Source organism: Oribacterium sp. oral taxon 078 str. F0262, from assembly GCF_000160135.1.
Classification (GTDB): domain Bacteria; phylum Bacillota; class Clostridia; order Lachnospirales; family Lachnospiraceae; genus Oribacterium.
Genome location: NZ_GG729934.1, coordinates 119,841 through 538,125, shown reverse-complemented (window position 1 = coordinate 538,125; position 418,285 = coordinate 119,841). Strand labels below are relative to the sequence as shown.

The 418,285-nt window shown below is 55.8% G+C and carries 357 protein-coding genes, 7 tRNA genes, 1 pseudogene and 1 riboswitch (1 of these 366 running past the window's edge); of the genes and pseudogenes, 231 read left to right on the top strand and 134 right to left on the bottom strand.

Going from position 1 to position 418,285, the window contains the following annotated elements:
- The first annotated feature begins 369 nt into the window (after window positions 1–369).
- Together GCWU000341_RS06170 and GCWU000341_RS06165 are read left to right on the top strand one after the other, a co-directional pair.
- Window positions 370–1,839 carry a zinc ribbon domain-containing protein gene (locus GCWU000341_RS06170; protein ID WP_009214969.1) on the top strand — a complete coding sequence of 490 codons (1,470 nt, stop codon included), beginning with the start codon at window positions 370–372 and terminating at the stop codon, window positions 1,837–1,839.
- A 1-nt stretch (window position 1,840) separates the two neighbouring features.
- Entirely contained in the window at window positions 1,841–2,644 is an 804-nt protein-coding gene (locus GCWU000341_RS06165) for a TPM domain-containing protein (RefSeq protein ID WP_009214968.1), read from the top strand.
- Window positions 2,645–2,754: 110 nt separating this feature from the next.
- On the opposite strand, the gene citC is transcribed toward GCWU000341_RS06165, so the two are convergent.
- A complete protein-coding gene (gene citC / locus GCWU000341_RS06160) occupies window positions 2,755–3,864 on the bottom strand; it encodes a [citrate (pro-3S)-lyase] ligase (protein WP_009214966.1) in 1,110 nt (369 codons plus the stop codon).
- 177 nt (window positions 3,865–4,041) lie between these two features.
- Window positions 4,042–4,482, bottom strand: coding sequence for an OsmC family protein (locus tag GCWU000341_RS06155; protein ID WP_009214965.1), 441 nt, complete (start codon window positions 4,480–4,482; stop codon window positions 4,042–4,044).
- 296 nt (window positions 4,483–4,778) lie between these two features.
- On the opposite strand from GCWU000341_RS06155, the gene GCWU000341_RS06150 reads away from it, so the two are divergent.
- From GCWU000341_RS06150 to fsa, 23 genes are all read left to right on the top strand, one after another.
- Window positions 4,779–6,734: an oleate hydratase gene (locus tag GCWU000341_RS06150; RefSeq protein ID WP_040653771.1), complete on the top strand. Its 1,956-nt coding sequence runs from the start codon at window positions 4,779–4,781 to the stop codon at window positions 6,732–6,734.
- Window positions 6,735–7,021: 287 nt separating this feature from the next.
- Entirely contained in the window at window positions 7,022–8,917 is a 1,896-nt protein-coding gene (locus GCWU000341_RS06145; RefSeq protein ID WP_009214962.1) for an OPT family oligopeptide transporter, read from the top strand.
- A gap of 8 nt (window positions 8,918–8,925) precedes the next feature.
- Window positions 8,926–9,276, top strand: coding sequence for a PqqD family protein (locus tag GCWU000341_RS06140; protein ID WP_009214961.1), 351 nt, complete (start codon window positions 8,926–8,928; stop codon window positions 9,274–9,276).
- Window positions 9,277–9,411: 135 nt separating this feature from the next.
- Window positions 9,412–9,618, top strand: coding sequence for a hypothetical protein (locus GCWU000341_RS06135; RefSeq protein WP_021774199.1), 207 nt, complete (start codon window positions 9,412–9,414; stop codon window positions 9,616–9,618).
- Between the two features lie 230 nt (window positions 9,619–9,848).
- The gene (gene efp / locus GCWU000341_RS06130) at window positions 9,849–10,406 is read left to right on the top strand and encodes an elongation factor P (protein ID WP_009214958.1); all 558 of its coding nucleotides are present in this window, start codon (window positions 9,849–9,851) and stop codon (window positions 10,404–10,406) included.
- A gap of 149 nt (window positions 10,407–10,555) precedes the next feature.
- Window positions 10,556–12,358 (top strand): arginine--tRNA ligase, encoded by a 1,803-nt coding sequence (gene argS / locus GCWU000341_RS06125; protein ID WP_040653769.1) that lies wholly within the window; start codon window positions 10,556–10,558, stop codon window positions 12,356–12,358.
- 774 nt (window positions 12,359–13,132) lie between these two features.
- Entirely contained in the window at window positions 13,133–13,690 is a 558-nt protein-coding gene (gene yfcE / locus GCWU000341_RS06115) for a phosphodiesterase (protein ID WP_009214954.1), read from the top strand.
- A gap of 495 nt (window positions 13,691–14,185) precedes the next feature.
- Window positions 14,186–15,709, top strand: coding sequence for a carbon starvation CstA family protein (locus GCWU000341_RS06105; protein WP_009214952.1), 1,524 nt, complete (start codon window positions 14,186–14,188; stop codon window positions 15,707–15,709).
- A gap of 108 nt (window positions 15,710–15,817) precedes the next feature.
- Window positions 15,818–16,741, top strand: a complete 924-nt coding sequence (locus tag GCWU000341_RS06100; RefSeq protein ID WP_040653767.1) for an AAA family ATPase — start codon at window positions 15,818–15,820, stop codon at window positions 16,739–16,741.
- Window positions 16,738–18,465 (top strand): hypothetical protein, encoded by a 1,728-nt coding sequence (locus GCWU000341_RS06095; protein ID WP_009214950.1) that lies wholly within the window; start codon window positions 16,738–16,740, stop codon window positions 18,463–18,465. The genes GCWU000341_RS06100 and GCWU000341_RS06095 overlap by 4 nt, the downstream gene beginning before the upstream one ends.
- Before the next feature lie 143 nt (window positions 18,466–18,608).
- On the top strand, window positions 18,609–20,687 hold the full coding sequence (ftsH, locus tag GCWU000341_RS06090; protein ID WP_009214948.1) for an ATP-dependent zinc metalloprotease FtsH: 2,079 nt from the start codon (window positions 18,609–18,611) through the stop codon (window positions 20,685–20,687).
- A 273-nt stretch (window positions 20,688–20,960) separates the two neighbouring features.
- Window positions 20,961–22,898 (top strand): fructose-bisphosphatase class III, encoded by a 1,938-nt coding sequence (locus GCWU000341_RS06085; RefSeq protein ID WP_040653763.1) that lies wholly within the window; start codon window positions 20,961–20,963, stop codon window positions 22,896–22,898.
- A 38-nt stretch (window positions 22,899–22,936) separates the two neighbouring features.
- On the top strand, window positions 22,937–24,298 hold the full coding sequence (locus GCWU000341_RS06080; protein WP_009214946.1) for an MATE family efflux transporter: 1,362 nt from the start codon (window positions 22,937–22,939) through the stop codon (window positions 24,296–24,298).
- A gap of 292 nt (window positions 24,299–24,590) precedes the next feature.
- Window positions 24,591–25,442 carry a formate/nitrite transporter family protein gene (locus tag GCWU000341_RS06075; protein ID WP_009214944.1) on the top strand — a complete coding sequence of 284 codons (852 nt, stop codon included), beginning with the start codon at window positions 24,591–24,593 and terminating at the stop codon, window positions 25,440–25,442.
- Window positions 25,443–25,670: 228 nt separating this feature from the next.
- Complete coding sequence (locus GCWU000341_RS06070) at window positions 25,671–26,588, top strand: ABC transporter permease (protein WP_009214942.1); 918 nt, start codon at window positions 25,671–25,673, stop codon at window positions 26,586–26,588.
- A gap of 12 nt (window positions 26,589–26,600) precedes the next feature.
- Complete coding sequence (locus tag GCWU000341_RS06065) at window positions 26,601–27,752, top strand: ABC transporter permease (protein ID WP_009214941.1); 1,152 nt, start codon at window positions 26,601–26,603, stop codon at window positions 27,750–27,752.
- A gap of 13 nt (window positions 27,753–27,765) precedes the next feature.
- Complete coding sequence (locus GCWU000341_RS06060; protein ID WP_009214940.1) at window positions 27,766–28,800, top strand: ABC transporter ATP-binding protein; 1,035 nt, start codon at window positions 27,766–27,768, stop codon at window positions 28,798–28,800.
- 11 nt (window positions 28,801–28,811) lie between these two features.
- On the top strand, window positions 28,812–29,786 hold the full coding sequence (locus GCWU000341_RS06055; RefSeq protein WP_009214939.1) for an ABC transporter ATP-binding protein: 975 nt from the start codon (window positions 28,812–28,814) through the stop codon (window positions 29,784–29,786).
- A 51-nt stretch (window positions 29,787–29,837) separates the two neighbouring features.
- Window positions 29,838–31,526: a peptide ABC transporter substrate-binding protein gene (locus GCWU000341_RS06050; RefSeq protein WP_009214938.1), complete on the top strand. Its 1,689-nt coding sequence runs from the start codon at window positions 29,838–29,840 to the stop codon at window positions 31,524–31,526.
- Window positions 31,527–31,761: 235 nt separating this feature from the next.
- Entirely contained in the window at window positions 31,762–32,109 is a 348-nt protein-coding gene (locus GCWU000341_RS06045) for a cupin domain-containing protein (RefSeq protein WP_040653759.1), read from the top strand.
- A 67-nt stretch (window positions 32,110–32,176) separates the two neighbouring features.
- Complete coding sequence (locus tag GCWU000341_RS06040) at window positions 32,177–33,388, top strand: MalY/PatB family protein (RefSeq protein ID WP_009214936.1); 1,212 nt, start codon at window positions 32,177–32,179, stop codon at window positions 33,386–33,388.
- A gap of 123 nt (window positions 33,389–33,511) precedes the next feature.
- Entirely contained in the window at window positions 33,512–35,494 is a 1,983-nt protein-coding gene (gene tkt / locus GCWU000341_RS06035; protein WP_009214935.1) for a transketolase, read from the top strand.
- A 157-nt stretch (window positions 35,495–35,651) separates the two neighbouring features.
- Window positions 35,652–36,308, top strand: coding sequence for a fructose-6-phosphate aldolase (fsa, locus tag GCWU000341_RS06030; protein ID WP_040653520.1), 657 nt, complete (start codon window positions 35,652–35,654; stop codon window positions 36,306–36,308).
- Window positions 36,309–36,497: 189 nt separating this feature from the next.
- On the opposite strand, the gene GCWU000341_RS06025 is transcribed toward fsa, so the two are convergent.
- The 5 genes from GCWU000341_RS06025 to GCWU000341_RS06005 all read right to left on the bottom strand — a co-directional run bounded on the left by GCWU000341_RS06025 (window position 36,498) and on the right by GCWU000341_RS06005 (window position 41,504).
- Entirely contained in the window at window positions 36,498–38,432 is a 1,935-nt protein-coding gene (locus tag GCWU000341_RS06025) for a PfkB family carbohydrate kinase (RefSeq protein WP_009214933.1), read from the bottom strand.
- Window positions 38,433–38,511: 79 nt separating this feature from the next.
- Window positions 38,512–38,799, bottom strand: coding sequence for a preprotein translocase subunit YajC (gene yajC, locus GCWU000341_RS06020; protein ID WP_009214932.1), 288 nt, complete (start codon window positions 38,797–38,799; stop codon window positions 38,512–38,514).
- Window positions 38,800–38,828: 29 nt separating this feature from the next.
- The gene (locus tag GCWU000341_RS06015) at window positions 38,829–40,010 is read right to left on the bottom strand and encodes a M20 metallopeptidase family protein (protein ID WP_009214931.1); all 1,182 of its coding nucleotides are present in this window, start codon (window positions 40,008–40,010) and stop codon (window positions 38,829–38,831) included.
- A gap of 26 nt (window positions 40,011–40,036) precedes the next feature.
- Complete coding sequence (locus GCWU000341_RS06010) at window positions 40,037–40,744, bottom strand: hypothetical protein (protein WP_009214930.1); 708 nt, start codon at window positions 40,742–40,744, stop codon at window positions 40,037–40,039.
- A 49-nt stretch (window positions 40,745–40,793) separates the two neighbouring features.
- Window positions 40,794–41,504, bottom strand: coding sequence for a DUF5058 family protein (locus GCWU000341_RS06005; RefSeq protein ID WP_009214929.1), 711 nt, complete (start codon window positions 41,502–41,504; stop codon window positions 40,794–40,796).
- 371 nt (window positions 41,505–41,875) lie between these two features.
- On the opposite strand from GCWU000341_RS06005, the gene GCWU000341_RS06000 reads away from it, so the two are divergent.
- The 27 genes from GCWU000341_RS06000 to GCWU000341_RS05875 all read left to right on the top strand — a co-directional run bounded on the left by GCWU000341_RS06000 (window position 41,876) and on the right by GCWU000341_RS05875 (window position 71,639).
- On the top strand, window positions 41,876–42,982 hold the full coding sequence (locus tag GCWU000341_RS06000; protein ID WP_009214927.1) for a BMP family lipoprotein: 1,107 nt from the start codon (window positions 41,876–41,878) through the stop codon (window positions 42,980–42,982).
- 83 nt (window positions 42,983–43,065) lie between these two features.
- Window positions 43,066–44,607, top strand: coding sequence for an ABC transporter ATP-binding protein (locus tag GCWU000341_RS05995; protein ID WP_009214926.1), 1,542 nt, complete (start codon window positions 43,066–43,068; stop codon window positions 44,605–44,607).
- Entirely contained in the window at window positions 44,594–45,652 is a 1,059-nt protein-coding gene (locus GCWU000341_RS05990) for an ABC transporter permease (RefSeq protein ID WP_009214925.1), read from the top strand. Before GCWU000341_RS05995 ends, GCWU000341_RS05990 begins: the two co-directional genes overlap by 14 nt.
- Window positions 45,652–46,611, top strand: a complete 960-nt coding sequence (locus tag GCWU000341_RS05985; RefSeq protein ID WP_009214924.1) for an ABC transporter permease — start codon at window positions 45,652–45,654, stop codon at window positions 46,609–46,611. The genes GCWU000341_RS05990 and GCWU000341_RS05985 overlap by 1 nt, the downstream gene beginning before the upstream one ends.
- A 30-nt stretch (window positions 46,612–46,641) precedes the next feature.
- Window positions 46,642–46,773, top strand: coding sequence for a hypothetical protein (locus GCWU000341_RS14085; protein ID WP_009214923.1), 132 nt, complete (start codon window positions 46,642–46,644; stop codon window positions 46,771–46,773).
- Window positions 46,742–47,674 (top strand): nucleoside hydrolase, encoded by a 933-nt coding sequence (locus GCWU000341_RS05980; RefSeq protein WP_009214922.1) that lies wholly within the window; start codon window positions 46,742–46,744, stop codon window positions 47,672–47,674. Before GCWU000341_RS14085 ends, GCWU000341_RS05980 begins: the two co-directional genes overlap by 32 nt.
- 76 nt (window positions 47,675–47,750) lie before the next feature.
- Window positions 47,751–49,025 (top strand): M20 family metallopeptidase, encoded by a 1,275-nt coding sequence (locus GCWU000341_RS05975; RefSeq protein WP_009214921.1) that lies wholly within the window; start codon window positions 47,751–47,753, stop codon window positions 49,023–49,025.
- A gap of 16 nt (window positions 49,026–49,041) precedes the next feature.
- Window positions 49,042–49,788: a glutamine amidotransferase gene (locus GCWU000341_RS05970; protein WP_009214920.1), complete on the top strand. Its 747-nt coding sequence runs from the start codon at window positions 49,042–49,044 to the stop codon at window positions 49,786–49,788.
- A gap of 36 nt (window positions 49,789–49,824) precedes the next feature.
- Window positions 49,825–50,724 carry a ribokinase gene (locus GCWU000341_RS05965; RefSeq protein WP_009214919.1) on the top strand — a complete coding sequence of 300 codons (900 nt, stop codon included), beginning with the start codon at window positions 49,825–49,827 and terminating at the stop codon, window positions 50,722–50,724.
- Between the two features lie 16 nt (window positions 50,725–50,740).
- Complete coding sequence (locus GCWU000341_RS13490; RefSeq protein WP_009214918.1) at window positions 50,741–50,917, top strand: hypothetical protein; 177 nt, start codon at window positions 50,741–50,743, stop codon at window positions 50,915–50,917.
- Between the two features lie 231 nt (window positions 50,918–51,148).
- Window positions 51,149–52,246, top strand: coding sequence for a redox-regulated ATPase YchF (ychF, locus tag GCWU000341_RS05960; RefSeq protein ID WP_009214917.1), 1,098 nt, complete (start codon window positions 51,149–51,151; stop codon window positions 52,244–52,246).
- A 235-nt stretch (window positions 52,247–52,481) separates the two neighbouring features.
- Window positions 52,482–52,907 (top strand): division/cell wall cluster transcriptional repressor MraZ, encoded by a 426-nt coding sequence (gene mraZ, locus GCWU000341_RS05955; protein WP_036599811.1) that lies wholly within the window; start codon window positions 52,482–52,484, stop codon window positions 52,905–52,907.
- Complete coding sequence (gene rsmH, locus GCWU000341_RS05950; protein ID WP_040653518.1) at window positions 52,904–53,851, top strand: 16S rRNA (cytosine(1402)-N(4))-methyltransferase RsmH; 948 nt, start codon at window positions 52,904–52,906, stop codon at window positions 53,849–53,851. The genes mraZ and rsmH overlap by 4 nt, the downstream gene beginning before the upstream one ends.
- A 128-nt stretch (window positions 53,852–53,979) precedes the next feature.
- The gene (locus GCWU000341_RS12635; RefSeq protein ID WP_155812671.1) at window positions 53,980–54,636 is read left to right on the top strand and encodes a hypothetical protein; all 657 of its coding nucleotides are present in this window, start codon (window positions 53,980–53,982) and stop codon (window positions 54,634–54,636) included.
- Complete coding sequence (locus GCWU000341_RS05940) at window positions 54,614–56,947, top strand: peptidoglycan D,D-transpeptidase FtsI family protein (protein WP_009214912.1); 2,334 nt, start codon at window positions 54,614–54,616, stop codon at window positions 56,945–56,947. The genes GCWU000341_RS12635 and GCWU000341_RS05940 overlap by 23 nt, the downstream gene beginning before the upstream one ends.
- Before the next feature lie 83 nt (window positions 56,948–57,030).
- The gene (gene mraY, locus GCWU000341_RS05935) at window positions 57,031–58,005 is read left to right on the top strand and encodes a phospho-N-acetylmuramoyl-pentapeptide-transferase (RefSeq protein ID WP_242651628.1); all 975 of its coding nucleotides are present in this window, start codon (window positions 57,031–57,033) and stop codon (window positions 58,003–58,005) included.
- Between the two features lie 67 nt (window positions 58,006–58,072).
- A complete protein-coding gene (gene murD, locus GCWU000341_RS05930; RefSeq protein ID WP_009214910.1) occupies window positions 58,073–59,431 on the top strand; it encodes a UDP-N-acetylmuramoyl-L-alanine--D-glutamate ligase in 1,359 nt (452 codons plus the stop codon).
- 10 nt (window positions 59,432–59,441) lie between these two features.
- The gene (locus tag GCWU000341_RS05925; RefSeq protein ID WP_009214909.1) at window positions 59,442–60,584 is read left to right on the top strand and encodes an FtsW/RodA/SpoVE family cell cycle protein; all 1,143 of its coding nucleotides are present in this window, start codon (window positions 59,442–59,444) and stop codon (window positions 60,582–60,584) included.
- The gene (locus GCWU000341_RS12630; protein WP_009214908.1) at window positions 60,581–62,125 is read left to right on the top strand and encodes a cell division protein FtsQ/DivIB; all 1,545 of its coding nucleotides are present in this window, start codon (window positions 60,581–60,583) and stop codon (window positions 62,123–62,125) included. The genes GCWU000341_RS05925 and GCWU000341_RS12630 overlap by 4 nt, the downstream gene beginning before the upstream one ends.
- 92 nt (window positions 62,126–62,217) lie before the next feature.
- Window positions 62,218–63,579 (top strand): cell division protein FtsZ, encoded by a 1,362-nt coding sequence (gene ftsZ / locus GCWU000341_RS05915; RefSeq protein ID WP_009214907.1) that lies wholly within the window; start codon window positions 62,218–62,220, stop codon window positions 63,577–63,579.
- Between the two features lie 72 nt (window positions 63,580–63,651).
- The gene (locus tag GCWU000341_RS05910) at window positions 63,652–65,244 is read left to right on the top strand and encodes a peptide chain release factor 3 (protein ID WP_040653514.1); all 1,593 of its coding nucleotides are present in this window, start codon (window positions 63,652–63,654) and stop codon (window positions 65,242–65,244) included.
- A 38-nt stretch (window positions 65,245–65,282) separates the two neighbouring features.
- On the top strand, window positions 65,283–66,677 hold the full coding sequence (locus GCWU000341_RS05905; RefSeq protein ID WP_009214905.1) for a Sapep family Mn(2+)-dependent dipeptidase: 1,395 nt from the start codon (window positions 65,283–65,285) through the stop codon (window positions 66,675–66,677).
- Between the two features lie 237 nt (window positions 66,678–66,914).
- Window positions 66,915–67,886 (top strand): methionine ABC transporter ATP-binding protein, encoded by a 972-nt coding sequence (locus GCWU000341_RS05900; RefSeq protein WP_050761961.1) that lies wholly within the window; start codon window positions 66,915–66,917, stop codon window positions 67,884–67,886.
- Window positions 67,887–68,549 (top strand): methionine ABC transporter permease, encoded by a 663-nt coding sequence (locus GCWU000341_RS05895; RefSeq protein WP_009214903.1) that lies wholly within the window; start codon window positions 67,887–67,889, stop codon window positions 68,547–68,549.
- Between the two features lie 137 nt (window positions 68,550–68,686).
- Entirely contained in the window at window positions 68,687–69,643 is a 957-nt protein-coding gene (locus GCWU000341_RS05890; RefSeq protein ID WP_009214902.1) for a MetQ/NlpA family ABC transporter substrate-binding protein, read from the top strand.
- A 535-nt stretch (window positions 69,644–70,178) separates the two neighbouring features.
- Window positions 70,179–71,069 carry a fructose bisphosphate aldolase gene (locus tag GCWU000341_RS05880; RefSeq protein WP_009214900.1) on the top strand — a complete coding sequence of 297 codons (891 nt, stop codon included), beginning with the start codon at window positions 70,179–70,181 and terminating at the stop codon, window positions 71,067–71,069.
- Between the two features lie 60 nt (window positions 71,070–71,129).
- Window positions 71,130–71,639, top strand: coding sequence for a ferritin (locus GCWU000341_RS05875; RefSeq protein WP_036599911.1), 510 nt, complete (start codon window positions 71,130–71,132; stop codon window positions 71,637–71,639).
- A gap of 57 nt (window positions 71,640–71,696) precedes the next feature.
- On the opposite strand, the gene GCWU000341_RS05870 is transcribed toward GCWU000341_RS05875, so the two are convergent.
- Entirely contained in the window at window positions 71,697–72,242 is a 546-nt protein-coding gene (locus tag GCWU000341_RS05870) for a TIGR01440 family protein (protein ID WP_009214898.1), read from the bottom strand.
- Window positions 72,243–72,615: 373 nt separating this feature from the next.
- On the opposite strand from GCWU000341_RS05870, the gene rpsU reads away from it, so the two are divergent.
- From rpsU to GCWU000341_RS05820, 10 genes are all read left to right on the top strand, one after another.
- Complete coding sequence (rpsU, locus tag GCWU000341_RS05865) at window positions 72,616–72,792, top strand: 30S ribosomal protein S21 (protein WP_009429204.1); 177 nt, start codon at window positions 72,616–72,618, stop codon at window positions 72,790–72,792.
- Between the two features lie 193 nt (window positions 72,793–72,985).
- Entirely contained in the window at window positions 72,986–74,029 is a 1,044-nt protein-coding gene (locus GCWU000341_RS05860) for a PhoH family protein (protein WP_009214896.1), read from the top strand.
- Window positions 74,026–74,523 carry an rRNA maturation RNase YbeY gene (ybeY, locus tag GCWU000341_RS05855; protein WP_009214895.1) on the top strand — a complete coding sequence of 166 codons (498 nt, stop codon included), beginning with the start codon at window positions 74,026–74,028 and terminating at the stop codon, window positions 74,521–74,523. The genes GCWU000341_RS05860 and ybeY overlap by 4 nt, the downstream gene beginning before the upstream one ends.
- Window positions 74,520–76,175, top strand: coding sequence for a putative polysaccharide biosynthesis protein (locus GCWU000341_RS05850; RefSeq protein ID WP_009214894.1), 1,656 nt, complete (start codon window positions 74,520–74,522; stop codon window positions 76,173–76,175). The genes ybeY and GCWU000341_RS05850 overlap by 4 nt, the downstream gene beginning before the upstream one ends.
- Before the next feature lie 96 nt (window positions 76,176–76,271).
- Window positions 76,272–77,681, top strand: coding sequence for an NAD(P)/FAD-dependent oxidoreductase (locus GCWU000341_RS05845; RefSeq protein WP_009214893.1), 1,410 nt, complete (start codon window positions 76,272–76,274; stop codon window positions 77,679–77,681).
- Window positions 77,665–79,365, top strand: coding sequence for an NAD(P)/FAD-dependent oxidoreductase (locus GCWU000341_RS05840; RefSeq protein ID WP_009214892.1), 1,701 nt, complete (start codon window positions 77,665–77,667; stop codon window positions 79,363–79,365). Before GCWU000341_RS05845 ends, GCWU000341_RS05840 begins: the two co-directional genes overlap by 17 nt.
- A gap of 98 nt (window positions 79,366–79,463) precedes the next feature.
- The gene (locus tag GCWU000341_RS05835) at window positions 79,464–80,522 is read left to right on the top strand and encodes an ABC transporter permease (RefSeq protein WP_009214891.1); all 1,059 of its coding nucleotides are present in this window, start codon (window positions 79,464–79,466) and stop codon (window positions 80,520–80,522) included.
- Complete coding sequence (locus tag GCWU000341_RS05830; protein WP_009214890.1) at window positions 80,519–81,271, top strand: ABC transporter ATP-binding protein; 753 nt, start codon at window positions 80,519–80,521, stop codon at window positions 81,269–81,271. Before GCWU000341_RS05835 ends, GCWU000341_RS05830 begins: the two co-directional genes overlap by 4 nt.
- Window positions 81,272–81,360: 89 nt before the next feature.
- On the top strand, window positions 81,361–82,521 hold the full coding sequence (locus GCWU000341_RS05825; RefSeq protein WP_155812669.1) for an ABC transporter substrate-binding protein: 1,161 nt from the start codon (window positions 81,361–81,363) through the stop codon (window positions 82,519–82,521).
- 315 nt (window positions 82,522–82,836) lie between these two features.
- Window positions 82,837–83,706 (top strand): DMT family transporter, encoded by an 870-nt coding sequence (locus GCWU000341_RS05820; RefSeq protein WP_009214887.1) that lies wholly within the window; start codon window positions 82,837–82,839, stop codon window positions 83,704–83,706.
- A gap of 209 nt (window positions 83,707–83,915) precedes the next feature.
- Here the strand turns inward: GCWU000341_RS05820 and GCWU000341_RS05815 are convergent, their stop codons facing one another.
- Window positions 83,916–84,269 carry a hypothetical protein gene (locus GCWU000341_RS05815; RefSeq protein WP_009214886.1) on the bottom strand — a complete coding sequence of 118 codons (354 nt, stop codon included), beginning with the start codon at window positions 84,267–84,269 and terminating at the stop codon, window positions 83,916–83,918.
- Window positions 84,270–84,470: 201 nt separating this feature from the next.
- Here GCWU000341_RS05815 and fumC point away from each other — a divergent pair, with 201 nt between their 5' ends.
- The 3 genes from fumC to scfB all read left to right on the top strand — a co-directional run bounded on the left by fumC (window position 84,471) and on the right by scfB (window position 87,675).
- Window positions 84,471–85,838 (top strand): class II fumarate hydratase, encoded by a 1,368-nt coding sequence (gene fumC / locus GCWU000341_RS05810; RefSeq protein WP_040653742.1) that lies wholly within the window; start codon window positions 84,471–84,473, stop codon window positions 85,836–85,838.
- 143 nt (window positions 85,839–85,981) lie between these two features.
- On the top strand, window positions 85,982–86,128 hold the full coding sequence (gene scfA / locus GCWU000341_RS05805; RefSeq protein WP_021774277.1) for a six-cysteine ranthipeptide SCIFF: 147 nt from the start codon (window positions 85,982–85,984) through the stop codon (window positions 86,126–86,128).
- Window positions 86,129–86,289: 161 nt separating this feature from the next.
- Window positions 86,290–87,675: a thioether cross-link-forming SCIFF peptide maturase gene (scfB, locus tag GCWU000341_RS05800; RefSeq protein ID WP_009214883.1), complete on the top strand. Its 1,386-nt coding sequence runs from the start codon at window positions 86,290–86,292 to the stop codon at window positions 87,673–87,675.
- Window positions 87,676–87,785: 110 nt separating this feature from the next.
- Here the strand turns inward: scfB and GCWU000341_RS12625 are convergent, their stop codons facing one another.
- Window positions 87,786–88,199: a zinc ribbon domain-containing protein gene (locus GCWU000341_RS12625; protein WP_196794804.1), complete on the bottom strand. Its 414-nt coding sequence runs from the start codon at window positions 88,197–88,199 to the stop codon at window positions 87,786–87,788.
- A 721-nt stretch (window positions 88,200–88,920) separates the two neighbouring features.
- On the opposite strand from GCWU000341_RS12625, the gene GCWU000341_RS05790 reads away from it, so the two are divergent.
- The 37 genes and pseudogenes from GCWU000341_RS05790 to asd all read left to right on the top strand — a co-directional run bounded on the left by GCWU000341_RS05790 (window position 88,921) and on the right by asd (window position 132,213).
- Window positions 88,921–89,880: a phosphate ABC transporter substrate-binding protein gene (locus GCWU000341_RS05790; protein WP_040653739.1), complete on the top strand. Its 960-nt coding sequence runs from the start codon at window positions 88,921–88,923 to the stop codon at window positions 89,878–89,880.
- A gap of 74 nt (window positions 89,881–89,954) precedes the next feature.
- Window positions 89,955–90,131: a hypothetical protein gene (locus tag GCWU000341_RS13485; protein WP_009214880.1), complete on the top strand. Its 177-nt coding sequence runs from the start codon at window positions 89,955–89,957 to the stop codon at window positions 90,129–90,131.
- The gene (pstC, locus tag GCWU000341_RS05785) at window positions 90,128–91,015 is read left to right on the top strand and encodes a phosphate ABC transporter permease subunit PstC (RefSeq protein ID WP_009214879.1); all 888 of its coding nucleotides are present in this window, start codon (window positions 90,128–90,130) and stop codon (window positions 91,013–91,015) included. The genes GCWU000341_RS13485 and pstC overlap by 4 nt, the downstream gene beginning before the upstream one ends.
- Complete coding sequence (locus tag GCWU000341_RS05780) at window positions 91,012–91,947, top strand: PstA family ABC transporter permease (protein ID WP_009214878.1); 936 nt, start codon at window positions 91,012–91,014, stop codon at window positions 91,945–91,947. Before pstC ends, GCWU000341_RS05780 begins: the two co-directional genes overlap by 4 nt.
- 26 nt (window positions 91,948–91,973) lie before the next feature.
- Window positions 91,974–92,759, top strand: coding sequence for a phosphate ABC transporter ATP-binding protein (locus GCWU000341_RS05775; RefSeq protein ID WP_330360379.1), 786 nt, complete (start codon window positions 91,974–91,976; stop codon window positions 92,757–92,759).
- Between the two features lie 45 nt (window positions 92,760–92,804).
- Window positions 92,805–93,272 (top strand): HAD family hydrolase, encoded by a 468-nt coding sequence (locus tag GCWU000341_RS05770; RefSeq protein WP_009214876.1) that lies wholly within the window; start codon window positions 92,805–92,807, stop codon window positions 93,270–93,272.
- 228 nt (window positions 93,273–93,500) lie between these two features.
- Window positions 93,501–94,652, top strand: coding sequence for a sigma-70 family RNA polymerase sigma factor (locus GCWU000341_RS05765; RefSeq protein WP_050761957.1), 1,152 nt, complete (start codon window positions 93,501–93,503; stop codon window positions 94,650–94,652).
- Between the two features lie 141 nt (window positions 94,653–94,793).
- Window positions 94,794–96,233, top strand: coding sequence for a tRNA (N6-isopentenyl adenosine(37)-C2)-methylthiotransferase MiaB (gene miaB, locus GCWU000341_RS05760; protein ID WP_009214874.1), 1,440 nt, complete (start codon window positions 94,794–94,796; stop codon window positions 96,231–96,233).
- A 25-nt stretch (window positions 96,234–96,258) separates the two neighbouring features.
- Window positions 96,259–98,961, top strand: coding sequence for a DNA mismatch repair protein MutS (gene mutS, locus GCWU000341_RS05755; RefSeq protein ID WP_009214873.1), 2,703 nt, complete (start codon window positions 96,259–96,261; stop codon window positions 98,959–98,961).
- Between the two features lie 9 nt (window positions 98,962–98,970).
- Window positions 98,971–100,998 carry a DNA mismatch repair endonuclease MutL gene (gene mutL / locus GCWU000341_RS05750; protein WP_009214872.1) on the top strand — a complete coding sequence of 676 codons (2,028 nt, stop codon included), beginning with the start codon at window positions 98,971–98,973 and terminating at the stop codon, window positions 100,996–100,998.
- An 85-nt stretch (window positions 100,999–101,083) separates the two neighbouring features.
- Window positions 101,084–102,049, top strand: coding sequence for a tRNA (adenosine(37)-N6)-dimethylallyltransferase MiaA (miaA, locus tag GCWU000341_RS05745; protein WP_009214871.1), 966 nt, complete (start codon window positions 101,084–101,086; stop codon window positions 102,047–102,049).
- On the top strand, window positions 102,013–103,293 hold the full coding sequence (locus GCWU000341_RS05740) for a methionine gamma-lyase family protein (protein WP_040653502.1): 1,281 nt from the start codon (window positions 102,013–102,015) through the stop codon (window positions 103,291–103,293). Before miaA ends, GCWU000341_RS05740 begins: the two co-directional genes overlap by 37 nt.
- 56 nt (window positions 103,294–103,349) lie before the next feature.
- The gene (gene radC, locus GCWU000341_RS05735; RefSeq protein WP_009214869.1) at window positions 103,350–104,048 is read left to right on the top strand and encodes a RadC family protein; all 699 of its coding nucleotides are present in this window, start codon (window positions 103,350–103,352) and stop codon (window positions 104,046–104,048) included.
- Window positions 104,048–104,866 (top strand): annotated as a pseudogene (gene mreC, locus GCWU000341_RS05730) (rod shape-determining protein MreC); the annotation flags it as partial. The gene radC and the pseudogene mreC, both read left to right, overlap by 1 nt.
- A 233-nt stretch (window positions 104,867–105,099) precedes the next feature.
- A complete protein-coding gene (mreD, locus tag GCWU000341_RS05725) occupies window positions 105,100–105,642 on the top strand; it encodes a rod shape-determining protein MreD (RefSeq protein WP_009214867.1) in 543 nt (180 codons plus the stop codon).
- A gap of 9 nt (window positions 105,643–105,651) precedes the next feature.
- Complete coding sequence (locus GCWU000341_RS05720; protein ID WP_009214866.1) at window positions 105,652–108,522, top strand: penicillin-binding transpeptidase domain-containing protein; 2,871 nt, start codon at window positions 105,652–105,654, stop codon at window positions 108,520–108,522.
- A gap of 299 nt (window positions 108,523–108,821) precedes the next feature.
- Window positions 108,822–109,955 carry an FtsW/RodA/SpoVE family cell cycle protein gene (locus GCWU000341_RS05710; protein WP_009214864.1) on the top strand — a complete coding sequence of 378 codons (1,134 nt, stop codon included), beginning with the start codon at window positions 108,822–108,824 and terminating at the stop codon, window positions 109,953–109,955.
- A 15-nt stretch (window positions 109,956–109,970) separates the two neighbouring features.
- A complete protein-coding gene (gene mgsA / locus GCWU000341_RS05705) occupies window positions 109,971–110,360 on the top strand; it encodes a methylglyoxal synthase (protein ID WP_009214863.1) in 390 nt (129 codons plus the stop codon).
- Between the two features lie 19 nt (window positions 110,361–110,379).
- On the top strand, window positions 110,380–111,384 hold the full coding sequence (locus GCWU000341_RS05700) for a D-alanyl-D-alanine carboxypeptidase family protein (protein WP_009214862.1): 1,005 nt from the start codon (window positions 110,380–110,382) through the stop codon (window positions 111,382–111,384).
- A gap of 133 nt (window positions 111,385–111,517) precedes the next feature.
- Complete coding sequence (locus tag GCWU000341_RS05695; RefSeq protein WP_009214860.1) at window positions 111,518–111,937, top strand: hypothetical protein; 420 nt, start codon at window positions 111,518–111,520, stop codon at window positions 111,935–111,937.
- A gap of 8 nt (window positions 111,938–111,945) precedes the next feature.
- Window positions 111,946–113,355, top strand: a complete 1,410-nt coding sequence (locus GCWU000341_RS05690) for an HlyD family efflux transporter periplasmic adaptor subunit (protein ID WP_009214859.1) — start codon at window positions 111,946–111,948, stop codon at window positions 113,353–113,355.
- Window positions 113,356–113,573: 218 nt separating this feature from the next.
- Window positions 113,574–114,077, top strand: coding sequence for a cell division protein SepF (locus tag GCWU000341_RS13750; protein ID WP_009214858.1), 504 nt, complete (start codon window positions 113,574–113,576; stop codon window positions 114,075–114,077).
- A 71-nt stretch (window positions 114,078–114,148) separates the two neighbouring features.
- The gene (gene aroB / locus GCWU000341_RS05680; RefSeq protein WP_009214857.1) at window positions 114,149–115,240 is read left to right on the top strand and encodes a 3-dehydroquinate synthase; all 1,092 of its coding nucleotides are present in this window, start codon (window positions 114,149–114,151) and stop codon (window positions 115,238–115,240) included.
- Window positions 115,241–115,279: 39 nt separating this feature from the next.
- Complete coding sequence (gene lspA, locus GCWU000341_RS05675) at window positions 115,280–115,789, top strand: signal peptidase II (protein ID WP_009214856.1); 510 nt, start codon at window positions 115,280–115,282, stop codon at window positions 115,787–115,789.
- Window positions 115,786–116,712 carry an RluA family pseudouridine synthase gene (locus GCWU000341_RS05670; protein ID WP_009214855.1) on the top strand — a complete coding sequence of 309 codons (927 nt, stop codon included), beginning with the start codon at window positions 115,786–115,788 and terminating at the stop codon, window positions 116,710–116,712. The genes lspA and GCWU000341_RS05670 overlap by 4 nt, the downstream gene beginning before the upstream one ends.
- Window positions 116,709–119,225, top strand: coding sequence for a C40 family peptidase (locus GCWU000341_RS12615; protein ID WP_009214854.1), 2,517 nt, complete (start codon window positions 116,709–116,711; stop codon window positions 119,223–119,225). Before GCWU000341_RS05670 ends, GCWU000341_RS12615 begins: the two co-directional genes overlap by 4 nt.
- Before the next feature lie 244 nt (window positions 119,226–119,469).
- Window positions 119,470–119,775 (top strand): 50S ribosomal protein L21, encoded by a 306-nt coding sequence (gene rplU, locus GCWU000341_RS05655; RefSeq protein ID WP_040653500.1) that lies wholly within the window; start codon window positions 119,470–119,472, stop codon window positions 119,773–119,775.
- Window positions 119,776–119,802: 27 nt separating this feature from the next.
- Window positions 119,803–120,066 carry a 50S ribosomal protein L27 gene (rpmA, locus tag GCWU000341_RS05650; protein WP_009214852.1) on the top strand — a complete coding sequence of 88 codons (264 nt, stop codon included), beginning with the start codon at window positions 119,803–119,805 and terminating at the stop codon, window positions 120,064–120,066.
- Between the two features lie 203 nt (window positions 120,067–120,269).
- Window positions 120,270–121,598, top strand: coding sequence for a GTPase ObgE (gene obgE, locus GCWU000341_RS05645; protein WP_040653498.1), 1,329 nt, complete (start codon window positions 120,270–120,272; stop codon window positions 121,596–121,598).
- Window positions 121,595–121,912: a YhbY family RNA-binding protein gene (locus GCWU000341_RS05640; RefSeq protein ID WP_009214850.1), complete on the top strand. Its 318-nt coding sequence runs from the start codon at window positions 121,595–121,597 to the stop codon at window positions 121,910–121,912. The genes obgE and GCWU000341_RS05640 overlap by 4 nt, the downstream gene beginning before the upstream one ends.
- Window positions 121,887–122,528 carry a nicotinate-nucleotide adenylyltransferase gene (gene nadD, locus GCWU000341_RS05635; protein WP_009214849.1) on the top strand — a complete coding sequence of 214 codons (642 nt, stop codon included), beginning with the start codon at window positions 121,887–121,889 and terminating at the stop codon, window positions 122,526–122,528. Before GCWU000341_RS05640 ends, nadD begins: the two co-directional genes overlap by 26 nt.
- Before the next feature lie 107 nt (window positions 122,529–122,635).
- Entirely contained in the window at window positions 122,636–124,954 is a 2,319-nt protein-coding gene (locus tag GCWU000341_RS05630) for a zinc ribbon domain-containing protein (protein ID WP_081443155.1), read from the top strand.
- A 3-nt stretch (window positions 124,955–124,957) separates the two neighbouring features.
- The gene (locus GCWU000341_RS05625; protein ID WP_009214847.1) at window positions 124,958–125,608 is read left to right on the top strand and encodes an ABC transporter ATP-binding protein; all 651 of its coding nucleotides are present in this window, start codon (window positions 124,958–124,960) and stop codon (window positions 125,606–125,608) included.
- 117 nt (window positions 125,609–125,725) lie between these two features.
- The gene (gene galE, locus GCWU000341_RS05620) at window positions 125,726–126,757 is read left to right on the top strand and encodes a UDP-glucose 4-epimerase GalE (protein ID WP_040653724.1); all 1,032 of its coding nucleotides are present in this window, start codon (window positions 125,726–125,728) and stop codon (window positions 126,755–126,757) included.
- Between the two features lie 99 nt (window positions 126,758–126,856).
- On the top strand, window positions 126,857–128,785 hold the full coding sequence (locus tag GCWU000341_RS05615) for a DNA gyrase/topoisomerase IV subunit B (RefSeq protein WP_009214845.1): 1,929 nt from the start codon (window positions 126,857–126,859) through the stop codon (window positions 128,783–128,785).
- A 21-nt stretch (window positions 128,786–128,806) separates the two neighbouring features.
- Window positions 128,807–131,050 carry a DNA gyrase/topoisomerase IV subunit A gene (locus GCWU000341_RS05610; RefSeq protein WP_009214844.1) on the top strand — a complete coding sequence of 748 codons (2,244 nt, stop codon included), beginning with the start codon at window positions 128,807–128,809 and terminating at the stop codon, window positions 131,048–131,050.
- A gap of 80 nt (window positions 131,051–131,130) precedes the next feature.
- Window positions 131,131–132,213: an aspartate-semialdehyde dehydrogenase gene (gene asd / locus GCWU000341_RS05605; protein ID WP_009214843.1), complete on the top strand. Its 1,083-nt coding sequence runs from the start codon at window positions 131,131–131,133 to the stop codon at window positions 132,211–132,213.
- A gap of 182 nt (window positions 132,214–132,395) precedes the next feature.
- Here asd and GCWU000341_RS05600 read toward each other — a convergent pair whose 3' ends face one another.
- A complete protein-coding gene (locus GCWU000341_RS05600; RefSeq protein ID WP_009214842.1) occupies window positions 132,396–132,905 on the bottom strand; it encodes a COG2426 family protein in 510 nt (169 codons plus the stop codon).
- A gap of 259 nt (window positions 132,906–133,164) precedes the next feature.
- On the opposite strand from GCWU000341_RS05600, the gene GCWU000341_RS13745 reads away from it, so the two are divergent.
- The 19 genes from GCWU000341_RS13745 (at window position 133,165) to GCWU000341_RS05510 (ending at window position 154,595) form a co-directional block, all read left to right on the top strand.
- Window positions 133,165–133,320, top strand: coding sequence for a hypothetical protein (locus tag GCWU000341_RS13745; protein WP_009214840.1), 156 nt, complete (start codon window positions 133,165–133,167; stop codon window positions 133,318–133,320).
- Window positions 133,317–134,618, top strand: coding sequence for a tetratricopeptide repeat protein (locus GCWU000341_RS05595; RefSeq protein WP_009214839.1), 1,302 nt, complete (start codon window positions 133,317–133,319; stop codon window positions 134,616–134,618). The genes GCWU000341_RS13745 and GCWU000341_RS05595 overlap by 4 nt, the downstream gene beginning before the upstream one ends.
- Before the next feature lie 61 nt (window positions 134,619–134,679).
- The gene (locus tag GCWU000341_RS12610; RefSeq protein WP_155812665.1) at window positions 134,680–135,357 is read left to right on the top strand and encodes a hypothetical protein; all 678 of its coding nucleotides are present in this window, start codon (window positions 134,680–134,682) and stop codon (window positions 135,355–135,357) included.
- A 57-nt stretch (window positions 135,358–135,414) separates the two neighbouring features.
- Window positions 135,415–136,392 carry a hypothetical protein gene (locus tag GCWU000341_RS05585; protein ID WP_155812663.1) on the top strand — a complete coding sequence of 326 codons (978 nt, stop codon included), beginning with the start codon at window positions 135,415–135,417 and terminating at the stop codon, window positions 136,390–136,392.
- Window positions 136,382–137,239, top strand: a complete 858-nt coding sequence (gene cdaA, locus GCWU000341_RS05580; RefSeq protein WP_442852099.1) for a diadenylate cyclase CdaA — start codon at window positions 136,382–136,384, stop codon at window positions 137,237–137,239. Before GCWU000341_RS05585 ends, cdaA begins: the two co-directional genes overlap by 11 nt.
- Complete coding sequence (locus GCWU000341_RS05575) at window positions 137,236–138,525, top strand: CdaR family protein (protein WP_009214835.1); 1,290 nt, start codon at window positions 137,236–137,238, stop codon at window positions 138,523–138,525. The genes cdaA and GCWU000341_RS05575 overlap by 4 nt, the downstream gene beginning before the upstream one ends.
- On the top strand, window positions 138,522–139,904 hold the full coding sequence (locus GCWU000341_RS05570) for an O-antigen polymerase (protein ID WP_009214834.1): 1,383 nt from the start codon (window positions 138,522–138,524) through the stop codon (window positions 139,902–139,904). Before GCWU000341_RS05575 ends, GCWU000341_RS05570 begins: the two co-directional genes overlap by 4 nt.
- The gene (ytvI, locus tag GCWU000341_RS05565; RefSeq protein WP_009214833.1) at window positions 139,901–141,010 is read left to right on the top strand and encodes a sporulation integral membrane protein YtvI; all 1,110 of its coding nucleotides are present in this window, start codon (window positions 139,901–139,903) and stop codon (window positions 141,008–141,010) included. The genes GCWU000341_RS05570 and ytvI overlap by 4 nt, the downstream gene beginning before the upstream one ends.
- Window positions 141,011–141,323: 313 nt before the next feature.
- Complete coding sequence (locus GCWU000341_RS05560) at window positions 141,324–141,755, top strand: DUF6465 family protein (RefSeq protein ID WP_009214832.1); 432 nt, start codon at window positions 141,324–141,326, stop codon at window positions 141,753–141,755.
- A 202-nt stretch (window positions 141,756–141,957) separates the two neighbouring features.
- Window positions 141,958–143,382 carry a methyltransferase RsmF C-terminal domain-like protein gene (locus GCWU000341_RS05555; RefSeq protein ID WP_009214830.1) on the top strand — a complete coding sequence of 475 codons (1,425 nt, stop codon included), beginning with the start codon at window positions 141,958–141,960 and terminating at the stop codon, window positions 143,380–143,382.
- 144 nt (window positions 143,383–143,526) lie between these two features.
- Window positions 143,527–144,903 (top strand): carboxyl transferase domain-containing protein, encoded by a 1,377-nt coding sequence (locus tag GCWU000341_RS05550; protein WP_040653495.1) that lies wholly within the window; start codon window positions 143,527–143,529, stop codon window positions 144,901–144,903.
- A gap of 9 nt (window positions 144,904–144,912) precedes the next feature.
- On the top strand, window positions 144,913–145,728 hold the full coding sequence (locus GCWU000341_RS05545; protein WP_009214828.1) for an OadG family transporter subunit: 816 nt from the start codon (window positions 144,913–144,915) through the stop codon (window positions 145,726–145,728).
- A gap of 139 nt (window positions 145,729–145,867) precedes the next feature.
- Entirely contained in the window at window positions 145,868–146,239 is a 372-nt protein-coding gene (locus GCWU000341_RS05540) for a biotin/lipoyl-containing protein (protein WP_009214827.1), read from the top strand.
- A gap of 44 nt (window positions 146,240–146,283) precedes the next feature.
- Window positions 146,284–147,432 (top strand): sodium ion-translocating decarboxylase subunit beta, encoded by a 1,149-nt coding sequence (locus GCWU000341_RS05535; protein ID WP_009214826.1) that lies wholly within the window; start codon window positions 146,284–146,286, stop codon window positions 147,430–147,432.
- A 148-nt stretch (window positions 147,433–147,580) separates the two neighbouring features.
- Window positions 147,581–148,981: an oxaloacetate decarboxylase subunit alpha gene (locus GCWU000341_RS05530; protein WP_021774331.1), complete on the top strand. Its 1,401-nt coding sequence runs from the start codon at window positions 147,581–147,583 to the stop codon at window positions 148,979–148,981.
- A 195-nt stretch (window positions 148,982–149,176) separates the two neighbouring features.
- Window positions 149,177–150,625, top strand: coding sequence for a cadherin-like beta sandwich domain-containing protein (locus GCWU000341_RS05525; RefSeq protein WP_050761920.1), 1,449 nt, complete (start codon window positions 149,177–149,179; stop codon window positions 150,623–150,625).
- Window positions 150,626–150,643: 18 nt separating this feature from the next.
- Window positions 150,644–153,130 carry an ATP-dependent Clp protease ATP-binding subunit gene (locus tag GCWU000341_RS05520; protein WP_009214823.1) on the top strand — a complete coding sequence of 829 codons (2,487 nt, stop codon included), beginning with the start codon at window positions 150,644–150,646 and terminating at the stop codon, window positions 153,128–153,130.
- Complete coding sequence (gene radA, locus GCWU000341_RS05515; protein ID WP_009214822.1) at window positions 153,111–154,499, top strand: DNA repair protein RadA; 1,389 nt, start codon at window positions 153,111–153,113, stop codon at window positions 154,497–154,499. The genes GCWU000341_RS05520 and radA overlap by 20 nt, the downstream gene beginning before the upstream one ends.
- Window positions 154,500–154,524: 25 nt before the next feature.
- A tRNA-Trp gene (locus GCWU000341_RS05510) sits at window positions 154,525–154,595 on the top strand.
- Window positions 154,596–154,812: 217 nt separating this feature from the next.
- Here GCWU000341_RS05510 and GCWU000341_RS05505 read toward each other — a convergent pair.
- Both GCWU000341_RS05505 and GCWU000341_RS05500 read right to left on the bottom strand, forming a co-directional pair.
- A complete protein-coding gene (locus GCWU000341_RS05505; protein ID WP_040653493.1) occupies window positions 154,813–155,208 on the bottom strand; it encodes a type II toxin-antitoxin system HicB family antitoxin in 396 nt (131 codons plus the stop codon).
- A gap of 50 nt (window positions 155,209–155,258) precedes the next feature.
- Window positions 155,259–155,444, bottom strand: a complete 186-nt coding sequence (locus GCWU000341_RS05500; protein WP_009214820.1) for a type II toxin-antitoxin system HicA family toxin — start codon at window positions 155,442–155,444, stop codon at window positions 155,259–155,261.
- A 249-nt stretch (window positions 155,445–155,693) separates the two neighbouring features.
- Between GCWU000341_RS05500 and GCWU000341_RS05495 the strand changes: the two genes are divergently transcribed.
- The 13 genes from GCWU000341_RS05495 (at window position 155,694) to GCWU000341_RS05435 (ending at window position 175,698) form a co-directional block, all read left to right on the top strand.
- On the top strand, window positions 155,694–156,380 hold the full coding sequence (locus tag GCWU000341_RS05495; protein ID WP_009214819.1) for an ABC transporter ATP-binding protein: 687 nt from the start codon (window positions 155,694–155,696) through the stop codon (window positions 156,378–156,380).
- A complete protein-coding gene (locus tag GCWU000341_RS05490; RefSeq protein ID WP_009214818.1) occupies window positions 156,381–158,726 on the top strand; it encodes an ABC transporter permease in 2,346 nt (781 codons plus the stop codon).
- A 50-nt stretch (window positions 158,727–158,776) separates the two neighbouring features.
- Complete coding sequence (locus GCWU000341_RS05485) at window positions 158,777–160,048, top strand: efflux RND transporter periplasmic adaptor subunit (RefSeq protein ID WP_009214817.1); 1,272 nt, start codon at window positions 158,777–158,779, stop codon at window positions 160,046–160,048.
- Window positions 160,038–160,934, top strand: a complete 897-nt coding sequence (locus tag GCWU000341_RS05480; RefSeq protein ID WP_196794803.1) for a ketopantoate reductase family protein — start codon at window positions 160,038–160,040, stop codon at window positions 160,932–160,934. The genes GCWU000341_RS05485 and GCWU000341_RS05480 overlap by 11 nt, the downstream gene beginning before the upstream one ends.
- The gene (locus GCWU000341_RS05475) at window positions 160,931–163,342 is read left to right on the top strand and encodes a non-ribosomal peptide synthetase (RefSeq protein ID WP_009214815.1); all 2,412 of its coding nucleotides are present in this window, start codon (window positions 160,931–160,933) and stop codon (window positions 163,340–163,342) included. The genes GCWU000341_RS05480 and GCWU000341_RS05475 overlap by 4 nt, the downstream gene beginning before the upstream one ends.
- Window positions 163,339–164,247 (top strand): ACP S-malonyltransferase, encoded by a 909-nt coding sequence (locus tag GCWU000341_RS05470; RefSeq protein WP_009214814.1) that lies wholly within the window; start codon window positions 163,339–163,341, stop codon window positions 164,245–164,247. Before GCWU000341_RS05475 ends, GCWU000341_RS05470 begins: the two co-directional genes overlap by 4 nt.
- Window positions 164,222–167,746 (top strand): condensation domain-containing protein, encoded by a 3,525-nt coding sequence (locus GCWU000341_RS12605; protein WP_009214813.1) that lies wholly within the window; start codon window positions 164,222–164,224, stop codon window positions 167,744–167,746. The genes GCWU000341_RS05470 and GCWU000341_RS12605 overlap by 26 nt, the downstream gene beginning before the upstream one ends.
- Window positions 167,747–167,758: 12 nt before the next feature.
- Window positions 167,759–172,351, top strand: a complete 4,593-nt coding sequence (locus GCWU000341_RS05460; RefSeq protein ID WP_009214812.1) for an AMP-binding protein — start codon at window positions 167,759–167,761, stop codon at window positions 172,349–172,351.
- Window positions 172,351–172,989 carry a 4'-phosphopantetheinyl transferase family protein gene (locus GCWU000341_RS05455; protein WP_009214811.1) on the top strand — a complete coding sequence of 213 codons (639 nt, stop codon included), beginning with the start codon at window positions 172,351–172,353 and terminating at the stop codon, window positions 172,987–172,989. The genes GCWU000341_RS05460 and GCWU000341_RS05455 overlap by 1 nt, the downstream gene beginning before the upstream one ends.
- Before the next feature lie 227 nt (window positions 172,990–173,216).
- Complete coding sequence (locus GCWU000341_RS05450; RefSeq protein ID WP_040653488.1) at window positions 173,217–173,534, top strand: PadR family transcriptional regulator; 318 nt, start codon at window positions 173,217–173,219, stop codon at window positions 173,532–173,534.
- Entirely contained in the window at window positions 173,524–174,123 is a 600-nt protein-coding gene (locus GCWU000341_RS05445; protein ID WP_009214809.1) for a DUF2812 domain-containing protein, read from the top strand. The genes GCWU000341_RS05450 and GCWU000341_RS05445 overlap by 11 nt, the downstream gene beginning before the upstream one ends.
- Before the next feature lie 3 nt (window positions 174,124–174,126).
- Window positions 174,127–174,519 (top strand): hypothetical protein, encoded by a 393-nt coding sequence (locus GCWU000341_RS05440; protein WP_009214808.1) that lies wholly within the window; start codon window positions 174,127–174,129, stop codon window positions 174,517–174,519.
- A 141-nt stretch (window positions 174,520–174,660) separates the two neighbouring features.
- Entirely contained in the window at window positions 174,661–175,698 is a 1,038-nt protein-coding gene (locus GCWU000341_RS05435; RefSeq protein WP_009214807.1) for an MBL fold metallo-hydrolase, read from the top strand.
- Between the two features lie 360 nt (window positions 175,699–176,058).
- Here the strand turns inward: GCWU000341_RS05435 and GCWU000341_RS05430 are convergent.
- Window positions 176,059–176,142: transfer RNA gene (locus GCWU000341_RS05430), tRNA-Ser, on the bottom strand.
- Between the two features lie 145 nt (window positions 176,143–176,287).
- Here GCWU000341_RS05430 and GCWU000341_RS05425 point away from each other — a divergent pair.
- The 39 genes from GCWU000341_RS05425 (at window position 176,288) to GCWU000341_RS05230 (ending at window position 218,971) form a co-directional block, all read left to right on the top strand.
- Complete coding sequence (locus tag GCWU000341_RS05425; RefSeq protein ID WP_009214806.1) at window positions 176,288–177,769, top strand: PIN domain-containing protein; 1,482 nt, start codon at window positions 176,288–176,290, stop codon at window positions 177,767–177,769.
- A 75-nt stretch (window positions 177,770–177,844) separates the two neighbouring features.
- A tRNA-Leu gene (locus tag GCWU000341_RS05420) sits at window positions 177,845–177,928 on the top strand.
- 154 nt (window positions 177,929–178,082) lie between these two features.
- Entirely contained in the window at window positions 178,083–178,226 is a 144-nt protein-coding gene (locus tag GCWU000341_RS13475; protein ID WP_009214805.1) for a hypothetical protein, read from the top strand.
- A gap of 84 nt (window positions 178,227–178,310) precedes the next feature.
- Window positions 178,311–179,132, top strand: coding sequence for an SDR family NAD(P)-dependent oxidoreductase (locus tag GCWU000341_RS05415; RefSeq protein ID WP_009214804.1), 822 nt, complete (start codon window positions 178,311–178,313; stop codon window positions 179,130–179,132).
- The gene (locus tag GCWU000341_RS05410; protein WP_009214803.1) at window positions 179,129–180,187 is read left to right on the top strand and encodes an RluA family pseudouridine synthase; all 1,059 of its coding nucleotides are present in this window, start codon (window positions 179,129–179,131) and stop codon (window positions 180,185–180,187) included. The genes GCWU000341_RS05415 and GCWU000341_RS05410 overlap by 4 nt, the downstream gene beginning before the upstream one ends.
- 255 nt (window positions 180,188–180,442) lie before the next feature.
- Window positions 180,443–180,697, top strand: a complete 255-nt coding sequence (locus GCWU000341_RS05405; protein WP_021774351.1) for a type II toxin-antitoxin system prevent-host-death family antitoxin — start codon at window positions 180,443–180,445, stop codon at window positions 180,695–180,697.
- Window positions 180,690–181,016, top strand: a complete 327-nt coding sequence (locus tag GCWU000341_RS05400) for a type II toxin-antitoxin system RelE/ParE family toxin (RefSeq protein ID WP_009214801.1) — start codon at window positions 180,690–180,692, stop codon at window positions 181,014–181,016. The genes GCWU000341_RS05405 and GCWU000341_RS05400 overlap by 8 nt, the downstream gene beginning before the upstream one ends.
- 1,034 nt (window positions 181,017–182,050) lie before the next feature.
- Window positions 182,051–183,604 (top strand): YifB family Mg chelatase-like AAA ATPase, encoded by a 1,554-nt coding sequence (locus GCWU000341_RS05385; protein ID WP_040653485.1) that lies wholly within the window; start codon window positions 182,051–182,053, stop codon window positions 183,602–183,604.
- Window positions 183,601–184,590, top strand: a complete 990-nt coding sequence (gene dprA, locus GCWU000341_RS05380; RefSeq protein WP_009214796.1) for a DNA-processing protein DprA — start codon at window positions 183,601–183,603, stop codon at window positions 184,588–184,590. The genes GCWU000341_RS05385 and dprA overlap by 4 nt, the downstream gene beginning before the upstream one ends.
- Before the next feature lie 108 nt (window positions 184,591–184,698).
- A complete protein-coding gene (gene topA, locus GCWU000341_RS05375) occupies window positions 184,699–186,753 on the top strand; it encodes a type I DNA topoisomerase (RefSeq protein ID WP_009214795.1) in 2,055 nt (684 codons plus the stop codon).
- A 263-nt stretch (window positions 186,754–187,016) separates the two neighbouring features.
- Window positions 187,017–187,766: a 30S ribosomal protein S2 gene (gene rpsB / locus GCWU000341_RS05370; protein ID WP_009214793.1), complete on the top strand. Its 750-nt coding sequence runs from the start codon at window positions 187,017–187,019 to the stop codon at window positions 187,764–187,766.
- A 64-nt stretch (window positions 187,767–187,830) separates the two neighbouring features.
- Window positions 187,831–188,763: a translation elongation factor Ts gene (gene tsf, locus GCWU000341_RS05365; protein WP_040653702.1), complete on the top strand. Its 933-nt coding sequence runs from the start codon at window positions 187,831–187,833 to the stop codon at window positions 188,761–188,763.
- 319 nt (window positions 188,764–189,082) lie between these two features.
- Window positions 189,083–190,246 carry a M20 family metallopeptidase gene (locus GCWU000341_RS05360; RefSeq protein ID WP_040653484.1) on the top strand — a complete coding sequence of 388 codons (1,164 nt, stop codon included), beginning with the start codon at window positions 189,083–189,085 and terminating at the stop codon, window positions 190,244–190,246.
- A gap of 368 nt (window positions 190,247–190,614) precedes the next feature.
- On the top strand, window positions 190,615–191,772 hold the full coding sequence (locus GCWU000341_RS05355) for a sulfurtransferase (RefSeq protein WP_040653483.1): 1,158 nt from the start codon (window positions 190,615–190,617) through the stop codon (window positions 191,770–191,772).
- An 84-nt stretch (window positions 191,773–191,856) separates the two neighbouring features.
- A complete protein-coding gene (locus GCWU000341_RS05350; RefSeq protein WP_009214789.1) occupies window positions 191,857–192,279 on the top strand; it encodes a hypothetical protein in 423 nt (140 codons plus the stop codon).
- A complete protein-coding gene (locus GCWU000341_RS05345; protein WP_009214788.1) occupies window positions 192,272–192,973 on the top strand; it encodes a TVP38/TMEM64 family protein in 702 nt (233 codons plus the stop codon). The genes GCWU000341_RS05350 and GCWU000341_RS05345 overlap by 8 nt, the downstream gene beginning before the upstream one ends.
- Window positions 192,970–193,944, top strand: coding sequence for a (Fe-S)-binding protein (locus GCWU000341_RS05340; RefSeq protein WP_009214787.1), 975 nt, complete (start codon window positions 192,970–192,972; stop codon window positions 193,942–193,944). The genes GCWU000341_RS05345 and GCWU000341_RS05340 overlap by 4 nt, the downstream gene beginning before the upstream one ends.
- 25 nt (window positions 193,945–193,969) lie before the next feature.
- Window positions 193,970–195,352 carry a TIGR04283 family arsenosugar biosynthesis glycosyltransferase gene (locus tag GCWU000341_RS05335; protein ID WP_009214786.1) on the top strand — a complete coding sequence of 461 codons (1,383 nt, stop codon included), beginning with the start codon at window positions 193,970–193,972 and terminating at the stop codon, window positions 195,350–195,352.
- 80 nt (window positions 195,353–195,432) lie between these two features.
- Entirely contained in the window at window positions 195,433–196,443 is a 1,011-nt protein-coding gene (locus GCWU000341_RS05330; RefSeq protein WP_009214785.1) for a phosphotransferase family protein, read from the top strand.
- A 360-nt stretch (window positions 196,444–196,803) separates the two neighbouring features.
- On the top strand, window positions 196,804–197,598 hold the full coding sequence (locus GCWU000341_RS05325) for a rhodanese-like domain-containing protein (protein WP_009214783.1): 795 nt from the start codon (window positions 196,804–196,806) through the stop codon (window positions 197,596–197,598).
- Window positions 197,599–197,709: 111 nt separating this feature from the next.
- The gene (locus GCWU000341_RS05320; protein WP_009214782.1) at window positions 197,710–198,396 is read left to right on the top strand and encodes a TVP38/TMEM64 family protein; all 687 of its coding nucleotides are present in this window, start codon (window positions 197,710–197,712) and stop codon (window positions 198,394–198,396) included.
- A gap of 26 nt (window positions 198,397–198,422) precedes the next feature.
- Window positions 198,423–199,748, top strand: a complete 1,326-nt coding sequence (locus tag GCWU000341_RS05315) for an ABC transporter substrate-binding protein (RefSeq protein ID WP_009214781.1) — start codon at window positions 198,423–198,425, stop codon at window positions 199,746–199,748.
- Window position 199,749: 1 nt separating this feature from the next.
- Complete coding sequence (locus tag GCWU000341_RS05310; RefSeq protein WP_009214780.1) at window positions 199,750–200,607, top strand: ABC transporter permease; 858 nt, start codon at window positions 199,750–199,752, stop codon at window positions 200,605–200,607.
- Complete coding sequence (locus GCWU000341_RS05305) at window positions 200,604–201,401, top strand: ABC transporter permease (protein WP_009214779.1); 798 nt, start codon at window positions 200,604–200,606, stop codon at window positions 201,399–201,401. The genes GCWU000341_RS05310 and GCWU000341_RS05305 overlap by 4 nt, the downstream gene beginning before the upstream one ends.
- A gap of 70 nt (window positions 201,402–201,471) precedes the next feature.
- Complete coding sequence (locus GCWU000341_RS05300; RefSeq protein ID WP_009214778.1) at window positions 201,472–202,584, top strand: ABC transporter ATP-binding protein; 1,113 nt, start codon at window positions 201,472–201,474, stop codon at window positions 202,582–202,584.
- The gene (locus GCWU000341_RS05295) at window positions 202,553–203,446 is read left to right on the top strand and encodes a nucleoside hydrolase (protein ID WP_009214777.1); all 894 of its coding nucleotides are present in this window, start codon (window positions 202,553–202,555) and stop codon (window positions 203,444–203,446) included. Before GCWU000341_RS05300 ends, GCWU000341_RS05295 begins: the two co-directional genes overlap by 32 nt.
- A gap of 32 nt (window positions 203,447–203,478) precedes the next feature.
- Window positions 203,479–204,594, top strand: a complete 1,116-nt coding sequence (locus tag GCWU000341_RS05290) for an ABC transporter substrate-binding protein (RefSeq protein WP_009214776.1) — start codon at window positions 203,479–203,481, stop codon at window positions 204,592–204,594.
- Window positions 204,595–204,598: 4 nt separating this feature from the next.
- Complete coding sequence (locus GCWU000341_RS05285) at window positions 204,599–206,347, top strand: ABC transporter permease (RefSeq protein WP_009214775.1); 1,749 nt, start codon at window positions 204,599–204,601, stop codon at window positions 206,345–206,347.
- Window positions 206,301–207,311: an ABC transporter ATP-binding protein gene (locus GCWU000341_RS05280; RefSeq protein ID WP_040653482.1), complete on the top strand. Its 1,011-nt coding sequence runs from the start codon at window positions 206,301–206,303 to the stop codon at window positions 207,309–207,311. The genes GCWU000341_RS05285 and GCWU000341_RS05280 overlap by 47 nt, the downstream gene beginning before the upstream one ends.
- 409 nt (window positions 207,312–207,720) lie before the next feature.
- The gene (locus GCWU000341_RS05275; RefSeq protein WP_009214772.1) at window positions 207,721–209,424 is read left to right on the top strand and encodes an ABC-ATPase domain-containing protein; all 1,704 of its coding nucleotides are present in this window, start codon (window positions 207,721–207,723) and stop codon (window positions 209,422–209,424) included.
- 50 nt (window positions 209,425–209,474) lie between these two features.
- Window positions 209,475–210,611: an aminotransferase class V-fold PLP-dependent enzyme gene (locus tag GCWU000341_RS05270; RefSeq protein WP_009214771.1), complete on the top strand. Its 1,137-nt coding sequence runs from the start codon at window positions 209,475–209,477 to the stop codon at window positions 210,609–210,611.
- 17 nt (window positions 210,612–210,628) lie between these two features.
- Complete coding sequence (gene truA, locus GCWU000341_RS05265) at window positions 210,629–211,387, top strand: tRNA pseudouridine(38-40) synthase TruA (protein ID WP_009214770.1); 759 nt, start codon at window positions 210,629–210,631, stop codon at window positions 211,385–211,387.
- An 88-nt stretch (window positions 211,388–211,475) separates the two neighbouring features.
- The gene (locus GCWU000341_RS05260) at window positions 211,476–211,802 is read left to right on the top strand and encodes a hypothetical protein (protein WP_009214769.1); all 327 of its coding nucleotides are present in this window, start codon (window positions 211,476–211,478) and stop codon (window positions 211,800–211,802) included.
- Between the two features lie 93 nt (window positions 211,803–211,895).
- A complete protein-coding gene (locus GCWU000341_RS05255) occupies window positions 211,896–213,263 on the top strand; it encodes a L,D-transpeptidase family protein (RefSeq protein WP_009214768.1) in 1,368 nt (455 codons plus the stop codon).
- 367 nt (window positions 213,264–213,630) lie between these two features.
- Window positions 213,631–214,350, top strand: a complete 720-nt coding sequence (locus GCWU000341_RS05250) for an MBL fold metallo-hydrolase (RefSeq protein ID WP_009214765.1) — start codon at window positions 213,631–213,633, stop codon at window positions 214,348–214,350.
- A gap of 53 nt (window positions 214,351–214,403) precedes the next feature.
- Complete coding sequence (locus GCWU000341_RS05245) at window positions 214,404–215,204, top strand: L,D-transpeptidase family protein (protein WP_009214764.1); 801 nt, start codon at window positions 214,404–214,406, stop codon at window positions 215,202–215,204.
- A 257-nt stretch (window positions 215,205–215,461) separates the two neighbouring features.
- On the top strand, window positions 215,462–216,313 hold the full coding sequence (locus GCWU000341_RS05240; RefSeq protein ID WP_009214762.1) for a YitT family protein: 852 nt from the start codon (window positions 215,462–215,464) through the stop codon (window positions 216,311–216,313).
- Window position 216,314: 1 nt separating this feature from the next.
- Entirely contained in the window at window positions 216,315–217,436 is a 1,122-nt protein-coding gene (locus GCWU000341_RS05235; protein ID WP_009214761.1) for an SLC13 family permease, read from the top strand.
- Window positions 217,437–217,489: 53 nt separating this feature from the next.
- Window positions 217,490–218,971, top strand: a complete 1,482-nt coding sequence (locus GCWU000341_RS05230; RefSeq protein ID WP_009214760.1) for a DUF1846 domain-containing protein — start codon at window positions 217,490–217,492, stop codon at window positions 218,969–218,971.
- A 60-nt stretch (window positions 218,972–219,031) separates the two neighbouring features.
- Here the strand turns inward: GCWU000341_RS05230 and GCWU000341_RS13470 are convergent, their stop codons facing one another.
- Window positions 219,032–219,331 (bottom strand): hypothetical protein, encoded by a 300-nt coding sequence (locus GCWU000341_RS13470; protein WP_155812656.1) that lies wholly within the window; start codon window positions 219,329–219,331, stop codon window positions 219,032–219,034.
- A gap of 338 nt (window positions 219,332–219,669) precedes the next feature.
- On the opposite strand from GCWU000341_RS13470, the gene GCWU000341_RS05220 reads away from it, so the two are divergent.
- From GCWU000341_RS05220 to GCWU000341_RS05005, 43 genes are all read left to right on the top strand, one after another.
- Window positions 219,670–220,587 (top strand): ABC transporter permease, encoded by a 918-nt coding sequence (locus GCWU000341_RS05220; protein ID WP_009214758.1) that lies wholly within the window; start codon window positions 219,670–219,672, stop codon window positions 220,585–220,587.
- Window positions 220,588–220,600: 13 nt separating this feature from the next.
- The gene (locus GCWU000341_RS05215) at window positions 220,601–221,656 is read left to right on the top strand and encodes an ABC transporter permease (protein ID WP_009214757.1); all 1,056 of its coding nucleotides are present in this window, start codon (window positions 220,601–220,603) and stop codon (window positions 221,654–221,656) included.
- Window positions 221,657–221,668: 12 nt separating this feature from the next.
- Window positions 221,669–222,688 (top strand): ABC transporter ATP-binding protein, encoded by a 1,020-nt coding sequence (locus GCWU000341_RS05210; protein ID WP_009214756.1) that lies wholly within the window; start codon window positions 221,669–221,671, stop codon window positions 222,686–222,688.
- A complete protein-coding gene (locus GCWU000341_RS05205) occupies window positions 222,681–223,682 on the top strand; it encodes an ABC transporter ATP-binding protein (RefSeq protein WP_009214755.1) in 1,002 nt (333 codons plus the stop codon). The genes GCWU000341_RS05210 and GCWU000341_RS05205 overlap by 8 nt, the downstream gene beginning before the upstream one ends.
- A gap of 238 nt (window positions 223,683–223,920) precedes the next feature.
- Complete coding sequence (locus GCWU000341_RS05200) at window positions 223,921–225,624, top strand: peptide ABC transporter substrate-binding protein (protein WP_040653480.1); 1,704 nt, start codon at window positions 223,921–223,923, stop codon at window positions 225,622–225,624.
- A gap of 214 nt (window positions 225,625–225,838) precedes the next feature.
- Window positions 225,839–227,536, top strand: coding sequence for a peptide ABC transporter substrate-binding protein (locus tag GCWU000341_RS05195; RefSeq protein ID WP_040653691.1), 1,698 nt, complete (start codon window positions 225,839–225,841; stop codon window positions 227,534–227,536).
- 154 nt (window positions 227,537–227,690) lie between these two features.
- Window positions 227,691–228,398: a UMP kinase gene (pyrH, locus tag GCWU000341_RS05190; RefSeq protein ID WP_040653689.1), complete on the top strand. Its 708-nt coding sequence runs from the start codon at window positions 227,691–227,693 to the stop codon at window positions 228,396–228,398.
- An 85-nt stretch (window positions 228,399–228,483) separates the two neighbouring features.
- Window positions 228,484–229,038 (top strand): ribosome recycling factor, encoded by a 555-nt coding sequence (gene frr, locus GCWU000341_RS05185; protein WP_009214751.1) that lies wholly within the window; start codon window positions 228,484–228,486, stop codon window positions 229,036–229,038.
- Complete coding sequence (locus GCWU000341_RS05180) at window positions 229,035–229,820, top strand: isoprenyl transferase (RefSeq protein WP_009214750.1); 786 nt, start codon at window positions 229,035–229,037, stop codon at window positions 229,818–229,820. The genes frr and GCWU000341_RS05180 overlap by 4 nt, the downstream gene beginning before the upstream one ends.
- Window positions 229,813–230,673, top strand: a complete 861-nt coding sequence (locus tag GCWU000341_RS05175; protein ID WP_330360376.1) for a phosphatidate cytidylyltransferase — start codon at window positions 229,813–229,815, stop codon at window positions 230,671–230,673. Before GCWU000341_RS05180 ends, GCWU000341_RS05175 begins: the two co-directional genes overlap by 8 nt.
- A gap of 57 nt (window positions 230,674–230,730) precedes the next feature.
- On the top strand, window positions 230,731–231,885 hold the full coding sequence (dxr, locus tag GCWU000341_RS05170) for a 1-deoxy-D-xylulose-5-phosphate reductoisomerase (protein WP_009214748.1): 1,155 nt from the start codon (window positions 230,731–230,733) through the stop codon (window positions 231,883–231,885).
- Entirely contained in the window at window positions 231,882–233,072 is a 1,191-nt protein-coding gene (locus GCWU000341_RS05165; protein WP_009214747.1) for a M50 family metallopeptidase, read from the top strand. Before dxr ends, GCWU000341_RS05165 begins: the two co-directional genes overlap by 4 nt.
- Window positions 233,073–233,207: 135 nt before the next feature.
- On the top strand, window positions 233,208–234,266 hold the full coding sequence (gene ispG, locus GCWU000341_RS05160) for a flavodoxin-dependent (E)-4-hydroxy-3-methylbut-2-enyl-diphosphate synthase (protein WP_040653683.1): 1,059 nt from the start codon (window positions 233,208–233,210) through the stop codon (window positions 234,264–234,266).
- A gap of 3 nt (window positions 234,267–234,269) precedes the next feature.
- Complete coding sequence (locus GCWU000341_RS05155; RefSeq protein ID WP_009214745.1) at window positions 234,270–238,823, top strand: PolC-type DNA polymerase III; 4,554 nt, start codon at window positions 234,270–234,272, stop codon at window positions 238,821–238,823.
- A gap of 68 nt (window positions 238,824–238,891) precedes the next feature.
- A complete protein-coding gene (gene serC, locus GCWU000341_RS05150) occupies window positions 238,892–239,977 on the top strand; it encodes a 3-phosphoserine/phosphohydroxythreonine transaminase (RefSeq protein ID WP_040653478.1) in 1,086 nt (361 codons plus the stop codon).
- Complete coding sequence (locus GCWU000341_RS05145) at window positions 239,974–241,152, top strand: phosphoglycerate dehydrogenase (protein WP_009214743.1); 1,179 nt, start codon at window positions 239,974–239,976, stop codon at window positions 241,150–241,152. Before serC ends, GCWU000341_RS05145 begins: the two co-directional genes overlap by 4 nt.
- Window positions 241,153–241,167: 15 nt before the next feature.
- Window positions 241,168–242,451 (top strand): DUF1015 domain-containing protein, encoded by a 1,284-nt coding sequence (locus tag GCWU000341_RS05140; protein WP_009214742.1) that lies wholly within the window; start codon window positions 241,168–241,170, stop codon window positions 242,449–242,451.
- Entirely contained in the window at window positions 242,448–243,542 is a 1,095-nt protein-coding gene (locus GCWU000341_RS05135; protein ID WP_009214741.1) for a prephenate dehydrogenase/arogenate dehydrogenase family protein, read from the top strand. The genes GCWU000341_RS05140 and GCWU000341_RS05135 overlap by 4 nt, the downstream gene beginning before the upstream one ends.
- 350 nt (window positions 243,543–243,892) lie before the next feature.
- Window positions 243,893–245,641 carry an ABC transporter ATP-binding protein gene (locus tag GCWU000341_RS05130; protein ID WP_009214739.1) on the top strand — a complete coding sequence of 583 codons (1,749 nt, stop codon included), beginning with the start codon at window positions 243,893–243,895 and terminating at the stop codon, window positions 245,639–245,641.
- Window positions 245,638–247,359 carry an ABC transporter ATP-binding protein gene (locus tag GCWU000341_RS05125; RefSeq protein ID WP_040653476.1) on the top strand — a complete coding sequence of 574 codons (1,722 nt, stop codon included), beginning with the start codon at window positions 245,638–245,640 and terminating at the stop codon, window positions 247,357–247,359. Before GCWU000341_RS05130 ends, GCWU000341_RS05125 begins: the two co-directional genes overlap by 4 nt.
- A gap of 108 nt (window positions 247,360–247,467) precedes the next feature.
- Window positions 247,468–249,564 (top strand): elongation factor G, encoded by a 2,097-nt coding sequence (locus tag GCWU000341_RS05120; RefSeq protein ID WP_040653474.1) that lies wholly within the window; start codon window positions 247,468–247,470, stop codon window positions 249,562–249,564.
- An 868-nt stretch (window positions 249,565–250,432) separates the two neighbouring features.
- Complete coding sequence (gene plsX, locus GCWU000341_RS05110; RefSeq protein ID WP_040653470.1) at window positions 250,433–251,476, top strand: phosphate acyltransferase PlsX; 1,044 nt, start codon at window positions 250,433–250,435, stop codon at window positions 251,474–251,476.
- Window positions 251,477–251,479: 3 nt separating this feature from the next.
- Window positions 251,480–251,725, top strand: coding sequence for an acyl carrier protein (gene acpP, locus GCWU000341_RS05105; protein ID WP_009214734.1), 246 nt, complete (start codon window positions 251,480–251,482; stop codon window positions 251,723–251,725).
- Complete coding sequence (rnc, locus tag GCWU000341_RS05100; protein WP_009214733.1) at window positions 251,718–252,422, top strand: ribonuclease III; 705 nt, start codon at window positions 251,718–251,720, stop codon at window positions 252,420–252,422. Before acpP ends, rnc begins: the two co-directional genes overlap by 8 nt.
- Complete coding sequence (gene smc / locus GCWU000341_RS05095) at window positions 252,403–255,687, top strand: chromosome segregation protein SMC (RefSeq protein WP_009214732.1); 3,285 nt, start codon at window positions 252,403–252,405, stop codon at window positions 255,685–255,687. The genes rnc and smc overlap by 20 nt, the downstream gene beginning before the upstream one ends.
- A 2-nt stretch (window positions 255,688–255,689) precedes the next feature.
- Window positions 255,690–256,565: a signal recognition particle-docking protein FtsY gene (gene ftsY, locus GCWU000341_RS05090; protein ID WP_009214731.1), complete on the top strand. Its 876-nt coding sequence runs from the start codon at window positions 255,690–255,692 to the stop codon at window positions 256,563–256,565.
- Between the two features lie 117 nt (window positions 256,566–256,682).
- Entirely contained in the window at window positions 256,683–256,997 is a 315-nt protein-coding gene (locus tag GCWU000341_RS05085; protein ID WP_009214730.1) for a transcriptional regulator, read from the top strand.
- Window positions 256,987–258,363, top strand: a complete 1,377-nt coding sequence (gene ffh, locus GCWU000341_RS05080; protein WP_009214729.1) for a signal recognition particle protein — start codon at window positions 256,987–256,989, stop codon at window positions 258,361–258,363. Before GCWU000341_RS05085 ends, ffh begins: the two co-directional genes overlap by 11 nt.
- A gap of 118 nt (window positions 258,364–258,481) precedes the next feature.
- Window positions 258,482–258,721, top strand: a complete 240-nt coding sequence (rpsP, locus tag GCWU000341_RS05075; protein ID WP_009214727.1) for a 30S ribosomal protein S16 — start codon at window positions 258,482–258,484, stop codon at window positions 258,719–258,721.
- A 34-nt stretch (window positions 258,722–258,755) separates the two neighbouring features.
- On the top strand, window positions 258,756–258,983 hold the full coding sequence (locus tag GCWU000341_RS05070; RefSeq protein ID WP_009214726.1) for a KH domain-containing protein: 228 nt from the start codon (window positions 258,756–258,758) through the stop codon (window positions 258,981–258,983).
- 164 nt (window positions 258,984–259,147) lie between these two features.
- Window positions 259,148–259,684: a ribosome maturation factor RimM gene (rimM, locus tag GCWU000341_RS05065; protein WP_009214724.1), complete on the top strand. Its 537-nt coding sequence runs from the start codon at window positions 259,148–259,150 to the stop codon at window positions 259,682–259,684.
- On the top strand, window positions 259,681–260,406 hold the full coding sequence (gene trmD, locus GCWU000341_RS05060) for a tRNA (guanosine(37)-N1)-methyltransferase TrmD (protein ID WP_009214723.1): 726 nt from the start codon (window positions 259,681–259,683) through the stop codon (window positions 260,404–260,406). The genes rimM and trmD overlap by 4 nt, the downstream gene beginning before the upstream one ends.
- A gap of 120 nt (window positions 260,407–260,526) precedes the next feature.
- Window positions 260,527–260,877: a 50S ribosomal protein L19 gene (rplS, locus tag GCWU000341_RS05055; protein WP_021774417.1), complete on the top strand. Its 351-nt coding sequence runs from the start codon at window positions 260,527–260,529 to the stop codon at window positions 260,875–260,877.
- A gap of 150 nt (window positions 260,878–261,027) precedes the next feature.
- Window positions 261,028–261,558 (top strand): signal peptidase I, encoded by a 531-nt coding sequence (lepB, locus tag GCWU000341_RS05050; RefSeq protein ID WP_036600001.1) that lies wholly within the window; start codon window positions 261,028–261,030, stop codon window positions 261,556–261,558.
- 50 nt (window positions 261,559–261,608) lie between these two features.
- Entirely contained in the window at window positions 261,609–262,496 is an 888-nt protein-coding gene (gene ylqF / locus GCWU000341_RS05045) for a ribosome biogenesis GTPase YlqF (protein ID WP_009214720.1), read from the top strand.
- Window positions 262,447–263,202 carry a ribonuclease HII gene (locus GCWU000341_RS05040; RefSeq protein WP_155812652.1) on the top strand — a complete coding sequence of 252 codons (756 nt, stop codon included), beginning with the start codon at window positions 262,447–262,449 and terminating at the stop codon, window positions 263,200–263,202. Before ylqF ends, GCWU000341_RS05040 begins: the two co-directional genes overlap by 50 nt.
- On the top strand, window positions 263,177–263,533 hold the full coding sequence (locus GCWU000341_RS05035; RefSeq protein WP_009214718.1) for a YraN family protein: 357 nt from the start codon (window positions 263,177–263,179) through the stop codon (window positions 263,531–263,533). Before GCWU000341_RS05040 ends, GCWU000341_RS05035 begins: the two co-directional genes overlap by 26 nt.
- A gap of 186 nt (window positions 263,534–263,719) precedes the next feature.
- Entirely contained in the window at window positions 263,720–264,865 is a 1,146-nt protein-coding gene (gene trpS / locus GCWU000341_RS05030; RefSeq protein WP_009214716.1) for a tryptophan--tRNA ligase, read from the top strand.
- Window positions 264,838–265,398 (top strand): Holliday junction resolvase RecU, encoded by a 561-nt coding sequence (locus GCWU000341_RS05025; protein WP_009214715.1) that lies wholly within the window; start codon window positions 264,838–264,840, stop codon window positions 265,396–265,398. The genes trpS and GCWU000341_RS05025 overlap by 28 nt, the downstream gene beginning before the upstream one ends.
- A complete protein-coding gene (trkA, locus tag GCWU000341_RS05020; RefSeq protein ID WP_009214714.1) occupies window positions 265,395–266,756 on the top strand; it encodes a Trk system potassium transporter TrkA in 1,362 nt (453 codons plus the stop codon). The genes GCWU000341_RS05025 and trkA overlap by 4 nt, the downstream gene beginning before the upstream one ends.
- A gap of 18 nt (window positions 266,757–266,774) precedes the next feature.
- Complete coding sequence (locus GCWU000341_RS05015) at window positions 266,775–268,220, top strand: TrkH family potassium uptake protein (RefSeq protein WP_009214713.1); 1,446 nt, start codon at window positions 266,775–266,777, stop codon at window positions 268,218–268,220.
- A gap of 161 nt (window positions 268,221–268,381) precedes the next feature.
- The gene (locus tag GCWU000341_RS05010; RefSeq protein WP_009214712.1) at window positions 268,382–269,476 is read left to right on the top strand and encodes a tyrosine-type recombinase/integrase; all 1,095 of its coding nucleotides are present in this window, start codon (window positions 268,382–268,384) and stop codon (window positions 269,474–269,476) included.
- Window positions 269,477–269,513: 37 nt separating this feature from the next.
- A complete protein-coding gene (locus tag GCWU000341_RS05005; protein ID WP_009214711.1) occupies window positions 269,514–269,915 on the top strand; it encodes a hypothetical protein in 402 nt (133 codons plus the stop codon).
- 177 nt (window positions 269,916–270,092) lie between these two features.
- Here GCWU000341_RS05005 and lexA read toward each other — a convergent pair whose 3' ends face one another.
- The 35 genes from lexA to secA all read right to left on the bottom strand — a co-directional run bounded on the left by lexA (window position 270,093) and on the right by secA (window position 306,961).
- Complete coding sequence (gene lexA, locus GCWU000341_RS05000) at window positions 270,093–270,743, bottom strand: transcriptional repressor LexA (RefSeq protein WP_021774429.1); 651 nt, start codon at window positions 270,741–270,743, stop codon at window positions 270,093–270,095.
- Window positions 270,744–270,847: 104 nt separating this feature from the next.
- Window positions 270,848–271,549, bottom strand: coding sequence for a DUF5714 domain-containing protein (locus GCWU000341_RS04995; RefSeq protein ID WP_040653677.1), 702 nt, complete (start codon window positions 271,547–271,549; stop codon window positions 270,848–270,850).
- 88 nt (window positions 271,550–271,637) lie between these two features.
- Window positions 271,638–271,997, bottom strand: coding sequence for a ribosome silencing factor (gene rsfS, locus GCWU000341_RS04990; RefSeq protein ID WP_009214708.1), 360 nt, complete (start codon window positions 271,995–271,997; stop codon window positions 271,638–271,640).
- Window positions 271,998–272,112: 115 nt separating this feature from the next.
- Window positions 272,113–272,787: a bis(5'-nucleosyl)-tetraphosphatase (symmetrical) YqeK gene (yqeK, locus tag GCWU000341_RS04985; protein WP_009214707.1), complete on the bottom strand. Its 675-nt coding sequence runs from the start codon at window positions 272,785–272,787 to the stop codon at window positions 272,113–272,115.
- 11 nt (window positions 272,788–272,798) lie between these two features.
- Window positions 272,799–273,818 carry a selenium metabolism-associated LysR family transcriptional regulator gene (locus GCWU000341_RS04980; RefSeq protein WP_081443169.1) on the bottom strand — a complete coding sequence of 340 codons (1,020 nt, stop codon included), beginning with the start codon at window positions 273,816–273,818 and terminating at the stop codon, window positions 272,799–272,801.
- A gap of 77 nt (window positions 273,819–273,895) precedes the next feature.
- Window positions 273,896–275,818 carry a selenocysteine-specific translation elongation factor gene (selB, locus tag GCWU000341_RS04975; protein ID WP_009214705.1) on the bottom strand — a complete coding sequence of 641 codons (1,923 nt, stop codon included), beginning with the start codon at window positions 275,816–275,818 and terminating at the stop codon, window positions 273,896–273,898.
- Window positions 275,815–277,299 (bottom strand): L-seryl-tRNA(Sec) selenium transferase, encoded by a 1,485-nt coding sequence (selA, locus tag GCWU000341_RS04970; protein WP_009214704.1) that lies wholly within the window; start codon window positions 277,297–277,299, stop codon window positions 275,815–275,817. Before selA ends, selB begins: the two co-directional genes overlap by 4 nt.
- 17 nt (window positions 277,300–277,316) lie before the next feature.
- Window positions 277,317–278,369, bottom strand: a complete 1,053-nt coding sequence (gene selD / locus GCWU000341_RS04965) for a selenide, water dikinase SelD (RefSeq protein WP_081443151.1) — start codon at window positions 278,367–278,369, stop codon at window positions 277,317–277,319.
- Between the two features lie 417 nt (window positions 278,370–278,786).
- Window positions 278,787–279,941 (bottom strand): glycine/sarcosine/betaine reductase complex component C subunit alpha, encoded by a 1,155-nt coding sequence (grdD, locus tag GCWU000341_RS04960; RefSeq protein ID WP_009214701.1) that lies wholly within the window; start codon window positions 279,939–279,941, stop codon window positions 278,787–278,789.
- A gap of 14 nt (window positions 279,942–279,955) precedes the next feature.
- On the bottom strand, window positions 279,956–281,500 hold the full coding sequence (gene grdC, locus GCWU000341_RS04955) for a glycine/sarcosine/betaine reductase complex component C subunit beta (RefSeq protein WP_040653464.1): 1,545 nt from the start codon (window positions 281,498–281,500) through the stop codon (window positions 279,956–279,958).
- 238 nt (window positions 281,501–281,738) lie between these two features.
- On the bottom strand, window positions 281,739–282,218 hold the full coding sequence (gene grdA, locus GCWU000341_RS04950; protein ID WP_081443150.1) for a glycine/sarcosine/betaine reductase complex selenoprotein A: 480 nt from the start codon (window positions 282,216–282,218) through the stop codon (window positions 281,739–281,741).
- Between the two features lie 96 nt (window positions 282,219–282,314).
- Window positions 282,315–282,638 carry a thioredoxin TrxA gene (trxA, locus tag GCWU000341_RS04940; protein WP_009214696.1) on the bottom strand — a complete coding sequence of 108 codons (324 nt, stop codon included), beginning with the start codon at window positions 282,636–282,638 and terminating at the stop codon, window positions 282,315–282,317.
- Between the two features lie 78 nt (window positions 282,639–282,716).
- A complete protein-coding gene (gene trxB / locus GCWU000341_RS04935; RefSeq protein WP_040653462.1) occupies window positions 282,717–283,664 on the bottom strand; it encodes a thioredoxin-disulfide reductase in 948 nt (315 codons plus the stop codon).
- A gap of 209 nt (window positions 283,665–283,873) precedes the next feature.
- The gene (locus GCWU000341_RS04930; protein ID WP_040653460.1) at window positions 283,874–285,247 is read right to left on the bottom strand and encodes an alanine/glycine:cation symporter family protein; all 1,374 of its coding nucleotides are present in this window, start codon (window positions 285,245–285,247) and stop codon (window positions 283,874–283,876) included.
- 436 nt (window positions 285,248–285,683) lie between these two features.
- A complete protein-coding gene (grdB, locus tag GCWU000341_RS04920; protein WP_081443149.1) occupies window positions 285,684–286,997 on the bottom strand; it encodes a glycine reductase complex selenoprotein B in 1,314 nt (437 codons plus the stop codon).
- 10 nt (window positions 286,998–287,007) lie between these two features.
- Window positions 287,008–288,288: a glycine/sarcosine/betaine reductase component B subunit gene (locus tag GCWU000341_RS04915; protein ID WP_009214690.1), complete on the bottom strand. Its 1,281-nt coding sequence runs from the start codon at window positions 288,286–288,288 to the stop codon at window positions 287,008–287,010.
- A 190-nt stretch (window positions 288,289–288,478) separates the two neighbouring features.
- Entirely contained in the window at window positions 288,479–288,880 is a 402-nt protein-coding gene (locus GCWU000341_RS04910; protein WP_040653458.1) for a GrdX family protein, read from the bottom strand.
- A 216-nt stretch (window positions 288,881–289,096) separates the two neighbouring features.
- Window positions 289,097–290,338 carry a glycosyltransferase family 4 protein gene (locus GCWU000341_RS04905; RefSeq protein ID WP_009214687.1) on the bottom strand — a complete coding sequence of 414 codons (1,242 nt, stop codon included), beginning with the start codon at window positions 290,336–290,338 and terminating at the stop codon, window positions 289,097–289,099.
- A gap of 180 nt (window positions 290,339–290,518) precedes the next feature.
- Window positions 290,519–290,615: transfer RNA gene (locus GCWU000341_RS13465), tRNA-Sec, on the bottom strand.
- Between the two features lie 92 nt (window positions 290,616–290,707).
- The gene (locus GCWU000341_RS04900; protein WP_009214685.1) at window positions 290,708–290,944 is read right to left on the bottom strand and encodes a DUF3343 domain-containing protein; all 237 of its coding nucleotides are present in this window, start codon (window positions 290,942–290,944) and stop codon (window positions 290,708–290,710) included.
- A complete protein-coding gene (gene yedF, locus GCWU000341_RS04895) occupies window positions 290,945–291,535 on the bottom strand; it encodes a sulfurtransferase-like selenium metabolism protein YedF (RefSeq protein WP_009214684.1) in 591 nt (196 codons plus the stop codon).
- A 193-nt stretch (window positions 291,536–291,728) separates the two neighbouring features.
- Window positions 291,729–292,649 carry a TDT family transporter gene (locus GCWU000341_RS04890; protein WP_009214682.1) on the bottom strand — a complete coding sequence of 307 codons (921 nt, stop codon included), beginning with the start codon at window positions 292,647–292,649 and terminating at the stop codon, window positions 291,729–291,731.
- Between the two features lie 3 nt (window positions 292,650–292,652).
- Window positions 292,653–293,204: a C-GCAxxG-C-C family protein gene (locus GCWU000341_RS04885; RefSeq protein WP_009214681.1), complete on the bottom strand. Its 552-nt coding sequence runs from the start codon at window positions 293,202–293,204 to the stop codon at window positions 292,653–292,655.
- A gap of 282 nt (window positions 293,205–293,486) precedes the next feature.
- Window positions 293,487–295,904 carry an ABC transporter permease gene (locus tag GCWU000341_RS04880; RefSeq protein ID WP_009214680.1) on the bottom strand — a complete coding sequence of 806 codons (2,418 nt, stop codon included), beginning with the start codon at window positions 295,902–295,904 and terminating at the stop codon, window positions 293,487–293,489.
- A gap of 10 nt (window positions 295,905–295,914) precedes the next feature.
- Window positions 295,915–297,108 carry a galactokinase gene (locus tag GCWU000341_RS04875; RefSeq protein WP_009214679.1) on the bottom strand — a complete coding sequence of 398 codons (1,194 nt, stop codon included), beginning with the start codon at window positions 297,106–297,108 and terminating at the stop codon, window positions 295,915–295,917.
- A gap of 77 nt (window positions 297,109–297,185) precedes the next feature.
- Window positions 297,186–297,271 (bottom strand) — tRNA-Ser (locus GCWU000341_RS04870).
- A gap of 20 nt (window positions 297,272–297,291) precedes the next feature.
- Window positions 297,292–298,059: a 2-C-methyl-D-erythritol 4-phosphate cytidylyltransferase gene (gene ispD / locus GCWU000341_RS04865; RefSeq protein WP_009214678.1), complete on the bottom strand. Its 768-nt coding sequence runs from the start codon at window positions 298,057–298,059 to the stop codon at window positions 297,292–297,294.
- Window positions 298,056–299,120 carry a tRNA (adenosine(37)-N6)-threonylcarbamoyltransferase complex transferase subunit TsaD gene (gene tsaD / locus GCWU000341_RS04860; RefSeq protein ID WP_009214677.1) on the bottom strand — a complete coding sequence of 355 codons (1,065 nt, stop codon included), beginning with the start codon at window positions 299,118–299,120 and terminating at the stop codon, window positions 298,056–298,058. The genes ispD and tsaD overlap by 4 nt, the downstream gene beginning before the upstream one ends.
- Window positions 299,083–300,042, bottom strand: coding sequence for a ribonuclease Z (locus tag GCWU000341_RS04855; RefSeq protein WP_009214676.1), 960 nt, complete (start codon window positions 300,040–300,042; stop codon window positions 299,083–299,085). The genes tsaD and GCWU000341_RS04855 overlap by 38 nt, the downstream gene beginning before the upstream one ends.
- Before the next feature lie 7 nt (window positions 300,043–300,049).
- Window positions 300,050–300,493 (bottom strand): ribosomal protein S18-alanine N-acetyltransferase, encoded by a 444-nt coding sequence (gene rimI / locus GCWU000341_RS04850; RefSeq protein WP_009214675.1) that lies wholly within the window; start codon window positions 300,491–300,493, stop codon window positions 300,050–300,052.
- Window positions 300,490–301,269 carry a tRNA (adenosine(37)-N6)-threonylcarbamoyltransferase complex dimerization subunit type 1 TsaB gene (gene tsaB / locus GCWU000341_RS04845; protein WP_009214674.1) on the bottom strand — a complete coding sequence of 260 codons (780 nt, stop codon included), beginning with the start codon at window positions 301,267–301,269 and terminating at the stop codon, window positions 300,490–300,492. The genes rimI and tsaB overlap by 4 nt, the downstream gene beginning before the upstream one ends.
- A complete protein-coding gene (gene tsaE / locus GCWU000341_RS04840) occupies window positions 301,263–301,697 on the bottom strand; it encodes a tRNA (adenosine(37)-N6)-threonylcarbamoyltransferase complex ATPase subunit type 1 TsaE (RefSeq protein WP_009214673.1) in 435 nt (144 codons plus the stop codon). Before tsaE ends, tsaB begins: the two co-directional genes overlap by 7 nt.
- The gene (locus GCWU000341_RS04835; RefSeq protein WP_009214672.1) at window positions 301,687–302,940 is read right to left on the bottom strand and encodes a homoserine dehydrogenase; all 1,254 of its coding nucleotides are present in this window, start codon (window positions 302,938–302,940) and stop codon (window positions 301,687–301,689) included. Before GCWU000341_RS04835 ends, tsaE begins: the two co-directional genes overlap by 11 nt.
- Before the next feature lie 84 nt (window positions 302,941–303,024).
- Window positions 303,025–304,161 carry a peptide chain release factor 2 gene (gene prfB, locus GCWU000341_RS04830; protein WP_009214671.1) on the bottom strand — a complete coding sequence of 379 codons (1,137 nt, stop codon included), beginning with the start codon at window positions 304,159–304,161 and terminating at the stop codon, window positions 303,025–303,027.
- 151 nt (window positions 304,162–304,312) lie between these two features.
- Complete coding sequence (secA, locus tag GCWU000341_RS04825; protein ID WP_009214670.1) at window positions 304,313–306,961, bottom strand: preprotein translocase subunit SecA; 2,649 nt, start codon at window positions 306,959–306,961, stop codon at window positions 304,313–304,315.
- Between the two features lie 302 nt (window positions 306,962–307,263).
- Here secA and hpf point away from each other — a divergent pair, with 302 nt between their 5' ends.
- The gene (gene hpf / locus GCWU000341_RS04820) at window positions 307,264–307,797 is read left to right on the top strand and encodes a ribosome hibernation-promoting factor, HPF/YfiA family (protein ID WP_040653456.1); all 534 of its coding nucleotides are present in this window, start codon (window positions 307,264–307,266) and stop codon (window positions 307,795–307,797) included.
- 15 nt (window positions 307,798–307,812) lie between these two features.
- Here the strand turns inward: hpf and GCWU000341_RS04815 are convergent, their stop codons facing one another.
- The 35 genes from GCWU000341_RS04815 to GCWU000341_RS04635 all read right to left on the bottom strand — a co-directional run bounded on the left by GCWU000341_RS04815 (window position 307,813) and on the right by GCWU000341_RS04635 (window position 349,671).
- Window positions 307,813–308,529: an SDR family NAD(P)-dependent oxidoreductase gene (locus GCWU000341_RS04815; RefSeq protein WP_009214668.1), complete on the bottom strand. Its 717-nt coding sequence runs from the start codon at window positions 308,527–308,529 to the stop codon at window positions 307,813–307,815.
- Window positions 308,530–308,725: 196 nt separating this feature from the next.
- Window positions 308,726–308,800, bottom strand: a tRNA-Pro gene (locus tag GCWU000341_RS04810).
- Between the two features lie 88 nt (window positions 308,801–308,888).
- Window positions 308,889–309,575 carry a sce7726 family protein gene (locus tag GCWU000341_RS04805; protein ID WP_009214666.1) on the bottom strand — a complete coding sequence of 229 codons (687 nt, stop codon included), beginning with the start codon at window positions 309,573–309,575 and terminating at the stop codon, window positions 308,889–308,891.
- A gap of 2 nt (window positions 309,576–309,577) precedes the next feature.
- Window positions 309,578–310,990, bottom strand: a complete 1,413-nt coding sequence (locus tag GCWU000341_RS04800) for an SGNH/GDSL hydrolase family protein (protein ID WP_155812651.1) — start codon at window positions 310,988–310,990, stop codon at window positions 309,578–309,580.
- Window positions 310,991–311,145: 155 nt separating this feature from the next.
- Window positions 311,146–312,501: a family 4 glycosyl hydrolase gene (locus GCWU000341_RS04795; RefSeq protein ID WP_009214663.1), complete on the bottom strand. Its 1,356-nt coding sequence runs from the start codon at window positions 312,499–312,501 to the stop codon at window positions 311,146–311,148.
- On the bottom strand, window positions 312,498–313,448 hold the full coding sequence (locus GCWU000341_RS04790; protein ID WP_009214662.1) for a carbohydrate kinase family protein: 951 nt from the start codon (window positions 313,446–313,448) through the stop codon (window positions 312,498–312,500). Before GCWU000341_RS04790 ends, GCWU000341_RS04795 begins: the two co-directional genes overlap by 4 nt.
- 52 nt (window positions 313,449–313,500) lie before the next feature.
- The gene (locus GCWU000341_RS04785; protein WP_009214661.1) at window positions 313,501–314,172 is read right to left on the bottom strand and encodes a PIG-L family deacetylase; all 672 of its coding nucleotides are present in this window, start codon (window positions 314,170–314,172) and stop codon (window positions 313,501–313,503) included.
- Between the two features lie 67 nt (window positions 314,173–314,239).
- Complete coding sequence (locus GCWU000341_RS04780; RefSeq protein ID WP_009214660.1) at window positions 314,240–315,061, bottom strand: carbohydrate ABC transporter permease; 822 nt, start codon at window positions 315,059–315,061, stop codon at window positions 314,240–314,242.
- An 85-nt stretch (window positions 315,062–315,146) separates the two neighbouring features.
- Window positions 315,147–316,055, bottom strand: coding sequence for a carbohydrate ABC transporter permease (locus tag GCWU000341_RS04775; RefSeq protein ID WP_009214659.1), 909 nt, complete (start codon window positions 316,053–316,055; stop codon window positions 315,147–315,149).
- A gap of 60 nt (window positions 316,056–316,115) precedes the next feature.
- Window positions 316,116–317,366 (bottom strand): ABC transporter substrate-binding protein, encoded by a 1,251-nt coding sequence (locus tag GCWU000341_RS04770; protein WP_009214658.1) that lies wholly within the window; start codon window positions 317,364–317,366, stop codon window positions 316,116–316,118.
- A 30-nt stretch (window positions 317,367–317,396) separates the two neighbouring features.
- Entirely contained in the window at window positions 317,397–318,380 is a 984-nt protein-coding gene (locus GCWU000341_RS04765) for a LacI family DNA-binding transcriptional regulator (protein WP_009214657.1), read from the bottom strand.
- Window positions 318,381–318,715: 335 nt separating this feature from the next.
- On the bottom strand, window positions 318,716–319,144 hold the full coding sequence (locus tag GCWU000341_RS04760) for a hypothetical protein (protein ID WP_009214655.1): 429 nt from the start codon (window positions 319,142–319,144) through the stop codon (window positions 318,716–318,718).
- 48 nt (window positions 319,145–319,192) lie between these two features.
- Window positions 319,193–320,347 (bottom strand): phosphodiester glycosidase family protein, encoded by a 1,155-nt coding sequence (locus GCWU000341_RS04755; RefSeq protein WP_009214654.1) that lies wholly within the window; start codon window positions 320,345–320,347, stop codon window positions 319,193–319,195.
- 59 nt (window positions 320,348–320,406) lie between these two features.
- Window positions 320,407–321,576: a bifunctional glycosyltransferase family 2/GtrA family protein gene (locus GCWU000341_RS04750; RefSeq protein ID WP_009214653.1), complete on the bottom strand. Its 1,170-nt coding sequence runs from the start codon at window positions 321,574–321,576 to the stop codon at window positions 320,407–320,409.
- Window positions 321,577–321,684: 108 nt separating this feature from the next.
- Window positions 321,685–323,805, bottom strand: coding sequence for a carbohydrate-binding domain-containing protein (locus GCWU000341_RS04745; protein WP_196794800.1), 2,121 nt, complete (start codon window positions 323,803–323,805; stop codon window positions 321,685–321,687).
- A gap of 132 nt (window positions 323,806–323,937) precedes the next feature.
- Complete coding sequence (locus GCWU000341_RS04740; RefSeq protein WP_040653452.1) at window positions 323,938–324,867, bottom strand: C40 family peptidase; 930 nt, start codon at window positions 324,865–324,867, stop codon at window positions 323,938–323,940.
- A 182-nt stretch (window positions 324,868–325,049) separates the two neighbouring features.
- Window positions 325,050–325,475, bottom strand: a complete 426-nt coding sequence (locus tag GCWU000341_RS04735) for a NusG domain II-containing protein (RefSeq protein ID WP_050761917.1) — start codon at window positions 325,473–325,475, stop codon at window positions 325,050–325,052.
- A gap of 654 nt (window positions 325,476–326,129) precedes the next feature.
- A tRNA-Thr gene (locus GCWU000341_RS04720) sits at window positions 326,130–326,202 on the bottom strand.
- A gap of 132 nt (window positions 326,203–326,334) precedes the next feature.
- Window positions 326,335–326,541, bottom strand: coding sequence for a CsbD family protein (locus tag GCWU000341_RS04715; RefSeq protein ID WP_009214647.1), 207 nt, complete (start codon window positions 326,539–326,541; stop codon window positions 326,335–326,337).
- A 173-nt stretch (window positions 326,542–326,714) separates the two neighbouring features.
- Window positions 326,715–328,613 carry an ABC transporter ATP-binding protein gene (locus GCWU000341_RS04710; protein WP_009214646.1) on the bottom strand — a complete coding sequence of 633 codons (1,899 nt, stop codon included), beginning with the start codon at window positions 328,611–328,613 and terminating at the stop codon, window positions 326,715–326,717.
- A complete protein-coding gene (locus GCWU000341_RS04705; RefSeq protein ID WP_155812696.1) occupies window positions 328,606–330,393 on the bottom strand; it encodes an ABC transporter ATP-binding protein in 1,788 nt (595 codons plus the stop codon). The genes GCWU000341_RS04710 and GCWU000341_RS04705 overlap by 8 nt, the downstream gene beginning before the upstream one ends.
- Window positions 330,394–330,692: 299 nt before the next feature.
- Window positions 330,693–332,459, bottom strand: a complete 1,767-nt coding sequence (locus GCWU000341_RS04700; RefSeq protein ID WP_009214644.1) for an ABC transporter ATP-binding protein — start codon at window positions 332,457–332,459, stop codon at window positions 330,693–330,695.
- A 241-nt stretch (window positions 332,460–332,700) separates the two neighbouring features.
- Window positions 332,701–334,482, bottom strand: a complete 1,782-nt coding sequence (locus GCWU000341_RS04695; protein WP_009214642.1) for an ABC transporter ATP-binding protein — start codon at window positions 334,480–334,482, stop codon at window positions 332,701–332,703.
- Between the two features lie 108 nt (window positions 334,483–334,590).
- On the bottom strand, window positions 334,591–336,027 hold the full coding sequence (locus tag GCWU000341_RS04690) for a peptidoglycan D,D-transpeptidase FtsI family protein (RefSeq protein ID WP_009214641.1): 1,437 nt from the start codon (window positions 336,025–336,027) through the stop codon (window positions 334,591–334,593).
- On the bottom strand, window positions 336,017–337,585 hold the full coding sequence (locus tag GCWU000341_RS04685; protein ID WP_081443146.1) for an FtsW/RodA/SpoVE family cell cycle protein: 1,569 nt from the start codon (window positions 337,583–337,585) through the stop codon (window positions 336,017–336,019). The genes GCWU000341_RS04690 and GCWU000341_RS04685 overlap by 11 nt, the downstream gene beginning before the upstream one ends.
- A gap of 304 nt (window positions 337,586–337,889) precedes the next feature.
- Window positions 337,890–338,900, bottom strand: coding sequence for a U32 family peptidase (locus GCWU000341_RS04680; protein WP_009214638.1), 1,011 nt, complete (start codon window positions 338,898–338,900; stop codon window positions 337,890–337,892).
- Entirely contained in the window at window positions 338,815–340,191 is a 1,377-nt protein-coding gene (locus GCWU000341_RS04675) for a peptidase U32 family protein (protein ID WP_009214637.1), read from the bottom strand. Before GCWU000341_RS04675 ends, GCWU000341_RS04680 begins: the two co-directional genes overlap by 86 nt.
- Complete coding sequence (locus GCWU000341_RS04670) at window positions 340,188–340,574, bottom strand: cell division protein ZapA (protein ID WP_009214636.1); 387 nt, start codon at window positions 340,572–340,574, stop codon at window positions 340,188–340,190. The genes GCWU000341_RS04675 and GCWU000341_RS04670 overlap by 4 nt, the downstream gene beginning before the upstream one ends.
- A 40-nt stretch (window positions 340,575–340,614) precedes the next feature.
- Entirely contained in the window at window positions 340,615–341,625 is a 1,011-nt protein-coding gene (ruvB, locus tag GCWU000341_RS04665; protein WP_009214635.1) for a Holliday junction branch migration DNA helicase RuvB, read from the bottom strand.
- 9 nt (window positions 341,626–341,634) lie between these two features.
- Window positions 341,635–342,246, bottom strand: coding sequence for a Holliday junction branch migration protein RuvA (ruvA, locus tag GCWU000341_RS04660; protein ID WP_009214634.1), 612 nt, complete (start codon window positions 342,244–342,246; stop codon window positions 341,635–341,637).
- Window positions 342,247–342,335: 89 nt separating this feature from the next.
- Window positions 342,336–344,144: a hypothetical protein gene (locus GCWU000341_RS04655; RefSeq protein ID WP_009214633.1), complete on the bottom strand. Its 1,809-nt coding sequence runs from the start codon at window positions 344,142–344,144 to the stop codon at window positions 342,336–342,338.
- Window positions 344,145–344,153: 9 nt separating this feature from the next.
- Entirely contained in the window at window positions 344,154–347,087 is a 2,934-nt protein-coding gene (locus GCWU000341_RS04650) for a TIR domain-containing protein (RefSeq protein ID WP_009214632.1), read from the bottom strand.
- 176 nt (window positions 347,088–347,263) lie between these two features.
- Window positions 347,264–347,749, bottom strand: coding sequence for a GNAT family N-acetyltransferase (locus GCWU000341_RS04645; protein ID WP_009214631.1), 486 nt, complete (start codon window positions 347,747–347,749; stop codon window positions 347,264–347,266).
- A gap of 289 nt (window positions 347,750–348,038) precedes the next feature.
- Window positions 348,039–348,734 carry an amino acid ABC transporter permease gene (locus GCWU000341_RS04640; RefSeq protein ID WP_009214630.1) on the bottom strand — a complete coding sequence of 232 codons (696 nt, stop codon included), beginning with the start codon at window positions 348,732–348,734 and terminating at the stop codon, window positions 348,039–348,041.
- A 40-nt stretch (window positions 348,735–348,774) separates the two neighbouring features.
- A complete protein-coding gene (locus tag GCWU000341_RS04635; protein ID WP_009214629.1) occupies window positions 348,775–349,671 on the bottom strand; it encodes a transporter substrate-binding domain-containing protein in 897 nt (298 codons plus the stop codon).
- A 500-nt stretch (window positions 349,672–350,171) separates the two neighbouring features.
- On the opposite strand from GCWU000341_RS04635, the gene GCWU000341_RS04630 reads away from it, so the two are divergent.
- Together GCWU000341_RS04630 and GCWU000341_RS12600 are read left to right on the top strand one after the other, a co-directional pair.
- Complete coding sequence (locus tag GCWU000341_RS04630; RefSeq protein WP_009214627.1) at window positions 350,172–350,552, top strand: helix-turn-helix domain-containing protein; 381 nt, start codon at window positions 350,172–350,174, stop codon at window positions 350,550–350,552.
- A gap of 249 nt (window positions 350,553–350,801) precedes the next feature.
- On the top strand, window positions 350,802–352,238 hold the full coding sequence (locus GCWU000341_RS12600) for a flavodoxin family protein (protein WP_155812649.1): 1,437 nt from the start codon (window positions 350,802–350,804) through the stop codon (window positions 352,236–352,238).
- A 185-nt stretch (window positions 352,239–352,423) separates the two neighbouring features.
- Here GCWU000341_RS12600 and GCWU000341_RS04615 read toward each other — a convergent pair whose 3' ends face one another.
- The 10 genes from GCWU000341_RS04615 to GCWU000341_RS04570 all read right to left on the bottom strand — a co-directional run bounded on the left by GCWU000341_RS04615 (window position 352,424) and on the right by GCWU000341_RS04570 (window position 362,748).
- On the bottom strand, window positions 352,424–353,542 hold the full coding sequence (locus GCWU000341_RS04615; protein WP_009214625.1) for an NlpC/P60 family protein: 1,119 nt from the start codon (window positions 353,540–353,542) through the stop codon (window positions 352,424–352,426).
- Complete coding sequence (locus GCWU000341_RS04610; protein WP_009214624.1) at window positions 353,499–353,957, bottom strand: bactofilin family protein; 459 nt, start codon at window positions 353,955–353,957, stop codon at window positions 353,499–353,501. Before GCWU000341_RS04610 ends, GCWU000341_RS04615 begins: the two co-directional genes overlap by 44 nt.
- 208 nt (window positions 353,958–354,165) lie before the next feature.
- The gene (locus GCWU000341_RS04605; protein ID WP_009214623.1) at window positions 354,166–355,386 is read right to left on the bottom strand and encodes an ABC transporter permease; all 1,221 of its coding nucleotides are present in this window, start codon (window positions 355,384–355,386) and stop codon (window positions 354,166–354,168) included.
- Window positions 355,380–356,141 carry an ABC transporter ATP-binding protein gene (locus tag GCWU000341_RS04600; RefSeq protein ID WP_009214622.1) on the bottom strand — a complete coding sequence of 254 codons (762 nt, stop codon included), beginning with the start codon at window positions 356,139–356,141 and terminating at the stop codon, window positions 355,380–355,382. The genes GCWU000341_RS04605 and GCWU000341_RS04600 overlap by 7 nt, the downstream gene beginning before the upstream one ends.
- An 11-nt stretch (window positions 356,142–356,152) precedes the next feature.
- The gene (locus tag GCWU000341_RS04595; RefSeq protein WP_009214621.1) at window positions 356,153–357,637 is read right to left on the bottom strand and encodes an efflux RND transporter periplasmic adaptor subunit; all 1,485 of its coding nucleotides are present in this window, start codon (window positions 357,635–357,637) and stop codon (window positions 356,153–356,155) included.
- Window positions 357,638–357,769: 132 nt separating this feature from the next.
- Window positions 357,770–359,176 (bottom strand): citrate lyase subunit alpha, encoded by a 1,407-nt coding sequence (gene citF, locus GCWU000341_RS04590; RefSeq protein ID WP_040653445.1) that lies wholly within the window; start codon window positions 359,174–359,176, stop codon window positions 357,770–357,772.
- The gene (locus tag GCWU000341_RS04585) at window positions 359,140–360,048 is read right to left on the bottom strand and encodes an HpcH/HpaI aldolase/citrate lyase family protein (protein ID WP_009214619.1); all 909 of its coding nucleotides are present in this window, start codon (window positions 360,046–360,048) and stop codon (window positions 359,140–359,142) included. Before GCWU000341_RS04585 ends, citF begins: the two co-directional genes overlap by 37 nt.
- On the bottom strand, window positions 360,045–360,323 hold the full coding sequence (citD, locus tag GCWU000341_RS04580; protein WP_009214618.1) for a citrate lyase acyl carrier protein: 279 nt from the start codon (window positions 360,321–360,323) through the stop codon (window positions 360,045–360,047). The genes GCWU000341_RS04585 and citD overlap by 4 nt, the downstream gene beginning before the upstream one ends.
- Before the next feature lie 125 nt (window positions 360,324–360,448).
- Entirely contained in the window at window positions 360,449–361,126 is a 678-nt protein-coding gene (locus GCWU000341_RS04575; RefSeq protein WP_155812644.1) for a response regulator, read from the bottom strand.
- A gap of 5 nt (window positions 361,127–361,131) precedes the next feature.
- Entirely contained in the window at window positions 361,132–362,748 is a 1,617-nt protein-coding gene (locus GCWU000341_RS04570; protein WP_009214616.1) for a sensor histidine kinase, read from the bottom strand.
- Between the two features lie 484 nt (window positions 362,749–363,232).
- Here GCWU000341_RS04570 and GCWU000341_RS04565 point away from each other — a divergent pair, with 484 nt between their 5' ends.
- From GCWU000341_RS04565 to GCWU000341_RS04550, 4 genes are all read left to right on the top strand, one after another.
- On the top strand, window positions 363,233–364,402 hold the full coding sequence (locus GCWU000341_RS04565; protein WP_009214614.1) for an NAD(P)-dependent malic enzyme: 1,170 nt from the start codon (window positions 363,233–363,235) through the stop codon (window positions 364,400–364,402).
- A 53-nt stretch (window positions 364,403–364,455) separates the two neighbouring features.
- On the top strand, window positions 364,456–365,850 hold the full coding sequence (locus GCWU000341_RS04560; RefSeq protein WP_009214613.1) for a 2-hydroxycarboxylate transporter family protein: 1,395 nt from the start codon (window positions 364,456–364,458) through the stop codon (window positions 365,848–365,850).
- A gap of 115 nt (window positions 365,851–365,965) precedes the next feature.
- Entirely contained in the window at window positions 365,966–366,565 is a 600-nt protein-coding gene (locus GCWU000341_RS04555) for a hypothetical protein (protein WP_009214612.1), read from the top strand.
- Between the two features lie 194 nt (window positions 366,566–366,759).
- Window positions 366,760–368,001, top strand: coding sequence for a ribonuclease H-like domain-containing protein (locus GCWU000341_RS04550; protein WP_009214610.1), 1,242 nt, complete (start codon window positions 366,760–366,762; stop codon window positions 367,999–368,001).
- Here the strand turns inward: GCWU000341_RS04550 and GCWU000341_RS04545 are convergent.
- Together GCWU000341_RS04545 and leuC are read right to left on the bottom strand one after the other, a co-directional pair.
- Entirely contained in the window at window positions 367,998–368,498 is a 501-nt protein-coding gene (locus tag GCWU000341_RS04545; protein ID WP_040653635.1) for a 3-isopropylmalate dehydratase small subunit, read from the bottom strand. The genes GCWU000341_RS04550 and GCWU000341_RS04545 overlap by 4 nt on opposite strands.
- A gap of 64 nt (window positions 368,499–368,562) precedes the next feature.
- Entirely contained in the window at window positions 368,563–369,828 is a 1,266-nt protein-coding gene (gene leuC, locus GCWU000341_RS04540; protein WP_009214608.1) for a 3-isopropylmalate dehydratase large subunit, read from the bottom strand.
- A 422-nt stretch (window positions 369,829–370,250) separates the two neighbouring features.
- Here leuC and GCWU000341_RS04535 point away from each other — a divergent pair, with 422 nt between their 5' ends.
- Window positions 370,251–371,177, top strand: coding sequence for a LysR family transcriptional regulator (locus GCWU000341_RS04535; RefSeq protein ID WP_040653442.1), 927 nt, complete (start codon window positions 370,251–370,253; stop codon window positions 371,175–371,177).
- A complete protein-coding gene (locus GCWU000341_RS04530; RefSeq protein ID WP_009214605.1) occupies window positions 371,174–372,025 on the top strand; it encodes an Mrp/NBP35 family ATP-binding protein in 852 nt (283 codons plus the stop codon). The genes GCWU000341_RS04535 and GCWU000341_RS04530 overlap by 4 nt, the downstream gene beginning before the upstream one ends.
- A 348-nt stretch (window positions 372,026–372,373) precedes the next feature.
- On the opposite strand, the gene GCWU000341_RS04525 is transcribed toward GCWU000341_RS04530, so the two are convergent.
- The 11 genes from GCWU000341_RS04525 to GCWU000341_RS04470 form a co-directional block, all read right to left on the bottom strand.
- Window positions 372,374–372,673 carry an HPr family phosphocarrier protein gene (locus GCWU000341_RS04525; protein WP_036598554.1) on the bottom strand — a complete coding sequence of 100 codons (300 nt, stop codon included), beginning with the start codon at window positions 372,671–372,673 and terminating at the stop codon, window positions 372,374–372,376.
- 64 nt (window positions 372,674–372,737) lie between these two features.
- The gene (locus GCWU000341_RS04520; RefSeq protein ID WP_009214602.1) at window positions 372,738–373,421 is read right to left on the bottom strand and encodes an epoxyqueuosine reductase QueH; all 684 of its coding nucleotides are present in this window, start codon (window positions 373,419–373,421) and stop codon (window positions 372,738–372,740) included.
- Window positions 373,418–374,572: an RNA polymerase sigma factor RpoD gene (gene rpoD, locus GCWU000341_RS04515; protein WP_036598608.1), complete on the bottom strand. Its 1,155-nt coding sequence runs from the start codon at window positions 374,570–374,572 to the stop codon at window positions 373,418–373,420. Before rpoD ends, GCWU000341_RS04520 begins: the two co-directional genes overlap by 4 nt.
- Window positions 374,573–374,984: 412 nt before the next feature.
- Window positions 374,985–375,284, bottom strand: a complete 300-nt coding sequence (locus GCWU000341_RS04510) for a DUF6637 family protein (RefSeq protein WP_009214598.1) — start codon at window positions 375,282–375,284, stop codon at window positions 374,985–374,987.
- Window positions 375,284–376,297 carry an ornithine carbamoyltransferase gene (gene argF, locus GCWU000341_RS04505; protein WP_009214597.1) on the bottom strand — a complete coding sequence of 338 codons (1,014 nt, stop codon included), beginning with the start codon at window positions 376,295–376,297 and terminating at the stop codon, window positions 375,284–375,286. Before argF ends, GCWU000341_RS04510 begins: the two co-directional genes overlap by 1 nt.
- An 18-nt stretch (window positions 376,298–376,315) precedes the next feature.
- Window positions 376,316–377,089, bottom strand: a complete 774-nt coding sequence (locus GCWU000341_RS04500; RefSeq protein WP_040653440.1) for a TrmH family RNA methyltransferase — start codon at window positions 377,087–377,089, stop codon at window positions 376,316–376,318.
- 330 nt (window positions 377,090–377,419) lie between these two features.
- Complete coding sequence (locus tag GCWU000341_RS04495; RefSeq protein WP_009214594.1) at window positions 377,420–379,420, bottom strand: NAD(+) synthase; 2,001 nt, start codon at window positions 379,418–379,420, stop codon at window positions 377,420–377,422.
- Window positions 379,421–379,633: 213 nt separating this feature from the next.
- The gene (gene guaB / locus GCWU000341_RS04485) at window positions 379,634–381,097 is read right to left on the bottom strand and encodes an IMP dehydrogenase (RefSeq protein ID WP_009214592.1); all 1,464 of its coding nucleotides are present in this window, start codon (window positions 381,095–381,097) and stop codon (window positions 379,634–379,636) included.
- Window positions 381,098–381,145: 48 nt separating this feature from the next.
- Window positions 381,146–381,640: a DUF6106 family protein gene (locus GCWU000341_RS04480; protein ID WP_009214591.1), complete on the bottom strand. Its 495-nt coding sequence runs from the start codon at window positions 381,638–381,640 to the stop codon at window positions 381,146–381,148.
- Between the two features lie 464 nt (window positions 381,641–382,104).
- On the bottom strand, window positions 382,105–383,730 hold the full coding sequence (gene groL / locus GCWU000341_RS04475) for a chaperonin GroEL (RefSeq protein WP_009214589.1): 1,626 nt from the start codon (window positions 383,728–383,730) through the stop codon (window positions 382,105–382,107).
- Window positions 383,731–383,881: 151 nt separating this feature from the next.
- Complete coding sequence (locus GCWU000341_RS04470; protein ID WP_036598549.1) at window positions 383,882–384,169, bottom strand: co-chaperone GroES; 288 nt, start codon at window positions 384,167–384,169, stop codon at window positions 383,882–383,884.
- A 292-nt stretch (window positions 384,170–384,461) separates the two neighbouring features.
- Between GCWU000341_RS04470 and GCWU000341_RS04465 the strand changes: the two genes are divergently transcribed.
- The gene (locus GCWU000341_RS04465) at window positions 384,462–384,863 is read left to right on the top strand and encodes a choline-binding protein (protein ID WP_036598546.1); all 402 of its coding nucleotides are present in this window, start codon (window positions 384,462–384,464) and stop codon (window positions 384,861–384,863) included.
- 300 nt (window positions 384,864–385,163) lie between these two features.
- Complete coding sequence (locus GCWU000341_RS04460) at window positions 385,164–385,685, top strand: hypothetical protein (protein ID WP_009214586.1); 522 nt, start codon at window positions 385,164–385,166, stop codon at window positions 385,683–385,685.
- A gap of 401 nt (window positions 385,686–386,086) precedes the next feature.
- On the opposite strand, the gene GCWU000341_RS04455 is transcribed toward GCWU000341_RS04460, so the two are convergent.
- The 7 genes from GCWU000341_RS04455 to GCWU000341_RS14180 all read right to left on the bottom strand — a co-directional run bounded on the left by GCWU000341_RS04455 (window position 386,087) and on the right by GCWU000341_RS14180 (window position 393,236).
- Entirely contained in the window at window positions 386,087–387,277 is a 1,191-nt protein-coding gene (locus GCWU000341_RS04455; RefSeq protein WP_009214584.1) for an LL-diaminopimelate aminotransferase, read from the bottom strand.
- A gap of 9 nt (window positions 387,278–387,286) precedes the next feature.
- Window positions 387,287–387,766: an S-ribosylhomocysteine lyase gene (locus GCWU000341_RS04450; protein WP_009214583.1), complete on the bottom strand. Its 480-nt coding sequence runs from the start codon at window positions 387,764–387,766 to the stop codon at window positions 387,287–387,289.
- The gene (locus tag GCWU000341_RS13740; RefSeq protein ID WP_009214582.1) at window positions 387,766–388,527 is read right to left on the bottom strand and encodes a hypothetical protein; all 762 of its coding nucleotides are present in this window, start codon (window positions 388,525–388,527) and stop codon (window positions 387,766–387,768) included. Before GCWU000341_RS13740 ends, GCWU000341_RS04450 begins: the two co-directional genes overlap by 1 nt.
- A gap of 102 nt (window positions 388,528–388,629) precedes the next feature.
- The gene (locus tag GCWU000341_RS04440; protein WP_050761913.1) at window positions 388,630–390,387 is read right to left on the bottom strand and encodes a glutamine--tRNA ligase/YqeY domain fusion protein; all 1,758 of its coding nucleotides are present in this window, start codon (window positions 390,385–390,387) and stop codon (window positions 388,630–388,632) included.
- Between the two features lie 296 nt (window positions 390,388–390,683).
- Entirely contained in the window at window positions 390,684–391,838 is a 1,155-nt protein-coding gene (locus GCWU000341_RS04435; RefSeq protein ID WP_009214580.1) for a M14 family zinc carboxypeptidase, read from the bottom strand.
- An 88-nt stretch (window positions 391,839–391,926) separates the two neighbouring features.
- Entirely contained in the window at window positions 391,927–392,622 is a 696-nt protein-coding gene (locus GCWU000341_RS04430) for an LrgB family protein (RefSeq protein ID WP_009214579.1), read from the bottom strand.
- Window positions 392,619–393,236, bottom strand: coding sequence for a CidA/LrgA family protein (locus GCWU000341_RS14180; RefSeq protein ID WP_081443167.1), 618 nt, complete (start codon window positions 393,234–393,236; stop codon window positions 392,619–392,621). Before GCWU000341_RS14180 ends, GCWU000341_RS04430 begins: the two co-directional genes overlap by 4 nt.
- A 150-nt stretch (window positions 393,237–393,386) precedes the next feature.
- A riboswitch (THF riboswitch) is annotated at window positions 393,387–393,486 on the top strand.
- A 66-nt stretch (window positions 393,487–393,552) separates the two neighbouring features.
- On the opposite strand from GCWU000341_RS14180, the gene GCWU000341_RS04420 reads away from it, so the two are divergent.
- Window positions 393,553–394,083: a folate family ECF transporter S component gene (locus GCWU000341_RS04420; RefSeq protein WP_009214576.1), complete on the top strand. Its 531-nt coding sequence runs from the start codon at window positions 393,553–393,555 to the stop codon at window positions 394,081–394,083.
- The gene (locus tag GCWU000341_RS04415) at window positions 394,080–395,432 is read left to right on the top strand and encodes a bifunctional folylpolyglutamate synthase/dihydrofolate synthase (protein WP_009214575.1); all 1,353 of its coding nucleotides are present in this window, start codon (window positions 394,080–394,082) and stop codon (window positions 395,430–395,432) included. Before GCWU000341_RS04420 ends, GCWU000341_RS04415 begins: the two co-directional genes overlap by 4 nt.
- Window positions 395,433–395,676: 244 nt before the next feature.
- Here GCWU000341_RS04415 and GCWU000341_RS04410 read toward each other — a convergent pair whose 3' ends face one another.
- Window positions 395,677–396,234 carry a hypothetical protein gene (locus GCWU000341_RS04410; protein ID WP_040653431.1) on the bottom strand — a complete coding sequence of 186 codons (558 nt, stop codon included), beginning with the start codon at window positions 396,232–396,234 and terminating at the stop codon, window positions 395,677–395,679.
- Between the two features lie 368 nt (window positions 396,235–396,602).
- Between GCWU000341_RS04410 and GCWU000341_RS04405 the strand changes: the two genes are divergently transcribed.
- Window positions 396,603–397,184: a xanthine phosphoribosyltransferase gene (locus GCWU000341_RS04405; protein WP_009214572.1), complete on the top strand. Its 582-nt coding sequence runs from the start codon at window positions 396,603–396,605 to the stop codon at window positions 397,182–397,184.
- 13 nt (window positions 397,185–397,197) lie between these two features.
- Here GCWU000341_RS04405 and GCWU000341_RS04400 read toward each other — a convergent pair whose 3' ends face one another.
- The 18 genes from GCWU000341_RS04400 to ilvB (GCWU000341_RS04320) all read right to left on the bottom strand — a co-directional run bounded on the left by GCWU000341_RS04400 (window position 397,198) and on the right by ilvB (GCWU000341_RS04320) (window position 417,443).
- A complete protein-coding gene (locus GCWU000341_RS04400; protein ID WP_040653429.1) occupies window positions 397,198–399,447 on the bottom strand; it encodes a DUF6449 domain-containing protein in 2,250 nt (749 codons plus the stop codon).
- Entirely contained in the window at window positions 399,413–400,324 is a 912-nt protein-coding gene (locus GCWU000341_RS04395) for an ABC transporter ATP-binding protein (RefSeq protein ID WP_009214570.1), read from the bottom strand. Before GCWU000341_RS04395 ends, GCWU000341_RS04400 begins: the two co-directional genes overlap by 35 nt.
- Window positions 400,317–400,481 (bottom strand): hypothetical protein, encoded by a 165-nt coding sequence (locus tag GCWU000341_RS13450; protein ID WP_155812640.1) that lies wholly within the window; start codon window positions 400,479–400,481, stop codon window positions 400,317–400,319. The genes GCWU000341_RS04395 and GCWU000341_RS13450 overlap by 8 nt, the downstream gene beginning before the upstream one ends.
- 327 nt (window positions 400,482–400,808) lie before the next feature.
- Window positions 400,809–403,235 carry a phenylalanine--tRNA ligase subunit beta gene (gene pheT, locus GCWU000341_RS04390; RefSeq protein ID WP_009214567.1) on the bottom strand — a complete coding sequence of 809 codons (2,427 nt, stop codon included), beginning with the start codon at window positions 403,233–403,235 and terminating at the stop codon, window positions 400,809–400,811.
- A 15-nt stretch (window positions 403,236–403,250) separates the two neighbouring features.
- Complete coding sequence (gene pheS / locus GCWU000341_RS04385; RefSeq protein ID WP_021772746.1) at window positions 403,251–404,273, bottom strand: phenylalanine--tRNA ligase subunit alpha; 1,023 nt, start codon at window positions 404,271–404,273, stop codon at window positions 403,251–403,253.
- A gap of 45 nt (window positions 404,274–404,318) precedes the next feature.
- Window positions 404,319–404,981 (bottom strand): HAD hydrolase-like protein, encoded by a 663-nt coding sequence (locus tag GCWU000341_RS04380; RefSeq protein ID WP_040653631.1) that lies wholly within the window; start codon window positions 404,979–404,981, stop codon window positions 404,319–404,321.
- Between the two features lie 53 nt (window positions 404,982–405,034).
- Complete coding sequence (locus GCWU000341_RS04375; protein WP_009214564.1) at window positions 405,035–405,895, bottom strand: YitT family protein; 861 nt, start codon at window positions 405,893–405,895, stop codon at window positions 405,035–405,037.
- Between the two features lie 93 nt (window positions 405,896–405,988).
- Window positions 405,989–406,213, bottom strand: a complete 225-nt coding sequence (locus GCWU000341_RS04370) for a hypothetical protein (protein WP_009214563.1) — start codon at window positions 406,211–406,213, stop codon at window positions 405,989–405,991.
- Complete coding sequence (locus GCWU000341_RS12590; RefSeq protein WP_009214562.1) at window positions 406,213–408,975, bottom strand: tetratricopeptide repeat protein; 2,763 nt, start codon at window positions 408,973–408,975, stop codon at window positions 406,213–406,215. The genes GCWU000341_RS04370 and GCWU000341_RS12590 overlap by 1 nt, the downstream gene beginning before the upstream one ends.
- Before the next feature lie 161 nt (window positions 408,976–409,136).
- On the bottom strand, window positions 409,137–409,769 hold the full coding sequence (locus GCWU000341_RS04360) for a DUF421 domain-containing protein (protein ID WP_009214560.1): 633 nt from the start codon (window positions 409,767–409,769) through the stop codon (window positions 409,137–409,139).
- A gap of 12 nt (window positions 409,770–409,781) precedes the next feature.
- The gene (locus tag GCWU000341_RS04355) at window positions 409,782–410,225 is read right to left on the bottom strand and encodes a DUF3290 family protein (protein WP_009214559.1); all 444 of its coding nucleotides are present in this window, start codon (window positions 410,223–410,225) and stop codon (window positions 409,782–409,784) included.
- 29 nt (window positions 410,226–410,254) lie between these two features.
- Window positions 410,255–410,626: a RidA family protein gene (locus GCWU000341_RS04350; RefSeq protein ID WP_009214558.1), complete on the bottom strand. Its 372-nt coding sequence runs from the start codon at window positions 410,624–410,626 to the stop codon at window positions 410,255–410,257.
- 120 nt (window positions 410,627–410,746) lie between these two features.
- Window positions 410,747–411,235 carry an acetolactate synthase small subunit gene (gene ilvN / locus GCWU000341_RS04345; protein WP_009214557.1) on the bottom strand — a complete coding sequence of 163 codons (489 nt, stop codon included), beginning with the start codon at window positions 411,233–411,235 and terminating at the stop codon, window positions 410,747–410,749.
- Window positions 411,232–412,869: a biosynthetic-type acetolactate synthase large subunit gene (ilvB, locus tag GCWU000341_RS04340; RefSeq protein WP_009214556.1), complete on the bottom strand. Its 1,638-nt coding sequence runs from the start codon at window positions 412,867–412,869 to the stop codon at window positions 411,232–411,234. The genes ilvN (GCWU000341_RS04345) and ilvB (GCWU000341_RS04340) overlap by 4 nt, the downstream gene beginning before the upstream one ends.
- A 19-nt stretch (window positions 412,870–412,888) precedes the next feature.
- Window positions 412,889–414,115 (bottom strand): threonine ammonia-lyase, encoded by a 1,227-nt coding sequence (ilvA, locus tag GCWU000341_RS04335; RefSeq protein WP_009214555.1) that lies wholly within the window; start codon window positions 414,113–414,115, stop codon window positions 412,889–412,891.
- A gap of 18 nt (window positions 414,116–414,133) precedes the next feature.
- On the bottom strand, window positions 414,134–415,147 hold the full coding sequence (ilvC, locus tag GCWU000341_RS04330) for a ketol-acid reductoisomerase (protein WP_009214554.1): 1,014 nt from the start codon (window positions 415,145–415,147) through the stop codon (window positions 414,134–414,136).
- A 335-nt stretch (window positions 415,148–415,482) separates the two neighbouring features.
- A complete protein-coding gene (ilvN, locus tag GCWU000341_RS04325; protein WP_009214552.1) occupies window positions 415,483–415,734 on the bottom strand; it encodes an acetolactate synthase small subunit in 252 nt (83 codons plus the stop codon).
- A complete protein-coding gene (gene ilvB / locus GCWU000341_RS04320) occupies window positions 415,731–417,443 on the bottom strand; it encodes a biosynthetic-type acetolactate synthase large subunit (protein ID WP_050761955.1) in 1,713 nt (570 codons plus the stop codon). The genes ilvN (GCWU000341_RS04325) and ilvB (GCWU000341_RS04320) overlap by 4 nt, the downstream gene beginning before the upstream one ends.
- Before the next feature lie 485 nt (window positions 417,444–417,928).
- Between ilvB (GCWU000341_RS04320) and GCWU000341_RS04315 the strand changes: the two genes are divergently transcribed.
- Window positions 417,929–418,285, top strand: partial view of an ATP-binding protein gene (locus tag GCWU000341_RS04315; RefSeq protein ID WP_009214549.1) — the 5' portion only. Its footprint extends 978 nt past the window's final position; 357 of the gene's 1,335 nt are visible here — the first part of the coding sequence; the start codon lies at window positions 417,929–417,931; the stop codon falls past the right edge of the window.

The window sequence follows — 418,285 nt, the reverse complement described above, 5'->3', positions numbered from 1 at the left end:
CAACAAGCTTCATTTTAAGATCCAGGGAGGCCGGACAGGCCAGTTCTTGACCGAACTGAAAGCTTCATAATCAAGGCCATTCAAAACACAGATCAGGAGAAGGCGCTTATTCAATGAGCGGCTTTAGTTGACGTTTGCCGAATCAAGAAACATGTAAAAAACATACCTGAAATCGGAAAAATCCGGCCATCAAGGCCGGATTTTCACCGATTCGTGAGGGCTGTCGCAACACTCTATTGCGACAGCCTCTTTTCGCGCTCAGAAAGCGGATTGAGCGCGGGAGCGCTTATATGCTATAATCATTACGCATCCGTTCCGGCATTCCTGCCCGGAGGAAGCAGAAAATTTGAGAAAACAGGAGGAAAGAGGATGTACGAATGCCCGAACTGCGGGGGGGATCTCCGCTTTGATATCGCATCTCAGAAGTTGAAATGCAATCATTGTGAGAGCTCCTTTGACCCTTATGAACAGGAAAAGCAGGCGGATGCCGTGGAGAGCACCGACGATGAGTACCAGGTCACGGTCTTTACCTGTCCCGAATGTGGTGCGGAGATCGAGAGCACGAATCTGAGTGCCGCGGGCTTTTGCAGCTATTGCGGCGGGGCAGTCGTGTTTTCGAGCCGGGTACAGAAGGAAAAGCGCCCGGCAAAGATCATTCCCTTCCGTGTCACGAAGGAGGACTGTAGAAAATCCTATCTCAGCATGATAAAGAGAACGCCCTATACGCCGAAGGAGCTGAGGGACCCGAAGTATCTGGAGCGCTTCGTGGGCTTCTACCTTCCCTACTGGAGCTTCCGCTCAAAGACCGAGCGAGAGGTGCATTTTGACGGGGTAAAAAGGACGAGGCGGGGCGATTATATCTATGTGGACCATTACCATCTGAGCGGTAAGCTTGACGCGAGCTACGACGGCGTCTCCTACGATGCCTCCAGCAGCTTCGACGATGGAATCAGCCAGAGGATTGCCCCCTTTTCCACGAAGAATATGGTGGACTTCGCGCCCTCCTTCCTCCTCGGCTTCTACGCGGACACGGCGGATGTCCCGGTGGAAATCTATCAAAACGAAGCCTATACTACCATCGCGAAGGACATTGTGAGACGACTTCTCAGCAGTCAGGGCTTTCAGGAGGGCGGCATCAAGGTCGAATCCTCCGCGACCGCTCAGATTCGAAACGAGATCGCCGGGGATATTTCATCGGAGCGCATGATGTTTCCGATCTGGTTTCTGACCTATCGGAAGGGGGATCGGATCGCCTATTCCGTTGTGAACGGATCGACAGGGACGATCTACTCGGATCTTCCGATCGACAGCGGGAGATTCTTCCGGGCCTCGCTGCTCTTTGCCATTCCGATCTTTCTGCTTCTGAACCTTATCCTCTCCCTTTCCGCGCAGAAGATCCTGATCTTCTCCATGCTGCTTGCGGTCTTTACGATTTTCCTCTATGCCATGGAGATTCGCGCGATTCACAGAAAGGAGAAGAGAAAGGACGACACGGGATATCAGTGGAAGCAGAAGGATGAGGCAAAGAGTGCTGCGGCAGAGCCGGAAGATATGCAGGGGAAAAATATGACAGAGGAGTATCAAAGGCGAAGTCAAGCGAAAAATACGGAGAGGGTGCCCGCAAAAAACACACACTTCACGGAGATGCTGGGCGCTGTCTTTGCCGTGCTGCTCTCCGCCTTGATTCTGTTCTGGAATCCGGTGGAGGACCTCTTCTTTTACCTCGGATCGGTTGTCTCCCTTCTCTCGATCGGAATCACGATCCTGGGAGTGATTAAAAAGTATAATAACTTCGCCACCCGTCCGGTGCCGGATTTCTTTACAAAGAAGGGGGAATAGAATGATGAAAAGACTAAGAAGACGGGCGCTTACGGCCGCCCTTTTCACCATCCTTCTCTCTGTCCAGCTTTTTCTCATCACGGCCTTTTCGGCGGAAAAGCTCTATACGAATCCGGACACCGGCTACTCCGTCTACCTGGAGGACGGAGAAGACCTTCTGACGAGCGAGGAGGAGGAAAAGCTCTCGGAGGAGATGAAGCGGATCACCGCCTACGGAAATGTCGGCTTCGTATCGGGCTATGCCGACGGCTCGGACAGCGCCGCCGAATATGCGAGAAAGAGCTATCAGGCGCTCTTTGGGCGTACGGATGCGTTTCTCTTCCTGATTGATATGAAGAACCGGGAGCTTCGGATCCAAAGCGGCGGATCCGTCTACCGCGTGATTACAGAGGACAATGCCAACACCATCACAGACAATGTCTTTCGGATGGCAAGCCGTGAAAATTACTACGGCGCGGCGCGGGAGACTTATCTCGAGGCCTACCGGCTTCTCTCCGGGCAGCTCATCGCGCGGCCGATGAAATGGATCTGCAACGCGCTTTTTGCGATCCTCGCGGCACTCCTTCTGAACTATGCCTTTGCGTTCAGCTCCCGGATCAGGATGAAAGCCAGTACGGCGGAGATCCTCGGCGCCATGGCGGTCAGCTTCCTGATCTCCGACCGGGTCGCGGACGCCTATAAGCATGAGAAGATCTATGATCCGCCCTCCAAGAGCTCCGGAAGAAGCTCCGGAGGAGGCGGCTTCTCCGGCGGCGGCTCTTCCGGCGGAGGATTTTCGTCCGGAGGTGGAGGACACAGGTTCTAAAGGCATAAGCTTTCTGCCGCTTTTCCGCTGGGCACGGGGCTCTTTCGCTCTGACCGCCGCGCCCTGCGGCGCTGCTCCTTTGTTCCTTTATTTGGAATGACAGAGCCGGACTAATCATGCAGGACATTTCCCGCGGCCTTGATTCGTTCGATCACGGGCTTCGCCTCCTCGGAGCAAAAGTAGGAATAGCCCGATTCCGGAAGCAGCCTTTTCAAGGTCTCAAAATCGTCCTTCTGGATCGCGAGGCGGACCGTGGAGGCGGAAATCGGCTTTCCGTTTTCTTCCAGGCGGGGGATGATGCGGCAGCGGATCCCTTCCTTCGGAAGACGCGATGCCATGAGCTCATTGTAGAGCCTTGTGACCCTGGAATTGGGCTCCTCTCCGACGAAGCGGGCTCCGATATCCAGAGCATGTGCGATCTGGCTGAAGACCTGGAGGTCCAGCGCCGCCTGGGATTCAATCGCCGCGGTATCATCCTTTAAAAAATAGGCCGGAAAGGTAGCGGAGCTTATGATATAGGAGCCGCTGTCGTGGACGATGAGATTGGGGATCCCCCTTGTGCCTTCCAGGATCAGTCTTTTTCGGACGGAAAAGGGGATGAGACTTTTTTCCTCTGAGAGGATGAAAAGGTGGAGGAGGCGGGAGAGCTCCGCTGCCCTTTGGATGAGGTAGAGATGTCCCCTCGTAAAGGGATTTGCATTCATCACTACGGCGCTGCAGTTCTCTTCCTGTTCTCCCTCCTTTTTCGGAGAGGAAGCCCCGGGGGGATTGAGCTTCTCCCTTGCTTCCTGCGATTCGCTCTCTCTCTTTAAGCGTTCCAGATAGCCGGAAAAGCCATCCCTCTGGTTTTCCATAAAGACGAGCGTCCCTTCCACACGAGCAATCTCTCGGAAGCCGAGGCTTTCGAAGAATTTCGCGGTACTGCACTTGGTATAGAGAAAGATATGAGAGATGTTTTGGCTGAATTCGTGCTCTATAAGATGGCTCACGATCTCATTTAAAAGCCCTTCCCCCTGGTGCGCGCTGTCCACCGCGAGGCAGCGGAGCGTGTTTCCGAAGCAGCTTCCGGTCGCGATGACTTTGTAATTTTCATCCAGCATCGCAGCGGTATAGTCCAGATTCCGGTCCCGCTCGATCCCCTCCCTCTTAAGAAGAGAGTCGACCTCGGAAAGAGTCCGGCTGTCCCCGGGATAAAGCTCTGTGATCCTGTAGTCCGACATCTGATCTTCCTCCTTTTTCCTGATCCCTCCGGCTCCTTAGCCGCCTATCGGGATTTTACCCGGCTTTTTCGGAAAAGGCAAAGGATTGCCGCGAAAAGATCTGTGGGGATTTAAGGAAAGGAAACGCTGTGCCGATCCATCGGCACAGCGTTTCCTTTCCTAAGACTCTGATGGAACCTAATCCTTTACAACGGCTGTCCTCAATATCTTCACGTCGCTTAAGAGGGTGTTCTCCACGGGGCAGGTCGACTGGACGAAATCCGCGAAGCGCTCACAGCTCTCCTGCGACTCCTCCGTCTTAAAATGCATGGTGAAGCGGATCTCCTGCAGCCCCTTTTTCACATCGGCGCGCCCCAGAAAGCCGTCCGGATCCAGATCTCCCTCCAGCTCCACATGGAATTCCTCATACTTGAAATTCTGCGCCTTCGCGAATGCCGCGACGACGATGGACTGACAGGAACCGAGCGCACAGAGAAGAGCTTCGATCGGATTCATCCCGCTGTCCGTGCCCCCCAGGGCCCTCGGCTCATCCATGATGAGCTTGAAGCCTCTCGATTCGGATTCGACCTGCAGACCTGTCTCGGTTTTCCTTGATCTGGCTTTGAAAATTGTCAGCATTTCAGACCTCCTTTGGCATGCTTTCCCGTGGGTACCAATAAAATTATAGCATATTTCCCGGGAATTAGATATATGATTTTGTGAAAATATAATATAAAATCTCACGTCGGGCGGGTGAAGCGGCCAAGGCGCAGGAACAGAATTGACGAGGCGGCTCTCCCCGATTACAATGGGCTCAGAGCCGCAGTGCGTTTGCGGCGGAAAAGCGGGGAATCCGCCTTTTGCGTCCGGCGGGTTTAAGGCTTATGGTGGGAGAGTTTCGCTTTGCGGTTTGCATGCGGGAAAGGCAGGATGGTATGGGAAAGAAATGGCTCAGAACCGGCGCTTCGCTCGTCGCTCTTGGCGCCGCCGCGGCAGCGGCGCTGCACTGCGGGAAAAGGGCGTTTCGAAGTCTGAAGGGGAGTCCGGACGAGTCTGACTTCAGGAATACGGAGCGGGGAAAGAACGCGAAGAATTTGAAGGGGATCTACTATGCGAAGGGGAACTACGAGGCCTTTGCCCGCCCGGAGAAGCCGGAGGGAGTGGAGCAAAAGTCCGCCTATCTCGTCGGCTCCGGTCTTGCCTCTCTCGCTGCGGCCTGCTTTCTCATCCGGGACGGGCAGATGAAGGGAGAGAGGATTCACATCCTCGAGACCATGGATCTCGCGGGCGGTGCCTGCGACGGGATCAACGATCCGACAAGAGGCTATGTCATGAGGGGCGGGCGGGAAATGGAGGACCATTTCGAGTGCCTCTGGGATCTCTTCCGAAGCATCCCCTCCCTGGAGACGGAGGGAATCTCCGTGCTCGACGAATACTATTGGCTCAATAAGCACGACCCGAACTATTCCCTCTGCCGGGCGACCGAGCGCCGCGGAGAGGATGCGCACACCGACGGGAGATTCGGTCTGAGTCAAAAGGGCTCCATGGAGATCCTGAAGCTCTTCTTCACAAGGGATGAGGACCTCTATGATAAGGCGATCGAGGATGTCTTTGATGACGAGGTTTTCCGCTCGAACTTCTGGCTCTATTGGCGGACGATGTTTGCCTTTGAGAACTGGCACAGTGCTCTGGAGATGAAGCTCTATCTGCAGCGCTTTATCCATCACATCGGAGGTCTTCCGGATTTCTCCGCTCTGAAATTCACGAAATATAATCAGTATGAATCCCTCATCCTGCCCATGCAGAGATACTTAGAGAAGGCGGGCGTTCACTTTCAGTTCAATACCAGGGTCAGAAATGTCCGCTTCCGCTTCGAGGGAGGAAGAAAAATCGCGGAGTCAATCGAATATAAGGGAGCGGAGGGAGAGAAGACGATCCCGCTCACGGAGAATGACCTTGTCTTTGTGACGAATGGAAGCTGCACCGAGGGAACGATCTACGGGGATCAGACCCATGCGCCCACGGGGGATGCGGAGATTCGGGAGAGCGGATGCTGGAGCCTCTGGAAAAACATCGCTTCTCAGCATCCTGCCTTCGGGAGACCGGAGAAGTTCTGCGGGGATACGAGCCGCTCGAGCTGGGAATCCGCGACGCTCACGACGAAAAATCCGCGCATCATCGAGCGGATCAAGGAGATTTGCCGGAGAGATCCCCTGAGCGGCCGGGTCGTCACGGGAGGCATCGTAAGCTGCCGGGATTCCGCCTGGCTCATGAGCTGGACCATCAACCGGCAGGGGCAGTTCAAGGAGCAGCCAAAGGATGAGGTCTGCGTCTGGATCTACGGCCTTTTTATCGACAGGGACGGGGACTATGTGAAAAAGCCCATGAAGGAGTGCACGGGAGAGGAGATCTGTGCCGAGTGGCTCTACCATATCGGAATCCCGGCCGCGGAGATCGAGGAGCTCGCGCAAAAGGAGGCCGGCACGGTTCCGACGCTCATGCCCTTTATCACGGCCTTCTTCATGCCAAGACGGAAGGGAGACCGCCCCGATGTGATTCCCGACGGCTCCGTGAATTTCGCCTTCCTCGGACAGTTCGCGGAGACCCCGAGGGACACGATCTTTACGACGGAGTATTCCGTCCGGACGGCGATGGAGGCGGTCTATGGCCTCCTCGGAGTGGACCGCGCAGTCCCGGAGGTCTGGGGCAGCGTCTACGATATCCGGGAGCTTCTGGATGCGAGCGTGAAGCTCATGGATGGGAAGTCCCCTCTGGAGCTGGATCTGGGACCGCTGAATCCTCTGAAGCGCCCCCTTCTTCGAAAGCTCCAAAGGACAATTCTCTATAAGCTTCTGAAGGATCACAAGGTCATAAAGGACGGGATGATCTGAGGGAAAACTTTTCCTCGGAAATTCTTAATGATAAAATAAAAACGAAATGTCAGGGTCCTGTCTCTGCGGAGTGCTTCATAAAAGCGGGGACAGGATTTTATGATGAATCCTTTTTCGTAAATATACCCGGCTATAGCAGACGGCGAAGCTATTTGACCTTGCCGCGAATCCGATCTTTTTATTGACGGGGAGGGGGAGGGCGGGTACAATGAAACTGCGTCTGATTTATCGAGTTAAAGCATAAAATCGACAGAGACGGGCGCGAATCAAGGAAGGGGGAATAAATAATGAGTGAAGACAGCGGCAAATTTAAGCCATTTGTCCCGGCAGATTCGACTCTGCCGGAGATGACGGCGACCTCCATCATCCTGGGCATTTTGATGTCCATCGTTTTCGGTGGAGCGAATGCGTACCTGGGGCTCAGGGTCGGGCTCACGGTATCCGCCTCGATTCCGGCGGCCGTGATATCCATGGGCGTGATCCGAGTGATCATGAGGAAGGACTCCATCCTCGAGAACAATATGGTGCAGACCATCGGTTCCGCCGGTGAGTCCGTGGCGGCGGGAGCGATTTTCACACTGCCCGCCCTTTTTCTCTGGGCGGGAGAGGGGAAGACGGATACGCCTTCTCTTCTCATGATCGCTCTGGTCGCGCTCTTTGGCGGTCTCCTGGGCGTGATGTTTATGATTCCGCTCCGCACGGCTCTGATCGTGCAGGAGCACGGAAAGCTCCCCTATCCGGAGGGCTCCGCCTGTGCGGAGGTGCTGGAAGCCGGGGAGTCCGGCGGGGCGAAGGCGGCGACCGTCTTCTCCGGCCTTGGAGTTTCCGCGCTCTATAAGTTCATCGCGGACGGCCTGAAGCTTTTCCCGAGTGAGGTCCACTATGAGCTCAATGCTTACAAGGGCGCGGGAATCGGTGCGGATGTGCTCCCGGCGCTCCTCGGCGTGGGATATATCTGCGGTCCGCAGGTTTCCTCCTATATGTTTGCGGGAGGAATTCTGGGCTGGCTCGTCATCATGCCCCTCATCCACACCTTTGGCGGGGATATGACGATCTTCCCCGGGGCGAAGCCGATCTCGGAGATGGAATCCTTCGGGATCTGGAGCTCCTATGTGAAGTATATCGGCGCCGGCGCAGTGGCGACAGGCGGAATTCTGAGTCTCATAAAGTCCATGCCGCTCATCATCCGGACCTTCCGCGATGCTGTGCGCGGGATTGGCGCGAAGACCGGGGAAGCGAATCGGCAGAACCGGGATCTTCCGATGCAGTTCGTGCTCGCGATGATCGTGATCTCGGCTGTCGCCATGTGGCTTCTTCCGATGATCCCCGTAAATTTCGCGGGAGCGCTTCTGATCGTGATCTTCGGATTTTTCTTCGCGACGGTTTCCTCCCGCATGGTCGGTGTCATCGGAAGCTCCAACAACCCGGTCTCCGGCATGACCATCGCCACGCTCCTTGCGACGACGGCTGTCCTGAAGGCGACGGGAAATGTGGGTATGCCGGGCATGATCGCCGCGATCACGATCGGCTCTGTGATCTGTGTCGCGACGGCGATCGCGGGGGATACCTCGCAGGATCTGAAGACCGGTTTCCTGGTGGGAGCCTCTCCCTACCGTCAGCAGGCGGGAGAGATCATCGGCGTCGCCGTCTCCGCTATGGCGGTCGGCGGTGTGCTCTATCTTCTGAATGCCGCCTGGGGCTATGGGACGGATCAGCTCCCCGCTCCGCAGGCGACACTCATGAAGATGGTCATAGAGGGCGTCATGAACGGGAATCTTCCCTGGGCTCTCGTCTTTGCCGGAGTCTTTATCGCGCTCGTGGTGGAGCTCTTCTCGATCCCCGTGCTCCCCTTTGCGGTCGGACTTTATCTCCCGATTCACCTGAGCTGTCCGATCATGATCGGCGGACTGGTGCGCCGCTGGATCGATAAGAAGAAGGGTCTCAATGAGACAGAGCGGAAGGAAAGGGTGGAGAATGGAATCCTCTACGCCTCCGGAATGATCGCCGGAGAGGGTGTCGTGGGAATCATTCTCGCGGTCCTCGCGGTTTTGAAGCTGGATCCGGATATCTCGAAGCTCCTGAGCCTTGGAAATATCGGAGGAATCCTCTTCTTCGTGCTTCTCATCGCCACACTGATCTACTTCATGAATAGAAAAACTGCGGAAAAGAAGCAGGCGGCGTGAGAGAACTGATGCGAAGAGGAAGAGAAAACTACCTGGACTATGTTCCGCGCCGGAACCGGAATTTCCCGTGGAAGGAGCTTGAGAACGGGCTTGTCGTCGTGCGGATGGAAAACCGCGGCCTCATGAACCGGATCGCTCAGAAATTTTTCGGACGGCCGCCCTTCAGCGAGATTGAGCTCGATGAATTCGGAAGCTTTGTCTGGAAGAGGATCGACGGGAAGAGGACGGTTTTGGAGATCGGCGAAGCGCTGCGGGAGAATTTCGGGGAGAAGGCGGAGCCGCTCTATGAAAGGCTCTCCGCCTTCGTGAAGACGCTTCACCGGCAGCGCTTTGTGGTCTATGCGAACAAAATAAAATGAATGAGGCACGGAAAGTGCTCTCAGAGCGGGGCCTTATCCTAAGTGAAGGAGGGGGGCTTATCGCAGAGGAAAGCAGGGCTTACTACGCCCTGCTTTCCTTCGGAAAATATCGGAAAAGAAGGGGAGAATTACATCATGCAGATCAATCTACAGAACCTCAATATGACTTTGGTAGTCACCGTGATCGCGGCGGTCTTTCTTTTATTCCAGTTTCTTTATATCGGCTGGGCGAGGAAGAGCGGGACAGCGATACGGATCCGGCCGTTTCAGATCCTGATCTGGATCATCATCCTGATCGGGGGAATCTATTCCCTGATTACAGGCACACATTTTGTGGGCTGAGCCTGCCCTTTCTTCTGAGCTTTTGGAATCCTTCAAAGTGAAGAAGAGAGCGGGATCAGGGCAGTGAAGAGGCAGTGACAAAGCGGCTTAGTCCGCAAAGGGCCTTGCAATACAGGCCCTTTTGTATTAGAATATCACAGTATTTGCGGGCTGAAACGGGGGAAGAACTCCTTTTGCCCGAGGAGGATAGGAGAGGCTTTACAAAAGTATGCTTGTAATTAGGAGGGGTTATGGTTTCAGCAGGTGATTTCAGAAACGGCGTGACTCTGGAAATCGACGGGCAGGTCGTCCAGATCATAGAATTTCAGCATGTTAAGCCGGGCAAGGGAGCTGCGTTTGTCAGAACGAAGCTGAAGAATGTCATCAACGGCGGTGTCACGGAGCGGACCTTCCGCCCCACGGAGAAGTTCCCGCCGGCGCACATTGATCGTGTGGACATGCAGTACCTCTACGACGATGGAAGCATGTACAACTTCATGAACAATGAGACCTATGAGCAGATCGCGCTCTCCCATGAGCAGATCGCGGATTCGATGAAGTTCGTAAAGGAGAATGAGACCTGCAAGGTGGTTTCCTACCAGGGCAAGGTCTTCTCGGTAGAGCCCCCCCTCAAGGTCACGCTTGAAGTCACGCACACGGAACCGGGACTGAAGGGAAATACGACGACAGGAGCTACGAAGCCGGCCACGGTGGAGACCGGAGCAGAGGTCCAGGTCCCGCTCTTTGTCAATATCGGAGATAAGATCATCATTTCCACCCAGACGGGGGAATATGAGTCCAGAGGCTGAGGCGGATAGGGCCGCTGAGAGAAGGGTTTCCCGAAAGGGAAGCCCTTTTGTTTGAGGGAGCCTTCTTCCCCGTCCTCTGCCTGATAATAGGACCTTCTCCTTTGGGCGGGGCGGGAGACAGTGCATTGTTTTTAGAGCGGGAGGAAAATGTGAAAGGAATTCTTGATAAAACAGAGGAAGCGGTGAAGGCCGCTTTTTCCCTCTGCGGCTATGATCCGGAGCTTGGCAGAGTGACGGTCTCCAACCGCCCGGATCTTTGTGAGTATCAGAGCAACGGAGCGATGGCCGGGGCGAAGCGCTATCACAAAAACCCGATGGAGATCGCGAAGGAGCTTGCCGAAAGGCTGCGGGAGCAGGGAAGTACTGAGGTCCCGATCTTTCGCAGGGTGGAGGCGGTCAGACCGGGCTTTCTCAATCTGGATCTGGGAGAGGCCTTCCTTTCGGGATATCTCAATGAGATGAATGCCAAAGAGAAGCTCGGACTCGATCCCAAAGAGGGGAAGAGGATCATCGTCGACTACGGCGGCGCGAATGTCGCAAAACCCCTCCATGTGGGACATCTCCGCTCCGCCGTGATCGGGGAAGCACTGAAGCGACTCGCCCTCCGGATGGGAAATCACGCGATCGGCGATGTGCATCTCGGGGACTGGGGCCTTCAGATGGGACTGATCATCGCGGAGCTTTCGGACCGGGGGCTTTCCTGTGAGGATCTCACACTCTCCGAGCTGGAGGAGATCTATCCCGCGGCCTCAAAGAAGGCGAAGGAGAAGGATGCGAACGGGGAGCTTTTAAACCCTGACTTTGCAAAAAGAGCGCATGAAGCGACGAAAGAGCTGCAAAGCGGGGACAAGGCCTGCCGGAGGATCTGGGAAAAGATCATGGAGCTCTCGAAGGCCGATCTCAAAAAGAACTATGATGCGCTGGATGTCCATTTTGAACTCTGGAAGGGGGAGTCCGACGCGGAGCCCTACATCCCGGGGCTCATCGAGGAGCTTGTGAGGAAGGGACTCGCCTATGAATCCCAAGGGGCGCTTGTTGTGGATATCGCGGAGCCCGGGGACAAGAAGGAGCTCCCGCCCTGTATGATCCGAAAGTCCGACGGGGCCTCTCTCTACGCGACCTCGGATCTCGGGACGATTCTGGACAGAGAGAAGAATTTCCATCTGGACCGCTATATCTATATCGCGGACAGTCGGCAGAGCCTGCATTATACCCAGTTTTTCCGCGTCGCGAAGAAAGCCGGCTTTGTCCCGCCGGACACAGAACTCGACTACATCGGCTTTGGCACGATGAACGGAAAGGACGGGCGGCCCTTTAAGACAAGAGAGGGGGGCGTCCTCCGGCTGGAGCTTCTGATCCGGGATACGAGGGAGAGCGTTCTCGCGAGAATCCGGGCGTCCCGGGGCGAGGAAATGAGCGGGCGTGAGGCGGAGGAGACAGCCGATGTGGTCGCGCTTGCCGCTCTGAAATACGGGGACCTTCAGAATCAGGCGACGCGGGACTACGTCTTCGACCTGGAAAAGTTTACGGCCTTTGAGGGAAATACCGGCCCGTATATCCTCTATACCATCGTCCGCATCGCCTCTATCCTCAGGAAATATGCGGAGGCAAAGGGAATGGAATTTCACGGGGCAGAGGATTGGATCAGGGAACACGGATCCGAATTTGAAATCCGCATCATGGAGGAAAAAAGCGGCTATGAGCTGCAGCTTAGCCTCGCAAGATTCCAGGATGAAATGAAGGCCGCCTGGAAAGAACTCGCCCCCCACAAAATATGCAGCTATATCTACAAGCTCTCAAACGACTTTAACTCCTTCTACCATGAGGTGAAGATCCTCGCGGAACCCGATGAAGAGAAGAAAAAAAGCCGCCTCGCCACCCTCATCCTGAGCTGGAAAATACTGAACGACTGCATCCACACGCTCGGCTTCTCCGCGCCGGAGAGGATGTAAGCGATACGCTCCCTCCGTGCGGCGTCACTCTCCGCATGCTCGCATGCGGGAGAGCGACGCCATAGGGAGGGGCAACGGATATGAGGGAAAAAGCCTCTCGGAGAAGCCGAGAGGCGATTCCCGAATAGCCGGAAGGATTCCGAGAACCGCGAAGCGGTGAAGGAATCCGGAGCGGATCGAAAGAAAGTGATGCTGCTCTCTGCGGAGTGCTCTGAGCTTTTGCCTGTCCAAAGCAGGGCGCTCTCGCTCCGACTGCCGCAGCCAGCGGCGCATAAGCGATTTTGAGAAACCAAATCGCCAAGCGCCGGGGCGTCAGACGGCCTGCTTTTAGACGGACAAAAGCTCAGAGGCCGTATTGTTGTGAACACTTCATCTATTGAACAGCGAATGTCTTTTAGCGCTGTGAGATTACGGAATGCTATCAGGCAGATTCGGAGCGTGCATGCCCCCATTTGCGGCATGGGATTTACATTAGGGAAGATGCTGGACGCCGCGTTTAAACGAGCGGATATTTTTCCTCAGAGGTCACAGTACAGCCGATCTCCCTCCGGGAGACACTTCTCTTCGAGAAGTGGTCAAGGACGCTCCGAGTCTGCCTGATGGCAGACTTCTACGCTTACGCGCCGCTGGCCGCGGCAGTCGGAGCGGGAGCGTCCTGTGTTGGAACGGCTGGTCGGCAGAAGAGGCGGCGAAAAGAATAAGGAACTTCAAGTCTGACGAGGGACTAAGGCTGATACATAAGATACATAAGAGCAGAGGATGAGAGGAGGAAATATGAAGTATTTTATCGCGAGTGATATCCACGGCTCGGCCTACTGGTGCAGGCAGATGCTGCAAAAGTTCGAGGAGAGCGGAGCAAAGCGGCTGATCCTCCTCGGGGATCTTCTTTATCACGGGCCGAGGAATGATCTTCCCAGGGACTATGCTCCGAAGGAGGTCATCGCCATGCTGAACCCTCTCAGGGACCGAATCTATGCGGTCCGCGGAAACTGCGAGGCGGAGGTCGATCAGATGGTGCTGGACTTCCCGGTCATGGCGGATTACGCGCTTCTTGCACTGAACGGCCTCCATATCTTTGCGACGCACGGACATATTTTCAATGAGGAAAAGCTTCCGCCTCTTATGGATGGTGACTGTCTCCTCCACGGGCACAGCCATCTTCTGAAGGCGGAGAAGCTGTGCGAAAATGGGATCTCCTTTTATCATCTGAATCCCGGCTCCACCTCTCTTCCGAAGGGAGGAAACCCGAACAGCTATGCGATACTGAACGAAAGACGTTTTACCGTCTATGATTTCTCGGAAAAGGAGCTGGCATCCATCGAGATTTCCTGAGGGCCTTCTGGCTTTTGAGAAATGGCGCCGGGATTTCGGAAAGGATGGGAAATTTACCGAAATAGATGGGAAAGACCCGTACTTTGAGGCCGGTCTTCAGCGCCTTTTCGCTGCTTTTTCGGAAAGCGATACAAGCTCTGAAAAAGGGACGAAAATATACTGTGTATTATGAAGAAAACTAGACCTATTTTTCGAGGGCGGCGCTGCTTAAGCTCCGCTTTCTCTCTTTTTTAGGGGGAGAGACTCGCGGAAAAGATTGAAAATTCTGTGAAGCTGTACTATTATGAGGGCGTCATTTTCAGGGATGCAATGCATTCCCCGGGAGGGCGCTGATTCTGCCTTCGCCTTCCCGGAGTTTTCGGAGAATGCGTGCGGATTTTCGGATGGATCCCGCTGCATGGTAAAGAAAGGGTTCAGGCCGCCCAAAAGGAGGATTCCGCATGGTTTCGCCGCTGCTTCCCTGAATGGAGAGGATAGGGAAAGGGAGGGGAATTTATGGCAACCTTTATGATCGGCCTTGTCATTCTGGTCGTCGGCGGTCTGATCTACGGCCGCTTTTGCGAGCGCGTATTCGGACCGGATGACCGCGAGACTCCGGCCTATGCAAAGCAGGACGGCGTGGACTTCGTTCCGATGCCAACCTGGAAGAATGCGCTCATCAACCTTTTGAATATCGCGGGAACCGGGCCCATTCTGGGACCGATTCAGGGCATCCTTTTCGGCCCGATCGCGCTTCTCACGATCCCCATCGGGAATGTGATCGGCGGTGCGGTGCACGATTATTTCGCCGGGATGATCTGCACGAGAGACGGCGGAGCACAGATGCCGGAGATGGTGAAGAAGTATACGAACGGCACGGTTTTCTGGATCTATGATGCTTTTGTCTGCCTCCTTCTCCTCCTGGTCGGCACGGTCTTCATCTACACGCCGGGAGATATCACGGCGACGCAGGTCTTCGGCTTTGACGGGAAGGCGAGCAGCGCCTCCACCTGGATCATCTACTCACTGATTTTTGTCTATTATCTCATTGCGACGGTATTCCCGATCGACAAGATCATCGGCCGTGTCTACCCGATCTTCGGCGCAATTCTCGTTTTCTCCGCCGTGGGAGTATTCGCCGCCATGGCGATCTTCCATTATCCTCTGGTAAATGTCTGGGAGCCGTGGAACACCAGCGCGTTTCAGTACGGAGATTATTTCAAAACACAGCACTTCGTTCCCATTTTCTTTGTGACCGTGGCCTGCGGAATCCTCTCCGGCTTCCACTCCACACAGACGGCCCTCATCGCGAGGACAATCAAGAGCGAGCACGACGGGCGCATGACCTTCTATAATATGATGATCGTCGAGGGCTTCATCGCGATGGTCTGGGCCGCCGGTACGATGGTGCTCATCCAGCTCGGCGTGGACAAGGGCGGCATCGTGATGCAGATGGGCAAAAACGGGGCCTTCGCCTACTTCCAGCAGGTGAACGGCGCTCTGAAGCAGATTTCCGCGACCAGCGTCGTCGGCGTGGTATGTATGCGGACTCTCGGTCCGATCGGAGGTGCCATCGCCCTCATCGGAGTCATCGTACTCCCGATCACATCCGGTGACACCGCGCTTCGTGCGCTCCGTTTGACCATAGCGGATACCTTCCACATCAAGCAGGACAACAGTGCCCGCCGTCTGGGACTCGCGGCTCCGATCTTCGGACTGGTATTTCTGATCCTGATCTGGTCCAAGGTGGATAGCAACGGCTTCCAGCTGCTCTGGAGATATTTTGCCTGGTCGAATCAGACGATGGCGCTCTTTGCTCTGGCGGCGGCGACGATCTATCTCCTCATAAATGGAAAGGGGAAGTTCGCCTGGATGACGCTGATCCCGGGCATGTTCTATACCGTCGTCTGCGGAAGCTATATCCTAAACGCAAAGATCGGTTTTCATCTCCCCTGGAACGCGGCCTATGTCGGCGGCATTATACTTGCCTTTCTCTATGCCGGGGCGGTGCTCCTGAGGGGAAGGAAAAAGACTTCCTGAGGACAGGGGAGGAAATGAAGTGTTTTTTGGAATCGAGAGCTTCCGAAGGGAAAGCCGCGCGCTTGGCTCATGCTTTGCGCGCGGTTTTTTGATGGACAGGAGTCTTTCATGAAAAAAAATATTCTGGACTTTCTCCGGGAGGAGGGGGTCTCCGGGAAAATCATATCGGAGATCGAGAGCTTCCGGAGCTTTTATAAGCTCGCGGATGAGGAGCGGGACAGGATTCCGGTCCCTCCGTATTTTTACTATGGAAGAGAGATCTGGGAGCAGGCGGCCACCGCGCTCCTCGGCGGTGAGAATCTCCTTCTGGACGGTCCCAAGGCGACGGGGAAGAATGTGCTTGCGGAGGGCCTTTCCGCGGCCTTTGGGAGGCCGGAGTGGGATATCTCTCTCTATATTAACACAGACGCCTCCTCGCTGATCGGCTCCGATACCTTTTTTGACGGGGCGGTTCACTTGAGAAAGGGTCCGGTCCTCCGCTGCGCGGAGCTCGGAGGCTTCGGCATCCTGGATGAGATCAATATGGCGAAGAATGAGTCTCTCGCCGTCCTCCACGCGGTCCTGGACTTTCGGAGGCTCATTGATCTCCCGGGCTACAGCCGGATCCCGCTCCATGAGGCATGCCGCTTCATCGGGACCATGAACTATGGCTATGCCGGGACGCGGGAGGTGAATGAGGCGCTTGCCTCCCGCTTCATGGTGATCCACATGCCGGTGATCTCGAAGGAGAGCCTGAAAAGACTTCTGCTCTCGCAGTATCCGGAGCTCAAGGAGGACTATGCTTCGCAGCTTGCGGAGCTCTTTGATGAGATCCGAAAAAAGTGCGAGGGAGGGGAGATCTCCGCGAGGGCGCTGGATCTCCGCGGTCTCCTCGCGGGAGTCGGCATGATGCGCCGCGGTCTGTCCCCCTCTCAGGCGCTCCGGCTCGGCATGATCAACAAATGCTTTGACGACTATGAGAGGCAGCTCTGCGAGGATCTCGTCACCGTTCGCTTCCCGGAGGGGCTCAGTGGAGAGCAGGTCTTTCGATGATTCTGACAGAATTTGAAAAGAGGAGGGCCGCCAATCTGATCTGGAATGCCGCCGGTGATTACACGATCTCCCCGGGCTTTCGCATCTACGATGAGGACGGGAGGGCGGATCTCTACTGGAACAGCATGATCGGGGCCTCCTACCGACATTATGACTGGAAAAAGCTGAAGGAGTTCTACAACAGCTTTCACGAGACGGTGGATCAGGAGCTCTATGAAAACTTTTTCTGGATTGCCCTGGAAAATGCGTGCTATGGGAAGGAAAAGTCCCTCCGACCGGCATTCCCGGAGCTTCGCAGGGATTACGCCGAGCGGAAGCTGAAGAATTTCATGCCCGGGATCGCGGAGAGCCGGGACGGCTGGATCACGGAGGGACATTTTCGCAGGGTACTCGGAGAGGACAGCGGCCTTCCGGACCTCGTGGACCGAAAGCTTCTCTCTGAGATTGAGCTCGGTCCGGAGCTCGACACAGAGCAGTGGATCGCGGCCCTGTCGAGGACCCTGCAAAAATATTTCACCTATCTTCCCGGAAAGCCCGCCGCAGAGCAAAAGCATCGGAGAAAGCTTTTGATCCCGCAGCTTTTCTCTCTTCTTAGAAGGAAGGGAAGGAGGGAGAGGGGGACGGAGCTTTCACCGGTTCATCAGCTCGCGATCGGCTTTTCCGAAGAGCTTATGGGGAGAGGGGGAGAGGACGGGAGTCCCTTCCGGACGCATGCGGAGAGGTACGCCGCCGTGACGGAGGCCGGCCTTCGGAATTACATCATCTCCTACTTCGGACTGCCTCTCTACGATGAGGCCCGTTCGAGAGAGCTCACAGAGCGCTATTGCCGGGGGAGTCACAGCGGCTGCAGGCTTCACTTCACAAGGGGAAGGATGCAGGGAGAGGAAAAGGGCTTTGTCGGGAGGATGCATCGGGAGATGCGTGCCCAGAGAGAGAGGAATCTCCAGGCCTTCCACAGGGAGGAGGCGAGAAACCGGGCGGCTGTATCGGAGCTCGTGAGGCGGATCCGGAATGCACTTCTCCGGCAGATGGAGGCAGAGACACTGCGCTCCGGCTCGGGAGAGCTCTGCGCTTCCCGAATCTTCCGGGCGCTCTACTGCGGGGACAGCCGTATTTTTGACCGGACGGTCCCCGGTGCGGACGGGAGCCTTTCGGTCGACCTTCTCCTGGATGCCTCGGCCTCCCAGCAAAGGCGGATGGAGGTCGTATCGGCGCAGGGCTATATCATCGCGGAGAGCCTGAGCCGCTGCAGGGTTCCGGTCCGGGTCTGGAGCTATTCCTCCATGGGCGGTTATACGATCCTCACCCTATTTAGGGATTATAGGGAGAGAGAGCGAAATGAAGAAATCTTTCGCTACTTTACGACAGGGGCGAACCGCGATGGTCTCGCGCTCCGCGCTGTCGCGGGGCAGATGGAGGAGAGCGAGGCGGAGCACCGCATCCTCATCCTCCTTACGGATGAAAAGCCGAATGATATGGTGAAGCTGAAAAGCTGCGGGGAGGAGCAGGCCTATGCGGGCCCTGCCGCTGTCTCGGACTGCGCGGAGGAGGTTCACAAACTCCGCATGCGGGGCATACATGTCCTCTGCGTCTATACCGGATTGGAGGAGGATCTTCCGGATGTCCGGAGAATCTTCCAGCAAAGCTTTGTCCGGATCCGCAGCCTGGACCGCTTTGCCTCCGCGGTCGGGGGGCTTTTGCAGGGGGAGATCCGAAGGCTTTAGCATTCCCGCTCTTCCCCTCTCCTGTTCATCAAAAGGACACAAAAGACTGTTAAAATAACGAAAATGCCGGAGCTGTCTCTTTCGGACCGGACTTTGGCATGGAAAAGATCAGATGAAAAACAGAGCATACAGGGGGAGTAAATATGAAGGATAAGAGATATCATACCGGGGGTGTGGAATACTCTCCCGGAGAGGAGAAGGGGATCCTCCTTTCCTCGGGGGATTCGGGGAGAAACAGCGGGGAGGGGAACGGCTTTCCGGATTTTAATAATTTTTTTCAGCAGTTTAGCGGAGGAGAAAATCAGAATAAAAAAGGAGGGAATTCCTATCCGCCGAGGAATCGGCGCCCTCTCGTATTTTACTATTTTATCGCGCTGATTATCATTCTCCTTTTGAATACCTTTGTCTTTCCGAGCCTTTTTTCGAGGGCGGTGAAGGCCACGAGCTATACGGAATTTGTGAATGCGGTGGAGAACAAGGCGGTGACGAAGGTCGATATGCAGAGCGACACCATCGTCTATGAGGCAAAGATCGACGGAAAGACGGTGATCTGCAGCACAGGGAGGCTGAGGAACGAGTTCATGGAGGCCAATGTGCTGAAGGAGCTGCAGGATCAGGGAATAAAATATGATGAGCAGATCCCTGTGAAGACAAGTCCCATCCTCTCCTTCCTCTTCAGCTGGATCTTCCCGATCCTGATCTTCTGGGCGCTCGGGAACTGGCTGTCCCGGCGGATGGCATCCTCCATGGGCGCGATGGGAGGCGGCTTCGGGCTCGGCGGCTTCGGAAAGTCCAATGCGCGGGAGTACGAGGCAAAGGAGGGAGAGAGCGTTACCTTCAAGGATGTGGCCGGAGAGGATGAGGCAAAGGAGCTTCTCACGGAGATGGTGGATTATCTGAACCATCCGGATAAGTATTCCAAGATCGGCGCCAGAATCCCGAAGGGCGCGCTCCTCGTGGGCCCTCCCGGAACCGGAAAGACGCTTCTTGCGAAGGCCGTCGCGGGGGAAGCGGGAGTGCCCTTCTTCTCGATCTCCGGCTCGGAGTTTGTGGAGATGTTTGTCGGCATGGGTGCCGCGAAGGTGCGGGATCTCTTTGAGCAGGCGAAGAAGAAGTCCCCCTGCATCATCTTCATCGACGAGATCGATGCCATCGGAAAGAAGCGGGGCGCCGGAGGACTCGGCGGAAACGATGAGAGGGAGCAGACGCTGAATCAGCTTCTGACGGAGATGGACGGTTTCGACAGCTCGAAGGCGATCATCATCCTTGCCGCGACGAACCAGCCGGATCAGCTCGATCCCGCGCTTCTCCGCCCGGGCCGCTTCGACCGGAGAGTTCCGGTGGAGCTGCCGGATTTCAAGGGGCGGGTGGATATCCTGAAGGTTCACGCGAAAAAGATCAAGATGGCGGACAATGTGAACCTGGAGGCGATCGCGAAGGCGGCCCCCGGTGCCTCCGGGGCGGAGCTTGCCAATATCATCAACGAGGCCGCGCTCCGGGCGGTCAGGGCAGGAAGGGAGAGAGTCATTCAGTCGGATCTCGAGGAGTCCATCGAGGTCGTGATCGCTGGCTATCAGAAGAAGAACCAGGTCATGACGGACAAGGAGAAGCTCATTGTCTCCTACCATGAGGTCGGGCATGCTCTCGTTGCGGCGCTTCAGAAGAATTCCGCTCCGGTTCATAAGATCACGATTATACCCAGGACCTCCGGCGCGCTCGGCTATACCATGCAGGTCGATGACGAGGGGAATCATTATCTCTACTCGAAGGAGGAGCTTGAGAACAAGATCGCGACTCTGACCGGCGGAAGATGTGCGGAGGAGCTCATCTTCAACACCTGCACGACCGGAGCCTCGAACGATATCGAGCAGGCCACGAAATATGCCCGCGCCATGATCACCCGCTACGGCATGGCGGAGGATATCGGCATGGTCGCCATGGAGCAGATCCAGAATCAGTACCTCGGCGGGGATGCCAGTCTGACCTGCTCTCCGGAGACCCAGACGAAGATCGACGAGATGACCGTCGCCCTCGTAAAGAGGGAGCACGACAAGGCCTACGGACTCTTAAAGGACAATATCGCGAAGCTCCATGAGATCACCAAATTCCTCTATGAGAGAGAGACGATCTCCGGCGAGGAATTCATGGAGATTCTGAACAGAAAAGAGATTGACCCCAGTGTCATGAGCTCCGCGCCCGCAGAGAGCGGAAGCGGGAACTGAATATGTGACAAATTTTTATCAGAGTCCTCCCGAAGGGGAGGGCTCTTTTTTTCTTAATTTCAACAAAAACAGCCCTGCATAGGGTATAATGTCCGGGCAAGAGGCTTAATTCCCAAAATTTTTGACATTGGGATCAGGATAGGCATGCAGCGCAGCGGGCTTCCCCATGCGGGAATGGAATCAGGGGCGGCATGGGGGAGACGGAAAGCATGCGGAATCACTTTCTGCGGACGGTTCCTTCTGTACGGAATCTCTCAGAAGAAGGAGGAAGACATGGCAAGAGATCTGGATTATCTTAAGCTGCTTTCGGTGCAGTTCCCCACGGCGACGGCGGCAGCGGCGGAGATCATCAACTTAAGGGCGATCTGCGGGCTGCCCAAGGGCACGGAATACTTTTTCTCGGATCTCCACGGGGAGAGCGAGGCCTTCATCTATCTCATGAGAAGCTCCTCCGGCGTGGTGAGGGCAAAGATCGATGAGACCTTCGGCAATCTCCTCTCGGAGGAAGAGCAGCTGAGACTTGCGAATCTGATCTACTATCCGCGGGAGATTCTGGGGAATCCCCATTGCCGGGAGAAGGAAAATCCGGAGTGGCAGAAGATCACGATCAACCGGCTGGTCGCGATCTGCAAGGTTATAAGCTCCAAGTACACGCGCTCCAAGATCCGGAAGAAGATGCCGAAGGACTATGCCTACGCGATCGATGAGCTCCTCCACTATGACGATGAGGACAAGAAGCTCTATCATCAGGAGATCCTCCGTTCCATCATCGATATCCGTATGGGAGAGGACTTCATCATCGCGCTCTCTGAGCTGATCCAGAACATGACGATCGATAGTCTGCATATCATCGGAGACGTCTTCGACCGGGGTCCCCACGCGGAGCTCATCATGGAGGAGCTCATCAACTTTCACGATGTCGATATCCAGTGGGGAAATCACGACGCGGACTGGATGGGGGCGGCCTGCGGAAATCCCGCCTGCATCGCGAATGTCCTTCGGATCGCCACCTCCTATAATTCCTTCGATGTGCTGGAGGACGGATACGGAATCAATATCCGTCCTCTCTCGATGTACGCGCAGGAGGTCTACGGTGACGATCCCTGCCTCTGCTTCCGCACACACCTTCTCGATGAGAATATCTCCGACTCCGTGAATCCGGATCTCGCCGCGAGGATGTGCAAGGCGATCAGCATTATTATGCTGAAGGAGGAGGGGAAGCTGATCCGGCGCCATCCGGAGTATCATCTGGACCACAGGCTTCTCCTGGACAAGATCGACTTTGAGAGGGGAACGGTGGAGATCGAGGGGGAGGAATACGAGCTCCGGGACCGGAATTTCCCCTCTATCGATCCGAAGGATCCGTATCGGCTCACAGAGAAGGAGGAGGAGCTCATGGAGACCCTCATCTACAGCTTTACGCACTCGCGTCTCCTGAAAAAGCACATTCATTTCTTCTTTACGAACGGATCGATGTATAAGGTCGTGAACAACAATATCCTCTACCACGGCTGCATCCCCATGGAGGAGGACGGGGAGTTCATGGCCTTTGAGACGGAGAGGGGAGCTCTCTCCGGGAAGGCGCTCATGGATTATTTCAATGAAAAGGCGATTGAGGCCTATTTCATGGATGGAGAGATCGATCCGAACGGGAAGCTTTACGCGACAGACTTTTTCTGGTATATGTGGTGCGGTCCAAAGTCTCCGCTTTTCGGAAAGGAGAAGATCACGACCTTTGAGCACTGCTTTATCGAGGACCCGAAGACCCATAAGGAGCCCTTCAATCCCTACTACAGCTTCTCGAAGGAGGAGAAGTGCGCGGACAAGATCTTCGCGGAGTTCGGGGTGAAGCCGGAGCTTGGCCATATCGTGAACGGACATGTGCCGGTGAAGACCGGAAAGGGGGAGAGTCCCATCCGGGCGAATGGAAAGCTTTTTGTGATTGACGGCGGCATCTCAAAGGCGTATCATTCCAAAACGGGGATTGCGGGCTATACGCTGATCTATAACTCCCGGCATCTTGCGCTGGCGGAGCACAAGGATTTCAAAAAGGGAGAGGAAAATACACCGGAGATCCAGATTGTGGAGCAGATGAAGAGCCGGATCCGAGTAGGAGAGACCGACAACGGAAAACAGCTCCTGCAGCAGGTTTCCGATCTGGAGGAGCTGCTCCAGGCTTATCGGGACGGAGATATCCGGGAGAAGGCATAGGACTCAGGCGGCGCGGTACGGGGGGCAGAAGGGGGAAGATGGAAGAGAAGAAGCAGGTCACAAGGGATATGACAAGCGGGAATCCGAGAGAGCTGATCCTCGGCTTTGCGCTTCCCATGCTGCTCGGGACTTTGTTCCAGCAGTTTTACAGTATGGTGGATACCATCATCGTGGGGAGGATGCTCGGAAGGGATGCGCTCGCCGGCGTGGGTTCCACGGGTGCGATCAATTTCATGATCAACGGCTTTGTGATCGGGGTCTGCTCCGGCTTCGCGATTCCGGTGGCGCAGCGCTTCGGCGCGCAGGATTACTATGGCCTTCGCCGCTATAACGGAAATATCATCTGGCTCAGTCTGATTTTTTCCGCTGTGATGACGCTTTGGATCGCTCTTTTAACCCGGCCGATCCTATGCTGGATGAATACGCCGGAGGATATCTTTCTGTACGCCTATCGCTACATTTTCATTATCTTTCTCGGCATCCCGACGACCTTTCTCTACAATATCACAGCTTCTGTGATCCGTTCCCTGGGAGATTCCAAGACGCCGGTCTACTTCCTGATCTTCGCGGCGCTTCTCAATATCGTCCTGGACTATGTCTCGATCGCCTTCCTCGGCTTCGGCGTGGACGGACCGGCCTATGCGACGGTCCTCTCCCAGGGTCTTTCCGGGCTGATCTGTCTTCTCTATATGATTCGTCACTTCCCGATCCTCCGTTTCGAGGAGGGGGAGCTCAGGATCAGCAGAAAGCGCTGCGGGACGCTGCTTCGGATGGGGATCCCGATGGGACTTCAGTACTCGATCACCGCGATCGGTTCCGTCATCCTCCAGACGGCAGTGAACGGCCTCGGTGCCGTCGCGGTGGCATCCATCACCGCGGGGCAAAGGATCAGTAATTTCTTCTGCTGCGTCTTCGACACCCTGGGGGCGACGATGGCGACCTATTCCGGTCAGAATGTGGGAGCCCTCAAGTTCGACCGGATCCGGGAGGGGGTGCTGGAGGCCACGAAGCTCGGCTCGATCTATGCGATCCTGATCTGCCTCCTTTCGATCTTCTTCGGAGGACAGCTCCCGAAGATCTTTCTGGATGCGGGGGAGAGAGAGGTCATCGCGAATGCGCATTTTTATCTCGTCGCGAATACGGTATTCTATATCCCGCTGGTCCTTGTCAATGTCTTTCGCTTCTCCCTCCAGGGGATGGGCTTTTCCGGACTCGCGGTCCTCGCCGGTGTCGCCGAGATGGCGGCCCGATCCCTGGTCGCCTTCCTCTTCGTCCCCCTCTTCGGCTATGCGGCGGTATGCTTCGCCTCTCCTCTCGCCTGGATCTGTGCGGATGCCTTTCTGGTTCCCGCCTTTTTTAAAGGCCTCCGGAGTTTAAAGATCAGAAGCGGCATGGCCTAGGGATATATATTAAAAAACAGGAAAAGCGGCGTAAAAGCCGCTTTTTTCATGCACATTTTCCTAAATCACCCGGAATCCGGTTTACAAGGAGCTTTCTCTTATATATAATATGGTTTATAGGACTTCGGAAGGGGAGAAAAACAGAGAATTTTTCACAGAAATGGAGCTGGATTCACGGCACATTTTAGTTCTTCTTTTTTTAATTTGCTCCTGCGCCCGGGAGCTTTCGCTTGAGATCACCGCATCGCGGGGGTCTTTTGGCAGTTAAGAATTTCTACAGGAGGAAAAGAGTATGGACAATCTGTTTTTGACACCGAAGGAGATCGCGGAGAAAACCGTCGCGGCGGGAAAGATGAAGACCAGCCTTTCCACCGTCAAGATGCTGATTCTGGGAATCCTCTCCGGGATCTTCATCGCGCTTGGCGCGGAGGGCTCGAACCTTGCGGCCTGCCATCTCCTGGCCTCCCCGGACAGCTTCTTCCTCGGGAAGACGATCGCAGGAGCGGTCTTTGGAGCGGGGCTTATGATGGTCGTATTGGCAGGAGCGGAGCTTTTTACCGGGAACAGTCTGATCTTCATGGGTGTGCTGGACGGTGAGGTGAAGGCGAGTGCCATGCTGAAGAACTGGCTCTTTGTCTACATCGGAAACTTCATAGGAGGCATCTTCACAGCGCTCATCGTGGTGAACAGCGGGCAGCTCAAGGCCGGGGGAGCGGAGCTTGGAGGCATGACCATAAAGATCGCCGCGGGCAAGGTGGGGGGCTCCTTCTTCTGCTTCCTGCTTCTCGGAGTTCTCTGCAATTTCCTGGTCTGCCTCGCCGTCTGGATGGCGACTGCCGCAAAGGACATCGGAGGAAAGCTCTGGGCGATCTTTTTTCCGATCATGCTTTTTGTGATCTCGGGCTTTGAGCACAGCGTCGCAAATATGTATTATATTCCGGCCGGGATCTTCGCAAAGGCGGTCCCCGCCTATCTGAAGGCTGCCATGGATCTCGGACTCACGGAGGAGCAGATCAGCTCTCTCAACTGGGTGACGCTTTTCACGGGGAATCTGATCCCGGTCACGATCGGGAACGTGCTCGGAGGGACGCTTCTCGTGGCACTGCCGCTCTGGATTGCCTACAGGAGGAAGGAGGCGAAATAGGCTTCGGCTGCCCCTGAAGCGGGCCGAAAGGCCCTCGGTTCTAATGCTGAATCCTAAGATTCTAAAGCCCGCCGGGGCCCGGAAGGAGCAGGAAAAGTGCTCTCCGGGGCCCGGCGGGCTTTAGAATTCCGTTGACAGCGGTAAAAAACTATGATAATTTTCTTTTATATACTTTTATAGAGCAATGCGGCATAAATTTAATGCGTAAAAGTAAAGAGGGGGATTCGGATGCTTCGCTACATCGTAAAAAGAATCGGGATGATGATCGTCGCCATGTTTTTTGTGATTCTTCTCACCTTCCTCGTGATGCATGCGATACCCGGAGGACCGTTTACGGGAGATAAGCGGGTTTCCCCGGAGATTGAGGCGGCGATGAACAAAAAGTACCATCTGAGCGACCCCCTTCCGAAGCAGTTTTTTGATTATCTGGGCGGCGTACTGCGGGGAGATTTCGGTCCCTCCTTCAAGTATCCGGGACGCTCGGTCAATGATTTCATCGCCGAGGGCTTTCCGGTCTCGGGAAGGCTCGGGCTCGCGACGCTCTTCTTCGTCCTTCTCGCCTCCGTTCCCATGGGCATCCTCGCCGCCGTAAAAAGCGGGCACTGGCAGGACATGCTTTTGATGGGCCTCGCCACGATCGGCGTGACAATCCCCTCCTTTGTGATCGCATCTCTCCTCATCTACTGCTTTTCCTTCCGCCTTAAGCTCCTCCCGACCTACGGTCTTGCGAGTCTGTCCGGCTATATCCTCCCCGTCATTGCGCTCGGGGGATATTCCGTGAGCTATATGGCGCGCCTCATGCGCTCCAGCCTTCTTGAAGTTATGGGGCAGGATTACATCCGGACGGCCCGCGCCAAGGGACTTACGGAGGGGGCCGTGGTATTTCGGCACGCGCTTCGAAATGCCCTGATCCCGCTCGTCACCGTGCTCGGACCGACCATCGCGAATCTTCTGACCGGTTCCTTCGTGGTGGAGAAGATCTTCGCGATTCCGGGGCTCGGAGTACACTTTGTGAACAGCGTCTCGCAGCGGGACTATACGACGATCATGGGAGTGACCATATTCTACGCGAGCTTTCTAATGGGGATGACGCTCCTTGTGGATCTTTTCTACTGTCTTATCGATCCCCGCATTCGCTATGATTAGGAGGGACAGAGGATGAAGAGGAACTGGGAAGCTTTGCAGCAGACGAATGAAGAGCGGGAGAGGATATGGCGGAAGACCCGGAGCTTTGCGGGAGATGTCTGGTCTCGCTTTCGAAAAAAGCCGACGGCGATCGCTGGCTTTTTGATCATCGTTCTTCTTGTCCTTTTTTCCGTCCTCGGGCCCCTTTTTACGGGGAAAAGCTATTCGGAGCAGGACCTCAATGCGGCAAATATCGCCCCGAGGATAAAGGTCTTTGAGACTCCGGACGGAAATGGCTGGCTTTATATCACGCAGAGCATGAAGCTTTTGAGAGTCTCCGCCGAGGGGGAATTCGGAGAGCAGCTGAGCAAGCTCCGGGAGGACAGTGAGAGGCAGATGCTGATCTTCGACTACGAGGGCTCGGAGCTCGGACTCTACTACGGGAAGAAGCCCTATCTCGTCGTGAATCCCGATACCCTGGTGATCGCGAAAAGCCGGAGGATCCGAAACCGGGATTATCTTCTCGGCACGGATTCTCTGGGGCGGGATATCCTGACGCGCCTCATGTACGGAAGCAGGGTATCCCTCGTCGTGGCCTTTGTCGCGGTGATCGTGAACCTTCTGATCGGGATCCTCTACGGCGGCATCTCCGGCTATCTCGGGGGAAATGTCGATGAGTTCATGATGCGGATCGTGGATATCATTTCGACCATCCCGCTGACTCTCTATGTCATCCTGATCATGGTGCTTCTCGGCTCGGGCCTTGGCAGCATCATCGTGGCCCTGGGCTCTGTCTACTGGGTGGGCATGGCGCGCGTGGTGCGGGGACAGGTCCTAAGCCTAAAGCAGCAGGAATTTGTGCTGGCGGCGCGGACGATCGGCTCCTCGACGAGCACGATACTTTTCCGGCACCTCATCCCCAATGCCATGGGAGCGATCCTGGTCACTGCGACCATGCTGATCCCCTCGGCTATCTTTATGGAGGCCTTCCTGGGCTTTCTGGGGATCGGCCTCAAGCCGCCCCTCGCAAGTCTTGGCACGATGTGCAATGATGCGACGGAAAATCTGAGATCCTGCCCCTATCAGCTCTTTATCCCGGCCTTTGTCATCGTTCTCATCATGTTTGCCTTTAATTTCGTCGGAGACGGCCTGAGAGATGCGCTGGATCCGAAGCTCAGAAAGTGAGGGAGGGGAGCTTATGCTGAAGATAAAGGATCTGATGACCTCCTTTTTCACAAGTCAGGGAGAGGTGAAGGCCGTGCGGGGCGTGAGCTTTTCGGTCAAAGAGGGGGAGATCGTAGGCCTGGTAGGGGAGTCCGGCAGCGGGAAAAGCGTGAGCTGCATGTCGATCCTCCGGCTGCTGCCGGAAAATGCGAAGATTACGGGGGGAGAGATCTCCTTCGAGGGGAGGGATCTGACGAAGCTCTCCGGGAGGGAGCTCCGAAAGATCCGCGGAGGGAAGATCGCGATGATATTCCAGGATCCCATGTCATCCCTGAACCCTTTGATCCGGGTCGGAACACAGGTCGAGGAGATGATACGGGTGCATCAGCCGGAAAAGAGCAGGGAGGAGAGGCGGAGGGAGACTCTGGAGCTCTTTCGGAGGGTGCGGATACCGGAGGCGGAAAAGCGATGCCGCTCCTTTCCGCATGAGTTTTCCGGCGGCATGAGGCAGCGCATTATGATCGCGATGGCGCTCGCAAACCGCCCTGCTCTCCTGATCGCGGATGAGCCGACCACAGCTTTGGATGTCACCATTCAGGATCAGATCCTAAAGGAGCTCAGGGCTCTCAGGAAGGAGTACCGGACCGGAATCATTTTCATCACGCATGATCTCAGTGTCGTCGCGGAGCTCTGCGACCGCGTGGAGGTGCTCTACGGCGGGCTCATCATGGAGGAGGCGCCGATCGACGCGGTCTTTTCCTCGCCGCATCACCCTTATACTATGGGGCTTTTAAACTCTATTCCGCAGCTTAGGCAGGATCGGGGCAGGAGATTGGTCCCGATTCCCGGCTCCCCCCCGGACATGACGAATCCTCCGAAGGGCTGTCCCTTCGCGCCGCGCTGCCCCTATGCGAGGGCGCTGTGTGCGGAGGAGCTTCCGGACTTTTACGAGGTCGGAAGAGGGCACCGCTCCCGCTGCTGGCTCTTGGATGAGGAGGCGCCGGGAGAGAATAATCCGTTTTCGAATCAGTCGGATCGGAGCCTTCGATCTTCGGATCAGGCGATGTAAGGAGTGTGCAGATGGAAGAGGGGAAGAAAGCGGGCGCGCTCCTCGATGTGCGCGGTCTGAGGAAGTATTTTGAGCTTAGTGGGGGACAGAGGGTTCACGCGGTGGAAAGGGTGAGCTTTTCTCTGGAGAGTGGAAGGACGCTGGGGATTGTCGGGGAGTCCGGCTGTGGAAAATCCACTCTCGCACGCACTATCATAAGGATCTATGAGCCGACGGAGGGGCAGATCTATTTTCAGGGGCAGGAGATCACAAAGCTGAGTCAGAGAAGTCTGCAGCCCCTCCGGAAGGATGTGCAGATGATATTTCAGGACCCCTATGCCTCCCTGAACGCGAGGATGACGGTCCGGGATATCATCGCAGAACCGCTCTTTGCCCACAAAATGGTGAAGAGCCGGGAGGAAGCCGCCGGGCTTGTCTATCCGATGCTGGAAAAGGTCGGACTCAGCAGGGAACATCTGAACCGCTATGCCCACGAATTTTCCGGGGGGCAGAGGCAGCGCATCGGCATCGCGCGGGCCCTCATCCTAAAGCCTGCCCTTGTGATCTGCGATGAGCCGATCTCCGCTTTGGACGTCTCGATTCAGGCCCAGATCGTCAATCTCCTGAAGGACTTTCAGGAGGAGAGCGGCTGTGCCTACCTTTTCATCGCCCATGATCTCTCCATGGTGCGCTATGTCTCGGATGAGGTCGGCGTCATGTACCTGGGGCAGCTTGTGGAGATCGGGGAGGCGGAGGAAATCTACGAGAAGCCGCTCCATCCTTATACGAAGGGGCTTCTCGAGAGCATACCGATCGCGGATCCGAAGAGGGCCAGGGAGAAGGAAAAGAGCAGCATAGAGGGGGATATCCCAAGCCCGATTCATCCCCCCTCCGGCTGCCGCTTCCACACCCGCTGCCCCTTCCGAAAGGCAGTCTGCGAGGAGGAGCAGCCGCCCCTTAAGAAGCTTGGGAACGCACACTTTTGCGCCTGCCATCTATACGACTGAGGGCCCGTGCCCGCTGCTTTATGTCGTATCTCCCCGAAAAAGGAGGACAGTATGAAAAAAAATCGGAAACTGCTTCTTGTGTTTACAGCTCTTGCGGCTCTCTTCCTCTCCGCCTGCGGCGGCGGAGGAGGGACGGACGCGAGCTCCCGGGAGGAGAAGCTGGATCTCTCGGGAAGCAGTGCGGCCGGAGAGAAAACGGAGTCCGAAGAGAAGAGCGGAAAGCAGGAGCTCACCTACGTTCTCAGTAATCTCCCGGATTCCATCGACCCCAGCTATACCAATAACAGCTTCGCGATGTATGTGATCCGAAATTGCTTTGAGGGACTTGTGACCTATAATCAAAAGGGGGAGCTCGAGGCCGGAGATGCGGAGAGCTGGGAATCCAATGATGATATGACGGTCTATACCTTCCATCTCAGAAAGGACCTAAAGTGGAGCGACGGGACAGCGCTCACCGCGAAGGACTATGTCTACGCCGCGCGGCATGTCTGCACACCGGAGACGACAGCACAGTACGCGAACCTTTTCACGGATTACATCGTCGGGGCAAAGGAGTTCTACGACAAAGGGGATGATTCCAACTTCGGCGTGAGAGCGATAGATGATCAAACGCTTGAGTATCGGCTGAAGGGACCCTGCTCCTTCTTCCTCGATCTGGTATCCATGTGGTGCTATTCCCCGCTCAAGGAGGAGACGCTCACAAAGAATGGGGACCGCTGGACGCAGTCGGCGGAAAGCTATATCTGCAACGGCCCCTTCCGTCTCTCCGAGGTGAACAACGGAGAGTCCTATGTGCTCGTTCGGAACGGAAATTACTGGGACGCCGAACACACGACACTGGAAAAGCTCACCTTCCGCTTCGTCCTGGACTCCTCTACGGCGCTGACCGCCTATGAGAACGGAGAGGTCGACGGGATTCGCTCCATCCCCTCCGGAGATATCCAGCGCCTCAAGGCGGAAAACGCGGGCATCATCATGGAGCCGAGCTACGGCAGTGTGTTCTATGACATCAACTGCCAGAAGGAGCCCTACAACAATCCGCTGGTCAGAAAGGCCATCTGCCTCGCCGTGGACCGGGAGGAGCTGATCAGCAATGTGGTTCAGATCGATGCGACGCCCGCCTACAGCATGCTGCCGCCCGGCTACAGCGTGGACGGGAAGGATGTCACGGAGGGGAGAGAGGACTTTTCCCTGAAGCCGAAGGCGGATCCGGAGCTTGCGAGAGAGGCCCTGAAGGAAGCGGGCTATGAGGATCCGAAGAGCTTCCCGACGCTACAGCTTTCCTACTATTCGGATGATACGGCAAAGAAGATCGCCGAGGCGATCGCGGAGATGCTGAAAAAGAATCTGGGGATCTCCGTCGATGTGACAAGCGCCGACTGGGCGGTATACTATGACGGCGTGCGGCAGGGAAACTATGATGTCTGTGCGATGGGCTGGTCCGCGGATTATCTGAATCCGATGAGCTTCCTTCCCCTGGTGTATACGGATGATGTCTCAAACAATGTCCGTTTCAGCGACCCTGCCTACGATAAAATCGTGGATGAAGCGCGCGTCGAGCCGGATCAGAAGAAATTTGCGGAGCTGGTAAAGGAGGCGGATAAGCTGCAGGCAGCGCAGTATCCGGTGCTTCCCCTTTACTATAAGATGAATAACTTCCTGATGCATGACAATGTGTCCGGCTATTATATGATCCCGGATGGAAGCCTCTTCTTCCGATATACAAAGCTTCGGAAATAAGAAGAGCGCGGGCGCGGCTTTTCGATCTAAGCCCGGGATATATTAACGAATAAGAAGTATACAGACGCGGTTTCGGGGGAGGGGCGAAGGCTCCTCCCCCGAAGCTGTGCTGGAGAAATTGACAGGGGAAGCCATATTTTGCTATGCTTTGGCGGGAGATAAAGAGCTGCAGAGGACGAGGAGCGCTCTATGGCAAACAGGGAATGATTCCTCCAAAGAGGAAAGGAGAAGCGGAATGATAAGTCACAAAAATGAGCGCTGGCTTCCCTATGGGGAGACAGAATCAGAATCCGGCGGAGAAGGGATCGAGCGCAGAGTTCTCGCCTACTCCGATGATCTCATGCTGGTGGAGAATCGCTTCCAAAAGGGCGCAGTGGGGAAGCTCCACCATCATCCGCATACGCAGATCAGCTATATTAAGAGCGGAAGCTTTGAATTTACGATCGGTGGGGAGAAGCGGATCGTCCGGGAGGGGGACACGCTTTTAAAGACAGAGGGCGTCGAGCACGGCTGTGTATGTCTGGAAGAGGGCATAGTGCTGGATGCCTTTTCGCCGTATCGAAGGGATTTCGTTTCGGACTGAGCCTTTTGCTTTTTAAGGTCCGGAATTGGAAAGAAAGACAGCAGTCCGATGGGAAAGGAGCGTTTCAATGAAGTATGATTTCATCTCAATCATGGATCGGCACGGGAGGGATGCTATCGCGGTGGATGGGCTTACTACGGGGATCCCCTTTGCGCCGGATCCGCCGAAGGAGGGCTTTGATCTGATCCCGATGTGGGTCGCGGATATGAATTTTCCGGTGGTCCCGACGGTGCAGGAGGAGATCATCAAAAGGACAGAACACCCGGCCTTTGGATATTTTCGCCCGACGGAGGCGTACTATAACGCCATTATCCGCTGGCAGAGGGAGAGAAACGGCATAGAGGGGCTGGAGGCAAAGCATATCGGCTATGAGAACGGAGTCCTCGGGGCTGTCGTGAGCGCAGTCAATGTCCTTTGCTCGAAGGGGGACAAGGTTCTCCTCCACTCCCCGACCTATATCGGCTTCACCTCCTCCTTGGAGAACAACGGCTACCGCATCATCCACAGCCCGCTTGTCCGGGATGAGCGCGGGATTTTCCGCATGGATTTCGAGGATATGGAGAAAAAGATCGTGGAGGAGGAGATCCATACGGCGGTTTTCTGCTCTCCCCATAATCCCTGCGGCAGAGTCTGGGAGAGGTGGGAGCTGGAGAAGGCCATGGAGATCTATAAAAGGCATGAGGTCTATGTCGTATCCGACGAAATATGGTCGGATATCGTCCTCTACGGACATCGCCACATCCCGACACAGAGCGTGAGTGAGGATGCGAGACAGAGGACGGTCGCTCTCTATGCGCCCTCGAAGACCTTTAATCTCGCTGGCCTGATCGGAAGCTATCACATCATCTACAGCGACTGGATCCGAGACCGCGTACAGAAGGAATCCTCGCTCTCACATTATAACGACATGAACGTTCTCTCCATGCACGCTCTGATCGGAGCCTACCGGGCAGAGGGAGCCGAGTGGCTTTCCGAGCTCCGGGAGGTGATCGAGGGAAATGTGGACTACGCCTGTGACTATATCAAAGAGCATTTCCGCGGAGTCTGCGTCCAGAAGCCCGAGGGGACCTATATGCTCTTCCTGGACTGCGCGGAGTGGATGAAGGAACGCGGGATCAGCCTTCGGGAGCTCTTAAAGAAGGGGTGGGATGTCGGAGTCGCCTGGCAGGATGGAAGCAGATTTCACGGAAAAACACATATCCGCATGAACCTGGCTCTCCCCCTGAGCCGCGTAAAGGAGGCCTTCCGCCGCCTGGAGCAATATGTCTTTACAAAATAGGGTCCGCGGGAGCTTTTGCCGGGATGATTCCGCGGGATCACCGATATACAGGGAGCTTTTTTTGTGCTATGATAGCAAAGAAAAATAATTTCCCAAAATTCGGGATAATAAGAAGGAGATTTTATGGAGAAGCAGATTGAGGAGCAGGCAGTCAATGCGATCCGTGTGCTGTCTGCGGATGCGATTCAGAAGGCGAAGTCCGGACATCCGGGGCTTCCCCTGGGAGCTGCGCCGATGGCTTATGAGCTCTGGGCCCATCATCTTAAGATAAATCCGGAAAATCCGGAATGGGAGGACCGGGACCGCTTCATCCTCTCCGCGGGACATGGCTCCATGCTGCTCTACGCGCTTCTCCACCTCTATGGCTTCGGCCTTACGAAGGAAGATCTCATGGATTTCCGGCAGCTTTCTTCGAAGACGCCGGGGCATCCGGAGTACAGACATACGGCCGGAGTCGAGGCCACGACAGGACCGCTGGGCGCGGGGCTCGCCATGGCGGTCGGCATGGCCGCGGCGGAGAAGCATCTCGCGGCGATCTTCAACAGGCCCGGCTTTGAGATCGTAAACCACAGATGCTACGCGCTCTGCGGCGATGGCTGCATGATGGAGGGGATCTCCTCGGAAGCGCTTTCCCTTGCGGGAAGCTGGAAGCTCGATAAATTGACGATTCTCTATGATTCGAATGGGATATCCATCGAGGGATCGACGGATCTTGCCTTCACGGAGGATGTGGAGAAGAGAGTGCAGGCCTTCGGCTTTAAGACCTTGATCGTCCCGGACGGAAATGAGCTCGCTGCGATCTCCAGGGCATTGGAGACTGCGGAGGCGGATGATTCCGCGCCCTACTTTATCATCGTAAAAACGGAGATCGGCTACGGCTGTCCCGGAAAGCAGGGAAGCGAGAAGGCGCACGGAGAACCCCTTGGAGAGGAAAACATCGTTAAGATGAAAGAATTTCTCCACTGGCCCTCCCAGGAGCCCTTTTATGTGCCGGCGGAGGTCTATACGCATTACAGAGAGCTCGCGGAATCGAAGAGGGATGCGGAGAGAAGCTGGCAGAGGAAGATGGAGGACTACCGCGGGCGTTTTCCGGAGCTCTATGCGCTCTGGAAGCGCTATTACGGAAGGGAGGACGAGGCCGCGCTGCTCTATGATAAGGACTTCTTCCGGGCGGCGGAGAAGGAGGAGGCGACGAGGGCCTCTTCCGGGGCGGTGCTCCAGATCCTGAAGGAGAGGATTCCGAATCTCTTCGGAGGATCCGCGGATCTTTCGCCCTCTACAAAGACTGAGCTGAAGGGAGAGCCCTATTTTTCTGCGGAAAATCCCTCGGGACGAAACCTTCATTTCGGCGTCCGGGAGCTTGCGATGGCGGGGATCGCAAACGGAATACTGCTCCACGGAGGTCTCAGAAGCTATGTGGGGACCTTCTTCGTATTCAGTGATTATTTAAAGCCGATGGCGAGGCTCTCCGCACTTATGAGAATCCCGCAGATTTTCGTTCTGACGCACGATTCGATCGGAGTCGGGGAGGACGGGCCGACCCATGAACCGGTGGAGCAGCTCGCGATGCTCCGCGCCATGCCGAATTTCCGGGTATTTCGCCCCTGCGACCGCCTGGAGACGGAGGCCGCCTGGTATGCGGCTCTGAATTCCACGGAGACTCCGACCGCGCTGGTTCTCTCCCGGCAGAATCTTCCGCAGCTCTGCCCGGACGGGAGAAAGGCCCTGAAGGGAGCCTATATCCTGAGGGAGCCGGAGAAGGAGCCGGAGTATATCTTGATCGCGACGGGCTCCGAGCTCTCCCTTGCCCTGGAGGCGGAGGAGCTCTTAAGGGAGGAGGGCTACGCGGTGAGAGTCGTATCCATGCCCTCCATGGATCTTTTTGAGGAGCAGAGCGAAGAGTACAGAGAGTCGGTCCTGCCAAAGCGGATCCGAAAGAGGCTCTCCCTTGAGGCGCTTTCTACCTTTGGCTGGGAGCGGTATATAGGGCTCGACGGGAAGGCCATCGGCATGGAGAGCTTTGGCGCCTCCGCGCCGGCAAAGCTTCTCCTCCGGCATTTCGGCTTTACCGCGGAGAGGATCGCGGAAGAGGTGAAAAAGCTGTAAATTCCCGCTCTTTGGCGCTTTCCCCGACAGAGGATGCTCCCGTCCCGGCTTTCTTTTTGGCCGGCGCGGGGCGAAGGATGAGGCAATGGGCGGCCCGTGCGCGGCAGATTTAGAAAAAGAGCGGCACGGATCATCTTTTAAAGGAAGGAAATCGAAGATGAAGTTCTTTATTGATACGGCGAATGTGGACGAGATCCGGGAGTGCTGGGAGATGGGGATCATCGCCGGCGTGACGACCAATCCCTCATTGATCGCGAAGGAGGGGCGGGATTACAGACAGACCCTGAAGGAGATCGCGGGGATTGTCGATGGGCCGATCTCCGGTGAGGTCAGAGCGAGCAGCATAAAGGCCGAGGATATGATCTCGGAGGGCCGGGAGATCGCAGAGCTCCATGAGAATATGGTCGTGAAGATTCCGATGACCGCGGAGGGACTGAAGGCGGTGAAGCGGCTTTCCTCCGAGGGAATCCGGACCAATGTGACACTGATCTTCAGCGCGGCGCAGGCCCTTCTTGCGGCGAGAGCCGGTGCGAGCTATGTCTCTCCCTTCCTCGGAAGGCTCGACGATATTGCAACGGACGGCATCCTTTTGGTGGAGGATATCATGGCGATTTTTGAAGGATACCCGGAGATCCGGACGGAGGTGATCTGCGCCTCTGTGCGCCATCCGATGCATGTCGTAGAGTGTGCGAAGACGGGCGCCGATATCGCGACCGTTCCCTATAAGGTTCTCGTCCAGATGATGAAGCACCCGCTCACGGAGATCGGCATCGAAAAATTCCGGAAGGATTATGAGGCGGTCTTTGGAAAATAGGGGAGCTCTCTCGGAATGCGGAGTCCTCCGCTGCCTTACGCGCCGCGTTTTCTGCGGGGAGGTTGGGAAGCGGAGGACTCCGTTTTTTAAGCCCGGGAGAAGCCCGCGGGCTTTTTCATGCATGGGATCTCGCAGACTCTCACAGGCGGGAGAAAGCATTCGAGATCAGTTTGCGCATCGGCCGGGCTTTCATGGCTTCGGCTTTTCCGGGCGGCTTTCCTCCAGGGAAAGGAGGGAAGGCTCTCTTTGTGAAATATAGGTCTCCAGGGTATTCCTGTCCGCAAGCGATGGGACGCAGCCGGATCTGCTTGTGCTGATGCCCGCCGCGAAGCCCGCGATGCGGATGGAGCGGTCCAGGTCATAGCCGTACAGCAGGTAGGAAGCCAGAGCGGAGATGAACGCGTCCCCGGCCCCGGTGCTGTCTACCGATGGGATATTGATCGCGGGATAGGATTTCTCACAGTCTTTTGTTTTTAGAAAACAGCCCCTGCTTCCGAGAGTCACGATGACAATGGGAATATTTTTATCCAAAAAATATTGGGCTTTTTCCTGCATGCTGCCAAAGCCGGGACAGATCTCATTTAATTCATTCAGATTGGGAATCAGGATATCGATATATCGAAGGAGCTCTGCCGGGAGCTCTCCGCAGGAGGAGGGCTTTAGTATGGTTTTTCCGCCGTATTTTTGGCTCAGGCGGCAGGCCTCCAGAACGGCATCCATGGGGATCTCCGTGCAGACCAGGGAGAAGGAGCTCCGCCGAAACAGCTCTTCCTTCTCCCGGACGAGAGCGGCACTTAGGGAGCTGTTTGCGCCGGAAAGGATGGAGATCAGAGATTCGCCGCGGGGATCTACAATGATATGCGCTCTTCCCGTCTGCTTTTCGGGACATCGGGAAACACCGCGGAGCTGGACATGATATTTCCTCAGGGTATCGTAGATCAGATGAGATTCTCTGTCTCTTCCCACGTTTCCGATGAGGGAGACCCGGTGCCCAAGCTTTGCGGCCCCAATCGCCTCGTTGGTGCCCTTCCCTCCGGGATAGATATTCTGAGAGCTGCTGGAGACGGTCTTTCCGGACACAGGGAGTGTGGAGACATTCAGATAATTATCGATATTGATGCTTCCTACGATGCATATTTCACACTCTCTCTTCGCCGCGGAGACAGGCCTTCTGCTTTGACGGTTCTTCACGAAGGACGGAGAAAAGCTGTGGAGGATCATGTCCCCGTCTTCCAGCTGCTGCAGCGCCCCCCGGAAGATAAATCGCCCGAATTCCTCCGACGGCAGTTCATAAAAATTGATATCGGGGAAGAGGGAGGGGAGCTCGGAGCCATGGTTCAGAGTACAGATCGAGAGCTCGGAGGGGATCTGATAATGCAACGCGGCTGCTCTTTGATAGATCCGGATGGCAGTGCTGAAGTCCGGGCAGAGTACGGCGCTCACGGATTTTTCGATCAGCTCATCCAGAAGCTCCGGACGATTTTTATCATAGATCAGGTCCTTAGGAATCGGCAGCCGGTGATCGAATAAATATTCCCGGTAGCCCTCTATGAAGCCGGGATAATTTTTTTCCGGATCCAGGACGCAGGCTGTTTTCTCGAAATGATTCCGATGATAGCTCTCGGTAAGACCATAGGAGATATGAGACAGGTCCATGTGAAAGGAGCGCTCGTCACCAGAAAAAAGGGGAACGGAGGGGAGCTGCAGGGCGCTGAGCTTTCTCTGAAAGGAAGTCTCGGCTTTTTCATCCGCCTTCGCGGACTGCTCCCACAGAATCAGATCGATCCTGGATTTCTCCAATTCCGAAAAGAGCAATTCGATTTCGGGATCACTTTTCGGTATCATGGAGAGGGATACGGTGTATCCTTTGCTTTGCGCTTCTGAAAGAAGGCCCTTCATGACCGAGCCAAAGAGCAGTGAATTTTCCCGGATCAGAAGCTTTGCATGGAAATACTTGAGATGCTGGGAGATAAATGCCGCATAGGGAGAGTAGTTGCATGAGCGGGCAACCTGAAGGACCCGTTCTCTGGTTTTCTGGCTGATGCTGCTGTCCTTTTGGTTCATGACCTTGGAGACTGTGGATACAGATACTCCTGCCAGCTTCGCGATATCCTTTATCGTCATAAATTCCTCCAAAGTCCCCGATCTTCAGCAGATATCATGGGAAAGAAAAGAGAGAGGGGAAACCATGCTCCCCTCTCCTCTAAGGTTTCGCCGCTTTTATCTGCCGTATTGCATAGAGAACTACTCTGATATGGACCTCTTTTTCTTTGTCGATGAGAAGCGTGACATAGTCGCCGTCCCGCTCGGAAACGATTCCGACGATTCCCCCTATGGTGATCACCTCATCCCCTTCCTTGAGAGAAGCGAGCATATGCTTTTGAGCGGAATGCCTCTTTTTGTTCGGGATGTATACAAAAATATACATCGCAAGCAGAAGAAGGAGGGCATAGGACAGAAAAAGACTTAGCTGCGGAATCTGCGGAATCATAGGAGCCTGCCTTTCTGCCTGCTGCGCCGCTATTCTATGTGAAAGTATTTCTCGACAATTTTCACAAAGAGAGCGGATCCGATCCAGAGGACATCCTCGTCGACGTTAAACCTGGGGTTATGATGGGAGACATCGCTTCCTTTTTCTTTATTGGAGGAGCTTAGGAAGATAAAGGCTCCGGGAGCCTTCTCCAGATAATAGGCGAAGTCCTCTCCCCCCATGTTCGGCGCATCCACATGGTCTATCGTCTTCTCCGCTCCGACGACTTCCCGCGCGCAGTCGGCGACCAGCATTGCCATGGCGGGATCGTTGACCACAGGGGGCGCTCCCCAGATCATCTGCACTTCTGCGCTTCCGCGGAAGAGCGCCGCGGTCTGAGAAGAGATCTCCTGAATCCTTTTTGCGAGGAAATCGCGGGTTTCCTTGTCCAGGGTCCGGATCGTGCCCTCCAGAAGAAATTCCGTTGGTATGACATTATAGGTCTTCCCGGCCTCCACATGTCCGACGGTCAGGACCGCAGGCTTTACCGCGGGGATTTCTCTCGCAAGGATCTCCTGCAGGGAGAGGATGAGATGTGCTCCTATATTGATGGGATCGACTCCCTTTTCCGGGGTTGAACCGTGGCAGCCGGAGCCATGGATCCGCACTATAAACTTGTCAAAGGAGGCCATGCAGCAGCCGGGCGTACATATCACCGTCCCGGCGGGGATTTCCTTCGAAAGAATGGTCCCGATATGGGTCCCGAAGACTGCGCTCACGCCGTCCATGCAGCCATGATCGACCATCCTTCTGGCCCCTTGAGCGCCCTCCTCATCCGTCTGAAACAAAAGGCGGATACTGCCGGGGATCCGATCCCTGTTTTTGAAAAGGAGCTCCGCGGCTCCCAGCAGCATCGCCATATGGGTATCATGGCCGCAGGCATGCATGCAGCCCTTATGCCTGGAGATGTAATCCACCTCATTTTCTTCCGTGATCGGAAGAGCATCCATATCCGCGCGGAGAGCGAGGACAGGACCATCCTTAAAACCCTGTATCGTCGCGATCAGACCGCTGTCAAAGCTGTTTTCCTCGAAGGGAATCCCCATCTCCTGAAGCCGCTCTTCCAGATAAGCGCGGGTCTTCGGGAGATCTCCGCCAAGCTCCGGAATCTGGTGGAGATCCCGCCGCATGCGAAGCAGCTTGTCCTGCAGTTCTTTACATTTTTCCCACATGATAAATCCTCCTTATCGGCATGGCGTTATGAGCTTATCCACTTGTTTTTATAAAAGATTCTCGCGATCAGGAGAGTGCCAAAGACTGAAAATGCGATGACAAAGGCAGGAGGGAAGGATGTGAAGCGTTTGAGCAGGACCGGGATCAGCAGAGCAAAGACGGCAAGCTTTGGATACTTTATGGCGAAGTTTCCGAAGGTTGCCCCAAAGATTGCGGAGCTCGCATATTTTGTGAGTCCGTCTACGACGATCGCCGGGAGCACGGATAAGACGGCGGAGCCGATCAGTACCGCCGAGCTGGTGGCGATCAGATTGGTGATGATGGAGCCGCAGATAGCCATGGTGGAAACGAGCTCCGCCTGCAGAGTCCCCGGCTTGGAACCCGTTGTGTCCAGGGCCAAGGCGGCACAGGGGACACGCATATTTCCGATGTTTCCCGATAAAAAGCTCAGATAGGTTCCGGTCATCCCCAGCGCGGCGTAGTAGGATATCGGCTCCACGAAATAAAAGGCACCGAAGGATGCGGCCACCATTCCCCATGCGGTCAGGACGGTCTGCAGCGGAGGCCAGCAATTATGGCTGCTGCACAGCCAGATTACGGGGATAAAGGCAGTCAAGGCAGCCATGATATTTGTGGGACTGCCTATGCGAATGGAAGAGCTTTTCCATTCCTTCATCAGCTCCTCTTCCTTCACAGTCTTCTCCTTTCTCCGAAAAGCGCGGAAAATTTCCATGACAGCTGCTGCATATGAAACTGCGGGATTTCGGAACTCCGCTTATCCCTCAGGGCTCCACCAATATCGCGGCGGCGATTCCGATGAGCATCGCGATTCCGAGGGAATACTCCATCAGCTTCGGGAACTTTTTGCATACGGTTTTTACGAGGAAAATCATGGCGAGAGCACCGACGATAACCGCGGTTCTGTTTCCCCAGCCCTTAAGGATATCGCCGGAATTCAGATAGCCGAAGATCCCCAGAGAACAGGCCCCGCTCAAAATGACAAGCCACTTTGCGTCCCCTCCGGAGACCTTGTTTCGCAGGATTTCAAGGGAAGGGGTCGCAATGCCCGTGAAAAGAAGCCAGCCCGCTCCGTTGAGGGCCATGGTGAACCAGGAAACCGCAAGAGCTGTGAGAGTATATTTGTCGGAACCGAGCTCCGCGCCATAGGCCTCCGCTCCGATCCTTGCGGCGGAGAGCTCCGTCGGGGCAGCGCCGATAATGGAAAGTCTGAGCCAGGCCATGGGACCTCCGATGGAAGCCATCAGTCCTACCATGACGATAAAGACTCCGAGCGCAGGTCCGATGGCCGAAATCATGCCGATTCGGAAGGCCTGCCTGGAGAGGGAAGGGTCCAGCTGCGATTTTTTCGATATTGAAAGACATTTCCTGACATAAAGCGTGGTCTGAAGTACGGAAATCAGAACCGTGGCGGCACATAAAACCCATATGATCGGCAGATTGGAGACCGATTGGACTTCGCTTACATCTTTCATGCTATGCCTCCCGAAGAATAGTTCCCAAGATCTGAATCATTTTACTGAAATATCCCCGCCGGGATGCTGCGCGTAGAATTACGGCGGCCCTTCCGGCGTCTGACGGAGACTAATATAATTAACATAGCATTAGCGACTAAAACAAACAAGCATAAACTTGCAAGAATGAATTATAAGATAGTTGTGAGCTTATAATAAAACATATATTCATAATTATGCTCATAAGAATAGGGAGATATATCGCGCTTACAGGGTATTATTCACAAAATTCGCTCTTGACAGAGGAGGACTTATCGTCTATCTTAGAGATTAAGAAAATGATATAGGAAACTATTTTCCTACGTGTGAAATGAAAAAGAAAAGGAGGAAAAATGAAGAGAGCGATCGGTATCTTGCTTGCCATGGCCGTCATCCTGATGCTCGGAGCCTGCGGCCCTTCGGCCAATGAGGCGGCATCTCAAAAGGCGGAGGAAAAGGGAAGCTCTGCAAAAAGTGCGGAGCCGGAAGGGGACGAAAAAAAGGAAAAGCTCAGAGTCTGCATTGTTTATACGGGGAATCTGGGAGATAAATCCTACAATGATTCCTGCAATGCCGGAGCGCAGAAGGCCGTTTCGGATTTTGGCATTGAATTAAAGTCTCTGGAGGGGACTAGCGCGCAGGAATGGGAGGCGAATCTGCTTTCCGCTTGTGAAGGGGGCTATGATCTGGTGATCGGAAGCTCCTCCAATATGGCGGATTATATTGCAAAGCATGCTCCTGATTATCCGAAGATCAAATTCGCGATCATCGATACAAAGGTGGATCTCCCCAATGTGGAATCTATCAGCTTCGCACAGAATCAGGGATCCTTTCTGGCGGGGGCGGCTGCGGCGATGTTCACCCAGAAGACAGAGATCAAGGGAGTAAACCCGGAGCATATCATAGGCTGGGTAGGAGGGATGGATATCCCTGTCCTGCATGATTTTTATGTCGGCTATGAACAGGGCGCAAAGTATATTGCCCCCGATATCTCCATCCTTCAGTCTTTTGCGGGGTCTTGGTCGGACCCTCTGAAGGGAAAGGAGCTGACGCTGGCCCAATATGAGCAGGGGGCTGACATTGTCATGAATGTCGCGTCCGGAACGGGAACCGGAGTCCTGGAAGCGGCGAAGGAGGCCGGGGAATATGCCATCGGCGTGGATCTGAATCAGGACGCGGATCAGCCGGGCTCTGTACTGACCTCTATGGTAAAGAGGGTGGACAATGCCTGCTATCTTATCATTCAGGCGGCCGCAGACGGAAGCTTCCGCGGAGGGACGACACAGTATCTGACGCTTGCAGAGGGAGGAGTCAGTCTGACGGATTTTTCCGTGATGAAGAAAGCGCTTGGGGAGAAATTCCCCCAGGATATCGTGGACAAGTGTGAAGAGCTGGAGAAGAAGATTGCCTCTGGAGAAATAGAGGTTAAAAATTACGAGGGCTTCGGGCCGGAAGCCTAAAGCCTGCAGTAAAGAAGAGAGGATGTGAAGCCCGGAAAGAGGACTTCACATTCCTTCGATCCAAAATCGGGTTTTGGGAGGCGATGGTGAAGGAAGAATATGTCGTTGAGATGCTTTCGGTGTCCAAATCATTCGCTGAGGTCTGCGCGGTCAAAGATGGTAGCTTCAATCTGAAAAAGGGAGAGATCCATTCTTTAATCGGAGAAAATGGCGCCGGAAAATCTACCATGATGAAGCTCCTCTATGGGATGTATCCGATCGACAAAGGGGAAATCTTCATCAAGGGCGAAAGGATGCTGAGATTAAATCCCGGCATCGCGATCGAGCATGGAATCGGCATGGTGCACCAGGAATTCATGCTGGTCAATGAGCTTAGCGTTTTGGAAAACATTATTCTTGGCTTTGAGCCTAAAAAAGGTCTGAAGATCGACTTCGCAAAGGCAGAGAAGGAGATCCGGAAGTACATTGAGCTCTACCATCTGGAGCTTCCGCTGGACAAAAAGGTGGGACAGATTTCCGTAGGGGAGGCACAGCGCGTTGAGATCATAAAGACTCTGATGAGGGGAGCGGAGATTATCATATTGGATGAGCCCACGGCGGTCCTTACGCCACAGGAGACGCAGAAGCTTTTCGAGATTATGAGAAATCTCAAAAAAGAGGGGAAGTCTCTGGTCTTTATCTCCCATAAGCTGAATGAGGTCATGGATATTTCCGACAGAATTTCTGTCATGCGGCAGGGGGTATTCCGCGGAAGCATGAATAAGGAGGAGACCTCCCCGCTGGAGCTCACGAAGCATATGATCGGGAGAGAGGTCTTTTTGAGCGGAGGAGGGAAAAGAGGCGTGCCTGGAGAGGTGGTGCTGGAGCTTTGCGATGTCTGGGTTCCCAGCGCAAAGGAGAGCTCGAAGATTCGCGGAATGTCATTTTCCCTCCGGGAGGGCGAGATCCTCGGCCTCGCGGGGATCGACGGAAACGGACAGTCGGAGCTGATTGAGGCAATTACGGGCTTAAGGAGGGTTGAGAGGGGAAGGATCCTTTTAGACGGCATTGATATCGCGAATCAGACGCCGAAGAGGATCAGAAAGCTGGGGCTTTCTCACATTCCGGAAGACAGAAATGTCAGAGGATTAAACCGCAGCATGAACGTCCTGGAAAATCTGCTTTCCGTAGAAATCGATCAGGCGCCGTATTCGAAGGGGCCTTATCTGAACCAAAGGGCGATGGAACGCCATGGTGAAGAGCTGATCAGAAGCTTTGACATCCGCCCGAACAACTGCAAGGGGCCAAGCGCAGCGCTTTCCGGCGGGAATGCGCAGAAGCTGGTGGTCGCGAGAGAGCTGTCTCTGAAAAAGAAGGTTTTGATAGCGGCACAGCCCACAAGAGGAGTGGATATCGGGGCGATAGAATCCATAAGGGCCGCTTTGGAGAAAGCCAGAAGAGAGGGGAGCGGGATCCTGCTGGTCTCGGCGGAGCTGGAGGAAATTCTCTCTCTTTCCGACCGTATTATCGTGATCCATGAGGGCAGAATCACCGGGGAAATGCCGGTATCGGATGCGAACGAAAATAATCTGGGGCTCCTTATGATGGGAGGCGGGAAAGAGGAAAGAAAATATGAACGCATATAGGGCTGTATTCAGGATTTTGCTCATTCTCGCGATGGCCCTGGGAATCGGCGCATTATTCATCCTTCTTATTGGAGAAAATCCGATACTGGCCTATGCCGCTTTGCTGAGAGGCGCCTTCGGGACGAGGCTGGGGCTTGGGACCGTGATAGCGGGCTTTACGCCGCTTCTTCTGACCTCTACGGCCTTTGCGCTTGCGGCGAAGGCGGGGGCGTTCAATGTCGGAGTGGAGGGAGAGGTAATTCTCGGGGGAATTACCGCGGCGTATATCGGAATTAACTGGGGCTTTCTCCCGGTGTCTCTTCTCTATGCCGCATGCTTTTTGGGGGCTGTGATCGTATCGGGACTATGGGCGCTGATTCCGGCGGTATTAAAGGTGTACTACAATGTATCGGAGGTCTGTGTGACGATTTTGATGAATACGGTGGCAGTCTATATCGCTTCGTATCTCGTGAGTGGACCGATGAGCGCGGGATCCGCGATTCCTCAGTCAGCGCCCGTACTGGTGACCCTGCCCAAAATCATAAAGCCGTCTTCAGCCAATGCGGGAATCTTTATCGCAATTTTTCTGGTCATTCTGATTATCCTTATGCTCTGTAAAAGCAAATGGGGGTATAAAATCAAAATGGTGGGGACAAATCCAATGAATGCGGATTACACAGGGACCTCTTCCAAACGCGTATTCATATCCTGCATGCTTCTCTCGGGGATGCTCGGCGGGATCGCGGGCTGCATCGAGGTCCTGGGGGTACATGGCTATTATCTGGATAATTTCGCAAAGGACCTGGGAATCAACGGCATGCTCGCCGCCTTAATTGTGAAATCCAATGTTTTCTTCACGCCATTTATCGCCTTTTTTCTCTCCGTTTTAAAAGCCGGAGCCATGGCGATGCAGCAGGCCACGAATGTTCCGAAGTCCATAGTGGATACGGTATCTGCGGTATTCATCATTGTCGCCACAATGGATTTTGTCCTGGAACGGCGCAAAGGAAAAAAGAGGGAGGCGCTCAGTCTTCCTTCCGGGGCGGAGGAAGAGGGAGGAAGCTAATGGGAAATTCAGGGAAAATATTTAATCTGTCGCTGATCTATGCTACATTCCGGGCCTCCGCGCCGATCATCTACGCGGCCTTATGTGCGGCAATCACGCAGCAGGCCAATATCCTGAATATCGGCACAGAGGGAATCATGCTCGTCGGCGCGTTTACGGCAGTGACAGTCAGCTTTTTCACGGGAACATGGATTCTTGGGGTATTCGCGGCAATGCTGAGCGGGGCTCTGATCTCGCTGATCATGGCTGTAGGACACATCAAGTATCACTCGGAAATCTGCGCAATCGGGATGGGGGTGAATCTTTTTGCCATTGCAATCAGTAAATTTCTGCTGCAGGCAATTTTCAAGACGAGCGGAAGCTTTTCCGATCCGGGTCTTTCCGTCATTCCAAGGCTGCATTTTGCTTTTCTCGAGCATGTGCCGATCCTGGGGGACTTATGGAATGACTGCTGCCTCACGGAATGGCTGGTGCTTTTTCTCGTGCTTTTTCTGGAATTTCTGTTTTATAAGACGGTTTGGGGACTGCGCCTCCGGGCCGTCGGGAAATTTCCGGATGCCGCCCGGACCGCCGGAATTCCCGTCGATACGGTCCGCTACCAGGCGATGCTGATTTCCGGCCTCATCGGAGGACTGGCGGGAGCACATCTTTCCCTTGGCTACAGCTCGCAGTTTGTCGAAAATATGACGAATAATCGAGGATTCATGGGAGTCGCCGCGATGTATTTCGGCGGGGCGAATCCGATTCTGACCTCCGTAGGCTGTCTCTTATTCGGCTTTTCGGATTCCGTCGGGGCCAGACTGCAGGCCTATGGCTTTCCCGCGCAGTTTGTGCTGATGATGCCGTATCTGGTCACGATTCTCATTTTGTCGCTTTCCCTTATCGTAAAGAGAAAAACGATAAGGAGGAGAGAATCCGCCCTGCTCCCTGCCATGAGAACAGATGCCGGGAAGGCATAGGATCGTCATTAGAGCTCAGGCGGAGGAGGGATGTATGAATTTTCGGCAGAGACTCCGGCTTTAAGGACAGAGATCAGCCGGAGAATATTTTACGCAGTACAGAAAACAAGCGAAAAGATCGGAGAGATTTATGAAGAGGAGAAAAATCATTCTGGACTGTGATCCGGGACATGATGATGCGGTAGCCATTATGCTGGCCGGAAGAGCGCCGGAGCTGGAGATTTTGGGGATCACGGTGGTTTCGGGGAATCAGACGATAGAAAAAACTTCCCCAAATGCCCTCAATGTCCTTCAGTATCTGGAGCTGGATATCCCGGTTTACGCGGGATGCGGCCAGCCGATGGTCAGGAAAAGGATTCACGCGGCTGACATTCATGGAAGCAGCGGCCTGGACGGACCTGTGTTTCCGGAGCTCAAAAGGACCGTGGAAGAGGAGCATGCGGTTACGTTCATCATCCGTTCGCTTTTATCCTCTGAGGAAGCCGTAACCATGGTGACGACCGGTCCCATGACAAACCTTGCCATGGCGATGCGGATGAATCCCGGAATTCTCGATAAAATCGAGAGGATCGTCCTGATGGGAGGCTCCTATGGAAACGGCAATATCACTCCGGCGGCCGAGTTCAATATTGCGGCAGATGCGGAAGCAGCATACGTCTGTTTCAACTCCGGGCGGCCGATCACAATGGCGGGACTGGATGTGACGAGGAAGGCCTTGTGCTTCCCGGAGATTGTGGAGCGCATGGGAAGGATCGGCAATAAGGCATCGAAGCTCTTTGTGGACTTGATGGGACACTTTTGCAGGACGCAGAAGGAGGTTTTCGGCTGGGAGGGGGGACCGCTCCACGATCCGGTGCCTGTCGCCTATCTAATTGATCCGGATATTCTGAAAACCAAGGCGATGAATGTCGAGATTGATATCCGCAGCGAGCAGTCCTATGGGCGAACCAATTGCGATTACTTTGGCTATCTGCACAGGGAGGCCACAGCGGATGTGGCAGTGGACATTCAGGTGGAGCGCTTCTGGGACTGCATTGAGTCCGGGCTGAGAAGATACGGATAAGGCGGGATGCGGATCCCCTGTACTAAGGGTGAAACTGCCCGCATTCCCGCATGGAATACGTTTTGCGGGAGGAAGGATGGGAATGCTTGATTTAAGAGAGATTCTGGAAAAAAACAAGGAGTATTATATCAAGAGACTCGCGGAGCTGGTGGAGATCGATACCCATGTGCTGGGACATGGGATTGACGGAGGACTGGAGAAGGAGGGGCAGGATTATCTGGCCCGGCTTCTCCGGGAGATGGGGGCACGGCTGAGACTGGATCCCCTGAAGGAAGCGGATATCAAACGCTGCCATGAGCTCTGGCATGAGGGAAATCTCGGACATAAGCTGGAGAAGCGCTATAATCTGTACGCGGGATTTGGGACAGAGGGCAGGGGGAGAAGTCTCATCCTGAACGGACATATGGACGTGATGCCCGCGGATAATGAAAAGGAGTGGAAAAGTCCGCCGTTTGAGGCGAGAATCGAAGGCGGAAGGATGTACGGGCGCGGAACCGCAGATATGAAAGCGGGTCTTATGGCCTCAGTGATGGCGGTCCAGCTGCTGAAGGACGCGGAAAGAGAAATCCCGGGAGAGCTTATTATCGCGTCCGTATGCGATGAGGAAGGGGGAGGAAACGGCTCCGTTCAGGCTCTTATGTCCGGACTGAGAGCGGATGGAGTGGTGGTCTGTGAGGGAACAGGAGATGAACTGATTCTCGCTCATATGGGCTTTGTGTTCTTCCGGGTAGAGGTGGAGGGAAAGTCCTGCCATTCCGGGGAGAAGAAAGCCGGAGTCAGTGCCATTGAAAAGGCGATAAAAATCATCGAGGCCATGCACGAGATGGAGCATGAGTGGCTCCTGAAATACCGGCATCCGCTGCTGCCCTCTCCGAGTCTGAATGTCGGGGTGATTCGGGGAGGAAGCGCGGGATCCACCGTGCCTTCCGAATGCTGCTTTGAGCTCTGCGTGCACTATATCCCGGGACAGATGAATTATCAGGGGCTCGTCGGGGAGATCGAGGATTTGATCTCGAGAGTCTCCCGCTCGGACCTTTGGCTGGAAAAGCATCCTCCGAAGCTGACGGTCTATCAGGCCGGCGGCGGATTTGAAATGGGAGAGGGACAGAGCCTGGTGGAAAGCTTTCAAAGAGCCTACAGTCTGGTCCGAAAAAAACCGGTGCAGATCACAGGCTCACCGGCGGGCTGCGATTCCAGGCTTTGGAGAAATATAGGAGGCTGCCAGACGATACAGTTTGGGCCCGGGAATCTTGCGCAGTGTCACAGTACGGATGAGTGGGTGGAAATCGATTCCTATCTGGAAGCGATCCTGATCTATGCGGAATTGATTCTGGATTTCTGCGCTGCCTGAAAAGAAAGGAGAGTTTATGGCAAAGAGAATACTGCTGGCGGGAGAGTCATGGATGAGCTATACGACACATGTAAAGGGCTTTGATGCTTTCTACAGCTCGGTTTATGAGACAGGAGAGCGATATATCAAGGCGGCCTTCGAGAAAGCGGGATATGAATTTGTCTTTATGCCAAATCATTTGGCCATGGAGGAATTCCCGTACAGCCTGGAGAAATTAAGAAATTTCGATCTGATTGTTCTCTCCGATATCGGAGCCAATACGCTTTTGCTTCCGACGGCGACCTTTTCCAGGAGTGAGCTTCGGCCCAATCGCTGCGATCTTCTCAGAGATTATGTCCTTGATGGGGGAGCACTTCTGATGGTGGGCGGATATCTCACCTTTTCCGGCATTGACGCCAGGGGAAAGTGGGGGAGTACGGCAGTGCAGGAGGTCCTCCCGGTGGAGCTTCTGAAAACAGATGATCGGGAGGAGCACTGCGAAGGGGTGCGCCCGGAGACGCTTATGCCGGAGCATGAGATTCTGGACGGGATCAGGGGAGAATGGCCTCGGATTTTGGGATATAATAAAACAATGGAAAAGCCCGGGACAGAGGTATTGGCTTCGGTCTGCGGGGATCCTTTTCTTGCGGTCGGAAGCTATGGAAAGGGGAGAAGCGCGGTATTGACCACAGACTGTGCGCCGCACTGGGCTCCGCCGGAGTTTTGTGAATGGGAGGGCTATGAGAGGCTGTTTGCGAATCTTGCGGCGTGGCTGATAAAATAGCGGAAACGCCGAATATGAAATTTCGAAGGACAGAAGATGAGAATATTGAATTTTGGTTCGATCAATCTGGATTATGTGTATTCTGTAGAGCATTTTGTTCAACCCGGAGAAACCATATTGGCGGATGAGCTGCAGATTTTCCCCGGAGGGAAGGGACTGAATCAATCCATTGCACTGGCGAGATCCGGGATCCCGGTTTTCCACGCGGGGATGATCGGACAGGGAGATGATTTTCTGATCGAGCTCATGAAAAAGGCCGGAGTGAATACCCGCTATATCAGGAGCTCAAAGGAGAGCCGAACCGGGAATGCGGTCATTCAGAGAGATCAGAGCGGCAATAACTGCATCATTCTGCACGGCGGAGCGAATCAAAGGATTTCCAGAGAATACATCGATGAGGTTCTCTCGGATTTTTCGGAAGGGGACTTCCTTTTGCTCCAAAATGAAATCAGCAATATGGTTTACCTCATGGAAAAGGCGCATGAAAGAGGAATGAGAATCATCCTGAATCCTTCTCCGATGAATGAAGCTCTGCGCTCCTGCCCCCTATGCTATGTGAATTATTTTATTCTGAATGAAATTGAAATCGCGCAGCTTCTGGGAGGAGATGAAAAGAGGGAGGAGGAGCAGATCCATGAGATGCTGAAGAGATTTCCCGGCTCGAAGATCGTTCTTACCCTGGGAAAAAGGGGATCTCTATATGCGGAGGAGGGTATGGACTATCAGCAGGATATCTATCCGGCTAAGGTTATGGATACCACCGCGGCGGGAGACAGCTTCACGGGATACTTTGTGTCGGGAATATGGAAGGGGTATTCAGCGAAAGAAAGCATGGATCTTGCATCGAAGGCGGCGTCACTGGCCGTGGCCTCGGCGGGGGCGGAGCCTTCGATACCGAAGATAGAGGAGCTTGAGGCGGCTTTCCCCTCTCCCTGATCTCGCACAGGAAGATGTGAAGGAAGGGGATGTGAACCGGCTGTCGAAGGTCCTGGGGCTTAGAAGATGCATCATCGGGCTTCGCTTTTTGTATTTTAAAAGGGATTATATCGAGGAGAATATCCCGGAATATGGGAGGAAAACGAGATATTGGATGATGGTGGAGCATAGGAAAGAGATCAGGAGGGCCTGAAGCTCACCCGATCCGCCGAATCCGATCCTTTCCCAAAGGAGGAAGGCCTTTTCGAGAAGAGTGAAAGCTCCTTTTTATTGTCTTCGCCCGCTGTGGTGACAATGTCTTATAGAAGCTGCTTATTGCTTTCCCGCAAGAGGACGTTTAGAATAGGTACGGAAAAGGCAGAGGGCGCTCTTGCTCCGACTGTTGTCAGTCGGGGCTTTCACATGGGTATCAAGGAGTTTATCTATGAAATTAGGAATCGTTGGTCTTCCAAATGTCGGGAAATCGACTCTCTTTAATGCTATCACGCGGGCGGGGGCAGAGGCCGCAAACTATCCCTTTTGCACGATAGATCCCAATGTGGGGGTTGTCGCTGTGCCGGACGAACGGCTCCATCTGCTCTCGGAGCTCTATCATTCCGAGAAGACAACGCCGGCGGTGATAGAATTTGTGGATATTGCCGGGCTTGTGAAGGGGGCCTCCAAGGGGGAGGGCCTCGGAAATCAGTTTCTCTCCAATATCCGGGAGACCGACGCGATCGTCCATGTCGTCCGCTGCTTTGAGGATCCCAATGTGATCCATGTCGACGGCTCTGTGGATCCGCTTCGGGACATCGAGACGATCAATCTGGAGCTCATCTTCTCCGATCTGGATCTTTTGGAGAGGAGAATGCAGAAGCTGAAAAAGCTTTCCCAGAACGATAAGGAGGCGAAGGCGGAGCTTATGCTTTTGTCCGAGCTTTATCAATATCTGGAGAGTGGAAAGCTCGCGATCGGCTTTGACGCGGGAGACGAGGATAAGAATGCCTTTGTGGACAGCCTGGATCTCCTCACCAGAAAGCCGGTGATCTACGCCTGCAATGTATCGGAGGACAGTCTCTCCGATGACGGGACGGGAAATCCCCATGTACAAAAGGTCCGGGGCTATGCGAAGGAGACTGGCTCCGGGGTCTTTGTCATCAGTGCTCAGATCGAGCAGGAGATTTCGGAGCTTCCGGAGGAGGAGAGGACAGAGTATCTGGAATCCCTGGGGCTTTCGGAGTCCGGGCTGGATAAGATCGTAAGAGCGTCCTATTCTCTTCTTGGCTTAATGTCCTTCCTCACGGCCGGAGAAAAGGAAAGCCGGGCCTGGACGATTAAAAAGGGGACAAAGGCGCCGCAGGCAGCGGGTAAGATTCATTCTGATTTTGAGCGGGGCTTTATCAAGGCGGAGGTCGTAAATTACAAGGATCTTCTGGATCTTAAATCGCTTTCTGCGGCCCGGGAAAAGGGGCTTGTCCGCATGGAGGGGAAGGATTATGTTATGCAGGATGGAGATGTTGTACTTTTCCGATTTAATGTTTAAAAAAGATCGGTCTCTCCTCGTTTTTTGAGCGCTGGGAGAGCTTCCCGTTTTTTCAGAAGGGGGTGGGACGCCGCGGGGTCCCGCCCTTTTTTTATGGTGGGAACTTATGCACTTATACAGCAAAACGTAAGAAACGCCATATATTTTGTCGCTTTCTCTTGCCTTGACAATTCAGTATGAGACAGGCATTATTATAATGAAGTGGGGAAAAGTGGCGGAAAGTGGTGACATCTGGATGTTTACCGGAGAGTATCATCATAATCTGGATGGAAAGGGGAGGATGATAGTCCCTGTTCGTTTCCGGGAGAATCTGAACAGGGAGTTTGTCCTCACCCGCTCTCTGGACGGCTGCCTTTCCATGTATGCTCCGGCGGAGTGGAAGCTGCTCGAGGAGAAGCTCGCCGCACTCCCCATGACCAATGAGAAGGCCCGGAGGCTGAAGCGTTTTTTGCTTGGAAGCGCGGTCAGCTGTGAGCTGGACGGACAGGGCCGGATTCTGATCCCGCAGGTTCTGAGGGAGAAGGCGGGGCTTCGAAAGGATGTCTGCCTGATCGGCGTGGGGGACCACGCGGAGCTTTGGGACAACGAGAGGTGGATCAGCGAGAACGATTTTTCGGACAGTGCGGAGCTCGCGGAGGATATGGAGGGACTCGGAATTTGACATTCCATCATTACAGTGTGCTTCTGCGGGAGACGATAGAGGGACTCGCAATTCGCGCGGACGGGGTCTATGTGGACGGCACGCTCGGGGGCGGAGGACACGCGCTTTCCATCTGTGAGCGGCTTTCCGGGAGAGGGAGGCTCATCGGCATCGACCAGGACGGAGCAGCGATAGAGGCGGCCTCGGAGCGCCTTAAGGACTACCGGGACCGGGCTGTCATCGTGAGAGGCAATTATGAGGATATCGCCGAAATTCTGATGCGGCTTCAGATCGAGCGGGTCGACGGCATCTGCCTTGACCTCGGGGTATCCAGCTATCAGCTGGATGAGGGGGAGAGAGGATTTTCCTACAGGACGGATGCAGCGCTTGACATGAGGATGGATCAAAGAGGAGAGAGGACTGCGGCGGATATCGTCAACTCCTACAGTGAGGAGGCCCTCTTTCGGATCATCCGGGACTACGGCGAGGACCACTTTGCCAGAAATATCGCAAAGCACATCGTGCAGTATCGGGAGAAGAAACGGATTGAAACGACATTGGAGCTCTCCGGCATCATCTCGGGGGCGATCCCTGCCCGTGTCCGCGCTCTCTCCGGACATCCCGCAAAGCGAAGCTTTCAGGCGATCCGGATTGAACTGAACCGGGAGCTGGAGGTTTTGGAGAATACTCTGGACCGGATGATAGATCTCCTTTCGGAGGGCGGGAGGCTCTGTGTGATCAGCTTCCATTCGCTGGAGGATCGGATCGTAAAAAGCAAATTCCGGACGGCTGAGAAGCCCTGTATCTGCCCGCCGGATTTTCCGGTATGCAGCTGCGGGAGGAAATCCAGGGGGATCGTTCTCACGAAGAAGCCGATCCTGCCGTCGGAGGAGGAGCTTCTTGAGAATCGGAGATCTCAGAGCGCGAAGCTTCGGATTTTTGAGAAGAGGACGGAGGGAAATTGATTTTTACGGCGGGAATGGATCGGCCGTTTTTCGGATCCGAATCCTATCTGTTTTGAGAGGAGGGGAGGTTTATGGCACGGCGCGCTATGGATAGAATGCGATGGACTGTCGGCGCTGCCGAGGCTTCGATGGGTCGAAAAGGGGAGAGAGTGAGGAGAGCCGGCGGGAGGCAGGAGCTGTCCCGGAGAGTCGGAAGGAGCCAAAGCGACAGGGTTCTCGCGGGAAAAACGGCGCTTCAGAGAGAGAGGAGACTCGGGGCTTCGTCCTCCGATGCGAAGAGAGCCAAAGCGGAAGCGTCTTCTGCCGGGAGGAGCTTAAGAGCGATAAAGCAGCATCGAAAGGGGGAGACAGAGGGAGTGAAGCGGGACAGCCCGCGTTTTTTGACTCCGGGAGCCGCGGAGCTTCGAAAAATGCAGCTTCGCTGTGAGACGGAGCGGAGCAGCCGTCTCCGGAAAAAGAGCGGAGCGTGGAGCTTTTACTTTCAGTTCATGCTCTTTCTCTCCTTTCTTCTCGCTGTCGGGATCTGCCTGAATTATGTGCAGCTTCATACCGAGATCAATACGAGGGAGCAGCGCATCGAGCGCCTGAGGGACAAGCTTGAGAAAAGGCGTTCGGAAAACGATGCCATGCAAAATTATATTTCCAATGCGGTCAGTCCCGATGAGATCTATCAGGTTGCGACAAAGGAGCTCGGGATGATCTATGCCGGGGAGGAGCAGATCATCCACTACAAGAGGGCAGAAAACGGTTATGTGAGGCAGTATGAAGAAATCCCGAAGCACTGAGGAGAACAGCGGGCAGGAGCCAAAGCTTCTGCCGCTCTATATGCAGCAGAAGCTCTTTTTGATATTGCTTTTCTTCCTGCTTCTCTTTCTGTACCTCACCTTTTCGATCTATCAGACGATTCGCGGAAACGGGCAGGACTATCAGAGGATGATCCGCTCGCAGAGGCAGGCGCATTACCGCTCGGAGAGCATCCCCTTCCGGAGGGGAGATATCACGGATCGAAACGGAACGGTGCTGGCGACGAGCCAGGCGGTCTATACCATGATTTTGGATCCGAAGGAGATTCTGGATCCGGAGCAGCCCTATCACAGCGCGACGGTTGCGGCGATCTCGAAGATCCTGGGGGATGAGACAGAGCAGGTGGAGAAGTTCCTCTCTGAGAGATCCGGGAAGAGGTACGCGAGATATCAAAGGCAGCTCAGCTTTGAGGACAAGGAGCGCTTCGATCAGTTCAAGGAGGCGGAGAACCAAAGACTGAAGAAGCTCTGGGCGAAGCAGAGAAGGGAGCAGAAGAAGAGCAAAAAGGAGGGAGAGGAGGAAAAATTGCAGCAGATCGGGGGCGTCAGCTTTGAGCTCAGCTATAAGAGGAATTATCCCTACGGCTCTCTCGCCTGCACCGTGCTCGGCTTTTCCTCCGGAGACGGGACTTCGGGGAGCGGGGGCATCGAGCAGTATTATAATGACAAGCTGACAGGGGTCAACGGCAGGAAATACGGCTTTCTCGACTTTGACACAAAGCTGCAGAGTGTTTTAAAGGATGCGACGGACGGAAACAATATCGTCAGTACCATCAATTATAATATACAGAGCGCGGCGGAAAAGTATCTGCAGGAGTGGCAGGTCGATGATGTCGGTTCCAAGATGGCCGCGGCGATCGTCATGGACCCGAATAATGGGGAGGTGCTCGCGATGGCGAGCACGAACCGCTATGATCTCAATAATCCCAGGAATCTGGACCCGACCGTCTATACCGATCAGAAGCTCAGGGAGATCGGCCGGAAAAAGCTGGTCGAGGGCTTCCGGAAAAACTATCCGGATCAGGGCAGCGTGACGGACGCGCAGGTTTTAAGTCAATATACCGAGGACGAGCTGAAGACGGCGGGGCAGAAGGCGGTCTGGGATCAGCTTTGGAGAAACCCCGTGGTCACGGACAGCTATGAACCCGGCTCCACGGTGAAGCCCTTTACCCTTGCGGGAGCGCTCGATGAGGGGGCAATCACGCCGAACACCGTCTATGAGTGCAAGGGCTTTATCCAGCTGAGCGACGGCACACACAGCTGGAAGATCCAGTGCCACAACCGGGATGGCCACGGACAGCTGAATGCGGAACAGGCGCTGATGGAGTCCTGCAATATTTACATGCTGGATGCTGCCTTTGCGGAGGGAAAGGAGAAATTCGCGAAATATCAGCACCTCTTCGGCTTCGGGGAGAAGACCGGCATTGACCTCCCTGCAGAGGTGGACACCTCGGGCCTTGTCTACAGCGCCGATGCACTCGGAAAGACCACTCTCGCGACAAACTCCTTCGGGCAGAATTTCAATGTGTCCATGATTCAGATGGCCGCGGCCTACTGCAGTATCCTAAACGGCGGAAGCTACTATAAGCCCCATATTGTAAAGCAGATCCGAAACTCCAATGGAACTGTGCTTCAGGATGTAAAGCCGGAGCTTCTCCGGGTCACAAGCTCCGTAAAGAGCTGCGACTTTCTCCGGCAGGCGCTCTATCAGACGGTGGAGCACGGGACCGGACAGCCGGCAAAGATCCAGGGCTACAAGGTCGGGGGAAAGACCGGGACTGCGCAGAAGCTTCCCCGCTCCGAGAAAAACTATCTGGTCTCCTTCTGCGGCTTTGCCCCCGTTGATGATCCGCAGATCCTCGTCTATGTCATCGTGGACACGCCGAACAAGGAGGGAGAGGATCAGGCCAGCGCCTCCTTCGCGACGAAGATCGAGCAGAAAATCATGAATGATTCCCTGCAGTATCTCGATATCCCGCCGGAGGGGAAGACCGACCCGAAGAACTCTTTGAATGAGAGTCTCTCCGCTCAGCCGGAGGGGATCAACCGGGAAGGGCTGGGAGCGGGAGAAGAGAGCGGGAGCGCCGCGGAGAGCAGCAGCGAGGAGGAAAGCAAAAAGGAAGGCCCCGGGGACGAGAGTCTCTCGGGAGAGGGGGGAGCGGATGTCCCGGCAGAGCTCCCGAGTTCCTCGGAGAATGCGGAAAGCAGCCGCGCGGAGACGGAATCCGGCCGGAGCCGGGAGGAGAGCTCCTCCGGGACGAAGGCAGCGGAGAGCGCGGCATCGGCCCGATGAAGACGCAGAAACGGATCAGAAGCAGAAGATCGATCCGATTCGAAAGAAAAACACCGATCAGCCGCCTTGCAGCGGAGCAATTCATGGAGAGAAGCATGTACCTCGATTTCACCTTATCCACAGTCCTGTCCTTTGTCCTCGCCGTTTTACTCGCGATTCCCCTGATACCGGAGCTTCATAAGCTCAAGTTCGGGCAGGAGGTGAGGGAGGACGGGCCTGAGACACATCTTAAGAAAAAGGGAACTCCCACTATGGGCGGGATCATCTTCCTCCTTTCGCTTCTCGTGCCCTCTGTCTTCTATGCGCTTCGCTTTCCGAAGATCCGGCCGGCGCTTTTCCTCACGCTCGGCTTTGCGGCAGTCGGCTTCCTGGATGATTCCATCAAGGTCTTAAAGCATCATTCGGAGGGCTTGAATCCGAAGCAGAAGTTTTTCCTGCAGCTTCTGATCACGCTTCTTTTTTCCCTCTGGATCTGCCTTTTGCCGGATCATGAGAGCGCCCTTCGCATCCCCTTTACCCGCTCTATGCTGAAGCTCGGCCCCTTCTATATCCCGGCGCTTCTTTTCATCGTGACGGCTACGGACAACGGTGCGAACTTTACGGACGGCCTCGATGGGCTCTGCTCCTCCGTCACAGCGGTGATCTCGCTCTTTTTGGGGATTTATGCCATTTTTATCGGGGAGAGAGAGCTTGTGCCGCTGTGCGGTGCCATGCTCGGCGCTCTTCTCGGTTTTCTCTGCTTCAATGCTTATCCGGCCAGGGTATTTATGGGAGATACCGGCTCTCTCGCGCTGGGCGGTTTCGTCTCCGCACTTGCCATTGAGCTTGGGATTCCTCTTTATATCCCTCTTTTCGCTTTTATCTATCTTTTGGAGGTATTATCTGTCATCATTCAGGTTTCCTATTTTAAGCTAAGCCACGGCAGGCGGATTTTCCGCATGGCGCCGATCCATCACCATTTTGAACTTCTGGGGTGGTCGGAGACCCGCGTGGTGACAGTGTTTACCATTATCAGTCTGCTGCTCTCACTGCTTTCCTTTACTCTTTTGATCCTGTGATCATCAGAGAAGAGGAAATACAGAGGGGCGGAAGAACCAGGAAAAGAGGATAGAAGAGAGGAAGACCATGGACAGGGAGAAGGTGCTGGTGCTCGGTGCGGGGCGGAGCGGAATCGCCGCCGCAAAACAGATATTGGGGCTCGGAGGACAGGTCGTCCTCTTTGATTCCAATGAGAAGCTCAATGTGGCTGAGCTCCTCAAAAATTTTGAAAAAAAGGACAAGATCCGCATTTTGAAGGGAAAGCTCTCGCCGACGGATCTCGTCAATGTGGATCTTGCGGTCATAAGCCCGGGGATTCCGCTGGATCTTCCGCTGGTAAAAAGGATCCGCGGCGCGAAAATTCCGATCTGGGGAGAGCTTGAGCTCGCCTATCAGTCCAGCCGGGGGAAGCTCGCCGCGATCACCGGGACCAATGGGAAGACGACGACGGTCTCCCTGGTGGGAGAGATTCTTCGCTCCCATTTCAGTGATACCCATGTGGTGGGAAATATCGGAAATCCCTTTACCGCGGAAGCACTGGAGACGGAGGACAGCTCCGCCACCGTGATCGAGGTCAGCTCCTTTCAGCTGGAGACCATCATGGATTTCCGGCCGGATGTCAGTGCGATTACGAATATCACGCCGGATCATCTGGACCGCCATAAGAGTATGAAAAATTATATCCGCATCAAGGAATCCATCGCGATGAACCAGACGGAAGAGGACTGCGTGGTTTTGAACCATGAGGATCCGGAGCTTCGGAGCTTCGGGAAAGGGAAGGAGCTTAAGCCGAAGGTGCTCTGGTTCTCCAGTGAGCGGGAGCTCAAGGAGGGATTTTTCCTGAGGAAGGATGCGCTTTTCTTCCGGGAGGCGGGGAAGGAGGCGGAGGAGCTTCTCAAGGTGCGGGAGCTCAAGCTTCTCGGGAAGCATAATTATGAGAATGTCATGTGCGCCATGGCGGTTTCTTACAGGATGGGAGTTCCGATGAGAAAGATCATTTCGGTGTGCAAAAGTTTCCGGCCGGTCGAGCACAGGATCGAGTTCGTGCGGAAGAGGAGCGGCGTCAGCTATTATAATGATTCCAAGGGGACCAATGTGGATGCCGCGATTCAGGCGCTCCGAGCGATGCCGGGGCCGGTGATCCTGATCGGCGGCGGCTATGACAAGCATGTGGACTTTGATGACTGGGTGAAGGAATTCAAGGGCAGGGTGAAGTATCTTGTGCTGATCGGACAGACCAGGAGCCAGATCGCAAACTGTGCGAAGAAATACGGCTTTAAGAATATCATGTTCGCAGAGGATATGGACGAGGCGGTCAGGGACTGCGCGGCCTATGCGGACAGCGGGGACTTCGTGCTTCTGAGCCCCGCCTGCGCGAGCTGGGGAATGTTCAAGGACTATGAGGAAAGGGGACAGATCTTCAAGGACTGTGTGAAGAATCTGTAGCTTTGGGGAGATGGGATTGACGAGGACGAAGAAAATAGTGAGCTTTTACGATTACAGCCTGCTTTTTGCGGTGCTCTTTATCCTGGGCTTCGGCCTGCTCATCCTTTATTCCGCGTCCTCCGGAAGAGGAGACATGGAGGAGAGCGCCATGTCCTATCTGCGAAAGCAGGGATTTTTTGCCGTCGGCGGACTCGTCCTCATGTTTGGGCTCTCCCATCTATTGGATTATCGTTTTCTCCGCGTTCTGGCTCTCCCCGGCTTTGCCGCGGCCTGCGGCCTGGTTCTTTTAACCGCGGCATATGGCGCGGCCTCTCATGGCTCCACCCGCTGGTTCACGATTTTCGGTGTGCGCTTTCAGCCCTCTGAGCTTGTGAAGTTTACTCTCATTATCATGGAGGCGAGAGAATTCTCCCGTCTGGGAAGTCAGGTCAACAGTAAGAAGAGTCTCCGCCAGCCGCTTTTGCTGGCCTTTTTCCCCGCGATTTTCATTGCGTTTTCCAATCTCTCCACGGGGATCATTATCCTTGGGATCTTTTCTCTGATGCTCTTTGTAGCAAGAAAAGAGTATAAGCCCTTCTTCTATCTCTTTCTGCTGCTCCTTCTTCTCTATCTCGCGGCCTATCCCTTTGCGGTGCTGATGGAGAAGTGCCATATCATGCATGGATATCAGCTGATGAGAATCTATGCCTGGAAGCGCCCCCTTGACCCGAGATACGTGAGTAAAACCTATCAGACCGTGCAGGGGCTCTATGCGATCGGCTCCGGGGGGATCTTTGGGAGAGGGCTCGGGGAATCCCTTCAGAAGTTCATGATGCCGGAGGCGCAGAACGACATGATCTTCACGATACTCTGCGAGGAGCTCGGCCTTTTCGGTGCGGTTTCCCTGATCCTCATCTACCTCTTTATCCTCTACCGCCTCTATGACATCGCAAGGAATGCCCCGGATCTCTTCGGCTCCTTTCTCGTGATCGGTGTGATGTCGCACATCGGTCTGCAGGCGGTCCTCAACATCGCGGTGGCCTGCAATCAGATCCCCAATACAGGGGTCACGCTGCCCTTTGTGAGCTATGGGGGGACAGCACTCGTTTTGCTTCTTCTGGAGATAGGGATCTGTCTCTCGGTCTCGAAGCAGACGAAGCTGGAGCTTCGATGAACGGGCCCACGGGGAAAATCAGAAGGCCCCGCGGCCTTAGCTCCGGGCGGAATCGGAGGGAGCAGAATGCTCCGGAGGAGAAGAAGGGCGGGGAGCTGCTGCGGGACGAGAGTGCCGGGCTTCCGGAGATCGCGCCCGTTTTTCCGCATCGGGAAAAGGCGGAGGGGAAGCGGGAAGGAGCAGATGAGAAGAGGACAGGCGGAGGCGGAATCCGGAGAGAGCTCCGAAGGGCCGCCGCGCTTTCTGATCTGGAAACGGAGGAGATGAGGAAGCGGAGGCTCCATGGGCAGAGCGGAAGGAAGATCGTGCCGCTTTATGGAAGGGGATTTATGTCCCCGGAGGAGGATGCGGAGAAGGGAGCGTCCCTTTCGCTTCGCTCGGAGAGAAACCGCCAGTTCCTGGAGGGGGAAGCCAGGATGCGCCAGCTTGCGAGTGCGAGGAAGCGATTAAAGGAGGCGGAGAAGCCGGAGGAGAGCCGTTCCGACGCAGCGCTTCAAAAGGCGGTAGAGGAGCTTCTCTCGAGGAGAAAGAAGGAGAGAGAGCCTTCCCTGTCTATGGCGGGAGAAGAAGCGGAAGGGAATGCAATAGAAAGCGAAGAAGCGGCGGAGGAAGAGGGAAAAGCGATCGATCCCGGGGCGAAGGAGGACGCTTTTTCGGAGGAGAGGGAGGGGATAGCCCGGGGGAGGAGCAGAAGGAGAAGGACGGAGGAGCCGACGGAAGCTGCCCCTTTGGAGAAGGCAGAACGCGCATCGCGGTGGAGACTTCCCGTTTTGCTTCGCTTTTCCCCGGCCGGGGAACTAAGCCCCCAGGAGAGAGAGGAGAGGAGGAAGCAGGGGATCCGGATCCGCCGGATGGAGATCCTGCTTTTGATCCTGGGCATCCTTTTGGTGCTTGTGACAGCGAGGTTTCAGAGCATCGAAATCACGGGAAACCGGCGCTATTCCGAGGAGGAGATCCGGGCCATGCTCTTTCCGGGCAGCTGGGATACGGATTCCTTTTATCAGTTTCTGAAGGAACACACGAGGGAGCACGCGGAGTATCCCTTCATTGAAAGCTATGAGCTTCACTGGAAGGGGCCTCTTAAGCTGAAGGTCAGAGTCCGGGAAAAGAATGTCGTCGCCTATGTGGGCTTTATGTCCAGCAGGTTTTACTTTGACCGGGATGGAATGGTAGTGGAATCCACGCAGGAGCCTCTTGAGGGCGTGCCGAGGATAGAAGGCCTCGACTTCGGATCGATTTCTCTCCATAAAAGGATTTCCGTAAAAAATGACAGGGTCTTTCACGATATCATGAATCTGACCAATGCCCTGTCGGAATTACAGATTTCCTGCGAGAGCATCCGCTATGATGACTCCTTAAATGCGATCTTGAATCTCGGAGACATCAGGGTGAAGCTCGGGGCGGATCAGGACATGGAGGAGAAGATTTCCTGCCTCAGGGAGATCCTCCCGAAGCTCTCCGGAAGGAGGGGAGAACTCGACCTCTCCACCTATCTGGACCGGGGAGGAAGGGACAGTTTTATCTTTACAGAGAGCAAGTAGAAAAGCCCCGATCAATCCCGGGGCTTGCTATTTATCGGAAATCTTAGTATATTATTCCGGAAAGGAACGTTTTATCAGCGAAGGAGGAAGATATGCTGGAGATTAAACTTCCTGAGTCAGAGGCAGCTGCGAAGATCATTGTCGTTGGTGTTGGTGGCGCAGGCAATAACGCAGTGAACCGAATGGTGGATGAGGGAATTGTGGGAGTGGACTTTATCGGGGTGAACACCGATAAGCAGGCCCTCCAGTTCAGCAAGGCTTCCACATCCATGACGATCGGCGAGAAGCTCACCAAGGGGCTTGGCTGCGGCGGAAAGCCGGAGATCGGCATGAAGGCCGCAGAGGAAAGTTCCGAGGATATCACCTCCGCCTTGCAGGGAGCGGATATGGTTTTCGTCACCTGCGGCATGGGGGGCGGCACGGGAACCGGAGCGGCCCCTATTATCGCAAAGATCGCGAAGGACATGGGAATTCTCACGGTCGGCGTCGTCACAAAGCCCTTCCGCTTTGAGGCAAAGCAGAGGATGAATAATGCCCTGAAGGGGATCGATGCGCTCAAGGAGGCCGTCGATACCCTGATTGTCATCCCGAACGACAGACTTTTGGAGATCGTAGACAGAAGGACCACGATGCCGGATGCGCTGAAGAAGGCGGACGAGGTCCTGCAGCAGGCTGTGCAGGGCATTACGGACCTCATCAATGTCCCGGGGCTCATCAATCTCGACTTTGCCGATGTCTCTTCTATTATGAAGGATAAGGGGATAGCGCACGTCGGAATCGGAAAGGCGAAGGGAGACGAGAAGGCGATCGAGGCGGTCAAGGCCGCGATCTCCTCCCCGCTTCTGGAGACGACGATCGAGGGCGCTTCGGATGTGATTATCAATATCTCCGGAGATATCAGCCTGGTGGAAGCGAACGAGGCTGCTTCTTATGTGGAGGAGCTCGCCGGGGAAAATGCGAATATCATCTTCGGTGCGATGTATGACGAGAGTGCCCAGGACGAAGCGACGATCACGGTGATTGCGACCGGGATCCAGGAGATGGAGCAGAAGACAAAATCCGCTGCCTCCGTGATGGGGAAGAAGGTATTTAAACCGATTCCGCCGGTGCAGCAGCAGCCGGTTGCGGCTCCTTCTCCCGCCCCCGCTCCTGCGGCTCCCTCTCCCGCCCCTGCTCCGGCTCCGGCCGCGCAGAGGCCGGTAAGCCAGGGCTCTCCGATCATCCCGAATCTTTTCGGACATGGTGGAGCCTTCCAGAGCCGTCCCACTGTTCCGATCAATCCCACATCGGCGCCGACTCTGAATGTGAACACGCGTATCGGGGCTCCTCCCTCTCAGTCCGCCCAGCAGACGACACAGATGCCAAAGGAACAGACCGGAGCGAGCAGACAGCAGTCCAACAAGGAGATGTCGATCAATATTCCGGAATTCCTGCGAAACAGAAACAGCAGGTAAAGCTGCCGGGAAGAAGGGACTATGTCAAACGGCATAGTCCTTTCTTTGTACGGCATTGACAGCGGGAGGACTATGGGCAGTTTACGGGAAGAGATTGAAAAGAGAAGGACATTCGCGATTATTTCGCATCCGGATGCCGGGAAGACGACATTGACGGAGAAGTTCCTTCTCTATGGGGGAGCGATACAGCTCGCCGGAACCGTCAAGGGACGGAAGGCGACAAAGCACGCGGTTTCCGACTGGATGGAGATCGAGAAGGAGAGAGGGATCTCCGTGACCTCCTCCGCCCTCCAGTTCAATTATGACGGGAAATGCATCAATATCCTGGATACGCCGGGGCATCAGGACTTTTCGGAGGACACCTACCGGACACTGATGGCGGCGGACAGTGCGGTGATGGTGATTGACGGGGCAAAGGGAGTGGAGCCGCAGACCATAAAGCTTTTTAAGGTCTGTGTCCTTCGGCATATCCCGATCTTTACCTTTATCAACAAGTTTGACCGGGAGGCGAGAGATCCCTACGAGCTCCTGGATGAGATCGAAGATGTACTCGGGATTCACACCTGCCCGATCAACTGGCCGATCGGCTGCGGACGCGCCTTCCGTGGGGTCTACGACAGGGAGAGGGACTGTGTGGATCTTTTTCACGCCAATGCGGGCGGTTCCAGGGAGGTGGAGACCAGGACGCTCTCCATGGAGGATCCGGAGCTCCCGGAGCTTCTTTCTGCGGAATATTATGAGAAGCTCCGGGAGGACAGGGAGCTTTTGGACGGAGCTTCCGATAATTTCAGCAGGGAGAGGATCGACCGCGGAGATCTGACGCCGGTATTTTTCGGCTCCGCGCTGACCAATTTCGGCGTGGAGACCTTTCTCTCCCATTTTCTCTCCATGACGGAGGCCCCGCTCCCCAGAAAATCCGATCAGGGGCTCATTGACCCGGTGAAGGAGGGCTTCTCCGCCTTTGTCTTTAAGATCCAGGCCAATATGGACCCGAGGCACAGGGACAGGGTGGCCTTCCTCAGGATCTGCTCCGGAGAGTTCGACGCGGGAATGGAGGTAAACCATGTACAGAGCGGGAGAAGGGTGAAGCTCTCCCAGCCGACACAGCTGATGGCGGATGAAAGAAAGATCGTGGACAAGGCCTATGCCGGAGACATCATCGGGATCTTCGATCCCGGTATCTTTTCTATCGGGGATACGCTGGAGCTCTCGGGAAAGAAATTCCGCTTCGAGGGGATTCCGACATTCGCGCCGGAGCATTTCGCGAGAGTCCGGCAGATCGATACCATGAAGCGGAAGCAGTTTTTGAAGGGGATCTCCCAGATCGCGCAGGAAGGGGCGATACAGATCTTTCAGGAATACAATACCGGCATGGAGGAGATCATCGTCGGTGTCGTCGGCGTCCTGCAATTTGAAGTATTGACTTATCGCCTAAAAAATGAGTACAATGTGGATGTGCGTCTGGAAACATTGCCCTATGAATATATCCGCTGGATCGAGAATCGGACGGAGCTCGATATTGAGCATATCGAGGGAACCTCGGATATGAAGCTGGTGAAGGATCTGAGGGACAGACCGCTCCTCCTCTTCGTCCATGAATGGTCCATCGGAATGGTGCTCGACCGGAATAAGACGCTGAAGCTTTCGGAATTTTCGAGGAACTGAGAGGGACCCGGAGGGGATCCGGGAAGGAAGGAGAGAGTATGGATGCCAAGGTAAAGGAATGGATTCGTTCCCACAAAGATGAGCTTTTGAAGGATGTGAAGGAGCTCTGCGCCATCCCATCCGTGAAGGGGGCCTATGAGGAGGGGAAGCCCTATGGTCAGGGTCCCTTTGAGTCCCTTAATTTCACGCTGAATCTCTGTGAGAAGTACGGCTTTCCCGCACAGAATCTCGAAAATTATGTGGGCTTTGCGGACTTTGATCCCTCTCTGCCCCCGAGCCTCGATATCCTCGCTCACACCGATGTCGTGCCGGCGGGAGAGGGCTGGACGGTCACGGAGCCCTTCCGCGTCATTGAGAAGGACGGGAGGCTCTACGGCAGGGGCACAAGTGATGACAAGGGGCCGCTGCTGGCGGCGCTCTATGCGATGCGGGCGATCAAGGAGTGCGGTATTCCGCTGAAGAAGGGCGTCCGGATGATCGTCGGCGCGGACGAGGAGTGCGGCTCCTCCGATATCGAGAAATATTACGAGAAGTATCCGGAGGGAGAGATGACCTTCTCACCGGATGCGGAGTTTCCTCTGATCAACATCGAAAAGGGGCAGTTCAGGGCCATGCTCTCGAAGGATTTCAAGGAGGACAGTGCGCTCCCGCGCCTTCTGTCCCTGGAGGCGGGCATCGCGGTAAATGCTGTCCCGCAGAAGGCGGTGCTTCGCTTTGAGGGACTGGAGATGGAGAAGGCGGAGAGCGCGATGCGCGAGATCGAGAAGGAATGCGGCGTAAAGTGTGAGATCAGCGGGCCTTCGGAGATCACCGTCATCGGAAGCTCCGCCCATGCGGCGAAGCCGGAAAGCGGGAGAAATGCCGGGCTTTCGGCACTTCTTCTCGTGGAGAAGCTCCCCCTGCATCCTTCCGAGCTCCTCGCTGCCCTGAAAAAGGTCTCGAAGCTCTTCCCCTACGGTGTGACCGATGGCTCCGGTCTCGGCATCCGCCTCAGGGATCCGGAATCCGGGGATCTGAGCTGCACTCTCGATATCTTCCACGTGGATCCGAAGCATATCGAGTTTATCTATGACTGCAGGACTCCGGTCACGGCGAACGAGGAGAACTGCTATGCCAGGGCGAAGGCCTTCGTCGAGGCGGAGGGACTGGACTATGAGGCGAAGAGCATCGTGCCGCCGCATAAGGTGGCGGCGGACTCCGACTTCGTGCAGAAGCTTCTCCGGGCCTATGAGGATGTCACCGGTCTAAAGGGCGAGTGCCTTGCGATCGGAGGAGGAACCTATGTCCATCATCTGAAGAACGGCGTCGCCTTCGGAGCGGTGCTGCCGGATGTGGATACGAGAATGCACGGTGCGGACGAGTTCATGGATGTCGAGAACCTTTTGCTTGCGTCGGAGGTCTATGCGGAATCCATCCTTCTGCTCTGTCGCTGATGGGAATCCTGTTTTTATCCGCATGAAATAGGAAAGCTATAATTTCAGGCTATAACCAAACATCGAAAAACACTATCCTGGGAGGGCTTGACGGAAAAGTCCTCCCATTTTAAACTGATACAGGTCTTTCCGGAGGGACCGGGAGAGGCAGAGAAAATCGCCCGGTTATGGCCGCGGAGAAGAGTGGCAGAGGGGAGAAAATCGGTGGAGGAAGGCTATATTATCCGACTCATCAATATGGGAAAAACCTTCCGGACGGATTCCGGAGAGCTTGTCGCACTGGATGATATCAATCTCGATATCCGGGAGGGCGCGGTGCAGGGCATCATCGGCCTCTCGGGGGCCGGAAAGTCGACCCTCGTCCGCTGCATCAACTATCTCGAGATTCCGACCAGTGGAAAGGTCCTCTTTGAGGGCAGAAGCCTTGGCGAGATGAGCCGGAAGGAGGTTAGGGAGGCGCGGAGAAGGATGGGGATGATCTTTCAGCAGTTCAATCTTCTCGAACAGAGAAACCTCCTTCGGAATGTCACCTTCCCCCTGGAGATCGCCGGCGTCCCGAAGAGGGAGGCGAAGGAGAGGGCGGAGGAGCTCCTGCAGCTCGTCGGACTTTCCGAGCGATCGGGAAACTATCCCTCCCAGCTCTCCGGGGGACAGAAGCAGAGAGTGGCGATTGCGAGGGCCCTCGCAACCCGCCCGAAGGTCCTTCTCTGCGACGAGGCGACCTCGGCCCTCGATCCGAAGACGACGGAGCAGATCTTAAGCCTCCTCCGGAGGATCAATGAGGAGCTCAAGGTGACGATCATTGTCATCACACATCAGATGTCCGTGATTGAGGCAATCTGCGACGAGGTGGCGATCATTGACCACAGCCATATCGCGGAGTCCGGTCCCGTCTCTGAGATCTTCCATGCGCCGCGGACGGAGATCGGCCGGAGGCTGATCCTCGGAGAGGGAAACAGGAATCTGGACTTTGCGAACGGCAGGAAGCTCCGCATCGTCTTTGACGGACGAAAGGCCAGAGAACCGGTGATCTCGGATCTCGTGCTGAGCTGTAAGATCCCGGTGAATATCCTCTTTGCGAACACAAGGCAGGTGGAGGACGAGGCAGTCGGACAGATGATTGTGGAGCTTCCGGATTCCGGGGAGGAGGCGGAGAAGGTCTGCGCCTATCTCCGATCCAAGGGAATTACGTTTGAGGAGGTGAAGTAAATGCAGCTTTCGCAGTTTGTGGGGATGTATCTTGCGGAAAGCTGGGCAACGCTCTATATGGTCCTGATCTCCAGCACGATTTCCTATGCGATCGGGATTCCGCTCGGCGTGATCCTCGTCGCGACAGAGCAGGGGGGCATCGCGCCCTGCCGGATCGTGCATGGGATTCTCGGCTTTATCACCAATATCTTCCGCACGATTCCGTTCCTGATCCTGCTGGTCATGGTGCTCCCGCTGACGAAGCTCCTGGTGGGCACGACGCTCGGCCCGAGGGCGATCATCCCCCCCCTCATCATCGCTTCCGCCCCTTATATCGCGAGAATGGTAGAGTCCTCCCTGAAGGAGGTCGACGCCGGCGTGATCGAGGCCGCGAAGTCGATGGGAGCCAGCAACTGGCAGATCATCCGCATGGTCCTGCTCCCGGAGGCGAGACCGAGCCTCTATGTCGGCGCGGCGATCTGCATCACTACGATCCTCAGCTATTCCGCGATGGCGGGCTTTGTCGGCGGAGGAGGACTCGGGGCGATCGCCTTGAACTATGGATATTACCGCTATCAGACGGATGTCATGCTGATTGCGGTGGCAGTGCTCATCCTCATCGTGCAGCTCATCCAGGAATTTTGGATGCGGCTCGCGAAGGAGACCGATAAAAGAGTGAGCTGAGCTTAAAAACGGGAAGCTGCAGAGCGCGGTCGGCATCGCAGTCTTACATTGCGGGGGATCCGGCAGTCTTGATTTAAAAGGAACTTCGCTTTACTGAAAATGATAGAGAGATAGAGAGAAAGAGGGAGGAAAGTAGAATGAAAAAGAAGAGAATTGCATTATTTGCTGCGGCAGTGCTTGCTGTGTCTTTACTGGCAGGCTGCGCTGCTTCGGGAAGCGACAGCGCAAAGGAGGGAAGCACGAAGGCCGCGGAGTCGGAGGCGGAGAGCGGAAGCGATAAGGCGGAGAAGGAGAGCGGGGAAAGCAAAGAGGCGGGCTCTTCGAAGGATAATGCCGACGGAAAGGAGAGTAAGGCGGAGGGAGAGGAAGTGACGATCAAGATCGCCGCATCCCCCAGTCCCCACGCGAAGATTCTCGAGGCCGCGAAGCCGGAGCTTGAGAAAAGGGGAATCAAGCTGGAGATCAAGGAATACAATGATTATGTACAGCCGAATCTTTCGACGGATCAGGGGGAGGTGGATGCGAACTACTTCCAGCACGAGCCCTATCTGGACGACTTCAATAAGGAGAAGGGGACCCATGTCGTCTCCGTCGGAAAGATCCACTATGAGCCCTTTGGAATCTATGCCGGAAAGTCCAAGGATCTGAAGAATATCCCGGAGGGAGCGGAAATCGCGGTTCCGAACGACACGACAAACGAGGCCAGGGCTCTCCTCCTTCTCCAGGACAACGGCATCATCCGTCTAAAGGAGGGAGTGGGGCTGACGGCGACGAAGCAGGATATCGTCGATAATCCGCACAATGTGAAAATCCTGGAGGTAGAGGCCGCGCAGATTCCGAGATCCATCGATTCCGTGGACTTCGCCGCGATGAACGGAAATTACGCGATCGAAGCAAAGTTCAAGCCATCGGATGCGCTCGCACAGGAGGCCTCCGACTCCGAGGCCGCTAAGACCTATGGAAATATCATCGCAGTCGCTGAGAAAAACAAGGATGCCGCATGGGCGAAGACTCTCGTTGAGGTTCTGAAATCCAAGGAAATCAAGGATTATATCAATCAAAACTTCGAGGGCGGAGTTGTACCGCTGGATTAAGCTGCGGGATCTTCGAAACGGAATCGTAATCCGGACAGCCTCGGGCTTTTCTCATTTCAAAGCTCTCCTTATAACGTAAAATAAGCTGCAAAGATTTAAAAACGGAATTCCAAATCGAAAAAGGCTGAGCCGAAGGGGAAGCGGCAGGAGGACGGGAAGACCGGGGCTTGGCCCGGAGACAGAGATTAGAGAAGACAGATTTTTTAAGGCCGCCGCTCTGCGGCCTTTTCTCTTGTTTCATTGTCGAATACGGTTTCCCCCGGCTGTTTTGCGGGGGAATCCGCTCCCCTTTCGAAAGGCCCGGGCTTTCCTTCGGGATTTTATATCCCGGTCCCGGGAATCCGGAGGAGAAGGGAGGGGAACCGTCCCGGGAGAACTTTGACCTTCGGAAAGAAAGACGAGATTTGGGAAGAAGGAGTCTGTATTGACGAAGGGGGAGCAGGGGTATATAGTTGAATAGAGTTAGTTTTAAATAACCAAAAGGGGCGCTGAGCTCTGCCGCTCCGCTGCTCCTTCGGAATGAGGAGGTGATAGTATGAATACGGAACAGCTCGAGAGGATGCAGAAGGGCAAGGGATTTATCGCCGCTCTCGATCAGAGCGGAGGCTCTACCCCGAAGGCACTGAAGGCCTATGGAATCGATGAGACAGAGTACCACGGGGATAAGGAGATGTTTGATCTGGTCCATGAGATGCGGACGCGGATCATCAAAAATCCCGCGTTTTCCGCAGATCGGATTCTGGCGGCGATCCTTTTCGAGAATACGATGGATCGAAAGATCGACGGGGAATACACAGCGGATTATCTCTGGGAGAAAAAGCATATCGTCCCATTCCTGAAGATCGACAGGGGACTGGAGGAGGAGAAGAGGCATGTGCGGCTGATGAAGCCGATTCCCGCTTTGGATGAGACGCTGGAGCATGCCATAGGGGAGCGGCATATCTTCGGCACCAAGGAGCGCTCTGTCATCCTCGATTATGATGAGCAGGGGATCCGGGATATCGTAGAGCAGCAGTTTGAGCTCGGGCTTCGCGTCTTTTCCCATGGCCTTGTCCCGATCCTGGAGCCGGAGGTGGATATCCACAGCCCGAAAAAGGCGGAGTCGGAGAGATTTTTAAAGGAATGTATCCAAGAGAGGCTCAAGAAGCTGGAACCCTCTGTCAGGCTCATGCTTAAGCTGACCATCCCCACGGAGGATAATCTCTATGAGGAGTTGATGGCGGATCCCCATGTGGTCCGCATTGTCGCGCTGTCCGGAGGCTATTCAAGGGAGAAGGCCGATGAACTTCTCGCAGGGAACCGCGGTCTGATTGCGAGCTTCTCCAGGGCGCTCTCCGAGGGCCTTAGGAAGCAGCAGACGGAGGAGGAATTCAGCGCCTCCCTTCGGACTGCGGTCGATGCGATCTATGAGGCCTCCATTAGCTGAAAGGGAAGAATGTCGGGAAGGAGCGCCGCTCTTTGCGGGGCTTGGGAAAGGAGAGAGTATATGGATAAAAAGGTAAAGGAACTGATCAACACGCAGATCAATAAGGAGTTCTACTCCGCCTATCTGTATCTGGATTTTTCCGGCTACTACAATGATCTGGGGCTCGACGGCTTCGCGAACTGGTACGAGGTCCAGGCGCAGGAGGAGAGGGATCACGCTATGCTGATGCGCCAATACCTCTATAATAACGGAGAGCATGTCACGCTTCTTCCGATCGAAAAGCCGGACAAGGAATACAAGACAGCGGAGGATCCGCTTCGCTTCGCTCTCGAGCACGAGAAGTATGTGACCGGGTTGATCAATGCGATCTATGCGGCGGCCGATGCGGTGCACGACTACAGGACGATGCAGTGCTTCGACTGGTTTGTGAAGGAGCAGGGGGAGGAGGAGAAAAACGCCGAGGATCTCATCAAAAAGTATGAGCTCTACGGCGCCGATCCGAAGGGCCTCTATGCTCTGAATCAGGAGCTTCTGGGAAGGGCTTACGCGGCTCCGACGCTCGTTCTCTAGGATGCGGCGGGGCTCTCAAGGGGACGGATTCCTCCCCTTTTGAGAGCCCTGCTTCCCTTATTTCAGGGCATCGTTATAGTGGGCGCGTTCTCCGCCGATGAATTTCGGACGGACTCTCGCCGCGCTGACGTGGGCTTTCCCGAGCTCTCGATATGCCAGACGGACGGGGACGGCGACTCGCTTAAGATGCATGCCGATCAGAGTATCCCCGATATCGAGACCGGCATCCGCCCGGATCTCTTCCACGGCAACGGGATTTTGGAAGCTCTGCCATGCCGCAGTGGCGAAGGAACCTCCGGCCTTTGGCTGAGGGACGACATTTACGATGTCCAGCTGCGGGACGGCCTCCTCCTCTGTGATGATCGCACGGTTTAAGTGCTCGCAGCACTGCGCGGCGAGATAGATTCCCTTTTCCCGGCAGAGACGGTAGATGCCGGAGAAGACCGCTTCTGCGATCTCCGGCCTCGAATTTGTGCCGATCCGTTCTCCGCAGATCTCGGAGCTGGAGCAGCCTACGACGAGAATCTGTCCCTTTTTCAGCCGGGCCTTTTCAAAAAGCTCAGAGCTCAGCCGATACGCTCTCTCTCTCAGATTTTCTTCCATAGTGCCTCCTTTCCCCTGTGCGGGTATTCTGACATTCTGAAACTAACGCGGATATGTGCTAATAGAGATATAGCATAGTTTTCACGGAAATGCACCCTCACTTGCCTTCGGATGCCTGCGGATACCATCCCGCCTTTCTTTCTGAGGAAAAAGCCGGACTTTTTCGCCGGGATCTAAGACGGAAGCGCCTTTAGCTTTCAGCCTTCTTTTCGCTTTGGATCGATGGAAATCCTATCCTTTTACGGTCCGGGCGGTCCGGGCGCATCCTGCGGCCCGTAAAATCACAGGAAGGATTTCGCTTCTTCTTGACTTCGGCGGGGAATTTGCTATAATGAAACCCAGTTTATACCCGAAGGGAGGTTTGGGGCTTTTCATGTCAAGTGTAATCGTAAAGGAAAATGAGTCTCTGGACAGCGCTTTACGCAGATTTAAGAGAAACTGCGCCAAGGCCGGAATCCAGCAGGAAATCCGGAAGAGAGAGCATTACGAGAAGCCGTCTGTCAGACGAAAGAAGAAGTCTGAAGCGGCGAGAAAGCGTAAGTTCAACTAAGAGCTCGCTGCGAAGTGACGAAGCCGGTATAGCGGCCAATACAGAAGTCAGCACCTTGAGAGAGGGGCCCCGATTCAGAGATGAATTGGGGCCTTTCTTCTCGGAAGAAAATAGTATAGAATAATTAGAATGTCAGTGGAAGGATCCATGCCGGACTTAGCGGCGCTGTGAGAGACAGATATAACGGAGGGGTATGGCGACAACGGAAATCATCCTGGAAATCCCGATAGAGCATGAGAGGAATGTGCTCGGTCAGCTGGACAGCCATTTGAAGAAGATCGAGAGGGCCTTTCATATCACGCTTGTGGATCGGGGAGGCGCTCTTAAGATCATCGGAGAGCAGACTGAAGCGGAACGCGCTAAAAAGGTCTTTGAGAGTCTGATGCGGCTCTCGGAGCGGGGGAATCAGATTACGGAGCAAAATGTAGACTATGCGATCGCTCTCACGGTCTCCGAGAAATCCAGTGACAGTCTCGTGGAGATCGACAAGGATATCCTCGCGAGGACTGCGCTTGGGAAGCCGGTGAAGCCGAAGACACTGGGGCAGAAAGACTATGTCGATCGGATCCGGGATAATATGCTTACCTTCGGCATCGGCCCCGCCGGGACCGGAAAGACCTATCTTGCGATGGCAATGGCGATCACCGCCTTTCGAAGACAGGAGGTCTCCCGCATTATCCTCACAAGGCCCGCCATTGAGGCGGGGGAGAAGCTTGGCTTCCTGCCCGGGGATCTCCAGTCCAAGGTGGATCCCTATCTGAGACCGCTCTACGATGCGCTCTACCAGATCATGGGGGCGGAGCAGTATCTTTCCAATGTGGAGAGAGGTCTGATTGAGGTCGCGCCGCTCGCCTATATGCGCGGCCGCACTCTGGACAACGCCTATATCATTTTGGATGAGGCGCAGAACACGACCCCCGCGCAGATGAAGATGTTTCTTACGAGGATCGGCTTCGGCTCCAAGGTGATCGTGACGGGAGATCTGACGCAGAAGGATCTGGAGGAGGGGAAGAGATCCGGGCTGGAGGATGCGATGCGGGTCCTCCGGGATGTGGAGGGGATCGCCTTCGCGGAGCTCACAAGTGCCGACGTCGTCCGCCACCCTCTGGTGCAGAGGATCGTAAACGCCTATGAGCAGGATGAAAAGAGGCGTCTGGGAAAAGAGAAGACACGCGGCGGCAGGGGAGGAAGCCGGGAGAGAAGAGCAGACGGGGGACGGAGAACGCGGAAGGCATGACGATCAATCTTGATTTTGAGACGGAGAAGAGACTGGAGCTTCCCCTGGAGGAGATCATCACGGAAATCTGCGGAGCAGTGATCGCCTATGAGCACTGTCCGTTTTCCTGTGAAATCAGTGTGCTCTTCACAGACAATGAGGGGATCCGCGCAATAAACCGGGACAGCCGGGGGATCGACGCTCCGACGGATGTGCTCTCCTTTCCGATGGCGGAATATAAGAGGCCGGGGGATTTTTCTATCTTCCGGGAGGGGGATCCGGAGCTCTTCAACCCGGATACGGGGGATTTCTTTCTGGGGGATATCGTTCTGAATCTGGACCGGATTGAGTCTCAGGCGAGGGAATACGGACACAGCGAGCGGAGGGAGCTGGCCTTTCTGACTGCGCATTCCATGCTGCATCTTTTTGGCTATGACCATATGGCGGAGGGGGAGCGGAGTGAGATGGAGAGGCGGCAGCGGGAGATTCTGGAAGGAAAGGGCTATTGCCGATGAGCACAAAGCTACGGAAGGGAAGGAGAGGGAATTTCGTCGTCCAGGGCTCTCTCCTCGCCGCGGCCGGAATTCTGGTCCGCATCATCGGTATGGTATACCGAGTTCCGCTCGCCGCCATCATCGGGGAAGAGGGAAATGGATACTATACCAGTGCCTTCGGCATCTATTCGCTGCTTCTGATTCTCTCCAGCTATTCCATGCCGACTGCGATTTCCCGTATTGTGTCCGGAAATCTCGCAAAGAAGCGCTATCGAAATACGGAGAGGGTGCTCCGGGCGGCCTTTCTCTACGCGAGCGGAATCGGCTTTATCATGTTTTCGCTGCTTTGGTTCGGGGCGGAGCCGATCGCCGTTTTATTGAAAAAGCCGGACTGCTCCTTTTCTCTCCGGGCGCTGGCCCCGACGGTATGGGTCATGGCCTATCTTGGGATACTGCGGGGCTATTTTCAGGGGACGGGAAATATGGTTCCGACAGCGGTCTCCCAGATTCTGGAGCAGGTTTTAAATGCGATTGTCTCCGTTCTCGCCGCGGGGCTGCTTTTCGGCGTGGGGGAGAGAGCCAGCCTCATCTACGGGAAGGAGGAGTATCCTTACGCGTACGGTGCCGCCGGAGGCTGTATCGGCACCGGTGCCGGAGCCTTCGCCGCCCTGATTTTCTTTGTGCTGCTCTATCTCTCCCAGCGCTATCTCATGAGATGCCGGGTGGTCCGGGACAAGGGGAGGCGGGACAGCTACCGGAGAATCATAGTCATTCTTGCGGGGACGATGCTCCCGATTCTGCTCTCCAGCACCGTGTACAATATTTCCTCGGTCCTCGATGACTATCTTTTCGGAAATATCATGACGAAGATCGGGAGAGCGGAGCATATCATCCGCGAATGGGGAATTTTCGGGGAGTATCATATTCTCTTTAATATCCCGGTCGCGCTGGCGAATGCGCTTTCCTCCTCTCTGATTCCCAGTCTGACCAGGGCCGTAGAGGAGCATGAGAGGAAGGATATCGTATCCCGCGTGCGCTACAGCATTCGCTTTACCATGCTGATCGCCATTCCGGCGGCGGTGGGCCTCTCTGTTCTCGCAGAGCCGATCTGCCGCATGCTCTTCCCGGGAAAGAATGTACAGCTTCTCATCAATCTGACGAGAATCGGATCTCTGGCGGTGGTATTCTACTCTCTCTCAACGATCAGCAATGCGATCCTCCAGGGACTTGGGCATCTGAACATTCCGCTTCGAAATGCGGTTTATGCGCTCATACTTCATCTTATCGCCCTGGTGCTCCTCCTTTTTCTGGGATTTGGGATCTATGGAGTCGTGCTCTCGAATATCTTTTTCGCTTTTGTCATGTGCATTCTGAACCAGCGCGCAATTCAGAGACATGTCCGCTACCGGCAGTACCTTAGAAAGACCTATCTCTATCCGATCATCGCGAGCGCTTTCATGGGGGGCGCGGCCTATGGGAGCTACCGCGGGGCCGCCCTCATGCTGCCCGCCTCGATCCGCTTTGGCCGGGTCGGTTCTATGCTGGAGCTTCTGCCATCGCTTTTTCTCGCCGTACTGGTGTATTTTTTCTTTCTGCTTCGGATGCGCGCCTTCACGAAGGAGGATCTCGACAATATGCCGATGGGGAGAAAGCTGAGAAGGTTTCTGCGCTAGGCTCTGCCCTTTTCATCGGAGGGAGAACGCGGCTTTCTTCGCCCTGCCGCGTTCTTTCGGAGCTTTTCCTTTGGAGCCGGGAGGGGGGAGGATTTTATGAGGAGAGTGATTGTCGCCGGGGGAGGCGCGGCCGGGATGGCCGCCGCCATAGCAAGTGCGCGCTGCGGAGCGGGGGTGCTTCTTTTGGAAAGAAACCAAAGGCTCGGAAAGAAGCTCTCTCAGACCGGAAACGGGCGCTGCAATTTTACCAACCGGGACTTTTCCTTTCGAGAGGGAATCTACCGCTCGGAGACAGCGGATTTTCCGGAGCGGGCCCTTCAGGGCTTCGGTCCGGAGGAGATGCTCTCTTTTATGAAAAGCGTGCTCTCTTTTATGAAAAGCGTGGGGATTTTCCCGAGGTTTCGTGGAAATTACGTCTATCCGGCCTCGGATCAGGCTTCGTCGGTCTCGGAGCTCATGGAGGAGGAGCTCCGGCAGCTTGGCGTCAAAATATTGACGGGGCACAGGATAGAAAAGATCCAAAGGGACGAGGGAGGATCCTTTCTGCTTTTATCCTCTTCCGGGGAGGGAGAAAGAGAGGAGCAGCGCTGCGATGCGCTGATCCTCGCCCTTGGCTCAGCGGCGGCGCCGAGGACCGGCTCCGAGGGGGACGGATATCCGATCGCGGAGAGCTTTGGGCATAGCATCGTACCGCTGGTTCCCGCCCTCTGTGCGCTTCGCTGCGAGGAAAGCTTTTACCGTGAACTCTCCGGTGTCCGCTGCGATGCCGCCCTTCGGCTCCTCGTCTCCGGAAGGGAGAAGGGAAGGGAGAGAGGGGAGCTTCAGCTCACGGATTACGGGATCTCCGGCATCCCGGTCTTTCAGCTGAGCCGCTATGCATCCTATGGCATTTTGAGGGGAGAGGAGGTTTTTGCGGAGCTCGACTTCCTCCCCGCTGTCTCCGAAGACGCCCTCCTTTCGGAGCTCTTCCGGCTGAGACAGAGCTTCCCCGAAAGGAGCGCGCACAGTCTTCTCCTTGGGCTTATGAACGGAAAGCTCGCCGGGACGCTCCTCTTGGTCTCGGGAATCGGGAGGGGAAGAAGAGCCCGTGACTTAAGCGGGAGGGAGCTTCATGCGCTTTCCTCCCGGATCAAGAGCTTTCGGAGCAGAATCCTCTCTGCAAATCCATTTTCTCAGGCGCAGTGCGCGGCGGGAGGGGTAAGCTGCCGGGAGATCGAGCCTGAGAGCATGGAGAGCAGAATCTGCCCGGGACTGTATTTTGCGGGAGAGCTTTTGGATGTGGACGGGATCTGCGGAGGCTATAATCTGCATTTTGCCTTTGCGAGCGGTCTTAAGGCGGGGAGAGCTGCGGCGGGGAAGCCCACTTCTTGGGAGGAGAAGATTTCTCTTCAGGCGGGGAAGCCCTCTCCGCGGGCGGGGGAGATTTCTCCCTGGGCGAGGAAGTCCTCCTCGCGGGGAAGGAAGGGAGAGAAAGAGAAGGGGAGGAGATATGATACGGATCAGTGAGCTCAGACTTCCGGTCCTCGCGGGAGAGGGAGAAATCCGAAGAAAGGCGGCCTCTCTCCTCCGCGTCCGGGAGGATAAGATCAGGGATTTCACGATTTTACGGCGTTCCATCGACGCGAGAAAGAGGGGGATGGAGATCCGTTTCTCCTACACCGTTCTTCTTTCCCTAAAGGATGGAGGGGAGGAGAGGCTTTTAAAGCGGCTTGGAAATCCCAGGCTCTCGCTCTCGGAGCAAAAGAGCTACCGGATTCCGGCTCTTCCGGAGAGGATTTCCGGGAAGAGCCGGGAGGAGTATTTTTCAGAATATGGGAATCGGCCCCGAATCGTCGGCTTCGGCCCGGCAGGGATGTTTGCGGGGCTCCTTCTTGCGAGGATGGGGGCTTGTCCCGTGATCTATGAGAGGGGAGGGCCCGTTGAAGAGAGGGAGAAGGCCGTGCTTTCGCTCTGGAAGGACGGGAGACCGGATCCCTCCTCCAATCCCCAGTTCGGGGAGGGCGGGGCGGGGACATTTTCCGACGGAAAGCTGAATACTCTCGTGAAGGATCCGGACGGTCGCTCCCGCTTTGTGCTCTCCGAGTTCGTCCGCGCGGGCGCTCCGGAGGAGATTTTAATCGACGGAAAGCCTCACATTGGAACGGATCTCCTCCTTGACATTGTGCGGAAGATCCGGGAGGAGATCCTCTCTCTCGGAGGAGAGATCCGCTTCCACAGCCAATATCATTTCAGAGAGGAGGAGAGCTCTCCTCTGATTCTTGCGATCGGGCACAGCGCAAGGGACAGCTACAGGGAGCTTTTGGAGCTCGGTCTTTCGATGCGGCCGAAGGACTTCGCGATGGGCTTTCGCATTCAGCATCCTCAGGCCCTCATTGACCGCGCGCTCTACGGGGAGATCTCGGAGGAGATGCGGGGAGCTCTTGGGCCGGGCGCGTATAAGCTGAGCTTTACGAATTCGTCCGGCCGGGCGCTCTACAGCTTTTGCATGTGTCCCGGAGGCTATGTCATCAATGCTTCCTCGGAGGAGGGGAGGCTTTGCGTGAACGGGATGAGCTGCCACGGCCGGGACAGCGGAACTGCGAACTCCGCGATCGTTATGGCGATTCGGAAGGAGGACTACGGGGACGGAAGGGATCCCATGTCCGGGATCTTACTCCAAAGGGAGCTGGAGGAGAGATGCTTTCGTCTATGCGGGGGAAGGATCCCGATGCAGCGCTACGGGGCCTTCCGGGATGCGGTATCGGAAGAGAGAGGGGAGAGGGATGCTCTCCCTGAGAGACTGCGGGATGGGGAGAGAGAGCCGATGTCTCCGTCCTTCCGCGGCCTCTTTTCGGAGGCGGATCTCAGCACGATTTTCCGCTTCGGGGAGGATTCCCCCTATCGGAGTCTCAACTGCTTTAATGCGCTTTTCATCGAGGGAATGGAGAGCTTTTCCCGCCGCATCCCCGGCTTTAACCGGGAGGACGCGGTCCTCTGCGCGCCGGAGAGCAGGACCTCCTCCCCGATCCGCATCCCCCGGGATGAAGACTTTCATTCTAATCTCCGCTTCCTCTATCCCTGCGGAGAGGGGGCCGGATATGCCGGAGGGATCATGAGTGCCGCGATGGACGGCATGAAGACAGCGGAGGCGCTTTCTGCGGATTATTGCGCGGGGAGGATTCCCTGGAAAAGCTATCGCGAAATCCTATAAGAGAAGAATTTCATAAAAAGCCTTGATTTGTTTTTTGAGGGAGGGACAGATAGAATAGAGGAGGTTCCAGATGCTCAGTGAGAAGATGGGGAGTGGGAATGACTTCTATTCAAAGAAAAACACGAAGAGAAACGGAGGATTCTGTACAGAGCGCGATCACACGGGAGACGCTCCTTGAGATGGAGCAAAAGCCGAGAACCGGCATGCAGAAAACCTTCGATCTGCTCAAGGCTCTTTCTCCGATTCTTGCGGCTTCACTCGCCTTACTGGAATATCTGTATCTGCCGAATCACCCGGGCAATGAGGCGAGCTATACCTATGCGGTTTTTCTGGGGATTTTGCTTTTCGGAAATCTCGTTTTTCTCCTCTTCTCTCTCCGCTCCAGGCTCTCCTATTATCGTTACCTCTACCACGCGCCCTTCCGCGCGCTGGTATTCCTTCTTCTTCTTTTTTATGATGTTTTGACTTTAAAGAGCGGGATTTTGCTCATGCCGTATTTTCCCTGGGTGGACCGCATCTTAAATGCCATGATTTCCGATCGGGGCTATCTCCTTCAGTGCACGCTGAGCTCTCTCTACCTCCTTTTCTGCGGCTACTTCTCGGGGCTTCTGGCCGGCCTCGTCAGCGGGATCGCCTGCGGATACAATCAGAGGATCAACTACTGGATTGAGCCCTTTATGAAGCTTCTGGGGGCGATCCCGAGCACCACATGGATCCCGATCGTCCTGGTGCTTTCGGCCTCTCTTTTCCGCGGCAGTGTCTTCATCATTGCGCTCGGCGTGTGGTTTTCCATCACACTCTCCACGATCACCGGTATCCGAAATATTGATAAATCCTATTATGAGGCGGCGCGGACTCTCGGGGCCTCCGGAGTGCAGCTGATAAAAAATGTCGCGATCCCATCGGCGGTCCCCAGCATATTCCAGGGAATGATACAGGCGATGAGCTCCGCCTGCACGGCTCTTCTTGTCGCGGAGATGATCGGTGTGGAATCGGGACTTGGATGGTATATCACCTGGCAGAAAAGCTGGGCGGAATACGGCAAGATGTACGGGGCGATCATCCTGATCTGCCTGATCTTTGTCGGCGTCAACTTTATTCTGGGCTGCATCAGGAGCCGTGTGCTCCGCTGGCAGGAGGGGATGGTGAAGGAATGAGTCTTTTGCTGGAGGGGGTTTCCAAGAGCTTTGCCGGGAGCGGGGATGATGTCACAAATGCCCTCGATAAGATCGATCTCTGTGCGGAGGCGGGGGAGTTTCTGTGCATCGTAGGGCCGAGCGGCTGTGGAAAGTCCACGATCCTCCGCCTGATTGCGGGTTTGATCGAGCCTACGACGGGGACACTCAGTCTGAACGGGAAGCCAATCCGCGGGACGGATCCGATGCGGGGGATGGCCTTTCAGAAGCCGACGCTCTTTCCCTGGATGACAGTGGAGAAGAATATCGCCTTTGGACCGAGGATGCAGAAGAAGCGGAAGCCGGAGATGGTGGAGAAAATGCTCCGGATCACAAAGCTTGAGGCCTTCCGGAATGCGTATCCCCACCAGCTTTCAGGTGGTATGGCACAGCGGGCAGCGCTTGCGAGGACCATGGTCAATGAGCCGGAGATCTTCCTCCTCGATGAGCCGCTCGGCGCTCTGGATGCCTTTACAAGGATGAAGATGCAGGACGAGCTCCTCGAGATGTGGCGGGAGAAGAAAAATATGATGATGATGGTGACGCATGATGTGGATGAGGCCATCTACATGGGAAGCCGAGTGATCGTGATGGCGCCGAGCCCCGGGCGGATCCTGAAGGATATCCCGATTGCTCTCCCCTATCCCAGAGACCGGCTGGCGGATACCTTTCTCCGGTATCGGGATGAGATCATGCGGCTTCTCGGAATCGGCAGCGAGAAAACATCGTGAGGGCGGATGAGCGGAAAGAGAGACTTTTGGGATGCGGCGGGGATGAAGTCCGAACGCCGCACAGGAATCAGGGTTCAGGGAGGATTCAGATGAAAAAGAACTTTTCTGTTGTGCTGGCACTGGCGCTTTCTGCGTCGATATTTTTTGCGGGATGCAGTACTCAAGTGGGAAAGACGACCGGATCGGAGAGCGGAGAAGGGACAAAGAAGGAGACAGAGGCAATGAAGGAGGACGCGAAAGCCTCTTCCGGAGCCGCTGAGGAGAAGGAGAGCAAAGCATCGGCGCTCTCCTCTGCAGAGATTGAGCATCATCCGCTTGAGCTCACAGCGGAGGAGGAAGAGGCCTGGAAGAAGGAGCCGGCCTATGGAAAGACGATCCGGATCGGCTATAATGGAGGCCTCTGTCTCGGCGCCTTCGGCATCGCGCAGGAGGAGGGCTTCTATGAGGCGGAGGGGCTGAAGACGGAGATCACGAAGATGACGGTGCAGTCGGATGCGATTGGGACCGGAAAGGTCGATGTCACGGGAGATCACATCGCCGCCCTCCTTGTCCCCGCGACAAAGGGCGTGAATATGGTCTTTACGAGGGGCTGCCACAGCGGATGCAAATCCCTCTATGTACTGGGAAGCTCTGAGATTCAGTCTACGGCGGATCTGAAGGGAAAGACGATCGCGATCGCGGACGGGATCGGGGGATCCGATCACAATATCAGTCTTCGCTTTCTGAGTAAGGACCATATTGATCCCTCCGAGGTACAGTTCAAGGTCGTCTCTTATGACGCGGTCATCCTCGCTCTGCAAAACGGCGAAGTACAGGGGGCCACATTGAGCGATCAGTTTGCCCGGAAGTTTGTGGATGACGGAACGCTTCGCATGATCCGTTCCCTGACGACAGATGAGGATTTTAAGACGGAGCCCTGCTGCATCCATGCGGTAAACGGAGATTTCCTGAGGGAGAATCCGATCACGGTAAAGAAGCTGACCCATGCGCACGAGGAGGCGAGCAAGTGGATTCAGTCGCATAAGGAAGAGTTTGTGGATATCATGCTCAAGATGAACTGGGCCTCCGGGGAGCGGGACAAGGTCCTGGATTTTGCGGACAGCCTGGACTTCGATATCCCGGATGAGAACACGGAGAAGACGCTGGAAAGCATCATAGACGACTATAAGGGCTTCGGTCTGGTGGATAAGGACAGTGATACAGGGACGGTCCTGAATAAGATTTGGGATCCGGTGCTGGATCAGTCCTGATAAGAGCCCGGAACTATAAGTTATGGGATAAAGGGATCCGAAGCCGCGGCATTGTCTGGACGGAAGAAGAAAAGAGAAAAAGGGAAAAGGAAAAAGGAGAGAAGAGCCGAGGTCTCCAAATAGGGAGGCCAAGGCTCTTTATGATTTTCGGAAAATGTGCTAGAGTCAGCTGTGCGGCGTTTCAAATACCAAATCGCTGAATGCTTGAGAGAATATGCGGGCAAAGTGACGGGGTATTCATGGACCGGTCGGACAGGGAATGCCGCAGTGCTGTGGGGATGAAGATGCGGCAGAGCAGAAGCGGGGCAAGATGAGATGACAGATCAAAAGAGAGGAATCCTTTTTATTGTGCTGGCTGCGGCGGGCTTTTCTCTGATGGCCGTTTTCGTGCGGCTTTCGGGAAAGCTTCCCGTGATGGAAAAGGCCTTTTTCCGAAATATCGTTGCGGCACTGGCCGCGTGGATCATTTTAAAGCGCTCCGGGGAGCGCTTTCATCTGGAAAAGAGAGAATGGCTTCCGCTTTTCCTCCGTTCCCTCTTTGGGACGATCGGGCTCATCGCAAATTTCTGGGCGATCGACCGGCTGGGAATCGCGGATGCTGCGATGCTCAATAAGATGTCCCCCTTTTTTGCGATATTGATGTCTCTTTTTATCCTAAAGGAGACGCCGGGCAGGAGGGATATCCTCTGCCTCATTACAGCGCTTTTCGGGGCGGCGCTCGTGATCAAGCCGGGAGTCGGACTCGCGCAGCTTCCCGCCCTCGTCGGCCTCCTCGGGGGCTTTTTCGCGGGAACGGCCTATACCTATGTGAGAAAGCTCGGAAAGAGCGGAGTGAAGGGACCGATCATCGTCCTGGCCTTTTCCGTTTTCTCCTGTGCGGCCTGTCTTCCCTTTTTGATTATGGACTTTCATCCGATGACGGGAAGGCAGCTGCTCTTTTTGCTCCTCGCAGGGGCGGCGGCGACGCTGGGGCAGCTCGGAATCACGGCGGCCTATCGCTTCGCCCCGGCAAAGGAGATCTCTGTCTTTGATTATTCGCAGGTGGTTTTCGCCGCGATATTCGGCTTTTTCCTCTTCGGGGAGCTGCCGGATGCCGTGAGCCTTCTCGGCTATTTCCTCATCATCGGAACCGCTCTGTATCGCTGGAGGGCAGCAAGGTCTGCAGGAAGCGAAAGGAGCGGATGAGAGAGATAGGGAAAAGAATATCATCAAAGCTTTTTTAAAACAGCGGCCTGCCGTTTCCTGGGATCATCCCGGGATTTACATTAAAAAGAGAAGCAGGAGGGAGATTCATCCTGCCTGCTTCTCTTTTTCCGTGCGCCCAGCGGCGCATGTTCCTGAATCTTACCTTCCCGGTCCGGACTCCGCCCATCGGTGAGAAGACAGGGCCGGGACTATACTTTGAGGAGAAGATCCTGATTCTCCAAAAGGAGAGCTGCGGCCCGGCAGGCCTCGCAAATACAGATTTTCTCTCCCTTTGCCTTTGCCTCTTCCGCCTGCTTCCGGACTGCCTCCGCCGTATCTTTTCCGAAGGCTTTCTCTCCGTCCGGAGAGGACGCAAAGGCAATCAGACCATCGATGCTTGTGACATCCTCCTTCAGCTCCTTGATGAGGGCTTCTGCGGCTTTTTTCTCCTCTGCCGTGCCGATGGAGGCGAGGTAATCCTCCCCGGCCTTTTTGGCCTCAGGACAGACAGAACCCGCTGCGATGAGCTTTTTTAGCTCTTCCAGGATTGCTTTTTTGTCCATATGCACTCTCCCTTCTGTCAATGAAAGATTTCCTGCACTAAAATTATTATATCCCTTTTTCCTGAATCCGCAATCCCGGACGGAGAGGCGCGGGAAAATTTCTGTTTTGCATCTGTTTTTGATGTTACAATGAGCAGGAAGAGTTTGATCCATAATAAGGGAAATTTCGATAAATGTCTATGGAGAGAGGAGAGCGCGAGGATGTATGAGTACAGGATAGAGCATGATACGATGGGAGAGCTCAGGGTCCCGGCGGAGCGTCTCTGGGGGGCGCAGACAGAGCGCTCCCTCGAGAATTTTCGGATCGGGACAGAGGAAATTCCGCGGGAGCTGATCCGGGCGCTCGCGCTTTTAAAGTATGCGGCGGCAGAGGCGAATGAGGAGCTCGGAATGCTCGATCAGCCGAGAGCAAAATGCATTCGGGATGCGTGCAAGGACATTATCGACGGGAAGTATTCGAAGGAGTTTCCGCTTAAGGTCTGGCAGACAGGCTCCGGGACGCAGAGCAATATGAATATGAACGAGGTGATTTCGCATATTGCCATGAGGGCGGATCCGGGGATAGAGATGCATCCGAACGACCATGTCAACCGATCCCAGTCCTCCAATGATATCTTTCCGAGCGCCATGCATGTAGCGGCGCTTTTGGGGATCCGGGAGAGCCTTTTGCCCGCGGCGGATGGTCTGATCGAAAGCATGAAGCGGCTGGAGGAGGAAAATCGCGAGCTCATAAAGATCGGCCGCACGCATTTGCAGGACGCTGTGCCGCTTCGCTTCAGTCAGGAGATCTCCGGCTGGAGAGGGATGCTGGAGGAGTCCCGGGAGCAGATCCTGGAGTCCTCGGAGCGACTACGGAGGCTTGCCGTCGGCGGTACCGCGGTGGGAACCGGGCTGAACTGCCCGGAGGGCTTTGACAGACTCTGCTGTGAGAGCCTGTCAAGACTCACGGGAGAAAGCTTCTCGCCGGAGCCGAACAAGTTTCATGCTCTTAGCGCAAAGGACAGCTATTCGTATCTCAGCGGCGCCCTGAGGACGCTGGCGGCGAATCTCATGAAGATCGCGAATGATGTGCGCTGGCTCTCCAGCGGGCCGCGCTGCGGACTTTGCGAGATCAGCATCCCGGAAAATGAGCCGGGGAGCTCCATCATGCCGGGGAAGGTCAATCCGACGCAGTGCGAGGCCATTACGATGATCGCGATTCAGGTGATGGGAAACGATGTGACGATCGGTATGGGGGCGAGCCAGGGAAACTTTGAGCTCAATGTCTTTATGCCGGTCCTGGCCTATAATATGATGCAGTCGATCCGTCTCCTAAGCGATGGGATGCTCTCCTTTGACAGGCACTGCGTGAGCGGCATCCGGGCAAAAAGAGAGAATATGGAGGAAAAGCTCCAGCGTTCTCTCATGCTCGTCACCTGCCTCAGCCCCCGGATCGGCTATGAAAATGCCGCAAAATGCGCGCACAAGGCCCTGGAGGAGGGGATTAGTCTGAAGGAGGCGGTCACGGTGCTGGGCTTTCTCGACGCCTCGGAATATGAGGAGGCGGTCCGCCCGGAGAGGATGCTGTGAGATTTTGAGGGAGCGAAAGACGTCGGAGAGAATGCGGGCTCTACGCTCCTTGACAAGCCTTCCGTATCCTGTGTAGAATAAAAAAGCGGGATCATCCCGATTGCGCGCCGATTCGGCGCAGTTTTCAGAGAAAGAGGACGGCTATGAAGCATATCATCACCTTGAACACAAGAGACATGGAGAAGAGCATGGAGAACGGAGGCTGCGGCGAATGCCAGACCTCCTGCCAGTCCGCCTGCAAGACAAGCTGCGGCATCGCGAACCAGCAGTGCGAGAAGGAAGGAAAGTAAGCTCCAATCGGCGCTTCGTTTTTGTCTCTCGGCCGGGGCGGGAATGTCCCGGCTTTCTCATGCCGAAGTTTCGCGCCGCTGTCCCATGCGGCCGCGGAGTCCGGCTTTTCGGGTCTTTCTGCGGAGCGGCTTTCGCCCGAAGGAGACCGACAGGACAGAGCATGATTCATCAATATAAAATGAATGGCTATAATATCGTGATCGATGTCTTCAGCGGAAGTGTCCATCTCGTGGACGCTCTCGCCTACGACGCGATCCGCCTTCTGGATCTCGGGAAAAGCGAGGAGGAGGCCCGGGAGGAGCTTTTGAAGGAGAAGCCGGAATACAGTGAGGAGGAGCTTCGAGACTGCTTCTCCGATATACGGGAGCTTGTCTCCGAGAGGAAGCTTTTCTCCAGGGATATCTATGAAAATATCGCGGGGAGGCTGAAGCAAAGCTCCAATGTCATAAAGGCGCTCTGCCTTCTCGTCTCGCACCGCTGCAATCTGAACTGCTCCTATTGCTTCGCCTCTCAGGGAAGCTTCTGCGGGAAGCAGGGACTTATGAGCTTTGAGACCGGGAAGAGGGCGCTCGACTTTCTGATTGAGAATTCCGGGAGCCGGAGAAATCTGGAGGTGGACTTCTTCGGGGGAGAGCCGCTGGTAAACTTCGAGGTCTGCCGGAAGCTCGTCTCCTATGCCAGGTCCATCGAAAAGGAGCACGGGAAGAATTTCCGTTTTACTCTGACGACAAACGGAGTCTCTGTGACGGACGAGGTGATCGAATGGGCGAACCGGGAGTGCTACAATGTGGTCCTGAGTCTGGACGGAAGGCGGGAGGTCAACGACCGCTTCCGCGTGGACAGCGGGGGAAGGGGGAGCTACGAGAGAATCGTGCCGAACTTCCGGAAATTCGTGAAGGCCAGAGGAGACAGGGGCTACTATATGCGGGGGACCTTTACGCATTATAATACGGATTTCACGGAGGACATCTTTCATATGGCGGACGCGCTCGGCTTTACGGAGCTTTCCATGGAGCCGGTTGTGACTTCTCCGGAGGATCCCTGTCATCTGACGGAGGAGGATCTCCCGAAGCTCTATGAGCAATACGAGCTTTTGGCAAAGGATATGATTCGCCGAAGGAGGGAGGGAAAGCCCATCACCTTCTATCACTACATGCTGGACCTTGACCGTGGCCCCTGTATCTACAAGCGGATCTCCGGCTGCGGAAGCGGCACGGAATATATGGCGGTTACGGCCTGGGGGGAGCTCTATCCCTGCCATCAGTTTGTCTCCGATCCGGAATACCGGCTGGGCGATATATGGAAGGGAGTCACGGAGGAAAAGATCCGGGATGCATTTCGCTCCTGCAATATTTACGCCCGGCCCGACTGCAGAAAATGCTGGGCACAGCTCTACTGTGCCGGGGGCTGTGCCGCCAACGCGCTCCATGCTGTCGGCGATATCCACGGCTGCTATGAATACGGCTGCAGGCTCTTCCGAAAGCGGATCGAGTGCGCGCTTATGATGAAGGCGGCGGAAGCGCAGCAGCCCTGTCCTGTCTCCTGAGAGGGAAGGATAGCGTAAATGAGCCCGGATTCCGTGGGAATCCGGGCTCATGATCTTACTCATCTAATATGTCTTGGTCTTCCGTAATCCTGTGAGACGGCATATAGCTTTTAATAGTAATAATCAGGTATAATCGCTCTGAATACCAGTGCGCTGCAGGAGAAGACGAGGAGGAAGATCACCAGGAAAATCAGCATAAGGCAGAGGAGGGACCTCGAATAGTTTCTCAGATTGATGTTCGTCGTTCCTCCGAAGCTGAAGATCAGGATGAGGATGAGCCCGACAAGCGGAATCGAAAAGAGGAGGAAGTAGCCGACATAGCCCCACATAGTGATCGGTCTATACTCCGGCGGGATTGCCGGTTCTCCATAGTTTTGCAGCGGAGCATTCTGCTGCTGCGACTGGTAATATTGATTAAAGCTTGCCCCGGAAGCACTGCCTTGCTGCCTGGGAAGCTCCGTTCCGCAGTGATCGCAAAAGCGCTGACCGTCCGGGTTCTCATTTCCGCAATTCGGGCATTTCATAATGGACTCCTTCCTTTTTCCTGCCAGTGGGACGGAATGCAGCTCTGAGAAGAGCTGCGCAGACTGTACTGCCGGTGATTTCAGCATAAATGTCCGCTCTTTTCCTCATTTTATCATAGATGAGGCGGGCTGAACAGATCCATTCCCCTTATGCAGGTCTTTTTCGACCTCGTGTTAATTGCCGTTCGAAGTTCCGCCTGAAAATCGGAAAGGGGGAGCTTAAGGAAACACCGATTCAATCAGAAAAATTACATGCCAACGGGCGTGATGCCGAAAAAGCGTGCGGAACACCGGTACTTGATGAACAGGAGTGTAACGAGGCGTGAATTTAGTACCGCTGCGTGGAGCCCCGAACGAGAGTGCCTTTTGAGGCACAAGCCATGGCACATGAGTCATGAATAAATCAGTATTTCCTTAATTTTTTAAACCGGAAGCTCGGATTTCAAGCGACCTCTTTTTCTGCTTTTTCCGGCCGATGAAAGGGCGGGATTTTTCGCGGTTTTGATATAAAAAAACGCTATACATTCATGAATATCTATAAAAACATAGGACTTGACCGAAGCACAGTCTATGTCTAGTATCCAAGGTGAATGCGCCAGTGGGAGCTCTGCGGCGCCTTTTTGCTTTGTCCTTTGGGACGGTCAAAGGAAATGGCGGCAGGGGGAAATACCGCAAAAGTCTCCGTTTGTCGAAAGAAAAGAGGAAAAGAAAAGAGGGAAAAATGAAGAAAAAAATCAGCTTATTACTTGCCGTTCTCATGCTGCTTTTCTCCGTCGCAGCCTGCGGCTCCGCTCCTTCTTCTAAGGATCAAAGCGCGTCCGGCACAGCGGAGGAGAGCAAAGCCTCGTCGGATGCGTCCGGCTTTAAGGCACAGATTCTGTTTTGCGGCTCTACCTCGCTCTATCCGATCCTGTCTTCCCTGGCTTCGTCTTTTACGGAAAAATATGAGAGCTGGGATAAGGTGGACCCCTCCTTTCCGAAGGAGAATATCTCCATCTATGTTGCGCCGGGCGGCTCAGGGGTCGGCGTGCAGGCGGCTATCGATAAGACCGCGGATTTCGGGATGCTCGCCCGCGACATCAAGGACTCCGAGGTAGAGAAGCTCGGGGCGGATTATCAGAGCTGGGTTGTGGCAAGGGATGCGCTGACGGTCTCCGTCAATGCGAAGAATCCTGCAGCGGAGAAGCTGGATAATCTGGATACGGAGATGATACAAAAGATTTTCGACGGGGAGATCGGCACATGGAAGCAGGTAGACGACAGCCTCCCGGATGAGCCGATCAATGTATACATCCGCGATCTCTCGGGCGGCGCCTATGAGGTATTTCAGAAGGCGATCATGGGGGATAAGGAGATCACTCCCTCCGCGACGCAGTCCGCTTCCATGACGGAGCTTGCGACCAATGTTTCGAATGATCCCTGGGGGATAGGCTACGTTGGCTACGGCGCATTTAATAAGGCGAACAAGGAGGCCGTTTCGCTCAAGGCCTTTAAGGTGGATGGGATCGAGGCGACAAAGGAGAATATTCTGAGCGGAAGCTACAAGATCCAAAGACCGGTCATGTTTGTGACGGGAGAGAAGCCCGCAAAGAATGAGGAGGCTTTCATCGACTATATCTTTTCACAGACGGGCTATGATGTCATAGAGGCAAACGGATATATTCCGGCCTTTACGGTATAAGCGCCCAGGCTTTTATCGGGCTCCGGGAAGGACGCTGCATTCACAGCGCCATCGAAGGGGAGAGGCGTAGGCTGATGCTTGCAGCTATAGTGAAGGCGAGGAGGCGGACGAACTGTGCGCAAAGAGGCAGAGAGACGGAGGAGCTGGAGAGGCGGAGAGGCAGAGAGACAGGGAAGCGCCTCTCAAAGAAGCCGGCTGAATTCAGGCGGGCGCAGGAAATTGCCGTTGTGGATGTGGGGAGGCGAAAATGAGAAAAATGGAAAACAGGCTTTTTATCGGCTGCCTCCTCCTTCTCCTCTCCCTGACCGTGTTTTTGCTTCTCTTTGTGATGTATTTTATCGCGAGAGAGGCTCTTCCGACCTTTCGCGAGCTTTCGCTTTTTTCTTTTCTTTTCGGAGAGAGGTGGATGCCCGTCGATCTTGGGGGCGAAAAGGCGTTCGGAATCTTTAACTTTATCGCGGCGACGGCTGCGGTCTCCTTTCTTGCATTGATTTTCGCAGCGCTTCTCTCCATCGGTGCCGCGCTCTGTCTCTCCTGCTTTTTGAGGGAGGAGCTGAGAGACTTCCTCTGCTCTGTGATCGATATTCTGGCCGGAATTCCCTCGGTCATCTATGGCTTTATCGGAATCGAGCTGGTGACACCTCTTTTTATCCGGGCCGGGGTACATACCGGAAGCTGCGTGCTCGCGGCCTCGCTGGTCCTCTCCGTCATGCTGCTTCCGTTTATGATCGCTTCGCTCAGCGAATCCTTCCGGAAGCTGAAGGAACGGTATTATCCGGGGGCGGAGGCCATGGGGATCAGCCTGAGCTATACCGTTCGCAGCCTGATTTTGCCGCAGGCCGCGGGCAGCATCCTCATCGCCCTGATCCTTGCGCTCGGGAGAGCGATGGGGGAGACGATGGCGGTTATGATGCTCGTCGGGAATGCCAATCTCTTCCCGAGGATCCTGGGAAAGGCTGAGACCATCGCCTCGCTGATCGCTCTGGAGATGGGGAGCGCGGAGGCGGGAAGCACGCATTACCATGCGCTCTTTGCGGCGGGCTTTGTGCTTCTCCTCTTTCTGTTTTTGATCAATTTCACAATCGGGCTGATCCGGAGCAGGCTTCCGGATATCGAGGAGGAGAGATATCTTTGAGTCGGAAGAAAAGGGAGAGAGGGCATATCCGGGGGATAAGATCCTCCTTTACTGCGGAAGACGGAAAGCGGGGCCTTTCTCCTTTAAGGAGGGAATATTTTTTCGGCCTTCTGCTTCGCCTCTTTTCGGCGCTTTCTCTGGGAGCTTCGGTCTTTTCGGTCCTTTTTTTGATCCTTTATATTCTCGGCCGCGGAAGCTCCGTGATCTCCCCCGGCTTTTTGACCAGGGCTCCGGCGGGCCTGGTCCTCGGGGAGGAGGGCGGTATCGCCCCTGCCATTACGGGAAGCCTGCTTTTTTCAGGGACCGCGGTGCTTCTCGCCGGGATCCCCGCGATCGCCGCAGCGCTTTATCTGGTCTTTTTTTGCAGGAGCAGATGGATGCGCGCCTCGATTCGGCTGGTGATCCAATGCATATCCGGGATTCCGTCCATTGTGCTCGGGCTTTTCGCCTACAGCTTTTTGGTCCGTTCTCTGGGGCTTGGGAGATGCGTCCTGTCCGGCGGAGCGGCGCTTTCGATCATGATCCTCCCCTTTATTGAGATGCGGGCGGAGAAGGCGTTTTTGGAGCTTCCGCAGGAGCTGCTGGATGCCTCCACGGCTATGGGCTGCTCTCCGGCCTGGACGGTAAAGAAAATGGTGCTTCCCTATTGTCTTGGGGAGTTGATTTCCGCCCTGCTTCTCGGCGGATGCTTCGCGATGGGGGCGACCGCTCCGATTCTTTTTACCGGCGCTGTCGCATTCTCCGCCCATCCGAAAAGCCTCCTGGAGCCGGCGATGGCTCTTCCCCTGCACCTTTACCTCCTGATCGCGCAGGGCGCGGGCTCTTTGAGGACGGCCTACGGGACGGCATTTGTCATGATCGCTGTTCTGCTTTTGTGCAGGCTCGCCGCAGCAGCATATGCCCGATACCGGGAAAGGCGGTGGAGAGGATGAGGGAAGTCATCGGGGATGGAGGAAAGATGGAGGAGCTTGAAAGAAAAGGGGAGGACAGCGGAGAGGAGAGCACAGCCGCGATGGAACTCAGGGAGCTGAGCCTTTCCTACGGCAGGAAAACCGTGCTGGACAGGATCTCTTTTTCGGTTCCGAAACATAAGATCACCGCGATACTGGGGGCGTCTGGCTGCGGGAAGACGACTCTCCTAAAATGCTTAAACGGCATGATACGGAATCTGAGGGAGGCCAGGCTGAGCGGAGAGATCCTCTTAAACGGGGAGTCCGCTTCGGCTCTTCGGACGGAGGAGCTTTGCAGAAGGGTCGGGCTGGTCTTCCAGACACCGACGCCCTTTCCCATGTCCATCCGGAAAAATATGTGCTATGGTCTTCGCTACTACGGGAAGAGGGATCGCTCGGAGCTTATGCGGATCACGGAGGAGAAGCTTAGGATGGCGGGGCTTTGGGAGGAGGTGAAGGGGGAGCTCGATCACAGCGCCCTGAAGCTTTCCGGAGGGCAGCAGCAGAGGCTTTGCATCGCGCGCGCTCTTACGGTGGAGCCGGAGGTTCTCCTTTTGGATGAGCCCTGCTCCTCGCTGGACATCGTCTCTATGGGGCAGATCGAGGAAATGCTGAAAAGGTGCCGGGAGAGGTACAGCATTATACTTGTGACACACAATATCTCCCAGGCGAAGCGCATCGCGGATGAGGTCGTATTTCTGCATCAGGGGCGGCTTTTAGAAAGAGGGGAGAGGGAGAGCTTTTTTGCGGGAGCAAAGAGGGAGGAGACGAGGGCCTTTCTCCAGGGCATATAAGGCATACAGGATGGACAGGAAAGGATAATAGGATAGGGGGCGGAAATGATAGAGATCGAGATTCCCGGAAGGGAGAAGCTGCTGCTTAAGACCCTGCTTTTAGATTACAACGGAACCATCGCGGCGGACGGCATCCTGCTCCCCGCCCTCTCGGAGCGGATTAAGGAGCTTCAGAGGAGACTTTCCGTGAAGCTTTTGACGGCGGATACCTATGGAAGCGTGCGGAGCCAGTGCGATGCGCTCGGGATCGAAATCTCGACCTTTCCGAGGGAGGGGGCGGCGGGCTGCAAGGCCGAGATCGCGAGCTCCTGCGGCGGGGGAGTCGTCAGTCTCGGAAATGGATTCAACGATATCCCGATGTTCGACGCCTCCCTTCTCTCCATCGCGGTGCTGGATCGCGAGGGACTCTGCGCCTCCCTTCTCTCCCACGCGGATGTGCTGGTGCTCTCCGCCGCAGACGGTCTGGATCTTCTCCTAAAGCCGGACCGCCTGAGGGCGACGCTTCGAAGCTGAGAAGACCTTTTCACGCTCCTATTTCGGTCCCCTGCCTTTTCGCAGGGAAGAAAATACTGTTTTATCGAAGAAAACGAAAATTTGCTCTTACAATTTTACAAAATCGCTATTCATATTTTACGGAAAATGTTCTAAAATATGAATTTGTGTCGAGGATTGAAGCGCTTAAGAAACGGATAAGAGATGCAGAAGAAAAAGACGGATAAGGAAGCGGAAGAAAAGAGACAACTGGGGAAGACCGAGCTTCTTGAAATCGTGAGTGAGCTGATTCAGGAGGGAAAGGAAAATAAGGACTCCATCGATGAGACTGAGCTTGCCGATGCATTTCGAGGCTATGATATCCCGGAGGAGCAGTTTGAGCATATTCGAAAATATATCGAAGAGAGCGGCGTCGAAATCAATCCGGTGCTGAGCGACAGCATGCTCTCCCAGATCGAATCCGGGGAGGAAGACGGGGAAATGGAGGCGCTTTCCAGTGAGGAGGAATTTCCGGATGAGGAAGAGGAGCGCCTGGATCTGGAGTCTCTGAGCCTCTTAACCGGCATCGAGACGGATGATCCGGTGCGCTTTTACCTGAAGGAGATCGGCACGATTCCGCTCCTAAGCCCGGAGGAGGAGAAGGAGCTCGCCAGGCGGAGCAAGGAGGGGGATCCTCTCGCAAGGCAGAGGCTTGTGGAGGCGAATCTCCGACTGGTGGTGTCCATAGCGAAGCGCTATACCGGGAGAGGGATGAGCATACTGGACCTCATCCAGGAGGGAAATCTCGGACTGATGAAGGGCGTGGAGAAGTTTGAACCGGACAAGGGCTTTAAGCTCTCCACCTATGCGACCTGGTGGATCCGCCAGGGCATCACAAGGGCACTTGCGGATCAGTCCAGGACGATCCGCGTCCCGGTTCATATGGTGGAGAGCATCAACAAGGTGACGAGGACGCAGAGGAGACTCACTCTGGAGCTCGGCTACGAGCCCTCCCCGAAGGAACTCGCTGCGTCTCTTAATATGACGGAGGAGAAGCTGAAGGAGATTTTGGATGTCTCGAAGCAGCCGACCTCTCTGGAGACTCCGGTCGGAGACGAGGAGGATTCCAATCTCTCCGATTTTGTCGCGGATGAAAAGATGATTTCTCCGGAGCAAAACGCCGCAAACGTCATGCTCCGGGAGGAGATCGATAAGCTTTTGGAGAATCTGAAGGACCGGGAGAGGGATGTCCTGATCCACCGCTTCGGGCTCCACGGGGAGGAGTCCCACACGCTGGAGGAGGTCGGGCAGATGTTCGGAGTCACGAGAGAGAGGGTCCGGCAGATTGAGGCGAAGGCACTGAAAAAGATCAGTCTCCCGAAGTATAAAAATGCCCTTGCGGGCTTTCTGGAGGACAGCTAGGGCGGGGGAGAGAGTCCTATTTTGACACAGAGACAGCATTTTGCTATAATAAATCCTCATGCCGCGGGGGGCCGCGGTGTGGGGATTTCCTGCGTCCGGACAAGGAATACGGCGGAGGAGAGAGCGGGGCGAAAGGACAGGATGGAGAATAATCTGGATTACAGCGGCTCGGAATGGGGGCCGGAGGCTCCTTCCGGGGAGCCGGGGCGGCAGTACTATTTCATGGACAGGGTGAGAGAGCTCGTGGAACGGAAGAAGAGGGAGGGCTACGGGGCGAGCTGTCTCGTCAATGTGATCGGCTGCCAGATGTCCGCAAAGGACGCAGAGAAGCTGAGAGGCATCCTGAAGGGCTGCGGCTACCGGGAGGCGGAGAGGGAGGATGACGCGGACGTCATCCTTTTTACGACCTGCACCGTCCGTGAGAACGCGAATCAGAAGCTCTACGGCAGGATCGGCCGTCTGAAGCATCAATGCGAGAGACGGAAAGGGATGATCCTCGGCATCACCGGCTGCATGATGCAGGAGAAGGACGAGGTCGAGACGATCCGGAAGCGCTATCCCTATGTGAAGCTCATCTTCGGAACGCATAATGTCTATAAGCTTGCGGAGCTTCTCTACCGGACGCTCCGAAGGGATGAGCGGACAGTGGAGATCATCGATGACACGAGTCTCATCGTGGAAAATCTCCCCTCTCTGAGAAAGACGGACTTTCGGGCTTCTGTGAACATCAGCTATGGCTGCAATAATTTCTGCACCTATTGCATCGTCCCCTATGTCCGGGGGAGGGAGAAGTCCAGGAGCTCGGAGGAGATTCTGAGAGAGTGCCGAGATCTGGTCAGAGACGGGGTGAAGGAGATCATGCTCCTCGGACAGAATGTAAATTCCTATGGACTGGACAGAGAGGAGCTCCGTTTTCCGGAGCTCCTCCGAAGGGTATCGGAGATTCCGGGGCTTCGAAGGATTCGTTTTATGACGCCGAATCCGAAGGATTTTTCGGAGGAGCTCATCGATCTCATCGGGGAGAGGGAAAATATCTGCAGGCATATTCATCTTCCGCTGCAGTCCGGTTCCACGGAGGTCCTTCGGAGGATGAACCGGCATTATACGAAGGAATCCTATCTCGCCCTCGTCCGAAGGATCCGGGAGAAATTGCCGGATGTGAGCCTCACGACCGATATCATCGTGGGATTTCCGGGGGAGAGCGAGAGAGACTTTCAGGATACGATGGATGTCGTCCGGCGTGTGGGATTTGATTCCGCCTTTACCTTCGTCTATTCCAAAAGATCCGGGACGCCCGCCGCAAAATGGGAGGGAGTTTCGGAGGAGCTTGTGAAGGATCGCTTTCACCGCCTCCTCGATGCCGTGCGGGAGAGCTCCGCGGAGAATGAAGGGCGGGATATCGGAAAGGTCATGGAGGTTCTGGTGGAGGAAAGGGACAGGGAGAAGCCGGGCTTTCTCACGGGCCGCCTCTCCAACAATATCCTCGTCCATTTCCGGGGAGGAGAGCGGCTCATCGGGGAGCTTGTGTCCGTAGAGCTTTTGGAGAGCAGGGGCTTTTATTATATGGGAAGGCTGCTTTGAGGGCTGCGGGAAAGAGGGGAGATGCATGGCGGAGAAAAAGTTCTCACCGATGATGCAGCAGTATCTGGATAGTAAAAAGGAGTATCCGGACGCGCTTTTATTCTACCGGATCGGCGACTTCTATGAGATGTTCTTCGAGGATGCGAAGAAGGCCTCCGAGGCGCTGGACCTCGTTCTGACCGGGAAGGACTGCGGAGGCGGAGAGAGGGCGCCGATGTGCGGCATCCCCTACCACGCGGCAGACAGCTATATTGCAAGGCTTGTCTCCCGCGGCTACAAGGTTGCGATCGCGGAGCAGATGGAGGATCCGAAGCTGGCGAAGGGCCTTGTAAAGAGGGAGGTGATCCGGGTCGTCACCCCGGGGACCCTCACAAGCGAAAGCGTGCTCGATGAGCGGAAGAACAATTTTCTGATGAGCATCTTCTACGACGGGGCGCGCTTCGGCGTTTCGACGGCAGACATCTCGACCGGGGAGTTTCTGTGCACGGACTGCGGAGAGCGGGGAGAGCTTCTGGATGAGATCTCCCGTTTCTCCCCCCGGGAGATCGTGTGCAATCACAGCTTCATGATCTCCGGGATGGAGATCGAGGAGCTCAGGGAGCGCTTCTCTCTCCTTGTGACGGAGCTTTCGGACAGTGTCTTTCAGGAGGAAAATGCGGACCGCCTTCTGGAGAGGCATTTTCACGCGACACTGTCCGGGATCGGCCTCTCCGACAGGGAGCTGGAGAAGCTTTCCGCGGCGGGGGCTCTCTCCTATATCTATGAGACCCAGAAGGGCTCTGTCTCCCATATTGCAAATATACGCCGCTATCAGAGTTCACAGTTCATGATATTGGACAGCGCTTCGCAGCGGAATCTCGAGCTCACGGAGACGCTTCGGGAGAAAAAGAAGCGGGGCTCCCTGCTCTGGGTTCTCGACAGGACGAGGACCGCGATGGGGGCCCGTCTCCTCCGGCGCTTTCTGGAGCAGCCGCTCATAGATGTGGGGGAAATCCGACGGAGACAGGACGCGGTGGAGGAGCTCTGCTCGCATTATATCGAGAGAGAGGAGCTTTCGGAGTATCTCAACACGATCTATGATCTCGAGAGACTTCTCGGGAGGATCAGCTATCAGTCCGCAAACCCGAGGGATCTCCTTGCCTTTAAGCAGTCTCTTCGCCTGCTGCCGGATATCCGGCAGCAGATCTCCGGCTTTCACTCCGAGCTGATCCGGGAGATCTATGAGGAGATGGATGAGCTTTCGGATCTTTATCAGCTCATAGACGAGGCCCTTGTGGAGGATCCGCCTCTCTCCGCAAGAGACGGCGGACTGATCCGGGAGGGCTATCATGAGGAGGCCGACCACTTCCGGCTTGCCCGGAAAAAGGGGAAGGAGTGGCTTGCGGAGCTGGAGAGCTCCGAGAGAGAGAAGACGGGGATCAAGAGTCTTCGGATCCGCTACAACAGAATCTTCGGCTATTGCATCGAGGTGAGCAACAGCTTTAAAAATCTGGTTCCGGATTACTTTATCCGAAAGCAGACCTTGACCGGGGCGGAGAGATACACCACGGATCGGCTGGAGGAGCTCCAGAATGAGATCCTTGGCGCGGAGGAGAAGCTGAATGCGCTGGAGTACGGGATCTTCTGTCAGCTTCGGGACAGGATCGCGGAAAATATTCCGAGGGTGCAGAAAAGCTCCCGGGAGATCGCGCTTTTGGACTGCATGCTCTCTCTCTCCAGGGTTGCGGCGGAGAGAGGCTATGTCCGGCCGAAGATCAACAGCGAGGGGAGAATCCGGATCCGCGAGGGGAGGCATCCGGTGGTGGAGCGGCTTCTCCGCGAGGGGATGTTTGTCAGCAACGATACCCTTTTGGACAAGGGAGAGGAGCGGATTTCCATTATCACGGGGCCTAATATGGCGGGAAAGTCCACCTATATGCGGCAGGTTGCCCTCATTGTTCTCATGGCCTCCATCGGCTCCTTTGTCCCGGCGGAGGAGGCGGATATTGCGGTCTGCGACAGGATCTTCACGAGGGTCGGTGCCTCCGATGATCTCGCCTCCGGTCAGTCCACCTTCATGGTAGAGATGAATGAGGTCGCGAATATCCTGAGGAACGCGAGCGCGGATTCCCTTCTCATCCTGGATGAGATCGGGCGCGGGACCTCGACCTTTGACGGGCTTTCGATCGCCTGGGCCGTGGTCGAATACCTGAGCCAGATGGTGAAGGCAAAGACACTCTTTGCGACGCATTATCATGAGCTTACGGAGCTGGAGGGGAGACTTCCCGGCGTGAACAATTACTGCGTCGCGGTCTCAAAGCACGACGAGGATATCATCTTTCTCCGAAAGATCATCCCGGGCGGCGCGGACCAAAGCTACGGCATCGATGTGGCGGGGCTCGCGGGTGTGCCTTCCCCGGTGATCGAGCGGGCAAAGGAGATCTCCCGGGAGCTCTCTGACGCGGACATACTCCGAAGGACACATGAGCTCCCGGAGCCCTCTCTCTCCTCCAAAGAAAAGGGCGGAGAGGGAGAAAGGGAGAAGGGAGAGAAGGAGAGAGAGGGGGAAAGCCCGGGAGAGGCAGAGCCTCGGACCCTCCCCGGAAAAGAGGAGAGCGTGGAGGAAGCCGAGGCAGGGGCAAAAGAAGCGCTTCGCTGCCTCGCCTCTCTCGACTTAAACCGCATGACGCCGCTCGATGCGATCAATACGCTCTACGAGCTCAGAGAGAAGCTCTCCCTGGAGCACTGAGCAGGATGAATGGAAGAGGCTGTCCAACGCCGGATCGGAGGCAGCCTCAGGGAGAAGCTTCCGGAGGACCCGGAGATGGGAGAGAAGGTGAAGATCAGGATTCTTAGCGAGGAGACGATCAATCAGATCGCAGCGGGGGAAGTGATCGAGCGCCCCTCCAGCATCGCGAAGGAGCTTCTGGAAAACGCGGTGGACGCAGGGGCGTCCGCGGTCTCTGTGGAGATCAGGGACGGGGGAATTTCCCTTCTCCGGGTCACGGACAATGGCTCCGGGATCGCGAAGGGGGAGGTGCGGACCGCCTTTCTCCGGCATGCGACCAGCAAGATTCGGGATGCGTCGGACCTCGGCCGGATCCGGACGCTCGGCTTTCGGGGAGAGGCACTTGCCTCCATCGCCGCGGTCTCAAAGACAGAGCTTATCACGAAGACTCCGGACTCGCTTCTCGCCTCCCGCTACGAGATCGAGGGAGGTGTCGAGCGTTCGCTCTCGGAGATCGGGGCGATGGACGGAACGACGGTCCTGGTCCGGGAGCTTTTCTACAATGTGCCCGCGAGGCGGAAGTTCCTGAAATCCCGGAAGACAGAAGGGGCGAGGGTGCAGGAAATCGTCGAAAGGGAGGCCATCGCCCACCCGGACATCGCGTTTCGATATCTCCAGGACGGAAAGCAGCGCTTTGTGAGCTTTGGGAAGGGGGCTCCATTAGATGCGGTCTATGCGGTCTACGGGAGAGAACTGAGGGGGCAGCTGATCCCGCTCTCCGGCTCTTATCTTCCGTCGAAAGAGACGGGGAGACCCGCGCTCCGTATCAGCGGCTTCGTCGGGAAGCCGAGCACGAACCGCTCGAATCGAAGCTGTGAGCTTTTCTTCGTAAACTGCCGCCATGTCCGAAGCCCTCTCTTAACGAGGGCGCTGGAGGATGGCTGCCGCGCTTTCCTTATGCAGCATAAATTTCCCTTTGCGGTTGTGATGCTCGAGCTGGATCCCGCGATTGTGGATGTCAATGTGCACCCGCAGAAGCTGGAGGTCCGCTTCTCCGATGGGGAGGGGATCTATACTGCGGTATTTGACGCGATCGAGCGGGCACTCCATGAGACGGAGATGATCGCGGATGGCGAGCCTCCAAAGAGGGAGGATCCGGAGGAGAGGGGGCCAAGCCCTGCGCCGGAGCCCTTTGAGAGAAGGAGGCTGGAAATGACGCCCTCCTTTTCGCAGGGAGAGCGCGGGGAGGAGAGCTCTTCCGCGCCCTTTAAGGAGAAGGAAGGCTACCGCAGGGCGGAGGATTTCGTCCCGGGAAATATCCGGGAGAATCCCAGCTTTTCGGAGCAAAGAGAGCAAAGAGAAGAGGAAGAAGGCGAGGGGGAAAGAGAAGGGGAGAATGCGGAAGAGAAATCCCGCTCGGAGGCTCTGTCCGGGAAGCAGGAGAGCCTCTTTTCGGAGCGCTTCCTCTCGGAGAAAGCAAGGACAGAGCAGCGCATCATAGGGCAGCTCTTCGATACCTATTGGCTCATCGAATACGGGGATAAGCTCTTCCTCATTGATCAGCACGCTGCACACGAGAAGGTGAATTTTGAGCGCCTGATGAAGCGCTTTCGGGAGAAGAAAGCGCTTTCGCAGTATCTCTCCCCGCCGATCGTCCTGACGCTTTCCTCTCGGGAGGAGCTGATCCTTCAGAGATATCTGAGCTATTTCCGTGAGCTTGGCTATGAGATCAGCGAGCTTGGGGGCAGGGATTACTCCGTCTCCGCGGTTCCGGCGGATCTTCCCCGGATCGGGAAAAAGGAGCTCCTTTTGGAGCTTTTGGACGAGCTTTGCGAGGAGAGCGGAAGACATACTGCGGAATCCATCTATGACAGAATCGCCTCCATGTCCTGCAAGGCGGCCGTGAAGGGGAATATGCGCTTAAGCTTCCGGGAGATGGATGCGCTTCTCTCCGAGCTTATGAGTCTGGAAAATCCCTACGCCTGTCCCCACGGAAGACCGACGATCGTCTCCATCAGCAAAACGGAAATCGAAAGAAAATTCAAGAGGATTCTATAGGGAAAAGTCAAAGGAGAATTCGAGAGAATCCCAGGGAGAGGTCCGAAAAGGCAGCGTCTGATCGGGGATTTCAGGAGGAGAATCTATGTCTTGGAAGGAGGCAAAGCGCCCTCTCATCATCATCTCCGGGCCGACCGCGGTGGGGAAGACCGCGGTCTCCGTGGAGCTTTCCCGGAGGCTTTTTGGAGAGTGCGTTTCCGCGGACTCCGTGCAGCTCTACCGGGGGCTCGACATCGGCTCCGCAAAGGCAGGAGAAGAGGAGCGGGGAGGGGTGCCGCATCATCTGATCGATGTGCTCGATCCCTCAGAGCGCTGCGATGCCCCCCGCTTTCAGGAGATGGCGGAGGAGGCGATCGACGGGATTTATCGTCGGGGACATCTCCCGATCCTTGTCGGCGGCGCCGGATTCTACATTCAGGCTCTGCTCTACGGGATCGACTTTCGGGAGGAAAGAGAATCGGAGAAGGAGAGGATCCGGGAGCGCCTCGAAAGAGAATCGGAGAGCGAGGAGGGGAGAGAGAGACTTTACGAAAGACTCAGGGAGCTGGATCCGGAGTCCTGCCGGAAGATTCACCCCCACAATGTGAAGCGCCTGATCCGGGCGCTCGAATTTTTTGAGCTCCATCATTTTCCGATTTCCCGCCACAATGAAGAGGAGCGGGGGAGAAGGGCGCAGTACGACGCGCTCTATTTCGTCCTGACAAGGGAGAGGGAGAAGCTCTATGAGAGGATCGATGAGAGGGTCGATGAGATGATGAATCGGGGCCTTTTGGAGGAGGTGAAGGGGCTCCTCCTCTCGGGGTGCAGGCGGAGCGATCCGGCTATGCAGGGGATCGGCTACCGCGAGCTCACTTCTTTCCTCTCCGGGGAGGGGAGTCTGGAGGAGGCGGTCTCCGAGATCAAGAGGAATTCGAGGAAGTATGCGAAGCGGCAGCTCACCTGGTTTCGGAGGGAGAAGGCGGCGGAGTGGATCGAGATCTCGAAATTTGGCGAAGAGAAGGGGAAGATCACGGAATGGATAATCAAACGATGTACCGAGCACTGGGGATAGGGAGAGAGGTCTATGAATTTTCGAGACCGGTTCTCGACTCGCTCTCCGAGAGATTTCTCGCGATCGACGAGATCGCGGAGTTCAATCAGCTGAAGGTGCTGAAGGCGATGCAGGACGCCGGTGTGGCCGAGGCGCACCTCATGGGGACGAACGGCTACGGCTACTCCGACATCGGGAGGGATGCTCTGGAGAAGACCTATGCCGGGATCTTCGGGACGGAGGATGCCCTTGTGAGATCCCAGATCATCTGCGGGACCCATGCCCTTGCGCTCTCGCTTCAGGCGAATCTACGGCCGGGGGATGAGATCCTCTCTCCCGTCGGGAAGCCCTATGATACTCTGGAGGAGGTGATCGGGATCCGGAAGTCCAGGGGCTCTTTATCGGAGTTTGGGATCAGCTACCGGGAGGTCCCGCTGAATCCGGACGGGAGCTTTCGCTATGAGGAGATTCGATCGGCGATCCACGAGCGGACCAGGCTCGCCGAGATCCAGCGCTCAAAGGGCTACTCCTCCAGGGAGAGCCTGAGCCCCGAGAAGATCGGGGAGCTGATCCGCTTCCTAAAATCCGTCAAGCCGGATCTCCTCTGCCTTGTGGATAATTGCTATGGGGAGTTTGTCTGCCGGGAGGAGCCGAGCGAGTACGGAGCGGACATGCTTGTCGGCTCCCTCATCAAAAATCCCGGCGGGGGACTTGCGCCGGTCGGCGGCTATATCGCGGGGACGAAGGACTGCATCGAAAACTGCGCGGTCCGACTCAGCGCCCCGGGGCTCGGGAAGGAGGTTGGGCCGTCTCTTGGCTTAAACCGCGCCTTCTTTCAGGGCATCTTCCTCGCCCCGTCCATTACGGCCTCGGCGGAGAAAGCGGCGATCTTCGCAGCCTCCCTCTATGAAAGGCTGGGCTTTCCTTGTCACCCAAGGGCGGAGTCCGGGAGAAACGATATCATACAGGCGATCCGGCTCGGAAGCCCGGAGGCGGTTCTCGCCTTCTGCCAGGGGATTCAGGCCGCATCCCCGGTGGATTCCTTTGTGACGCCGGAGCCGTGGGAGATGCCGGGCTATGATGCACCGGTCATCATGGCGGCGGGGGCCTTCATCCAGGGCTCCAGCATCGAGCTCTCCGCGGATGCCCCGATGAAGGAGCCCTACAATGTCTACTTCCAGGGCGGCCTCACCTGGCCTCACGCAAAGTTCGGCATTATCCTGTCCGTTCAGAAGCTCTGGGAGAAGGGACTTGTGAAGCTTTAGGCCCTATGCTAAAATAATAAGACTGTAGGCTCCCCTCCGTCCGGACGGGAGAGAAAATGAAAAATTTCAGGCTTATGAGAGAGCAGAGTCCGGAAGAGCTCCCCAGGGAAAAGTGTATCCGCGAGGGCGCATCGTCTCTCACGGACGCAGAGCTTCTGGCTGTTTTGCTCCGAACCGGGACGAAAGAGAAGTCCGTGCTCGAGCTTTCGGAGGAGCTCCTCTCGAGGGAGGAGAACTTCGACGGACTGGTCGCGCTGACACATCTCGATCCGGCGGAGCTCAGAAAGCTGCGCGGCATCGGGGTCTCTAAGGCCGCGGAGCTCTCCGCAGTGGGGGAGATCGCGCGCCGCATCTGGAACCGGAAGATGCGGGTCAGAAGGCTCTCCTTTCACCGGGGGAGGGATGTCTACGACTACTTCAAGGAGGATCTCCGCTATCTGGACCACGAGGTCATCCACATCCTTTACCTGGATAATCAGCTGCAGCTCATCCGAGATGTGCAGCTTTCGCGGGGGACCTGCAGCAGCAGCGCGATTTCTCCCAGGGATATCTTCCGGGAGGCGCTTCGAAACGGCGGAGTCTCCATCATTATGGTCCACAATCACCCAAGCGGCGTCCCGGAACCCTCCGAGGAGGATCGGAGCTTTACCGCGGAGCTCTTCCGCCTGGGACAGTGCCTCGGCATCCCCCTGATCGATCACATCATCATGGGAGACAATGCATATTACAGCTTTAAGGAGCAGGGCGGGATTTAGTGGAAAACCGAAAGAGTAAATATGTCTTTATCGTTTTGAGCGTATTCTGTGTCATGATGATCGTCCTCTCCTCCGTAAAGGACGGCCTCATGAATCCGATCCGGAACACGATAGGCTATGTCCTGGTTCCCCTGCAGGAGGGGGTGAACCGCGTCGGCTTCGGGATTTACGATCAGCTCCGGGAGCGAAAGAGCCTTAAGGAGCAGGAGGAGCAGAACAAGTCCCTTCAGGAGAAGATCGATGTATTGACGGAGGAGAACAATGTTCTGAAGCAAAACTCCGAGGAGCTGAAGAAGCTCCGAGAGCTCTATTCTCTGGATCAGAACTACCTCCAGTATCACAAGGTGGCGGCGCGGGTCATCGCGAAGGACTCGGAGAACTGGTTTCAGGTCTTTCGAATCGATAAGGGCTCCCGGGACGGCATCCGCGTGGATCAGAATGTCATGGCCAACGGGGGACTCGTCGGAATCGTGACGGATGTGGGCTTAAATTATGCCACCGTCCGCTCCATCATCGACGATGAATCCCGCGTCTCCTGTATGGGAATCCAGACCAGCGACAACTGCATCGTAGCCGGAGACCTGAAGCTCTATGAGGAGGGGAGGCTTCGGATCACCAATATGAAGAAGGACGCGGTCATCCAGGACGGGGACCGCATCGTCACCTCGAACATCTCCTCGAAGTTCATGCCCGGGATTCTGGTGGGCTATGCAATCGGGATCGAGGAGGATGAGAAGCGCCTGATGAAAAACGGCTATCTCATCCCCGCGGCGGATTTCAACGATCTGAGTGCGGTCCTCGTGATCACCGATGTGAAGTCCGACCAGTTTCAGACAAAGGACAGCTCGGGGGCAGAGCCGGCGGCACTGTCCGAGACGAATCCGGAGAGCAGCGCGGGAAGCTCCGCGGCAGAGGGAGAAAATGTCCCTGTCGTAGAGGCGGGGAGTCTGCCGGAGAGCAGCAGCTCGGAGGGCAGCGAGACTTCGTCCGGGGAGAGCGCGGAGAGCTCTGCCCCGCAATAAGGCATAAGGGGGCGCCCGTTCGGAAGGAGATGGGAGAGACGATTCGATTGAAGGGAAAATTTTCCAAAAAACTGAAGAACAGGAGAGTGCGTCTTCTGATCCATGCACTCTCTTTGATTTTTGCCTTTTTGATCCAGACCAGCGTCTTTCCTCTGATCCCCTTTCTCGCGGAAAGCCCCAACCTTCTCCTGGTGCTTACCTTTTCCTTCGGCTTTTTGCACGGGAATCTGCCGGGGATGCTCTATGGGCTCTTCGCGGGGCTTTTGATGGATATGTTCTACTCGGGGCCCTTTGGCTTCTACAGCTTTATCTTTCTTCTGATCGGATATTTCAACGGCTTCTTCAATCGCTTTTACTACGAAGAATATCTGACGCTTCCGATCTTCCTCTGTGTCTTCAGCGAGCTGATCTATCACATCTACATCTATACCTTTCGCTTTTTGGTCCGGGCGAGGCTGGACCTTCCCTACTACTTTGCACACATTATTTTTCCATCGACCGTATTTTCCCTGATCGTGACGGTCTTTCTGTACCGTTTCTTCTTCTCGGCAAACCGAAGGATGGCAGATTAAGGAGAGAGAATGCTTAAAGAAATATGGGGACTCCTGAAGGAAGCGGCGGGGAGAATCCTGGTCTCCCGGCTTTTTGCGCTGGCACTTGTTTTTGCCGCGCTGTTTTACATCCTCACCATACAGCTTTTTCAGCTTCAGATCATTCACGGGGAGGAATTCCTCGCGAAGTATCAGGATAAGACGCTCAGGACCGTGACCACGGTCGGAACCCGCGGGAATATCTATGACAAGGACGGAAAGCTCCTCGCCTACAATGAAATCCAGTACAATATCACGATCGAGGACAACGGAAGCTACGGAAGAGGCTCGGAGGGGATCAATCGGAGAAATCTCATGCTCTACCGCCTGGCGGAGATCATCGAGAAGTACAAGTACTCTGTGAAGAGCCAGTACAAGCTGAAGCTCGCTTCTGACGGCGTCCTGGAATTTGGTACCTCGGGGGACTCCGACAAGAGGCAGCTGATCGCGAATATCACGAGGAAGAAGGCCGAGAATCTGACGGAGGCGGATCTCAATATGACGGCGGAGCAGCTTTTTCAAAAGTCGAAGCAGCTCTACCAGTTCGATAAGCTCCGGGATGAAAAGGGGAAGGGGATTGAGCTTTCGAAGCAGACGGCCCTTGATATGATCGGAATCATCTATACGATGCGGCTCACCGCCTATCAGCGCTATATGAAGACGACAATCGCGGAAAACGTTTCCCGGGAATGCATGGCCGAGATCCTGGAATCGAAGGGATCGCTTCTCGGGGTGGATATCGAGAATGTCGCGGTCCGGAAGTATAATTACGCCCCCTACCTCTCCCATATCGTCGGTTACACCGGACAGCTCCAGGAGAGTCAGCTTGCGGAGCTTCGGAAGCAGGACCCGGACTATGCGGCGAACGACATCGTCGGGGTATGGGGGCTCGAGAAAAGCGAGGAGAATGTTCTGAAGGGGAAGAAGGGAAAGCGGGAGATGTATCTCAATTCCGTCGGCTCCATCCTTCAGATCGTATCGGAGACCGACGCCAAGTCCGGAAATGATATCTATACGACGATCTCCGCAAATGATCAGATCTCGATCTACCACCTCTTAGAGCAGGAGCTCGCCGGTATCCTGAGCTCGAAGATCTCGGAGAGCGATAATGTCGATACGAGAAATGTGAAGCAGTCGCAGATCATGATCCCGCTCCGGGATGCGTATTTTCAGCTGATCAACAACAATGTCCTGCACAGGGAGCATTTCACGGCGGATGATGCGGGGATGGCGGAGCAGCAGATCATCAGCCGCTTCCGGGAGAATAAGGAGCAGGTTCTTTCCGCCATCGAGGCACAGCTTGCGGACGGGAGGGCCGGCACGCTCTCGGAGCTCCCCCAGGATATGCAGGCCTATATCGTATACATCTATGACTATCTGTGCAGCTCGGACTCCGGCATCATTGACCCGGAGAACCCGCATTACCGGCAGTCGCAGAGCTACAGCGCATGGAAGGAGGACCGGATCTCCCTCCATAACTTCATCCTGAACGGGATCGAGGAATCCTGGATCGATACCTCAAAGCTTGAGCTCTCGGCGGAGTATTCCGACACGGAGAGCATCTTCTCCCTTTTTACGAAAAAGATTGCGGAGCATCTCAGGGAGGACCCGGACTTTGACAAGCTCCTCTATAAATACGCCATCGCGAACCGGAGGATCCCCGGAAATCTCCTTTTGATGGCGATGTTCGAGCAGGGAGTGCTCGCGGAGGACGACGCGGCCTATCAGCAGCTTGCGGCGGGAGATCCGCACTTTGCCTACAGCTTTTTGATCGACAAGATCAAAAGGCTGCAGATCACTCCGGCGCAGCTGGCTCTGGACCCCTGCTACGGCTCCGTCGTCGTGACGGATGTGAGGACGGGAAAGGTCCGGGCGCTCGTCACCTATCCCGGCTTTGACAATAACCGGATCTCCGATCCGGAATACCTGAAGAAGTGCAATGAGGACCTCTCCCTGCCTCTTCTCAACTGCTCGACACAGACACAGCTTGCGCCCGGCTCCTCCTTTAAGCCGATCACATCGGTCGCGTCCTTGGAGGAGAAGGTCATAGATCTTTCCACGGTGATCGACTGTACCGGAAAGTATGATCTCGTGACACCGAATATCCGCTGCTGGATCTACCCCTCGCACCACGGAAATGAGACGCTCGTGGACGGCATCAAGAATTCCTGCAACTTCTTCTTCGCGGATCTCGGGCACAGGCTTGCGACGGACAGCTCGGGGAACTACGACTCCGACCTCGGCATGAGCCGGATCCAAAAGTATGCGAGCCTCTTCGGCCTGGACCGAAAGACAGGGCTTGAGCTCGATGAGGCGGAGCCCAGGATTTCCGACTACGACCCGGAGCGTTCCGCGATGGGACAGGGTAACCATGCCTTCAATAATGCGCAGCTGTCCCGCTATATCACGGCGGTCGCAAACGGGGGCCTTCTCTTCCGGCTCTCCATCATCGACAGAGTCCAGTCCCCCTCCGGAGATTCGGTCCAGAAGGTGGAGCCTGAGCTTCTGGACCGGCTCAGCATCAGCCAGAATACCTGGAGCGCGGTGCACAGGGGACTGAGGGAGGTCATCACGGACGGCGTCGCGAAAAATGTATTTATGGGGCAGAACATCACGGTAGCCGGAAAGACCGGTACCGCACAGGAGAGAGAGGATCGCGGAAACCACGCCGTATTCGTCTCCTATGCGCCATATGAGGACCCGCAGATCAGCGTCACGGTCACGATCCCCTACGGCTACTCCTCGGGAAACGCGGCAAACCTCGCAAACATGGTCTACGACTACTGCTTCGGAAAAACCACGATGGACCAGATCCTCGCGCAAGACGCCTCCTCCATCTCCTCCGTAAACGTCAGCGATTAAGCCCTGCCGCGCGCCGAGGGGAAGAAGCACATTTATGTGCGGATTCCCATCGGCATGCGGCAGGCAAACGGGGATGAGGAAAGAAGCGGAGCGAGAGAAGGAGCGAAGCGATATCCGAATCCCCGGTGCGGATTGCGGGAGCGCCAATGGTGCGGAGCAATCCGCGGCTTCATCGCGGAAGGGTCTGAGAGTAAGAGAGCGCGCCGAGGGGAAGAAGCACATTTATGTGCGGATTCCCATCGGCATGCGGCAGGCAAGTTACATCCCTGTGCGGCAGCCAGACAAGGAGCAGAATACGAATGAAATTTGACTATGATTTCAGAAATTATGATTTCCGGCTGATCCTTTACATGATCATTTTGAATGTCACCGGCGTCTTCGTGGTCCGCTCGGCAATCAATGCGGACAGCTTTCAGGATCCGCAGGTGGCCCGGCAGATCATGGGAGCCTTCGCGGGGCTTGCGATGTGCATCGGGCTCTCTCTCGTGGATTACCGAAAGATCACGCAGCGCTCGAAATTCATCTATATCTTCTGCGTCCTGCTTTTGATCGGCGTGAAGATCTACGGCACCGCCGCGGGACACGGCGCGACGAGGTGGGTGAGGGTGCCGGTGCTTGGTCAGGTCCAGCCGGCGGAATTTGTCAAGGTAGGGCTCATCCTCTTTTTTGCGGATTATTTTCAGAAGATGAAGGATGAGATCAACTTTCCGCACGTCCTGGCCCTTGCCTTTCTCTACTTTCTCATCCCGGCGTCACTGGTGCTTTTACAGCCGAATCTCTCCACGACGATCATCATGACGGTCATCGTGGCCTGCATGGTTTTTGCCTCTCCGATCCATATCCGCTGGATCGCGGGGGTGCTCATCGTTTCGCTTTTGTTCGGCCTCCTTCTCTACTATCTTTTCCGATCTGGACTCTACGACAAAATCCCCCTCCTCCGCGGCTATCAGGCGGAGCGCATCCTGACCTTTATGAATCCTTCGGAGAACCAGCAGGGATATAACCAGCAGCAGAACTCGATCATGGCCATCGGCTCCGGACTTTTGAAGGGGAAGGGTCTTTTCAATCATTCCATCTTTTCTGTGAAAAATGGCGATTTTTTATCAGAACAAGACAATGATTTTATCTTTGCCGTGATCGGAGAAGAGCTCGGCTTCCGAGGTTCCGTAATAATTATCATATTCTTCTTGTTGATTGTGCTGGAATGTCTTATAATAGCATCAAAGGCTAAAAATCTGAGCGGGCGCCTGATCTGCGTGGGCGTCATGGCATGGATCGGTTTTCAGACATATACTAACATCGCGGTTGCAACCGGTCTCTTTCCCAACACCGGCATTACCCTGCCGTTTTTTTCCAGGGGAGTAAGCTCCCTTCTCTCAGTTTACCTGGGTCTTGGGATAGTCTTGAATGTCGCCTTACAACGAAAAACATGATAGGAGGGGTGAAAGATGAACGTAGGACTGATAGCACACGATTCCAAGAAAAAACTCATGCAGAACTTCTGCATCGCATATCGAGGGATTTTGAGTAAGCACGAGCTCTATGCCACGGGAACGACGGGGATTTTGGTGGAGGAGGTCACGAACCTGAAGCTCCACAAGTTTCTCCCGGGGGAGACGGGGGGAGCGAGGCAGCTGGCCTCCCAGATCGAGCAGGGGAATCTCGACATGGTGATCTTTCTCCGGGATCCGCTCCATGTAAAGGAACATGAGCCGGAGGTAAGCCATATCGTGCGGCTCTGTGACATCTACAATATCCCGATCGCGACGAATCTCGCGACGGCGGAGCTTCTGATCCACGCTCTCGAGAGAGGGGATCTGGAGTGGAGGAATATCTGATCGATAGGACTGAATCGGGATGAAATCAATTTTATACGGCGGCAAGTGGAGGAGGCTTTCAGTTTTTCTGCCTCTGATTTTTGTGGTTTTTTTGGGATCTGCCTGCGGGAGGAAGCTGGAAAAGGCCTACAGCTTTGAGCAGGCGGAGCAGAGGATGAACGCCCAGAGCGGTTCCGGAGAGGGGGTCCGGGCGAAGCCCTTCGCGAATTCTCTCGCAGTCATGGGGAATACGGACTTTAACGCGGAGGAGCTCAGCTCCCCGGCATTTTTGCTGGCGGATTATTCGACGAAGGAGAAGCCGGAGCCTCTGGCCTACCGAAATCCCTACGCGAGGACCTACCAGGCGAGTATCACCAAGGTCATGACGGCCCTGGTCTGTCTGGAGACCGTGCAGGACTTAAACCAGGAGTTCACGGTGACGCAGCGCTCGATGATCCGGGACGAGGGCTCTTCCTCCGCACTTTTAAAGGTCGGGGACCGGCTGCGGATCGAGGATCTTCTCTACGGAATGCTCCTGCCCTCCGGGAATGACGCGGCGGTAGCGGTCGCAGAGGCGAGCGCCGGCTCGGTGGAGGCCTTCGTGAAAAAGATGAATGAGACGGCTCTCCGCCTCGGCCTCACGGGGACCCATTTTGTGAATCCGAACGGCCTTCCGAGCGATGATCATTATACGACAGCTTACGACATCTATCTCCTTCTCGCCGAGGCGATGAAGTACGAGGAGTTTCGGAAGATTGTGGGGAGCACGAGCTATACCGTGAACTACAGGGATAAAAACAATGTCCCGAAGACCCAGATCTGGAAGGGCTCCAACCAGTTCATGACGGGGGAGAGGGAGACGCCGGAGGATCTCAAGGTCCTGGGGGGAAAGACGGGGACCACGAAGAAGGCGGGCTACTGTCTCACGATGGACACGGAGAGGATCAGCACGCAGAAGGAGTATATCTCCGTCGTGATGAAGGACGACTCCAAGGATGAGCTCTACAGTGATATGACGAAGCTCCTGAAAAGAATCCCGGCCTAGAGGAGGAGCTTGGAGGCGGTGCGGAAAATTGCTTGAAATCGCTTCTTCCGTATTATATGATTTATGAGAGGGAATTTCGGAAGGCTTGATTCCGAGATCCATACAAGGATGGCCATCAGGAGGAGGTAGTATCATGGTACAGTTAATTGTAGGACAAAGAGGCAAGGGCAAGACGAAGCAGCTGTTGGACCGCGCCAATACGGTGGTGAAGGAGGCCGGCGGAAATGTGGATTTCCTGGACAAATCCGCCCAGCACATGTATGAGCTGAACAACAGAATCCGTCTTATCAATGTCAATGAATTCCCTGTGGACTCCGAGGACGCTTTCATCGGATTCATCAGCGGCATTATCTCCCAGGACCATGATCTTGAGTATATGTTCCTCGACAGCTTCCTGAAGCTCTCCGGACTGGAGGGGAGGGACATCTCCGGCTGTATCGCGAAGCTTGAAGCGCTCGGCGAGAAGTACAAGCTCACCTTTGTGATCAGTATCTCCATGGGCATCGATGAGCTCCCTGAGAGCCTGAAGAAGAATGTTGCGGTTTCTCTCTGATTTTTAAGATGGCCCCTGAAAAGCAGGTATTTGAGGAAAACAGAAAACGCCGCTTTCAACCTAATGTAGGGACAGTGATCTTTCTGATCATCTTTCTCTACATTATTTTTAGCGCCTATGGCATGCTCCGGGGAAACAGGATCAGCTTTTATGAGGTGAAGGAGGGGAGCATCGTCCAGGAGAACGGCTTTAGCGGCATCATACTCCGGGAGGAGCAGACCGTCGATGCCCCGGGGGGAGGGCATATCCACTTTTTCGCCCAGGAGGGGAGGAGAGTGGGAGTCGGGGACGAGATCTTCGGAATCGATGATACCGGGGAGTTCACGAAATACCTCGGAGAGCACCCGGAGCTCGGCAGCAATCTGAGCAGCGAGCAGCTGGAGGATCTCCAGTCCCGCCTCTCCGCCTTTTCCGCGCATTTTCAGAATCAGCGCTTCTCCTCTCTCTACGAGATCAAGAACTCTCTGGACACCGCGGCGCTCCGCTACTCCGGACTGGGGGAGGAAAAGGAGCTGGACAGCAAGCTGGAGGAGCTCGGAATCCGTCTGATTCGGGGGAAGGCCCCGGCGGCCGGTGTCGTCTCCTACAGCGTCGACGGCTACGAGGGACTGCGGGAGGGGGACATACGGGAGGAGCTCTTTCAGAAGGCGGGCTATGAGGAGTACTTCATTAAGCCCGGGGCTCTCCTGCAGCTGGACCGCTCGAAGGCGGCCTGCCGCCTCGTCACAAGCTCGGACTGGAGCATCGTCTTTCCGCTCACGGAGGAGCAGAGGACCCGCTATCAGGATCAAAAAAGGGTGAAGCTCTTTTTCCCGGGGAAGGAGCTGGAGACCAGCGCAGATCTCACTCTCTTTACGGGAGCCGATTCTCGGGTCTACGGCAGGGTGAAGATGAGCGAGCTGATGGAGGACTTCCTCAACGAACGCTTCCTGAATTTCCGCATCGTATCCAGCGAGAACCGGGGGCTGAAGATCCCTCTGAGCGCCGTGGTGGATCAGGAATTTTACCAGATCCCGAAGGACTACCTGGTGCAGAATGAGAAGGGGGAGGACGGCTTCCTTAAGATCGGCCAGGTAAACGGACAGAATACTGCGCAGTTTGTCGCGGAGGAGCCGGCGGTGAGCGATGAACAGTTTTGCTATCTGAGGACAGGCGGGGACGCGGAAAAGGACGGGATCAAGCAGGGAGATCTGCTTTCCAGGAGCGACGGAAAGCAAAGTCTCACTGTCGCAAAGACCAAGGTCCTTCAGGGAGTCTACAATATCAATAAGGGCTACTGCATCTTTCGGCAGATCATTCCTCTGGAGAGCGGGACGGACTATTTGATCGCCGAGGCGAATATGGAAAATAGCGTTTCCGTCTATGATCACATTATTTTAAATGCTTCCCTCGTGAAAGATGGACAGCTTGTGTATTGAGCGAAAAGCGCTTCTTACGATTTTTGTTCGATTTTCGTATTTTTCCGGAAAAGCCAGGAAAGCGGCATTTCCGCGACTTGACAAGACGCTCAAATGGTTTAGAATAGGTTTCACTACTACCGATCCTGCCAAGATGAGGAAGCGGGGGTGAGAGATAGTCCTCATCCGAAAAATAAAAACGGAGGGGAGATCCTCCCGATAAACTTGGAGAACAGAGTATGAGTTTTTTTAGCAACGTGATGAAGGCGTTCAAGATGCCCCAGGAGGATGCCGCTCAGGACGATGGTAATTATTTTGACGATGAAGAGGGTCAGTTCTATGATGATCCTCAGGATGGGAGCTCCTACGGCGGCGGAGGCGGAAGCGGCAGGGGGGGCGGTGGTTTCGGCGGTTTTTTCGGCGGAGGCAGGAAGAATCAGCCGGAGGACACGGAGCCCTATATGGAAGTGACCATGATCAAGCCGAAGTCCATGGAGGATTCCAGTGAGATCTGCGATTATCTTCTGGAGGGCACCGCTGTAGTGCTCAATATGGAACAGCTGGATCTGGAGCTTGCCCAGAGGATCATCGATTTTACTTCCGGCGCATCCTACGCACTCAACGGAAACTTGCAAAAGATTTCCAACTTCATCTTCATCGCTACCCCGCAGAATGTAGAGCTGTCCGGAGACTTCCAGAACATGCTCTCGTCCGGGAACGCTGATCTGAACGTCCGAGGATAAGGCAGGAACTAAACTTAGTCAGGCAGAGGCGTATCCTTTGGGGTATGCCTTTTTCAATTCCGGGGGTTTCCATGAGAAAGCTGGAGCTGTGCTGTGGAGGAAAAAAGAGCTACGAGATCTGGATCGAGAAGGACTTTTCGGCCCTTTGGGAGGCGCTTCGTCCGCTCTCCCCGGAGGGGAGGAAGGCCGTCATCGTGACGGATGAGAATGTCGCGCCCCTCTATCTTTCGGAGCTTTTATCCCTCTTAAGGGAGTGCTTCCCTGCATTGGACAGCCTGGTTCTTCCCGCCGGGGAGGAGAATAAGACGCTTTCTGCCGTATCGAGAATCTACGAGAGGGCGGTGGAGGACGGCATAGAGCGGGGAGACTTCTTTCTCGCGCTCGGCGGCGGAGTCGTCGGGGATATCACGGGCTTTGCCGCGGCGACCTATCTGAGAGGGATCCGCTTTCTCCAGATCCCGACGACGCTGCTCGCCCAGGTGGATTCCGCGATCGGCGGGAAGACGGGAGTGGACTTCCGGGGCTATAAAAATATGGTGGGGGCCTTCCATATGCCCTCCCTCGTCTACAGTCCGATGTCTGTCCTCCGGAGTCTGGATGAAAGGCAGTACGCCTCCGGGCTTGGAGAGGTCATGAAGCACGCTTTGATCCGGGACCGGGATTATTATGACTTTTTGATCCGGGAGAGAGAGGGGATCCTCCTCCGGGACGAAGAGATCCTGGCGGAGACCGTCTACCGGAGCGACCGCATCAAGAAGGAGATCGTGGAGGAGGACCCCAGGGAGGAAGGCATCCGAAGGCTCCTTAATTTCGGGCATACCCTGGGACATGCGATCGAGAGCTGCTCTGACTTTCAGTACAGCCACGGGCAGTGCGTCGCCTTCGGATCTCTCCTTGCGGAGAGGATCTCCGCTGCCCTGAGCCCGGAGGAGGAGAGAGAGCTTATGGACTGGATGGAGGCGGTCGGGCTTTCCGTCAAGCTCCGCAGGATGGATATCGGAGAGATCCTCTCCTCCGTAAAAAAGGACAAGAAGATGGACGGGGGAAGGATTCGCTTCATACTGCTTCTCCGGATCGGGGAAGCCTATATTGAGAACGGACTCAGCGAAGAGAGAATGAGGGAAGCCCTTCTCTCTTTGATGGGAGAGGGATCCTCTCTCTGAGGCATTCCCGGAAAAACTCGTCTTTAAGAAAGGAAAAGCATGCTTTTAAAGAAAAAGGGAATTTCTTTTTCCCTCATGGCGCTTCTTTTGATCGCACTGGATCAGCTCACGAAGGGACTTGCGAAAAGCAGCCTTTCTTCCGGGAGAGAGATCCCGATTCTCCCGCATGTGCTGGAGCTTCTCTATGTGCAGAATGAGGGGGCGGCTTTCGGCGTCCTGAGCGGTCAGAGGATGCTTTTTTTCATCATCACCGTCCTGGTGCTCTCTGTGATTGTCTGCCTGATTCGGCGTCTTCCCGAAAAAAGACGTTATTTTCCTCTATTTCTGAGCTCCCTCCTCATCTTTTCCGGAGCCATCGGAAACTTTATCGACCGCATGAGAAACGGATATGTGGTCGATTTCATCTATTTCATGCCGATCAATTTCCCGGTCTTTAATGTCGCGGACATCTACGTCACGAGCGGCTGCGCGCTCATGATCTATCTCTTCCTTTTCGTCTACAGAGATGAGGACTTTCATTTTCTGAGAAGAAAGAAAGGGGGAAAATGACGGGGACGGAAAGCATCAGGGTGGAGGCGGAGTGCGCCGGGGAGCGGCTGGACCGCTATCTTTCCAAACGCCCGGAGCTTTCTCTGAGCAGAAGCTATGCGGAGCGCCTGATCGGGGAGGGAAGAGTGCTCCTGGACGGGCAGGCCGAAAAGCCGTCCAAGAGGCTGCGCGGGGGAGAGCAGATCTCCATCTGCTTCCCGGAGGAAAAGCCGACGGAGATCCGAGCAGAGGAGATTCCCCTGGACATTGTCTATGAGGACAGCGAGCTCTTGCTCGTCAATAAGCCAAAGGGAATGGTGGTGCACCCCGCGCCGGGACACAGCGGCGGGACACTGGTCAATGCACTGCTCGGGCGCCCGGGTCCGGAGCTTTCCTCCATCAACGGCGTGCTTCGTCCCGGGATCGTTCACCGGATCGACAGGGATACGACGGGACTTCTCCTGGTATGCAAGAAGGACAGAGCGCACCGCGCCCTGGCGGAGCAGCTCAAGGAGCATACGATCACGAGGCGCTACCATGCGATTCTATGCGGGAGAATGCGGGAGGATGAAGGGAAGGTGGATGCCCCGATCGGGCGGAGCCGGAGGGATCGGAAGAAGCAGGCGATCGACTGGGAGAGAGGGCGAGAAGCCGTGACGCATTACAGGGTGCTGGAGCGCTTTTCGGAATACACACTGGTCGAATGCCGCCTGGAGACGGGAAGAACGCATCAGATCCGCGTTCACATGGCGAGCATAGGGCATCCTGTGCTGGGGGACGAGGTCTATGGCCCGAGGCACTGCCCCTTCCGCCTGGAGGGACAGTGTCTCCATGCGAAGCTGCTCGGCTTCGTCCATCCTGTGAGCGGAAAATATATGGAATTTGATTCGGAATATCCGGCTTATTTTGAGGAGCTCTTGCAAAAGCTCAGGAGGATGTCATGAGTCTGGGAAAGTGGAATAAGGGGGAAAAGCTTTGGCGCATTCTTCGAAGTCAGAGGACGATGGCGGCTCTGATGAGTGCCTTCGGGCTTCTCTCCGGCCTTTTTTCCAGGGCCTATCCGCCGATTTCCGCTTCCCCCGCATCCCCTTCGTTTTCCTCGGAGGGGGAGGCAGAGCTTCCGCCGGAGAGCTCGGCCGCGGAGGAGACGGCGGGAGAGCCCGCCCCGGAGGACCCCGGCTTTCAGGCCGCGATGGACAAGCTGAATCTCGCCTATCTCTACCCGGAGGGGGCGGATCAGTCGGATGTTCTGAACTCCTATGCGGGGAAGGTCTACCGAAAGCTTATGACCGAGGATTCCCGCTATATTGCGGAGATCTATGAGCTCGCCGGCATCAGTCCGCTCAACATGGCAAAGCGGCTCTCCATCCCAAGCGGAAGGGTGCTCGGAAAATACAATCCGACGGCAGGGCAGAACCGGGATAAGCCGGACAGCTGGTTTGTGCCGAATTTTAAGAATGTGAATTTCAGCTTTTATGACGGAGACGGGAACCGGGTGAATGAATTCTCCAATGTGAAGGATATCATGGCCCTTGCGAGTGTCTACTGCTACCAGCACGATTACCGGGATTATCAGAGCTTTGAGAGAATCTGCAATGAGCTCTATGAGAAGTCGCGCTCCTACAAGGTATCCATCGGGGCAGTATACTATGACAAGGGCTGCATCCACCGCTCCGCCAAAGAGGAGGGGGAGGAAGCCGAGCAGGATGCCGCGAGGGATGCGGAGGAGAGGAAGAAGCTCAGGAACGCGACGGAGAGGGCAGAGGGAGTCTCCGGAGCGCAGTCCGAATCGGGGGAGGCGTCGGAGTATGAGTCCACTTCGGATTCCCAGAGCAGGCCGACGCTTGGCTCCGAGGAGATTATCTCGAAGGACGGACAGGAGTACAGAGTTCAGTTCGGAGAGACGGATGCGGAGGGGCGAAGATCGATCCACTTCCTCCCGAATAACGGAGGCTCCTCCTCCGCTGCAGGATCGGAGAGCGCGCAGTCGGGAGATATGAAATCGAGCTCGGAGTCCGGGAGCGGAAGCGGTACCTCCTCCGCAGCTTCTCCCGAAAGCACGGGGAAACTGAATTCCGAGAGCCGCTCTCAAAGCGCCGCAAAGGATGGGGGGAACGGAGCGGAGAGCTCTTCCTCTTCCTCTCCATCGTCAAAGGCAGAGAGCTCCTCCGCCGCGAAGCCATCCAGCTCCGCCGCAAAGACAGAGAGCGCAAGCTCCGGAGCCGGGAAGTCAGGGACGACAGAAAATGATGTCATGGTGCTTGGCATGGGCGGGGCCGTGAGACTCTCCGCGCGGGGAGGTCTTCCGAAGGCCCGCTCTCTTCTCTGCAGCGGGGAGGGGAAAAGAGGGAAAGAGTCGAAGGTCCGCCTTATGGCGGAGAGTCAGACCCAGAGCTCGGAGAGCACAAAGCAGGAGGAAGGCTCGAAGCAGACAGAGAGCACAAGGCAGACGGAGAGCGCAAAGCAGACAGAAAGCGCAAAGCAGACAGAAAGCGCGAGGCAGACGGAGAGCACAAAGCAGGAGGAGGGCTCGAAGCAGACAGAGAGCACAAAGCAGACAGAGAGCTCGAAGCAGACGGAAAGTACAAAGCAGACAGAGGGCTCCAAACAGGCGGAGAGCGCAAGAGGGGCGGAGAGCAGGAAGGCGCCGGAGAGCGAGCGCACTTCCTCCGGGGCAAAGAGTGAAACGCCGGCGACGGATGATCCGAACAGCAAAAACTACTGTCCGGGCCATGTGGATCTCTATGTGAGCGTGACCATACGCGGCTTCTCCGATAAGAACGGCCTCAGGAGCATTGATATTTCCGCAGATGACGCGATGGAAAAGTCGGACCGGGAAAACGCTTCTCCCGCCTGGCAGGGCTGGAGCGAGGAGGAGATCGGCGCCGCGGAGAAAATGATCGCGGAGGACTGGTATCAAAGCTATGGGCTCAGCATCTCCACCCTTGATCCGAAGGCGCCGCTCACCGGGGAGGAGATCTCCTCCTATCTCTCCAAGCTTCCGGATACGGTGAGTGACAGGAGGAAAGCTTTGATCAGGACGGCTCTCGATTCTGTCGGGAAGATCCCCTATTACTGGGGGGGCAAGGCCTCCTGCCAGGGCTTTGAGGGGAATCACTTCGGCGCTCCGGTCGGAGCCGATTACCGCGGGAGAATTCTCCGGGGGCTGGACTGCTCCGGCTGGGTGCAGTGGGTCTACTGGACAGCGCTCGGCATGGATCTAAATCGTGTCTCCAGCACCTCAGAGCTTGTCGGGATGGGGACAAAGATCAACCGCTCGGATCTCATGCCCGGGGACATCATCATCCGGACCGGGGCAGACAGCCATGTTGTCATGTTCCTGGAGTGGAGCAAGAACGGCAATATGATCGCGATACATGAAAATTCCACGGGAAACAATGTCTCCGTCGGAGAGGTCAGCGCGAACTATCCCTACTACCGAAGGCTCGTGGACTAAGCCAGAGAAACGGCAGGGCGGAATGCTGCAGCCCGATAAGTGAAATTTTGTGAAGGACTAAAATCCGCCGGACCCTCTCGGAGTGGAAATAAGCTTCAGGATAGAGCGGGAACTAAAATTTCAGAAAGGGATTGACAGAGAAGGGGATCGTTGCTATGTTATAACGGTATGCCGCTTAGCGAGGTTCAAGCAGACACGGGGTCTCACCAAAGCTAGCGAGAGAAGAACAGGAGGTACCCTCGGAATGTACGCAGTGATTCTTACCGGCGGAAAGCAGTACAAGGTCAGCGAAGGCGACGTGATCCGCGTGGAAAAGCTTGAGGTCGAAGAAGGAGAGAAGATCAGCTTCGATCAGGTGCTTTTATTGAACGACGGCAGCCTGAAGCTCGGAAAGCCCTATGTGGAAGGCGCCAAGGTCTCCGGGACCGTGACAAAGAACGGCAAGGGAAAGAAGATCGTCGTCTACCGCTATAAGAGAAAGACCGGTTATCACAAGAAGAACGGACACAGGCAGCTCTTCACAGAGGTGAAGATCGATTCGATCGCCTGATCGGTTTCCAGATGGAGGGAAGGGAATATGGCTCATCATAAGGGTATGGGCTCTACCAAAAACGGTAGAGATTCGAATTCGAAGAGACTTGGTGCAAAGAGAGCGGACGGCCAGTTCGTCAAGGCGGGCAATGTGCTCTACAGGCAGAATGGAACCAGAATTCATCCGGGACAGAATGTCGGTCTTGGAAACGATTTTACGCTTTTCGCAAAGGTCGACGGAGTCGTCAGATTCGGAAGACTCGGGAGAGACCGGAAGCAGGTTTCCGTTCTTCCGAAGGAAGCAAGCTAGGACCTGATTCTGCGGCCCCATGCCGGTTTTTCCGGCGTGGGGTCTTTTCTGTTAGTGATAATCTTAATCCCCGTCGAGCGGCGAAATGCGAGGCAAGCTTGCCGGCGGCACGGGAGCTCTTTGCAGCGTGGTGTTGCGCTATGCTGCGCGGTTTGCAATGTAAGGCGGGAGAGGGCGGATTAAGCGGATCCCAGGGAGGAAAAATGTTTGCCGATACTGCGAAAATTTTTGTAAAGAGCGGAAAGGGAGGGGACGGCCATGTTTCCTTTCGGAGAGAGCTCTATGTGCCCGCCGGCGGGCCCGACGGGGGAGATGGCGGAAAGGGCGGAGACATCATATTTGAGGTGGATTCCGGCCTCAATACGCTGGAGGATTTCCGGCATAAAAGGAAATATACCGCAGAGCCCGGCCGGGAGGGCGGAGGAAAGAGGATGCACGGGAGGAGCGGGAGAGATCTCGTGATCCGCGTCCCGGAGGGGACGATACTTCGAGAGGATGAGTCGGGAAAGATCATCGCGGATATGAGCGGGGAAAACAGGAGACTTCTTCTCTTAAGAGGCGGGAAGGGCGGACTCGGCAATATGCATTTTGCGACGCCCGCCATGCAGGCTCCGAAATATGCGCAGCCGGGGCAGGATTCGCGGGAGCTTTGGCTGCGGCTTGAGCTTCGCGTGATCGCGGATGTGGGGCTTTTGGGTTTTCCCAATGCGGGGAAGTCCTCTCTCCTTTCCATGTGCTCCAATGCCCGGCCCGAGATCGCGAATTATCATTTCACGACGCTCACGCCGCAGCTTGGCGTCGTCGGACTTAGAGGGGACAGAAGCTTTGTGATGGCGGATATCCCCGGGCTCATCGAGGGAGCTTCGGAGGGAGTCGGCCTCGGATATCAGTTTCTCCGGCATATTGAGCGCTGCCGTGTCTTGATCCATGTCGTGGATCTCGCCGGCACGGAGGGGAGGGATCCCGCAGCGGATATCGAGACGCTTCGGAGGGAGCTGAGAAGCTATGATGAGCATCTCCTTAAGCGCCCCATGCTGATCGCGGCGAATAAGGTCGATCTCCTCTCGGCGGAGGAGGAGAGGGAGCGCCTCGATATCCTCAGGGAAAAATACGGGGATCGGATGGAGGTCTTGCCGATCTCCGCGGCGGCGAATACCGGGATCGGGGAGCTCCTGGAGGCGGCCTGGAGGCTTCTTGAGAGGGCCGGAAGAGAGAGAAGGGTCTATGAGAGTGAGTTTGACCTCTCTTCGATCGGAAATGAGGAGCTGCTCCCGCTGGAGTATGGAAATCCGAAGCCGGGATTTTTCACGGTGGAGGGCCCGAAGATCGAGAAGATGCTCGGCTATACCAATCTGGAGTCCGAGAAGGGCTTTGCCTTCTTCCAGCGCTTTATGGAGGAGCAGGGAATCATCAAGAGACTGAAGCGGATGGGACTCAAGGAAGGGGACAGTATCCGGATCTACGGGCACGAGTTTGAATATCTGGACAGCGAGGGGGATGATTTCCCCGCATCCGAGAAGGAGGAGGAATGAAATATATCAAAAGCAGCAAGCACCGGGCGCTTTTAAAGAGTGCCGCGATGGGATTGTCCCCGGCTCTTTCAATCGGAAAAAATTCGCTGACTGCGGAATTTCTCCAGTCGCTCTCCGAAAATATCGAAAAGAATGAGCTGATCAAGATCCAGATTCTGAAAAACTGTGAGGATGATCCGATGGAGCTCGCGGAGACGCTGGCAGAGCGCTCTCATTCCGAAATTGTGCAGCTGATCGGGAGAAAGATCGTGCTGTATAAGCCTGCGAAGGAGGAGAAGAACAGAAAGTATGAGGCTGGAACAGGGAGAAGCTGAGGAGGGGAGAAGAGGGACGGGCATCCTCGGAGGAAGCTTTGATCCGATTCACAATGCGCATCTTCGCCTCGCGGACTGCGCACTCAAGGAGCTCGGACTTTCGGAGATCTGTTTTCTTCCGGCCGCGCATCCCTATCTCCATAAGCATAAGGACATCAGCCCCTTCGAGATCCGCGCGGAAATGACGAGGCTTGCGATCCGCGGACGCCGGGACTTCCGTCTTTCCCTCATGGAGGGGGAGAGGGAGGGCCCCAGCTATACTGTGGATACGCTTCGAATCCTCCGGGAGCGCTGCCCGGGGGAGAGCTTCACGCTGATCATCGGGGCGGATCAGCTCTACGAGCTTGAGAACTGGCATGAGCCTTCCCTTCTCTTTCGTCTTTCGGAGATCGCCGCGGCGAGGCGGGATTACGGGAGGAGGGAGAGAAGTCTTTCGGAGCAGGCGGAGTACCTGAGGGGAAGGTACGGCGCGAGAATTCACCTCCTTTCTATGGAGGAAACGGAGACCTCCAGCAGCAGGATCCGGGAGATGGTCCGAAGGGGGGAGGACATCTCCGGCCTGGTGCCGGAAAGCGTCCTTTGCTATATCCGGGAGAAGGGGCTTTGGAGGAGCTGAGCTTCCCGCCTGCGCTCGGTTCGCGTTTCCTGAGGCAGAAGCCAGGACAGGGGCGGGATACGGGAATTCTGTGTACAGAGCCGTAGAGCTGTGGTACACTGGATGCAATGAAACGGCCTGTCAGGGGCGATTTCGGATCTCCAGGGATCGAATCAGAAGGGAGGAGTATGAGTTTTTGTCCAAATTGTGGAAAAGAAATGAAGATGGGTGCGAAGTTCTGCCCTTATTGCGGGGAGAAGCTTCCTGCGTCTTCGGGGAATGCGGCGCTCCCTGCTTCTGAAGAGAGGAGCAAGGGAGAGGAGAGCACTTCCGCTCCGCTGACAAGCGAAGGGAGCATTGCCTCCGAAAAGGAGAGCATTTCCGCTTCTCTGGCAGGCGGGGAGAGCGATTCTTCGGAAAAGGGCGCTGAGGAGAGAACGGAAAAGGAGAGCGCGTCTGCTCCGCTTGCAGGCGGGGAGAGCGCTGCCTCCGAGAAGGAGAGCGGGGAGATAGTGGAAAAGGAGAGCGCTGCTGCTCCCATGACAGGCGAAGAGAGCGCTTCTTCCGAAAGGGATGCTGAGGCAGGATCGGAAGAGGAGAGCGTTTCCGCTCCGCTGGTAAGCGGAGAGGGCGCTGCCTCCGAGAAGGAGAGCGCTGCTGCTCCCGTGACAGGCGAAGAGAGCACTTCTTCCGAAAAGGATGCTGAGGCAGGATCGGAAGAGGAGAGCGTTTCCGCTCCCGTGACAGGCGAAGAGAGTGCTTCTTCCGAAGAGGGTACTTTCACTCTGGTGACAGGAAATGAGAGCACTTCTTCCGAAAGAGGCAGTGAGGAAGGATCGAAGGAGGAGAGCAGCTCCGCTATAGTGACAAGCGGGGGGAGCATCGCCGGAGAGCTGCAGGGGACCGTGTCCTCCGGAGCGTGGAATCCTCAGAGCAGGCCGGAGGAGGGATATCACTACACTGTGGAGGAGCCGAAGAAGAAGGGCATAAATCTCCTCCTGATCGGCCTCCTCGCCATCATCGGCATTTTCCTGATCGCCTTCTTCGCCTTTGGCGCGAATACTCTGTTCCGGGGCGGCGGTGGCGCGAAGAAGCAGTTTGTAAACCTCCAAAAGCAGCTCTTCCTGGAAAAGTCCGAGGGGCTTCGGAAGCTTGGCTTTTTTGACATCGACAGGGATTTTTCCACGGATCTTACGATTACGGCTTCCGTCGATGGAAGCGCTGTAGCGGATGAGATCAATCAGCAGCTCGAGGATTCCTCCGTTGTCATGAAGCTCGATACATCGGAGAAGAGGACGCTCTTTGATTTAAGGCTGAATTACATGGGCTCTGATATCCTGAAGCTTTTCACAAGCTATGATAGTGAAAAGGGGAAGGTCGGATTCTATCTTCCGGATGCGGATGAGAATTATTATGTCGCCGATCTTAAGACGCTCTACCAGAATATGACGGACGAGGAGATCGAGCTTCCGGACGAGAAGAAGGTGAAGGAGAATCGGAAAGAGGCTCTGAAGATCTATAACCGGTATTTTGATCTTGTCACTTCTATGATCAACAAAAAGAATCTGAAGCTCAGCCGGGAGGAGGTCAGTCTGGAGAGACTGGGAGAGCATTTTAAGGGAAAGGTCTATACCTTCCGCCCGGATGCGGAGGAGATGAGGACGATGCTCCGGGAGCTTGCGGATAAGATGGAGGATGATGAGGAGCTCAGCGACTTCCTGAAGAAGATGAACCAGGAGAATATGCTTGGCTTTACGGGACAGAAAAAGAGTGACAAGGATATTGAGAGGATGATCCGGGACGGCGCGGACGAGATCCGGGAGAAGGCGGATGAGTACTCGAAGGAGCTGGAGAGTGAGGATCTGAGCTGGGTTGTCGCAACGGAGAAGGGAAAGGTCAGACTCATCCGGATCGAATCAAAGAGCGGGAGCCTGAGCTATGAGAGAGGGAAGGATGGAGACGGAAAGACCACAGAGTGCCTGAGCAGAAGTGATACCTCCGGTACTGTCGTATTGGAGAACAGCTACCGCGTGAAGGGAAAGAACTATGAGGGAAAGATCAGTCTGGAGGGACCCGGGGTCCCGCCCCGGACGGCTCTTGTCTATGATTTTGACAGCGGAAAGCACTCCGTCTTCCTCCCGTACGGGGATTACGAGCTTCGGGGCATGGATGATCTGGATTTAAGCTTAAGAGTAGAGGAGGGGGAGAAGGGAAGCAGCCTGCACACCTTCAGCCTGGACGGCCTGGAGTCCCTTTCTCTTCCGCTGAGCGGGGCAGAGCTCAGGATTCAATCGACGGACAAGAGTACGGCAGAGCTCCCAAAGAAGGAGGAGACCGACATCAGCGGGTATTCGAAGGAGGAGCTCGCGCAGCTCGCCGAGCAGATCGCCGGGAAGCTTGAGGGGGTTTTGCAGTCCGCTATGGACGGCGATCTCTCCCAGGGATAGAGCGTGGAGGAGCTTCTGGAGATCCGGGACCTTAGGAAGGGATACCGCGGGAAGTGCCGGAAGGGAGGAGAAGACAGGGCGGTGCTGTCCGGGCTGTCTCTCCGTCTTTTCCGGGGAGAAATCCTGGGAATACGAGGGAGAAACGGGGCGGGGAAGAGCACGCTGCTCCAGATCATCGCCGCCGTGAGGAAGCCGGACAGCGGAGAGCTTCTCTACCGGGGAGCGGAGAAGCGGGGGATTTCCTATCTCCCGCAGGAGCTCTCTCTCTATGAGGAGCTCACGGTCTCGGAAAATCTGCACTTCTATGGGGCGGCGCTCTCCCTCCGGGCGGAGCAAATCCGGCCGAGATGCCGCTGGCTGCTCGATCGGCTCGGACTTTCGGGGAGAGAGAAAAATCTTGTGTCGGAGCTCTCCGGCGGCATGAAGCGGAGAGTTCACCTCGCCAGCGCTCTTATGGGGACGCCGGAGCTTCTGCTCCTCGATGAGCCGACCGTCGGAAGTGATGATGAGTCCGCGGAACGGATTCTGGCTCTCATCCGGCATTTCCGGGAGCGCGGAAGCGCAGTGATCCTGACGAGCCATCGAAGCGGAGAGCTGGATGAGCTCTGCGACAGGGTGATGACGCTGGAGAGCGGGAGGCTCTTAGAGGCGTAGTCGCGCTGCCGAATGGATGTCTTTGGAATAGGGGCGGATTTTCTGCCGCCCTCTGAGAAACGCGCCGAATATTCCCTTGGGAGTATGGCGCGTTTCCTTGAGAGAAAGGAGAAGAGGATGACGATACTTGTGAGCGGAGGGGCCGGCTATATCGGAACGCATACCTGCGTAGAGCTTCTTCAGAGAGATTATAAGGTGATTATCCTGGACAATCTCTATAATTCCAGTGAGAAGGCGGTGGAGAGAATCCGTGAGATCACGGGGAAGGCGGTGAAATTCTACCGGGTCGATATGCGGGATAAGGAGGGAGTGGAGAGGGTCTTTCAGGAGAATCCGGATATTTCGGCGCTGATCCATTTCGCGGGGCTGAAGGCCGTCGGGGAATCTGTCAGAAAGCCGATGGAATATTACGGGACGAACATCGGGGGGCTTTTGAATCTCACGGATGTGATGCAGAGGCATGGGTGCAGGAACATCATTTTTTCCTCCTCCGCGACAGTCTATGGGGATCCCGCCGAGATTCCGATTACGGAAAGCTGTCCGAAGGGGCTCTGTACCAATCCCTACGGCTGGACGAAGTGGATGCAGGAGCAGATTCTCACGGATATCCACACGGCGCACCCGGAGTGGAATGTGATTCTTCTCCGCTACTTTAATCCGATCGGGGCCCATCGCTCCGGGCTGATCGGAGAGGACCCGAAGGGGATTCCGAATAATCTCCTCCCCTATGTTTCTCAGGTCGCGATCGGAAGACTGCCGAAGATCCAGGTCTTCGGAGCGGATTATCCGACGCCGGACGGGAGCGGGGTCCGAGACTATATCCATGTCGTGGATCTCGCAAGAGGACATGTCCATGCGCTGGAACGCCTTAAGAAGAAGGACGGAGTCTTTGTGTGCAATCTCGGGACCGGCAGGGGCTACTCCGTTTTCGAGGTGATCCGCGCCTTTGAGAAGGCCTGCGGGAAGGAGCTTCCCTATGAGATAAAGCCCAGGAGGGAGGGGGATATCGCGGTATGCTATTCGAGCCCCGAAAAGGCGCTTCGGGAGCTGGGATGGAAGGCGGAGTTCGATCTCGACGCGATGTGCCGGGACTCCTGGAACTGGCAGAAGAAAAATCCGAACGGCTATCAGGATCCGAAAAAGGACTGAGGCGAGGGGCATGGAGCAGAAAAGCGCTTGAAAAAGAAAACAGATGTATGCTATTATAGCCGCCGAAAGAGAAACTGGAAATGGAGGGCGAGGGGTTTCATGGCAGAGAAGTACAATGCGGACAGTATCACCGTGCTGGAGGGGCTCGAGGCCGTGCGGAGGAGGCCGGGGATGTATATCGGCTCCGTCGGCACGAAGGGTCTGAACCACCTGATCTATGAGATCCTGGATAATTCCGTGGATGAGCATCTCGCGGGCTACTGCACAAAGATCTGGGTCACGCTGGATTCGGACGGCTCCTGCACGGTTCGGGATAACGGCCGCGGCATCCCTGTGGGGATCCATAAAAAGGGGGTCTCCGCGGAGCGGGTCGTGATGACGACTCTCCATGCGGGCGGGAAGTTCAACGCCTCCTCCTATAAGATTTCCGGAGGGCTGCACGGCGTGGGCTCCTCTGTCGTGAATGCGCTTTCCTCCTATATGCGGATCCGTGTCTTCCAGGACGGGAAAATCTATGAGGATGAGTACAGCCGCGGCATCCCGACGAAGGAGCTTTCGGACGGCATGCCGCCCGTGATCGGAAAGACCAGGGAGAAGGGGACGGAGATCCGTTTTATCCCGGATCCGGAGATCTTTGAGAAGACACAGTTTCGGGCGGAGTGGCTGATGTCCAGGCTCCATGAGACCGCCTATCTGAATCCGGAGCTGAGCATCCACTACTGTGACAGGAGGGGAGAGGAGGAGATCCTCGCCGACTACCACGAACCGGAGGGACTCAGGGCCTTCGTCAGAGATCTCGACCGGGACTGCGGGGAGGCCGTGAGCCCGGAGATTTACTTCCGGGGAAGGGCGGAGAACACAGAGCTTGAGTGCTGCATTCAGTTCACGGACTCCTTTGAGGAGAATATCCTCGGCTTCTGCAACGATATCTACACCCAGGAGGGCGGGACGCATATCGTCGGCTTTAAGACGAAATTCACGCAGCTCATCAACGGCTATGCCAGGGAGCTCGGACTTTTGAAGGAGAAGGATCCGAACTTTACGGGGGCGGATACCCGAAACGGCATGACCGCCGTCATTGCGCTGAAGTATCCGGAGCCGATCTTTGAGGGACAGACGAAGACCAAGCTTGCGAGTCTAGACGCGGCGAAGCATGTCGCCGCCATCGCAGGGGAGGAGCTCTCGCATTATTTCGACCGGAATATCGAGGTCGTAAAGGCGATCATCGGCTGCGCGGAAAAGTCTGCGAGGATACGGAGGCAGGAGGAGAAGGCCAAGACCAATCTCCTCTCGAAATCGAAGTACAGCTTTGATTCCAACGGAAAGCTCGCAAACTGCATCTCCAGGGAGCCGGAGAACTGCGAGATCTTCATCGTGGAGGGGGACTCCGCCGGGGGCTCCGCGAAGAGCTCGAGGGATCGGAATACGCAGGCAATCCTGCCGCTTCGGGGAAAGATCCTGAATGTCGAAAAGGCCTCCATCGACAAGGTGCTCGCGAATGCGGAGATCAAGACGATGATCAATGCCTTCGGCTGCGGCTTCTCGGAGGGCTACGGAAATGACTTCGACATCTCAAAGCTCCGCTACCATAAGATCATCCTGATGACCGATGCCGACGTGGACGGCAGCCACATCGATACGCTGCTTCTGACCTTTTTCTATCGCTTCATGCCGGATCTCATCCGGGAGGGACATGTCTATGTCTCCATGCCGCCCCTTTATCTCGCGACACCCAGTGCGAAGAAGGAGAAGGCGGAGTACCTCTACGACGACAAGGCCCTGCTTCGCTACCGGGAGAAGCATCGGGAGGGGAGCTATGAGATCAAGCGCTTCAAGGGTCTTGGGGAGATGGATCCCTCAGAGCTTTGGGAGACGACGCTCAATCCGGAGAACCGGGTCTTAAAGCGCGTGGAGATCGAGGACGCGCGGCTCGCCTCCGAGGTGACGGGAATGCTGATGGGCACGGAGGTCGGACCGAGGCGGGAATTTATTTATGAGCATGCGAGAGAGGCGACGATTGACGCCTAAGCCCGGGACAGGAGAGAGGATATGGCAGAAAAGATATTGACGACGGAATTTTCGGAGGAGATGCAGAAATCCTATCTGGATTATTCCATGAGCGTCATCACTTCCCGCGCGGTGCCGGATATCCGGGACGGCTTAAAGCCGGTGCAGAGGCGGGTGCTCTATGATATGAATGAGCTGCACGTCCACAGCGACCGCCCGACTCTGAAATCCGCCAGGATCTGCGGCGACACCATGGGAAAATATCATCCCCACGGCGATGCCTCGATCTATGAGACTCTCGTGGTGCTCGCGCAGGACTTTAAGAGGATGCAGCCCCTCGTCCAGGGGCAGGGAAACTTCGGCTCCATCGAGGGGGACTCCGCGGCCGCGCCGAGATATACGGAGGCGAGACTGCAGCGCTTCACGGATGAGGTGATGCTTCGGGATCTGGAGACGACGGTCCCCTTTCAGCCTAATTACGATGAGAAGCTCCGGGAGCCGGAGGTGCTCCCTGCGAGAATTCCCTATTTTCTTCTGAACGGCTCGGAGGGGATCGCGGTCGGCATGACGACCTCCGCCCCCTCGCATAATCTCTCGGAGATCATCGATCTCGTACTGGCCTATCTGAAGAATCCCGCGATGGAGACCCGGGAGATGCTCCATTACCTTCCGGGGCCGGACTTTCCGACAGGGGGCATCATCGCAAACCGCTCGGAGCTTCTCGACATCTACCGGACGGGGAGCGGGAAGCTCAAGCTCCGGGGGAAGCTCGTCTTTGAGAAGAGGAAGGGAAGGAGCGATAAGGACAAGCTGATCGTCACGGAGATCCCCTATACGATGATCGGCCAGGGCATCATGAAATTCATGCAGGACACGGCGGCCCTCGTGGAGGAGAAGAAGCTCCCGGAGATCACGGATATCTCGAATCAGTCCGATAAGGACGGCATCCGGATCGTCCTCGAGCTAAAGAGCGGCGCGGATATTGACAGGATCACGAATATCCTCTATAAGAAGACGAAGCTTGAGGACAGCTTTGGCGTAAACATGCTCGCCATCGTAAAGGGGAGGCCGGAGGTTCTGTCCCTTCGGGGGATACTCCGGGAATATCTCAGCTTTCAGTACCAGCTGATCGAGCAAAAGTACCAAAAGCTTCTCGAAAAGGAGCTCCTTCGAAAGGAGATCCAGGAGGGATTGATCCGGGCGGTCGACTGCATCGACGCGATTATCGCGCTCCTTCGGAGCTCACAGAAGCAGGAGGAGGCGAAGAAGGCACTGATGGGCGAGGGCTCGGAGGGGATTCGCCTTCGGGAGAGGGATCGGGAATACCGGGAGCAGATCCGTGACTTTCACTTTACGGAGCGCCAGGCGCAGGCGATCCTGGACATGAAGCTCTCCAAGCTGATCGGGCTTGAGCTTTTGGCACTCCAGAGGGAGTATCGGGAGAGCCTGAAAAGCATCAAGGAGTACCGGGGGATCCTGAGCTCGAGGGAGAGGGCCAATGAGCTTCTCGCGCAGGAGCTTTCCGAGATTCGGGAGCGCTATTTTGTCCCGAGAAGGACTCTCCTTGAGGACGGGAAGGATGCGGTCTATGACGAGTCCGCCGTGGAGGAGATGCAGGTCGTCTATGTACAGGACCGCTTCGGCTATGTGAAGCTTCTCGATGAGACGGTCTATCAGAGAAATCAGGAGGCGCTTCTCTCCGAGAGCCGCTTCCTGATTCCCTGCAAAAATACGGACCGCATTCTCCTTTTCACAGATCAGGGGAGACTCCATCAGATCCGACTCCTCGATGTGCCGCTCGGGAAATTCCGGGACAAGGGAGTGCCGATCGACAATATCAGTAAGTATTCCGCTTCCGAGGAGGAAATCCTCTTCGCAGCGGCGAAGGCGGAGCTGTCCGGAAAGGAGCTTCTCTTTGTCAGTCAGATGGGTCTTGCAAAGCGGGTTCCCTCGGAGGAATTCGACACCGCAAACCGACTCGTCTCTGCGACGAAGCTGCAGGAGGGGGACCGCGTGGCGTCCGTCCTTTCCGTTCCGGGCGAGAGCGAAGAGGATCTCGTTCTTCAATCGGAGGCCTCCTATTTCCTTCGCTTCCCGATCAAGGAGCTGCCTCTCCAGAAGAAAAATGCGAAGGGAGTGCTCTCCATGAAGCTCGGGAGAGGCGACAGGATCCGCTCGGCCCTGTTGATCGCCCCGGGGTCTGAGAGGCTTTCCACGGAAAAGGGAGAGCTCATGCTGAGCCGCTTAAAACAGAGTCACAGGGGGGGAAGAGGGGCAAAGCACTGAGAGCGGGAGAGCCCGCTTTTTCTGCCCGGCGCCTGGAAGTATGAGTCTTTGGACTCTTTTTGAAAGGATAGGGAAATACCATGGAAAAATTCAAGGTAGGAATTCTCGGTGCGACCGGCATGGTGGGACAGCGCTTCGCCGCCCTGCTCGCGGATCACCCCTGGTTTGAGATCAAGGTCCTCGCGGCCTCCCCGCGCTCTGCGGGAAGCCGCTATGGAGACGCAGTGCGGGACCGCTGGAAGCTTGAGCTTCCGATGCCGGAAAAGCTCGGGGATTTTATATTAAAGGATGTGTCCCGGGTCTCGGAGCTCGCCCCGGAGCTGGACCTGGTCTTTTCCGCGGTCGATATGAAGAAGGAGGAGATCCGAAGGATAGAGGAGGATTACGCGAGGGCGGAGGTCCCCGTCATCTCCAACAATTCCGCGCACCGCTGGACGGAGGATGTCCCGATGGTGGTCCCGGAGCTAAACCCGGAGCACTATGGGATTATCGAAGCGCAGAGGAGGCGGCTTGGCACAGAGCGGGGCTTTATCGCGGTGAAGCCGAACTGCTCCATCCAGTCCTATACGCCGGCGATCTTTGCCTGGAGGGAATTCGAGCCCTATGAGCTGGTCGTCACGACCTATCAGGCGATTTCCGGCGCCGGAAAAACCTTCGAGAGCTGGCCGGAGATGCGGGGGAACATCATCCCCTATATCGGGGGGGAGGAGGAAAAGTCAGAGCTTGAGCCGCTTCGGATCTTCGGGAGAATCGAAGGCGGGAAAATCGTCCCCGCTGAGTCCCCAAAGATCAGCTCCCAGTGCTTCCGGGTTCCGATTCTGAACGGACATACGGCCGCTGTATTTGTGAACTTCCGAAAGAAGGTCACAAAGGAAGAGCTCATCGAGAAGCTGCAGAGCTACCGGGGGCTTCCCCAGGAATATGCGCTCCCCAGCGCTCCGAAGCAGTTCATCCGCTACCTTACGGAGGAGGACCGGCCGCAGGTCAAAAAGGATGTCGACTTTGAAGGGGGAATGGGCATCTCGATCGGAAGACTTCGGGAGGACAGGCTCTACGACTGGAAGTTTGTGGGGCTCAGTCACAACACGCTCCGCGGCGCGGCGGGAGGCGGCGTGGAGTCCGCGGAGATGCTGGTAAAGCTCGGATATATCCAAAAAAGATAAGCTCGGGGAGAAGGAATGAGCCGAGCATAAAAAATTCCCCGGAAGGGCTCGGGAAATCTCCGGAAGGAAAGAGCCCGGGAAATCTCCGGAGAAGCCCGGGGAATTTACGGGAGAACGGGGGCGAGAGATCCCAAAAGAGCGCGGAGAAATCCCCGCGCTCTTGGATCCTTTACGGATTGTGCCTAAGAGGCAGCGTTGAGGATCGCCCCGAGAAGACCGTAGCTTAGAAGAGACATGATCAGCGATGCGAGCATTACGCCGCAGAGGATCGCAAGAAATGCCTTTTTCCGCTTCATCCTGAGGATGCCGGCGGCAAGGGCGCCGGTCCAGGCTCCGGTTCCGGGGAGAGGGATGCCCACAAAGAGTACCAGACCCCAAAAGTCATAGCGCTCAATCGACGCTCTCTTCTTTTCCACCTTCCTTCGAAACCAGAGCGCGAGATTTTTGCTTATGGGAAAGCGCTCCAGGAAGTTGACAAAGCGCTCGATGAAGAGAAGGACGAGGGGGATCGGAAGAAGGTTTCCCGCGATACAGAGGAGGAGGGCGAGCGGATAGTTCAGCCTCAGGACAGAGGCCGCGAGCAGCCCGCCCCGGAGCTCCAGCACCGGCATCAGGGATATGAGAAAGACGAGGAGCTCCTTTGAGAGCACAGCGCCCAGCTTCGAGATCAGAAAGCTTACGAGATTTTCCATGTTTTTTCCTTATAAGAGTCGATTCGCCGTCTGACGAATCCTGTCCGTTTACTTGAAGGATATATTTTCTTGTGCTACACTATCTCAATAGTTTGAAAGGGAGCGCGCTGTGGAGGGATTTCCAGGGCGCGGAAAGAGCATAACGCGACTGATTGTAAGGGAAGAAGGGCGGGACTGTCAAGCGGCTCTGCAGAGGCTCTGTCTTCTGCCAGATCATAGCGCGTCTTCCTGAAATGATACTGAAAAGCGAAGAGGCATCATGATAAATTTTGAAGAAGAAATCCAGAGATTTAAGCCCAGTCTCGATGTGGATCAGATCGAGGACGCGATCGTAAAGGTGGATCTGACCGACATGAACGATATCATGACACAGCTCATCGAGGAAGCCATAAAGAGGGATGAAGGGATCCGATGAAATATGATGTCACCCTGGAGCGCATCGCCAACTGCTATTACAATCTGGGTCTGGAGAGGGCGCGGCTCCGGGACCTTTCCGGCGCCGCGGAGCTTCTGAAGCGCGCCCTGCTCTTTGATAAATACCAAAAGGATGCGCGGAATCTGCTCGGCCTGATCTTTTTTGAGTGCGGAGAGACCGCCGATGCGCTGGTGCAGTGGATCATCAGCATGAATCTCCTCCCGGATGACAATATCGCGGACCATTATCTCGATGAGATTCAGAGAAAGCCCGCAATCCTGCGAATCTGCTCGGACAATGTGCATCGCTATAATCAGGCGCTGGACTATGCCCAGCACAATAACGAAGATCTCGCGGTGATGCAGCTCAATCAGGTGATTCAGGACTGCCCGAACTATGTGAAGGCCCATATCCTGCTCTCTCTTCTCTATATGAAGAGAGAGGTCTTTGTGAAGGCGGGAAGGAGCCTCTACACCGTTCTGAAGATCGACAGGAATAATCCGAAGGCCCTGGTCCTGATGGACGAGGTCAAGCAGAGGACCGGGCGGGCGGAGGTGGAGGCGAACCGCCTTCGAAATGCTTTCTCCCACCGGCAGATGACAGACGACGATGTACTCATCCCCAGGGAGGTGCGGCAGGTCTCCCTCTGGAATGTCCTGCTCTATGTCCTGCTCGGCTTCGGGCTCGCGATCCTCTGCTTCAAGCTCCTCATCCTTCCCGCCTATACCCGTTCCCTGAACGCGGGGAAGAACCAGGAGCTGATCCTCTATACGGAGAAGCTCGATGCGGCGAACAGCCAGCTGAATTCCCTGCAGTCCGAGAGAGATCAGCTGCAGTCTCAGTACGACGATGCGAGATCTCAGCTCGACAGCTATGAAAATCAGAATGCCTCCTTCAAATCGCAGTATCAGACGCTCACGAAGATCAGTGCCTCCTATCAGAGCGGCGATCTCGTGACCGCCGCGGAGCTCTATACCCAGCTCGATCCGGCCAGCATTACGGATGAGAGCCTGCTCTCCATGTTCTCGGGCATCAAGTCCTATATGGAGGGATCGGTCTACCAGCGCCTGGCGGATCTCGGAACCAAGGCGTGGAATTCGGGAAGTCTGCAGCAGGCGCGCGCCTATTATCAGCTCAGCGTACAGCTCCGGAGCGATCCCGCGAATATGTATCTTCTTGCGAGGCTGTATCAGAGGATGGGGGACACGGAAAACGCCAACAAGCTCTTTGATCAGATCGTCGGAGAGCATCCGGATTCCCCCTATGCGGAGAGAGCGAGAGGGGCGAGAGGCTATTAGGAAAGGTCCTCACCGGACTTTTGGGAGAGGAAAGAGGAGAGGGAAGGAAAGAGGAGAGGGGATGCTGAATCAGGAAAAGATCCGCATGATGGCGCGGCTTTCCATCTTTGAAAAGAGAGAGGGGAGAGATGTCCCAAGGATCAGCCGCTATTATAAGGCGGACTATATCTCAAACCGCATCCTAAGAGCGGCTCTGCACTACAGCCTCTGCTTTCTTCTCGTGGCATCGTTCGTCCTTCTCTTGAAGATCAACATGATCTTTGAAAGTCTGAACCCGGATTTCCTTTTATCTCTGGGAAGAGGAATCCTGCTTCTCTATCTCCTGGGGCTTTCTGCCGCCGTGGTCGCAGCCGCGGCTCTGTCGGCAAATTACTATGACAGAATCCAAAGACTGGGGGATCGCTATCTGGACGAGCTGGAGCGTCTCCTGGAGCTAGAGGAGACGGAGGACGCTCTTCCCGCGTCCCCCCCGGGAGAAGAGGAGGCTTCCCCGGATCTCTTCCCTTCGGAGCAGGGAGCATCTTCAGAGCTTTCGCTGGAGGAGCTCTCAGAAGAAGAGTCTCCGGGGGAGGAAGTCCGGGAGCAGACTGAGAAGGGCGCGGGAGAGCTCACAGAGGAGGAGAGCCGGGAGGAGCTGCGCGCTCCTGCGGGAGAGCTTCAGTTCACACCGCAGGTCTCCAGGAGGATGCAGGGCAGCACGGATAAGAAGAGCAGCGGCCGGAGAAGAGGAGAGGAATAAGCGCGAAGTCTGCGGGGCTTGCTCCGCGGGGATGAGGCTTGGGATGAGAGGTGGAGGATGACAGAGTTTTTGCTTTTCAGAGAGAGGGTGCAGGACTTTTACCAAAAGCAGGACTACTGGCTGCTCCCGCTTTTCCGCGCGTTTTTTGCCGCGCTTAGTTTCTTTTCTGTAAATGCTGTCTTCGGGCACGGGGGAGCTTCCGGAAATCCGCTGCTTCTCCTCCTTTTGTCCGGGCTTTGCTTCTTTCTCCCCTGGGGGGCGGTTCCCCTCTTTGCGGGGGCTTTGATCCTGGCGGATCTCTACCGAGTCTCACTTTTTTTTATGCTGGCGGCGGCCTTCGTATTCCTTATGATCCTGCTCTTTCAGACGGCCTTTCGCGGGGGACACGCGGAGCTCATCGCCCTGGTTCCGCTTCTTTTTGGCCTGAAAATCCCCTATCTCGCCCCGGCGCTCTGCGGACTTTTCTTCGGTCTTATGTCCTTTGCGCCGCTGGCCCTCGGGACCTTTTCCTATTATTTCCTTCGCTTTCTCGCGGCAAATGCCGGGAAGGTCACGCTGGAGAGCGAACCGGAGAAGCTCGTAAACCAGATGGCGGAGATCTTCCTCGGCTTTTTCGAGGACAGGGGCATGCTCCTTATGATCTTTTCCATGGTGATTGCCATGCTCTTAATCTATACGATCCGGAATATGAGCTTTCGAAATTCCTGGTACACCGCAGTGGGCGCCGGCTTCTCGGCGCTTCTGCTCTTTGTCTTCGCGGGCTCCCGGAAGGGGCTCATCTCGATCTCTGCGCCCGGCTTTTTGCTCTCTCTCCTCTTTTCCGTCGCTCTTTCCTGCTTCCTGACGCTTTTCTTTCACGATGCGGATTTTCGTGCGGCGGAACGGCTTTCCTTCGAGGATGATGAGTATTTTTATTATGTAAAGGCCGTGCCAAAGCGCCGTCCGCCCGCTCCCTTCCCTTCTCCCTCCAAAGAGGAGGAGAGAGAGGACGAGGATGAGGAGGAAGAGGAGAAAGGAGCGGAAATTGTTGGATAGATTTGCGGTACTTCACAGCTGGCTCAGCCTCCTGCCGCCCTTTACGAAGACGAGTGTTCTGGAGATCATCATCCTTTCCTACTTCATCTACATCTGTCTTCTCTGGATCAAAAATACCAGGGCCTGGCAGCTTCTGAAGGGAATCCTTGTGATTTTCACCTTCACGGCTTTTGCCGTTATCTTCCGGCTGAGCACGATCGTCTGGCTGATCGAACGGATCTCGACCGCGGCTATCATCGCGGCCGTTGTGATCTTTCAGCCGGAGCTTCGGAAGGCTCTGGAGCAGCTTGGCTCCCGGGATTTTTTCGCAAAGATTTTCCCGGAGCAGATCAGCACGGACAACAGCCAAAATACGGTGGAAGAGATCGTGACGGCATGCTTTGAGATGGCAAAGAAGAAGACGGGGGCCCTCATCGTGCTGGAGCAGAAGCAGTCCCTCCGCGAGATCGAGGACACCGGGATCCGGATCAACGGCATCGTAAGCGCGGCTCTCCTCATCAATATCTTCGAGAAGAACACGCCGCTTCACGACGGCGCGGTGGTGATCGCCCACAATATTGTGACCGCCGCTACCTGCTATCTTCCTCTCTCCGAGGCGGAGATCTCAAAGGCCTACGGCACGAGGCACAGGGCGGCGCTCGGGATTTCCGAGAGCACGGATGCCGTGACGGTCGTAGTGTCCGAGGAGACGGGGGGGATCTCCGTCACACTCCAGGGGAGACTGATCCGTATCCCGGACAGGGAGACGCTCCGCAGCTATCTTCCGGACAACAGAAAGGAGAAGAAGGGGGCACAGCGCCCGTTTCTCGGCCTCTCCTTTCTCCGAAGGAGGGAGGAGAAACGATGAAATTTTTCCGGGAGAATCTGGGGCTTAAGCTGATCAGCGTCGCGCTGGCCCTCGTACTCTGGCTGATCGTCGTCAATGTCTCGAAGCCGGAGATCGAGGACAGCTGCCTCGCGGAGCTTCAGGTGGAGAATAAAGACATTTTCAATGCGGATTCGAAGACCTGGGAGATCGACCGGGGCAGCGTCACGATAAGCTACAAGGTGCGTTCTGACCAGAGGAGTCTTATCAGCTCCTCGGATTTCAAGGCCTATATTGACTTAAAGGATTATTCGATCACGGGGACCGTTCCGGTCTATGTCAGCGTCTTAAATCACAGCGGGATCATACAGGATGTGACGCCGAAGCCCACCGTGATTCATGTCAGAGTGGAGGACGTCCAGAAGAAGCACTTCGATCTCGTGAGCCATGAGCAGGGAAAGGCCGCGACAGGCTATGAGATCGCCGGGATCCAGACCGATCCGAGCTCGGTCACGGTATCGGGACCGATCTCTGCGGTAGGGCAGATCTCATCGGTCGGGATCCGGGTCGATGTGGATCAGCTCTCGGAGAATCAGAGCGGAAAGGCGAGCCCTGTATTCTATGACGCGAACAATAAGGCGCTCGAGGGACTGAAGAATGTGACGGTCTCCCCCGAGGAGATCAATTATACGGTGAAGGTCTATAAAAAGAAGTCCGTGAACCTTCTCTCCTCCGTCATCGGATCTCCGGCGGCGGGATATCAATATGAGAGCAGCACGGTCTCCCCCAGCTCTGTCCAGCTCTCCGGGGACAGTAAGACGATGGAGGGGCTGCAGGTCCTCGAGCTTCCCACGGTGGACATCACGGGCGCGATGGACAATGTCACAAAGAGCTTTCGCATCTCGGAGCTTCTGCCATCCGGCGTGAAGCTCGCGGATCAGAATACGGACGCCGTTGTCACGATCCGGATCGAAAAGATACCGGAGACAAAGAGCAATTCCTCGGAAGGGAGCACGGAGAGTCCGGAGAGCACTGCGGAGAGCAGCAGTGCCAGGGATACGATGAGCACGGAGCAAAGCTCCTCTTCGCAGGGAAGCACGGAGACGGGAAGCGCTGAGAGCACGGAGGAGAGCAGCTCCTCCCAGAGGACGACGAGAGAGAGCAGTTCCTCCTCAAAGGGCCATGAGACATCGAGGACGCATGAGAGCAGCTCCTCTCAGAGAGGCCGGGAGAGCAGCTCTCCCCAGAAAACACAGGAGAGCAGCTCCTCCAGGACACAGGAGACGGAGAGCTCTTCCGGAGGAAAGGAAGGCACGACAGCTTCTTGAAGAGAATATCGGAATACTTCGGATATCTTTCGGATCTTTTTTTCTATACGGCGGCCTCCCTCCTCGCTGTGCTGTTTACGGGGAGGGGGCTTTTTCCGCTGGCTTCCCTGAGTCTGATCGGAGCGGCGCTCTTCCTCTTTCAGAGGAACCGGAGGAGGGACGGATCCTTTTCTCCCGCGGCCCTTTTTGCGCTCGGACTCATCGGGGGGGAGGGGATCGCCTGCCTTAAGCTGAGCCGCCTGTCCACGGCGTGGACCAAAGAGACCTGGCTCTCCTTCTACCTTGCATACCTTCTCTTTTATCTTTGCTATTATGCGGTCCGCAGAATCCGGGCGGGAGAAAAGGAGGGGGAAGGGAGAGAGAAAGGGGAAAAACCCTCGCTTTATTCGGACGGCGAAGAGCGGGAGAGGAGACTTTCCTTTTACCGCATCAGCATCCTTTCCCTCCTCGCACTCTCTCTGTCCTGCTTTCTCTTTGAGGCATGGAGGCTTCGCTTCATTCCGCTCTTTACTGTGAATACGCCGCACGCCTATTCCTATTTTCACCTTCCGGCGATCCATTACTTCACAACCCTCTATGTCCTTCTCCCCTCTGTGGCCGCGCTCTATCGGAGGGAGCTTGGAAGGAAGAGCCTGCTCGCCCTTTTTGGCGCGCTTTGTCCGCTTTTTCTGAGTATTCTCCTGGTCTCCCGCTTTCAGTTTCTCTTCTCGCTCTTCCTCCTTCTCTTTAGCCTGCTGCTTTTGGGAGAGAGGCTGTCCCGGGGGCGTCTCCTCCTTCTCTTTTTCGGCGCTCTTTCAGTATACGTGCTGATTACGATCGAGAGAGCGCATTCCATCCGCTACTTAAACGGGATCTTCGAGATGAAATATCATCTCCCCATCTTTCTCAGTCAGCCCTATATCTATATCGCAAATAACTACGACAACTTCAATGAGATGACGCTTCATCTCAGAGAGCATTCCCACGGCTTGAAGCTGCTCTACCCCTTCCTGACCCTGAGCGGGATCAAATATTTTTTCACTTTTCCGCTCGCCTGGCCGGATTTCGTGACGAAGAAGGAGCTCACAACGCTCAGCATCCTCTATGACAGCTGGTACGATTTCGGGCTTTTCGGAGTCGCGCTGTTTTCGTGCCTGCTCGCTTCTGTCTCCGCTTTGCTCCATTCCCTCTCCGGGAGGAATCCCTTCGGCCTTCTCTTCCGGGCACAGCTTTCCTTCTACCTTCTGTTTTCCTTTTTTACGACCTGGTTTTCCAATCCCGCGGTATGGTTCTACCTCTTCGCAACGGCTCTTTTATACTTTGCCTTTCAGCGCTTCTGCCTGTCCCGGGGAGAGAGAGGGGAGGGGGAAGCGCAGCTCGGAGAAGGGAGGAAATCATGAATCACAGACTTCAGCTTATTCTAAATGTCCTGGTACCCATCCTCTTTCTCCTGGGGGCATTTTTGCTTCTCCCGAAGCTCCTCGTCTTTTTCTTTCCCTTTCTCCTAGGGGCACTGCTCTCGCTTCTTGCGTCGCCGCTCATCCGCCTTCTAAACCGGAGGAGCCCCCTCATGAAGAGGCAGCATGCCTCCGCGGTCATCATGATCCTGCTCCTCGCCCTGATCGGCTTTTTGCTCTACTGGCTCCTCGCGGCGGGGCTTCACTTTGTGAAGCTTCTTCTCCGGAGACTCCCGGACATGGCGCAGTGGCTTCTGACTTCGCTCCGGGCCCTCGCCGGGGAGAGGAGGAAGCTCCTCTTTGGCATGCCGGATCAGCTCAATCGAATCATCGATAATCTCATCGCAAATTCCGATGCCTACGGGGAGGAGCTGATCGGAAGGCTCTCCAGCCCCGCCTTTTCGGCCTCCCTGGATCTTGTGAAATCCGTTCCGACCCTGCTCGTCTATCTCGTTGTGACGATCCTATCCGGCTTTTGCTTTTGCAAAGACGGGGAGCGCTACCTGAAAAGGCTAAGGGAGCTCCTCCCGGAGCGCTTCCGCCGTTACTTTTCCCTCCTCCGGCAGGATGCCTGGAAGATCCTCCACGGCTGGCTTCTTGCAAACCTTGAGATCATGGCGCTGGTCTTCCTCCTCCTTTCCGCGGGCTTTTTTCTCCTGCGGATCCCCTACGGCATATTGATCGCGCTTTTTATTGCCTTTTTGGACTTTCTCCCTCTCTTTGGCGTCGGATTCATCCTCTGGCCCTGGATCGCGCTGGAGCTTCTCTCCCAGAGATTCATGGAGGCCTTCTGGCTCCTTCTTCTCTATCTTATGACGCAGCTCGTGCGGCAGTTCCTGCAGCCGAAGATCATGGGGGACGCGATGGGGCTTCCTCCCCTCCTGACTCTCCTTTTTCTCTACCTGGGCTTTAAGTTCTATGGGATCGGAGGCATGATCTTTGCCATCCCGCTCGGCATGCTCTTTCTCAGCCTCTACCGCTTCGGAGCCTTCGACAAAATGCTGGACTCCGCGAGGGAACTGTTCCGGGAGCTCTTGAGCTTCCTCTAAAGAAAGCGCCGGGGAAAGCACGCGGCTCATTGCCTTCCAAAATGCCCGGGAAAAGGCCGCCGCGCTTGACAAGAAAAAGAACAAAGCTATAATAATTTATTGTAAAAGTCCCGTCGGGAAGACAGATTTTGGGCGGGGAGCATCGACTTTTACGTATGGCAGATTCGCCATGGGGCGGATCGGCTCCGTTTCGCGGGGAGATCAGGCGAAGACGGGAGAGCTTTTTCCTGCTCCGGAACTTTGATGCAGGGACTTTTCCTGATGCGAGGCTTTTTCAAAACAGGCAGCAGAGCGACTACAGAAGGAGGGAGCTATGAATAAGAAGAGCGGCAGAGAAAAGGATGAGGCTTTGAGAGAGTCCTTCGCGGAGATCAAGAAGGCCGCGAGAGAGCTCTCCGGGGAAAAGGCGGAGAAGCTGCCGGAAAAGGCGGAGAAAAAGCCATCCGAAAAGACCCCGGAAAAGAAGAGCGGGGCGAAGAAGAATGCGGCCGGGAAGACGGCGGCAAAGACAGGGAAGGAAAAGAGCGCGGAAAAGGCGGAGAAGAGCGCCCCGAAGGTGAAGCTCTGCTTTGAGTTTTTCGGCCGGAAGATCGACGAAGAGGATGTCAGAAAGCGCGCAATGCAGGCGGCAGCGAAGGTGAAGCCGGGCGCAAAGAGGGTGGAGATCTACATCGTCGCGGACCAAAACGCCGCCTATTTCGTCGTGGACGGAGTGGGAAGCGCGGATTACCGGATTGAGCTTTAAGAGAATCATCGGCGACGTTTTTAGCTTTAGAAAGAAAATGATTTTTCAGGGACGGGTACCTGTTCCGGGACAAGAGCCCGGGAGGGCAGCCGTCTCTTCTTCGCCTTAAGGAGAAGAAAGCGGCGTAAGGTATAGCGGCACGATGCCGCCTTTTTAAAGCCGCTGTCAGCGATCGAGGAAGAGCAGAGAGGGGGAGGAGAGCATGCGGGCTTTGCCGGCGGAGTTTCGAAGGCGGATGGAGCGGCTTTTCGGAGAGAGGGAAGAGTATGAGAGCTTTCTGAAAAGCTATGAGAAGCCCCCTGTCCGGGGACTTCGACTGAGTCTTCACAGACTTTTCTCCCTCTATGGGGAGGACGCCCGCTCCGTTTACGAGACCCTCCTCTCAGACTGGGGACTCCGAGCGCTCCCGGGGAGTGATGCAGCGCTTTTCGAAGGAAAGGAGTATTTCCGGGAATTCATCCTGGATGAGCGGAGGCTTTTAGAAAGGTCCATCCGCCCGGGCCTCCATCCCTATCATGAGGCGGGGCTCTACTATCTTCAGGAGCCATCGGCGATGCAGGCGCTTCCCGCCCTCTCGGTTCGTCCCTTCGACCGCGTTTTGGATCTTTGCGCAAGTCCCGGCGGGAAGTCGGGACAGGCCGCGGACCGGCTCTCCCTCTTAGAGGGAGGCATCCTGATCAGCAATGAATATGTGCCGGAGAGGGCCCGGACGCTTTCCTCCAATATAGAACGGCTCGGGATAGAAAATGCCGCCGTCTTAAATGAGGACAGCGCCCGGCTCTCCCGGCATTTTCCGGAGTACTTCAGCCGGATCCTCGTGGACGCGCCCTGCTCCGGAGAGGGGATGTTCCGAAAGGATGAGAACGCGATTTCAGAGTGGAGTCCGGAAAATGTGGAGCACTGTATTTCCCGGCAGAGGGAGATCCTTCGAAACGCGGTCTCCATGCTCTCCCCGGGAGGGCTTTTGTGCTATTCGACCTGCACCTTCGAGAGAGGGGAGAACGAAGGGCAGCGCGATTTTCTGCTCTCGGGATATCCCTTCCTCCGCCTGGGCTTTGAAAGGAGGACCTATCCGCAGCGGGGACCGGGGGAGGGGCATTATATTGCGATTTTCCGGAGAGAGGGGGAGGACGGACTCCTGCCCGGGAAAACGGGCCGGAGGCTCTTAAGGATGGGAGGGAGGATCTATCTCGTCCCGGACAGCATGCCGGAGCTTCGGGGGCTTCGCGTTCTCCGGCTCGGTCTCCTCGCAGCAGAGGAGGAGGGGGGAGAGCTCCGATATGCGCATGCCCTCTCCCACGGAGAGAATCTCCCTCTTCCCTATTTGAATCTTCGAAGGGGAGACCCGAGAATCAGAGACTATCTCCTGGGACTGGAGCTTCGGGCGGAGCCCTCCGAGATCCGGGGCAAGGGGGAGCAGGGTGGACCGGATCTTATGAAGGAGCCCCCTTCCTTTCTCTCCTCCTTTTCCTTTCGGGAGGGGGAAAAGCAGAGGAAGCTCGTCTTCTCCCAAAAGGATCGGGGGCTTATGCTTCTTTGCTTTGAAGGGGCCGCTCTGGGCTTTGGAAGATACCGGGGCGGGCGCATAAAAAATATTTATCCGAAGGGGCTTCGGAGGAGCATCTGAGAGCGGAAGACAGGGCGATGAGTGATAGTCAAATTTTTAACGACCTCTGTCAAGTCCGCTTGAATTAGGAGGTCTTTTCGTTTACAATAGGACCGAAAAATCGGGGATTCCTTCCCTGCCTGATAGAGAAATGGAGGATGAAAAATGGATAATCAGTCTACATCATCCGCAATGGGCAGAATATGCTCATTGCTCGATGAGTCCAGCTTCGTCGAGATCGGAGCTTTGGTCCGGGCCAGATCCACCGACTTCAACCTGGCGGAGAAGAAGCTTCCCTCCGACGGCGTTATCACAGGCTACGGCACCATCAGCGGGAGACTGGTCTATGTCTATTCGCAGGACAGCGCCGTGCTGGGGGGCTCCGTCGGAGAGATGCACGGAAAGAAGATCGCGGCACTCTACGATATGGCGATGAAGATGGGAGCGCCGCTCATCGAATTGATCGACTGCTCCGGGCTCCGCCTGCAGGAGGCCTCGGATTCTCTCTTTGGCATGGGAAGAATCTATCGAAAAAAGACAGCTGCTTCCGGTGTCATCCCTCAGCTCAGCGCGGTATTCGGAAGCTCCGGCGGCGGCATGGCGGTGCTTACGGCTCTCTCGGACTTCGTCTTCATGGAGAAAGAGAAGGGCCGCCTTTTTGTGAACGCCCCGGACGCTGTCCTTGGGAACAAGGATGATCGGATCGCGATGGCAGAGGCACAGGAGGAAAACGGGCTTGTGGATTTCAGCGGGAGCGAGGAGGAGATCCTTGGGAAGCTGCGAGAGCTTTTTTCCCTGCTCCCCTCGAACAATGAGGATTATGCGGAGCCGGAGGGCACGGAGGATGATCTGAACCGCTCTGTCTCGGGGATCGAGAATCTGAGCGCCCCGGATGCCTTAAGGCTTCTCTCTGACGACGGCGTCTTCTTCCGGACGAAGAGGGGCTATGCACCGGATCTCGTGACGGGCTTCCTCCGGCTGAACGGGCAGACGGTCGGCGCGGTCATGACAGAGGAGAAGTCCCTCAGCTGGAAGGGGGCGGAGCAGGCCGCCGGGCTCATCCGCTTCTGTGACGCCTATGAGATTCCGGTGCTCACGATCGTCAATACGGAGGGCTATCAGAATTCCGGCTGCACGGAGAAGCATATGGCAAGAGCCGCCGCAAAGCTTGCCTATGCCTATGCCAATGCCTCCGTTCCCCTTGTGACAGTGATCCGCAATGCGATCGGAACCGCGGGCCTGGTTCTTGGGAGCAAGGCGCTCGGCGCGGATATTGTCTACGCCTATCCTAACGCGCGGATCGGGATCCTCAATGAGGAGAAGAGCGCGGAGCTCCTCTTCCCGGACAGCGACAGAGAGAGCATACAGAGGCAGGCCACGGAGCTTGGAAAGACGCAGAATTCCGCTCAGGCGGCGGCAGAGAGGGGTTATCTCGACGATATTATCCTGCCGGAGGAGACGAGGCAGAGGGTGATCGCCGCTCTTGAGATGCTCTATACCAAGACGGTCTCTTCTCCGGACAAGAAGCACGGGACCGTGTAGGGAGGTGCCATGAAAAAGCGGATAACGAAAACACTGCTCTTTCTCCTTCTCCTTCTTTCTGTCCTCCTTTCGGCCTGCGGAAGAAAAAAGGAGAGCGGACAGATCAGCGAGGATCAGCAGAGACTCATCGCCCAGGAAAAGCAGTATCTGGAAAGCTTTGCGCCGAGCTTCCTGGAGGATATCGCGCGAAGTGATGAAAATAGCCTCTCGGAGAGGATCCGGGAGGCGAAGAAGAATAAGGATGCCGTGAGCTATAACGGGCTTGTCAACTTCCAAAACAGCAGGGAGCGCCTGGGAGAATTTCAGTCTGTGGAGAGCTCGGAGGCCAGCCAGGATGCGGATGGAAACTGGACGATCTTGGTCAATGCGGTCTTTGAGAAGAGGAAGCTTCTTTTCACTCTGGGCGTAGACGAGAAGATGACGAAGCTCACGGAGATGAGCTTTCTCCCGGATTATACGATGGCGGAAAAGCTCACAGACGCCGCCGGGAATCTGCTCGTCGGAATGGGAACCGTCTTTGCCGTTCTGATTTTCATCGCTTGGGTCATAAGTCTCTTCCGCTATGTCAATCTGGCGGAGCAAAATGTGAGGGAGAGAAGGGAGAAGAGAAGGGCGATCGATGCCCCGCCTCTTGCGAGGAGCGCCGTAAAGGCTCCGCCGGAGCCGGTCATCCCGCAGAAGGAGAGCGGAGCGGAGGAAGACGATGAGCTGCTGCAGGCGGTCATCGCCGCGGCGATCGCAGCCTATGAGGAGGAGAGAGGAGAGAGAGAGGGCGGAGAGAGCCTCCACAACGGACTCCGGGTCCGCTCGATCCGAAGAAGATAGAGGGAAGCGGCAGCTTCTGCACAGGGGCGAAGCTTCGCCGGGCAGAGGCATAAAGCGGAGAAGTACAGAAAAATACGCTCACAGAACAGCATAGAGAATTAAGACAGCATAAAAGCATAAAGAATAAGGAAGGATTCCCATGAAGAAATATACCATTACCGTAAACGGTGTTTCCTATGATGTGACAGTGGAAGAGGGCGGGGCGGCGCAGTCCGCTTCCCTTCCTCCGCTTTCTCCCGCCCCCTCCGCCGCTCCCTCAAGGAGCAGCTCCCCGAAGAAGACCGGAGGGGAGGACGGAGCGGTCAAGGTGACGGCCCCGATGCCCGGGAAGGTCCTCGCTGTGAAAAAGCAGGTCGGCGATGCGGTCAAGTCCGGGGACACCATCCTGGTGCTCGAGGCCATGAAGATGGAAAATGACATCGTCGCTCCGAAGGACGGCGTGATCGCAAGTCTCAATGTCTCCTCCGGTGACTCCGTGGAGTCCGGTGCCGTCCTCGCGAGCATGAACTGAGGAGGGGAGGCAGCGGAGCTTTCTGAGCGGGAGGGTTATAAAATATGAATATAGCGGAGACCTTTAGTAATCTATTGCAGCAGACCGCCTTCTTCAACCTGAGCTGGGGCAATTACCTCATGATGTGCATCGCCTTTTTCTTCCTCTATCTGGGGATTGCGAAGGGCTTCGAGCCGCTCCTCATGGTGCCGATCGCCTTCGGAATGCTGCTTGTGAACATCTATCCGGATATCATGCTGAATCCGGATAAGTCCATGAACGGGACCGGGGGACTGCTCTGGTACTTTTTCCATCTCGACGAGTGGACGATTCTTCCGTCTCTGATCTTCCTCGGCGTCGGAGCGCAGACGGATTTTTCACCCTTGATCGCAAATCCCATCAGCTTCCTGATGGGGGCTGCCGCGCAGTTTGGGATTTACGGGGCCTACTTTATCGCGATCCTCATGGGCTTCAACGGGGCGGCGGCCGCCGCGATCTCGATCATCGGAGGGGCGGACGGACCGACCTCCATCTTTCTTTGCAATAAGCTGGGGCAGACCGCTCTGCTGGGCCCGATCGCCGTCGCGGCCTACAGCTATATGTCCCTGGTCCCGATCATCCAGCCGCCGATCATGAGACTTTTGACGACGGATGAGGAGCGGAAATGCAAGATGTCACAGCTCCGCCCGGTTTCAAAGCTGGAGAGGATCCTCTTCCCGATCGTCGTCACTGTCATCGTCTGTCTCCTTCTTCCGACCACAGCGCCCCTCGTCGGCATGCTGATGCTCGGGAACCTCTTTAAGGAGTCCGGCGTCGTAAAGCAGCTGACGGAGACCGCCTCCAATGCCATGATGTACATTGTCGTCATCATGCTGGGCACCTCCGTGGGAGCATCGACCTCTGCGGAGGCCTTCCTGAACCTGAATACCTTAAAGATCGTCGGGCTCGGCATGATCGCCTTTGCCTTCGGCACGGCGGCCGGCGTTCTGCTCGGAAAGATCATGTACTACGCCTCCGGGAAGAAGATCAACCCTTTGATCGGCTCTGCGGGCGTCTCCGCCGTCCCCATGGCGGCCCGCGTCTCGCAGAAGGTCGGATCGGAATATGATCCCACGAACTTTCTCCTGATGCACGCGATGGGACCGAATGTGGCGGGAGTCATCGGAACCGCGGTCGCGGCGGGAACCTTCATGGCGGTCTTTGGCGTAAAGTGAGAAATATCCGGGACAGGAGTGCTGAGAGCGAGCCGGCCCGGGAAAGGTATCCCTTCCTCTCTTAGAGGAAGGGATGCGGAAGGGACAGCCGGAGGAATGCGCCGGACTGCACAAAAAGACAGAGAGAACAGCAGAGAGAGGGGAAAATATGGCCAGAGTAAAGATTACCGAGACGATCCTTCGGGATGCTCATCAGTCCTTGATTGCGACCCGCATGCCAAGCTCTGAGATGGAGCCGATTCTCGACAGCATGGATCAGATCGGCTATCATGCCGTTGAGTGCTGGGGAGGCGCGACCTTCGATGCCTGCCTCCGTTTTCTGAGAGAGGATCCGTGGGAGCGGCTTCGGATGCTGAAGCGCCACTTCCGAAAGACAAAGCTTCAGATGCTCTTCCGGGGACAGAATATTCTGGGCTACAATCATTACGCGGACGATGTCGTCGAGTATTTCGTCGAGAAGTCCATCGCGAACGGCATCGATGTGATCCGGATCTTCGACTGTCTCAATGATATCCGGAATCTCGAGACCGCAGTGAAGGCCACGAAGAAGGAGGGAGGGCATGCCCAGATCGCGCTCTGCTATACCCTGGGCGATGCCTATACCCTGGAGTATTGGGAGAAGCTCGCGAGCGAGGTCGAGAGTCTGGGGGCAGATTCTCTCTGCATCAAGGATATGGCGGGGCTTCTGCTCCCAAGCGCAGCCTTCGAGCTGGTTCAGGCCTTAAGGAGGGGGACGCAGCTCCCGATCGACATGCATACGCACTATACCTCCGGCATGGCTTCCATGACCTACCTGAAGGCCGTGGAGGCGGGGGCAAACATCATTGACACCGCATCCACCCCCTTCTCCATGGGGACCTCCCAGCCTTCCACTGAGGTCATGGTGAAGGCGCTGGAGGGGACGGAGTATGACACGGGGCTTAAGCTCGACAAGCTGATCGAGGTCTCGAATTATTTCCAGCCCTACCGCGAGGAATGCCTCGCGTCGGGACTTATGTCCACGAAGGTCCTGGGGGTGAACATCAATACATTGAAGTATCAGGTTCCGGGGGGAATGCTTTCGAATCTGATCTCCCAGCTCCATCAGGCGGGGCAGGATGAAAGGCTCACAGAGGTGCTGGAGGAGGTGCCGAGAGTCCGGAAGGATTTCGGAGAGCCGCCGCTCGTCACGCCGTCCTCCCAGATCGTGGGAACGCAGGCTGTCTTAAACGTCCTGACCGGGGAGCGCTATAAGATGGTGCCGAAGGAATCCCATAAACTGGTGGCCGGGGAGTTTGGCCGCACAGTGAAGCCGATGGACCCGGAGGTCGTAAAGAAGATCCTAAAGCCCGGGGAGACACAGATGACGGATCGCCCGGCGGACCACATCGCCCCGCAGCTTCCGGAATTTGAGAAGGAATGCGCGCAGTGGGTCACGCAGCCGGAGGATGTCCTCTCCTACGCGCTCTTCCCGCAGGTCGCAAAGGATTTCTTCGAGTACCGGGAGGCGCAGAAAAGCGGAGTCGCCCTGAGGCAGGCGGACAAGGAGAACAAGGCATACCCGGCCTGAAGGATCACCGGGGAATGAGGAACCCGGCTTCTATCGGCGGCGTTTCGGGACGGAGAATGGCCCATCGGCATAGACGGTGGGTCAGTTTTTCTTATTGACTTTTCTTATTGACGGAAGGAAGGGAAAAAATTAAACTGTATAGAAGTAGCTGAGTAATGTGAGGGTGAACAATCCATGAAGAAACTGCAGTATATAATGCTTACATTCCTGTTCTGCTGTCTTCTCGCCTTCTCCTCGCTTGCCGCGAGCGGACAGATCTCTTTTTCGGATCCCAAGGTGACGGCCGGCGAAGAGGTCAATGTGACGATGAAGATAAAGAGCGGGGACAGCAGCCTTTCCTCCGCGGAGCTGGAGCTGAGCTATGATTCCTCGCTTTTGGAATTTGAGAGCGGAACGGATGCGGGCGGAGGAGAAGGGAGCATCCACGTGAGCGGAGCAGGCTCCGGAGCGGGCTCCGGAACACTGGAATACAATTTCCGCTTCCGGACGCTTGGCAGCGGGGAGACCACGATCAACGTCGTCTCTCAGCAGGTTACGGCCTCGGACAATTCCCAGGTGGAGATCAATCATCTGGGCAGCTCGGCGGTGACGGTGCTCGCGGAGAGCGGATCGGAAAAGGATGCGACCTTGAAGGAGCTCTCCGTCTCCCCGGGAGAACTGAGCCCCGCTTTTTCCTCGACCAATACGGATTACAGTCTGACCGTGGGCACGGATGTGAGCCGGCTCACGGTCAATGCCGTTCCCTCTGCGGACAGCGCGAAGGTGGAGATCAGCGGAAACGACAGTCTGAACATGGGGGAGAACCATGTGACCGTCAATGTCTCCTCCTCGGACGGCAGCACGACGCTCGCCTATAACCTGAAGGTGACAAAGCAGGAGGGAGGAGCATCCCAAAAGGATGAGGACGGCAGCAAGACGACCAATGAAGGGGTGAAGCTCTCCGCAAAGGAGAAAACCATCACGATTATGAATCCGGGATCCGATGTGAAGATCCCGGATGGCTTTGCAGAGAGCAGAATCGATATCGACGGGCATCAGGTGAGGGGATGGGTCTGGAAGGAGGACACGGAGCATCCCTACTGCATAGTCTATGGCATGAATGACGCGGGCGAGCTCAATTTTTACCGCTATGATCTATCGGAAAAGACGATACAGCGCTATTTTCTGGATCCGGTCGCGGAGAAGACAAAGCAGGACGCGGAGGCCTACGCGGCGCTTGTGAAGACGCATGATTCCCTGGTACTGAGATATAACTGGCAGTTTATCCTAAGCTGCGTACTCGCGCTGCTCTGCCTCTCGATGGCGGCCTGGATCCTGTTGAAGCCGCAGAAGGGCGGGAGGGGAAAGGCGCAGCAGAGCCGGAGAGAGCTCTCGAGAAGAGGAACTGGAAAATCCGCTTTGGAGCCTTCCAAGAAGGAAGGCGGGAGGAAGGAGGAGCTCTCCGAGACCAGGGTGGTGACAGATCTTGGGAAGAATGAAAAGGAGGATCTGGAAATCACCCGGATGATTCAAAAGACGGAGGACAGAGATCGGGGAGAGCCGGAGGTCGAGGAGCTGGATCTCTCCGAGACCAGAGTTTTGAAAAAGCCGTCCAGGGAGAAGGACTCCGAGAGCGGAAAGGCTCTGAATATCGAGGAATTATAGGCGGACGAAGGAGAGAGAATGAATCAATTCACCGTACAGGCGCAGAGAGCGCTGCAGCTTTCCATTGAGGCTGCGGAGAGCCTGCACCACAACTACATCGGAACGGAGCATATCCTTCTCGGGCTCCGCCGGGAGGGCACGGCGCTCGCCGCGAAGGTTCTCGCCGCGAACGGGATCGAGGAGGAGAAGATTCTGGATATGATCTCCCGTTTTCTGTCCCCGGACAGCAATGTCACGGTGGCGGACCGCTCCGGCTACACACCCTCTGCCAGAAGGGTTCTGGACGCCGCGATTCAGGAGGCAAATCGGAACCGCTCGAAGCTTGTGGGGACAGAGCACATCCTGATCTCCATCCTGAAGGAGCCGAGCTCCGCCGCGTCCCGCATTATCACGACTCTGGGCGGCAATGTCCAGAATATGTACCAGCAGATCCTCAATGCGATCGGCCCGAGATTCAGCGGAGCGGAGCAGGAGGGAGGGCAGAGGGATCAGAGGCAGCAGAGCAGCACCCCGATGCTGGACCAGTACTCCCGCGACCTCACGGCGCTTGCGAGACAGGACCGTCTCGATCCCGTCATCGGGAGAGAGGCGGAGATCATGCGGGTCATCCAGATCCTGTCCCGGAGGACGAAGAATAACCCCTGCCTGATCGGTGAGCCCGGCGTCGGAAAGACAGCGGTGGCGGAGGGAATCGCGGAGAGGATCGTCTCCGGGAGGGTGCCGGATACCATCGCGGGGAAGCGCCTTCTGACCCTCGATATCTCGGCCATGGTGGCGGGATCCAAGTACCGCGGAGAGTTCGAGGAGAGGATCAAGAGAGTCATAGCGGAGGCGAAAAACGACGGAAGATCCCTGCTCTTTATCGATGAGATCCACACGATCATCGGCGCGGGCGGTGCGGAGGGCGCGCTGGACGCCGCGAATATCCTGAAACCGGCCCTTGCCAGGGGGGAGCTCCAGATCATCGGGGCGACGACTCTCGACGAGTACCGGAAGCATATTGAGAGGGATGCGGCGCTGGAGAGAAGATTTCAGCCGGTGAATATCGAGGAGCCCTCCGAGGAGGAGAGCTATGAAATTCTCCGCGGCGTGGCGCCGAAGTATGAGGAGCATCACCATGTGCTCATTGAGGACGGGGCTCTCCGCGCTGCGGTGAAGCTTTCCTCCCGCTATATCAATGAGCGCTACCTCCCGGACAAGGCGATCGACTTAATCGATGAGGCTGCCTCCCGGCTCCGCATCAGCTTCAGCGGGGAGCCAGAGAAGCTGAAGAGGCTCAGGGAACAGATCGAGGAGCTGGAGCTCGAGAAGGAGGACTGCATCCGCAGGGAAGACCTGGAAGGAGCCGCCGCGGTAAAGAAAAAGCAGGAGGAGAAGAGGCGGAAGCTCGAGAAGGAGAGCGAGAGCCTGAGAAGGGAGCAGGAGGAGCATCCGCTCCATGTCACGGAGGCGGAGATCGCGAGAGTGGTCTCCCAGTGGACGCGCATCCCGGTGGAAAAGCTTGCGGAGGCGGAGAGCGAGAAGCTGAAAAAGCTCGAGCAGAATCTCCATCAAAGGGTAGTGGGGCAGAGCGAGGCCGTCCACGCGGTCGCGCAGGCGATCAAGCGGGGGAGAGTGGGTCTGAAGGATCCGCGGCGCCCGATCGGCTCCTTTATGTTCCTGGGACCGACCGGCGTCGGAAAGACGGAGCTCTCCAAGGCTCTCGCGGAGCTGATGTTTGGCTCCGAGAACGATCTGATCCGTGTCGATATGTCCGAGTACATGGAGAAGTACAGCGTCTCAAAGATGATCGGCTCTCCTCCCGGCTATGTGGGCTACGACGAGGGCGGACAGCTCTCGGAGAAGGTGCGGAGAAGACCCTATTCCGTGGTCCTTTTCGACGAAATTGAGAAGGCGCACCCGGATGTCCTGAACATCCTTTTGCAGGTCCTGGACGACGGACATATCACGGATGCGCAGGGGCGGAAGATCTCCTTTAAGAACACCATCATCATCATGACGAGCAACGCGGGGGCGGAGTCCATCGTGAATCCGAAGCGGCTGGGCTTTTCCTCCGCTGACGGATCCCGCGAGAAAAACTATGAGCTCATGAAGGAGAAGGTCATGGAGGAGGTGAAGCGCCTTTTCCGTCCGGAATTTCTGAACCGTATCGACGAGATCCTCGTCTTCCACCCGATCAGCCGGGAGGATATGGGAGAGATCCTCGGCATCATGCTGAAGGGAGTGAGACAGAGGGCCCTTTCCGAGCTGAATATCCGCTTAAGCTTCGATCAGGGGACGAAGGACTACCTCATTGAAAAGGGCTTTGATGCAAGATACGGGGCCCGTCCCCTCCGAAGGACGATACAGAGCTATGTGGAGGATCAGCTCGCGGAGCAGATTCTCGAGGGGAGGCTCCAAAGAGACTGCTCCGTCCGGATCAGTCTGGACCGGAAGAAGCAGACGCTGAAATACAGCGTGAGGAGCAGCAGGAGGAAAACGGCCGATGCCGAAGGCGAGCACTAGGTTTTTCTGTAAGGAATGCGGCTATGAGACCTCGAAATGGCTGGGCCAATGCCCCAGCTGCCGCGCGTGGAACAGCATGGTGGAGGAGCCCGTAAAGCGAGTGCAGAAGGGAAAGGGCTCCTCCTTTTCCGCTGCACTGCCGCGGGGGGAGAGGACGAGACCGCTCCTTCTGGGGGAGATCCCGCTCTCTTTGGAGGAGCGCTTAAAGAGCGGATTCACAGAGCTGGACCGGGTGCTCGGAGGAGGGATCGTCGTGGGCTCTCTGCTGCTCCTCGGCGGAGATCCCGGTATCGGAAAGTCTACGCTGCTCCTCGAGCTATCGAGAAACCTGAGCGCCAAAGAGGGAAGATCCGTCCTCTATGTGAGCGGGGAGGAGAGTCTTCGGCAGATCAAAATGAGGGCCATGCGGCTCTCGGTGGGAGAGGGGGAGCTCCGCTTTCTCTGCGAGACCAATATCGAAAATATTCAAGAGGCGATCGCGGAGACGAGGCCGGAGCTCGTTGTGATCGACTCCATTCAGACGATGTTTACAGAGGCCGTCTCCGCCGCCCCGGGCTCCGTCAGTCAGGTCCGGGAATCCGCGGCGGCGCTTCTTCGGACGGCGAAGGAGGGCGGGAGCGCGATCTTTCTCGTCGGACATGTCACGAAGGACGGAAACGTCGCGGGGCCGAAGATTCTGGAGCACATGGTGGATGCCGTCCTCTACTTCGAGGGGGAGAGCAGTGGGAATCTCCGCATTCTCCACGGACAGAAGAACCGCTTTGGCGCAAGCGGAGAAATCGCGGTCTTTGAGATGAGCGGAGAGGGACTTCAGGAGGTGAGAAACCCTTCGGAGCTCCTCCTCTCCGGGCGCCCTCTCGGGGCCTCCGGCTCTGTCGTGAGCTGCGGCATGGAGGGGACGAGGCCGCTCCTCCTGGAGATCCAGGGCCTCTCCGTCCCCACGAGCTTCGGTCTGCCGCGCCGGACTGCAAACGGCATCGACTTCAACCGCCTGAACCTCCTGCTCGCTGTGATCGAGCGGAGGCTCGGGATCGAGATGTCCCGCTATGATGCCTATGTCAATATCACGGGGGGACTTCGGATTCAGGAGCCCTCCCTGGATCTCGCGGTGATCCTTGCCCTGATCTCCAGCTGCCGGAATCTCGCCGTCCCGGAGGATGTGCTGATCTTCGGGGAGGTGGGACTCGCCGGAGAGGTGCGGGCAGTGTCCAGGGCGGAGCAGCGGATCCAGGAAGCGCTGCGCCTGGGCTTTCGCCGCATCGTCATGCCCGCTTACCACAGCGATAAGGCGCGGGAGCTCGCTGGGAATTCCGCGGAGATCATAGCTGTGAAAAATATCCGGGAGGCATTGACAATCCTGAGGAAATAGCATAGAATGTGTTCTGTCGCAAAAGAGGGGATTAGTTCAAGGGTAGAGCAACGGTCTCCAAAACCGCCGATGGGGGTTCGAATCCCTCATCCCCTGTGAAAAGAAAAATGGCTTAAATACGTAGATTCCCAGGAAAATCAACGTGTTTAAGCCTTTTTTGCTGCCGTAAAATATCGCTTGTGATAGCGCAAAAATCATGTCTAATCGTAATCGAAAAAACTGTACAGAAACTGTACAGAGAAATCGGGAGTCCATCAAGCCGCTGAACTTAGAAACAAAAGCTTCTGAGGAAGGACTATGTCATAGCGATTTTTCACCGCAGATTCAATTTCAGTTTCAGCGCCTCCTGCAAAACCTGTGAAAAATTCAATCCGGCAGCTGTAGCGGCTTCATTCAGCCATTCCGGAATAGAGAGAGTTTTCTTAACCGCTTGATTCTTCATAAGCCGTCTGTATTTTTCGGTATCACAGGGAATGAGTGAGACAAATTCATTGGCATCACTTGGTACAGACTTGATAGGAGACGGATCGGGAATCTCCTCTTTGCGGTCCTCATAGTCCACCAACGTCAATGACAGAACATCCTCCGCCATTGACAAGGCTTCGCTAAGAGTTTTTCCACAGGTATAGGCTCCATCAAGATCGGGAAAATTCACAGAGTAACCGTTTTCCTCTTCTGTGAAAACCGCCGGATAAATATAGTTTGCCATATACTGCCTCCTTAATATTGTTTGGATAAAGCATTGAAGTTGAGTGGGACTTATTTCAGCCCCGCATCGGTCAGAATACTCTGCTCTGTCTTTTTCATAAGCTCTTTGCCATAGTGCCTTGGGATGGAGAATGTCTTCCCGGTTATGGGAGAGTACCATCGTTCATGATTGGCACCTTCTTTGGTTTTATAGCATCCATTTTTCTTTAAGAGCTTTACGATTTCTGATACCTTCAATGTTTTATCTCTCCTTTCGTTTTCATAAACAGGATACACGTAAAAAATACGTGTGTCAATAAAAATACGTAAATATTATGACAAAATTTCTTATTTCAATCCGTGAATGAGAAGTGTCAAGTTCTATGATGCAATACCGGTAAGTTTTATTTAAGATCTTTTGCTTGCAATTCCCCGGGGTTTTCGTGTATTATGACGATAGTTAGTTATAACTAACGTACGGGAGGTATTTCCATCATATTACTTCAGGTGAAAAATATTTCAAAAGTTTTTCGTGTTGGGGAGATAGAAGTCCAGGCCTTGAGGGATGTTTCCTTTGAGGTGGAGGAAGGTGAGTTCATCGTGATTCTCGGGCCGAGCGGCTCCGGGAAGAGTACCCTTTTGAACATCATCGGGGGGATTGAGACCGTCAGCGAGGGGACTGTGCTCTACCGCGAAAAGGCCCTGGAATTCGCTCGAAAGGCCGAGATGAGCCGCTACCGGAAAGAGCATATCGGCTTCGTTTTTCAGTTTTATAACCTGCTTCCGAATCTGTCCGCGCTGGAAAATATCGAGATCATGGCGGAGCTCTCGGAGGATCCGCTTGATCCCGGGGATCTGCTGCAGCGGGTGGGACTCTCCGATCGCGCCGATCACTTCCCATCGAAGCTTTCGGGGGGACAGCAGCAGAGAGTTGCGATCGCCAGGGCACTTTGCAAAAATCCGGATCTGCTTCTCTGCGATGAGCCGACGGGGGCTCTGGACATTAAGACAGGAGCGCAGATTCTTCAGCTTCTCTGGGACTTCAATCGGGAGTACAAAAAGACGGTGCTGATTATCACACACAACGAAAAGATCGCGGAGACGGCAGACAGGGTCTTCTATGTGAGGGACGGCAGGATCGATCATGTCAGCGTCAATCAAAGAAGGAGTGCGCCGGAAGAGGTGGAGTGGTAAATGAAGGGCTATCTGAAGAACATCCTAAGAGGAGCCGCTGGGGATCTTTCATCCTACATCGGCGCTGTGCTCATCATAGCGCTCGGTGTACTGATTCTTGTCGCGGAAACAGATATTCGCTGGAATCTTCGGGACTCGCTGAACCGTTATTACGAAAAGCAGCATTTTGCCGATGTCTTTGTGAAGCTTGAGCGCATGCCGGGGAGGGAGCTCGGGAAGCTCCGGGAGATCGAGGGAGTGAAGGAGGTCTTCGGGCGCCTTTCGGAGGATCTGCGTCTTCAGACGGAGGAGGGAGGCGATATCGTCAGCGTTCATATGCTGGCCGTCGGCGAAGAGGATTCCCTGAACCGCTGTCTCATTGCGGGGAACTTTCCGGAGGGAGACGGGATATGCATCGGCTATAAGATGTTTCAGGACAGAGGGCTGCACTACGGGGATCCGGTCCGCCTGATCATCGGAGACAGGCCGAGGACCTTTTACATCTGCGGCACGGTCCAGGAGCCGGAATACATCTATGCCATACCGCCGGGCGGGGCCCAGATCCCCGATACGCTGATCTACGATATCGCCTGCCTGGAGAGAAGAAGTCTTGAGAACTGTCTCGGCAAAGAAGGCATTGTGAATGAGCTCGGGATCAGCCTGGAAAAGGGATATTCCTTTCAGGATGTCAGGGAACAGCTTCGGGAAAGGCTGTCCGAATACGGCATCTCCTCTCTCGTATCGAGGGAGGATCAGCTCAGCTATCATCAGATGGATTCACAGTTTGCGCAGCTCTTTGCGGTCTCTATCCTGCTTCCGCTCATCTTTTTCCTGGTGTCCGCCTTCATGCTTTATGTCGTACTCATCAAGCTCATCGAGAGGGATCGCGCTCTGATCGGGACCATGAAGGCATTTGGCTTTCCGGATCTTTCGCTCACGGCAGGCTATCTGTTTGTCGGAGGCCTTGTCTCGGCCTTCGGTTCGCTCCTGGGCTCCCTTCTTTCTGTCCCGATGGAGCGCTATGCGCTCTACCTCTATTCCCTGTACTACAATCTTCCGAAAAGAGAGCTGCATTATTACTGGGAGAGCAGGGCGGCAGCGGCCTTCCTCGCGCTGATGATAAGTCTGGCAGCGGTTCTTGCGGGAGTCCGGGGCATTTTGAAGATCCATCCGGCGGAATCCATGAGGGGCGCAGTGCCGGAGCAAAGGAGCGGGAAGAGGCTGCCGGACTTCCTTCGTCTTCGACTCGGCCCTGCCCAGAGGATGAGCCTTCGCTTTATGCTGAGAAATAAGAGGAGGAATCTTCTCGCGGCCTTTGCGGCGGCCTTCCCCTTCGCCCTGTCCTCCGTCATCTTTTCCTTCAATGTGATCGCGGAGCATATGTATACCATGCAGTTTACGAAGGTCGAGCTCTATGATATGAAGCTCAGCCTGGACGGCTTCAAGGACAGGAACAATATGGAAAACAGCATGCGGCAGATCGCGGGGATCTATGAGCTGGAGTGCGAGGCGAGATATTCCGTAAGCCTGGAGCACGAAAATCACAGCCTGCTTTCGAGCCTTACGGCCTTTCGCCGCGATTCCGGTGAGCATCGGCTGGCAGACTGCTACGGCAGAGAGATCCGGCTCAGAAGCGGCGGACTCGTCATAAACTCCATCACGGCCGGAAAACTCGGTATCCGCGCAGGAGATGAGCTTTCGGTCTACAATCCGTATCTCGCAAAGAACAAGGTATCTCTCCCGGTCGTCTATGTCGCGGAGGAAAGCTTCGGCGGGGGCTGCTATATCGATATCGACGAGATGCATCGGTATTTCCCGAAAAAGACCGGAGTGAATGAGCTTCTCTTTAAGGTGCAGAGAGGGGAGGAGCAGAGAGTGAGAAAGATTCTCTCGGAGACGAGCTCAGTCAGATCCCTTACGGAATCCTCCCGGGTGCTGAAAAGCTATCGGAGCCTGATCGACAGCATGTCCTCGATGATGACGATCTTTTCCTCGCTTTCTGTTGCAATGGGTTTCGTTCTGATCATAAACATCAGAAATATTCTTCTCCGGGAGAGAAGGAATGAGTTCGGAACGCTTCTCCTCTTCGGCACTCCCTCAAAGGAGCTTAGAAGCATGATCCTATGGGAGGAACTGGCCGATTTTTCGCTCGGGATCATTATCGGTTTTCCTCTGTCCTTCCTCGTTCGGGATATTCTCTCGAAAATACTGTCCTCCGATGCCTATCTCCTTAAATTCCATGTGCCGCCCGGCTCCTATTTGAAGGGATTTTGTCTCTGCGCCTCCGTCTCCGCGCTCTCCCTTTTGCTTTCCTTCCGTTCCTTGGGGAAAATCGATGTCGCGGAGGTTCTAAAGGAAAGGGAGTAGAAGAAGGAGAGGGAGAAAAAGAAGAAGGGAAAAGAGGGAGGAAAGAAGTAGTGAAGAGGATCTTTAAAGGAAAATACATTCTGATGGCAGCTGTCGTTCTTCTCCTTCCTGCCGCCTTCCTTTTCTTCCTGCATAGGGGCCTGCCGGTCTCTGCGTGCAGGGTGGAGAGGGGGGAAGTCGTCGATCGCTTTACGGAGACCGGCGTCGTCCGGGGCGGGGAGGACAGGGCACTGATCTCTGAGGTGAGCGGGGGCGTTGAGGAGCTTTTCTTTTCCGAGGGCTCTTATGTAGAAGAGGGAGATATCCTTGCCAGGATAAAAACGGAGAACTACGACGATGCGATCGCCGTAAAGCGGCAAAATATTGCGGCCTATCAGGCAGAGATCGAAGGAGCTGTCTCAGAGGAAAGCCGAAAGAAGGAGGATATCCGATCGGAGATGGAGCAGCTCAGACTTAAGGAGAGAGAGGAAAGGAGCAGGGAAGAGAAGGCGGAGCGGGATCTCGACCGATCTAAGAGCCTCTATGAGAGCGGTGATATCTCGCAGGAGGAGAAGGAAAAGGCGGAGCTCGCCCTGGAAAACGCGAAAAGCTCACTGGAGCTCTCGGAGTCCAGACGGAGAAGCCTCGAAGAGAAATTGAAAAATGATTATGCGGGCGATACCAGGGAGAAGCTTGACGCGATGATCGGGGCAGAGGAAAAGGGAATCGAGCAGCTGGAGAAAAAGAAGGGAAAGTGTGAGATCCGGGCAGCCTGCAGCGGCTATATCGTGAGAGCGGATATTGCGGGCTTATCACAGGTCGCGGAGGGGCAGCAGCTTTTTGTGATCCGGGACGGAAAAAGCAGGAGGGCCGAGGCGGATATCCTGACCTCCTATGAGCCCTACCTCAGGGTGGGGGACGAAGTGAAGCTCACGCAGAAGCTTCAGGGAAAGGATGAGTCCTGCAAAGCTGTGATTTCTGAGATCTTCGGCTTTGCGGAGTCCTCCACCTCCGCGCTCGGACTGAAGGAATACAAGGTGAAGCTCGTCGTCGAGCTGGAGGAGGGACCGGCCTTAAAGCCCGGGAGTGACGTGGATCTGGAGTTTACGATCTACCGGGAGAAGGAGGTTCTGTCTGTCCCGGGCTCCGCGGTCTTTCGGAGCGACGGCAGGGATTTCGTATTCCGCCTGATCGGCAATCGGGCGGTTAAGACAGAGGTCAATGTGAGCTACAAGAGCAATACCGTATATGTGATAAAGGAAGGACTTTCCGAGGGGGAGCTTGTGATCCGCGATGCGGATCTGGAGGGGCTTTCCGATGGGAGGCGCTGTCATGCGGTATAAGGAAAGGTTGTTGATTTTCGGCTGTGGAGCGGTGGGGAGCATCTATGCGAAGAGTCTGTCTCTTGCGGGCTATCCGGTGAGTGTCTATGCGAGGGGGCAGAGGCTTTCGGAGCTTTCGAAGAGGGGGCTTTTGTACCGGGAGGGGAACAGGACTTTGCGCTGCCCGGTTCGCCTCGTGAAGGATTCCGCCGGGAGCTACGATTTTATCTTCGTCACGGTGCGGAGGGAGCGGGCGGAGGAGGCGTTCCGGCAGCTCGCCGATTCGGAATGCAAAAATATCGTGAGCATGATCAACAATCTGGATGGCTATGAAGGCTGGGAGAAAATCCTCGGGAGGGGGCGGCTGATTCCGGCTTTTCCGGGCGCCGGAGGCTCGATCGAGGGAGGGGTGCTCTATGGTGGTCTGACACCGTCCTTTCTCCAGAAGACGAGCTTCGGAGAGATCGGAGGGGAGAGGACGGCCCGGATCTATGCGCTGAAGCGGATCTTTCTCCGCTCCCATATCCCCTTTGCAATCTGTCCGAGGATGTATGACTGGCAGCTTTGCCACCTCGCCATGGTCGTCCCTCTCGGGGATGCCATTTACGAGGGGGGAGGAAATCACATCGACGCGGGGAGGAACAGAGCGCTGATGAAGAGGACGGTCCGCAGGATCCGGAGCAATCTGTGGCTTTTAAAGAAAAGCGGGATCAGAATTCTTCCGGGGGAGATGAAGCTTTTTTTGCATCTCCCGGAGCCTGCGCTCTCGGCGGCGCTCTCGGCCTTCTACTGCTCTGAGAGCGGAGAACGCTTTATTTACAGACATGCCGAGAAGGCAAGAGCGGAGATGGAGCTTCTCCACAGAGAGCTCTACCGGATCCTTAAGAAGAGGAGAGAGGTCCAATGAATCTGATCGATATCCTGAAAAGTGCTGCGGAGTCGGAGAAGGGAATCCGCTTTATTGAAGCCGGAAAAGAGAGCTTCACAAGCTATGCGGAGCTTCTTAGAGAGGCGGAAAAGATCCTGGGAGGTATGCAGGAGAGGGGCTATCGGCCCGGAGACAGGGTGATCCTTCAGATCGCGGACCCCCATCGCTTCCTGATTGCCTTCTGGGGCTGCCTCCTGGGAGGCATGCTCCCGGCGGCTCTTCCCGCCGCTCTCGATGAGGAGAAGGAGCGGAAGCTCCGAAGCGTGAGCGCTGTCTTAAAGACGGCACACCTTCTCTCCGAGGAGCGCCTGCTCTCCCTCCGGAGGGAAAGAGCCCTCCCTGAAGCTTTGGAAGAGGAGAGGGAGATTCAGAGTGTGGAGGCTCTCCTTCTGTTTGGAGGGCGGGGCAGGGAGGCTCCTTTATCCGAGAGGGATGCGGCGATGATCCAGTTTTCCTCCGGCTCCACGGGGAGGCCGAAGGGGGTTCTTTTAAGTCATAGGAATATCCTGAGCAATCTCCTCGGGATCAGCCGGGGAGCCGATTTTTCGGAGAGAGATCACGTCCTGAGCTGGCTTCCCCTCAGCCACGATATGGGACTCATCGGAGCGCATCTGAGCCCGATTCTCATAAAGGCAAATCAATGCCTTATGCCGACGCAGGATTTCATACGAAAGCCCGGACTCTGGCTGGACAAGCTCACAGAGCATGCCATAACGGTGACGCTTGCTCCGAATTTCGCCTATAAGCTGATACTTGGACTCCTGTCTTCGGGAGAAAGGGGAGATTGGGATCTCTCTTCCCTTCGCTATCTTTTAAATGGGGCGGAACCGATCTCCGCCGATCTCTGCGAAGCTTTTCTCCGGGAGTTAAGCCCCTTCGGGCTCTCTGATAAGGTCTTCATCAATGCCTATGGAATGGCGGAGGCAAGTCTTCTCATCTCGCTCTCGGAGGCGGGAAGCGGACTTCACTTTGAGAGCTTTTCGAAGGAAAGCCTTACGCTTTTTGGGAAGGTGCGGATTTCCGGAGGAAAGGAGGAGGGCAGGAAACTGGTCGATTTAGGGCGCGCCGCAGAGGGCTGTGAGATCCGTATCTGCGGGGAAAGGGATCTCGTCCTCCCGGAGGGCAGCGTGGGGGAGATCGAAATACGAGGAGAGAATGTCACCTCGGGCTACTTTGGGGAAGAGGAGCTCACGGAGCAGCTCTTTTCTCCGGACGGATGGCTGAGGACGGGAGACGCCGGATTTTTCTACGGCGGAAGGCTCTATATCAGCGGGAGACTCAAGGAGATTCTTTTTGTGAACGGACAGAACTTCTATCCCTCCGACATAGAGGAAGCGCTGGAGAAAAGGCTGTGCTTTCCCGCGGAAAATCTCGCGGTCTCCGCGATACCGGATCGGGACAATATCGACAGAGTGTATCTTTTTGTGAGCGGCGTCGGGGAGGAGGAGCTCAGTTCATTTTCAAAAAGGGCGAGGGAGGCAGCGCTCCTCACATCGGGATTAAGAATCTTTGGAATCGTGCCGGTAGAGAGGATACCGAAGACGGAGAGCGGAAAGCGGAAGCGGACAGAGCTCGTCCGTTTGCTGCAGGAAGGGGAACTCGCGATATATGAGGCGGAGCGGGATCTCTCCGAAAAAGAGGATCTGGAGGAGGATCTGACCAAGACGGAAAAGGCCCTCATGCGCCTCTTTGGGGAGTTCATGGAGGAAAGCGGCGGGGGGTGCTGGAGCCGCTTCGATAATTTCATGGAGCTCGGACTCGATTCCGTAAAGCTTGCCCGTCTGAGCGCGAGGATCTGGGAGGAATTCGGGAGAGAGCTTCGCCCATCGGATCTCTTCCGCTGTCCCAATGTCCACGCGCTCTCCTGTTTCCTGGACAGCCGGGAGGCCTTGCTTCTTCCCTCCCTTCACTTTAAGAGGGAGAGAGAAGAGGAGAGAGAGCCCTTCCGGAACGGATTTTTCCGCTTTGAAGCAGAATGCAGTGGGGAAGGACGGAAAGAGGAGATTTTCCAGAGCTTTGTCGGGGCGCTCCACTCCCTCTCTCCCGAGGAGGGCGGGAGCTTCCATGTGATGATGGATGAGGCGGATATCCTCTGTCTTTGCTCCTTGAAGGGGGAGAGACTCGGAGAAATGAATACAGGAGAGCTCTTTCGGACACCCTCCTCTCCCGGAGGGGGACTCCGATTCCTTCTCTATGATGCAGAGCTCAACCGCTCGAACTTAAGCTTATCGAAGAATTATGACCTTTGCGCAGAGTATCGGCTTTCGGAGGGACGGGCAGCCTGCTTTTTGAGCTCTTCCTCGGCCATAGGAAGGGAGGAACTCCGGAGCTTTGCCGTGAGGATGTCCGGACTTTTGTGCAGGAAGAGGGAAGAGGAGGAAAAATGAGCAAAAAGGCCTTTCTTTTTTCAGGGCAGGGGGCTCAGTGCGCCGGCATGGCCCTGCCCATCCTGGAACGCTTCCCCCGCGCCGCGGCTTATTTTGAGGAGGCGGATGAAATCTGCGGATTTCCCCTTTCTGAGCTCTGTAAATACGGAACGGAGGAAGAGCTTAAGGAGACCACAGTCTCTCAGCCCGCCATCCTCCTTTGTTCCTATCTTTGGTTTCTCATCTACAGAGAGGAGCATGGAAGGGATGCGGATTATTTTGCGGGCCACAGTCTGGGAGAATACTCCGCTTTGCTCTCCGCCGGCGTTCTTTCCTTTCGGGATGCGCTGCATCTTATCGTAAAGCGGGCGGCATATATGAAGCGCGCGGCAGACAAAGCGAGAGGGAGCATGATGGCGGTGCGAAATCCCGAGAGAGAGAAGCTCCTTTCCTGCATCCGGCATGCGCGCTATCGGAGAGGGCTTTGCCTGGATCTTGCCTGCCTGAACAGTCAAAAGCAGCTCGTCCTTTCGGGGGAGGAGGGGGCGATCCGGGAAATGGCCGGGGAGATCGAGGCCTCCGGAGCCGGGGAGCCGATCCTTCTCCGAGTGAGCGGGGCCTTCCACAGCAGGCTCATGGAGGGGGCGGTCGGAGCGCTCGGAGAATGCCTGGAGAGGACCCGGCTCCATCCGATCCGGGGAAGCATCCTTTCCAATGTGAGCGGAAGACCGTATCGTTCTCTCTCAGAGATCCGGAGGAGCTTAAGGAGGCAGCTCATAAGCCCCGTACACTGGAGGGAGAGTATGCGTTATCTCTTTCGCGCCGGAGTGAGCGAGTTCGTGGAATTCGGAGCCAGGGCAACTTTATCGGGAATGCTGAGACAGGAGGAAGCAAACTGCCATGCGAAGCTGTACAGAGGGGAATGAGGGGACGGTCCGTTCTCTTTACTCGGAGGATATCGCGGTGATCGGGATGGACTGCCTGCTTCCGAACGCCGATGGGACAGAGGAATTCTTTGATAATCTGAAGCTCGGCCGGGACTCCGTATCGGAATTTCCGGAAAAGAGAAGGAGAGATGCGGATAATTGCCGCGCCTATGCCGGACTCGGCCGCGCGGACTATCGCCTTGGAAATTATCTTTGTGAGATCGATAGCTTTGACTATCGTTTCTTCCATATCACGCCCAGGGAAGCCGCCCTGATGAACCCAAACCAGCGCATCCTTTTACAGCTGATCTACAGGACGATACAGGATGCGGGGCTTTCTGAGGAGAGGGTACGGGGGAGCGATACAGGGCTTTTCATCGGCTATATCGGGGACTATGACGGGGGAGCTTATACCAGCATGGTTTATGAAAGTCAGGAGGAGAGTTCTCCGACGGGGAGTCTGGCCTCTATGATGGCGGGGAGGATCGCCTATCTTCTGGACCTTCGCGGACCGGCGATGCTGATCGATACTGCCTGCTCTTCCTCTCTCACCGCAGTTCACCAGGCCTGCCGCGCGATCCGTTCCGGAGAGTGCAGTATGGCGCTCGCCGCGGGAGTTCGGACAGTGCTCTTTCCCGGGAGAGAGCACTCCATCGGCATCGAGTCAGAGGACGGCTATACCAGGGTCTTTGATGAGAATGCGAGCGGAACAGGGCTTGGTGAGGGCGCGGCCGGGATCCTCTTAAAATCCCTCCCCGAGGCGGAGAAGGACGGCGATATGATCTATGCCGTGATCCGGGGGAGCGCTGTGAACCAGGATGGAAGCTGCATCGGCCTCACGGCCCCGAACGGAAATGCCCAGACCCGAGTGCTCAGGCAGGCGTGGAAGGATGCCGCTGTGAGGGCGGAGGAGATCTCCTATATCGAGGCGCACGGGACCGGCACGAGGCTCGGGGATCCGGTTGAAATCGAGGCCCTGAACCAGGCCTTCCGCTGCGATACCGAGGAGGAGGACTTCTGCCGCATCGGTTCCGTCAAGTCGAATCTCGGGCATCTCTATGACTGCGCGGGCATTGTCGGCGTCATAAAGACCGCGCTGATGCTCTATCATCGATGCTATGTCCCGAGCGCACATTTTCACCGCTTAAACCCGGAGATCCGGCTGGAGCATTCCCCGCTTCGGATCTCGGAGGAGTACTGCGAGTGGGAGCCCAGGAACGGGAGATGGATCGCGGGAGTCAGCGCCTTCGGCTTCAGCGGGACGAACTGTCATCTCGTGATGGAGGCGCATCGGGAAGAGGAGGGAGAGGATGAGAGGGAGGAGAGGAGGAGCGCTCCCGAAGCCTCGCATCTCTTTCCCCTCTCCGCAAAGAGCAGGGAGGCGCTGTATGAGCTTATCAACTCCTACCGGATCCTCGCCCTGGATCTTGAGGATAGAGAGCTGGAGGCACTCTGTACGAGCATGCAGCTTGACAGGACGCACTATGACTATCGCCTCGCCTTCCAGCTCTCTGACAGTGAGAGCCTTTGGAGGACGCTGGAGGAGATCTATGATTATCGCCTGCTGGATGAACCGGACTATCTCCCGGAGGGAGTCTGCTTTGGAAGGGCGGAGGAAGAGGGGGAGGGCAGTCCGCGGGCAGAGGGGCTTACGATGGAGGAGCTGTGCGCTTCCTATGTCCGATTCCGAAGCTTTTCCTTTGAGAGCATCTATTATCATCGCAGGAAGAACCGAATGCGGCTTCCGCTCTATCCCTTCGAAAAGGAGCGCTGCTGGATCCGTCTCCCGAAGGAGAAACTGAGAAAATCGCCCGGGAGAGAGGAGGAGACGGGAGGTCCGGGGGAGGAGATGGAGCCTATTGTCTTAAGGGGAAGGGAGGAAGGTGCTTCCTACAGCAGGATGGAGCGGGAAATTGCAGGCATCTTTCAGCGGGAAATGGGATTTCATGAGTTCTCCGTCCATGACAGCTTTTACGCCCTGGGAGGGGATTCCATCACGGCCTACCGGATCGTAAACCGGATCAATGCAGCCCATGGCAGCCAGATGACGATGGCGGATATCCTGCAATACAGCACGATCGAAAAGCTGGCCGCACATGTAGAGGAGAATGTCGGAGATCCCGAGGAGAGAGGGGCCCTTTACCATATCGAAAAGGCTCCAAAGCAGAGCTCTTACCCGCTCTCCTATGCGCAGCAGCGGATGTTCCTTCTCTATCTCAGAGACCCGGAGGACAGCTCCTACAACATGCCCTTTTCGATTCGCTTCCGGGGGCAGCTCGATATCGAACGCTTCCGCTCAAGCTTTCAAAGGATTTTTCGCCTGCACGACATTTTTCGAAGCCGCTTCTATATAGAAGACGGGGCAGCGCGGCAGTCCGTGGACGAGGAAAAGGAGCTCTCGATCACCGAGCTCAGGGGAGGGGAAGAGGCTTCCCTCCCAAGGCTCAGAGAGCTCATGAATCGGCCCTTCGACCTTGGAAAGGAACCCCTTCTTCGGGTCGCCCTCCTGGAGATTTCGAAGGAGGAGTATCTTTCCTTTATCGTTATGAACCATATCGCCGCAGACGGAAGCTCCCTTCGCATCCTGAGCGATGAATTCGTGAAGCTCTATCAGGGAATGCCGGTGGGGCGGCAGGAGCTTCAGTACAAGGACTTTGCGCTTTGGCAGAGGAAACTGGATCTCAGCCGACAGGAGCGCTTCTGGCTTGAGAAGATGGAGGGATACCATAGAGAGGAGCTGCCGCTTGACTTTGAGAGAAGAGGAGGGGAGAGAAAGAGCGAGGAGCTCGGCTTTTCGATGGACAAAGGAAGCGCCGAGAAGCTCAGGAGGCTTTGCAGGGAGAAGGATCTGAGCCTCTTTTCCGTCCTGATGGCGGCATTTCAGCTTGCACTTTCCTGCTTCACCGCCTCGGAGGAGGTGATTGTCGGAACCCCGATCAGCGGGAGGACCGCGATAGAAACGCAGCAGATGGTCGGAATGTTTGTGAATGTGATGCCGGTACGGGGAAGGATTGAGAGGGAGAAGAAGCTTTCGGAATTCATCCGGAGGACCCATCGGCTTTTACTCTCTGTCCTCGGAAACCAGGATTATCCCTTCGAGCTTTTGGTGGAGAAGCTGAAGGAAGAGAGGGAGGCTTTTAGGAATCCTATATTTGACACCGTCTTTGCCTTCCAGAATATGGATCGCCCCGAGTTTTCGCTCCCTGGACTCTCCGCCGCCATGGAAAATGAGGACAAAAGGACCAAGTTTGATATTACGATGGAGGCCTCGGAAGAGGAGGGGGGGCTCTCCTTCCTGCTCCGCTATGCCGGCACTCTCTTTCTGAGGGAGTCCATGGAGGGCTTCTTCGCTCTCTACCGGGACCTTGTACGGGAGATTGCGGAGGGATCAGAGCTTCCGATCGGAGAGCTCTTCTCGCTTATTTCCCGAAACGGCGGGGTGGACGGAGAGCTTACGGAGGATGCGGCAGAGTTTTCGGGGCTTGACTTTGACTTTTGAGCGGGGGGAAGGATGATCGGAAACAGAAATCTCTCGTACTGGAGGGCTGTCCTCGATGAGGATCAGGGGACGGACGGCTTTCCGGAGAAGCATATCAGAACAGTAAAGAGCAGGGCTCCGAGGAGGAGAGCAGAGACAAAGCTTCCCATAAGCTGCGGAGAAAAGCTTTTTTCAATGGGAAAGGGAAGGCTGCCGAACCTTTTTATCCTGCTCCTCACAGGGGGATCGATCCTCTTATCGAAGCGAAGCTTCTCAAAGGATATCAGCTATGCTGTCCCGCTGCTGCTCTCGGCACAGGGGATGGGGCGGAAGAACCGGGTAGTGCTGCTCCGCCTTAGAATGAGAGCGGAGCAAAGTTTCCGGGAGCTTTCGAAAGAGACTGCGGAGGTCTATCAGAACGCGCTGAAGCACCAGGATATCGCGGAGGAGGAGCTTCCCCTTCCCTGCGATACCCATATGCCCCTGGTCAGGACGATTTTCTCCATGGAGGGGCTCCACGATGCGGAAGGGGCGAGCGGAATCTATCCGGACATCCTCTTTCTTTTCCGACGGGAGGACGGGAGCATTTCGATTGAGGCTGACTACAATGCCGATCTCTATGAGGAGGAAGGGATCAGCCATCTCCTCTCGGAGCTTCGCCGTCTCTTCCTGCTTGTCTCCGAAAATCCGGGCATCACTCTTTCCGAGCTGAACCTTCTCTCCGAGGAGGAGAAACGGCTCCTTTCCTCCTTTCAGGGGAAGAGAGTTCCGGCGCCAAAGGAAGTGAATGCAGTCAGCGCTTTTTGCCTCTTTGCCAAACGCTGTCCGGATAAGCGGGCTCTGGTGCAGGGCGGAAAAGCCATGAGCTACCGTGAGCTTAATCTTTTATCGGACAGGATCGCCTCCTTCCTCTTGGAGCAGTGCAGCGGATGCGGATATGTCGGGATCTATATGAAAAACTGCATGGAAAATACAGCCTCCATTCTGGGGATTCTGAAATCCGGTGCGGCCTATGTGCCGATCGACCCGGAGCTCCCCTTAGAGAGAATCGGCAGCATCATTGAGGATCTCAATCTCTCCGTCATTTTGACGAAAAAGGAGCAGCTCCCCGCGCTGGAGAGGCTGCAAATGGAGTTGTCCTGTCTTAGGGTACTGCTCTGCCTGGACGCAGAGGATATTCGATCGGAGGACAGCTCTTCGGAGAACCCGCTGGGAAATCAAGAGCTCTGGGAGTATGTCGGGAGCTCCGCGAAGGACGCGATCGAGGGGGGAGGCTGGAAGAGCAGCTATACGGGAGAGTACCTCTCGGAGCAGGAGATGAAGGAGTATGCGGACAATGTCTTCGAAAAAATGCTTCCGCTCTTAAAGAAGGATGCGAAGCTTCTGGAGATCGGCTGTGCATCGGGGCTCACGATGTTTCCGCTCTCGGAAAGGGTCGGGGAGTACTGGGGCACAGACCTTTCCGGATCGATCCTGGAAAAGGATCAAAGGAGGATAGAGGAGGAGCAGATCAAAAATATCAGGCTTATGAGGGTGGAGGCGATCGAGATCGATAAAATCGGGAGCAGGGACTTTGACGCCTTTTTACTGAACAGCGTGATCCAGTGCTTTCGGAGCTATTCGTATTTTCGAACGGTCCTGGAAAAGATGCTCTCTCTCTCCGCGGAGCGCTCTGTGATCTTCCTCGGCGATGTCATGGATGCCGGGACAAAGAAGGAGATGGTCGAGTCCCTGCGGCGCTTTTCCGAAGAAAACAGCGGAAAGGGCTATCAGACGAAAATGGACTGGTCCCAGGAGCTCTTCTTTGCGAAGGAGTATTTCAGGGATCTCCCGGCGTATTATCCGGAGATCGCTGCGGTGGAGATCTCAGAGAAGAGGGGAAGCATACAGAATGAGCTGACCCGCTACCGCTACGATGTGCTGCTCTTTATCGATAAGAGAAAAGCGGAAAGGAGGAGGGAGGACAGGGAAAAGCCAGAGAGGGAAAAGGTCCGGAGATTCGGGAGGCAGTACGGCCTTGGGATCCTAAAAAACTGTCCGGAGAAATTCTCCGGAAAAGGGATCTCCCACCAGGACCCGGCCTATGTGATCTATACCTCCGGCACGACGGGAAAGCCGAAGGGGATCTGCATCCAGCACGGCCCCCTGATTCGCTTCATCGAGTGGAACAGGCGCTATTATGGGCTCACGGAGAAGGATGTAGGGACCCGCTACGCCGGGGTCGGATTTGACGCCTCCGTCTGGGAGCTTTTCCCGCTTCTTTCGTCAGGAGCGGAGGTGCATCTCATAGAGGAGGAGCTCCGGCTGGATATGGAGGCTCTGAATCGCTACTATGAGAAGCATCATGTCAGCTTCAGCTTCCTGCCGACACAGATCGCGGAGCAGTTCATGGAGCTTGAGAATCATTCTCTGCGGATCCTCTGCACAGGGGGAGATGCGCTTGGCCGGATGAAGAAGCGGAGCTACCGCTTTTTCAATAACTACGGGCCGACGGAGAACACGGTCATCACAAGCGCGATCGAGCTCTCTCCGGAGGAGGAAAAGGACCTTTCGATCGGAAGGCCGATCGACAATACCGAGGTCTTCATCGTGGATCCATATGGGGCACCCCAGCCGATCGGATGCCCGGGAGAGCTCTGGATCGGGGGAGAGAATCTCGCGAAGGGCTATATCAATAGGCCGGAGCTCAACGGAAAGTGCTTCCTGAGGAGTAAGGTCCTAAGAAGAGAGAGACTTTACCGGAGCGGAGACCTCGCGAAATGGTCCTCGGACGGGAGACTCCACTTCTTGGGCAGGATCGACGGGCAGGTCAAGATATCGGCCTTTCGGATCGAGGTGGAGGAGATCGAGACTGCTCTTTGTGAAAACAGCGCGGTAAAGCGCGCTGTCGTGCGGCTCCTCCGATCGGGAGACGGGGGGAAGGCGCTCTGCGCCTATATCCTCCGGCGGGAAGAGGTATCGGAGGAAGAGCTTAGGAGCTATCTCCTTACAAGGCTTCCGGAATACATGCTCCCCTCCTATATCCTGTTTATGGAGCGCTTTCCCGTGAGCAGAAACGGGAAGATCAATGATCGGAAGCTGCCGGACCCGAGGGAAAGCAAGGGAGAGGACCGGGGACTTGGACCGGAAAGCAGGAGGGAGGAGCGCATCCTTCAGGCCTTCCGGACTGTCCTGCAAAATGACAGGATCGGCGTCACGGACAATTTCTTTCATTTTGGCGGAAACTCCATACAGGCGATCCGGCTGGTCTCTGAGCTTTCCGCAGACTTTGAGATCCGGATCAACGACCTCTTTCTTTATCAGACGGTCCGGGAGCTCTCTTTGCATATCACAGAGAAAAAAGAGGAGCTTTGGGAGCGCTTCTCGGAGGTCGAAAAGATTGTTCTCGAATGGCAGAGCAGTCCTCCGGACGCGGAATTTTTGGAAAAACAACGGCTCTATCGGGACTCCCTTCGAAATCTTCCGGAGAAGCTCTCTGTGGATCCGAAAAAATATAAGGCAATTTTTCTGACCGGGGGGACAGGCTTTTTCGGAATTCATACCGCAAGGCGTCTTTTAACGGACAGTAAAGCGGAGCTCTATCTCTCCATGAGAGACGGGAACGAGGAGGAGGCCCGGGAGCGCCTCTTCCGAAAGTGGAGACATTATTTCGGATCAGAGCCCTCGAGAGAGGAAGCCGGGAGGCTTCATATCGTGCTCGCTTCTCTCACAAAAGAACGGCTGGGGCTTTGCGAAGAGGATTATGCGCTTCTTGCAGAGAGAACGGACTGCATCATCAATGCGGCTGCGAATGTGCGGCACTACGGGCATTATGAAGATTTTTCCGGGATCAATGCGGAGCTTATCCGAAAGCTCGCGGAGCTCTCAGACAGGGGGAGGAGAAAGGAGATCCACCATATTTCCACTATCGGAGTCGCGGAAGGGCTGATCGAAGGGAAGAAATTTTTCTTTTATACTGAAAAGGACGGCGATCTCGGACAGGCGGACGACAATTATTATACGAGTACGAAGCGGGAGGCGGAGCGGCATATCGAAAGAATGCGGAAGGAGGGAAGGGATATCAGCATCTACCGGCTTGGCAATCTGATCGCGGATTCCGGGAGCGGCATCTTCCAGGACAATATCGACACGAATGGCTTTTACAAAATCCTTCGGGCGATGATCTGTATGGGGAGGACAGCGGAGTCCTCGATATGGCTTCCGGATTTCTCCTTCATCGATCAAGTAACGGATGCCTTTATACGGCTTCTTCTTTCAGAGCACAGCCACTTCGAAACGTATCATCTCTTAAACTCCTCACGGCTCAGCATGGCAGAGCTCGGGGAAATTCTCCGGGAACTCGGATACCCGGTTCATTCCGTGAGTGAGGAAGACTACCTTCGCTTTCTCTATGAGATGCGGGAGGATCCAAGGCTTGGACCCTATGTCTCGGACTTTATCCTCCACAGCCGGCTCATGGATATCCCCCGGAGCACATATTTTTACCTTGCCTCGGAGAGGACGGAAAGACTGCTGGATAAACTGGGCTTTCGATGGAGGGCAGCGGACAAGGAGAGCATTGGGAGGATGCTTTCATACTGTGAAAAGGTAGATTTTCTGCCAAAGCCCGGACAGAGGAAGAGCTAGTGCTTTTTAAAAGATTGGGGGATTCGGAGCTTTGGCTTGAAGAAGTGATTTTTGAAAAAGAGACAGAAATCCTCTCCGAGCTCCCGCCGGAGAGCCGGCTTCGGATCAAAAGATACCGACGCAGAGAGGACCGAGCGAGAAGCGCTTTTTCAGAGCAAATGGTGCGGCAGTATTTTTCAAAAAGACAGGATATCCCTCCGGAAAGGCTCAGGATCTTCCGGGACCGACTGGGAAGGCCCTATATTCCCGGGGAAAGTATGGACTTTAACATAAGCCACTCCGGACGCTATGCGGCCGTCGTCTTTTCCCCCGGGAGAGTGGGGCTTGATATCGAGAGGATACAGAGGGAGACAGAGCCCGGAATGGAAGAGCAGCTGTGCAGCCAAAGGGAGCTTCTTTCGATCAGAAGCTCCGACTGCCCCGAAGAGCTTTTCAGCAGGCTTTGGGTACTGAAGGAGAGCTATCTGAAAGCGAGAGGGAGCGGCTTTTTGACAGAGGAAGAGCTTCCGGAATTTCAATTTCTGGGGAAGCGGATTCTTTGCAGCCGGAGGACCCGCTCCATAAGCCTCCAAAAGCTCTCCCCATCGAAAGACAGCGCCGATCCCGAAGCCTATTACCTCGCCGTGACCGTGCTCTGAGAGATCGGAGTATTCTTGACACAGTGATGCATAGGCATTATAATACAGTAAACGTAATAAATGATTCGTGAATTTAACTGATCTTGCCGCTGTTTTAATCCATCTAAAGCTTCATGGATCCATGATCTACTCTGATCGCGGCATGCAGCAAGAGTGCATGGTCTTTGAGAAGAATACGTCCACTATATTGACAGGATCAGTGGAATCCAAGATAAAGAGGAATAAAGTTGAGAGACAGCGTAAAGGGTGGAGCATTAACAGAAGTAAGCTTTTATATTCTTCTCTCGGTTTTTACCCCAAGACATGGATATGCAATTATGCAGTTCATTCAGGAAAAGACCGATGGAAGGCTGATATTAGGCGCTGGAACGCTATATGGTGCATTGAATGCTTTACAAAAGAAGGGATGGATTACTCCCTTTGCTATGGAAAGTGAAAGGAAAAGAGAATTCATAATCACAGGCGAAGGAAGAAGAGTTGCACGGAGAGAATTGGAAAGGCTGGAGAGTTTGCTGTATTTAGCTGGAGAAATACTTGGGAGATGACGATGAAGAAGCGTTGCATTCGTTTTTCGGAGGGCTGTTGAGCTTACAGGAGAAATGGTTAAATCGAATGTCTTCTCGAGGATATCGTCTCGTGCATACTGGAATTTTGTTTTATGAATTTGATGCTTGCGATGCGAATCGTTACTTATATTGCATCGAATTTATTTCAAATAAGTCAAGCTCTGAGATTTCAGAATATATCAATTTTCTAAATGATCTCGGATATAGAACTATTTATAAAAATATGAATCTTGATTACTGCATTGGTAAATTTAAATGGCGGCCGTGGGCAGGAAAGGGGAACCGGATTTCTGCAAGCTGGTCAACGTTTAACAGGGAACTCTTAATAGTTGAAAAAGAAAATGATGGGAATCCCTTTGAGATATATTCCACATTGGCGGATAAAAAGTCCTATTATAAAACTCTGAAGACACCATATATGTTTTTGTCATCTTTTTTCTTCTTACTTGGATTCTTTGACAGGGCGTGGATGGCATTTCCTATGGGGGCTGTATTTTTAATTCCTCTGCTGTTTTATCAATATATGATTTTCAAAATAAGCTGTGAAGAAAGAATAAAGGAGTATTAGTCCATGAAGTTCACTCCAAAAAACGGTTTGCCTTTTTTAGGCTTACTGCTTATGGCTGGGATATTTATCATTTTAGGGTCGTTTTCCTTTCAAAGTACAAAGAGGATTTGGTATTTTGAAAGCATGTCTTTGAATCAATGGAAGGCTTCATACTTTTATTTTGACGGGAATATGGATCGCACACTACATTTTAAAGCAGCGCCGAATAGATTAAGGATTAAAATTCAGACGGATAAAGGAAGTATTTCTATGGAAGTGAAAGACAAAAAGAAAAATATAATATTTGAAAGATCAGATATTCAAAGCAGTGAACTTGATATTCCGATATCAGGAGATATCTCTATTCATCTTTATGCGGCTCGACATAAGGGGAGCTTTGATTTTGAAGCAGAATGAATGATGAATCCGCGGAGGGAGAGGGGCATGACTGAGCATCGTGAAACAAAGCAAAATATTTTCGGCACTATTTGCCGGGAAATTTCTTGAAAAGGAAGGGGGATTCGGATATAGTAGTGCAAAGTCAGGAGGGGAAAAATAATGAGAGAGGTATTTCCGGGGGTATTTGAGATTCGTCTTCATGACAGAAGCGACAGTCACGGCGTCAGAGAGATCAGCATCTTTTTGATCCCGTCAGGGGACAGGAGCCTCATGATCGACACGGGTTTCCGCCTTCCGGAGTGCTTCCGGATGCTGGAAGAGGGACTTCACACTCTCCATATTCCCATGGACCGCTTGGATATCTTTCTCACGCACCGGCATCACGACCACTGCGGCCTCGCCTCTGAATTCCAGAAAAGGGGAGCGCGGATCTTCATGAATCCCGAGGAGGAGCGTCATCCCTATGACTGCCTGAGTTATCGTCCGGAAAAGAACTCTCTTCCCGAGCAGGAAAGAGTCCTTCGCTCTGCCGGAATCTCCGAGGAGCAGAGCCCCGAAATCTGGGCCGCCTTCCAGAAGGTCTCCGAGAGGATCGAACGGCATGAGGATTGGTTCCTCGCGATCACGGGCTTCCCCTATGAGAAAGCGAGGGCGGGGGAACACTTTGACTACGGAGATTTTCACTTCCGCGTCATCCCCCTCCGCGGACATACCTACGGACAGCTGGGACTCATGGAGGAGGAGAAAAAGCTTTTCTTCACGGCGGATCAGCTGATCCATGGTGTCTCCCCGATCGTTGCGACGACCTATGTCGGAGAGGGGCTCCTGCAGGCCTTCTTTGATTCTATGGAATATGTAAAAAAGCGCTGTCACAGAGGCTGGACGATTCTCCCCTCCCACGGAAACAGGATAGAGAATGTCTCGGAGGAGGTCGATAAGACGGTATTTGCCTATCTGGAGAAGACGAGCCGGGTGAAGGACTGTCTGGAAAAGCAAAAAGAGGAAATGTGCTGCCGGCGCCTCATGGAGCTTTGCTATCAGGCGGGGGAAGCGCCGAAGGATGAGGCCGGCCTCTTTCTCTATAAGATGACGCTCACAAAGACCTTCAGCATCCTGGAATACCTCCATGATATTAACTTTGTCAGTCGGAGGATGCAGGACGGGACCTATTACTGGAAGCTTTTGGAAAAGGAATAGCGCTTCCGGCGGCAGCGTGCAGCCCGCCCTTTTGTTCGGGCGGTCTTCTGAGGACTCTTCTGAGAGAGCCTGAGAGAGCGGCGGGAGCAGAGGCCGCATTGCCTCCTTCCTGCTTTTATGCGGAATCGGATGGAAAAGTCGGAACGGAAATATACTGTTGAAATATATCGCCAAGGGGCGGACAAAAACTGTCATCGAGCAGCGATATCCTTCCCACTGCCGACCGGATTTTGGATTTTCACCGCTTAGAAGCGTGCGCCTCCGGGCGCATAAAAACAGGGGCGCCGATTTCTCAGCGCCCTCAACTTTTTGGAAAAGTCCTTTCTCCGAATCTCCCCGGAGACTTTTCTTTTCCTTTCGCGACGAGGATGGGACTTGAACCCACAACCCGCAGAACGGGCACCAACTTTCCAGGCTGGCCGACTACCATTATCACACCTCGTCTCAAACAGCCCGCTAAGTATAGCATTCCGTCTTCTAAAAAGCAAGAGATATTTGGAGAATCTCAGAGAAGTCATTGGAAAAGCGGAGAATATAATGTATAATCCTAGGGGAAAAAACTGCAAAGCGCAGGGTAAGGAGAAAAAGAGTGATCATTTTAGTGGATTTTGAAAACACGCACGGGAGCGGCTTTGAGGGCTATGAATACCTCAATGATACGGATACCGTGGTGGTCTATTACAGCGATGATAATTCCGCTGTGAAACGGGGCATGGTCGATGATCTGAAGGACCGGAACGTCAACGTGCGCATGGTGAAGCTTTTGAAGCAGCACAGCAATGCTCTGGACATGTATATTGCGTCTACAACCGGTATGTTTTTGGACACGGGGGAGAAGATATGCATCGTCTCAAAAGACAAGGGATATGCGGCGGTCCGCGATTTCTGGCACAGCCTCCGCGGAGCGGAGATCCTCCTCGGGGAGACGATCGAAGAGTGCTTTCTGCACTCCGTGGCCAATGACGACCCGAGGATCCGGAGCGCGAAGGAGAGAAACCAGAAGGCGATACTGACGGATGCCTTTGAGACCATGAACCGGATCCCGACAAGGCCTACTCTGAGCCGGGGGAATTTCCGGAGGAGAAGAGGGAACGAGGACCTGAACCGCAATACAGATCCTGTGGAGATCCTTCCCAATCCGCTTTTGAAGGATCAGAAGGAGAGCACACATAGGGAGACCCCGGAACAGGCCGCGGCGAATGCTGTCATTGCCGAGCTTGTCGCTTCTATGGATCAGTCACTGGATCAGGCCCTTCTCGGGGAGGAGAAAAGCGAGATGCTGCCTTTGCTCCAGGAAGAGGGAAGGACCTCGGGAGCCCAGGAGGATTTTTCCAAGACAGAGCATGCAGGGGCGCAGGAAGAGATTTCGAGGGCGATCCCGAAGCTAAACCCCAATCAGGTGCGCTTTGTCTATGATCCGAAGACCCGCACCATGCAAAAAATCGGCGGGGAAGAGCCGAAAGAGGAAAAAACTGCGGGAGCGGCAGAGGCAGAGAGGGACGAAAAGGCCCCGGTGAGAGAAGAGAGCGAAAAGCCGGCCGCAGAGGGAAAGAACGGAAGGCACGCGAGAAGAGGAAGAAAGAGGAATACGGAGAAAAAGGCGGAGTCCCTGAAGGATGAGAAGATCGAGAAGAATGAGAATGGAAAAAAGGCAGGGGATGTAGAGCCGGGGAAAGAGATAGAGCAAACGGAAAAGGCCATAGAGAAAAAGAGCGGGGGAGAGCTTCCTAAGGCGGAGAAGACAGAGAAGACCGCTCCGAAGAGACGGGGACGGAAGCCAAAGGCGAAGCAGAACGAGGACAGTGCATCGGAGGAGAAGGAGATCATGGCACTCTCGGTGAGCCATGAGCCTGCCCCAGAGGAAGCGGAGAAGGAAAAGAAGCCGGGACGTCGGGGACGCGTCGGCACAAAGAGCGGGAAGGAGACATCCTCCGCGGAGTCCTCCTCCGAAAAGTCGGAGAAAAAGACCGGAGAAGAGAGCAAAGAGAATAAGGAAAAGGGAGCGGAGCCGAAGAAAAGAAGGAGAGGCCGGAAGCCGAAGGCAGAGCATACTGAGGGAAGTGACAGCTAGACATTCTGCGCCGAAATCTTTTTTATAAAAGAGCTTGCGCTTTCGCGGACAGCGTGCTAATATACAAGCTGTCGCGCGGGAGTGCTGGAATTGGCAGACAGGCAAGACTAAGGATCTTGTGTCCGGTAGGACGTGTGGGTTCAAGTCCCATCTCCCGCAGGAGAAAAGAGCAAGGATATCGGCCTAAGTGGAAGGGCCCGAGTCCTTGCTTTTTCCATAGCAGGGGATCTTGTTATTTTCTTTTTGGAGAGAAGGCAGCGCCTTCGGAACGCTTCATGCTCTTAGTGAAAAAGGAAAGAGAAGACGGAGCCGTATGGAAAAGCGTATCCGTCTCGATACCGTATTGAGCTTCGATATCACAGCGGGTAAGGCGCTCCCGATCCTCTACCGCGAGATTTCCTCGCGTTATCCGGACTACAGGATCGAAATCACACCGGATCTGGATACCGCGGATTAGCCGTTTGAAAAACGGGAGGGAAAGGGGAGGACAGAAGATTTTTCCTGATATCCGCCAATATAAGACAGAGGAAGGAGAGAGAAGATGAAAATTGCGGTGATCACCGGGGCAAGCTCCGGCATGGGGAGGGAGCTCGCCCTCCTTTTGGATCAGCGGATCCCGAATATTCAGGAGCTTTGGCTGATCGGGAGACGGAGGGAGCGCCTCCTCTCTCTGGAGAGGCGGCTCCGGAAAAAGTGCCGCCTCCTTTCCATGGATCTCCTGGAGCCCTCCTCTTTCCTTTCCTATGAGAGAGCTCTTGAGGAGAGCGGGGCAGAGATCGTCTTTTTGGTAAATGCGGCGGGCTTTGGCAAGATCGGTGCGGTTTCCCGTCTGTCTTTGTCGGAGCAGCTTGCCATGATCGATCTGAATCTTCGCTCGCTTACCGCATTTTGCCGTGTTTCCATCCCATATCTTTCGGGAAAGTCGAGAATCATCAATTTCGCCTCCGCTGCGGCCTTCCTGCCCCAGCCGGACTTTTCGGTCTACGCCGCGGGGAAAAGCTACGTTCTCAGCTTCTCCGAGGCGCTGGATGAGGAGCTTCGGGGGAGCGGCTGCCGCGTCTGCGCGGTCTGTCCCGGGCCGGTGAAGACGGAATTTTTCGATGTCGCAGAGAGAGACGGACAGAGCATAGCCGCCTATAAGATACTTTTTATGGCAAGGCCGGACAGGGTGGCACGCCTTGCCTTAAGGGACAGTGTGCTCGGGAAGAAATGCTCTGTTTACGGATATTCCATGAAGCTTTTTCGGCTTCTTGCAAAGCTTCTCCCCCACCGCTTTTTCTTCTTTCTCTTAAGGGAGATCCAGAGGCTTTCCGGCTCTATGGATTCGAACCGTACCTTATCCAATAAGCGGAGGAATCCTTGAGAGAGCTTAGGATCGGGGAAAACGAGGCGGGACAGCGGCTCGATAAGCTCCTTCGGAAATATTTGAGGCGGGCGGAGAACGGCTTTCTCTATAAAATGCTTCGAAAGAAAAATATTACATTGAACGGGAGAAAGGCCTCGGGGAAGGAGCTTCTCAAAGAGGGGGATCTTTTAAAGCTCTTCTTCTCGGAGGAGAGCTTTCAGAAGCTTTGCGCTCCGCTTACCCCGCTTCCCGAAGAGAAGAAAAGAGAGGAGGGGAGGGCGAAGGCAGAGTGGGAGGGGGAAGCTTTTTCATCCCGCATCGTCTATGAGGATGAAAATCTTCTGCTTTTCAATAAGCCCGCGGGCCTTCTCTCACAATCCGATGGGAGCGGCCTCCCCTCAGTAAATGAGCTCTGCCTCTCCTATCTCATGGAAAAGGGGGAGCTCGGGAGAGAGCAGCTCGCAAGCTTTCGACCCGGGGCCGCAAATCGTCTGGATCGAAATACCACGGGTCTTCTCCTCTTCGGAAAGACGCTCCCGGCTCTTCAGGAGCTCTCTTTCTGCCTTAAGAAAAGAACGATCGGGAAATACTACCTCGCGGTAGTCCGCGGCCATACCCCGGAGCGGGGAAGGATCGAGGGCTTCCTTCGGAAGGATCCGGACAAAAACAGAGTCTTTCTTCAGGAAGAGGCGTCCGGTGGAGCGAAGGAGGTGCAGAGCGAGTATAGAAGGCTCTTCGCGGGGGAGAGCGGGGAACAGATTTCCTTCAGTGTGCTCCTCGTTCATCTCATCAGCGGAAAGACGCATCAGATCCGCGCTCATCTTGCCTCCGTCTCTCATCCGATCCTGGGGGACCCGAAGTATGGGGATCGGGATCTGAACCGCCTTTTACAAAAGAGGACGGGGCTTCGCTCGCAGCTTCTTCACGCCTGTGAGCTCCATTTTCCGAAGCTCCCGGAGGACTCGCGCCTTTCCTATCTCTCGGAAAAAAACTTTTATGCGAGTCCGCCGCGCTCCTTCCTTCCCTTCCTCCCGAAAAAATACCGGCTCCCGGAGGGCTCGCGCCTTTTTTAGATAAAATAGAAAAATAGATTCGCATTGCCCAGAGTCTTTTCACAAAGTGCCGCCTTCCTATCGCCAGTCCCCGGACAGCGGAATCAAAGCAATCGAAGATGGAAGAAGCAAATCATCATGAGCTTGCTGTCCGTTATGAATTTAGTCAATGGTATAGGTCTCGTTATCGGAATATAATCGAAGCCCGTGCAGTAAAATCTTCGGTTGGATTTTACAGCAGATTGGGATATACTATGGGAGAAAGGAGTCAGCAATATGCCAAATATCAAACCTGTTTCCGATCTGCGAAATTACAGCGATGTGCTGCATGATGTGGCTGTTGGCGCCCCGGTTTTTCTGACGAAGAACGGGCGCGGCCGATATGTGATTCTCGATATGCAGGACTTTGAAAAGACAGAGGCAAGCCTCCGTCTGATGAAGGAACTTGCGAAAGGACGAAAATCCGGCGAAGAGAAAGCCTGGCTGACATTAGAAGCTGTGGAGAAGAAGCTCGGGATCGTCAATGAATAGTCTGCATTTATCCGAAGAAGCTCAAAACGATCTCATTGAAATCAAGGCCTATATTGAGGAAGAGCTGCTGAACCCATCCGTAGCATTGGCAACCGTAAGTCGAATTACAAAGAGTCTCCGCATTTTGCAGACTTATGCACAGGCAGGGGCTCCGCTGTCTTCGATTGCGGAGATAGAGAGCGATTATCGCTTTATTGCAAGCGGAAATTACATCAGCTTTTATCGCGCTTACGGCAGCGAAGTTTATGTTGATCGTATTCTCTATGCCCGTCGCGATTATATGCGGATTTTGTTCGGAGACCATAAAAGCGATGAATAAATGACCAGACAGTGAAACTCTTGCAGAAGGTTGTTGGAATTTTAGTGCGGGGGAAAATCCCCGCTGCATGCTCATAAGGGGGCGTGTCATAAGGAACCCCCTCCCCCTTCGTGCAAGCATTGGCTTCGGCCATGCTGTTTCTAAAATTCCGCATGGCATCGCTGAGCTCGCCATGCTGTCCCTTATTCGCATTCCGCGGGAAAAAGCCCCGCTGCATGCTCATAAGAGGGCGTGTCATAAGGAGCTGTCTCCCCCTTCGTGCAAGCATTGGCTTCGGCCATGCTGTTTCTAAAATTCCGCATGACATCGCTGAGCTCGCCATGCTGTCCCTTATTCGCATTCCGCGGGAAAAACCTCCGCTGCATGCTCATAAGGGGGCGTGTCATAAGGAGCTGTCCCCCCTTCGTGCAAGCATTGGCTTCGGCCATGCTGTTTCTAAAATTCCGCATGGCATCGCTGAGCTCGCCATGCTGTCCCTTATTCGCATTCCGCGGGAAAAACCTCCGCTGCATGCTCATAAGGGGGCGGTGTCATAAGGAGCTGTCCCCCCTTCGTGCAAGCATTGGCTTCGGCCATGCTGTTTCTAAAATTCCGCATGGCATCGCTGAGCTCGCCATGCTGTCCCTTATTCGCATTCCGCGGGAAAAACCTCCGCTGCATGCTCATAAGGGGGCGTGTCATAAGGAGCTGTCCCCCCTTCGTGCAAGCACGATGGGGGGACAGCTCCTTATGACACTGGAATTTTATATTTGACAAGCTTTGTCGGAGCGGCTATGATTAAAAAAAGCCTTTGATTCTGGGCGTTCTGCCCGAGATTTTCACTTTTTATCATCTGTCAATTTCCCATATATTTCCCATATATTTCCCATATATTTCCCATATTTCAGCATTGGATAATGGAGAGCGTTGTTTTGTGTTTTCCCGGGAGGAGGCTTCCGCTTTTTTGTCTTTCTGTAAAGGGGATTTTCTGCCGTTTGAAAGATATCGCGGAAGTCTCCCGCGGGGGCCTGGTTTTGATATAAGGAGGGGGATTTATGCTTGCGAAAATCAACAGTGCCGGGCTGCATGGGCTGGACGGCTACCCGGTCTGCGTGCAGGTGGATGAGAGCAACGGCCTGCCCCGTTCGGTCATCGTCGGGAATGTCTCCGCGAATGTGAGGGAGGCGCTGGATCGCTGCACGGTGGCGATGAAGAATGCGGAGCTTCCCCTTCCGCCAAAGCGCTTGACGATCAATCTCCAGCCGGCGGATCGGAGGAAGGATGGGAGCGGCTTTGATCTTCCGATCCTCCTCGGCATGCTCCTCTCCCTCGGACTTGTGGCCTGCTCCCCTCCGGAGGATTATGGCTTTTTCGGAGAGGTCGGACTGGACGGGGAGATCCGACATGTGCGGGGTGCGCTTTCTTTGGTCACGGCGCTCCAGGAAGCGGGGCTTCAAGGCGCGGTGGTTCCGGAGGAGGATGCGGCGGAGGCATCCGTCGTGGAGGGGATGGATATCATCGGAGTCCGTTCGATCTCGGATCTTAGGTCTCTTCTCTCCTCGGAGGAGAGCTTTCGAAGCTTTCAGAGGGGGAGGGGAGGGCAGAGGGAGGAGAGTGAGCCGGAGAAAATCCCGGATTTTTCCGATGTGCGCGGGCAGAGCTTTTCCGTGCGGGCGGCTTTGATCGCCGCCGCAGGGAAGCATAATCTCCTTTTGTCCGGGCCGGCCGGCTCCGGAAAAAGCATGATCGCAAAGCGGATCCCGGGGATCCTTCCGCCCCTCTCTCGGAAGGAGGATATCGAGATCACAAAGCTATACTCCATCGCGGGCATGCTCCCGAAGGGGAGGGCGCTCTATGGGAAGCGCCCCTTTCGCTCCCCGCATCACAGCATCACTTCTACGGCTCTCCTTGGGGGGAGCGGACCCGGAGGGATCGTGCCGGGCGAGCTGCCGCTTGCCTTAAACGGAGTGCTTTTCCTCGATGAGCTCCCCCTTTTTTCCAAAAGCTCGATCGAGGGGCTCAGGCAGCCCATGGAGGACCGCTTTTTGGTGATTCAGCGCCTGAGCGGTTCCTTTCGCTATCCGGCGGACTGTCTTTTGATCGCTGCGATGAATCCCTGCCCTTGCGGCCATTTCCCGGACAGAAGGCGCTGCCACTGCACACCCTCCCAGATCCGCTCCTATCAAAGGGGCATCTCCAAACCGATCCTAGAGAGGATGGATCTCTGCGTGGAGGTCTCCCCCGTGAGCTACGAGGATGCCAGATCCCGGGGGCGGGGGATTTCCAGTGAGAGGCTCCGGGAGGATGTGATCCGGGCCAGAGAGATCCAGCGGGAGCGCTTCCGGGGGCTTCCGATCCGCTGTAATTCCGAGATGGGGATCGGGGAGATCGAGCGCTTCTGTACGCTAAGAGAGAAGGAGGAGAGCTTTATGAGGAGGATTTTCCAACTGAAGCAGCTTTCCATGCGGACCTATCACAAGCTTCTGAAGACCGCGAGGACCATAGCGGATCTCTCGGGAGAGGCGGAGATCGGGATCCCGCAGCTCTCCGAGGCCGTGTCCTATCGAAGCCTGGAGGAGCGGCTTTTCGGGGAGGAGGCTGCGCTATGAGAGGAGGCTTTGAGAGATCCTTTTCCGAGCGCTTTCCCATACGGGAGATCACGCCGCTGGATCCGGAATTTCCGGAGCGGCTCAGACAGATTCCGGACTGTCCCTCCTGCCTTTACCTTAGGGGAGAGCTCCCCTCCGATCTCAGTCCCTCGGTCTCGATCATCGGGGCAAGAGACGGGAGCCCCTACGGAAGGGAGATCGCGGAGGCCTTTGCGGGGGCGCTCGCGGGACGGGGAGTCAGCATCGTGAGCGGAATGGCCCGGGGAATCGATACGGCAGGGCATTGGGGTGCGCTCAAGGGCGGTGGGAGGACCTATGCCGTACTCGGCTGCGGAGCGGATATCTGCTACCCCAGGAGCAATTATGAGCTCTACGAGAGAATTGCGGAGCAGGGAGGAATTCTCAGCGAATTTCCCGCGGGGACAGCGCCCCTTCCCGCGAATTTTGTGAGGAGAAACCGGCTGATTTCCGGTCTCTCGGATGCGGTGCTTGTGATCGAGGCAAAGGAGCGCTCCGGCACGTCCATCACCGTGGGGCACGCCCTGGAGCAGGGAAAGCAGGTCTTTGCGCTGCCCGGGCGGATCACGGATCATCTCTCCTTTGGCTGTAATCAGCTGATCCGCCAGGGCGCGGAGCTTCTGTCCTGCGTGGAGGATGTGCTCAGCTTTCTGCACCTTGAGAGAGAGGGAGAGCTTCTCCTTCTTCCGCCGAAGGAGGGGGAGCTCTCTAAGCTGCAGCGGAAGGTATTTTCCGCGCTCGATACGAAAAGCATCCACATCGAGGAGCTCTCCCGCCTCCTGGGACTTCCCACGGAGAAACTGTCCGGGATCCTTCTGGAGCTGGAGCTTCTCGGCTTTTCGGAATCCCCGAAGTGCGCCTACTACCGGAGGAGATGCTTCCAAAAGACCGCGGATAGGGGAGAAATGGAGAAGCGGGATGGCGCGGAAGGGCCTTGCAATATTTCAAAAGACCTGTTAGGATTCTGAAAGTGCGCCGTTTTATGCGCTGCGGCGGTCCGGGAGTGCTTCCATGGGCGGGCTCCGGGATCTGCCGGATCACAGCCGTTCGATCATGCAGAGGCAGGAAGAAAGTTCATGGCAAAGAATTTAATCATAGTGGAGTCTCCCGCGAAGGTAAAGACGATCAGCAAGTTTTTGGGGAAAAATTATACGATCGACGCCACGATGGGACATTTAATCGATATGCCGAAAAGCTCGCTCGGCGTGGATGTGGAGCACGATTACGAGCCGAAGTACATCACGATCCGCGGAAAAGGAGAGCTTCTCGGGAAGCTGAAAAAAGAGGCGAAAAAGGCAGACCGCATCTTCCTTGCGACCGACCCGGACCGGGAGGGGGAGGCGATCAGCTGGCACCTCGGGAGGGAGCTTTGCCGGGAGGAGAGCAACCGGGAAAAGATCTCCCGCATCAGCTTCAATGAGATCACGAAAAATGCCGTCCGGACCGCCCTGAAGCATCCGCGGGATATCGACATGGATCTCGTAAACGCACAGCAGGCGAGGCGGGTCATGGACCGGCTCGTGGGATATACGATCAGTCCGCTCCTTTGGAAGAAGATCAGAAAGGGTCTCTCTGCGGGGAGGGTGCAGTCCGTCGCTCTCAGGATGATCTGTGACAGGGAGACGGAGATCGCGGCCTTCCATCCGGAGGAGTACTGGAGTCTGGAGGCCTCCGTTCTACACGGCAGGAAGAAGCTCTGCGCGGCCTTTTACGGAAAGGAAAAGCGCATGGAGCTTAAGACCGAGCGCGAGGTCGATGCGATCATCCGTTCCATCGGGGAGCAGGAGCTTATCGTCTCCGAGATCCGGAAATCGGAGCGGAGAAAGAAGCCTCCCCTTCCCTTTACGACGAGCACGCTTCAGCAGGAGGCCTCGAAGCTCCTGTCCTTTCCGACCCAGAAGACGATGCGGATCGCGCAGTCCCTCTACGAGGGCGTCAATGTGAAAAACCGGGGGACAGTCGGGCTCATCACCTATCTCAGGACGGATTCCACGAGGATCGCGGAGGAGGCCGATGAGGCGGTGCGCGCTCTGATCGCGGAGAAGTACGGAAAGGAATATGTCCTTCCGAAGGGGCAGGAGAGGGAGAAGAAGGAGGGGAAGATCCAGGATGCCCATGAGGCGATCCGCCCTAGCTATCTGGAGATCACGCCGGGAGAGGCGAAGGAGAGCCTGGGCCGGGATGAGTACCGCCTCTATCAGCTCATTTATCAGCGCTTTCTCGCCTCCCGCATGCAGCCCGCAGTCTATGACACAGAGACGGTCCGGCTGAAGGCGGGGGAGTATTTCTTTGTGCTGAACGGAAGCCGGATCGCCTTCGAGGGCTTTCTCTCCGTCTACCGCTCCGAGGAGGACAGGGAGGAGAAGAATGTGCAGCTCCCGAAGCTTGTGCCGGGAGAGGTTCTGAAGAGGGAGGGCTTTCAGAAGGAGCAGCATTTCACCCAGCCCCCCGCGCACTATACGGAGGCCTCGCTGGTGAAGGCGCTGGAGGAGGACGGTATCGGGCGGCCCTCGACCTATGCTCCCACGATCGGAACGCTGCTCCACAGGCGCTATATCACGAAGGAGAAGAAAAATCTCTTTGTCACGGAGCTCGGAAGCGCCGTAAACGAGATGATGACGAAAAACTTCCCGACGATTGTGGACACCGGCTTCACCGCCAATATGGAGACGCTTCTGGATTCCGTCGCGGAGGGAAAGCTCCCCTGGAAGACTCTGATCGAAAACTTCTATCCGGATCTCTCAGAAGCGGTGGAGAAGGCGAATCAGGAGGTGGAAAAGATCACGATCCGGGACGAGGAGACCGAAATCCCCTGCGATAAGTGCGGACGAAGGATGGTCATAAAGTACGGACCCCACGGGAAGTTCCTCGCCTGCCCGGGCTTCCCGGAATGCCGGAATACCAAGCCCTACATGGAATACGCGGGCTTCCTCTGTCCGGACTGCGGAGCGGAATGCGTGAAAAAGCGCTCCCGGAAGGGGCGGATCTTCTACTCCTGCTCCCGCTACCCGGACTGCAGCTATATCAGCTGGGCGAAGCCGAAGGACGCGAAGGCCGGGGAAAAGAAGGAAAACGAGATTGCGTCTCTCCCCCTTCCCGCGGTTGACAGAGAAGAAAAAATCATGCTATAGTAAAAGCCGCGCCATTTGGCGCGGTTTTCTTTGTCCTTTGATCGAAAAGGGAGAGGGAAGCCCGTCTTATCGATGCGGAAAATTCATGAGCTTTCGATGTTGAGAGGACAGCAGCCCGCTTTGACGGAGAAGGCGGAATCTTCTACAAAGACAGAACGGGGCGAAACGATGCACACCGGGCCGGGATCCGAAGGTGTCCCCTGAGGGGATGATGCCGGACAGCACAGAAGACCCGGTGGAAGTAAAACCAAGGAGGAAAAAAGATGAGTGCGATTGGAATGAAGCAGCTTCTCGAGGCGGGCGTACACTTCGGGCATCAGACCAGGAGATGGAATCCCAAGATGGCTCCGTACATCTATACGGAGAGGAACGGCATTCACATCATCGACCTGCAGAAGACCGTGAAGATGGTGGACGATGCCTACAATGCGATGGCGCAGATCGTCGCAAACGGAGGCACGGTGCTTTTCGTGGGGACGAAGAAGCAGGCGCAGGACGCGATCAAGGCGGAGGCCCTCCGCTGCGGCGAGTTCTACGTCAATGAGAGATGGCTCGGAGGCATGCTCACAAACTTTAAGACCATACGCTCCAGGATTCAGAGACTGAAGGAGATCGAGAAGATGTCCGAGGACGGCACCTTCGATGTCCTCCCGAAGAAGGAGGTCACGCTTCTTCGGAAGGAGTGGGGGAAGCTCGAGGCAAACCTCGGCGGAATCAAGGATATGAAGGCGGTTCCGGACGCGATCTTTGTCGTCGATCCGAAAAAGGAGAAGATCTGCGTGCAGGAGGCCCATGCCCTCGGCGTCACGCTTTTCGGCATCGCGGATACCAATGCGGATCCGGAGGAGCTCGACTATATCATCCCGGGAAATGACGATGCGATCCGCGCGATCAAGCTGATCGTCTCCAAGATGGCGGATGCCGTCATCGAGGCGAAGCAGGGCGATATGACGGAGGAGGAAGCGGCCGCAGCGGCAGAGGGAGATGAAAGCCTGGTCCCTGAAGCGGAATAAGAGCGGGCGAATAGACGGATTTTAATCTGCCGCCCGGCGGGGCGGCTTCGGAATGGAGGGGAAAATGGCTATTACAGCGGCAATGGTTAAGGACTTAAGAGAGCTCACCGGCGCGGGAATGATGGCCTGCAAGAAGGCTCTCGAGGCGGTCGCCGGCGATATGGATAAGGCGGTCGAGCATCTGAGAGAGCAGGGCCTGGCCGGAGCGGAGAAGAAGGCCGGAAGGATCGCCGCGGAGGGCGTTTCTTTTACGGCGCTTTCCGAGGACGGAAAGACGGGGGTTGTGGTCGAGGTGAACGCCGAGACCGATTTCGTCGCAAAGAACGAGAAATTCCAGAGCTTCGTGCGGGAGGTCGCCGCGCAGGCGCTGAAGACGAATGCCTCCGATATCGATGCCTTCCTCGCGGAGAAGTGGGAGCTCGATCCCGAAAAGACCGTCTCTCAGCAGCTCTCCGCGGAGATTTCCCTGATCGGAGAGAACATGCATATCCGCAGATTCCAAAAGCTTCATGAGGAAAACGGCTTTGTGCAGGACTATATCCATGCGGGCGGAAGAATCGCCGTGCTGCTCCAGGTAAAGAGCAGTCTCGTGAATGAGACGGTCCGGGAGATGGCGAGAAATATCGCGATGCAGATCGCGGCTTTGAAACCGAAGTATACCTCCCGGAAGGAGGTGGATCAGGCTTATCTCGATTCTGAAAAGGAGATCCTCCTCGCAGCGGCAAAGAACGAGAAGCCGAACGCCCCGGAGAAGGTGCTCCTCGGCATGGTCGAGGGACGGCTCAACAAGGAGCTGAAGGAGGTCTGTCTGCTGGATCAGGTCTATGTCCGGGCAGAGGACGGAAAGCAGACGGTCGGGCAGTACGTAGAATCCGTCAAAAAGGCGGAGAATGCGGAGATTTCGCTCGAGGGCTTCGTCCGCTATGAGACCGGAGAGGGACTGGAGAAGAAGCAGGAAAATTTCGCGGAGGAAGTCGCCGCACAGATGGGAAAGTAAGACTTTTTCCAAAGGAAAGAGGGAAGGAGCGCCGGAGCCCGGGAGGGTCCCGGCGTTTCTTCCCTTTTGTGACAGCTTCCGTCGGGAAAAGCCGTGAAGGGCAGCATCACGATAAGATAAAATACCAAATCGCCGAACACCGGGCAGGAAGACGGCCTGTTCACAGGTCGGAAAGGCAGCAGACCGGCTGAAATCAGCCGGGAGAATTCGGGTCCCCAGCGAAGAACTGAGTGCCGTCTTTTTGGGGACTAAAGCATTGACTCAGGAGCCCCTGCTCCGGAAAAGCCGGGGAGAGGGCGGGGAAGGAGGTAAGAATAGAATGGAAACGAAAGAGGATGTCATCAGGCTTTGTCAGAGGCTGGTAGAGATCGAGAGCACAAATCCCGGGATCGGGGAGGGCTATGTGGCAGGATATATCCGGCAGTTTCTTAAGGGGAAGCTCCCGAAGGAAGGGAGATTTCTCAGCCATGAAGTGGAGGAGGGACGCCCGATCGTGATGGCGGAGCTTCCCGGGAAAAGCATCCTTCCCCCGCTCGTCATCCTCTGCCATATGGATACAGTCCCGATCGCCTCCGGATGGACGAAGGAGCCGCTGGGGGGAAGGATCGAGGGAGGAAGACTCTACGGCCGGGGCTCCTGCGATATGAAGGGCGGCATGGCCTGCGCGCTCTCCGCCTTTCTCTCCGCCTGCGAAAGAGTGAGGACAGAGGGGCTTCCGACCCGCACGATCCGCTTCATCGGGACGATGGATGAGGAAGCGGATATGAAAGGGATCGAGAGCGCGGTCGAGCTTTCCTGGGTCGATGGAAGCTGCCTTGTCATGGATACGGAGCCAAGTCACGGGGAGATTCAGACCGCGCACAGGAGCCGCTGCTGGTACCGGTACCGGATGCACGGGAGGGCGGCGCATGCCAGTGAGCCGGAGAAGGGCGCCGATGCGATCTCCGCGATGGCCTATGCTCTCTGCTTTGCGAGAGAGGAGGTCGCGGCACTTCGGCCGGATGCCTTCTGCGGAGGCTCCCGGATCTGCTTCGGAGAGATCCGGGGAGGGATTCACCCCTACCAGGTCCCGGCGGACTGTGAGTGCTCTGTGGACATGAGGCTTTCTCCTCCCTATGATTTTGAAAAGGGAAGGGAGATCCTGGAGCACTCGGCAAAGAGGGCGGCGGAGAGGATTCCCGGAATCTCCTCTGAGATCATTCCCTGCGGCTACCGCCCCGCTGTCCCGCATCATCCGGACTCCGAGCTCCTTTCTCTCCTGCAAAGCTCCATCCGGGAATATACGGGAGAAGATGCCGTGGTCTCTCCCTTCCCAGGCTATACGGACAGCGCGGTCGTCGCCGGTCTCTGCGGGAATCAGAATACGCTTTCCTACGGACCGGGGAGCCTCGAGCAGGCCCACAGGCCGGACGAATATGTCGAGCTCTCGGAGCTTTTTCGCTGCGAGGCGGTCTTTCGCATCCTCTTAGGGAAATGCTTTTAGGGTAAGACGCTGCCTTTACTTTCCCCGCCGCTTTTCGTTTCGCCTGTCTGAAACGCTTGCTCTCGCTCCGACCGCGCTTTCCTGCATCGCGGAAGCAATATTAAAAACCGGATCTCTGAGCGCCGGTGCAAAAGACGGTCTGCCTTTTCGAAGACAGAGGCTCAGAAGGCTCGGATCTGTACCACAGTGCCGAAATTCCGGCTGAGAGACATATTTATAAGAAAGTAAAATAAGACAAGTATTTTATAGGGAAAATCGATTTTACAAACAGGGATAAAAATCTATAATTATGAGCATTGCGTGATTTCGAAGACGCGGTTTTTAAGCCCGTCTTCGAAGAGATCAGGAAAGACAGGAGACAGGAAAAGATGAAGAAATCAGTTTGCGGAATCCTCGCCTCCTCGCTCATCCTGGCAGGCATTCTTACGGCCTGCTCCGGAGGAGCGGTGGAGAGCAGCGCGGAAAAGGCAGAGACTGCGGCAAAGGCAGAGAGCTCGGAGACAGAGACGTCCGCAAAGACAGAGAGCAAAGAGGCGGAGAGCGAGAGCGGGAAGAGCGCGGAGGCGGAGAATACGGCCTCCTCGAAGGGTGCGGAGCAGGAAGTCTATGTCGGAGCGGATTATGTGAAGGACCTCCTCGACGGCAAGCTCCCGGAGTCAAAAGACTTTGTTCTTCTGGAGGCCGCCTGGGGCCCGGAGAAGGAGGACAAGGACTATCAGAAGGCCCATATCCCGGGGGCGGTCCACATGAATACCGACGATGTCGAGTCCGATAAGGACTGGAACTATCGGAGTCCGGAGGAGATCGGAAAGCTCATGAAGCGCTATGGGATCACAAAGGATACCACGGTGCTTGTCTACGGGAACAGTCCGGAAAATACGGCGGATGACAGAGTGGCCGTGATGCTGCTCTGGGCCGGTGTGAAAAATGTGAAGGATCTGTCCGGCGGGATCGATGCCTGGGAAAAGGCGGGATATGAGACGGAGACCAAGGCCAATGAGCCGAAGGGAACGGATCAGGACTTCGGTCTTACGATCCCGGCCCATCCGGAATATATCCTGAGCATCGATGAGGTGAAGGAGAAGTTAAAGGACGACCCGAAGTTTAAGCTGGTCAGCATTCGCTCAAAGGACGAGTTTCTGGGAAAGACCTCCGGCTACAGCTATATCGACCGGGCGGGGGAACCTCTTGGCGCGATCTGGGGCCATGATACGGATGATAAGTCCTATAACAATGCGGACGGCACGATTGCGGGGGTCGATACGCTGGAGAAATATCTCAAGGAATCCGGGGCCTCCTTGGAGGATAATGATATCGCGTTCTACTGCGGAACCGGCTGGAGAGCCTGCGTGCCCTTCCTGATCGCATATCAAAGCGGCTATCGGAATGTCTATCTCTATGACGGGGGCTGGTTCGTCTGGCAGATGGACAAGGACAATCCTGTACAGCTCGGAGAGCCGGGGAGCTCTGACTATAAGGAGGTCAAGGTCTCTGATCTCGCGACGGATAAGGCGAAGCTTTCCTAGAGCGGAGTCTGTCCGGAGAGAAGAGGGGGTTCCGCGGGGCGGAGCCCTCTTTTTCGCATACTGCTGTGAAGGGGGAGAGGTTTTATGAAACGATTTTTTCACTTTGTACTGAGGAGCATGCAGCTTCTCGTCCTGCTTTTTTTGCTTGTCATCCATTATTTTACGAAACGGAAGATGGGGATGGCGAGATATATGGTCTACATCGGGAGGAAGCTCAGAGCGGGGACCATGTTCGGCATTCCCGTCCTTTTCCTCCTCTTTTCGCTCCTCCTCCTTTTATCCCTTCTCCTTCTTTGCTTTTTCTGGCATAAGGGGGGAAGAGAGGGCGGATTTTTCCTTCGGAAGGGACTTTTTCTCTGGCTTTTGCCCCTTCTTTCCCTCTTTTATCTTATTTTTGCCAATTCCTCGGAGCAGAGAGATTTCTATGTCTTTATCCTGGGCTTCTCCCTGATCCTCTCCCTCCAGCTTCTCCTCTCTATGCTTTCTCCGGAGGTCAGACATGGATAAAAAGAATCGAAAGCTTTTGATCTTTCTCCTGATCGCGCTCCTTCTCTTTCTCCTGGATCATTTCTTTTCTCTTCGGCGCTATCTCTCTCTGGAGAGCTTAAAGGGTCTGCAGCAGCTCGCAAAGGAGCATCTTCTCCTGGCCTGCCTCATCTATATTCTGGCGATGTCCGCGGGATCCGTGCTGCTGGCCCTCCCGGGACTGAGCTTTGCGATTGCGGCGGGGCTTCTTTTCGGACCCGTACTCGGAACCGTGCTCTGCGCATTCTCCGCAAGCATCGGGGCAGTGCTGTCCTTTTTGCTCGGTCGGTATTTTCTGAAGGATAAGATCAAGCCCCTTGCCATGAAGAATCCATGGCTTCGAAAGTATCTCTTCGAGGATGTGGAAAAGAATGATTTCTTCCTCCTCATGATCACGCGCCTGGTCCCTCTTTTCCCCTTTAACCTGCAAAATTTCGCCTATGGTGTCACGGACATGAAGCTCTCGGTCTATGCGGTCGGCACCTTTCTCTTTATATTGCCGGGCACTGCGGTGTATACGACCGGAGCGGCGGGATTGGCCTCGGAGGAGCACAGAGTGAAGTATCTTTTGATCGCGGGGGGACTCCTGCTCTTTTCCCTTCTTCTGTCCTTCCTCTTCAAAAAATATTTCATGCGAAGCTCTGTGCAAAAAGAGGGGGAGAGGGAGGAGAGATGAAAAGACAGCTCGACGGATCAAAATGCATTCACTGCGGAAAGTGCAGCGAGAATTGCTCCTTTTTGAAAAAATATCATCTGGATATCGGGGATCATGAGCACCTGAGAGCGCTTTCCTATCACTGCTTTCTCTGCGGAGAATGCACGAGAGTCTGCCCGATCGGGATCGACGGGAGGCAGATCATCCTGAACATGAGGAAGGAGGAGGTGGAGAGAGCGCCCTACCGCCTGAAGCAAAAGGGCTACCTCCCCCTTCTCATCGAGAAGAAAAACTATATCTTTAAAAATTATCGCCGCGCCCGTTCCAAAAAGCTGCTTTTTCCGGGCTGCAATTTTCCCTCCTTTTTCCCGAAGACGATGGCGCTTCTCTCCAAACTTTTGAAAGAGAGAGCGGGAATGGATACCGTCTATGACTGCTGCGGGAAGCCGATCGCGGAGCTCGGGCTTTTTCGGGAGGAGGAAAAGATCCTGGAGCGGATGAACCGCTTCTTCGAACGGGAGGGAATAGAGGAGCTTGTGCTCCTCTGCCCGAACTGCTACTATCATTTCGGCCCCAGACTTTCCGTTAAGATCACGACGATCTATGAGAAGCTTTCGGAGCTCGGGGACTTCGGGAAGCTCAGGCTGGACGGGGAGATCTTCCTCCCTTGTCCGGATCGTGAAAAGAAGGAATGGATGAAATATTTAAGCCCTTTCCTCTCCGGGGAACTGCGTTATGTTTCGGATGTCCAGTGCTGCGGTCTCGGAGGCTGCGCCATCGTAAAGGAGCCGGAGCTGGCAAAGGGCATGGCAGAAAGGCTCGGCTCTCTCCACGGAGGGAAAATCTATACCTATTGCGGAACCTGTGCGGGGAATTTTGCGAGGAATGGAAACGGGGAGGTCCTGCATTTCCTGCCTCTGCTTCTGAAAAGCGGGGAGAGCGCGGACTTCCGACATTCCTGGACAAACCGCTTAAAAACCCGATTTTTGTAGAATTTTGTAAAAGGGGGGACTCTTTATGAGAGGAAGAAGGGACTGCGGGCTGATCCTTTTCACAAGACTTCCCGCAGCGGGAAGGACGAAGACCAGGCTCATGCCCTACTTCAGCGGGGAGCAGTGCCGGGAGCTCCATATTGCGATGCTGAAGGATCTTAAGGAGAGCCTGAAGAAATTAAAGGGCGTGGACATCTATCTGTATTTCCTTGGGGAGGAAGGGGAAGATCGGAAGAAGGAAGATCGGAAGAGAGCTCCGGAGTCCCTGAAAAGGATTTTCGGCTCCTCTTTCCGCTATCGGAGGCAAAGGGGAGAGAATCTCTTTGAGAGAATGGCCCTTTCGATGGAGGAGCTCTCGGAGGAGGGCTACCGGAGAATCGTTCTGATCGGAACGGATATCCCGGAGCTTCGCGCAAATGATGTCCGCCTCGCCTTTCAGCTTCTCTCGGAGTCCGACGCCGTCCTCGGCCCTACGGAGGACGGGGGATATTATCTGATCGGTGTAAGACAGCCCGGAAGAGAGCTTTTCCTTCCGGAATCCGGGGAGGGGAGCGTATTTTCTCGGACAAAGGCTGCCATCCTGCAAAGCGGCAGGACCGTCTCTTTTCTCCGGCATTGTCGGGATATTGACACGAAGGAAGACATCGCGGTCTATCGGGAGAGGATCCGCTCGGAGCCTGTTCTCAGGAGGAGTCACTGCGGGAGCTTCCTGCTTGAGAGTCTGAGCATCGCCGTCATTGTCCCCCTCTACAATGAGAGGAAGACGATCGATCGCCTTAAAAGAGAGCTCAGCGCCCTGAAGGGGAGCTGTGAGCTCATCCTTGTGGACGGGGGCAGCACGGACGGGACCTGGGAGGAGCTTAGAAAAGGGAAGGGATGGAAGCTCCTTCGGAGCGAAAAGGGGAGAGCGCGGCAGATGAATCTCGGGGCAGAAAAGACAAGCGCAGATGTGCTCTTCTTCCTCCACAGTGACAGCGAGCTTCCGCCGGATGTCCCGGGGGAGATCCGACGGGTCCTTGCGAGGACGAGTGCGGGCTGCTTCGGAATCGCCTTTCATTCCGCCTCCCCTCTCATGAAGATCTGTCAGTTCATCTCGAACCACCGGGTCTATGACCGGAGAGTCATGTTCGGGGATCAGGGGATCTTTCTCTACCGGACGCTCTTCGAGGAGCTCGGGGGATTTCCTCTCCTCCCGCTCATGGAGGACTATCAGCTTAGCCTGAATCTGAAGGAGAGGGGGATTTGTCCCTTGCTTTGCAAAAGGAGGATCTATACCAGCGAGCGGCGCTTCCGGGGGGACTTTTTCCGGAGGCTTCGTCTCATGTGGCAGATGAACCGGCTCCGAAAACGCTATCGGGACGGCGTGGATATCCGTGAGATTGCCGAGCGCTATCGGGATGTGCGCTGAAAATCGGAGCGCAGGTTTTTCCGGAAATACGGCATATTTTTTGTCTGTCTCGGTCTCGATACGGCGGGAAAGGAGGAGCTTTGCTTTATCCCTTTGAGAATTATCAGGAAGAGATTTATGAGCTTGTGAGGAGCAGGGATTACCGGGAGGCTTTGGGGCTCCCGGAGAGTGTTGAGGAGGAGTACCGCTTCCTTGCGGCCGGAGAGTACAATGCGAATCTTTGCTTTACGCACCCTGTCACGAGGAGGAAGCTTTTGCTCCGTCTGAACTACGGCTCCCAGATGCAGCTTTCGGATCAGATCGGCTATGAAGCAAGGGCACTCAGGATCCTTGAGAAGAGCGGCAGGACGCCGAAGCTTTGGTATGTGGACGGCTCAAAGCGCTTTCTCCCCCGGGGCATCCTGGTCATGGACTTCCTGCCGGGGCGCCCTCTGGATTACGGGAGAGATCTCCATAGCGCCGCGGAGATCCTCTCCGATATCCATGCTCTCCGAGTGGACAGAGACTCCGGGCTGCTCTGCCCGGAGGACAGCGTATCGGAGCTTCTCTTAGAATGCGGAAGGCTGCTTCTTCCCTATCGGGAGAAGGTAGGAGGGGAGAGCGCGGAGCGCATCCTTCAGCTTTACGAAAAGGCAGTGAGAGAGGCGGAGCGGGAGAGAATGCGGGAGGGGGCGCGCTCCATCATCAATACGGAGTTAAACTCCGGGAATTTTTTGATCAACTCCGCGCCGGAGCGCTCCTATCTGATCGACTGGGAGAAGCCGATCTACGGGCTTCCGGCGCAGGACCTCGGACATTTCCTCGCGCCCACCACAAGCTTTTGGAAGAGTGATGTGATTTTATCTTCGGAGGAGAGAGCGCGCTTTCTCTCACACTATATTTCGCTTTCCGAGGGAAGGTTTGACTGCGCTTATATCCGGGAGGACACGGAGCGCTTCCTCCGCTTAAACTGTATCCGGGGCCTCTGCTGGTGCGCCATGGCCTACACAAAGTACAGAGAGAGCGGTGGCGGGGAGAGCTTTGAAAAGATCAAGGCCTATCTGAGGGACCCCTTCCTGTCCTGTGTCGAAGAAATCTGGGTATCTGCATAAAACGGGACTGGGATCCGATGGATTTATAGCGTTATACGATAAGAGAAAGGGGGTATCGGAAACTATGATTGGAAAAAATCGGCAAGATGTGCTAAAAGATAAGTATCGGTAACGAGCTTCGTTACATTCAGATAGCTGTACGGATGTGTAACTTGCCCGCACATCGGTACAGAGATCTGATAAAATGACTATTCGGGCATTCTGTCCGGATAGCCTTTTTAGTGTAAAAGTCTCGGAACAGGACGGGATTTTACACTCTGCACAGGCGCCGTTTCTGCCGATCGGCAGGGCGCGGCCGGCTCTTGAGTGCCGGCGGAAATGTTTTGCCGTCCGGCAGGATGGCGGGAAAGAGGAGTCATTATGAAAAAAACCAGGAATCTGCTTCTTCTCATGGGAATTTTAGCTCTTGCGGCTGTCTCGACAAGCTGCGGGGAATCCGGAAAGGCTTCCTCGGGGACGACGGCAGCGGCGGCAGCTTCGGATCAGGGAGGATCGGAGGCGCAGGGAAAGACAGAGAAGGCAGGGGAAGAGAAGAGCTCTGAAGTAAAAACCATGTCCGGAGCGGATCTCCAGGCTCTGGAGGATGATAAGGATAAGAAGGAGACCGCGCTGGTCATCGATGTTCGCTCTCCGGAGGAGTATGCAGAGGGACACGTGAAGTTCGCGGTCAACATGCCGCTGGATACGCTGAAGGACCGGCTCGGAGAGCTCGAGCCCTGGAAGGACAAGACCTTGATCCTCTACTGCAATTCCGGGAAGAAGTCCGGCGAGGCCGCGAAGCTCCTCGCGGAAAACGGATTCAAGGATGTGAGGAATGCCGACGGGGTGAAGCAGTACGACTACAAGCTTGTGAAGTATGGCAATATTACCGGCGAAGAGCTCATGAAGAAAAAGGACGAGGCCGATCTCATCGTCGATGTGAGAGAGGCGAAGGACTATGAGAAGGATCACTTCGATAAGGCGGTCAATGTGAGCGTCGATAAGCTCTCCGATCTGGATTCGCTTCTTCCGGAGAATAAGGATGCTCTCATTCTGACGCACTGCTACTCCGGAAACCGCTCTCAGAAGGCAGCGGAGTATATCGCGGACAAGGGCTATACCAATGTCTGGAATACACTGGACGGAACCAAGGAAATGGAATACAGCTTCCATTGAGAACCGGGATTTCAGACAGAAATGATATTGCCTCCTTGCATTCGGGAGACCGAAGCGCGGAAACGCCTTCGGCCTCTCGAATCTGACAGGATGCCGTGAGAGAGAGTATTCATGAAGAAAAATAAAATGCAGTTTGGGCGCAGTATTTTCCTCGCCTTTTTGCTGATCCTGCTCCTCGCTTTTTTCCTGATTCCGAAACTAAGGGGCGGGGCGCTTTATATTGTGTCGATGTTCGCAACGGGGGATTTCACGGTGCTCCGTGATTTCGTGGCTTCTTATGGGGCCTATGCGGCTCTGATTTCCTTCCTCCTCATGATATTGCAGTCTGTGGCGGCACCTCTTCCCGCCTTCCTCCTCACCTTCGCGAATGCGAATCTCTTCGGCTGGTGGAGAGGAGCGATCCTCTCCTGGAGCAGCGCGATGGCGGGCGCTTCGCTTTGCTTTTTCATCGCGCGCCTGCTGGGAAGAGAAGCCGTGGTGAAGCTGACAAGCCGCTCCGGGCTTCAGAATATAGAGGAATTCTTTAAAAGGCATGGCAGGATGAGCATTCTGATTGCGCGCCTCCTGCCCTTTATCTCCTTCGATATCGTGAGCTACGCGGCGGGCCTCACCTCCATTTCCTTCTGGAGCTTCTTTGTCGCGACCGGGATCGGACAGCTCCCGGCGACAATCATCTACTCCTATGTGGGAGGCTTTCTGACCGGAGGAGCGAAGCTCTTCGTGACAGGACTCCTGATACTCTTTGCGCTCTCCTTCCTGATCATGCTCGGAAGACAGCTCTACAAAGAGCGACATTGATGGATTTTTAATGATGGGAGAAAAGTATGAAAAGAAAACAATTGGCATCCTTTCTTTTGTCCCTCCTTTTGGCGGCCTCTCTCGTATCCTGCGGGGGAAATGGCAGAGCGGGAGAGACGACGGCGGCAAAGAGCGGAAGTGAGAGTCAGAGCGGGGAGAGCTCAAAGCCGGGCGAAGAGAGCGGGAAGAGCGATGCGGCAGAGCAAAACGCCTCTTCGAACGAAAAGGACTATGCGGCACTTTTGGAAAAGGCCAGGGGCTCAGAGCTCAGTTTCTACGGCTGGGGAGGCGATGAGCGCCTGAACAACTGGCTGGACGGATATTTTTCGGACAGACTTAAGGAAAAGTATGATATTCGTCTGAAAAGGGTGGGGATGGATATCGAGACGATTTTAAGCCAGCTCTCCGGGGAGGTCGGCTCCGGGAAAAAGGACGGCTCGATCGATATGATCTGGATCAACGGGGAGAACTTCAAGACGGCAAAGGAAGGAAAGCTCCTCTACGGTCCCTTCGCCGAGGAACTCCCGAATTTCAAGAGCTATATCGACAGCGATGATCGGGAGACAAGCTACGACTTCGGCTTCCCGATCGAGGGCTACGAGGCCCCCTACGGGAAGGCGCAGCTCATCCTGTACAACGACAGCGCGGTGACGCCGGAGACGCCGAAAAATACGGAGGAGCTTCTCGCCTTTGCAAAGAAATACAAGGGAAAAGTGAGCTATCCCGCCCTTCCGGACTTCACCGGCTCCGCCTTTGTCCGGAATATCATCTACGATATCTGCGGCTACGAGCAGTTTCAGAATATGCCGGAGGATAAGGAAACCGTGCGAAAGGCGGTTGAGCCCGCCATGGAATATCTCAGAAGCTTAAATCCCTACCTCTGGAATGAGGGAAAGAGCTTTCCGGACAAGGAGCCGACGATGAAAAATATGTTCGCGGACGGGGAGCTCGTCATGGGCATGAGCTACGGCGCCTTCAGCGTTGCGACGAACATCGAAGACGGATCCTTCCCGGAGAGCACTCGAAGCTTCCAGTTCGAGAAGGGGACGATCGGAAACACGAATTACATTGCGATCGCCGAAAATTCTCAGCACAAGGAGGCAGCGGAGGTCGCGATCAACGAGATGATGTCTCCCGAGGTTCAGGCGGAGCGCTACAAGACCCTCCGCACGATCCCGGTCGTGGATTATCAGAAGCTTAACGCGGAGGAGAAGCAGCTCTTCGACTCTGTCGATGTGGGAAAGGGCGTCCTCTCCCAGGAGGAGCTTCTCTCGAAGCGTCTTCCGGAGATGCCGGCGGGACTGGTTCCGATCATAGAGGAAATCTGGGCGGAGGAGGTCCCGGGGAAATAGCATGAGGAAAAGGTGCTTTCCCTGGCTTTTGCTCCTGCCGCAGCTCTTTTTCGGGCTTCTCTTTCTGTCCGGAATCCTGCTCGGCCTCGGCTGGAGCTTCGGCCTCAGTCCGCTCCGGGGGGGAGTCGGTCTGACGCTTCGCTACTACGGGGAGATCTTCAGAAGGGCGGACACACTGCCGTCCATCCTTTACAGTGTGAAGACCTCCGCCCTGTCCGCGCTCTTTTCCGTATTGCTCGGAATCCTGATCGCCGCCTTCATGATCCGGAGCCGCTGGGACAGAGGAATCCTGCTCTCTGTCATAAAGCTTCCGATTCTTGTGCCCCATGTCATCACAGCGCTCTTTTTCATCAATACGATTTCGCAAAATGGTCTTCTCGCCCGGCTTTGCTTCCATTTTGGATGGATCCAAAGCCAGGGGGACTTCCCGCTCTTTGTCTATGACCGCTTTGGGATCGGGGTGATTCTCGCCTATCTCTGGAAGGAGGCTCCCTTTATCGCTTACTTTGTGCTCTCCCTTATGGCGGGGGTGAGCAGGCGGCTGGGAGAGGCGGCGGTCAATCTGGGGGCGACGGAGCGGAGAGCATTTTTTGAGATTACGCTGCCGCTCTGTCTTCCCACGATTTTCTCCGGCTTCCTGATCATTTTCACCTTTTCCCTCGGTGCCTATGAGCTCCCGGCACTGATGGGGGCGACGGTGCCGAAGGCTCTTCCGATCCTCGCCTATCAGGAATTCCAGAAGGACCTTTCGAACCGTCCCATTGCGCTTTCCTATAATGGGATTTTGATGGGACTTTCGCTTCTGTCCGCCCTGATCTATCGCTTCCTCCTCATGGGAGGAGAGAGGAGAGAGAAATGAGAAAAGCGTTCCTTATCCTCCTCTCTCTCCTCATACTGCTTCCGCTTTTCAGCCTCTTTTTCTGGGTCTTTACGGAGCGCTGGCCCTGGCCGAATATCCTGCCGAAGGATTTTTCCGAAAGAGCACTGAAAAGCACGATCGCCCGCGCCGGAGAGCTTGGGAATGTATTTTTCACGAGCATCCTTCTCTCGCTTTTGGCCTCCTTTTTCTCAGTCCTCATCGCGGTTCTGAGCGGAAGAGCCCTGGCCTTTTATGATTTTCCGGGGAAGCGCCTTATCTCCTCCCTCATGCTCCTCCCCTTTTTGGTCCCGAGCACGGTCTTTTCGATGGGGGCTCAGATCCTTTTCCTTAAGACAGCGCTCTACAGCAGCATCCCCGGTGTCCTGCTCTGCCATATCCTGTATTCTCTCCCCTATGCGAATATCCTTTTGAATGAGGGCACGAGGGCGCTCGGGGAGGGGCTGGAGGAGCAGGCGAGAGTGCTTGGGGCGGGTCCGGTCCGGGCCTTCTTCTCCGTGAGCCTGCCAAACCTCTTTCCTCTGCTCCTCTCGGCCTTTACCATGGCCTATGTCATCTCGATCAGTCAGTATTTTATGACGCTTTTGATCGGAGGGGGGAGAGTAAAGACCTTTTCCGTCGTCATGGTGCCGTATTTACAGAGCGGGGAGAGGAATTTCGCGGCTCTCTATGCGCTGATCTTTCTCCTTGTCACGACGCTGGTCTTCTTCATTTTCGAGGGGATCGCGCGGGCCTGTACCGGGGGGAGACGGGCGGAGCTCTTTTCGGATTACTGAGCCGCTGCTTCCTCCTTTTTCCGTAAAGAGGGCGGACCGCGTCTTTCATCTTTTTGGAAGAGGAGCGATTATGGGACTTTCCATTCGGGATCTGTGCTTTGGCTTTAAAGAGGAGGAGGTACTTCTCTCGCTCTCTCTTTCGGTAGAGAGCGGAGAGTTCATCTCTGTGCTCGGAAAGAGCGGCTGCGGGAAAAGTACGCTCTTAAAGGTAATCGCGGGACTTTTGAGACCGGAGTCCGGGGAGATCCTTCTGGACGGAGAGAATATCGCCGCACTTCCTCCCGAGAAGAGGGGGACGGTGATCGTATTTCAGGATTTAAGGCTTTTTCCGAACATGAATGTCTTTGAGAATATTGCCTTTCCGATGAAGCTTCGGAAGCTTTCGAGGGAGAAGATCCGGGAAAGGGCGGAGGAGCTTTTATCGCTGGTGGAGCTCCCGGGCCTTGGGAGGCGGAGGATACGGGAGCTCTCCGGGGGGCAGCAGCAGAGAGTCGCCCTTGCGAGAGCCCTGGCGGCGAAGCCGCGTCTTCTCCTTTTGGATGAGGCATTCTCCGGACTGGACGAGACGCTTCGGAGGGAGATGGGAGATTTCGTCCGAAGACTCCATGAGAAGAAGCGGATCACCACGCTTTTGATCACCCATCAAAAGGATGAGGCACTCCGTCTCTCCGATCGGATTGCCCTTATGAGCGGGGGAAGGATCCTTCAATACGACACGCCGGAGAGGATCTATCACTGCCCGAAAAGCCGGGAAGCGGCGTCCTTTCTGGGGGAGACGAATTACTTTCCCGGGGAGCTCCGGGGCGGAAGCTTTTTCTCCTCCCTCGGGGAAATTCCGCTTGGCTCAGGGGAGGAGGAGCGGGACGGGCGCTGTGAGCTGATGCTCCGCCCGCAGGAGATCGGAATCCGAGAGGGAGGGGATTCTATCCTTTTACGAAAAAGCTATGAGGGGGAGAGCTGGAAGCTCCTTTTGGAGAGAGAGGGGAGAAAGCTTCGGCTCAGCCTGAGCTCTTCGGAATATGAGGCTTTTTCCCGCTCCCGGGGGAGAGAGCCCGGAGAGGGAGAGCGCTTTGGGATTTTCCGGAGAGAGGGCTCAGGGCTTCCTGTCCTGCTTCCCCCGGAGACAGAGGGAGAGCCCGGGGAGGTTTTTCATGGGAAAGAGAAAGCTGGTGCTGGTTTTTGACAATACGATGGGCATTCCGCACTGCGATGTGGACGACGGGCTGGCCCTTCTCTATCTTCTCGGGAGGGAGGAGATCGAGATCCTCGGCCTTGTCGCCTGCTTCGGAAACAGCAGTACGGAGCAGGTCTATCGGAATACGGAGAAGCTCCTCGCAGAGATCGGAAGGAGGGACATCCCCCTCTTTCGGGGAGGAGAGAGGGCGGGGGATTATGAAAGCGAGGGGGCGGAGGCGCTCTCCTTCCTCGCAAAAAAGCATGAGGGGGAGCTGGAAATCCTCGCCACCGGCTGCCTCACGGATCTCTGCGGCGCATCGGAACGGAAAAAGGATTTCTTTCGCTCTCTTTCCTCGCTCACCATCATGGGAGGGATCACGGAGGAACTGATCTTTCGGAAAAAGAAGATGGAGGAGCTGAACCTCTCCGTGGACTATGAGGCGAGCCTCCGCACACTCTGCTCCTTTCCCGGGGCAGCCGTCCTGACGGGAAATCAGTGCAGAAAGGTCATATTCCCCCTGAAGGAATTTCAGGAGAGACTCTCCTCCTCAGAGCTTGGGAGGTATATCCTGAAGAAGAGCCTCCATTGGTTTATCGACAATGAGGAAATCTACGGGATACCGGGCTTTATCAACTGGGATGTGACAGCGGCGATCTATCTCGCAAGGCCGGAGCTTTTTTTCGATCACAGGGCCTCTTGCCGGCTTTGCGGGGAGGATCTTAAGCACGGTTTTCTCCGGCGGGCTTCCCCGGGGGAGAGCGGGAATGCAGTACTGAAGCTTCCGGAAATCAGGGAGGAAGGGGCCTTCCGGGAGGCTTTTTACAGTGGAATTTCCGCTTCCTTTTCGGAAAAATCCGTGCTAGACTAGAAACGTTTGAGTTTTGAAAGGGAGGTATCAGAATGAAAAAAATCTTTAATATCGCATGGGCTCTTCCGCTCGCCGCGTCACTCCTTCTCGCGTCCTGCGGGGGCTCCACCGCTATGCAGAGCACAGGAGCTGCTTCTTCCTCTGAGGAGTCGAGTGCGGAATCCGAGAAAGCTGAGACGACGGCGGCCGCCGCGGACTCCGCTTCCGAGGGCGGAAGCCTTTCTGTCGTCGCGACCTCCAAGGATTATCAGAAGCTCTTTGATTCCTTCACGGCGGACACGGGGATCAAGACCGAGCTTCTCTCCATGTCCTCCGGTGAGGTCCTCTCCAAGCTGAAGGCGGAGGGGGGAACGCCGATGGCGGATCTTTGGTTTGGCGGCGGAATCGATGCCTTTATGAGCGCGAAGGCGGACGGCCTTTTGGAGAAGGTGGAGCTGGATGCCGCAAAGGATATCGCTTCGGACTATAAGGACAGCGAGGGGTATTGGTACACCAAGGGGCTGACCGTCGTCGGCTTTATCGTGAATACGGAGGAGCTGAAGAAGCTCGGTGCTCCGGAGCCAAAGAGCTGGGACGATCTGACGAATCCGGCCTATAAGGACGAGATCCTCATGTCCAATCCGGCGATCTCCGGCACCAATTACGGTGTTGTGAATGCAATCCTTCAGAAGAAGGGAGAGGAAGAGGGCTGGAAGTATTTCACCTCCCTGAATGAAAATGTGAAGTACTACGCTAAAAGAGGCGGAGACCCCAGGGAGAAGACGGCAGCCGGAGAGGCCGCGATCGGAATTACTCCGATGGACAAGAAGACGGAGAAGCTCGCGGAGGAGCAAAACTGCAGCCTGGTCTATCCCTCGGATGGCATCCCCTATATTCCGGAGGGAGTCGCTGTCTTTAAGGGAGCGAAAAACAAAGATGCCGCGGTGAAGTTCTTAAACTGGCTCTACAGCAGCGATGAGCATCTGAAGGAGCTCGCGGAGATCGACGGAAAGAACACGATAAAGGTCGTAAAGCCGAATATCGAGGGACTGGATGCCGGCTTTGACTTAAATACGCTGATGCAGGAGGATCTCTCCCTCTTCGGCTCGCAGAGAGATCAGATTCTTGCAAACTGGGACAGCCTCGCGGGACAGAAGGCGGAGTCCTAAGCTCATGCGGGCGCTTCTCTCAGAAAATCCAGAGGGAAAGAGAGGAGAAAGGGCGGCAGCGGCCGCCCTTTTTTCGCATTCCCGTCCGGATCCTCTGCTCTTCCTCCTCCTTCTGTCCTGTGCCCTCTTTATCGCCTATCCTCTTTTGCTGATTTTCTGGAGAGCACTCTATCTGGAGGGAAGGCCCGGACTTTCTGCCCTGCCCGCGCTCTTTCTTCGGGAGAAAAGCTCCCTTTTCCACAGCTTCTATACGGCTTCTCTGAGTGCTCTTTTTTCGACTGCGCTCGGATTTTTCCTCTCCCTCAGGATCTCCTCTTCCGGAAGGAGGGGGAGGAGCATCCTTCTCCTCTTGCTCATGATGAGCCTGGTGTCTCCGCCCTTCCTCTCATCTCTTAGCTATATTCAGCTCTATGGGAGGAGAGGACTGATTACCTGGCATCTTTTCAGGATCTCCTATGATCCCTACAATAAGTGGGGGATCATCGCGATGCAGACGCTCCACTTCAGCTCACTCAATGCCCTTTTCCTTTTGGATTATCTGGAGAGTCTGGATGGAAAGTGGATGGATGCCGCGAGAGATCTCGGGGCGGGAAGTATGGCCGTTCTCGGGACCCTGCTCCTCCCCCTGCTTTCTCCTGCGCTTCTCGCCTCCTTCGGGCTGAGCTTTCTCCGCTCGCTCTCCGACTTCGGTACGCCCGCTGTCATCGGAGGACGATATGACACCTTGGCATCCGATATCTATTTGCAGATCATCGGCTACGGAAAGATGGAGAAGGCGGCGGCGATGAATCTCTTTCTCATGCTCCCTGCCTTTCTGGCATTTCTGCTCTACCGCCGGGCAGTGCGGGAGGGGGAGAGGCGGAATGGAAACGGGAGAGGCAGGGAACGCTTTACTATGCAAAGGCTCTCTCTCCCCGCGCTTTTCCTGTCCTTTCTCTCCATCCTGAGCCTCCTTTATTTTACCGTTTTGTCACTTCAGTATCTCTGCATCTTCCTTCTGGGCTTTTTGAAGGCGGAGAGAGGAGTCTATCATTTTACGTCGGAGTATCTTTCGAGGCTTTTTCGCTATGACCTTTCCAGCCTCCTTCTAAGTCTCCGACTTTCGCTCGCCGCTGCCCTTTTCGGAGCGCTCTTCGGACTTCTCCTGTCCTATTATATGGAGAGGAGGCTGCGCTTTGGGAAAAATGCGCTGGACTTTCTGATCTCGCTCCCCTACCTGCTGCCGGGGACCTGCTTCGGGCTCGCCTATATCATGGCCTTTCACAGGGAGCCCTTAAAGCTCACGGGAACCTCTCTGATCCTTGTTCTGAACCTCATCTTTCGGCAGCTCCCGGTCGTCATCCGGATGGGGAGCACCGCGCTTTTGGAGATCAGCAGAGAGCTTGAAAACGCGGCCCGGGATCTCGGGGCGTCGAAGCGGAGGCTGCTCTTTGAGATCATACTGCCGCAGCTCTCTCGGCCCTTCCGCTCCGCCTTTCTCTATCTTTTTACGAGCTCCATGTGCAGTGCGGGTGCCGTCATTTTTCTGATTGACGCCGGGCACAAGATCGCGGTATATACACTTTTTGATCTGATCAATTCGGGAGAATACGGCACGGCTTCCCTTTTGTCCGCGCTGATGATACTCTCCACGGTATTGCTTTCCGCCCTTCTCTCGGCATTGTTTCGCTGTTTCTGTGAGAGGAAGGGAAAAGGAAGGAGGGGGAATGAGGGAAGCGATCGCGAGTCTTCGCGGACTGTCCATGCGCTATGAGAAGGGCGGGAGGAGAGTTCTGTCCTCTCTTTTTCTCGAGATCCCAAAGGGAAGGATACTCTGCCTCCTCGGGGAGTCCGGCTGCGGAAAGACGACGACGCTGCAGCTCATCGGAGGCTTCCTCCGCCCGGAGGAGGGGGAGATCTGGATCGATGGGACGGAGATCAGCTGTCTCCCCCCGGAAAAGCGCCCCGTGAGTACGGTCTTTCAGTCCTACGCGCTTTTCCCGCATATGATGGTGCTGGAAAATGTCTGCTATGGCCTTCGCTTCCAGGGGATCCCGAAAAGGGAGGCCGGAGAGAGGGGGAGGGAGATCCTGTCCTTGGTGGGGCTGTCCGGCTGCGAGGATCGGCTGCCCTCCGCCCTCTCCGGAGGGCAGCAGCAGAGAGTCGCTCTTGCGAGAGCGCTCGCTGTCCGCCCGAAGCTTCTCCTCATGGATGAGCCGCTCAGTAATCTTGACGCGGGTCTTCGGGTCCGGATCCGGGAAGAGCTCAAGGAGCTCCAGAGAAAGCTTTCCATGAGTATTCTCTTTGTCACTCACGATCAGGAGGAGGCCCTGAGCCTCGGGGATGAGATCGCACTCATGCGGGAGGGGGGGCTTCTCCAGTGCGATACGCCGGAGGAGGTATACAATCATCCGGCGGACCGCTATGTCTGTGATTTTTTCGGAAAGAGCAATGAGATCCGCTTTCCGGGCGGGGAGGGCTTTCTCATCCGGCCGGAAAAGATCGGGATTCGGAGGAGGGGGAATTCGAAGGAGGAGGAGGGGAAAGGAGCAGGAGAGGAGATCAGGCTTTTCGGGGAAATTCAGAGCACGGAATTTTTCGGCTTCTACCGGGAGTACAGGGTCCTGTCGGAGGGAAGGGAGCTTCTCGTCCGCTCTCCTTCCGCGCCCACTCTCTCTCCGGGGGAGAAGGTCACGCTCTTTTTCCGAAGAGAGGACAGCGCTGTGCCTCTCCCGTAGCGCAGGCAGCCTTCCACCTCAGAGCGGCCCGGGATATAGTGAGCGACTCGGCTTCGCCCGGGAGGCATCAGCCGACCTCCCTTCGGGAGACAGTTCTCTTCGAGAAGATTCAAGACCGCTCCGAGTCTTCCTGATGGAAGATTTCTACGCTTGCGACTCGGCTTCGCCCGGGAGGCATCAGCCGACCTCCCTTCGGGAGACAGTTCTCTTCGAGAAGATTCAAGACCGCTCCGAGTCTTCCTGATGGAAGACTTCTACGCTTGCGACTCGGCTTCGCCCGGGAGGCATCAGCCGATCTCCCTTCGGGAGACAGTTCTCTTCGAGAAGACTCAAGACCGCTCCGAGTCTTCCTGATTGGGACTTTAGTATTTACCATAGATTGTTATAGAATAGAAAGGAAAGTAACACAATGCGAAAAAATTCTCAGGAGCTTCATCGTCTCCTTCTCTCTATGGATGGGCGGAGCTATTCCGCCTACAAGGAGCTGAAGGGAGAGTACAGCTTTGAAAAATATATTCTCTCGATCGATCATGTCCAGAGTGATCCTTATGCCCCGCCGTCTAAGCTTCGGGCGACACTGAGCCGCGATATTGTGGGCATTCCCGGAGAGCTTCTGGACTCCAGGGAGAAAAGGATCGCCGTGTCGGATTTCCTGACAAGGTGCTTTTGGAAAAGAGCACATGATGGGGAGAGAAGAGGCGTAGGGACAGGGGACGGAGGGAGAATTCTCATCGACCGCTGTACCCAGGAAATACTGGAGAGAAGCTCCGTATGCATCGGGGAGAAGACTGTGGAGGCGCGCTTTGAGCTCGGCCTTCCCGCCGCGGGGAGAAGGATCCTGGGAAAAAGCGCGGATACTATTTTCCAGGAGATCCTTCCGGAGATCGTGGCAAATTCCCTGCTCTATGAGAGGATCGATGCGGGAGCTTTAAAAAAGCAGGTCCTGCTCTTCTTGGATCAGGAATATATCCGGGAGGAGCTGAAAAGGAGAGATCTGATCGCCTTTGTCGCAAACGGCGCCGTCCTTCCGAGGGAGAGCGGTGTATCCGACAGACCTCTCCGCGGAGGCATTCCCTTCCAGAGTCCGAAAAATCTTGAGATCACTATGGAGCTCCCCAGCGGGCAGAAGATCTCCGGAATGGGACTGGAAAGAGGCGTCAGCCTGATCGTCGGCGGGGGCTATCACGGAAAATCCACTCTGCTCCGGGCGCTGGAGAGAGGAGTGTACAACCATATCCCGGGGGATGGGAGGGAGTTCGTGCTCACCATTTCCGATGCGGTAAAGATCCGGGCCGAGGACGGAAGAAGCGTAGAGGGAGTGGATATCAGTGCCTTCATCAATAATCTGCCCGGGGGCAGAGATACCAGGCGTTTTTCGACGGAGAACGCCAGCGGCAGCACCTCTCAGGCGGCAAATGTCGCGGAAGCCCTGGAGGCGGGCACATCCCTCCTTTTGATCGACGAGGACACCTCCGCCACTAATTTCATGATCCGGGACCGGCGCATGCAAAAGCTGATCGCGAAGGAGAAGGAGCCCATCACCCCCTTTGTCGACAGGGTGCGGGCCCTGTATGAGGAGCTCGGCGTTTCCACGGTACTCATCGTAGGAGGATCGGGAGATTACTTTGATGTGGCGGATCGGATCATCATGATGGATGAGTATCGGCCAAAGGATGTGACGAAGCTTGCCCGGGAGATCGCGGAAGAGGATCCCGGGGAGAGGGAGAGGAGCGGGGAAAGCTTTGAGAAGATTCAGCCGAGAATCCCTCTGAAATCCGCCTTCCCCTCTCAGGGGCGGGAGGACCGCCTGAAGGCGAAGGGGAGGTTCTCCATCCTCTACGGGAGGGAGCCTATAGACCTTGGCGCTCTGGAGCAGCTGGTGGATGACAGTCAGACGAACTGCATCGCCGCGATGCTCGACTATTTTCGAAATCATCTTTTGGATGACAGGACGGACCTCTCCCAGGCGGCAGACCGCCTCTATGAGCGGATCCGGAGCCAGGGGATCGATGCGGTTTCCCCTTATACGGGGCATCCGGGCAATCTGAGCCTCCCGAGAAAGCAGGAATTCTGCGCGGCGGTAAACCGCTACAGGGGACTCAAGATAAAGTAATAGATGGGGATCTCGGGCAGAAATACATTGCAGCAGGAAAGGAGGGAAAGATGATTTACTTTGATAACGCGGCGACCACTCTTCGGAAGCCGGAATCCGTTGTGAGGGCGGTGGCGGAGGCGATGAGCTCTCTGGGCAATGCCGGGCGGGGAGCGCACTCCGCGTCCATGGGTGCGAATCACACCATCTTTGAGACAAGGATGGAGCTTTCGGATTTTTTCCATGGGCCGAATGCGAAGAATGTCGTATTCACGATGAATTCCACGGAGAGCCTGAACATCGCGGTCAAGGGGATTTTCCAGGAAGGGGACCATGTTCTCAGCACGGTGCTGGAGCATAACTCTGTCCTCCGCCCTCTCTACGAGCTCGAGGAGAGGGGGGTGGAGCACAGCTTCGTTCCCGCGGACAGTCTCGGAAGAGTGTCGCTTTCCGACTTCGAAAGGCTGCTCCGTCCGAATACGAAGGCCATCGTCTGCACCCATGCGTCGAACCTGACCGGAAATCTTCTGGATATCGAGAGGATCGGAGAATTTGCGCACGCAAGGGGCCTCCTTTTCATCGTGGATGCCTCACAGACCGCGGGCGTCTATCCGATCGATATGGAGAAGCAGGGGATCGACATTCTCTGCTTTACGGGGCATAAAAGCCTGCTCGGCCCCCAGGGGACCGGCGGACTGATTGTGAGGGACGGCATCCGAATCCGCCCTCTCCTAAGCGGAGGAACCGGCATCGAGACCTATAATCCCCGGCAGCCGGAGGAGCTTCCGACCCATCTGGAGGCGGGGACTCTGAACGGACACGGCATCGCCGGACTCTGTGCGGCAATCCGCTATCTGAAGGAGGAGGGGATCGAGAGAATCCGGGGGCAGGAGCTCAGGCTCATGAAGCTCTTCCACGACGGCGCGGAGAAGATCCCGGGAGTGAAGATCTACGGAGATTTTGAGACGGAGGAGCGCTGTCCCATCGTTCCCTTAAATCTCTCGAATTACGACTCCTCTCTTGTGAGCGACGAGCTCTACTCCCGCTTTGCGATCGCGACCCGGCCGGGGGGGCATTGCGCTCCGCTGATGCACCGTTCCCTGGGGACGGAGAAGCAGGGGATCGTCCGCTTCAGCTTCTCCCATTACAATACGGAGGAGGAGATCGATTTCGCGCTCCGCGCGCTGCGGACTCTTTCGGAGGAGTAGAATCAGGGAGATATGCCATGCTGGAAAATTATAAGCTTCTCATAAGCTATGACGGCTCCCGCTACCTCGGCTGGGAGCGTCAGCCCGGCATCGATCGGACCATACAGGGGAAGATCGAAGCCGTCCTGAGCCGCATGCTCTTGGCCGAGGGAAAATTACAGCAGCCGGTGGATCTGATCGGGGCCGGAAGGACCGACGCCGGAGTTCATGCGAGGGGAATGTGCGCCAATGTTTTTCTCGACAGCAAAAGGTCAGAGGGAGAGATCCGGGCTTACTTGAACCGCTATCTCCCGGATGATATCAGCGTGGACGCGCTTTCGATCTGCGGAAAACGCTTCCACGCAAGGTATCATGCCATAGGAAAGCTCTATCGCTACAGCTGCTACTTCGGAGAGAAAAAGCCTGTCTTTGAACGAAAGTACCTCCTCATTCTCCCGGAGATGCCGGATGTCGAACGCATGAGGCTCGCCGCGGAGGCTCTGATCGGGGAGAAGGACTACCGCTCCTTTTGCGGAAATCCCAGGATGAAAAAATCCACGCTGCGCCGCATCGACCGGATCGAGATCCTGGAGAGAAAGGGCTGTATTCGCTTTTATTTCCACGGAAACGGATTTTTACAGCATCAGATCCGGATTATGGTGGGGACTCTTCTGGAGATCGGCCTTGGAAAGAGGGAACCCGGGGACATGGAGCGGATTCTTCTGGCAAAGGATCGAAGTCAGGCGGGCTATACCGCAGAAGCCGGCGGTCTTTGCCTTATGAGAGTGGAATATTGAGAGCGAGGGCAGATCTTCCGCCCCGACGCTTTACAGCGCGTTATACTGCGCTTTTCTGCCCCGCTTTTTCGAGCCTTCCGGAGCGCTTTTGGCGATCACCTCCTTTTCCATTCTGCTCGCGAGAAAGAGAGGAATTCTCTCTCCGGCTCTTCTCGCTTCGGAGATTTTGGATCAGCTTGAGGACGGAGATCGGATTCTTATTTCCGAGGGCTGCACACATCAGAGGCAATGCGGGGATATCGGGAGCGTGCAGCTCCCGCGGCTCCTAAAAAGCTATACAGGAAAGGAGCTTTGCTTCCGTTTTTCCTCCGGGAGAAGCTTTCCCGAAAAATCAGAGCTCTCCAGCTTCCGGCTTTCGATCTACTGCGGGGCCTGCGACTTCAAAAAGCAAGGCGTCGTGGTCTGGGAGCATTGAGATAGACTTGCCAGAATCCGCAATTATGTTACAATAATTCCGTTGTCTTTATGTCTGGCATGAATCTGGAAGAGAGATGGAGGAGAGTGAGACTTGAAGAAAAAAGGGATCGGCGCCTACTGGCTGATACCGCTTGCGGGACTTTCCGGCGCCTATTTTATGATTGCCCTGATCCTAAGCGGAAGGATGATGCCTGGAGACAGGGTGAACGGCTATGACATGTCCCTTCGGAGCCGCTCTGCGTTAAACGGGATATTAAATGAGTACAGGGGAGGAGAGCATCAGCTTTTGATCCGGGATATCCACGGAAAAGACTTCACTCTGAGGGGGAGCGAGATCGACTTCAGGGTGGATTATCCGATCTCGGAGCTTCCGAAGCGGAACAGTCTGCTCTTTCCGAAATTTCTTCTCACGAAGGAGAGCTTCTCCTTAGAGCCGGAGATCCACTACGACGAGGAAAAGCTCGCCGGGATTTTGGAGAGGGAGTTTCTCTCCACGGAATCGGAGGGAACCCGCCCGAGGAATGCCTTCCTCACGGATTATATCCCGGGGGCCGGCTTTCGCGTCGCCCCGGAGCAAGACGGCGATATCCTGGATCCCGGAGCGCTGAAGGAGGCGGTGAGGAAGGCTCTTCTGGAGCTCAGTCCGGAGCTTGATCTCTCTGAGGCCTCCTGCTATCAGAAGCCGGAGATCCGAAGAGACGATCCTGGACTTCAGGCAGAGGCGAAGGAGAAAAACGATAAGCTGAAGAGCAGCATCACCTATGACTTCGGAAATCAGCGTCTCACCCTGAATGCGGACACCTACTTCTCCTGGATGACGCCGGGAAAGAACGGGAGCACCCAGTTCGATCCGGCAAAGATCAAGGAATATGTCGCGGAGCTTAAGCGGAGGACGGACACCTCCGGAAGCAATCGCTCCTTCCGCACCGCAACAGGACAGCTGATCGCCCTCGGAGGCCCCTACGGCTACAACATCAATCAGAAAAAAGAGCAGGAGCAGCTCGCGGCGGATCTGTTGTCGGGAAAGGAGCTCACCCGGGAGCCCATCTATACGACGGTCGGTGTCTCGAGAAGCGGACCGGATTACGGAAACAGCTATGTGGAGGTCGATCTCGGAAACCAGCATGTCTACGTCTTTGAGGACGGCAAGGTGAGCCTCGAGACGGACTGCGTGAGCGGGAATATGTCCCTTGGAAGAGGCACCCCCGCCGGAATCTACCCCCTGAGCTATAAAACTACAAACGCGACGCTGAAGGGACCGGATTACGAAGCGAAGGTCAGCTACTGGATGCCTTTCAACCGCGGAATCGGCCTCCACGACGCAAAATGGAGAGGAAAATTCGGAGGGAAAATCTACCAGCACGCCGGAAGCCACGGCTGCATCAACCTCCCCTTCGCCGCCGCGCAGGCCATCTACCAAAAAGTACAACAAGGAGAAGCTATAATCTGTCATTATTGAAGTGCATAAGCTCTCGCCGGGCGGCGGGGCGCGCCCGTGCGGGCACGGGAGAGCGTCCCGACATCCGGCGAGGCAACAGATCTGAGGAAAAAAGCACTCGAAAGAAGAGAAGAGCGCGATTTCCGAAGAGCTGTCAGGATTGCGGGAGCGCGAAAGCGCGGAGCAATCCGAAAGCTTATGCAGGGGCAGTGAAGCGGCGGGGCGCACCCGTGTCGGCACGGGAGCGCGAAAGCGCGGAGCAATCCGAAAGCTTATGCAGGAGCAGTGAAGCGGCGGGGCGCGCCCGTGCGGGTACAGATGGAATAGCTTCCATAGAAATTGGCTTTGCAGGGGAAAAAAGCGGCGGTCCGGGCGCAGGAGAGCGGCAATGAAAATCAATCTTATCTATCACAGCGGCTTCAGCCTGGAGCTGGAAAAAAGCATCCTGCTCTTTGACTGGTACAGGGGAGAGCTTCCGGAATTCCAAAGGCGGAAGGACGGAGAGGAGAAGGACTATTATATTTTTGCGACGCACAGCCACAGCGACCATTTCTCAGAGAAAATCTTTTCCTTGAGAAAAAACGGGAGAAGGACGCACTATATCCTCTCCTCCGATATTCGGGAAAAGCTTCCCCCTTCCCTCTCTTCGGACTGCTCCTTCCTCTCCCCGGGGGAAAGTCTTTCCCTTCCCGGGCTCTTCGTGCGGGCCTTCTTCTCCACAGATATCGGCGCGGCCTTCCATGTGGAGATCGAAGGAAGGAGCATCTTCCATGCCGGAGACCTGAATCTATGGTACTGGGAGGGGGAGCCGGAGGAGGAGAATCTCTGGCAGGAGAAGAGGTATCGGGAGGAGATCCGCTCCTACCGGGATTTCCTCGGAGGAAGGACGCTGGACTGCGCCTTTCTCCCGCTGGACCCGAGACTGGAAAAGCATGCATTGGACGGATTCCTCTATTTCCTGGAGGAGATTTCTGCCCGGGCCTTTATCCCGATGCATTACTGGGATGCGGCCTCCGATGCGAAAGCCTATCTCTCGGATCCGAGGCTCTCCCCCTGGCTCGATAAGATTCATTTTTTGAAAAAGACAGAGGAATTCACTTTGCAGTAAATTCTTCTGCCCCACGTCATAGTCGAAAGAGATTGTATCTAAGGAGATTGTAAATGAAGAGGTCCCTGTCAGTATTTTTCTTTCTTTGCTTTTCCTCCCTTCTTCTCGCTTTTCCGGCCTTTTCCTCCCGCCTTGTGAGCGGAAGCCACGCTGTCTCTTTTGACAGCGGAAAAACAGAGGCAGATAAGGCGGAAAGCGGAAAGACGGAAGAGAGCAAGGCAGAGAGCGAAAGGATGAATAAAACGGAAGAGAAAAAGGAAGAGAAAGAGGAGGCGAAGCTCCTCGCCGCGACGAAGACTTCGGAAAAAACAAAGCAGATCATCCTAAAGCTGGGTCACCGTCTCTCCCTTTGGAACAAAGAGGAGGATGGACGCTGGAAGAAGGTCGCAGAATACTACTCCGGGCACGGAAGAAACGGTTTTAAAAAGGCGGAGGAGAGGAGAGAGGGAGACGGCACTACTCCCATCGGAAGCTTCCCCATCCTGTTTTCCTTCGGACAGGGGGACAAGCCGGAGACGGAGATGAGCTATCGGAGAATCAGCCGGAACTCCTATTGGTCCTCCGGGAGAAAGGATTATAACAGCTGGGTGGAGAGCGGAAAGAAGATCGAGGGAGAGCATCTCATCGAATATCCGATCTGCTACCAATATGCAATGGCCGTCGGCTTTAATCAAAATCCCGCGGTCTTTGGCAGAGGATCCGCGATTTTTCTCCACATCAAGGCGCCGGATACCTGGGAGAGCTCGGGCTGCATCACTCTCGAAAAAGAAGCGCTCCTGGAGCTTCTCCGCCTTTGCCGGGACGGCTGCTATATCCTGATCGTTCCGGATGCCTCCTCCATCGGAAGCTACTAAATCAAGGCGCCGGATAAGGCTGCATCACTCTCGAAAAGGAAGCGCTCCCGGAGCTTCTCCGTCTTTGCCGGGACGGCTGCTGTATCCTGCTGCCTCCTCCATCGGAAGCTGCCAATACTGCAAGCTCGCGGGTCTAATCGAGCACGGCGCTGCAGCGCCCGGGGCCGAGAGATCCTTTTCTCTTTCGCTGCCTGAAATAAACGCGGCGTCTCTTCTGTCTGCCTGCTGATAACAAAAAGGAAAGGGGAAGCTCCCCCATGAAGCTAAGAAAACGTCAGATCCGGGATTATTTCTTTCTTTTTCTCGGAGTCCTGCTCATCGGAATCTCCTCTAAAAATATCTATTCCCCGATGAATCTGATTATCGGAGGCGTCTCCGGCGTCTCTATTATACTGAATCATCTCATCGGCATGCCGCTCTGGCTCAGCAATACCGTGATCAACATCCCCCTCTTTCTCGTCGGCGGCCGGGTCAAGGGCTGGAGATTCATCCGGAGAACCTTCTTTGCGACGATGCTTCTCTCCCTACTCCTCTGGCTGATCCCGGATGTCCCCATCATCCCGAAGCAGGATCTCTTCCTCTCTTCGATATTCGGCGGCATCATCATGGGAATCGGCTCGGGGCTCATCTTTCTCGCCGAAGCCACAAGCGGCGGGACGGATCTTTTAGCCGCAATCATTCAAAAGTATCTGAGGCACTATACGCTTCCGCAGGTCATGCAGTTTCTGGATGCCATTATTGTTCTCTGGGGGCTTCAGATCTTCGGTGTGGAGCATGCCCTCTATGCGATTGTCTCGATCTATGTCTTTACCCGGGTCTCGGACGGTATCCTGGAGGGGATGCATTTTGCGAAGGCGGCCTACATTATCTCCGCGAAGTCGAAGGAGATTGCAAAGAGGATACAAAAGGACATGGAGCGCGGCGTGACGGGCATCCCCTCCCACGGACTCTACAGCGGCGCAAGCTTTGAGATGCTCTACTGCGTGCTCTCCAGGAGGGAAATCACGAAGCTCAAGGATCTCGTCCACGAGATCGACGAACGGGCCTTTCTGATCATCGCCGATGTGCGGGAGGTCCTCGGCGAGGGTTTCAATACCTACAAAGAGTGAGATGAACGGCTTTCTCTGGAAAAACAAAAGAAAGATCGGAATGGCGCTCTCAGGGGCCCTGGCGGCCCTGTCCTGCCTCCTTGTACCGCGGGGCACAGGAATCTTACGGGCTCTGGATACCGGATTTTTGTCTCTGCTTTTTGGCTATCTCCTTCTTCAGGCGGCTCTCAGGGATTCCGGTCTTCTGAGGAGCGCAAGTCTCTGTCTCCTCCGGAGGGTAAAAACTGTGAGGGGACTCTGCCTCCTTCTATTAGTGCTAAGCTTTCTCTCTTCCCTTTTCTTCGGAGAGGCCGCGCCCCTTTTCTCTTTGATTCCCTTCAGCATCCTCCTCCTCTCCGCTCTGCCGGATTCCAGGGCCCTGCTGATCCATATCCTGGTCCTCGAGACGATTGCCGCGAGTCTGGGAGGGATGCTCCTTCCCTTCGGAAATGTGCAAAGCCTGTATCTTACTCAGAGCCATGCGGTTTCTCTCCTTCCTTTTCTGCGCCTGATGCTTCCGTATGTCCTGCCGGGCTGCCTCCTTCTCTTCTTCTTTTTCGTGACCTTTCCGATCAAAGGGGCGGAGTTTCGGATCGAGGAGGAGAGAGGGGAGGGGACAAAGCCCTTCAGACTCTTCCTGCTCTTTTCCCTCTACCTTCTTCTTTTTCTATCCGCGGGACGGTTTCTCGCTCCCGAAGCGGCTCTTGTCCCGATGCTCTTACTCGGACTTTTCTACGACAGGGGGATTCTCCGGAGGATCGATTATCCTTTGCTTCTGAGCCTTTCCTTCCTTCTCCTCCTCTCCGGGAATCTCGCGGGCTCAGAGCTTCTCAGAGGATGGCTTTTCCGGATTTTAAAGGGAAGGGAGTGCGCTCTCTCCATTATTTTTTCCCAGTTCATCGGGAGTGCGCCCTGCGCTTTGCTTTTCTCCCCGTTCGCGCGCAATGGGGGAAGGCTCATCACGGGATGCAATATCGGAAGTCTTGGGATCTTCTTCTCCTCCCTGCCCGCCCTTATCAGTATCCGGCTTTATCTCAGGGTCCGGGAGGGCAATGTCAGGGGATTTTTGATCCATTTCCTCTGGATTCGTCTCCATTTCATGCTGGTATTTTGCTTTCTCGCATTTTTCAGGAGGAGTTTATGATCCCGGAAAAGAGCAGTATAAGTCCTGTCTTTATGTTTTAGGAAGGAGGAAATGTGAAAATCGGTTTTGACAATGAAAAGTATCTGAAGACGCAGTCACTTCGAATCAAGGAGCGGATTTCAAAGTTCGGGGGGAAGCTCTATCTGGAATTCGGGGGGAAGCTCTTTGACGACTATCACGCAAGCCGCGTGCTCCCCGGCTTTTGCCCGGACTCCAAGATCCGTATGCTGGGGGAGCTCAGGGAGGAGGCGGAGATCGTCATCGCGATCAACGCAGGGGATATTGAGAAGAACAAGGTCCGGGGGGATCTCGGGATCACCTATGATATGGATGTCCTCCGCCTGATCGATGCCTTTCGGGGCTACGGCCTCAGCGTGGCCTCCGTCGTTCTGACCCGCTTCGAGGGACAGGAGAGCGCCGTTTTCTACCAGAAAAAGCTGGAGTCCCTCGGAATCCGCGTCTATCGCCACTACAGCATACCGGCCTATCCCTCCAATGTCCCGCTGATTATCTCCGAGGAGGGCTTCGGAAGGAACGACTATATCGAGACCTCCCGTTCTCTCATTGTGGTGACGGCTCCCGGTCCGGGATCCGGGAAGATGGCGGTCTGCCTCTCTCAGCTCTATCAGGAGCATCGGCACGGAATCGATGCGGGCTATGCCAAGTTCGAGACCTTTCCGATCTGGAATCTCCCTTTGCAGCACCCCGTAAATCTCGCCTATGAGGCCGCGACCGCGGATCTCAACGATATCAATATGATCGATCCCTTTCATCTGGAGGCCTACGGGGAGAGCGCGATCAACTACAATAGAGATGTGGAGGTCTTTCCTGTTCTGAACGCCATGTTCAACCGGATCTACGGCAAGAGCCCCTATCAATCCCCCACGGATATGGGCGTCAATATGGCCGGAAACTGCATTATTGACGATGCGGCCGTGAGAAAGGCCGCAGAGCAGGAGATCATCCGCCGCTACTACGCCGCTCTCGTGGAGCTCCGGAAGGGGAGCGGGAGAAGGGAGATCGTCGACAAGGAGCAGCTCCTCATGGAGAAAGCAAATGTCGGCCCGGCGGACCGCCCGGTCGTGGCCGCGGCAAAGCAGAAGGCGGAGCTCAGCGGAGGTCCGGCGGCGGCGATTGAGCTCCCCGATCAGACGATCGTCTGCGGCAAGACCTCCCCCCTCCTTGGAGCCTGCGCAGCGATGCTTCTGAATGCGCTGAAAACCCTCGCGGGGCTGGAGGATTCCATCAAGCTCATCTCTCCGGAGATCATCGAGCCGATTCAGCATCTGAAGACGGAGCACCTGGGCAATCACAATCCGAGGCTCCACACGGATGAGATCCTGATTGCGCTCACGATCTGCGCGAACTCCGATGCCAACGCGGAGCTTTGCATGCGCCAGCTCTCCCGCCTCTCCGGTTGTGAGCTGCATTCCTCCGTCATCCTCTCCGGCGTGGATGAAAGGACGCTCCATAAGCTTGGCATTCATATCACCTGCGAGCCGCAGTACCAGAGCAAAAAGCTCTTTCACCACTGAAGCTCTTTTACCACTGAAACGAGAGTTTTTCCCGGGGCCTTTCCAGGCCCCTTTTTTCATTTAGAAAGCCCTGCTGCGCAGTTTTGTAATTAACGATTCAGAGGCTCCGGAGGAGAGCAGCGCGGCGGATCGGGCCTTGCTTGCGATCGGGCAGGCATCGATTTTCGAAAATTTGCGGAATACTCGGGGATCAAGATCGAGCAGGGCAGGATCAGTGCGTTCGATATCTCGGAGATCGAGGATGCGAAGGGGATCTTTGCGGGAGGCGACTGCGTGACCGGGCCGGCTACCGTAATCCGCGCGATCGCGGCGGAAAAGACGGCGGCCGCCAATATCGACGAGGACCTCGGATATCAGCATGAGCTTCCGTCCGATGTCATACTTCCCCCCGTGCGCTTTGACGACGATGCTCCCACAGGAAGGATCAATATGCGGGAGAGAGCGGCAGAAGAGAGGGGGAAGGAATACGCCGGTCATGGACGGTATGGTCATTCTGCCGCGGGGAAATTTTACAAAAACATTTCGGACATGGGATTAGGGATTTACTTTTTGTGTCCGATGTGTCATAGTATGGGGAAAAGGAAAGTTTATGCATCCCGCCTTGTATGAATTTTTGAAAAAGCGGTGCAGGACTTGAAACGCTTCCTGCTTTCGTGTATATTTCCTTTCATATTTTATACTATTTCAGGAGGAGAGATATGCCGAAGTACATCGCGAAGCGTGTCCTAATGGCGCTTGTGACCGCTTTTTTAGTGGCGACCCTTACATTTTTCGTCATGAACATGGTCCCCGGGGGACCCTTTCTCGCAGAGAAGGCAGTGACGCCGCAGGCGCAGGCCGCCATGGAGGCAAAGTACGGGCTGGACAAGCCCCTTCACGTCCAATATCTGACCTATATGTCGGGGCTTCTCCATGGGGACTTCGGCCTCTCCCTTAAGAAGAGGGGGCGGACTGTGGCGCAGATCATCTCCACGAAATTTCCGGTCTCCGCGAGGCTCGGGGGCATCGCCCTTCTGGTCGCCGTCTTTTTCGGAGTGCCCTTTGGCTCCGTGGCGGCCTTTAACCGCGGGAAAGCGGTGGACAATGTGCTCGTGGTCTTTTCCACGGCGGGGATTGCGGTTCCGTCCTTTCTCTCCTCGACGCTTCTTATGTTTATCTTTACGACGAAGCTCAATCTTCTCCCCTCTCTGGGCCTGAAAAATCCGCAGAGCTATATCATGCCGGTGATCGCTCTTTCGCTCTATCCGGCCTCCTATATCGCCCGCCTGATGCGCTCCTCCATGCTGGATGTGATGGGGCAGGACTATATGCGGACTGCGCGCGCAAAGGGCGTGAGCAATTTCATGTCGATCTTCAAGCACGCGATGAGAAATGCGATTCTCCCCGTCATCACCTATCTGGGACCGCTCCTTGCCTCCCTCATGACAGGCTCCTTCATCATCGAAAAGATCTTCAATATCCCGGGTCTCGGCTCGGAGTTCGTGGGAGCGATCACCTCCCGGGACTATCCGATGATCATGGGTACGACGATCTTTCTCGCGGTCTTTATCATCGCAATGAATGTGATCGTGGATATCACCTACGCGATTGTGGACCCGAGAATCAAGCTGAGATAAGGAGAGTGGAGGGATGGAAGAAAACAGGAAAACAAACTCGCTGAGTTTTCAGCCTGCTCTGGATGACTTTGCCCCGGCGTCAGTATCCGAGAGAGAATCTCTCGTTGTCATGAGGGAGTCCGTCAGCTTCTGGCGGGACGGGATCCGGCGCTTTCGAAAAAACAGGATCGCGATGTCCGCTCTTTTTATCGTCTTCCTCATCGTCATCTTCTGCTTTATCATACCGATGTTCTACCCCTATCAGTATGAGCAGCAGATGAAGGGATCGGAGAGACTCTCTCCCATGCAGTATTCGAAGACGGAGCAGGAGAGTATGGCACGGGGGGAGAAGGTTTTTCCCCACTTTCTCGGAACGGATCAGAACGGACGGGACTATATGATCCGGGTTTTGGTCGGCGGCAGGGTGTCCATGACCGTCGGCCTCGTGGCCTCCTTTCTCATCCTTTTGATCGGCTCCGTCTACGGATCGATCGCGGGATACTTCGGAGGCATGGTGGATATGATTATGATGCGGATCGTGGACATCATCTATACCGTGCCTGATGTGCTCATCATCATTCTCCTCGCACAGACCCTGAAATATCCGCTGGAAAAGCTGGGGAACGCGCCGGGCTTTGGCTGGATTCAGAAGCTCGGGCCGAACATGGTCTCCATGTTCCTTGTCTTTGCGCTTCTCTACTGGGTCGGCATGGCACGGATCGTCCGCTCTCAGATCATGGTCTTAAAGCAAAGTGAATATGTCACTGCCGCCAAGGCACTGGGGGCGAATGACAGGCGAATCATCGGAAAGCACCTGATCGTGAACTGCATCGGGACCCTGATCGTCACAACGACGCTCCAGATCCCGAGCTCGATCTTCACAGAATCCTTCCTCTCCTTTCTGGGACTCGGGGTTCAGGCCCCGATGCCTTCCCTGGGCTCTCTCGCCAGTGCCGCGCTGAACGGCTTCCAGACCTATCCGGAGAAGCTCTTTGCCCCGGCCTTCCTGATCTTCGTCATCATCCTGAGCTTCAATCTGCTCGGAGACGGACTCCGGGATGCCTTTGATCCGAAGCTGAAGCAGCAGTAGGGAGGAGAGACTATGTCAGAAGAGAAATATCTTGTGGATATCCGGCATGAGCAGCTCTCCTTTTTCACCTCCGCGGGAGAGGTCAAGGCTTTAAATGATGTCAGCATCCGGATGAAGGAGGGGGAGGTCCTCGGAATCGTGGGGGAGTCCGGCTCCGGGAAGTCGGTCACGGCCTACTCGATCATGGGCCTCACGGCGCAGAACGGGCGCATTGTCGGCGGAAGCGTCGAATTCAACGGGCACCGCATCGATGAGATGAAGGAGAAGGAGCTCCGAAAGATCCGCGGCAGCGAGGTGAGCATCATTTTCCAGGATCCGATGACCTCCCTGAACCCGGTCTGGACGGTCGGAAACCAGATCGAGGAGTCCATCCGTCTCCACACGGAGAAGAGGGGGGCAGAGGTCCGGAAGAGGGCGAGAGAGCTGCTGGAGCTCGTGGGGATCAATGAGCCGGAGAAGCGCCTTGGGCAGTATCCCCATGAGCTTTCCGGAGGGATGCGCCAGAGGGTCATGATCGCCATCGCCCTGGCCTGTGAGCCGAAGCTTCTCATCGCGGATGAGCCGACGACGGCTCTCGATGTGACGATACAGGCACAGATCCTGGAGCTGATGCAGGATCTGAAGAAAAAGCTCGGAATGGGAATCATCATGATCACCCATGATCTCGGAGTCGTCGCCTCGATGTGCGACAATATCGCTGTCATGTATGCGGGGGAGATCGTCGAGTACGGCACGACGGACGACATCTTCTACCGCCCGATGCACGAGTACACAAAGGGACTTCTTCGCTCGATCCCGAAGTTCCACGAGAAGGACTACGAGCGTCTCATTCCGATCGAGGGGCAGCCGGTGGATCTTCTGAATCCCCCGAAGGGCTGCGGCTTTGCGCCGCGCTGCCAAAGCTGCATGAAGATCTGCCTTGCCAAAAAGCCGCCCCGGACGGATTTCGACGGGCTGCACTATTCCCGATGCTGGCTTTTGCAGAAGGAGGAATTCCTGAAGAACAGGGAGGGGGAGCTTTCGCATGTCTGAGAATCTGCTGGAAATCGAGCATCTGAAACAGTATTTTCCCGTGGCCGGCTCCCGGAAGACCGTGAAGGCCGTGGATGATGTCAGCTTCTTCATAAGAAAGGGAGAGACCTTCGGACTGGTGGGGGAATCCGGCTGCGGAAAGACCACGACGGGGCGCTCCATCCTCCGGCTGACGGAGCCGACAGCGGGGAAGATTGTCTACGACGGAAATGTCATCTTCGATTCCGAGAGCGGGAAAAAGGCGGATATGCTCCCCTACCGGAGAAAGATGCAGATCGTCTTTCAGGACCCCTATGCCTCTCTGGACCCCAGGATGACCGTGGGGGATATCGTGGGAGAGGCACTGGACATTCATAAGCTCTGCCGGACAAGGGCGGAGAGGAGAGAGCGGATTCTATCCCTCTTGTCCACGGTGGGCCTGAATTCCGAGCACGCAAACCGCTATCCGCATGAGTTTTCCGGCGGACAGCGGCAGAGGATCGGCATCGCGAGGGCGCTGGCCGTGGACCCCGAGTTCATCGTCTGTGATGAGCCGGTATCGGCACTGGATGTGTCGATTCAGGCGCAGGTCGTCAACATGTTCGAGGATCTGCAGAAGAAGCTGGGCCTGACCTATCTCTTCATCGCCCACGACCTCTCGATCGTAAATCACATCTCCGGCAGAATCGGCGTCATGTATCTCGGGCATCTCGTGGAGATGGCGGATGCGGATGAAATCACCTTTCACTCGATGCATCCCTATACCCGTTCCCTGATCTCCGCCGTCCCGATCGCGGACCCGAAGATCGCGCGTTCCTCGAAGCGGATTATCTTAAGCGGGGATGTGCCCTCCCCCGTGAATCCGCCCTCCGGCTGCCCCTTCCGCACCCGCTGCCTCTACGCGGACGGAAGATGCGCGGAGGAGAATCCGGCGTTTCGGGAGGAAAAGCCCGGCCACTTTGTGGCCTGCCATCATCTGGACCAATTGAATCCGGCGGATCAGAGCAAATCTTAAGCCCGGAAAACGAAATCGGACGGTCTTCGGAGGCCTGAGAGAGGATTTCATTTCTGCCATCGGATTTTCGAATCGGACAGCCTTTGGAAGCCTGCGGCACGCTATAACCTGCCGCTTGTCATAGACCATCCATCTCCGCTTTGAGATGGAGAAGCTTTCATCGTATCCCCTGAGATCTTCCCTGAGAGAAGGACTTCGGAGAGGGGAGACGAAGGAGAGAGAACAAGGAGGGAGTATCATGAAAAAGAAGAATGCGGCCATGTTGCTTTCCGCGCTTCTCCTTTTGGGATCGGCGCTCACAGCCTGCGGCGGCTCCGCGGGCTCCTCGGATTCTGCGGGGACAAAGGGCGCAAAGGAGGGGGGAAGCACGGCGGAGGGCGAGTCCGGCAGTGTGGAAAAGACCTCCTCCGGAGGGCAGCTCGATGTGCAGATCGGCCCGTCCCCGGAGACCATGGACCCGGCCTTAAACTCCGCTGTGGACGGCGGCAATATGATCGTCCACGCCTTTGAGGGACTCCTTAAGTTCGATAAGGACAATAAGATCATCGGAGGACTTTCCGATCAGTGGAACTGCTCGGAGGATGGCCTGACCTGGACCTTCCATCTCCGCCCGGACTTAAAGTGGTCCGATGGCACGGAGTTCACGGCGGAGGACTTCGTCTATTCCTGGAAGAGGCTTGCGGATCCCGCGACCGCCGCGCCCTACGGCTACGATCTCTTGAATCAGATCGAGGGCTATGACAAGGCGGCGGAGGGTGATTTGGATGCGCTCAAGGTGGAGGCCGCGGCAAAGGACAGCTTCGTCGTCCATCTCTCCAGCCCCTGCTCCTATTTTGACAAGATCGCGGCCTTCACCTCCATGGTTCCGGTGCAGAAGGCGACGATCGAGGCGAACGGGGACAGCTGGTCCACAAAGCCCGAGAGCTATATCTCGAACGGCCCCTACAAGATGACGGAGTTTACGGACGGGGACCGCATCGTCTTTGAGAAGAATGAGAACTACTGGGACAAGGATCACGTCACCTTCGATAAGATCGTATGGCACCTGATCGAGGACGGAAATTCCGCCTACACCGCCTATAAGGAGGGGACGCTGGACATGATGAAGACCGTCCCCTCAGAGGAGATCCCGAGCCTCAAGGGACAGGAGGACTTCCACCTGGATCCGATCATGGGGACCTATTATGTGAGCTTTAACCTGAAGAAGGCTCCCTTTGACAACGAGAAGGTCCGGGAGGCGCTCTCCCTCGCAATTGACCGGGACTATGTGGGGAATACCATCATGCAGGGGACCTATAGTCCGGCGAAGAACTTCGTCGGCCCCGGCGTATCCGATGCGGAGCCCGGGAGCTCCTTTGAGAAGGTGACGGAGGAGAAGTACGGAGATTTCTTCGACAACTCGAAGTATCAGGAGAATCTCGAGAAGGCGAAGCAGCTTCTCGCGGAGGCGGGCTATCCGAACGGCCAGGGCTTCCCGGAATTCAGCTATATGGCAAACGACGCCTCCTACCATAAGGCCGTCGCGGAATATCTGCAGAAGGCCTGGGGAGATCTCGGACTCAAGATGACGATCGATATCCAGGAGTGGAAGACCGTCACCGCGAACCGCCGGAGCGGAAACTATGATACGGCGAGAAACGGCTGGGTCTACGACTGGGACGATCCCTCCAATATGATCAATCTCCTGGAGACAAACAACGGAAACAACGATGGAAAGTACTCGAATCCGGACTTTGACGCGCTCGTAAAGAAGGCGAGAGAGGCCAAGGATCTGAAGGAGCACTATGAGCTTCTCCACGAGGCGGAGCAGCTTCTCCTTAAGGATTATGCGATGGCGCCGCTTGCCTACTATAACGAGTTCTATCTTCAGAAGCCAAACCTGAAGAATACCTGGCACAGCCCCTATGGCTATTGGTTCTTTATGTACGGCACGAAGGAATAAAGAACCGGGGCAGAGCGGAAGCTCTCGGAGGGCCTTTGGAAATTCTCGGCCGCGGCGATTGCCGCGGCCGTTTTCTTATGATATAATTCCCCGGTATGCCGCGAAAAGCTCATCTGTTTCGGGAATAATGACGAAGAGCGGAAGGCTTTTGAGCCGGGAGGCGGCAGCTTTGGAAATTATTTTATGCGGGCGGATCCGCCCGGGAGGATGGATTATGAAGAAAAAAAGTGTAGTGCTTCTGAGCGCGGCCCTTTCTCTGGGACTTGCGCTCACAGCTTGCGGAGGTGCGTCTCGCTCCGCGGCTTCTTCCGGAGCGAAGGAAGAGAAGGAGGGAAGCACGGCGGAGGGAGAAGCCGGGAGCGCGGAGAAGAGCTCCTCCGGGGGACAGCTCGACGTGGAGGTCGGCCCGACGCCGGAGACCATAGACCCGCAGCTCAACAGCACAAGGGATGCCTCCGTCATGATTCTGCACGCCTTTGAAGGGCTTCTTCGGACCGATAAGGACAACAATATCATCGGAGGACTCGCCGAGAGCTGGGAGAAGTCGGATGACGGCCTAAGCTACACCTTCCACCTTCGCCCGGGCTTAAAGTGGTCCGACGGCACCGATCTCACGGCTAAGGACTTCGTCTACTCCTGGAAGAGGCTTGCGGACCCGCAGACGGCAGCGCCCTATTCCTATGATCTTATGAATATGATCGACGGCTTCGAGGAGGCGCAGACCGGAAATCTCGATGCCTTAAAGGTGGAGGCCCCGGATGACAATACCTTCCTGGTCCATCTTTCCAAGCCCTGCGACTACTTTGACAAGATCGCGGCCTTCCCCGTCATGGTTCCGCTGCAGGAGAAGAGCGTCGAGGAAAATGGAGACAGCTGGACCACGAATCCGGAGAGCTATATCACGGACGGCCCCTATAAGATGACGGAGTACACGGACGGGGACCGCGTCGTCTTTGAAAAGAATGAGAACTACTGGGACAAGGAGCATATCACCTTCGATAAGATCGTCTGGCATCTGATCAGCGATGCGAACACGGCCTACACCGCCTATAAGCAGGATGAGATCGATATGATAAAGGATGTCCCGACGGAGGAGATCGCGGGTCTTCGGGACAATCCCGAGTTCCGGGTGGAGCCGATCCGGGGTACCTACTATGTCAACTTCAATATTGCAAAGAAGCCCTTTGACGATGCAAAGGTCCGGGAGGCGATGACGCTTGCGATCGACCGGGACTATGTCGCAAACACCATCATGCAGGGCATCTATTCTCCTTCGAAGAATTTTGTCGGCCCCGGAGTCACGGACGCGGCGGAAAACTCTTCTTTTGAGAAGGTGACGGAGGAAAAGTACGGCGATTTCTTCGATAACTCGAAGTATCAGGAGAATCTGGAGAAGGCGAAGCAGCTTCTCTCCGAGGCGGGCTATCCGAACGGTCAGGGCTTCCCGAGCTTCAGCTATCTCGTCAATGACAACGGCTACAACAAGGCGGTCGCGGAATACCTCCAGTCAGCCTGGAAGGAGCTTGGGCTCAATATGACGATCGACGTACAGGAGTGGAAGACGATGACGGTGAACCGCCGCGCCGGAAACTATGATACGGCGAGAAATTCCTGGGTCTATGACTGGGACGATCCCGCAAACCTCATCGATCTTCTGGAGACAAACAACGGAAACAACGACGGGAAATATTCCAGCGCGGAATTTGACGCTCTGGTGGAGAAGGCGCGGATCTCGACCAATCGGGAGGAGCGGTTCGATCTCCTGCATCAGGCGGAGCAGCATATGCTGAAGGACTATGCCGTCGCTCCCATCGCAAGTCAGAACGATTTCTGGATGCAGAAGGAGAATCTGAAGAACACCTGGCACAGCCCCTCCGGCTACTGGTACTTCATGTACGGAAGCAAGGGCTAGGCAGAGGAAAGAGAGATTTTCTCCGGGGGCCTTCCGACTCCTGGAGACGGGATTGAGAGCAGAGAAAAGAGCTCCGCTATGATTGCCGAGCTCTTTTTTCTATGGTAAACTTAGGAAAATGCGGATTCATTTTGCGGCAGAGAAGAGGATTTTTATGGGAAAAGAGAGAAGAGTGATGTTGAAGCTCTCCGGGGAAGCGCTCGCCGGGGAGAAGCGTTTCGGCTTTGAGGATGATATCATCCGGGAGGTGGCCCGTGAGGTAAAGCCTGCCCTGGAGGAGGGGGTGGAGCTTGCGATCATGATTGGAGGCGGGAACTTCTGGAGAGGGCGCCAGTCGGAGTCTGTGGACCGCTATAAGGCGGATCAGATCGGGATCCTTGCGACCGCCATGAACTGCATCTATACCGCGGAGCTTTTCCGCACGGAAGGGATCAGGACGAAGGTCATGTCCTCCATCCCGATCGGCGATATGGCGGAGCTTTTCTCAAAGGACAAGGCGCTCCGCCTCATGAAGAAGGGGACCGTGCTCTTCCTCGCCGGAGGGACGGGGCATCCCTATTTCTCGACGGACACCGGCGTGGTGCTCCGCGCCCTGGAGCTTTCCTGTGAGGAGATCCTCCTCGCAAAGGCTGTGGACGGAGTCTATGATAAGGACCCGAAGAAGGACAGGACCGCGCAGCGCTACGATACGATACCGCTCCGGGAGCTTGTGGATAAAAGGCTTGAGGTCATTGATCTTGCGGCCTCCGTCCTCTGCCTGGAGAATCATCTTCCGCTCGCTGTCTTCTCTCTCCGGGAAAAGCACGGGATCTCCAATGCGCTCAGAGGGAAGATCAACGGGACGAGAGTGACTGCGGTCTGAGCCGGCCTCCTGCCGCTGAGAAGGAGGGCGCAACCATTCATGCCGAAAACTTCGGCGCTGCCAAAGAGAGAGGACAGGAGGAAGTATGGACGACCAGTTTACCATCCATATCGAAAAGATGCATAAGACCCATGACAATCTGATGTCGGAGCTTGCGACGATCCGGGCGGGGCGCGCGAATCCCCATGTTCTGGACCGGATCACAGTGGATTATTACGGCACGCAGACACCGCTTCAGCAGGTCGGAAATATCTCTGTGCCGGAGGCCCGCATGCTCCAGATTCAGCCCTGGGACAAGGGCATGCTGAAGGAGATCGAGAAGGCCATCAATCTCTCGGATCTCGGCATCAACCCGACCAATGACGGAAATACCATCCGCCTTGTCTTCCCGGAGCTCACAGAGGAGAGGAGAAGGGAGCTCACAAAGGAGGTTAAAAAGAAAGGGGAGGCCGCGAAGGTCGCGATCCGGAATATAAGGAGGGACGCGATGGAGCTCGCAAAGAAGCTCGAGAAGAACTCCGAGATCACAGAGGATGATCTGAGCCGCCAGACAAAGGATATCCAGGATCTGACCGATCATATGATAGAGAAGATCGACCGCTCGGTGGAGGCGAAGAACAAGGAACTGATGACGGTATGAGGGAGCAAAGAGAAGGAGAGGAGCCGGCTCATATCGCGATTATCCTGGACGGAAACGGCCGCTGGGCGAAGCGGAGGGGTCTTCCGAGAGCCATGGGGCATAAGAAGGGCTGCGAGACGCTGGAGCGTATTGTGGAGGACTGTGCGAGGCTCGGCATCTCCTATCTCACGGTCTACGGCTTTTCCACAGAGAACTGGAAGCGCCCCCCCGAGGAGGTTGCAGCTCTCATGCAGCTTTTCCGCATCTATATGAAGAAGCTGATCAAGGTCGCAAATGAGAACAATGTCCGCGCGAGGATGATCGGGAGCCGGGAGGGCTTCGCCCGGGATATCCGGGAGGGTATAGAGGATCTGGAGCGGGAGACCGCGAAAAACACGGGGATGTGCTTTGTCTTTGCCGTGAACTACGGTTCGCGGGACGAAATTATCCGCGCCGTCAAAAAATACACGATACAGGCGCTCTCCGAGGGAAGGAGCCGGGAGGAGATCGAGAGCCTCACAGAAGATGACTTTTCCCGTCTTCTGGACACAGCGGGAATGCCGGATCCGGATCTTGTGATCCGGACCTCGGGAGAGTTCCGTCTCTCAAACTATCTCCTCTGGCAGTGCGCCTATTCGGAATATTATATCAGTCCGGTCCTGTGGCCGGATTTTGACAAAGAGGAGCTGCTCCGCGCGATCGATAGCTTTCGGAAGAGGGAGCGGAGGTTTGGCGGAAGGCCGGAGGGCTCCTCCTCTTCCCGTGCCCGGGGCGATGGAAGGGAGGGAGAAGGCAATGTCTGATTCTGCACTGGATGACCTGAGACAGCCTCAGAATGAAAAGAGAAAAAGCTCGTTCATGAAAAGACTGCTGAGCGGCGCGGCGCTTCTGTTCCTCGCGTTCCTGTTTATTCCTCTGGGCGGGCTTCCGCTTTTTCTCCTGACGCTTGCCCTCTCCCTTCTGGGGCTCTTTGAGCTCTACCGGGCCTTTTCTCTGGAAAGGACGGCACTGGGAGGCCTCGGCTGTCTCGCCCTTCTCCTTTCCTATCTGCTCCTCTACCTCGGGAGGGAGGAGCTGCTTCCGATGCTTCTCATCCTAAGTCTTATGGCGATGCTCTCCCTCTATGTGCTCTCCTATCCGAAATACCATATCGATTCTGTTTCGGAGAGCTTCTTCGGTCTCGTCTATGCGGGACTTATGATGAGCTACCTCTACCGGACAAGAACGCTGCCGGACGGGAAGATTCTCTCCTGGCTGATCCTGCTCTCAAGCTGGGGGACGGATACCTTCGCCTACTGCGCGGGGATGCTCTTTGGGCGCACCAAGATGACTCCCGTCCTCAGTCCGAAAAAGACCGTGGAGGGAGCGATCGGCGGGGTGATCGGGGCCTCGGCCCTGGGCTTTTTCTATGCGCTTCTTTTCCGGTGCTACTTTACGGCGGTGGAACGGCCGGAGATCATCTCCGCCGTCTCCTCCGCGGCCGCATCATTGATCTCCATGGCGGGGGATCTCGCGGCCTCCGGCATCAAGAGAGACCGGGGAATCAAGGACTACGGGAGGCTGATCCCCGGGCACGGCGGAATTTTGGACCGCTTCGATTCCATGCTGTTTACCGCACCGACGGTCTACTACGCGCTTCGCTTTCTGAGCTTTTAAGGAGATGTCTGCCGGGATGAGGAAAAGAGAGAAAGAGAAGGACATGGGAGAAAGAGGATGAGAAATATCGTGATACTGGGATCCAGCGGATCCATCGGGAGACAGGCAGTCGATGTCATAGCGAGGGACCCGGAGCTTCGGATCTCCGGCCTTGCAGTCCGCTCCTCCATTTCCCTTCTCCGGGAGCAGACGGAGCGCTTCCGCCCGGAGACGGTCTGCGTTTTTGAGCGGGAGGCGGCCGAGAGATTTTCCTCCTTCGGCCTTCCTGTCCGCGTACTCAGCGGTATGGAGGGGCTCATCGAGCTCTCGGAGATGGAGAGCTGCGATGAGCTCCTGGTCTCTTTGGTGGGGATGATCGGTATCGAGCCCACGATCGCAGCGATACGGAAGAGGAAGAGGATCCTCCTCGCAAACAAGGAGACTCTGGTCTGCGCGGGGCATCTCATCATGCCGCTTCTAAAGGAATATTGCACGGAGCTTCGGCCGATCGATTCCGAGCACTCTGCGATCTGGCAGTCCTTAATGGGAGAGGATCCGGAGTCTTTGGAGAGGATTTTGCTCACGGCGAGCGGCGGACCCTTCCGCGGGCGGAAGAGAGCGGAGCTTAAAAATAAGACGAAGGAGGATGCCCTGAAGCATCCGAACTGGTCCATGGGACAGAAGATCACGATTGATTCCGCGACACTGATCAATAAGGGACTGGAATTTATCGAGGCAAAGTGGCTTTTTTCCGTGCCGCCGGAGAAAATCACGGTTTTGATCCAGCCGGAGAGCATCATCCATTCCGCGGTTCAATTCAAGGACGGCTCCGTGAAGGCCCAGCTTGGCGCTGCGGATATGAGGATTCCGATCGAATACGCGCTCTATGCGCCGTCCCGGCGCTTTCTTCCGGCGGAGAGGCTGGATTTCGCCGCTCTTTCCTGTCTCCACTTTGAGAGACCGGATACGGAGACCTTCCGGGGGCTCTTTCTCGGAATGGAGGCGGCAAAGAGGGGAGGATCCCTTCCGACGATCTACAACGCCGCAAATGAAGAGGCGGTCGCGAGCTTTCTCAGAGGAGAAATCGGCTTTCTCAGGATCGCAGAGCTTGTAGAGGAGGCGATGCGCGCCCACGAGGAGGGCTATCTTCCCGATCCCGATCTTTCGGAGATCCTGGAGGCGGAGAGATGGGCGAGGGAATTTGTCAGAAAAAGGAAAGAGGGTAGAGCTTGAGTATTATCGTTGCGATTCTTGCGCTGGGGTTTTTGATCTTTTTCCATGAGCTCGGACATTTTCTTATGGCGAAGGCCTGCGGCGTCGGCGTATTGGAGTTCTCTGTCGGCATGGGCCCGAGGCTTATCTCCCGGGTCTTTCGAAATACAAGGTACAGCCTTAAGCTTCTGCCCTTCGGGGGCTCCTGCGCGATGCTCGGAGAGGACAGCGCGGGCTCCGGGGATTTCAGCACTGCGGACGGGGAGATCATGGAGGAAGAAAGGGAAGAGGAGGACCCCTGGATTGACTTCGACGGAGTCCGCTACCGGGAATCCGAGCTTTCCCGGAGAAGCTTCCAGAATCGCCCCGGCTGGCAGCGCTTTCTGATCTGCTTTGGCGGTGTCTTTCATAACCTCCTCCTCGCCTTCCTCCTCGCTCTCTTTGTCGTCCACTTCAGCGGTATGGACAGGCCGGTCATCGATGCCGCGCAGCCCGGCTCCTCCGCGGAGAGCGCGGGCTTTGAGAGAGGAGATCTTCTGAGCGGCATATCGCTGGACGGGAAACGCTTCCGAAGGATTGAGACCTTCCGGGAGCTCTATCTCTGGCTCTATCTTCATTCGGATTCCATAAAGGAGAATTCCGTCCTGGAGCTCCGCTGCCAAAGAAACGGACGGGAGGAGAGGATGAAGTTCAGCCCCTGGTATGATAAGGAGAGCGGGAAATACCGCCTGGGCCTGGAATTTTCCGGAAAGAGGGTCCGGCCGGAGACGGTCGGGGATTCCTTCCTCTATGCCTATCAGGAGCTTCGCTACAATGTCGTCGTGGTCTTCGACAGTCTTCAGCTTCTCTTTCGCGGAAGGATCCGGAGGAATGAGCTCATGGGACCGGTGGGGACCGTGACCGTGATCGGGGATACGGTGGAGCAGTCCACCCGCTACGGACTCTTCAATGCCTTCCTCGTCCTATTAAATCTCTGCATCATGCTGAGCGCAAATCTCGCCGTCATGAACCTCCTTCCGATACCGGCTCTCGACGGGGGAAGGCTCCTCTTTATCCTTCTGGAAATGATCAGCAGGAAGAGGCTCAATCCAAAAGTCGAGGAGACGATCAATCGGATCGGCATGATCGTTCTCCTCCTTCTGATGGCGCTGATCTTCTTAAATGACATTGTAAACCTCTTTAACGGAGCCTACCGAAATATCGGCTGACTCCGAAAGAGGAGCAGGGGAGAAGCTTCTCCCTTTTTGAAAAATATTTCGGAGGGAAAAGGGAAAGAAAAGGGGATCGGAAGAGCTTTTCCGGAAGAAGGCAAAGAAGATAGAGCGGAAGGGAGGAGCGGAGCGGTGACGGCGAGGGAAAAAACGAAGGTGATCCGGATCGGGAATGTAAAGATCGGCGGGGGGAACCCGATCGCCATTCAGTCCATGTGCAATACAAAGACGGAGGATGTGCAGGGGAGCATCGAGCAGATCCGAAGACTGGAGAGAGCGGGCTGTCAGATCGTCCGCCTCACTGTACCGGACCGGGAGGCGGCGCTCGCCTTCGGAGAGATCCGAAGGGAGGTCTCTCTCCCCCTCGTAGCGGATATCCATTTCGACTACCGGATGGCGATTCTTGCGATGGAAGAGGGGGCGGATAAGATCCGCATCAATCCCGGAAATATCGGAGGAGAGGAAAAGGTGCGCGCGGTCGTCGACTGCGCAAAGGACAGAGGAATCCCGATCCGGGTGGGGGTGAATTCCGGCTCCCTCGAAAAAAGATTCCTTGAGAAGTACGGGGGCCATGTGACGGCGGAGGGACTTGTGGATTCCGCGCTGGATAAGCTTGGCCTCATAGAGAGCATGGGCTATGACAAGCTTGTGGTCTCCATCAAATCCTCGGATGTTCTCATCGCAGAACGGGCACATATCCTGATCTCCGAGCGGACAGACTATCCTGTCCATGTCGGAATCACCGAGGCCGGGACGCTCTGGTCGGGGAATATCAAGTCCGCCGTCGGTCTCGGCATGATCCTTTCCCGGGGGATCGGGGACACCGTGCGGGTGAGCCTGTCCGCGGATCCCGTGGAGGAGGTGAAATCCGCGAAGCTGATCCTCCGAACGCTAGGCCTGAGAAAGAGCGGTGTCACGGTGGTCTCCTGCCCGACCTGCGGGCGGACCGACATCGACCTCATCCGCCTTGCGGGGGAGGTCGAGAGCATGGCGGAGGAATTTGAGGAGAAGGATTTCAAGGTGGCCGTCATGGGCTGCGTCGTGAACGGACCCGGGGAGGCTCGGGAAGCGGATATCGGAATCGCGGGCGGAAAGGGCTATGGGATTTTGTTCCGGCGCGGGGAGATCCTTCGGAAGGTCCCGGAGGCGGAGCTTCTTACGGCGCTCCGGAGGGAGATGGAGAGACTTTGAGAAATGAAACGCTTTTTTGAGGTTTTTGAAGAGCTGGAGCTCTCCGGGGTGGCCGAGGGCCTGCTTCAGGATGTGCTGATTCGCCGCATCACCTTTTCCCGGGACAGATCCCTTCTTCGGATCTATATCGAAAGCCCGCATCTCATCGAAAAGGAGCGGGTGAGGGAGGCGGAGCAGGCGATCCGGAGGCAGCTTTTTCCGGGGAAAAGGATTGAGGTCCGAATCATGGAGCGCTTTCGCCTCTCCGCCCAGTACACATCCCGCGCTCTCTACAGCCTCTATTCCAGCTCCATTCTCTCGGAGCTAAAGGACTATGACATCCTTCTCTACAATATGCTTTGCAGCGGAAGAATCTCCTGGGAGGACGAGGAAACGCTGAGACTCAGCGTGCCGGCCCTCTCCCTCTATCTCCGCTCCGAGAAGCGCCTCCGCCATAGCTTAGATAAGCTTTTCTCCGAGCGCTGCGGCCTTCCCTTTCGCCTGCTCCTCTCCTATGAGGAGAAAGAGGAGAAAGAAGAGAAAGAAGAGAGAGAGGAGAAGGAGAGAGAAAAAGACAGGAAGGAGCAAGGAAAAGAAAAGGGAAACAAGAGAGCGGAAGCGGCAGAAGAGCTGCCTTATCTTCCTCCGGAAAATATGCCAAAAAGCGCGTCTCAAAAGACGGCTTTCCGCCCGGAGAAGTCTCAGAGCCCTTCTCCTCGTTCGAGAAGGCCTGAGCTTCCCGAAAAGAAAGCGCCTTCCTCTCGGATCCTCCCCGGAGAGGGCGGAAAGGGGGAGTACAGCGCCTCCTCATCGGACGGTCTGCGAAAGGGAAGGAAATTTCCTTTTAAGCGCTCCGAATCCGAGGATGTTCTCTACGGGAGAGATTTCTCGGAGCAGCCGACTCCGATGTCGGAGCTTAGGGAGGAGAGCGGGATGGTCGTGCTCTGCGGACGCATCTTCACGGTCGAGGAGCGCAGCACAAAAAGCGGAAAGACCATACTGAGCTTTCGCTTTACGGATGAAACGGATTCCATCGCTTCCAAAATCTTTGTGGAAGAGGAGGATCTCCCGGAGGCGCGGGCCTTTTTGCAGGTCGGAAAGGGAATCCTCGCAAAGGGGATGATCGAGTACGACAGCTTTGACCGGGAGCTTGAGCTCTCCCATCTAAGCGGCATCAAAAAGTACGAGTTTCAGAAAAAGAAGCGGACGGACAGCGCGAAGGAGAAGAGGGTAGAGCTCCATCTCCACACGAAGATGTCCGATATGGACGGCGTATCCGATGTGAACGACTACATCGATACGGCGCTTTCCTTTGGCATGGATGCGATGGCGATCACGGATCACGGCGTCGTGCAGGCCTTTCCGGATGCGGCCTCCCATCTGAAAAAGCTCGGGAAGGAAAGGGATTTTAAGCTGATTTACGGCCTGGAGGGTTATTTGGTCGACGATCTTAAGACCATAGTGCAGAGGGACAGAGGGCAGGAGCTCTTTTCGGAGACCGTCGTCTTCGATATCGAGACCACGGGCTTCCATCCGCAGACGGATAAAATTATAGAGATCGGCGCGGTGAAGCTCAGAGAGGGAAAGATCTGCGATCGAATGGATGTCTTCGTGAATCCCGAAATTCCGATCCCCTTTCGGATCACGCAGCTCACCTCCATCGACGACTCCATGGTGATCGGAGAGAGGACGATCGAGGAACTTCTCCCGGAATTCCTCTCCTTCTGCGGGGACGCTGTGATCGTCGCGCACAATGCGGACTTTGACACGGGCTTTATCCGCGAAAACGCAAGGCGCCTGGGTCTTTCCTATGATCCCACTGTCGTGGACACAGTGGGTCTTTCGCGTCTCCTCCTCCCGAAGCTGAACCGCTTTAAGCTCGACACCGTCGCAAAGGAGCTCGGAATCAGCCTTTTGAATCATCACCGGGCAGTGGATGACGCCGAGGCGACGGCGGAGATCTATCAAAAGGAGCTTTCACTCCTCAGAGAGCGCGGTGTCAAAAAACTGTCGGAGATCGACAGTCTCCTCTTTGACTATGAGGCCAATGTGCGGAAGCTCCCGAGCTTTCACTGCATCATCCTCGCTAAAAATGATATCGGCCGCATCAACCTCTACCGCCTGATCTCGGAATCGCATCTTAAGTATTTCCGGAAAAATCCGAAGATCCCGAAATCCCTTTTGAAAAGGTACAGGGAGGGGCTGATTCTGGGATCGGCCTGCGCAGCGGGGGAGCTCTTTCAGGCGATCCTCCGGGGGGCGGAGGAGGAGCAGCTTCTCTCCATCGCATCCTTCTATGATTATCTGGAAATCCAGCCCCTGGGAAACAATGCCTTTATGCTGGGCTCCGACCGCTACTCCGCAAAAAGCCGGGAGGATCTCATCGCCTATAACCGGAAGATTCTCTCTCTCGGGGAGCAGCTTGGAAAGCCGGTCTGTGCGACCTGTGACTGCCACTATATCGAGCCGGAGGACGATATTTACCGGAGGATCATCATGGCGGGGCGGGGCTTCGAAGAGGAGGAGAGCGATGCCTCCCTCTATTTTCGGAATACGGAGGAGATGCTCTCGGAATTTTCGTATCTGGAGCCGAACAAGGCGAAGGAGGTCGTAATTGATAATCCGAAAAGGATCGCGGATATGTGTGAATTCATAGAGCCGGTCCGCCCGGACAAGTGTCCTCCCGTGATCCCGGACTCCGACGCGGAGCTTCGGAGAATCTGCTCCGAGACCGCCCATAAGATGTATGGTCCCAGCCTTCCGAGGATCGTGGAGGAGAGGCTTGAGACAGAGCTTCGATCTATCATCTCAAACGGCTACTCTGTCCTCTACATCATTGCGCAAAGGCTCGTCGACAAGTCCAATGAGGACGGCTATCTCGTCGGGTCCCGGGGCTCCGTCGGCTCCTCCTTTGCCGCGACGATGGCGCATATCACGGAGGTAAACCCGCTTCCTCCGCACTATGTCTGCCCGGACTGCTACTGGAGTGACTTCGACTCCCCGGAGGTAAAGGCCTTCTCCGGGATGGCGGGCTGTGACATGCCAAAGAAAAAGTGCCCGCACTGCGGTGCGGAGCTGAACCGCTGGGGCTTCGACATCCCCTTTGAGACCTTCCTCGGCTTTAACGGAGACAAGGAGCCGGATATCGATCTGAACTTCTCCGGGGAGTACCAGGCGAAGGCGCACGCCTATACCGGAGAGATCTTCGGAGAGGGGCATACCTTTAAGGCGGGGACCATAGGCACTTTAGCCGACAAGACAGCCTACGGCATGGTGAAGAAATATTATGAGGAGCGGAATCTCATAAAGCGGGGGGCGGAGATCGAGAGGATGGTCCAGGGCTGCGTCGGTGTGAGAAGGACGACGGGGCAGCACCCGGGTGGCATCGTCGTCCTCCCCCACGGGGAGGAGATCAATACCTTCACTCCGGTGCAGCACCCCGCAAATGATCTTGGCTCCCCCATCATCACCACGCATTTTGACTACCATAAGATCGACCATAACCTCCTAAAGCTCGATATCCTGGGGCACGATGATCCCACGATGATCCGAAAGCTCCAGGATTTGACCGGGATCGACCCAGTGAAGGATATCCCGCTGGATTCTCCGGAGGTCATGAGCCTCTTCCGATCCACGGAGGCACTCGGGATCCGCCCCGAGGACATCCAGGGCGTGCGGCTCGGCTGTCTCGGCATCCCGGAGTTCGGGACCTCCTTCGCGATGCAGATGGTGGAGGACACAAAGCCGAGGTATTTCTCGGATCTCATCCGGATCTCCGGCCTCTCCCACGGGACGGATGTCTACCTGAATAATGCCCAGGATCTGATCCTGGAGGGTGTCACGACACTGCAGGATGCGATCTGCTGCCGGGACGACATCATGGTCTACCTCATGCACAGGGGCATGGACCCCGGGGAGAGCTTCTCCATCATGGAGGCCACGAGGAAGCATAAGCCCCTGAAGGAGGAGTGGTGCAGTGACATGCTAAAGCGCGGTGTCCCCCAGTGGTATATCGACGCCTGCAAAAAGATCAAATACATGTTTCCGAAGGCGCACGCCGCAGCCTATGTCATGATGGCCTGGAGAGTGGCCTACTGCAAGGTCTTCTACCCGAGGGAATACTACGCCGCCTACTACTCGATCCGGGCGGACGGCTTCGACTACGACAAAATGTGCTTTGGTCTTGACAAGCTCCGCTATTATATCAAGCTCTACCAGGAGATCGAGCGTCCCACGGCGACGGAGTCCGTCTGCCTCCGGGATATGAAGATCTGCGAGGAAATGTACGCAAGGGGGATCGAGTTCGCGCCGATCGATATCTATCGGGCAAGGGCAAAGGACTTCCAGATCACGGGGGACGGGAAAATCATGCCGAGCTTTAACTGTATGGCGGGACTCGGGGAGGCCGTGGCGCTCGGGATCGAGGAGGGGGCCAGGAAGGGGGCCTTTCTCTCGAAGGACGACTTTTTAAACCGCACCCATTGTCCGAGGGCCTTCGCGGATAAATTCTCGGAGCTCGGTCTCCTCGGAGATATCCCAAGCTCCAACCAGCTCTCCATTTTTGATTTAAAGATATGATGCCGGGCACTTGATAAAAGCTCTTCCCTGTTTTATCATAAGTAAAAGTCATGAAAGGGGGAAGCGATATGAGAAGAGTTTATAATTTCAGCGCAGGGCCCGCGATGCTCCCGGAGGAGGTCCTCCGGGAGGCCTCGGAGGAGATGCTGGACTACCGGGGGCATGGGATGTCCGTCATGGAGATGAGCCACCGCTCCTCGATGTTTCGCGAGATTATAGAGCAGGCGGAGAGGGATCTCAGAGAGCTCATGGATATCCCCGAAAGCTACCGCGTTCTCTTCATCCAGGGGGGCGGCCATGTGCAGTTCGCCATGGCGGCTTTGAATCTCATGGTCCATCGGAAGGCCGAGTATATCGTGAGCGGGCAGTGGGCCAAAAAGGCTCTCTCGGAGGCGAAGCGCTATGGGGATGCGAGGGCCGTCGCATCCAGTGAGGACAAATGCTACAGCTATATCCCGGACTGCAGCGATCTTCCGATCCGGGAGGACGCCGACTACCTCTATTACTGCATGAACAATACGATCTACGGGACGGCCTTTCACAGCATCCCGGACGGAAAGGGGAAGATTCTCGTCTCCGATATCTCCTCCTGCTTCCTCTCGGAGCCTCTCGATGTCCGTCCCTTCGGGCTTCTCTTTGGCGGAGTCCAGAAAAATGTGGGACCGGCCGGGATGGCGATCGCGATTATCCGGGAGGATCTCATCGGGAAAGCGCTCCCGGAGACTCCGACGATGCTCGATTACAAAACCTACAGTGAGAGCGCTTCTCTCTACAATACTCCCCCCTGCTACAATATCTACATCTGCGGCAAGGTCTTTCAGTGGCTGAAAAAGCAGGGCGGCCTTTCCGCCATGCGGGAGATCAATGTGGAAAAGGCGAAGCTCCTCTATGATTTTCTGGATCAGAGCCGCCTCTTCCGTAATCCTGTGACGAAAAAAGACCGCTCCATCATGAATGTAACCTTTGTGACGGGGGATCCGGAGCTCGACGAGAAATTCGTGAAGGAGGCAAAGGCGGAGGGACTTGAGAATCTGAAGGGACACCGGACGGTCGGCGGAATGAGGGCGAGCATCTATAATGCGATGCCCAGGGCCGGAGTGGAGAAGCTGATCCGCTTTATGAGAGATTTTGAAGAGAGGGAGAGAAGAGCATGAGATATCTGAACTGCCTGAATCCGATTTCAAAGCGAGGCACGGACAGCCTGAGCGAAAGCTACGCTCTCACGGAGGAGCTGGATCGGGCGGACGGCGTTCTCGTCCGATCCAAAGACATGAAGGAGCTCGTACTTCCAAAGCGGGTGCTCGCCGTCGCAAGGGCCGGGGCCGGTGTGAACAATATCCCGCTTGAGCGCTATGCAGAGGAGGGAGTCGTCGTCTTCAACACGCCGGGCGCAAATGCGAACAGCGTGAAGGAGCTCGTGCTCTGCGCCCTCGTCATGGCATCCCGAAACGTCCTTTCCGCCGCGAACTGGCTCCGCACCCTCTCCCCCGAAGAGGAGATCCAAAAGGCCGCGGAGCAGGGGAAAAAGAAATTCGTCGGCTCGGAAATCCGCGGGAAAAGTCTCGGAGTGATCGGGCTTGGCGCGATCGGAGCGGAGGTCGCAAATGCCGCATCCTCCCTCGGGATGATCGTCTACGGCTATGATCCCTACCTCTCTGTAAACGGCGCGTGGCGGCTCTCCCGGGAGATCCGCCACGCCTCCTCCCTCGCGGAGCTTTGCGAAAAATCGGACTTCATCTCGATCCATGTCCCCCTCACGGAGAAAAATCCCGGCCTGATCGGGGAGAAGGAGATCCGTTCCATGAAAGACGGTGTGATTCTCCTGAATTTCTCCCGGGATAAGCTCGTGGATGAGCAAGCGATGGACAGAGCGCTCAGGGAGGGAAAGGTCCGCTGCTATTTCTCGGACTTTGCAAACCCCGTCTCCATGGGGATGGAGCACGCCGTCATCACCCCGCATCTTGGCGCCTCTACGGAGGAGGCGGAGGAGAACTGCGCTGTGATGGCGGTAAAGGAGCTCATGGACTATATCGACAACGGAAACATCCGAAACTCCGTAAACTATCCGGACTGCGACATGGGGATCTGCCAGAGCAGGGAGCGGATCGCGCTCCTCCATAAAAATATCCCGAATATGCTGGGACAGATCACCGCCGTACTCGCAAGGAGAGAGATCAATATCGAGAACATGCTAAACAGAGGACGGGGCGGCTTCGCCTACACACTTCTCGATCTCGGAAAGCCCGTGGAGGAGAGCGATGTGAGAGAGCTCGAGGCCATAGAGGGGATCATCCGCTTTCGCCTCGTCTCGGAGAATAAGGGGGCATAGCGAAGGGAGGAAAGCATGGCGGTTCTGAGAGCATTTCGCGCCGTCCGCCCGAGGGCGGAGCTCGCGGAAAGGGTCGCGGCGCTCCCCTACGATGTCTATACTTCGGAGGAGGCCAGGACAGAGGTCTCCGGGCGCCCTCTGTCCTTTTTAAATATTGACCGCCCGGAGACGCAGCTTCCTCCGGGAGCCGGGATCTACTCCGACGATGCCTATGAAAAAGCCCGGGAGCTTTTTCAAAAGGAGAGGAGAGAGGGCGTATTTTTGCAGGAGGAGAGGCCCGTCCTCTATCTCTACGAGGAGACGGTGGTATCGGGCGGGCTCTTCCCCCTCATGCCCTTCCACAGCCAGACCGGAATCGTGGGCTTATCCGCGGTGGACGACTATCTCTTTGGACGGATCCGAAGGCATGAAAATACCAGGAGAGAAAAGGAGGAGGACAGGGTCCGGCATATCCGGGCCTGTAAGGCGCAGACCGGTCCGATCTTCCTCTGCTTTCGGGAGAGCGAAGAGCTCAGGCTTCTCTTTTCGGAGTGGAAAAAGAGAAGTCCTCTTTTCGACTTTGTATCGGAAGACGGAATACGGCACCGCGTCTACCGCCTGGATCGGGAGGAGGAGATACGGGCGGCGGAGGAGGCCTTCTCCCATATCGAAAGAAGCTATATCGCGGACGGACATCACCGTGCGGCGAGCGCCGTCAGGGTCTCGGAGGAGCTTCGGAGGGAGCAGCCGGACTACAGCGGGAGAGAGGAGTTCAACTTCTTTCTCTCCGTCCTTTTCCCCGAAGAGGAGCTTCGCATCCTCCCCTATAACCGGCTTCTCAGAGATCTCTCCGGCATGGATGAGGCTGCCTTTCTCCGCGCGCTCTCTCCGTTCTTTTCCCTCGAGAGATCGGAAAAGGGGGCGGTCCTTCCCGCTTCGAGAGGAGATTTCGGCCTTTTCCTTCCGGGGGGCTGGTATCAGCTTAGCGCGAGGGAGGAGCTTCGGGGAAGAGATCCCGTACACAGTCTGGATGTCTCCTTTTTACAGGATTTTGTCTTCGACGGAATTCTCGGGATCAAGGATCCCGGAGTGAGCAAAAGACTTCGCTTTGTCGGAGGGATCCGGGGCGCGGGAGAGCTCGAGGAAGCGGTGAAGAGCGGGGAGATGGCCGCCGCCTTCACGCTCTTTCCGACCTCTATGGAGGAGCTTCTTTGTGTGGCAGACGCAGAGCTTCTCATGCCGCCGAAATCCACCTGGTTTGAGCCGAAGCTTCGGAGCGGGCTCTTTATTCACGATATCTCCGGAAAGGAAGAAGCATGAAGACGATCGCATTTATCGGTTTCGGCCTGATCGGCGGCTCTATCGCAAAGGGACTTCGGAAAAAGGATCCGGAGCTTCGGATCATGGCCTTCTCGAAAAATCGCTCGGAGCTTGAGCTCTCCCAGGAGGAGGGGATCTTGAATCTCATCCTGGATCAGCCGGACGCAGAGCATATAGCGGACTGTGATTTTGTCTTTCTCTGCGCCCCGGTCCGGGATAACGTGCTTCTCCTGGAGAAGCTGGCTCCTCTTTTAAAGGAGGGGGCGGTCCTCACGGATGTCGGGTCCACGAAGACGGAGATCTGCGAGAGGGCGATAGAGCTTCGGCTTTCCCACTGTTTCATCGGGGGGCATCCCATGGCGGGCTCGGAGCAGAGCGGCTACCGCGCGAGCACGGACTACCTCTTCTCCAATGCCTACTATATCCTCTGTCCGATCTCGGAGGATCATCCTGAGCTTGGCGAGAAGCTCCGCGCCGTCAGCTCCCTGCTCTCCGCCATTCCGATTCTCTCGGACTTCCGGGAGCACGACCGGGCAGTTGCGGCGGTCTCCCATCTTCCGCATCTGATCGCGAGCTCCCTTGTGAATCTTGTGAGAGAGTCCGATGATGAGAAAAAGCTCATGATGCGGATCGCCGCCGGGGGATTTCGGGATATCACGAGGATCGCATCCTCAAGTCCGCCGCTCTGGGAGCAGATCTGCGAGAGCAATGCCGGGCCTCTCTCCGAAGTCCTGGACCGCTATATCCTTTCGCTCTCCGCGCTCTCTCTCCACCTTAAGGGGGAGAGGAGGGATCTCTCACTCCTTTCGCTCTTTGAGAGCTCCCGCAGCTATCGGGATGCTCTGAGCTCGCAAAACCGCGGGGCTCTGAGCCCGGACTACAGCTTTTCCGTCGATATCGAGGATGAGGTCGGGGCGATCTCCACGATTTCCGTGATCCTGGCCTCGAAGGGGATTTCCATCAAAAATATCGGGATCAACAATGCGAGGGACCACGGCGAGGGAGCGCTCCGGATCTCCTTCTATGAGGAGGAGGCTATGGAGAAGGCTCTTACTGTACTCGAACGATACCGCTATGACTTAAGAAAATAATCGGATCATATGACAGGATCGGATCATCTGACGGAAAAAAGGATCCGAAAAGACCCCAGAGGGAAAAAACAGTATTGTATCTGCGGATAAGTTAGCTTATACTAACTATATCGGAGCTCCGAAGTATCTTCGGAATCCCCGTTTTGTCTCCGCTCTGTTTTGTCCCATGGGGTCTTTTTGCGTCGCTTTTTTATTTATCGGCCGTTTTTTTCGGCCGGGCGGCAGGAACCTGGGCCTTTGTTCCGGGTTTGTACTCGATTATCCCCGGATTTTGGGTATTGACAGGCAGCGGATGAGGAAGCTGTTTCAGCTATGGAGCCTGCCGCGGCCGCGGCGGATCGGGGGATCGTATGTTTGATGTCTATAAGAAGCTGCTGCATTATGTGCCGCGGGAGCGCTATCTTGCTTATCTCGCGCTTTTCTTTTCCGCCCTCTCCTCGTTCTTTACCGTGGGAGGATATTTTTATCTGAACTGTTTTCTGGAAAGGCTGATCCTTCAAAAGGACGGCTCCGGGGCGGGGAGAGCGGCCCTTCTCATCGCGGGGATGCTCGCGCTCGCTTCCCTGATCTATGTGACAGCAGTGCTTATAAGCCATGTGCTCGGCTTTCGCCTGGAGACCAATCTCCGAAAGAGGGGCATCGACGGGCTGACGGATGCGAGCTTCCGCTTCTTCGACCTGACTCCCTCCGGGAAGACGCGGAAGATCATCGATGACAATGCCGCACAGACGCATATGATCGTAGCGCATCTGATCCCGGACAATACGGGTGCTCTCATCACGCCTCTCCTCCTTCTCTTTCTCGCTTATCTCATCAGCCCAAGACTTGGGATCACGCTCACACTTGTCTTTCTCCTCTCTCTGCTTCTCCTCTATCTCATGATGGGGAATAAGAACTTCATGGAGATCTACCAAAACTCTTTGGAAAAGCTCAGCGCGGAAACTGTGGAATATGTGCGGGGAATCCAGGTTATCAAGATCTTCGGCGCCGATCTGGACTCCTTTAAGAGCCTGAGCAGGGCGATTCAGGACTATGCCCGCTACGCCTACGAGTATTCGAAGAGCTGCAAAAAGCCCTACGTTCTCTTTCAGCTTATTTTCTTCGGCCTCGTCCTCTTCCTGATCCCTCCGATCTCTCTCTTCATCGCCCCCTTTTCCGATCCGGGAAGGCTCGCATCAGAGCTCATCATGCTCTTCTTCCTCGGAGGGACGCTCTTTAACAGCATCATGAAGATCATGTATGTCTCCCAGCACGCCTTCGAGGGAAAATACGCCGTGAACCGCCTGGAGGAGCTCTATGCTTCCATGCAAAAGGACAAGATCTCCTTCGGAACGGAGGAGAGCTTTCCGCACTGCGATATCGACTTTGAGGAGGTGGACTTCTCCTATCTCGAGGGGAGACCGGTGCTTGAGAAGCTCAGCTTCCATCTTCCGGAGAAGAAGATCTATGCCCTCTTAGGAGACTCAGGGAGCGGGAAATCCACGATTGTGAAGCTGATCTCCGGCTTTTATAAGATAAACGGCGGATGCATCCGGATCGGAGGACGCCCCATCGAGAGCTACTCCGAGAGGGCCCTTTCCGAGAATATCAGCTTCGTCTTCCAGGATGCCCGCCTCTTCAAGATGAGCATCTATGACAATGTGAGCCTCGCCAGGCGGGATGCGAAGAGGGAGGAGGTTCTGGAGGCCTTGCACCTTGCGGGCTGCGGCAGCATCCTGGACAAATTCAGGGAGCGGGAGAACACTCTGATCGGGTCTAAGGGAGTCTATCTCTCCGGGGGAGAGAAGCAGCGGATCAGCATCGCGAGGGCGATCCTTAAGAAAAGCCGCATTGTCATCCTGGACGAGGCGAGCGCCGCCGTGGATCCGGAGAATGAGCATGAGCTCCAGCTGGCTTTTTCCCATCTCATGAAGGGGAGGACCGTCATTATGATTGCCCACCGGCTGAGCAGCATCCGAAACGTCGATGAAATCCTCGTGCTGGAAAAGGGGAGGATCATCGAGCGGGGGAGCGATGAAGCTCTTATGGCAAAAGACAGCCGTTACCGGAGGCTGCAGGAGCTCTATGGCAGAGCCAATGAATGGAGGGTAGAGGGATGAGAAAGTATCTGCAGCATAAATTCGCCCTGACAGAGCAGGGCGCAGAGGGCCTTATCCGGGCGAGCATTGCCTGCTTTTTCGGCTATCTCCTGAATATGATTCCGGCCATGATCTTGATGTTTTTCCTTGAGGGACTTCTCTTTACGGGACTCCGCGGAAGCGCGTTCTACCTGCTTCTCTCCGTCCTCATCCTTTTCCTAATGGCCTTTCAGCTTGGATTGGAATATGACTCCCTCTTCAATGAGACCTATCGGGAGAGCGCGAATCTTCGGATCGAGATCGCAAAGAGACTTACAAAGCTCCCTCTGTCCTACTTTTCAAAGCACGATCTCTCGGATCTTTCGCAGACGATCATGAGCGATGTGACGGCGATCGAGCACGCGATGAGCCATGCGATGGCGAGGACGATCGGTTTTTTCCTCTTCTTCCCCTTGATCTCCGTCCTCCTTCTCGCGGGGGACTTTCGCCTAGGGCTCGCCGTCATTATTCCCGTCCTCGCGGATCTTCTCCTGATTCGCCTCTCCCGGGGGATACAGGTCAGCGGCGCGCGGAAATATTATGAACAACTAAGGGAGAATTCCGAGAAATTTCAGGAGACGATCGAGATGCAGCAGGAGCTTCGGAGTCTGGGGCTTTCCCTGGAAAAAAGGGCCGAGCTCTACCGGACGATGGAGGAGAGCGAGCGGCTTCATATCCGAACGGAGCTGATGCAGGCGGTTCCGGTGACGCTCTCGGGACTTATCATGCAGCTGGCTCTCCCCGCGGTCATCCTGACGGGAACCGCTCTTTATCTCTCGGGGGAGATCAGTATCCTCTACCTCATCGGCTATATCCTCGCGGCGATGAAGATAAAAGAGGGGATGGACGGACTCTCCATGTTCAGTGCAGAGCTTTTCTACCTGAATGCGCGGGTGCAGAGAATCGATGCGATACGGCAGACGAAGCTCCAGGGGGGAGAGGAGCACGAGCTGAAAAGCTGTACGATCGATCTGGAAAAGGTCGCCTTCTCCTATAATGATGAGACGCCGGTGTTAAGGAGCGTCTCCTTCTCCGCAAGGCAGGGAGAGGTGACAGCACTGGTCGGGCGGAGCGGCTGCGGAAAGACCAGCATTCTCCGGGTGATATCCCGGCTCTATGACTATGAGAAGGGCAGCATCCGGATCGACGGAAGGGATATCCGGGAAATCTCCACGGACTCCCTCTTTCGGAAGGTCTCGATCGTCTTTCAGGATGTGACGCTCTTTAACAGCTCCGTCCTGGAGAATATCCGGATCGGGCGGAAGGATGCCTCGGATGAGGAGGTGATGGAGGCCGCCCGCCTCGCAAACTGCACGGACTTCATCGAAAGATTGCCGGATGGGATTCACAGCCTGATCGGAGAGAACGGCGCCTCGCTCTCCGGAGGAGAGCGGCAGAGGATCTCGATCGCAAGAGCCTTCCTTAAGAATGCCCCGATCCTCATTCTGGATGAGATCGCGGCCTCTCTCGATGTGGAAAACGAGGAAAAGATCCAGGAGAGCCTGAACAGTCTGATCCGGGGGAGGACAGTGCTCATCATCTCTCACCGTCTGAAATCCGTCGAAAACGTGGACAAGATCGTGGTCATCGAAGAGGGAAGGACGGAGGCGGAGGGGAAACACAAGGAACTCTTAAAGAGCTCCGTGAGCTATCAAAAGCTTGTGGAAAATGCCGCGCTTGCGGAGAGCTTCCGCTATTAGAAAAGCCTCCAAAGCTCATAAATCCGCCATATAAATCTTGTATTCTCCTATCTGTTTTAGTACAATAGGCATAGTTTAATGAGCTCGACGACAGGAGGGAAAGAGGATATGAAGGTTTATGACACCGGAAGCATTCGGAATGTAATTCTCTTGGGCCACGGCGGGGCGGGAAAGACCACAGTCGCGGAGGCTCTCGCCTATGTGACGGGGACGATCCAGAGAATGGGAACCGTTCCGGACGGAAATACGATTTCCGATTATGAGAAGGAGGAGAAGAGGCGGAAGTTCTCGATCTCCACTTCCCTCATTCCGATTGAATACAAGGGGGAAAAGGGCGAGTACAAGATCAATATCCTGGACAGCCCGGGATACTTCGACTTTGTGGGTGAGGTGGAGGAGGCGGTCTCCGCCGCCGACGCCGCAGTCATCGTCGTAAACTGCAAGGCCGGCATCGAGCCCGGAACCGTGAAGGCCTGGGAGCTCTGCGAGAGAGAGAAGCTTCCGAGACTCTTCTTTGTCACAAATATGGATGATGACCATGCCTCCTTCCGTCAGCTCGTACTGGACCTGGAGAAGCGCTTCGGCCGCTCCGTCGCCCCCTTCCAGCTTCCGATCCGCGAGAACGAGAAATTCGTCGGCTTTGTCAATGTCGTAAAGATGGCGGGCCGCCGCTTCACGAAGAAAAATGAGTACGAGGCCTGCGATATCCCGGACTATGTTCAGAAAAATCTCGGCATCGCAAGAAGCGCCCTCCTGGAGGCGGTAGCGGAGACCTCCGACGAGTATATGGAGAAATACTTCTCCGGGGAGGAGTTTACGATAGAGGAGATCCAGAATGCGCTGAAGGAAAATGTCAGAACCTGCAGCATTGCCCCCGTCCTGATGGGCTCCGGCATCCATGCCCAGGGCTTTAACGTCCTCCTTCAGATCATCGAGAAGTATTTCCCGGCTCCAAACGAATCCGAGACGATGGGAGTGGATGCCTCCTCCGGGGAGCACTTCAGCGCGAAGTTCAATCCCGAGGCCTCTCTGAGCGCCAAGGTCTTTAAGACCATCGTCGATCCCTTCATGGGGAAGTACAGCCTCATGAAGATCTGCACCGGGACGCTCCGCCAGAGCTCTGAGATCTACAATGTAAACCGGGAGAGCATGGAGAAGGTCGGAAAGCTCTATATCCTCCGGGGGAGTGAGGCCATCGAGGTCCCCGAGCTCCGCGCGGGGGATATCGGCGCTGTCGCAAAGCTCAGCGTCACGGAAACGGGAGACAGCATTGCGGTGAGAAATGCCCCCGTCCTCTACCACGGCCCGCATTTCCCGACACCCTATACCTATATGGCCTATCGCGCGGAAAACAAGGCCGATGAGGACAAGATCTCCACGGCTCTTTCCCGGATGATGGAGGAGGATCGGACGCTTCGGACCGCTCCGGATCCGGAGAATCGCCAGGCCCTTCTCTACGGCATCGGGGAGCAGCAGCTCGAGGTGGTTCAGTCCAAGATCCGGGAGCGCTATAATGCGGCCCTGCTCCTCGAAAAGCCCCGCTTTGCCTACCGGGAAACCATCAAAAAGGCGGTGAAGGTCCAGGGCCGCTATAAAAAGCAGTCCGGAGGGCACGGGCAGTACGGGGATGTCATCATGGAGTTCTCCCCCAGCGGGGACAATGAGAAGGCCTATGTCTTTGAGGAGAAGGTCTTCGGGGGCTCCGTCCCGAAGAACTACTTCCCCGCGGTCGAGAAGGGGATTCAGGAATCCTGCAAAAAGGGACCGCTCGCCGGTTATCCTGTGGTCGGGCTGAAGGCAGTGCTCCTGGACGGCTCCTATCATCCGGTGGACTCCTCCGAGCAGGCCTTCAAGACCGCCGCGAGCCTCGCCTTTAAGGATGGCTTCATGCAGGCGCAGCCTGTCCTCCTGGAGCCGATCGTGTCCTTGAAGGTCACGGTCCCGGATTCCAATACGGGGGATATCATGGGAGACCTCACGAAGCGGCGTGGAAGAGTGCTCGGCATGAATGCCCTGCACGGCGGAAAGCAGTGCATCGAGGCGGAGCTTCCGATGAGCAATCTCTACGGCTACAATACGGATCTTCGCTCCATGACGGGGGGAAGCGGCATCTACGAGTACGAATTTGTGCGCTATGAGCAGACGCCGGGAGATATTCAGAACCAGCTCGTCGCGGAAGCGGAAGAGGCAAAGGCACAGGAATAGGCGGAAGCCTCTCCTGGCAGAGCTCCGAAAAAGAGAGGGGCGCGGAAACCCGCGCCCCTCTCCCCTGTGCGGAATAAGGACGGTTGACGGCTTCTTTGGAATTTACTATAGTACTGTATAAGTCTCCGTCAAGCAGACAAATGCGGAGCAAGCTTGCTTGCAGGAGCATTTGGATATTTGACGGAACAAGAGGTATGAGACAAAAAGCCATGCGAGCATTGCGAGCAGGGCGATTGTCGAATACCTGTGAGCGATGCGGGAGCTTCAAAGAAGCGGAGCAGCGCGTGGACTTATACTTGATGAGGATCCTCAGGAAGGCCGAATCCCTGGGAACCGCTGTGAGCAAGATGGTCCCGAGAGGCGCGGATAGCGCGAAGGCCCTCTATAAGATCTTTCGGCATTTGACGAGACAAGAGGTATGAGTACGCAGGGACACCGCTTCTTCTGCCTTTTGCCCGCCCGGCACAGGACGCTCTCGCTCCGACTGCCGCGGCCAGCGGCGCGTAAGCGTAGAAGTCTGCCATCAGGCAGACTCGGAGCGTACTTGACCACTTCTCGAAGAGAAGTGTCTCCCGAAGGGAGATCGGCTGATGCCTCCCGGGCGAAGCCGAGTCCTTAAGCGATTTAAAAGACCAAATCGCTAAACGCCGGGGCGGCAGACGGCCTGTGCGCAGACGGACAAAACGGCAAGGGCGGCATTCGCAACCCTGTCACGACCATTTCCCTAGTATGTAAGTGCAGAAGTCTGCCATCAGGCAGACTCGGAGCGTACTTGAGTCTTCTTGAAGAGAAGTGCCTCCCGGGCGAAGCCGAGTCTTACAAAAGCTTATGTTTATGGATGCCGGGTATTCCGGCATGGGAGTTTTTTATGATCAAAGTTGCGATCGATGCGATGGGAGGAGATGAGTCTCCGGAGGCCATCGTAAAGGGGGCCATCGAGTCCCTCGGGGAGACGGAGGACACGAAACTTTTCCTTTTCGGACCGAAGGAGAGGATTTCCGCTTTGCTTTCGCAGTATTCCTTCGACGGGGAGCGGGTGGAGCTTGTCAATGCGGAGGATGTGATCTCTCTTCACGAGTCCCCGGTGCTTGCGATCCGGAGAAAGAAGGATTCCTCTATTGTGAGGGGAATGCAGTTTGTAAAGGAGGGGAAGGCGGATGCGCTGATCTCCGCCGGATCCTCCGGGGCAATCCTTGCGGGAGCCCAGCTGATCGTCGGGAGGATCCGCGGCATTTACCGGCCGCCCCTCGCTGCGCTGATTCCGACGAGGAGAGGGGTCTGTCTCCTCACGGACTGCGGGGCCAATGTGGACGCGAGTCCGGAATGGCTTTTGCAGTTTGCAAAAATGGGAAGCATTTATCTCCGGGAGATGCTCGGCATCGAGAGGCCTTCGGTCGGACTTGTGAATATCGGCGCGGAGGAGGAGAAGGGAAATCGGCTGGTGAAGGAGGCGATGCCTCTTCTCAGAGCGGATGAGGAGCTCCATTTTCAGGGCTCCGTCGAGGCAAGGGATATCGTGGAGGGAAGCTGCGATGTCGTTGTCGCGGACGCCTTCGTCGGGAATGTCGTCTTAAAGATGTATGAGGGAGTCGGAAAGATGCTCCTCACAGAAATTAAGGATTGTCTGAAGCAGAGCGGTCCCATCACCCTGCTCGGCGCAGCCTTGATTCAGAAAAGCCTGAAAAAGGGGCTCTCTAAATTCGATGCAAAGCGCTACGGCGGCGCGCCGATTCTCGGACTGAAGGGGCTCGTCGTAAAGGTGCACGGCAACACGGATGGTACGGAGCTAAAGCACGCTGTCAGACAGTGCGCGGACTTTTGCCGAAGGGATATCGTTGGGAAGATCGAGAGAAGTCTTTTGGCGGAGAAAAGCGAAGAGGCGCTCCCGGATCGGGAAGAGGAGAAAGGATAAAAGATGGAACTGGAAAAGCTGAAGAAGATCATTCAGAAGGAGATGAATCTCGGAACGGAAACGGAGATTCACATGGAAAGCCGCTTCGTCGAGGATCTCGGGGCGGATTCTCTGGATGTCGTGCAGATCGTAATGGCGATCGAGGAGGAGTTCGGAATCGAGATCCCGGAGGACGCCGCGGAGAAGATCCGGACCGTCGGAGAGGCCGCAGAAGCGATCCGGAAAGCGACGGGAGAGGTGGATGGATAGGCTTTCTCTTTTGGAAGAAAAATTAGCCTATTCCTTCCGGGACCGCGAACTTCTTCTCCATGCTCTCACGCATCCCTCCTATTCCAATGAACAGGGGGATCCGAAGGAGGCGTCCAATCAGCGGCTGGAATTTCTGGGAGACGCGGTGCTGGAGCTGGCCGCAAGTGACTTCCTCTACCATAGAGTGCCGGTGATCCAGGAGGGCGTCATGACGAAGCTCCGGGCCGCGCTTGTCTGTGAACCGACGCTCGCGGAGGCCGCGAGGAAGCTCTCCCTGGGAGACTATCTTGTCCTGGGGAGGGGAGAGGGCCGGGAGGGGATTCAGCTTCGGGATTCCGTGCTCTCCGATGCCTTCGAGGCCGTGATCGGCGCGATCTATCTGGACGGCGGCTTCTCCGCAGCGCAGTGCTTTATCAAAAGACTGGTGCTCTCCGACATCGAGAACAAGAGCCTTTATCGGGATGCAAAGACGATGCTTCAGGAGTATGTCTCCAAGCAGCGCCTTTCTCTTCGCTATGCTCTCCTGGAGGAGAGCGGTCCCTGCCACGAACGCTTCTACCGGGTTTCCGCGCTCATCGAGGAGAAAGAATACGGAAGAGGCGAAGGCTCCTCCAAGAAAAAGGCGGAGCAGGCGGCGGCGTACCAGGCTTTACTAAAGATCAAGGCGGAGAGCGGATATGTATTTAAAATCCATTGAGATTCAGGGCTTTAAGTCCTTTGCCAATAAGACGGAGCTGGACTTTTCCCGCGGTGTCACCGGGATCGTCGGACCGAACGGTTCCGGAAAATCCAATATCTCCGATGCCGTTCGCTGGGTACTGGGAGAGCAGAAGATCAAGCAGCTCCGGGGAGCCTCCATGCAGGATGTCATCTTCTCCGGCACACAGAAGAGAAAGCCCCAGAGCTACGCCTATGTCAGCATCACGCTCGACAACGCCGACCACGCGCTGAATCTGGACTATGATGAGCTCACGGTGACGAGGCGGATCTACCGCTCCGGGGAGTCCGAATATCTTTTGAATGGAACGGACTGCCGCCTGAAGGATATCAATGAGCTTTTCTATGATACCGGGATCGGGAAGGAGGGCTACTCCATCATCGGCCAGGGGCAGATCGACAAGATTCTCTCCGGCAGGGCCGAGGAGAGGAGGGCCCTTTTCGACGAGGCGGTCGGGATCGTGAAATATAAGAGAAGGAAGGATGTCGCGGAGCGGAAGCTCGGGGAGGAGCAGCTGAATCTCCAGCGGGTCACAGACATCCTGAACGAGCTTGGCCGTCAGATGGAGCCGCTCCGGAAGCAGTCCGAGCAGGCGAAGCAGTATCTCTCTCTCAGAGATCAGCTGATTCTCTATGAGGCAAACCTGTTTCTTCGGGAAATGGATGCCGCATCGAAGGAGCTCGCGGATTCCTCGGAGAACGAGGAGAATGTGCAGGCAGAGCTCGCCTCCGTCCGGGCGGAATCCGAGGAGCTCGCGAAAAAATATAAAGAGATCGAGGAAAAGCAAAGGGAGCTGGAGGAAATGCTCGCAAAGGGCCGAAGCGAGCTCTCAAAGTCGGAGCTTTTGAAAACGGAGCTCCTCGGTCAGGTCGAGCTGCTGCGGGAACAGATGAGAAGCGGGGAAAGCGAAAAGAGCCATTTCCGGGAGAGAATCGCCGCGCTGAAGAAGGAGGAATTCGAGAGAATCGCGGGGATTGAGGACGCCGTCTCCGTACTTCTTTTTATCCGAAAGCAGATTGCCTTTATCCGGGAGAGCTGCGGAAAGGAAGCGGAGCCGGAGAATATCGAGCTGGATCTCAGTCTGATCGATGCGAGTCTCAAGGGGGCGAGATCCGTCGTCAGCTCCTGCATGGGAGCGGACTATTCTCTCGAAGAGCGCCCGATCCGGGAGGCGGAGAAGGCGCTCCCCGGAAAGTCCGATGCTTTCCTCCATAAGCTTGAGGAAAAGCAAAGAGAACTCGAGGAGCTCACAAAAAGGCAGGAAGCTCTCGAAGCGGAGCGGAGGGAGAAGAGGGGAGAGGAGGCAGCGCTTCGAAGGCAATTCGAGGAGGGACAGCGCCTTTTTCAGGACAAGATCCGGGAGAGGGATCGGGAGAAAAATCAGCTCGAGCTTCTCCGAAATCTCGCAGAGCGCTATGAGGGCTACGGGCACGCGGTAAAATCCGTCATGGAAAAAAGAAAGACCTGCCCCGGCATTCTCGGTGTGGTATCGGAGCTTCTGGATGTCCCGGGGCAGTACGAGACCGCGGTGGAGACCGCGCTCGCCGGAGCCCTCCAGAATATTGTGACGGGGGACGAGGCCACAGCGAAGGAGATGGTCGATTACCTGAAGAAAAACCGTCTCGGGAGGGCGACCTTTCTCCCCCTTCCGAATCTTCGGAGCAGGAGGGATGAAAACTGCTTAAGGGCAAGGGAGGAGAAGGGCGCGCTCGGACTCGGAAGCGAGCTCGTTCACTCTGAAGAGCGCTACCGGGGGCTTCTGGATTATCTCCTGGGGCGGATCCTCATCGTGGACCGGATGGAGAACGCGCTTTCGATCGCGAGGAAATATCATCAGAGCATCCGCATCGTCACTTTGGAGGGGGAGCTCTTAAATCCGGGGGGCTCCATCTCCGGAGGGGCCTATCGGAACAGTTCCAATCTCGTTGGGCGGAGGAGGGAGCTCTCCGAGCTCTCGGAAAGACTGAAGCAGACGGAGGAGGAGCTCGCAAGGCTCTCGGAGAAAAGGACCCATTCTCAGGAGGAGCTCCGTCAAAGCGGGGAGAGACTTCTCCGGCTGGAGGAGGAGCTTCGCAGACTGGAGCTTGAGAGAAACACCAGCTCTCTTGGCATCGCTTCGGAGATCAACACAGAATACAGCACTCTTTCCGCGAGGACGGATCTTGTGACGGAGAATCTGAACCGACTGAGCGATCAGCTCGGGAGGCTGTTCGAGGAGAGGGCGGGGATTGAGGATTCAGAGGAGAGCTTCGGAAGGAAGGCCAGGGAAAGGGAGGAGAGGATAGAGGAGCTTTGCTCTCTCATCGAGAATACGGAGAAAAAGAAGATTCTTTTAGAGAAGGAGCTCTCTCTTTCCGAGCAGAGAAAGGAAGAGATCCTCTCGGAACGGAGCAGCTTCTTTGGCAGGAAGGATGCCCTGTCCGAGCGCCTGCTTCTCATGGAAAAGGAGGCGCTCCGCGTCCAGAATAAGAGGGAGAAGCAGGAGCAGCGGATTGAGAGCCTGACAAGCTATATGCTCGAGGAATACGATCTGAGCTACCAGGGCGCGAAGGAGCGCTACTCCCCGGAGTTCCCCGACACAAAGGAGCTTCGGGCCGGAGTGAACCGCCTGAAAACCGGAATCCGAGCCCTCGGTTCCGTCAATCTCGATGCGATCGAACAGTACAAGGAGATCTCCGAGCGTCACAGCTTTTTGGACAGACAGTATCAGGATCTTGTGAGCTCGGAGGAGAGCCTCACAAAGATCATCCGCGATCTGGACAGCGGGATGCGCAGGCAGTTTCGAGAGAACTTCTCGAAGATCCAGCTCAAATTCGACGAGGTCTTCCGCGTGCTTTTCGGGGGAGGACAGGGGAAGCTCTCGCTGGATCCGGAGGACCCGGATGTCCTTACGGCGGGGATCAATGTCATCGCGGAGCCGCCGGGGAAGAAGCTCCAGAACATGATGCAGCTCTCTGGAGGAGAGAAGGCTCTCACCGCCATATCGCTCCTTTTTGCCCTGCAAAGTCTGAAGCCCTCCCCCTTCTGTCTTCTGGATGAGATCGAGGCTGCGCTGGACGATTCCAATGTCATCCGCTTTGCGGAGTACCTGAACCGTCTTACGGATAAGACCCAGTTCATTGTCATCACCCATAGAAGAGGGACGATGGAGCGGGCCGACCGGCTCTTTGGCATCACCATGCAGGAGAAGGGGGTATCGACCCTGGTATCCGTGGACCTTGTGCAGGACCAGCTGGAGGAGTAAGTATGGCGAATTTTTTTTCCAAATTATTGAACAATATCTTTTCGTCCAGTGAGGTCGCGGACGACAGCTTCTATGAGGAGCTGGAGGATGCGATGATCATGAGTGATGTCGGAGCCGACGCGGCGCTTCGGATCATCGATGCGGTGCGCCGGGAGGCGAAGCGGAAGGGCTGCAATCTGACGAAGGATGTCCGGAAGATCCTGAAGGATTATCTCTATGAGCTGATGCGGACAGACGAAAGCTACTATGAGTTCGAGAGGCAGAAGAGCATCATCTCCGTGATCGGCGTTAACGGCGTCGGAAAGACGACCTCCATCGGGAAGCTCGCGGAGCACTTTAAGTCCATGGGGAAAAAGGTCATCCTCGCCGCGGCGGACACCTTCCGCGCGGGTGCGATCGAACAGCTCGTGGAATGGGGAAAGAGGGTCGGAGTGGACGTCATCCGGCAGAGGGAGGGCTCTGACCCCGCGGCGGTCGTCTTTGACGCTCTCCAGTCCTTCAAGGCAAAAAATGCGGATATCCTCATCATCGACACCGCCGGGAGACTCCATAATAAGAAAAACCTCATGCAGGAGCTGGGAAAGATCAACCGGATCATCGACCGTGAATTTTCGGAGGGCTTTCGGGAGACTCTGGTCGTTTTGGATGCCACAACAGGGCAGAACGCGCTGAGCCAGGCGCGGGTCTTTCAGGAGACCAGCCAGGTGACGGGGATCATTCTGACGAAGATGGACGGCAGCGCCCGGGGCGGAGTCGCGCTCTCCGTCCAGTCCGAGCTCGGCATCCCGGTGAAATATATCGGTTCCGGCGAGAGGGCGAAGGATCTGCACCGCTTTGACGCGGGGAGCTATGTGGATTCCATCTTCGAAAAGCAATAGCACTCGCCCGGGAATGCGGAGCAGCTGCCAGGATTTTTCCTTGACAGCTGCTTTTTGATTTGCTAGGATAGCTTCCGCGGGACTTCGGACTTCCCGTTTTTCGGGCGGAGGGCGAGGATGGAAGATTTTGTGAGGAAGGGAAATCTCTACGAGCTCTACGGCGGACTTTTGAAGGAAAACCCGCGGAGGGTCTATGAATACCATGTCGTAGACGATATGAGCTTCTCTGAAATCGGAGAGGAGCTGTCGATCAGTCGGCAGGCGGCACAGGAGCTTTTTCGGAGGGCGGACAGGAAGCTGCAGTCCTTTGAAGAGATACTGAGGCTCCAGGAGAAGCTGCTTCGGATACGGGGCCTTGCGCTTTCGATCCGGGAGCAGTGCCGCGACCCGAAGATAGAGGCACTTGCAAGGGAGATCATCGATGGCATTTGAGAATCTGACAGATCGGCTGAGCAATATTTTCTCCGGACTTTCCGGGAAGGGGAGACTCACGGAGGACGACGTCAATGCGGCGCTTCGCGAGATCCGCATGGCCCTTCTCGAGGCGGACGTCAATTTCAAACTCGTGAAGGACTTCACCGCGAAGGTCAAGGAAAAGGCCGTCGGAGAGGATGTCATGCATTCCCTCACTCCGGCGCAGATGGTCGTAAAGATCGTAAACGAGGAGCTCACGGAAATGATGGGCTCCGAGACGACCGAGATCCGGCTTCGCCCCCAGAGCGAGATCAGCGTCATCATGATGGTGGGACTCCAGGGAGCCGGAAAGACGACGAGCGCCGCAAAGCTCGCCGGAAAATTCAAAAAGCAGCACAGAAAGCCGCTGCTCGTCGCCTGCGATGTCTACCGCCCCGCCGCCATCGACCAGCTCCGCGTCAATGCGGAGAAGCAGGAGGTTCCCTTCTTCTCGCTGGGCGATAAGCTAAGCCCCGTCGAAATCGCGAGGCGCTCCCTGGAATATGCGAAGGAGCAGGGGCAGAATCTCGTGATTATCGACACCGCGGGACGGCTCCAGATCGATGAGAGGCTGATGAAGGAGCTCCAGGATATCAAAAAGGCCGTCCGGGTCGACTGGAGCATCCTGACCGTCGACGCCATGACGGGACAGGAGGCTGTCAATGTGGCGGAAAGCTTCTCGGAGAAGGTGGGGATCGACGGCGTAATCCTCACAAAGTGCGACGGAGATACCCGCGGGGGAGCGGCCCTGTCCATCCGGGCGATGTGCGGAAAGCCGATCCTTTATCTCGGCATGGGAGAGAAGCTCTCCGATCTCGAGCAGTTCTATCCGGACCGCATGGCCGGCCGCATCCTCGGCATGGGGGATGTGCTCTCTCTCATCGAGAGGGCACAGGGCGAGATGGACGAGAAGAAGGCACGGGAATCCGTCCGGAAGATGTCCAAGGGCCAGTTCAACTACGACGACTTCATGGATCAGATGAATCAGCTGAAGAAGCTCGGCGGACTCGGCGGGATCCTGAAGCTCCTCCCCGGCATGAACAAGGCGATGCAGGGCCTCGATCTCGAGGAATCCGAGAAGCAGATGGGGAGGGTGAAGAGCATCATCCAGTCGATGACGCTCAAGGAAAGAGCCAACCCGAAGCTCATGAACCCCTCGAGGAAGAAGCGGATCGCAAAGGGAGCCGGGGTCGACATCTCGGAGGTCAACCGCCTCGTAAAGCAGTTCGAGCAGATGCAGAAGATGATGAAGCAGCTCGGCGGAAATATGAGGGGCGGAAGGGGCGGCTTCCCCGGCATGGGCGCTCTCGGGGGCATGCGGGGGGGAGGAAAATTTCCGTTCTAGGATACCCGGCGGCTCATTCCATCCGCCCGGAGATTTTCCCTGAGGCACAGGATTCCCCTGCACGGCGCCGTAATGTAAAAATCACAGAAATTCGCAGAAAAGGAAAAGGAGAAAAGAAATGGCAGTCAAGATCAGATTGAGAAGAATGGGACAGATTCACGCACCTTACTACAGAGTCATCGTCGCGGATTCCAGAAGCCCCAGAAACGGAAGATTCATCGAGGAGCTCGGCATCTATGATCCGACGAAGGAGCCGACCGTTTTAAAGCTTGACGCGGCTAAGGCGAAGAAGTGGATTGAAAACGGCGCACAGCCCACGGAGACCGTTGCGAGACTCCTGAAAAAGGTCGGCCTCTAAGAAAAGCGGATGGATGCAGTGATTGGAGTTTAAGATGAAGGAATTGCTTGAGACGATTGCGAGAGCCCTCGTCCAGTTTCCGGAGGATGTCCATGCCACAGAGGAGGAGAGGGACGGGGAACTCGTTCTGACGCTCTCTGTCAATGAGCAGGACATGGGGAAGGTGATCGGCCGCTCGGGACGTATTGCAAAGGCGATCCGTTCTGTCATGAATGCCGCGGCGTCCAAGGCGGATCTTCGGATATCGGTCGACATCAAATAGGTCCGCCGCCGTTTTCGCCCGGGAAAGAGGGCTCCCGCTCAAATTAAAGACCGGGACAAGGGACAGCCGGTCTCTGCGAAGACAGACAAAGGCGAAAGGGCGGCAGTCCGAAGCGCGGGCAGAGCGATGCCGGGCTTTGGCCGCTTTAGGGAGGAAGGAGAGAGATGCTTCAGGAGCTCAGAGTCGGGATGATATCGGCGACCCACGGACTGAAGGGAGAGCTCAAGGTGATCCCGACGACAGACGATCCGAAGCGTTTTCTGGAGCTGAAAAAGCTGAGACTTCGGAAAAAGGCTCGGGGTCTTCGGAGAGAAGATGAGACGGAACGGGAGTTTTCCGTGGAATCCGTCCGCTTCCAAAAGGAGCTCGTCCTTTTAAAGCTTTCGGGCATCAACCGGATCGAGGATGCGGAGAATCTTCGGGGCTCCGAGCTCTGGATCGACCGCGCGGATGCCGTGGCGCTCGCCGAGGGCGAATACTTCCTGGGGGACTACATCGGGCTTCGCGTCCTCACAGAGGACGGAGAGGAGCTCGGAAAAATCCGCTCCATCCTGGAGACAGGCGCCAACTATGTCTTTTCCGTGGAGAGGGAAGGAGGAAGAGAGCTCCTCATCCCGAATTCAGAAAACTGCGTGCTGGAAAAAAAGCCGGAGGAGGGTTATCTTCGCATCCATCTTCTGGAGGGCCTGCTGGATCTATGAAGAGCTACTATGTGATGACGCTTTTCCCGGAAATGATCGAAAACGCATCCTCCTTTTCCATCACGGGGCGGGCGATCCGGGACGAAAGGATCTCCGTCAAGGCCTTCGACATCCGGGATTACACGAAGGACCCGCATCGGCATGTGGATGATGCCCCTTACGGGGGCGGAGCCGGGATGCTGATGCAGGTACAGCCGATCCATGACTGCTTTCTCGCGATCCTGGAGCACTGCGGCGGAATCCCCAGAGTGCTCCATCTCTCCCCCCAGGGGAGATGCTTTGACCAAAGGCTCGCAGAAGAACTCGCAGAGGAGGAAGAGCTCGTCTTTCTCTGCGGTCACTATGAGGGGGTGGATGAGCGGGCACTGGAGCTTTTGCATACGGAGAATATCTCGATCGGAGACTATGTCCTTACCGGAGGGGAGCTTCCCGCACTCGTCATGATCGATGCGATATCGCGCCTTGTCTCCGGTGTCTTAAATAAAGAGGCCTCCCATGAGATCGAGAGCTTCTCCAACGGTCTCCTGGAGTATCCCCAGTATACCCGGCCGGAGATCTATGAGGGGAGGAGGGTCCCGGAGATCCTGCTCTCGGGGGATCACAAAAAGGTCGACTGCTGGAGGCAGAGGCAGAGTCTGCTTCGGACCAAAGAGCGCCGTCCGGAGCTCTATGAGGCCTATATCCGCTCTCACCCGGAGGAGGCGCTGAACGGAGCCGAATAGCTTGAAAGGGCTTGTGTTTCCTTTCGGATTATGATAGAATTTTTAAGTTAAACATCTGATGTTCCGCTGGCGCCAGGATCGCGTATGAACATCATGGTTTTAGTTCAGGGAGGTATCAGCATGACAGCATATGAGATCATCAAGGGGATCGAGGATGGACAGAAAAAGGCGGAGCTTCCGCTTTTTCGCACCGGGGATACCGTCAAGGTCTACAATAAGATCCGAGAGGGAAGCCGGGAGAGAACACAGATTTTTGAGGGGACTGTCTTAAAGGTCCAGGGCGGCTCCAACAGAAGAACCTTCACCGTCAGGAAGTCTTCCAACGGTGTCGGAGTCGAAAAGACCTGGCCGATTCACAGCCCGTTCGTTGAGAGGGTCGAGGTCGTCCGCCGGGGCAAGGTCAGGAGAGCTAAGCTCAACTACCTTCGGGATCGAGTCGGAAAAGCGGCGAAGGTCAAGGCGGCAAACTGAGGCCGGAATCAAAGCGGAGACCGGAAACAGACAAGCGAATGGGTGCTCCTGTCAGCGGGAGCGCCCATTCTTGCTGTATAAGTGTATCAGTCCCGTCAAGAGCCAACTGCGAGGCAAGCCGGGAAAACGAAGAGAGGAGAGACGGGAGCGATGAAGGAGAAAAATCCGATCCGAAAGTGGGTCCGTTTTTTGATGGATGTCATCGTCATGATCAGTCTGGCCTGGCTTGTGGTCCATAGCTTCCTCTCACAGACCACGATCTCCGGGCACAGCATGGAGCCCGGAATCTCCGCTGGAGATATCGTTTTAGTGGACATACTCAGCTACCGTTTCTTTGCCCCTCGCCGGATGGACATCGTGATCTTTCAGCGCGGCGGGAGCGCGGAGAATGTCAAGCGGGTGGTCGGACTTCCCGGGGAGACCGTCACGATCCAAAATGGCTCCGTCTATATCGACGGAAAGCTTCTGGATAAGCAGAGAGTCTCCAATATTGCCCTGCCCGGCATCGCAGCAAATCCGGTAGAGCTCCAGCAGGATGAGTATTTCCTGATCGGAGACAACGCGGATTCCTCCGAGGACAGCCGTTTCCAGAATGTCGGAAATGTCAAGAGATCTCAGATCAGCGGAAGGGTATGGTTCCGCCTCCTTCCCTTCCGAAAGTTCGGACCTCTTCCGCGCTAGGAGGGAAGCGGCATATCCATATCGCAGCGCTGACGAAAGGAGGGCTCGCAATGAAGATTCAGTGGTATCCCGGCCATATGGCGAAGGCGAAGCGGAATATCCGAAACGACCTGCAGCTTGTAGAGCTCGTGATCGAGATTTTGGATGCGCGCTGTCCGGAGTCCTCCAGGAATCCGGATATTGACAGCTTCGCAAAGGACAAGGCCCGGATCATGCTTCTGAACAAGGCGGATCTCGCGGACCCCGTACAAAACCGCGCCTTTTCCGAGGCCTTTCGGAGGAGAGGCTTTTACAGTATGGAGATTGATGCGAGAGAGCGCGCCGGTTTAAAGAAACTGAATCCTCTGATCGAGAGGGCCTGTGCCCCGATCATCGAGCGAAATCAAAAGCGGGGGATCCTCACACCGGTGATACGGGCCATGGTGCTCGGCATCCCGAATGCGGGGAAATCGACTTTCATCAACAGCTATGTCGGAAAGGCCATGGCGAGGACGGGAAACCGCCCCGGTGTCACGAGGGGAAACCAATGGATCAAGGTGAACCGGCGCCTGCAGCTTCTGGACACACCGGGCATCACCTGGCCGAAATTCGAGCGGGAGATTGTCGGGCTGAACCTGGCCCTGATCGGTTCCGTCAACGATGAGATCCTGAATCTGTCAGAGCTCGTCTTCTATCTTCTCAAGTACCTGATCCGCTACTATCCAGACAGTCTCCCCGAAAGATACGGAGAGGGGCTTATGTCGGTCCGGGAGGCGCTTCCCGCCTTTTCGGAGATCGCGAGGAAGAGGGGCTGTGTGAAAAAGGGGGGAGAGGCGGACTACGAGAGGACGGCCCGCATCATTTTGGAGGATTTTCGCTCCGGACGCCTGGGGAGGATTACGCTGGAGCATGGATCATCGGATGGAGAGGGAGAGGGCTGTGAGAGAGCGGGGGGATGAGCGCCTGGAGAAGGAGCTTCTCCGTCTCCGGAAGATGCGTTTTTACGAGGAGCAATATCCCAACCTCTCCCTGATCGGAGGAGTTGATGAAGCGGGGAGGGGGCCGCTCGCAGGACCCGTTGTGGCAGCCTGCTGCGTTCTCCCAAAGGATGCCTTGATCCTCTATCTCGATGACTCCAAGAAGCTCAGCGAGAAGAGGAGAGAGCTCCTGTTTCCGGAGATCACAAAAAAGGCGCTCGCCTTCGGCGTCGGCATCGTGGGGGAGAAGAGGATCGATGAAATCAATATCCTGAATGCAAGCTATGAGGCGATGCGGCTTTCGATCCTCTCTGTATCTTCAAAGCTCGGGCGCCCTCCTGAGCTTCTCCTGAATGATGCCGTCACGATCCCGGGCATCGAAATCCCCCAGCTTCCGATCATACGGGGGGACTCCAAGTCCCTGTCCATCGCGGCGGCCAGCGTGATCGCGAAGGTGATCAGGGACCGTCTGATGCTTCGCTATGACAGAGAATTTCCGGGCTACGGCTTCGCAAGGCATAAGGGCTACGGCACTGCTCTCCACCGGGAAAAAATCCTGTCGAAGGGCCTGTGCCGCATCCACAGGAGAAGCTTCGTTAAGAAGCTTTTCGAAAGGGCACGGGAGGAAGAGGAGAGAGGGGCGAAAGGACAGGATCCGGGAGATGGAGGACAAGAAGAAAAATCATGAGAAGGGGCAGCACTACGAGTCGCTCTCCGCGGATTATCTCCGTTCCCGGGGCTTTCTTATCCTGTCGAAAAACTATCGCTTTCACCGAAATGAGATCGACCTCATCGCAAAGGAGGGAGACTGCCTTGTCTTTATCGAGGTGAAGGCGAGAAGCCGTTCGGAAAAGGGCTATGGCTTTCAGGCGGTGGACCGAAGGAAGCAGGAGAGGATCCGAAGCGTCGCGGAGCATTATCTTTTGCAAAATCAGCTCTCCCTCTGGGATACTCCCTGTCGATTTGATATTATAAGTATTGACGAGGGAGAACTAAGGCATTACAGAAATGCGTTCTAGGAGGAAAAGAGCGGATAGAGCTTAAGTCTCCTGATATCCGGACTTTCCGTGCCTGGAATCCGTGTTTCTCCGGATTTTGCAAAGAAAAGAGGGGAGCGGAGTCCCTCATAAAGATCGGCAGGTGATCGGAAGAGCCGGGCGGGACTCAAGTTTTGGCAGCGGATTAGAGATTGGGAGGATGGGAAAATGGAAGCAAAGGATGCGGGCAGAAAGGTGATTCTCACGGGAGACCGTCCGACGGGGAAGCTTCATCTTGGGCACTACGTGGGTTCCCTTCAGAGAAGGGTAGAGCTTCAGAATTCCGGGAAATTCGATGAGATCAATATCCTCATCGCGGATGATCAGGCACTGACCGACAACTGGGACAATCCGAAAAAGATCCGGGACAATATCATAGAAGTGACGCTGGACTACCTCTCCGTCGGGATCGATCCGGAGCTCTCCACGATCTGCATCCAATCGGCCCTTCCCGCTCTTCACTCCCTCAGCTTCTACTATATGAATCTCGTGACGACGCAGCGGCTGAGCAGAAATCCCACCGTGAAATCGGAGATGAAGCTCCGGGGCTTCAGCGCCGGAGAAAATGGAAACGAGAATGAGGCCGGGCTCCCGGCGGGCTTTTTCACCTATCCTGTCTCGCAGGCTGCGGATATCACCGCCTTTAAGGCGACCACCGTGCCCGTAGGGGAGGATCAGCTTCCGATGCTCGAGCAGACGAGAGAGATCGTGCGCCGCTTCAATCAGACCTACCACAGGGACATTCTGGTCGAGCCGGATATCCTCCTCCCGGAAAATGAGAGCCGGAGGCGTCTCCCCGGGACAGACGGGAGAGCGAAGATGTCGAAGTCCCTCGGGAACGGAATCTATCTCTCAGACGATGAAAAGACCGTGAAGACGAAGGTCATGAGCATGTATACGGACCCGGAGCACATCAATATCAATGACCCCGGGCATGTCGAGGGAAATGCCGTCTTTACCTATCTCGAGGCCTTCTCCGGGAAGGATGCGTTTTCGGAATATCTTCCGGAATACAGCTGCCTCGAGGAGATGGAGGAGCACTACCGAAAGGGCGGACTGGGAGACGTCAAGTGCAAGAAATTCCTCTTAAAGGTTCTGGAGGAGCTGCTTTCTCCGATCCGGAGGAAGAGAGCGGACTGGGAGAAGCGCATTCCGGAGGTCTATGAGATTCTCCGCGATGGGACAAAGCGCGCGGCGGAACGCACGGAGAAGACTCTGTCCGAGGTCCGCTCCGCGATGAGAATCGATTATTTCGAGGACCGCTCCATTGTGAAGGACTGGGAAGCATGGGTACATGGAACTCAAGAGGGCTGAGGGGCTCTCAGCTTGAGGAGCTGATCAACCTCACGGTGGAGAGCTACCGGGAGAAGCAGCTCGCGCTTGTCCAGAAGGTTCCGACTCCCATCACCCCGATCAGCATGGACAAGGGGCTGCACCAGATCAATCTGGCTTACTTTAATCAGAAGTCCACCGTGGACTACATCGGTGTCGTCCAGGGAATTCCGGTCTGCTTTGACGCGAAGGAATGCGCGGAGAGGTCCTTTTCCCTTCGAAATCTTCATCCGCATCAGGTTCTCTTTATGCGGGACTTCGAGTCACAGGGCGGCGTCAGCTTCATTGTGCTTTCCTTTACCAAAATGCAGGAATGCTACTATGTCCCGTTCCGGGACATTTATCGTTTCTGGAAGAGGAGAGAGGAGGGGGGGCGGAAGAGCTTCCGCTACGAGGAGATCGACAGGAGCTACCGGATCCGCGCCCACAAGGACATGTTCATCCATTTTCTGGAGCCGCTCAAGGAGGACCTTCTGCGGCGGGACAGGGAGAGAGAAGAGGAGCAGAAGGCATGAATATCATTGTCGTCGGATGCGGCAAGGTGGGGCTCACCCTGGCGGATCAGCTGAACCGGGAGGGGCATGACCTGACCATTATTGATAACAATGAAAAGGCTCTGCGGCATGCCGTGGAGTCCATCGATGTCATGGGAATCCACGGAAACGGAGCCATGCTTCAGACGCAGAGCGAGGCGGGCATACAGAATGCGGATGTTCTGATCGCCGCCACAAGCTCCGATGAGATCAACATGCTCTGCTGCCTGATCGCGAAAAAGAAGGGGAACTGCAGCACCATCGCGAGGATCCGGGACCCCCAGTACACGAATGAAATCGGATACCTTCGGGATGAGCTTAATCTCGCGATGGTCATCAACCCGGAGATGGCGGCGGCGAAGGAGGCGGAGAGGCTGCTCCGCTTTCCCTCTGCCATGAAGATCGACAGCTTCTCCCGCGGACGCCTCGACCTGATCCGGACGAAGATCCCGGGGGGAAGTCTCCTCTGCGGGCTTAGGCTCCGGGATCTCCCGGAGAAGATCGGCGTGAATGTACTGATCTGCGCCATCCGAAGAGGAGAGGAGGTCCGGATTCCCGGCGGAGACGACGAGATCTTCGGGGGGGACGAGATCAACTTCATCGCGGACCCCGGGGATATCACCCCCTTCTTCCAGAAGATCGGCATCAAATACGAGCCGGTCCGGGACTGCATGATCGTCGGAGGGGGGAGGATCAGCTATTATATCGCAAAATATGTCGAGGAATCCAGGCTCCGGATGAAGCTGAAAATCATCGAGTCGAACCGGGAGCGCTGTGATTATCTCTCCGACGCCCTGCCCGCCGCGACCATCATCAATGGAGACGGCGTGGATCAGGAGCTTCTCCTTCGGGAGGGAATTGAGACGACCGACGCCTTTTGCTCCCTGACCGGCTTTGACGAGGAAAATATCATGCTTTCTCTCTATGCGGGGAAGCTCTCCGATGCGAGGCTCATCACAAAAATAAACCGCATCGCCTTTGAAAATGTGACCAGCGAGATGAACCTGGGCTCCGTGATTTACCCAAAGCAGATCGTCGCGGAGTCCATCATCCAGTATGTCAGGGCTTTAAAGAATTCCCTCGGCTCCAATGTCGAGACGCTCTACCGGATCGCGGACGGGAAGGCCGAGGCCCTGGAGTTCAAGGTGGGAGAGGACAAGGCGCTCATCCGGAGAAGCTTCTCGGAGCTTCGCTTTAAGCCAAACGTCCTGGTGGGAGGCATCATCCGAAACCACAAGGTCATCACCCCCGGCGGATCGGATTATATGCTTCCCGGAGACCGCGTCATCATCGTGACCACAAATACCGGCTTCAACGACTTAAAGGATATTCTGGCATAGCAAGGAGAAGAGCTTTCGATGAATTTCGGAATGATAGTCTATATTCTCGCGTGGGTTCTGAAGATCGAGGCGCTGTCTTTGCTCCTTCCTCTCCTTATCTCACTCATCTACCGGGAGCAAAGTGCCGTTCCCATCCTTCTGGTCGCCCTCCTCTCAGGGATTTTCGGAACCATACTCGGCTTTAAAAAGCCGCGGAGGACCGCCTTTTATGCCAGAGAGGGCTTTGTGGCCGTCGCGGGCTGCTGGATCGTCCTCTCCCTGGTCGGGGCGCTCCCCTTTTTTCTGAGCGGGAGGATCCCGCGCTATGTGGATGCGGTCTTTGAGATCGTTTCCGGCTTTACGACGACGGGTTCCTCCATCCTCGGGGATGTGGAGTTCCTCGGGAAGGGGCTCCTTTTCTGGCGCTCCTTCTCCCACTGGATCGGCGGAATGGGAGTCCTCGTGCTGGTGCTCACCATCCTCCCTCTGGGAGGCGGCTATAATCTGATGATCATGAAGGCCGAGTCCCCGGGCCCCGATGTGAGCAAGATGGTCCCGAGAGTCGCGGACAGCGCGAAGGCCCTCTATAAGATCTACCTCGCCCTGACGGTCCTGATGATCGCGGTCTTTCTTCTGACGGGTATGCCCCTCTTCGATTCGCTCTGCATCGGCTTCGGAACAGCGGGGACCGGCGGCTTTGCGGTTCGAAACAGCGGCATGGCGGACTACAGCATGCTGAGTCAGTTCTTTATCACGATCTTCATGATCCTCTTCGGGGTGAACTTCAATGTCTATTATCTCATGCAGAAGAGGAGATTCCGGGATTCTCTCCACTCGGAGGAGGCGAGATATTACCTTCTCATCATCGCCTTCTCCACGCTGTTCATCGCCTTCCAGATCCTCCGGCAATGCGGAGGGGACTTTCTCTACGCTCTGCATCACTCCTTCTTCACCGTGGGGTCCATCATCACGACGACGGGCTTTTCCAGTCTGGACTTTAATCTCTGGCCCGCGCCCTGCCAGATGCTTCTCCTTTTTCTCATGATCTGCGGAGCCTGCGCGGGATCCACCGGGGGAGGGATAAAGGTCTCGCGGCTCATCATCATGGGGAAGGAGATCGGGAAGGAAATGCACCTCATCATACACCCGGAGGCTGTGAGAAGGATACGGCTGGAGGGAAAAAGCCTGGATCACCCCATTGTCCGATCGGTGAACTGTTATCTGATTCTCTATTGCTTCCTCTTCATGAGCTCGGTCTTTCTCATTTCCTTCGACGGCTTCGATTTCACGACGAATTTCTCCGCGGTCGCCGCCACCTTCAACAATATCGGACCGGGGCTTGGCATGGTGGGCCCTGTGAGGAATTTTTCCGCCTACTCGGATTTTTCAAAGCTCGTCATGATCTTTGACATGCTGGCGGGCCGACTGGAGATCCTGCCCATGCTGATCCTGTTTTCACACAGAACCTGGAGGAAGACGAATTGAAGAATCGGTATAGAAACAATAGGATAAGATGGTATAGGATGAGAAGGAAGCAGCTCCTTGGCCTGAAAGGGAAATGAGAACGCGGGGGAGCAGATCTATATCTATTCGCTAAACTCTTGTTTAACGAATAGATATAATAAAAAACGAGGAAAGGAGGGAAAATGCCTCTGAAATATCATGAACAGATGGATCGCGACAATACCTTAAAGCTCCGTGGGCTCCTTCAGGAGCTCCCGCCGTTTTGCCGCTGCTTTTTCCGGGCAATTGAACCGAGGACCTCCTCTCGGACGAGAATCGCCTACGCCTATGATCTCCGCGTCTTTTTTCAGTTTCTTGCAGATTCCGTCCCGGAGCTCTCGGGAAAGCCGATCGAAAAATTCGTCCTGTCGGATATCGCTGGCCTCCCGGTTCTCCGCCTGGAGGAATATATGGAATACCTGAAATACCGGGTCCGGGAACAGGAGGAGCTCCCGGAGGACCGGGCTTCCGGGCGGAAAGGAAAAGGAAAAATCGAAATTCTGAACCATGAGCAGAGCATCAAGAGAAAGATCTCCTCTCTCAAGAGCTTTTACAAGTATCTCTACCGGGATCAGCTGATTTCGGAGGACACGGCCTCTCTCCTCATCCTCCCGAAGCTCAGGGACCGAGAAATTATCCGTCTGGACGAAAACGAGGTCGCGGATCTTCTGGATACAGCGGAGAGCGGGGAAAAGCTGACGGAGAGGCAGCAGCGCTTTCATGAAAAGACGGCCCTTAGGGACACCGCGATCTTAAGTCTCATGCTCGGCACCGGGATCCGCGTCTCCGAGTGCGTAGGGCTGAATATCCAGGATCTGGACCTGAATTCAGACGGAATCCGCATTCACCGGAAGGGCGGAAAGGAGGTCACAGTCTACTTCAGCGATGAGGTAGAGCGCATCCTCTCCTCTTACCTCAAAGCCCGGAAAAAGATGCCTGCGCTCTCCAGCTCGGAGGACGCGCTCTTCCTCTCCCTTCAGAAGAAAAGAATCGGTGTACGGGCAGTCGAGAACATGGTAAAAAAATACGCCTCCGCCGTCACGCCGTTAAAACATATTACCCCGCATAAGCTCCGGAGCACCTATGGCACGAATCTCTACCGGGAGACCGGGGACATTTATCTCGTGGCGGACGTCCTCGGGCATGAGGATGTCAATACGACGAAAAAGCACTATGCCGCTTTGGAGGAGGAACGCCGCAGAAGCGCGAGAAACCGCGTGCACTTAAGAGAGGATTAGGAAGTATTTCAGCGAGATAAGGAAAGGGAGAAAAGGCATGCTGAAGCGCTGGTCTGAAATCGGAGTGGGAAGACATTGGACGGAATCCGTCCGCATCCTCTGCCCGTCCCGGGAGGACTACGGGAAGCTTCAGGAGGAGTTCTCTCTCCTGTCAGAGCTCACAGAGCGACACGGAACCCGCTATCTCCTCTCCGAATGGCGAGACGGAAGCGCCCTCCTCCAGATCGCGGTCTACGAGGATCTCTTAAAGAGAAATGCCGGAAAAAGGAGGAAGCTCGGAAAGCTCCGAAGGATTTGCGAAGTCTACCTCTACCGTCAGTGTCACAGCGCCGCAGAAGCTGCGGACTACGCCGGTCTCCTCCTCCGAAGCTACCAGCGCCGCGTAAAAAAATATAAAGAGAATGGGCTCTGGGGAAAGGAAGCTGAGGGCTGGTTCTGAGGCAGGCCGACACCCGGTTTTCCAGTAGATTCATGAAAGTATAAGTTAAAGTATAAGTTCAGGTAAGCTATCTCCTCGAAGGAGCTCCCGGAGGCATGTCATAATTAAAAGTGACATGCATGTCCTAAATCCCTATTTCCGTTCTTCCGCGGGGAAGGAAAAGGATCGGGACATGATTTAGTGAAGCCCCATCCGAATCAGGCCGATGACTTTTCCGAGGATCTCGCAATTTTCCACCAGAATGGGAGACATGCTGTCATTCTCCGGCTGGAGCCGGATATAATCCTTTTCTCGATAGAAGCGCTTTACGGTGGCGCTGTCATCGATGAGGGCGACGACGATCTCCCCGTTTTCACAGCTGTTTTGCTGTGCCACAATGACGCGGTCTCCGCTCAGGATACCGCAGTTAATCATAGAATCCCCCTTTACGTTCAGCATGAAGATCCTTTGATTCGGAAGCATATCTACCGGGATCGGATAATAATCGGTGATGTTTTCCTCCGCAAAGATCGGCTGCCCCGCGGCGACGGTGCCGAGAAGCGGGACCTGGACGAGCTCTCTTCCGCCCTCTTCCCGGGCATCCTGGTTTAGCCCCAGGATCTGAATCGCTCTGGGATGCGTCGGATCCTTCCGGATGAGGCCCATAGCTTCGAGATCATTCAGGTAGCTGAAGACGCTGGAGGTGGACTTGAGCCCGACCGCGCGGCAGATATCCCGGACGGAGGGAGCGTAATTTTTTTCCTTGACATGGGCTTTCAGATATTGAAAAACCGCGGCCTGCATCTCTGTCATATGATTGGCATCCGGCTCCTTCTTTTTTCTTCCCATCTTTACCTCCCTTCCGTCCCCTCTCTCAAGGGCCAATCTATTCCGGCTAATTCCGGGGTCCTCTTCATTTTAACATATCTTTCCGGCATCTACAAACATTTGTACTAGGATCCCGAGTCAGCATTCCTGAAAAAGGGGCAGCGTTTTCTCAGGCATTGTTCATTTCGGGAGGAGCGGGAGCAGCTGATTTTTTTGATCTCGATCGGGATATCGAAGTATTCTTTTATAAGCTTTACCGCCTCTATAAGGGCCAGATAGGAATTTCTCTTACAGCAGCGGGGGCCCCCGTATCGTCCGATCCTCTCCAGCGCTCTCGCTGTCATAAGATTGGAGATTCCCCAGCTTTCTCCGGAAAGAGGAGAGGAAAAGGTAAGCACAGAAACAAAGATCCCCGTGCTGATGCCGGCGCCGCAGGCGCCCCAGTATCCGCAGGATCCCCCGGGGACTTCCCTTCCGCGGCGATAAATTTGCAGGAGGGAATGCTCCAGATCTATCTTTTTCCCGGCATTTCTGCACGCGCTCAGAAGAGCGGCCCCGACCATCACATGGTGCTCAGGTCCGTGCATATGGCAAAAAGGAAGGGACATCATCCCCTCCAGGATTTCTACGGGATCCCTGCTCTGACTCTTCATACAAAAGGAAAAGATGCTGTCCATTCCTTTCATATGACAGTCATCACAGACATAGTGCCCATGGACACATCTTGTCTTGCTTTGCTCTGTCTTATGACAGATGGAGCATTTCATCGGGATCTCATCGCTGAGATATTCCAAATCCGCTCCGCAGATCAGGCAGCCGTCTTTCATTCGGTCCCTGCGAGGCTCCATTTTCTTCAATGAGTTTTCCATCTCCTTTTCCATCTCCTCTTTTTTGCTGGTGAGATTGAGCACGGGATCAGAGCTCCTTCGGATTCACGATCTTCTTTCCGTCTGACCAGATTCTCTCAAGATCATAGAAGAATCTCTGCTCCTTGTCGAAGACATGGATGATGATATCGTTAAAATCCAGAAGGATCCATCCGGAGTCCGGCTTTCCCTCCGCCCGCCGAATCCTGTAGCCCCTCTTCGCCATGCCATCCTGCAGAGAATCGGAGAGCGCCTCCACCTGTCGGCTGTTCTCCGCCGTCACGATCACAAAATAATCCGCGATCACGGAAATCTCCGAGATATCAATGATTGAGATCTCCCGCCCCTTTTTTTCTTCGCAGATTTCCGCCGCAGCTTTTGCCATCGCCCTTGAAGTTTCCGCTATCATCTTCCTCCTCTCCCCTCTTTTCGAGGGAGACGCCCTCCCTGTCTCATAGGACAGGGCAGGTCCTTTCTTAAAGCTATCTAAGTAAAGCGGCGGGATCTATCCCGCAAAATATATATTAGTCTTCGACGCGGACTCTCTCCTCTTCTCCCGGATCCGCAGTTTGCCCTTTTTCCTCATGGACCTTTCGGTAATATTCATAGCTCTCGAGGGAGGCCCGGCAGATCTCCCCCCCGCGCTCTCTCAGATATTCTATCGTGGATTTTAAGATCAGATATACCGCCTCATCCAGATCGAGAAAGGCCATCCTTCGGATCTCAGAAAGCCCTGCCGCCTTATAACGCCGGGGCTCTATAAAGTCCGCCGTAAAGATGATCTTCTCCAGGAGACTCATACCGGGGCGGCCCAGCGTATGGAAGCGGATCGCGGACAGAATCTCCGGATCCCGGATCCCAAAGAGCTTCTCCGCATAGATCTCCCCGTAAAAGGAATGGATTACCTGCGGAAAGCGGAGGAGCTCCGGGGAGAGAACAAGGCCATCCCTCTCGCAGACACGAAGAATCTCCTGCTTTCCAAAATGCTTTGCGCAGTCGTGGCAAAGCCCCGCGATCTCCGCCTTCTGAAGATCCGCCCCATAGCGCATAGCGAGGGCCGCCGCCGAGAAGCTGACGCTCAGGGAATGTTCGTAGCGCTCCGGCTTCAAGAGCTCGGAGAGCTTCTCCCGCATCGCTAAGATTTTCGAAAGATCCGTTTTCTCCGCCGGTATTTTTTTGCAAAAGCGCTCTGACGCCATTCTGTCTCCCCCTAACGCTTCTTTGAGGAGAGAAGCCCCTCCTTCTTCCCTTCAGGCGCGCTGTCTTTTATGATTCTCGGCTCCGGATTCCCGATCTGACTTAAGCTGGCCCTCCCCTTCATCTGCATCCGCCGGACGTGATTTTGCATCATCTTTACCAGCTTCTTGGCCCCCTCCGACATGGAGAACTCCGTGCTGGTCAGGAGATAAATCTTCCGGAAGCAGCCGTTTTCAGAGAGGCGGAAGGGGAGTACCGCGCCGTTTCGAATCTCCATCTTTGCGGCGAGCTTGGATACGATGGCGACCCCGACCTGCTCTCTGACAGAGAGAAGGATGGCTCCGGTACTGGCGAAGCTCGCTTTAATGTGGACATCCTCCGGCATGAAGCCGAGCCGGGCGAGGATCTTCATCGCTTCCTTCCTCGTCCCGGAGCCGCTCTCCCGCATGATGAAGTCCTCCTCACTCAGCCAGTCCATCTGAAAGCCGAGCTCCCTCCTCTTTCGATATTTCGGGGTATTCGGCGTGACCAGTATGAGCTCATCATCGTAGAAGGGAAGATAATTGCATCCGTTCCTCTGGATCATGGTGCCGCAGAAGCCGAGCTCCGCTCTGTGGCTCACGATATCGTCCACCACTCCCCTGCTGTCGGTCTCATTGGTCCGGAATTCCACATTGGGATAGGACTTGCTGTAGGAGGCCAGGATGCTCGGAAGCAGATACTGTCCGGGGATGGAGGAGGTGGAGATCACGATCTCCTTCTCCATCGCTCCCTCCTGCCTTCCGCTCGTCACCTCCCGGATCTGATTGGAGAGCTGGATGATCTCCTTCGCATAGAGATAGATCTTCTCCCCGGCCTCCGTAATATTCACCTCTTTCGTGGTTCGGAGGAAAAGCCGCACTCCGAGCTCCTCCTCGAGGTTGCTGATATAGGCGCTCACCGTAGGCTGAGTGAGAAAAAGCTCTTTTGCGGTCTGCGAAAAGCTTTTATTTTTTACGATCCGAACAAAGGCTTCTAGTTGTTTGATATTCATGCTGTCCCTTCCTTTTTCAACGGATGCGCGATCATCCCCGTGGAAACGCCGGAGAAAACGGATGAACTCCGCTCCCCTCAATATGCGACTCTCTCTGTCTCCGCGCCGAGCTTCTTTGTGATCTTCTGGCTGTCCATATATAAAATGATGGGCTTTGCGCACTTTCGGCTCGTCGCAAACATATCCCGGATCTCCGAGATGGTCAGAAGCTCATTGGTCTCAAAATGCTTTTTTACCGCCTCCTTTGCGCTGTCCATGAAGTGCTTCATGGTATACATCTCAAGCTCTTCCCCGCCGATCCGGACCAGCTTTCCCTCATCCATGAGCACATGAATGACATCCAGCATAAGCTCGTCGGAGTAATTCTTCCTTGAGAGCTCCGAGAAGCGGAGGAACTCATAGCCCGCCTTCTCAAGCTGCTCCGTGATGAGCGACTCCAGGTCCCGGAATCTCTCATCCTTCGGGATCTCCCTTCCCGGGAGGCAGAGATACTCCTCCCGAAGCTGCAGAGAACCGTCCGCACAGAGCTTTTCCATGCAGGCGTCAAAGACATTCAGCTTAACCGACTTCATATAGACGCTCTGGATCTCGGCCTTTCGGATGCCGTAGCGGTAGGGATGCTTCTCGTAGAAGCTCCGGAGCGCCCTCTGTATCTCCTGCTCTATGATGAAGGCATTATCTCTGTGCCAGTAATAGCTGTCCTTCCTAAGCACAAATTCATAGATCAGCCCCCTGTCCCTGAGCTCCGAAAGACAGGGCTTCAGCTCCTCCTCGGAGTGGGACATATTCTTCGCGAGCTCCCTTAGATTGATGAGGGTATCGTTCTCCGCCCGGATATTCAGCTCGCACACATCGGCGAGGCTTCCGCTCTCCTTCCGGGAGAGCTCCGCGATCGCCTCCTCGCTGAAGCGCTTCTTCTTCCTGGGATTCGGCTCCAGCACGACTCCTCCCCCGATCGTCTCGAGAGGGCTGTAAAAGCGGACGACAAAGCGATCTCCTCTCTTTACGACGAGCTCCTCTTCCAGGAGGAGCTGAGCGGGTCCGGTCTCCCCGGGCGGGATCTCATCCCGATCGAGGAGGACGGCCCGGCACAAAAGCTCACTGGTCCCGGTGAAGAGGTGAAGGCGCTCCCTGTTCCGGATGCTCCTCCTGGAATCCCTCAGTACGCTGAGCTTCACATCGATGAGGGTCGTGTTCTCCATGCTGCCGGAGGGAGCGATGACGGAGCCTCTCTTGAGATCGGACTTTTTCACATTGGACAGATTCAGGGCCACCCTCTGCCCCGCCTCGCAGATATCGGTATCGCGGTCATGGACCTGTATGTTCCTGACCTTGCAGGAAAGTCCCTCCGGGTAGATCGAGAGACTGTCTCCCCTGCTGATCCTTCCGGAGAGCAGAGTCCCTGTGATGATGGTGCCAAAGCCCGGCAGGCTGAAGACCCGATCGATGGGAAGGCGGGGGATGCCGTTTACATCCTTTTCCGGCACATCCTCCGTCACCATTTGTAGGATGAGATCCTTCAGAGCGTCAATCCCCTCTCCCGTCGCGGCGGAGACTCTGGCGAGGGGCGCATGATCCAGGATGGTGCCCTTCAGCTCCCCTCGGATCTCCTCCTCCATCATGCTGATCCACTCCTCCTCCACGAGATCGCATTTATTCAGGACGAGGATGCACTTTTTTATGCCAAGAAGCTCCAGAATATCGAGATGCTCCCTTGTCTGAGGCATGATCCCTTCATCCGCGGCGACCACCATCAGAACAAGATCCATGCCCACGACGCCGGCCACCATATTATTGATGAACTTCTCATGTCCCGGGACATCGATGACGCCGCATCTCGTGCCGTCCTTCATGTCAAACCAGGTGAAGCCGAGTTCGATCGTGATGCCCCTGTTCTGCTCCTCCTTCAGCCGATCCGTATTCCGCCCTGTGAGGGCGCGGATCAGCGTGGTCTTCCCGTGATCGATATGTCCCGCCGTCCCTATGATGATATGCTTCATCCGATCACCTCTTTAAGCTCTTCGGAAAGCTCCGGAAGCTCTGCGTCCGAAATCGTGCGAAGATCCAGAAGGAGCCGCTCCTCCGCGACGCGTCCTATAATGGGGATAGGAAGTCCTCTGAGCCGCTCCTCCAGCGCTGTTACGCTCATCGAACGAGGACGGATGCAAAGAGCCCGGCTCTTAAGCTCTTCCAGGGGCAGGGAGCCCCCTCCGACCTGGGATTCGCAGGGGAGGGTCGAGAGCTCCGCTCCCCGGCAGCTTCCGGATAGCATAGAGAGGAGGCGCTCCGCCCTCTCCGAAACCTTCTCCTCCGTCTCCGCGATCATGCGGAGTGTCGGAATTCGCTCCTCGATCCCCTCCTCCTTGAGATATTCCAGGAGGGTGAGCTCCAGCGCGGCGACGGTGAATTTATCGATCCGGACCGCTCTTGTGAGAGGATGCTTCTTCATCCTGTCGATGAAGCACTTCTTCCCGACGATGATCCCGGCCTGCGGACCGCCGAGAAGCTTATCTCCACTGAAGGAGACGACATCGACGCCGTTTCGGACCGCCTCCTGCACGGTCGGTTCGTGCATCCTCCCATATCTTTCAAGGTCCAGGAGCACTCCGCTTCCGAGGTCCTCGATGAGCGGAAGCCCGTGCTTCTCCGAAAGAGGCTTTAAACTCGCGGCGCTCACGGATTCCGTGAAGCCGACGAGCGCGTAATTACTGGAGTGCACCTTGAGGATTGCCTTTGTGTTCTCATTCAGGGCCTCCTCATAATCGGAGAGATGGGTCTTGTTCGTGCATCCGATCTCCACAAGCTTTGCCCCGCTCTGCGCGCAGACATCCGGGATCCGGAATTTCCCTCCGATCTCCACGAGCTCCCCCCGGGAGGTGATGACCTCCCCTCCCGATGCAAGGGTGGAGAGGATCAGGAGCACGGCCGCGGCATTGTTGTTTACGGCCATCGCGGCCTCCGCCCCGCTCAGGCGGCAGAGGAGCTTCTCGAAGTGAGAGTAGCGCTCCCCCCTTCTCCCCTCGGAGAGGCGGTATTCCAGGTTCGAGTAGGAGGAGACGAGGTCTGCGAGTCTTTCCGCGATCCTCCTCTCGATGGGAGCCCTCCCGAGGTTTGTGTGGAGGATGGTGCCGGATCCATTGATGACCCGCCTAAGTCCCGGTCGAAAGAGCTCCTCCAGGAAAATGCGGATCCTCTCCGGAAGTTTTTCGATTCGCTCGGAAAGGCTTCGCTCCAGCGCTCTCTCCGCCTCCCTTTCGGCTTCCGAAGGCTCTGCTCTTCCGATCTCCCCCTTCCGAAGACTCCCTCTTTCCTCCGCCTTCTCGATCTCGGCTCGGAGCTCCTCCCTGAGCTGATCCGTCTCCTCCTGCACCGCCTCTGTGACGCGGCATCTCCCGTAGAGAGGGATCAGACTCTGGATCTCCTCTCTTCCCAGGAGGAGATCCACCTTCGGGATCCTGCGAAACAACAGATTTTGATTCATCCTTCTCTCCGCCTTCCTTATGGCTTCACTGTTATGAATTTCTCTTCGAGCGGCTCTACGCTCCCGATGACTTCCGCCTTCGTCTCAAGTCCGGCCGCAAGAAGGGCGTCCATCGCGCTGTCCTTCTCCTCCGCGGGAATCGCATAGAGGAGACCGCCGGAGGACTGCGGGTCAAAGAGAAGATCCGCATCCGTATCGGAGATCCCGAGGATCGAGAGCTTATTCTCCGTGTACTTCCGGTTTCGATAAGCGCCCGCCGGGACAAGCCCGAGCTCCGCATATTCCTTCGCAGCTTCTATCAGCGGAATATTTCGAAAATGAAGCGCAAAGCTCACCCTGCTGGCCTCCGCCATCTCCATCGCATGGCCCAGGAGCCCAAAGCCCGTGATATCCGTACAGGCATGGACATGGAAGGGATCCATGGCCTCCTTTGCCTTTCTGTTCAGGGACGCCATGACTCTCACGGCCTCCTCCATGGCCTTCTCCGAGGCGAGCTCGGCCTTTACGGCAGTATTTATGATGCCGGATCCGATTTGCTTTGTGAGGATCAGGACATCGCCCGGCTTGGCCCCGTAGTTCTTCTGAATCCGCTCGGGATGGACGAAGCCGGAGACACAGAGCCCGTAGAGAGGATCGTCATTCTGGATGGAATGCCCGCCGATCAAAAGCGCGCCCGACTCCTTTACCTTTTCCGCGCCGCCCGCCATGATATCCCCGAGGATTTCGGGATTAAGACAGTTCGGGAAGCCTACGATATTCAGTGCGACCTTTGGGATACCGCCCATGGCATAGACATCGGAGAGCGCATTGCACGCAGCGATCATGCCAAAGGTGTAGGGGTCATCTACGACCGGGGTGAAAAAATCCACGGTCTGTATCATGGCGACTTCCTCCGACACCTTGTAGACTGCGGCATCGTCCGAGGTGGAAAGCCCCACGAGAAGTCTGTCATCCTTTTCAAATTTCGGCAGCTTGCCCAGAACCTGGGCAAGGGTCTCAGGACCTATCTTAGCCGCTCAGCCGGATTGCTTCGTCATCTGTGTAAGCTTTATCTCTTCCTTCTTTTGCATATTTTTTCCTTCTGTATCCTTTTTCCTTCTGTATTTCCTTTTCCGAAGATCGCCGCGTAAAATTCCGCCGAGCGGACAAACACCGGACGGACTGTCCTTTACTGTCCTTTATGAGAAAATTCTCTCTCGGATCCGCCTGAAAAGTAATAAAATTCTCCTCTTTGCTGCTATTTCTATTCTACTTGACTTATCAGGAAAGTCAATAAGTCAGACCCAGAAACTCTCATCCGCTCCCGCTGCAGCTTGGCTGCACAGCGCACAGAATAAGAGCGCCGGGAATGCCGGCGCTCTCTTTCTTCAGGGATATGCCATGATAAAAATTTATTATATAACACTCTCCCATTTCTGCGGGCTTCACCCTTCTTCTAAGGCCAAAAGAAGGGAAAAGCGGAATCAGAGAAGGATTCTATCCGAATTTTATCCGATATAGCCGAGCTTTTTGAGCTCCGCCTTCGCCTTCTCCTCATTTGCCTCGGAGATCCGGATGATCGGTCCGGTACAGCCCATCCCGCTCTCCGCATAGATCTCGAGCTTCCAGAGGGCGTGTACGGCATCGTCCAGGTCCATGACCTCAATGCCGGGGATGATCGCCGTGACGATCTCCTTCGGCGGCTCCTTCACATTCTCCTCCGCCGCAGCGGGCTTTGCGGAAGCGCGGAGCTCCTGAAGGATATTCTCAAGGCCCGCCTTCTTTGCCTTCGCAAATTCCTCCTTTGCAAGGTCAAAGACTCTGCCGCGGACCAGCTGCCCTGCGAAACGGATCGCATTCGCGATGACGGGAGCGCCTGAGGCTCTCGAGACGATCATGACGAGCTTCTCATAATTCTCTCCGATACCGGGGCCATAGCCGTAGCCGGCGGCCTCAAAGGAGCCGCCCGTCGTATAGGAGGAGAGGAGCTTACTGAGCACATTTCCCGTCAGAGAATCCATGACCAGGATATCGGAGGAGGCGCGGAGGACATCATTTCCCCGCATGACACAGCCGCCGTCCGCCCTGCTGGAATCCGCGAAGCGGATCGGATAGCCCTGCTCCGAGAGCTTCTTTAAGGCCTTCTCCGTCTGCCTCGCACCGTCCACATTGAGGATGCCGACACTGGGATCCGAAAGGCCGCAGGCCTTGGCCGTGATGATGCCATAGAGCGCATTCCTGATCATGCCCTCGATCCGGTCTGTGCTGGAGGTTCCCGTGGTATTTGCGAGGAAGAGCTCCCGCCCGAGCGCCGGTGTGATGGAGCGGCCCACGGTGGACACGCCGATGGGGAAGGGATAGTGCATCGTGACCGCGCCGTCGATCTCCCCCTTATCGAGAAGCTCATCCATCTTCGCATGGCCCTCTTCATCATCCTTTACCAGGATGGTGCTGACGCCGTCTCTTTGGAGAGAGCCGAGGTAGACGACATCGATGCCGTCCTTCGCCGCTGCCGCGGCGGCCTCCATGGCGTTCTCTTCTCCGTGCTCACTGCCCATGCCGGTGAGCGCGATCCGGGGCTTTTTGCCGAAGCTCCCGGTCTCAAGACCGTTCGCCATATCCAGAAAGGTGTCGGCGATCAGTCGATCCAAATTTTTAGCCATATCTCCGCCTTTCCTTATGCCTCCGCCTCTTTGTCGAGGATGGAAGCCGCAAAATCCTTCATGGCCTTTGCGATGAGTTTTCTGACCTCATCCTCCGAGACCGCGCCCTGCTCGTTCTCCGCCGTATTCTTCTGGATGATGAAGGAGACACCGTCAAAGAGGTTCGTCATCCTTCCGAGGAAGAGGGAGCCCTTTCCGATGATCATGACGCGGTTCATCTTACCGGCCTCGATATTCTCCTTGGCAAAGCCCACATAGGGCACGCCGGAGGGGATGTGACCCTGGGTCGGCGCATAGCCGACGAGACCGTGCTCCTCGGAGAAGCTCGCAAGCTCCGACTTCTGGAGCCAGCCCTTCTTCACGGCAAGCGCCGCGATCATCTTGTAGTTTGCCATCGGGACATCCCCGGCTCCGGCCGGCTTTGTGATATCCGCGTTCTGCATCTCGGGCGAGAACTTATCCACATCATTGACGGTGAGTCCAGCCCTCTCCAGAGGATCCGCGACGAGGGAGCCGATGACATTCTGCGGGGCGGCTCCGGTTCCCACGGTGTGGCGGCCGAGAATGTCGAGATTGATCTCCGCGCTCTTCCCGTCGTTCTCGGAGACGATGACAGCGAAGGCTCCGAGGCAGTCCTCCAGCATCGGAAGTCCCTTCTTCACGTGATCCTTTCCGTTCATGCCGAGCTTCGGAACGCAGCCTCCTCCGATTACGACGACCGTGCGGAAGGCACCGGCCTTTACCAGAGCTGCCGCCTCAATCATCGCATGGCTCGGTCCCGCGCAGAAGCCTCTCGAATCGGATCCGGTCGCGTTGTTCAGACCCGCGATCTCTGCCGCTGCCTTCGCGAAGTTTCCGCCGCCTCTTTGGTTCACGTCTCCGCAGGCCTCCTCGGAGCAGTCGATCACATACTCGACATCGTCGGGGGAGATTCCGGCATTCTTCAGAGAATGGAGGATTGCAAGGACACTGCTGGCCTTGTTCATGAGGTTCTCGAGCATGACCTCCGCGGAGAGGTTCACATCGATGTCATGCGCTCTCTTGACGCAGCCGACGAGCTTATTCTCGTAGTAGAGTCCCTCCGCCTCGCCGTTCGAGACCAGGGTCTCGATCTCGGAGAGCTCGGAACCCGCGGTCACTCTGTTAAGGATCGCCTCCGTGATCACAGGATCTGCCGCGAGCTCCTTCTTATGGGCCTCGACGAAGCCCTTCTCCAGATAGAAGACCTCGAAGCAGTCACAACTTTGCGCGAGGAGCAGGAACTCCGCCTCCGGCATGATCTCTCCGAATTTTCCATAGCGGCTCGCGTTCTCGAATTTCTTATCATAATAAGGAAACTCCACCTTCCGGAGCTCTTCGGGGTCTGCGTTTCCGATATAGACCTGATTCGGCCAATACGCCACGCAGTCCTCGTAGGAGCGGACGTGTTTTCCCATCTCCTTCAGGAACTCTCCGTCCGGATTCACGACTCTTTCTGTGGTGATGGTCGATCCGTTGTGGAGCATCAGTCCCGGCGTATAGCTGAGACAGTAACCGCTTCCCTTGATTACACTGTTCATGTACATACCTCGTTTGAATGATAGTGAATTGGTGGAATATATGTAATGCTTCCCGCACCAAAAGGAGCGTGTCATAAGATCCCGTCTCCGGGCCTTGACAGCAGAAGCACAAAATTACAATATTGGAAGAATGGAAGAAAGAAAAAGAGGAAGCATTGAGGTAATCCACCTCTCCGCCCCCTCAAAGACTGTCTGCCTTATGGATGGTGGGGGTTCGCCCTGAGGCGAACCCTATCCGTTATGCACTGAGATACTTGCAATATTCTTTCCGGATTTCATTCATCTCGTTTACGATATCATCGACATCCAGCACCATTTCCATCATGCTGACCTGATCCTCGTAAACCGCCGGGTCGAACTCTTCCTTGAGTTCCGGCTCGCAAACATGGTACACCGTGAGTCCAAGCTGGACCCCTGTCAACGGACCTGCGAAAGTCGGGTCGCCCGCTGTGACGGTCTCAGCTGCAAGTCCTGCAGCCTCGCCCTCCGCCGCTCCAAGAACCACTACAAGGTTCTCGGGGCCGTACTTCTCAGCGAAGTCTTTTACCCTCTTCTGATTTTCGAGATCCATCGCGCCTGCGCTCGTTCACACGAAGCACTCGGTGGATGCGAAAACAACCTCACCGCCGGCACTCTCGACACACGCCTGGATGGCGGGTCCCGGAATACCGTCACGGTCACCGATGATGACTACTTTCTTGCCCTTTAAAATAGACATCTTCTTTCTCCTTTCCTCAAATGATCGAACGCGGAGAGCCCGAAGAAGGACCCTCTCTGTCCATATATCGTAAAGGCTTTCGCCATTTACGCCTGATTACATCGCCGCGTACTTTTCCACCATAGCCTTGATGTTTTCCTCGGTCGCGTCGTCCTTCACGAGCTCCTCGACCTTCACTCCGTCCTTGTAGATCGCCATGACCGGCAGTCCGAGAACCTTCTGTCCGATGGCGAGTCTCCTCGCGCGGGTCGTATTCAGGGAGCAGAACTTAAGCTTTCCCTCATACTGATCGGCGAGGCTGTGGACAAAGGGCATGAGCGCCGCACAGGGCACGCAGCCGTCTCCGAAGAAATCCACAAACACATAGCCCTCAGCCTTCAGAACCTCCGGCTCGAAGCTGTTCTTATCTACCTCTAACATAAGTCCCTCCTCTAATCTGCCTGCAAATCCATCTTAACAGCTTTTCGCGAAATCCGCAATCTGGAAAGCCTCTTTCGACTACGGATTTTCGTTGATATACTTCTCGGCCTGCGTGGCGGCGATCGCGCCGTCCGCGGCGGCCGTCACGACCTGGCGGAGGCTCTTGACACGGACATCACCCGCGGCGAAAACTCCGGGGATATTGGTCTTCATATCATCATCGGTCGGGATATAGCCTCTGTCATCCATCGTAAGACCGCAGTCCTTCAGAAGGTCGGTATTCGGAATCCTTCCGATGAAGCCGAAGAGTCCGAACATCCCATCCTCCTCCGAGGCGCGGATCTCCGTGATCTCTCCCGTCTTCACATTTTTGACCTTCATCTCCTGGAGGATATCATCCCCTCCGAGCTCCTCCACCACGGAATCCCACATAAAATGAAGTTTCTCGTTCTTGAAGGCTCTCTCCTGGATGGACTTTGCCGCGCGGAGCTCGTTTCTCCTGTGGATGAGCGTGACGGAGCTCGCAAACTTCGTCAGATACATCGCCTCCTCGACAGCGGCATCTCCCCCTCCTACCACATAGACGGGAAGCTCCTCAAAGAAGTTCGCGTCACAGGTTGCGCAGTAGGAAACTCCCTTTCCCAGGAACTCCTGCTCTCCCTTGCAGCCGATGGGGCGGGGATAGGCGCCGGTGGCGAGGATCACAGTCTTCCCCTCATAGCTTCCGTTTGTTCCGACAAGCTTCTTGATCTTGCCTCCGAGCTCCACGGACTTGATGGTATCCCTGACTCTCTCACAGCCGAACTTCTCCGCCTGCTCCGTCATCCTCTTAATGAGAGAGGGTCCGGATTCTCCCTCCACGATCTGTCCGGGATAGTTCTCGATCGAATCGGTGATGGCAATCTGCCCTCCGTCCTGCCCCTTCTCGATGATGCAGGTCGAGAGCCTTGCCCTGCCGGAATACAGTCCGGCAGCCAGTCCCCCGGGACCGGCACCGAGAATAATGACATCATAAATCTTGCTCATTTTCCCGTTTCTCCTTTTTGTGCCTGAAATCCTCATGACCATCCGGGAGGAGAAGGATGTCCTTCTCGCCCCCGGATCATCAAAACGTCCTATACGGGAAACTTTCTACATATAGAGTATCTTCCGTTTCCCTGACGCGGATATTTTATCACATGTGCTGTAATCTTCAAAGCTTTTCACCTATTTATAGGATTTCGCTATAGGCTTATTCAGCCTTTCCCCAATTTCCTGGTATTGACCACGACGGATCCCAGCTTCAAAAGTGCGAGGACGTTCGGAATTACCATAAGTCCATTGAAGAAATCCGCCATATCCCAGACAAGATCCACCTTCATCGTCGAGCCGAGGATGATGCACAAAACGACGATCAGAGAATAGACCTTCACCGCGGAATCCGATCCGAAGAGATACTTCGCATTGACCGCGCCGAAGAAATGCCAGCCGAGCACGGTGGAGAAGGCGAAGAAGAAGAGGCAGAATGCGACAAAGATCGTGCCGAAGCTTCCAAAGCCCGCATCAAAGGCGCCCTGTGTCAGAGCGATTCCGGTGATGCCGTTCTCCTTTGCGCTTCCGAGGATACCGCTGGTCAGGATGACGAGGACCGTCAGATTCAGGATGACAAAGGTATCGATAAAGACAGAGACCATCGCGCAGAGACCCTGCTCATCCGGGCAGCTGGCCTTCGCTCTCGCATGCGCGTGGGGGGTGGAGCCCATGCCCGCCTCATTCGAGAAAAGTCCTCTCGCGACACCATAGCGGACCGCCTCGCGGACCGTGATTCCCGCGGCTGCACCGAGAGCCGCCTTCGGATCAAAGGCGCCGACAAAGATCATGCGGATCGCGTTCGGAACCGCTCCGATATGCATGAGGATGAAGATCAGGGAGCCGAGGATATAGATTCCGGCCATGATCGGAACGACCTTCTCCAGCACAGCGGCCAGTCTCTTCGTGCCGCCGAAGAAGATGAAGGCCGCGATCGCCGCGACCACCAGTCCGATCACGATGGGGGGCACATTGACATTTGCGACTTCAAAAACCTCGGAAAAGGCCGCACCGACAGAGTTCGACTGCACCATATTTCCCATGAAGCCCAGTGCCAGGATGATGAATACCGCGAAGAGCTTGGACAGGATCTGTCCCAGAGGTCCCTGGTAAGCCGCCTTGATATAGTAGGCGGGGCCGCCGGTGACCTCACCGTTGTGCTCCTCCTTATAGGTCTGCGCGAGCACTGCTTCTCCGTAGATCGTCGCCATACCGAAGAATGCGGAGACCCACATCCAGAAGATTGCTCCGGGACCGCCGCTGATGAGCGCCGTCGCCGCTCCCGCGAGATTTCCCGTGCCGACTTGCGCCGCGATGGCCGTGGCGATGGCCTGGAAGGGAGACATCTCTCCCTTTTCATGCTTCGTACCGTGGAGATTGATGCTTCCAAACACAAGCTTCCATCCCTCGGAGAAGCGGCGGAGCTGAATGAAGCGGAGGCGAATCGTATAATAGATTCCGGTGCCGCAGAGGAGCAGGATCAAGAGAAAGCTCCATAAAAATTCATTTCCTTTTGCAATTAAATTTGACAAGACTTCCAAAGTTACATCCCCCTTTCGGATAGGTTTACCGGAATGCAGCTCCTTTCCCTCCAAGCGTGATTCTCAGTAAGAGATATGATCCGCCCTGCCCCAAAATGCGGCAGGATTTATTGCTGAGCTCATACTAGCATAAGCCGCCGTGTTTAGCAATAATCATGATAAATTTAAATCAACCCGCGATAATCCTGTCTAATATATGGCATAAGACCCGCAGTGCGCCGCTGTCTCCTCCGTATTATGCCTAAGCTTTCGGACGGTTTTTCCCCGCAGGCAGAGAGAGGGAGGGGAGAGAAGCAGAGCTTCTCTCCCCTCCCTCTCTGATCGACAGAATCTCGTGACCGGCCGCCATCCATGCTTTCGCCGTCAAGCTCCCGGCTTCATGAAGCAGAGGGCTTAGCAGCAGAAAGCATGAAGATGTGCGGATGGATCCGATTCTTTAATCCTTGAAGATGGTCTGTCCGCTGACCTCGGTCTCGAGCGCCTTCAGTGCCTTCTCGACGATCTTTCTGCGGAGTGCCTTCTCCTCCTCCGGCTTCATGGCCGGGTTTCCGAGGGGATGCGGGATCGCAATCGCCGGGACGATACGGTTTGCGCCGACCGTCATGGAGATGGGGGTAACTGTACAGATGTGAACAACCGGGATTCCAGCTCTCTCGATTTCTTTAACCATCGTTGCACCGCAACGAGTACAGGTTCCTCACGTACTGGTCAGGATGACCGCATCGACATGGTCCTCCTTCAGCTTCTTTCCGATTTCCTCGGCGAAGGCCTTTGCGGAAGCCACCGCGGTTCCGTTTCCAACCGTGGTGTAGAACTTATTGTAGAGCTTCCCGATGACATGCTCCTTCTCGAGATCGCGGAGGACATCGACAGGAAGGACGCGGTCTGCATCCTGGTTTGCATAGCTCGGATCATATCCGCCGTGCGCGGTCTCATAGGTATCCGCCGTGAGATCGTTGACGCCGGTGATATCATACTCTCCATACTTACTCGCGTTGGAGCTCTCGATATGGTCCGGATTTCCCTTCGGCACGATACCGCCGGAGGTGACGAGCGCGACGGTGGCGTGAGCCATATCCTTCACCGCCGGATTCGGCTCGACACGATCGAAGCTCGGCATCGGATACTCTGTCGTAAAGGGCTTTCCGTTGAGCTTCGCAAGAAGCATCTTGACCGCTCTCTCCGCACCTCTCTCCTTCTCAAAGAAGTTCACACGCTGTCCCTGCGGGATATAGCCCTCCTCGACGGAGGCGCCGATCTTCTCTCCCTTTGCGAGCTTCAGTGCGAGAGGAGCCATCTTCTTCACGGCATCTCTCATGCCCGCCGCGCTGTTCTTTGTGGAGACGATATAGACCTTGTCCTTCGCCATCTCCACGCCGGGGTTCTCGATATACATTCCGGTGAGAACCGGGATATGGAGCTCCTCCTGCACTGCCATAGCAGCCGTGGCGCAGGCAAAGCCGTAGCGGCCCGCGTTGAAGGCGGGACCTGCGATGAAGATGTCCGGCTTCTCCCCCTTTACCATCTCGAGGAGCTTTGCCTTGGCATCGTCGATGTGCTCACTGAAGAAGCCGTCTCCGCAGATGATGGTCGCGACGATCTCCGCCTCATCCCCGAAGGCCTGCTGGAACGCAAGACCCGGTCCGAGGTGCTCTCCCTTCCGGATCTCAATCGGATAATCCGCCTGCTCCTCGCCGCCAACCTGTGCGAAGAACTGGTTGATATAATGAACAACTTTAATCTTTGCCATTTTTCTCTCCTTATCTCGCGCTCAACTTGTTGAAGCCAACCTCGCTGGTAGCTCCGGTGATAACCTGAAGCTCAACCTCCAGGGATCCGTCCTCGCGAAGGGTATCCGCGTTGGCTCCCGCGATCTTGGTGATGTAGTCCAAGGTTCCGATCAGCTTGTCGAGCTTCGGGAGAACGACGACCTGGTTCGCGTTGCCCGCCGTAACGAGAGCATCCGCCGCCTTATCGGCATCGGCCAGGGACTGGGACTTTCCGTCTCTTCCCGCGTACTCGTCGGTGATCAGCACGGTCTTGATGCCCTCGGCCTCGATCTTCTTGCAGTTCATGATAAGATCGGTATCCGGATTTCCGAAGCCCTCCTCGGAGACGACGACGCCGTCCAGGTGGAGCATCTTGCAGAGCTTTGCGGTCTGATTGGAGGATCTCTCCTTGTCCGCCAGATAGACATTCTCGTTTGTGATCACATGGGCGACGAAATTGATCGTCTTTCCGTGCTGCTTGAAGAGCTCCTCGATCACCGGATTGTTCTCATGGACATAGGTCGGGTTCTTGTCACAGGCGCTCACGCAGTTTCCGGAGAGAATCGCCCCGTCCATATCCTCGGTCGGATAGAGAATCGTCGGAAGAATCTTCTTCGCATCGACACCGTAGACATAGGTGTCGTGCAGCAGTCCCTGGCTCTGAAGCATCTGCACATAGGCCACTCTCGGAAGATCCGGATAGGCCTTCATGCCCTCCAGGAGATCCAGCGTCTCATAGGTCTGAGACTCATCCGGGCTGAGCTCCTTTGAGAGCTCCGCAAGATGCGTCGCGATCTTCAGGCCGACCATGCGGACCGCTCTCTCATAGTCATGGGCCTCTGTCCCCTCCTTCGGCTCACAGAGCACGACGAGGTTCAGGGTCTTCGAGAAGGGGGTGTAGTCCGCTCCCGGGCCGCTCATATCGATGACGCCCTCCTGGAAGCCGACGATCGGGCCGGCGGTCACAACCGCCATTCCCTTCAGGCAGTAGGTCTTTCCGGAACCCACGGTGTCCACGCCGGAGATCACGCCGGGGAATACTCCTCCTCTTCCCTCGACCTTGACCCTCGGCTCAATCACATCCTTCACGGGCGTGATGCGCACAGACTCACCCGGCTTCGCAATATCGAAGCTCACGGTCTTGATCTTCTCCTCGCTGAGAGCGACCTCACGGAGATCGTCCTTCGAGACGGAGAGAACTCCGTCCTGAAGCGCTGTCTTCTCTGCGAAACGGATGTCCTTGATGAAAATTTTTCCTAATTCCAGTTTCACTGATCTGCCTCCTGTCTTATGTTTGTACTAACAATCCTTCGGAGGGATCCTTTCCCGCCTCGGATTGTGATAGCTTTTTTGAATGCAGCCCCTCCGATATGAAAGGCCTCTTTTCTCCTCCTTTCCCTGTGGAAATCCCTCTCTTTACGCGCAAAAAACGTGGGTTCTTGCGAACCCCGCGCAGAAGCTTTTAGAAGTCGGAGAGCAAAGAGTCGACGGCCGTCAGGATAAGGCTCCGGTCGACCAGCTGAAAATCCTTTTGCAGCTCCGGGATATGAATCCTATCCTGCTCTATGAATTTATCGCAGGCCTGAATCGCGTTTTCGATGAGGGATAAGGAGTCCAGATCCAGATCCGCCCCGTCCCGTCTTTCGATCAGGACCGATTTATAGGGCGTCTCCAGCGGCTTGACGCTGCCGCTCAGGGGATGACTCAAAAGCTTCGCGCCCCCGTGGATCTCATCTCTGACGGCTGTCAGCACCGAGCGGAAAGAGAGCTTCCGAAAGGAAACGTCGATAGGGGCTTCAGGATACCGATGGGAAAGTTCTCCTTCCAGAGAAGGATTGTTCGTTATGATCTGAAAGCTGTTCATGTTCTCCCCTCTTGACGCCGCCCTCGGTGGACAGCCGCGCATCTCTGAGACGTTTTCTGTTCTTTCACAAATCATCTCATTGACAAGTTTTAATTTATCACTCTTTTTATTAAATTTCAATAATATTCCCTATTTATAGGGAATATCTATCAGTATAAACAGAGAATCGGCGCTCTCTTTATCCGTAGAGCTTGGCATGAAATTCCCAGTTTCTTCCTAGTCCGCGAGGATTTTCTCCGCAATTCCCTCCCAGGAAAGCTGTCTTAAATCCGGGACAGAGTCAGAGGGATCCAAAAGCGCCTCTGTGACGGCCTCCGCGAGCCTCTTCTCAAAGGCGGGGAGCTCCTCGGGATTTGCCTCATCGGCATGTCTCATACCGGGAAGCGGGACATAGCGGATATTGGCGCCCCGCGTATTTTCCGAGAAAAAGCGCCGTATCCCCGGAAGCTCCGAGACGACAGCCTTTGCGCCGCAGGCAAGGGCCTCTACGAGGGTGAGGGGAATCGCGTCAAAGAAGGAGGGGAGGACGAAAACATCCGCCCTTTGATACTGCTTTGCCAGCTCCTCCTGCCCAAGCAGCCCGAGGAATACGGCCGGAAAGGGAAGCTCCTCGGAGAGCTTCCGGATTCTCCGGTACTCCTCCTGATTTCCGGCGGAGCCCGCGAGAAAAAGCGCTAAAGAAGCAGCGGGAAAAAGCGCCGGGTCCAGGAGTCTTAAGGCGCGGAGAAGACTCATTACCCCCTTCTTCTCCGCGATCTTTCCGGCGTAGAGAAGCCTTTTCCCTCCTCTCCCTCCCTCTCTCCAGGCCGCTCCTCCCCTCTTTTCCAGAGAGAGCTCTGTCCTCTCCTCCGGAAGGCGGAAGATCCGTCTGTTGTAGCCGACTCCCAGAATCCGAAGCCTCTCCCCGGGGAGAGCATAGATTCTCTGGACCTCCCGGAGCTGGAATTCCTGGGGGGCGAAGACACGGTCGAGAGAAGCAATATTCCTTCGGATCCATTCCCGTCTCAGTCCGTGCTTTTCCATCTGCCGAAGATCGGTATTATGACAAAATCCGTAGATCCTTTGCCCGGGAAACCATTCCCGGACGAAGGCTGTGAGAAGGTAGAGATGGTGGCAGAGGATGAGATCCGGTTTTTCCCTCTCCACAAGATCAGAGAGGACGGATCGGAAGGCGGCGGAGAACTGCTCCACCATCTGCTCTGTCATATCCCGGTAGCGCGTGCTCTCATAGGGCATCTCATCGGACATGCCGCAGATCGGGAAGGGAAGGAGCTCGGTCTTGAAGAAAACCGGAAAAAAGCGGACATCCTCCGGGAATATCGTCTTCTCCCCGGGATAGATTCCCGCGACGACGAGCTGCTCCATGCCAAGCTCCGAAAAAGCCCTGACGAGCTCTGTCAGATAGATCCCGCTCCCGGTGCTGCTCGGCTTCTGCGCGCTGATACTCAATATCTTCATATCTTCCTCAGTCTTCCCGGAAAAGTGCGGCCTGAGCCCTCCGTCCGCCTGCAGCGCAGGATGCGGCTTCGGAAAACACGGAAAGCGCCGCCCTCTCCCTAAAGAAAAGCAAGCCTCCCCGATCCTTCAAGACAAAAAGATCAGGGAGGCTTATAAAAACAGGACGACCTGTATATTTTCTGGCGAAGGCGTGTGAGAATCGAACTCACCCAGGACGCTCACGCGCCCAACACTGGTTTTGAAGACCAGGAGGCACACCAGTTACCTAACCACCTCCAAAAACACAGGCATAACTATAGCACAGCCCATAAAAGCTGTCAAACATTTCCCTATTAATTCAGGATTTTATAGCAAATGGATATAAGTGGCTCAGAAAAAAACCTCATAGACTCCCTCCGGCTCCAGCTCATGCTCTCTCATGAGCTCTGTCAATTCCTCCCTGTCCGAGGGCTCCGCGGCCCAGCAGAGTCCGCAGCCCGCGGAGACGACGGAGGGGACGGGAATCAGACGCCCGGGAGCCCCGGCCTCCTGGCAGAGCTTCTCCATCATCATGGCGTCGACGGTATTTTTGTAGGTAAAAACCAGACGGGTCTCTTTCTTTCTCATTTACGGCCTCAGGATGCGGTCGGAATGCATCTGAGTGTCCACGATATCGTACATGTTGGAGATGATTCCGACGGCGATCTTTTCCTTTACGTTAAAGTTTCCCGCGCAGATGCCGCAGCTCATGATTTTGACCCCGGCCTTTTCCAGATTTTTCAGGTCCTCAAGAGCGGGAGAGCCCTCCGCCGCAAGAAGCACACCGCTGTTATAGAAAAGGATGTAGTCCGGCAGAGGATCGACATTGGTCAGCGCAAAGAGGAAGGATTTTATGAGATTCTTCCCAAGCGTATCGTCTCCGTTCCCCATGCATTCCGAGGCGATCACGACAGAGGTAACGCACTTTCCCTTCTCTCCCTCATCGCTCTTCTTTCCCGGCTTCACCTCGATCCGGACCTCATACTCCTGCTCGGACTTCTTCTCGCTCGAAACCGCGTAATCATAGCGCTTTGCGAGGCGGGTGAGGTTCTGCACCGCGGTATCATTATCCACACAGACTGTGAGGATTCCCTCCTCTTCAAAGGCCTCCATCGCCTTCTTCGCGTTTACGACGGGAAGCGGACAGGCCATGCCCATGCAATCCAGTTTCTTATCCATTTCGAATCTCCTTCCAAATTTCTGCCTTGCCGTCTCAAAGGACGGCTTTTATCCGCCGCCCCTCTTCCCTCCGCCGAAGCGGCAAAGAACATCTTCCCCTTGACTGCCGCTTTACCGACCGGGGCGGCAGCCGGCCGGTAAAGTGGGGCAGTGCGGCTTCTCTCATTTAATAAAGCCGGAATACTCCTCCCTTTTAACTCTTCTTCGCTCCGAAGATAAAGAGCAGGAAGCGGATGTAGCTATAGAGCAGGAGGCAGAGCGCGATCGCGGTCTCCACAAGAACCACCGGCTGCAGGGCCGGAAGCGGGCTCCCAAGCTTTGCGAGACAGTTCATGCTCTGCTTTGACGCGATCGCCGTAATGGCAAAGGGGAAGGTGAAGGCCGCATAGCTCGGATAGAACGGGAGCTTCAGATAAGAGACTACCTTTGAGAGGGCGAAGAGATAGATCAGATTGGAGAAAAGGCAGAGCGCCGTGACAAAGGCCGCGCTCTTTGGCGTGACAGACTGGATATAGCCCGCCGTACAGAGCGCTGTGGGAGCGGCGTAAATCATAAGCAGAGGCCGCGCCGGCTCCGGGAGATCGGGAAATCTCCGGTAGCGGATGCTCACCAGCACAAGGAGGATCAAAAGCGTCACAAAACCAAACCAGAAGGCCGCGCTCCCGATATCCGTTCTCTCATAGGCCGGAGCCGTGAGGGAGGAGACGACGATTCCGACATAGACAATATACCAGACCGTGAAAACATTCTTCCATTCAAAATGAAGAACGAATCTCCATGTGAAATAGAGAATCAGCAAAAGGTGGAGAAAAATAGCGAAATACCAGAGGATCTGAGCGCCCGCTCCGAGCCACGGCTTCCCATAGACGGAAAAAAGCATCAAGGACATGGGAAAGGTCGCGGATACTCCCGCGCCGACAGCCGTCTTCAGCTCCTCTCCTACCGCGGCGGGAAAGAGCAAAAGCTTTAAAAGAAGAAGCAGGAGCAAAAAAAGCGCCATCAGGCCGCAGACAGCCCGGATCGTCTCCGAATAGCTCTGGAGAAGATTGCCGAGCGCAAGCGTTCCGAGCATCACGCCGGAGAGCGCTACCGGGACCCTTTTGATGTATTCCATAGATCAGACTGCCTCCTTTTTCGGGGGAAGATAGGGCTTTTCCAGTCCCTTTATCGGTTCCGGATCGATATTTTTCACGCCGAGCTCCCGGCAGAGGATCTCCGCGGCCTTTCCGGCGCAAAGACCCGTGAAGGCGATGCACTGCTTCTTGTGCTCTCCTCCCGACATATCGAAGCCTCTTGTCAAAACGCGGCAGCAGGCCGCATGCTTTGCGTTCGCTTCCCTAAACCAATCGTGAAGCTCATGAGAGAGCGCCATGAGCGCGTTGACCTTCGGATCCTTCGGACCGTCCGCGGTCGTTCTCCCGAAAAACATGGAGAGCGCAAGTATGCTGCCGTTCAGGGCGCCGCACATACAGCCTGATCTCCCGGCCCCGATGGACATACCGGACGTCATCGCAATGACGGAATCCGGAACATCGGCCTGAAAGGCATCGCGGATCGAGGCCACCGCTGCCTCACAACAAAAATAGCCCCCAGCGTAAAGCTCCTCGGCTCTCTTCTGCACTGCCTTCGGACTGACCTCCGTCGCATGATAAGTAATGATAGACTCCATAATCAACCTCCTGTCAAACGATAAGCTGTTTCCTGATAAGCCCCCATGCTCATCCGGCAGGAAGACATAAGATCTCCGCAGCTCTGTCGCCGTGCCAGTCTATGCTACCCTCACTGCACCAGCGATTAAATCGCCGATACGCCGACTTCCGCAGAATTCGGGCGGAGAGCGTCCGTGCTGAGCGGTCAAAGCGACAGAGCTGCGGTCTCATATCTTCCTTCCCCTTACCTTGATCAAAGCTTATGATATCCGAGCCGCCCCGCTTTGTCTAATTGCTCTGCCTTATAAATGATTTCTTTTATTGTTATCTTCTATAGGGCGGCATTTTCCGAGATATCCCAGGAAAAGGAAGAGAAGACTCAGGAGAAAAAGAAGGAGGACGGCGGCCTTCCGCCCGGAGAGAGCGCGGAGGAAAAGCCCCGGAGGAAGGAGAAAGCCCGGGACATTCAGGAGGGGAGGAAGGAGCGAAAGTCCGCTGAAGCATCCCCCGAGGAGCGAAAAAAGAAGTGAGAGAAGCGCGGCATTTCCCTCCGCTCCTCTCTCTGTGCGGAGGAAGGAGGAGAGAAGCAGGAGGAGGGAGGAAAGAGAGGCGCTGTAGAGGAAAAGAAGCGCCGTCCCCCGAATTCCGATCCGGCAGAAAGGGAGGAAGGGGAGAAAAGAGATTGTGAGGAGGAAAAGGATCCCGAAAAAAGCGGAAAGAAGGTCCAGCTCCACTCCCCTCTCCATGCTTCTCATCCGTCTCTCCGAAGCTCTCCCTCCTCCTTCGAAAAGACCTCCCGAAATGCTGAAGGAAAGGAGCAGGAGGTAGAGGGCGAGAAAGCCCTCTCTCCCCGGCATAAGGAGCTCCTCCCCGGATTGTCCCTTCTGCTCTGATTCAAAATAAAGTCTCTTTTCCTCTCTTCTTTTTCTTATTGAAAGGGAAAGCGCCTTCTCCTCCTCCTTTCGGAGCTCTCTCCCCAGGAGTCCCTCTGCCCTGGACTTTGCGCTCTCCAAAATACCCTCTGAGATCGAGAGCCCCGAGATCGTCTCCCGGACGGAGGCAGAGGAGAGGGAATTTTCAGCGCTTTCATAGTGGAGAAGGGATTTTTCCCCCTCCTTTAAGCCTTCGGCATAGCCTCTTTTTATAAAAAGGACTCCCTCCAGCTCTCCCAGGGAGAGAAGGCGTCTTGCCTCCTTCTCCGTGGTCTCCAAGGTGAAAAGGCTGTCCGATGAAGAAAGCTCCGAGAGGAGGAGGGAGGAGGCTTCGCTTTGATCCAGATCCACAGCGGCGATCCGGATTCTCTTTGCCCCTCCCCCCGGAAAGGAGCTTAGAAGAGCGCCGAGGAGGAGGGAGGAAAGCAGGAGGAGGAGTATCCCTCCCCTCCTTCCGGAAAGAGCCATTGCCCGAAGGAATGAGAGCCTTGTCAGACGCCGGAAAAAGCACATCCTCCCCTCTCCCTCCGGAAAAGCCGAGGCCGGCTCTCCGCTCTTCTCTCCCCTCGAAGCCATATGCAAGGAAATAGAAGAAAAGGAAAGGGAGGGAAAAAAGCGTTTTTTGAAAGCGGAAATAAAAAGGAAAAGGATCCCGCAGAAGGAAAGAAGGAGGAGGGGGAGCGAACTCAAAAGGAGGAGGGAGGGGGAAGATCCCTTGGAGAGGAGCCTCAAAAAGAGAAGATTTCCCCGGAGCGGCGTAAAATCAGAAAGGCTCCGAAGAAGCGGAGGCAAAGAGGCAGGGTCCAGAAAGCTTCCCCCGAGGAGAAGGCTTCCCGCAAGGAAAAGATTCCCAAGGAGGAGGAGCGGACGCCCTCCCGAAAAGAGCATTGTGAGCCCGGAGAGGAAGAGAAAGGACGAAAAAAGCTCCAAGACAGAGAAGAGAAGAAAGAGCGCGGGCTCCTGCATCCCCAGAGAGTGAAGGGGAAGGAGAAGTATAAGGCAGGAGGGAAGGAAGAGGAAGAGCGAGAGCAGAAGCTTCGACAGGAAAAAGGCGGAGCGGCTCCCTCCGGATAGGAGAAATCTCGGGAGCACCCCCATCCTCCTCTCCTCCGCTTCGGATCTTAGGATAGAGAGCGGGAGGAGAAAGGCGAGGAAAAAGAGAACGGCGGAGAGAATCCTGATGAGAAGCGCCCGGGAGAGCTCCTTCCTCTCCGGCCTTTCATCAAAAATCAGCCCCCTCCGAAGTACAGCGCGAAGCAGAAGCTTCGAGGAGCTCTCGTACATTTCTTCTTTCTTTTCCTCGGAAAGCTGTCCGGGAAAGGAAAGCGCATAGACCGATTCGGATACCGCCTGTTCTGTCTCCATGATCCCCATAACCGAGCGGAAGAGTTCTCCGAAAATCGCGGCCTCTTCGGGACGGGAGGAATTGAGGGAGAGCTTCACGGGCTCTCCCCGATAGCGATAGGCGCTGTAGAAAAAATCCTTCGGGATTGTCACGGCCGCGGCGGCCCCTTCCGACAAGGCCCTTTCCTCTGTCTCTCCCTCCGGGATCACACGGATCTCCGAAAAGAGCGGGAGCTCCCGGAGCTGTTCGATCAGAGAGCGGGACATAAAGCTCCGGTCCTCATCCTTTACCGCCACCGGAAAGGGCTGGACAGTGAAATCGGAGGGACGAAGGAGGAGAAGCATCAGCGGAAGCAGAAAAAGGGGGAGGAGGAGAGAAAGCCATCCCCCGCCCCGGTGAAAAAGCCGAAGGTCCTTATACAGCGCACAAAGAAGGCTCCGCATTGCCTCTCCTCTATTTTTTCCGCCGGATACGAAGCTCCGCGGGGCCGCCTCCGACCTCCGGCTGATAAAAGCTGCAGGGATAGCCGAAGCTCTTCTGATACTGACTCTTCAGGCGCTTCTTGAATTCCGGGAGCGCATCCTTATGGACGAGGGAAACCGTGCAGCCCCCGAAGCCCCCGCCGGTCATCCGGGAGCCGAAGACTCCCTGCGTCTTCCAGGCCTCCGATGTGAGGAGATCCAGTTCCGGGCAGCTCACCTCATAATCATCCCTCAGAGAAATATGGGATTCATTCATCAGGATCCCGAAGTGCCGAAGATCATCCTGCTGCAGGGCGATATACGCGTCGATGACCCGGAGGTTCTCATAGACCGCGTGCTTCGCCCTCTTTTCCAAAAGAGGATCTCCGATGAGGAAGCGGTACTCCTCAAAGCTCTCTTCATCGAGCTCCCCGAGAGAATGGATCGGAAGGCGCCATTGCAGACGGCTGAGTGCCTCCTCGCATTCTCTCCTCCGGTCATTGTAGGCGCTCCCCACAAGCTTATGCTTTTTGTTGGTATTGGTGATGATGAGGCGGAGATCCCGAAAATCCAAAAGAGCATATTCAAAGGAGAGATCCTCTGTATTCAGATAGATCGCGTGATATTTTTTTCCCATGGCGCTCGCAAACTGATCCATAATGCCGCAGTTCATGCCGTTATAGCGGTTCTCCGCGTCCTGTCCCAGCAAAGCGAGATCCAAAAGCTCCAGCGGAAAATGAAAAAGCTCTCTCAGTAAATAGCCCGTCAGCACCTCGATGGATGCGCTGGAGGAGAGTCCCGAGCCGCTCGGGATATTCCCGCTGTAGCAGATGTCAAAGCCGTTCTCCAGAAAAAGGCCTCTCTCCCGAAAGGCCCAGATCACGCCCATCGGATAGCTGCTCCAGTTCTCCCCCTCCTCCCCCGGGCGAAACTCATAAATATTTGTCTCCAGCACACCGCAGTCCGGGAAATTCATGGAATAGAAACGAATATTTTGGTCTTTCCTCACTCTCACGGCGGCATAGGTCCCGAGAGAGAGCGCGCAGGGAAAGACATGTCCCCCGTTGTAATCCGTGTGTTCTCCGATCAGGTTGACCCGTCCCGGCGCAAAAAAGACGCGGATCCCCTCTTCGTCCCCGTAAAGCTCCTTGAACTTTGAAAGAAGTTCTTCTCTTATTTTCTCCATGGCTTTTGCTCCCGTTCCGATTCCCGAAAAAACGGGCACGATTCGTCTTACGGCGAAACATGCCCGCTTTCTGTTCGCGCAGAGGGTGGGGTTCGAACCCACGTGCCCTTTCGGACAAACGGTTTTCAAGACCGCCTCGTTATGACCACTTCGATACCCCTGCGGATATAAAACAGCTTCATTCTACCCGATCTGTTTTTTTGCGTCAAGCTCTAAGTGGAAAAAGAGCTTCGCGATCTCAAGGTCCTCTGCCGTCGTAATCTTTATATTCCGGTAGCTCCCCTCCACAAGCTTTACGGGAAGGGAGGAGAAAAGCTCCATGACCATCCCGTCGTCGGTGATGCTTTTTGCCCGCTCGGGGGAGAGCTCCCGAGACATCCTCCCATAGGCCCGGCAGAGCTCCCCCGCACGAAAGCTCTGCGGCGTCTGAACCTGCCAAAGGCTCCTTCTGTCCGGGCTCTCTCTGACAAAACCCTCCGGATCCGCCCTCTTGATCGTGTCCTTCACCGGAACGGAGAGGACGGCCGCGCCAAATTTTTCCGCGGCAAGGAGAGAATCCTCGATGAATTTCTCCCTGAGGAACGGCCGGGCGCTGTCCTGGATCAGTACAAGAGGAGCCTCCGTTTGATTTTCCTCCGAAAAAAAACGCTCCGGATAAAGCCGAAGGAGAGCATTTCGGACCGAGAGGCAGCGCTCTGCCCCGCCTGGCGAAAAAAGAAGCTCCTTCCCCCCCGGAGAAGGAAAAAGGGAGGAGAGAAGCTCCCGCGTCCTCTCCTCATCGCCCCGGGAGACCACGAGGCAGATTCTCTCAATCCGCGGACTCTCTAAAAGAGAGCGAAGGCTGTAATAAAAAAGCGGCTTCCCAAGGAGCGGAAGAAATTGCTTTTTCTCTCTTCCTCCCATCCGGCTTCCGCTCCCGGCCATCAAAAGGACCGCATCCGCCCCTCTCATCTTCCCTGCCCTTCCTCTCTCCCTCTCTTTGGACATAGGGCCCCAAGCGGCAGATTCGGGCAGGCGTTCAGGGACGCGCCGTCCCTCCTTCCCGAAAGATATTCATAGTAGCCGGCACAGGCGATCATCGCCGCGTTATCGGTGCAGAGCACAGGACTTGGGCGATAGAAGCGGATTCCGTTTTCCAGGCACTCCGCCTCCACTCTCTTTCGGAGAGCGGAATTGGAGGCAACCCCTCCGGCAATGGCAAGGCTTTCGCACTTTCTCTCCCGGCACAGCCGGATCGCCCGCGAGACAAGAGCCTCCGATACGGAGGCCTGGAAGGATGCGCAGAGATCCGGGACAGAGATCTCCTCCCCCGTCATCTTCGCCCTGTTGATGTAATTGAGAACTGCGGATTTAAGTCCCGAGAAGCTGAAATCGTAGGGATTCCCAGAGACCTCCCCCCGGGGGAAACGGATCGCCTCCGGATCCCCGCCCTCCGCGGCGCGGTCTACCTTGGGCCCTCCGGGATAGCCAAGGCCCACGGCGCGGGCGACCTTGTCGAAGGCCTCCCCCGCGGCATCGTCCCGGCTCTGCCCCAGGATCTCGAAGCTTCCGTAGTCCCGGACCAGGACAAGCTCTGTGTGACCGCCGGAGACGACGAGGCAGACAAAGGGAGGCCTTAGATCCGGATTCTCGATATAGTTTGCCGCGATATGTCCCGCAATATGATGGACCGCGACGAGGGGCTTTCCAATCGCATAGGCAAGTGCCTTGGCCTCGGAGACCCCGACCAGAAGGGCCCCCACAAGCCCGGGCCCGGAGGTCACGGCGACAGCGTCCAGAGAGGAGAAATCCAGCCCGGCCTCCGAGAGCGAAAGCTCTATAACCTCATCGATCTTCTCCAGATGCTTTCTCGATGCGATCTCCGGGACGACGCCGCCGTACTCTGTGTGCACCGCGATCTGGGAGGAGATCACATTGGAGAGGACCTCCCTGCCGTTTTTCGTGACCGCGGCCGCCGTCTCATCACAGCTCGTCTCAATCCCCAGTATCCGGATCTCTCTCTTCTCCCCCATCTTCCCCTTCCTCTTCGAAGTTCAGATCTCTGGACCAGCCGTCTCTCGCGAATTTCGCCGGGAAGATCTTTCGGATCTCATCCCGGTACTGCTCCGGCCGAAGCTCCGATGGCGAATAATGCGTGAACCAGAGCTCCCTCGGCCCTGCTTCCGCGGCAAGCATCGCCGCTTCCCGCATCGTCATATGCTTATAGCGGCGCGCGTTGTCCGTTTTGTCCTCCGTGCCGTACATCCCCTCGCAGATGAAGAGATCCGCATCCTTCGCCATCTCCGCGATGATCGGAACCGGCCTGGTATCCGTACAGTATACGACGGAAATCCCCCGTCTTTCCTTTCCCATGACCATCTCGGGGCGGTAGATGCGGTCCCTGTCCCGGATCTCCTCCCCGTGCTGAAGCCGGTTCCAGTAGCAAAGCGGAATCCCCTCCGCCCTTGCCCTCTCCGCGTCGAACTTCCCAAGGCGCGGGATGCTGATCCGGTAGCCATAGCAGCTGATCCCATGATTTACGCGGAAGGCCTGCACCTGAAAGGGAGCGGTGAGCTCCTCGGGGAGCCGGGGACGCTCCTCCGTGAGCTCATGAAGAAGGATGGGAAAGGGGAGCTCGGGCGCGATGACGCGAAGACCGTCCACCACTCTCCTAAGTCCCTTCGGTCCGATGATATGAAGCTCCTTCTTTCTCTCCGCATTTCCCATGCTTAAGAGCATGCCGGGAAGGCCCGATATATGATCCGCATGATAGTGGGTAAAGAGGATGAGGTCGATCGGATTCGGGGACCAGCCCTTCTCCCGCATCGCGATCTGCGTGCCCTCTCCGCAGTCCAGAAGGAGGCTTGAGCCGCTGCAGCGGAGCATGAGGCTCGTGAGCCATCGATTGGGGAGGGGCATCATTCCCCCGGTGCCGAGTAAGCAAAGATCCAGCATTTTCCCCCTATCCTTTCTTCAGCTCTTTCCGCATCACGATCCCGTCCTCACTCGGATATCGATAATAATCCCTGCGGACTCTCTCCCGGAGGAATCCTCTCCCCTCATAGAGCTTTCTCGCCGGAAGGTTCCCCTCCCGCACCTCAAGATAGACAGAGGAGACGCCTCTCTCCAGAGAAAGGGCCAGCATCTGATCCAAAAGCATGGCCCCGATCCCCCTCCTCCGGGCCGATTCCAGCACGCAGAGATTCTCGATCTCCGCCTCAGGCCCCAGGATCCGGAGGACGGAATAGGCGATCGTCCTGCCCTCCTCCCGAAACACAAGCGGAAGGTCATAGGCGTTGTCCAGGGCGGAGGTGAAGTCCGAAGGATTCCAGGCCATCCTCCCAAAATACTGTCTCTCCATGTCCAGGATCTCCGAAAGATCGGAAGCTCTCATCTCAAAAATCAATTTTCATACCCTCCGCTGTCGATCGGATAATTCCTGGGGAGAAGCCGATCCTTTGTCTCTCCTCCTCTCTTTTCTCCCAGAAGATCGTAATCCCTGAGTCCCTTCGCCTCTCTCTCCCGCTCCGCCTGCGGCTTCCTCACATAGTGAAGCCGGAATTTCTCCGCGCTCTTTGCGAGAGAAAAGTTCCTCTCTCCGAGAATGGCGATAGAGGAGGCCCGCTGCAAAAGATTTGCGGGAGAAGCGAGGACGAGCTTTTCCCCCAGGCATTCCGACAGAAGCTCTCGGTAGGGGAAGACACCGTCTCCCAGGAAAAGCTGCTTCCCCGGAAAGCTGCGGATCTTCTTGAGAAGACTCTCTATGGAGACTGCCTCCTCCGGCAGTACCTTCTCTCCGTGAAGATAGCTCGCCGTATAGACCTGGGATCTCCGAGCGTCCAGGATCGGGTGGACATAGCCCGGAAATTCAGAGACATTTTGCATCAGCCCTTCCAGAGTGCTGACCGGAAGGAGGGGAATCCCGCCCGGAAGCGCCAGACCCTTTGCGGTCGCAGCGCCGATCCGAAGCCCGGTAAAGGATCCCGGCCCCGCGCTGACCGCGATCAGGTCGAGATCGGACAGGCTCACCCCGCTCGCCTTCAGGAGCGCTTCGATCAGGGGAAGAAGCGTCTCCGAGTGCGTGAGCCCCACATTCAGACTGTATTCCGAGAGAAGCCTTCCATCCCGCAAAAGCGCCGCCCCCGCACTCCTTCCGGAGGCCTCTATCCCAAGCGTCAGCATTCCTCTCTCCCTCCCACAGTGATGAGACGGTAATCGAGTCCCTTCTGAAGGTCCTTCTCGATCCGGACAAGGACCGCGTCCTCCGGCAGGAGCTCTCTGATCCGCTCCGGCCATTCCACAAGGCTCACGCCCTCTCCGCCGTAGAAGCAGTCCTCATAGCCGATCTCCTCCATCTCGGAGGGATCCCCGATCCGATAGACATCAAAATGATAGAGCCTAAGTCGGCCCTCATAGCTTTTCAGGATGGGAAAGCTCGGAGAGCTTACCGTTTCCGTGACGCCGAGGCCCCGGGAAAAGCCCTTCGCAAAAACGGTCTTTCCGACTCCCAGCTCTCCGCTTAAGCAGTAGACGGAGCCGGGGCTGGCCTCTCTTCCGATCCTCTCTCCGAAGGAGAAGGTCTCCTCCGGACTATGGCTTTCAAATCTCATGATCTCCGCACTTCACCCGGATAAAATGAAAGATCCTCCTCCCGGTCTTCTCCTCGAAATCCTTCAGATTCGCGAGGAAATCCTCCTCAAAAAGGATATCCGTCAGGACGGCAAACTCATCGCTCCGACCGTTCAGACGGATCGGCCGAAAGGCTGTCTCCTCCTCCAAAAAGGCCTCCCTCAGCGCTTCCTCGAGTCCCTCCGGCGTGCCCTCGATCCGGGCGAGATAGCGAAAGGCATTGCTCCCCATGGGCTCGATCTCTATCATCTTTTCGGACCAGCCTATACCCTGGAAATGCCCTCTGTGCCGGACCGCCGCGATGATGTCGGAGACGACCGCAGAGGCCGTCGGGAGCTTTCCCGCCCCCATGCCGTAGAGCATGGTAGTCCCCAGACAGTTTCCGACGATGCGGATTCCGTTAAAGACCCCGTCCACCGGATAGAGCGGGTCCGAGCTCCCGATCATCAGAGGTGCGACATAGGCGAAATACCTGTCCTCCACCGCCTGAACAGAGCCGAGCAGGCGGATATTCATGCCGAGCTTCTCCGCATATTCAAAATCGATCGCGGAGACATTCCGGATCCCCTCCGTGTAGATATCCTCGTGGCGGCAGCGGTTCCCGGAGGTCATGGAGAGAAGAATCGCGGTCTTTCTCGAGGTATCGAAGCCGTCTACATCGGCAGAGGGATCCCTCTCCGCATAGCCGAGCTGCTGGGCCTCCCGGAGCGTCTCCGAAAAGCCTGCCCCCTTTTTCTTCATCTGGCTCAGGATGAAATTCGTCGTGCCGTTCAGGATGCCCGTGATCTCCGTGACCTCCTCCCCCGCATAGTTATGGTAGAGAGTCCGGATCACCGGGATCCCCCCTCCGACGGAGGCCTCAAAGTAGAAATTGCAGTCGTGCTCTCTCGCGGTGCGGATCAGCTTGGAGCCGCAGGCATCCACCACGGCCTTATTCGAAGAGATGACATGCTTTCCCTTCTCGAGACAGCTCTTGATATATTCATAGGCAGGGTGAATGCCCCCCATCGTTTCCACGACGAGCGCGACCTCCGGATCCTTCTCGATCACGGAGAAGTCGTGAATCAGACATTCTCCGTTCTCCGGGAGGGTCTTCTTCTGATCCAAGATATACTTCAGCTCGATGGGCTCCCCCACCTTCTTCATGATCTGATCCTGGTTGATCTTGAGTACCTCCGCGACACCGGAACCGATCACCCCATAGCCCATGATCGCAAGCTTCATGGCATTCCCCCTTTTCTCTCCGACCCCTTCTCTCCGGAGAAGGCCGCATCCTGCGGCCTCCCGCTCCCCAAAAGAGAAGAAAAATCAATCGCCGCCCTGTACCTTCCGATCCGGTCTTCCGAGCTGCACCCACTTAAGATATGCCGTGATAAAGCGGTCAATATCCCCGTCCAGCACCGCATCCGTGTTCCCCGTCTCCTCCCCGGTGCGGAGATCCTTTACCATGCGGTAGGGCTGGAGGACATAGGAGCGGATCTGAGAGCCCCAGCCGTTGTCCTTCACCTCTCCCCGGATCCCGGCGAGCTTCGCCTCCTGCTCTTCCTTCTCCTTGATGTAGAGCTTCGCCTTCAGCATCTGCATGGCCTTCTGGCGGTTCTGAAGCTGGGAGCGCTCCTCCTGGCAGGCCACGACAAAGCCGGTGGGAATGTGAATCAGGCGCACCGCGGAGGAGGTCTTGTTGATATGCTGTCCCCCGGCTCCGGAGGAGCGGAAGACCTCCATCTTGATGTCCTCCTCCCGGATATCCACATCGATATCCGTCTCGATATCCGGCATGACATCGCAGGACACAAAGGAGGTCTGGCGCTTCCCCTGTGCATTGAAGGGTGAGATCCGGACCAGACGGTGAATCCCGGACTCCGAGCGAAGATAGCCGTAGGCGTAGTCCCCGTCGATCTCCATCGTGACGGACTTGATTCCCGCCTCCTCTCCCTCCAGATAATCCAGAATCTTTATGCCAAAGCCCCTTCTCTCCGCCCAGCGGGTATACATGCGGTAGAGCATCCCTGCCCAGTCATTCGCCTCCGTACCGCCCGCTCCGGCGTTTAAGCGGAGGATCGCATTCATGGCATCGTATTCCCCGGAGAGGAGAAGTTGCGTGCTCATGCTGTCGAGCTTCTCCGAAAACTCCGAGAGGAGCTCCCGGATCTCCGGGATAACGGACTCATCTCCCTCCTCGACGCCCATCTCGATGAGAGCTCCGATGTCGTCATAGCTTTGCTTCAGACTCTGATAGCTCTCAAGCTCGTTTTTCAGATGATGATTTTCCGTGGAGAGGCGGTTCGCCCTCTCGGGGTCCGTCCAAAAATCCGGCTCCTCCATCATCCGGTCCAGCTCGAGAATTCTCTTCCTCTTATTCTCCAGATCCAGCGAAGCGCCCAGATGCTCCAGAGGCTCTGCCTTGGTGCTGAGTTCATATTTGAACTGATCAAACTCTATCATCCGTTCTCTCCTTTAATCTGAAGCGCTGAGCCTGACTGAATTCTAATAATCCGCCCCCATCCTTTATCTTCTCAGCGGGCGGACCGGATTCCGCTGCCTTCCTGCCGCAGTGCGGAAAAGCAGTCGGGGAAAAGTATAAACCGCTTCCCCCTCAGCTCTCCGCGGGGGATGCGGGAGCTGCCAGCTCCGCCGCGGGAGCCGCCCCCTCCGAAAGGAGCGATTTCTGATACTCGTCCTTTCCGTGGCAGTTCTTATATTTCTTTCCGGATCCGCAGGGACAGGGGTCATTCGGATAGATCTTTCGCTTCTCCCTGAGCTTCGGCTGCTTTACGCCCGTCTCATCGCGGTTTGTCGCAAGAGGCTTTGCGACCTGCTCTCTCTCCGGCTTTTCCTCTACGGTGAGATGGGTGAGAGCGCGGATCGTCTCCTCCTGGATTCCTCTCATCATCTCCTCAAACATCTCATAGCCCGTGATCTTATATTCGACGAGCGGATCCTTCTGCCCGTATGCCTGCAGGCCGATGCCGTCCCGGAGGATATCCATATCATCGATATGATTCATCCACTTCTGGTCAATGATCCGGAGGAGGATCACGCGCTCCACCTCTCTCATCTGCTCCGGATTCGGGAACTCCGCCTCCTTCTGCTCATAGATATGGAGTGCCTCCTCCTTCAGAAGCTGCCTGAGCTCACTCTTTGTCATGTGCTCAAACTGCTCTTCGCTGAGTTTCAGCTTCGGGAGAGGTATGATCTCCATCAGCGTGTCATTCAAGGCCTTCAGATTCCATTCCTTCGGCGTCTGATCGTCCAGGATGATGCTGTCGACATAATTGTCCACGATCTCTGTGAGGAAGCGGATCATGAGCGGGCGCAGATTGTCCCCCTCAAGGACCTTTTCTCTCTCCTCGTAGATGACATCCCTCTGCTCATTATTGACATCATCGTACTTCAGAAGATTCTCACGGATGCCGTAGTTGTTGAGCTCAATCTTCTCCTGCGCCTTCTCGATGGCACGGGAGAGCATGCTGTGGTGAATCTGCTCCCCGTCCGGGACGCCGAGGGCCTCGAACATGCCCATCAGGCGCTCGGAGCCGAAGAGGCGCATGAGATCGTCCTCCAAAGAGATATAGAACTGAGACTGGCCGGGATCCCCCTGCCGTCCGGAACGGCCGCGGAGCTGATTGTCGATCCGGCGGGACTCGTGCCGCTCGGTTCCGATGATGTGGAGGCCGCCCGCCTCCTTGGACTCCGGGTCCAGCTTGATATCCGTACCACGGCCGGCCATGTTGGTCGCGATGGTGACAGCGCCGTGCACTCCCGCCTTCTCGACAATCTCCGCCTCAAGCTCATGGAACTTCGCATTCAGGACATTGTGCGAAATGCCGCGCTTTTTCAGCATATGGGAGAGCATCTCCGAGGTCTCGATCGCTATGGTGCCGACCAGGATCGGAGCCTCCGTCTCGTGGATCCTGGAGATCTCATCCACGACGGCCTCGAACTTCTCCCTCTTTGTCTTATAGACCGCGTCATCCAGATCGTCGCGGATGACCTCCTTATTCGTCGGGATGCAGATGACATCCATGGAGTAGATATTTCGAAACTCCTTCTCCTCCGTCTGCGCGGTACCGGTCATTCCGGCCTTCTTTTCGAATTTATTGAAGAAATTCTGGAAGGTGATCGTCGCGAGCGTCCTGGACTCCCGCTTCACATGAACATGCTCCTTCGCCTCGATCGCCTGATGGAGCCCGTCGGAATAACGCCTCCCCGGCATGATTCGTCCGGTGAACTCGTCCACGATCAGGACCTCATCGTCCTTTACCACATAGTCCTTATCCCTCGCCATGAGATTGTTTGCCCGAAGAGCGAGGATAATATTGTGCTGAATCTCCAGGTTCTCGACATCGGAGAGGTTTCGGATATGGAAGTAATCCTCGACCTTCTTCACGCCCTGAAGCGTAAGGTTCACCGTCTTCTCCTTCTCATCGACGATGAAGTCCCCGCTCTCCTCGATCTCCTCTCCGAGGATCGCGTTGATCTTCGAAAATTCCGCGGATTCCTTTCCCCTCTCCAGCTGTCTTGCGAGCAGGTCGCAGACCTCATAGAGCTTCGTGGACTTCCCGGACTGACCCGAAATGATGAGCGGTGTCCGCGCCTCATCGATCAGGACAGAGTCGACCTCGTCGATGATGCAGTAGTGCAGGCCGCGGAGCACCTGCTGGTTTTTGTAGATCGCCATATTATCTCTGAGGTAATCGAAGCCGAGCTCATTGTTTGTGACATATGTGATGTCGCAGCCGTAGGCGGCCTGCCGCTCCTCCGTCTTCATATCGTTTAAGACGACGCCGACGGAGAGCCCGAGGAAGCGATGGACCTGCCCCATCCACTCCGCGTCACGCTTTGCCAGATAGTCGTTGACCGTGACGATATGCACGCCGTTTCCGGAGAGCGCGTTTAAGTAGGCCGGGCAGGTAGAGACCAGCGTCTTTCCTTCACCGGTTTTCATCTCCGCGATGCGCCCCTGGTGGAGCACGATGCCGCCGATCAGCTGTACCGGAAAATGCTCCATCCCGATCGAGCGCCTGGCCGCCTCTCTCACTGTCGCAAAGGCCTCGGGCAGGATGTCGTCCAGCGTCTTCCCCTCCGCGAGGAGCGCCTTGAATTTATCGGTCTGGCCCCTGAGCTCCTCATCCGTCTTCTTCGTCATTTCGTCCCGAAGAGAGAGAATTTTGTCCACCTTCGGCTGGATCAGCCGAAGTTCTCTGTCGGAATGCGTCCCGAATATTCTTTCTAAAAGGTTCATGCGTCCTCTACTCCTTTTTCTCCCGATACCATCCCGTCCGCTCCTTCTCCCGAAGCATCCTGCATCCCAGGGCGAATGCCGCCGTCGCTATGGGGAAGGGCTTTAACTTTCAAAGTCTAGCACATCGGAGAAGCTTATTCAAGCGATAGATTCCCCGCTCCGAGCCGCGGAGGCTCCGGAAATTTCGCCGAAAAAACATAGGTTTTTTGTTTTTTATATGGTATCATTACAGTATAGAAAAGGAAGGCCGTTCCGCAAAGTGCCGGCCGGAATTTCCACTTTCAGAAAGGGAGTGAATGTCTATGAAGCTAACGATCATCGGAAGAAACATCAGTGTGACGGACGGTCTCCGCAATATGGTGGAGAAAAAGCTGGGAAAGCTGGATAAGTTCTTCAGGCAGGATACTGCCTGCACCGTCACGCTCTCGACGCAGAAGGATATGCATAAGATCGAGGTGACCATCCCGGTAAAGGGAACCGTGATCCGGGCCGAGCAGGAGACGGAGGACATGTACCAGTCCATCGATCTGGTCGTGGATGTGATCGAGCGTCAGATTCAGAAATACCGCAAGAAGATCATTGACCGGAGGCAGAGCGCTCTGGCCTTCAGCGAGGCCTTCCTGGAGAAGGAGCAGGACAAGACAGAGGATGCCGAGATTCGCATCCTGAGGACAAAGCAGATTGATCTAAAGCCCATGACTCCGGAGGAGGCCTGCCTGCAGATGGAGCTCGTCGGACACAGCTTCTTCGTCTTCCAAAACGGGGACAGCGGAAAGGTCAATGTCGTCTATAAGAGAAAGGAAAATTCCTACGGACTGATTGAGCCGGAGGAATAAATCAAAGGCACAGTCTCAGATCCAGCCGCCGTCAAAGGCGATCAGCTGCCCCGTCATATAGGGCGGAGCCAAGGAAAGAAGCCGCAGGAACTCCGCGGCTTCTTTTGTGTCCGCCATCCTGCCGTAGGGGATCTCCCGGCAAAGCTCCTCCCTCTCCTCTTTGCTGAGCCAGGCATTCATATCGGTGTCCACTGCACCGAAGACCGCCGCGTTGACCGGAATATGATTCGGCGCAAGCTCCTTTGAGAGGGCCTTGGTAAAAGCGTTGATCCCGCCCTTTGTGAGAGAGTAGACGGTTTCCATGGAGGCTCCGGAGATCCCCCAGACGGAGGAGACATTCAGAATCCGGCCCTGCCGCGCCCTGAGAAGATAGGGAATCAATGCCCTTGTGAGGCGAAAAGGAGCACTCAGATTCGTATCCAAAACCTCCCGGTACTCCTCCTCCCCGACATCCTGCGTGAGAGAGAGGAGGGAAAGCCCCGCATTATTGATGAGGAGAAGCTCCCCCGGGGAAAGCGCCGCCTGTCCAAGCCTTTCCGAAAGAAGCTCTTCCGTGATCTCCCCCTCTACGATCGTGCAGCTTGTCCTTTTCTCGAGCCTCTCCGAGAGCTCTCGGAGAAGCCCGAAATGCCTCCTGCAGTTTAGGATGAGCTCCCAGCCGTCCTCCGAAAAGCGTTCCGCCACGGCTCTCCCGATCCCCCGGGACGCCCCTGTGATGATCGCAAGCTTCAAATCGATTCCGCTCCCCTCTCTAAAGTCCGAAGAGCCGAGAAGCTCACAGCTCTTCGAGAATACAAAAACAAAGGCAATAATCCTTTCGAATTATTGCCAAAAATCAAGAAACTGCAATCCAAAGCAAAAATATGCCATCCATTTTAACGATCCTTAAAAACAGTATCTGCGGTCTATCGTGATCCGATACTTCGAATCGGGGTGACAGGATTTGAACCTGCGGCCCCCTGGTCCCAAACCAGGTGCTCTAGCCAAACTGAGCCACACCCCGAAATCATTAAATTCCCGCTCCAAAAAACGGAACTTGGAACTGAATTATCATACTAAAAAGCGGAAGACTTGTCAAATATGCCGTTCCATCAGCGCTTCCTTCTGCCCCGGATCCGATGCGAAACATAGAGCTTCGCCTCCCTCCGCCGCGTTCTTCGGATTCCTGTCCCCGCGGAAAGCGCCCCGAGTCTCCCCCGCTCTCTCTTCCAGGCGAGGATCTCCTCCTCGATTTTAAGATAATCCCTCTCAAAAAGCTCCTCCGTGAGCTCATACGATAGAATTTCAGGGGGGAGGAGCTCTGTGAGCCTTCGGATGAGTGCGGCCTTAGAGAGAGAACTGTACTCCGGGAGTGCATTCCTTTTTAAAATGCGGGAGAGCTCCGGCCGGAAAAGCAGGGAGAGCTGCCTTTTCAAAGAGCGCTTTTTGTTTTCTCCCGCCGCCCGGAGCTCATAGAAATCCAGGCCCTCTCCGCTCTCCTCAATGGAGAGAATCCCCCAGCTCTCCGGCACATGCTCCGCCGCGTGCAGGGCATGGCTGCTCCCGACCGCGAGAATATTGTAGTCGAAATAGCGCTCATAATCCGGAACCTGCGTCTTCAGCCGGAGATAGCGGTCCGCGTCGCTCTTGATCTCAATGCCGTAGAGCGCACCCTCCGTGACCATGACGATATCCGCCCGGCTTTTCCCCATGATCTTTTCCTGTAAAATGCGGCATTTCCCGTAGCGCTCCTCCAAGAAATCAAAGAGGGGCTCGCGAATCTCCTTGTCCCGGAGCATGCTCAGGACTCCCCCACCGGTCCGTCTCCGATCCCGAGGATGACCTCATCCGTATTGTCGCTCTCCGACATGACTCCGCTCTCCGGAGCCTGTGTCTCCGGGACCTCCTGCGGAAGGCTCTCCGAAGCGCTTGTCCCATCGGAGGGAGCGGGGGCATCTCCGCCCGCCGTCTCGCTCTCCATCGGGGCAGGGGCCGGGAGGACGGTGAACTCCCTCTCTTTTGTCTCTCTTGTGAGCGGAATCGAACCGGAGAAGATCACCCCCTTAAACTGATCCGCCTGCTGCTCCGAAGCAAAGGTCATCGTGAGATCCGAGCTGATATTCGCCCCGTCCCCGATGATCTGGATATGCCTCTCCGAATCCTGATCTCCACTGTAATTTTCGGTCCTTCCTCCAAGAAGCTGCCCGTCTATCAGAGCGTTGACATCATTTTGCCCCTGGACCCACTGCCAGTCAATCCCGAGCAGAGAGGCGTCCGAGACGGAGAGAGCCTGAAGCTCTGCCGCGCTGATACGGAAGCTGTGGTCGTCTATCCTGGAAAAGGAAGAGGCAGGGACATAAAAATAATGGTCATAGGCCGCCGCATCGGGGTCCTTTCTCTCGATCTCCGCGCTGTCATAGCCCTGATAGCTGCTCACAAGCGGGGCAATCCCGTCTAAAATCCATTTCGCCCAGAGCTTCTGCCCCTCCGCATTCGGGATATGATTTTCCCCGGTAAAGCGGCTGTAGTCCTCCCCACTCATCGCATAGGCCTCGGCCTCATTGACGGTGAGCCCCTGGTAGTGCTCCGTGAGCTCCCGGATATAGGAGGCGGTCTCATCCGCATTTCTCCCTGGATCTGTGAGCGCGACGCTTTCTATCAGGGAGATCAGACTGCACTTTTCGTATTTCAGGCGGAGCGTCCGAAGCAGTCCCTCATAGCGAAGACGGAAGCTGAAGCTTTCATCATAGGAGCCGAGACAGAGAATCGCGGCATCCATCGGCTCATCCTTCGGAGCGTTCTCCAGCTGCACATAGGCGGAGTAGGCATCATTTCCCTCGGGAAGAGCGAGATTTACGATCTCCACTTCGGAGCCGTAGCGCTCCGACAGCTCTTTCCGGAGGATGGAAGTCCAGCTCTCCACTCCGTCCGGAAGCCCGGAGCTCTCCGCAAAATGATCCCCCAGGATCAATATGCGTACCTTCTCGCTGTCATGGAGCTTCTGGTAAAAGGACGCCTTCCCCTCGGAAACCGTCTTCACTGCCTCGCTCTCTCCGCTCTCCGGCTTTTTTCCCTCCGCCGCCATCGCGCGCTTTCCGTTCTGAACGCTTTTGTTCCAGGCGTCCCGCTCCGCTGTCACTCTCCCGACATAGACAGACAGCCCCGCCGCAAGCAATATCAGCAGCAGGACTGTCAGGAGTACAGCTCTTTTCATCCTGATCTTCCCCATTCACTTTTTCGGAGCCCAGGGAGGCCCCATTCCCCTTCTCTGTGCAAGTCCCGTAATGTCATTGTCATTTTTTAGATTATACGAAAAAGGGAAACGCTTTGCAAGGACAGGGAAGCTTTCTTCGGCCTTTTGATGAGGGACTAGCTCCACCCTCCACAGTATGGCGCGTTGAGCTCCAGATACTTTTCGCACAGCTCCTTCGCGAGGGAATAAGAATTGACCAGGGGATGAAGCATCAGGCAGTCTACGGCATCTTTGATCGAACGCCTGCGGAGCGCTCTCGATGCAAATCTCTCATAGCTTTTAACGCGCCGGATCAGTTCGAGTGCTCTCTCATCGACTTCCGGAAAGCGGTGGGGTCTCACGGAGCTTTCTGTGATCTCACAGCTGATTTCTACGACATCATCGTCCTTAAGTCCGGGAATCGCGCCCCGATTCGGCACAGATAAAATCATCGTTCCCGCCTTGCCCGACTTTAAGATCTCCAGGAAGCGAAGAGCGACCCCCGCATAGCCGTCGCCTCCGGAGGAAAGGGCCGGGGAAGAGTCCCGGTGTATCCCCGTCTCTCTCTCCATATAGGCATTTTCTCTCTCCCCATAGCAACGCTCAAAGCAGCGGAGACAGGCCTCAAAATCGCTCTTTACATCCATTCCGGACAGCTCCTCCGTCATGCGGCGGTTGATCTCCTCAATCCGCTCTCCTCTGGTAGAGGGAGCATTCAGAATGTTGGAAAGCGCCTTTTCCCGATAATAAAAATAATATAGATATTCATTTAAGCCAAGTCCCATGTGAAGGAGGAGATCCTTTTCAAAATAGCGAAGATCCGTCTTCTCGAGGGCATCCTCTCTCATGAGCAGCTCCTTCAGAAGCTCCTTTTTGTGCAGCCGGATCGAGGGGAAAAAGGAGAGATGGTTCAGTCCATAGCATTCCCCCTCCAGTTCCTCCGGGCGCACGCCATAGAGAGCGGCAAACTGGGACAGCATTCCGATCGGAGCATCACAGATCCCATAGGTGAAATCATAGCCCATATCCCGAAGTGTCTGGGATACCAGTCCTGCGGGATTTGTGAAATTAAATACCTTAATCGAGGGCTTCGCATACCGACGGGCCAGTTCACAGTATTCTGCGAGCGCCGGCACCGAGCGCATGGAGAAGGAAAAGCCGGCGGCACCGGTAGTTTCCTGGCCCAGCACACCGAGAGAAAGAGCAATTCTTTCGTCCTGTACCCGCAGGGAATCCCCGCCGACCCGGATCGCTGTGATAAGATAATCCGCATCCCGGACGGCTTCGACCGGGTCTTTTGTCATGGAAAAGGCGAGCTTTGGATTCAGCCGGCGGGAGAGCTCAGCGGAAAGTCCGCCGTATATCCGAAGTTTTTCTTCGTCGATGTCCATAAAGACAAGCTCTGTGATTCCAAGCTTCTTCGCCCGCTGCGCAATGCTTTTTGCAAGAAGCGGGGATCGGACCCCGCCCCCTCCGATTACCGAAAGCTTCATGCTCTCTCCCTCCTTTTCTGCCGGAAAGCTTCCCTATCAGAGCCTTCGTAAAAGCACTCATAGGCTTCCTGTATTCCGCCTTCATTGAGATCCGTACTCAAACAGCCGACCGCGGAGACGGCATTTCCTCCCGCGATATTCCCGTAGCGAAGGCAGCTTTCTATGCTTCTTCCGTGGCAAAGGCCGTAGAGAAAGCCCGCCGCAAAGGCGTCCCCCGCCCCTGTGGCATCCCGATATTTGACTGGGATCGGAGGAATCCGCTCTATATTTCCATTCTCCAAAAAGATACAGCCCGCTGCTCCGCATTTTATAATCGGTATTTTCTGGTACGGGGCCAGGGCAAGGAGTGCCCTCTCCGCTGTTTTCTCTCCTGTAATCATCATTGCCTCTTTTTCATTCGGAATGAAGAAATCCGTGTAGGGAAGAATCTCGCGGTAGCACTCCATCGTATTGTCCTCACTCCAGGAGGAATCCAGTACCACCACGCTCCCCTGCTCCTTCAGCTCCCGGCAGAGCTCCTTTTGATCCGCGGACAGATATATAATATCCGCGCCGTCGTAAAATCTCTTTCTCTTCTCCCGGCTCATGGCAAAGGCCGACGGATCCGGGCGGCAGGACATGATCCCGCGGTCTCCCGGGCAGGACATAACACAGCTCAGAGTGACAGGATCCTCTTCTTCCGTTTCCAGCATATTTTCCACTGCCGCTCCGTTTTTATTCAGCTCTCTTTTCAAAAAGGTGCTGAGCTTTCCCGTCCCGATATAGGTCCCGATTTTCACGGGAACACCCAGTCTTTTAAGCTGGATCAGAGTGGCAAGCGGACCTCCCCCAAGCTGACAGGAATAGGCTTTGCTGTAAAGCTCCTCTCCGAGGGAAGGAATCCTGTCTATGCCGCTGAAGATGATATCTATATTTGCAATCCCCATGCCGACAGCTCTTTTAGTCATCCCTCTCAGTACTCCTTCGAAATATTGCCATCCTGTACTTCCCTCTCTTCTCTCAGCGCTCCTTCGAAAAGAGTGCGCCCGGATGCCGGACCGTAAAAGCGGCCTTCAGATACAGCCCCTCCGCATATCCAACTCCCGCGATCTGCCCATAGGCCTCCGCCATCCTCATGCAGGGCTCCAGAATCTGCTGAGACGCGTGGGCCTCCAGGATCCGTCTTTTCCTGTCTATAACGTCCGAAATATCCACGTAGAGCTCCGGTCTTTGCCGGTTTCTTCGATCATCCACCCCGAAATACAAAAGGTCCTCGCAGTGCCACTCTTTGCCGTCCGGAGAGTACTTTTTCAGTCCCGCACAAAAGCGCGCAGCTTCCGTGATTTTTGAGACGGCGGCGTGGTCCGGATGATAGTCCTCCGACAGCAAGGTAAAGAGATATCTCGGCTCGCATTTCCGAAGATGCGGAATCAAAGCCTGCACTGCCTCCGGTGAATAGAATAATCCGGCATCCGGAAAATCCAGGACGGCGAAATAATCCAGCTCCATTTCTGAGGCCGCCTTCTCCGCCTCCTTCATTCTGAGCTCCGCCTCCGCATGTCCCCCCGCCTCTCCTTTGGTAAAGAGAACAAGTCCCGTGCAAAGTCCCTCCTGCTTCGCCTTGATAAAGGTCCCTCCCAGGCCGGCCTCCAGGTCGTCCGGGTGCGCGCAGACCGCCAAAAGATCAATCATTTTTACCTCCTTATAAGGGGACAAGTCCCTATCTGACGGACGCCGGATTTACACGGGAGTCGGGTCCTCACTGCTTGATTCCCGCTGTCGCGATCCCCTCGATGAACTGCCTTTGAAAGATAAAAAAGAGAAGAAGCATCGGAAGAACAGCGATCAGGCCGCCGGCCATGACCTGAGGATAGATCGTCGTATGCTCCCCGATCAACATGGAAAGCCCAGAGGACAATGTCATCTTGTCCATGGAATTGTTGACGATCAAAGGCCACATCAGATCCTTAAAGGCGGAAATCGCCGTGAGGATCGCAAGGGAAGACAGGGCCGGCCGGATCAGGGGCAGATGAATCCAAAGGTAGATCTGAAAATAATTGCAGCCGTCCAGGATGGCCGCTTCATCCAGACTTCTCGGGATTCCCCGGAAAAATTCGCGGAGCAGGTAGGTCCCAAAAGCGCTGAAGACCTTGGGAAGCCATAGTGCCGTGACCGTGTCCGCAAGGTGAAGCTTCACCATAGTTTCATAATTGGGGATCAGAAAGATCTGCCCCGGTGCCATCAAAAGGGCAAGAAGACTCCAGAAGATGAGCTCTCGTCCCGGAAAATGCAGCCTCGCAAAGGCATAGGCCGCCATGGAGCAAAGGCAAAGCTGAAATATGATGACGAAGAGGATCATCAAAAAGGTATTTGCATAAAATGCCGAAAATGGAAATTTTTTCAGGACAATACGGAAGTTCTCCAACCTGAAATTCTCCGGAATGAAGGTCGGAGGAATCCGTATACTCTCCTCATAGCTCTTAAATGCGGTCAAAACCGCCCATAGAAACGGAAAGACCGTGAGAAATGCACAGAGGCTCAGTGCCGCATAGAGAATGATCCTCTCTCTCCCCCTCTTCATTTTCACTCCGCCTCGCTTTCTGAAGCCCCCGGCTATAAGTCTTCGGGGAATCCATCCCTTCTCCAATCCCGCGCTTTACGGCACTTCAGTCATCGTAGAACACGATTCTTTTCTGTAAAAACATCAAAAGCATCGTGACCAAAAGAATCAAAAGGAACAAAATGACGCTGACCGCGGCTCCATAGCCCCTGTGTCCCATTACGAAGGACTGTCGAAAAAAATAGGATACCAGAGAGCGAGCGGAGGCCATGCCGATGCTTCCCTCGGGAATCATGAGATAAATGAAATCAAAGATCTGAAGTACATTGATGACCGTAGTGATCAGCACAAAGAAAATGACCGGGGACAAAAGGGGAAGCGTGATCGACGTAAACTGTCTCCATCTTCCCGCGCCGTCAATCTGGGCCGCCTCCCTGTAGCAGGACGGGATGCTTTGTAAGCCGGCAAGGAGTATGATGACCGGATAGGCGACATTCGCCCAGATAAAAACCAGGGAGACGGAGAAGAGCGCATAATTCGGATCTGAGAGCCAGGCGATCCTCTTCAGACTGAAAAGGGCGCGGATCTCATTGAAGAGACCGAACTCATAGTTCATCATCCATCTCCATATCAGTCCGATCGCGGAGGGAAGCGTGACCGCGGGCAGGAATATGCATACTCGAAGGAGGCCAATCCCTTTCAGCCTTACATTTAAGAGAAGGGCGAGAAGTACGGAGAGGAGGAGCACCGCAGGAACGCAGAATAGAGCATAGAGCGCGGTGTTTGCGGCCGCCCGGAGAAAGGCACCGTCCTTTGCGATCTCCATATAATTTTTTATACCGATCAATTCGGCATCGCCAAAGCTTCCCTTGTCGGTGAAGCCATAATAGAGATTCTTAAAAAACGCTCCGATATAGAAGAGGAGAACGCCCGCCATCAGCGGGGCGATCATCAGATAAGCAAAAATTGCCTCTCTTTTCCTCCTCCCTCCCGCAGATTCTGTCCTTCTTTTCATTGCAGTCTCACCACTCTCCGAAAAAACTCTTTCTGCCTTTCTCCGCCATCCGTTCTTCCGTCAGGTCTGCTCCTTATCCAGGATATCCTGCACCTCCTTCTGCATCGCCCGGCAGCCCTCCTCCGGGCTGAGCTCCTTCGCAAATATTTTCCCCGAGTAATCCGAGATCACCTGGTTCCAGTCCGCCGCAAGGAGCGATGTCGGATAGGGAAAGCCGGAATTCGCCGCCTCAAAGAGTACGGCGGTATCGATATGCTCTGCACGATAATACTGCTGCGCGCTTTTCAGCGCCGGGATATCGATCTTCTCCTCGGCCTGCATGCGGTTTGCCTCCTCTCCGGAGAGGTAGCGAATCAGCTTCCATGCGGCCTCCTTATCTTTGCAGTTCGCATTCATTGCATAGCTCAGACCTCCGATCACACTCTGATTTCCCTTCTCCCTGAGCGGCATCGGGACCGCGGCAATCTGATCTCCAAAGCCGGCCTGATCTAAAAGAGAGCATTTCCATGAGCCCATAAAGAGCATGGCCCCCTTTTTCGAGAGGAAAAGGTCCGTTCCCTTTGTATCCGAGAGAACCCGTGCGTCCGGCATCAATCCCTGATCCATGAGCTCAACGATATCCCGATAGGCCTCTATGCTTCCGGGCTCTCCGAGTCCTGTCTTCTTCCCGCTCTCATCCAGGATATATCCTCCCGACTGCACAATGAAATTAAAGTAGGACGGCTGCGGATCGAGCTCCATAAGGATCGGATAGATCTCAGAGCTCTTCGCCTTGAGCTCCTCCGCCTTTTTAACCATATCCTCCCAGGTCCAGCCGGGCTTTGGCTCTTCTACTCCATACTCTCTGAAAATCTCTTTGTTATAGAAAAGCTGCACCGTGTCCAGGCCCTTCGGCATGCCATACTGCCTGCCCTCATAGCGGCACATACCGGCGGAGGACGCGACATAGGCATCCATTGCAATTCCATCCTTTTCGAGATATCCGTCCAGTGCCTCCAAAAGCCCCGCCGACGCATATTTCGGGAGAAAAGTATTCATCCAGAAGACATCCGCCGCGCTGTCTGCCCCCATCGCGGCATCCAGCTTCGTCCAGTACTGAGACCATGGCGTCAGCTGCAGCTCCACGTCGATATCCGGGTTTTCCTCCTCGAATTTTTCTATGATCCTCTCAAATACCGGCTGCTGTACCTCATCCCAGATACAGAATGTGAGCTTCACGGAGGAAGCAGATCCGACCTTTTCGGGCGCAGTGCAAGCAAACAGAGACAGCGCCGCCGCCCCCGAAAGAATTGCCGTAAGCATTTTTTTCATCTCTCTTCTCCTCTCCTGCAATACCTTCGATCAGTCCGCCCTTTTGCAGCTTTCCCCCTCTTCGATGCGGTAGGGAACAATGCACTCCAGATTGTCCTCCGAATCCTCATTCAAAAAGGAGTCCAATGCAAGCTCCGCCATTTTTCTGAGGGGCTGCCGCACCGTGCTCAGACGGGGCACCATCCTTTGCGCGGTATCCGTACCGTCAAATCCCATGACCGAGACATCCCCCGGAACCGAGAGCCCCGACTGATATAAGGCGCTGATCGCGCCGAGAGCCATCTCATCGCTGAATGCATAGACAGCAGTGAAATGAAGTCCCTCCCGGAGCGCCTGAAGTACAAGCTTTCTTCCATTTTCCCAGCTGAGCTCTCCGTATTTTATGAGCTCCTCTCTGAGCTCTGCTCCCTCCTCCTCAAAAGCCCGCTTGCATCCCGTAATCCTCTGAAAGCCCGAACTGATTTTCTGGGGAGCGTCGGAGAGAATGAGGATGTCTCTATGGTGAAGGGATAAGAGATAGTGACAGCCGGCGCGGGCCGCCGCGAGATCATTGATATGGATCATCTTGTTTCTTCTGTCCCGCGCGGCGCCGCCGAAAATGACGGTTTTGATATTTTTCGCCTTGATATAATTCGTAATCTCGCGGTTCAGATCCTCTTCAAAATAGATCACACCCGTGATCTGTGAATCGCTGAAAATTTTCTTATACTTTTCACAGTCTCCGCTGAGCGGGAGCACAATGAGATGATAGGCATAGCGGCGGCTCTCCTCGATCAATATCTTCAATGCGTCGCTATAATACAAAAGCCTGAGATCGGAAAAAAGCACAGCCACGGCACCCGGATTTCTTCTCTTCGATCTTCCCCGGATCGGCACATAACCGAGCTGCTCCGCCGCCCTCCCTATTTTCCTCGCCGTGTCTCCCAGGACGACAGAGCTTCCTGTGAAATACCGGGACACTGTCGCCGTTGAGACTCCCGCCGCCTTTGCTACCTGCCGTATCGTGACTGCCATCCCTTTTTCATCCTCCCTGGTACAAAAGCTGAAGTGGTTTGATACGCTTCCACTGCCTTCCGGGGAATTCTTTCCGGGAAATCCTGTAATTCCGACCGATCCTTTCTACTTGAAACCGATTATACTGTCACGCCGCTTTACGGGCAATATTGTTACATGGATTACATGGATGTTACATGAATTACATCCGATCAGGGAAGCAATGCGGCAAAGCCTTCGTGTCTTCTGCATTTCCATATCCGTTCTCCCGCATAAAAAAACGGCCCTGCCAAAAAGGCAGAGCCGGGGAGCTTTTCCTTGGAGGAAGCCATTGGAGGAAGCGCTCCAATGCCGCATTATCCTTCCTCTAAGGCTGCGGGTCTTCTTCCCTTTCCTCCCATAAAGAGAAGAGCCCCTAAGACGAGGAGCAGGGCTCCGAGGAGGAAGTAGGGTTTTTCGAGGGGACTCTGTGTTCCGTAGATCTCCAGGATGCCCCGGAAGAGACTCCCGAGCGTGAGAGTCCCAGCTCCGGCGTTCCAGAGTGTCCAGACGGCTCCTCCCTCTTCCAAAGGACGCTCTCTCCCTCTCCTCCGATTCTCCAAAAGGAGTAAAACAAATCTCGGAAGGGCGAGGAGGAGAAGCGGAAAGAGAAAGGCAAAGACCATGTAATTTGAGTAGACGCCGTGTCCGAAATGCTCGTAGACCGCGGAGAAAATCCCCACAAGGGCGGTGATTCCCAGGGCGGAAAGACAGGGGCGAAGGTAAGGATTTCTATCAGCTTTCATTCTTTTCTCCTCCTGATTCCTCGGATTTTAATCCTCAGCTTTTCATTCTCAGCTTTTCTTGATGTATACGATGTCACTGACGGCGCGCTCCGATATCCTGTCTCCTCCCGTGGTCGGCTTATTGACGACTTCTCCCTGAAATACCATGGCAGAGGAGCCGCCGCCGTCCAGGTTATAGGCAGTTTTACATCCAAGCTCCTGCAAAAACTCCGAAAGCTCGTAGAGACTGAGCCCCGCGCTCTCCTCTGTCCTCCCGTCGGAGACGACGAAAACGTAATGATTTTCTCCCAAAATCCCGATCGCGGTTCTCGGATTGCTGGCCATTGCCATTCCGACCTCCTCGTTCTCCGAGACCTGAATCTCCGAATTTTTGAGAAGGGCCGGCCCGAAGGAAAAGACCTGTTCGGCCCCGGCGCTGAGAAGCTCAGATGCGCTGTAGTCGGATTCCGATACGATCCGAAAGGAGCCATCCTTCATTATGGCGAGATCCTCATTCTCTGATCCGCTGTCCCGGTAGAGCTCTCCGTTTCGTATGACATAGCCGTTCTGCCGGGAACCGTAGAAGTCTCCGTTGATCGCAAGAACCGCATCGTTTTCCTCCGCCGTCACAGAAGTGAGCGCCTTGATATTCCGCCCGTAGCTGCCGTTGGCAAACGCTGTTCTAAGGCTTGACGCCTCCGTGAGCGTGATGTCTGCTACATAGACTGTACTGCCCTTATAGCGGTAGGAGCGGACACTGATCCTGCTCTTTTGATCCTCATAGCTCCCGATGAGAGTTCCCGCGCTTTCTCCGGAGTCCTCACTTGTCTCCGTTTTCTCACTCTCTGTACCGCTGTTCCCCTTTCCCCCTCCTTTGGAGGAGGCGGAGGAGGACGTAGTGTCAGAGCTTTTCTCTCCATTGTTTCCGGAGCTCTCCGCCCCGCTGCTGCCGGAGGTTTTCTCCCGGATCTTCGCCTCTACGCTCTCCTGAATCGTCCGGCTCGCCCCGCTCTCTCCGCTGGATTTCGCGGAGCTTGTTTTAATGGAAACGCTGTCCCCCTCCTGCAAGGCTAAGAGCTTCTCCTCGCTCAGAGAGGCATCTGCCGCAAGGACGCTTTTCTCCATGCGGCGCGGTATGACAAAGGTGTCCAGCAGGGCATACGCGGTAAATGCCGTGAGAAAAATCCCATAGCAAAGTCCGAAGTATCTCTTTCTTCTTTTCATAAGCTGCTCCCCCTATACTCTCTATAGAAAGCGGTCAAAGCATAGCTTTTGTCCTCTTTTCATAAGCTGCTCCCCCTATACCCTCCATAGAAAGCGGTCAAAGCATAGCTTTTGTCCTCTCCCTCTGTCTTCTTTCGCTCCGCGCTCTCTTCTATCCTGTATTCTATCCTGGATTCCTCCGGCTTTCCCGCCTCCGCGCCGGATTTCCTGTCCGAGAAAATCAGTCTCTGCTGCACGAGATAGCTGAAGGAAAAGAGGAGGAGCTCTGTGAGAAGCTTCGCCGGGAAGGGATGCATATGAAGCCCCATGAGAAGCGCGCTGAGAATAATGCTGTTTAGAAGCAGGATTCCCGCTGCGAGAAGAGCATAGCGCGCGGCGCTTCGCAAAAGTCCCTTCTCCGAATGGAAGACAAGCCTTCTGTTGATGCAAAAATTCACGCCGGCCGAGACGAGCCTCGCCAGTCCGTTCGCGAGAACAGCCGGAAGTCCGAATAGTCCCAGGAGAAGGTTGTAGAGGGAAAAGTCCAGGAGGAAGGAGAAAAGGGAGCTCATCCCAAAGCGGAAAATCTGTCCGTAGATTCGGATGGAATCCTTTAAGCTGTCAAAGTGACTCCCCCTGTTGTTCTCAAAGTATATCGTCTCGATCGGGATCTCCCGGATCGTGAGCTTCTCCCTTGCGAAAAGAAGGAGCATGTTCATCTCGTACTCATATCGATCCCCCCGGATCTCCAGAAGCCTCGGGAGAAGCCTCTCCGTAAAGGCGCGAAGTCCGGTCTGGGTATCATAAATCCTCGTCCCGCTTATGAGCGAAAAGACCGCTCTCGTTATCGCGTTTCCGATACGGCTTCGAAGCGGAGAACTCCGGGACTGCCTCCGGGAGCCGAGGAAGAGGCTTCCGCGCTCCTTCTCCGCCGCTCTTAAGAGACGGAGCGCATCCCGGACCTGATGCTGCCCGTCACAGTCCAATGTCACGATGCTGTACTCGCCTTTGAAATGCTCCTCAATGTAGCGCATCCCGGCCTTCAGCGCCGCCCCCTTTCCCCGGTTTTCCGGAAATCGGAGGAGCAGCACCTCCGGGGGGAGATTCTCGAAAATACTGTCAAAGCGGCTTCCGGAGCCGTCATCCACGACGATGCATCGGATCCCCGTCTCCAGGCACTCCTTTAAAACCGTGAAGATTTTCCAGTCCGGCTCATAGGCCGGGATAAGGGCAATTCTGATCCTCTCCATATTTCTCCTTTCCGGATGCCTCCTTACTGAGCGGAGCATTTGCCGCATTTCGACCGGCTGCGCTTCCTATCCGGCGCTGCCTCTCACAAGGCTCCTTACAGAGCAGCCCTATATTCCCGCTTTCCTTGCATCCTTCGTGCGCTTCGATTTCTTGTCCTTCTTTCTCTTTTTTTCTCCGCCCTGCTTTCCGTTCCCTTTCTCATTCCTTCCGCCGCTTTTTGCGCTGTCCTCCGGCGGCTCCGGAGCTCCGGGGCGCTGCCGCTCCTCTCCCTCTCCTCTCTGTTCCCGGCCCGGAGCTCTTCGATCCGGATCCGATCCTCCGTTTCCCCCCGACGGCGCCCGGTCGAAATCCTGTCCCCGCGAGCCGTCCGCCCTTTGGCGTGAAGAATCGGAGTCATCGTCATCCTCCTCATCATCAAAATCGGCCCTTTTCCCGTCTCCCGATCCCTTTCCGCCCTTCTCCTTTCCGTTTCCCTCTCCCCGCTTTTCCCGGGATGTTCCGGAGTTTTTCTCTCCGCTCCTGCGGCCTTCCCGATCAGCGCCTGATCCCTGGCTCTTCGGCCTTTGAGAATTCTGCTTCTGATCGGCTCCTTCCCTCTTCGTTCCGCTGCCCTCTCCTTCTGCTCCGCCAAAGCGCTGTTCTCCTCCCCCTCTCTGCGCTTTATCATCAAAATTCTGTCCCTGATTCTCTCCCTGGGGCCCTCCAAAGCCTCGGTCCTGCTGTCCTCCCTCTCTCTGGTGGCCGCCTCCGCCCTGAGGGCCTCCTTCTCCCTGAGGGCCGCCTCCGCCCTGCGGTCCGCCGGCTCCCGGGCCGCGATTTGCCATCGAGCTGTCTCCCGCCGTATTGATCGTGGAAGAAATCGTGACAGTCTCCTCCTGCGAGCCGACCTTGATGGTATAGCTCTTTCCGCTCTGCAGCTCCGAAGAGCTGAAAAGCACTGCGTTAAAGCGTTTTGTCTCCGTATTTTCGGAATAAAGCTCCTTCCCGCTCTCGTCCGTGACAGAGATCTTGGTTCCGGCATCCTGCGTATCGCTCAGATAGTAAACGATGACAGGCTGCGTGGAGCTCGACTCATCAAAGCTTTGAAACATCCCGCTCATCCCGCTCGCAAGGACCGTTCCTCCCGTGATCACCGCGCTTCCGTCGTAGTCGATCGGCGCATTTCCGTCATCCCCGGGGCCGTCTATGCTTAAGGTTCCGCCGGAGATATTCAGGTCTCCGTTGGAATCGATGCCATCCCCGCCGGTGACGATTTTAAGGCTTCCGCCGGAGATATTGACCGAGATTTTCGCTTCCGTTCCATCCTCCGTCTCCCCGGAGCCGTTGACCGCATCATCGGAGGAGTTCACCGTGATCTCTCCTCCTAAGACGTTGACCGTCATCCCCTCCAGGCCTTCACTGCACTGGGAAATGCTGATCGTGCCGCCCTTTACCGTGAGCGCCTTGTCCGAATGCAGCGCGTCATCTCCCGCGCTGATCGTGAGGCTTCCGTCCGAGACCTCGAGGTCCCCCTTGGAGTGCAGCGCGTCCTCGGCCGCTGTGATCGTGAAGCTCCCTCCCGTTACCGTAAGCGCCGTCTTTCCGTTCAGAGCATTATGGCTCGCTGTCAGAGTATAGCTTCCGCTCTCCACCGTGAGCTCTCCCTTGGAGTGGACCGCATCCTCGTATCCTCCCTCGACACTGAGACTGCCCGTCCCTGTCAGGAGAAGATCCGACTCGCTGTAAACTGCGGCGTCCTTTTCCTCCCCGCTCTCATTCTCATCGGAATCCGAGGCGGCGCTTCTGAGATCGGAGATCTTATTCTCTGTCCCGTCCGAAAGCTCGATCGTGAGCTTTCCCGCCGATTCACAGACGATAGGAGCATCGCTCGAATTCGTGATCGTAAACCCATCCAGGATAAGCTTTACGGAAGCGGAATCCCCCGCCTTGATCAAAATCTCCCCCTCTGTGAGGCTTCCCTTCAGGCGATAGCTGCCGGCCTTCTCGATGGTGATGGTCTTTCCATCGACACTGGCACCGTCTCCGTCGACAACGGCACTCTCTCCGTCCGCGTTGATAACGGTCTCCGTTTCATTGCTTTTCTCCGATGTCAATGCGGTATTTTCTGCTGTTTCTGCTGTCCTCTTAGTCTGATCCGCTGCCACTGTTCCCTTTATATTTCCGCAGCCCGCCATTGCGAGCGCCAGGCCAAGCGTTGCCGCAGCGAGAGATACATTTTTTCGTCTCATACTTCCCTCCATCCTGTTTCTGCTTCGGACGATAGCTTCTATAAAAAAAGAGGCATCGGAATCTTCTTCCGATGCCCCTACTTTAACAGCCGAAGCTGAAAAAGGGCTGAAAACTTTGTGAAGGATCTGTGATTATTCGTATCGTCCGTATCCGTAGACCTTTGCGAAAGATATCTCATTTTCCCGGACATAGTCCCCGGTATGCGTACAATGGATAACGGTCCCGTTTCCGCTGTAAATCCCGACATGGTAGATGGTCGTCGGGGAATCGCCGTAGAAGATCAGATCTCCGGGCTTAAGCTCCTCGACGGAGACCTTCTTCGACGCAGCATACTGCGAGCGGGAGTCTCTCGGAATCTTGATTCCGAAATGGCGGAAGACCTGCTGCGTAAAGCCGGAGCAGTCGGCTCCCTCCGTGAGGGAGGTCCCGCCCATCTTGTAGGAGAGTACGCCGATGTATTCTCTGGCGAAGCGGATCATCTCCGTGGCGCCGGACTTCGGGAGATCTCCCGCGCTGCTCCCCACCTTTCCCTTAAAGTTCAGGCTTTCAGAAGACTTCTTCTCTTTCTCGGTCTTCTTTTCATTTTCGCTCTTCTTCTGAGAGGGATTGAGATCCTCCGCCTCAAAGACCTCTCCCTTCTCCTCCACGAGCTCCGCGATCTCCGTCCCGAGGTCCATATCGGAGCTAAGGTCAATCGTACCGGTGCTCATCTCATTCTTATTGGTGCTGATCCCATTTTCCGCAGAGGACTTGAGCTGCACCACGCCTCCCTTTACCCAGGCGCCGCTCTCATTGACCCGGCTTCCGTCTATCGTCTTTGAGACCTGGAGCCAGCCCTTTTTATCGAAGTAATAGCACTCCGCCATGCCGTCGTCATTTCCGTCGATCCAAAACCAGCCCCCCTTCTTATAGGAGCCATTCAGATCATTATACCACCACTTCCCCTTGTCCTTTCCGCTGCCCTTCTGCCACCTGCCCGCATAGACCGGCGCGCTCAGTGCCGCGCAAAGAAAAAACGCTGTCCCAATCGTCCGCCGGATCCTTCTGCCGCTCTCCTTCATGCTTCCTCTCCCATCCCCATAAGTGCCGAAAAACGAAATCCATAGCTCCATCATACGGGAAGAAAAAGATTCTGACAATAGTCTGCGCCGCATTGTAAAGCAATCGAAATAATTATAACGGAGGCCCCGGTCCCGGATACCCTCTTTCGTAAGAAAGAACGGAGGAAAGCTCAGCCCTCTTCTCAGCTCTCTTTTACGGTGATCACAAGTCCGTGCGGAAGACAAACAATCGGGAGATCATAGGAGGCAGCGCTGAGTGCCGCTGTGCGGACGCAGATCTGATTACTGCAGTTCGATTCCGAGCATCTCGCCGTTTGCTTCTTAACCTCGATGAGATTTACCGCATGCCGGGACGGATCCGCCTCCTCCCCGAGAGAGGCGAGCGTCGTCTCCATCGGAACCTCCTTCGCCGTATCGTCCAGGACCTCATATTTTGCGTCCCGGGACAAGGGCACGAGAAGGAGCTCCTCCCCGTTTCTCTGGACGGAGAGCATGAGTTGTTTTTTATGACGGAAATGCCGAAGGCAAAGGGGGACAGCGCATAGGAAAAGCAGAAAAAAAACTGCGGCGATCAAAATCCTGTCTCGCTTCCCGGGCATAATTTTCATTGCTTCTTTCCTCATTTCTCTTGCCTTGTCCTATACCGAAGCTCCCCCGCATACATGCGGGCCGCTTCCCGATGCCTGCCCTCTTCCTTTTTGCATAAGCCTTCGGATTGCTTCGTGCTTCGCCCTCCCACAATCCGACGCAGCAATTCGGAAATCGCGGATCTCCTTCCTCGATCCGCTTTTTTCCTCATTTCTGTTGCCTTGTCCTATACCGAAGCTCCCCCGCATACATGCGGGCCGCTTCCCGATGCCTGCCCTCTTCCTTTTTGCATAAGCCTTCGGATTGCTTCGTGCTTCGCCCTCCCACAATCCGACGCAGCAATTCGGAAATCGCGGATCTCCTTCCTCGATCCGCTTTTTTCCTCATTTCTGTTGCCTTGTCCTATACCGAAGCTCCCCCGCATACATGCGGGCCGCTTCCCGATGCCTGCCCTCTTCTTTTTTGCATAAGCCTTCGGATTGCTTCGTGCTTCGCCCTCCCGCAATCCGACGCAGCAATTCGGAAATCGCGGATCTCCTTCCTCGATCCGCTTTTTTCCTCATTTCTGTTGCCTTGTCCTATACCGAAGCTCCCCCGCATACATGCGGGCCGCTTCGGTGCAGGACAAGAGCTTATGCACTAAAAAAGCTCCGCGCGTTTATTCGGAGCTCTCGGGCCACAAACCAGACTCGAACTGGTGACCTTCTGATTACGAATCAGATGCACTACCAACTGTGCTATTGTGGCAACTTCTACATGATAGCATGATTGAGAATTCTCCGCAAGGAGAATTTTACGATTTCAGTCCGCGTTTCAAAAAGAAAATTCCACCCGGCAGGATTTAATCCTGCAAGATGGAATTCCCTTTTAAAAGACAGCTTATTTTTTATCCTTCGAGTCGAATACCTCTTTTGCTTTTTCTGCCAATTCGCTTGCCACGTCTTTCACATCCGATGTGATTTCCTTGGTTTTTCCGGCCGCCTTGTCGATAACGCCCTCTGCCTTCAGAGAAGCATCATCTGTCAGCTTCCCTATCGTCTCTTTTACCTTGCCCTCTACCTGGTCCGTAAATCCCTTATCCGTCATCTTTTCCTCCTTTTGAGTTAGCTTTCATCGTCCGGTGAAATGCTGCTGACACATTGCATTCTATCCTGTCATTGCATTCTTTGCAAGGAGAATTTAATGACAGCCCCGAAATCCTGTTCGGTCAAAAAAACGTTTTCAGGCCGGGCGGTGATGCAAAGAATATCCCGCCGCTTTTATTCCAGCTCAAAGGCCCCGGTATAGAGCTGGTAGTAATTTCCCCTCGCCCGGATCAGCTCCTCGTGACTTCCCCTCTCGATGATTTTTCCGTGGTCCATGACCATGATGACATCGGAGTTTCGGACCGTGGAGAGGCGGTGCGCGATGACAAAGACGGTGCGCCCCGCCATGAGGGCATCCATCCCCTTCTGGACGATCGCCTCGGTCCTGGTGTCGATGGAGCTCGTCGCCTCGTCCATGATCATGACCGGCGGGTCCGCGACAGCGGCTCTTGCGATCGAGAGAAGCTGCCTCTGCCCCTGGGAGAGATTGCCCCCGTTTCCGTGGATCTCGGTCTCATAGCCCTTCGGGAGTCTCGTGATAAAGTCATCCGCACCGGCGAGTCTCGCCGCCGCTATGCACTCCTCGTCCGTCGCGTCCAGCTTCCCGTAGCGGATATTTTCCATGACGGTCCCCGTAAAGAGAACCGTGTCCTGGAGGATGATGCCGAGGGATCTCCTAAGATCCTTCAGCCGGATATCGTAGATGCTGAAGCCATCGTAGATGATCTCGCCCTTTTGGATATCGTAGAAGCGGTTGATCAGGTTGGTAATGGTGGTCTTCCCGGCTCCGGTGGCTCCGACGAAGGCGACCTTCTGCCCGGGCCTCGCGTAGACATTGATCTCCGAAAGCACCGTCTTCCGCCCGTCGTAGGAGAAGTCGACTCCGTGGAGCTCCACATCGCCGCGGAGTCTCCGGTACTCTGTCTTTCCGTCCGGCTCCTCCTTCTTCCAGGCCCACATCTCCGTCCGACTCCCGGTCTCCTCGATCCGGCCGTCCTTTTCCTCGCAGCGGACGAGGGAGATGCGTCCCTTGTCGCTCTCCGGCTTTTCATCCATGAGGGCAAAGATCCTCTCCGCTCCGGCGACCCCCATGACGACGGAGGTGATCTCTGTGGAAATCTGTCCGACCTGTCCCGCGAACTGCTTCGTCATATTGAGGAAGGGGACGACGATGGAGATCTGAAGCGCCATCCCGGAGAGGCTCAAATTCGGCACCTTGAGAGCCAGAAGCAGACCGCCGAAAACCGCGACAAAGACATAGAGGATGTTTCCGATATTGGCAAGGATCGGCATCAGGATATTCGCGTAGCGGTTCGCCTTCTCGGAGACGCGGAAGAGCTCTTCATTGATCCGGTCAAAGTCCCGCTTTGCGGCCTCCTCATGGTTAAAGACCTTCACGACCTTCTGCCCGTTCATCATTTCCTGTACATATCCCTCGGTCCTCGCAAGCTCCTGCTGCTGCCGGATAAAATAATGACTGGAGCCGCCTCCGACCTTTTTCACCACCCTCGTCATGACGACGCTTCCGATCAGGACGATCGCGCTCATCCAAAGGGAATAGTAGAGCATGATAAAGATGATGGTCGCGACCGTCACAAAGGATACCAGGGCCTGGGGAATGCAGATCGAGATGAGCTGCCTCAGGGTATCGATATCGTTTGTGTAGCTGCTCATGATATCGCCGTGGCTGTGCGTATCAAAATAGCGGATCGGAAGATCCTGCATGCCGTTGAACATCCTCTCCCGAAACTTCTTTAAGGAGCCCTGTGTGATCGTCGCCATCAAAAAATTGTAGATAAAGCCGGCGGCGAGGGAGATCAGATAGAGGATGCCGAGGATCAGGACCCATCGAAGGATCTCGGGGGCAACCCCCTCCCAGTTCCCCTCCCTCCAGCTTTTCTCAATGAGGGAGAGGATCTTTTGCTGAAAGACGGAGGGAATGGCCGAGACCGCTGCATTTAAAAGGATGCAGAAGATCGTCACCGGAAGAAGGACCGGGTAAAAGGAGAAAAGAAAGGAGAGGACCCGTTTCAGGGTCGGCAGAAAATGCTTCGCGCCTCTTTTCTTATCCATCTTCCTCTTCCCCCTTTCTGTTCTGGGATTCATAGACCTCCCGGTAAATCGGGCTCTTCTCGAGAAGCTCCTCGTGGGTCCCGACGGCGGCGATCCGCCCCTTGTCCAGTATGACGATCCGGTCCGCCTCCTGGACGGAGGAGACGCGCTGCGCGATGATGATCTTTGTGGTATCCGGGATATATTCCTGCATCCCCTTTCGGATCAGCGCATCCGTCCTTGTGTCCACGGCGGAGGTGGAGTCGTCCAGGATCAGCACCTTCGGCTTCTTCAGAAGCGCCCTCGCGATACAGAGCCTCTGCTTCTGCCCTCCGGAGACATTGCTTCCCCCCTGCTCGATATGCGTGTCATAGCGGTCCGGGAAGAGCTCGATGAATTCCGAAGCCTGCGCGAGCTCGCAGGCCTTCTTCATCTCCTCCTCCGTCGCGTTCGGGTTCCCCCAGCGGAGATTCTCCTTGATGCTCCCGGAGAAGAGGATGTTCTTCTGGAGGACGACCGCGACCTGGTCCCGGAGAAGCTTAAGATCATAGTTCCTCACATCGACGCCGCCCACCCTGACGCTCCCCTCCGTCACGTCATAGAGACGGGAAATAAGCTGTGTCAGAGAGGACTTAGAGGAGCCGGTGCCCCCCAGAATTCCGATCATCTCCCCGGAGCGGATGTGCAGCTCGATATCCGAGAGCACAGGGCGCTCCGCAAGAGGAGAATACTTGAAGCTCACATGGTCGAAGTCCACCGAGCCGTCCCGGATCGTCCGAACGGGATGTGCGCTCTCCTTCATGCTGCTCTCCTCGGAGAGAACCTCCGCGATACGCTTTGCGGATTCCACGGAGATCGTCACCATGACGAAGACCATCGAGAGCATCATAAGACTCGAGAGGATCTGAAAGCTGTAGGTGAGGAGGGCGGAGAGCTGGCCGACGTCGAGACGGGAGCCGCGGCTTGTGATCACAAGCCAGGAGCCAAAGCTCATGACGAAGAGGACTACGACGTAGAGGCAGAACTGCATGAGAGGGTTTGTCACGGAAACCAGCTTCTCGGCATAGACAAAGTCCCGGGCGAGGTCTTCCGCCCTCGCATTGAACTTCTCCTTCTCATAGTCCTCTCTCGTAAAGGACTTGACCACCCGCATGCCGCCGATATTTTCCTGTACGGAATCATTGAGCGCGTCGTATTTTTTAAAGACAGCGTTAAAGATCGGAAGAGCCTTCCAGATGAGGAGAGAGAGTCCGATCCCGAGGATCGGGGCGACCAGCACGAAGATCCAGGCAACCTGCCCCCCCATGATGAAGGCCATGATAAAGGAAAAGACCAGCATGATCGGACTTCGAAAGGCGAGGCGCACCAGCATCATATAGGCCATCTGCACATTCGTCACATCCGTCGTCATCCGGGTCACGAGGGAGGAGGTCTCAAAGTGGTCGATATTCTCAAAGGAAAAATCCTGAACCCGGTAGTACATGTCCTTTCTCAGATTTTTCGCAAAGCCCGTGGAAGCGCTCGCGCTGTAATTTCCCGCCTGCACGCCGAAAAAAAGCGAGAGCATCGCCATAACGATGAGAAAGAAGCCGAAGATCAGGATCGTCTGAAGCCCGCTTCCCGCCTTGATCTCGTTGATGAGGCGCGCGGTGACAAAGGGGATGATGCACTCCAAGATAACCTCTCCCGTGACCATGACAGGCGCGAGGACGGAGGCCCTTTTATACTCCCGGATCGATTGTTTTAAAATTCTGATTACGTTCACGGAATTCTCCCCTTCTTCAGTACAGTAAAGCTCCATGCCGAAGGCTTCGGCAGCGGTAAAAGGATCCGCCGGACGGATCAGCATTCTCATAGTCCATGAGAGCGCTTCCCATTCCGGACTTCCGCCTGCCAAACACTCCTTCCACAGGAAGGGCATCTCCTTCCGGGCATATCCCATCATGATAAATAGAAACTTCGGATCCTGGAATCGGCAGCCGGAATGAAGCCGTTCTCTGCCAAAGAGGGCGGTCCGCAGAAAGGACCGCCCGCGATCTGTGCCATTTTAGAGTCTTTTTCTTCAATAGTCAAGAATCCGTCAAAATAGTCAGGAATCAGTCAGGAATCAAACTGGCTTTCATAGAGCTTTTTATAAAAGCCTCCCTTCTGAAGAAGCTCCTCATGCCGCCCCTTTTCGATGATATTTCCCTCCTTCATGACGAGGATCAGATCCGCATTCCGAATCGTGGAGAGGCGGTGCGCGACGATGAAGGCCGTTCTCCCCTGCATCATCCGGTCGAAGGCGTGCTGGATGTGGAGCTCTGTTCTGGTGTCAATGGAGCTCGTCGCTTCATCCAGGATGAGCATCGGCGGAAGGCGAAGCATGAGGCGCGCGATGCAGAGAAGCTGCTTCTGCCCCTGGGAGAGAGAGCCCCCGTCCTCCCCGAGCACCGTATCGTAGCCCTTCTCCATCTTTCGAATGAAGCTGTCGCAATGGGCCTTCTTCGCGGCCTCTATGATCTCCTCCTCTGACGCATCCTTCTTTCCATAGGCGATATTGTCCCGGATCGAAGCGGACTTCAGCCAGGTCTCCTGGAGCACCATGCCGAAGTTATTCCTCAGGCTCTCCCTCGTAATATGCCGGATATCCCGCCGGTCCACCTCGATGCTGCCGCGGTCGACCTCGTAGAAGCGCATGAGGAGGTTGATGAGCGTCGACTTCCCGCAGCCGGTGGGGCCGACGATCGCGGCGGTCTCCCCCGGCTTTATCCGAACCGTGAGATCCTGAAGAAGCGTCTTTGTCTTATCATAGCTGAAAAAGACGTGGGAGATCCCGACCTCCCCCCTCGCCTCCGGGAGCTGCTCCGCGTCCTTCGGATCCGGCAGAATCCCCGGCTCGTCCATGAGCTCAAAGACGCGGGAGGCAGAGGCGAGCGCATTCTGAAGCTCTGTAATCACAGCTGTGATATCGTTGAAGGGCTTTGTGTACTGTGTGGCATAGCTCAGAGCCGCGCTGAGCTCTCCGACAGTGAGCGTCCCCTGAATCGAAAAGACGGCCCCCGTCATCCCGACAAGGGCATAGACCAGGGCATTGATAAAGCGGGTCGCGGGATTCACGAGGGAGCTGAAAAAGGTCGCCCGCATGGAGTAGCCGGAGAGCTTTTGATTGATCTCGGAAAAGCGCTCCGTGCTCTCTCTCTCCCGGGAAAAGGCCTTCACCACCTTTAAGTTTCCGAGCATCTCATTCGTATAGGCTGTGATCTCTCCCCGAAGCTCGGACTGGTGCCGAAAGAGCCGATAGCTGCTCTTTGCGATAAAGCTCGCTGCGAGGAAGGAGAGCGGCGTGAGAAAGACGACCAGGAGAGCGATCCTTATGTCGATAAAAAACAAAAAGATCAGGGTCTCCAGGATCGTGAGAAGCCCGGTAAAAAGCTGGGAGAAGCCGAGCAGAAGCCCCTGAGAGAACTGATCGATATCCGTGATCACGCGGCTCACCGTATCCCCCGCCGGGTGGGAATCCAGATAAGAGAGCGGAAGGCACTGTATCCGGGAAAAGAGTTTGGTCCGGATGTCCTCCACGACATGATAGCTCACGATATTGTTGATGTGATTCATAAGCCACTGGCTCAGCGCCGAAGCGAATATGAAGAAAAGCATAAGGCGGAGAATTCCAAAAAGTGCTCTGAAATCCACCTCTCCCTTTCCGACCATCCGGTCTACGGCCCGCCCGATCAGAACGGGAATATAGAGAGACATTACCACGCTGAGCGCAGAAAGAAGGAGGGAGAGAAGCACAAGATGCCGGTACTGCCGGATGTAGCGGAGAACCCGGAGGAGCGTCTTCTTGTCCTCCTGATTCAGTTTTCTGATTTTTTGTCTCGCCATGCTTCCTCCCTCCCAGGGAAATCCTCGCTTTGCAATACATTTTTTGCTTATCTGTCGCCTTTTTCTGCCGCTTTTTCGACCCGCCACAGGGCGCCCTCGCTCCGACTGCCGCGACCGGCGGCGCATAAGCGTAGAAGTCTGCCATCAGGCAGACTCGGAGCGTACTTGACCACTTCTCGAAGAGAAGTGCCTCCCGGGCGAAGCCGAGTCTCTAAACGCCGGGGCAAAAGACGGCCTGCTATTACTCCTCTGCTTCCTCACGGGAGAGCTGTGAGAGGCAGATCTCCCGGTAGACCGGGCTCTCCCGGAAAAGCAGGTCGTGCTTTCCAAGCCCCGCCATATGCCCGTCCTCGAGGACCAGGATCCGATCGGAATTTCTCACACTCGCGACTCTCTGAGAGATCAAAAATACGGCGCTGTCCTTGGAATATTCTCTCAGAGCGGAGCGGAGCGCCGCATCGGTTGCGAAGTCCAGCGCCGATGCGGAGTCGTCCAGGATCAGGATCTCCGGGCGGCGAAGAAGTGCTCTGGCGATACAGAGTCTCTGTCTCTGTCCTCCGGAAAGGTTCCTCCCCTCCTGCTCGATGAGGAGAGAAAGCCCCTCTCCCTTTTCCTCTACGAAGGGGAGAGCCTGGGCGATGCGGAGCGCTTCCCGGATCTCCTCATCCGTCGCATCCTTCTTCCCCCAGCACATATTTTCTCTGAGGGTCCCGGAGAAGAGGACGGAGCGCTGCGGCACCACGCCGATCCGGAGCCGGAGCTCCTCAAGGGGGATTTCCCGGATATCCCGGCCAAGGAGCGCGATAAAGCCGGAGCTCACATCGTAAAAGCGCGGGATCAGATTGACAAGGCTGCTCTTTCCCGCTCCGGTTCCGCCGATGATCCCGATCGTCTCCCCCTTTTTGATCTCCAGGGAGATCTCTGTCAGCACGTTTTCCGCCTCCTTCGAATAGCGGAAGGAAACCCGGTGGAAGGCGAGAAAGACCTCATCCTTTCGGAGTCTTTTGAGAAGCTCTTCTTCTTTTCCTCTCTTCTCCTTCAAAAGGAGCTGCCCTTCTTCCTCGGAATACCCTTCATTCTCGGAAGGCTGCAAAAAGATCTCGTTTACTCTCCCGAGGCTCGCGTAGGCTCTCGACATCAGGATGATCAGATTGGCGAGCTTTATGAGCTCCGCGAGGATCTGACTCATATAATTTGTGAGTGCGACGATATCCCCCTGAAAGAGCTCTCCTCTATTCACAAGGCGGGCGCCGAGATAGAGAAGGCAGGCGACTGCGAGATCGATAAGCGTCAGCGTCACGGGATTTAAGAGAGCGGATATCCTCCCCACCTGAACCTGCATCTCTGTCAGAAGATCGTTCTCTCTCTGAAAGTCCTTTTCCTCACTCTCCTCTCGGTTAAATGCGCGGATCACCCGGGCCCCGAGAAGGTTCTCCCTCGTGCTCTTCATGATCCGGTCGAGCTGTCTTTGAACGGCCCGGTAGCGCGGCATCGTGAGAAGGAGGATTCCGAAGACGACGAGAGAGAGAAGGGGAATCGCCGCCGTAAAGACGAGCGCCGCCCGCAGACTGATCCGAAAGGCCATGATCCAGGCGCCAAAGACGATGAAGGGAGAGCGCATGAAGAGCCGCAGCACCATATTCACTCCTGCCTCGATCTGATTGATGTCCGAGCTCATCCGGGTGATGAGCGTCGAGCTCCCGAGCGCATCGATCTCCGGATAGCCCAAGGAGTGAATATGGCAAAAGAGATCATTCCTCAGATTCTGCCCGACATAGGCCGCGGCCTTCGCGGAAAAATACTGTGCAAAGAGAGAGCAGCTAAGGCCGATCAGAGCGAGGAGGAGAAGCACGCCCCCCATCCTGAGGACATAGGAAATATTCCCTCTCCGGATCCCCCGGTCGATCATCCCCGCGATCACCAGCGGGACGAAGAGCTCAAAGCAGGCCTCCAGACACTTAAAGAGCGGGGCCAAGACTGTGATCAGCTTATGATGCTTCAGATATCCGAAAAGCCGCTTCATGCTCGCTTCCCCCCTGACTCCTTCTTTCGATCGACAAAGGTCGAAAGAGATATAGCTATTTATTCTATCACGAATATATCACGAAATACCGGGGAAATACGCTCCCGCTCAGCGATTGATCCAGTAGTCGAAGACCGCCTTTGCGATAGGGGCCGCGGTGCGGCCTCCGGTCTCCCCGTCCTCTACCAGCACGCAGACCGCAAGCTTCGGATCCTGCATGGGGGCAAAGCCGGTGAACCAGGCATCCGTCTTGCTCTTCCCCCGGGACTGATACTCCGCAGAGCCCGTCTTCCCGCAGGCCTCATAGCTTTTGCTCTTAAGCTTGGAAGCCGTTCCCTCCGAGACGACCGCCCGCATGAACTGCTTCAGCTCCTCCGCCTCGCTCTCGCTCAGAAGCCTCCTCTCCTCTCCGCTTCCGAAGCTCTTCACACTGTGCCCGTCCGCCGACTCCACCTCCTGGATGAGCACCGGCTCATGGAGCACTCCCCCGTTTGCGATCGCGGAGGTGATAAGGAGACTGTGGAGAGGACTCATCATTGTCTCCCCCTGCCCGATGGCGGACTGCATCATTGTCCAGGTCCCGGAGCTCCCGTCGATCTTGAAGCGGCTCCTGGAGCTCAGGATCTGGATCGGAAGATCCTGGTTAAAGAGGAGGGAGTCCGCGAGCCCCCGGAGCCTCTCCCTGTCAAGCTCCGTGCCGAGCTTTGCAAAGGCGGAGTTGCAGGAGTTCGCATAGGCGCTCTTTAAGTCCTCCTTCCCGTGGACCTCCCCGTTATAGCAGTGGACGACATATTTCGGATCCTCCTCGTCCACATAGGCTCCTTTACACTGAAAGCGGAAATCCTGCCAGTCCGTTGGGTGCTCCCGGAAATATTCCAGGGCGATCAGAGTCTTAAAGGTGCTCCCCGGGGGATAAAGCCCCTGGGTCGCCCGATTCACGAGATTTCCGGAGACATTCTTCTCATCGGTGAGTTCCTCCCAGTCCTCCCGGATCGAATTCGGGTCAAAGCCCGGGTAGGAGACCATCGCGAGAATCTTCCCCGTAGAGGGTTCCATGCAGATGACCGCTCCCGCCCGCTCTCCGAGCGCATCGGAGGCCGCCTTCTGCAGCCCGGTGTCCAGGGTCGTGACGACATTGTCCCCGGGACTTTTCCTGTCCGTGAGCTCTCGGAAAAGCTGCCGGAGCGGATTGATATTGGACTCCATGAGATAGAAATTCGCGGCGGCCTCGAGGCCGGTCTTTCCCTTTGTGGAGTAGCCGACGGAATGCGCAAAGAGGGAGCCGTAGGGGTAGACCCTCTTCTCCGTATCCCCCTCCGTCTCCGTTCTCGCAAGGACCTGTCCGTCAGAGGAGAGGATCGCGCCCCGGATGAAACGCCGGTCAAAGACCTCCATCCTGGAGTTATAGGGACTTCCCATGAGATCCGGGGCCTGCCAGCCGATGAAATAGATCATGTAGCCGATCATGCAGAAAAAAAGGAGCGAAAAGAAATATATCATTTTGAGAATTCCGCTGTTGGAACGCTTCCTCTCCTTATCTTCCATTTCGTCCTCCCTTCTTCCTCCCTTCCTTCCCGCTCAGATCCCTCTTCTCAGCCTCCGGCCCGATTCCCTCCTCTTCTTCGAAATCCTCCTCTCCCTCCTCATCGAAGTCCTCATAATCCGAAAGCGCGCTCTCCTTCCCATAATCCGACTTTCCCGTGCCGGCCGCCATCTCCTGCCCTCTCATCGCCTTTTGGAAGAAGGCCGCAGCACCTCCTCTTTCGCAGCTTTCCCGCTCTTCGCCCTCTTCCTCCGCCTCATCCTCATTTCCCTGGATGATGTAGAGGGCCTGAATCAAGGAGAAGACAAAGAAGCTTGCGATGAGGCTCGATCCCCCATAGCTCACAAAGGGAAGCGTCACTCCCGTGGAGGGGATGAACTTGACCGCGCCGCCGATCGTCAGAAAGACCTGCGCGATATACTGCATCGCAAGTCCCACCGCCGCAAGCTTATAGAAGCTAAACTCCATATAGGTCGCGATCATCATCATCTGCATAAAGCAGCCCAGGCAGAGAAGCGTCAGACAAATCGCTGTGACAGCCCCCATTTCCTCCGAAATCGCGGAAATGATAAAGTCCTTCTCCACGATGGGGATCTTGTTCGGAAGCCCCTGAAAGAGTCCGAGCCCGAAAAATCCCCCCGTCCCGATCGCAAAGAGGGACTGCGTGATCTGGTAGCCCCTGTCGCTCATATCCGCCCAGGGGTCCTTCCACGCGAAAAAGCGCGTCCTGACATGCTGGAAGAGAAAGTAAGAGAGGACGGCGGCAAAGGACATCGCGATCCCCCCGAGAAAGAGATAGGCGGAGCGGTTCGTCGCGATATAGAGCATGACGAGAAAGGATAGGAAGAAGATGAGGGCGGATCCGAGATCCTTACAGAGCACGAGGATCAGGATATGGGCCCCGGCGATCGCCGCGGCAGGAAGTATCTCCCGAAAGCGCCGCGCCTGATACAAAAATCCCGAAAGACTCAGCACAAAGCTGATCTTCACAAGCTCCGAGAGCTGAAAGGAGAAGCCGCCGATCGACAGACTCATCCTCGCGCCATAGCTTGTGACGCCGATTCCGAAGACGAGGAGCAGGAAAAAGATTCCGATTCCCGCAAAATAAAGGCGGTATTTCGCAAGGTCCCAGATCTTATCGATGAGAAAGGGGATGAGAAGGGAGAGAAAGGAGGCCGCGACGGCGATCACATACTGTTTCAGCGATTTGTTGAGATTCAGCCGCTCCAGCATGATAAAGCCGTAGCAGAGGAAGAGACAGACATTATTGAGAAGAAGCTGATTCACATTCCGGTAAATGCGCCGAAAGAGAAAGCGGTAGATCAGGAAAAAGGCAAGCTGCGCAAAATAAAAGAGGAGGAGCATCGGATCCTCTGTCTTTAAAAGAATCACCGCGCTGAAAAGGAGATGAATGAGCAGGATGATCTGAAACTGCAGTCCGCAGAGCGTTCTCGCGTTCTCCTCCCGGCGGAGAGAAAGGATTCGGAAATTGCAATAGCTGTAGAGGACGATGAAAAGAATGCAAAGATACTTTGTGACCGTGCTAAAAAGATTGACCATTCTTTCCCCTTCCCTATCTGCCCTTCTCCTCCGCCCCGCTAAAGCGCGGGACACTCCGATGATCCCCGAGCGGATCCTGCGGCCGGGCCCCATCCGGGACGTTATCCATCCGGCAAAAAACACTCTCCGGCTGCCCTGCTCCTTATCTCACAGGCCCCGCACCCAAGTGTTGCCGTTTCCGATCCATAGCCTATAATCTGGTCTAATGGAGTAGCTTCAATACGCCACATCCCGGGGGATGCCGGGAGAAATGCGCCGCTCACGGAGCCGATCCGGCGAATCTTCGTTTAAAACGGCATGAGATTTACTCCACTCCGGAGCGAAGCCGTCCCCTCGTATAGCGAAGCGGCGGCCTCCCGCGGAGGATCGCTTCACAGTCCTCAGCGGACTCTGCCGAAAAATCAAAGCGGAGGCTGTCCGCCCGAAGCTTCGAGAGCTCCTCTTTGAGATCTCCGCACCAGAAGCTGTCCGGGTTATAGATCTCATTATAGCAGTATTTACAGTACATCCTCACCGGCATCTCCCTCCCCGTCCGATCCTTAAGGAAGCGAAGCGGAGCCCCGCGGCGGCATTGACAAGCTGTCTTCTGAAGGCAGTTTGCACTCACCATCATCGGAAGATGTCCGTAGACGAGAAGCTCTGTCCGGAGGGAAAGCCCGTCCATCTCCTCCTTCCAGCGCATAAGCTCGGGAAGCTTCAGCTCGATCGGATAGGTCAGACGCTTTGCTCCGAGGGAGCGCATGACGGAGGCCGCCTCTCGGTTCCAGGCATAAACAGTATAATCGAAAACCTGTTCCAGGGGATTTAAATCTCTCTTAAGGCTTTCTTCAAAAGGGAGAGAAAGCTGCTCCATCGAGCGGTAGAGAACTGCCTGCAAAAGCCCCTCCGGGAGCAGGCTCTCAAGAAGCTCCCGGGAGCTTCTCCCCCGGTCCGTCCTCTCAATCCGCCGAAGCCTGAGACCGGCTCTCCTGCCGTGCTCCCGTATCCTTCGGAGAAGCCCGGGGAGCTCACTGTCCGAAAAGGAAGCCTCGTCCAGGTAGATGAGCTCTGCGCTCTCCACGGAGAGCGCGGCGAGAAGCTGCGAATAGCTCGTGACGCTGACCCGAAGCTCCGCCCCCGGCGGGAAAGCTACCGCAGCCGGAAGAGCTCTTCTCTCCTCCTTCTTCCTCTTCCCTTCCTCTCTGCTTCTTCCCTTAAGGCTCCTCTTACTCTGATCCTTATCCCGATCTTTATCCCGATCTCGATCTCGATTCCGGCTCCTGTCCCCGCGCTTCTCCCTGCCCGGCTTCCCCCGTCCTTCTCCGTCTCTTCTCAAGTATGGCCCTCCTAAGCTCGGAAAATGCCTCTCTCCTTAAGCGCTTGATCGAGGAGATGGGGAGGAAAAGAGCCCCCTCCATCCGAAGGGAGAGCTTCTCAAGCCGAAAGCCGCTCCCGCCGCAGCTCCTAAGCTTCTCCTCCACCTCCCTTGGGAGAAGTGCTCTCCCCTCCGCAGCTTCCGCGGTCTCCTCCGTCTCCTTTACAATGCGGATCTCTCCAATCTCCTCAGACTCTCCGGAGAGAAGCGTGAGAGAGAGGGAAGCTCTCTCCCCGGGAGAGGCGTAAAAGTCTGCGGAAAGGGGAAGCGTCCGCTCCCGCTTCAGATAGTTTTCCCGGATCGGCTCCGAGATCTCCGCTCTCTCCGCCCGGAAGGCTCTCTCCGAGAGAGAGAGCATTTCCGGACCGTTTCGCCTTTTCAGGTAATTGCTCACCCCGCCCCGGTCATACATCTCCCGGAGGATCTCCCTGTCCCCCTCCTCGATGGAAAAGTCCCGCCCGGAGAGGGCGAGATCGAGATATTTCCGATAGACCGATACCACGCCCGCCGTGTAGAGCGGAGACTTCATCCTCCCCTCGATCTTCAGGGAATACGCGCCCGCAGAGAGAAGCTCCGGCAGGAGATCCAGTGTCTCCATATCCTTCATGCTGAGATAGAAGGCCTTCTTCCCTCCCGTCTCATAGCAAAGCCGGCAGGGCCCCGCGCACCTCCCCCGGTTCCCGGATCTTCCGCCGAGGAGTGAGGACATGAAGCAGGCGCCGGAATAGCTGTAGCACATCGCGCCGTGGACGAAGACCTCGAGCTCGAGCTCTACCCTCTCATGGATCCTCCGGATCTCCTCAAGGCTTAGCTCTCTTGCGAGCACGGCCCGGGAGAAGCCGAGCCTTTTTGCGAGGAGGACGCCCTCCGGCCCCGTGATCGCAAGCTGCGTGCTCGCGTGGAGCTTAAGATCCGGAAAGTCCCTTCGTATGACGGAGGCCGCGCCGAGATCCTGGACGATCACCCCGTCAAGCCCCGCCTCGTAATAGGGCTTTAGGTATGAAAAAAGCTCTTTAAGTTCAAAATCCTTAAAGAGTATATTCAGTGTCATATAGACTTTCACGGAGAAGAGATGGCAGTACTCGATCGCCTCCATCAGCATATCCTCTTCCCCGGAGGAAGCGGATACGGCATAGGCCCTCGCGCCGAATCTCCGGCCTCCCATATAGACCGCATCGGCTCCCGCATTGACCGCGGCCTTCGCCGAGAGAAAGGAGCCCGCCGGTGCGAGAAGCTCCGCGCGGAGACTCATCCCGCGCTGCCCTCCCTTTCCGAGAGCAGGGCGAGCTTCCTCTCCGCCTCCTCAAGCTTTCGCTTCGCCTCCTCAAGCTTCATCCGGGTATTGATGAGGTCATGCTTTGCAGCGTAGCTCTCCCGCTCCTGCTCCTGCATCTCCCGCTCCGCCTTCTTCGTTTTCTCCCTCTCGATGAAAAGATCATCGCAGATATTGACCTCAAGCAAAAGATTCCGGAGCTCCGCATCCATATTGTGATAATCCCGGACTTCCTTCTTGAATTTGGATATCTTCGCATTCAGGTAGCCCGCCACCTCATGGAGATAGGTCTCTGACTCCGAACCGCTTAAGTCATAAATCTTTCCGTCGATCACCACTTCCACTGTGTTCTTCTCCGCCATCTTCCTCTCTCCCTGTCCCTCTAATCTCAAGATCCCGCCCCTAAAGCTCCAGGCTGGACTGATGCGGAAGCCCCAGATGCCGATACGCGCGCTCTGTCGCGACCCTTCCCCGGGGTGTCCGCATGATGAGCCCGTTCATGAGAAGATAGGGCTCATAGACATCCTCTATCGTCCCGCTGTCCTCTCCGAGAGAGGCGGCGAGCGTCTCAAGTCCCACGGGACCTCCGCTGAACTTCTCCATGATCGTGAGAAGATAGCTCCGGTCATTCTGATCGAGGCCCAGCCTGTCGACATCCAGGATGTCCAGCGCATAGTCCGCTGCCTCCGCCGTGATCCTTCCCTCGTAGCGGATATCCGCGAAATCCCTCGTCCTCCTTAAGAGACGGTTGGCCAGGCGCGGTGTCCCCCGGGAGCGAAGCGCGATCCTCCTCGCCCCCTCCGGCTCGATCTCCACCTTCAAAACCCGGGCAGAGCGGAGCACGATCTCCTCCAGCTCCGCTGTCTCGTAGAACTCCAGCTTCGCGATGATGCCGAAGCGGTCCCGAAGCGGAGCGGAGAGCAGCCCCGCCCTGGTGGTCGCCCCGATCAGAGTGAAGTGCGGAAGCTCGAGTCGGATGGAGCGGGAGGAGGCGTCCTTTCCGAGCATGATGTCGATCGCGAAGTCCTCCATCGCGGGATACAGCACCTCCTCCACCTGCCGGTTCAGGCGGTGGATCTCATCTACGAAGAGCACATCGCCCTCGGAGAGATTGTTGAGAAGCGCCGCCATCTCCCCCGGCTTCTCGATCGCCGGTCCGGACGTGACCTTGATATTCACCCCGAGCTCATGCGCGATGATGTTTGCGATCGTCGTCTTTCCCAGTCCCGGAGGGCCGTAGAAAAGGCAGTGATCGAGGGACTGCGCGCGGTTTTTCGCGGCCCGGATGTAGACAGAAAGCATCTCCTTCAGCTTTCTCTGCCCGATGTAATCCGAAAGAAGCTGCGGCCGGATCGCAGGCTCAAAGCTCCGATCCTCCGAGCTCTCCTCCGTATTGATGATCCTTCGTTCCATTCGCCTTCCTTAAAACGCCAGATGCCGAAGACTTTGCTTTAAGACATCGTCCGGCGTCATATCCTCTGTGAGCTTCACCCTCCGGACCGCCCTCTGCGCCTCCGCCATGCCGTATCCCAGAGAAAGGAGAGCCTCCAGCGCTTCCTTCGCGCTGTCCCGAAGAGCCTCCTCTCCGCCCTCCGGGATCTCCCCATCGGAGAAAGCGGGGAGAAAATCCGGGGGATCGATCTTATCCTTTAAATCCAGAATCAGGCGCTCCGCCGTCTTCTTCCCGATTCCGGGCGCGGCCTGAATCGAACGGATATCCCCGGAAAAGATCGCCCTCCGAAGCTCCTCCGGCCGGAGGACCGAGAGGATCCCGAGCGCTCCCTTCGGCCCGATCCCGCTCACACCGAGCAGGCGGACAAAGATGTCCCGGTCCTCCGCCGTGAGGAAGCCGAAGAGCTCCATCGCATCCTCCCGCACGGAAAAATAAGTATGGATCTTCACCTCTTCTCCGGGGGGAGGAAGTGCCGGAAGCAAAGAGGCCGGAACACGGATTCCATAGCCAAGTCCCCCGGCCTCCACAAGCACCATTCCCTCCCGAAGCTCCCGGAGGATTCCCCTCACATATCGTATCATCTCGCACCTCGATCCATAACAGTCTAGCACAAAGCGAAGGGCATGGCAAATAAAAGAAGGCCCCGCGCCTCCCCCGATTCCTGCCCCTCTCACTCCCTTATGCTGAGCGAAGCGAGAAGATCATAGACGATGGTATCCCTCTTATCGCTTCGGAGAAATTCCCCCCAGTCAGGGATCAGGCAGTCATGCGTCCTCGCTTCCTCATCCTTCTTTTTAGAATAGCGAAAGCCCTTAAGATAATAAAAATTGCACCACCTTTTATGCTCAAGCGCCGCCATAAAGCACATCAGAGGATCCCTCTCGATCTCCTCCGTCCTCTTAGAAGGAGAAAGACTCTGAAGCTTCCTCTCCCAGTCTTTAAGCTTTTGTAAAAGAAGCTTTTCCTTTTCCTCCCCGGGGAGAAAATGCAGGAGAACCCGCTCCTTCATCTCCTTATGGAGCATCTGGCTCATGCAGGAATCCTTCTTTAAAAGACTGAGCTCCTCCCACAGCTCTCTCCTGCTCTCCTTCGCCCCTTCCTTCGAGACGATTTCAGAGGAAAGCGCATGGTAGCGGGCATTGAAGTCCATCGCCGCCTCTCTCCTTTGATCCTCTAGGACGCACTGCGTATTCAGTACCCTGCTCTCGATCCCAAAGGGGATGAGGGCGCCGTAATAGCCCGAGAAATTCTCAAAAAACGCGGAGAAGCTCTCCGGATCCCCGATCCTTAAGGCCGCAATCCTCCCCCTGAAAAGCTCCTTCAGCCGCTCCATTAAGATGAGATTGTCGGAAAGCTCACCGAGGGAGAAAACGACGATGTCGATCCGTCTCCTCCGATCTTCCTCCTCGATGAGAGAGAGAAAGTCCTTCCCGAGGATGTCCGCCGTAAGCGCGTGAAGCTCCGCCGTCTTTCCGAGAAAGGGATACTCCGCCGTAAGCTCCGAGAGGCGCTTTTCGACCTCCCTGTCCGCGATCGTGAAATGATTGTTCTCCATGGGATTACAGACCAGGCTGTTCAAAGCCGCAAGGAGCACAGCCTCCCCCAGCCTCCCAAAGCCAAGGATCAGGACGTGAAGACTCCCGATTGCCCCGCAGAGCGTCTCAAAATCAGCCGCATCGGAGGGAGCCGCCTCCTTCCGAAAAAGCTCCTCCCTCCGGCAAAGCGCCTCCATCAGCTGCCCCGCGACGGCATCCTCCATATTGAAAAAGCTGATCTCTGCCCTCTTCATGCTGTCAATGCTTCTCTCCATCATCGCCTGCAGAAGATGGGAGCGGGAGCGAAGGACCATGTGACAGCGGCCCGGAAGGGGAAGCACCCGATCATGGAAGAGCCGCATATTCTTGAAATTTTCGATATCCTCCCCGAAGAAGATCACAGCACAGTCCCCTCTTCCCCCCATCTCCTCCCGGAGAAGGGCGGAAGGATCCCGGGAGAGATCCGAGGAAAGCCTCCGGATCCCCTTTCCGATCAAAAAGCTCTTGTCATAGGGACAGTCAGAGCCCGCGATCATGGCACCGACCCCGTTATTTTCCCGGATGAGATTCCGTAAAAGCCGGTAGGCGCTCTCGCCCTCCCCGAAGACGAGATACCGCTTCGCAAAAAGACTCTTCCTGATGTAGGAGAGCTGATGCCATAGCACTCCGAAGGCATTCACGATGCCAAGAAGGCTCCCAAGGGGGGAAAGCCACTTCGCGATCTCATAAAATACAGAATACTTTTCCGTAAGCCCTATGGTCGGCGCGAAAAAATAGAGCTTTATGGTGCTGAAGAGGACCGAAAGCCAAAGCCTCCAGCCGGAAAGCTGAGACCCATAGTAAAGATAAGAGCCGATCGCCCCGAGTATCCCTCCCGAAAGGAGCAGGAAATACATCAGCCGCTTCCTGCTGCGGGCGAGCTTCCCGATCCAGTAATTCCGCATACCGACCTCCTACTGTGACCTTCCGATTTTCGAAAGCTCCTCATCGCTGAGACTCCGCCCTCTGAGCGCCTTTTCCGAAAGAGCCGAAAGCTCCTCCTCCCGGAAGACCCTCTCCAAAGAAGAGCTCTCCGTTCCGCTGTCAAAGATGAGCTTCTCTCCGTCTTCTGTAAAATAAGCTCTCCCGCTCACGGGGCGCTCGGCATCTCCCCTTCCGAAGCTTCTGATATAAACTCCGGTCTTTGCATCCGTCATAACCGTGTCTCCCCCGGTATTGGTGATGAGATAGCGCCGGTCGGGAGAGATGGAATTGCTGTTAAGCTTCTCATTTCCCATCCCCTGCCTCAAATTATTGGTCGGGACGATATGGATCTCCTCTCCCTCCGTATAGCGGAAGATGTCATTCCCGGTAATCCCGAGCGCATTCCGCTTCCCGCCTTCCCTGTAGAGACTGTAGCACTCCCCCGGGAGCTCCTCCCCCTCTTCCCCATCCGGGAGCGAAAAGATCCGGCAGCGGTGCTCCGCCGTGTTCACGGCAATGGCATCGTCCTCCTCACTGAGGACGATAGACACAATGTCGCTCTCAAGCTCCCTTCGAAAGCCATTCGGCTCTCCCGTCCTCCCGTCATAGCCCTCCACCACCCCGTCCGAAAAGGCCGCAAATACCGAGGAGCCGTCCTTCGAAAACTGAATCCCCGTCACCATGACGCCCTCCCCCGCGGACTTCTTCCGGGACTCTGTCTCTGAGAGCACTTCTCCGGAGGCGATGTCCACCAGGCTGAGATTGGCCGACAGGGTATCGCTCACCGCCATAACCGTTGCCGTAGAATTCAGAGAAAAGACATTGAATTCCGGATTGACCTCCTCCGGAAGCTCCCAGTCCCGGAGCAGCTTCCCCTCCCCGGTATGGAAGAGATAGAGCCTCTCCCCGTCCGTATGCAGAGTATAGCTTCGATTCCTGCTCTGCGAAAGCAGTCTCCCCCGGCATTCCCTGCGCTTTCCGCTCCCCACAGCGTCCAAAAGCAGGATGCTCCCATCCGCTGCGGAGTGGATCAGATACTTCCCGTCCCTCGTAAAGGAAAGCTTTACGGAATCGGCATCCTGCATCTCCCTGATCTCCCCCGTAATCTTATTTTCCTTCGAATGATAGTCGATCCCGGACCAAAAGGCCGCGCTCCGATCCTCCCAGACCCCGACAGCATCCCCATTTTCGGGATTGATCTCGAAATTGGACAGCCGGGCAATTTTCCCGATCAGAAAGCCCGTCTCCTCCATGCTCTCCCTGTCAAAAAGAAGGATCTTCGATCCGGCAGAAGCCAAAAGATAGAGGTAGTTCCCATAGCCCCGTATAGAGCGGCAGCGAAGGGAGAGCTCCACGCTTTTTTTCTCCGAAGGATTTTCCCTGTCCACAATGGAAAGGATGTCCTCCAGACAGCGGTAGAGATACCTTCCGTCCTCGGAATACAGCATCGTCCTCCCCGCGGAGCTTTTCCCCTCCTCCGGCTCCAGTAAGACTCTCTCCTCCAGATCCTTAAGCCCGACTTCGATGACGGAGCTGTCCGAGAGAGCGAATGCGAGGAAAGAGCCGTCCGGAGAAGGAAGCACCTGGAGAAGCTGCTTCCCCTCCCCAAGCTCCTTCGTATAGACAATCCTTTTTCCCTCGATATCCCAAAGCTCGAGGCGGGGAGAGGCGGAGAGACTCCGAAAGCCCAGCAGGAATTTCCCGCCGCCCGCAAGCCCCATCTCCGTATAATATTTCTCCCCCGTATTTCCGATCCTCTGACAGCGTTTCAGTTCCCTATCCCAGAGCAGAAGCTCCCCGTCGAAGGAATTGCTCACGACAATGCCACTCTCCGAATCCGCGGCGAGGCTCACCAGAGGAAAGGGCGCAGAACAGCTTCTCTCCCGAAAGCCCCCTTCGATATCCCATAGCTCCATCCCGTTGTCTTCCCCGATCACGAGAAGCTTTTTCCCTCCCTCGAGGGCAGCATAAAACGGGCCTTCCCTTCCGGTCTTAAGGAGGGAGAGCCCGCTGTAGGGCTCCCGGAGCAAAGCCCTGTTCAGGATGGAATAATCCAGGGAATGGATATAGTCGATCTCCTCCATGGAATCCGAGACATAGTCCATGGCCCTGTCCGCGATCAAAAGAGAGGAGAGCCGATCTCCTCTTGCGAGAGCCGAGTCCGCATAGTTCAGAATCATAATCGCGGTCTGCTGCCTGGCCCTTCGCTCCGAGCGGACGGAGCGGCGGTAGAGATTCCAAAGACAGAATAGGAAGATGAGACTCACGCCGAGCACCATTCCGCTGATCGAAAGCAAAAGCCGAAGCCTCCTCTCCCGCCCTCTCTGCCTAAGATCCCCGTAGCTGATTCCGAGCATCCCCGCCATAAGCCTGTAGATCTCCGTCTCCCGAAGGAGCTTCAGAGCCTCCTTTCGGAAGATACCAAGCTTCGGGGCACTCAGCTTCTCATAGCCGCAAAAATCAGGGCTTTTCACCGCCTTCGTCCGAATATCCGCCGCGAGAAGCTCCCTCCTCCGCTCCTCCCCCTCTTTGCTCCTCTTTAAGCTCTTCAGTGCCTCCGGGAAGACTTCCTCCGGCTCTCCCTCTAAAAGGAGCACCAGTATCCTCTCATCCCCGTGAAGGCTCCGAAAGAGCTCGATCTCCTTCAGACACCAGGGAGAGAATCTCGTCCTGCGAGAACAGACAGAGATCAGATATCTCGATCTTCCGATTCCCTCCCGGATGGAATCCGTGAGATCCCCGGCCGTGAGCTCCTCCCGGTCGAGAAAGGATCTCCCGAGCCAGCCGGAGGAACGAAGAGATTTCGGAATGGGAAAGGTCTCTAAAAGCCGGTGGAGACTCCTCGCGATATCCGCATCCGGCCTGACATGGCGATAGCTGATAAAGACATCGTACTTATACTCTGCGCTCTCTCCCTTTGCCATAGCTCACTCCCTCTCACGGCATCCTCCAGACTCCCCTGCCTCTCTCCTTCCCCTTAAGCCGGCTCGCTGCCAAAAGACGCTCCGATACCGCTTCCCGCCTATAGCGCTAAGCCGAGCCGAATCCGCTTCCCACCCCTGGCGCTAAGACAGGCCGAATCCGCTCTCCGATCTTCCGCTCACGATAAATCCAGCTTCATATAGATCGAATTCTTCATCGGGCTGTTATTATAGCTTTCTATCTCATAAAACCCGAATTTCTTATAGAGGCGAAGCGCGCTTTGCAAAAACGGAAGTGTGTCCAGCAGCATATGGGAGTAGCCGATCTCCCTCGCATCTCCTATGATCCTCTCCACTAGAATTTCCCCAAGCCTTTTGCCTCTGAACTCGGGTCGTATATAAAGGCGCTTCATCTCACAGCTTTGATCGTCGATCTTCCTTAGCCCTATGCAGCCCGCCGGCTTTTCATCACAGTAGAGCAGATACACTCTCCCATAGGGAAGACCATACTTTCCATCCAGATGATCGATCTCTTCCTCATAGTTTTGAAGATCAAGGTACTTTTTAAATGACGCATCTTTTTCAATCAAAAGCCTGGTATACTCCTCAAACAACGTTCTCAGCTCTTCCCGCTGATGATAAGCAGGTACTATCTTTATGTCCAAACACCATCCTCCATCCTATCATGCCTTTGACATACTCTGATATTCTTCCCCGTTTCGGGAACTTCCGACAGTTCTCCCCGGATTTTCCGGGGGAGCGGTAATTTCCACGCAAAACAGTGATCTCCACGCAAAACAGCTCCTAAGGAAGATTTTTTGGTATCACGCAGGAATCTTCCTTAGGAGCATACCTTGTCGGAGCGCATTTTACAACTTTTTTATGATTCTAAAGGAAAAGAGCAGGCAGAGGAAAATCCCCAAAATCCAGGGACATTCCATGAATCCCCGGGCTTTAGACGGAAGTCTTCCGAAGGGAGGCGGAGTCCGAGCTGTAGATCCTGTCAAAATGCTTCTCCGCCGCGCTCTCCAGGCGCTCCAGCAGCAGGATAATCAGCCAGTACACCAGCATAAGAATCATATATGCCTCAAAATAATTGAAGGTCACAGAGGCCCTGAGATTTGCCGCTGCGGTGATCTCCACCACGCCGATCGTAAAGGCCATGGAGCTTCCCTTTACGATGTCCACAAGATTATTAAAAAGAGAAGGAATCGCGACCCTCGCAGCCTGCGGCAGCACGATCCGCGTCATGGTCCGCGTCTCGCTCATCCCATGCGCCAATGCCGCTTCCCTCTGCCCCTCCGGCACAGAGAGGAGAGCTCCGCGGACCACCTCCTTCATATAGGCCGCCGCATTCAGAGTGAGACCGATCGTACAGATCACGATGGCCGGGATACTCCTCAAGGGTTTTATGAAGGTCGGGATACCGAAATATAAAAGGAAGAGCTGCGGCAGCAGCGGTGTCCCCCGGAAAAAGGATACGTAGAGCGCAAAAAACTGTCTCAGTACAGGCACCTTGAAATAATCGATCACCGCGATGAACACTGCGAGGAGCAGGGACAATACAAATGAAACCGCCGTAAGCTCCAATGTAATGGGAAGAGCCCTCATAATCGCCTTCGTGCAGCTCTCCGCAAATACCCAATCCATAAGCTTCTCCGTATCTCCTCTGTATTTTCTCCCTCTTAGTTTAGTTCAGATCCTCCGCGCCCTCCGGCTTGATGCTGATATCCATATCGAACCACTTCTCCGATATCTTCTTAAGGCTCCCGTCTTCCTTCATCTCCCGAAGGGCTCCGGAGACCAGTTTGCAGAGTTTCTCCCCTCTTTCCGTTTTGGCAAAGGGAAATACATTCGTCTCCACGACATTTGTATTTCCGAGGATCCTTAGATTGTCCACCTCCTTCACCGTATTCACACAGGAGGTATAGGCCCTCGGCCAGAGATCACATCTCCCGAGCGCCACATCCTGGACGGACATCCCGCTGTAATACATGGGCTTAAGCTCAATGCCGAACTCCTTGTCGATCGCTGCAACGATCAGGTCATCGCTGGTATTGGTCTCGCAGGAGATCGTCATGCCGGACTTCAGATCCTCCATGCTCTTCAGCTTCTCATTGTCCTTTGCGCACAGCAGGGAATAAATATTATAGGCATAGGGCTCGGAGAGCTCGTACTTCTTGCTTCGCTCCGCATTATACGAAATCTGCTCACCGACAGAGTCGAGACGCCCGTCCCCGAGCATGAGCCAGAGACTGTTCCACTCCATGACCTTATAGTCAATCTGATAGCCGGTTCTCCTCCCGATCTCCTGCCAGACATCATAATCATAACCGGAGAGCTTCCCGTTTTCATCCGTCTGCACCCAGCCCGGCGTCGTGGCCTCACATCCGACGGTAATTACCCGATCCCCGCCGTCCTCCTTCGATGCGGAAACGCCTTCTGCGGACTGTTTTTCGCCGGTTTCACTCTCGGAAGCCTCCGTTCCCAAAGACTGCTTCCCTCCGGATCCCGTGCCGCAGGAAGCAGCAAAAAAGACCGCCGCTGCCATAAGAAACAATGCAGTAAAGAGCCTCTTCCCTCTCATATAAGTCCTCTCATCTGTCCTGAAATATCCGGACCGTCCGAAAGACCGATCCGATGCACTGAAAGATCGAAATCTCCCGGAAAATCCGATGCGCTTTTCTCTTCATTGTAGCCTCTTACAGCGCAGAGGACAAATCGGCTTTTCTCATAAATGCCTGCATTTATAGGGAGTTATAAATTTTACAGGATATCACCCTTCCTCATCACTTGATTCCCCATGGATGATGGATACAACGTCGCTCAGCCCCAGCTTCTGCCCGCTTCTCCATACCCCCTTTTTGATTGCAAACGGCTTTTATGGTCTCTTTCCGAGCTTCGGAGTGCTAGCTTCAGCCGGCTTTTTCATGGAAATTTTCTCCTTTCTTTCTAATTCTTAAATATATCGTAATACCGATTTATTATATCGCAATTATGGAGCTATTGTCCATAAGAATCTCCCAATAAAATACAAGATATCGTTTAACACTATCGTGATACCGCAATAGTTTCCGGGAGGCCGCCGTGAACCCTGATCTGAATTCCGAGAATTTCGACATTCTCTCCCGCATCACGGAGCTTAGAAAGCTCCGGGGGCTTAGTGTTTATAAGCTCGCGAAGCTGAGCGGAATTCCCCAGTCCACGATCGCCACCTGGTATCAGAAAAACCTCTATCCTCCCCTCGACAAGGTGGAGAGAATCTGCCGGGTGATGGGCATTTCCCTCTCCGATTTCTTCCGAGTCTCGGAGGAAGAAGGCAAAGAGGAGGAAGCGCTTCTCCTGGAGCACTGGAGAAGACTGGATGAGGAGGAGCGCTCCGCTCTTCTCCTTCTCATCCGACATCTCAAAGGCAGGGAGAGTGCGAGATCTGCCGCTGAGACCGCAATTCCGGAAAAAGAAGAGTGAAGAGACCTCGTATCTCACATCTTTCTGCGAGTATAGAACTTGATGTGGACAGACTCTGTCCATATGCTTCATAAAAGAAAAATTTCCTTCCGATCCATTTACCCTGACAGCGCAGACAGCTATAATGATCTCAAGCCAAGAGACCGGCCTCATGTTCGCAACTGCCAGCTGCGCGGGGTCGGAATCGTTTCGGATATTCAGGCCTCTTTATCATATTTTTTCGAATTATGGAGATCGGAGGGAAAGATTTTGAAGCTCCTGATTCATGACCTGCCCGGAAAGAACCGGGAAATGACGGAAAATCCGAGGGAAAAGCGGGGAGAGGATTCCCTTCCCGAAAGCTTTTATGAACTTGATCTTTCTAAGTTTGATTTTTCTAAGGCTGCTATTCCGGAAGCTGATGTCTCTGCGTTTCTGCGTGCCGCAGAGATAGGGCCGGAAACGGAGAAAGCAGGAGGAGGAGATAAAGCGGATAGAGGGCACTGGACGGTCCTTTCCGATACGGGAAGGATCCGCCCCTGCACCGGCTGCTTTTGCTGCTGGCTTAAGACGCCGGGGCGCTGCGTCATCCGGGATGGCTTTGAGCATATGGGGGCGCTCCTCTCCGAGGCGGATGAGCTCCTTATCATAAGCCGCTGCTCCTTCGGCGGCTTCAGTCCTTTCGTGAAGAATGTCATGGACCGAAGTATCGGCTATCTCCTCCCCTATTTCCGGATAATCCGGGGCGAGATGCACCACAGGATAAGACCGAAGCGCGCTCCTCTCCCGCTCCGCATCCTCTTCTATGGGGAGGATATTACGGAGGAGGAAAAGGCAGAGGCAGAGAGCTATGTGAAGTCCGTGTGCCTCAATTTAGAGGCAGAGCTCAGAGAGCTTCGCTTCTATGAATCCTCTAAAGTCCGGGCGGGGGAGAAAGCGACAGAACCCGCAGAGCATTCGGCGGAGCCAATCCTGCGGGATTTATCCGGACAAAAGTCCAGTGAAGGCTTCGTCCCTCTGAACGGAAAGCCAAGGGCGGATGATCCGGCATTTGACGGGACAAGATCCGGGAGGCTCGTCCTTTTGAACGGGAGCCTCCGCGGAAAACGCTCGAATACCCTGGCATTTCTCGAGACTATCCGGGAGAATACGGGAAAGGAGGCAGAGCTTTACTCGCTGTCTCAGTATATGGGAAAGCAGGAGAAGCTTCTGTCTCTCCTTAAGGGGGCGGATACCCTCATTCTCGGGATGCCCCTCTACGTGGACGGGATCCCCTCTGCCGTACTCCGCCTGATGGAGGCGCTGCAAGCCTCCAGGCAGGATCCAGGGCGAAGGATCTATGTCGTTTCGAATATGGGCTTTTATGAGAGCAGACAGCTCAGAAATCTTCTTCGTATGGTGCAGATCTGGTCAGAGAAATGCTCCTATACCTACCGCGGCGGGCTCGCGATCGGAGCCGGGGAGATGCTTGGAACCCTGGTCCGGAGGATTCCGCTTTGCTCCGGTCCGATGAAGCATGCGGGGAAAGCCCTCCTCCTTCTTTCAGAGAGGATACGGGAGGGGAAGGCGCTGGAAGAGGATCTTTACATTGGCCCGGCATTCTTCCCGAGGTTTTTCTATATCCTGGCGGCCCACATGAACTTCCGGGGGGAAGGGAAGAAAAACGGGCTTTCCGCGAGGGATCTGCTTGCTGCGGCAAGGATATAGCGGGTGGTTTTTTGCTTCGCAATGCTTCACTTGCTTTGCAAGCGAACCACATGCTCAGCAGGCTAAAGCCAAAAGCCAAAAAAGAAGAAGCCGCGGGCAGTAAGGACATTTCCGTCTTCACTGCCCGCGGCTTCTTTGATCCGCTGTTTCCCGCTATTCCCGAATCACATGGTCTCCCGATGATACTATTCCCCGATCATATTCTTGATGCGGACGGGATTTCGGTAGTTCCAGCTTGAGATTCGGATTCCATTTCTCGAATTGGAGGCGTGGATGACCTTTCCGTCTCCGATGTACATCGCGACATGGTCCACGTGGCCAGAGCTACCGTAGAAGAGAAGGTCACCCGGCCTTATGTTCGAGACGGAGACCTCGGAGCCCTGCCGGGACTGCTCCGCAGCGGTGCGGTTCAGATAGACGCCCCCCGCGTGCCCGAGCACATATCTCGTAAATCCCGAGCAGTCCACCCCGGTGTGGGGATCATTTGCCCCCCAGCGGTATTTCCCTCCGAGAAACTGCATCGCGTAGGCGACGATGGAGGCTCTTCTCTCTCGCGACTGCTCCGCTTTCTGCGCCGCCTGGAACTCCCGGGAGGAGACGACGCCCTCATACTGGCTGTAATTCGTCGCAGACTGGAGGAGAAGCTGCTTCTGCCGGTAAAGCTCCTCCGCGAGAAGCTCTGTCTCGGCCTGGCGCGGCGGGCGATAGCTCACAAAGGATGTGAGCTTCAGCCTCGGGCGGTCACTGAGGATAAGCTCCGAGGCGTCTTCCGAAAGCCCCTCTGCGCTGTAATACTCTGCGGCCTCCTCCGCAGCCCCGGAGGATTCTCCGGAAGATCCTGCGGCATCGGAAGCCGCGGGACTCTGTCCTTCCGCTTCTCCCTCTCCCTGCATGCCGAGCTTCTCCCGGAGCGCGCTGTCTCTTTGCTGGATATCCTGAACATTGCTCTTAAGGTCGTTCGAGATATCCTGGAGTGTCTGCATCTCCTTGTCCTGCTGTACGGTGTAGGCCTTTAAGCTCTGGTTTTCCGAGATGATTTTGTTCTGCTCCTCCCGAAGGGCGGAGATCTCGCTCTCCAGAGCCGCCTTCTGCCTCGCCACCGGCTTTAAGAGGGCGGCGGAGATCAGTCCGTAGCCCGTGAGGCCGATGAGAAAGAGGAAGAGCGCCGCGCAGGTCCTCAGAAAGAGGCGGGGGAGACGGATCTGAACCGGCTTCTTTTCTATGTTTGAGAGAAGCAGAAGGGTGAATCCGTTTCCCTTCTTACTTTGCTTCTGCGACCCTCTGCTGTAGCTTGCTTTCCCCATTCTTCATCAGCTCCTTCTGCCCTGCGGTCGGCTGCTGGTTCTCCGCTCCCTTCAGGAGCGCGGCCATGGTGCACTTTCCCGCAAAGGACGCGCCCTCCGCGATGACGAGGGACTTCGTCGTGATATCCCCGATGATCTTTCCGCTTTCTGTGATCTCCAGGCGGTCCTTTACATAGACATTGCCGTGAACGGTCCCGGCGATCAGCATGTTCTCGCTTCGGACATCGCCCTCCACGTAGCCTCCCTCTCCGATGATGAGGTAGCCGTCCGAAATCGCTTCTCCCTTAATCCTGCCGTCGATCCTGGTCGTATCCTTTGTGTGCAGGGTTCCCTCCACATTGGTATGCTCCCCGATGATCGTGTCGATCTTGTCGTTCCAGGACGCAGTTTCTGCCTTTCGGCTGTTGTTGAACATATCAGCTCCTTTGCAATCTGGGTAAAGAGCCTTCCGATAGACTCCCGGCTCTCTGGGAGGGATTCTAACAGGAATCTTTATTTTTTTCAAGAATTCTCTGACTTTCCCGCGAAAAAATCGAAGAAAGTGAAGAAACCGCAAAAAAATCCCTCAAAAAGAGCGGCATAGACTGCCGCTCTGAAGCTTCTTCGCTCTTTTTCGAAATTTTTTATTCGTAGCGGAGCGCGACGATCGGGTCCTCGTTTGCCGCGCGGTTTGCGGGATAGAGCCCGAAGAATACACCGACCACGGCGGAGAATGCCACCGCGATAACGATGATGATCGGCTTTATCACCACCTGCAGGTTGAAGATCGCACCTCCCAGAGAGACCAGGCCGACGGCGAGCAGGACGCCGATCAGGCCTCCCAATGCGGACAGGAGCGCTGATTCCGTAAGGAACTGTATGAGGATGTCCCTCGTGCTCGCGCCGAGCGCCTTTCGGATTCCGATCTCCCTCGTCCTCTCCGTGACAGAGACCAGCATGATGTTCATGATGCCGATGCCTCCGACCAGGAGGGAGATCGCCGCGATGCCGCCGACTGCGGCGGAGATTCCGCCCATGACGCTGTCCACCTGCCCCATCTGCGTCTTCAGGGAAACAATCTGCCAGTCCTCGGGATTTCGATTCTTCGTCCGGCTGAAATAGCCCTTGATCTCTGTATTGAGCTGGTCCATCTCCGACTTATTCATCCCGAGCCGCCCGAAATAGCGGAGCGACGGGAGCTCGTCTCCTTCGTGCGCAAGGATCGTCCAGGGGATGATGACCTCCCCGATGCTGTCATTCGTCTGCGTGAGCACCTTCTGGATCGCACTCTCATCCTTATGGTAGACGCCGATCACCTGGAAGGTGCGGTTCTCTCCGCCGACTTCGGCGCGGAAGGTCTTTCCCACCGCGTTTTCCGTCCCGAAGAAAAGACGCGCTGTGCTGTCCTTGAGCATTGCCACATTCCGGGTCTCCTGGACGTCCTTTTTATTCAGGTATCGCCCGGAGAGCATGTTCACCGGCTGCACAGTTTCGTAGTTATAGTCCACTCCAGAGAAGTCTGCCTTCTGCTTCTTTCTCCCGATCTTCACATCCACTCTGGACTGCGAGCCGGCATCGATATAGGCAAGCCGGTCCCCGAAAATCTGCTTCAGCTTGTCGATATCATCCAGACTGAAGGAGTCGCTGCTTCTGACTTCATCCACCGTATAGCTCAGCATGATAAAGGCCTGCGTCTCTCCGACATTCTTATAGATGTCGGAGAAGACCTTCCGCATGGTGTCCCCCAGGGAGACGATGGAGATCACAGAGCCGATGCCGATGATGATGCCGAGCATCGTGAGAATGGAGCGAAGCTTATTGGCGCGGAGAGAATTGATCGCCATCTTCATGTTTTCAATCAGCACCGGTCTACTCCCTTCTGATGATACATCCCCTCAAAGATACTCAAGTCCCGCACCGGAGTGGGATTCGGATTATCCCGGTCCGAGATGAGGCGCCCGTCGGAAAAGCGAAGCATCCTGTCCGTATAGGCTGCGATATTTTCCTCATGCGTGACGACGACGACCGTCGCCCCGGCCTTGTGGAGGGCGGAGAACATCTCCATGATTTCCACAGAGCTTGCGGTGTCCAGATTGCCGGTGGGCTCATCCGCGAGGATCAGGGGGGGCTCATTGGTGAGCGCCCGCGCGATCGCGACTCTCTGCCTCTGCCCTCCGGACATCTCATTGGGCTGGTGGTGGATTCTCCCGCCAAGTCCCACCTTTTCGAGGAGCATCTCGGCCCTCTCCGCCCTCTCCTTGGGAGAGTTTTTATGGGCGTAGATCATGGGAATCTCTACATTTTTCAGAGCACTCATCCTGCTGATCAGGTTGAAGCTCTGGAAAACGAAGCCGATCTTTTGGTTCCGCACCTTGTTCAGCTCATCCGACGGCATGGAAGCGACGTCCACGCCGTCCAGGTAGTAGTTTCCGAGCGTCGGGCGGTCCAGGCAGCCGAGGATATTCATGAGGGTCGACTTTCCGGAGCCGGACTGTCCCATGATGGCGACGAACTCCCCGCGGAAGATCTTTAGATTGATCTTATAGAGTCCCAGCACCTTGATCAATCCGGTGTCGTAGATTTTCACCAGGTCCTTTAATTCAATCAATACATCCTTCATGCGTCGCGCCTCTATTCTGCAGCGCTCTCGCTGCCAGTTCCTGCCGCCGCGCCGGAGGAGCCTCCCGCACCGGAGGAGGCGGAGCTTTCCGCATTGGAAGCGGCGGATGCCGCAGCTCCTCCGGAGGAGGGGAGATCCGTGACGGAGGCCTCGCGGACCGGCATTCCATCTGTGATGTTGCTGTCCGGTGTCGTGATGTAGTGGCTTCCCTCCGCGAAATACGGGTCATCCGCATTTTTCGGGCTGACCGCAACGGAGATATCGCTCTCGACTCCGGTATTGACCGGACTGAAATGGACAATCCCGTCCTTCACGAAAGCGATCGCGCTGCCTCCGTCATCCTGGGAGATGAGAGCGGAGATCGGAACGACATAGCTGTCCTTCGCCTCCTCCAAAAGGATATCGGCCTTCGCGGTGATGCCGGAGATCAGTCCCGAGGCGGCGCCGTCGATCCGGATCTTCGTGGGGATCACTCTCTCCGTGCCGCCCTCCGACTTGAGCTCTCCCGAGGGGGAGATGGATACGACCTCTCCCTCCGCCGTCTTGTCCCCCATGATATCCGCGCGGATCGTCGCCTTCTGTCCGACACTGATCTTTCCGATCGTGTACTCGGAGACTCCGATCTCAAGCTCCAGCGTGTCCAGATTCTCTATCGTAAAGAGGGAGCGCTTCTGATTCTCCTGGCTGTCCGCAAACTGTCCGACCTTGGTATTGACTCTCGTCACGGTGCCGGAAATCGGGGAGGTCAATGTGGTATCATTGATCTTGTCCTTCGCCTTCTCCAGCTCCTTCTCCGCATTCTGGATCTGAATGTCGTAGGAATCCCCTACGCTGACCTTTCCTCCCTTTACGGTAAAGGCCTGCATCGCCGCGGAGGCGTCCTTCAGGGCGGACTGCGCCTGCTCGAAATCAGCCTGGGAGATATCTCCTCCCTGGTAGAGCTCGGCCTTTCTGTTGTAATCCGCCTGCGCGCTCTGGAGAGCCTGCGCCGCCTTGGCATAGGAGGACTGCGCGTTCTTCAGCGCCTCCTCCCGGTTCGCCTTCGCAAGCTCCACCTGATTCTCCGCGAGGGCGAGAGCCTGCTCCACATCATGGGGATTCAGCTTCGCGAGGGCCTGGCCCTTCTCGACCTTATCTCCCTCCTTGACATAGAGCTCCGTGACCTGCGCGTGCAGTCCGGAGGTCACATCGGCGGAGTCCGTCCCGGAGACCGGTCCGGAGAGGGTCAGGACATTCCGCACATCCCCCTTTTTCAGTTCATCCGTGACGACAGGGAAGCCTCCCTTATTCGCCCCTCCGAGGATTCTCATCACAAAGAAAACCAGTGCCAGGATAATGAGGGGGATCAGGATCCACCTCTTCTTGAAGCGTCTTTTCTTCTTCGGAAGCTCTTTCGAGGAATCCATCAGCTTCTGGATCTCGCCGTCCAGCTTCTCCTCTTTTCCCTTCGACTCGCTCTTATTCTCTGCCACCTGCTTCTCCTTTCCTGCAAGCATCCCGGCAGACTCCCCGCCATGATGCTGAAAACGCGGATTATTTTTTCGTGAAGTAATCATAACAGATATTTGTGTTCATCATATGAATTTATTCCGGATGTTTTTTAAAATTTTATTACGGCCCGAAAGCGATTATTCCACGGCGTAAATCACGTCCTGGACCTTGCTGTCCCGGCCCAGAACCCGGGCCACCACCTGATCAGACCGGCGGACATAGGGCCTTGCAGCCCCGTTGATGGCCACCGCCTTGCGCCGAAGTTCATGAATATCCGAAAGAGGCAGATCTGCCTGCTCCAGGGCAATCTTCAGGTCGGGTCGGGAGGGATTCACGGCGATTCCGTATTGAGTGACCAGCATATCTATAGAAGAACCGGGTGTGGATACCGTCAGTACCTTGTCTACGACGATGGACATTCTGGTGCGGCTTAAGGGGGCAGCAATGATCGTGAGCTTCGCCTCCGCCGCCACATCCGTGTGGCCGCCGGAGCCGCCGATGATACAACCATTGGAATCCGTGTGTACATTGACATTGAAATCCGTGTCGATCTGCGCAGCGCCCAGCACTACCGCGTCCAGGCTGGAAGCGGCAGTGCTTTTGGCATCGGGACTCGCGTACTGAGCGGCGCTGATCTCCCTATGACCGGGGTTCTCCCGGATGGACCGCACTGCGCGAAGATCAAAGCACTGAACATCCTGAATAGCCTGGAAACAGCCGCTTTCCAGCATGTCCACCATGCAGTCGGTAATCCCTCCCAAGGCATAGCTGCCATGAATCTTCCGGCAAAGCATGATGCGTTTAACATAGTCGGCCACCGCCAAAGAGGCACCGCCGGCGCCGGTCTGAAAGGAGAAGCCGTCCCGCAGCAGGCCGGAGGCGTCGATGGCCTGAGCGCTCAAATCGGCAATTCTCAGGGCAATGGGATCTCTGGGCATACGGGTCGTTCCGGATACAATTCCTCCAGGGTCGCCGATGGCATCCACCCGCACCACATAATCCACGTAGTCCTCGGTAATGGAGGCATCCGTCAACGGATAGGGGACCAAATTATCCGTAATGAGCACTACCTTCTGCGCCTTTACGGCGTCGGCAAAGGCATAACCCAGAGAGCCGCAGGCGGAGGGCCCGTATTTCCCGGAGCAATTGCCCATAGGATCAGCGGTGGGCGCAGCAATAAAAGCTACATCAATGCGGCTTCGGCCGCTTAAGATATCAGCGGGACGGGTGCCGTGAGAACGAAAAAGCACGGGCCTTGCCAGTGCCCTCCGGCTGATGGCAGAGCCCAGCGCGGAGGACATGTAGTCCGTTTCCAGCCCGGTGACCACACCGCTTTGAATATGGCCGATCAAAGGCTCGTGGCAGTCGAAGAGGGCGCTGGCATTTACCGTCAGATCGCGAAGGCCCATTCGGGCTGCCTCCTGCAGTACCATGTTCAGCACGTAGTCACCGTTTCGCAGGTGATGATGGAAGGAAATCGTCATGCCGTCCCGAAGGCCGGACAGCTCTATGGCCCGGCGCAGCGTATCACAGAGTTTACGCAAAATAATTCACCCCCCTCAATTTCCGATGCGGCTTCCAGCACCAGCCGGGCCCGCTGTACGATTGGTGCATCGATCATTTTCCCCCGCAGGGCAATGACACCCTTGCCCAAACGTTTGGCTCTGTCGACAGCGGTGAACACGTCCCGGGCGTAAGCAATCTCCTCCTCCGAGGGAGAAAAAATCCGGTTGACGGCGGAGACATGAGCGGGACTGATGCAGGCCTTTCCGGAAAAGCCCAGCCCCTTGGCAAAGGTGGCATCCTTTTCCAGCCCCTCCAGATCCTGCACATCGGTAAAGGGCGTATCATAGGCCTCAATCCCGGCGGCGCGGGCGGCACAGACCACCCGGCCCCGGGCATAAAGGATCTCGGAGCCCTCCTTGCTGCGCTTACAGCGCAGGTCTGCTGTAAGATCCTCAGCCCCCAAAAAAAGCCCCATCATACGCGGGCTGGCCCCGGCCGCCGCAAAGGCGTTTTCCACGCCCAGCGCGGTCTCAAGCAGAGCCAGAATCTTTGTATGTCCCGTCTCTATCCCCATTGCCGTCTCCAGCTCTGTCAGCTTTTCATCCAGACGGCGGATATCGGCATCGCCGCTGACCTTGGGCGGCATAATGAGCTCGGGCGTCAGAGGCAGAATCGCCCGCAGGTCCTCTTCCCAGTAAGGTGTATCCAGTCCGTTGATTCGAACAATGCGCTCGCATTTCCCGAAATCCAGTGCGCCCAGAGCGTTTTTCAGCAGCTCCCGGGCGGCATCCTTTTCGTCTGGAGATACCGCGTCCTCCAAGTCAAAAATTATGCTGTCGGCTCCCAGAAGACCTCCATTGCCAATCATATTGGGATTATTGGACGGCAAAAAAAGCATCGAGCGTCTCATGATGTATGTTCCTCCCCGCAGGCACGCCGCACGGCGGTGCTAAGACGGGCACGGATGGTACAGTCCAGTGCGCCGTGGTCTACTGCCTCGACCCGTACATTTTCCACGCCAAGCTCCCGCAGGACCTGGCGGATAGTCTCCCTGATGGAATCCCCATAATAGGCCTCCACGGTGGAGGTCAGGCTGATCCTGGTGCCTCCCGCCCCGGGCAGTACCGTCACCATAATGTCACTCGACTCCAATGTGCCGGCAACAGCTCCATGTTTTAATTCCATAAAGAATCTCCTTCAAATCATTTTTGGATAAGGATATGTATAATAGTAAATTTCTCACAATAAACATTAAAGATGGGAGGCCGCTGTTTCTTTGGCAAATGAAACGCTTTCAAAAGCAAAAAAATCTACCGGAGCCGATAGAGCACCCGGGGGCGGCCTCCCGTCTCGTAGTCTATGGAGCTGACGGCCTGGTCGACTTCGATCAGATAATTGAGATAGCGCCGGACCGTAACCTTGGACAGACCGGAGACCCGGGATAAGCTCTCGCAGGTGTGTTTCTGCCTGGGATGTTCCTTAAGATAGCGGAAGATATAGTCCAGAGTTTTCTGATTCAGCCCCTTTCGAAGCTCCTTAGACTCCTTGTCATGAGAAAAGGAAGTGTGCATCAACTGATCCACGACGGTCTGATTCGCCGTCTGACAGGTCTTGAGCAGGTTCATCTTGAGCAGATACTTCTCAATGGCTTCCTGAAAACGCTGAAATGAAAAGGGCTTAATGAGATAATCTACGATCCCCAGACGCAGTGCCTCCTCCACGGTTTCCATTTCTATGGCGGCCGTGACCATGATGACGGAAAGGCGAATGTGCTCCGTCCGGATCTGATACAGAAGCTCCAAGCCGCTAAGCCCCGGCATATATACATCCAAAATCAATAGGTCCGCGGAATTGCCGCGGACATAGTCCAGAGCTGCCTTTCCGCTGCCAAACACCGCATCTACCTGAAAATCCTCCAACCGCTGCAGGTATTGACAGTTAATCTGCGCCACCATGGGATCGTCCTCGACGATGATCGTATGAATCACAGCGCTCACTCCTTCGTCCGTTTTTTGCTGAAAATCAATGTCACGCTTGTGCCTTCGCCGGGTTCGGAATCTATGTCAATGCTTCCCTCCCGACTCTGTACAATGTTGTAAACCAGGAACATCCCTACGCCGCGGCCCTGACTGGCCTTAGTGCTGAAGCCGAAATCACCGATTCGATCCAGCTGCCGGGCCTGGATGCCAATACCGGTATCCGAGATCTGAAGCAGGAGGTCTTCGGCATTCTCCGTGATCTGCATATCCACATTTCGAAGGGTACCCTCCGTCTGAGCATTTACCGCCTCGATCGCGTTTTCCAGCAGGTTCCCCAGTACCGTCACAAGCTCTGCCGTGGAGAGATATCGGCTGTGTTCCGGAAGACTGCTGTTGGGAAGCAAAGTAATGCGCACATCCCTCTCCCGGGCGCTTCCCATTTTCCCCAGCAGCAGTGCCGCGACATTGGGATTTTGGATATGCTGCATGATCGGCGTGATAATCCGGGTCTGTATCTGGGACAAGTCTCCGATGTATTCCAGAGCCTCCTGGGTGTGATCCATTTGCAAAAGCCCCGAAATGACCTGGAGCTGGTTCATGAATTCGTGGCTGTTGGCCCGGAGGGTGGAGATCACGTTTCGAGTGCCGTTGAGCTGCTCGGCCCGGCGCATCGCCTCACTCTTATCCCGGAGGATAATGGTGGCTCCCGTAGTTTTCCCACCTTTGACCAGCGGGATACAATTTGCCAGCACATTGGGCCGGGAGGTAGGGACATTTTCCCGGGGCGGACCCAGCAGCGTGCCGCCATTTTCTTCCAGCAGCACGCTATCTAAAGCGGTATCTTCCATCAACTCCGTCGGTTGACCCAAAATCCGCTGAGCCGCGCTGTTCATCAGCTGAATGCGTCCCGTCCGATCTACGGAAACGATTCCCTCCTCCAGATTATTCAGGATTTCATTCTGCTTGAGATAGGTATTGGCCAACTGCTGGGGCGTGAAGCCAAGCAGCATTCGCCGCAGCACCAGGGATACGGCTCCGGAAAAAAGGATCAGCGCCAGAATCAGCAGCACGCCCATTTTCAAATAAGCGTCGATGATCTCGTTTCTCAGCACCCGCAGTTGTCCCAATGTAGTGCTTGCGGTAATAAATCCCAGAATGGCCCCGTCTGTATCCCGTACCGGCATCAAATAGCGGTGCTGCCTGCCCATGGTTCCCACAGCGTCGGAAAAATAGCTCTCCCCCTCCAGAGCGCGGAACTGGTCCCCACCGACAAAGGTCCCGCCGATCTGGACATGATTTACATGGTAGAGGCGAATAGAATGGGCATCCGCCAGTGTCAGCACATCCAAATCCCGGGTTTGATGAACCAGCTCATCCAAATAGCGCACCAGCTCTTCTGAACAGCGGCCCGCCCGGTATGCATCCAGTACCATGGGGTTGGATGCCAGAGAGTCCGCAGTGGCCCGGAGGCTTTCCTCCACCTGCTTTTGAAAATTACTCAGCGAGACATAAAGCGTAACGCTCAGCGTGGCAGCAAGTAAAACAAAGCCGGTGACAATGCAAAAACAGAGTATCTGGAAGAAGAGTGGTACACCGCTCTGCCTTTTTCGGGCATCCATTCCATCCCGCATACATCTCCCCTGTTTATTATAAGAAATTCAGCAGCGGAAAGGCTGCCGAGATCAGTTTCGGTGCCGGGAACAAAATCGCGCTGCTTCCCAGTTCCGATGTCCGTAAGATGGTCAAGGAAGCAAAAATCACAAAAGCATATGTATGAACAAGTATTGCTGAAAAAGCCTGCAGTGTCAAGTCCCATGCTCTCGTCCGTCGGCTGCTCTATCGGGCCGAAGCGCTACGATTTTGCTGTCTTAGACCTGGACTTCCTCTCATAGTGTATACTTTCCTATATTGTATTTTGCTTTCTAAAGGAAGATAAAATCTTAATTCTGTGCAGCTGACATTTTTTTACTTTCCAAACGGTTTGAATACTTTCCAAAGAATCCCTTAAACTCACAAAATGTGTATACTTAAAAATAATTCAGGCAGAAAACCCGCAAAAGGTCTTCCGCCTTGTAAGCGGAATAATTGTACACCTTGAAGAATGGAGGAAACAATATGGACTACGCAAAAGAGTCACTTCGCCTGCATGCCAAGTGGAAGGGTAAGATTGAAGTGATTTCCACCGTACCGGTGGAAACTAAGGATGATCTGTCTTTGGCCTATACGCCGGGTGTGGCACAGCCCTGCCTGGAGATCCAGAAGGACATTAAGAAAAGTTATGAGCTGACGCGCCGGCACAACCTCTGCGCTGTCATCACCGACGGCAGTGCCGTTCTGGGCCTGGGAGACATCGGTCCCGAGGCCGGCATGCCCGTTATGGAGGGAAAATGCGTGCTGTTCAAGTCCTTCGGCGGCGTGGACGCATTCCCTCTCTGCGTCAAGACCAAGGACGTGGATGAGTTCGTGGAGACGGTGTACAACATCTCCGGCTCCTTCGGCGGCATCAACCTGGAGGATATTGCCGCGCCCCGCTGCTTCGAGATCGAGCGCAAGCTGAAGGAAAAGTGTGAGATCCCCATTTTCCACGACGATCAGCACGGCACTGCCGTCATCACCCTGGCCGGTCTGATCAACGCCCTGAAGGTGGTGGGCAAGAAGAAGGAGGACGTGAAGATCGTCACCTCCGGCGCAGGCGCAGCCGCCATCGCCATCACCAGGCTGCTGCTTTCCGCGGGCTTCAAGGATATCACCATGTGCGACCGAAAGGGTGCAATCTATGCCGGCCGCGAGGGTCTGAACTGGATCAAGGAAGAGATGGCCCGGGTCACGAACCTGAGCCGCAGATCCGGTTCCCTGGCGGATATGCTGGTGGGCGCCGACGTGTTCATCGGTGTGTCCGCTCCCGGCACCGTCAGCACCGAGATGGTCCGGACCATGAATAAGGACGCCATCATCTTCGCCTGTGCCAACCCCATACCGGAGATCTTCCCCGATGATGCCAAGGCGGGCGGCGCAAGAGTGATCTCCACCGGCCGCAGCGACTTTCCCAACCAGATCAACAATGTCTTAGCCTTCCCCGGTATCTTCCGCGGCACTTTCGATGTCCGCGCCAGCGATATCAACGAGGAGATGAAGATGGCCGCCGCTGTGGCTCTGGCTGATCTGGTAGGGGACGATCTGTCCGAGGATTACATCATTCCCGCTGCCTTTGACAAGCGCGTCGGCCCCGCTGTGGCCGCCGCTGTGGCCGAGGCCGCCCGAAGGTCCGGCGTGGCCCGTATCTGATCCGTTGCCCCGCCGCCATGCGGCAATGATATGTCTTGAGCGAGGATGATATTATGTCAAATCAAGTAAATGTGCAGAAAAAAGAGGGGTACAAGCTCTATGGCATGCCTTGGTATTACTTCGCCGTTTTTTCGGTAGTCGTGCTGCTTTCCTCTATGATGGGTGTGCTTCCTGCCGGTATGGCCGGTTGCTTTGCCTTCATGATCGTTTTCGGTACCATCTTTCAGGAGATCGGCGACCGGCTTCCCATTGTCCGCTCCTATTTGGGCGGCGGCGCCATCGTCATCATCTTCGGCATGGGTTTCCTGCGCTATGAGAATTTCTTCGGCCTCTTTGACCTGCTCAGTAAGCCAAACGCAGATGGTGTGCTGTATACCGCCACGCTGATGAAGAATATCGAGTCCTTCTTCAAGCCCTCCGGTGCATTTCTGGACTTCTATATTGCGGCCCTGATCACCGGCTCCATTCTGGGCATGAACCGGAAGCTTCTGATGAAGGCTGCCGCCCGTTATTTCCCCGCCATCTTCGGCGGCATCATTGCAGCGTTCGGTCTGGCCTCTCTGGGCGGTGCTGCCTTCGGCTTCGGCGCGGTAAAGGCGCTTTTGCTGATTGCCCTTCCGATTATGGGCGGCGGCATGGGCGCCGGCGCCGTGCCTCTGTCCAAGATCTTTGAATCCACCGGTACTATGACGGCGGAAGAGGCCATTTCCATTATGAACCCCGCCGTAGCCATCGGAAATGCCACTTCGATCGTGCTGGCCAGCATCATCGTCAAGCTTATCGTCAGTAAAAAGTGGAATGGCCAGGGCGCACTGATGGTTTCCAAGGCCAATGACGCCTCGGAAATGGAGGTCGGTCCCGAAATGCAGGCCAAGCGCGATAAGATCTCCGTGGTAAACATGGGAATCGGTCTTCTGACCTCGACCTCTTTCTTTGCCTTCGGCCATATCATCTCCACCCTTTGGAGCAAGCTGGTGCCCTCTGTCAGCATCCACGCCTATGCCTGGATGATCATCGCCGTGGCCGTCTGCAAGATCTTTAATCTGCTGCCGGAGTTTATCGAGATCTCCTGCTACCAGTGGTTCCAGTTCATCATGAAGAACTTAACCGCTGCTCTTCTGGTGGGGATTGGTCTTTGCTATCTGAGCCTGGATGTGGTCATTGAGACCTTCTCCCTGAGCTATCTGCTGCTCTGCCTTTTGACCTGCCTTGGCGCTGTGATCGGTGCGGGCCTTATCGGTAAGCTGGTGGGCTTCTATCCGGTGGAATCCTGCATTACCGCCGGTCTTTGCATGGCCAATATGGGAGGCACCGGTGATGTGGCCGTGTTGTCCGCTGCCGACCGTATGGAGCTGATGCCCTTTGCGCAGATCTCCTCCCGCCTGGGCGGCGCCATTATCCTGATTATCGGAAGCCTGATGCTGTCTCTCTTGGGCGGCATGCTCTGATAGCTGTCACGGGATTTGGGGCTGTTCCCGCTATGAGAGCTTAGTCACGAGACGGAGAGGAAGCCTTGGCGGATGCCGGACTTCCCGTCGAAGCTTATCGGAATAAGAGGCGGCTATGAGCAAATGTATCTGCTGCGGCAGCGAAACCGGCCAACTGCGCTTTCGGGCGCTGGAGGTGGAAACTCTGCATATCCGCGGTATGAAGGGCGAAAGCCGCATCCAGGCATTGGGAGAGATACGGGACTGGTCTGTATGTTCTGCCTGCGCTATGGAACGACTGAATCAGATCCTGCTGCCCGGACGGTCTATCGTCAGGCATATGATCCCGCTGCTGTTTCTGCTTCTGGCAGGCGCCGGCGCCTGCATCTGGCTGCGGAGCGACAAGGCAATGGTAAATCTCCTGGGACCGGCAGCTGTATTCTGCGCTCTGGCCGCAGGTACTTCCACTGTGCGGCGCAAACTGATACAACGAAACCGTTACCGGGTGCTGCCCCATCGGGAGGCCATGCGGCAGGCCGCCTGGCTGCGTCTAATGGATAGAGCCCCCAAAAAGTGCGGAGAAAATGACCTGACTTATATCCCGGTGGATGACTCTGTCCAGGGCATGACAGTCCAGCAGCTGATGCAGGAATACCGGCTTCTTCCGGCCATTGCGAAGCAGGCCTTCCAGCGTATAAAGGAAGAGCAAAGCTTGGCTATAAGATCGCTACGATAGACGATGCCGCTGACATCTCCGGCATGCGCACACCGCTTAACCGCGGCTTCAGCACTCTTAAAAGAGCATAAAAGTTTTCCTGTAAATCACTGACAAAGGGGTCTTCTATGGTATACACTACTATAGAAGACCCCTTTTAGCGCGATATTCAAAGGCCGCAGACGGAAAATGAAGCAAAAGAAACGGAGCGATATATGATTATAAAAGAGGAATCTTTCCCCTCGGGGGATCTCAGCTTTCTCTCCCAGCTCGGACTCCGCGCGGAGGAGCTCATTTTCTTTGATATAGAGACGACAGGGCTGAGTGCTCATAATGCGAGCCTCTATCTGATTGGAACTGTCGTCTATGAAGGGGGGAGCTGGAAGATTCAGCAGCTCTTCGCCGAGTCCCTGACGGATGAGATCGAGATGCTGGAGCATTTTTTCGCTCTCCTCTCGAAAAAAAAGCTCCTCCTGAGCTTTAATGGAGAGCGCTTCGATATCCCCTTTCTCGAAAAGCTCCTCTCTCAGTATGGGCTCTCCGAAAGCTTTCAGGGGATCAAGAGCCTGGATCTCTATCGGGAGCTTCGCCCCGCAAAAAAGCTCCTGAGCCTTCCGAATTACCAGCTGAAAAGCTGTGAGCGCTTCCTCGGGATCCAGAGAGAGGACCGCTTCAGCGGCGGAGAGCTGATCTATGTCTACCTCGATTATTTAAAGACAAAGGATCCCAAAAGGGAGGAGCTGCTCCTCCTCCACAATAAGGAGGACCTGAAAAACCTCCCTGCCCTCCTCCCCCTGCTCTCCTACGCAAGGCTCTTTCAGCATCTGCTCCCCCTCTCCTCTGTCCGCCTCATCTCCTCATCTAGGGAGCTTCCCTCCCCCGCTGAGGGGGAAGATACTCTCTCCGAAAGCATTTTGGAAGGCGCTTCCGGGGCTTTCTCCGAATCCTCCCGCTCAGATTCTTGCAAAGCTTTGAAAGGACTTCGCTCCGGGGATTCCAATATTTTCCCTTCCGGGGATTTTCCGGAGGATTCCCCCTATCTCTGTCTCTCCTACCGGGTCTTCCCCGCCTTTCCGAGAGCGCTTTTTCGAGAAAGAGAGCGCTTCCGGATCCTTCTTTCCGGAAACACTCTCCTTCTTTATGTGAAGCTCTATCAGGGGGAGCTCAAATATTTCTATCCGGATCCGAAGAACTATTACTATCTCCCGCAGGAGGACAATGCCGTACACCGCTCGGTCGGGGAATTCGTCGATAAGGCTTTCCGCGTAAAGGCGACGGCGAGGACCGCCTACCAAAGAAGAAGCGGTCTCTTCCTGCCGGAGCTCCTCCCGCTCTTCTCCCCTCTCTTCCAAAAGGAATATCGCGCTGCTGTCTTCTACGCGGAGTTTAGGGAGGAGCTTTTTCAAGATCCGGAGAAGGCGGACGCCTATCTGAAAAGCTTTTTAAAGACTCTTTAGGGCTCTTCCAAATCCTCATTGACAGCCGCCATGAGGCCGCCCTTTTCGATCATTCTCTGGAGAAAGGGCGGAAAGGGGAAGACCTTATAGTCCTTTCCCGTCGTCAGGTCCCGGATGCTTCCTCTCTCAAAGTCAACCGAAACTCGGTCTCCCTCCCGGATCTCCCTCGCCGCCTCCGGCGCCTCCACGATCGGAAGCCCGATGTTCAGCGCGTTTCTATAGAAGATTCTCGCAAAGCTCTCCGCGATGACACAGCCCACTCCGGAGCTCTGGAGCACCTGCGGCGCGTGCTCCCTGGAGGAGCCGCAGCCGAAGTTTCTTCCCGCGACCAGGATGCCGCCCGGTTCCAGCTTCTTTCGAAAGTCCGGATCCAAATCCTCCATCGCGTGAGACGCAAGCTCCTCCCGATCCAAAATCGCGAGGTATCTCGCGGGGATGATGACATCCGTATCGATGTTGTCCCCGTATTTCACAGATCTTCCCTCTAAGGTCTTCATCCTCTCTCCCCCATAACTGTTCCCGCCATTCCCTCTTCTTTCAAAATCTTTTATTTCCTCTAAGTCAGCCCGAAAGCTCATCCGGAGAGGAGATCCGCCCCGTGACAGCGGAGGCCGCGGCGACAGCCGGGGAGGCCAGATAGACCTCCGAGCTTGTATCTCCCATGCGTCCGATGAAGTTTCGGTTCGTCGTGGAGAGGCAGCGCTCCCCCGGGGCCAGTATCCCCATATAGCCGCCGAGGCAGGGGCCGCAGGTCGGTGTGGATACGACTGCCCCCGCTTCGATGAAGGCCTTGATCCAGCCCTCCTCCAGCGCCTCCAGATAGATCCTCTGCGTCGCGGGGATCACGATGCAGCGCACATTTTTCGCGACCTTCCGCCCTTTCAGGATCTCGCCTGCCTCTCGGATATCCTGGAGACGGCCGTTGGTGCAGGAGCCGATGACGACCTGGTCGATGGAAATCGGCGGGAAGCTCCCGATCTCCTTCGTATTCTCCGGAAGATGCGGAAAGGCAACTGTCGGCCGAAGCTTCGAAAGATCCAGGAGGATCTCCCTCTCATAGCGCGCGTCCGGATCCGCCTCAAAGCTTTGAAAGCTTCGGTTTCCGTGCTCCCGGATGTATCTCAGCGTCCTCTCGTCCACCGGAAAGATCCCGTTCTTCGCTCCCGCCTCGATCGCCATATTGCAGATCGTGAAGCGATCGTCCATGCTCAGAGAGGAGACGCCCTCGCCGCAAAATTCCAGAGACTCATAGCGCGCGCCGTCCACGCCGATCTCCCCGATAAGGTGGAGGATCAGATCCTTTCCGCTGACATGGGGAGAGAGCTTTCCCTCGAGCCTGACCCGGATCGCAGCGGGCACCTTGAACCAGAGCTTTCCGGTCGCCATGGCCGCCGCCATGTCCGTGGAGCCGACTCCGGTCGAGAAAGCGCCGAGCGCCCCGTAGGTGCAGGTGTGGGAGTCCGCCCCGACCGAAAGCTCTCCGGCGGTGATGAGTCCCTGCTCCGGAATCAAAGCATGCTCAATCCCCATATTCCCCACATCGAAATAATGAGAGAGCTCCTGCTCCGCCGCGAAGTTCCGGCAGATCTGAGTGCACTTTGCGGAGACGATGTCCTTGTTCGGGACGAAATGATCCATTACGAGGACGACCTTATCCCGATCGAAGACCGTCTTCTTTCTCAGCTTTTTCATCTCCCGAATCGCAAGAGGAGACGTAATATCATTCCCGTGGACCAGATCGATATTCGCCTCGATCAGCTGCCCCGCCAAGACCTCATCGAGACCTGCATGCGCCGCCAGAATCTTCTGGCTCATCGTCATTCCCATATAAAACTCCCCTCACAGTTCATGCAAAGCTCCTCCGATACGTTTCCTCTCCCCGCTGATCGGAAAAGGAATCCCGTATTTGCAGGCGCATCGGATAGCGCCGCGGTTTTCCAAAGCTCCGGAGCTTTTTCCCGTCTTCCCCTCCGCCCCCGGCGTTTTGCAGTCCACTCCTTCAAGATCCCCTATGCGCCAGGCGACAGGACAGCCGGAGCGAGCGCATCCTGTCCTTAAGAGGCAAGGCGTCCAAGCGGGATGCGAAGAGCGATCCGCGCTCGGAATGCATTTGCTTTTCCATTATCCCAAGGCGTACAATTCCATGCTAACAGTCCTATTGCTATAATCCCAATATATGTTTATAATGTTTAACATGAATTTAAATTATGATTTCGGCGCAGACATTTCGGCAGAAAGGGGGCAGAGCAATGACAGAGCAAAACCTGTCCGCCTACCGGATCTTCTATGAGGTGGCGAAAAACGGGAACATTTCGAGAGCCGCAAAGAGACTCTACATCTCCCAGCCCGCCATCTCGAAATCCATCGTAAAGCTGGAGGAGGGTCTGGACACCAAGCTTTTTAAGAGAAACTCCCGGGGCGTCACTCTGACCGACGAGGGGGAGGTTCTCTACCGGCATATAGAGGAGGCATTCGGAGCGATCGGAGAGGCAGAGCTTGAGCTTCGGAGGATGAAGGACTTAAATATCGGTCATCTCCGGCTCGGGGCGAGCACAACCATGTGCCGCTATGTCCTCCTCCCCTATCTCCGGAAATTCATAAAGAGATTTCCGAATATCCGAGTCTCCATCGTCACGCAGGATTCCGGCCGCACACTCTCCCTTTTGGAGGCGCGGAAGCTGGATCTTGGGATTACGGCGGAGCCGAAGGGAAAGCATCCCGGGCTCTGTCTCTGCTCCCCGAGAAGGATCCATGACATCTTTGTCGCGACCCCGCAGTATCTCGAAAATCTCAGGGAGATTTCCGAGGGAGAGCCGGATATCTTCCGGGAGGCCAATATCCTCCTCCTCGATGAACACAATATGTCCAGGCGGCATGTCGATGAGTATTTTAAATCCATCCAGAGAGAGCCCCAGCAGGTACTGGAAGTCAGTACGATGGATCTTCTCATCGAATTCGCGAAGGTCGGCATCGGAGTCTCCTGCGTCATAAAGGAGTTCGTGGCGGAGGAGCTTCGAAGCTCCCAGCTCTCGGAGCTTCCTCTGGAAAGGGAGATTCCGAGCAGAAATATCGGCTTTATCTACAGCGAGGCAAACCGCTCAAAATCTCTGGATGCCTTCCTCAGTATCTTGGAGGAGAATAAGGGCACAGAGAAAAAAGGAAAGGAGCAAAAATGAGCGAGCAAGAGAATCCTTCGGGCTGCAGTTCCGACTGCAGCTCCTGCGGAAGTAATTGTCCCTCCCGGCAGGGGGGGATTCCCAAATCGAAACTGGCCCCCGGGAGCAGCGTAAAAAAGCTGATCGGCGTCGTATCCGGGAAGGGAGGGGTCGGGAAGTCTACCGTCACCTCTCTTCTTGCCTGCGGGACCAATCGGGACGGCTTTCGGACCGGCATCATCGATGCGGATATCACCGGCCCCTCCATCCCTAAGGCCTTCGGCATCGCAAACGACGGCATCGGCATCTCGGAGGACGGGAAGCTGATGCTCCCGGACCGGAGTGCAAACGGCGTGGAGATCATTTCCACGAATCTTCTCCTCGAAAATGAGACGGATCCCGTGATCTGGAGGGGCGCCATGATCGCAGGCGCGGTGAAGCAGTTCTGGGAGGAGGTGCTCTGGAAGGAGATCGATTTCCTCTTCGTGGATATGCCGCCGGGGACCGGAGATGTGCCGCTCACTGTCTTTCAGTCCCTTCCGCTGGACGGGATCATCATCGTGAGCTCTCCCCAGGAGCTGGTCTCCATGATCGTCACAAAGGCGGTCAATATGGCAAAGAAGATGAATATCCCGATCCTCGGTCTGATCGAAAATATGTCCTATCTTCTCTGTCCGCACTGCGGTGAGAAAATCCAGGTCTTTGGAGAAAGTCATATTGAGGAAGCCGCAGAGAGGGAGGGGCTCCGCCTTCTCGCAAAGCTCCCCCTCGATCCGAAAAATGCCGAATACATGGACTGCGGTGCGGTGGAATCCATCGATCTCAGCCCCATAAATGACGCCGTCCGGGCAGTGGAGGCTCTCTTATAGATCCTTCCGGAAAGCAGTCGGATCTCATCCTCATCGGCTTCCCGCTTGGGTGCTGTCTCTCAGGGAGCGCAGATAGGGCATAAGACTTTAAGAACAGCACTTAAATTGTTGTAGTTGTAATCTAAAGGGAGCATGAAAGGGGGCATAGGACCCCTGAGGGCAAAGGGAAAGAGCAGGAGAAGGAAAACAAATGAAATAGAAAGAGCAGGAGCTTCGGATACGATCCCGGCTCCTGCCCTCTTTGATGTTTTATGATCTCGGAGAATCTTTTCTCTTCTTTATTCCGGAGAATCACCCTCTCTTCTTTTTCCCGAGGAGTCCTTTCTCATCCTTTCTTTTATGAGAATTTTATGAAGAGGCCGGTCCGCCGTTTTCCTCCGCGATCCCCTCGCCAAGCCCCGTCTCAATCGCATGACAAACCGCATCGAGCGCCTCCGCCTCGTCCGGTCCCGTGCATTCCACCGTGAGGACCGCGCCTCTCTTCACCCCGGCCGCCATCACATTAAGAACAGATTTCCCGACGATATTTCTCTCCCCGTAATGCAGGATGATATTACTCTTAAAACGAATGCAGGTCTGCGTCAAAACCCCGGCGGGCCGTAAATGAAGCCCCGATTCATTGACGACTTTCACTTCTTTGCTTACCATACCGTTCCCTCTTTCTGGACTTTTTTTCATGATACTTCGCGGAAAGTTCTTTGTCAAGAAAGGCTCAGGAAACGGAGGGAGCCCTCCTTCTCATGGCCTCCTCCCGGGAGAACTCGCAGCCGCAGTAGTCCTGCCGATAGAGGGAATATTCCTTCGAGAGCTGGACACTCCGCAGAAAGCGGTTTCCCTTCTTGAAATCAGAAGGCAGGTAATGGAGGCCCTGTCTCTCCGCGATTTCCGTCCCGAGACGGTTCAGAAGAGCGGCATCCTTCAGGGGAGAGAGGGAGAGCGTCGTACAGAAGTAGTCGAAGTGCTCTCCCTGAAGCTCCAGGCGTCTCTCCTCCTCCGCCGTCTTTTCCAGGCGGAGGCGAAAGCACTCCCGACAGCGCTTTCCCCGCTCGGGCTCCCGCTCGAGCCCTCTGGATACCGCGAGAAATTCCTCATGCCGGTAGGAAGAGAGCAGGAGCCGAATCTCAGAAAGTCCCATCTCCAAAAGCAGCCTCTTCAGCTCCCCCGCCCGGCGGAGGTATTCCTCTTCTGTCTCGATATTCGGATTATAGAAGAGAATCGTGATCTGAAAGTAACGGCTCAGGTACTCGAGGACGGCGCTGGAGCAGGGGGCACAGCAGGCGTGGAGAAGGAGCCTCTTCCGCTCCCCCTTTTCCGAGATCTCCTCCAGAATGCGGTCGAGACGCTTCTGAAAATTCTCCTTCGCCCCCGCGCAGGAGGGCTCTCCGTTTCGCCTCATGTGAGGAAGTCCCGGATTCGCTTGGAGCGGACAGGATTTCTCAGCTTCCGGAGTGCCTTCGCCTCGATCTGCCGGATCCTTTCCCTCGTGACATTGAATTCCTTCCCGACCTCCTCCAGCGTCCTGGGATGTCCGTCCTCCAGGCCGAAACGGAGGACAATGACCTGCCGCTCCCGCTCCTTTAGGTCCCCGAGGAGCGAGTCGATGTGCTCCCGGAGCATGACGGCCTCGACATTGCTCTCCGGCGTGAGAACATTGGCGTCCGCGACGAAGTCTCCGAGGTTGGAGTCGTCCTCCTCTCCGATCGGCGTCTCCAAAGAGGCCGGCTCTCTCGCGATCTGCATGATTTCCTGGACCTTGTCCTCGCTCATGTCGAGATGCTCCGCCAGCTCCTTTACAGAGGGCTCGTAGCCGAGCTCCAGCGTGAGCTTCCTCTGCATCTTTGACATCTTATTGATGGTCTCCACCATGTGGACCGGCACGCGGATCGTCCTCGCCTGGTCCGCCAGCGCCCTCGTCACGGACTGCCGGATCCACCAGGTGGCATAGGTGGAGAGCTTGAAGCCCTTTTCCGGGTCGAACTTCTCGACTCCCTTGATGAGGCCGAGATTCCCCTCCTGCACGAGGTCCAGAAAGCTCATCCCGCGGCCCGTATAGCGCTTTGCGATGGATACCACGAGGCGCAGATTCGCTTCGATGAGTCTCTGCTTCGCCGCCTCGTCTCCCTGCTGCTTCCGGATCGCAAGGGCATACTCCTCCTCTGCGCTGAGAAGGGAGACCGTGCCGATCTCCTTTAAGTACATGCGGACCGGGTCCTCTGTGCCGATGCCCTCCAGAAGATCTACCGCGTCGAGATCGATCTCCTCGCTCTCCTCCTTCAGAAAGCTTTCATCATCGAGGGGAAGAAGCTCATCATCCGGGGAAGCCTTCGCCTTTCCGGCCTCCAGATCCTTGATCGCGGCCTCATCCACCACCGGGTTGATCTCTATCTTTCTGTTTTCGATCAGGCGGACCACGTTGTCCATCTGCTCCTCGCTGAGCCCCGACTGTCGAAAGGATTCCAGGATCTCGCTCATGTCGATGGCATTTTTGTTCGCCCTCGCCTTTACGCAGATCTTCTCTATTTTTTTCAGTAATTCTTCCCTCTCCAAGATTTCCCCCACTCCTCTCTCTTTCGAAAAAGTAATTTATGATATGGCCGCTTCCCCCGCATAGGAGGGCATTTCCTCAAAGCCGCAAGTGCGCCAGCTCCGCTTCGCGTCTTCGACGCTTCGCCTCGCTGTCGGGCGGCTTCTTTGCGCCGCGCGGAAGGGTATTTCCTCAAAGCCGCAAGTGCACCAGCTCCGCTTCGCGTCTTCGACGCTCCGCCTCGCTGCCGGGCAGCTTCTTTGCGCCGCGCGGAAGGGTGATCCCTAAAGCCGCAAGTGCGCCAGCTCCGCTCCGCGTCTTCGACGCTTCGCCTCGCTGCCGGGCGGCCGCCCTATAGAAATCCCCCCTCTCTCCCGCTTCGGTCCGCTGTGCGCCCCGCGCGGGAGAGAGGGGGGATTTCTGCACTTGCGGCTTTTATCGCCATATCTCCACAGCGGATATGGCGGTGAGGAGAAGCAGCAGTATTCCGGTGATGATGTCGAATGCGATGCGGGCTCTTCGTTTTTTTTCGTGGGGAAGCTGTATGATGGTATAGCCCGCGCTGATCAGTCGGAGAAGCGCCGCTGTCAGGAAGATGAGCGGGAAGAGCATCATGTTCTGTTCGGGGTCGAGAAATGCCAGCGCCGCCATGACGAGGATCAGGATCCCCAGTACAATATGGATGATGTCCAGCTTTCTTCCGCTTCCTCTCGAGCCGCTGTGAAGCTGCTGCATCAGATTCCTCCGAGCGTCGCGTAAACGACCGCTTTAATGGTATGCATGCGGTTCTCCGCTTCGTCAAAGACCACGGAGCGCTCCGATTCAAAGATCCGGTCCGTCACCTCCATCTCCGAGATCCCGTACTTTTCATAGATCTCCGCGCCGATTTCCGTCCTGGTATTGTGGAAGGAGGGCAGGCAGTGGAGAAAGATCGCCTCCGGCTTCGCATAGGAGAAGGCCTTCTCATTGACCTGGTAGGGCATGAGGTCGTAGATTCTCTTCTGCCAAAGCTCCGCGGGCTCTCCCATGGATACCCAGACATCGGTCGCGATCACATCCGCATTTCGGCAGCCCTTCTCGACGGATTCCGAGAGAGAGATCGAGCCCCCGCTCTCCTCCGCGATACTCTGGCATTGCTTCACAAGCTCGATATCCGGGAAATACTCCTCCGGGCAGCAGGCCGTGTAGTGCATCCCCATCTTCGCGCAGGCAACCATATAGGAATTCCCCATGTTATAGCGGGCATCCCCGAGATAAGAGAGCCTGAGCCCCTTGAGCCTCCCGATATGCTCCTCGATGGTGAGGAGATCCGCCAGAAGCTGCGTGGGATGAAATTCATTGCTCAATCCGTTCCATACCGGGACCGAGGAGAAGCGGGCGAGCTCTTCTACCTTCGCCTGTTCGAATCCCCGGTACTCTATGCCGTCATACATGCGGCTCAGAACCCGCGCTGTATCTTCGATGCTCTCCTTTTTTCCGATCTGAGAGCCCTCCGGACTCAGGAAGGTAGTCCCGAGGTTCAGATCCCGCGCCGCAACCTCGAAGGCGCAGCGGGTCCTGGTGGAGTTCTTTTCGAAAATGAGGGCGATATTCTTTCCCTGAAAGCTGACCCCGTGTATGGGCCTTCCATCGCTGCGGGCGGCCTTTTTCTCCGCCTTCAGCCTCTTTGCGAGGTCCAGAAGATAGCGGATCTCCTCCGCCGTGAAATCCAAAAGCTTCAGAAAATCTCTGCCAGATAGCTTAAGCATGTACCCTCCTTTTTCCGCCTAGTTCTCCTGTTTCTCCCGCTGTCTGAGAGTCTCATAGGACAGGATCGCCGCAGCCGCGGCCGCGTTCAGGGACTCCACTCCTCCCTTCATGGGGATCCGGAGACGAATATCCGCAGCCTCCGAAAGCTCCGGACTCAGCCCCCTGCCCTCATTTCCGATGAGAAAGGCCGTCGGTGAACGAAAATCACAGTCATAGTGCGCCTTCTCTCCGAGGAGATGCGACGCAAAGCAGCGGACGCCCTTCTTTTTCAGCTCCGCTATCGTCTCCTTGAGATCCGGAACGATCCGAAAGGGAAGGCGGTAGAGAGATCCCATCGTGGAGCGGACAAGCTTCGGAGAGTAGATGTCCGCGCAGTCCGAGCTCATGTAGATCCCGTTCACCCCCGCCGCCTCCGCGAGGCGGAAAATAGTGCCGAGATTCCCGGGATCCTGCAGGGATTCCAGAAGCAGGAAAAAATCCCCGGAGAGGACCCGCTCCGGCAGCATGCGGACCAGGACAAGGATCCCCTGGCTGTGCTTCGTATCGGAGATATGGGCCATGAGCTCATCCGGCACGCGGATCAGAGTATGGTCCTTCGGGCGAAATCCCGCCGGAAGGGATCCCCGGTAGGAATCGGAGAGGAAGACTCTCTCGACCAAATCTTTCGGGATCTCCCGGCAGAGCCTCTCTCCCTCCGAGACAAAGAGTCCGGCTTTCTGCCGCGCTCTCGGCTTCTGCAAAAGCTCCCGGACCTCCCGGATCATCCGGTTTGAAAAAGATGTAATTCTCATCCACTCTCCATAATGCGGAAACAGCCGAAATCTCCCCGAAAAATCCGCGGAGAGCAACTAATTATAACAAAGATTACTATTTTTAGCAAGATGCTCTCGCTGCGCCGATGGGATTCGAATTCCGCAGACAGAGCGTAAAAAGTGGCTCTGCCGCTCTTTCGCCCCGCCGCTTTTTCCACCTCTAATAAATTAAATTAAGATGAAGATGCACTTATCCGGAGGAGTATTTCCCGGACAGGGCCCGGTGTTCCGCGATTTCACATAGGCGGGCTCCTTCGCCCTGGGCCGCTTAACGGGACTGATCCAAAAGTACGAGGAAGGCAGCCGGAATCAAAGCTTTTCGAGCTCTGAGAGCCAGAGGGCAGCGCTCGCGTCGCTCGGCATCCTGAGATCCCCTCTCGGAGAGACGGAGACGGAGCCGACCTTCGGTCCGTCCGGGAGGCAGCTTCTCTTAAACTGCTGGGAGAAGAAGCGGCGGTAAAAGCTTTTCAGCCAAAAAAGGATCTCCTCCCTCTCATACTGCGGCTTTGTTCCGCTGTCTCCCGCATAAAAAGCCGAGAGGGCGAGCTCATAGACCTTTTTCGGGCGGAAGCCAAAGCGAAGGATCTGATAGAGGAAGAAGTCGTGGAGCTCATAGGGGCCTACCAGTTCCTCCGTTTTCTGGGAAATCGTTTCCCCGGAGGGCGGAAGGAGCTCGGGGGAGACCGGAGTATCCAGGATATCCAGGAGCGTTTCGGAAAGCGCCCCCCTCTTCTCTATATCGGCGATATAGCGGACGAGGTGCCGGACCAGGGTCTTCGGAACCCCCGCATTGACCGCGTACATCGACATATGGTCGCCGTTGTAGGTCGCATAGCCGAGCGCCAGCTCGCTTAAATCCCCCGTGCCTACGACAATGCCGCCGCAGGCATTCGAAAGATCCATGAGGACCTGCGTCCTCTCCCTCGCCTGCGCATTTTCATAGACGACATCCCGCTTCTTTGCATCGTGCCCGATATCCCGGAAATGCTGCTCCACAGAGAGGCGGATGTCGATCTCCCGAAGAGTGGCGCCGATCGCCTCTGTGAGCCTTCTCGCATTGTCCAGCGTGCGTTTCGTCGTGCCAAAGGCGGGCATTGTGACAGAGAGAATGTTCTCTCTCGGGATTTTCAAAAGATCGAAGGCGCGGGCCGTGACGAGGAGGGCCAGAGTGGAATCGAGACCGCCGCTGATTCCGAGCACGGCCTGTTTCGTCCCGATATGAGAGAGTCTTTTCTTGAGGCCGAGGGCCTGGATGCTCAGGATCTCCTCGCAGCGCCTCGCTCTCTCCTCCCCGGAGGAGGGGACGAAGGGGTGAGGATCGATCCGGCGGAAAAGACTTCCATCTTCCCCGGAACCCCCGGAAAAGGAGCTCCCCGAAAGGAAGGAGGGACGGCCTCCCTCGAAGAAGCGGAAGGGAATCCTCCGGTAGCCCTCCGCGCGCGGCGCCGGATAGGTTCCAAGCCTCGTCCTTTCCTGCCGGATCCTCTCGAGGTCGATCTCCGAGATCGTGAGCCCCGTCGTAAATCTCCGGCTCTCCGCAAGGATGCTTCCATTCTCCGCGATCATGCTCTGCCCGCCGAAGACAAGATCCTGCGTGGACTCCCCCTCTCCCGCATTGGCATAGAGATAGGCCGCGCAGATCCTCGCGCTCGCAGAGCGGAGCAGCTCTCTTCGGTAATCCGCCTTCCCGACCGTCTCATCGGAGGCGGAGCAGTTTGCGATGAGATAGGCTCCCGCAGCGGCGTGCTCCGTCGAAGGGGGATTCGGGACCCAAAGGTCCTCGCAGAGCTCAAGGGCAAGGCAGAAATCCGGAAGGTCCTCCGCCTGGAAGAGAAGCCTCATGCCAAAGGGAAGGGAGCAGCAGTCCTTCGTCAGAGGATCCCGGTAGAGATACTCGAAAATCCCGTCTTCCGCAGGGCTGAACCATCGTCTTTCATAAAACTCCGAATAATTCGGAAGGTTCTTCTTCGGGACAAACCCGAGCACACGCCCCCGATGGAGAACGGCGGCGCTGTTGTAGAGCTTTCCCGAGAAGGATAGGGGCAGTCCCAGGACGATGAGAAGCGGAAGCTCTCTCGTCTTAGAAAGAAGCCAGGAGAGCGCCCGAAGAGCGCCCTCCTGAAGCTCTGACTGCAAAAAGAGGTCTCCCGCCGTATAGCCCGTGAGGCAAAGCTCCGGGAGCACCAGAAGGCCCGCCCCCTTCTCCGCCGCCTCGCGGCAAAGCTCCGCGATTCTCTCCCGATTCCAGTCGGGATCTGCCACCCGGACCTCCGGCGTACCGACGGCCGCCCTGAAAAATCCTTCGATCACTGCTCAGGCTCCTTTCCCCGCTGCACTTCCCTGTCCCGCGAACGGCGGCGTCCTCTGATGCGCGCTTCTCTCCGCCGCAGTCCTCTCCGCCCTCTCCGCCGGTTGATCTCCTTCGCCCTGTCCTCTCCCGCCCCCAGGCGCATAAGGGATCCGGAAAAATCGCTTCGTTCTCCGGATCCCGGGGCAAAAGAGGGTCTATTCTTCTCCGAGAGCCTAGATTCCATCCGAGGAGTAGTTCGGCGCCTCCTTCGTGATCTGAATATCGTGGGGATGGGATTCCTTCAGGGAAGCGGCGGAAATCCTTATGAAGTGGGACTCCGTCTGCAGTGCCCGGATATTTTCCGCTCCGCAGTAGCCCATGCCGGCCCTCAGTCCCCCCAGGAACTGGAAGATGGTGTCCTCCGCCTTTCCCTTATAGGCGACTCTTCCCTCGACCCCCTCCGGTACGAGCTTTCTCGCTCCGGCCTGGAAATAGCGGTCCGAGGAACCGTTTTTCTGTCTCATCGCGCCCATGGAGCCCATGCCGCGGTAGACCTTGTATTTTCTTCCCTGGTAGAGCTCGAACTCTCCCGGCGCCTCATCGCAGCCCGCAAATACCGAGCCCATCATGACGGTGGAGCCCCCGGCCGCGAGCGCCTTCACCACGTCTCCGGAATACTGGATGCCGCCGTCCGCAATCAGCGGGATGCCGTAGCGCTCCGCGACCTCGAAGGAGTCCATGATCGCAGTGATCTGCGGAACTCCGATCCCCGCCACCACTCTCGTTGTGCAGATGGAGCCGGGGCCGATCCCCACCTTCACGCAGTCCGCACCGGCCCGGATCAAAGCCTCCGTCCCCTCTCCGGTGGCCACATTGCCCGCGATAAGGGGAAGATCCGGGAATTTCTCCTTCAAAAGTCCGATGCACCTTATGACATTTGCGGAATGACCGTGGGCGGAGTCCAGAACCACGACATCGACATGGGCCTTCACAAGCTCCGCCGCTCTCTCCAGAATATCCTCCGTGATGCCGAGCGCCGCGCCGCAGAGCAGTCTTCCCTGGGAATCCTTCGCCGCGTCCGGGTACTTCATCTGCTTTTCGATGTCCTTGATCGTGATGAGGCCCTTCAGGTTTCCCTCCGCATCCACGATCGGGAGCTTCTCCACCTTTGCCTTCGCAAGGATCGCCTTCGCCTCCTCCAGCGTCGTCCCTTCCCTCGCCGTGACCAGATTCTCCGAGGTCATGCAGTCCCGGATCGGTCTGCTGTAATCCTCCTCGAAGACGAGATCCCGGTTTGTGATGATTCCGACGAGCCTGTGTCCCACCGTGATCGGCACGCCGGAGATCCTGAACTTCGCCATGAGTTCATTGGCATCCTTAAGGCTGTGCTCCGGGCTCAGAAAGAAGGGGTCCGTGATGACGCCGTTCTCCGAGCGCTTCACCATGTCGACCTCCTCCGCCTGCTCTTCGATCGTCATGTTTTTATGGATAATGCCGATCCCCCCGCAGCGCGCCATGGCGATCGCCATCTGATGCTCCGTCACCGTGTCCATCCCCGCGGAAAGAAAGGGAATATTCAGGCGGATCGTATCCGTGAGCCTTGTGGAAAGATCCGCCTCGTACGGAACGATCTCAGAGTATTGCGGAACCAGTAAAACGTCGTCAAACGTGATGCCATCCCCGATGATTTTCGCCATCTTTTCCTTCTCCCTTCTCCATCGCCCGCCTTTCCTAAAGATCGGCAGCTATCCCCTCCTGAGCTTTGACGGACTGTGCATCCTCATCTCCCGGAGAAGCTCCTCCGTCATATCGAGATAGACAGCCCGTTTTTTCCCCTCCTTCTGATAGAGGTAGAGATACTTCCTCTCCTCTTCTCCGTCTCCGGACAGATCCACCGCCCTCTCCCCGGAGGGCAGCGCATCCCTTGCGGCGTCCGAACGCTTCGGCGCAATGAGCAGAAGCTCCGGCGCACCGGTCTCCAGAATCTTCTTCCTGCTGCTTTTGTTCAAAATCTTGTCCACCGTGAGGCTTCCGCCGATATAAAGGTACTCATACTCCACGTGGGCGTGGAGAAAGACGAAATAGGTCGCGGCAGCTGACAAAAGAAGGAGGAGAAAGACCGGCGGAAAGCGGAAAAAGAGAAGAAAAAAAAGAAGATCCAGGGCGATCAGAAAGACCTTCAGGATCGCAAAATAGCCCGGATCTCTCCGCTTTACTAGATGCTCCACATAATTATCCATCGCCCTTTTCTCTCCTCTCCGATACTGCTATCAGTATACCCTTTTGCCGGAGCACGCGCAAGAAGCAATCCCCTTCCCCGCATCCTCCGCGTCCTGCTTTTCTTTACAAAGGGAAGCCCCCTTGAAGTCCCGGCCCGGCACCCATCCCCCCATTAAAAATCTCAAAGCGCAAAAGTCAAAGCCTGGAAAGACACGAAACGGAACGGAACAAAGCGGAATCCTCCATGGCTTTAATACTTATCTGATACAAAGCGTCTTCCCCCGGTATACGGCAAAAAGAAGGGGAGCAGACAGCCGTCCTTTTCGACTGCCCGCTCTCCCTCTTTTTTTAAGCCCTGACTGATGGATGCAGCGTTTGGCGAAGTTTCCTGCCTGAGCCTGAGACTTCCGCCGGCCTCCCGTTCGGGAGGCCCTTCTTCTCTTTGGAACGCTTTCGCTGCACCCGGCGGCCTAAAAGGCAGGCCTTACATCATGCCGCCCATTCCTCCGGCCGGCATGGCGGGAGCCGCCGCGGGCTCCTTGATGTCGGCGACGACAGCCTCTGTCGTGAGGAGAGAGGCCGCGACAGACGCCGCATTCTGGAGGGCCGTCCTTGCGACTTTCGCCGGATCCAGGATGCCGGCCTCCATCATATCCACATACTCCTCTCGATAGGCATCATAGCCGATGCCCTCCTTCGCCTCCTTCACCTTGTTCACGACGACAGCGCCTTCCACTCCGGCATTGTCCGCGATCGTGAACAGCGGGGACTCCAGAGCGCGGAGCACGATCCTGGCTCCGGTCTTCTCATCGCCGTCCAGAGTATTGACCAGCTTCTCGACGGAGGGCTGTGCATGAATGTAGGCGGATCCGCCTCCCGCGATGACGCCCTCCTCCACCGCGGCTCTCGTCGCGTTCAGGGCATCCTCCATCCGAAGCTTCGCTTCCTTCATCTCGGTCTCCGTCGCCGCGCCGACACGGATCACCGCGACGCCGCCCGCGAGCTTCGCGAGTCTCTCCTGGAGCTTTTCCTTGTCGAAGTCGGAGCTCGTGCTCTCGATCTGCGCTCTGATCTGAGCGATTCTGTCGCTGATCTCCTTCTTCTTTCCGAGTCCCTCGATGATCGTGGTCTTCTCCTTCGTCACCTTCACGGACTTCGCGCGGCCGCACTGCTCGATCGATGCGTCCTTTAACTCCAGTCCGAGCTCCTCGGAGATCACCTGTCCGCCGGTCAGAACCGCGATATCCTTGAGCATTTCCTTCCTTCTGTCACCGTAGCCCGGCGCCTTGACCGCTACGACATTGAAGGTGCCTCTGAGCTTGTTCACGATGAGTGTCGTGAGAGCCTCTCCCTCGATGTCCTCCGCAATGAGCAGAAGTCTCGCGCCGCTCTTCACGACCTGCTCGAGAAGCGGAAGGATATCCTGGATGTTCGAGATCTTCTTATCCGTGATAAGGATGTACGGATCCTCGAGGACCGCCTCCATCTTCTCCATATCGGTGGACATGTAGGCGCTGACATAGCCTCTGTCAAACTCCATGCCCTCCACGAGGTCGAGCTCGGTCTGCATGGTCTTGGATTCCTCCACCGTGATGACGCCGTCCTTCGAGACCTTCTCCATCGCGTCCGCGACCATCTCTCCGACCTCCGGATCTCCGGCGGAAATCCCGGCGACCTTCGCGATCTGGTCCTTGCCCTTCACCTTGGAGGACTGCTTCTTGATGGACTCCACCGCGGCATCTACGGCCTTCCGGATGCCCTTTCTGAGGATGATCGGATTCGCGCCGGCTTCGATATTCTTCATGCCCTCGGAGACGATCGCCTGCGCAAGCACAGTCGCCGTCGTGGTTCCGTCTCCCGCCACATCATTGGTCTTCGACGCGACCTCCCGCACAAGCTGTGCGCCCATGTTCTCATAGGGATCCTTCAGGTCGATCTCCTTCGCGATGGAAACGCCGTCGTTTGTGATGAGCGGGGAGCCGTAGCTCTTGTCCAAAACTACATTTCTGCCCTTGGGTCCCAGCGTGACCTTCACGGTATCTGCAACCGCATCGACTCCGGCTTCCAAAGCCTTACGAGCCTCTACGCCGTACTTGAGTTCCTTAGCCATATTGATATCCTCCTGTCTTCTGTCTCTTCTTCTGTCTTTCCTCTATCTTTTTCTGTCCCTGACTGTCTTTTCCGGGGATTTTCTCTTCGAAAATGCTGATTTATTCTTAAAGGAAGTGCTCCCGGCAGCTAAGCTAAGCGCCGTGCAAAGCTTATTCCACTACCGCAAGAATATCGCTCTGCTTCACGACGGTGTACTTCCTGCCCTCGATCTCCACCTCGGAGCCCGCGTACTTGGAAAAGATGACATGCTGTCCTTCCTTGACCTGCATCTTTACTTCCTTCCCATCGATCACTCCGCCCGGGCCGACCGCGATGACCACCGCCTGGCCCGGCTTCTCCTTATCGTCCTGACCGGGGAGCACGATCCCGCTCTTCGTGGTCTCCTCCATCTTCTCCTTCTCCAGCACAACCCTGTCAAACAACGGAACCAGCTTCATAACAAACCTCCTCTTATATTCCAGCATCCCTTCTCACAATGCGCAGCCGAAAGCCGCATTGCTTGGAATCTTTTTCAGAACAAGCGCTATTATAGCCCCTTCTATTAGCAGTGTCAAGCTCTGAGTGCTAACAAAGTATGAACTTTCTGTGTTTTTGTAATCTTTCGTAAACGAATCGCATATTGTCTATCTGAGAAAATCGGGTATAATGAAATTGTTGCAGAAGGCAGGATTCCGCCCTGATGCGGAATTACGGCATTCAGAGACCACGAGAAATGGAGGCTATCCTATTATGAAAAAAAAGATCCTTGTGATGATGCTTGCGGCAATGATGACGGCGGCCAGTGTAGTTCCGGCCTTCGCTGAAAGTCCCAAGGGGCTCGCTCAGGGCTTCGGCGGCTCCTCGACGATGACCGCTGAGACGAACGGACACTGGATTCAGAACAGAGACGGATCCTGGTCCTTCGCGAACGACGAGTCCGGAGGACTGTGGAAGGGCTGGGTCGTGAGCCAGCATCAGTGGTACTACATCGGCGCAAACGGTGTGATGCTGACCGGCTGGCAGAGAATCAACTATGAGTGGTACTATTTTGCCGTGCAGCGTGCTTCCTCTCAGCCTGTCGGCTCTCTCTATATGAATAAGCTCACTCCGGACAACTACCACGTCGACGGAAACGGCGTCTGGGTAGGCTAAGCTCAGGGAAAAAGACGGGGAAGCTGCGCAGTTCGCAGTTCTGAAGCGCAGCTTCAGGCAGCTTCCATAAGGAAAACGGATCCCGGGATAGGACGGATTGATCGAATGGGGGGAGGAGCAGCGCGGGAAAGCCCACGCTGCTCTGTTTTTCCCGGGAGAATCCCCGAAAGACTGTGCGAAAGCTTTCGCGTTCCGAATCTTCCGAACAGGCGAAAAACGGGGAGGAATCCTCGTTCCGGCCGCTTTGAACAGAGGAAGGATTTCGGGCGGACCGCTTCAGGGGTAGAGGAGGGAGACAGCATGAAATATCTTGTCACATCGGCGGAAGCGTCAAAGATTCTGAAAAAGCTTCTGGAGGAAAAGAATCTCGTCCTCTCCAATGAGCGGCAGAGCTCGGTATTCAATGCTTCTCTCGGAGAAGACATCGAATCCGTCCGCCCCGCATATAACTACGAGGAAACGCAGAGCATCCTGGAAAGCTATGACCGGAAGATCCGGATCCTAAAGCACGCCGTCAACTGCTTTAACAGCTCTCACATGGTCGGGGACAGCGGGATGACGATTGACCAGGTGCTGGTTTATATCCCGCAGCTCACGGAAATGCGAAACAGACTGTATCCCATGCAGAACCGCCTTCCGAAGCAGAGAAGCTCGATCGGCGGCATCGGCAGCAGCACCGTCATCGACTATTCCTATACGAACTATTCCGTAGAAAAGGCGAAGGAGGACTACAGGAGGATTTCCGACGAGCTGAGAAAGATTCAGACCGCTCTTGACCTTGTGAATACGACGGTTAAGATGGAATTCGAGCTCCCGGACTGAGCTCCCCTTCCCTTCCTTTATCGATCCGTTTCATCTCATATCTTCCGTCCCATCCCGTTTTGGAAGAATCTCTTTTTATAGAACAGCGCTCAGGAAAATGTTCAGGGTCGAGGAAAAGCAGGCGTCTTCCCTTTATTATTCTTTTTATTGCTTATCGCTTATGGTATAAAGTAAAAAATCCTCAATGCCTTATGGCATTGTCTGAGCCCAAAGCGGCAGCTTTCTTCCAAAAACGGATGCGGAAAAAACTGAGGGGATGCTTCCCCTCTGCAGCCAAGTTCGGTTAGAGGCTGTTTTCTGACGCCTTTTTTCGCTATTTACTATGCCGCCTTTTCTGCCGTTTGTCCGCCCGGCGTTGGACGGGCAAACGGAAGATCGAAACGCCCCTATCCGAGGTCGTCTCAGCGGAAAAGCGTTTCCATCCGCCGCATCGCCTCTTTGGTATTTTCCTTCGTGGAGAAGGCCGTCAGGCGGAAATATCCTTCTCCGCTTTTCCCGAATCCCTCCCCCGGCGTCCCGACGACGCGGCACTCATTTAAGAGTCTGTCGAAGAAATCCCAGGAGGAGAGGCCAAAAGGAGCTTTCATCCAGACATAGGGGGAGTTTTTCCCTCCGGTATAATAGATTCCGAGCCGGTCCAGGGTCTCCGTTATGATCCTGGCATTCTCCCGGTAGTAGGAAATATTCTCCTCGATCTGCTTCTTTCCTTCCTCGCTGAAGACCGCCTCTGCGCCCCTTTGCACGATGTAGCACACGCCGTTGAATTTCGTCGTCTGCCTCCTGAGCCAAAGCCGGTTCAGCATCACATTATCCCGCTTGAGCTCCTCGGGGACGACGGTATAGCCGCATCTTGTGCCCGTAAAGCCCGCCTTCTTCGAGAAGCTGCAAAATTCGATCGCGGCCTCCTTTGCGCCCTCGATCTCATAGACAGAGTGGGGGAGATCCCCCGTGACGAAGCACTCGTAGGCGGAGTCAAAGAGGATGATGGATCCTCTCTCTCGCGCGAAGTCCACCCAGGCGGAAAGCTGCGCCCTGTCGTAGACCGCGCCGGTGGGATTGTTGGGAGAACAGAGATAGATGAGGTCCGCGGCATAGTCCTCCCTCGGCATCGGCAGGAAGTCGTTCTCCTCTCCGGACAGGGCATAGCGGATGCTGTGTCCCGCCATGACATTGGTATCGACATAGACCGGATAGACCGGATCGGTCACGAGGACTCTGCTCTTCTCCCCCATGATGTCCAGGATGTTTCCAAGGTCTGATTTCGCCCCGTCGGAGATGAAGATCTCCTGCTCCTTGAGGCTTACACCGAAGCCCTCATAATATCCCCGGATCTTTTCCCGCAGAAAGTCATAGCCCTGTTCCGGTCCGTAGCCGCGGAAGCTCTCCGCCCTTCCCATCTCGGAGGCAGCGTGAATCATCGCGTCCACAACGGCCCCGGGAAGGGGGCGGGTGACATCCCCGATCCCCATGCGGATGAGTTCTCCCGCTCTGTCCGGGTTTTCCGCCTGCCATTCCCGGATGCGCCTTGCGATCTCCGAGAAAAGATAGCTCTCCTTCAGCTCCAGGTAGTGTTTGTTGATCTCTGCCGCCATTCTTTCCTCCTAATCCGGGTAATTCATGTGCGCCTCATCGATCCGCTCCAGCGTCTCTCTGAGGTAACGCCCCGCCCACCACTTCGCCATATCGAGATTCATATCGCTGTAGTTTCCGCAGTCTCTCGGTCTCGCACCGGGGATCTCCCCCGAAAAGTCCAGGATGAAACGGCAGCAGCGCTTCAAAAGGGGAAGGATCTCCTCAGGGTGATGCTCTCCCAGAAGAAGAAGGTAGAAGCCGGTCCGGCAGCCCATCGGGCCGAAATAGAGCACCCGATCCTTCCACTCCGGATTATTTCGGAGAAAGGTCGCCGCGAGATGCTCGATCGCGTGCACCGGGGCGGTATTCATGACCGGCTCTCGATTCGGAGAAGTGAAGCGAAGATCAAAGCTCGTGACGCTCTCTGTCCCCACGCGGTCTATCCTGGAGACATAGACTCCCGGCTCAAGGAGCAGGTGATTCACCGTAAAGCTCGTGATCTTCTCCATCAATCCGCACTCTCCTTTTCTCTGTCGCTTCGCTCTGCCCCGTCCGAAGGAGCAGAAGATGCCGGGGAAAGCCCCGCTGCGGGATTTACCCGATCCGCAGGATTTGCGGGGGAAGAAATGCCGGCGGAAACGCCGACCGCAGGATCCGTCGAAACAGATGGCCTTGCAGGGACACTGTCCGCAGGATTCGCCGAAGCAAAAGCCCCGGCGGAGACGCCCTCCGCCTGATGGGAAGAAACGGAGACGCCCGCTGTCTGATGGGAAGAGGCGGAAAGCGCGTCAGGACGCTCCGCGGCCTGATGGGAAGAGGCAGAAAGCGCGGTCTCAGCCGGTCCTCCCGCGTGGTAGAATTCCACCTCTATCTCGGGCTCCTCCAGCGGAGAATCATCGGATTCCACATCCTCCGCCTCCTTCTTGGCACCGGAGAAACGGCTGTCCAGCGCCTCTCTCACCTGTCGGTAGGCGTCCTTTCCGGCGTCCACCGCGAGGTTTTTCGTATCAATGGCGAGATTCTTCGCCGCATAGCCAAGATCCCGCGCCGCCGCCTTCAGATCCTCGGAATTCTTTGAATTTTTGAGTACGGTGTAGGAGCGCTTTGCGGATTCCTTCACCTCCGAGGCGGAGCCCACGACATCCGTGAAATCCTGATCGACCTCATCGGAAAATTTCTGATATTTATAAAAATACGATGCGATCGCCGCTCCGGCGCCAAGCAGCGCCGCCGCGCTCAAAAGTCCCCCCAGGCCTCTTTTCTTTCCCATCTCTTCTCCTCCGTATGAATCCAATCCTCGAACCGCTCTTCAGAATCCGAAAAAGCGGTCCCTATCCATCGCTGTGGACGCCGCAATATTGCGGCGTCCTATTTATCTCTCTTCGCCCTTTGGAAGCCGGAAGCTCGACTTCAGGGAGACGATCCGGTTAAATACGGGATTTCCCTCCGAGGAATCCCTGCAGTCCACGCAGAAATAGCCGTTTCGCACAAACTGGAAGCTCTCAGAGGGCTTCGCTCTTTTGAGAGCGGGTTCCACATAAGAATCCTTCAGCACCGTCAGGGAGTTCCTGTTGAAATTCAGACTTCCGTCCTCGTTGAGCTTTCCCTTCTCCTCATCGATCAGCTGCTCATAGAGACGGACCTCCGCTCTCTCCGCGCTCTTTGCGTCCAGCCAATGGATCGTGCCCTTGACCTTCCGCCCCTCGAAGCCGCTGCCGGACTTGGTCTTTGGATCATAGCTTGCGTGGATGAGCGTGACCTTCCCCGAGGCATCGGTCTCATATCCGGTGCAGCGCACGAAGTAGGCCCCCATGAGGCGGACCTCATTGCCCGGATAGAGCCTTTTGTACTTCTTCGGGGGCTCGATCATGAAATCCTCTCTCTCGATCCAAAGCTCCCCGGAAAAGCTGAGCTCCCGGCTCCCGAGCGCTTCATTCTCCAGATTGTTCGGAATCGTGAGAAGCTCGCTCTGCCCCTTCGGATAATTATCGATCACAAGCTTTACGGGATCCAGCACCGCCATGAGTCTCGGGCGCTTCTCCTTCAGATCCTCCCGGATGCAGTACTCGAGGAGAGAGAAGTCGCAGGAGGAATTCGCCTTGGAAATGCCGGAGAGCTCTATGAAGCGCTTCAGGCTCTCCGGTGTATAGCCCCTCCTCCTGAGCGCCGCGATGGTCACAAGCCGGGGATCATCCCAGCCATCCACCACTCCGTCCTCCACCAGCTTCTTGATGTAGCGCTTCCCCGTGACGACATTTGTGAGGTAGAGCTTCGCGAATTCGATCTGCCGCGGCGGCTCCGCGAATTCACACTCTCTCACGACCCAGTCGTAGAGCGGCCGGTGGTCCTCAAATTCCAGGGTGCAGAGCGAATGCGTGATCCCCTCCACGGCATCCTCGATCGGATGCGCGAAGTCGTACATCGGATAGATGCACCATTTGTCCCCGGTATTGTGATGGCTTTTATGCGCCACCCGGTAGAGAACCGGATCCCTCATATTGATATTGGAGCTCGCCATATCGATCTTTGCGCGGAGCGTGCGCTCCCCGTCCCGGAAGCTTCCGTCCCGCATCGCCTCAAAGAGGCGGAGGCTCTCCTCCGCCGGGCGGTCCCGGAAGGGGCTCTCTCGGCCGGGATGGTGGAGATCCCCGCGGTACTCCCGGATCTCCTCCGCGCTGAGCTCATCGACAAAGGCCTTCCCCTTTCGGATCAGAAGGAGCGCCTTCTCATACATAATGTCAAAATAATCGGAGGCAAAGAAGAGGCGGTCTCCGAAATCCGCCCCCAGCCACTCGACATCCCGGCGGATGGAATCCACAAACTCCGTCTTTTCCTTCGTCGGATTGGTGTCGTCAAAGCGGAGATTGAAGCTCCCCCCGTATTTTTCCGCGATCCCGTAGTTCAAAAGGATGGACTTCGCGTGTCCGATATGGAGGTAGCCGTTTGGCTCCGGGGGGAAGCGGGTCTTCACCTCATGGTATCTTCCCTCCCTCAGATCCCTGTCGATCTCCTGCTCGATAAAATTTCTGGATTCCGCCGCGCTCTCCGCGGGCCTTTTCTCTTCTGTATCCGCCACTTTCGCTCCTCCCGATTCATGATCTCTTCCGCCGCAGCAGGGCGGCCAGGACATGTGGAAATTTTGTCTATCATAAAACGAAACGCCGGATAGCGCAAGCATTCCGGGCGGAAATCCACATTCGAAGCGCGATAAAGGGCGCTTTCCTCTCAGAAAGCGCCCTCTTAAAAGCGAGCTAAGCCGAGAAAGCCTCCTCCGCCCCTTCTGCCGATCCGCTGCTTCCGAAACAGTCCGTCTTATACAGCGATCCTTTCTTTTGAGCCGCTGAATGCCAAAGGACGGGCGTTCAAACCGTGAGAGCCAAAGACAGCGGCAAGCGCCAGGAGCACTGCCTCAGCGAATCCGTTTTTCTAGCTGTAGCTGTATAAAAGGTCGGGGAGGATGCCCTTCTGTCCGTCCCAGATCTCTTTGATCTGTTCCTCCGGGACCGGGCTGGTTCCGATCCCGCACTCTATCGTGACAGAGGGGATATTCAGCTTCTGCTCCGCCCAGTCCTTGAAGCCTCCCGCCTCATTCGGCACATAGTAATCACTGACTGCATAGTCGGAATTTCTCTTCACGACCTCCGCGAGTCTGCGGGCGGACTTCACATAGCTTCCCTCTCCGAAGTACCAGTAGATCACCTTTCCCTGCGTGTGATAGCTGATCGTCTGATCGAAGTGCTCCTTCCTCGTCAGATCCGCGAGTGCCTTCGACTCGATCTCGGATTCCGCAGCCTCTCCCTTGTACTCGTCCTTGGACGGATAGCCCTTCCGATCGTTGGTATCCTGCCAGTTCGCATCGAAATTTTTATTGAGATTTACGCCGCGGGCATTGCTCTTCCAGGTCTTATAGTACTTCTCCCGGTCCGTCACCTTATCCTTCTCCATCATCTGCTGGATCGAAGTCCTCAGAGCCTCGGAGCCGATACAGCCCAGTCCGCCCTGGACGATGGCGATTCCATCCGGATCCGCCATCGGGACGAAATGAACGGCACAGTTTTGGAGCATGCTCTTCATGCTCTTCCCCCCGTATTTCGAGTCCTCCCTCTGCATCTTCAGAAGACTTCCGATCTCCCGCATGGCGACCTGGGAGACGATATATTCCCTCGCGTGGATCCCGGCGTGAACCAAAATCTTGTGCTTTGCGTTCGGATTCCCCACCACGACGTGGTAGAGCTCTCTGCCGTCCGCGGTCTTTCCGAGGGAGTCGAGCGCCATCTCGGGATAATCTGTCTTCAGCTTGTTCAGATCCGCGGAGAGATCATCGTAGCTGTAGGTTCCGACCTCGCTGAAGGTATAGCCCTGCGGAAGCGGCACATCCTCCCCGTTCTTCACACCGGTAAAGAGATCGGAAAAGTCATTCTCATCCGCCGCGTGCAGATTCATCCTGTGCTTTTGCCAAAGGTCGATGCCGGGGCCGGTCTCCGCCTCCAGACCATCCGCGTAGGCACAGCCCCCCGCGGGAATCAGGGCCAAGCTTCCGATCAGAAGCGAAAGCAGCCAGAGTTTTCTCTTTCTTTTCATCTTGACTTAAGTCCTCCTTGCTGCCTGAATCATAGCACAAAAAATCGGAAGCATCTTCTTTCAAATTTATAAAAAGTTTTCGTTTCCCTCAGAAGGCAATCGCCGTGACCAGGGGGACGAGAATCACCGTAGTGACTCCGGCCGTGACGATGGCCAGAGAGCTCATGGCGCCCTCGATCTCCCCGAGCTCCAGGGCCTTCGCGGTGCCGACAGCATGGGCGGAGGTCCCGAGCGCCAGCCCCTTCGCGATGGGATGCCTTATGGAAAAGATCCGAAAGACCTGCTCTGCGAGCATGTTCCCCAGGATGCCGGTCAGGATGATCGCCGCGACCGTGAGCGTGACGAAGCCCCCGGCCTCCTTCGAGACTCCCATGCCGATCGCTGTCGTGATGGATTTCGGCATGAGAGTGAGGATATGCTCCGCCGGAAGCCGAAAAAGCTTCCCGAGAAAGAGGACGCTCAGCACGGAGGAGAGGCTTCCGCACACGATGCTGATCATGATCGCAGCGATATTTCTCCTTAAGAGGGAGAGCTGCCGGTACATCGGAATCGCGAGACAGACCGTCGCCGGAGTGAGCAGATAAGAGAGAAGGTCCGCGCTCTTCTTGTACTCCTCATAGGGGATATGGAGCGCGAGGAGCGTGAGAATAATGCATATCGTCGAAATCAGGAGAGGGTTCAGAATGGAAAGACGGAAGCGCGCCTTGAGCTGTACCGCCGCAAGAAAGAAAAAAATGCTCAGAAGCAGCCCGAAATGCTCCGAACCCGAAAGGACCTCTCTCATTCTCTCCCCTCCTCGATCTTCTCTTCCTTCGCCCCTTCCTCATCCTCCATCTTCTCTTCCCTCATCCCCTCCTCCTTCTCCTCTTTTTTCCCGGCTTTTTCTGCCATAGGGCTCTCCGCTGCCCTCTGCTTTTTTTGGCTGATGATATCCCGGTAGCCGTTCGCGCCGTCCATCTCCCCGTGCGGACTCAGGGCGCGGCGGCCGATCCCGAAGGTTTCGCTCGGATCAAGGGAGATCTCCGCATCCTCCAGCTGCCTGTCCCTTCGATTCTCCGTATAATGCAGGATTTTCTCCGCGATAAGGCCGGTCACTGACATCACAAGCACTGTGGATAGCACGATGATGATGAGATAGGGAAGGAGCACCGGACGCAAAAGCTCCGTAACTGTCATGATCCCCACCGCCGCCGGCAAAAACATGATCGTCATCGTATCCAAAAGAAAATTCCCCGCGCCCTCTACGTCCTCCAGGCGGATGATCCCGGAAAGAAGGGCGAGGAGCATCAAAAAAAGGCCGTATACCCCGGCGGGAACCGGCAGCTTCAAAAGCCGGTTCAATACCTCTCCCAAAAGAGTAAAGGCAATAATCCAAAGAATTTCCCTGACATATTTCATCCCGCGTTCTCTCCTTCCGAGAAGCATAGCGCGCTTTTTTCGGCATTGCAAGGCATGTTTCCGAAATTATGCCCGCCAGCTCCCTCCGCATTTCCCTTTGGATATTCTCTTTACAAAGTCCTGTTTCTGCGCTATTATGAACTGGTAAAACGCAGAGTAGAGATCCGAGCGGTAAGTGTCCTCGAACGGGGAGTTGACGAGGAACGAAGCTGAGAGCCTCAGCGCGGTTCGGATCCCGCATCCCGCTGCGTTGGTCTCTGTATGTCAGATGCCTTCTTTGCGGCGGGATTTCCACTTAAGTGAAGGAGGTTTTTTTATGTTTCAGGACAGGCGAAAATCGATTCAGATGCTCACTATTCTATCCCTACTCACGGCTCTTCACATTATACTGAGCCGCTTTTTCGCCTTTAACGCATGGAATGTCCGAATCGGCTTCGCCATCATTCCCTCCGCGGTATGTGCTCTCCTCTACGGGACGCTTCCCACTGTGGCTCTCGCGACGGCTTCCGATCTCCTCGGCTTCATGCTGCAACCAAGCGGAACCTATTTCCCGGGCTTTACGCTGAGCAGTGCGCTCTGCGGCGCGAGTCTCGGCTTCTTTTTGCATGACTGCAAGAAGGGGCCTCTCCTTCTCCGCGCCCTCGCCGCAATCTTCATCAATCGGATCCTCATCACTCTTTTCGTGAATACGCTCTGGATCTCTATCCTCTACGGGAGTCCCTACCGGGGAGTTCTTCTCACCAGAATCTGGCAGGTCGCGATACTCGTCCCCTTCCACTTTTTCATCATCATGAGCCTTGGCGGGGTGAAGCATCTCCACTTCCTGAAGCGCCAGCTCACAACATGAACTGGGAGGAAATCACGGGGCTTTTGCAGGGAGACCGGAACGCCCCGAAGCGGCCCGATTTCCGGGTAATGCGGCATATCCTCTCCCTGCTCGGGCATCCCGAGGAGAAGCTCAGAGCCCTGCATGTCGCGGGGACGAACGGAAAGGGCTCCAGCGCCGCGATGCTGCAAAGCATCCTGACAGAGAGCGGATACCGCTGCGGCCTCTATATCTCCCCTCACCTCCTGACGGTCAATGAGCGCTGGTCCATAGATGGAGAAAAGATCAGCGATGCCCGTCTTTCGGAGCTCTCGGAGAAGCTCCTCGCCGCACTGAAAAAAAGCGGGGAGGAGGCGGGGGCCTTTGAGCTTCTCACCCTCCTCGCCTTCCTCTACTTCTATGAGGAGGCCTGCGACTATGTCGTCCTGGAGGTCGGGCTCGGCGGCCGCTATGACGCGACCAATGTCATCCCGCCCCCCCTCTGCGCTCTGATCCTCTCCATCGGGCTGGATCACACAGAGCTCCTCGGAAACAGCATCGCGGAAATCGCGTGGGAAAAAGCCGGAATCCTGAAAAGAGGAGGAAGGGCGGTCCTCCTTCGGCAGAGCGAGGAGGTCACATCCCTCATCTCGAAAATCGCGGAGGAGCAGGGCGCAGAGCTTACGCTCACAGATCCCTCTCTCCTCAAAAGAGAAAGTCTCGGCCTCTCGGAGGAGGGGGCCTTCCAGTGCTTTTCCTATCGAAGGAGAACGGGGCTAAGGCTTTCCCTCCTCGGCGATTATCAGCTCCGAAATGCCTCCGCCGTCCTGGACGCCGTCGACATCCTGAAGGAGGAGGGTGTCGCGATCCCGGAGGACGCTGTCCGAAGCGGGCTCTCGAAGGTCCGCTGGCCGGGCCGCTTTGAGCTTCTGTCCCGATCCCCCCTCATCCTTTTGGACGGAGCACACAATCCGGACGGAGCGGCCGCTATGACGGAAAGCCTCCGCTCCCTTCTCCCCGGGCGAAAGATCGATTTTCTGATGGGCGTCATGCGGGACAAGGACTACCGGGAGATGCTCCTCCTCACCGCCCCCATCGCCCGCCGCTATACGGCGGTCATCCCGGAGGGAGAATATGAGAGAGCGCTTCCGGCGGAGAGGCTCGCCGCGGAGATCCGGAAATATTTCGACGGTCCCGTGGAAATCGGAAAAGATATCCGCTCCGGTCTCTCCCTCGCACTCTCCCACCTCGAGGAGGAAAAAGAAGAAGAGCCGACGCTCCTTTGCTTCGGCTCTCTCTATCAGGTTTCAGAGATCCGAAGCGCGGTCCGGGAGCTGCTTTCGAAAGAAAAAAACATGCAGCTCCCTCTCCTTCACGGATCCTCCGCATAGCTCCCCTTAGGTAACGCTGCGGCAGCTGAGAGGACAGGCGGATCGGGCAGTGCGGACATGCTTTCCCCTGCTTCCCCATCCGGGGCGGGACGCTCTCGCAGTTTAAGATGCACAAAGGATTTACAGTAGCTGAACGAAAAAGCGGCGGGCGCTGCTTCCGAAAAGACAAGGAGTAAAAAGTCAAGACGGCGGCAGAGACACTCCCCCGCCTGCTGATCCGCTGTTAAGCGCTCTGCGCCTCGGCTCAGTCCTCCTCCAGATCCTCATAGGCCGGCTCATAGTAGCCGGCCTTTTCATATCCGTCCTCCTCCCGCTTCGGATCATCCAGCTCATCGAAAAGTCTGTCCGAAAGCTCCATCATCCCCCCGTAATTGTCCCGGAGATAGGAGAGCCGGAGCACCTGAACCTCATTTCCCTCCTCATCGATCCCTTCGTCCAGATCCATGGAGGGGATTTTAATCCGAAAGAGGGAGAGAATATCCCAAAGCGGCATGAGATCATCGTATTCGATCTCCAGGATCAGAATGTCCGCCTTCTCCCTCCGGTAATAGCCGTTCACCCTCGCGCCGGGCCCGTCCTCCCCGAAAAGATCCATATAATACTGAAGCAGCTCACCATCCGCTATCTCATCCTCATCGCTCAGATAGAGAGCCGGAGACTCGACCGCCACCGTGACATTGGCAAAGGATTCATCCTTCAGCTGGATGAAATCCATCAGATTCGAAAGCGCCGTCTCAGGCGTCACATCCTCTCTCTTTGCATAGTCAGAGAGAACCGTTTCAAAAAGCTCGGGGATTTCCATACTCAAACTCCTAATCTTCCTGCCCCGCAGGAAGGGACTGCAATAAATATAGGCTCTGCGCCCCTCTCCTGCCTCCGGCAAATCATAAGCCGCCCTCGCCCGGCATACAGCGCTCTGATCCCTTAAAATCATTTATGCGCTGCCGGATACAGAGCCGAAGCAGACGGCAGAACAGGCGGCTTTAGAGACGAATATTAGTTTACTACAGGAAGGCCCGGATGAGAAGAAGGAATCCCGAAAATCTGTTTTGACAGCCCCTTCATTCCTTGTTATCATGTACAGCATAAGAAAAACCGCGGAGATAGGCAGAATCTTTTTCTGCGGTCAGATCTTTTTTCAGGATAAAATTTCAGGAAAGGGACGTGGGTATGAAATTACTGGAAGAACGCATTCGAAGGGACGGGCAGGTGCGCCCGGGTGAGATCCTGAAGGTCGACAGCTTTTTGAATCATCAGCTGGATGTGGAGCTTCTGTCGGAGATCGGAAAGGAATTTTACAGGAGCTATCGGGATGATGGGATCACGAAAATCCTCACCATAGAGGCCTCCGGCATCGCGATTGCCTGTCTCACCGCCCTTCAGTTCCATGTCCCCGCGCTCTTCGCCAAGAAGGCGAAGAGCAAAAATCTGGACGGGGAGCTCTACATGAGCACCGTGAGCTCCTATACCTACGGGAAAGACTATACCGTCACTCTCTCAAAAAAGTTTCTGCACGGGGGAGACCGAGTGCTTTTGGTCGATGATTTTCTCGCCGTCGGAAAAGCGATGCGGGGACTTCTCGATATCTGCTCTCAGGCGGGAGCCGAGGTCGCCGGCATTGGAATCGCGATCGAAAAGGGCTTCCAGTCCGGCGGCCAAGAGCTCCGGGAAAAGGGATATCGAGTGACCAGTCTCGCGATCATCGACGAGATGCGGGAGGACGGGGAGCTTCGCTTCCGCGCTCAAAGCTGAGCTCCCCTTTCCCTTAAGAGGCGGGAGTCTCCGATTCCTTCCCGTCCTCCTCATAGGGCATGGGAATCCATTCCTCCAGATTCCGGATTTCCTCCGGAGTCTGGTCCTTTAAAAAGAGATATCGCGCGCTGCCGCCGCTGGAACTGCGATCGGGATCGCTCTCCAATTCCTTAAGCCGCAGACCGATGGTCATATCATCCAGCTGATTCACAGTATGGAAATCTCCTCTTATGCTGTCCTCCGGAACCGCTTTTTCCAGGAGCTTCAGCACTCTCTCCAGAAAGTATTGATCTTGATAAACTATCCTGTAGTTCAGCTCAATCCCTTCCACCCTGCTTTCCTCCGGGATCATCTCCGACCAGATTGCCTTTTCCTTTAAAAAGGCGATCGTATTTGTGTATTCCCTATAGATCGGATACTGCACGGAATAGTTTGAAATATAGTCGTGCACCTTCTGGAATTTTTCAAAGGATCCCTCGGTAGTGTAGCCATGGGAGAGCCAGCTCTCGTAGGCGTCCTCCATCCGCTGGGAGCCGTTGATCTGAACACTGCCCACGCGGAAATGACTGTGCGCAAAGCTGTAGTTATAGAGGGCAAGGTCCTTTTGATAGACCTCCTTGAACTCCCGGAGAACCTCCTCATTGACCGGGACAGATCTCGCGGCAGAGGGGCTTATATAGCAAAGCTCCGTGCCTTCCCCCCTTCCCTTTCGGAAGGGATAGCAATTTAAATCAAAGAGAACTTCCTTATATTCGGGGGAGCCGATGACCCGATCTATCAGCTCCGGGTCGACCGTTTCCGGAAGGCGGAAGCGCCGGCTCGCCGTCCTCCCGTTTTTGAGCTGATAATTGACAATGAAATCATAGGAGTCCACCGCGCTCTCTGCGGAGTAGCGGTCGTCGATGTCCGTTTCCACAGAACGCGTATATTTCTGTCCCTGCCGCGCTAGCTCCCGGACGGCATCGATATCCCTTAGCTTCATCCTTTTAAAGCTGTCGTTTCCATAGTCCGTATCCCCGTACTCATCCACCCTGCTCCCGAAATTGTCGCTCAGATAGAGGGAGGCGCTCTCTACCGTCTCCTTTTTCGGAACATAGCGGTCGAAGCCCCCGAGGTCAAAGCGATACCAGAAGAAGCAGAGTCCGGAGAGGAGGAAGACGAGAAAAATATCCCAGGGCCTGGAAAAAAGCGAGCGGAAACGAAGATGATAAACGATTTCCAGGATGCAGCAGGAGAGAAGGCTGATCAGAAAGAGCATGAAGAGCTCCATCGGAAACTCCAGTCCTCCTCCCCGGATCGCATAGGCAAGCCCGCCCGCGGAGAGAGCGAGCGGCACAGCGATGAGAAACTTTAAAAGAAGGTAAATCGGCGGGAAGACCAGTGCCTTTCCCGCGTCCTCCGCCCTTCTCCTTCGATAGGCGAGATAGGATAAAAGCAAATAGAAGAGAAAGAGGAGGACTCCGAAGAGATCCGGGAGCAAAGACTTCTGAAGAAAGCGGAGCATCTCAGACGCCGGAACCGTCTCGGAGGACAGATAGGGAAATCCCGCCGCCGCACTGCTGTAGTAGAAAAAGGGAGAGCTCCTCGGAGTCTGAAGCCAGATGGGGTATCCCTCTGTCACCATGGTCCTGTAGAAGGCAAAGCGGAAGCCGAGCTGCAGCGCCCGGACAAAGAATTCATAGACCAGGAAGAAGAAAAGGAGAAAGACGGAGATCAAGGTATTGCCGGAGAGCATCCTCGCGAGGAGAGCGACCCCGGAGAGCGCCAGAAAGAGCACGAGCTCCCGGATAGACTGCTGCAGGGCCTCGATCACGACAGCCCGGTTCAGAGCGTGAAAGGCCAGCGCGATCAAAAAGCCGATCAGCTTTGTTCCGAAATAGCTCAGGAGATAGATCAAAAGTCCGGAGAGCAGAATCCCGAAGAATCTCCTCCGGCGGGAAATCGGGAGCGCCTCATAGAAATCCAGCTTCTTCCTGCTGTTCAGATAGGAGAAGCCCTGCATACTGAGAAAGACCGCGAAAAATCCGCTCAGGAAGACAGCGGGGCTCCGGAGGCCGAAGAAAACGCTGCTCCACAAAAGCCGCTCTGCGATCAGATCCGTCTGCTCAAGCCCCGTGAAGCCTCTCCCTCCGGCCGAATTCAGGGCGAGAAAGAGGGCGAGCACATGGTAGAGGGAAAAGGCAAGAAGACAGAGCGCAAGCTGCGGAACTCTCGCGCCGAGCTCCAGCTTAAGCTCCGTCAGAAAGGATTTTCTTAAGTTCATATCCTGCATCCTCCGTTTCACTGATAAAAAGCTCCTCCAGTCCGAGAGGAAGCAGCTCGAAAAAGCGGGGGGAGAGCGCCCGGATCTTCTCCTCGACTTCCTCCCTCTTCCCGCGGATGACAAGTATCAGCACGCTCCCGTTTCGGCTCTGGCGGAGGATCGGAAGTTCGGAAAGCTTTTCTCTCGCCGCTTCCTCATCCTCAAGGACCAGCTGCACTCTCTGGATCTCGGGATTCAAGGCGGACATCTCCTCTGAGAGGAGCACTCCGCCCCGGTGGAGAATCCCCACGTGCTGACAAATATCCTGAAGCTCCCGGAGATTATGGCTTGCGATGACCGGTGTCAGCGGGCGCTCCTTCATCTCCCGGGCGAAAAGTGACTTGACTCCCTCCTTCATCACAGGATCCAGTCCGTCGAAGGTCTCATCACAGAGGAGATATTTCGTTCCGGAGGAGATGCCGAGCAGAACGGAGAGCTGCTTCTTCATTCCCTTCGAAAAATTCGAGATTCTCCGATCTGGATCGAGACCGAAATCGGAGAGGAGGGAGAGGCACTTCTCTCTCTCAAAGCCCGGATAGACCCCGGCGTAAAAGCCGATGACATCCCTCGGCACCGCATTTCGGAAAAACCAGCCCTCATCCGAGATGAAAAAGATCCTCTCCTTGATCGCCGGCCTGTCATAAACCGCCTCGCCGTCCACCCGGATCTCTCCCTTGTCCGGTCTCAGGACACCGGCAATCAGGCGAAGCAGCGTGCTCTTTCCCGCCCCATTGCTTCCGATCAGTCCAAAAACCTGATCCTCCCGGATCTCCATGCTGATCTCACAAAGCGCCGGGACCGGGCCGAAGCTTTTTTTAAGCCCTATCGCTTCAATCATTCCACTTTCCTCTCGATTCCCCGGAGAGGTGAGCCTCCCCGGAATCCATCCTCCCTCTCCCTCCTCCGGCGGCAATATCCGTAAAGATCAAAGAAGAGGATTCGGTCCTATGCGTCACTTCGCTTCCGCCGCTCTCATGACTCCCGTCAAGTCCCACGCCTCTTTCGCGGCTTCCTTCCCATACTCCGGCGCCGAGCTCCCGGCAGCGAGATATGGGATAATGGAAGGACCGCGCCGCGCTTTATGCTGACGCCTGCCCCGCTCCTGCCTGAAGATAAGGCCGCCAAAGCGAAGGCATGCTGTTTCGGGCAGAAAGGGCGGAAGGAAAAACAAAGAACTTATCCTCTTCATTATAGCCGAAGATCTGTCCCTCCGAAAAGACAAAAAAGAGAGCCAAAAGGAAATCTTTCCTTAAGGCTCCCGATGAAAATCCCTATGAATTTAGAGAAATAGCCCGAGGTTTCGGCCAGGCCGAAGGGATCGCTCAGTCCCGAAGCCGGATTCCGAGTCTATTAAGGCCGTCCAGGACCTTCCTCACCACCGCATTGATCTCCTCCTCCGTGAGGGTATGATCCTTTGCGCGGAGTGTGAGCGTATAGGCCATGGACTTATATCCCGACAGAACCTGCGCTCCGATATAGATATCAAAGAGCTTAAGCTCCTCCAGGAACTTCCCGGACCTCTGTATCAAAACGTCCTCTATCTCCCCCGCCGTAACGGAGAGCGGGACCAGCATGGAGAAGTCCCGGGATACCGACGGGAACTTCGCAAGGGGCAGATAGCGGATCTCGTCCCGAACGAAGGGATAGACCTCCTTCATGTCCAGGACCGCGAGATAGGCTCTCTCTCCGATCCCATAATTTTCCAGCACCTCGGGGTGGAGCTCCCCGAGATAGCCGAGCCTCCTCCCCTCATACAGGATATCTGCTCTCCTCCCGGGGTGCAGAAAGGACTGCGGACAGGCGGCATCATAGTGAAAGCGCTTTTTCAGGCCCAGGCGGTTCAGGATGAGCTCGAGATCTCCCTTTAGGGAGAAGAAATCGCAGTCGCCGTAGGCGCCGAGCGTAAGCTGCATGCGCTCGTCCGGAAGCTCTGTGAGCGGAAGGGACTTCGGGAGATAGACATTTGCCATCTCATAGAGGCGAATGTCCCGGTTCTTCCGCTTGAAATTCGTGGAAAGAGAGCCCAGCATCCCGTTCGCAGAGCTCGTCCTTAGGACGGAGAAATCCTCTCCCAGCGGGTTTTGAATCCGGATCTGCTGCCGCTCCGGGGCATCCTCCGGAAGCAAAAGTCTGTCGCAGGCCTTTGGAGACTCAAAGGAATAGAGATAAGCCTGGGAGTAGCCGAGCGCCTCCGCGCTGTGCCGGCATCTCTCGTCGATCGAGAGCTCCGTCGAAAGTCCCCCGATCGCGGCTCCGGAGGGGAGGCTCATCGGGATCGAGGCATAGCCGTAGAAGCGGGCGACCTCCTCCGCGATATCGCACATCCTGTGGATATCCTGGCGGAAGGTCGGGGCCGTGACGGTGAGATTTTCCCCCTCGAGCTCTGTCGAGAGCTCCTCCCTCTCCAGGATGGCCTTCATCTCCTCCGGAGAGAGAGAGGTTCCCAGGAGGGCATTGATCTCGGATGCTGTGCAATGCACGACGGAGGGCTCCCTCCTCCTTTCGTAGATGTCGATCATGCCTCCGACCGGCTCTCCGGCGCCAAGCTTTTCCACCAGCTCGCAGGCCCGGTTCATCGCCTGAGAGGCGAGATTCGGATCGAGTCCCTTCTCAAAGAAGGCGGAGGCGTCCGTCCTCTCTCCGACCTTTCTCGCGGAGAGACGGATGTTTGCGCCGTTGAAGCAGGCCGCCTCCAGCACCATGGTCTTTACACTGTCCTCGATCTTTGAGTTCTGTCCCCCCATGATGCCCGCGATGCCGATCGCGCCGTCTCTGTCCCGGATCGTGAGCACCGTATGGTCCAGGCTCCTATCCTTTTGGTCGAGGGTCTGAAAACTCTCCCCGTCCTCCGCGCGCCTTACGATAATTTCATGCCCGCGGATCTTGTCATAGTCATAGGCATGCATGGGCTGGCCGTATTCGAGCATCACATAATTTGTGATGTCCACCAGATTGTTGATCGGGCGGATCCCGGCGGACGCAAGGCGAAGCTGCATCCATTTCGGAGAGGGCGCAAGGCGCAGATTTTTCACTATGCGCGCGGTATAGCGAGGGCAGAGCTCCGGATCCTCCACCTTGACCTTCAAAAGCTCATGCACATCTCCGCTTCCCTCCGAAGTATCCTCCTTCGGCGGAAAAAAGCGCTTTCGGAAGGTCGCCGCCGCCTCCCGCGCGATGCCGAGCACACTGTAGCAGTCCACCCGGTTCGAGGTGATTTCATACTCGTGGAGCGCATCGTTTAAGCCGAGAAGAGAAGGCGCATCCTCTCCGACAGGGGTCCCTTCCGGAAAGATATAGATGCCGGATTCCGGGGCCTCCGGATAGAAGGCCCTGTCTGCCCCGAGCTCCTCGATGGAGCACATCATCCCATAGGAGGGCACGCCGCGGAGCTTTCCCGCGTGGATCTCGATCCCATCCTCCGGCAGAGCTCCTCCCTCATGTCCCCCCGCGACCTTCCCGCCGTCCAGAACGACCGGGACGATATCTCCGGGCTTCATATTATGGGCTCCGGTCACGATCTGCACTGCATCCCCTGTCCCGATGTCAAGCTGACAGATCACAAGCCGGTCCGCGTCCGGGTGCGGTTCTATGGAGAGGATTTTCCCGGTGACGATCTTTCTCAGATTTCGATTCAATATCCTGCAGGTCTCGACCTTCGTTCCGGACAGGGTCATCGCATCAGAGAATTCCTCCGGCGTGCAGTCCAGCTCCGGCACGTATTCCTTCAACCAATTCATCGAGCTGTTCATCTTCTCTCCCCTCTCCTAAAACTGCTCCAGGAACCGACTGTCATTCTCATAGAGAAGACGCATATCATCGATCTCATACTTTAAAAGCGCGATCCTCTCCAAGCCCACGCCGAAGGCAAAGCCGCTGTATTTTTCCGGATCGATGCCGCACATCTCCAGCACATGGGGATGCACCATGCCGCATCCAAGAATCTCGATCCAGCCCTCTCCCTTACAGAAGCGGCAACCCTTTCCGCCGCACTTAAAGCAGCTCACATCGACCTCGGCGGAGGGCTCTGTGAAGGGGAAATGATGCGGGCGGAGCTTCGTCCTGGTCTCCGGACCGAAGAGCTCCTTCGCGAAGGTATCGAGCGTGCCCTTGAGATCCGAGAAGCTCACATGGCGGTCGATCACCAGGCCCTCGATCTGATGAAAGGAGGGGGAGTGCGTCGCATCCACCTCGTCGGATCGGAAAACCCTTCCCGGACAGATCATCCGGATCGGGAGCTTCCCCTTCTCCATGACCCTCGCCTGTACCGAGGAGGTCTGCGTACGGAGGAGGATGCTCTCATTGATATAGAAGGTGTCCTGCTCATCTCTCGCCGGATGCCCCTTTGGGATGTTCAGCTTCTCGAAGTTATAGAGATCATACTCGATCTCCGGTCCCTCCACGACCTCATATCCCATGCCGATAAAGATCCGCTCGACCTCCTCCAGCGCCCTCGTGTTCGGGTGCATATGGCCAAAGCGGCGCTTCTTCGCAGGGAGCGTCACGTCGAGAGTCTCCGACTGGATCCTGGCCTCTCTCATGCGGCGGTGGAGAATCGGAAGCTGCGTCTGAAGCTCGCTCTCGATCAGCGCCCTCACCTCATTGATCTTCTGCCCGAAGATCTTTTTCTGATCGGGCGGAAGCTCCCTGAGTGCCTTCATGAGATTGGTGATCTCCCCCTTCTTCCCGAGAAAGCTCACTCTCACCTGATTTAAGGCGTCAATGTCGGCCGCCCTGCGGATTGCGTCCTCTGCGAGCTTCCGAAGCTCTTCCAGCTGCGTATGATCCATTTTCCTCTCCCTCCCAAACGATACTCTTTGAAAGCCGGATGCCATTTACGACAGAAGCAGTCTTCTGAGCCCTTCTACATCCTCCGAGAGGTAGGTGGCCCCGGCCTGGATGAGCTCCTCTCTCCCCCCGTATCCATAGCAGACCCCGATCGAATCCAGGCCGGTCTCCCGCGCCGCATCGATGTCGAAGCGGGTATCCCCCACCATGACCGCGCTCTCCCTTTTGAGAGAACAAAGCTCGATCGCCCGCTCGATGAGTCCCGCCTTCCGGGAGCTTTTCTCACTCAGCTCCGTCCCGGTCTTAGCATCAAAAAAGCCGGTGAGGGAAAAGTGATCGAGGATCCGCTCCGCGAAGACGAGCGGCTTCGAGGTCACAAGCACAAGCTTTCTCCCCTCCTCCTTCAGGGAGGAAAGAAGCTCCCGCATCCCCGGATAGAGCTCGGCGTCAAAGATTCCCTTTGTCGGATAGACCTCCCGATAATAGGAGACCGCCTTCTCCGCCTCCAGGAGACTCATCCCGTAAAAGCCCATAAAGGAATCCACGAGGGAGGGACCCACGAAGCGGCGAAGTCTCTCGACAGGCTCGTCCCGGATCCCGAAGTGGTCGAGCGCGTACTGCACCGACTTCATGATTCCGGGGCCGGAATCGGTCAGCGTGCCGTCAAGGTCAAAGAGCACCGCCTCGTAATGTTTCCGCTTCTCTGTCATTTTCTGCTGTCTCCCGTCATTTTTCACTGTCCCTCCGTCATTTCCCGCCGCGCTCAGTCTCTCGGCTTCATGACGAAGCGGCCGAAGATCTCCTTACTCCGTATCATATTCACAAAGGCCTTCGGATCGATCTCCTTAATCTTCATCCTCACCCTCTTCGCGTCGGTGGAGGAGACGACGGAATACACCATGCCGTGCTCCTTATGCTCATAGGAGCCCTCCGCCTTCATGATCGAAGCGCCGTGATTGCAGACCTCGTGGATGCCCTTTGCGATCTCCTGCGGGTGATCCGTCACGATAAAAAGCGTCTGCTTCTGATAATTCCGGTAGAGCGCATAGAGAGTCTGCGTCGAGGCGTACTGGAAGATGATCGAGTAGAGCGCCTTGTCCCAGCCGAAGAAATAGCCCGCTATCCCCAGGATGACCGCATTAAAGCCGAGCACCAGATTCCAGGACTCGATCCCCTTTTTATCCGAGAGGTAGATCGCGAGGAAATCCGTCCCCCCCGAGGTGGCGTCCGCAAAAAGGCTCAGGCTGATCGAGAGCCCGTTTATGATTCCCCCGAAGATCGCGATGAGAAGCGTATCCTGCGTGATCTCATACACCGGCAGGCTGTCCGTGAAAAAGCTGCAGCACAGGATCATGACCAGGGAGTAAAGGGTGAACTTCTTTCCGACGAAGCGAAAGCCGACATAGACCGGAGCCGCATTCAGGGCGATGTTCACAAGGGAGTAGGGAAGCTTCACGTGGAAGTAGTTCAGGCTGATACGCTGAATCAGGATGGTGAGTCCGCTCACGCCTCCCGGGTAAAGCCCTCCTGCCGTGACAAAGGTATTGATGTTCATCGCCATCACAAAAGCGGCGAGCACCACCAAAAAGATGCGCCGACTGTCATTCTTCCAATTAAAGCTCATTTCACTTCCGCCTTCTTCGGAGCCGTAAAATCTGCCCCCTCAAAACTCAAAATCCTTCGTTTTATGCTGGAAATCCCTCTCCGCATCCATCCATTAGAGCTCGGAACGGTCACGGCATTTTCCGGCGGCCCGATCCGGCCTCGGGCTCTCCCGTGACTTTCCCTCGCGCTCCTTCGCTTCATCGATGATCCTCTGCAGCCTCCTCCACATAATCCGGTAGAGGAGGAGGCTGAGTGCTCCGATGAAGAGGAGGGAGAAAAGGAGAAAGAGCAGTACGCCCGGCAGAGAGAGGCTGCGTCTCAAAGCTTCTGCCCTCATCAGCCCTTGTCCTCCCCCAGCACAAAGCTGTAATCCTTGATATAGCCCTTGTCATTTTGGATGATCTTTTGCATATAGAGCTCCGGCAGGAAGGATACGGAGTCCTGCGCAATGATCGTCATATAATCCTCATCCAGATAATGGACATAGGCCTCCTTCAGAATCTTCACATCGATCTGATAGGCGGGCTTTCCGACCGGACGGCCGTTTTTCTTCTCATAGTAGACCGTGGATGGGATGATATAATAATTCCCCTTGTCCACTCTCTGCTTGGAATGCGCGACGACGATCATGTCCGGATGTGCCTTGTACTCCTCCGCCGCGTGGAAGGCGGCCTGCCCCTCCTCGTTCAGATGCTTCCCGTCGATCGTCGTGTTTTTCTGTCTCCTGCCGTCCTCTCCCACATAGTAGTTTCCGTCGATCCACTGATTCTTCTGCATCCGTCCGTCCGGCCCGAAATAATAGAGCTCTCCGTCGATCTCCTGCCAGGCACTGATGAGACAGACGCCGTCCTCCTTCAGAAAATATTGATCCCCGTCGATCTCCTGGAGACCCGTCTGCAATATGCCGTCCGCATTGAAGTAGTACCAGCTTCCGTCCTTTTGGAACCAGCCCGTCCTTCTCCGCCCGTTCTCATCGAGAAAGATCCTCCCCGCATCGGTATCGGACCAGTCGTTCAGATGATATTTCACGCTGTCCAGGGCGATCTCGTAATCCGCGCTGAGCTTCTCCCCCTCTGCGCCGTCCGAGGCCTTGGCGAAGGCACTCAGATGATAGCTTCCGTTCGTATCCAGATGGATCGGATTCTCATAGACCGCATCCTTTCCCTCCTCTAAACCGCCGCCGCTTAAGGAATAGCGGATCTCCGCCCCCTCCGGGCCTGAAATCCTGATCTCCTGCGGATCCTGGTAGCTTCCGCCCGCGACACTGAAGGAGAGCTTCGGATTCAGAAGCTCCAGCTGCTGTTTCAACTCCGAATCCTCCGGAAAGCTCTCGACGGCGGCAGATAATGTCTTTACCGCTTCCTCGTGCTTCCCCGCTTTCTCGTAGGCATCCACGAGAAGAAGGTAGGCTTCCTTTCCCCCTTCTTTCTCGGAAAGAAGCTTTTCGAGGATCGGGATCGCCTGCTCGTAATGCTGCTTCTTCACCGCTTCCCGGCCCATATTGAGCTCTCCGGAGCGCTTCACCGCGGGAAGGTTCATATACCATAGAGCGGCCGCGATCGCCGCTGCCGTGGCAGCGGCCGGGAGGAAAAGCTTCAGGGCTCCGCCCTTCTTCTTTCCTTCCTTTCCGCTCCCGGCTTTCCTTCCTCCGCCGCTCCTTCTCTCTCTCTCCTTTTTCTTTCCTCTCTCGCTCCGCTTTTCCTTCTCGCTCCGATCTGCCCTGCTCTCCCCCCAAATGAAGGGATCCCTCTCCACGCTCTTTGAAGAATGCTCTTTGGGAGTCGGGTCCTCTCTCTCCTCCGAAAGGGACGGGGCGTCCTCGTTTTTCCTTCCCGTTCCGAGCATCTCCGAGGCCATCCTGGCCTTCTCCTCCTCCGAAAGCGGGGGAAGAGAAGAGGAGGTATCTGCGCTTCCATTTTCCCGCTTCTCCTCTTCCTCCCACCAGGAGCTCTCGCGGATCTCGGCGTCCGGACTCTGTTCCTCCCCGCTCTCTCTCCCATCCGGCTCCTCTTCCTCCCTGGAAGCGGAGGTCTCCTCCGCTAAGGGATGGGAGTCTGTCTCCATCAGGCTCCGGGGCTCCGCCTCAAAGGAAGCGGAGGATTCTCTCTCCGCTTCTTTCTCTTCAGAGGAAGAGGCCGAGATCTCCTCGGAATTCTTCGTCTCCGGCTCGGCATCGGACTCTTCCTCCGTCCCGAGAAAGGCCTTGAGCTCCGCGGTGATCCTCTCCTGCTCCTCGGTCTTCGCATTTTCGGAGGCCCTGGCTCTCTCTTCCTCTAAGGCCTTCCTCTCCGCCTCCGCGCGGCGGATTCTCTCCTCCTCTTCTCTCCTGGCTTCCTCTGCGAGGCGATGTCTCTCCGCCTCCTCCGCCCTTCGCTCGGCTTCCGCTCTTCGGATCTTTTCTCTCTCTGCCTCCATCCTCTGAAGCCGCGCTTCCTCCTCGGAGCGCTCCGCCTCCGCTCTTCGGATCCTTTCCCGCTCCGCTTCCGCTTCTGCCTGTTCCATTTCCGCTTCCGCTTCTTCTCGTTCTGTCTCTCCGCGGGAAGAAAGCGCCTCCCCCTCGTTGTCCGGGGAAGCCGCATACCTATCCGTATCCGAAGCGTTCTCTCCTGATCCTTCGGAAGCCTTCCTCTCATTTGAAAAAGCCGTATCCGGCGTGTTTTCCACGCTTTCTAAGGAGTCCTCCGCACGGGGCTCTTCATAAGAGAAGGTGCTCTCCTCCGGCTCCTCATCCTCCGAAAGGCGGGTAAAGAGCTCCGGCGGCTCCCATTCTCTCTCTTCTCCCTCCCGGACCGATCCAAGCCGGGAACGGTCCAGTGAGAAGTCAAAGTGCAGCTGGTCCATCTCCTCGGAGAATTTCTGATCCTCCTCGGCTCTCTCCTCCGCGGAGGCGGAGGACACGGTCCTTTCTTCCTCTTCCTTGCCCGGAGCAAAAGCAGGGGGAGCATCCTCCCCCTTCCTTTTCTCCGGCATCCTGTACTCCACCGGCTTCAGCGCCTTTCGGATCCCCTCAAAGGAAATCTGCGCGCTCACGAGAAGCCCGCAGTTAGGACAGAATCTGGTATTCTCCGGGATTTCCGTTCCGCAGCTCTTACACTTCATCGTCTCTCAGATCCTCCTTTCCCGCCAAAGCTCCGCGCCGTCTCCCCGCGCCGCTCCGCTTCCTCTTTCTTATTCCCCGCTTCGCCCGGGCGGCCTTCCCCGAGCTCTCTTTGGAAGTCACTTCTCTTTTGATTCGGGCTTTTAAAGCGCTCACAGCTCTCTCAATAGCTCACGACATGGATCTCACCGCTCACATACTCCGCAAGGAATATATCCGAGATCTCCCCGAAGCCCATTTTCCTAAGACGCTCTTCCAGCCAATCCTGCGTTTTCCCGATCGCCTCCAGCGTATTCTCCTGCACCATCCCGTCCGTGATGAGCGGATAGCGCGGATTTTCCTCTCCGGACTGCACGACGAGAAGCTGCCCGTTTTGTTCGAGCACCGCCTGCTTCACCTCCCGTATGCTGAAGATATTGTTGTTCCGAAGCTTGAACATGATGTCGTGTGCCGTGAGCCCCGCCTTCCGGCAGGCCTCGACATCGATCTCTCCTCTCCGGATGATCGTCACCGGCTCCCCGTCCACATATTTTTTGAAAAAGTGCAAATTCGTCTTCAGCCAGCGGAGGGAAAGCACCAGGCAGAACCAGATCATCAGAATGGTGATGTACTGCAGGATGCTGATCGATTCGTTGTAGATCATGCCTCCGATGATTCCTCCGAGGACAAAGTTCTGTATCTGATCCACGGCGGAAGAAGGGGCCAGGTTTCCCTTTCCCGTCAGATTGATCACCATGACGAGGGAGAGAAGACCGATTGCGAGTTTAATCGAGACATTTAAATAAGACAGCTGCATACTTTCCTCATCCTAGTCGGCATCCACCAGCTGAATCTCCGGGTCAATGACTTCCATCTTCTCGAGAAGATAGCTGTCGTCCACCGCGATAATGCGGTAGAAATCGCCCCCGGCCTTCACGACAGCGCCGTCTCTCGCCGCTCGGGTGTTGATATAGATTTTTGCCTTGTCCAGCTTCAGCTCCTCCGCGACCGTCTCCACAGCGTGCGCCGCAGAGGAGTATTGATCGTCGATCAGATGGTGGCTCTGCTCGCTGCTGATCCTTGCACAGATCAGAGCGAGCACGCCGAAGAGGGCAATGAGGGAGAGCTCCCGATACTTTGTATCCCGTCTCTCCCGATAGTATTTAAATAGAGCGAACACCAAAAGGACCGCTGCCGCTGCCGCAAGGATAAGTTGCAGCCGGTTGGTGACAGCGATCCTGCCGGTGAGGTACTCATAAGAATAAAACTTCATTTATCCCTTTCATACCTGCCAAATCGGGCCTACAGCTCGGCAATGGCCTCGATCTCGCAGAGCACTCCCTTCGGGAGGGCCTTTACCGCCACGCAGGAACGGGCAGGCTTCGAGCTGAAGTACTTCTCATAGACTCCGTTGAAGACGGCGAAGTCGTTCATGTCCGCGAGGAAGCAGGTGGTCTTTAAAACCTTTCCGATATCGGAGCCCGCGGCCTCGATGACAGCCTTCACATTCTTGCAGCTCTGCTCCGCTTGGGAAGCGATGTCGGGGCCCGCCACTTCCCCGCTCTCCGGGACGACCGGAATCTGTCCGGAACAAAAAACCAGATTTCCGCTCACAAAGCCCTGGGAATAGGGGCCGATCGCCGCCGGCGCCTTCTCTGTCGATACTTGCTTCATCTTGTTCTCCTTTATTTTAAAAATATTGCTGAGACGCTCTCCATTATGACAGCTATTCCGCGAGAAAGCAAGACCCCCATAAAAGCCGAAGCAGAGTAAGGGAGGCCGGATGCATCCTCCTTAGCGGCGCTGCTCCCGGATCTTCAGCATGGCCAGTGTCCCGGTGCGGGCGATCTCCACGATGCTCACGGTCTTTAAGGTGTCGAGAAACATCTCTATCCGCTCCGGTGTGTCGCAGATCTGGATCGTCATCGCCTGCTTCCCGAGATCCACGATCCGGGCTCCCATGATCTCGCAGTTTTCCATGATATCCTTCCGGTTTTCCCGGTTGTAGCGGATCTTTACCAGGAGAAGCTCCCGGCAGATCCCCTCGCTCTCCGAGAAGGTCCGGACCTTGATGATATCGATCTTTTTGTTCAGCTGCTTCTCGATCTGCTCGAGCGTCCGCTCCTCCCCGCTCGAGACGATGACCATATTGGAGACCGTGCGGTCCTCCGTCTCTCCGACTGCGAGGGAATCAATGTTAAAGCAGCGTCTCCAGAAAAGCCCCGCGACTCTGGAGAGCACTCCGGCGCGGTTCTCCACCAGTACAGAATATATCCTTTTCATCGGGCCACCTCATCCGGATCAATCACACATTCCAGGAGAGCGGAGTCCTCTCCCCTGAGAAAGTCCGAGAGCTTCTCGGAAATCTCTTCGTTTTTTCGAATAGAAAGGTAGCGGAGATGATAGGCCTCCGAGAGCTTCGAAAGCTCCGGATCCGATCCGAGCTCCGTCATGGAATAGCGGTCCCCCAGGACGAAATGCTGGTACTGCCGCACAAGTCCGAGTGTCTGATTCTTCAAGACCAAAATCTTCACCGCGATGCCGTACTGCCGAAGTGTCGCAAGCTCCATCATGCACATCTGAAAGCCCCCGTCTCCGATCACCGAGACGACCTGTCTTTTCGGGGCTGCGAGCTTTGCGCCGATGGAGGCCGGGATGGAATAGCCCATCGTCCCCATGCCGCCGGAGGTCAGGAATCTCCCCCCTCTCATCCTATAGCTTCCGCAGGACCAAAGCTGGTTCTGCCCGACATCTGCGATATAGATCCCGTCCTCCTGCATTTTCAGAGAGAGCTCCCGGAGAAGAAGCTCCGGAGAGGGGAGATCGGAGAGGCGGAGCCTTTTCTGAAGGCGCTCCTCCTCCCTCTCCTCTTCCTCCCTCCGGTAATCCGAGAGCAGGCTGAGCCAGTCTCCATAGCCCTCCCCTCCCTCCTGCTCCAGGAATTTATCGAAGACACTGGAGAGATCCCCGACGAGAGGGATCTCCGGCCCGGCATTTTTCCCGATCTCCGCGGGATCCACGTCGATGTGGACGAAGGTTTTATTCTCCGTGATGAGGCCCGGCTGGCTGATCGAGCGGTCCGCCGCCCTGGCTCCTGCCATGATGATCATATCCGCCTCGTTCATGGCGCGGTTCCCGCAGCTTTTTCCGTTGTTCCCGACCATGCCGAAATAGAGCGGATCCGAGCTCTCCATCGCGCCGATCCCCATCATCGTGGAGACTACCGGCAAGCCCTGCTTCTTCGCAAAGGCCCGGAGCTTCTGAGCTGCCCCGGCGAGGAAGATCCCGCCGCCGACACAGAGGATCGGGCGCTTCGCCTCCCTCAGGCGATGGAAGACCTTTTTGATCTGGACCATGTTTCCCTCGACGGTCGGGCGATAGGTCCGCATCCTATGCTCTCTCGGATAGGAGAAGCTCTTTAGCTCCGCCTTCTGGACATCGACCGGGACATCGATGAGGACCGGCCCCTTCCGCCCGGAATTTGCGAGGTAGAAGGCCTCCCTCATGATCCTCGGAATCTCCTCCGCATTCCGGACGATATAGCTGTACTTCACAAAGGACTCGCAGGCCCCGGAGATGTCGGCCTCCTGAAAGACATCGGAGCCCAGGAGCTGGCTGTCCACCTGTCCCGTGATCACAACGATCGGGATGCTGTCCGCAAATGCCGTGGCGATCCCCGTTATGACATTGGTCGCGCCCGGACCGCTCGTCACCGCCGCGACCCCGGCCCTCCCGCTGATTCTGGCATAGCCGTTCGCCGCATGCGCCGCGCTCTGCTCCGTTCGAACCAGCACCGTCCGGATCCCCGTCTTCAGGATACTGTCGTAGAAGGGACAGATCGCCACTCCCGGATAGCCGAAGACATATTCCACTCTTTCGAGCTCCAGGCATTTCACCATCGCATCAGCGCCCGTCATAAACTCTCCTCTCCGCTGCCTACTGCACGAGGCGAAAGCCCCTCTCCGAAAATTCTCTCCGGATCTCCTCCACATGGCGGAAATCCCTCGTCTCCATCTGCATAGTCAGATAGCAGCCGTTGATATCGCTGTCCTCCGCCGTGCTGTTGTGGTCCACCCTCGTCACATTGGCGCCCTTCTCCGCGATGATGCGGGAAACCTCCTCGAGCTGCCCCGGCTTATCCAGAAGCTCCAGCGTGAGGCTCGCCTTCCGCCCGGTCTTCATCAGTCCCCTTGTGATGACGCGGGAGAGGATATTCACATCGATATTTCCTCCGGAGATGATGCAGACCGTCTTCTTCCCCTTCACCGGGACCTTATGAAAGAGCACCGCCGCGACGGAGACCGCGCCCGCGCCCTCGGAGACCACCTTCTGCCGCTCCATGAGCGTGAGGATCGCCGCCGCTGTCTCATCATCCGTCACAGTGACCAGCTCATCCACGTATTCTTCCACCATGTCGAAGGTCACGGAGCCCGGCTTCTTCACTGCGATCCCATCCGCAAAGGTGTGGACCTCGCTGAGGCTCTCCAGCGCGTGATCCCTCCGGGATTTCAGCATGGAGGCCGCACCGGAGGCCTGTACTCCATAGACTTTGCAGCCGGGATTCAGCTTCTTTACGACGAAGGAGACACCGGAGATGAGGCCGCCTCCTCCGACCGGGACGACGACGGCCTCCGCATCCATGAGCTGCTCGCAGATCTCCATCCCGATCGTCCCCTGCCCCGCGATTACATCGATATCGTTGAAGGGGTGAATAAAGACGGCTCCGCTCTCCTTCTGATAGCGGAGCGCCGCCTCATAGGCGTCATCGTAGACGCCGTCGATCATCCTCACCTCCGCCCCGTAGGCTCTCGTCGCCTCCACCTTGGATATTGGCGCGACCGCCGGGAGGAAGATGGTCGACTTCGTGCCGGAGCGGGAAGCGGCGAGGGCGACGCCCTGCGCGTGATTTCCGGCCGAGCAGGCTACGACGCCCCTCCTTCTCTCCTCCTCCGTCAGAGTCGAGATCCGGTAGCAGGCGCCGCGGATCTTAAAGGAGCCGGTGTTTTGCAGATTCTCCGTCTTCAGATAGAGCTCGCAGTCTGTTTCGATCCCGGCCGCCCGTACCAGCTCTGTCCTCTTTACGAGCGGCTTCAGCACATGCGCCGCCTGATATACTCTGTCCAGTGTCAGCTCCATCCTCTCTCCTCCGGCTCCTGTCTCCATTCTGCCCTCTCTCCTGTCCTATCTCGCGTTGTCAAGATCCCGGACCTGCTTCCAGCCCATCTTCGCGCGGAGCTCTCTCCCGGTCTTTGACGCAGGGCTCTCCGCATGGGCCTCCCGCATCGCAAAGAAATGCGGCCTCCCGGCCTGATTCTCCAGGATCCAGTCCTTCGCGAAGCTGCCGTCCTGAATATCGGAGAGGATCTTTTTCATAGCCGCCCTGCTCTCCTCCCCGATGATCTTCGGGCCCGCCGTATAATCCCCGTACTCCGCCGTATCGGAGATGGAATAGCGCATCCCCTCAAAGCCCGCGTTGAAGATCAGGTCCACGATCAGCTTCATCTCATGGATGCATTCGAAGTAGGCATTCTCCGGCTTATAGCCCGCCTCCACCAGAGTCTGGAAGCCCGCCTCCATCAAAGCGCAGACGCCGCCGCAAAGAACCGCCTGCTCCCCGAAGAGATCCGTCTCCGTCTCCTCCCGGAAGCTGGTCTCCAGAAGCCCTCCCCTCGCTCCGCCGATCGCCGCGGCATAGGCCTTCGCAAGATCCATGGATTTTCCGGAGGGGTCCTGCTCCGCCGCAACCAGGCAGGGAACGCCCTTTCCGTCCACGTATTGAGACCGAACTGTATGTCCCGGCCCCTTCGGCGCGATCATGATGACATTGACATCCTCCGGGGGAAGGATGCAGTGAAAGTGGATATTAAAGCCGTGCGCAAAGGCCAGGGTCTTCCCCGCCGAAAGATTCGGCGCAATCTCGGAGCGGTAGAGGGCCGCCTGCTTCTCATCGTTTACGAGGATCATGATGATGTCGGACTGCCGGACCGCCTCGGCCACGGGGAGAACGGAAAAGCCGTCCTCCTTCGCCTTCACCGCGCTCTTTGAGCCCTCATAAAGTCCGATCACAACATCCACGCCGCTGTCTCTGAGATTCAGGGCATGCGCATGCCCCTGGGAGCCGTAGCCGATAACGGCCACCTTCTTCCCCTTCAGAAGATTGAGATCACAGTCCTTCTCATAGTACATCACAGCCATTTCCTTCTCCTTTCTCCCGCGAACCAAATCGCGGATTCCTCTGCCCCTTCATGGGGCAGAGCTCTTGGCATAAAGCCGATACCTGTCCGGGAAAGCGCCGATCTATCCTCTATGGGAGCGGCGTTCCTCAGGCTGAAACGCTCCGCTCTCCCGCTGTCCCGGGCAGCAATGTGTTCCCGCGCCCGCAAAATTACGCATCACAGAAAGCGATCCGCATGCTTTGATCCGCATGCCTTCATCGATCCGCATGCCTTCCTTGCTATCCGAGGCCGGGACAAGGGCCGTTCCCGGCCGCTCCTCCCTGGAGCGGGCAGGGCTAACGCGGCGGCAGGACCTTACCGGATCGCTTCCTCGGAGGAAAGCTCCACCTTTCTGACATCATAGAGCTTTTCCAGCTGAGAGAGGACCTGCGTCCTCATATAATCGTCCCCCGTGGATACGATCTCGATCTTCGTAACTCCACTCACCTCGGTGGGGCCCGCGTGGATCGATTCGATATTGTAGCCGCGCTTTGCATAGAGCCCGGTGATCCGGTTCAGGACGCCAAAGCGGTTGTTGACCCAGAGATCGATGGTGAAACGGTTCATTTTTCCTCCTCCGAAAGAGCTTCTTCCAAGGGCGCCTCCTCCCCGGCGGGCAGAGGCAGGATGATATCCCGGATCGACTTTCCCGGCGGAATCATGGGAAGGACCTGCTCGTCCCTGTCGATATGGCAGTCGATCAGGATCGCATCCTCCTCATTTCCGTCCATCTCCTTAAGCGCCTCCTCCAGACCCTCCAGATCGGATACGGAGTATCCCTTCGCGCCGAAGGCCCGGGCCAGAGCCGCAAAATCCGTCCGCCTCTGATCCAGCGTGGTCTCGGAATAGCGCTTCCCGTAGAACATCCCCTGCCACTGCCGCACCATGCCGAGCACCTGATTGTCCAAGATGAGGACCGTGATCGGAAGCTTCTGGGAGACGACGGTGCACAGCTCGTTCAGATTCATGCCAAAGGACCCCTCCGAGGTGATGAGAACGGTCCTCCTTCCCCCGGAGGCGATGCAGCCTCCGACCGCCGCGCCGAGTCCATAGCCCATCGTCCCGAGTCCCCCGGAACTGAGCAGTGTCCTCGGCCTTTCGAAGGCATAGTACTGCATCGTCCAGATCTGATGCTGTCCCACATCGGTCGCGATGATGGTCTCATCCTCTGTGTGCCTCCGGAGCGCCCGGATGATATTTTCCGGGCAGAACTCCCCCTTCCTCTCCCGCGGATGCCACTCCCGAAAGCCTTCGACCCTCCTCCTCCAATCCGGATGCTTTTTCTCCGGGAGCTCCCGGAGAAGGTCCTGAAGGATCTCCTTCACATCTCCCTGGAGGGAGAGACCGGGGCGCACATTCTTCCCGATCTCCGCCTTGTCGATGTCAATGTGGATGATCGTTCGGTTCTTCGTATATTCCGAGATATCTCCGGTGGCCCGATCGGAGAAGCGGACACCGGCCGCGAGCAGGAGATCGCACTCGGACTGCGCCCTGGAGGCCGCGAAATTTCCGTGCATGCCGCACATACCGAGATTATAGCTGTAGGAGTCCGGCACCGCGCTTCGCCCCATCATGCTTAAGCCGATCGGAGCATCGATCCGCTTCGAGAGGGAGAGGATCTCCTCCTCCGCCCCGGAGGAGATCACGCCGCCTCCGCAGTAGAGGAAGGGCCTCTCCGCCCCGGAGAGCGCCGCGAGGACCGCCTCTTTATCATAGGGAAGCTTCGGCTTTTCGGGCATTCTGGGGACGACCGCGATGCCATACTCGCAGCTTCCCGTCTGAACATCCTTCGGGATGTCGATCAGAACCGGGCCCTTCCTCCCCGAATTCGCGATCAGAAAGGCTTCCTTGATCGTCTGCTCCAGCTCCGTCACATCCCTCACCATGAAGCTGTGCTTCACGACCGGCTGTGTGATGCCCACGATATCGACCTCCTGGAAGCTGTCCCGCCCGAGCGCATCCACAGAGACATTTCCCGTGATCGCCAGAAGGGGAACCGAATCCAGATAGGCATTTGCGATCCCTGTCACGAGATTCGTCGCCCCCGGCCCGCTTGTTGCGAGCACAACCCCCGTCTTCCCGCTGGCTCTCGCATAGCCGTCCGCCGCGTGGCAGGCACCCTGCTCGTGGGCGGTGATGACATGGCGGATCCGGTCCCTGGAGCGATACAGCTCATCGTAAATAGTCAGGACCGCGCCTCCCGGATATCCGAAAATCGTATCGACCCCCTGTGAAATCAGCTCCTCAATCAAAATCCCGGCTCCGCTCAATCTCATCTTATCCTCTCCCGAAAACTTCTCCCTGAACACTCTGAAAATTTCAATTTGCATTCCCCGCAAAGCGGGCGGTTTTTCGCTTTGCAATACTTCCCTTGCTTTGCAGGTCCCAGCAGTCTGAACACTAAAACGGCCCCGCAGCGTTTCGCTGCGGGGCCGAAGATCCCTCTATCTTAATTCCCCCGGATAGCGTCACGCGAAACAGCATCATTGCAAGCTACAATAATGCCGGAAAGAATCATCGTGACGCTCCAAAAATATGTCGAATCCCTCATATCCCGCATACTCTCCCTCCGTGATTTCTGCATTATCCCACAGCAAAAAGCCCTTGTCAAGGCGGCTCTCCCATATCTTCCCGCTATGGAAGCCATAGCCGCTTTATAAATGGAAGCCTTTGACACAGCCGCCTCTCCCACGCTAAAATTCAATAAAAAGAAAGGACAAAAAAGAAAGGACAGGGCTTCGCCCTGAATTACTATATTACTATGAAGGCTCTTTTATCCAGACTGATCTTTTTCAGCAGACTTTCCGTCGATCCGGTGCTCATGGGACTTTCCGCAGCCTTAGAAGCGCTCTCGGAGCCGGGCTATGATTATGAGATGGAAAATGAGGACGGAACGGTGGACCGCTATGACCACGATGATATCCGGCAGGATCTTCACGTCACTCTCCACGAAATCCTCCGTCTTTCGGCGGACTACGGCTTTGAGGGGGATCTTTACGCCTCCTATATCGCCTATTTGATCGCGGCGGATGAAAATCCCCTCTCACTCCTCAGTGAAGGTCTCGGGATTCCGGAGGGCTCCGCCTCCCTTCTCTCGCTCCAGGACTGCTCCGCGCTC

Bases quoted from the DNA above. Each gene is read 5' to 3' on its own strand.
- GCWU000341_RS06170 (WP_009214969.1), top strand. From the start codon at position 370: ATGTACGAATGCCCGAACTGCGGGGGGGATCTCCGCTTTGATATCGCA.
- GCWU000341_RS06165 (WP_009214968.1), top strand. From the start codon at position 1,841: ATGATGAAAAGACTAAGAAGACGGGCGCTTACGGCCGCCCTTTTCACC.
- citC (WP_009214966.1), bottom strand. From the start codon at position 3,864: ATGTCGGACTACAGGATCACAGAGCTTTATCCCGGGGACAGCCGGACT.
- GCWU000341_RS06155 (WP_009214965.1), bottom strand. From the start codon at position 4,482: ATGCTGACAATTTTCAAAGCCAGATCAAGGAAAACCGAGACAGGTCTG.
- GCWU000341_RS06150 (WP_040653771.1), top strand. From the start codon at position 4,779: ATGGGAAAGAAATGGCTCAGAACCGGCGCTTCGCTCGTCGCTCTTGGC.
- GCWU000341_RS06145 (WP_009214962.1), top strand. From the start codon at position 7,022: ATGAGTGAAGACAGCGGCAAATTTAAGCCATTTGTCCCGGCAGATTCG.
- GCWU000341_RS06140 (WP_009214961.1), top strand. From the start codon at position 8,926: ATGCGAAGAGGAAGAGAAAACTACCTGGACTATGTTCCGCGCCGGAAC.
- GCWU000341_RS06135 (WP_021774199.1), top strand. From the start codon at position 9,412: ATGCAGATCAATCTACAGAACCTCAATATGACTTTGGTAGTCACCGTG.
- efp (WP_009214958.1), top strand. From the start codon at position 9,849: ATGGTTTCAGCAGGTGATTTCAGAAACGGCGTGACTCTGGAAATCGAC.
- yfcE (WP_009214954.1), top strand. From the start codon at position 13,133: ATGAAGTATTTTATCGCGAGTGATATCCACGGCTCGGCCTACTGGTGC.
- GCWU000341_RS06105 (WP_009214952.1), top strand. From the start codon at position 14,186: ATGGCAACCTTTATGATCGGCCTTGTCATTCTGGTCGTCGGCGGTCTG.
- GCWU000341_RS06100 (WP_040653767.1), top strand. From the start codon at position 15,818: ATGAAAAAAAATATTCTGGACTTTCTCCGGGAGGAGGGGGTCTCCGGG.
- GCWU000341_RS06095 (WP_009214950.1), top strand. From the start codon at position 16,738: ATGATTCTGACAGAATTTGAAAAGAGGAGGGCCGCCAATCTGATCTGG.
- ftsH (WP_009214948.1), top strand. From the start codon at position 18,609: ATGAAGGATAAGAGATATCATACCGGGGGTGTGGAATACTCTCCCGGA.
- GCWU000341_RS06085 (WP_040653763.1), top strand. From the start codon at position 20,961: ATGGCAAGAGATCTGGATTATCTTAAGCTGCTTTCGGTGCAGTTCCCC.
- GCWU000341_RS06080 (WP_009214946.1), top strand. From the start codon at position 22,937: ATGGAAGAGAAGAAGCAGGTCACAAGGGATATGACAAGCGGGAATCCG.
- GCWU000341_RS06075 (WP_009214944.1), top strand. From the start codon at position 24,591: ATGGACAATCTGTTTTTGACACCGAAGGAGATCGCGGAGAAAACCGTC.
- GCWU000341_RS06070 (WP_009214942.1), top strand. From the start codon at position 25,671: ATGCTTCGCTACATCGTAAAAAGAATCGGGATGATGATCGTCGCCATG.
- GCWU000341_RS06065 (WP_009214941.1), top strand. From the start codon at position 26,601: ATGAAGAGGAACTGGGAAGCTTTGCAGCAGACGAATGAAGAGCGGGAG.
- GCWU000341_RS06060 (WP_009214940.1), top strand. From the start codon at position 27,766: ATGCTGAAGATAAAGGATCTGATGACCTCCTTTTTCACAAGTCAGGGA.
- GCWU000341_RS06055 (WP_009214939.1), top strand. From the start codon at position 28,812: ATGGAAGAGGGGAAGAAAGCGGGCGCGCTCCTCGATGTGCGCGGTCTG.
- GCWU000341_RS06050 (WP_009214938.1), top strand. From the start codon at position 29,838: ATGAAAAAAAATCGGAAACTGCTTCTTGTGTTTACAGCTCTTGCGGCT.
- GCWU000341_RS06045 (WP_040653759.1), top strand. From the start codon at position 31,762: ATGATAAGTCACAAAAATGAGCGCTGGCTTCCCTATGGGGAGACAGAA.
- GCWU000341_RS06040 (WP_009214936.1), top strand. From the start codon at position 32,177: ATGAAGTATGATTTCATCTCAATCATGGATCGGCACGGGAGGGATGCT.
- tkt (WP_009214935.1), top strand. From the start codon at position 33,512: ATGGAGAAGCAGATTGAGGAGCAGGCAGTCAATGCGATCCGTGTGCTG.
- fsa (WP_040653520.1), top strand. From the start codon at position 35,652: ATGAAGTTCTTTATTGATACGGCGAATGTGGACGAGATCCGGGAGTGC.
- GCWU000341_RS06025 (WP_009214933.1), bottom strand. From the start codon at position 38,432: ATGACGATAAAGGATATCGCGAAGCTGGCAGGAGTATCTGTATCCACA.
- yajC (WP_009214932.1), bottom strand. From the start codon at position 38,799: ATGATTCCGCAGATTCCGCAGCTAAGTCTTTTTCTGTCCTATGCCCTC.
- GCWU000341_RS06015 (WP_009214931.1), bottom strand. From the start codon at position 40,010: ATGTGGGAAAAATGTAAAGAACTGCAGGACAAGCTGCTTCGCATGCGG.
- GCWU000341_RS06010 (WP_009214930.1), bottom strand. From the start codon at position 40,744: ATGGAAATTTTCCGCGCTTTTCGGAGAAAGGAGAAGACTGTGAAGGAA.
- GCWU000341_RS06005 (WP_009214929.1), bottom strand. From the start codon at position 41,504: ATGAAAGATGTAAGCGAAGTCCAATCGGTCTCCAATCTGCCGATCATA.
- GCWU000341_RS06000 (WP_009214927.1), top strand. From the start codon at position 41,876: ATGAAGAGAGCGATCGGTATCTTGCTTGCCATGGCCGTCATCCTGATG.
- GCWU000341_RS05995 (WP_009214926.1), top strand. From the start codon at position 43,066: ATGGTGAAGGAAGAATATGTCGTTGAGATGCTTTCGGTGTCCAAATCA.
- GCWU000341_RS05990 (WP_009214925.1), top strand. From the start codon at position 44,594: ATGAACGCATATAGGGCTGTATTCAGGATTTTGCTCATTCTCGCGATG.
- GCWU000341_RS05985 (WP_009214924.1), top strand. From the start codon at position 45,652: ATGGGAAATTCAGGGAAAATATTTAATCTGTCGCTGATCTATGCTACA.
- GCWU000341_RS14085 (WP_009214923.1), top strand. From the start codon at position 46,642: ATGTATGAATTTTCGGCAGAGACTCCGGCTTTAAGGACAGAGATCAGC.
- GCWU000341_RS05980 (WP_009214922.1), top strand. From the start codon at position 46,742: ATGAAGAGGAGAAAAATCATTCTGGACTGTGATCCGGGACATGATGAT.
- GCWU000341_RS05975 (WP_009214921.1), top strand. From the start codon at position 47,751: ATGGGAATGCTTGATTTAAGAGAGATTCTGGAAAAAAACAAGGAGTAT.
- GCWU000341_RS05970 (WP_009214920.1), top strand. From the start codon at position 49,042: ATGGCAAAGAGAATACTGCTGGCGGGAGAGTCATGGATGAGCTATACG.
- GCWU000341_RS05965 (WP_009214919.1), top strand. From the start codon at position 49,825: ATGAGAATATTGAATTTTGGTTCGATCAATCTGGATTATGTGTATTCT.
- ychF (WP_009214917.1), top strand. From the start codon at position 51,149: ATGAAATTAGGAATCGTTGGTCTTCCAAATGTCGGGAAATCGACTCTC.
- mraZ (WP_036599811.1), top strand. From the start codon at position 52,482: ATGTTTACCGGAGAGTATCATCATAATCTGGATGGAAAGGGGAGGATG.
- GCWU000341_RS12635 (WP_155812671.1), top strand. From the start codon at position 53,980: ATGGGTCGAAAAGGGGAGAGAGTGAGGAGAGCCGGCGGGAGGCAGGAG.
- GCWU000341_RS05940 (WP_009214912.1), top strand. From the start codon at position 54,614: ATGAAGAAATCCCGAAGCACTGAGGAGAACAGCGGGCAGGAGCCAAAG.
- mraY (WP_242651628.1), top strand. From the start codon at position 57,031: ATGGAGAGAAGCATGTACCTCGATTTCACCTTATCCACAGTCCTGTCC.
- murD (WP_009214910.1), top strand. From the start codon at position 58,073: ATGGACAGGGAGAAGGTGCTGGTGCTCGGTGCGGGGCGGAGCGGAATC.
- GCWU000341_RS05925 (WP_009214909.1), top strand. From the start codon at position 59,442: ATGGGATTGACGAGGACGAAGAAAATAGTGAGCTTTTACGATTACAGC.
- GCWU000341_RS12630 (WP_009214908.1), top strand. From the start codon at position 60,581: ATGAACGGGCCCACGGGGAAAATCAGAAGGCCCCGCGGCCTTAGCTCC.
- ftsZ (WP_009214907.1), top strand. From the start codon at position 62,218: ATGCTGGAGATTAAACTTCCTGAGTCAGAGGCAGCTGCGAAGATCATT.
- GCWU000341_RS05910 (WP_040653514.1), top strand. From the start codon at position 63,652: ATGGGCAGTTTACGGGAAGAGATTGAAAAGAGAAGGACATTCGCGATT.
- GCWU000341_RS05905 (WP_009214905.1), top strand. From the start codon at position 65,283: ATGGATGCCAAGGTAAAGGAATGGATTCGTTCCCACAAAGATGAGCTT.
- GCWU000341_RS05900 (WP_050761961.1), top strand. From the start codon at position 66,915: ATGGGAAAAACCTTCCGGACGGATTCCGGAGAGCTTGTCGCACTGGAT.
- GCWU000341_RS05895 (WP_009214903.1), top strand. From the start codon at position 67,887: ATGCAGCTTTCGCAGTTTGTGGGGATGTATCTTGCGGAAAGCTGGGCA.
- GCWU000341_RS05890 (WP_009214902.1), top strand. From the start codon at position 68,687: ATGAAAAAGAAGAGAATTGCATTATTTGCTGCGGCAGTGCTTGCTGTG.
- GCWU000341_RS05880 (WP_009214900.1), top strand. From the start codon at position 70,179: ATGAATACGGAACAGCTCGAGAGGATGCAGAAGGGCAAGGGATTTATC.
- GCWU000341_RS05875 (WP_036599911.1), top strand. From the start codon at position 71,130: ATGGATAAAAAGGTAAAGGAACTGATCAACACGCAGATCAATAAGGAG.
- GCWU000341_RS05870 (WP_009214898.1), bottom strand. From the start codon at position 72,242: ATGGAAGAAAATCTGAGAGAGAGAGCGTATCGGCTGAGCTCTGAGCTT.
- rpsU (WP_009429204.1), top strand. From the start codon at position 72,616: ATGTCAAGTGTAATCGTAAAGGAAAATGAGTCTCTGGACAGCGCTTTA.
- GCWU000341_RS05860 (WP_009214896.1), top strand. From the start codon at position 72,986: ATGGCGACAACGGAAATCATCCTGGAAATCCCGATAGAGCATGAGAGG.
- ybeY (WP_009214895.1), top strand. From the start codon at position 74,026: ATGACGATCAATCTTGATTTTGAGACGGAGAAGAGACTGGAGCTTCCC.
- GCWU000341_RS05850 (WP_009214894.1), top strand. From the start codon at position 74,520: ATGAGCACAAAGCTACGGAAGGGAAGGAGAGGGAATTTCGTCGTCCAG.
- GCWU000341_RS05845 (WP_009214893.1), top strand. From the start codon at position 76,272: ATGAGGAGAGTGATTGTCGCCGGGGGAGGCGCGGCCGGGATGGCCGCC.
- GCWU000341_RS05840 (WP_009214892.1), top strand. From the start codon at position 77,665: ATGATACGGATCAGTGAGCTCAGACTTCCGGTCCTCGCGGGAGAGGGA.
- GCWU000341_RS05835 (WP_009214891.1), top strand. From the start codon at position 79,464: ATGACTTCTATTCAAAGAAAAACACGAAGAGAAACGGAGGATTCTGTA.
- GCWU000341_RS05830 (WP_009214890.1), top strand. From the start codon at position 80,519: ATGAGTCTTTTGCTGGAGGGGGTTTCCAAGAGCTTTGCCGGGAGCGGG.
- GCWU000341_RS05825 (WP_155812669.1), top strand. From the start codon at position 81,361: ATGAAAAAGAACTTTTCTGTTGTGCTGGCACTGGCGCTTTCTGCGTCG.
- GCWU000341_RS05820 (WP_009214887.1), top strand. From the start codon at position 82,837: ATGACAGATCAAAAGAGAGGAATCCTTTTTATTGTGCTGGCTGCGGCG.
- GCWU000341_RS05815 (WP_009214886.1), bottom strand. From the start codon at position 84,269: ATGGACAAAAAAGCAATCCTGGAAGAGCTAAAAAAGCTCATCGCAGCG.
- fumC (WP_040653742.1), top strand. From the start codon at position 84,471: ATGTATGAGTACAGGATAGAGCATGATACGATGGGAGAGCTCAGGGTC.
- scfA (WP_021774277.1), top strand. From the start codon at position 85,982: ATGAAGCATATCATCACCTTGAACACAAGAGACATGGAGAAGAGCATG.
- scfB (WP_009214883.1), top strand. From the start codon at position 86,290: ATGATTCATCAATATAAAATGAATGGCTATAATATCGTGATCGATGTC.
- GCWU000341_RS12625 (WP_196794804.1), bottom strand. From the start codon at position 88,199: ATGAAATGCCCGAATTGCGGAAATGAGAACCCGGACGGTCAGCGCTTT.
- GCWU000341_RS05790 (WP_040653739.1), top strand. From the start codon at position 88,921: ATGAAGAAAAAAATCAGCTTATTACTTGCCGTTCTCATGCTGCTTTTC.
- GCWU000341_RS13485 (WP_009214880.1), top strand. From the start codon at position 89,955: ATGCTTGCAGCTATAGTGAAGGCGAGGAGGCGGACGAACTGTGCGCAA.
- pstC (WP_009214879.1), top strand. From the start codon at position 90,128: ATGAGAAAAATGGAAAACAGGCTTTTTATCGGCTGCCTCCTCCTTCTC.
- GCWU000341_RS05775 (WP_330360379.1), top strand. From the start codon at position 91,974: ATGGAGGAGCTTGAAAGAAAAGGGGAGGACAGCGGAGAGGAGAGCACA.
- GCWU000341_RS05770 (WP_009214876.1), top strand. From the start codon at position 92,805: ATGATAGAGATCGAGATTCCCGGAAGGGAGAAGCTGCTGCTTAAGACC.
- miaB (WP_009214874.1), top strand. From the start codon at position 94,794: ATGGAGAATAATCTGGATTACAGCGGCTCGGAATGGGGGCCGGAGGCT.
- mutS (WP_009214873.1), top strand. From the start codon at position 96,259: ATGGCGGAGAAAAAGTTCTCACCGATGATGCAGCAGTATCTGGATAGT.
- mutL (WP_009214872.1), top strand. From the start codon at position 98,971: ATGGAAGAGGCTGTCCAACGCCGGATCGGAGGCAGCCTCAGGGAGAAG.
- miaA (WP_009214871.1), top strand. From the start codon at position 101,084: ATGTCTTGGAAGGAGGCAAAGCGCCCTCTCATCATCATCTCCGGGCCG.
- GCWU000341_RS05740 (WP_040653502.1), top strand. From the start codon at position 102,013: ATGGATAATCAAACGATGTACCGAGCACTGGGGATAGGGAGAGAGGTC.
- radC (WP_009214869.1), top strand. From the start codon at position 103,350: ATGAAAAATTTCAGGCTTATGAGAGAGCAGAGTCCGGAAGAGCTCCCC.
- mreD (WP_009214867.1), top strand. From the start codon at position 105,100: ATGGGAGAGACGATTCGATTGAAGGGAAAATTTTCCAAAAAACTGAAG.
- GCWU000341_RS05720 (WP_009214866.1), top strand. From the start codon at position 105,652: ATGCTTAAAGAAATATGGGGACTCCTGAAGGAAGCGGCGGGGAGAATC.
- GCWU000341_RS05710 (WP_009214864.1), top strand. From the start codon at position 108,822: ATGAAATTTGACTATGATTTCAGAAATTATGATTTCCGGCTGATCCTT.
- mgsA (WP_009214863.1), top strand. From the start codon at position 109,971: ATGAACGTAGGACTGATAGCACACGATTCCAAGAAAAAACTCATGCAG.
- GCWU000341_RS05700 (WP_009214862.1), top strand. From the start codon at position 110,380: ATGAAATCAATTTTATACGGCGGCAAGTGGAGGAGGCTTTCAGTTTTT.
- GCWU000341_RS05695 (WP_009214860.1), top strand. From the start codon at position 111,518: ATGGTACAGTTAATTGTAGGACAAAGAGGCAAGGGCAAGACGAAGCAG.
- GCWU000341_RS05690 (WP_009214859.1), top strand. From the start codon at position 111,946: ATGGCCCCTGAAAAGCAGGTATTTGAGGAAAACAGAAAACGCCGCTTT.
- GCWU000341_RS13750 (WP_009214858.1), top strand. From the start codon at position 113,574: ATGAGTTTTTTTAGCAACGTGATGAAGGCGTTCAAGATGCCCCAGGAG.
- aroB (WP_009214857.1), top strand. From the start codon at position 114,149: ATGAGAAAGCTGGAGCTGTGCTGTGGAGGAAAAAAGAGCTACGAGATC.
- lspA (WP_009214856.1), top strand. From the start codon at position 115,280: ATGCTTTTAAAGAAAAAGGGAATTTCTTTTTCCCTCATGGCGCTTCTT.
- GCWU000341_RS05670 (WP_009214855.1), top strand. From the start codon at position 115,786: ATGACGGGGACGGAAAGCATCAGGGTGGAGGCGGAGTGCGCCGGGGAG.
- GCWU000341_RS12615 (WP_009214854.1), top strand. From the start codon at position 116,709: ATGAGTCTGGGAAAGTGGAATAAGGGGGAAAAGCTTTGGCGCATTCTT.
- rplU (WP_040653500.1), top strand. From the start codon at position 119,470: ATGTACGCAGTGATTCTTACCGGCGGAAAGCAGTACAAGGTCAGCGAA.
- rpmA (WP_009214852.1), top strand. From the start codon at position 119,803: ATGGCTCATCATAAGGGTATGGGCTCTACCAAAAACGGTAGAGATTCG.
- obgE (WP_040653498.1), top strand. From the start codon at position 120,270: ATGTTTGCCGATACTGCGAAAATTTTTGTAAAGAGCGGAAAGGGAGGG.
- GCWU000341_RS05640 (WP_009214850.1), top strand. From the start codon at position 121,595: ATGAAATATATCAAAAGCAGCAAGCACCGGGCGCTTTTAAAGAGTGCC.
- nadD (WP_009214849.1), top strand. From the start codon at position 121,887: ATGAGGCTGGAACAGGGAGAAGCTGAGGAGGGGAGAAGAGGGACGGGC.
- GCWU000341_RS05630 (WP_081443155.1), top strand. From the start codon at position 122,636: ATGAAACGGCCTGTCAGGGGCGATTTCGGATCTCCAGGGATCGAATCA.
- galE (WP_040653724.1), top strand. From the start codon at position 125,726: ATGACGATACTTGTGAGCGGAGGGGCCGGCTATATCGGAACGCATACC.
- GCWU000341_RS05615 (WP_009214845.1), top strand. From the start codon at position 126,857: ATGGCAGAGAAGTACAATGCGGACAGTATCACCGTGCTGGAGGGGCTC.
- GCWU000341_RS05610 (WP_009214844.1), top strand. From the start codon at position 128,807: ATGGCAGAAAAGATATTGACGACGGAATTTTCGGAGGAGATGCAGAAA.
- asd (WP_009214843.1), top strand. From the start codon at position 131,131: ATGGAAAAATTCAAGGTAGGAATTCTCGGTGCGACCGGCATGGTGGGA.
- GCWU000341_RS05600 (WP_009214842.1), bottom strand. From the start codon at position 132,905: ATGGAAAATCTCGTAAGCTTTCTGATCTCGAAGCTGGGCGCTGTGCTC.
- GCWU000341_RS13745 (WP_009214840.1), top strand. From the start codon at position 133,165: ATGATAAATTTTGAAGAAGAAATCCAGAGATTTAAGCCCAGTCTCGAT.
- GCWU000341_RS05595 (WP_009214839.1), top strand. From the start codon at position 133,317: ATGAAATATGATGTCACCCTGGAGCGCATCGCCAACTGCTATTACAAT.
- GCWU000341_RS12610 (WP_155812665.1), top strand. From the start codon at position 134,680: ATGCTGAATCAGGAAAAGATCCGCATGATGGCGCGGCTTTCCATCTTT.
- GCWU000341_RS05585 (WP_155812663.1), top strand. From the start codon at position 135,415: ATGACAGAGTTTTTGCTTTTCAGAGAGAGGGTGCAGGACTTTTACCAA.
- GCWU000341_RS05575 (WP_009214835.1), top strand. From the start codon at position 137,236: ATGAAATTTTTCCGGGAGAATCTGGGGCTTAAGCTGATCAGCGTCGCG.
- ytvI (WP_009214833.1), top strand. From the start codon at position 139,901: ATGAATCACAGACTTCAGCTTATTCTAAATGTCCTGGTACCCATCCTC.
- GCWU000341_RS05560 (WP_009214832.1), top strand. From the start codon at position 141,324: ATGAATAAGAAGAGCGGCAGAGAAAAGGATGAGGCTTTGAGAGAGTCC.
- GCWU000341_RS05555 (WP_009214830.1), top strand. From the start codon at position 141,958: ATGCGGGCTTTGCCGGCGGAGTTTCGAAGGCGGATGGAGCGGCTTTTC.
- GCWU000341_RS05550 (WP_040653495.1), top strand. From the start codon at position 143,527: ATGGATAATCAGTCTACATCATCCGCAATGGGCAGAATATGCTCATTG.
- GCWU000341_RS05545 (WP_009214828.1), top strand. From the start codon at position 144,913: ATGAAAAAGCGGATAACGAAAACACTGCTCTTTCTCCTTCTCCTTCTT.
- GCWU000341_RS05540 (WP_009214827.1), top strand. From the start codon at position 145,868: ATGAAGAAATATACCATTACCGTAAACGGTGTTTCCTATGATGTGACA.
- GCWU000341_RS05535 (WP_009214826.1), top strand. From the start codon at position 146,284: ATGAATATAGCGGAGACCTTTAGTAATCTATTGCAGCAGACCGCCTTC.
- GCWU000341_RS05530 (WP_021774331.1), top strand. From the start codon at position 147,581: ATGGCCAGAGTAAAGATTACCGAGACGATCCTTCGGGATGCTCATCAG.
- GCWU000341_RS05525 (WP_050761920.1), top strand. From the start codon at position 149,177: ATGCTTACATTCCTGTTCTGCTGTCTTCTCGCCTTCTCCTCGCTTGCC.
- GCWU000341_RS05520 (WP_009214823.1), top strand. From the start codon at position 150,644: ATGAATCAATTCACCGTACAGGCGCAGAGAGCGCTGCAGCTTTCCATT.
- radA (WP_009214822.1), top strand. From the start codon at position 153,111: ATGCCGAAGGCGAGCACTAGGTTTTTCTGTAAGGAATGCGGCTATGAG.
- GCWU000341_RS05505 (WP_040653493.1), bottom strand. From the start codon at position 155,208: ATGGCAAACTATATTTATCCGGCGGTTTTCACAGAAGAGGAAAACGGT.
- GCWU000341_RS05490 (WP_009214818.1), top strand. From the start codon at position 156,381: ATGAAGGGCTATCTGAAGAACATCCTAAGAGGAGCCGCTGGGGATCTT.
- GCWU000341_RS05480 (WP_196794803.1), top strand. From the start codon at position 160,038: ATGCGGTATAAGGAAAGGTTGTTGATTTTCGGCTGTGGAGCGGTGGGG.
- GCWU000341_RS05475 (WP_009214815.1), top strand. From the start codon at position 160,931: ATGAATCTGATCGATATCCTGAAAAGTGCTGCGGAGTCGGAGAAGGGA.
- GCWU000341_RS05470 (WP_009214814.1), top strand. From the start codon at position 163,339: ATGAGCAAAAAGGCCTTTCTTTTTTCAGGGCAGGGGGCTCAGTGCGCC.
- GCWU000341_RS12605 (WP_009214813.1), top strand. From the start codon at position 164,222: ATGCGAAGCTGTACAGAGGGGAATGAGGGGACGGTCCGTTCTCTTTAC.
- GCWU000341_RS05460 (WP_009214812.1), top strand. From the start codon at position 167,759: ATGATCGGAAACAGAAATCTCTCGTACTGGAGGGCTGTCCTCGATGAG.
- GCWU000341_RS05440 (WP_009214808.1), top strand. From the start codon at position 174,127: ATGAAGTTCACTCCAAAAAACGGTTTGCCTTTTTTAGGCTTACTGCTT.
- GCWU000341_RS05435 (WP_009214807.1), top strand. From the start codon at position 174,661: ATGAGAGAGGTATTTCCGGGGGTATTTGAGATTCGTCTTCATGACAGA.
- GCWU000341_RS13475 (WP_009214805.1), top strand. From the start codon at position 178,083: ATGGAAAAGCGTATCCGTCTCGATACCGTATTGAGCTTCGATATCACA.
- GCWU000341_RS05415 (WP_009214804.1), top strand. From the start codon at position 178,311: ATGAAAATTGCGGTGATCACCGGGGCAAGCTCCGGCATGGGGAGGGAG.
- GCWU000341_RS05405 (WP_021774351.1), top strand. From the start codon at position 180,443: ATGCCAAATATCAAACCTGTTTCCGATCTGCGAAATTACAGCGATGTG.
- GCWU000341_RS05400 (WP_009214801.1), top strand. From the start codon at position 180,690: ATGAATAGTCTGCATTTATCCGAAGAAGCTCAAAACGATCTCATTGAA.
- GCWU000341_RS05385 (WP_040653485.1), top strand. From the start codon at position 182,051: ATGCTTGCGAAAATCAACAGTGCCGGGCTGCATGGGCTGGACGGCTAC.
- dprA (WP_009214796.1), top strand. From the start codon at position 183,601: ATGAGAGGAGGCTTTGAGAGATCCTTTTCCGAGCGCTTTCCCATACGG.
- topA (WP_009214795.1), top strand. From the start codon at position 184,699: ATGGCAAAGAATTTAATCATAGTGGAGTCTCCCGCGAAGGTAAAGACG.
- rpsB (WP_009214793.1), top strand. From the start codon at position 187,017: ATGAGTGCGATTGGAATGAAGCAGCTTCTCGAGGCGGGCGTACACTTC.
- tsf (WP_040653702.1), top strand. From the start codon at position 187,831: ATGGCTATTACAGCGGCAATGGTTAAGGACTTAAGAGAGCTCACCGGC.
- GCWU000341_RS05360 (WP_040653484.1), top strand. From the start codon at position 189,083: ATGGAAACGAAAGAGGATGTCATCAGGCTTTGTCAGAGGCTGGTAGAG.
- GCWU000341_RS05355 (WP_040653483.1), top strand. From the start codon at position 190,615: ATGAAGAAATCAGTTTGCGGAATCCTCGCCTCCTCGCTCATCCTGGCA.
- GCWU000341_RS05350 (WP_009214789.1), top strand. From the start codon at position 191,857: ATGAAACGATTTTTTCACTTTGTACTGAGGAGCATGCAGCTTCTCGTC.
- GCWU000341_RS05345 (WP_009214788.1), top strand. From the start codon at position 192,272: ATGGATAAAAAGAATCGAAAGCTTTTGATCTTTCTCCTGATCGCGCTC.
- GCWU000341_RS05340 (WP_009214787.1), top strand. From the start codon at position 192,970: ATGAAAAGACAGCTCGACGGATCAAAATGCATTCACTGCGGAAAGTGC.
- GCWU000341_RS05335 (WP_009214786.1), top strand. From the start codon at position 193,970: ATGAGAGGAAGAAGGGACTGCGGGCTGATCCTTTTCACAAGACTTCCC.
- GCWU000341_RS05325 (WP_009214783.1), top strand. From the start codon at position 196,804: ATGAAAAAAACCAGGAATCTGCTTCTTCTCATGGGAATTTTAGCTCTT.
- GCWU000341_RS05320 (WP_009214782.1), top strand. From the start codon at position 197,710: ATGAAGAAAAATAAAATGCAGTTTGGGCGCAGTATTTTCCTCGCCTTT.
- GCWU000341_RS05315 (WP_009214781.1), top strand. From the start codon at position 198,423: ATGAAAAGAAAACAATTGGCATCCTTTCTTTTGTCCCTCCTTTTGGCG.
- GCWU000341_RS05310 (WP_009214780.1), top strand. From the start codon at position 199,750: ATGAGGAAAAGGTGCTTTCCCTGGCTTTTGCTCCTGCCGCAGCTCTTT.
- GCWU000341_RS05305 (WP_009214779.1), top strand. From the start codon at position 200,604: ATGAGAAAAGCGTTCCTTATCCTCCTCTCTCTCCTCATACTGCTTCCG.
- GCWU000341_RS05300 (WP_009214778.1), top strand. From the start codon at position 201,472: ATGGGACTTTCCATTCGGGATCTGTGCTTTGGCTTTAAAGAGGAGGAG.
- GCWU000341_RS05295 (WP_009214777.1), top strand. From the start codon at position 202,553: ATGGGAAAGAGAAAGCTGGTGCTGGTTTTTGACAATACGATGGGCATT.
- GCWU000341_RS05290 (WP_009214776.1), top strand. From the start codon at position 203,479: ATGAAAAAAATCTTTAATATCGCATGGGCTCTTCCGCTCGCCGCGTCA.
- GCWU000341_RS05285 (WP_009214775.1), top strand. From the start codon at position 204,599: ATGCGGGCGCTTCTCTCAGAAAATCCAGAGGGAAAGAGAGGAGAAAGG.
- GCWU000341_RS05280 (WP_040653482.1), top strand. From the start codon at position 206,301: ATGAGGGAAGCGATCGCGAGTCTTCGCGGACTGTCCATGCGCTATGAG.
- GCWU000341_RS05275 (WP_009214772.1), top strand. From the start codon at position 207,721: ATGCGAAAAAATTCTCAGGAGCTTCATCGTCTCCTTCTCTCTATGGAT.
- GCWU000341_RS05270 (WP_009214771.1), top strand. From the start codon at position 209,475: ATGATTTACTTTGATAACGCGGCGACCACTCTTCGGAAGCCGGAATCC.
- truA (WP_009214770.1), top strand. From the start codon at position 210,629: ATGCTGGAAAATTATAAGCTTCTCATAAGCTATGACGGCTCCCGCTAC.
- GCWU000341_RS05250 (WP_009214765.1), top strand. From the start codon at position 213,631: ATGAAAATCAATCTTATCTATCACAGCGGCTTCAGCCTGGAGCTGGAA.
- GCWU000341_RS05245 (WP_009214764.1), top strand. From the start codon at position 214,404: ATGAAGAGGTCCCTGTCAGTATTTTTCTTTCTTTGCTTTTCCTCCCTT.
- GCWU000341_RS05240 (WP_009214762.1), top strand. From the start codon at position 215,462: ATGAAGCTAAGAAAACGTCAGATCCGGGATTATTTCTTTCTTTTTCTC.
- GCWU000341_RS05235 (WP_009214761.1), top strand. From the start codon at position 216,315: ATGAACGGCTTTCTCTGGAAAAACAAAAGAAAGATCGGAATGGCGCTC.
- GCWU000341_RS13470 (WP_155812656.1), bottom strand. From the start codon at position 219,331: ATGCTGATATCCGAGGTCCTCGTCGATATTGGCGGCCGCCGTCTTTTC.
- GCWU000341_RS05220 (WP_009214758.1), top strand. From the start codon at position 219,670: ATGCCGAAGTACATCGCGAAGCGTGTCCTAATGGCGCTTGTGACCGCT.
- GCWU000341_RS05215 (WP_009214757.1), top strand. From the start codon at position 220,601: ATGGAAGAAAACAGGAAAACAAACTCGCTGAGTTTTCAGCCTGCTCTG.
- GCWU000341_RS05210 (WP_009214756.1), top strand. From the start codon at position 221,669: ATGTCAGAAGAGAAATATCTTGTGGATATCCGGCATGAGCAGCTCTCC.
- GCWU000341_RS05205 (WP_009214755.1), top strand. From the start codon at position 222,681: ATGTCTGAGAATCTGCTGGAAATCGAGCATCTGAAACAGTATTTTCCC.
- GCWU000341_RS05200 (WP_040653480.1), top strand. From the start codon at position 223,921: ATGAAAAAGAAGAATGCGGCCATGTTGCTTTCCGCGCTTCTCCTTTTG.
- GCWU000341_RS05195 (WP_040653691.1), top strand. From the start codon at position 225,839: ATGAAGAAAAAAAGTGTAGTGCTTCTGAGCGCGGCCCTTTCTCTGGGA.
- pyrH (WP_040653689.1), top strand. From the start codon at position 227,691: ATGGGAAAAGAGAGAAGAGTGATGTTGAAGCTCTCCGGGGAAGCGCTC.
- frr (WP_009214751.1), top strand. From the start codon at position 228,484: ATGGACGACCAGTTTACCATCCATATCGAAAAGATGCATAAGACCCAT.
- GCWU000341_RS05180 (WP_009214750.1), top strand. From the start codon at position 229,035: ATGAGGGAGCAAAGAGAAGGAGAGGAGCCGGCTCATATCGCGATTATC.
- GCWU000341_RS05175 (WP_330360376.1), top strand. From the start codon at position 229,813: ATGTCTGATTCTGCACTGGATGACCTGAGACAGCCTCAGAATGAAAAG.
- dxr (WP_009214748.1), top strand. From the start codon at position 230,731: ATGAGAAATATCGTGATACTGGGATCCAGCGGATCCATCGGGAGACAG.
- GCWU000341_RS05155 (WP_009214745.1), top strand. From the start codon at position 234,270: ATGAAACGCTTTTTTGAGGTTTTTGAAGAGCTGGAGCTCTCCGGGGTG.
- serC (WP_040653478.1), top strand. From the start codon at position 238,892: ATGAGAAGAGTTTATAATTTCAGCGCAGGGCCCGCGATGCTCCCGGAG.
- GCWU000341_RS05145 (WP_009214743.1), top strand. From the start codon at position 239,974: ATGAGATATCTGAACTGCCTGAATCCGATTTCAAAGCGAGGCACGGAC.
- GCWU000341_RS05140 (WP_009214742.1), top strand. From the start codon at position 241,168: ATGGCGGTTCTGAGAGCATTTCGCGCCGTCCGCCCGAGGGCGGAGCTC.
- GCWU000341_RS05135 (WP_009214741.1), top strand. From the start codon at position 242,448: ATGAAGACGATCGCATTTATCGGTTTCGGCCTGATCGGCGGCTCTATC.
- GCWU000341_RS05130 (WP_009214739.1), top strand. From the start codon at position 243,893: ATGTTTGATGTCTATAAGAAGCTGCTGCATTATGTGCCGCGGGAGCGC.
- GCWU000341_RS05125 (WP_040653476.1), top strand. From the start codon at position 245,638: ATGAGAAAGTATCTGCAGCATAAATTCGCCCTGACAGAGCAGGGCGCA.
- GCWU000341_RS05120 (WP_040653474.1), top strand. From the start codon at position 247,468: ATGAAGGTTTATGACACCGGAAGCATTCGGAATGTAATTCTCTTGGGC.
- plsX (WP_040653470.1), top strand. From the start codon at position 250,433: ATGATCAAAGTTGCGATCGATGCGATGGGAGGAGATGAGTCTCCGGAG.
- acpP (WP_009214734.1), top strand. From the start codon at position 251,480: ATGGAACTGGAAAAGCTGAAGAAGATCATTCAGAAGGAGATGAATCTC.
- rnc (WP_009214733.1), top strand. From the start codon at position 251,718: ATGGATAGGCTTTCTCTTTTGGAAGAAAAATTAGCCTATTCCTTCCGG.
- smc (WP_009214732.1), top strand. From the start codon at position 252,403: ATGTATTTAAAATCCATTGAGATTCAGGGCTTTAAGTCCTTTGCCAAT.
- ftsY (WP_009214731.1), top strand. From the start codon at position 255,690: ATGGCGAATTTTTTTTCCAAATTATTGAACAATATCTTTTCGTCCAGT.
- GCWU000341_RS05085 (WP_009214730.1), top strand. From the start codon at position 256,683: ATGGAAGATTTTGTGAGGAAGGGAAATCTCTACGAGCTCTACGGCGGA.
- ffh (WP_009214729.1), top strand. From the start codon at position 256,987: ATGGCATTTGAGAATCTGACAGATCGGCTGAGCAATATTTTCTCCGGA.
- rpsP (WP_009214727.1), top strand. From the start codon at position 258,482: ATGGCAGTCAAGATCAGATTGAGAAGAATGGGACAGATTCACGCACCT.
- GCWU000341_RS05070 (WP_009214726.1), top strand. From the start codon at position 258,756: ATGAAGGAATTGCTTGAGACGATTGCGAGAGCCCTCGTCCAGTTTCCG.
- rimM (WP_009214724.1), top strand. From the start codon at position 259,148: ATGCTTCAGGAGCTCAGAGTCGGGATGATATCGGCGACCCACGGACTG.
- trmD (WP_009214723.1), top strand. From the start codon at position 259,681: ATGAAGAGCTACTATGTGATGACGCTTTTCCCGGAAATGATCGAAAAC.
- rplS (WP_021774417.1), top strand. From the start codon at position 260,527: ATGACAGCATATGAGATCATCAAGGGGATCGAGGATGGACAGAAAAAG.
- lepB (WP_036600001.1), top strand. From the start codon at position 261,028: ATGAAGGAGAAAAATCCGATCCGAAAGTGGGTCCGTTTTTTGATGGAT.
- ylqF (WP_009214720.1), top strand. From the start codon at position 261,609: ATGAAGATTCAGTGGTATCCCGGCCATATGGCGAAGGCGAAGCGGAAT.
- GCWU000341_RS05040 (WP_155812652.1), top strand. From the start codon at position 262,447: ATGGATCATCGGATGGAGAGGGAGAGGGCTGTGAGAGAGCGGGGGGAT.
- GCWU000341_RS05035 (WP_009214718.1), top strand. From the start codon at position 263,177: ATGGAGGACAAGAAGAAAAATCATGAGAAGGGGCAGCACTACGAGTCG.
- trpS (WP_009214716.1), top strand. From the start codon at position 263,720: ATGGAAGCAAAGGATGCGGGCAGAAAGGTGATTCTCACGGGAGACCGT.
- GCWU000341_RS05025 (WP_009214715.1), top strand. From the start codon at position 264,838: ATGGGTACATGGAACTCAAGAGGGCTGAGGGGCTCTCAGCTTGAGGAG.
- trkA (WP_009214714.1), top strand. From the start codon at position 265,395: ATGAATATCATTGTCGTCGGATGCGGCAAGGTGGGGCTCACCCTGGCG.
- GCWU000341_RS05015 (WP_009214713.1), top strand. From the start codon at position 266,775: ATGAATTTCGGAATGATAGTCTATATTCTCGCGTGGGTTCTGAAGATC.
- GCWU000341_RS05010 (WP_009214712.1), top strand. From the start codon at position 268,382: ATGCCTCTGAAATATCATGAACAGATGGATCGCGACAATACCTTAAAG.
- GCWU000341_RS05005 (WP_009214711.1), top strand. From the start codon at position 269,514: ATGCTGAAGCGCTGGTCTGAAATCGGAGTGGGAAGACATTGGACGGAA.
- lexA (WP_021774429.1), bottom strand. From the start codon at position 270,743: ATGGGAAGAAAAAAGAAGGAGCCGGATGCCAATCATATGACAGAGATG.
- GCWU000341_RS04995 (WP_040653677.1), bottom strand. From the start codon at position 271,549: ATGAAAGACGGCTGCCTGATCTGCGGAGCGGATTTGGAATATCTCAGC.
- rsfS (WP_009214708.1), bottom strand. From the start codon at position 271,997: ATGATAGCGGAAACTTCAAGGGCGATGGCAAAAGCTGCGGCGGAAATC.
- yqeK (WP_009214707.1), bottom strand. From the start codon at position 272,787: ATGGCGTCAGAGCGCTTTTGCAAAAAAATACCGGCGGAGAAAACGGAT.
- GCWU000341_RS04980 (WP_081443169.1), bottom strand. From the start codon at position 273,818: ATGAATATCAAACAACTAGAAGCCTTTGTTCGGATCGTAAAAAATAAA.
- selB (WP_009214705.1), bottom strand. From the start codon at position 275,818: ATGAAGCATATCATCATAGGGACGGCGGGACATATCGATCACGGGAAG.
- selA (WP_009214704.1), bottom strand. From the start codon at position 277,299: ATGAATCAAAATCTGTTGTTTCGCAGGATCCCGAAGGTGGATCTCCTC.
- grdD (WP_009214701.1), bottom strand. From the start codon at position 279,941: ATGGCTAAAAATTTGGATCGACTGATCGCCGACACCTTTCTGGATATG.
- grdC (WP_040653464.1), bottom strand. From the start codon at position 281,500: ATGAACAGTGTAATCAAGGGAAGCGGTTACTGTCTCAGCTATACGCCG.
- trxA (WP_009214696.1), bottom strand. From the start codon at position 282,638: ATGTTAGAGGTAGATAAGAACAGCTTCGAGCCGGAGGTTCTGAAGGCT.
- trxB (WP_040653462.1), bottom strand. From the start codon at position 283,664: ATGAGCAAGATTTATGATGTCATTATTCTCGGTGCCGGTCCCGGGGGA.
- GCWU000341_RS04910 (WP_040653458.1), bottom strand. From the start codon at position 288,880: ATGAACAGCTTTCAGATCATAACGAACAATCCTTCTCTGGAAGGAGAA.
- GCWU000341_RS04905 (WP_009214687.1), bottom strand. From the start codon at position 290,338: ATGAAGATATTGAGTATCAGCGCGCAGAAGCCGAGCAGCACCGGGAGC.
- GCWU000341_RS04900 (WP_009214685.1), bottom strand. From the start codon at position 290,944: ATGAGAAAGAAAGAGACCCGTCTGGTTTTTACCTACAAAAATACCGTC.
- yedF (WP_009214684.1), bottom strand. From the start codon at position 291,535: ATGGATAAGAAACTGGATTGCATGGGCATGGCCTGTCCGCTTCCCGTC.
- GCWU000341_RS04890 (WP_009214682.1), bottom strand. From the start codon at position 292,649: ATGGAATACATCAAAAGGGTCCCGGTAGCGCTCTCCGGCGTGATGCTC.
- GCWU000341_RS04885 (WP_009214681.1), bottom strand. From the start codon at position 293,204: ATGGAGTCTATCATTACTTATCATGCGACGGAGGTCAGTCCGAAGGCA.
- GCWU000341_RS04880 (WP_009214680.1), bottom strand. From the start codon at position 295,904: ATGCGGAGCCTTCTTTGTGCGCTGTATAAGGACCTTCGGCTTTTTCAC.
- GCWU000341_RS04875 (WP_009214679.1), bottom strand. From the start codon at position 297,108: ATGGAGAAAATAAGAGAAGAACTTCTTTCAAAGTTCAAGGAGCTTTAC.
- ispD (WP_009214678.1), bottom strand. From the start codon at position 298,059: ATGAGAGGGGCGGATGCGGTCCTTTTGATGGCCGGGAGCGGAAGCCGG.
- tsaD (WP_009214677.1), bottom strand. From the start codon at position 299,120: ATGGGGGAGAAGAGAGAGATCCGGATACTGGGGATTGAGACGAGCTGT.
- GCWU000341_RS04855 (WP_009214676.1), bottom strand. From the start codon at position 300,042: ATGCTGGATCTTTGCTTACTCGGCACCGGGGGAATGATGCCCCTCCCC.
- tsaB (WP_009214674.1), bottom strand. From the start codon at position 301,269: ATGCTGACGCTTGGGATAGAGGCCTCCGGAAGGAGTGCGGGGGCGGCG.
- tsaE (WP_009214673.1), bottom strand. From the start codon at position 301,697: ATGAGATTTGAAAGCCATAGTCCGGAGGAGACCTTCTCCTTCGGAGAG.
- GCWU000341_RS04835 (WP_009214672.1), bottom strand. From the start codon at position 302,940: ATGAAGCTTGCGATCATGGGCTATGGGGTGATCGGTTCCGGTGTCGCG.
- prfB (WP_009214671.1), bottom strand. From the start codon at position 304,161: ATGATAGAGTTTGATCAGTTCAAATATGAACTCAGCACCAAGGCAGAG.
- secA (WP_009214670.1), bottom strand. From the start codon at position 306,961: ATGAACCTTTTAGAAAGAATATTCGGGACGCATTCCGACAGAGAACTT.
- hpf (WP_040653456.1), top strand. From the start codon at position 307,264: ATGAAGCTAACGATCATCGGAAGAAACATCAGTGTGACGGACGGTCTC.
- GCWU000341_RS04805 (WP_009214666.1), bottom strand. From the start codon at position 309,575: ATGCTCCGGGACAAGGAGATTCGCGAGCCCCTCTTTGATTTCTTGGAG.
- GCWU000341_RS04800 (WP_155812651.1), bottom strand. From the start codon at position 310,990: ATGAAAAGAGCTGTACTCCTGACAGTCCTGCTGCTGATATTGCTTGCG.
- GCWU000341_RS04795 (WP_009214663.1), bottom strand. From the start codon at position 312,501: ATGAAGCTTTCGGTAATCGGAGGGGGCGGGGTCCGATCCCCGCTTCTT.
- GCWU000341_RS04790 (WP_009214662.1), bottom strand. From the start codon at position 313,448: ATGACTAAAAGAGCTGTCGGCATGGGGATTGCAAATATAGATATCATC.
- GCWU000341_RS04785 (WP_009214661.1), bottom strand. From the start codon at position 314,172: ATGATTGATCTTTTGGCGGTCTGCGCGCACCCGGACGACCTGGAGGCC.
- GCWU000341_RS04780 (WP_009214660.1), bottom strand. From the start codon at position 315,061: ATGAAGAGGGGGAGAGAGAGGATCATTCTCTATGCGGCACTGAGCCTC.
- GCWU000341_RS04775 (WP_009214659.1), bottom strand. From the start codon at position 316,055: ATGAAAAGAAGGACAGAATCTGCGGGAGGGAGGAGGAAAAGAGAGGCA.
- GCWU000341_RS04770 (WP_009214658.1), bottom strand. From the start codon at position 317,366: ATGAAAAAAATGCTTACGGCAATTCTTTCGGGGGCGGCGGCGCTGTCT.
- GCWU000341_RS04765 (WP_009214657.1), bottom strand. From the start codon at position 318,380: ATGGCAGTCACGATACGGCAGGTAGCAAAGGCGGCGGGAGTCTCAACG.
- GCWU000341_RS04760 (WP_009214655.1), bottom strand. From the start codon at position 319,144: ATGAAAGCTGATAGAAATCCTTACCTTCGCCCCTGTCTTTCCGCCCTG.
- GCWU000341_RS04755 (WP_009214654.1), bottom strand. From the start codon at position 320,347: ATGAAAAGAAGAAAGAGATACTTCGGACTTTGCTATGGGATTTTTCTC.
- GCWU000341_RS04750 (WP_009214653.1), bottom strand. From the start codon at position 321,576: ATGGAGAGGATCAGAATTGCCCTTATCCCGGCCTATGAGCCGGACTGG.
- GCWU000341_RS04745 (WP_196794800.1), bottom strand. From the start codon at position 323,805: ATGAGACGAAAAAATGTATCTCTCGCTGCGGCAACGCTTGGCCTGGCG.
- GCWU000341_RS04740 (WP_040653452.1), bottom strand. From the start codon at position 324,867: ATGAAGGAGAGCGGCAGAAGGATCCGGCGGACGATTGGGACAGCGTTT.
- GCWU000341_RS04735 (WP_050761917.1), bottom strand. From the start codon at position 325,475: ATGAAAATTATGCCCGGGAAGCGAGACAGGATTTTGATCGCCGCAGTT.
- GCWU000341_RS04715 (WP_009214647.1), bottom strand. From the start codon at position 326,541: ATGACGGATAAGGGATTTACGGACCAGGTAGAGGGCAAGGTAAAAGAG.
- GCWU000341_RS04710 (WP_009214646.1), bottom strand. From the start codon at position 328,613: ATGGATAAGAAAAGAGGCGCGAAGCATTTTCTGCCGACCCTGAAACGG.
- GCWU000341_RS04705 (WP_155812696.1), bottom strand. From the start codon at position 330,393: ATGGAGCTTTACTGTACTGAAGAAGGGGAGAATTCCGTGAACGTAATC.
- GCWU000341_RS04700 (WP_009214644.1), bottom strand. From the start codon at position 332,459: ATGGCGAGACAAAAAATCAGAAAACTGAATCAGGAGGACAAGAAGACG.
- GCWU000341_RS04695 (WP_009214642.1), bottom strand. From the start codon at position 334,482: ATGAAGCGGCTTTTCGGATATCTGAAGCATCATAAGCTGATCACAGTC.
- GCWU000341_RS04690 (WP_009214641.1), bottom strand. From the start codon at position 336,027: ATGGAAGATAAGGAGAGGAAGCGTTCCAACAGCGGAATTCTCAAAATG.
- GCWU000341_RS04685 (WP_081443146.1), bottom strand. From the start codon at position 337,585: ATGGTCAATCTTTTTAGCACGGTCACAAAGTATCTTTGCATTCTTTTC.
- GCWU000341_RS04675 (WP_009214637.1), bottom strand. From the start codon at position 340,191: ATGAGTCTCCGCGCGGAGCTTCTCGCACCGGCGGGCTCCTTTCTCTCG.
- GCWU000341_RS04670 (WP_009214636.1), bottom strand. From the start codon at position 340,574: ATGGCGGAGAAGAACACAGTGGAAGTGGTGATCGACGGAAAGATTTAT.
- ruvB (WP_009214635.1), bottom strand. From the start codon at position 341,625: ATGGAACGAAGGATCATCAATACGGAGGAGAGCTCGGAGGATCGGAGC.
- ruvA (WP_009214634.1), bottom strand. From the start codon at position 342,246: ATGATACGATATGTGAGGGGAATCCTCCGGGAGCTTCGGGAGGGAATG.
- GCWU000341_RS04655 (WP_009214633.1), bottom strand. From the start codon at position 344,144: ATGCGGAATTACTGGATCGGGAAGCTCGCCCGCAGCAGGAAGCGGCTG.
- GCWU000341_RS04650 (WP_009214632.1), bottom strand. From the start codon at position 347,087: ATGGCAAAGGGAGAGAGCGCAGAGTATAAGTACGATGTCTTTATCAGC.
- GCWU000341_RS04640 (WP_009214630.1), bottom strand. From the start codon at position 348,734: ATGGATTGGGTATTTGCGGAGAGCTGCACGAAGGCGATTATGAGGGCT.
- GCWU000341_RS04635 (WP_009214629.1), bottom strand. From the start codon at position 349,671: ATGAGAGGGAAGAGGCTCTTTACTGCATTGTTTCTTATGGCAGCGGCG.
- GCWU000341_RS04615 (WP_009214625.1), bottom strand. From the start codon at position 353,542: ATGGGGAAAGCAAGCTACAGCAGAGGGTCGCAGAAGCAAAGTAAGAAG.
- GCWU000341_RS04610 (WP_009214624.1), bottom strand. From the start codon at position 353,957: ATGTTCAACAACAGCCGAAAGGCAGAAACTGCGTCCTGGAACGACAAG.
- GCWU000341_RS04600 (WP_009214622.1), bottom strand. From the start codon at position 356,141: ATGAAGGATGTATTGATTGAATTAAAGGACCTGGTGAAAATCTACGAC.
- GCWU000341_RS04595 (WP_009214621.1), bottom strand. From the start codon at position 357,637: ATGCTTGCAGGAAAGGAGAAGCAGGTGGCAGAGAATAAGAGCGAGTCG.
- GCWU000341_RS04585 (WP_009214619.1), bottom strand. From the start codon at position 360,048: ATGAGACGCTCGATGCTTTTTTTGCCGTCCAATAATCCCAATATGATT.
- citD (WP_009214618.1), bottom strand. From the start codon at position 360,323: ATGGAATTAAAACATGGAGCTGTTGCCGGCACATTGGAGTCGAGTGAC.
- GCWU000341_RS04570 (WP_009214616.1), bottom strand. From the start codon at position 362,748: ATGCGGGATGGAATGGATGCCCGAAAAAGGCAGAGCGGTGTACCACTC.
- GCWU000341_RS04565 (WP_009214614.1), top strand. From the start codon at position 363,233: ATGGACTACGCAAAAGAGTCACTTCGCCTGCATGCCAAGTGGAAGGGT.
- GCWU000341_RS04560 (WP_009214613.1), top strand. From the start codon at position 364,456: ATGTCAAATCAAGTAAATGTGCAGAAAAAAGAGGGGTACAAGCTCTAT.
- GCWU000341_RS04555 (WP_009214612.1), top strand. From the start codon at position 365,966: ATGAGCAAATGTATCTGCTGCGGCAGCGAAACCGGCCAACTGCGCTTT.
- GCWU000341_RS04550 (WP_009214610.1), top strand. From the start codon at position 366,760: ATGATTATAAAAGAGGAATCTTTCCCCTCGGGGGATCTCAGCTTTCTC.
- GCWU000341_RS04545 (WP_040653635.1), bottom strand. From the start codon at position 368,498: ATGAAGACCTTAGAGGGAAGATCTGTGAAATACGGGGACAACATCGAT.
- leuC (WP_009214608.1), bottom strand. From the start codon at position 369,828: ATGGGAATGACGATGAGCCAGAAGATTCTGGCGGCGCATGCAGGTCTC.
- GCWU000341_RS04535 (WP_040653442.1), top strand. From the start codon at position 370,251: ATGACAGAGCAAAACCTGTCCGCCTACCGGATCTTCTATGAGGTGGCG.
- GCWU000341_RS04530 (WP_009214605.1), top strand. From the start codon at position 371,174: ATGAGCGAGCAAGAGAATCCTTCGGGCTGCAGTTCCGACTGCAGCTCC.
- GCWU000341_RS04525 (WP_036598554.1), bottom strand. From the start codon at position 372,673: ATGGTAAGCAAAGAAGTGAAAGTCGTCAATGAATCGGGGCTTCATTTA.
- GCWU000341_RS04520 (WP_009214602.1), bottom strand. From the start codon at position 373,421: ATGAGGCGAAACGGAGAGCCCTCCTGCGCGGGGGCGAAGGAGAATTTT.
- GCWU000341_RS04510 (WP_009214598.1), bottom strand. From the start codon at position 375,284: ATGCAGCAGCTTCACAGCGGCTCGAGAGGAAGCGGAAGAAAGCTGGAC.
- argF (WP_009214597.1), bottom strand. From the start codon at position 376,297: ATGCTTAAGCTATCTGGCAGAGATTTTCTGAAGCTTTTGGATTTCACG.
- GCWU000341_RS04500 (WP_040653440.1), bottom strand. From the start codon at position 377,089: ATGAGAATTACATCTTTTTCAAACCGGATGATCCGGGAGGTCCGGGAG.
- guaB (WP_009214592.1), bottom strand. From the start codon at position 381,097: ATGGCGAAAATCATCGGGGATGGCATCACGTTTGACGACGTTTTACTG.
- GCWU000341_RS04480 (WP_009214591.1), bottom strand. From the start codon at position 381,640: ATGGATAATTATGTGGAGCATCTAGTAAAGCGGAGAGATCCGGGCTAT.
- groL (WP_009214589.1), bottom strand. From the start codon at position 383,730: ATGGCTAAGGAACTCAAGTACGGCGTAGAGGCTCGTAAGGCTTTGGAA.
- GCWU000341_RS04470 (WP_036598549.1), bottom strand. From the start codon at position 384,169: ATGAAGCTGGTTCCGTTGTTTGACAGGGTTGTGCTGGAGAAGGAGAAG.
- GCWU000341_RS04465 (WP_036598546.1), top strand. From the start codon at position 384,462: ATGAAAAAAAAGATCCTTGTGATGATGCTTGCGGCAATGATGACGGCG.
- GCWU000341_RS04460 (WP_009214586.1), top strand. From the start codon at position 385,164: ATGAAATATCTTGTCACATCGGCGGAAGCGTCAAAGATTCTGAAAAAG.
- GCWU000341_RS04455 (WP_009214584.1), bottom strand. From the start codon at position 387,277: ATGGCGGCAGAGATCAACAAACACTACCTGGAGCTGAAGGAGAGCTAT.
- GCWU000341_RS04450 (WP_009214583.1), bottom strand. From the start codon at position 387,766: ATGGAGAAGATCACGAGCTTTACGGTGAATCACCTGCTCCTTGAGCCG.
- GCWU000341_RS13740 (WP_009214582.1), bottom strand. From the start codon at position 388,527: ATGGGAAAGAAAAGAGGCCTGGGGGGACTTTTGAGCGCGGCGGCGCTG.
- GCWU000341_RS04440 (WP_050761913.1), bottom strand. From the start codon at position 390,387: ATGTCCTGGCCGCCCTGCTGCGGCGGAAGAGATCATGAATCGGGAGGA.
- GCWU000341_RS04435 (WP_009214580.1), bottom strand. From the start codon at position 391,838: ATGAAAAGAAAGAGAAAACTCTGGCTGCTTTCGCTTCTGATCGGAAGC.
- GCWU000341_RS04430 (WP_009214579.1), bottom strand. From the start codon at position 392,622: ATGAGAGAGGTCCTTTCGGGTTCGGAGCATTTCGGGCTGCTTCTGAGC.
- GCWU000341_RS14180 (WP_081443167.1), bottom strand. From the start codon at position 393,236: ATGAAATATGTCAGGGAAATTCTTTGGATTATTGCCTTTACTCTTTTG.
- GCWU000341_RS04420 (WP_009214576.1), top strand. From the start codon at position 393,553: ATGTTTCAGGACAGGCGAAAATCGATTCAGATGCTCACTATTCTATCC.
- GCWU000341_RS04415 (WP_009214575.1), top strand. From the start codon at position 394,080: ATGAACTGGGAGGAAATCACGGGGCTTTTGCAGGGAGACCGGAACGCC.
- GCWU000341_RS04410 (WP_040653431.1), bottom strand. From the start codon at position 396,234: ATGGAAATCCCCGAGCTTTTTGAAACGGTTCTCTCTGACTATGCAAAG.
- GCWU000341_RS04405 (WP_009214572.1), top strand. From the start codon at position 396,603: ATGAAATTACTGGAAGAACGCATTCGAAGGGACGGGCAGGTGCGCCCG.
- GCWU000341_RS04400 (WP_040653429.1), bottom strand. From the start codon at position 399,447: ATGAACTTAAGAAAATCCTTTCTGACGGAGCTTAAGCTGGAGCTCGGC.
- GCWU000341_RS04395 (WP_009214570.1), bottom strand. From the start codon at position 400,324: ATGATTGAAGCGATAGGGCTTAAAAAAAGCTTCGGCCCGGTCCCGGCG.
- pheT (WP_009214567.1), bottom strand. From the start codon at position 403,235: ATGAACAGCTCGATGAATTGGTTGAAGGAATACGTGCCGGAGCTGGAC.
- pheS (WP_021772746.1), bottom strand. From the start codon at position 404,273: ATGGATCATACGCAGCTGGAAGAGCTTCGGAAGCTCGCAGAGGACGCA.
- GCWU000341_RS04380 (WP_040653631.1), bottom strand. From the start codon at position 404,981: ATGACAGAGAAGCGGAAACATTACGAGGCGGTGCTCTTTGACCTTGAC.
- GCWU000341_RS04375 (WP_009214564.1), bottom strand. From the start codon at position 405,895: ATGAGCTTTAATTGGAAGAATGACAGTCGGCGCATCTTTTTGGTGGTG.
- GCWU000341_RS04370 (WP_009214563.1), bottom strand. From the start codon at position 406,213: ATGAGGGCAGAAGCTTTGAGACGCAGCCTCTCTCTGCCGGGCGTACTG.
- GCWU000341_RS12590 (WP_009214562.1), bottom strand. From the start codon at position 408,975: ATGAAGTGTAAGAGCTGCGGAACGGAAATCCCGGAGAATACCAGATTC.
- GCWU000341_RS04360 (WP_009214560.1), bottom strand. From the start codon at position 409,769: ATGCAGCTGTCTTATTTAAATGTCTCGATTAAACTCGCAATCGGTCTT.
- GCWU000341_RS04355 (WP_009214559.1), bottom strand. From the start codon at position 410,225: ATGAAGTTTTATTCTTATGAGTACCTCACCGGCAGGATCGCTGTCACC.
- GCWU000341_RS04350 (WP_009214558.1), bottom strand. From the start codon at position 410,626: ATGAAGCAAGTATCGACAGAGAAGGCGCCGGCGGCGATCGGCCCCTAT.
- ilvN (WP_009214557.1), bottom strand. From the start codon at position 411,235: ATGAAAAGGATATATTCTGTACTGGTGGAGAACCGCGCCGGAGTGCTC.
- ilvB (WP_009214556.1), bottom strand. From the start codon at position 412,869: ATGACGGGCGCTGATGCGATGGTGAAATGCCTGGAGCTCGAAAGAGTG.
- ilvA (WP_009214555.1), bottom strand. From the start codon at position 414,115: ATGGAGACAGGAGCCGGAGGAGAGAGGATGGAGCTGACACTGGACAGA.
- ilvC (WP_009214554.1), bottom strand. From the start codon at position 415,147: ATGGCTGTGATGTACTATGAGAAGGACTGTGATCTCAATCTTCTGAAG.
- ilvN (WP_009214552.1), bottom strand. From the start codon at position 415,734: ATGAACCGTTTCACCATCGATCTCTGGGTCAACAACCGCTTTGGCGTC.
- ilvB (WP_050761955.1), bottom strand. From the start codon at position 417,443: ATGAGATTGAGCGGAGCCGGGATTTTGATTGAGGAGCTGATTTCACAG.